The following is a 447044-nucleotide window of genomic DNA, read 5'->3' as shown; positions in this document are numbered from 1 at the left end:
GGGTCGCCGCCGGTCATGGTCATGTGGTGGATGCGCGCCAGCGGCTTGACGCCGAGTTGCTTCAGGCCCTTTTCGTTCACGACTATCACGCCGGAGGCGCCATCGCAGATCTGGCTGGCGCTGGCCGCGGAGAGCTTGCCGTTCTCGGCGATTAGCTTGACGCCCTTGATCCCGTCGAGCGTGACGTCGAAGCGGATGCCTTCGTCGATATGGTGGGTGTCCTTGCTGCCGTCGGCGCGGGTAATCTCGAGCGGCACGATCTCCTTCTTGAAGTGACCGGCCTGCGTCGCCGCGATCGCGCGCTGGTGGCTGTTGTAGGAGTACTCGTCGAGCTCGTCCTTCGAGAGGCCGTACTTCTCGGCCATCATCTCCGCGCCGGTGAACTGGCTGAACACGATGTTCGGATACTTCTTCTCGATGCCCGGGCTCTTGTAGTTGCCAAAACCGTTCTTGGCCGGAAGCTGCGAGGACAGGCCCATCGGAACCCGCGTCATCGATTCCACGCCGGCCGCGATCACGACGTCCATCGCACCCGACATCACGGCTTGCGCGGCGAAGTGCAGCGCCTGCTGCGAGGAGCCGCACTGGCGGTCGATCGAGGTGCCCGGCACGCTTTCAGGGAGCTTCGAAGCCATGACCGCGTTGCGCGCGACGTTGTTGGACTGCTCGCCGACCTGCATCACGCAGCCCATGATCACGTCCTCGACCAGGGCGGGATCGACCTTGGTGCGATCGACCAGTTCGTCCAGCACCTTGGCGGCGAGATCGGCCGGATGCCAGCCGGCGAGACGGCCCCCCTTGCGCCCGCCCGCGGTGCGCGCAGCGGCGACGATATAAGCCTCGGCCATGTCGGTCTCTCCCTGAATTTTTGACTGGGTTGATTGTCGGGGTCGGATTTAAGGGACGGGAGATCATTTAGTCAATCGATCAATTAACTCTTGTGATGAGGCGCTGCTTGGGCTTATCTGCGCCCCGCTTCAAGCGGCGAAAACAGGGATCTCCGTGGCTACCAGCGTACCGAACAGGCTCCCCGGCGGGAAAAATTCCACGGCAGAGAAATTGCTGGTGGCCGCGAGCGAGCTGATGATCGAACGCTCCTCGATCGAGATCTCGCTCTCCGATATCGCGCAGAAGTCCGGCGCCAACGCCGCGCTGGTCAAATATCACTTCGGCAACAAGGACGGCCTGCTGCTGGCGCTGCTCGCGCGCGACGCCGCAACCGAGATGTCCAATCTCGAATATCTGCTGGCGCAGCCGATCACGTCGACGGCGAAGCTGAAGCTGCATATCGCCGGCATCATCCGCGCCTATCACCGGTTCCCCTACATGAACCGGCTGATTCACTATCTGCTGCACGAGACCAGCGCAGGCTCCGCCGATGAGGTCTCGAAATTCTTCGTTGCGCCGCTGCTGGATTTCCACCGCCGCCTGCTCGCCGAAGGCGTCAGCCGCGGCGAATTCCGCCAGACCGATCCGGTGTTGTTCTACACCAGCCTGATCGGCGCCTGCGATCATTTGTTCTTCGGCCGGCATGCCATGTCCCGCGCGACCGGCGTCGGCCCGGTCACCGATGATGTCTGCCGGCAATACATCAAGCACATGGAAACGCTGATCTGCGGCGGCATCCTCACGCAAGCCGAGGAAGCTGCCGCGGCCGGATAGTCGACCGAACTCCCAAGTCCAGAGAAGAAACGCCCAAGGAAAGGTACAAGCGATGCAGTTGAAAGACGTAGCCGTTCTCATCACCGGCGGTGGCTCGGGCCTTGGTGCCGCGACCGCCCGCGCCATGGCTGCCAAGGGCGCCAAGATCGGCGTGATCGACCAGAGCAAGGAAAACGCCGAGAAGGTCGCTGCCGAAGTGAAGGGCGTCGCGCTGCATGCCGACGTCACCAGCGAGGAGCAGATCAAGGCCGCGATCGCCAAGGCGGAAGCTGCGCACGGCGTCGCCCGCGTGCTGATGAACTGCGCCGGTATCGGCGGTTCGCAGCGTATCGTCGGCCGCGACGGTGTCTACCCGCTGGAAAAGTTCGCGCGCATCATCAACGTCAATTTGATCGGCACCTTCAACTGCCTGCGTCTGTTCGCCGAACGTCTCGTCACCGCGGAGCCCATCGGCGAGGAGCGGGGCGTCATCATCAACACCGCCTCGGTGGCGGCTTACGAAGGCCAGATCGGCCAGATCGCCTATTCGGCCTCGAAGGGTGGCGTCGTCGGCCTGACCCTTCCGGCCGCGCGCGATCTCGCCAGCCAGAAGATCCGCGTCAACACCATCGCGCCCGGCCTGTTCTTCACGCCGCTGCTGATGGGCCTGAACGAAGAGGCGCGCAAGAGCCTCGGCGCCCAGGTGCCGCATCCGTCGCGTCTCGGCGATGCCAATGAATACGGCATGCTCGCCGTGCACATCGTCGAGAACCCGATGCTGAATGGCGAAACCATCCGTCTCGACGGCGCCATCCGCATGGCGCCGCGCTAGCGTACTTCTTCCTTCTCCCCTTGTGGGAGAAGGTGGCGCGCGTAGCGCGCCGGATGAGGGGTCTCTATCCGCGGAGACAGACCCCTCACCCAAGCGAATTCCTGGCTAGCGACGTATATGCCCTCTCCCACAAGGGGAGAGGGCTCAGCATTCGGCACCGCTAAGGCCGGTGAGCAGGAGCGCCCCATGTCCCAACCGCTGCTGATCGAGCACGATGACGGCGTCGACCGGGTGACGCTCAATCGTTCCGAACACCTCAACGCGCTCGATCCGGCGCTGATCGATGCGCTCAACTCCTATTTTCAGGGTCTGCAGCGCAACCGCGATACCCGCGTGGTCGTGTTGAAGGGCGCCGGCAAGAATTTCTGCGCAGGTCTCGATCTCAAGCACGCGATGGAGCGCCGGGCCGGACAGCAGGAGCCGCCCGGCGTTACGGAGTCGCTCGATTCGCAGCGGCGCATCGCCGACATCGTGATGCTGATGCGGCGCTGTCCGCAGCCGATCCTGGCCCTGGTGCAGGGCGCGGCGGCCGGCGGCGGCTTTGCGCTGGCTCTTGCGTCCGACATCCGCATCGCGACGAGATCGGCAAGGATGAACTGCGCCTTCATCAAGCTCGGGCTTGGCGGCTGCGACATCGGCACCAGCTATTTCCTGCCGCGCCTCGTCGGCGTGTCGGTCGCATCCGAGCTGATCCTCACGGGCCGATTCATCGGCGCGGAGCGAGCCCTCAGCGTCGGGCTCGTCTCCGAGGTCGTTGACGAGGACAAGCTCGACGACGCGGCCGAGCCTTACATCGAGGCGATGATCACGGCCTCGCCCGTGGGCCTGCGGCTCTCCAAGGAATGTCTCAATATGAGCGTCGACGCCGGATCGCTGGAAGCGGCGATCGCGATGGAGGATCGCAACCAGGTCCTGTGCAGCCGCTCGGAAGAGTTTTCGGAAGGCATCAGGGCCTTCCTCGAGAAGCGAAAGCCTGTCTATATCAAGCGCTGAACGACGAAGATCCGCAAAGGACAATAAATTCCGGGAGACGCAAAATGAGTGGAAGCGCGGCGGCGGTGATGACGAAGCCCGCCTTTCGCAAGGTCCAGTGGCTTGAGCGCGACATCGACGTGGAGCGCCGCGGCGACGGCATGGTGGTGCTGAAGTCGCGCATTCCGCTGCAGCCTTACGAGAAGCACATCCCGGCCTCGCTGGCGAAATGGGCGAAGGAAGCACCCGAGCGCACCTGGCTGGCGCAGCGCGGCGGGCCCAACCGCGAATGGCGCAAGGTGTCTTATGGCGAAGCCAAGCGCACCGTGGATGCGCTGACGCAAGGCTTGCTCAATCTCAAGCTCGACGGACGTCCGGTCACGATCCTCTCCGGCAATTCGATCGAGCACGCGCTGATGACCCAGGCCGCGATGCAAGCGCGCTCGCCCGCTGCGCCGGTTTCGCCGGCGTACTCGCTGATGAGCCACGATCACGTCAAGCTGAAATACCTCTTCGACCTGATCAAGCCGGCCGTCGTCATGGTACAGGACGGCCCGACATTCGAAAAAGCACTGAAGGCACTCGACCTCACCGGCGTCACCGTGGTTCACGTCGCGCGACCCTGCGACGGCATCGAGAGCGTCAGCTTTGACGAGCTCGCGGCAACGCCAGTGACGGCGGATGTCGAAGCGTCGATTGCAGAGATCACGCCCCAGACCGTCGGCAAGCTGCTGTTCACGTCGGGCTCGACCGGCATGCCCAAGGCCGTCATCAACACGCAGGAGATGATGTGCGCCAATGCGGCGATGATGATGCAGGTTCGTCCGCGCGATCCGAGCGGGCCGATCTCGACCATGCTGGACTGGATGCCCTGGAACCACACCATGGGCGGCAATGCGGCGTTTCACCCGATCCTGGTCGACGGCGGCACACTCTATATCGACGACGGCCGGCCGATGCCGGGCCAGTTCGACGAGACGCTGCGCAATTTGCGCGAGATCTCGCCGACCTATTACGCCAACGTGCCGGCCGGCTACGCCGCGCTGGCCGCCGCCATGGAGAAGGATGATACGCTCTGCCGCTCCTTCTTCAAGAATCTCTCGATCATGGCCTATGGCGGCGCGCGGCTGCCGGACGATCTCTATGATCGCATGCAGGCGCTTGCGGTGAAGACCACCGGCGAGCGCATCGTGTTCTACACCGGCTGGGGCTCGACCGAGACCGCGCCGACCTCGACCGGCACTTACTGGGACACCGAGCGCGTCGGCCTGATCGGCCTGCCGTTCCCCGGCGTCGAATTGAAGATGGTGCCGTGCGGCTCGAAATACGAATTGCGCCTGCGCGGCGTCAACGTCACGCCCGGCTATTTCGGCCAGTCGGATCTCACGAAGAAGATGTTCGACGAGGAAGGATTCTACTGCATCGGCGATGCCGGCATCTTCGTCGACGACACCGATCCGGTACAAGGCATCATCTTCGCCGGCCGGGTGGTGGAGGACTTCAAGCTCACCACCGGCACTTTCGTGCATGTCGGCTCGCTCCGCACCGACGCGATCGCCGCGGCGACCCCCGTGGTGCACGATGCGTTGGTCGCGGGGCAGGATCGCGCCTTCATCGGTTTGCTGGCCTGGCCCAATTTGCATGCCTGCCGCCAGCTCGTCGGCAATCCCGATCTCAGCTTTGCCGATGCCGTGAGGCATCCTGAGGTGATCGCCTGCTTCAGGCGCGGCCTGGAAGCTCACAACCGGGAATGCGAGGGCGCCAGCAGCCGCATGATTGCGCGCGCGATGCTGATGGTCGAGCCGCCCTCGATCGACGGCAACGAGCTCACCGACAAGGGCTACATCAACCAGCGCGCCGGGCTCGAGCGCCGCGCCGCGCTGGTGGAGCGGCTCTATGCCGATCGGCCGGATCAGGATGTGATCGTGCTGCGATGAATGAATACTCTCTCCAATCGTCGTTCCGGGGCGCGCGCAGCGCGAACCCGGAATCCATCGGGCCGCAAACGTGTGGCGAAATGGATTCCGGGCTCGCGACTTCGTCGCGCCCCGGAATGACAGCAAGAAAAAGGTAAGCCGCCAATGAACTTCGATTTCTCCGACGACCAGAAGCAGCTCCGCGACCAGGCGCGCAAGTTCCTCGCGGAAAAATGCCCGCCGAAGGCGGTGCGTGTCGTGCTCGACGGCAAGGCGCCTTACGACAAGGAGCTCTGGAAGGGCCTTGCCGAGATGGGCTTCCTCGGCGTCGCGATTCCCGAGGAGTTCGGCGGTGCGGGTGCTGGCCATCTCGAGCTCTGCGTGATCGCGGAGGAAATGGGCCGGGCCAACGCACCGGTGCCGTTCTCCTCGACCGTGTACCTCGCTGCCGAAGCGCTGCTGATCGCTGGCAGCGATGCGCAAAAGAAGAAATGGCTGCCGGCGATTGCTTCGGGGGAGGCGATCGGCACGCTCGCACTGTTCGAGGGCAAGGGCAATCCGTCGCCGAAGAACGTCAAGCTCACCGCAGCGAACGGCGTGCTCAATGGTGTCAAGAAGCCGGTTGCCGACGGGGCAATCGCCGATTTCGCGGTGGTTGCCGCGCGCACGGGATCGAGCGGGCGCGACAATGACATCTCGCTGTTCCTGGTCGAGTTGAAGGCCGGCGGCGTCGATGTGAAAAGCCTCACAAATCTCGATCCGACCCGCGGACAGGCCGAGATCACTTTCGGGGATTGCAAGGCGGAGCCGCTCGGCGCTGCGGGCGAAGGCTGGAGTATTCTCACCCAGGTGCTCGACCGTGCCGCGGTACTGTGCGCGTTCGAGCAGGTCGGCGGTGCCGACCGCGCGCTGGAGATGGGCCGCGACTACGCGCTCGACCGCATCGCCTTCGGCCGGCAGATCGGCTCCTTCCAGGCGGTCAAGCACATGCTCGCCGACATGTATGTCTCGGCGACGCTGGCACGCTCCAACAGCTATTACGGTGCCTGGGCGCTCTCGACCAATGCGGCCGAGTTGCCGGAAGCCGCGGCCGCCGCGCGCATCAGCGCGACTCAGGCGTTCCAGCACTGCGCCAAGAACAATATCCAGGTTCACGGCGGCATGGGTTTCACCTGGGAGTTCGACTGCCACATGTACTACCGCCGCGCCAACGCGATGGCGTTGAGCTTGGGCAGCATGTCCTATTGGGAAGACCAGTTGATTGAACGGATGAGGAAGAAGAACGCGGCCTGATGTTGTCGTCATTCCGGGGCGGCGCGATGGCGCCGAACCTGGAATCCGGAGATGAGTGAATAGCGTCGAGATTCCGGGTTCGCGCTGCGCGCGCCCCGGAATGACAGAGAGAAAAAGCCATGAACTTCGACGACACCCCGCAGGAAGCCGAGTTTCGCACCACCGCGCGCGCCTGGATCAACGCGAACGCGCCGAAGCAGTACGAGGAGGAGCTGCGCAAATCCTCGCTTGGCCGCACGCAGCTCAAGGACGCCAACATCCTCGAGGTCGCAAAGGCCTGGCAGAAGAAGAAAGCCGATGCCGGCTGGGCCTGCTTGCACTGGCCGAAGGAGTATGGCGGCCGCGGGGCGTCGCCGATCGAGCGCGTGATCTGGCAGCAGGAGGAGGGCCCGTTCGGCAAGCTCTCCCACATGTTCATCATCGGCCATGGCATGTGCGGGCCGACCATGATGGCCTTCGCGCGCGAGGAGCATAAGCGCAAATATCTGCCGCCGCTCGCGTCCGGAGAGAAGGTCTGGTGCCAGCTGTTCTCCGAGCCGGCCGGCGGCTCGGACGTCGCAGGGCTCCGCACGCGCGCTGAAAAGGATGGCGACGACTGGGTCGTCAACGGCCAGAAGATCTGGACGTCGGGCGCGCATTACTCCGACTACGGTATCCTTCTGACCCGCACCGATCCCACCGTGCCCAAGCACAAGGGGCTCACCATGTTCTTCCTGGACATGAAGAGCCCCGGCGTCGAGGTCAGGCCGATCAAGCAGGCCAGCGGCGCCTCCGATTTCAACGAGGTCTATTTCACCAATGTCCGCATTCCCGACCATCAGCGCCTCGGCGAGGTCGGCGACGGATGGAACGTTTCGCTGACCACGCTGATGAACGAGCGCATGTCGATCGGCGCGGGCGTGTCGACCGGCTTCCCCGAACTGTTCGAGTATTGCTCGAGCCTGATGCTCGACGATGGGCCTGCGATCGAGGACCGCGCGGTGCGCTCGAAGCTGGCGAACTGGGCGGTGAAGGCGAGCGGCCTGCGCTACACCAGCATGCGCGCCATCTCGGCGCTGTCCAAGGGCGAGCGGCCGGGGCCGGAAAATTCCATCGGCAAGCTGGTTGCGGGCTCGATGATCCAGGACGTCGCGACCTACGCGCTCGATCTGCAAGGCGCCGCTGGCGTCGTCAGCGGTGCCGAAGATGCCGAAGTCGCTGGCCGCTTCCAGGCCATGCTGCTGCGTGCGCCGGGCACCCGCGTCGAAGGCGGCACCGACGAGATCATGCGCAACATCATCGCCGAGCGGGTGCTGGGCCTGCCCGGCGACATCCGTGTCGACAAGGACGTGCCATTCAACAAGATCCCAACGAAGGGAAGAAATTAGCCGTCATTCCGGGGCGGCTCGAGGAGCCGAACCCGGAATCTCGAAGCGAATATGCAAGCTCTAGATTCCGGGTTCGCGCGTTGCGCGCCCCGGAATGACAAGAAAGGGAAGCGCCATGAATTTCGACGACACGCCACAGGAAGCCGCATTCCGCGAGACCGCGCGCAAATGGATCGAGGCCAATGCGCCGACGGAGCTGCATGCCGAGCTGTCAAAATCCTCGCTCGGCCGTATCCGGCTCGCTCACCACGACATCGTGGATGTCGGCAAGGCCTGGCAGAAGAAGAAGTTCGAGGGCAATTGGGCCTGTCTGCATTGGCCGAGGGACTATGGCGGCCGCGGTGCGACGCCAATCGAACGGGTGATCTGGCAGCAGGAGGAGGGCGTCTACGGCAAGCTGACGCAGCCGTTCCAGATCGGCGAAGGCATGTGCGGTCCGACCGTGATGGCTTTTGGCAGCGAAGACGCCAAGCGCCGCTATTTGCCCAAGCTCGCTTCGGGCGAGGAGATCTGGTGCCAGCTGTTCTCGGAGCCGTCCGCCGGCTCCGACGTCGCAGGCTTGCGGACCCGCGCCGAGAAGAAGGGCGATAGCTGGGTCGTCAACGGCCAGAAGATCTGGACCTCGGGCGCGCATTACTCCGATTACGGACTCCTGATCGCGCGCACCGATCCGAACGTGCCCAAGCACAAGGGCCTCACCATGTTCTTCCTGGACATGAAGAGCCCCGGCGTCGAGGTGCGGCCGATCAAACAGGCCAATGGCATGCAGGAGTTCAACGAAGTCTATTTCACCGACGTCGTGATCCCCGACAGCCAGCGGCTGGGGGCCGTCGGCGAGGGCTGGAGCGTATCGCTGACCACCCTGATGAACGAGCGCATGTCGATCGGCGCGCGGCTTGCGACCGGCGTGCCTGAGATGTTCGAGTTCTGCTCCAACCTGATGCTGGAGGACGGACTCGCCATCGACGATCCCGCCGTGCGCTCGAAGCTCGCGAGCTGGGCGGCGAAGTCGAACGGACTGAAATACACCAGCTACCGCACGATCTCGGCGCTGTCGAAGGGTGAGCGGCCGGGCCCGGAGAATTCGATCGGCAAGCTCGTGTCGGGCATGATGCTGCAGGACATCGCGACCTGCGCCATGGACCTCCAGGGCGCGGCCGGTGTTCTCACCGGCAACGACGAGGAGACGGTGCAGGGCCAGTTCCAGCAGATGCTGCTGTCCTCGCCCTCGATGCGCATCGCCGGCGGCACCGACGAGATCCTGCGCAACATCATCGCCGAGCGCGTGCTGGGGTTGCCCGGTGACATTCGCGTCGACAAGGACGTGCCGTATAACAAGATCCCGACCAAGGGGCGATAATCTCACGTCTCGCGGTATCTCGTAGGGTGGGCAAAGCGAAGCGTGCCCACCATATGCAGATGCTTCGGGGCAAGTCTGTCGGTGGGCACGACGCTTGCGCGTCTTTGCCCACCCTACGAGAAGAGCGCGAGCCAATTCATGGATGCAAAAGTGAGCCAGACCCAAGACCGCATCGGCGTGCTCGAAGAGCTCCTCAACGAGCGCTACTCCGTCCGCGCGTTTCTTCCCAAGGACGTCGATCGCGCGACCATCGAGCATGTGCTGACCACCGCGCAACGCACGGCGTCCTGGTGCAACAGCCAGCCCTGGCAGGTCATCATCGCCAGCGGCGAGGCCAAGGAGCGCTTTCGCAAGGCGATCTACGCGGAGGCCTCAAAGGGCCTTGGCGATGATTACGATTTCACGCCGCCGCGCGAATATGTCGGGGTCTATCTGGAGCGCCGCCGCGAAAGCGGCTTCCAGCTCTACAACACGCTCGGCATCGCCCGTGGCGACAAGATGGCCTATGCCAGGCAGGCGCTCGAGAACTACAACTTCTTCGGCGCGCCACATGTCGCGATCATTCACACCAACGAGCCGCTCGGCATCTACGGTGCGATCGATTGCGGCGCCTATGTCAGCAATTTCATGCTGGCCGCGCAGGCGCTCGGGCTCGGCACGATACCGCAGGCGGCGCTCGCACGGCATTCCGGGTTGATCCGCGGTCATTTCAATCTGCCCGACGACCGCCGCGTCGTCTGCGGCATCTCGTTCGGCTACGCCGACCATGCGCATAAGGTCAACAGCTACCGCACCTCGCGTGCGAGCGTGGCCGATACCGTGACCTTTGTTGACGAGTGATCGAGCGCCATGAACTCGACGCCACCCACATCGGACGCGCGCAAAGACGGCCGGTGGAAACGGCCGTCTTCGTCTCGTCCGAGTCCGATTGGCGTCGGCTATCAGCCGCCGCTGCCGCCGATCACGGCCCGCACCGTCTCGTCGGGCCCGAAATCCTCGGCGCCGTCGACATAGAGCAGCGCGGCGAGCTTCGAGCGGGCGCGGTTCACGCGGCTCTTGATCGTGCCGACCGCGCAGCCGCAGATCGAGGCCGCATCCTCATAGGAGAAGCCGGACGCACCGACCAGGATCAACGCTTCACGCTGATCCTGCGGAAGCTTGTCGAGCGCCGTGCGGAACTCCTCGAATTCGAGATGCGCGTTCTGCGAAGGCTGAGTCTTCAGCGTCTTGGCGTAGTTGCCCTCGGCATCCTCGACCTCGCGCCGCCGCTTGCGATAGTCGGAGCGGAACAGGTTGCGCAGAATCGTGAACAGCCAGGCCGGCAGGTTGGAGCCGGGCTGGAACGAGTCGATGTTGGCGAGCGCGCGCAGCAGCGTCTCCTGGACCAGGTCGTCGGCGCGGTCCGCATTGCCGCTGAGCGAGATGGCGAAGGCGCGCAGACTGGGCACGGCCGCCAGGATGTCGTTACGAAGGGAGTCCGTGAGAGGCATTAATCCCTCCCATTGTTGTTGTCGTTGGATCCGCCCTCATTTTCCACGTGGGGAGTCGCTCCCGGCGCATCAAGCTTCTTGATCAGTTCTGCGAACCGATCCGGAACCCCCTGTCGTACGACATCGTCGTACATTGCCCGCAATTGATGCCCGATCCGGGATTGAATCTCCGGAGTGAGCCCTCCCTTGCCGGGGGTCGCGCTTCTGCTGGCTTGAGACTTGAGATCTTTCATGGCCTGTTCCACGTTTCCCCGAGTTAAGTGACTGCAAATTCGAGAGGTTTTCTCAACCGGGAGCCGTTCCCTGGATAGGCACAATTCCAGGTCCGCGGAAAAGTTCCCAGCTCAGCGGAACTTTTCTTGAGCTGATGCGTAATCAGTCCAGCAGGGGAACCCGGGCCCCCCGCGTGTCTCCTGACCTCAAGGTTGGCCCGAAGACGAATGGAGTGGGGATGTCCCGTTCACAGCTTGTTGCTGAACACTTGCCGTTGTTGCGCCGGTACGCGCGCGCCCTGACCGGCAGCCAGGCCTCCGGTGACGCCTATGTCGCAGCCATGTTGGAAGCCATGCTGGGAGATCCGTCGGTGCTCGACGAGAGCCATGGGCCTCGGGCCGGCCTGTTTCGGCTGTTCACGCAGATCTGGAATTCGGTCTCGGTCAACGAGGATGCCGAGGTGACGACCCTGCCGATGCCGCCGGAGCGGCGGCTGTCGAACATCACGCCGCTGCCGCGACAGGCCTTCCTGCTGCTTTCGCTCGAGGGCTTCTCGGAAGAGGAAGTCGCCTTCGTTCTCGGCACCGACGTCGCGGAAACGCGACGTCTTGCAGACGCTGCCGGACGCGAGATGGCGGCCGAGATTGCGACCGACGTGCTGATCATCGAGGACGAGACCTTCATTGCCATGGACCTCGAGAGCCTGGTGAAGAATCTCGGCCACAACGTCGTCGGCGTCGCGCGCACCCATGCCGACGCGGTGGCGCTGGCCAAGAACAAGCGGCCCGGCCTGATCCTCGCCGACATTCAGCTCGCCGATGGCTCGTCCGGCCTGGACGCCGTCAACGAACTGCTCCGGACCTTCGAGGTGCCAGTGGTGTTCATCACCGCGTACCCTGAGCGCTTCCTCACCGGCGAGCGTCCCGAGCCGGCATTCCTGATCTCAAAGCCGTTCCAGCCGGCGATGGTATCGGCGGTGGCGAGCCAGGCGCTGTTCTTCCAGCGCAATTCGCGCAATCGCGCGCCGAAGGCGCCGGCGGCGTAATGACGCCCTGGTAGCCCGCCAATTGGCGAAGTGATCTGATCCGGCGCGCCGCAAGGCACGCCGGATTTTTCATGTCTGCTGCCCATGCTTGACGGCCGTCGAATTCACCGCCCATACCTCATGCAGCGGCTGCGCCTGCGGCCGCACCAATCGGAGATGTGCCATGGACCAGCAACTCCTCGATCGCCTCGCCATCCGCGACCTCGTCGAGAACTGGGCGGTGTGGCGCGACGCCGGGGACTGGGAGCGCTTTGCCACGGTCTGGCATGACGAGGGCTGGATGTCCGCCACCTGGTTTCAGGGGCCGGCGCGGGATTTCATGCGCGTCAGCCAGGAAGGGTTTGCCAGGGGTGTGCGCATCCTGCATTTCCTCGGCGGCACCAGCATCGATCTCGCCGGCAAGCGGGCCATCGCCCAGACCAAGATGACGATCTCGCAGCGCGCCCTGGTGCATGACGTGCTCTGCGACGTCGTCTGCACGGGGCGCTTCTACGATTTCCTGGAGAAGCGGCAGGGTAAATGGGGCATCGTCCGCCGCCAGCCGATCTACGAGAAGGACCGGATCGATCCGGTCGATCCCGCCGCGACGCTGCGCCTCGACCCGGAGGTGCTCGCCGCGCTGCCCGAAGGCTATCGCCACCTCGCCTACATGCAGGAGCTGATAGGCTACAAGGTCAAGCGCGACATGCCCGGCCTCACGGGCCCGGAAGTCGAGAAGCTCTATGGCGAAGGGCGGGAATGGCTCGCGGCGAAGGCGAAGTAGACGCCAGACAAAAGTAAGGCGCGACCGGCATCACCACAGTCGCGCCCTACGTCGCCGGCTTATGGGGCAGGGGGGAATAGCCGGCTGCTGAGACGACTCCCGACCGTCGGAGTCGTTCCACGGCTTGCGAAATATTTCGCCGACCTGCGGCATTTTTCGCACACGGTTAAGTGATCGTAATGGCCGAGAACCGCCGATCCTGTGGCGGCGTTGTTCCCGTGATCGCCATGGGGCGAGGGATCGACAGCCATGTCACAGATTCAAAAGGTATTTTTAGGCGCCATTGCGACCGTCGCGACGCTCGGTGCTGTGCAATTGGCCTCCGGCCATGACTTGGCTGGTCGCTGGCAGGCGGTCGCCGACACCTCCAGCCGCAGCGCGAACTTCGCCCCGAGCCACAACGTCAATCGCGCCGCAAAGGCGGACCGGATCGCTGTGACCAAGCCGGCGCCGGCTCCGACCCGGACGGTGTCGATGCGGCTGAACGACCTCGCCGATACGTCGGTGCTGCTGCGGGTCCCGGCGGTGATCGAGACCGGCAACGCCAAGCCGCCGGTGCTGCTCCAGAACCAGCAGAAGGTTCGCACCAGGCCGACGATCGCCTGTGAGCCGATGGTCAGCTCCCTGACGGAGGTCGCGAAGCTGCTCCAGCCCGGCCGTTGCGTGACCTGATCCGCGCCTCCCGTGACGGGAGCCTTCCGGGCGCATGCTTCACATCCTCTTGATCCGCCGTTGCCTCGCGCTATATCCGGGTTCCTCCCTTTGTTTTGACGGGTAAGCGCATGACGACGTCAGATACGGCTGTGCATACGCAGCCTTTCCAGGCCGAAGTTTCCGAACTGCTGCACCTGATGGTGCATTCCGTCTATTCGGAAACCGACATCTTCCTCCGCGAACTCATCTCCAATGCCTCCGATGCCTGCGACAAGCTGCGCTACGAGGCCATCGCAAGTCCCGCCCTGCTGGGCGAGGGCGACGCGCTCAAGATCCGCATCATCCCGAACAAGACGGCCAAGACGCTTACGATCGCCGACAACGGCATCGGCATGGAGCGGCAGGAGCTGATCGATCATCTCGGCACCATCGCCCGCTCCGGGACCAAGGCGTTCGTGTCCAAGCTGAAGGAGGCCAAGGACGGCCTCGGCCTGATCGGCCAGTTCGGCGTCGGCTTCTATTCCGCCTTCATGGTCGCCGAGAAGATCGTCGTGATCAGCCGCCGTGCCGGCGAGAGCGATGTCTGGACCTGGGCGTCCTCCGGCGGCTCCGGCTTCGAGATTGCCCGTGCCAGCGAGGAGGAAGCGGCGCGCGTGACGCGCGGCACCGAGATCGTCCTGCACCTGAAGGACGACGCCAAGAAATATTTCGAGACCTACGAGATCGAGCGCATCGTCACCGCCTATTCCGACAACATCCTGTTCCCCATCGAGCTCGTGCCCGAAGAGGGCGAGCCGCGCCAGATCAATTCGGCCAGCGCGCTGTGGCAGCGCGCGAAATCCGAGCTGACGGCAGACGACTACAAGAAGGCCTATCAGCAGATCGCCTCCGCCTTCGACGATCCCGCGATGACGCTGCACTACCGCGCCGAGGGCCGCTACTCCTACGCCGTGCTGCTGTTCGCGCCCTCGACCAAGCCGTTCGACCTGTTCGAGCCCAACCGCAAGGGGCGCGTGAAGCTCTATGTCCGGCGCGTCTTCATCACCGACGATGCCGATCTGTTGCCGGGCTATCTGCGCTTCATCCGCGGCGTCGTCGATAGCGAGGATCTCCCGCTCAACATTTCGCGCGAGATGCTTCAGAACAATCCGCAGCTCGCGCAGATCCGCAAGGCGGTAGCGACCCGGGTCGTATCCGAGCTCGAAAGCCTTGCCGACAAGGACCCGGAGAATTTTGCCAAGATCTGGGACGCCTTCGGCGCGGTGCTGAAGGAAGGCATCTACGAGGATTTCGAGCGGCGCGAAAAGCTGCTTTCGCTGTCGCGCTTCACCACCACGTCGGGCGAGAAGCGTTCGCTGAAGCAGGTTATCGCCGATTTCAAGCCGAACCAGACCGAGATCTATTATCTCGTCGGCGACAGCATCGAGCGGCTGAAATCCAACCCGCGGCTGGAAGCTGCGACCGCGCGCGGCATCGAGGTGCTGCTGCTGTCCGATCCGGTCGATGCCTTCTGGACCTCGATGCCGTCGGAGTTCGACGGCAAGCCGCTGAAGTCGCTGAGCCAGGGCGATCTCAATCTCGACCTGATTCCGCGCGTCGACGAGGCGGACGGGGCGAAGAAGGACGAGCCGGCCGCGGACGAAGCGGCCACCATCGCCGTGATCAAGGCCGCGCTCGGAGAGCGCGTCAGCGACGTCAAGGCCTCGACCCGGCTCACTAGCTCGGCCTCCTGCCTCGTCGCCGACAGCCAGGGGCCAAGCCGCGAACTGGAGCGCATCCTGTCGCAGCAAAACCGCGGCATGAAGACCAAGCCGATCCTCGAGATCAATTTGCGCCATCCGCTGGTCACCGCGGTCACCAAGGCGCAAGCCGGCTCGAAGGTCGTCGACGATCTCAGCCTGCTGCTGCTCGAACAGGCGCAGATCCTGGACGGCGAATTGCCGGAAGACCCGGCGGCGTTCGCGGCAAGGCTGAATCGGCTGGTGTTGCAGGGGCTCGGCGCCTAGCGCCGCAGCCCCACCCCTACTCACCTTGCCGTCATCCATCTGCAGGAACAGTCGCGTCCGTCGTGATGTTGTGCCATATGGAGCCGCCGGCCCCCGATCCGCCGGCGGCCACTGACTCGAGGATGTGTCCATGCGCTTGCCGATCTTGACCCTCACCGCGATTGCCACGCTGTTCGTCGCGGCAGATGCCAGCGCCCAGACCTATGATCCGCGCTATCCGGTGTGCATGCACGTCTATACGCCCGGCGGCTTCGGCGGTGGCGGCGGCGGAGACTATTTCGACTGCTCTTTCACCTCGCTCCCGCAGTGCCGCGCGACCGCGTCGGGCCGTTCGGCGAGCTGCGATCTCAACCCGTATTACGCCTTCGACGAACCCCCGCCGCCGCGCCGGCGCCACAAGAAACAGCATTAGCGGTCTGCGATGCGGTCTCCTCGGATATTCGCCTCGCGTGGTTGGCTCGGCCTGGCCATGGCCGCCGGTGTCTTGCTCGCCGCCGCGCCGTCGCATGGGCAAACCTTCGATCCCCGCTATCCCGTCTGCATGCACGTCTATTCCGGTGCGAATGGCGGTGGCGGGGACTGGTACGACTGCTCCTTCACCTCGCTGCCGCAGTGCCGCGCGACCGCCTCGGGACGCGCCGCGACCTGTGACCTCAATCCGTACTACCCGGTCAACGCGCCGCACCCGCGTCACAGGCGAAGCGGTCAGCACTGGGGATGGTAGAGCAAGGAATTTCCTGCTTGGCGAAGGCCGCCTAGCGCCTCCCACTACTCCTTTCTCACGCCCGATAGCTCGACCACTTTGCGCCAGGATCGGTTTCCGCCATCAGCATGCTACCGAACTCATGGGCATTGCTGTGCACTACGACCTGTGTCCCGATGTTGCTGCAGGCGCCCGGCTTGTTCTCGACCACGAAAGTCTGGCCGAGCCGGTCGGAGAGGCGCTGGCAGAGCAGCCGCGACAGCACGTCGGTGGCTCCGCCCGGCGTACAAGGCACCACCCATCTCGCCGCTATGCGGCGAGACAGCCTCGCCCACCAGGAGAGAGGGGAAGCTTCCCGCTCGGCTTCGCTACTTCGCTGTCGCAAGAATGGCACCGGGCTGCACGCCGATCCCGCCGGCCTGGTAAAGGATCGCTAGAGTTAATCGCGCACTAACGGAGTTTTACCTTGTCTCTTAACACCTGGGCAGTGCGCGCGGGCTAAGCTGCCGGACACAAGCAGACGGCCCGAAAGAGTGAACAATATGACCACCGGCGTCATCGAGCAGCCGAAAACCGTATACGCACCGTCGGCCTCGAAGATCTGGCTGAAGGCAATCGAACTCACTGCGCGGATCGAGGCATTGCCCGGGCGTCTGTTCGCGGACGTCATCGACGATTGGGCGCAACGCCAGCCCGGCCGCGTCGCGCTGGTCATAGCTGACACAAGTCTCGACTATCAAGGGCTGTCGAATCGCATCAATCGCTACGCGCGCTGGGCGCGCTCGGTCGGGCTAGCCAAGGGCGATACCGTGGCCCTCATCATGCCGAACGGTATCGACTATCTCGCGGCCTGGCTCGGCATCAGCCGCGTCGGAGGCGTGGTGGCGCTGCTCAATACAAAGCTGGTGGGACAGTCGCTTGCGCATTGCATCGACGTCGCAAGACCGGCGCACATTATCCTGGCGCACGAGCTGACGGAGATGCTGGAGGGCGCAACGCCGCATCTGAAGGCGCAGCCCAAGGTCTGGACCCACGGCGATGCCCGCAGCCAGCGCGCGATCGATGTCGCTCTCGCCGTCCTCGACGACGGCCCGCTCTCGTCGGACGAACATGGCGACGTCACGATCGATGACCGCGCGCTGCTGATCTACACCTCGGGCACCACGGGCCTGCCGAAAGCGGCCAGCATCAGCCACCGCCGTATCCTCAACTGGGGCTTCTGGTTCGCCGGCCTCACCGGCGCGACTCCGCAGGACCGGCTCTACGATTGTCTCCCGTTGTTCCACTCGGTCGGCGGCATCGTCGCGCCGTGCAGCATGCTGGCTGCCGGCGGTTCGGTCGCCATTGCGGAAAAATTCTCGGCTTCTCACTTCTGGTCCGACATCGTCCGGCATGACTGCACGATGTTTCAGTATATCGGCGAACTCTGCCGTTACCTGCTGAAGGCGGCGCCGTCGGAATACGAGACCCGGCACCGCCTGCGGCTCGTCTGCGGCAACGGCCTGCGCGGCGATGTCTGGGAAGATTTCCAGGCGCGCTTTTCCATTCCGAGCATCCTCGAATTCTACGCGGCGACGGAAGGCAATTTTTCGCTGTTCAATGTCGAGGGGCGACCGGGTGCGATCGGGCGCATTCCGCCGCTGCTCGCACATCGCTTTCCCGCCAGTCTCGTCAAGCTCGACCCCGGCAGCGGCGTGCCGCTGCGCAATGATGAGGGCTTTTGCATCGCCTGCGCCCGCGGCGAGGCCGGCGAAGCCATCGGCCGCATCGGCACCGCGGACGAGGGCGGCGGCCGCTTCGAAGGCTACACCGATGCGGGCGAGACCGAGAAGAAGATCCTGCGCGACGTCTTTGCCAGAGGCGATGCTTGGTTCCGCACCGGCGATCTGATGCGGATCGACGACAAGGGCTTTTTCCATTTCGTCGACCGCATCGGCGACACCTTCCGCTGGAAGGGCGAGAACGTCGCGACCTCGGAGGTGAACGACGCCGTGCGCGATTTCGCCGGCGTGGTTGACGCCACCACCTATGGCGTCGCCATCCCCGGCGCGGACGGCCGCGCCGGCATGAGCGCGATCGTCGTGAACGAGGGCTTTGACATCGCCGCGCTGCCTGCGCATCTCGCGCGGCGCCTGCCGGCTTACGCCCGGCCAGTCTTCGTCCGCATCTCGCGCGAGCTCGACGCGACCGAGACGTTCAAGCAGAAGAAGGGCGATCTCGCGCGCGAGGGATTTGATCCGGCTGCGATCTCCGATCCGTTGTTCATGCTCGACCCGAAATCCGGCGCCTATGTCGCGCTCGATTCCAGTACATTTGCCGGGATCGTAGACGGCACGATCCGGCTGTAACGGCAACAAAATCCGCCAGATGGGTCCAATTTTATCTGAATTGTCCAAGAGGCCATTTACCTCTGTCGGGTAAACAGAGGGTCATAGGGAGGCGGTCATCAAGAGCCGCCGCAACACGAATGACAACGAAAAGCGAGCCAGCCATGTCGGTAAGGTCAAAGGTCATTGAAGCGATCCAGCAGATCGCCAGAGAGCAGCACGTCACGCTTCCCGCACTCTCGGACGATCTGTCCCTGCACGAGACGGGCTTCGACTCGCTCGCCTTCGCCATTCTTGTGGCGCGCCTCGAGGACGAGACCGGCGTCGACCCATTCACCATTTCCGAGGACGCTGCGTTCCCCGCCACAGTAGGCGATTTCGTGCGGGCCTACGAAAATGTCCCCGCGTGAGATCTTTGCGCTTCGCGACCATCTCGGCGCGGAGCTGGAGGGCCGCACGATCTCCGATGCGCACGATGTCGTGTCGCTGACCGACATCCTGTCGCACACGGTTCTGGGCGGCCGCCTGCGTGAGCTGTCCGGCCGCGCGGTGCTGCTGAAACTGTCCGACCAGCTCCGGTCAGGCCTTGCCATGATCGAGCTCGACGGCATCGCCCGCCGCATGCTGCTGTGTCCGCCGGATCTCAACCCGGCGCATCTTGACTCCTTGATCGCTGATGCCGGCATCGATGCCGTCGTCACCGACGAGCCCGATCGCTGGGGCGGCACCGGCGTTTCGCTGGTCGTCACCGCGCATTTGCCGCTTCAAGCCACCGCGCCGGTCACGAGCGAGCGTGCGACCGAATGGTTGATGTTGACTTCGGGTACCTCGGGCGTGCCAAAGATCGCTGGCCATACGCTGGAGGCGTTGACCGGGGCGATCGTTGCCGAAGGTCCGACGCGCGGTCCGGCGCCGGTATGGGCGACGTTCTACGACATTCGCCGCTACGGCGGCCTGCAGATCTTCCTCCGCGCCATCCTGTCCGGCGGCTCGATGGTACTGTCCGATCCGCATGAAGCGCTCGGCGATCACATCGCGCGGTTGAATGCGCGCGGCGTCTCGCACATCTCGGGCACGCCGTCGCACTGGCGCAAGCTCCTGATGAGCGGCGCGGCCGCGCAGTTCGCCCCGGCTTACGTCCGTCTCTCCGGCGAGATCGCCGACCAGGCCGTGCTCGACGGCTTGAAGGCGGCGTTCCCCAATGCTTCCGTCGGTCACGCCTATGCCTCGACCGAGGCCGGCGTCGGCTTCGCCGTCAATGACGGGCTGGAAGGCTTTCCGGCCGATTATCTCGGCAACCGCAACGGCGTCGAGATGAAGGTCGTCGACGGCTCGCTGCGGATTCGCTCGGCACGCACGGCGCATGCCTATGTCGGCCGCAACGCGGCGACGCTCACCGATGCCGACGGCTTTGTCGACAGCGGCGACATCGTCGAGCTGCGTGGCGACCGTTATTATTTCGTCGGCCGTCGCGGCGGCATCATCAATATCGGCGGGCTGAAGGTCCACCCCGAGGAGATCGAGGCGGTGATCAATCGCCATCCCGACGTGCGGATGTCGCGCGCGAAATCGCGCCGCAGCCCGATCACCGGCGGCATCGTCGTCGCCGACGTGATCCTCGCCGACGGTACCGATGCGGCGCGCACGAAAGAGATTCGCGACCAGATCCTGGATCAGTGCCGCGCCCAGCTCGCCTCCCACAAGGTGCCGGCGGTGATCCGTTTCGTCGAGGCGCTCGACGTCACCCCGGCCGGCAAACTGGCGCGCACCGATGCATAACGTTCTCGTCACCGGCGGCAGCCGCGGTATAGGTCTTGCCATTGCAACGCGCCTCGTCGGAGGTGGCTTCAACGTGATCGCGGCGGCGCGACGCGGGAGCGACGAGCTCAAGGCGGCGATTGCCCAGTCCGAGGGGCGGCTGCATTTCCGCGCCTGCGATCTTGCGGTGATCGATGCGATCCCGGCCTTCGCAAAACTCGTTCGCGACGAGTTCGGCCCGATCTACGGCCTCGTCAACAATGCCGGCCTCGGCACCGAAGGCCTGCTCGCCACCATGCACAATTCCGAGATCGCGGCACTGGTGCAGCTCAACGTGCTGTCGCCGATCGTCCTCACCAAATATGTCGCGCGGCAGATGATGGCCGATGGCGCCGGCCGCATCATCAACATCTCCTCGATCATCGCGACAACCGGCTACAACGGCCTGTCCGTCTATGGCGCGACCAAGGCCGCCGCCACCGGGTTCACCCGCTCGCTCGCGCGCGAGGTCGGCAAGCTCGGCATCACCGTGAACGCGGTCGCACCGGGCTTCATCGACACCGAGCTCACGCACAACCTCTCGGACGAGGGCCGCAAGCGCATCGCCAGCCGCAGTGCGCTGCGTCGCCTGCCGGAGACGGACGACGTCGCGCGCATGGTGGAGTATCTGCTGGGGGAAGGGGGCCGCAATGTCACCGGGACGGTGTTCACTGTCGACGCGGGGAATACGGCATGAGCGGAACTCTAACGCCATAATTGCATTGATCCGGCACAATGACATTCAGCCGGATTTGGTCGTAAGATGCCTCGCAATCGGTTGGGTTACGTCAATCGATCTGCCCTAATCGACAGGGAGCAGTCCATGACGGCGTCAAACATGACCGCTTCAAACATGACCGCTTCAAATCAGGGCCGCACGGAGCAATCCCCTGCGAAGTCGGACGATGTCCACTGCCCGCCGATGACACATCAGAATTCCGGCAGTCACGGGCATGAAATGTACCCGCAGCAATTCGTCCGCCTGGTCGGCTGCCATGAGTCTCTCGATGCCTTGCGCAAGCGTCAGGATGAGAGGCTGCACTAAGCCGATCACGTCCGCTGCTTCGGCGAGTCCTTCGGCAGGTCAATTCGCTCGTGTGAGAATTCCGGCGGGCCTTCGGTGAGGCGGCGGATGCGCCGCTCGCGTTCGTCCTCCGGCAATGCGGGATCGAGCAGCGTCTCGATCTCGTGGACCGCGGTCTCTTCGATCCTGGTGGCGCCCGATTCGATCGGGTGCACCGGCGAGAGGACCGGAGGTGCGCTCTCCAGGCCCAGCTCGATCAGCTTGCAGATCGCATCCGAGCGGGTCAGCCGATGAGATTCAGCCCAGGCGTCGACGGCCGCCGTCAGTCTTTCGGGCATCTTCACCGCGCTGATCGGGGCGATGCCCGTGCGCCGCCTGACCGGAGAGGTGGAGTCGTTGTTGCCGAAGTCGGGCACCTCGATCATCCCATGCAACCCTTGGAGCTGACCGACGATAGCCGTTCTCCCCGGGCCGTCGTTTGATGCCGATCAATGACGCCGCCGCGGCATTGCAGCGGGGCCATATCTTGTTGTCCGGATCGGTTTCGGCCAATGATTGAATTTGGGGGCGCCGTTCAGCGAACCCGGATCGATCCTGCCACGTATTTGTTTCGCACTCCAACCATCCGGCATCCCCGATGACCTCAGGCGAATACTTCTATGGCGGCATTCCCGTCTTCCGAGGCTTCACCAGCGTGATGGACCCCGCGCTGTATTCGCCGCTGCCGGACGATTGGAGCATCGGAGTTGCCGACATCGTCGATTCGACCAAGGCGATCGCGGCGCAGCGCTACAAGGCGGTCAACATGGCCGGCGCCGCCGTGATCGCGGCGGTGACGAACGCGTTGGGAGGACGCGAATTCCCCTTCGTGTTCGGCGGCGACGGCGCCAGCTTCGCGGTCGCGCCCCACGATCTGGAACTGGCCCGCGAGGCGCTGGCTGCAACCGCGACCTGGGTGCGGGAGGATCTCGATCTGAGGATGCGCGTCGCGCTGGTGCCGGTCAGCGCCATCCGTGCACGGCGGCTTGACGTGCGCGTCGCCCGTTTCGGGCCGTCGCCAAACCTGTCCTACGCGATGTTCTCCGGCGGCGGGCTCGCCTGGGCCGATGCCGCGATGAAGCGTGGCGAATTTGCGGTCGCCGAGGCGCAAGCCGGCACGCAGCCCGATTTGTCCGGCCTGTCCTGCCGCTTCGAGGTGATGCCGGCCTCGCGCGGGCTGATCCTCTCCGTGTTGGTGATGCCGGCGCGCGACGCCGATCCGCGTGCCTTCCGCAAGGCGATCGAGGACGTCATTCACCTGGTCGAGCGCAGCCCGGATGGCGCCCGTCCGGTGCCGCCGCAGGGGCCGCCGCTGAAATGGCCGCCGCAGGGGGTGGATTACGAAGCCCGCACCCGGCGCGGAGGTCCCCTGCTCGTGCGCCGCGCGGGCGTGCTGGCCTACACGCTGTTCGCCTATCTGATCATGCGCTTTGATCTCAAGGTCGGCGGCTTCGTGCCGAACGTCTACAGGCGCCAGGTGGTCGAGAACTCCGATTTCAGGAAATATGACGACGGCCTGCGCATGGTCCTCGACTGCACGCCGGAGCTCGAGCGCGCCCTCAGCGATCGTCTCGCCACGGCTGCGCGCGCCGGCATCGTGCGTTACGGCCTCCACCGGCAGGACGCCGCCATGATGACCTGCTTCGCGCCCTCGGCGCTGCGCAGCGATCACGTCCACTTCATCGATGGGGCGCAGGGAGGGTATGCCTCGGCCGCGACGGCGCTGAAGGCGATGACGGCGGCTGCAGCCTAAAGCATGATCCGGAAAAGTGCGCAGCGGTTTTCCGAAAAGATCATGCTTAAACAACAACCCAAAGCGCGATGACGATTCATCCTGATCGCATCGCGCTTTAGCGCCCCGCGCGCGTCCAGGTCTCGCCGCCGCAGAGCGCGCCGACGCAGCCTTCGACCCGCAGCGAATCCGCTGATATCAAGCTGATGCTGCTGGCATAGGTGCTGCCGTCGTCGGCATTGTAGATCTGGCCCGACCATTTGCTCGGACCCTCGGGCTGCATGCCGCTGAACAATGGCAAGCCGATCATCGGGCGTCTGGCGAGCGCGGGATTGGGATTCTTGCTGTCGGTAGCGGGCTGGCCGGTCGAGGTGTCGTAGGGCTGGCGCAGCCAGACGATGTGGCCGCAGATGCCGCCGCCGCACTTGCTGATCTTGACGCGCGCATCACCCGCTTGCGTGAGCCATGTCCCGTCGGCGTTCTGCGCACGAGCGGCAGATGCTCCAAGCAGCGGCGCGAGGAGGACGACGAGAGCTGCGAATCTGGAAATCATGGAGGAGGGCCCCGAAAATGGAGCGCCTCCATAGCAGCCCGGCAGGATTGTGCAACGCGGGTTGGAATCACATTCCTGCGTTCATTTCGCGCTCACCTGCCTGCGATCATTTGCCCCAGCGCACGAAGGCGACCGAGGCCGCGGTCGACAAGCCGAATACCACCATGGCGCCGCCGACCAGCGCGAACAGGGTCCAGGCCGGAGCTTGCGCAGTCATGAGTCCGACGCCGCCGATCGCGACGATCAGGAGCCGCGCCGTGGAGGCGAGCACGGGCCCGCCGACACGCGCCGCGCCCTGTGACGAGAAATACAACGACACGCCCACGCCGAAGAACACGAACGCCGGACCTGCCCAGTGGAAATAGCTGTGCGCGGCGGCGGTGACGCCTGGATCCCGCGTGAAGAGCCCGACCCACAGCGACGGAGCGAGCGCGACGGCGAGGCCGATCAGGCCGACCGTGAGTCCGGAGGCCGCAGCCGCTGTCCAGGCCACACGCCGCGCGCGCTTCACATGTCCGGCGCCAATCGCCATGCCGACCATCGGCACCGAGGCGATGCCGAAGGCGAAGGTGATCGGGATCAGCAAGAATTCCAGCCGCGATCCGATGCCATAGCCTGCCAGCATCTCGGTGCCGAAGGTCGCGAGAATCTTTGTGAAGATCAGGATGGTGAGCACGGTCTGGAGCGGCGACAAACAGGCCACCGCGCCGACCTTGAGGATGTCCAGGAACATCGTGCGCTCGAAATAAAACGCGCGGAGATCGAGCGGCAGCCGGCTGCGCCCGGACAACAGATACCAGAGGAAGAAGATCGCCGCGCAGCTGAACGCGATCAACTGGCCGCTCGCGACACCCGGCATGCCGAATTGCGGCACGCCGAACAGCCCGAGCCCGAGCGTGCCGCCGAGCGCGATCTGGAGCACGCTCGCTCCGATCAGAATCATCGAAGGCAGGCGCATGTCGCCGGTGCCACGGATCACCGAGGCCAGCGTGTTGACGAGCCAGATCGCGACCGCGCCGGAGAACAGCACCTGCGAATAGCCGCTGGCTTCCTCGAGCACCTGCCCGCGCCCGCCGAGCAGCGCGAAGAAGGAGCGGCCGAAGACGAGCATCGTCACCGTGAAGAACAGCCCGCCGCCGAGGCCGATGATGGCGGCATGCAGCGCCAGCGTCGCGGCGCGGTCGCGATCCCCGGCGCCGAGCGCGCGGCTGATCGCGGAGGAGACACCGCCGCCCATCGCGCCTGCGCTCATCATCTGCGTCAGCATCACGAACGGAAACACCAGCGCGATCGCGGCGAGCGGAATGGTGCCGAGCCGGCCGATATAGGAGGTCTCGGCAATTGCAACCAGCGTGCTGCCGACCATCGCGATCATGTTGGGAATCGCGAGTTGTAGCAGCGTCGGCAGGATCGGCGCGGTCAGGAGGCTGGCGATGGGGGAGGCGACCGGCGCAACCGGCGGGACGGCGTCTGCAGGGGCGTCGATCGTCATGTTCACCGGGCGGAATATTAAATGATGACCGACATATTATAGAGCGTGCGGCAGCCGGCCAGCCCTCGCTCACGCAGGGCTCACCAGGGCAGGCCGCATAGGTCGATGGTGCCCAGCGTCGGGGCGCGGACGATGTTGAAGACGTATGGCGCCATGTGGGTGAAGCGGATCCGCCCCTCCGGCTGTTCGCAATAGACCTCGCCCTTGAAGGGCAGCCAGCTCCGGGTCTCGTAGAACGAGAAATTGTGCGGCTCGCAGAACAGCAGCGCGAAGCGAACGGCCTCGTTGGCGCGCATGGTGTGAACCGCCGCGTCGATCGCCACGGTCGCATAGCCGCGGCCGCGCCGGTCCTCACGGGTGCAGACCCCGCCGATGCCGCCGATATGGACCTTCTGCCCATTCCAAGTGACGGTGCGGAAGTAGATGCCGACATGGCAGACCAGGCCATCCTCGGGGGTCTCGATCAGGACGCGCAGATCCGCATTGGCCCATTTGACGTGAGCCCAGGGCTTGTCCGCGATCGTCTGTGGTCCCCAGACCGCCTGATGCAGCGGCTCCGCAATCGGCCACGAGGCGTCGCCGTTCAGAATGTCGATCTCAATGCTCATGGCTCTGTCTTTCGCAACCTCGGTGCGTGGGGCATTCGTTCTGCCATAAGCACCTCAAAGGCAATGATATTTTGCATCGAACCACCAAGACTGCGGAGATCTTCGCGTGCTGCGACGATTTTATGCAATCGTGCCAAGCGTCCTCGCCGCGCGTTTTCGAAATTCTGAGGTATTTAACGGCCGCGGAACCTTCTATAAGGGGTGACCGTTAGAACTCGTTCCCACCAGTTGCGGACAAGAACCCATGACCTTTACGCTGCCCCCACTCCCTTACGCCTATGACGCCCTCGGCCAGTATATGTCGAAGGAGACGCTGGAATATCATCACGACAAGCATCATCAGGCCTACGTCACCAACGGCAACAACGCGCTCAAGGGGACCGAATGGGAAGGCAAGTCCCTTGAAGAGATCGTCAAGGGCTCGTTCGGCAAGAACCCCGCGGTGTTCAACAATGCCGGCCAGCACTACAACCACATCCACTTCTGGAGCTGGATGAAGCCCAATGGCGGCGGCACCAAGCTGCCGGGCAAGCTCGAGAAGAAGATCAACGAGGACCTCGGCGGCTTCGAGAAGTTCAAGACCGACTTCCAGGCGGCCGGTGTCGGCCAGTTCGGCTCCGGCTGGTGCTGGCTCCAGGTCAAGAACGGCAAGCTCGAAATCTCCAAGACCCCGAACGGCGAGAATCCGTTGGTGCACGGCGCCACCCCGATCCTCGGCTGCGACGTCTGGGAGCACTCCTACTACATCGACTATCGCAACCGCCGCCCCGACTATCTCAAGGCGTTCGTCGAGAACCTCGTGAACTGGGAATACGTGGAGTCCCTGTTCGAGAAAGCCTGAGCCTGTCATTCCGGGACGCCCGCAGGGCGAACCCGGAATCCAGGAATTGTGGTGCGAGATCCCGGGTTCGGCTTCGCCGCCCCGAATGACAGACTACGAAAGGCGGTCGCATCTGCGGCCGCCTTTTTTGCTGTGCGGAATTGCCCTGCACGGGGCGCGTATCGGCCTGTGATCGTTCCGTTTGCAACGCCCGGCCGGCGCTCCTAATCAGAGCAGGCATCCCCTCGATCCGACCCGAGCCCGTTGTCAGAACCTTCCCCGAAAGACCCGGCGCCTGCCGAGGACGCAGACTCCGAGCCGCGGCCGGGGCGCGTGCGCAAGCCGATCGGCTGGTCGACCATCATCATCGCAGCCTTGGTGGCGGTGAGCGCGGCGCTGGTCTGGCGGCGTGACGGCGCCGACGGCGTCCTCGACATTCTCACCCACGATCTCTCGCTGTTCGGCGGCATCCTGCCGCGCGTGCTGGCTGGTTGCCTGCTCGGCGCCTTCATCTCCGAGATCCTGCCTCACGAGAAAGTCTCGCGCTCGCTGGGGCCGAAATCCGGCCTGATGGGTCTTCTGATCGGCACCGCCTTCGGCGCGATCCTGCCGGGCGGTCCCTTCACCGCCTATCCTGTGGCGAGCGCGCTGCTCGCGGTCGGCGCCGATTTCGGCGCCACCATCGCCATGGTCGTGAGCTGGACCCTGATCGGCTACGGCCGGGCGGTCGCCTGGGAGATCCCGATCATGGGCACCGATTTCACGCTGTGGCGGATCGTCATCTCGCTGCCGCTGCCGGTGCTGGCGGGTGCCCTCGGCCGCTTCGTCTATGTCAGGCTCTATCCGACGCCGCTCGCGAAGGACGACGAGAATTGAGCGCGGCGCTTCTGATCGACATCCTGTTGTGGGGCTCTGTGCTGGGCGTCGGCCTGATCGCGTTCCGCCGCGGCCCTCCCGTGTTCATGGCCTCGCTCCGCGAAGGCTCGATGGACTTCATCAACATCGTGCCGCGGATCGCACTGGGCGTGATCGGCTCCGGCTACATCGCCGCCATCATCCCGCAGGAGGTGATCACCGGCTGGCTCGGGCCGGACAGCGGCTGGCTCGGGGTCGCAACCGCCGTGGTCGCCGGCGCGGCCACGCCCGGCGGTCCCGTGATCGGCTTCTCCATCGGTACGGTGGCGCTGAAGTCCGGTGGCGGGGTACCCCAGGTGGTCGCCTATGTCGTCGCCTGGGCGCTGTTCGCCTTCCAGCGCGTGATCTTGTGGGAAATCCCGTTCATGCCGGCCCGTTTCGTCTGGTTCCGCTGCGCCGTATCCGTGCCATTCCCGTTCGTGGCCGCCGCGATCGCGATGGTGATCGGCAAGCCCTGAGCCGGGCGTGGACAGAGGTGATGTTATAATATAACGTTCTCGGCATGGTTCCCGCCGCATCCCGCGCCCAGCATCATGACCATGCCCACGGCCATTCCCATGGCCACGGGCATGCGCAGGGGCGCGACCACAGCCATGCCCATGTGCATGATGCGACGTCTCCGCATCCGGCCCAGGCGGCGCCCTGGTCGATCCTGCGCATGACCGTGGCAGGCCGCCTCGCGGCCGCGGCCGCCGTTTGTGCCGCGCTCTGGGGCATCGTTTTTCTGGCGATGAGGTGAGGATGGCGGCGCTGCATTTCCACAACGTCACGCTGGGCTATGACCGTCATCCGGCGGTGCACCATCTCAGCGGCGAGGTCGCCCCGGGTGCGCTTGTCGCGGTGATCGGCCCGAACGGCGCCGGCAAGTCGACCCTGCTGCGCGGCATCGTCGGCATCCTCAAACCGCTCGAGGGCAGCATCCATCTCGGCGGCCTCGATGCCCGCGACATCGCCTATCTGCCGCAGAGCGCGGAGATCGACCGCAGCTTCCCGATCTCGGTGTTCGACTTCGTCGGCACCGGGCTGTGGCGCGCGACCGGTCTGTTCGGTGGCATCGGCAAGGCTGCCCGCAAGAAGATCCTCGGTGCGATCGCGTCCGTCGGCCTCAATGGATTCGAGAACCGCCCGATCGGCACGCTCTCGGGCGGCCAGATGCAGCGCGTGCTGTTTGCGCGCGTGCTGCTCCAGAATGCGAGCCTGATCGTGCTCGACGAGCCCTTCAACGCCATCGACACCAAGACCACGGCCGATCTGCTCGCGCTGGTGAAACAATGGCACGGCGAAGGTCGCACCGTGCTTGCCGCGCTGCATGACATGGAGATGGTGCGCAACCATTTCAGCGACACGCTGGTGCTGGCGCGCGGCCCCGTGGCATGGGGCCCGACCGCGGAGGTGCTGACGCCGGAAAACCTGATCGTCGCGATGCGGATGTGCGAGGCCTTCGACGACAGCGCCGCGGCCTGCGCGGCCGATGATGTCAGCTCGCGGGCGGCGTGATATCCGATGATCCATGACGCGCTGATCGGTCCGTTCGCCGAATTCGAGTTCATGCGGCGGGCGCTCGCCGCCGTGATCGCGCTGGCGGTGGCGGGTGCGCCGATCGGCGTATTCCTGATGCTGCGGCGGATGAGCCTCGTCGGCGATGCCATGGCGCACGCGATCCTGCCCGGCGCGGCCGTCGGATTCCTGCTCTCGGGCCTTAGCCTGTTCGCGATGACGGCCGGCGGCCTGATCGCCGGCTTTGCAGTCGCGATCCTCGCCGGCGTGGTCGCCCGCTCGACCGGGCTGAAGGAGGACGCGTCGCTTGCGACCTTCTATCTGGCCTCGCTTGCGCTCGGCGTCACCATCGTCTCGATCAAGGGCACGAATATCGATCTGCTGCACGTGCTGTTCGGCAACATCCTCGCGATGGACGATCAGACGCTGCTGGTGGTCGCCTTCAACGCCACGGTGACTCTGCTGGTGCTCGCGATGATCTATCGCCCGCTGGTGATCGAGAGCGTCGATCCCTTGTTTTTGCGCACCGTGAGCCGCGCCGGCGGTCCCGCGCATCTCGCCTTCCTCGCGCTCGTCGTCATCAACCTCGTCAACGGCTTTCAGGCGCTCGGCACGCTGCTTGCGGTCGGACTCATGATCCTGCCCGCGGGCACTGCCCGGTTCTGGTCGCGCGACCTGACCACGATGATCTGCATCGCCGTCGTTGCCGCCGCGGTCTCGGGCTATGCGGGGCTGGTGCTGTCGTTCCAGACCCGTGTGCCGTCAGGCCCGGCCATCATCCTCGTGGCGACGATGCTCTACATCGTCTCCGTCCTGTTCGGCCGCGTCGGCGGCATCGTCCGGCAACTGTTTCCCGGCCGGCACCTGGAAGCATGACGATGCGGCTCATCCTGATTTGTGCATTGATGCTGATCGCCACGCCGCTTCATGCCGCGGAGCGGCTCAACGTCGTCGCGAGCTTCTCGATTCTCGGCGATTTCGTCCGCAACGTCGGTGGTGACCGCATCAATCTGACGACGCTGGTCGGCGCGGACGGCGACGTCCACGTCTACACGCCGGCCCCCGCCGACGCGAAGCGGGTCGCGGATGCAAGGCTCGTCATCGTCAATGGACTCGGCCTCGAGGGCTGGCTGCCGCGTCTCGTCCAATCCTCCGGCAGCAAGGCAACGGTCGTCGTCGCCAGCGCCGGAATCGTACCTCTGAAGCTTGGCTCAGCCGCGGATCCCCACGCCTGGCAGTCTGTCCCGAACGCCAGGATCTATGTGACCGATATCGCCAATGCGTTGGCCGCCGCCGTCCCGGGTGAGGCGGACTTCTTCCGCACCCAGGCCAGGGCCTATCTGGAAAAGCTCGAAACCCTGGACCGCGAGATCCGCGACGCCGTGGCGAAAATTCCGCCGGAGCGGCGCAAGGTGATCTCCACCCACGATGCCTTCGGCTATTTTTCCGCCGAGTACGGTATCCGGTTCATCGCCCCCCTGGGCGTCTCCACGGAAACCGAACCCAGCGCGCGCGACATTGCGGCCATCATCAGCCAGATCAAGGCCCAGAAGATCCCGGCCGTGTTCCTGGAAAATATCAGCGACGATCGCCTGATCCGCCGGATCGCGGCCGAGAGCGGCGCCAAGGTCGGCGGGACCCTGATTTCGGACAGTTTGACCGGCGAAAAGGGGTCTGCACCCACTTACATTGACATGGTCAGGCACAATATAAAGGCCCTGACCAGCGCGCTTGACCATTAGGCAGGGGCCACCCCGCCTCGCGTCGCGCGACAAGCCCGAAGTCCGGAGTTGTTATGTCTGAAGCGACCTCCCAAAAGATTCCCGTGACTGTCCTGACCGGCTATCTCGGAGCCGGCAAGACCACGCTCCTGAACCGCATCCTGTCAGAAAACCACGGCAAGAAGTACGCCGTCATCGTCAACGAATTCGGCGAGATCGGCATCGACAACGACCTCATCATCGGCGCCGATGAGGAAGTGTTCGAGATGAACAATGGCTGCATCTGCTGCACCGTGCGCGGCGACCTCGTCCGCATCATGGACGGACTGATGAAGCGCAAGGGCAAGTTCGACGCCATCATCGTCGAGACCACGGGTCTCGCCGATCCGGCGCCGGTCGCCCAGACATTCTTCGTCGACGAGGACGTGCAGAAGAACGCGCGGCTCGACGCGGTGGTCACGGTCGCCGACGCAAAGTGGCTGTCCGACCGTTTGAAGGATGCACCCGAGGCCAAGAACCAGATCGCCTTTGCCGACGTGATCGTCCTGAACAAGACCGACCTCGTCTCCAAGGGCGAGCTCGCCGAGGTCGAGGCTCGCATTCGCGGCATCAACCCCTATGCGAAACTTCACCGCACCGAGCGCTGCTCGGTCGCCCTGGCCGACGTGCTCGATCGCGGCGCGTTCGACCTCGACCGTATCCTCGACATCGAGCCGGACTTCCTGGAGGCCGACGATCACGATCACGATCACGACCATGATCATCACCATCACGGCCACGACCATCACCACCATGATCACGGCCACGGCCTGAAGCACTATCACGATGAGGAGATGCAGTCGCTCTCGCTCAAGACCGACAAGCCGCTCGATCCGAATGTGTTCATGCCCTGGCTCCAGAACCTGGTGCAGGTCGAGGGCGGCAAGATCCTGCGCTCCAAGGGCATCCTCGCCTTCCACGACGACGACGATCGCTATGTCTTCCAGGGCGTCCACATGATGCTGGAGGGCAACCACCAGCGGAAGTGGAAGGAGGGCGAGCCGCGCGAGAGCCGCCTCGTCTTCATCGGCCGCGAATTGCCGGAAGAGGCCATCCGCAAGGGTTTCGAGAGCTGCATCGTCTCGTGATGAAAGAGTTCACGCCGCCTCCCGATTCCGCCTCGATCGTCTCCGTCACCGACCGCGTCAAGCCGATCGCGCTCGGCATGGCCGTGACCTCGGTGCATTTCCTTGGTCCCCGCGCTGCTTTCGTCGGTGGCGAGGAAAACGTTGCGTTCGTCGATGGCAAAGGCGAGATCGCCACGGTTGCCGTGCACAGCGGCGGCATTCTCTCGACCGCTTCCGACGGCAAGCGCCTCGTGATGGGCGGCGACGACGGCAAGGTCGTCTCGCTCGATGCCAAGGGCGAGGTGACGCTGCTCGCCACCGACCCGAAGCGGCGCTGGATCGATGCGGTGGCGCTGCAGGCCGACGGTGCCTTCGCCTGGTCGGCCGGCAAGACGGCCACCGTCAAGAGCGGCAAGGCCGAGGAGAAGTCGCTCGAGGTGCCCTCGACCGTCGGCGGCCTTGCCTTCGCGCCGAAGGGCCTGCGGCTCGCGATCGCGCATTACAACGGCGTGACGCTGTGGTTTCCGAACATGGCGGGATCAGCCGAATTCCTGCCCTGGGCCGGTTCGCATCACGGCGTCAGCTTCAGCCCGGACAACAAATTCCTGGTCACCGCGATGCACGAGCCGGCGCTGCATGGCTGGCGGCTGGCCGACAACAGGCACATGCGCATGACCGGCTATCCCGGCCGGGTCCGCTCGATGTCCTGGAGCGCGGGCGGCAAGGGGCTCGCGACCTCGGGGGCCGACACCGTCATCGTATGGCCGTTCGGCAGCAAGGACGGCCCGATGGGCAAGGAGCCCGCAATGCTCGCCCCGCTGCAGGCGCGCGTGTCGGTCGTCGCCTGCCATCCGAAGAACGACATTCTCGCCGCCGGTTACAGCGACGGCACCGTGCTGATGGTGCGCCTGGAGGATGGCGCCGAGATCCTGGTCCGCCGCAACGGCACGCCCCCTGTCGCCGCGATCGGCTGGAATGCGAAGGGCACGCTGCTGGCTTTCGCCGATGAAAATGGGGACGGCGGCCTGCTGGAGCTTTAATCTGTCATCGTTCTGGCCGTATAGGGGGCCATGCGGTTTCTGACGACATTCCAGCTTGCCGACTTCGGCGACACGCTGATCAGCCTGACCACGGCCTTCGTGCTGGGAACGCTGATCGGCGCCGAGCGGCAGTACCGCCAGCGCACAGCGGGCTTGCGCACCAACGTGCTGGTCGCGGTCGGCGCGGCCGCCTTCGTCGATCTCGCCATGCAGCTGGACGGCGCCGATGGCGCGGTGCGGGTGATCGCCTATGTCGTCTCCGGCATCGGCTTCCTGGGCGCCGGCGTCATCATGAAGCAGGGCATGGACGTGCGGGGGCTCAACACCGCGGCGACACTATGGGCGTCGGCCGCAGTGGGCTCCTGCGCCGGTGCCGACATGATTGCGCAGGCGGCCGCGCTGACAGTCTTCGTCATCGCCGGCAACACCATGCTGCGCCCGCTCGTCAATGCCATCAATCGCATTCCCATGAACGAGAAGACCTCGGAGGCGACCTATTACTTCAAGCTTGCGGTTGCGGCAGACGCTCTTCCGGATATGCGCGACCGGCTCGTCGAGAAGCTTGAGGCCGCGAAATATTCGGTGGCCGATATCGACGTGGCCGAAATCGGCGAGGACGTTCTCGAGATCGCCGCACGGCTGGTTGCGACCGCGGTCGATCCGAACGAGCTGAACGCGGTGGCGACAGATCTCCAGCATTTGCCGGGCGTGCGCCACGCCACTTGGGAGGTCAGCACGACCGATTGAGCGCGGCGTTTTGGCGCGCAAGGGGCGGGTTCCCGCTTCTTCGGCCCTGGAACCGGCGGGCCTCGGTTTCGTTGATTCCGCGGACAAAGGCGGTGATCGATATGCCCGGCCAAGGTGAGAAGCGCAGACTGAAGCTCGATCTGACAATTGCCGGCGCGTTGTTCGCAGCAGGCGTCGTGGTGTCGGTGATGTCCCTCGCGCAAATCCGCGCCGAAAGCCGGATGGAGCTGGCCCAGGCGACGCCACCGCTCCAGGGCACTCCGTCCGACGATCAGAACAGGACGCCCGCGGAGTCCAAGCCCGGCGGTGACCGGCCGACCACGCCGGCCCCTGAGCCCGCGCGACCGGATTCCCAGACGCAGGGTGCTGCCACCAAGCCGGCCTTGCCGCCGGCGCCGGCCGAGAAGATCGCGCCGCCGATCAAGGAGAAGTAAGAAGAAGCTCGCAGTGCAGCGTCATGGCCGGGCTTGTCCCGGCCATCCACGTTCTTGGAGCCGCACGAAGTTGGTTCGTGGGTGCCCGGGACGAGCCTTGGCATGGCGGCTTGGTTGTCACCGCACCAGAACGTTCCGGAACTGCCAGGGATCGCTGGTGTCGATGTCTTCCGGAAACAGTCCCGGACGATCGGTCAGCGGCGTCCAGTCGGTGTAGAAGCCCTTCACGGGGCCGAGATAGGGCATCTGGATTTCGAGCAGGCGATCGAAATCCATCTCGTCGGCTTCGACGATGCCTGCTTTCGGGTTTTCCAGCGCCCACACCATGCCGCCGAGCACGGCGGAGGTCACTTGCAGGCCGGTGGCGTTCTGATAGGGCGCGAGCTTGCGGGTCTCTTCGATCGAGAGCTGCGAGCCGTACCAGTAGGCGTTCTTGTCATGGCCGAACAGCAGCACGCCGAGTTCGTCGATGCCATCGACGATCTCGTTCTCGTCGAGGATGTGGTGCTTTTCCTGCATCTTCCCGGCGCGGCCGAACATTTCATGCAGCGACAGCACGGCATCGTCAGCCGGGTGGTAGGCATAGTGGCAGGTCGGCCGATAGATCGCCGTGCCCGATGCGTCACGCACCGTGAAGTAATCGGCGATCGAGATCGACTCGTTGTGGGTGACGAGGAAGCCATATTGAGCGCCGCGGGTCGGGCACCAGGTGCGCACGCGCGTGTTGGCGCCGGGCTGCATCAGATAGATGGCGGCGCCGCAGCCGGCTTCGTGGGTCCGCGCGTTCTCGGGCATCCATTTTTCATGGGTGCCCCAGCCGAGTTCGGACGGCTGCACGCCTTCCGACAGGAAGCCTTCCACCGACCAGGTGTTGACGAAGACGTCAGGCTCCTTGGGCTTCTTGGATCGCTGGGTGTCGCGTTCGGCGATGTGGATGCCCTTGATGCCGGCCTGTCGCATCAGATCCGCCCACTCCGCCTTGGTCTTCGGCCTGGGAGCATTGAGCTTCAGATCAGCGGCGACATTGAGCAGCGCCTGCTTGACGAAGAAGGAGACCATGCCAGGGTTGGCGCCGCAGCAGGAGACGGCCGTCGTCGAGCCCGCCGGGCGCGCCTTCTTGGCGGCCAGGGTGGTTTCGCGCAGGGCGTAGTTGGAGCGCGCTTCTGTCCCCTTCGAAGGATCGAAATAGAAGCCGAGCCAGGGCTCGTTGACGGTGTCGATGTAGAGAGCGCCGAGCTCGTTGCAGAGCTCCATGATGTCGGTCGAGCCGGTATCGACCGACAGATTGACGCAAAAGCCCTGGCCGCCGCCCTCGGTGAGCAGCGGGGTCAGCACCTCGCGATAATTGTCCTTGGTCAGGCCCTTCTGGATGAACCTGACATTGTGCTTCTCGCAAAGCGCCTTGCGGCCCTCGTCCTTGGGATCGAGCACGGTGATGCGCGACTTGTCGTAGTCGAGATGCCGCTCGATCAACGGCAATGTGCCTTTGCCGATGGAGCCGAAGCCGACCATGACGATGGGACCGGTGATCTTCGCGTAGATCTGCGAGGCGGGGCTCATGGGATGGTTTCTCCGGAAAGTGCTGGCAGACAAAAGGGTGGGGTGGATCAGGCGCTGCGGCGCTTGTCAGATGTTGCGGCGCTTGGCGGTGACTTCGATCTCGACCTTCATCTCGGGCTTGGCGAGGGCGGTGACGACAAGCAACGTCGCAGCCGGCCTGATGTCGCCGAGAACCTTGCCGCAGACGGCGAAGTGGTCATCGATGTAGCTGGCGTCGGTGACGTAGTAGGTCGCACGAACGATATCGGCCATCTCGAATCCACCCTCCTTCAGGGCGGCTTCGATGGTCTTGAAGCAGTTGCGTGACTGGCTCGTGACATCGGCCGGCATCGTCATCGTCGTGTAGTCATAGCCGGTCGTTCCCGCGACGAAGGCAAAATCGCCGTCGATCACAGCGCGGCTGTAGCCGACGGTCTTCTCGAGGGGCGAGCCGGTGGAGATCAGGCGGCGGGACATGGTCATGGGCCTCGACGGACGGAGGGTGTTTCGCGGGGTTAAAGGGCGTTTCTCGCGCCTGCGCAACCCCAAAGGAAGCCGGCGCAGCCGCGTTTGGGCGCTGCCGTTCAGTACGGCGCGCTCTTCGCTATGAAGGCGATCTCTCAGGCCGCGTGCGCCTGGAGGGGGCGAACCGCCCTCCGTTTGGACAGGGCTGCGCCGGTCGAGACGATCATCCCTTCGGCGCCATCGAGCGCACCATCGGTGAATTCGACCGCCAGCAGGCGGTCGCGCTCGAACGGGCCGGGCAGCGAGAGCTCGCCGGTCTTCTCCGCCGAGAAGCCGAAGCGGGCGTAATAGGGCGCGTCGCCGAGCAGGATCACGGCGGCATGTCCGCGCGCCCGGGCGGCGGCCAGCGCTTGATGCATCAGCGCGGCGCCAATCCCGAGCTCGCGGCAGGCAGGGTCCACCGCCAGTGGTCCGAGGACCAGAGCGGGCCTGCCTCCGGCGCTGACGTGCCACAGCCGCACGGTTCCCACGAGCTTGCCCTCGCGCACGGCTGCCAGCGCGAGACCGGCGGCAGGTGCGCGCCCGTCGCGCAGGCGCTGGCAGGTGCGGCCGTGGCGGGTCTCGCCAAAGCAGGCATCGAGCAGCGCCTCACGCATCGCGACGTCGGCAGCACGCTCGTTGCGGATCGCGAACGGAGCGGCTTTCGAGGAGAGGGCGATCTGTGGCTTCCGAGGAGCAGTCATGGCGCGTCAGTCCCCGCTTGAATCCATGCGCCAGTGGCACGCGGACTCGAGCGTCGTCAGAATGGCAATGTCAGGAAGGGAGCCGGCGGACCGGCTCCCGGGTTCGTCAGGCCTCAAACAGGGAGGCGGATCAGATGTGGTACGTCTTCAGCGGCGGGATGCCGTTGAACGCCACCGACGAGTAGGTCGACGTATAGGCCCCGGTGCCTTCGATCAGCACCTTGTCGCCGATCTCGAGCGTGACGGGAAGCGGATATGGGTTCTTCTCGTACAGCACGTCGGCGCTGTCGCAGGTCGGACCTGCGAGCACGCACGGCGTCATGTCCGCGCCGTCGTGACGGGTGCGGATGGCGTAACGGATCGACTCGTCCATGGTCTCGGCGAGACCGCCGAACTTGCCGATGTCCAGGTAGACCCAGCGGACCTCGTCCTCGTCGCTCTTCTTCGAGATGAGCACGACCTCGGATTCGATGATGCCGGCGTTGCCCACCATGCCGCGGCCCGGCTCGATGATGGTTTCCGGGATCTGGTTGCCGAAGTGCTTGCGCAGCGCGCGGAAGATCGAGCGGCCGTAGGTCACGACCGGCGGCACGTCCTTCAGGTACCTGGTCGGAAAGCCGCCGCCCATGTTGACCATGGACAGGTTGATGCCACGCTCGGCGCAATCGCGGAACACCTGCGAGGCCATCGCCAGCGCACGGTCCCACGCCTTCACCTTACGCTGCTGCGAGCCGACATGGAACGAGATGCCGCACGGCTCCAGTCCCTGGCGCTTGGCGAGGTCGAGCACCTCGACCGCCATTTCCGGGTCGCAGCCGAACTTGCGCGACAGCGGCCATTCGGCGCCGGCACAGTCATAGAGGATGCGGCAGAACACCTTCGCGCCGGGGGCGGCGCGGGCGACCTTCTCGACCTCGGCGGCGCAGTCCACCGCGAACAGCCTGATGCCGAGCGCGAAGGCGCGCGCGATGTCGCGCTCCTTCTTGATCGTGTTGCCGAAGGAGATGCGTTCGGGCGTCGCACCAGCGGCCAGCGCCATCTCGATCTCGGCGACGGTCGCGGTGTCGAAGCAGGAGCCCATGGAGGCGAGCAGGGCCAGCACTTCCGGCGCCGGGTTCGCCTTGACGGCGTAGAACACGCGGCTGTCTGGCAGCGCCTTGGCGAAGCTCTGGTAGTTGTCGCGCACGACCTCGAGGTCGACGACGAGGCACGGCTCGGTGTCGAGGCCATCCTTGCGGCGATTGCGCAGGAATTCCTGGATACGTTCGGTCATGGCACTCTCCCAAACGGCCCAGCGACGGGCCCGTTCAAAACATGACGCCGGATAAGAGTGCTCTGGCCGGATCGCGCGATGGAGGCGCGACGAAGCCACAAGACTCAAACCAGACTGTGCTGCCGTGGATTGGTTGGGAGTGTTCCCGCCCGCACACCTGGCAATGAAGGACAAGCCTTTTCAGTAGCCCGCGCCGGCGTTGGACTGCCGGTAGAGACCAAAAAAGCCCGATCCGTCGTTGCTTTAAGTCGCGTCCCCCGTTGAGAGCGGGGTGCGCCGGTTCGCCTCCGGCTGCCAGTCACGGTTGCAAAGAGTAAAGTCACCTTCGACATGGCACCTCTTTGAGAGAGATGCTGGGCGCTCCGGGTTTGCTTCGTCGTCCGACCTTCGGTCTTCCGACTTCTGCACTTCCGAAGAGCCCCTCGGCTTCTTCACCCCTTGGCGGCTGTCCGGCCTCTTGTCCGGATACCTACCGACTGACACACGACCACAGGCACGTGCGAAATTGGGCAAATCCGCACATAAGCGTTTTGACTCTGCTTCGCAAGAATTTTTTTAGGCTGGCAACCGAATTGCCTAACATCTGCTTGCGCAGTGTTGCGCGAGCGACGCGGAAGATGAACGCGCGTTAAGCTTCTTCGTGCAGCGCGCGTATCTGTCGCGCGTGAGCGTCAGCCGCGCTTCGTGAACGGCTCGATGCGCTGCGCTCCGCGGATGAACGCGGTCATCACCAGCACGCCGAGTGCGAACAGCACGGCCTGGAGGATGTGGGCGCCCTGGTCGCCGAGCCCGAACAGGATCGCGAGCGCCCAGCCGCCGGCAAAGGCCGCGCCGAACACCTCGGCGCCGATCAGGATGGCGGCGCTGATGACGGTGATGACGCTCGGCCAGGCGATCTGACGGGAAGATGAGGAAGGCGCGTTCATGAGCTCAGGGTCCGTAGCTTCGAGGGGCGCAATCTCCCCGAAAAGGCGGCCGGGAGCAAGGGCAAATGGCCCAAAAAAGCCCCATCGCGTGCTATAGCTGGCCGCAACAATCGAGCCACGAATTCGGGACTTGTGATGTCAGAAACCCGCCAAACTACGGACGCCGAGACCAACCCGCTGCTGAAGGCCTGGCTGACGCCGTTTGCGACCCCGCCCTTCGACGAGATCGAGCCAGAGCACTTCCTGCCGGCGTTCGAGCAGGCCTTCGCCGACCACTCCGCCGAGATCGCGGCGATCATCAACGATCCGGCGGCGCCCGACTTCGCCAACACCATCACGGCGCTGGAGCGCTCGGGCAAGCTGCTGAGCAAGATTGCGGCGGTCTTCTACGACCTCGTCTCGGCGCATTCCAACCCGGCCATCCTGGAGATCGACAAGGAGATCTCCTTGCGGATGGCGCGGCACTGGAATCCGATCATGATGAACGCCGTGCTGTTCGGCCGCATCGCCCAGCTGCACGAGAACCGCGCCAATCTTGGGCTCACGCCCGAGCAGCTTCGCCTGCTGGAGCGCACCTACACCCGCTTCCACCGCTCCGGCGCCGGTCTCTCGGATGAGGCCAAGGCGCGGATGGCCGAGATCAACGAGAGGCTGGCCCAGCTCGGCACCGGCTTCAGCCACCATCTACTCGGGGACGAGCAGGAGTGGTTCATGGAGTTGGCGGAGGCCGACCGTCAGGGCCTGCCGGAGAGCTTTGTCGCCAGCGCCAAGGCTGCGGCAGAAGAGCGCGGCATGGAAGGCAAGGCCATCGTCACGCTGTCGCGTTCCTCGGTCGAGCAGTTCCTGAAGAGCTCGGCCCGGCGTGACCTGCGCGAGAAGGTCTACAAGGCCTTCATCGCGCGTGGCGACAACGGCAACGCCAACGACAACAACGCGACCATCGTCGAGATCCTGAAGCTGCGCGAGGAAAGCGCCAAGCTCCTGGGCTACCCGACCTACGCCGCCTACCGGCTCGAGGACTCCATGGCCAAGACGCCGGATGCGGTGCGGAGCCTGTTGGAGCGGGTCTGGAAGCCGGCGCGGGCACGCGCGCTCGCGGACCGCGACGAGATGCAGGCGCTGATCACGGAAGAGGGCGGCAATTTCAAGCTCGCGCCCTGGGACTGGCGCTTCTATGCCGAGAAGCTGCGCCTTCAGCGCGCCAATTTCGACGACGCCGCCATCAAGCCTTATCTTGCGCTCGACAACATGATCGCCGCTGCATTCGACTGCGCCACGCGCCTGTTCGGCATCACCTTCGAGGAGCGCAAGGACGTTCCGGTCTGGCACCCGGACGTCCGGGTCTGGGAGATGAAGGGGCCGGACGGCAAGCACAAGGCGCTGTTCTATGGCGACTACTTCGCCCGGCCCTCGAAGCGCTCCGGCGCCTGGATGACCTCGCTGCGCGACCAGCAGAAGCTCGACGGCGATGTCGCGCCGCTCGTCCTCAACATCTGCAATTTTGCCAAGGGAGCCGGCGGCGAGCCTTCGCTGCTGTCGCCCGACGACGCCCGCACCCTGTTCCACGAGTTCGGCCACGGCCTGCACGGCATGCTCTCCAACGTGACCTATCCCTCGCTGTCGGGCACCTCCGTGTTCACCGACTTCGTCGAGCTGCCCTCGCAGCTCTACGAGCACTGGCAGGAGCGGCCGGAGGTGCTGCAAAAGTTCGCCCGCCATTACCAGACCGGCGAGCCGCTGCCGGATGAGCTGCTGCAACGGTTCCTGGCCGCGCGAAAATTCAATCAGGGCTTTGCCACGGTCGAGTTCGTCTCCTCGGCGCTGATCGACCTCGAATTCCACACCCAGCCGGCCGCTGCCGCGCAGGATGTCCGCGCCTTCGAAAGACGCGAGCTGGAGAAGATCGGCATGCCCGAGGAGATCGCGCTGCGGCACCGGCCCACGCAGTTCGGCCACATCTTCACCGGCGATCATTATGCCGCGGGCTATTACAGCTACATGTGGTCGGAGGTGATGGACGCCGATGCTTTCGGCGCGTTCGAGGAGGCCGGGGACATCTTCGATCCCGCGGTCGCCAAACGTCTGCATGACGACATCTACTCGAGCGGCGGATCGGTCGATCCCGAAGCTGCCTACGAGGCCTTCCGCGGCCGCCCGCCCGAGCCCGACGCGCTGCTCCGCCGCCGCGGCCTGCTCGACGACGCAAAGGCGGCCTGATGGAGATGCGCACCCTGTTCGGATGGCTGCTCGCTGCCGGCCTGTCGCTCGTATCAGGTGCGGCGAGCGCGCATCCGCATGTCTGGATCACCGCGACCAGCGAGCTGCTCTATGCGGCGGACGGCAGCATCACCGGCGTGCGCCATGCCTGGACCTTCGACGATATGTTCTCGACCTATGCGGTGCAGGGGCTCGAAAGCAAGACCAAGGGCGTCTATACGCGCGAGGAGCTGACGCCGCTGGCGCAGACCAATGTCGAGTCACTTAAGGAATATGCCTACTTCACCTTTGCGCGAGCCGACGGCAAGAAGGAAAGATTCCAGGAGCCGGTCGACTACTTCCTCGATTACAAGGACACGGTGCTGACCCTGCACTTCACGCTGCCACTGAAGAATCCGGTCAAGCCGAAGCAACTGGTGCTCGAAGTGTTCGACCGTTCCTTCTTCATCGACTTCCAGATGGCCAAGGACAATCCGGTCAAGCTGGTCGGCGCGCCCGCGGGCTGCCAGATGAAGCTGGAGCGACCGAACGACGGCACCGCGAGCGCGCAGAAGCTCAACGAGCAGACCTTCCTGAACGGCGAGAACTCGAATTTCGGCATGATGTTCGCCAACAAGATCACGGTGGATTGCCCTTGAAGCCGCAACTCTCTCCGCTCGCGCGCGGGCTGCTCGCCTGCACCGCCGTCCTGCTGGTCGCGGCCGTGGCCGATGCCGCGCTCCACGATCTGCTCGCGCAAAATCCGTTCGGCGCGCCGCGCCAACAGCAGGCGGCCGGGCCTGAGTCCGGCGGCGTCATCGGCTGGCTACTGGCAAAACAGTCGGAATTCTATCGCCAGATGTCGGCGACCATCCGGGCCGCGAAGTCCGACGGCTCGGCGGTGTGGACGCTGCTGTTCATCTCGTTTGCCTATGGCATCTTTCACGCCGCCGGTCCCGGCCACGGCAAGGCGGTCATCGCCTCCTATCTGGTTGCCAACCGCGAGACCGCGCGCCGCGGCATTGCGCTGTCCTTCGCCTCTGCCCTGATGCAGTCGCTGGTGGCGATCCTCATCGTCGGCATTTCGGCCTGGATCCTGAATGCGACCGCAAAGACCATGTGCAAGGCGGAAGGGGTGATCGAGATCGCGAGCTACGCCCTGATCGCGCTGTTCGGCCTGCGCCTGGTCTGGGTCAAGGGCGGCACCTTCATCCGCGCGCTTCAGGCCGCCCAGCCGGTGCCGGCGATTGCGGGCGTGCCGCACCATCATGACCACGATCATCACCATCACCGTGATGCCCATGCTCATCATGACCACGATCACGGGCACGATCACCGCCGTGGCCACAGCCACGCTCACCATGACCACGGGCATGGTCACGTTCATGACGAGCATTGCGGCCACTCCCACGGCCCCACCCCCGGCGAGCTGGCCGGGCCCGGTGGCTGGCGGCGCGGGTTCGCTGCGATCCTGACCGTCGGCATCCGCCCGTGCTCGGGCGCGATCCTGGTCCTGGTGTTCGCACTGGCCCAGGGCCTGTTCTGGGCCGGCGTCGCCGCAACCTTCCTGATGGGTCTCGGCACCGCGATCACGGTCGCGGCCATCGCGATCGTCGCCGTCTCCGCCAAGGACATCGCCGCCCGCCTCAGCGCCGGGCGCGACGGCGGCGGTGCTCTCTTCATGCGCGGCATCGAATTCGGCGCCGCCGGGCTCGTGCTGCTGTTCGGCGTCGGCCTGCTGTTCGGCTACATCGCCGCCGAACGAACGACGTGTTTCTGAATTCTTCCTCTCTCCACAAGGGAGAAGGAAGAAGAGAAGCTCACACCGGCAGGAACCGTTTCAAGGCCGGCATGAAGAAGATCGCGAGATTGATCGCAAAGCCGATGCTCCAGAGAATCGAGCGCAGGGTCGGGCGGTTGCCGAGATAGGTCAGCACATAGGCGAGGCGCACGATCAGGAACAGCGCCGCGAGCTCGTCGATCAGGCGCTGCGGGGAGTCCCGGTATTCGGCAAGCAGCACCGCGAAGGCGAAGAACGGAAAGGTCTCGATGCCGTTCTGATGTGCACCGAGTGCGCGCTGCGAGAGGGCGTCCTCATAAAAGGCGGGATCGCGCGGCCGGGAATTGTCGAAGCGGCGAAACCTGATCCATTTGACCGAGGCGATCGTTGAGAGATAGAGCAGCAGCGCTCCGAATACGCACCATTCCGCGAGCGTCATCTTGTCTCCCCCCGCTTGGGTGCGACCCTAGCGAACCCCGGCTCATCTTGACAAGTTCGGACCAACGCGCGACCCACAGTGCCATGACCAGTGTCGTCCCCATCGAGACCACGAGACCGGCCACCCGATCAGCCTCGCCGCGCGTTGGCGTGCTCCTGGTCAATCTCGGAACGCCTGACACCGCCGATGCGCCGGGCGTACGGGTCTACCTCAGGGAGTTCCTCAGTGACGCCCGCGTCATCGAGGACCAGGGCCTGATCTGGAAGCTGGTGCTGAACGGGATCATCCTGCGCAGCCGTCCCCGCACCAAGGCGTTGGACTACCAGAAGATCTGGAACACCGAGCGGAACGAGTCGCCGCTGAAGACCATCACGCGCTCGCAAAGCGACAAGCTCGCAGCAGCCTTGTCGGACCGCGGCCACGTCGTTGTCGACTGGGCGATGCGCTACGGCAATCCCTCGATCAAATCGGGCATCGACGCGCTGATCGCGAAGGGGTGCGAGCGCATTCTCGCCGTGCCGCTCTATCCGCAATATTCCGCCTCGACCTCGGCGACCGTCTGCGACGAAGTGTTCCGCGTGCTGGCCCGCTTGCGTAACCAGCCGACGCTGCGGGTGACGCCGCCCTATTATCACGACGCTGCCTATATCGAGGCGCTCGCGACCTCGATCGAGGCGCATCTGGCGACGCTGTCCTTCAAGCCGGAGCTGATCGTGGCGTCCTTCCACGGCATGCCCAAATCCTATGTCGAGAAGGGCGATCCCTACCAGCAGCACTGCAATGCCACGACGCAGGCGCTGCGCCGCCGGCTCGGCATGGACGAGACAAAGCTGCTGCTGACCTTCCAGTCGCGCTTCGGCAATGACGAGTGGCTCCAGCCCTACACCGACAAGACCATGGAGCGGCTCGCCAAGGAAGGCGTGCGCCGCATCGCGGTGGTGACGCCGGGCTTTTCCGCCGACTGTCTGGAGACGCTGGAGGAGATCGCGCAGGAGAACGCCGAGATCTTCAAGCACAATGGCGGCGAGCAGTTTTCCGCGATCCCGTGTCTCAACGACAGCGAACCCGGCATGGACGTGATCCGAACCCTGGTGCTGCGCGAGCTTCAGGGCTGGATCTGATGGGCGCCCCATGAACCGCCGCGAGTGCCTGGCGCTTCTCGGGATGATCGTGGGGCTGCCGGCCCCGGTATTGGGGCAGCCGCCGCACGCGACCCGGCGGCTCGGCGTGCTCTCAGTCACGGCCGCCGATGACGCGATCGGGCAGGCCCGCAGCACGATCCTGGTCGAGGCGCTCGCCGGCCTTGGCTGGAAGGAGCGCGACAACCTCAAGATCGCCTGGCGCAGTGGCGGCGGCGACCGCGCCCGCATCGCGCAGCTTGCGGACGAGCTGATCGCGCTCAAGCCCGACGTCATGCTCGCGGTCGGCACGCCCTCGGTGGAGGAGCTGCGCCGGCGTACCACGACGATCCCGATCGTGTTCGCCGTCGTCACCGATCCCGTCAACCAGGGCTTTGTCGAAAACCTCGCGCATCCCGGCGGCAACATCACCGGCTTCACCGACTATGACGGTCCGCTCGCCGGCAAATGGCTGGAGATGCTGACCCAGGTCACGCCGCCCGTCCGCCGCGTGCTCGTAGTCTACAATCCCGCCACCGCGCCGTTCGCGCCCCTGATGCTGCGCACCATCGAGGATGCCGCACGGACGCTGCACGTGACGGTCGAGCCCGCGCCAGTCCATGACGCCGCCTCGATCGGGGCGCTGGCTTCGCGCAAAGACGGCGCCATCCTGGTCCTGCCGGACTTCTTCACCATGGCCAACCGCGCGCAACTGCTCTCGGCGATCGCACAGGCGCGCGTGCCCGCGGTATTCTGGAGCCGCACCTTCGTCGACGAGGGCGGGCTGATGTCCTACAGCACCGACAGCGCCGAGCAGCTCCGGCGCGCCGCGGACTACATCGACCGCATTCTGAAGGGCGCGCAGGCGGCCGATCTGCCGGTCCAGAACCCGACCAAGTTCGAGCTGACGATCAACCTGAAGACGGCCAAGTCACTCGACCTGGTGATTTCACCCTCGCTGCTGGCGATCGCCAACTCCGTGGTTGAATAACATCGCCGGAGCTACTCTCCGTCTGGAGAGGCCCGCAAGGGTCTGACATAATGACGGTGGGGAGTCTGTCGCCATTCGGTGGCTGCGACGGACGGCACAAGGCGGCGGGTTTCGGTCAATGCGAGGATGGGTCTTTGTCGCTATCGTGGCCTGCGCGCTCGCAGGCTGCAATACGACCGGTGATGTTGCGTCCACTATGTATCCGGACGCGGTACGGGCAGGCAGCGCCGTGAAGGGCGATGCGGCCATCCTACTGGTCGGAAACGGCGGCACCGAGACTATCAACTATCTTCAGTTCGTTCACAGCGGTTTTCCGGCGATCAATGCCCGTGGAATCAGCCTTGCCCCCGATGGATTTGCCGCCATTCCTGTCGCTGTCGGAACGACCGGGCTTGAGCTGCAGAACTACACGACGACGGGCCGCACGGGCACCTATCTTCCGAATGGCGTGTCGTCGGGATTCGTGCCGGTGCGTACGCCCAAGATCGATATCCTCTCGCCCGGGCTGTACTACGTGGCGACCGTCTTTCCGGGGCAGCCACGCAATTTCGAGACAAGGCCGACGGCCGTCCAGCTGGCGAAACTGCGAAAGGAGCGGCCCGAGCTCGTCGGGCTGAAGCCGGTCAATTTCGGCTGGTCCAACTAGATCAGCCTGTGGGTGGCCGCTGCCGTTTTTCAATGGCTGTGGTCCGGTCGGTTCAAATAAATGCACTCGCCGCTGTTCTTGCGGAACAGTCGCGGCAAACCGACGTGAGTTGCGACCGCTGAACCGGTAGGATCGTGATGCCGACCAATGACAGCGCCGGAAAGGGCTTTTTCCCGGCTTGGAGGAGATATGAGCGGTTTCGACATTTTCGCGATTGTTCTGGTGTTGCTCGTCATCGTCACGCTGGTGGCCGGCGTGAAGACGGTGCCGCAGGGCTATGACTGGACCATCGAGCGGTTCGGCAAATACACGCAGACGCTGAGCCCCGGCCTCAATCTGATCGTGCCCTATTTCGATCGCGTCGGGCGCAAGATCAACATGATGGAGCAGGTGATCGACATTCCAGAACAGGAGGTGATCACCAAGGACAACGCCACCGTGACGGTGGACGGCGTCGCCTTCTACCAGGTGTTCGATGCCGCAAAGGCGAGCTACGAGGTCGCCAATCTCAACCAGGGCATCACGGTCCTCACCATGACCAACATCCGGTCGGTGATGGGCTCGATGGATCTCGACCAGGTGCTGTCGCATCGCGACGAGATCAACGAGCGCCTGCTCCGCGTGGTCGATGCCGCGGTCTCGCCCTGGGGTCTCAAGGTCAACCGCATCGAGATCAAGGACATCGTGCCGCCGGCCGACCTCGTCGAGGCCATGGGCCGGCAGATGAAGGCCGAGCGCGTCAAGCGTGCCGACATTCTGGCGGCCGAAGGCCAACGCCAGTCGGAAATCCTGCGCGCCGAGGGCGCCAAGCAGGGCCAGATCCTCCAGGCGGAAGGCCGCAAGGAAGCGGCGTTCCGCGACGCCGAGGCACGCGAGCGTTCGGCGGAGGCCGAGGCGAAGGCCACTCAGATGGTGAGCGAAGCGATTTCCAAGGGCGACGTCGCCGCATTGAACTATTTCATCGCCGACAAGTATATCAAGGCGTTCGGGCAGCTGGCGGACTCGCCGAACCAGAAGGTCATCATGCTTCCGGTCGAAGCGATGAGCATGCTGGGCTCGCTCGCCGGCATCGGCGAGATCGCCAAGGCAACATTCGGCGAAGGCGCGGTGTCCGCGGCCGCCCGCCGCGGCGGCTCGGTGCCGACGACTGGCAGCACGCCGCCGGCGGTGCCGCCGCGGCAGGGATAGTGACAGCCGCATGGCCTTCCGATGAGGACATTCGCCAATTTAGAGGTCGTGTCATGACCGACATGTTCGTCTCGCTCGGAACCTGGAACTGGCTGATTCTCGGCTTTCTCCTGATGGCTCTGGAGGTGCTGGCGCCGGGCATCTTCCTGTTCTGGCTCGGGCTCGCCGCGCTGCTGGTCGGGCTGATCTCGTTCGCGGTCGTGGTGTCATGGCAGCTACAGCTCGTGATGTTCGCGGTCTTCGCCGCGGCCGCCGTACCGGTGTGGCGCCGCCTCGCCCGGCCCAAGCCGGACGCGAGCGCGAGCCCCTTCCTCAACAAGCGCAGCGAAGCTCTGCTCGGGCGCGAGTTCACGCTGGAGAAGCCGATCATCGACGGCAGCGGCACCATGCGTATCGGCGACACGGTGTGGCGCGTTGCCGGTCCGGATACGCCGGCCGGGACGCGGGTCAAGGTGGTGCAAGTTGACGGTGCGAACCTGACCGTCGCTGTCGCGTAGCTTCTTACCCTCCCCTGGAGGGCAGGGCCATCGCATGTGAGGTGTGAGTTGTGGGGCACCGACTGTTTCTACAGCGTCATGGCCGGGCTTGTCCCGGCCATCCACGCGTTTCCACGCAGCACAAGAACGTGGATGCCCGGGACAAGCCCGGGCATGACGACCTCTGCAAAATGTGCACATGCGATTCCCCTGCCCTCCAGGGGAGGGTAGGAAAAAGCTCTACTTCTTCCACCGCTCCGCAAACCTGTGCAGCGGCATGAACGTTTCGCACAAGTCCCGCCCCAGTGCCGTCAGCCCATAGCCTCCGCCGTCGCCCAGCTCCACGAAGCCCGCCTCGCGCAGTTCGGTCAGCCGCGCTTGCAGCACCGTCGGCGAGGCCTCGTCGCAGGCGCTGCGCAGCGCGCGCGAAGTGAGGGACTCTTCGCGCAACTCCCATAATATCCGCAAGGTCCAGCGCCGGCCGAGCAGGTCGAGCAACGCCATTATCGGCCGCCCGGTGCGCGAGCCGCGAACGCTGCGTGTCTTCGAGCCAGCCTGTTTCACCATCGTCGCCTCTTGCGTCATGCTACAAATAATGTAGCGTATTGCTACTATAAATGTAGCAAAGGAGCCGGCCCATGTCCGAAGCCGCACCGCGCATCGCCCCGCTCACGCCGCCTTATCCCCCGGAGATCCAGGCGCAGCTCGATCGCATCATGCGCGGCGCGCCGCCGCTGGTGCTGTTCCGGGTGATGGCGGGCCACAGCCGCGCCTGGGACAAGTTTCGCGCCGGCGGCCTGCTCGATCCCGGCCCGCTCTCCCTGCGCCAGCGCGAGATCGTCATCGACCGCACCTGCGCACTGAACAGATGCGAATACGAATGGGGCGTGCATGTCGCGATCTTTGCCGGCCGGCAAAGCTCACCGAGGAAGAAGTGCGTGCGACGGTGCAGGGCGACGCAGCATCAACATGCTGGTCACCGGGCGAGCAGGCGCTGATCGCAGCCGTCGACGCGCTGCATCACCGCGCGACGTTGAGCGACGAGGAATTCGTCGCACTCTCGGCGCATCACGACGAGGCACAGATCTTGGAGATCATGCTCCTGTGCGGCTTCTATCGCACCGTGTCGTATCTGGCGAACGGGCTGCGACTGCCCCTGGAGGAGAACGCGGCACGGTTTCCGGCGCCGCTCTAATCGCCGTCATTGCGAGCCACACTCTCGCTGTCATTCCGGGGCACGCGAAGCGTGAACCCGGAATCTCGAGATTCCGGGTTCGATGCTTTGCATCGCCCCGGAATGACTCCGTGGAGAGTGCGTGCCCTACGCCACCCCCGCGCGCAGCAGATCGTGCAGATGCACGATGCCGACCACCTTGCCCGCCTCCGTCACCAGCAGCGTCGTGATCTTGCGGGTGTTCAGCACCTCGATCATCTCGGTTGCGAGCATCGTGGGCGGCACCGACTTGGGCTGCTTCGTCATGATCTCATCGACCGACACGGTCAAAAGGTCGGGCCGCATGTGGCGGCGCAGATCGCCGTCGGTGATGATGCCGACGGCCTCGCCCGCAGCGTTGACGATGCAGACGCAGCCGAGCCCCTTGGCCGACATCTCGACCACGGCCTCCGACATCTTGGTGCCTTCAGGCTTGACCGGAATCTCCGCGCCGGTGCGCATGTAGTCGCGAACGAATTTCAGCATCGCGCCCAGCTTGCCGCCGGGGTGGAAATGCGCAAATTCCAGCGCGGTGAAGCCACGGCCTTCGAGCAGCGCGATCGCGATGGCGTCGCCAATCGCGGCCTGCATCAGGGTCGAGGTGGTCGGCGCCAGATTGTGCGGGCAGGCCTCGCGCGCCTTCGGCAGCTCGATGACGAGATCGGCGGCCTGGCCGAGCGAGGACGCGGCGTTCGACGTCACCGCGATCATGGGAATCGCAAAGCGCGCCGAATAGTTCACGAGGTTCTTCATCTCCGGCTGCTCGCCGGACCAGGACAGCGCCATGATGACGTCGTCGGTGGTGATCATGCCGAGGTCGCCATGGCCGGCTTCGGCGGCGTGCACGAAGAAGGCGGGCGTGCCGGTCGAGGCCAGCGTCGCCGCGATCTTGCGGCCCATATGTCCGGACTTGCCGAGCCCGGTGACGATGACGCGGCCCTTGGCGTTGCGGATCAGGTCGACGACTTTCGCGAAGGTCGCGCCCAGTGGGCCGCGCAGAGCTGCGGCGAGCGCGTTGATGCCGCCGCTCTCGGTCTCCAGCGTACGGAGCGCGGATTCGACGCTGTCGGGGATGGGGCCGGATGATGCGGTCATCAGCGGTTTCGAGCTCGGCATGGGCTGGTCCAGGGAGGAGGGGGCGTTCGCCCGTTGGCGCCTGCTTTAGCACGCCCCGACCAGCGAGGCGACGAGCGCCCCAACACCCTCAACCGGTCATTAACCATAATTGTTTTAACTCCATTAACGATGGTTCCTGCCAGCCGGTGGGGATGATCGTGAAAGTGTTTGATTTCGTTGGGGTTATTCCATCGTGGTGCCGTCTCCAGGCAATGGCCGGAGCAAACGCGCGCGTTTCCTGCGCGCGGCTTTGCCGTGCCTCGCGCTGACGGCCCTCGGAAGCGCCCCGGCGGCCGCCCAGAGCCTCACGCCCGACCTGTTCAATCCCAACCGCGGCGGTTTTGCCTCGCCCGACACGCTGCCGACGCGCCGCACCGCGGGCGTGCCGCAGGCGCCATCAGATTCATTGCCGGCGCTGCCCGATCCCAATGCCGATCCGCGCAAGGCCCGCGAGACGCCGGCGACCTCGCGCATCGGTCAGGTCCCGACCTACGGCCTGCCCGCCGCCACCGGCGCGAGCAGTTCCGGCTACGATTCGCTCAACCGCAAGCGGCAGCAGCCAAAGCTTTATCCCGGCCAGCCGAAGCCGAAGCGCGCGGCCGGTCCGGGCTCGAAGGCCCCGCCGACAACACCGGAGCGCACGCTCACTCCGCCGCGTATCGCGTCGCCGCCCTCCGAGACCGCGCACAAGGTCCCGGTGCCGCCGGCGATGGCGGGCAACGTGCCTGGCCAGCCGCTGCGCCGCCGCCTGAGGGCCGATGAGGATCCGTTCGGCGCCGTCGGCGATTATGCCGGCAGTTTTCTGATCAAGGGCGGGCTCGAGCTCTCCGCGGGCTATGACACCAATCCGACGCGCCTCAACAAGCCTGTCGGTTCGCCGGCCTATGTGATCGCGCCCGATCTGCTCGTGGTGTCCGATTGGGAGCGCCATGCGCTTGTCGCAGATCTGCGCGGATCGTTCTCGGGCTACACCAGCAACATGCCGGCGACGATCGACGGCCTCGCCTCGCCGTCGCCGGTCGAGGCCAACCGCCCCGATTTCACCGGCCATGTCGATGGCCGGCTCGACGTCACCCGCGATTTCAAGCTGACCTCGCAGCTGCGGCTGCGGCTCGCCACCGACAATCCCGGCAGCCCGAACGTGCAGGCCGGCCTGCAGAAATATCCGGTCTACGCCGCCTATGGCACTACGATCGGCTTCGACCAGACCTTCAATCGCTTCCAGGTCGCCGCCGGCGCCACCGTCGATCGCACGGCTTACACGGATTCGAAACTCACCGACGGCTCGGTCTTCCCCAACACCGACCGCGACTTCAACCAATACGGCGGCGTCGGTCGCTTCTCCTATGATCTCAAGCCGGGCCTGAAGCCCTTCGTCGAGATCGAGGGCGACACCCGCGTGCACGACCAGGCCGCCGACCGCAACGGCTACTTCCGCGACTCGAATGGCGGCTACGCCAAGGTCGGCTCCTCCTTCGAGTTCTCGCGCATCCTCACCGGCGAGATCTCGGTCGGCTATTCCGCGCGCAACTATACCGACCCGCGTCTCAGCCAGCTCGCCGGCTTCCTCACCACGGGCTCCCTGATCTGGAACGCCAGCGGCCTCACCACGGTGAAATTCTTCACCGACACGCAGATCAACGAGACCACGATCCCCGGCTCCTCCGGCGTCCTGGTGCGCACCTACGCCGCCGAAGTCGACCACGACTTCCGCCGCTGGCTCACGGCGGTCGGCAAGTTCACCTACGGCACCTACGACTACCAGGGCCAGAATCGCAACGACAAGACCTACTCGCTCGAAGGCAACCTGATCTACAAGCTCAACCGCAACATCTGGATCAAGGGCACGCTCCGCCACGACATCCTGGATTCGAATCAGGCCGGGTCGAGTTCGCAGGGAACGGTGATGCTGCTTGGGGTGAGGCTGCAGAATTGAGAGGCCATCATGGCTGCTCGAATTACCTTGGACATCAATTCGGCTGGCGAATTCGAGCTATGGCTCAATCCAGAAGGTCGAGACCTTCTCGTCAAGAAACTACTGGCTCTGAGCGAAACCAACGAGCATTTTTCACTTGATGCCAGGTGAAGTCCCGTCGGATGTCGAAGTTTCGACGCGACGCTATCGACCGAACGACAGGCTTCTTGAATACGGCAAGGTGTTGTTCCGGTTTGACGAGTGGGACGCGCAGCACTTCCGGCACGTCTTGGAGTGAAGCCTGCTCTCCAACCATTCACTCAGCTGTCATGCCCCGGCTTGACCGGGGCATCCAGTACGCCGAGGCCTATCGTTCAACTACAACCGCCTCTGGAATACTGGATCGCCCGGTCAAGCCGGGCGATGACACCTTTTGCTGATTTGGCGGCGGAGTAAAAAAATCAGCGCGGCAGATCCGTCTTCCCCATCAGGAACGTATCGATCGACCTTGCGCACAGCCGGCCCTCGCGGATCGCCCAGACGACCAGCGACTGGCCGCGGCGCATGTCGCCGGCGGTGAACACGTTCGGGCGCGAGGTCTGGTAGTCGAGCGTGTTGGCCTTGACGTTGCCGCGCGGGTCGAGGTCGACCGCGAGCAGCTTGAGCAGGCCCTCGTGCACGGGGTGGATGAAGCCCATCGCGAGCAGCACGAGGTCGGCGTCGAGCTCGAACTCGGTGCCGGCGATCGGCTTGAACTTGTCGTCGACGTGCACGCAGTGCAGCTTCTTGACCTTGCCGTTCTCGCCCGAGAACTTCTGCGTCAGCACGGCGAACTCGCGAACCGCGCCTTCGGCCTGGCTGGAGGACGTCCGCATCTTCAGCGGCCAGTTCGGCCAGGTCAGGCCCTTGTTCTCGCGCTCGGGCGGCGCGGGCATGATCTCGAGCTGGGTCACCGAGAGCGCGCCCTGGCGCAGCGAGGTGCCGATGCAGTCGGAGCCGGTGTCGCCGCCGCCGATGACGACGACATGCTTGCCGCCGGCCAAGATCTCCTGGACGCCGCCGAGCGGCTCCTCGGAGACGCGGCGATTCTGCTGCGGCAGGAAATCCATGGCGTAGTGGATGCCGGCGAGGTCGCGGCCGGGGATCGGCAGGTCGCGCGGAGCTTCGGCGCCGCCGGTCAGCGCCACCGCGTCGTACTCGTTGAGCATCTCGCGCGGATCGACATTGCCCTCGGCGCCGACATGGCTGTTGTAGTGGAAGGTGACGCCTTCGGCTTCCATCTGCGCCACACGGCGGTCGATGATGCTCTTTTCCATCTTGAAGTCGGGGATGCCGTAGCGCAGCAGGCCGCCGGCCTTGGCGTACTTCTCGTAGACATGGACGTCGTGCCCGGCGCGCGCCAGCTGCTGGGCGCAGGCCATGCCGGCCGGGCCCGAGCCGATCACCGCGACCTTCTTGCCGGTCTTCACGGCCGCCACTTCCGGCTTCAGCCAGCCATTGTCCCAGGCGCGGTCGACGATCGCGCATTCGATGGTCTTGATGGTGACGGGGTTGTCGTCGATGTTGAGCGTGCAGGACGCCTCGCACGGCGCCGGGCAGATGCGCCCCGTGAATTCCGGGAAATTGTTGGTCGAGTGCAGGTTGCGCGAGGCCTCTTCCCAATTGCCCTGATAAACGAGGTCGTTCCAGTCCGGGATCTGGTTGTTGACCGGGCAGCCGGGCGTGCCGGGCGCCACCGAGCCGGTGCCGTGGCAATAGGGGATGCCGCAGTTCATGCAGCGCGCGGCCTGGTCGCGCACTTCCTTCTCGGACAGCGGAACGACGAATTCCTTGTAATGCTTCACGCGCTCGGCGACCGGGGTGTACTTGCGGTCGTGCCGTTCGATTTCCAGAAAACCCGTGATCTTGCCCATTAAACCCGAAGTCCCTGCCGCTTAACTCGTTTGTTCTCTCACTCCTCATCCTGAGGAGCGGCGCTCTATCGCGCCGCGTCTCGAAGGATAGAGGCCCAGATGGTGACCTCATGGTTCGAGACGCGCTTCGCGCTCCTCGCCATGAGGGCTTGTTGCTACGCCCCGATCGCGATTTTCGGCTCGGCGTCCGCGTTGGCGGCCATCTCGCGCAGCGCGCGCCGGTACTCGACCGGCATCACCTTGCGGAATTTGGGCAGCCATTCCTTCCAGTTGGCAAGGATGTCGGCGGCGCGCTTGGAGCCGGTCGCCTTGGCATGGCGCGAGATCAGCACGTGCAGGCGCTCGACGTCGGAGGCGAGCAGGTTCCTGAACACGTCGACCCGGCCATGCGCCTCGAGGTCACCGGAGTGATGATAGGTACCGGCGTTGATCAGCTCTTCCGACAGCACCGGCTCGAGCTCGACCATCGACATGTTGCACAGCCGGTCGAAGTCGCCGCTCTCGTCCAGCACGTACGCAATGCCGCCGGACATGCCGGCCGCGAAGTTGCGCCCGGTCTTGCCCAGCACGACGACGATGCCGCCGGTCATGTATTCGCAGCAATGATCGCCCGCGCCTTCGACCACCGCCACGGCGCCGGAATTGCGCACGGCAAAACGTTCGCCGGCGATGCCGCGGAAGTAGCATTCGCCCTCGATCGCGCCGTACATCACGGTGTTGCCGACGATGATGCTCTCTTCCGGCACGATCGCGGAGTTCCTCGGCGGCTTGACGATGATCTTGCCGCCCGAAAGGCCCTTGCCGACATAGTCGTTGCCTTCACCCTCGAGCTCGAAGGTGACGCCGTGGGCGAGCCACGCGCCGAAGGCCTGTCCGGCGGTGCCCTTGAGGCTGACATGGATCGTGTCGTGCGGCAGGCCGGCATGGCCGTAGATCTTGGCCACCGCGCCCGACAGCATCGCGCCGGCGGAGCGGTTGGTGCTGTTGATCGCAGCCTCGATCTTCACCGGTGCGCCGCGGTCGAGCGCCGGCTGCGCCCGCTCGATCAGCGTGCGGTCGAGCACCGCCTCCAGATGATGGTTCTGGCGCTCGGAGTGATAGATCTTCTGGCCCTTCTCCTCCTTCTGCTTGACGAACAGCTTGGAGAAATCGAGGCCCTTGGCCTTCCAGTGCGCGACCAGCTTGGTCTGGTCGAGCAGCTGCACCTGGCCGACCATCTCGTTGAAGGTACGGAAGCCGAGGCTTGCCATGATCTCGCGGACTTCCTCGGCAACGAAGAAGAAGTAGTTGATCACGTGCTCGGGCTGGCCGGTGAAGCGCTTGCGCAGGACGGGGTCCTGCGTCGCGACGCCGACCGGGCAGGTGTTGAGATGGCACTTGCGCATCATGATGCAGCCGGCCGCGATCAAGGGCGCAGTGGCAAAGCCGAACTCGTCGGCACCCAAGAGCGCGCCGATCACGACGTCACGGCCGGTGCGGAAGCCACCGTCGACCTGGACCACGATGCGGCTGCGCAGCCGTTCGCGCACCAGCGTCTGATGGGTTTCGGCGAGGCCGATCTCCCACGGCGAGCCGGCATGCTTGATCGATGTCAGCGGCGAGGCGCCGGTGCCGCCCTCGAAGCCCGCGATGGTGACATGGTCGGCGCGCGCCTTGGCAACGCCCGCGGCCACCGTGCCGACGCCGATCTCGGAGACGAGCTTGACCGAGACGTCGCCCGTCGGGTTGACGTTCTTGAGGTCGTAGATCAGCTGCGCCAGGTCCTCGATCGAGTAGATGTCGTGGTGCGGCGGCGGCGAGATCAGGCCGACGCCGGGCGTCGAATGCCGGACCCTGGCGATGGTCGCGTCGACCTTGTGGCCGGGCAGCTGGCCGCCTTCGCCGGGCTTGGCGCCCTGCGCCATCTTGATCTGCATCATGTCGGAGTTGACGAGATACTCCGTGGTGACGCCGAAGCGGCCGGAGGCGACCTGCTTGATCGCCGAGCGCATGGAATCGCCGTTCGGCATCGGCTTGAAGCGGTCGGCTTCCTCGCCGCCTTCGCCGGTGTTCGACTTGCCGCCGATCCGGTTCATGGCGATCGCGAGCGTGGTGTGCGCCTCGCGCGAGATCGAGCCGAAGCTCATCGCGCCCGTGGCGAAGCGCCTGACGATCTCCTTGGCCGGCTCGACCTGGTCGAGCGGCACAGGCTTGCGCTTCTCTTCTTCCGCGTTCTTGATCCGGAACAGGCCGCGCAGCGTCAGCAGCCGCTCCGACTGCTCGTTGAGGATTTTCGCGAAGGCGCGATAGCGCTCCTGCGAATTGCCGCGCGCCGCGTGCTGGAGCAGCGACACCGATTCGGCGGTCCAGGCGTGGTCCTCGCCGCGGCTGCGATAGGCGTATTCGCCGCCGACATCGAGCGCGCTCTTGTAGACCAGCGCCTCGCCGAACGCGTCGGCATGGCGCCGCACGGCCTCTTCCGCGATTTCGGCCAGACCCACGCCCTCGACGCGGGTGTGCGTGCCGGCGAAGAACTTGCCGACGAAGTCGGCCTTGAGACCGACCGCGTCGAAGATCTGCGCCCCGCAATAGGACTGGTAGGTCGAGATGCCCATCTTGGACATCACCTTGAGCAGGCCCTTGCCGATCGACTTGATGTAGCGCTTGACGATCTCATAGTCGTCGAGCGAGCCGGGTAGGCGGTCCTTCATCGCGATGATGGTCTCGAACGCGAGATAGGGATTGATCGCTTCGGCGCCGTAGCCCGCGAGACAGGCGAAATGGTGCACTTCGCGCGGCTCGCCGGATTCGACGACGAGGCCGACCGAGGTGCGCAGGCCGGTGCGGATCAGGTGATGATGCACGGCGGCGCAGGCCAGCAGCGAGGGGATCGGCACGCGGTCGGTGCCGACCATTCGGTCGGACAGGATGATGATGTTGACGCCCTCGCGCACGGCGCTTTCCGCGCGCGCGCAGAGCTCGTCCAGCACCTGGTCCATGCCGGCCGCGCCGAGCCCGGCGTGGAAGGTGGTGTCCAGCGTGCGCGGCGACTTGAAATGCGACTCGGCCACTTCCGAGATCGAGCGGATCTTTTCCAGATCCGCATCGGTCAGGATCGGCTGGCGCACTTCGAGACGCTTGGTCGTGGCCATGCCCTGCAGGTCGAACAGGTTCGGCCGCGGCCCGATGATCGAGACGAGGCTCATCACCAGCTCCTCGCGGATCGGGTCGATCGGCGGGTTGGTGACCTGCGCGAAGTTCTGCTTGAAGTAGGTGAACAGCGGCTTGGCCTTGTCCGACAGCGCCGAGATCGGCGTGTCGTTGCCCATCGAGCCCGCCGCTTCCTCGCCGGTGGCGGCCATCGGCGTCATCAGGATGGTGATGTCTTCCTGGCTGTAGCCGAACGCCTGCTGGCGATCGAGCAGGGACAGGTTGGAGCGCACGCCGGTGGTCGCAACCTTCGGCAGCTCCTCCAGCACGATCTGGGTCCGCTCCAGCCACTCCTTGTAAGGATGGCTCCTGGCGAGCTGGGCCTTGATCTCGTCGTCCGGGATCAGGCGGCCCTGCTCGAGGTCGACCAGCAGCATCTTGCCGGGCTGCAGGCGCCACTTGGTGATGATCTGGTCCTCGGGGATCGTCAGCACGCCCATCTCGGACGCCATCACGATGCGGTCGTCCTTGGTGACGAGATAGCGCGCGGGCCTGAGGCCGTTGCGGTCGAGCGTGGCGCCGATCTGGCGGCCGTCGGTGAATGCGATCGCGGCGGGGCCGTCCCACGGCTCCATCAGCGCGGCATGATATTCGTAGAAGGCGCGGCGCTTCTCATCCATCAAGGGATTGCCGGCCCACGCCTCCGGAATCATCATCATCACTGCGTGCGGCAGCGAGTAGCCGCCCTGCACCAGGAATTCGAGCGCGTTGTCGAAGCAGGCGGTGTCGGACTGGCCCTCATAGGAGATCGGCCAGAGCCGGTTGATGTCCTTGCCGTACAGCTCGGAACTGACCGAGGCCTGCCGCGCGGCCATCCAGTTGACGTTGCCGCGCAGCGTGTTGATCTCGCCGTTATGCGCGATCATGCGGTAGGGATGCGCCAGTGACCAGGCCGGGAAGGTGTTGGTCGAGAAGCGCTGGTGAACGAGGGCGAGCGCGCTCTCGAAATCCTGCTCGTGCAGGTCGGGATAGTACTTGCCGAGCTGGTCGGCGAGGAACATGCCCTTGTAGATCACGGTGCGGCAGGACATCGAGCAGGGATAATAGCCCGCAAGGCCGCGGTCGCGGCGCTGGTAGATCGCCTGCGAGATCGACTTGCGCAGGATGTAGAGCCGGCGCTCGAACTCGTCCTCGGTCTTGGCGGTGCCGTTGCGGCCGATGAACACCTGCATGCAGGCGGGCTCGGTCGGCTTCACGGTGACGCCGAGCGAGGTATTGTCGGTCGGCACGTCGCGCCAGCCGAGCAGGGTCAGGCCCTCCTCCTTGATCTGGTCGGCGATGATGCTCTTGATGACGTTGCGCCAGGCGGTGTCGCGCGGCATGAACAGCGCGCCGATGGCGTACTCGCCGGGTCCCGGCAGCGCAAAGCCGAGCTCCTTGGCCTTGCGGCTGAAGAAGGCGTGCGGGATCTGCACCAGGATGCCGGCGCCGTCACCGGCGCGCGGGTCGGCACCGACGGCGCCGCGATGCTCGAGATTGCAGAGGATGCTCAGCGCGTCCGAGACGATCTCGTGCGACTTCTTGCCCTTGATGTTGGCGATGAAGCCGACACCGCAGGAATCCTTCTCCAAACTCGGATCGTAGAGGCCCTCGGCTTTGGGACGCGAATTGTGTTCCTGAATCGGATCGGTCGTTTTCGAGGCGACCGTCGCCGACAGCTCTTCTGCCACGATGTTTGCGCGCTCGAATTGCGACCCGTTCATTGCTCTGTCCTCTCCATGCGGCAAGCTGCCTCACCGCCAACTTCGGCGCACCTTGGGTGTCCCGCGGCACCCGCTCCTGGGCCACCGCTCGTCCGTTGCGAGCCGCATTTTCTTAAATTCAGGCCTAGGCGCTCTTCGTCCCCGAGAACGGCTTTGCCTGGTACCTTGCCGACGCTCGAGAGCACCGGTTTTCGCTGCAATCCCTGTGCCGGAACCGCACGCAAAATTGAGACAGTCTTCCTGTCCTAAACATCACCTTGCCAAATTTTTGTCTAGCACACAAGCGCGCGGAAGTCCCGATTCCCGATATGTCAATCAATCGCTTTCCAAAAGTTGCGCGGCCCCGGTTTTGAAGCAAACGCGCCCTGATCCGGCCCCGCGCGCGCCGGAATCCCCAATGAAGCTTCGGATCAACCCTTCGGAAGGCGCGCCACGCCGCGAGAAGCGAAAGAGGGCGGCCATCGGGGGGCCTGACAGGAGCGTCTCGACCATGAAGTTTTTCACAGGATGTGTGGCCGCCGCCGCGCTGGTGCTGGCCGCAAGCGCGGTCCATGCCCAGGTTCCCGCGAGCGGTATCGCGAGCGGGGCTGTGATCGCGGTGTCGGATTTCGACGGCCCCTATGCGCCGCCGGAGGTCGCGCCGCCCCCGCCGCGTTACGGCTACGGCTATGGCTACGAGGAGCATGGCCCGGCCCCGGCGCTTTTGCCGGCCACCGAGGTCTATGCGGTGCTGCGCGAAAACGGCTTCTCGCCGCTCGGCATCCCGCGCCTGCGCGGCAGCGTCTACACCATCGCGGTGATCGACCGCCGCGGCGACGATGGACGGCTCGTGATCGACGCCCGCGACGGCCGGATCATCCGCTTCATGCCCGCCGCTGACGCCTACGGCCTGGCGCCCGCCTATGGCGAACGCGCGGTCGCACCTTACGGGCCGCAAAGCGCGCTGCCGCCGCCGACCGCGATCCGCAGCGGCCCGCCGCGCCCGCCAGCACCGATCCCGCATGTGGCAAGCCGCGCCGTGCCACTGCCCAAGGCCGCCCCGCGGCGCGCCGAGACGCCGGTCACTGCCGCGAAGCCGGCCGAGCCGGTCGCGCAGCAGGCTCCGCAGGCGCAGCCCCCGCAGCAAGCCGCCGCCGTGCAGGCGAAGCCGGCAGAGGCCGCCCCGCAAGCTGCCGCGCCGACCGTGGGTCAAGCTAAGCCGGCCCCAACCATCCTGCCGACGCAGGACATGCCCGCCGCGCAGGGGCTGGATTAGGTCTGCAAGTTTGACGCGACAGTGCCCATCACACCCTCGCTGTCGTCCCCGCGAAGGCGGGGACCCATACCGCGTGATCTATCGGTGGGGATGGGGTGCGAGTACCGGAGTCCTAGTCATCGCCAAACCGCTCCCTGGGGTTATGGGTCCCCGCCTTCGCGGGGACGACATCGGGGAGAGAGTTGGCCAAAACGAAAGGCGCCTGAGACCTCAGGCGCCTTTTGCATTCACGCAATCACCTCAGCTTCGCGGATACCCCGCCGCGTCCAGGATCAGATTCGCGACCTCCTTCGGATGCGACACCAGCGAGAGGTGGCCGGCGTCGAGCTCGATCGTTGTGGCGTTCATGCGCTTGGCGAGGAAGCGCTCGAAATCGGGGTTGATGGTGTAGTCGTTCTTCGACACCGCGTACCAGCTCGGCTTGGAGTGCCACGCCGCTTCCGTGGTGCGGCCGGCGAAGATCGAGGCCGCCGTCGGCCATTGCACCGCATAAAGCTCCTTGGCCTGCTTCGGCTTCACGCCATTGGCGAAGTATTTCAGGAAGGCCTCTTCCGAGAGCTTGGTGTAGCCGTCGCGCTCGACGATGCCGGCGCGCGCGGGCCCGGTCGGAAACTGCTTCGACAGCGCCACGAAATCCTCGTTCGCATCGGGCGCGCGGGCGGCGACGAAGACGAGCCCGGTGACCTTCGGGTCGGTGCCGATCTGGCTGATCACAGTGCCGCCCCAGGAATGCGCGACCAGCACGGTCGGCCCGTCCTGCTCGGCCAGCGCACGCTTGGTCGCCTCGACGGAGTCCGCGAGCGACGACAGCGGATTCTGCACGGCGGTGACATGCAGGCCTGCAGCCTGGAGGATCGGGATCACCTCCGACCAGCTCGACCCGTCGGCCCAGGCGCCGTGCACCAGCACGACGTTCTTCGCCTTCACCGTCGCAGGTGTCTGCGCATGAGCAAGGCCGAGGGGAGCCGCCAGAAGGCTCGCGGCGACGAAAAGGCTGCGCCAGGGTGGCATGATCTTCTCCATCTTGTTTGGGTTCGATGCCCAAGGGACGGAGGGAGCGATGCCGGCGTTACTCGTCTTCACCGCTCTGTGATTCAATGCACGACGAAAAAGCGCCCCGGGGCACCGGGGCGCTTTCGCAACTTGGAAGTAGCTTGGTTCAGGCGGCTTGCGCGGCCGAGGTCTCGATCACCTGCGCCTTGGCGCCGGCGTTGATCGCGATCTGGCGCGGCTTCTTCGCCTCGGGAATCTCGCGTACGAGGTCGACGTGAAGCAGCCCGTTCTCGAGCGAAGCGTCCTTCACCTGCACGAAGTCGGCAAGCTGGAAGGCCCGCTCGAAGGCGCGCGCGGCGATGCCGCGGTAGAGCACTTCGGACTTCGAGTTCTCGTTGGCGACTTTCTCGCCCTTGATCGTCAGCGTGTTTTCCTTCGCGACGATGGAGAGCTCATCCTTGGAGAAGCCTGAGACCGCAACGGTGATGCGGTAGGCGTTCTCGCCGGTACGCTCGATGTTGTACGGGGGGTAACCGGGGCTGCCGTCCGAACCGGCCTGGTCGAGCAGGCTGAAGAGGCGGTCGAAGCCGACGGTGGAACGATAGAACGGGGTGAGATCGTAGGTACGCATGGTCAAGTCCTCCATTGAGCGACTGTTAGGCAACCCGCCCGCCATCGGGCCGGGCTTTCGTCTGTGTGCAGCCTGATGTTCCGGTTCCGAAACACTGGTAGCGGCCTGCACGAAAATGATATGGGTGGAACGAGACGGCGTTCAAGAGGGCGGCATTTGCGCCTTTTCGGCGCTTTAGCCCCCTGATTTGCAGTACTTCCCGCCTATGACGCTGGTCTCGATCCCGTCCAATCCCGTTCCCGAAAACGTCGTCAGCGGCACCATCAAGACCCCCGATGGCGCCGGGTTGCGCTTTGCGCGGTGGGCGCCGCCGGCGAACCGCAAGGGCACCGTCTGCGTCTTCACCGGGCGCAGCGAGCAGATCGAGAAATATTTCGAGACCGTGCGCGACCTGCGCGACCGCGGCTTTGCGGTAGCGATGATCGATTGGCGCGGGCAGGGCCATTCCTCGCGCCGCCTGCGCGATCCGCGCAAGGGCTATGTGCGCGACTTCTCCGATTTCGAGATCGACGTCGAGACCTTCGTGCAGCAGGTGGTGCTCCCGGATTGCCCGCCGCCCTTCTTCGCGCTCGCCCACTCCATGGGCGGCACGGTGATGCTGCGGCTGGCGCATGCCGGCAAGCGCTGGTTCGACCGCATGGTGCTGTCGGCCCCGATGATCGACCTGCCGGGACGTACCACCTCGTTCCCGGTGCGTGCGCTGCTCAAGACGATGCGCCTGCTCGGGCAGGGCGGCCGCTACGTTCCCGGCGGCAGCGACCGCCTCACCGGGCTCGATCCCTTCATCAACAATCCCCTGACCAGCGATCCCGTGCGCTATGCGCGCAATGCCGCGATCCTGGAGGAGGATCCGACGCTCGGACTGGCGTCACCGACGGTCGCCTGGGCCGATACCGCCTTCCGCGCGATGCACACCTTCAAGCGCGTGAACTACCCCTCCCAGATCCGCCAGCCGATCCTGATGCTGGCGGCCTCCAATGACACCGTGGTCTCGACTGCGGCGATCGAGGAGTTTGCCTATCACCTGCGCGCCGGCGCCCATCTCGTGATCGCCGGCTCCAAGCACGAGATCCTGCAGGAGCAGGACCGCTACCGCTCCCAGTTCTGGGCCGCCTTCGACGCCTTCGTCCCGGGCACGCCGCTGTTCAAGTGAGAGGGGCGGAACATCCGCAATCTCCGTCATGCCCGGGCTTGTCCCGGGCATCCACGTTCTTGGTGCGGGGGAAAAGTTCGTGGATGGCCGGGACAAGCCCGGCCATGACGACGAAGAACTCTGGTCGCGTTAAAGCGTCTTCAGATACTCGATCAAATCGTAGCGCTCGGCATCGTCCTTGAACATGCGGCCGATGACGCCCGGCCGCTTCGGCTCGCCCTCCTTGAGCTCGAAGGAATGGCCGAGCACGCTGTTGCCCTGGATCGGCTTGCCGTCAGATCCCGTCGCAGAGAACTCCGTCTCGCCCGTCTTGCAACGGTCGTTGGCGGTGACTGCGAAACCGACGGTGTCAGGATCATAGTCGCGGCGGCCCATGCAGAATTTTTGCGGGCGCTCGCCAGCCGGTTTCAGCAACCAGTACAGCGAAGGCACCGAACCGTTGTGCAGGTAAGGTGCCGTGGCCCAGATGCCGTTCAGGGGCCGCGCGCGATAGCGCGGATCAGGCGCCGGATTGAGACAGTTCTTGCGCGCGAGATTCCATATTTGCGCCTGTTCGGCCGCGGGGATTTTCTCATCGTCCATCCATTTGCGGGCGACGAGATCGACCACTGTCATGAGGCCGAGCGCATAGACCATCTCGTTGGGCGAAGTGCTCGCGGTCGGGACCTCGCATTGCCACCATTTCTGGAGGTCGGCCGTGTTGACCTTCAGGAAGCCGGGCACGTCGACGATCCTCTTGCTGAGAACAAGGGACTGCTCGGGATCCGTCTTGATTTCGTCGAGGGGAATCGTCACCGCGTTCAGCACCTTGCTGTCGCCGTTCGGCTCCCAATGCTTCGACGACCAGAAGGCCGGGGTGTCGATGGCCGGCAGGTGGCATCCGGAGCACATCTCGGTGTAGATGGCCCGGCCGCGCTCGATGCGATCGGGCTTCAGCTTCCATGCGTCGCCGAGGATCTGCGAGGGCCATTTCGGCGCGAGCAGGCCCCCGAACTTCGGACCGCTGGACGGATCGGCCGCCTTGAATGGATCGGGGCCTCTCAGCATGTCCTCGATCCAGCCGAGCGTCCTGATGTTCACCGAGGAGCGCCACAGCCTGTCTTCCGGGTAGGCGTCGGACAGGTTGAGCAACGCCGTCACGCCGAGGGCCTCGCCGGCGTTGCGGATCAGCGGCTGCTCGATCGAGGCGTCATACTGGGCGAACCTGAACCACGGCACGGTCCAGATCGCGGGGTAGCTGACCGGCGCGTCCTGGGCGTGCAGGTTCTTCTCGAATCCCTTGACGCCGCTCATCGCAAGGTCCTGCGAGAAGACCTGGTTGCCGATGCGGTTGAGGGCGTCGAGGCGGCCGAACCCTTCCTCCGTGTCCTGCTGCTGCTTGCCGTCCCAGGTCTTCTTGCCCTCGATCGTCTTCTCGTAATTCTTGGCCCAGTCGATCAGGAAGTTGCCGGTCGCGCCGAGCTTCTGCTTGAGCGCGGCGCGGTCCGCCTTGCTGGCCTCAGGGCCGAGCACGCGATCGGCAAAGCGCTGGAAGCGGAACGGGACGTACAGGGTGTAGGCGATCGACAGGCCGGTCGCGAGCTCGAGCTTCTTCAGGTCGGTCATCGCCGCGCCGCCGTCGAAGCGGACATCGACGCCCTGGTAGTGGATCTGGCCGGTATGACAGGCGGCGCAGGTCAGTCCGATCTTGTCCTCTTCGCGGCGGCCCGTCGCGGGGTCGAGGACACCGGTCATCCGCGCAAAGCCGACCGGCAGGCCGTCGACGTTCTCCGCCGGCGTCCATCTCGTCGACCAGTCCGACACCTGTGTCGTCTCGTAGACATTGGCGTAGCCAAAGCGGCGCAGCGTCGCCGTGTCGGCCTGGATCGTCTGCGGGCTCGGGATGAAGCCGAAGCGCTCGAGATAGGCGCTGTCCTTGATCATGCCGGGCTTAGAGAACAGATGAAGCTGCGGCTGCTCCAACGCCACGAACCACTCATAGGGCACCGGGAAGGTCGCGGTGCCCTGGCTGGCATGGTGAAACCAGTGGCGGTCCTTCAGCGACCAGTTTTGCTCGAGCCAGTAAGCCGCCTTGGTTTCGGGGACTGCTGGCAAGGGCGGCGGCAGCAGATTCACGAGCACGCCCTTCTGGGGCAGCACGGTGCGGACCTGATTGGGGAATTCGGCCACGGCCACCAGGGCGACGAGGCCAAGGCCGATGACGAACGCCGTTAGCGCGACCGCCCAGCGAAACCGGAGCTGGCAGGCCGACAACAGCGGCTGCGACAAAATCCGCTGGTTGATACGCTCGGGGAATTTGCGCTCCTCGAACAGCGTGCGCACCTCGGCCACGCTGAGATAACGCTCCTCGTCCTGCTTGCCCTTGCCCATGATCTTCAAGAGGATGGGCCATTCGAATTTCATCAGCAGCGGGTAGTACCAGCGCGCGGCGCTGCCGGCGCGCTCGAGGTTGTCGCGCATGAAGGTCTTGATTTCCGCGGCGTTCAGGCCGGGCTCGCCGCTGCCGGTGTTCGGGTCGGTGTAGGTCCGGCCGAAGCGCGCGAGCCGCGCGATCTCGTCCTCGTCGACCTTGCCGTCGACGCCGAGGATGCGCGAGCCGGCGCCGCGCTTGTCGAGCGGACCGCCGCGCAGCGCGTCGAGCCGCGCACCCGACCAGATGCTCTTCAGGATGTGACCGATACCGTTGGCGATGAGCGCAACGCCGCGGACCTGGATGCGGGCCGAGATCTTCTTCAGCCCCGTCTCACCGCTCGCATTCGCGATGGTCTGCGACAGCGTGTTGAGCGGGACGGTCCCGCCGTCGACGAAACCCTCACCGACAAGGCCGCGCAGGAACGGGCAGGGATTGTTCGGCGAGACCGGAATCGAGGGATCGAAGGGCGGCTTCGAAGCGGGGTGATGCATGGCCCAAATCCTGAAAGCGGCGAATCGTAGAAAGCAGGCGCGCTGTTAGAGCGCGGAAAGTCCTAACAAACCGACAGCACAATATACTACTTTGGCGTGTGAAGAAGTGTGGCGGATTTCACTGTCGTCGACAAGAGCAGGCGTGAGGTCGCCGACGGCCTACAATAGATCCGTGGTCCGCTGTTCACGACTCGGCGGCGCGTTTGACGTCGCTCTGCACCAGGGCCAGCTTGCCGAGCGGCACGCCGGCCTTCAGCAATCCCTCGCGATAATGGGCGATGTCCTCGGGTCGCTTCCAGTGGAAGTTGCGCAAGTGACGATCGACATTGAGGGTCGGGTAGTTGCCCATGAGCACGCCGGCGGCCTCGCTCGCCTCGTCGGTCCGGCCCAGTTGCGCCAGCGCCGCGGCGCGGATCGCCAGCGCCTGCATGTGGTTCGGATTGATGTAGAGCTGCTCGCGGGCCCAGGACAGGGTCGCGTCATATTGGCGCAACAGATAATGGCTGAACGCGTTCAGCGCGGCCCATTGGTAGCGTGGGTCGCTGTTGTCGCGTTGCGCGGCCATCGAGAACAGCTCGATCGCCTCGCGGTGCTCGCCGATCATGAAATGGCAGATGCCGAGCACGCCGCGCGCGCCATTGTCGTAGGGGTTGAGCGCGACCGCGCGCTTGGCGGCGTCCAGCGCCGCCTCGTGATGTCCCTCCATCGCATGGGCCCAGGACAGGATCGAGAACGCAAAGGATGAGCGCGGATCGAGCCGGACACTGGTTTCGGCGAGGTTCATCGCCTCGGCCCACATCTCGCGCGTGCCCTTGACCCAGCCGAACTGAATGCTCTGAATCTGGATCGTGGCCAGATAGGCATGTGCGATCGACAGTTTGGGATCGAGCCTGATGGCCTCGCGGAACAGGTCGACGGCGGCGGTCAGATCCTCCTTGGTCTGCCGGTAGTAGTGCGACAGCCCCTTGAGGAAGCGATCCCAGGCGCTCACGTCGGTCGAGAGCCGCGCCGGCGCCGAGGCCTCGGCACGGACGATCTCCGTCGCGATCGCAGCAGACAGGTTCGTCGTGATCTCGTCCTGCATCGCAAAGAGGTCGCCGATGTCGCGGTCGTAGCGGCCGGTCCAGAGCTGCTCGCCGGTCTCCGGCGCGATCAGCTCGGCGGTGACGCGGATCTTGGCGCCGGCGCGCCGCACCGAGCCCTGGATCAGATAGGTGGCGTCGATCTCGCGCGCGATCAGGCGGGTGCTCGTGTTCTTGCCCTTGAAGGCGAAGGTCGAGTTGCGGCTCAGCACCCGATAGAAGGATTGCAGCGACAGCGCATGGATCAAGTCCTCGGTGAGGCCGTCGGAGAAATACTCGTCCTGGGCGTCGCTGAGATTGGCGAAGGGCAGCACGCCGACGATCGCGGTGCGATATTGCTGCGACAGCGCCGAAGCCTCACGGAGCTCGGGGGCAAGCGCCGGCGCGCCGTCGGGCATCCAGGTCCAGACCCCGATCGCATCCTTGATGTTCTTGAAGCGATGATTGCCGGCATCGACCAGCGGCACCGAGAGATGCTTGCTCGCCTCCCGGTAGGCCTTGGCCGAGATCGCGAAGCCGCCGGGGCTCGCCACGGATTCCAGGCGGACGGCGATGTTGACGTCGTCGCCGAAGACCTCGTCCTCGTCGGCGATGACGTCGCCCATGTGGATGCCGATCCGGAACTGCATGGCGCGGTCGGTCGGCAGATGGCGGTTGCGCTCCGCCATCAGCGTCTGCATCGCGATCGCGGCCTCGGTGGCGCCGACGATCGAGGGGAACTCGAGCAGGAAGCCGTCGCCGGTGTTCTTCACGACGCGGCCGCCGTGATTGAGGATGATGGGATGGATCGCCGCGCGATGGGCCTTGAAGGCGGCATGGGTGCCGGCCTCGTCGCTGCCCATCATGCGCGAATAGCCGGCGACATCGGCGCAGACGATGGCGGCCAGACGTCTTTCCATATCCGCGAAGCTCCAAGGGAGAGGGGACCGGCCACGGCGTGGCAGTCGCCTCGAGTCCCGCATTTCGAGAACCCTCCCTTTATAAAGCAGATGAGGCCGAGCGGAAGCCTGATCCGCATTGCAAATTCGAGGTAAATCCTAAGCGATTCCGGCGGTGGACGGGGACGGGCGAACCACTAAGCGGAGCCAACACGCCCGGACGGGCGGCGGGGAACCTTGCATGCTGGGCATTCACGAGATCGGGCTTTTCATCCTGTCGGGCGTGCTGCTCAACATCACGCCGGGGCCGGATTCGGTCTATGTGATCGGCCGCAGCATGCAGATGGGGTGGCGGGGCGGCGCCGCGGCCGCCTTGGGCATCAGTTGCGGCTGCTTTGTCCATGTCGCGGGCGCGGCGATCGGGCTTTCCGCCCTGCTGATGGCCTCGTCGACCGCCTTCTCGATCCTGAAGCTGGTCGGTGCGGCTTACCTCGTCGTGACCGGGCTCCAGATGCTGTTGTCGCGCCCGGCGCTGGCGTCGGCGATCGACGAGCCGGTGCGGAGCTCATTGCGACGGGTCTTCCTTCAGGGCGTCTTCACCAACGCGCTCAATCCCAAGGTCGCGCTGTTCTTTCTGGCCTTCCTGCCGCAATTCGTCGCAGCCGACGCGCCGCACAAGCCGCTCGCCTTCCTGACGCTCGGCCTGATCTTCATCTCGACTGGGACGCTGTGGTGCCTGGTGCTGGCCGCGTTCGCGGCCAAGGCCGCGCACCGGTTGCGGCAGTCCGAGGGCGCCATCGCCTGGGTCAATCGCGCGCTTGGCGGCCTCTTCATCTATCTCGGCATCCGCGTCGCCATGCTGGAAACGCGTTAGCTCGTTCGGACGAATGACTGGAGCATGCGGAGGGTTTCGATGATTCGTGGAAGCTGTCTATGCGGCGCCGTGCGTTTCGAGATCAACGCGGTGCGTTCGCTGACGCATTGTCACTGCGCCAATTGCCGCAAGCTGACCGGTGCGGCATTCGCCACCTACGCCCATGTGGACGCGGACAAGTTTCGCTTTGTCGCGGGCGAGGACGAAGCGGTGCGTTACGAATCCGCGCCGGGGAGTTTCCGCTATCGCTGCAAGACTTGCGGCTGCCTCACGCCTGGCAAGGCGAGTTATCTCGAAACCGTCAGCATTCCCGCCGGCCTGCTCGATGACGACCCGCAGCTCAAGCCGCGCCTTCACGTGTTTACGTCGTCCCGCGCGCCGTGGTGGACGATTCAGGACGATTTGCCTCAGTACGAAAAATGGGTGCCCGGCTACGCACCCAGGTCGTAGCCTCAGGCCAGCTCCTTCACCAGCGCGCTGCCGGCGAGATAGAGGCCGAGCAGGATCATCGCGATCAGGAACCAGCGGCGAAACGCTTCGGCCGGCATCCGCGCGCGGACCGACTGGCCGATGAACATGCCGGCAAAGGCCATGGCGAGGCCCACGGCGCCGGGCACGACATTCGCGGGCGTCAACAATCCGACGGCGGTCAGGTTGAACGCGAGCGCCAGCGTCGCCGTCGTGAAGAACACGCCGAGCGCCTGCACCAGCTCGTCCTTTTCCATGCCGATTGCCTGCATGAACGGCATCGAGGGAATCACCTGCACGCCCGTCGAAGCCGAGATCACGCCGGTGACGACCCCGACCACGCCACCGACCCACTTCTCGTTCCGGCGTGAAACGTGGAACTGGATTTTGTTCAGGCCCGATCACGGCGTAGGTGACGAGGAGCACGCCGAGCACGATCGTGCCGTAGCGCGCATGCGGCCCGGTCAGCGCGCCTGCATTCAGCCAGCATCCGACCACGGTGCCGATCATCAGCGGCCACAGCCGCCTCAGGATGTCGCGCAGATAGGGGCCGACGAAGGTCTGCCAGATGTTGGTGATGATGGCGGGCACGATGACGATGGCGATGGCGCGGCTCGGGGCCATGCTCACCGCGAGCAGGCCCATGGACACCGTCGGCAAGCCGAGCCCGACCACACCCTTGACGAATCCGGCAAGCAGGAAGACGGCAGCGATCACGATGAGAAGCGGGTCGATCATGTCTGCACATTGACCGAAGCCGCCAGCCGGCACAATCTGTAGGTTACGGAGAGAGCCTTCGTCTGGGGCGAAGGCTGGGAGACACGGCATGCGCTTCGACCTCGTCGACCTCCAGCTCTTCATCGCAGTCGCCGACCAGCGCAGCATCACGGGCGGTGCCGAGCGCTCGCACCTGGCGCTGGCTTCCGCCAGCGCGCGCATCAAGGGGCTCGAGGATGCGCTCGGCGTCGCGCTGCTGAAGCGCGGACGCCGCGGCGTCGAGCTGACCGCGGCCGGCGAGAGCCTGCTCGATCATGCCAGGCTCGTCATCCACCAGATCGACGCCATGCGCGGCGATCTTGCCGGCTTTGCCAGCGGTTTGCGCGCCAGCGTGCACTTGCTCGCCAACACCTCGGGGCTCTCGGAGCATCTGCCCAAGGCGCTCGCCGGCTTCCTGCGCGCGCATCGCGACGTCGCCGTCGACATCGAGGAGCGCGAGAGCACCGACATCGCGGCGGCGATCACGACGGGCGCCGCCGATCTCGGTTTCGCCGCCGAGCACGCGCTGCCCGACCATATCGAGCGCTTCGTTTTCAGCGAGGACCGCCTGACGCTGGTGACCTCCCGCCGTGGCCCGTTCGCCGGCCGGCGCCAGATCGACTTCCAGGAGGCCGGGGCCTGCGACTTCGTCGGCCTGACCAGCGCCACCGCGCTGCAGGTGCACATCTCGAAGCACGCGGCGCGGCTCGGCCTGCGCCCGCATTTCCGCGCGCGCCTGCGCGATTTCGACGCGATCTGCCAGATGGTCGCCGCCGATGTCGGCGTTGCCCTGGTGCCGGAAGCCGCCGCGCGGCGCTGCGCCAGGACCATGCCGCTCGCCATGGTCCGCTTGCGCGATGCCTGGGCCAACCGGCGGCTCGTGATCTGCGCACGAAGCTTCAAGACGCTGCCGCGGCCGGCCAAGATGCTGGTGGAGCACTTGAGGGCGGAGGCGATGTAAGGGGCTTCCACGCAGCCGGTGCGCTCCCTCTCCCGCTTGATCTCCTTCGTCCAGGGAGTCGCCTGTGTGAGAGTTTATTGGTTCAAGAGCCTCAAGGCCTCGTCGTGAACCCGCGCGTCGCCGGCCGCGATGATGCGGCCGCCGCCCTGGGCCGGCTTGCCTTCCCAGGTGGTGACGACGCCGCCGGCGCCGGTCACGATCGGGATCAGCGCCGCGATGTCGTAGGGCTTCAGCTCGGTCTCGATCACGAGATCGACATGACCTGCGGCAAGCATGCAGTAGGAATAGCAGTCGCCGCCATAGCGCGACAGCCGCGCGCCCTGCTCGATGCGGCCGAAGATGGCGCGGTCGCTCTCGTTCATCAGCAGGGGACTGGTGGTGTAGGTCGTGGCTTCCGACAGCGAAGCGCAGCGGCGGACCTGGAGCCGGCGCTCGCCGGAGGGCCCCCTGTAGTTGGCCGAGCCGTTGTCGCCGGAGAAGCGCTCGCCGATGAAGGGCTGGTGCATCATGCCGTAGACCGGCGCGCCCTTGTGCAGCAGCGCGATCAGCGTGCCCCAGATCGGAAAGCCGCCGATGAAGGATTTGGTGCCGTCAATGGGGTCGAGCACCCAGACATACTCGGCATCGTCCTGCTCATTGCCGAATTCCTCGCCGACGATGCCGTGCTGAGGGAAGTTGGCCCTGATCAGCCGCCGCATCACCGCCTCCGCGGCGCGGTCGGCCTCCGTCACGGGGTCGAAATCCTTGGTCTTGCTCTTGTCGTCGATCGACAGGGAGGTGCGGAAGAACGGCAGGATGGTTTCGCCGGAGGCGGTGGCGAGCCGTCCGATGAAGGCGGAGAAGTCGATCACCGTCACGGGAATCCTCGAAGCGAAGGTTGGATGAAGCTGGCCTCCTGCCTAGCTCAATTCCTCCCCCGCGGGCAGCGCTGACTTGATTTGCTCCCTGGTATTTTGGATGCCGAGGCGCGCTGCCTCATCCCAGTCATCTGCTGGCCAAATATCGATCATTGAGTTGAAAACTTCGTTCCGAAGTTGCCTCGTTGGTATGCAAATGACTATCAACCCATTGAATTTCCTTATCAAAGAAACTGAATCTGGGTTTCTCTGGAAGCAACTGAGCCATGTGCGAATTGCATGGGAAATGGCTCAAAAGGCCTTGCACTTTGTGCGGCGCGGTCGCATATTGTTGCGGTGCGGTAGCGCTTGGCGTTACCGCTGCCCTCCTTGGGCGTTTCCTCCCTAGACTTGGGCCGCTTCTTCATCAGAAGCGGCCCTTTTTTCTTTGCGCCTCTTTTTTCTTTGCCCCTCTTTTTGTTTCGGGTGCGCAGCGAAGCGAAGACGCGTTCGCGCCAATCGCAGACAACATGATCGTACGAAGTAGAGCCGGCGCCTATTCCGCCGCGGCCTGGAACGGGCCGAGATCGGCGAACGGAATGGTGGTGGCCAGCACGTCGGCTAGAACGCCGAAGTCGGAGGCCACTTGCGCAAAGCGAGCGCTCCGCTCACGCCGCCGCTCGTCCATGTAGATCGCGCGGTTGAGCTCGAGCTGTACCGCATGCAGGCCGCTTGCGGGATTGCCGTAGTGCTCGGTGATGAAGCCGCCGGCATAGGGCTTGTTGCGGCCGATCGAATAGCCGAGGCCGGTCATGGTCTCCTCGACGCGATCTGAAAGCAGCGGCGTGCAGCTCGTGCCGTAGCGGTCGCCGATCACGACGTCGGGCCGGCGCGGCTCGTCCCTGCTGACACCGACCGAAGGCATCGAGTGGCAGTCGACCAGCACCACGGTGCCGAACATCTGATGCACCTTGTTGATCAGCCGGCGCAGCGCGCGATGGTAGGGCTTGTACAGCGTCTCGATCCGCCCGAGCGCATCGTCGACCAGGATGCGGTCGCGGTAGATCTCCTGGCCGTCGCCGACCACGCGCGGAATGGTGCCGAGGCCGCCGGCGACCCGCATCGAGCGGGTATTGGCAAAGCTCGGCAGCCGTCCGCTGAACATGCGGGGGTCGAGCTCATACGGCTCGCGATTGACGTCGACATAGGAGCGGGGAAAGTTGACCCGCACCGTCGGGAAGCCACGGTCGCTCAGATCGCCGATCAGTTCGTCCATGAACGAGTCTTCCGACCGCCGCAGCGTCGGCAGGTCGATCCGCGACGCCGCCAGGAATTCGTCCGGATAGGTCGAGCCCGAATGGGGCGAGTTGAAGATGACAGGCGCGCGCCATTCGGCGGGCTCGAAGATCTCGAAGGCTGGCGACATGTCGCCGTCAAACCGGGTCATCTTCTCAAGCTTCATCCCTTACTCAGGCTTCGCCCCCTTGGCGCCGCACGATCCGGAAAAGCTCCGGATCCAATGATTCGGCCGGTCGGACGGCTCTTATGTGTCGTCATTGTCCGGAATCGCAACCATTCTGCCAAGCGAAAAGATGTGATGGACGCTGGAACATGTCTTAACCGTGCGGGCATCGTGGTGGGGACCAGTCGATCCGGCTCGATTGATTCGGAGCCCGTTCCGGTTCACAAGGTGCCGGCAGCGCAGCCGGCCCAAGGTAAAGATTTTCACCCCAAATTTACCCTCTGTCGGGCTTAGTGACCTCTGCTGATATCCTCTGGGGATTCGACGTTTCCTGCCATGGCAAAAATCCTGCTCGCCGAAGACGACAACGACATGCGCCGTTTCCTGGTCAAGGCGCTGGAAAACGCCGGTTTCCAGGTCTCGTCCCATGACAACGGCATGGCCGCCTATCAGCGGCTGCGGGAAGAGCCGTTCGAGATGCTGCTGACTGACATCGTGATGCCGGAGATGGACGGCATCGAGCTCGCCCGCCGCGCCTCGGAACTCGATCCCGACATCAAGATCATGTTCATCACCGGCTTTGCCGCGGTCGCCCTGAACTCGGATTCGGACGCCCCCAAGAACGCCAAGGTGCTCTCCAAGCCCGTGCATCTGCGCGAATTGGTCAGCGAAGTGAACAAGATGCTGGCGGCCTAAATCGGCCCCCTTCCGTCCTTGCGCCGGGTCCCCTGAGCCGTTATAGGGACCCCACCGATGAAATGACCTCTAGGGCACGTAGCTCAGCGGGAGAGCACTACCTTGACATGGTAGGGGTCACAGGTTCGATCCCTGTCGTGCCCACCATCCTTCGCTCGCGATAGCGAGAGAAGGATGCCGCGCCGAAGCCCAAAGGGCGAAGGCGGGCGTGTCGCCGCGAGCTACGGCCGGGCGAGCCAATATCTGATCTTTCTATAGTCGGACCAAGCCATCCGGTCGGCGCAAAGCGCCGCCCGATGACAGCCCCCGCGCAATCCGGGGTGTATCCTCTCGGGCGCTGTTCCGGACTACGCTACGCGCCCGGTTGCAAGCGAGGCTCCTTCCCATGAGCATCTCCGTTATCGAACAGGCAAAAATCCAGGCGCAGGTGCTGGTGCCGCTGGTCAAGACGCTCCAGGCCGAACTCGGCGCGGCGCGCGCCAATGCGCTGGTGCGCAAGGCTCTCGGCGATCTCTATCGCGGCTTCGGAGAGGAGTTCTGGAAAGCCAGGAACCACGGCAAGAACGAAGCCGATCTCGGCAAGGCCGTCGCGACGGCCTTCAGGACCTACGCCCGCGACGATGCGCTCGCCTATGACGTCATCGAGCAGACGCATGACGCATTCGCATTCGACGTGAAGCGGTGCGCCTATGCCGAGTTTTACAAGGCGCTGGGTGAGCCGGAGCTCGGCTTCCTCCTGATCTGCACTGCGGACTTGGCGACAGCGGAAGGTTTTGGTCCCGACATCAAGCTCACGCGGACGCAGACGATCATGCAAGGCGCCTCTCATTGCGACTTTCGCTACAGGCGCGATGCGGGCGGATCACGATGAAGGGAATGCGAGCGATGCGGACGATCTGTCTTGCGATGGCGATGCTGGCGCTGATCGCGTCGCGCGCTGACGCCGCCGTCGACTGGCAAGCCGAGCTCCAGCGCTGCCGGAGCTTGCGCGAAAACGTGGCGCCGCTGCTTCAGGCCGGCGGGGGGATATCCGCCGTCGGCCGATCCAACAGGTCCGTCCGTCGCTGCATCTGGATCCAGCGGAAGGCGGTGCGGAAGAAAATTCCGGGCGCGGAAGCGTGGTAGCCTGACCGAGGTTATGGCCCCGGTGTGACGAAGGCCGAGATGATCATCGATCTCGTCCCCGACCTCGCAGCACGAAGGGCTGATGACAGGAGGCGGCCGGCGCGCCAACGCACGACCTACGCGCACTTGCGTCATGAGCTCGTGAAGGTGAAGCAGACGTCCGGCGGCTTCGCCCATTCCGACACGGCTGCGTCGCTGGGATCGAGCGTTGATCTTGATCAAGGTGATGGCGACGAAGCCAGGCAATCTCAACGAGAAGATGCAAAAGGGGGGATTGACAGTGCGTGCTTGTCTCTTTGCGTTGGCTCTCGTGATCGCTGTTCTGGGATCGTCCTCGGCCCACGCGGGTTGCTGGCCGAGCGAGAACTTTCCGCTCGTATGTTGGCTCGATACGAAGGGCGAGGGGTGTTCGGAGCACCACGCGCTCACCAGCGCCAAAGCAGTGATGTATCCGCATCCGAACCAATCCATCTATGAGTTCGAAACCACCCATTGGTGGACTGGGCCTCCCATAACGGCCTGCCCGCCGAGCAAGACGATCAAGTTTACCGGCGTTTGGGATCGCGAGACCGGCAAAGCGGAGGAAAAGGCGTCCACCGGCTGGTCGTCCTGGTCGCGCTACGTCTACTGCAGCAACAATCCATGGACCGGACAAGGTCCGCCAACGGTGCCGATCTGCTCGGGGCCGGCGAACGACCCAAATGTGGGGCAGCCGGTGACCTCGGCGATGCTTTCGCAGAGTCAGAGATTGAATCTGCTTCAGGTCCAGGAGCCGCTACACACGAGGTGCCTGCAGGTCGAACCCGACCCGATGGGTTCGGAATGGCTTACGGGAAACTCACTGGTCCGGGTCGTCGTTTCGCACCATGAATTCCAGAAGATCGAGTGGCACTATTTCTTCCAGGAGTTCTATTCGTTCGACGGCTGGAAGGAAGTCCCCGCGCCGAAGTCGAAGGTCCCCTTGATCTCGACGAAGAAATACACCGAGCGCCGCATCGCGACCACGACGGGACGGTTTTGGCTCAATAAACAGGGTCGTTGGAAGATCGTCGCGGTCCCGAAGCCGACCTCGTTCGCCGCCCAGCTCGTCGCAACGACGGTCACCAACGAATGCCCGGGCGCGCGATTCAATATCCAATGAAGGCAGATCGACGAAACGCTCCCTTCCGAAGGAGGTGTTATGATCGACAGCAATGACGAACACGCGAGGTAGCATCCGCCGATCAAGATCTATCCGACCAGATATTTCTTCACCGCCGCCTCGTCCCATTCGATGCCATTCCCCGGCTCCTCGCCCGGCAGCGCAAAGCCGTCGTTGATCTTCAGCCGCGTCGCCAGCACCGCGTCCGCCCAGTCGACATATTCCAGCCAATGCGCGGTCGGCGTCACGCACAGCAGATGCGCGCTGACTTCCGAGAACAGGTGCGTCGACATCTCGATGCCGGCGGCGTGCGCGAGCGCGGCGGCGCGGAGCCAGCCGGTCACGCCGCCGATGCGCTGGACGTCGGGCATCACGTAGTCGCAGGCTTCTGCCGAGAGCGCCGCCTGCATCGAGAAGGCGCTGTCAAAATTCTCGCCGATCTGGACCGGCGTATGCAGCGCATCGGCAATGCGGGCGCAGCCGGCATAATCGTCATGACGGATCGGCTCCTCGATCCAGCTCAGGCCCTCGTCGTCGAGCATCTCGCCGCGGCGGATCGCCTCGGTCACCGTCAGGGCCTGGTTGTAGTCGCACATCAGCGTGATCTCGTCGCCCACCGCCTCGCGCACCGCGCGGACGACGGCGAGGTCCTCCCGCGCATCGGGCCGGCCGACGCGGATTTTGGCGGCCTGAAATCCTTCAGCCAGCAGCTTGTGGGCTTCCTCGACCGCGGCGCCGGCCGGCATGATGCCGAGCCCCTTCGAATTGTAGGCCCTGACCGGTTTCGGCGCGCCGCCGAGCAGGCGGGCCAGCGGCAGGCCGCGTGTGCGGGCCAGCGCGTCCCAGGCCGCCATGTCGATACCGGATTGGGCCAGCCGTTGCAGACCGGCGAGGCCCAGAAGCGTGAAGCGCTGGGCCAGCTTGCGTTCGATCTCGAACGGCAGCAGCTCGTCCCCGGCGAGCAGGTCTGACATTTCCGTGACCATCGCCGTCAGCGGCTTCAAGGCCGAGGGCGTGATCGAGAACAGATAGGCGTGGCCCACCGCGCCCTGGTCAGTCTCGCAGTCGATCAGCACCAGCGGCGCCTTGGCGATTGCCCCGGTCGAGGTCTGGAGCGGCAGGTTCATCGGCACGATCACGGGGCGCGCGTGGAAGCGTTTGATGCGGATGGTCTCGGTCATGGGATCTCCCGGTGGAGCGGATGCAGACGCGGCCGATCTTAAACATCCGTGATGAAACGAAAAGGCGCTTGGCCCGACCACCATAAAATGGGGTTGCGCGGGCCCGCAATTGTTGGCTCTGTGCTGCCGCATTCCTTGCCGCAGATCCCCGACGGGTTTGCGACAAAATCGCACACAGCGGAGCCACAGAGTGAAACAAGAGATCGCCGAAGATCAGCGCAAGAGCGGCATTCTCACGGGCGCCGTGATCGCCTTCCTGCTGCTCGCCCTGCCGCTCGCGGTGTGGCTGGACCTGACCGAGCTGAGCAAGACGGCGCTGCGCCGGCAGGCCATCGATCTCAACTCGGTGATCACGAGCGTGCGCAGCTACTACGCGTCCAACGTGGTCGGGCGGGTGCTGGCCAATCCCAACGGCACGACCAGGGTGGTGCACAATTACGAATCCATCCCCGGCGCGATCCCGATTCCGGCAACGCTGTCGCTGGAGCTCGGGCGGGTGATCGGAGCGCAGCAGGAGAACATCACCTACCGCTTCGTCTCAGACTTCCCGTTCCAGAACCGTGCCCCGCACCAGCTCGACAAGTTCGAAAAGGACGCGCTCGATGCGCTGCGGAAGGACCCCGAGCAGAAGATCGTGGAGACCGAGACCTCGCTGTTCAACGACAAGGTCCGCCTGGTCGCACCCGTCACCATGGGGCCGGCCTGCGTGAGCTGCCACAACAGCCATCCCGAAAGCCCGAAGAAGGACTGGAAGGTGGGGGATGTCCGCGGCATCCAGGAGGTTATCATCGCCCAGCCGATCGCGGCCAACATCTTCTCGTTCAAGTTCCTCCTGGCCTATTTCGTGATCGCCGCCGGCAGCGGCCTGTCGTTCCTCTCGCTGCAGCGGCGCCAGGCGCGCCGCATCAAGGGCATGAACAAGGAGCTCGAATCCGCCAACGACTTCCTCGCCTCGCTCTCGATGAAGATCTCGCGCTACATCCCGCCCCAGGTCTACAAGAGCATCTTCTCCGGCCAGAAGGACGTCACCATTCACACCGAGCGCAAGAAGCTCACCATCTTCTTCTCCGACATCCAGAATTTCACAGCGACCGCCGAACGGCTGCAGCCGGAGCAACTGACGCAGCTCCTCAACGAATATTTCACGGAAATGTCGGCGATCGCCCACGAATATGGCGGCACCATCGACAAGTTCATCGGCGACGCCATGCTGATCTTCTTCGGCGACCCCGAGACCAGGGGCGACCGTGCCGATGCGCAGGCCTGCCTGCAAATGGCCTGGCGCATGCAGCAGCGCCTCGCCGAGCTCAACGCGAAATGGCGCGCCTCCGGCATCGAGCAGCCATTCCGCTCGCGCATGGGCATCAATTCCGGCTATTGCAACGTCGGCAATTTCGGCAGCGCCGACCGCATGGACTACACCATCATCGGTGCGGAGGCGAACCTTGCTGCGCGCCTGCAATCGATCGCCGAGCCCGGCGGCATCGTGCTGAGCTACGAGACCTTTGCACTCGTCAGCGATATCGTCCGCGCTCATGCGCTGCCGGCGATCACCATGAAGGGCATCAGCCGGGAGGTCATTCCCTATTCGGTGGACGCGCTGAGCGACGCGGCGGCGGAGAACAGCGGTATCATCACCGAGCGCGCCCCGGGCCTGGAGCTCTATCTCGACCCCGCCGTGGTGAAGTCAGGCGATGCCGCACGCGTGCGCTCGCTGCTGGAAAACGCGCTGGCCTCGCTGAAGCCGGCGTGAGGGCTGTCTCTCACCCTCCCCTGGAGGGGGAGGGTCGATCGCGCGCAGCGCGAGCGGGGTGGGGTGATCTCTCCACCCGGGCAGTGCTTCGTGCGGAGAGACCGTCACCCCACCCCGTCTCATGTCTCGCTTCGCTCAACATGAGCCGACCCTCCCCCTCCAGGGGAGGGTAAGAGTCCCAACTCTCACCGCGCCGCACCTTCCGTGAATGCCGTCTCGATCACCTCGCCGAACGGCTGCCAGGAACGGCCGTCGAACTGGACCAGCCGCATCTGCCTGATCGGCAGGTAGTTGCTGGGCGAAGTATTCATCCGGATGTTGGGCAGCGCAACGGAGGGGGGATAACCCCTGAGCGAAGCCGCCTGACGCATGATGTTCTCGCGCGAGACATCGTCGCCGCATTGCTTCAGCACCTGCGTCAGCGCCTCGGCCGCGGCGTAGCCATAGAGTGCGGCGCTGTTGTTGGTGCTTTCGACCTGATGGTATTTGTCCATGAAGGCGAACCAGTCCTTCATGGCGGGATCGTCCTTCCAGGCGGGATCGCTCGGATCCTTCAGGAAAGCCGCCGAGATCACGCCGGCGGAGTTCTCGAGGCCCGCGGGCGCCATCGCATTGGCGATCGAGGCGGAGGCATCGTTGACGATGAAGACCGGGTGCCAATTGAAAGACGCCGCCAGCTTGATCACCTTGGACGCCGTCGACGGCACGCCGAGAAAGACGAAGATGTCGGCGCCCGCGCGCTTGAGGATCGAGACGTGCCCGTCGAGATGCTCATCGGCAATGTCGAAGGCGATGTCGACGAGGACGTGACGGTTGAGATCGCCGAGGCCTTCCTGGATGCCCTTGTAGAGCATGCGCCCGAACTGGTCGTTCTGCCAGAGCACCACGATCTTCTTCCTGGGGTAGTAGGCCTGGATGTAGTTGGCGTAGATGCGCCCTTCGGACCTGAACGACGGCTGCCAACCCATGGTCCAGGGAAACGCCTTGGCCTGGCTCAGCTCTTCGTCGCCGGAGGCGACGAAGAGCTGCGGGATCTTCTTCTCGTTCAGGTACCAGCGCGTGGCGAGATTGCCGGGCGTGCCGAACGAGCCGAACATCAGGTGCACATCCTCGGTCTCGACCAGATTGCGCGTCAGCTCCAGCGCAGTTGCCGGATCGGAATTGTCGTCGCGCGTGATGAAGCGGATCCTGCGGCCGTTGATCCCGCCACGCGCGTTGATCATGTTGAAATAGGCGGCCTCCGCCTGGCCGATGGCACCGAACTCCGAGAGCGGTCCCGAATATGGCATGACATTGCCGATGCGGATTTCCTCGTTGCTTGCCGGTTGCTCGGCACGTTGCTGGGACATCGCGCCGAGCGAGGCGAAGGCGGCGATCAACACGAGCAGCAGTCCGCCGGTGACGCGCATGTTCGACACCTTGTCGTTGGCCCCACACCAAGGCCGCTCCGTCTAGGTCAAGCGTTTGTCAATCGTGTGGCTGGGTGGCGCGCTTCGACGCAGTGCAGCTCTTGGCGCGTAGGAAAGCGGCAGTCGTGCTGACGCGCCGACGAGCGAGAGAGCGCGCCGTGTGGCACCCCTCTCCCTAGCCCTCCCCCGCAAGGGGGGAGGGAACGCACTTTCCTTGTGGCGAATGGGCTCGATTCATCAAGCGTGCCGGTGATGAGCCCACAGCGCAGCCGCGTGCGCCGCTGCGCTCCCTCCCCCCTTGCGGGGGAGGGTGGGGGAGAGGGGTGGCCCAGCAAACGGTCGGAGTAATAAGCGCGCTGCCGCAACGCCGCTACGGCAGCCCGCGCGCCTCGAGCTGACGCACCAGCAGCAGTGTCGGCTCGGCGAGGCTCTCGCCGGAGCCGTCGAGGCCGAAGGCGCTCGCGATACCTTCGCGGCTCCGCAGCAGCGTGCTGCGCGGGCAGTGGCCCGCGCCGCAGAGCGTCTTCTTCAGCGTTTCGCCCTGCGCCACGAGGCCGGCGGAATCGTCCGCGGCCCAGGCCAGCACGATCGGCACATCGACATTGAGGATGCCGGGGAAGACCGATCGGTTGTCGTACTGGGTGGGGTCGGTGCCGAGATAGGCCTTCTCGCTGTCGCTCGCCTCCTTGCCGACGCGGTAGATCCCGGACACCAGCACGACGCCGGCGACGTCGGCGCCGTCGGTCTGCAGCTCGGGATGGGCCAGCAGGGTGGCGACATGGAAGGCGCCGGCGCCGTAGCCGACTGCGACGATCTCACGGGCATCGCCGTTGAACAGGTCGATATTGCCGTGGACCCAGGACAGCGCCGCCGCCACGTCGGACGCGCCGGCGGGCCAGGTCGCCGATGGCGCCAGGCGATAGTTGACGCGGACCCCGATCATCTCGTTGCGCGCGGCAAAGCACATGGCCTGGTCCTGGATCTGGCGCGACAGCTCCGGCGCCGCGCGGTCGCCGGTAAAGGTGTCGCCCGCCACGAACAGCAGCACAGGCCGCGGCGTATCCGCCTTGGTCGCGCTGGTCGCGACATCGAGCACATTGGCCTCGCTCTCGCCATAACGTAGACCGCGCGAGAAGGTGACCTGCTCGCACAGCCGGGCGGTGCCGCCGGCGGTGGTGTCGTTGTCGGTGAGGCCCGCCTGGACGAGCCCGGTGGGCGGCGACAGCCGCGCCGGGAAAGGTCCGCGTGCGGAGGCCGCGGTCATGGTCAAAAGCAGGAAAAATGCCAGGTAATTCTTCATGGTGATGCCGGCCTCGCGGACCGATATTGGCTTGCCGATTTGGCCTGTCTTTTCAATTCGCCTCATTAGTTGGCTGATGTTGAGGCGAATTCACGGCACCTTCGCTCGGCAGGCGGCCTGCGTGGAGCAGGCCTCAGTCTGGCAAGCAGCCGCGGATTGGACCGCAGGTTCGCGGGCCGCGCGACGATTGCGCGGCGCGGCCCACTTTATGTCGGTCCGTCAAGCCGTTGCCCGGCGCCACCCAGCCCCCGCGCCGGAAATGGTTTCCTACTGTGCATGGGGTTGTTTTCGCATTTTTTGTTGGGCCGGCCTGTCAGGTCCGCTTCATCGTCCGGAAGGTGATGGAGTAGCGGCGCGCCTCGACCGGCGGAATGCTGTGCTCCCATTGCGACCGCGCCTCGCCGTCCATCATGTAGAGCGAGCGCGGCGAGGCCTCGAGCGTGTGGCGTTCCCACTTGGCTCCGTTGCGGCGGCGGAAGCGGAATTTGCAGGGCGAGCCGAGCGACAGGCCCAGGATCTCCTTGAAGTGCGGCTTGTCGCGGTGCCAGCCGATGCCGACGCCGATCTCATATTCGGTGCATAGTACCTGCCGGACGCTGCCCTCCGGCAGCCGCGCCCATGCCTCGATCTGCCGCGCGATGGGCAGCAGCCAGTCCGGGATCGGCTCCGCCTCGGCCAGCCGCTGCAGCGAATAGTCGTAGCGATAGCCGAACGATGCCACGCGGCGGTTGCCTTCGAAGGCGCCGAACTGGAAGCGCTGCAGTGGCAATGCTGCGATGCGGCCAATCAAGTCCTGCTCAAGGGGAGCATCGATAAAATTGTCCGCATAGCGGAGCCCGGCGGGCCCGACCGGCGGTTCTGCGAACAAGCCAAGCTGCTGCGTCATGCCTCGCATTTCCGTGATGGAACCTAATGGCGGCTGATGCGACTTATCTATGACGCGGGAAGAAACGTGCGAGGCTGTCATGGCAGAGAAGCATACCGCCGATCCGATAGAGATCATGCGGGCGACCGGTCATCCTGAGCTTGAATATGCCGCGGGCTGGACCATCGCTGGTCTCGTCACCATCGGCACCATCGTCGCCGCCTGGGTGTTCGCGATCTAGGCCACAGGGAATTGGAGCTCGAAGGCGACGCCGTCGTCGGCCGGCTTGAGTCTGATCGAGCCGCCATGGCTTGCCATCACCGCACGCGCAATCGCCAGCCCCATACCAGTGCCGCCCTGGTCGCGGCGGGTGGTGAAGAAGGCGTCGAAAATCCTGTCGCGGTTGGGCGCCGAGATCAGCTCGCCGTCGTTGCTCACGGTCAGCCGTAGGGTCGTGCGCTCGTCGGCGGCCTCCAGCCTGATGGTCCTCGCCTTGTGCCGCACCGCGTTGTCGACGAGATGCGACAGCACGATCACCGCCTTCTCGCCGGACATGCCGATCGGCCGGTCGAGGCTGCCGCTGGCTTCGATGGAGCTTGCCGGAAACCTGTTTCGGAGGTCGGCGATCACGGGCGCGAGCTCCGTGCGCTCGTTCTGCGGCAGGCTTTCGGCGCGGGCGAGCTCGCGCAGCCGCTGCGCCATCGCCTCCAGCCGCTGGGTGTCGGACAGGATGTTGGCGATGAATGTCTTCTGCTCGGCCGGCGTCAGGCCCTCGGCCTTGCCTTGAAGTGAATCCTGCAACAGCTCGGCCGCGCCCTTGATCGAGGTCAGCGGCGATTTCAGCTCGTGGGTGAGGTGCGCCGAGAACGTCGCGATGTAGTCCGAACGCCGCGCCAGCTGCTCGGCCATGCCGAGGAAGCTGTGCGAGAGCTGGGCGAACTCCCGTGTGCCGTAGTGCCGGAGCGGCCGGAATGCCTCGCGGTCACCGCGGCCGATTCTGGCGGCGCGATCGATCAGCTCGCGCATCGGCAGCGTGATGGTGCGCGAAAACACGAGCCCGATCGCGATCGTGCCGAGGAGCACGGCCAGCCCCGCCAGCACGAACTTGGCCCGCTCCTGGTAGAGGTGGTCGAAGATGTTGCTCGGTGTCCGCGTGGCGTAGATCACCCCCGCGACGCGATTGTCGACGATGACCGGCATCGCCGAGAACACGTGCACGCCGAGGCCGCGGCTGAAGGAATAGATCGGCGGCGGCGGCTTGTCCGGCACGCGGTTGCGCAAGGTGGCGCGGTATTGCCCGTGCAGCGCGTCCGCGACCTCCTCGATGTGCGCAAGGGATTGCCCGACCTCCTGCCGGCCGGCGATCACCACGCCCCGCGGATCGAGGATGCGGAAGCCCGCCAGCGTCACCTTCTGGGTTTCGCGGATGATCGGCGTCAGTCTTGCGCCGATCTCGACATAGGCGGGCTGCGCCGGCCGGGGTGCAGCCTGGGCATCCGGCCGCCGCCGCAGCAGATCGTTTGCAGTGAGGTCGAGCCCAGGGCGGATCGGCGTGACCGGGTCGCCGGGATCGGGCAGCACGCCCGGCGGCACCTCGGCGCCGAGCGTCAGGCCGCCATCGAGCCTCGCCGTGACCTCCTGCGCATAGATCGTCGCCAGCACGCGGCTCTGCGCGATCAGCTCGGCCTGGGTCTGGCGGATGAGCTGGTTGTCGTAGAGACGGAAGAAGAAGAGGCCGACCAGCGGCAGGATGGCGACGGTGGCCAGCACCGTGAAGATGACGAGCCCAAGCGACGGCCGCCATTTGTCCGGCGCCGCGCTCATGCCTCTTTCTCGCAGCGCCCGAGCTTGAAGCCGACGCCGTGGATGGTCTCGATGACGTTGTCGCAGGCCAGCGCCGCGAGCTTGGCGCGAATGTTGCGGATGTGGCTGTCGATGGTGCGGTCGGAGACCTGGATGTTGAGCTGATAGGCGGCCCGCATCAGCTGCTCGCGGTTGAACACCGAGGTCGGCCGCGTCAGGAAGGCGCGCAAAATGCCGAACTCGATCGCGGTCAGCTTCAGCGGCGTCCCGGCGAAGGACGCGACGTGCTGTTCGGGATCGATCAGGAGGCCCCCTTGCGCCAGCGCGGTAGGAACGGCCTTGGCTTCGCCATTGCGCGGGCTGAGGCGGCGCAGGATGACGTTGACCCGCGCCACCAGCTCGCGCGGGCTGAACGGCTTGGTCACGTAGTCGTCGCCGCCGATCTCGAGGCCGAGGATGCGGTCGATCTCCTCGTCGCGCGCCGACAGGAACAGGATCGGCACGTCGGACGTCTTGCGGATCTCGCGGCAGACGTCGAGGCCGTCGAACTCGGGCATGCCGATGTCGAGCACGATCAGATCGGGCCTGTCGGCGGCAAAGCGGCTGAGCGCCTCCTTGCCGTCGCGGGCCTCGATCACGTCCATGCCGGCCTTCTTCAGGGCGACGCGGATGACCTCGCGGATGTGGCCCTCGTCGTCGACGATGAGAATGCGATGCGCCAATAAATTCTCCGCTGTCTCGTCACCCCGCCAACCGGCTGCCGGACCTGGCTTCCGTCTGGGCGTCCAGCCGGCGCTGGAGCCGCCAGCTTCGGAAGCCCCAACTCCGCCAGGCCAGGTCCTGGCGCTGCTGTTCTACAAGCCTGTCTCGCTGTGACACAAGGCAGCCCTCGCCGGCGCCGGGCCGCAGCGCGATCGCCCTGTCGATGGCGGGCAGCGCTTGCGGCCCGAGCGTCAGGAGATAGTTGATGTCGATCTGCACGCCTTTGCCCGATGCTTCCCGGCTGTGGGTGACATTGTAGTCGGCAATGAAGGCGTCGAAGTTCACGAGCGAGCAGCCGTACAGCACGATCGTCAACGCGATCAGGTTGGCGCCGATCAGCCATTGGTTGGACCGGTTGAGGGCGATGCGGGTCACGATCAGGACCAGTCCGAGCGCGACCAGCCCCATCCAGATGAAGGCCGCGACGCGCCAGTAAGTCAGCATGTAGATGTCGACGTAGAGATCGAGGCGGAGGATGGAGGAGGCGACCAGAAGCACGTTCTGCCCGATCCAGAGATAGACCAGTGGCCGGATCACCTTCGATTTCTCGGCCGGTCCGCCCGGTCGCATCGCGACGAGGACGAAGGCGGCGGCGAGCAGCGCGGTTGCGATCAGCGGGTAGGCGCCGCGATGGGCGTAGGACGCATAGGTCAGGTTCTCGGGCAGCGCCACGTGCCCCCAGAGATAGATGCCGTCGAGAATCGACTGTGCCGCGAACAGCAGATTGAACAGGATTAGCGAGCGCAGGATGGTGGAGGGGCCCAGAAATTCCGGCGACACGAAGGGCGGCAGCGGCGGCTCCGCGACGTCGGTTTCGGTGGCGGCGGCAACCTTCCTGCGCCGCCAGCGCACATGGATGAACGGCCAGACCAGCGCCAGCATCAAGGTCCAGAACAGGACGCGCCAGACGCTGACATATTCGAGGATGACTTTTGGATTGAGCAGCGACACCCATTGCTCGATCACCGGATTGGCGGCGGCGAACAGCGCCACGAACACGGTGCTCAGCACCACCGGCATCAGCCAGAGCGCGATGCCGCGGGTGAACGCCGACATGTTGAAGACCTGAAGCGCGTCGGGGAAGAATCTGAAGGGACCGAACAGGACAAGGTTTCGCAGCGCGCGGGCGCGGTCCGCGAGGCTGGTCGTCTCCGGATTGGTTGCGAGCAACAAGGCGATGGCCAGCGCTGCGACGAGGATCAGCAACGAAAGCGCGTTGAGCTCTTCTACGGCCGGCACGAGACCGAATGCAACGATCGCGCCGCCGGTCACTGCGCGGCGAAAGTCCAGCGCCGCACGGTTGGCAAGCAGCGAGGCGCAGGCAACCGCGACGGCCAAGATCACCAGCGACAGTCCGATCCGCCGGCCGTAGAGCAGGAAGTCGGCAAGTGCGGCGAGCAGCAGTGCCATTGCGAGCTTGGCCGACAGCGCCGAAGGCCTGATCGGTGGAATGTCCGTCGTCGACGTCGAAGCCAGGCTCGTCATGTCCAAAAGATTCTCCGTGATGGGTACATCACGAACTCTGAACGGTGCTTGTGCAGAAGCCGGGATCATCGTCAGCACGGTTTCAGGAGTCTTCTGCAGTTTTCGTGCAGACCCGAGTTTGTCTCTCGCGCAGCGTCAACCGCTTTGATAGGCGAAGCATTCGCTCCAATCGCGTGTACTGCATCATGCAATTCCTCAATCGCCTCTGCCTCGTCCTGCTCTGGCTGGCCGCGCCGCTCGCCGCATTCGCGGCAGCGAACAAGAATGCCCCCTATTTGCTCGTGCTACGCGGCGCCGGAAACATCGCGCTTGTCGTCGCAAGCACCCTGGTCGTCATCGTCCTGCTGCGTCGCGGGCATTGGCGCAGCATTGCGGGCATGCTCCTCGTCTTGCTCTGGTGCCTGCCGCCGGTTCTGATGTCGGCCGCGCATGTCAGGTTCGAGCTGCGCAAGCATGATGTCCTCGGCGCCGGCGCCGCTGAGGCTCGCCAGCTCGGACCACATTTCATGGTCGGATATTCGTCCTTTCCGGAGGTTGCGCGTCTCGCCGAGCAGGGACTGATCGGCGGCGTCTACGTCACCCGGCACAACATCCGGGGGCGGACGATCGAGGCGCTGCGGGCCGAGATCGCGGCGCTTCAGGACAAGAGGCGCGCCGCAGGCCTACCGCCGCTGGTCGTCGCGGCCGATCAGGAGGGCGGCATCGTCGGGCATCTCGCGCCGCCGCTGACCAAGGTGCCGGCGCTGGCGACGCTCACCGGGCTCGCGCCCGGCGACCAGCAGACCAGGGCCGAAGAGTTCGGCCGCATCCACGGCCGAGAGCTTGCAGATCTCGGCGTCAACCTCAATCTCGCGCCGGTGCTCGACCTGAAGCCGCCGGTTCGCCGCAATCGCCTCGATTTTCACACACTGATCGGCCAGCGCGCGATCGCGGCCGATCCCGCGGTCGTCAGCACGATCGCGAGCGCCTATGTCCGGGGGCTGGAAGAGTCGGGCGTCGGTGCCACGCTCAAACATTTCCCCGGCATCGGGCGCGTGCGCGATGACACGCATCATTTCAGCGCCAGTCTCGATACGCCGGTGAAGGAACTGGAGGCAACCGACTGGCTGCCGTTCCGCGAGGTGTTGTCGCACTCGCGGAGCGCCTTGATGGTCAGCCACGTCACGCTCACCGCCGTCGATCCCGACCGCGCCGCATCGCATTCGAAGCGTGTGGTCGAGGGAATCATTCGTGGGAAGTGGGGTTACCAGGGCGTGGTGATGACGGACGATCTCGTCATGGGCGCAATCTACCAGAACGACGTCTGCAAGGCCGTGGTCGAGGCGATCAACGCCGGCGTCGACATGCTGCTGGTTGCCTATGACGGCGCGCAATTCTATCGGGTTTTTTCCTGCGCCCTTGATGCATGGCGGCAGGGCAGGCTCGACGCGGCGATGCTGCGCGCGAGCGCGGCGCGGTTGGAGCAGCGCTTGCCGGCCGCGCAGGCCGGAGCGGTCTCACCCGATGGAAGCACGCTTGGGATAGTTATGCCTGCTGCCCCGCGCGCGATGGCGCGGGGCAGTTGAACTCGGGCGTCTGCGCGTTGCGTAGCGAGGTCTATTCGGCCTGCTCCAGCGCCGCGGGCATCTTCGCCACGGACATCAGCGACCGCGCCACCTGATTGAGCAGGAGATCGGCGTTCTCCTCTTCCGCGAGCGACTTCGAGAGCAGCGCGACGATGGCGCTGTGCCGGAGCTGCTGCGCAAGGTTGCGCGCGGTGGTGTAGCCGGACATCTCGTAGTGCTCGACGCGTTGAGCCGCGGAGATCAGCGCGAGGTCGGCCGCTGCGTCCTCCTTCTCTTCGCCTTCCTTCATGACTTCCTGGCCTTCCTCGATCAGGCCCATCATGCCCTTGCACGGCTTGGCGCGAGCGCTCTCGCCGAGCAGCTCGAAGCATTCGTTGATGCGCTCGACCTGGCTCTCGGTCTCCGCCAGATGCTGCTCGAACAGCTCCCGCAACTGATCGAACCGCGCGGCCTGCGCCATCTTGGGAAGCGCCTTGGTCAGCTGCTTCTCGGCATGGAGAATGTCGCGCAGCTCATGGAGCAGGAGCTCAGTCAGACCGGACTCATCCACGAGTGGCGAGCTCTCCGTGACGATCGATGGGGGTGCGCCGGGATCAGAAGACTGGAGCGCAGGCGATTCCGTGAACACCCAGTCTTCTCCCTCGTTCCAGGGACCACGGGTGTCGATTTCGCCGTGGTCGCCGCTGCCGGTGGAGTCATTGAAATACTGGTTCACGAGGCCCGGCGTCGGCGCGATCCGGCCGATGCTGAAGGCTGGTTTGGACAGGCTTTCGAGCGCTCTCGCGAACGCCTTCATATGCGTGATCTCGCGCGTCATCAGGAACTGCAGCGCGTCCTTGCTGCCGACATCGTCGCAGAAATTGATCAGTCGTTCGTAGACGATCTTTGCCCGTGCTTCGGCGGCGATGTTGCTGCGGAGATCGACGTCGAGTTCGCCGGTGATCTTGAGGTAGTCGGCAGTCCAGGGATTGCCTTGCGAATTGAACAGATTGACGCCGCCGCCGCCGGCAATCGCAATCAGCGGATCGGCTTCGGCCGCCTGGCGGTCGTTCTTCGAAGGCGCGAGGTGCATCCGGGCAAGGCAACCGACGACTTCGAGATGACTGAGCTCTTCGGTGCCGATGTCCATCAACAGGTCCTTGCGGTCGGGATCCTCGCAATTCAGCCCCTGGATCGAATATTGCATCGCGGCCGCAAGTTCGCCGTTGGCGCCGCCGAACTGCTCGAGGAGCATATTGCCGAAGCGCGGATCGGGTTCGTCGACGCGCACGGTGAACATCAGCTTCTTGACGTGGTGATACATGGGACGGCTCGCGCTATGAGGGAAACTACGGCGACAACGGGCCCTTGGAATGTTCGTTCCTAGTCATCTCAAAATTCGGATTTCGTTCCAGATTGGTCTGGCGGGGCGGCTTGAGCCCGTCCCGGCAATGGAGTAGCGACGGAGCAATGGGCCTCCGCCGCTTCCCCGCCGCTGTGGGCCACCTCGCATGCGGTCGATGGGGCCAGCCGTCTCATCACGCATTGTGCTTCGAACGCAGGTGCGATATGGCTCTCGCGCTTTCCTGAGGCGGAGACGAGCTTTGTCGAAACAATCCCTGCGCGAGGAGGCTGAACGCCTGATCCGCGAATCGATGGAAAAGAAGACCGTCGTCGTCAAGCAGGGCACGACCCGCATCGAGGCGGTCTGCGGCAAGTGCGGCGCGCCGAACCGGGTGCAGGCGGAGAAGGGTCAGACCCGCGTCAAGTTCGCCTGCAAGCAGTGTGGGCACAAGCAAGAGACGTTGTAGCCGGGCCCCCTGATTTCACCGTGCTGTCGCGCTCCGGCTCCTCGTCATGAGGAGCCGCGCTCTTCGCGCGGCGTTTCGAAGGATCGTGGGCCGAGCCCATGAGCGGGGCCTGCATGGTTCCGAGAAGCGTTTCCGCGCTCCTCGCCACAGTCACTGTCCTTCCACGAACTTCTTGAACGCATCGGCATAGTCCGGGTGCCAGCGCGACAATGGCGGGCGGTTCTCGACGATGTCGCCCATGGCCCAGAGCATGCGTTTCTCGTCGAGGGCCCGGGGCACGTCGTTGTCCGGGCAGAGGATGTAGAAATCGCCGGCTTCCAGCCGTGCCAGCAGGAAATCGACCGTCTCATCTGGTGTCCAGGCGCCGGCCGGCTTCTCGGTGCGTCCTTTTGCGGTCAGGCCGGTGAAGACGAAGCCCGGGATCAACAGATGTGCCGTGATGTGGCAGCCCTTCGTGTTGCGTAGCTCGTGTTGGAGCGCCTCGGTGAATGCCTTCACGCCGGCCTTCGAGACATTGTAGGCGGGGTCGCCCGGCGGCGTGGTGATGCCCTGCTTGGAACCGGTGTTGATGATGAGGCCCGGTTTGCCGCGCGCGATCATGCGGGGTGCGAAGATCCGCGAGCCGTTGATGATGCCCCACATGTTGACGCCGATGATGCGCTGCCAATTGTCGGGTTCGCCGAACAGCGTGCTGCCCGGCTGGATCCCGGCATTGTTCATGAGGATGTCGGTGCCGCCAAACCGCTCGCGCACCGCGCGTTCCAGTTCCGTCACGCTCTCGACCGTGCTGACATCGACGGCGGCGGTCATCACGTTTGCGGCAGCCGTGACGGATGACAGTTTTGTTGCAGTCTCCGCCAACCGTGCCTCGTCGACATCCGCGACACATACCTTCATCCCAGCGCGCGCGAAGGCGGTGACGGCGGCAAATCCGATGCCGGATGCGCCGCCCGTGATCACGGCGACATTGTCTTTGTCGATGGCGGGATGTGGCATGGATCGTCTCCGTGGAGGGCCTCGGTCGAGCTATAACATGGCGGCAGTCCGACCCTGCACAAGTCGGCATGGGAGGTCTTCGTTCGGCGCTGCCTTTACGCCCAACCGGCCCGGCTGTATCCTCGATCGAACGATCCCGCCCAGATCGAACCAATCAATCACCTGACAGGGAGTGCAGCCATGGCTGTGTCGCAGGCTATTCCGATCACGCGCCATCCGTTTGCAAATGGATCTTACAAGCAGATGCTGATCGACGGGAAGTGGGTCGATGCAGCCTCAGGCAAGCGCTTCGAGACCCACAATCCCGCCACAGGCGAGCTGCTCGCGACCGTCGCCGAAGGCGACAAGGAAGACATCGATCGTGCGGTTGCTGCCGCTCGCCGCGCCTTCGAAGGCCCCTGGAGCAAGGTCAAGCCGTTCGAGCGGCAGAACCTGCTCCTGAAGCTCGCCGACCTCGTCGAGAAGAATTTCGACGAATTGTCGCAGCTCGACACGCTCGACATGGGCGCGCCGCTCAGCCGCACCCGCGCCTACCGCCTGCGCGCCGTCGGCATGCTGCGCTATTACGCCGGCCAGACCACGGCGATCCACGGCGAGACCATCGAGAACTCGCTGCCCGGCGAGATCTTCTCCTACACGCTGAAGGAGCCGATCGGCGTCGTCGGCGCCATCATTCCCTGGAACGGGCCGCTGACCGCGACGATCTGGAAGATCGGTCCTGCGATCGCGACCGGCTGCACCGTGGTGCTCAAGCCCGCCGAGGAGGCGCCGCTGACCTCGCTGCGCATCGCCGAGCTGGCGATGGAAGCGGGCGTGCCTCCCGGGGTCATCAACGTCGTGCCCGGCTATGGCGAGACTGCGGGCGCCGCGCTCGCCTCGCATCATGACGTCGACAAGGTCGCCTTCACCGGCTCGCATGTCACGGGTCAGTCGATCATCCGTGCCTCCGCCGGCAACCTCAAGCGCGTCTCGCTCGAGCTCGGTGGCAAGTCTCCGGATATCGTGTTCGCGGATGCCGATCTCGACGCAGCCGTGCCGGGTGCGGCGATGGCGGTGTTCGCCAATTCGGGGCAGATCTGCAGCGCCGGTACGCGCCTCTTCGTCGAGCAGTCGATCTATGACGAATTCGTCGGCCGCGTCGCCGAGTTCGGCAAGAAGCTGCAGGTCGGCAACGGCCTCGATCCGAACGTGCAGATCGGACCGCTCGTCTCCGAGCAGCAGCTCGAGCGCGTCACCGGCTATCTCGACATCGGCCAGAAGGAGGGCGCAAAGGCGCTCGCCGGCGGCGGACGCGTCACCGAAGGCGCGCTGTCGAAGGGCTTCTTCGTCTCGCCGACGGTGTTCGCGGGCGTTGAGGACAATATGCGCATCGCGCAGGAGGAGATTTTTGGTCCCGTCATCTCCGCGATCGCGTTCAAGGACATGGACGAGCTGGTCAAGCGCGCCAACAACACCACGTTCGGCCTCGGCTCCGGCTTGTGGACGCGCGATGTCAGCAAGGCCCATGCAGTGGCGAAGCGCCTGCGCGCAGGCTCGGTGTGGGTCAACTGCTACCAGGCGATGGACCCGGCCGTGCCGTTTGGCGGCTATAAGATGAGCGGCTACGGCCGCGAGTCCGGCAAGCAGCATGTCGAGGAATATCTCAACGTGAAGGCCGTCTGGATCAAGACGGCGTAAGGCCTGTCCCTCGTCGCGTTCCGCGAGGGGGAATATCTGCTTCTTGTGGGGCGGCGACTTTTCCGGTGGCCGCCCCGCGCTATATGATCAGCACCCTTCCAAAGAAAATCGGGGCCAGCATGAAATTTCCGGCGTTGTTCAAACCGTTGCAGGTCGGTCCGTACAAGCTCGCGCATCGCGTCGCGATGGCGCCGCTCACGCGCATGCGGGCCGAGCGCGAGAATTTTGCGCCGCGGCCGCTCAATGCCGAATATTACGGTCAGCGTGCAACGCAAGGCGGCCTGATCGTTGCCGAAGCCTCGCCGGTGCTCTCGCACGGCCGCGGCAATCCGTCGACCCCCGGCATCTATTCGGAGGCGCAAGTCGCGGGCTGGCGCAAGGTGACGGATGCCGTGCACGCCAAGGGCGGCATCATCTTCCTCCAGCTCTGGCATGTCGGCCGCGTCTCGCACTCCTCCTTCCACGGCGGTGCGCTGCCGGTGTCGGCCTCTGCGATCCCGATCAAGGCGGAAGGCATGAAAGCGATGACCGCTGACGGCAAGATTGCGGACTATGAGACGCCGCGCGCGCTGGAGACCGAGGAGGTCAAGGACATCGTCGAGGCGTTCCGGCAGGGTGCGAAAAACGCGCTCGCCGCGGGCTTCGACGGCGTCGAGATCCACGGCGCCAACGGCTATCTGCTCGAGCAGTTCCTGCAGTCACGCAGCAACCAGCGCACCGATCAGTATGGCGGCTCGATCGAGAACCGCGCGCGCCTTCTGCTCGAAGTCACGCAGGCCGCGATCGACGTCTGGGGTGCGAACCGCGTCGCCGTCCGCTTGTCGCCGCACGGCATCGCCAATGATTCCGGCGAGCCCGATCCGATGCCGCTCTACACCCATGTCGTGAAGGCGCTCGACAAGCTTGGCCTGGCGTACCTGCATTTCATCGAACCGCGCTCCAGCGGCGCCGGCCGCGCCGACGTCCACTGGGACAACGTGCCCTCGGCAATGGTGCTGTTCCGCCCGCTCTATAGCGGCGTGCTGATGACCGCCGGCGGCTTTACCGGCGAGACCGCGAATGCGGCGATCGCCGACGGGCATGCGGATATCATCGCGTTTGGTCGCATCTTCATCTCCAATCCGGATCTTCCCCGCCGGCTTCAGCACGGCTATCCGATCACGCCGTACAATCGCGCGACGTTCTATAGTGGTGAGGAGAAGGGATATACGGACTATCCTGTCTATGACGAGCTGACGCCGGCCTGATCTGTCATTCCGAGGCGCGACGAAGTCGCGAACCCGGAATCCATCGGGCCGCATTACCTAGACGTGGGATGGATTCCGGGCTCGATGCTTCGCATCGCCCCGGAATGACGACGTTGATTTGTTGCGCGACCGCCACCACAACTTCCGTCATTGCGAGCGCAGCGAAGCAATCCAGTATCTCTCCGCTGAGGCACTCTGGATTGCTTCGCTGCGCTCGCAATGACGACGGAGAGAGCCCCCATGGCCAAAGCCGCAGTCGCCGCAGGGATAGCCACCGGCCAATGCCTCTGCGGCAAGATCGCCTTCGAGATCGACGTTCCCGCGCGCTGGGCCTGGCACGATCACTCGGCCGCCAGCCGGCGCGCCCACGGCGCGGCTTACGCCACCTATGTCGGAAGCTGGAAGAAGCGCTTTCGTGTCACATCCGGCAAGACTGCGCTCACGCGCTACGATGACAAGGCCACGAAGACCACGCGCAGCTTCTGCTCGCATTGCGGCACGCCGATCGCCTATGAGCGTCCGCGGGGTCCGCACATGGTCAACATCCCCCGCGCCCTTTTCACGGAGCGCACCGGCCGCCAGCCGCTCTATCACATCGCCATCGAGGAGCTGCAGGAATGGGCCTATACCGGTGAGCCGCTGGTGCCGCTGAAGGGTTTTCCGGGCGTGGTGTGGCAGCGCTCGAAAAAGAAGAAGCGCGCGGGCGGCGAGGATCCGTTCGAGCTCGGCCGGGAGGAGATGTAGCTCCGCTCTCGTGCCCCGGACGCAGTGCGGCGCGCAGTGCCGCACTGCTGAGCCGGGGCCCATGCAGCTGCGTACTCCGGACGAAACTGGGTCCCGGCTCTGCGCCGCAACGTTGCACGTTGCGTCGCGTCCGGGACACGAGAGCGTAGTTTGCCTCTCCCGCGCAACACAGCCATGACCGCGCTTCCTTGCGCACTTCCCAGGACTTCGGCCATCATGCCTTCAGTCCTTGCGGCAACGTCCGCTCCTGGAGGAAACATGAAGAACAAGATCACCGGCCGCTCCGCCTTTCTCGCGTTGCTCAAGGACGAGGGCATCACGCACCTGTTCGGCAATCCCGGCACCACCGAGTTGCCGATCATGCACGCGCTCAAGGATCATCCCGATCTCACCTATGTGATGGCGATGCAGGAGAGCCTGGTGGTCGCGATTGCCGATGGCTTTAGCCGCGCCTCGGGCAAGCTCGTCGCCTGCAACGTGCACGTTGCGCCTGGCCTCGGCAACGCCATGGGTTCGCTCTACAATGCCCAGTTCACGGGCACGCCGATGATTCTCACGGCCGGCCAGCAGGAGCAGGGCCATGGCCTGATGGAGCCGGTGCTCTACGGCCCGTTGGTGCGGATGGCCGAGCCGCTGGTGAAATGGGCGGTCGAGGTGACGCGACTGGAGGACCTGCCGCGCATCGTCCGCCGCGCCGCCAAGGTGGCGACCACGCCGCCGACCGGACCGGTGTTCATCTCGCTGCCCGGCGACATCCTGAATAGCGAGGCCGGCATCGAACTCGGCCGCTCCACCCGCATCGATGCCCGCACGAAACCGTCGGATGAGGCGCTCAGGGCCTTTGCGGCGCGGCTGCTGAAGGCGGAGCGTCCCGTGATCGTCACCATGGACGAGGTGGTCAAGAGCGACGCGCTGAAGGAAGCGGCGGAGCTCGCGGAGCTGCTGGGTGCGGCCGCCTACCAATCCTCCACGCCCTATGGCGCGCATTTCCTCTCCGAGAGCCCGAGTTTCGTCGGCACGCTCGCGCGCGTGCAGAAGGTCGCGCGCGATACGCTGGCGCCTTACGATCTCCTGGTCGCGCTCGGCGGCGATCCCCTGCGCATGTCGGTCTATAGCGAGGTCGATGCGTTGCCGGATGGCCTTGGCATCGTACAGGTCGGCCTCGCCGATTGGGAGATCGCGAAGAACTACGGCGCCGAGATCGCGCTGAAGGCGGATCTCAAGGAAACGCTGCGTGCTTTGATCCCTGTGCTGAAGGAGATGGGTGGCGAGGCATTGGCGCAACGCGCCAAGCGGCGCCTTGCCGAGCTCGCGCCGAAGAACTGGACCGCGCGCCGCGCCGAACTGGTCGAGCAAATCAGCAAGAGCGCTGGCCGCGCGCCGATCGATCCGGACTTCCTGGTGCTGCAAATGGTCGAGGCGATGCCGGAGAATGCCATCCTGGTCGATGAAGGTCTGACCTCAAGCCGCCAGATCGCGGCGCTGCGGCCGCACCGCGATCGCTATGGCTACCACGGCCTCGCCTCCGGTGGCATCGGCTGGGGCCTGCCGGCGTCGGTCGGCGCCAGCATCGCCAATCCCGATCGCCCCGTCGTGTGCTTCTCGGGCGACGGCAGCGCGATGTACTCGATCCAGTCGCTGTGGACAGCGGCGCACCACAAGCTGCCGCTCAACGTCGTCATCGCCAACAATGGCGGTTACCGCATCATCAAGCAGCGCCTGCTCGCCTTTCATGGCGACGACAACTACGTCGGCATGGATTTCGTCGATCCGCCCGTCGATTTCGCTGGCGTCGCCAAGGCACTGGGCTGCGAGGCGATCAAGGTCAGCGATGTCAGCGAGCTGAAGGCGACGCTGACGTCGGCGTTCGGCCGGCCAGGAACGAAGCTGATCGAGGTGATGGTGGACGGGAAGGTCTGAGGCGCGATCGAGTTTCCACACACTCGGTGTCATCGCCCGGCTTCGACCGGGCGATCCAGTATTCCAGAGGCGGCGGTGATCGAGTCGAGACGCTGCGGCGTACTGGATGCCCCGGTCAAGCCGGGGCATAACAGCGAGCGTGTGGCAGCTACCCCTTCTTCCCCACCCGATAACCCGCCGCCGGATGCGGCGCACCTAACCGCGCGCGGTCCTGGCCGAACAGCTTCTCCCGCAGTGTGCCCTTTGCATATTCGCTCTTGTACCGTCCGCGCCGGGTCAGCTCCGGCACCAGCATGTCGGCGATGTCCTCGAAATCGCCGGGCGAGATCGCAAACGCGACGTTGAGCCCGTCGACGTCGGTCGCTTCGAACCATTGCTCGATCTTGTCCGCGACCATCTCCGGCGTGCCGACCACGACCGGGCCGGCGCCGCCGATGCCGACATGCTCGATGACGTCGCGCACGGTCCAGACCCGGTCAGGATCGGCGCGGGTGACATTGTCCATGGCGCTGCGGCCGGCGTCGTTCTGGACGTGACGGACCTGCTGGTCGAGGTCGTAGCCGGAGAAATCGACACCGGTCCATCCCGACATCAGGGCGAGTGCGCCCTCGGGGCTGATATGGCGGCGATAGTCGGCGTACTTTTCTTTTGCCTCGGCTTCGGTCCGTCCGAGGATGATCGTCATCATCGAGAACATCAGGATTTCGGCCGGGTTGCGGCCGAGCGCGGCGGCCTCCTGCCGGATCGCGGAGACGCGCGGCGCGATCACCTTGGCCGACGGTCCCGACATGAACACGCATTCGGCATGCTTTGCCGCGAACTGCCGCCCGCGCGGCGAGGTGCCGGCCTGGTACAGCACCGGCGTTCGCTGCGGCGAGGGCTCGCTGAGATGAATGGTGTTGTTGATGCGGTAGTTCGCGCCTTCATGATTGACGCGATGAACCTTTGCGGGATCGGTGAAGATGCCGCGCTTGCGGTCTCGCAGCACGGCATCGTCCTCCCAGCTCCCTTCCCAGAGCTTGTAGACGACCTCCATATATTCGTCGGCGATGTCGTAGCGGTCGTCATGGCCGGTCTGCTTGTCCTTGCCGGCGCCGCGCGCGGCGCTGTCGAGATAGCCGGTGACGACGTTCCAGCCGATCCGCCCCTCGGTGAGATGATCGAGCGTCGACATCCGCCGTGCGAACGGGTAGGGCGGCTCGAAGGACAGATTGCTGGTGACGCCAAAACCGAGATTCTGGGTCACGGCTGCCATCGCCGACAGCAGCAGCAGCGGCTCGTTCGAAGGCGTCTGTGCCGCATTGCGCAAGGCTGCGTCAGGGCTGTTGCCATAGACGTCGTAGACCCCGAGCACGTCGGCCAGGAACAGCCCGTCGAAGCGGCCCCGTTCCAGGGTTCTGGCGAGGTCGATCCAATAGGGCAGGCGGTTATAGTCGGCGGTGCGGTCGCGCGGATGGGTCCACAGGCCCGGTGACTGGTGTGCGACGCAATTCATCGCAAAGGCGTTGAGCCTGATCTCTTTGGCCATGCTGGTCCCCTCGGCGCCCTGTACTGAGCGCTCTTCGAATGATAGATGTGCGCCCCAACTTGGCGAAGTTCTTGCATATGTCTGGGTATTGGCAAGGTCAAAATCAGCGGTGCCGCCGCGCCTGGCAAGCTAATCTCAAGCGATCAAGAACGAAATCCCAAGAGAACTACAAGAGAAACTCCAAGAAACTCTCCAAGCTCCCTGCCACTTTCGATGGCCTATGTAGCCCGCTACGTTCGCCCGCGTCGAAACCTTGAAAACGAAAGCAATGACCAGAGCCGACGCCATCGCCCGCGCCCGGGACGACTTCAAATCCGGCGCGTTCCTCGCTGAACTCGATCGCCGCGTCGCGTATCGGACCGAAAGCCAGAATCCGTCGCGCGGAGCCGAACTGCGCGCCTATCTGGAACAGGAGATGCAGCCGGCCTTCGCCGCGCTCGATTTTACCAGCCGCATCGTCGAATCCCCGAGCGGCAAGGCGCCCTTCCTGTTGGCCGAACATCACGAGAGCACGTCGGCGCCGACCGTGCTGATCTACGGCCATGGCGACGTCGTCGACGGCATGGAGGGCGAGTGGCGCGAGGGGCGCGATCCCTGGCGCACCGCGGTTGCGGGGACGCGCCTCTACGGCCGCGGCACCGCCGACAACAAGGGCCAGCACAGCATCAATATGGCGGCACTCCGCGCGGTGCGTGACGCTCGCGGTGGCAAACTCGGCTTCAACGCGAAGTTCATCGTCGAGATGGGCGAGGAGATCGGCTCGCCGGATCTCGGCAAGGTCTGCGATCTCAATCGCGACGCGCTCAAGGCCGACCTGTTCATGGCTTCCGACGGGCCGCGCCTGTCCGCCGACCGGCCGACGCTCTTTCTCGGCTGCCGCGGCGGCATCCGTATTCATCTCGACGTGAACTTGCGCGACGGCGGCCACCATTCCGGCAATTGGGGCGGCGTGCTCGCCAACCCCGCGACCATCCTGGTCAACGCGATCTCGACCTTGGTCGACGGCCACGGCCGTCTCCTGCTCGATGCCTTGAAGCCGCCGCGGCTTACCAACCAGATCCGCAGCTACCTCGCCGACGTGCAGGTGGTGCCGACCGCGGACGAGCCGGCGCTCGCGGAGAACTGGGGCGAGGAGGGGCTGTCGGCGGCCGAGCGGCTCTACGCCTGGAACACGCTCGAAGTGCTGGCGATGTCGTCGGGCAATATCGAGAAGCCGGCGAACGCCATTCCCGGTCACGCCAATGCCGTGCTGCAACTGCGTTTCGTGGTCGGGACGAAGGTCGAGGGCCTGATCGAGGCAATCCGCGCGCATCTCATTGCAAAGGGTTTTCCCATGGTCGAGGTGCGGGCGGCGCAGAGCTTTGCTGCATCGCGCACCGATTTCGACAGCCCCTGGATCAATTGGGCGGCGGATTCGGTCAGGGAGACCACGGGAAAGGCGCCGGCCGTGCTGCCGAATTTCGGCGGTTCGTTGCCGAACGACGTATTTTCCGAGATCCTGGGCCTGCCGACGATCTGGGTGCCGCACTCCTATCCCGGCTGCTCCCAGCATGCGCCCAATGAGCACATCCTGCTGCCCTTGACCGAAGAGGCCTTGACGGTGATGGCCGGGCTGTTCTGGGATCTCGGCGAATTGCCAAGACCACTGACAAGACCGCTAACAAGCCCGTTAACCTGAGGCATCGGTCCAGCCGAAAGTCACATTCTAATCCGGCCCGATTTGTGCTTGCATCCGGCCGCATCATCCTGAAAGGGGAAGAAGAAAGTGAAACATTTCCGTAGCATCGGGCTCGCGCTCGCCGCGACCTTCGTCGTCAGCCAGGCCGGGGCCCAGGAGCTGACCGGCACGCTGAAGAACATCAAGGACACCGGCGCGATCACGCTCGGCTTCCGCGACTCCTCGATTCCGTTCTCCTATCTCGACGACAACCAGAAGCCCGTCGGGTTCGCGATGGACATCTGCTACAAGATCGTCGACGCCGTGAAGAAGGAGCTCAAGCTCGACAAGCTCGAGGTCAAGCTCAACCCGGTGACCTCGGCGACGCGTATCCCGCTGATGGCCAACGGCACCATCGACCTCGAATGCGGCTCGACCACCAACAATGCCGAGCGCCAGAAGCAGGTCGCCTTCACCAACACCCATTACCTGACGGCCAGCCGCTATGTCTTCAAGAAGTCGAGCGGCCTGAAGTCGATCGACGACCTCAAGGGCAAGACCGTGGTCTCGACCGCCGGCACCACCAACATCAAGCAGCTCACCGAGGCCAACGTCGCGAAGAACCTCGGCGCCAACATCATCCCGGCCAAGGACCATGCCGAAGCCTTCCTGATGGTCGAGACCGACCGCGCGGTCGCCTTCGTCATGGACGACATCCTGCTCGCCAGCCTCGTCGCCGGCTCGAAGAACCCCGACGACTACGTCATCTCCAAGGATGCGTTCTCCAAGCCCGAGCCCTACGGCATCATGCTGCGCAAGGACGACCCCGCCTTCAAGAAGGCGGTCGATGCGGCAACGGCGGCGCTCTATACGTCCGGCGAAGCCCAGAAGATCTACGACAAGTGGTTCACCCAGAAGATCCCGCCGAAGGGCCTGAACCTCAACACGCCGATCTCGGCCGAGCTGAAGAACGAGTTCGCCAAGCCGACGGATTCGCCGAACCCGGACGACTACAAGTAAGATAAAACCTCGATCTTTCGATCGGGATCATGTCCGGCCACTCTTGACACCAGGGTGGCCGGACATTTGCATAGGCGCTCAGGACATCCATGACTGGCGCGTTCGCGCGGGGGACACGTGAACTACAACTGGAACTGGGGAATCTTTTTCCAGCCGAACCCGATGGGGACCGGCACTTATCTCGACATGCTGCTGTCGGGCCTGGTGCTGACCCTCAAGACCGCGGCGCTGGCCTGGGTGATCGCGCTGATCACCGGCTCGCTCGTCGGCGTGATGCGTACGCTGCCGTCGAAGGGGGCGAACTGGTTCGGCTTTGCCTATGTCGAATTCTTCCGCAACATGCCGCTGCTCGTGCAACTCTTCCTGTGGTACTTCGTGCTGCCGGAGCTGCTGCCAAAAGCTGCCGGCACCTGGCTGAAGCAGCTCCCGAACGCGCCGTTCTGGACGGCCGCGATCGGTATCGGCTTTTTCATGTCGGCCCGCGTCGCCGTGCAATTGCAGGCCGGCATCGGTTCGCTGCCGCGCGGGCAGAAGATGGCCGCAACCGCGCTGGGCCTGACCACGGTACAGGCCTATCGCTACGTGCTGCTGCCGATGGCCTTCCGCATCATCCTGCCGCCGCTGACCTCTGAATTCCTCAACACCATCAAGAACACGGCGGTCGCGATCACGATCGGCCTGCTCGAGCTGACCGGACAGGCGCGCTCGATGCAGGAATTCTCGTTCCAGGTGTTCGAGGCCTTCACCGCCGCGACCATCCTCTACCTCCTCGTCAACGCCGTCGTCGTGACCGGAATGCGCTTTCTCGAGCGCTGGGTCGCGATCCCCGGCTACATCACGGGGAAATAAGCGATGTTCGCCAATCTCGATTTCGACGTCATCCGCCGCGCGCTGCCCTATCTGTTCTTCGAGGGCATGACCTTCACGCTGACGCTGACGGGGCTCGCGGCCCTTGGCGGTCTCGTCTTCGGCACTGCACTCGCGCTGATGCGGCTCTCCGGCTTCAAGGTCCTCGGCCGCATCGCCGGAATTTATGTCGACTTCATGCGCTCGCTGCCGCTGGTGCTGGTCATCTTCTGGTTCTACTTCCTGGTGCCCTATATCGGGCAGTGGGTGACCGGCGCCTCGCGCCCGATCAGCGTCGGCGCCTTCGCCTCCTCGCTCATCACCTTCATCATGTTCGAGGCGGCGTACTTCTCCGAGATCATGCGCGCCGGCATCCAGTCGATCTCGCGCGGACAGCCGGCCGCGGCGAGCGCGCTGGGGCTGACCTACGCGCAGAGCATGCGTTACGTCGTGCTGCCGCAGGCCTTCCGCAACATGCTTCCGGTTCTGATCACGCAGACCATCGTGCTGTTCCAGGACACCTCGCTGGTCTACGTCCTGTCGATCACGGACTTCCTGGGAGCGGCCAGCAAGGTGGCGCAGCGCGACGGGCGCCTCGTCGAAATGTATCTGTTCGCAGCAGTCGTCTACTTCACCATCTCCTGTATCGCGTCCTATGGCGTCCGCCGCCTCCAGGCGCGCATCGCCATCATTCGCTAGAGCGTGTCGGTCATGATCGAAATCAGCCACGTCAACAAATGGTACAGCCCCAGCTTCCAGGTGCTGACCGACTGCACCACCAGCGTCACCAAGGGCGAGGTGGTCGTGGTCTGCGGCCCCTCCGGCTCGGGCAAGTCGACGCTGATCAAATGCGTCAATGCGCTGGAGCCGTTCCAGAGCGGGGACATCCTGGTCGACGGCATCAAGGTCAACGATCCTAAGACTAACCTCCCGAAGCTGCGTTCGCGGGTCGGCATGGTGTTCCAGCACTTCGAGCTGTTTCCTCACCTGAAGATCATCGACAATCTCTGCCTCGCGCAGGAGAAGGTGCTCGACCGGTCGCGCGACAAGGCGATGGCGAAAGGCATGCAGCTGCTGGAGCGCGTCGGCCTCAAGGAACAGGCGCAAAAGTATCCTGCGAACCTGTCCGGCGGCCAACAGCAGCGCGTTGCGATCGCCCGTGCGCTCGCCATGGATCCGATCGTCATGCTGTTCGATGAGCCGACTTCCGCGCTCGATCCGGAAATGGTCAGCGAGGTGCTCGACGTCATGGTGGATCTCGCTCATGAGGGCATGACCATGATGGTTGTCACCCATGAGATGGGTTTTGCCCGCAAGGTCGCCAACCGCGTCATCTTCATGGACCGCGGCGAGATCGTCGAGGACGCGGCGAAGGAGGACTTCTTCGGCAAGCCGCGCAGCGACCGCGCGCAGAAGTTCTTGTCGAAGATTCTCTCCCACTAACCGATCGTCATCCCGGGGCGCGCGTAGCGCGAGCCCGCGATCCATCAGGCGGCGTAACGCGGGACGAAATGGATTCCGGGCTCGTCGCTTCGCGCCGCCCCGGAATGACGAATAGAGGGGTGATCCGTCCCCCTAACTGGCGTATAAGCGCGCCAAATTCCCCATCTCGCCAGGAGACCTGCCTTGGACCCGATCGCCTATGTCAACGGCTCATTCGTCCCGCTTTCGGAGGCCAAGATCTCGGTGCTCGATCGCGGCTTCCTGTTCGCCGATGGCATTTATGAGGTCTCGGCTGTGCTGGATGGCAAGCTGGTTGACAATGCCTCGCATCTGGCCCGGCTGGAGCGTTCGGTCGGGGAGATCAAGCTGAAGCTGCCGGAGACGATCGAGCGCATCACCGCGCTCCAGAAGGAGCTGATCGCGCGCAACAAGCTCCAGAACGGTCTCGTCTATCTCCAGGTCACGCGCGGCGCCGACAAGGGGCGCGACTTCCCCTTCCCCAAGGAGGACGTCAAGTCGAGCCTGGTGATGTTCACGTCCGAGAAGGACATCATCAACGCAGCGGCGGCGAAAACCGGCATCAATGTCATCACGGTGCCCGACATCCGCTGGGAACGCCGCGACATCAAGAGCGTGGCGCTGCTGGCGCAGGTGCTGGCCAAGCAGGCCGCGGCCGAAGCCGGCGCGGGCGAGGCCTGGATGCTGCAAGATGGCTACGTCACCGAGGGCGGCTCGTCGTCGGCGTTCATCCTGACCAAGGACGACGTCATCGTCACGCGCAAGAATTCCAACGCGATCCTCCCCGGCTGCACCCGCAAGGCCGTGATCGCGCTTGCCGAGGAGCGCCAGCTCCGCGTTGAGGAACGGTCCTTCACGGTCGCCGAGGCGCTCGCTGCCAAGGAGGCGTTCATCACCAGCGCGTCCTCGTTCGTGCAGCCGGTGGTCGCCATCGACGGCAAGACCATCGGCGACGGCAAGCCCGGTCCGATCGCAACGCGCCTTCGCGAGATCTATGTGGAGTTCGCCAAGGCGACCGCGGTTTGAGGCACGCCCACCGCTGTCATCGCCCGGCTTGACCGGGCGATCCAGTACGCCGTGACGGCAGTGATAGGCCCGATGGGCCGCGGCGTACTGGATGCCCCGCCTTCGCGGGGCATGACAGTTGCGGATGCCTCACGCCACCGAAGCCTTCACCTTTACCGGATGCACCGCGCGGAACGCGATCGCGATCCTGTTCCAGGCATTGATGGCGCCGATCAGCATGGTCAGGTTCACCGTCTCCTCATCGGAGAACTGCGCGCGGACCTGTTCGTAGATGTCGTCCGGCGCATGCGTCTGCGAGATCAGCGTCACCGACTCGGTCCAGGCGAGCGCGGCGCGCTCGCGTTCGGTATAGAGCGGGGATTCGCGCCAGGCATTGAGGAGGTAGATGCGCTGCTCGGTCTCGCCGCGCTTGCGCGCGTCCTCGCTGTGCATGTTGATGCAGAAGGCGCAGCCATTGATCTGCGACGCCCGGATCTTGATCAGCTCGATCAGCGATTTCTCGATGCCGGTCGACTGGATCTGCTCCTCCAGCGCCATCAGCGCTTTCATCGTCTCGGGCGCGGCCTGGAAGTAGTTCATGCGAGGCTTCATGATCGTCTCCTTGCTTCTCGGGTTCAGGTCAGTGGGCGCCACCGGCCGAGGTCTGGCCGGGCTTCTTCAGGAAGAGGACGGCGAGCAGCGCCACGATCAGCGCCATGCCGAGCAGATAGAAGGTGTCGCTGAAGGCGAGGATATAGGCCTGCTTCTGCACGATGCGGCCGATCGCGACATAGGCGCGATGCGCGGCATCCGCTTGGTCGAGGACGCCGTGATTGACGAAATACTGGGTGAGTTGCTCCAGCCGCGTGCGCGTCGCCTGCTCGAATATCGAGACCGACTGCATCAGCACGTTGGAGTGATACTGCTCGCGCTTGGTCAGAACGGTCTGCAGGATCGCAATTCCGACCGCGCCGCCGAGGTTGCGCATCATGTTGAACAGGCCCGACGCCGAGCCTGCGTTCTCGGCTTCGATGCCGGCGGTTGCCACCGCCGACAGCGGCGCCATGACCAGTGCCTGCCCGATCGCGCGAACGACATTGGGCCACAGCAGCTGGTCGGCGGCGTAGTCGCTGGTCATGTAGATGTTCATGAAGTTGGACGCCGCAAACAGCACGAAGCCGATGCCGATGATGATCCGCGCGTCGAAGCGCTGCATCAGGCGCGGAACCAGCGGGATCAGCAGCAGCTGCGGCAGTCCGGTCCAGGCCAGCACCATGCCGATCTGCTCGGCATTGTAGCCCTGGATGCGTGACAGATACTGCGGCAGGATGAACACCGAGCCGTAGAGCGCGATGCCGAGCAGGAAGTTCGCGAGCATGCCGAAGCCGAAATTGCGGCGCATCAGCAGGCGCAGGTTCAAGAGCGGCTTCTTCACCGTGAGCTCGATGATCAGGAAGGCGGTCAGCGCCACTGCCGCGATCACCGACAGCTTGACGATGAAGGGTGAGCCGAACCAGTCGTCCTTGTTGCCCTCCTCGAGCACGGTCTGCAGCGCCGACAGGCCGATTGCCATGGTGATGATGCCGGCCCAGTCGCCCTCGCGCAGCAGCGAGAGTTTCATCGGCTTGGCCTCGAGCGCGTACCAGAGCATTCCGACCATGATCGCACCCGGCACGAGGTTGACGTAGAAGATGTACTGCCAGCCGAAATTCTCGGTGAGATAGCCGCCGATGGTCGGGCCGATCGCCGGTGCGAACGTCGCCGACAGCGCGAACAACGCGAGGCCCACCGGCTGCTTTCCGCGCGGCAGCAGGGTGATGATCAACGTGAAGGCCATCGGGATCAGCACGCCGCCGGTGAAGCCCTGGATGGCGCGCAGCACGATCATCTGCGACAGATCATGCGCCAGTGCGCAGGCTGCGGACAGGACCAGGAACAGGATCGCGTTGGTGAGCAGATAGATGCGGATCGAGAACACCTGCGCCAGCCAGCCGGACAGCGGGATCACCACGATCTCGGCGATCAGATAGGAGGTCGAGATCCAGCCGCCGTCGTCGATACCGGCGCCGATCGCGCCCTGGATGTCTGCGAGCGAGGCGTTGACGATCTGGATGTTCAGCACCGCCATGAAGGCGCCAAGCGTTGCGCCGATCACCGCGATCCAGGTTTTGGCCGATACCGACGGAGCGGCGGGTGCGGGAATGGCGGCGGCGGATGTGGCGTCGAGGGTGGGTTGAAGCGTGCTCATGGAAGCCTCGTCTCGGGTACGGAGGCAGGATGCGGATGATTTCGACAATCGACGACGTTCTGGAGCGATCTTCCGGCAGGGTTTGACAAACCTGCCGGCGCCGGGTCAGCCGCCGTTCGGCCGGAGCATGTTGTCGGCGAGACGCTTGGCCGTCTCGCGCTCGGCCAGCACGGTCGCCTTGGTGTCGATGGTCGGCACCGCGGACATGCCGGGGCGAAGCAGGCCGGTGAGGCTTTGGTCGTCGAGCACGATCTTCACCGGAACGCGCTGCACGATCTTGGTGAAGTTGCCCGTGGCGTTGTCGGGTGGCAGCAATGCGAATTCCAGCCCGCTTGCCGGCGACAGGCTGTCGACATGGCCGTGCAGGGGCCGATTGCGGAAACTGTCGACGTACAGCTCGACCGGCTGGCCAGGCCGCACATGTGTGAGCTGGGTCTCCTTGAAGTTGGCAACGACATAGACCGCATCGAGCGGCACCACAGCCATCAATTGCGTGCCGGCTTGCACGTATTGGCCGACGCGCAAGCTGCGGGCGCCGACCGTGCCATCCACCGGCGCGGTGATCTCGGTATAGGACAGGTTCAGCGTTGCCTGCTGCGCGACCGCACGGGCACGTTCGAGCTGGGCTGCGGCCTGGGCGCGCTGGCTGGTGAGCACGTCGATCTTGCGCTGCGCAGCCAGAAGGCCGTACTTCGCGTGCTGCAATTGCGCGCTGCTGGCGCGCAGCGCCGCGTCGGTCTGCTGCGCGCGCTGGATCGTGCCGGAGCCCGACTTCATGAGGTCGTCGTAGCGGGCGCGCTCCTCTTGCGCGAATTTCAGGTTGGCGTCCGCAGCAGCGACGTCAGCCGTGCTTTGCTCGATGATCGGCTGTTGCAGCTCGAGCTGGGCATCGATGTTGCGCACGGAGGCTTCGGCAGCCGCGACGTCGGCGCGGGCCTGATCGAGCGCTGCCCTGAAGTCGCGGTCGTCGATCTTGGCCAGCAGCTGGCCTGCCTTGACCGTCTCGTTGTCGCCGACCAGCACCTTGGCGATATAGCCGGACACTTTCGGCGCGACGATGGTGTAATCGGCCTTCACATAGGCGTCGTCTGTGGATTCGAGGTACCGGCCGGTCTTCAAATAGTCGTAGCCATAGTCGCCGGCCACCGCGATGCCGAGGATCAGCGCCAGGCCGATGGCCGCCCGATTGATTGTCCGTCGAGACAGCCGCGGGCCGATTTTTGCAGTTATTCCAGAGACATAAGAAGCGTTCGACATGACATCCTCGGAACTCCCCGGTCGCCCATTCGAAGGGCGCGCGCATTGACGAGGAGAAGATGCGTTGTCCCGGCCGTTGTGATAATCCCGGAACTATTTGAAGCATTATCCAGGAATCGCGGATAATCGGAGCTTTGGGCCATGGATCGCTTCACCAGCCTCACCGCCTTCGTCCACGTGGTCGAGAACGGTGGGTTTTCCGCCGCCGCGCGCCGCCTCAACATGTCGACGACCATGGTGAGCAACCACGTCCAGGCGCTGGAGGACCGGCTCGGCGTGCGGCTACTTAACCGCACCACGCGGAAGGTGAGCCTCACGGAAATCGGCAAGGCCTATTACGATCGCTCAACCCAGATTCTCGCAGATCTCGAACAGGCCGACGACATCGCGAGCGAATTGCAGTCGGTGCCCCGCGGCACGCTGCGCATTCACGTTGCCACGCACATGGTGCCGCTTGTCGCGCCGATCGTGGCGAAGCTGCTGTCGACCTATGCGGAGCTCAGGATCGATCTGCGCATGGGTGAGGCCGATGTCGATCTCATCGAGGAGGGCTACGACGTTGCCTTGCGCATGACGCCGCCGCCGGATTCGAGCCTGATCGTGCGGAGACTTGCCACCTGGCGTCACGTGCTGTGCTGCTCGCACGACTATCTCGAGAAGCACGGCCGGGTGCAGAAGCTCGACGAGCTCACCGGGCACAATTGCGGCCGGCACTTGAACTATCCGTTTGGCGACGAATGGCGCTTCCTTGACCGCAAAGGCACTCCGGCCTCCGTTCGCATCTCGGGCAGCTTCGTCACCAATAGCGGAGAAGCCCTGCGGAAGGTCGCACTGGAGGGCGCTGCTGTCTGCCTGATGGCGGGGTTTCTCATTCAGGACGATCTCGAGACCGGCCGCCTCGTGCGCCTCTTGCCGGAATATCGGACGGTCGAGCTGTCCATGAACGCGGTCTATCCGCATCGCCATCATCTGTCGGCGAAGGTCAGGACCTTCATCGACCTGCTCGCGCACCACAGCGCCGAGCAGCAGAAGCTGATCAACCCTTATTCATGAGCGACGCGGCGGCGGCAACCGGCCAAACACGCTGTCGAGTGCCATGCCGATCGCCAGCAGACGACGATCACTTCCCGCGGGGCCGTCGAGTTCAAGCCCGATCGGCAGTCCGCTGCTGGCGCCGAGTGCGTTTGGGATCTGGATGCCGGGAATGCCGGCATTGCTGCCAGGGTCGGTGTTCTGGATGAACAGCACGAAATTCTCCAGGCTGCTGGAGTCCGGGTTGGAGGGGATGGCGACGCGCGGCGTGGTCGGAAAGGCGATGGCGTCGAGCTTGTTTCCGGAGAACGTGTCGCCGTAGAGCGCCTGAAGCGCGGGCCGTGCGGTCTTGACCGCGGCGTCGTAGATCGGCTTGGCGTCGACAAGCGTGTCGCCGGGACCCGGCAGCTTGCGCGGGATCACGAGGCCCTCATAGGTACCCTTGACGTCGGCGCTGGAGACTTCCTGCGCCAGCGCCTCGACGCTGAGGCCGGTGCCGGTGTGTGCGAGATAGGCGACCAGATCGTCATAGGCCTCGTATAGTGCGACTGGAAAGCTGACTTGGCCATTGAGCTCCGCCAATTGGGGCATCTCGATCTCGACCACGACCACGCCCTGGGCTTTCATCTGCTCGACTGCCCCATGGAAGGCGACCTCGGTGTCGCCGTCGAGATTGGCCAGCATCGCCTTGGCAATGCCGATGCGGACCAGCTTGAGATCCGCAGGCAGGACCGGATCGCCACCCGCGATGACGCGGTCGAGCAGCGCGACATCGGCCATGGTTGCGGCCATGGGCCCCGCGGTGTCGCGGGTGTGCGAGATCGGCGCGATGCCCTCTTGCGGATAGCGCCCGACCGTTGGCCGCAGCGAGGCGCACCCGTTCAGGGCGGCCGGCACGCGCACCGATCCGCCGGTGTCGGTGCCGAGCCCGCCCGTGACGATCCGCGCGCCGATCGCGGCGCCCGTCCCGGACGAGGAGCCGCCGGCGATCCGCGCGCGGTCATAGGCATTGCGCACACCGAACTCGGCGCCGGTCTTGAACGCGGTGTTGTAGCCGGAGATGCCGAAGGCCAGTTCGTGCATGCTGGTCTTGCCGATGATGATCGCTCCCGCGGCGCGCAGCTTTGCCACAACGGGTGCATCGGCCCCTGGAATGTAATCCTTCAGCGCTGGGGTGCCGGCACTACAGGGCAGCCCGGCCACCTCGATATTGTCCTTGATCACGACGGGCACGCCGCCGAGCGGCTTGCTCCTGTCGCCCTTGGCGTCGAACGCCGCGGCGGCCTTCAAGGCACCGGCCTCGTCCAGCGTGACGAAGGCATTGAGGTCGGCGTTGGCTTTGGCGCGGGCAAGAGCTTCCCGGGTGAGCGCGGTACTCGTGACCTTCCCGGCGCTGAGGCCGTCCGCGGCCTCGGTCAGTGTCAGCTGGTCGAAATCCATGATGCGTCACCCGATCGCGGGAGCGCCATCAGGGCGTCCCTCCAGGTTCAGAGGCTGAAGCCTCGCCGGCGCCGCGTCAACCGGTGGCGCGCATCCTTGCCGGCGACGGCGTGGGGGGCTCGGCGAGCAGCCGCTCGATTTCGGACTTCACCTTCGCGATCGCGGCGTCCTTGACCGGCCCATAACCGCGGATTTCCATGGGGGCCCTTGCAATCGCGACGAGATCCGGAAGACGCGCCGTGTCGAGCCCGCCGAGCATCCGCTCGATCAGGCCTTGATACCAGGCGATCAGATCCCGCTCGGCTCGCCGTTCCGCGGTGTAGCCGAATGGATCGAACCGCGTCCCGCGCAGCCCCTTCAAGCGCGCGAGCACGGTCAGAGGCACCTGGATCCACTGACCGAAGGCGCGTTTACGCGGACGTCCACGTGCGTCGCGCCGCGACGGCAGGAACGGCGGGGCGAGGTGATACTGGATGCTGAAGCCGTCCTCGAATTCGCGCTTCAGCTCGTCGAGGAAGCCGCTCTGCATGTGCAGCCGCGCCACCTCGTACTCGTCCTTGTAGGCCATCAGCTTGAACAGGGTGCGCGCGACGGCCTCGGTCAGCGCTTCGCTTTTCAGGTCGGCTTCGGCGTTGCGGACTCTTGCGACGATCGCCCGGTATCGCGCCGCATAGGCCGCGTTCTGATAGGCCGTGAGGAAATCGGAGCGCCGCGCGATGAGCTGGTCGAGGGTCTCGGCCTTGGGCGCATCGTCAACGTTCGGCAGAAAATCCGGATCGGCCGCGGCGATCCGGCCCCAGGCAAGGGCCTGCTTGTTGCGTTCGATCGCGACGCCGTTGAGCTCGATCGCGCGCAATAGCGCTTGCAGCGAGACCGGCACCAGTCCGCGTTGCCAGGCATAGCCAAGCATGATGATGTTGGCATAGACGGCGTCGCCGAGCAGCCGTTCGGCCAGAGCATTGGCATTGATCGCGCCGAGATTGCTCTCGCCGATCACGCGGCCGATCGCGCGCAGGCGGGCGGGCGAGGCGAGATCGGCGTCGCGGAAGCGGACGACGTCGCCGGTCGGCATCTCCGCGGTGTTGAGCGCAGCTCGCGTGCCTTTCCGATAGGTTCCGGACGCCTTCGGCGAGGAGCTGACGACGAGATCGCAGCCGATCAGCGCGTCGGCCGCGCCCTGGTCGATGCGGACCTGATGCAACACGTCGGGGCTCGCGGCGAGGCGGATGTAGCTCAGCACGGGACCAAATTTCTGCGCAAAGCCGGTGAAGTCCAGGACCGAGACGCCGCGGCGTTCGAGGTGCGCGGCCATGCCGATCAACGCGCCGACCGTGATCACGCCGGTGCCGCCGACGCCGGTCACCAACAGATCGTAGGGTCGGTCGAGCGTTGCGGGCGTGGGCAGGGGTAGCGTGGCCGCGCGGCCGACCGCGTCGATCCGGCTCGCGCTTTTCCTCCGGCGCGTCGCGCCTTCGACGGTGACGAAACTCGGGCAGAAGCCGTTGAGGCAGGAAAAATCCTTGTTACAGGCCGACAGGTTGATCTGCCGCTTGCGGCCGAACGCCGTCTCCTTCGGCTCGATGCTGAGGCAGTTGGATTCGACCGAGCAGTCGCCGCAGCCTTCGCAGACGAGGTCGTTGATGTAGGCGAAGCGTTTGGGATCGGCCATCTGCCCGCGCTTGCGGCGGCGTCGCTTCTCGGTGGCGCAGGTCTGCTGATAGATCAGGACGGACACGCCGGAGACGTCGCGCAGCTCGCGCTGCACGGCGTCCATCTCCTCGCGGGGGTGGATGGTGACGCCGGACGGCAGGTCGGCCGGCGAGAACTGTGCGGGATCATCCGACACCAGTGCGATACGCGCCACGCCTTCGGCGCGGACGCTGTGGGCGATGGCATGGACGCTGACGGGGCCGTCGACCGGCTGGCCGCCGGTCATTGCGACGGCATCGTTGAACAGGATCTTGTAGGTGATGTTGGCCCTGGCTGCGATCGCCTGCCGGATCGCCATCGAGCCGGAGTGATAATAGGTGCCTTCACCGAGATTCTGGAACACGTGCTTGTTGCCGGTGAATCTTGACGATGCCGCCCAGTTCACGCCCTCGCCGCCCATCTGGATGAGCGAGGAGGTCTCGCGGTCCATCCAGCTCGCCATGAAATGGCAGCCGATGCCGGCGAGGGCCTTGGATCCCTCCGGCACTTTCGTCGACGTGTTGTGCGGACATCCCGAGCAGAAATAGGGCGTACGCGTCGCGCCGCTGACATTGATCGTGCGCGCGGCCTCGGGCATCAGGGCGGCCGCGCGCGGGGCGAGATTGAGACCCGGAAACATCGGATCGAGCCGGCGCGCGAGCACGTTCGCGAGCGCGCGGGGCGACAATTCGCCGATCCATGAGATTAGCCGTGCGCCGGTCTCGTCGTGCTTGCCGACCATCCGCTCGGGCTTGCTGCCGGGATAGTCGTAAAAATACTCCTTGAACTGGCTCTCGATGATGCCGCGCTTCTCCTCGACCACCAGGATCTCGCGCTTGCCCTTCACGAAGTCCATCGCATCATGCAGCGCCAGCGGCCAGACCATGCCGACCTTGTAGACGTCGATGCCGATGCTGCGGCAGGCCGCTTCATCGAGGCCCATCAGCCGCAGCGCCTCCATCAAATCGAGATGCGCCTTGCCCGTGGTGACAATGCCGTAGGTGGCGCCCGGAATATCGTAGATGTGGCGGTCGATCGGGTTGGCCTTGGCGAAGGCGTAGACCGCGTGCTTCTTCGCCTCCAGCCGTTCCTCGATCTGCGGGCCCGGCAGGTCGGGCCAACGATAGTGCAGGCCGCCGGGCGGCGGCGTGAAGTCGGGCGTGAGAAAGGCGCGCGGCGGGCGCAGGGCGACGGAGGCGCCTGATTCCACGATCTCCGAGATCGCCTTGAAGCCGACCCACATGCCGGAGAAACGGCTCAGCGCATAGCCATATTCGCCGAACGCCAGATATTCGCCGACGCTTGCCGGATGCAGCGTCGGCATGAACCAGCTCATGAACGCGACGTCGGACTGGTGCGGCATCGAAGAGGAGACGCAGCCATGGTCGTCGCCGGCGACGACCAGCACGCCGCCATGCGGCGAGGAGCCATAGGCGTTGCCATGCTTGAGCGCATCGCCCGATCGATCGACGCCAGGGCCCTTGCCGTACCAGAGCCCGAACACGCCATCGACTTCGCGGTCGGCTTGCGTTTCGACCTGCTGCGAGCCCAGCACCGCTGTCGCCGCGAGGTCTTCGTTGACGGCCGGAAGAAATTCGATGCGGTCCCGTTTGAGCCGTTCCTGGATGCGCCACAGTTCGAGGTCAACGCCGCCGAGCGGAGAGCCGCGATAGCCGGAGATGAAGCCGGCGGTATTGAGCCCGGCCGTACGGTCCCGGCGCGCCTGATCGAGTGCGATGCGGACGATGGCCTGCGTGCCCGTGAGGAAGACGCGGCCCTCCTGGCGCTCGTAGCGGTCGGAGAGCTCGTAAGTGTCGAGTGACGGAATGGCGTCCATGGCGGACCTCGCGCGGCATCCTGCCGGATGATGGAAGGTTATGCCTGGGCCGCTGGTAGATCTTACCTATTTATCCCGCACAGATCGATGATTCGGTAGAATTTTGCATCGGGCGCCGGAATTTGGTAAACATTGTCGCCTTGAGAGGCGCGCATGATCGAAGAGCAGGACACCCGGATTCTCGCCCATCTCCAGAGGGACGGCCGTGCCACCAACCAGCAGCTGGCCGATGAGGTCGGCATGTCCACCTCGGCCTGCTGGCGCCGGGTGCGGGCACTGGAGGACAGCGGCGTCATTCGCGGCTATGCGGCGCTGGTCGCGCGAGAGCAGGCGGGCTTTACAATGTCGGCCATCCTCCACGTCTCGCTGGAGCGGCACGACGCGAAGTTCGTCGACGAGTTCGTGGCCAGGGTCACGAAGCGCCGCGAGGTGCTGGAGTGCTTTGCGACCACGGGCGACGCCGACTATCATCTGCGCGTCGTCGTGCAGGACATGGCGGCTTACAACCGCTTCCTCGACGAGTTCATGTTCCGCATCCCCGGCATCCGCTACGTCCGCAGCAACGTTGTGCTGAAGGAGATCAAGACGAGCGTGGCGTTGCCGTTCTGACTTGCGGGAAGTGCCGCAGGCGAGGTCAGCCTACCGCTCTTCCCGCACAAACCTGTTCCGCAACGTCCCGACGCCCGTGATCTCGACCTCCACGACGTCGCCGTGCTTGATATCCGGCGAGGCGCCGTCGGTGCCCATCCAGATCACGTCGCCGGGCCACAGCGTGAAATACCTGGTCAGCTCGACCAGGAAGGGCACTACGCCGAAGATCATGTCGGCGGTCGCGAAGCGGTTGGTCTCCTTGCCGTTGACGCGGACGATCGTTTCCATCTTTTCGAGATCGGCCTCGGTCTCGATCCACGGCCCCATCGGCTTGAACGTGTCGGCGTTCTTGGAGCGCCACAGGCTGCGATCGGCCTTCTGCCAGCTGCGCTCGCTGACGTCGTTGCCGATGGTGTAGCCGAACACGCAATCCATCGCGTTCTGTTCGGTGAGATGCTTCACCCTCTTGCCGATGACGACGACGAGTTCGCCCTCATAATGGATCTTGTCCGTCGCGAAGGAGGGGATCACGACCTCCTCGTCATGCGCGATCAGCGCGTTCTGTGCGCGATAACCGATCTCGGGCCTGTCCGGGACGGCCGGCACCTCGCCGCGCTTGTCGGCGGCTTCCTTGAGGTGCTTCAGATAGTTCAAGCCGACGCAATAAAAGGTGCGCGGGATCAGCGGCAATTCGATCTTGACCTCGGACAACGGAAGCATCCGCGAGGTGCGCTGCCATCCGGCGAAGGGATCGCCATCGACCGCGATCACCCGGTCGCCTTCAACGATCCCCCAGGACGTCTTGCCCGAGGCGGTGAATTTCAGCCAGCGCATGTCATGTCCTCGTTATTCCGCAGCCTCGCGCGGCTGCACCTTCCAGGCGCCGGCGGCCGGCCGCTCGAGCCCGAGATTTTCCCGTAGCGTCCTGCCGCGATAGTCCTTCTGGAACAGGCCGCGACGCTGCAATTCTGGTACGATATGCTTGACGAAATCGGCGTAGGAGCCGGGCACGTAGGTTGCGGCGATGACGAAGCCATCGCAACCGCGCTCCACGAACATCTCCTCCAGCTTGTCCGCGATCTCCTTGGGACCGCCGACCATCGCGTCCTGCACTTGCCCGCGGCCGGAGAAGGTGACGAAGTCGCGCGCGCTCGGGTTGCTCTTGCCCGACGCCTTCAGTACGCCGTCGCGGATGCCCAGGATGCCCTGCATGCTCTTCAGTTCCTCCGTCGTCAGCGGCTCGTCGATATCCTTGGAGGCGAAATCGTAGTTGAGTGCTTCGGCGAGCAGCGACAGCGCGTCGATCTGGAGCGGCAGCTTGTCGATCAGCGCCATCTTGTCCTCGGCCTCAGCCTTGGTTGCGGCGCAGACCGGCGTGGTCAGATTGCACAGGAACATCTGGTCAGGGTCGCGGCCTGCCGTCGCCGCTTCGTTGCGCACGGCTGCATAGCTGTCCTTGGCGGCGGCGATATTGCGCGCGGCGGTGAAAATCACCTCGCCCCAGCGTCCTGCGAAGCGCTGGCCACGGCCCGAAGCGCCGGCCTGGATGATTACGGGATGGCCTTGTTGCGAACGTGGAACGGTGAACGGTCCGCGCGACCTGAAGGCCGGTCCCTTGTGGTCGAGCCGCTTCACCTTGGTCGGATCGGCGAAGCGACCGCTTTGCTTGTCCATGATCAGCGCGCCGTCCTCCCAGGTGTCCCAATGGCCGAGCACGACCTCCATGAACTCGTCGGCGCGGTCGTAGCGGGAATCATGCTCGGGGTGGAAGTCGCGCCCCATGTTGAGCGCCTCGCCGTCGTTGAGCGAGGTAACGACGTTCCAGCCGGCGCGCCCGCCGGACATCAAGTCGAGCGTTGCGAAGCGTCGCGCGACGTCGAAAGGCTCGTAGTAGGTGGTCGAGCAGGTCGCGCCAAGGCCGAGCTTCTCTGTGACCATGCCCATCGTGGTCAGCACGATCAGCGGATCCATCTTCACGCAGCGGATGCCGTATTCGACGGTGTGTGCGTGGTCGTTGCCGTAGCGGTCCGGCATCGCCAGGCGGTCGTCGAAGAAGGCCATGTGGAACTTGCCGGCTTCCAGTATCCTGGCGATCTCCTGATAATAGTCCGCCGACATCGAATCGTTGCGCGAGTCCGGATGCCGCCAGGAGCTCGGCAGGTTCGTGCAGTTCTGCGCCTGGAGGAAGCCAACCAATACCATCTGCCGATTCATGCTGCTGTTCTCCTGATGCCGTCAGGCCAGATCGAGCACGGTGTCGAGCCTGTACTCACGCGCCAAAGCGCGTAATTTTTCCCATGTGGCATCCTCGATCTCGATGCCGTCGCGCAGGCGCTGCTGCTCGCGCAAGCCCTCGATCTCACCGGGATAGTAGACACCCTTGCTGCCCTCGGATGCCGGCGTCGATTTGAGGTAATGCGCGAACTCGGCGACCTCGCGCTTGAATTCCTTCAGCGGCCGGAACGCGGCGACATTGAACACCGCCATGAAGCATCCGTCATTGTGTCGCCCCGTGGGCTCGACGCCGAAGCCGAGGCCGGTGAGCAGGCCGCACAACACCTCGACCATGGCAGCAAGGCCGCTACCCTTGTAGCCCTCGGTGCCGCCAAGCGGCAGCAGCGCGCCGCCCTTGCGGTATTGGGTCGGATCGGTGGTGTGCCGTCCCTCGGCATCGATGATCCACCCCGTCGGAATCTCCTCGCCACGGGCGACAGCAAGCTGGACCTTACCGGCCGCAACCGCCGAGGTCGCCATGTCCAGGTAGAACGGCGTATCGAGATCGGACGGCACCGCGATCGAGATGGGGTTGGTGCCGAGCCGCGCCTCCCTCCCCCCGAACGGGGCCACGTGCTTCGGCGAGCGGCCGGAGTCCGCCGTGGCGATCCCGATCATGCCTTCGCGCATCGCCATCAAGGGGTAGGCGGCGAGGCGCCCGACATGGCTCTGCCGGAACACGGTGCAGGCGGCGACGTTCGCGGTCTTCGCCTTCTCGATCGTCAGCGCCATCGCCTTGGCGTTGACGTGGAAACCAAAGCCCCAATGGCCATCGACCACGGTCGTGGTCGGGGATTCCTGGACGATGGTCCACTTGGCGCCGGGAACGATGTGACCGGCCTTGATGCGGTCGATATAGGTGGGAACAGCGATCACACCGTGGGAATCATGGCCGGCGAGATTGGCGTTGACGCAGCCGATAGCGACCGCATCGGCCTCTTCCTCGGATGCTCCGGCGGCGCGGAGCAGGGCGGCGCTGATGCGCGTGAGGCGATCGGCCCTGACGATCGGCATGGCGTTCCCTCGGCTTGGCGCCCGTAACAGGCTGCTCGTTGGGTGCCATCGTCTCAAAGCGCAGCAGCGATATCAATCTCCTGTAAACCAACACAGGGCTGCAAATTCGTAGAGAGAACGCGCCTTTGGTCGAAGATTCGTCCCGCGCGGTAGCGTTTCCGGCAGTTTTGCGTTGCTCGTTCGCTGCTCGTTCACTTTGATCGATGGTTTGCAGTGCGCAATAACGACCACTTAGGCGATCGCCGCTGATAACGTCACCGGGAGAAATAGGCAGAAATGCCCGGGAGCTGAGATCGTGCCGACGACACTCGCGCGCACCTTTGCGGCGTTGAGCGCCATCAATGAAGCGATCCTTTACGCGAGATCGCCGGACGAGCTGTACCAGAAGGTCTGCGACGCCGGATTTTCGAGCGGGGATTTTCTGGCCGTTGCCGTGTTCCTGGTGGAGCCGGACGGCCGGCGGCTGCGCTACGCGGCCGGCTGTGGCGATGACATTCCGCGGCTCCGCTCGATCGTGATCACGACGGAAGCCGGCACACCTGAAGGATCCGGCGTCGGCGGCGAGGCTTTTCGCGATCAGAAGCTGTGCATCAGCAACGACTATTTGAACGATCCGCGCTCGCTGGCGTGGCGCGAGGGCGCCGCCAAGGCTCACATCGGTGCGGCCGCGGCGATGCCGCTGCTCTGCGACGGCAAAAGCGTCGGCGTATTGTACGTGACGCGTAGCGAAGCCAATTCGCTGGACGAGCAGATGGTGTCGCTGTTCGAGCGCATGTCGGCGAACATATCCTACGCGCTGGACAATTTCGCGCGCGAGACCGCGCGGCAGGCAAGTGAACGGGCGACACGGCGGCTCAACCGAATGTTCGGTGCCATCAGCGCTACCAACGAAGCCATCCTGCGCGCCAAGACCGAGCAGGAGTTGTACCAGCTCGTGTGCGATGCATCGGTCCACAGCGGCAAGTCGCTCGCGACCTTCGTCCTGCTTCGCGAACCGGATTCGCACTGGATGATTCCGGTCGCGGCAACCGGACAGAACCTCGAACTGGTCACCCAGGCGCGCTATTCGGTCGATCCGGAGAACCCCTATGGCAAGGGCATTTCCGGCGAAGTGTTCCGGACGCAGAAGGCCATCGTCGAGGACGATCTCGCGAGCCGCACCAGGGGCTCGCCGTGGGAGCAGGCCAACGTCAACACCGGCGTTGCCGCCTGCGTCGTCGCGCCGCTGATCAGATACGGCGAGAGCGTCGGCGTGCTGCTGTTCTTCATCAGCCGCTCCTGGGCCAAGGACGAGGAAATCGTCGCGCTGCTGCTGCGCATGGCGGAGAACGTCTCGTTCGCAATCGAGAATTTCGGCCGCGAGGCCGAGAAAGCCAGAATCGCCGCGGAAGAAGAGTGCCTGGCGCGAATGTATGCGGCGCTCAGCGCCACCAACGAGGCGATCCTGCGTGCGCGGTCGCGGTCCGAGCTGTTCGACCTCGTCTGCGAGGCGACCGCGAAGGGAGCCAAGTTCACCTCGGCCACTATCGCGCTGGTCGATCGTCGGGCCGAGCTGCTGCGCGTCGTCGCCTGCTACGGACCGAATGCGGATCAGGTTCGCAACTTCACGTTCTCCACCTCCGACCGGGTGCCCGAGGGGCGCGGACTGACGGGCACGGCGTTCCGCACGTGCCAGCCCGCCGTCAGCAACGACGTGCTTGCCGATGATCGCATCGCGCCCTGGCAGGCCAGCGCCCGCCGCAACGGCATCGCATCCTCCGCGGCGTTGCCGCTGTTCAACGGCGACCGGGTGGAGGGCGTCTTTCTGCTCAACTCTCCGGAGCGTGGCACCTTCACGCCGGAGCTCGTCGAGTTGCTGCGCAAGCTTCAGGCCAATGTCGCCTTCGCTCTCGAAAGTTTCGACCGCGCCGACGAGAAGGCGCGAGCGGACAAGCAGCGCGATCGTCTGAGCGGCATGTTCGAGGCGCTGAGCGCAACGAACGAAGCCATCATGCGCGCCAAAACGCGCGAGGAGCTGTTCGAGGCGGCCTGCCAGGCGGCTGTGCTCGGCGATCTCTTTGCCTCGGCGACCATCGGCATCATCGATGAAGAGCGCGAGCTCGTTCAAGTCGTTGCGGTCAAGGGGCGCCTGAGGGAGCGCATGGCTGGACGTACCTGTAACATCTCCGCCGGCCATCCCGAGGGCCAGGGCATCATCGGCACCTCACTCCGAACCCGCCGGCCCAGTGTCATGAACGACTATCTGAACGAGCCGCGGTCGGCATACTGGCGCACAAAGGCCATCGAGGATGGAACACGGGCTGCGGCGAGCTTCCCGCTTCTGAGGGCGGGAGAGAAGCCGGTCGGCATTCTGCTCTTCCTCGCGCTGGAAGAGGATACGTTCACCCCCGATCTGGTCGAGCTGCTCGAGCGCCTGGCGGAGAACGTCTCCTTTGCACTCGACAATTTCGATCGCGCTGAGGAGAAGGTCCGCACCGAGGCGCAGAAGGAGCGTCTGACGCGCATGTTCGCGGCTCTGAGCGCGACCAACGAGGCGATCATGCGGGCAAAGTCGCGTGCCGAGCTGTTCGAGCTCGTATGCCTTGCGGCATCGAACGGTGCCAAGTTCACCTCGACCACGATTGCGCTGGCGAGGGCCGGCACGGACCAGCTCGAGATCGTAGCCGCCGCGGGCCCGTCCGCCGACACCACGCGCAACGTCCGTCTCTCCATCGATCCCGAGCGGCCCGAAGGGCGCGGCATGAGCGGCACGGCGTTCCGGACGCGGCAGCCCTGCATCAGCAACGACTACCTCAACGACGATCGTGTCCGTGTCTTCCACGCCATCGTGCGCGGGGACGGCGCGAAGTCGGGCGCCGCGTTTCCGCTCATCGCGCACGATCAGGCCGTCGGTGTCATGATCTACATGTCGACCGAGCCGGCCAGCTTCACGCCCGAATTCGTCGAGCTGTTGCAGCGCCTCGCCGACAACGTCTCCTTCGCAATGGAGAATTTCGATCGCGCCGACGAGAAGAAGCAGGCAGACGAGCGGATCGAGTATCTTGCCTCGCATGACAGCCTGACGGACCTGCCGAACCGCGAGACCTTCAACGAGCTGTTGCACGCGGCGATCGACACCGCGCAGCGTCGCGATCACCGCTTTGCAGTGCTGTTCATCGATCTCGACCGTTTCAAGGTCATCAACGATTCACTGGGTCACGAGGCCGGCGACCTGCTCCTGCTCGAAGTGGCGCACCGGTTGCGCGGCGCGCTGCGGGCCAGCGACGTGGTGGCGCGACTCGGCGGCGACGAGTTCGTGGTGATCCTTGACCAGTGCGGCGAGATTGACGACGTCCAGCGCATCGCGACCGGGCTGCTCGCGGCGCTCGCCGAGCCGATGGAGCTGGCGGGCCACGAGTGCCACACTACGGCCTCCATCGGCATCGCGATGTATCCGGCCAACGGTTCCGACGCGCAGACGCTGACCAAGAACGCCGACATGGCGATGTACCTCGCCAAGGAAGACGGCAAGAACGGTTATCGCTTCTTCTCCAACGAAGTGAAGACGCAGTCGATCGAGCGGCTGTCGCTCGAGAGCGCACTACGCCGCGCGCTGGAGCGCGAGCAGTTCTCGCTGAACTACCAGCCCAAGGTGGACATGGGGACCGGCCAGATTACGGGGGTCGAAGCGCTGCTGCGCTGGACGCATCCCGATCTCGGCAATGTCTCGCCGGCGCAATTCATTCCGCTTGCCGAGGAAACCGGGCTGATCGTGCCGATCGGCCGCTGGGTGCTGAATGAGGCCTGCGCGCAAGCCATGGCCTGGCAACGCCGCGGCCTGTTGCCGCTGTCGATGGCGGTCAACCTGTCGCCGCGCCAGTTTGTCGACGAGCATCTGTTGCAGGACGTCGACGAAGCGCTGGCCGCCAGCGGCATGTCGCCCGTGCTGCTCCAGTTGGAGGTCACCGAGAGCATGATGATGCGCAATGTCGGTCGTGCGCTCAAGGTCCTCGACTCCATCCAGAGCCGCGGCATCCGCCTCGCCATCGACGATTTCGGCACCGGCTATTCGTCGATGTCGCTGATGAAGCACTTTCCGATCGACACCATCAAGATCGACCGCTCCTTCGTGCGCGACCTGCCGCACGATTCGGAGGACCAGGCGATCGCACAGGCGATCATCAGCATGGGCAAGGCACTCGGCATGACCGTCGTCGCCGAAGGCGTCGAGAATGCCGAGCAGGAGGCGTTCCTGCGGACCCATGGCTGCGACGAGATGCAGGGCTTCCTCATCTCCAGGCCGCTGCCGGCGCGGCAGATCGCGGAGTTGCTGCGGCCGATGGTGCTGCCCGTCGCGCCGCCGCTCCAGCCGGAGCGGAATTCCGCCGCCGAGGAGGCCGCGGCGTTACGGTTGAAACGCGCTGTCGTCTGACGGTTGCGGGTGCAGCTCACGGGACTCCTCAGCCTCGCGTTCCGCCTTGCGCGGAAAATCGTCCGGCCATGGCAGCGAGGTCTGATCCTCGAACAGGGCGAGAAGCAGGCACGCCCCGTCGGCAAAGGTCGATCCGTCGCCGAGGCCGAGCGTGCACGACCACGCACTTGGCATCGGCTCGCGCGCGTCGCGCACCGCGATCGCGGGCCCCCACCACCAGGCGGGCGCCGGCGACCGTTCGTCCTCGGGCACGGCGAGCCAGCGGGCGAATTCGTTCACCACGCGCTCGAATTGCAGGCTTGCGGCCTGATGCATTCGCTCCGTGCTCCTTGTCGCGCCTGAAAGCAGGCCGATGCGCGCACGCGGTCGTGGTCTTGAAGCTTTGAAGAACGGCGCGTCGCGCTGCCACGTATGCCGCTCCATCGGCGGCCATACCACAAGTACCCGGAGGCCGGAAAAGCGGCCGGCGCGGGTTTTCCTAGTCTCTTCATTCCCTTTAGCGGCTTAAGGTACCCGCCGGCAAGCTGCAATACGGTCGCCTAGCGCGATCTGAACGGGTGCGCCTTCTGGTGCCAGGCCCAGGCCGTGCGGATGACCGTAGGCAGATCGGAGTGGGGGCGCGGCACGAAGTTCAGCACCTTTCTCGCGGCAGAAGGATCCGCGACCAGATAGGTGGGGTCGCCGGCGCGGCGCGGCTTGACGCTGTGCGGCACCTCGCGCCCGGCCTCCTGCCTGATCGCGTCGAGGATCTCGCGTACGGAGAAGCCGGAACCGGTGCCGAGATTGAAGCTGCCGCCGGCATGCCCTTGTTCCAGAAGCTTCAGTGCCGCGACATGCGCGGCCGCAAGGTCCGTGACGTGGATGTAGTCGCGAATGGCAGTGCCGTCGGGCGTGTCGTAGTCGTCGCCGAACACCGCGAAGTCGACATGGCCCTGCAGCGCCATCATCGCACGTGGAATGAGATGGGTTTCGTTGTCGCGCAGCTCGCCGATCCCGCCGGCCGGATCGGCGCCGCTGGCATTGAAATAGCGCAGGCAGAACGCACCGAAGCCATAGGCGGTGCGGTAGTCGGCGAGCATGCGCTCGATCATCAGCTTCGATGCGCCGTACGGATTGATCGGCGCGCAGGGGAAGTCTTCCGGCAGCGCCTTGGAATCGGCGTTGCCGTAGACGGCGCCGGTCGAGGAGAACACGATGCGATGGCAGCCCGCGTTGCGCATGGCCTGCAACAGCGACAACGTGCCCTGGACGTTGTTGATGTAGTATTTCTGCGGGTCGGTCATGGACTCCCCGACGAGACTCGCCGCCGCGAAGTGCATCACCGCCGTGACCTTGTGGTCGGCGAAGGCGCGCGCCAGCGCCGCGCCATCGAGCAGATCGCCCGTCACCAGTGGGCCGGAGACGAAGCTGCGATGACCTGTCGAGAGATTGTCATAAACGACGGGCTGATAGCCGGCGGCGGTCAATGCGCGGCACGCATGCGAGCCAATGTAGCCCGCACCCCCGGTGACGAGGACGGTCGGTTGGTCGGTCATGTCGTCTTCTGCTCTTCTTCTAGCGGACGGGGCGGTTGCGGCTGAACAGAAGATAGAGCGCGCGGGGGTTGGTGGTCAAATAGCGCCAGAGCAGACGGCGTGGCTCCAGCAAGGTGCGCCAGGCCCATTCGAGTCCGATCTTCTGCATCCATTGCGGCGCGCGGGAACGGCTGCCTGACAGGAAATTGAACAGTCCGCCGGACGTCTTGATGACGCCAACATTGGTGAGATGCGGCGTGAATTCTCTTACGAATGCCTGCTCGTTGGGCACGCCGAGGGCGACCCACAAATAGTCCGGTGCAAGGGCATTGATCTCCTCGACCTTGGCACGCAGCGCCTCGCCTCGCAGATAGCCGTGGCTGCGTCCGACGATTTTGAGCCTGGGATACATCTTCTGGACGTTGTCGACCGCGGCGGCGTTCTCGGCTTCGCTTGCGCCGAACATGTAGAACGTGCGGCCGACGGCCTCAGCCTTGCGCGCAACGATATGAAACAGGTCCGTGGTCGCAACGCGCTCCGGCAGCGGGAACCAGGATTGCAGCTTCGAGGCCGCGACCAGAGGCTGACCGTCGGCGTTGATCAGGTCGGCGGCGCGGAACAGCCGCTCGGTCTGCGGCTCGGTCGAGCAGCGGGCCAGCACCTCGCCATTCGCCGAGGTCAGGAACAGCGGACGGCCGATGCGACTGTCAGGATCGGTCGCCTCGATCATGAAATCGGCGGTGGCTTCCAGGTCGAGCGCGGCCATGCGAAGCCCGCCCACGGTGATTCTCGGCACCTCGGCAGTCGCTGCCCGTCCGTCGAGGTTGACACGGCGCTCAAGCATATTGTCTGCCTCGATGGCGCGTTTGGATTGCAGGGGTGAACTCGTCGAGCACGACGCCGACGAGCTTGCGCTCGGCGGGGCCGAGCGCGGCCAGGATCTCTTCCAGGCTGTCGTTGACGTCGAGGCTGGTCGGCAGCACGGCCACCAGCGAGTCGGTGTCGTCAAGCAGCTTGCGGCCGCCGGCCGAGAGCGGCATCGCCGGGCCGTCGAGGATCACGAGATCATAGCCGCCGGCGGAACGGGCCTGCGCAATCGCCTTGCGGATCGCGGCGGCAGCCTTGTCGGCATCGCCCTCCGCGGCGGGCAGCACCGAGATGCCGTTGACCGTCTTGATCTCGCGTGCGTCCTTGCTGCCGATCGAGAGCCATCCGAGCCTGCTCGGTTCGCTCTTGCTGGGACGGCTGACCTTGTTCGAGAGCGAGCGTGCCTGATGGTCGGCATCGATCATCAGCACGCGGGCGCCGTCGCGGGCGGCGGCCAGCGCGAAATTCAGCGTGGTCACGCTACGTCCGGTGGTCTCGCCGGCACCGACAAGCGCGATGACCGGCATCGCCTTGCCGCCGGCGCGCCGGACGACCGCCGCGCGCATGTCACGCCAGGCGTTGAGCAGTGTCGTCAGGGGAAAGCCGGGGCGGAGCGTTGGCCAACCCAGCCGCGTGAGGTCGACGCCGCCGCCCGTTGCGAGTATGGCGCCGAGCGTGTGGATGACGTCGGCTTCCTGGAAGCGTGCGATCAGCGGCTTCTCGATCACGGGCTTTTCGACCATCGAGGGCTGGAGCGGGGGCGCGACAAGTTCCGGCGGAATCTGTTCGACTTCCGGAACTCGCGAGGCCGGCTGAGGCGGCGAAGCCTCCGGCGGAGGCGCGCGCTGCGGAGCCCGCACTGCATCCGGCGCCGGCGCGCGCTGTGGACGGGCAGGCGCCGGCGCTGGTGCGATCGCGCCGGTGAATAGCAACTCGACCGCGACGAACCAGCTCGAGGCCGCGATCGCCCCGAAGATGAAGCCGATCATGGCGAACAAGCTCATCGCGGGCGGGAACGAGCGCCGCTGCGGCACCGTCGCCTCGCCGATGACGCGGGCCGCCGACGTGTTCAGGCTCTCCTGTTCCTCGGTCTCGCGGGAGCGCTTGAGAAAGGACTGATAGACGTCACGGCTGGCATCGGCTTCGCGCTCGAGCTCGCGCAGGCGCACGGCGGCCTGGCTGAGCTGGACACTCTGCCGCTTCTGGGCCTCCAGCGCCCGGTTGAGCGAGGCTTCGAAATCGCGGGCGCGCGTCAAATCGTTCTTGGCGGACTGGGCGAAGCGGTCGATCTCTTCGTTGATGGTACGCTTGAGGTCCTCGACCTGCTTCTCGGTCTGGCGCAGCGCCGGATGGCGCGGCCCGAGCTCGCCGGCCTGCTCCGCATACTTCTTGCGGGCATCGGCATATTGCGCGCGCAGATTCGCGATCGTCGGCGATTGCAGCGCCTCGGGGATCGCACCTGCATCCGTGGCCGCGCGCCGGCTCGCCTCGATCTGATCGAGCCGTGCCTGCGCATCCATCGTCGCCGCACGGGCCGCGGAAAGCCGCTGGTTGCTGGTGGAGAGTTGCTGGTCGCTGATCAGCGCATCCTGGGTGCCGACGAAATTGTTCTGGGCCTTGTAGGTGGCAAGCGCAGTCTCGGCGTTGCGCAGCCGCTCGCGCAGCTCCTTCAGGCGGCTGGAGAGATCGTTGGTGGCGCGCCGTGCCGCCGATGCCTGCGAGTTGCGGGATTCGGCGAGGTAGGCATTGGTCAGCGTGTTGGCCAGCATCGCCGCTTTCGCGGGATCCGTCGACCAGACCTCGATGTCGACGATGAAGCTCTTCTCGGTCTTTCGGACGGTGATGTGCTTGTTCAATGCGTCGAGCGCAGCAAGCTGCACTTCATTCTTCTCCGCGGCGGACGGCGCGCGGGGGTGCAGGCCGATCAGGCCGAGCAGCGACGACATCAGGCTCCTGCCGTCGCCGCCTCCGAATTCCGGATCCTTGTCGAGACCTGCCCGCTGGATCACCTGGAGCAGTACGCTGTTGGAGGTGATCAGGCGCGCCTGGCTCTCCACCACCATGGACATGCCGGAGATGTCCTGGGCGCGGGGCGTGAGTTCGCGATCGACGAGTTGGAGCTCGCGCGGGTCGACATAGAGCTGAGCTGTGGCGGTGTAGCGGGGCGTCACGCTCTTGCCGGCAACGACCGCGAGCGTCGCGCCGAGCAGGGCGGCCGCGGCGATCGCGACCTTTCGCCGCCAGAGCAAATTGACGAGCTCGAGCACGTTGAAGCCGGCCTGAGGCTTCCGTTGCGGGGCCGCCGGTCCGGTCCGATCGATCGGCTGGTTATAGTCAAGCATGATCCCCAGCTTTCATTCCAACTGCCGCGGGCTGAGGGGTTACTCTTCGCTTTACGCCACGCACCCGGCATATGGGTGCCCAATCAACGCAACAGGGAAAATTAACCATACTCGCTGAGGGACTATTCACGGAAATGGCAAACAAAGCGTTTAAGCGCATGCCACCCCTACGCGCGTCCTTGTGACGCTCGCGATACCGGGATCTTCCAGGGATTAACGATTCGTTACCGCGCGCAGCGTGGCCGCGAGCCGCCGCTCGTCCAGCGATGGGCCGGGCACGCGTCATGGCCGTCAGCGCTTCCGCAGGATGACATGATAGTCGCCGCGACGGACGTCGGTGCCGCGCGGCAGCACGGCGTTCAGCACCGCGGCGCCGGCGTCGACCAGGGCCGCGAACAACGGCTTGCGCCGGCGCATCTCGGGGTAGCGCGGGCTCTCCACCTCACGTCGATAGATCATCTCAAGGCCGTTGGCGGTCGCGAAAGCTTCGAGCCGGGGCAGTGTCACCAGCGGATGGAAGAACGTCGGGAACGGTGGCTCGCCGGGTAGGCCGGCATCCTTGATGCCGCGGATGTGCCGGTAGAACCAGACGTGAAACCAGTGCGGCGAATATTTGGTGACGACACCGGAGAGCGAGCGCGGATTGGGCGCGCCGATCAGGATCATCCCGCCGCGCTTGAGCGCGTCACGGAAATTCAGGAGCGCCGCGTCGACGTTCGGCAGATGCTCGATCACGTTGTAGCAGATCACGAGGTCGAAGGTCTCGCGCCCGAAGCGGTAGGTCTGGACGTCGCCGAGGATCGCCTCGTCGGCGTAGGTGTTGTTGCGGACCTGGTCCTCGTCGATGTCGACGACCGTGACCTTGCTGCGGCCCAGCAATTCCGGCGGCAGTACGCTGCACGAGCCGCCGCCGGCTTCATAGATGGCGAGCCGGTCTTGCGGCAGCTCGCGGCACAGCACGTCGTGGACGGCGAGCAGGCTGTCGCGGGCCTCGCCGGGTACTAGATCATGCAGCGCCTGGGTGGGTGGTAAGGCCCCGGAGACATTGATTGCCGTGGCTGTCGCGAAGTCGATGGTGGCTGGCTTGTTCATGATTTTCTGACCGCGCTTGTTCTATTCAAATTTACAGGAAAAGACTCGCTCGCCCGAAGAGCAAATCCGATGCCGCGCCGTCTCACCGATCGCAGTGCTTACGGTCGGGTTAATGCGTATAGGCGTTAACTACGGCATTGTTCATGCTGAGACGTTGTCGGCGCACTGGACCGCGAATTGCACTAACACGCGTGCGAGGTTTTGCGGCAGAAACACGCGAAGGCGGTTAAGTGCATGGTGTCGTGCCGGGATTGCTGGAAATCACCGGAATGGCGTGGCGGATGTGCCGCGCGCCGATCGTTCATTTTGGCACGCATCTGTCCCGCAGCGACGTGCCATCGCGGCACGAGGCCGATCCGCGCGATCGAAGCAGGGCTTTTTCAATACATCTCGGCCATCTAGAACGTCATGACATTGATCCCGACAGACCTGTCCGCCACGCGCATCTCGGACGTCGTGTGCGATCCCAACCGGGAGATCGTGGCGAGCTCCCGCGTCATCGATCTGTCGGTAGGCATTGTCGTCTGCATTCCCTGTTTCCGGCGCCCGCAGCATCTGCGGCTGACCCTGGACTCGCTGGCGAGCCAGCGTACACCCCGCTCCTTTGCCGTCGTCATGGTCGAGAACGACGCTGCGCGGCGCGAGAGCGCGCCGGTCGCCGCTGAGTATCTCGCCGATGGCCGGCTCCAGGGCGTCTGCCTCGTCGAGAAGCGGCAGGGGAACTGCCAGGCGATCAACGCCGCATTCGAGACGGCGCAGGGGCTGTTTCCCGCCGCGACCCGTTTCCTGATGATCGACGATGACGAGATCGCTTCACCCGACTGGCTCGAACTGATGGTCCGCACTGCGGAGGCGACCGGTGCCGACGTGGTCGGCGGGCCGGTGCTGCCGGTCTTCGACGACGACAGCAAGCCCTGGCTTTCGCGTCATCCCGCCTTCTGTCCCGCCTATGACTACAGCGGTGCAGTGCCGCTGATCTATGGGTGCGGCAATTGTCTGATCACGCGTGCCGCCTTCGAACGGTTCGATCGTCCCGCGTTCGACCTGCGCTTCAATTTTCTCGGCGGCGGCGATTGTGATTTCTTCGTGCGGTGCCGTGACGCCGGCATGCTGTTCCACTGGATGGCGGACGCCGTCATCACCGAGACCGTGCCGCACAACCGCACCAGCCTGGGCTGGATCGCAAAGCGCGGCCTGCGCATCGGTGCGATCAACTATCGTGTGCAGTACAAGGCCGCGCAGACCACGGCGGCGCGTGCGCGGGTGTTCGCGCAGATGCTTGGGCGGGTGCCGCTGTCGCTGGTCCGCGCCACAGCCTTGCTGAGGTCGTCGAAGGCAGTCGTCGCGATGCATCCCGTGATGGTTGCGCTTGGCGCCGCCCTGGCAGCCTTCGGGCTCGAGCCAAGGCCCTATGAGGCCTCGAAGATCGTGTCCTGATGGCGCGGCGGCGGACTAGATGCCGAAACGGGCGAGGGCGACCCTGATCGCGGCGCGTGGCAGCGATCTGAGCGACAGCCGGCCGATCATCGCGAGATAGGCGAAGGCTTCGCGATATCTGCCGAAGCGAACCGCTTGCATCGCCGAATAGGTGACGAGATGAATCTCGGCGGCCTGGCGCAATCCGCTCGCCGTGCCCTCGGGGAGTCTCGCCAGGATCAGCCCGTCATCGAAAACCCGCGCGACCGCAGGCAGGAAATCCTGCGGGGTTCGCACCGCCGCGTTCATCGTGTTTGACGTATGCAGGCGATAGTCGAGCAGAAGTTTCGGCGCGAATGCGAACTCGCCGATCGCTGCAAGGCGGCACCAGCAATGCCAGTCCTCGCAATATCTGAGCGAGACGTCGAAACCGCCGACGGCGCGAAAAGCGTCCGCACGTGTGAGCACGATGCCACCGTTGACGATGAAGTTCCCGGCCGTGAGCTTCGCCAGCACGTCGCCGGAGGGCTTGCGGCGTCCCTTCAACAGCTCGCGCCGGCCGATCTGCCGTCCTTCGCCATCGATCGTATTGTAGTCGCCGTAGACGAGAATCGCGCGCGGAGCATCGCGCGCCGCCGACAGCAGCGCCGCGACCGCACCGGGCCGCAAGCGGTCGTCGGCATCCAGGAAGAGAAGCCAATCGCCGCTCGCATGCCGGGCGCCGAGATTGCGTGCCGCCGACACGCCGGCAGCGTCGTTGTGCAACAGGCGCAGCCGCGGATCGCGCACGGCGCGGACGATTGCCGCGGTATCGTCGGTCGAGCCGTCGTCCACGACGATCACCTCGCCGACATCGCCTTGCCTCAGTGCGCTCGCGAGGGTTTCGCCGAGATAGGCCGCTGCGTTCTTGGCGGGAATGACGACGGACACCGCGACCGAATTCACCGGCAGCGGGCTGCGCAGGCCTGTCGGCACGCGCGGCGCAACCGGAAGTTCGAGAACGTCGTCGGCGGTGATCAAGCGGCGGCTCGTCTTTTAATGGACTGTTAACCAGGGCGCATCTGCCGCGCTTGCCAACGCCAGCATAGGCAACCTCGGCCGTTGCGGATGATATCCCCATTACGGTCGGAGCGTTGCCGCGAAGGTCTGCGCGGCGCCGGTTTCGTGTATTAGCGTTAAGCCGTTGCCATCGAGCCGGTACCAAATCTGGAAGAGTGCGGCCGCAGTTCGGCTGCACCCGTGTCCGCCATCGTCGCGATGCTGGTTGACGAATGGTTAACGGGGATGAGCTAGAACTTGGAGCTTCCCCGGCCCCACCACCTGCCCATGGATTGCAGCTTGGATCGCAGCGCCGCTGACATCGCCGACGTCGAGACCCGGTCGTTCGGCCACGTCCTGCGCGATGGGCTCGCGAGGCTGAATGCTGCGCACGCGGCGCGCTGCCTCGTCGCCGTCGCGGCGCTGCTACTGGTGCTGGTCACGCTCGATCCCTTCCCGGACCTGCGCAATCCCGACCTCGTCACCGTCGTCGGCGGACGCATGACACTGACTTACATCTCCTTCGGCCTCCTGGCCGCGGTCGCGGTTCTGCTCGCCGCCGCCACCGACGCTCCGTCGCTGAGGACCCTGGTGACGCCGTTGCACCTCTGCCTCGTCGGCTGGCTGCTGATCAACATCGCTTTCTCCGAGAACCGCGGCGTTTCGCTCCAGCGGTTCGTGCTCGCGGCCAGCGTGACGTCGCTCGCCGTCTTGCTGCCCTTGCTGCCGCCGACGCAGCGCAGCTTCAACCTTTGCCTGGGTATCGCCGCGCTCGTGCTGCTCGCGCTCTGCTATCTCGGCGTCTTCCTCGCTCCGCAATACTCGATCCACACGGCCCTCGACATCACCGAACCGCAACTTGCCGGCGACTGGCGCGGCAGCTTTGCCCACAAGAACATCGCTTCGCCCGTGATGACGATCCTGGTCTATGTCGGCATCTACCTGTCCGCCGTGGGCTCGTTCGTGATGGGGCCGGCGGTCGCAGCGCTGGCCGGCATCTTCCTGATCTTCACCGGCGGCAAGACGTCCTCGGTGCTGTGCCTTGCGATCTACGCTCTCGCCTCCCTGGTCTATGTCACGCCGGGCCTGTGGCTGAAGCGGATCATCTGCTTCGTGCCGCTGATCCTGATGAACCTGTTGACGGTCGGCAGCGTTCTCAGCCCGGCGCTCGGGGCGATGACGCGGCTGCTTCCGCTCGATCCCACCTTCACCGGGCGCTCCGCGATCTGGGAGTTCGCGCTCGCGGCCGTCGCGGAGAAGCCGATCATCGGCCACGGCTATGCGGCGTTCTGGGACGACGTGACGGCACGGCAGACCGCGCAAGGTGCCGAATGGGCAACCACTGCGGCGCACAGCCACAACAGCTATCTCGATCTCGCGGTCACAATCGGTCTGCCGGGCCTGCTGCTGGTCGTTCTCGTCTTTGTGCTCGCACCGCTCGGCAATTTCCAGGCGGCCCAGGTTCACAGCCGCAGCGGCGCACTGGCCAAGCTGTTCCTCACCGTGTGGTTGTTCGGCCTGTACTACGGGGCCACCGAGACCTTCCTGCTCGACCGGCAGAATCCGATCTGGTTCATGTTCGCGCTTGCCGTGGCCGGCCTGCACTTCCTGGCAAGGTTCCAATGCGTAGAGCAGATAGAACCGAAACGCTGACAGCTTGTCGCAGCCAAGCCGCCGGTGACACCGGCTTAACGATAAGCGGCGAGGTTGCTTGTGGTCTGCAGCAAAACATAATCTATCGGGAAACATTCAGTAGTCGTATGTCCAGCGGAATGACGTTTCTCAGCGTCGAGCAACTAGACGGCCAGGTGTCCAGCACGTCGGGAATCGCAATCGATTTCGCGCGCGACTGGCGGCACGTGGCCTCGCGCCTGAGCACCGGGCACCGCACCGCGTTCCAGCATGTCTACTGGCTCGACGCCTGGTACGAGGCGTTTCGCGACGTCTCCCCGCTGATCGCCGTGATCTTCGATGTCGCCACCGGCAAGGACATCGCGATCGTGCCGATGATCAGCCATATCAGGCGTGGCATCCGTATCGTCGAGTTCGCAGACCTCGGGGTCTCCGACAACAATGCGCCGATCCTGGCGCTCGATGCTGCGTTGGATGCAGAGGCGACGGATGCGATCAACGAGGCGCTGATCGACGCTTTGCGCGCGTTGCCCGACCGCTTCGATCTGCTCCGCCTGAGGAAGATGCCGGCGCAGGTCGGAGGCAAGCCCAATCCGCTAGTGTCGCTCGGGCGGATCGGATCCTCCTCGCTCAATGGCAATCTCGTGCTGATGGGCGATGACTATCGCGACTACCAGGCCGCGATCAAGCGCCTGCAGATGCCGCGCTGCTGGCGAGTCTTCAGCCGCCATGCCGGCGCGCGATTCGAGATCGCCGCGGATGTCGCGCGTGCGCATGAACTGCTGGACGTGATGGATGTGCAGCAGCAGGCGCGCATGCAAAAGCTCGGCTCGCCCTTCGTCCTCAACGACGAGACCCATGCGCGGTTCTATCGCGAGGTCGTTCGCCAGGGCGTCGCGGAAGGTTATGCCATTGTCTCGGCGCTTGTGTGCGACGAGGGCGTCGTCGCCACCGCGCTCGGCGTCAAGCATGGCGCGACCTATATCCTGCTGCGCATCAGTCATGCCAGCGATGCATGGTCGAGCTGTTCGCCGGGTCTGCTCGTCACCGAGCGCACCATGGCCGCGCTGCATGCGCAAGGCATCCGCCGTTTCGACCTCAGCATCGGCAACCAGGACTACAAGCGGCGCTTCGGCGCCGAAAAAGTGCTGCTGACCGATGTCAGCGTGGCGCTGTCCTGGCGCGGTTTGCCCTACGCGTGGCGCGACCACGCCGCGCAGGGCCTGCGCCGCTATCCGAGGCTCGCCGCCATCGCGGCGCGGGCGATGGGCAAGGGAATTCGATAAAGAGTGCTGCAGGGTGCAGCGTTCGCGTCGTTCGAACAGCCTTACGATCCTGCGCAACTGGCGCAGCGAAGCCGGCCGCGCGAGGCGCGGAACAGGCTGCGACAATACCAGCGACGCGCGAGTGCTTGTGCGGGCTTGCGGATCATCTGCGCGATCAACAAGAGTTCGAAGGCCATTCGTATCGTTCTTTGTGGAGTATTCCGGTCATAGATGGGGCGGCATCCTCGAATGAGAATGCCGCCCGAGTCGCATCAGCCATGCAGTCGGTCGTAAGCTGAACTGCGAGGCTCAGCCGTGCAGCTTCTTGGCGGTCTCCGCGATCTGGCGGCCCTGATAGCGTGCGCCGGCGAGCTCGTTGGCGCTGGGCTGACGGCTGCCATCGCCGCCCGTGATGGTGGTGGCGCCGTAGGGTGCCCCGCCCGTGACCTCGTCGAGCTTCATCTGGCCGGCGAAGCCGTAGTTCATGCCAACCACCACCATGCCGAAATGCAGCAGGTTGGTGATGATCGAGAACAACGTGGTCTCCTGGCCGCCGTGCTGGGTCGCGGTGGAGGTGAAGGCGCCGCCGACCTTGCCGTGCAGCGCGCCCTTGGCCCAGAGCCCGCCGGCCTGGTCGAGGAAGTTCGCCATCTGTGAGGCCATCCGGCCGAAGCGGGTGCCGGTGCCGACGATGATCGCGTCGTAGTTCGCGAGATCCTCGATTCTAGCGACCGGCGCGGCCTGGTCGAGCTTGTAGTGCGAGGCCTTCGCGACCTCGGCCGGCACCAGCTCCGGCACGCGCTTGATGTCGACGGTGGCGCCGGCTTCGCGCGCGCCTTCGGCGACGGCATTCGCCATGGCTTCGATATGGCCATAGGCGGAGTAATAGAGGACGAGAACTTTGGTCATGGTAGTCTCCGTTGGGTGGGGTTGACGGCTGGCTGTTGGGGACGTCATGCCCGGGCTCGTCCGGGCATCCACGTTCTTGTTCGACGCGGATCGGCGTGGATGGCCGGGACAAGCCCGGCCATGAGAGATGGTTACGCCGCGTCGACGAGCACGAGCTCGGAGTCTTCGAGCGCCGTGATCTTCAGCTTGGCCTCGTCGCGGATCGCGGCGCCGTCGCGGGCATTGACGCGGACGCCGTTCACCTCGACGGAACCCGCCGCGGGCACAAGGTAGAGGTGCCGCGACTGCTGTGGCTCGTACTCGGCGCTCTCGCCGGCCTTCAGCGTGGTGGCGAGCACCCGCGCATCGGCGCGGATCGGCAGTGCTTCCGCATCGTCCTCGAAGCCGCTCGCAATGGTGACGAGCTTGCCGGAGCGGTCCGCCTTCGGGAACGGTTTGGAGCCCCAGGTCGGCTGGCCGCCTCGCGTGGTCGGCTCGATCCAGATCTGGAAGATCCGCGTCCTGGTCGGCTCGAGATTGTATTCGGAGTGACGGATGCCGCTGCCGGCGCTCATCACCTGCACGTCGCCCGCCTCGGTCCGGCCCTCGTTGCCGAGGCTGTCCTGATGAGTGATTGCGCCCTCGCGCACATAGGTGATGATTTCCATGTTGGCGTGGGGGTGGGCGGGAAAGCCGGTGTTCGGTGCGATCTCGTCGTCATTCCACACCCGCAAGGCGCCATGGCCCATGTTGTTCGGGTCATAGTGGCTGGCGAAGGAGAAATGATGCTTGGCCTTGAGCCAGCCGTGATCGGCGCCGCCGAGCTTTGCGAAAGGTCTGAGTTCGATCATCTGTGCAATTCCCTGACGTGAATGGGCCGCGGTTCCGATCAGCGCCGAAACCCGCCATCGACATCGAGTCCTGAATTTCCGATGACCCTTGGATAAGCCCGTCTATGTGGTATAGAAATAGAAACTGTCGAAACTCATTGTTTCCCTTTCCGTCCTCGTGAGGCCGCTCGCATGGCAAAACTCCCCGATTTCGAAGCGCTCGCGATTTTCGCGAAAGTCGTGGAATTGCGGTCGTTTGCGGGGGCTGCGGGCGAGCTGGCGATGTCCAAGGCGACGGTTTCGAAGGCGGTGATCCGGCTGGAGGAGCGGCTCGGCGCGCGCCTGTTCAACCGCACCTCGCGCCGGCTCGCGCTGACCGATGCCGGGCACAAGCTCGCCGATCGCGCGACGCGGCTGCTGGCCGACGGCGAGGCGGCGGAGAATGAGGCGCTGGCGCAATCGGTGGCGCCGCGCGGGCTGGTGCGGCTCGCCGTCCCCATGACGTTCGGCATCAAGGCCGTGGCGCCGCTGCTGCCGGAGTTCTTCGAAGCCTATCCGGAAGTCTCGGTTGATCTGCATCTGAGCGATGCGACCGTCGATCTGATCGGCGAGGGTTTCGACATGGCGGTGCGGATCGCGCGGCTGCCGGACTCTTCGCTGATCGCGCGGCGGCTCTTCACCATGCCACGCTACACGGTCGCCGCGCCGTCGTATCTGAAGCGCCACGGCAGGCCGACGCATCCGATGCATCTCGCCCAGCACAAGTGCTTCAGCTACGCCTATCTCTCGACGCCGAACGTCTGGCACTACACCAATTCGGCCGGCGAGCAGGCCAGCGTGCGCCCGGGAGGCCAGCTTCGCGTCAACAACGGGGAAGCCGTGATGCCGGCACTGATCGCCGGCCTCGGCATCGCCGAGCTGCCTGAATTCATCGTCGGCGAAGCCATTTCCTCCGGCGAGGTCGAAGTCATCCTGAAGGACTGGACGCAGGCCGAAGGCGCCGTGCACCTGGTGACGCCGCCCGGCGGCCCGCGTCCCGCCCGGGTCGAGGCGCTCGGCGATTTCCTGGCGGCGGAGCTGCCCAGCATCTGTAAGCGGCGGACGCGCGGAAAGGCGAAGGCGTCGTAGAACGAGCACCTTCAACGACCTCGATTGCTTCGTCGTAAGTCGTAGGGTGGGCAAAGGCGCTCTTGCGCCGTGCCCACCATCTTCATCGAGAAGAATGCAAATGCCCCAATACCGTAGAGCAAGAGGCCGAACATTCTTCTTCACCGTTGTCCTTGCCGACCGTTCGAGCACGCTGCTTGTTGATCACGTTGATCGACTGAGACGCATCTACCGAACTGTTCAGCAACGTCGCCCGTTCGAGACTGTCGCGATCTGCCTTCTCCCTGACCACCTGCACGCGATCTGGACGCTGCCGGAGGATGACGCCGACTTTTCATCCAGGTGGAATCTGATCAAAGGTGGTTTTTCGCGCGGCCTGGAGGCTGGCGAGCGGTCGACAAGTAAACTGAGGAAGCGCGAGAAGGGTATTTGGCAGCGCCGCTACTGGGAGCACGCAATTCGCGACGATGCAGACCTGGAGCGCCATGTTGCCTATACTCACTTCAACCCCGTGAAGCATGGCCTCGTCACGCGTGTGCGCGATTGGTCCTTCAGCAGCTTCCATCGATATGTGGAGCAGGGCATTCTTCCCGCGGATTGGGGAGGGGATATGCAGGATATCGCGGGGCAGTTCGGAGAATGATGGTGGGCACGGCGCGCAAAGAGCGCGCCTTTGCCCACCCTACGAGATCCCGCTCGTCAATCCTCCTGAACAACTCTCGTCGGGTCGGCAAAGCGAAGCGTGCCCACCACCTGAACTACGATACCTCCACGCCGTCGATCGCGACGATGCGCAAGCTCGGCTTCAGCGTTTCTTCCAGCTGCGACTTCAATTCGTGAACGCGAGGGTCGTTCGAACGCTTCGCGCACACCGCATATTGATGGACGGATTGCGCCAGCGCGCGCCGCGCTTCCGGTGTTCGCGTCAGCTCGGGCTTTGAAAGCCGCAAGACGATCGCGGCGAGATTCACCAGCATCTCGTCCAACGCGAGGTCGATGGTTCCAACATTTCGCATCGCTCACTCCCTCGGGAGGGCAACAGCGGGTCCCCGGGAGGCGTTCCTGGCTCCCCCGAATATGGTTACCGTGTCGTAAACATCTCGCTTCTTGCCCATCGCCGCGCCAGGCTGGAGCGAAACGAATCTTCATGACTGGACGCAATATCAGGATGCGCAGTCCCTGGCTCAGTTCATCGCGGCCGGCAGCGCGCGTCTGATCGCGGCAGTTCAGAAGATCGGCAAGGTGGAGTAGTCCTAGAACCCGGTGCGCAGCACGCCGCGCACCGTGTGCCGGTCATATCCCGGCGCAAACGCGCCCTCGTAGGACGCCTTGAATGAGGTCGCAGTCGTGAGATCCCACCGGATCTCCGCGCCGGTGAGCGCGACCGTCCGCGCGCGTTCGACGCCGGTGATCGCGAAGGGAATGCCGGGGGCCCCCTCCAGGGCCGCCGTGGTGGACGCCGCGCTGCCGGTAAATTCGTGGCGGACGGCGAGGGTCGCGCCGAATTGTGCCGTCTGGCCGTTCGGCATCATCGCTTGGTGATGGGTGCGCAGGCCTGCTGTGCCATAGGCAACGTCGAAGCTGCCGGCCTGCACCAGCTGGTTTACGCCCGGTGCACCCGTTTCGGATAGACTGCCTTGCCGTGTCGAGTACCAGTCGGCCTTGGCGAACGGCTCCGCCGTGAATCCCCATCCGGTCGCAAAGGGGCGTGCGATGCCGAGCGAGGCGGCAAAGGTGTTCGCCCGCGAGGAGGCGGTCGCAGTTTCGCCGAGGAGCGCGATCGAGCGAGAGGATTCGAGCGCCGCGAAGGAATAGCTGATGGCGGATGCGAGATTGAAGCCGCCCCTCTCGCCGCGCGCGTAGAAGCCCACATGGCCGGCATTGGCGTCGATCCGGTCGGCACGGCCGGCCATCCGCAGCTGGCCGGTCGATGCGCCGACCGCAACGCCTGCCGTGAAGCCAGGCATGTGCCAGAGATCGGCGCCGAGCGCTGCGCCCGCAACGGTCGTGTTCGTGCCGAAGGCAATGCCGCTCGCCGCCACCTGGTCCCAATTGCCGTAGCCGCCGAACCAGATGCTCTGCGCCGGCCTGGTGCGCCGGCCAACGAGGGCCTTGCCGATCGGATCCGCCGGCTCCGGGGCGTAGGCGGTGGCCGACATGCGCAGGGTTTCGCCGCGCGACTGCGTGCCCGCATTCCACATGAAGGTCTGGAACATGTCGGCCTGATCGGCAACGAAACGGCGTCCATCGGAGTGAACTTGACCGGCAAGATCATCGAGGCCGACCCTGATGCCGGACGCATTGAGTGCGGCGAGCGTGTTGATCGCCGTGGTCAGCGTCCCCGATGCGCCGCCGAGCTGTGCCTGGTCCAACGCGCCGGCCACCGCGGCCTGGTTCGGCGACAGGCCCGACAGCGTGCCGAAGCCACCAATCTGCTGAAGGATGAAATAGACGCTGTTGACGTCGTAGCTGAGCTGGCCCGAAACCAGCGGGCTGCCCAAGGTCGTGAGGTTGGCGAAACTGCCGCTGACGCCGCCCGTCGCGGTCAGGATCGTATACTGGGTGTTGGCGATGAAGCCCGCGCCGAGCGGCACGATCTGCACCGTGCCGCCGTTGAGCGTCGCTGTCCCGGTCGCTGCGATCCTGTCGGACTGGCCGGCAGCATTGATCTCGACCTGGAAGGTCGAGCCGGGGTTGAAGGTGACGTTGCCATTGACGTTGAGCGTCCCGATCGAGTTGCCGGGGGCGACCATGCCGGCATTGTTGACGGCGATGCCGCCGACCGTGCCGGTGCCGCCTAGATAGCCGCCATTGATCGTGACGACCGAGGGCAATGTGCCGTTCACGATCAGGCCGCCCGCGTCCACCGTCGTTGCGCCGTTGAAGGCGGTGGTGCCGGTCAGCGTCCAGACGGAGTTGCCGTTCTTTTTCAGTTGCTCGAACTCGTCATATTGCAGGCCGGGGCCGAGATTGCCGAGGTCGAACGAGGCGCTGCCAACGCTGCCGAGGTTCAGCGTGTCGGTACCGCTCCCGCCGCGAACATTCCCGGTGATCGTCGCGCCCGGAGCGAGGCCGAGCAGATCATCGCCCCCATTCAGCTGGATCGCTCCGCTGCCGCCGCCCGAGATGGTGCCGGAGTTGAAGATGGTGTCGCTGCCGGAAGAGCCCTGGATGGCGATGAAGAAGCCGCCGGAGATCGTGCCGCCATTGATGAGTGTATTGCCGCCGGCGATGAATTGTACGCCGGTATGGTCGCCGCCGATCGATCCGCTGTCATAGACGAGGACGGCATTGCCGCTCGACGTCCCCATGATCCGGAGTCCCGTCGTGTTTCCTCCGGTGCCGACGGCCGTCCCGCGAATGTTGACGAGATTGTCGTTCGAATTGTCGATCACGATTGCTGCTTCGGCATTGCCCGTACCCTCCGCGATCCCACCGGCCGCGACCGTCACATTGTTGTGGATCGATCCGTTGGAGAGCAGAACCGCTCCGCTGTGGGTCGAGGCTGTCGCCTGATTATTGACGGTGATGCGCGAGCCGATGGTGCCGTCGAAAACGACCGCAGGTATGCCTGCGCCCGGCAGCAGCGACGTCGTCGTGCCGTCGCCGACGTTGACCGTGACGTTGCTGCTGCCAGTGGCGTTGATGTGATCGGTGTTGCCGACGCCGGTGCAGGTCGCCACGTCGCCCGAATTGAGCGCGCCGATCGTGCCGGTGCCGGCCACGGTGCAGGCGGCGAGAGCCTGACCGGGGATCACGACAAGAAGCGAGACCAGCGCCAGCGCGGTGGTGACGAGCAGCTTGTTGCGCAGGGCAGAGGCCCTTGTGGTGTTATGTGCGCAGGTCGGTATTGCAGTCGACATCGACGATTCCCTCATTCCAGCACAATTGCTAGCGGGGACGTCGTCGCGATTCTTGGCGCTATGCGAAATGCCTTATGGCGAAAGGCGCAAGACGCGGGTTTGCGCCACCCCTGTTGCGGCGATGCCACGGACTGTGCCGCCAGCGGGGCGGCGCGTCGCCACAGGAAGTGGACTAAAGCGCAAATTCAATTGGCCTGAGGCGCAACCTCACTTGAAGCGTGTTGCGCGCTGCAACAAAGGCGATATTGCTGGGTCCGGAATGAGCTCGGAGACGCGCTTTCATGGCGGCCGATGACCAATCGATCCATGGCGCGCCGCGCCTCGGCTATACCGGCGAACCGCGCGGGCCGGCCTATGAGGTGTGGCGGGAGGAGTTTTGCCGCCGCGTGATGGCAGCCGATCTTGCGCCCTTGTCCGACGGCTCGTTTCACTGCGACGTCAAAGCGTTGATGTTGCCGCTGGCAACGATATCCTTCTGCAACGGCACGCCGATCAGGTTTATGACGCTCGGCGCCAGCGACAATCTGGCGTTACTGATGGCGCCGGATTCGCGGTTGCAGGCTGTCATGGGCCGTCGTGCACTCGAGGTCGCGCCGCTGGGCATCAGTCTCATCGACGCCTCCATCAAGGGCGCATTCGTCGCGCAGCTCGAGAAAGGCAGCAACAAGGCCGCTTTATTCGACCGCAGGACGCTGCTGTCATATTGCCCCGATGCCGAAGACAGCGTTGCGCGGCCGCTCGATCATGACCCCGCGCTCACTGCGCTGCTGCATCGATATTACGACTTCGCGGTTCAGCACGCCCCGGGACTCGATGCGCTGGCGCAGCACGCCGTTTCACAACACCTGATGGATTTGATGGTGCTGGTGCTCGGCGGCCGGCGCGACGCCACCGAACAGGCAAAAGAGCGCGGCCTCGCCGCGGCTCGGCTGGAAGCCATCAAGGCCGATATTCTGGCACGGCTCGGCGACGGCGGGCTCACGCTCGCCGACCTCGCGCGGCGCCATCGCGCCAGCCCTCGCACCATTCAGTTGCTGTTCGAGCGCAGCGGCGTCACGTTCTCGGAGTTCGTGCTGGAGCAGCGGCTACTGCGGGCGGCACGGCTGCTGTGCGATCCGATTCACCGGGCGGGCAAGATCAGCGGCATCGCCCATCTCTCCGGCTTCAACGACGTCTCGTATTTTCACCGGACATTTCGGCGGCGTTTCGGCATGACGCCGATGGACGCGAAGGCGCGGCACGCGGAAACGGGCAACAAGCCGTAGTCGGAAGGACGTCTTCGGTCCGTCCGGGACTCGAGCGGTGGCGCGGGAGTCGCTGCCGCTGACAGCGCGTCTGATCGCGGCGGTGAAGAAGATCGGCAAGGTGGAATAGTTCCTGCAGTTCTTTCACATTTTTTTGTTGGTTCAGAACCGGCTCTCGCCTCATTGGTTGATGAGATTTGTCGGATTCGAGAAGGACCAGGACATGCGAGCAGAGCGGATTGCGCTGGGTGTGGCGCTTGCGGTTGGCGGCATCGTTGCGCAGGGCGCAGCATTCGCTGAGGAATACCGCGGCACGATGGAACAGCAGATGGCTTGTACGCCCGATGTATGGCGTCTGTGCAGCGACCAGATTCCCGATGTGAATCGCATCACGGCTTGTTTGCAGCAGAACACGCCGCAGCTCTCAAGCGGCTGCCGCGCGGTGTTCCAGTCCAACAACCAGATGCCGCAACAACAGGCGGTGCCGCGCAATCGCGCCGCTCCGCCTCCGCGTTACAACGCGGCGCCGCCGGCTCCACCCGCACAGCCGCAACCTTATGACGACGATGACTAGCCGCTCGAAAGCATGATCCGGAAAAGTGCGCGGCGGTTTTCCGAAAAGATCGCGCTCAAACAATAACCTAAAGCGCGATGACGATTCGTTCTCATCTCATCGCGCTTTAGGTCCGGTGCTCACAGACATCGACCCATTCGGCGGCGACCAGCTCGGCCAGCCGATCGGGCGTGATCCGCACCGCGCTGTGGGTCGAGCCCGCGGCCGGAACCACGACGTCGAACGCCTTCAGCGAGACGTCGCAGTAGATCGGCAGCGGCGATTTCAGACCGAACGGGCAGACGCCGCCAACCTCGTGTCCGGTGATGTCGGCGACTTCCTCCAGACCCAGCATCTTCGGCTTGCCGCCGAACTGCGCCTTCACCTTCTTGTTGTCCATGCGAGAGGTGCCGGCGGCGACGATCAGGATCACGCGCTCGCCGATTCGCAACGACAGCGTCTTGGCGATCCGTCCCGGCTCGACACCATAGGCTTCGGCCGCCAGCGCCACGGTCGCGGAGCTGATTGGGGATTCGATGACGGAGATGTCGGGGGCTTTCTCGGCGAAGAAGGCGCGAACGGATTCCAGGCTCATTCCGGGCAGCTCATTCCAATTTCACAGGCGGGCGGCGACCCCTAAGCGATTCTCGGCAGCTCGGAGAGCGCGTGAACGCGGTGGTCCGGCGCAAAGCCAAGCTCGTCCATCTGGGTGCGGATCGCCTTGAACATGGTGAGCGGTGCCACGAGTTCGTTCTCGACGCAAGCCAGCGCCATGGCTTCGGGCGTGACGCGTTCGATCCAGGCAACCTTCAATCCGAACGATTTCGCACCAGCCACGTCCCAGGGATTGGAGGAGACGAACAGAACCTCGTTCGGCGCGGTGCCGAGGACCTCGCCGATCAGCTCATAGGCCTGCGGGCTCGGCTTGAAGATCTTCTTCGCGTCGACGCTGATGGTGGCATCGAGCAGGTCATCGAGGCCCGAATTGCGCACGAGCGCATTCAGCATGTCCGGGCTGCCGTTGGAGAGGATGGCGAGCTTGCGCGGCTTCAGCGCCGTGAGCGCTGCCGTCGCGTCCGGATAGAGATCGAGCTGCAGATATTTCGCGATCACGCGCTCGAATGCGTCGTTCTCGTAAGCGAGCCCCAATATTCGCAGCGTATAGGCGAGGGAGTCGCGGGTGACCGTGGCAAAATCCTGGTAGCGCCGCATCAGCGAGCGCAGCCAGGTGTATTCGAGCTGCTTGATGCGCCAGACCTGCGTGATGATCTCGCCATAGCCCGGAAACGCATCCTCAGTGATCTCTGCGACCGACTGGATGTCGTAGAGCGTTCCGTAGGCGTCGAAGACGACGGCTTTCATGCTCAATTGGCCGTCCTCCGGGATCGTTGCGCGCGCAGGGGACTATACCCGGCGCCGCGATATCGATCCAAGATCCAGCCGATCAGTTTACCGTGCCTTGGTGTTCCATGTCGCCCGCTCGGCGAAGACCTGGCTGACCTCCGCCATATGCTCTGTGCCCCAGGAGCAAAGCGGCACCAGGGCCAGGGCCAGGCTGCGGCCCAGAGGCGTGAGGCTGTAGTCCACACGCGGCGGCACCTCCTTGTAGTCGGTCCGCTTGATCAGACCGTCGGCCTCCAGCTCCTTGAGCTGTTGGATCAGCACCTTGTCGCTGACGTCGCGCACGGCTCGCCGGAGCTCGCCGTAGCGGGTCGGGCCGTCCTGGGCGAGGAAGTACAGGATCAGCGGTTTCCATTTGCCCGAGATGACCCGCAAGGTCGCATCCAGGCCGCAAGTGAAGCCGGGCAGAGTTGGCGTGCAGCGCTGGACGTCGGCTTGAGCCTGCGCCGGTGGGGAGATGAGGTCTGAACGATCTCTCGACATTTTTTTTGGGCACTTACCAAAAGGTGCATACTTGTCGATAGGTGGGTACGCCGCCAGCTCAGTGCAACCTTAGTGAAGGAGCACATCATGAGCAGACTAGAAGGCAAGACGGCGGTGGTGACAGGCGGCGGAACCGGCATTGGGCTCGGGGCCGCCAAACGGTTCGTCGATGAGGGCGCGTTCGTCTACATCTTCGGGCGGCGGCAGGAGCCCCTCGACGCTGCCCTCGCGCAGCTGGGGTCCTCGGCGCGCGCCGTCAGGGGCTCGGTCACGGATCTGTCCGACCTCGACCGGCTATACGCGACAGTCAAAGCCGAACGCGGCGGACTCGACATCCTGTTCGCCAATGCCGGGACCGGACTGTTTGCGCCGCTCGGCGAGATCACGCCCGAGCACTACGATTACATCTTCGACGTCAATGTGAAGGGGCTGGTGTTCACCGTGCAGAAAGCCCTGCCACTGATGAGCAAGGGGGCATCGATCATCCTGACCGGTTCGAGCACGGGCGTGATGGGCACGCCGCAGTTCAGCATCTACAGCGCGACCAAGGCGGCGATCCGCAACCTTGCGCGCAGTTGGGCGCTCGACCTGCGCGGCACGGGCATCCGCGTCAATGTGCTGTCGCCGGGGCCGACCAAGACGGAGCTGGCGCTGGAGATCGTCGGCGAGCAAGCATTTGACGCGCTCGGCAGCTCGACCCCCATCGGGCGCGTAGGCGACCCAAGCGAGACCGGGGCCGTGGCCGCGTTCCTGGCGTCCGCGGACAGCAGCTTCATGACCGGCGGCGAGGTCTTCGTCGATGGAGGCCTCGCGCAGGTCTGAGGCCGCAGCCGTGAGGGCTTCGGTCCCCGGAATCGAAGCCCTCAATGCGCCGCGGCGATGATGACACCCCTGGAACGCAATGAAATTGGGTTCGGCCGGTCGTTCGGTCACCTCTCCCCAGTGGGGAGAGGTCGGATTGCGCAGCAATCCGGGTGAGGGGCCGTAGCGATCGGTGAGACCTGATCCCCTCACCTGCCGCTAGGCATCAAGTCAACCCAAACTCATGCCGCATTAGATCCCCAGCAGCTTGCGCGCGTTGGCCTTCAAGACCTTCGGCCGGATCTCGTCGCGGATGTCGATCTTGGCGAAGTCGGACAGCCAGCGGTCCGGTGTGATCACCGGCCAGTCCGAGCCGAACAGCATCTTGTCCTGCAGGATCGAGTTGATGTAGCGCACCAGGATCGGCGGGAAATATTTCGGCGACCAGCCGGAGAGGTCGATATAGACGTTCGGCTTGTGGGTCGCGACCGACAGCGCCTCCTCCTGCCAGGGGAAGGAGGGATGGGCGAGGATGATCTTGAGGTCGGGGAAATCGGCCGCGACGTCGTCCATGTACATCGGGTTGGAATATTTCAGCCGCATGCCCATGCCGCCGGGCATGCCCGAGCCGACGCCCGTCTGGCCGGTGTGAAACAGCGCGATCGCGCCGCCATTGTTGATCTCTTCATAGAGCGGATAGGCCATGCGGTCGTTGGCGTAGAAGCCCTGCATGGTCGGGTGGAATTTGAAGCCGCGCACGCCGTATTCCTCGATCAGCTTGCGCGCCTCGCGCGCGCCGAGCTTGCCCTTGTGCGGGTCGATCGAGGCAAAGGGGATGAGGACGTCGAGATGCTCGGAGGCAACCTCCAGCATCTCGTAATTGTTGTAGCGGCGGAAGCCGGTCTCGCGCTCGGCGTCGACAGGGAAGATCACCGCGGCGATGTTCTTGGAGCGGTAATAGGCCGCGGTCTCAGGCACGGTCGGTGGATGCTTGTTCGGCGACTTGAAATACTCGGCCATTTGCGCCTGGAAATCGTCATAGCCATCGTCGGGGTGGCAGCCGCAGGGCTCCTCGGCATGAGTGTGGATGTCGATGGCGACGACATCGTCGATAGCAGGCAGCTTCAGCTTCGGCATTGGTTTCCTCCCGACCGGTTGTCAAATTGATTATATGATATAACGAATTTGGCAAGGCATTGCGGCAGGTTATCGGCTTGGCAGATCGGGCCGATCCGGGCACTTCTACTGTGCATGGGGTTGTTTTCGCGAATTTGCTGACCCGGACCGGGGCGGTTAACATTGACATCACCGCCCGCCATGCCTTAAGAACCGCCCCGTCCCGGGCGGTCGGTCCGCGAGCGGGAAAAATCTCATTTTGCCACATTCGCGCGTGCCGAAACGGTAGTGCCGAACACGGCCTTTCGAACGTTCAGGATTCTGCCATGAAGGTCCGTAACTCGCTGAAATCGCTGCGCGGTCGCCATCGCGCCAACCGCCTGGTTCGCCGCAAGGGCCGGGTTTATGTGATCAACAAGGTGCAGCGCCGCTTCAAGGCGCGGCAGGGCTGATCTCGCCCGGCCGGACGCCTTCGCGCGCCCCGCAAGACCACGGCTCACACGAGTTTGACGCCGCCTTTGCTTTGCAAGGGCGGCTTTGCGCGTTTAGACTTTCATCATGGCAATCAGATTCCCCTTTGCGCGCACCATTGGTCTCGCCCTTGTGCTGGGAACCGCCGGGCTGGCTCCCGCCCTGGCGCAGCAGGTTGAGCCGCCCGGCAAGCAGAAGAAGCTGCCCGAAGCGCCGGCCAAGCTGCCCAAGGTCGATCGCAGCAAGAATCTCGATTTCCTGTTCGGCGCGCTGAAGGCCGCTCCCGATGAGGTCAGCGCCAAGCATGTCGAGGCGCGGATCTGGGCGATCTGGCTACAGACCCCGAGCGACACCGCGGCGCTTTTGATGTCACGCGCCAAGACCGCGGTCGATGCGAAGAAGATCGATGTCGCGATCAAGCTGCTGGATTCGGTCATCAAGCTCAGGCCCGATTACATCGAGGCCTGGAATCGGCGGGCGACGCTCTATTACATGCAGAACGACTATGGCCGCTCTCTCGCGGATATCCAGCAAGTGCTGGTCCGGGAGCCGCGCCATTTCGGCGCGCTCGCCGGCCTCGGCATGATCATGCAGGAGGTCGGCGACGAGAAGCGCGCGCTTGATGCCTATCGCAAGGCGCTCGCCGTCAATCCGCACCTCGAAAAGATCCCCGATCAGGTCAAGGCGCTGACCGAGAAGGTCGAGGGTCGCGACATCTAGTGGATAAGTTGATCATTTCCCGAGTGATCGGAGCCTGCGCCGATTAACCACATTCGCATGCGCCGCGTCGGGAGGACTATTGCCGGCGCCGCCGCAGGCCTACCTGCATGGCAGGAGCACAGCCATGAATCGTTTGGTAGTCGCAGCCATATTGCTGCTCGCGTCGGGGGCAGCGAGCTTCGCTGACGGATTGTTCTGGGTGGTCGGCAACCGCGCCACAGGAAAATGCAATATCGTGACCAGCAATCCCGTGATCATCGGCGATATCTGGTTCGGCGACGGTCCCTACAAATCCAGGGCCGATGCCAAGCTTGCCCGTTCGACGATCCGCGCCTGTCCCGCGGTCACGCCCGAGGAGGAGAAAGAGGAAGACGGGACGGACTAGCCTGCGCTCAATGCAGGACGCTGCTGCCGCGCTCGACGAGGCCGCGGTCGGCGGCTGCGGCGTAAGCCTTTGCAAGCTCGGTCTCGAGATGCTCGTTGATCAGGAGCAGAGCCCGCACGGCACCGCGCAAGTCACCATTGCAGCTCGCGACAATTTCGTCGATTGCAGTGTCGTTCGATCTGACGCTCATTGAAACTTCTCCGGTTCAAACCAGGATCCTGCCGGTCTTTCCCGCATCGCCCGAGGTTGCGAGGAGGATCGGCACCTGCCCGCGCCTAGATGGCGGAACCGACCATGGCGATTATATGGAAGCGGCGATGACGGTTGCATGAAGCTGGTCCGGGGCTTGTGCGCCCGTCAGAATGCTGTTGATTCCATTGCGTTTTTTCGTTCTGCAATTATGCACATATCCACAGCCCCGGGATTTTCAGTGGAAGCGCGGAAAGCCGGCGGCGAAACTGCCGTGCGATCAGAGCCGTAACTGCCCAGTGCCCAGGATCTTCTCCATGATCGTGATGTCAGTCGTGACGGCGCTGGTTCTGCTGGCGCTGGTCACACAGGCGGGAATCGTCGCCGTGCAACGCGCCTTTCCCCCTCAGGGCCGGATGGTCGAGGTCGACGGCGCGAGGCTTCACGTCGTCGATATCGGCCCACGCGATTCGGGTCTTCCGATCGTGATGCTGCACGGCGCGAGCTCCAATCTCGAAGCGATGCGGCGGCCGCTCGGCGACAACCTCGCCGGGGACCGTCGCGTGATTCTGATCGATCGACCCGGCCATGGCTGGAGCACGCGCGGGCGGCGGCAGGATTCGACGCCGCAAATCCAGGCGCGGATGATCGATGAGGCGCTTCATAAGCTCGGGATCGATCGCGCGGTCTTCGTGGTGCATTCCTGGAGCGGCGCCCTCGGCGCGCGGATCGCGCTCGATCATCCGCACCGCGTTGCCGGTCTCGTCATGCTCGCGCCCGTCACGCATCCCTGGCGCGGCGGTGTCGGCCGCTACAACGAGATCATCGCAACGCCCGTGATCGGTCCGCTGCTCGCCTACACGATCACGCTGCCGCTCGGCTACGTCCTCGCAGAATCCGGCGCGCGCAACGTCTTCCTGCCGCAAACCATGCCGGACGGCTTCGTCAAGGACTCCGCGACGCCGCTATTGCTGCGTCCACGCGAGTTCATCGCCAATGCCTATGATCTGGTGACGCTGAAAGAGTCGGTCGCCGCGCAAGTCGCGCGCTATGGCGAGATAAAGGCGCCGGTCACGATCGTCGCCGGTGAGCCCGACAAGACGGTGAAAACCAGCATCCACGCGCGCCCGTTCGCCGCCGCGGTGTCCAATGCGAAGCTGATCGTGCTGCCCGACCTCGGCCACATGGTGCAGAACGCCGTGCCGGATCTCGTGAAGGCGGAGATCGAGACGATGATCGGCAGGATCGTCCCGGCGCAGGCGGCCGCCGATTAAAGCGTTCTCGAGCGAAGTGGATACCAGTTCGCGTGAAGAAAACGCGTCAGCTCTAGCGGCCGCCTCTTGCGCGCCTACTGCTTGATCTTCCCGTCCTTGTCGTATTGGGCGAGGAAGGCCCAGAGATTGTTGATCTCGGTCTCGTTCTTGATGCCGGCGAACGCCATCTTGGTGCCGGGAATCTTGGCCTTGGGGTCCTTGATATATTCCTTGAACGTGGCCTCATCCCAGGTGATGCCGGAATTCTTGTTCGCGTCCGAATAATTGTAGTCCGGCGCGGTTCCCGACTTGCGGCCGTTGAGGCCGTTGAGCTCGGGGCCGACCTTGTTCTTGGCGCCTTCGCCGATCGCGTGGCAGGCCAGGCATTTGTTGAACGACGTCTTGCCGGCCGCGACATCCTGCGCCATCGCGGCGGGTGCGGTGGCAATCACGGTGAGGATCGTCAGTGCGCCAAAAGTCAGTTTTGTCATCGGGTGCTCTTCGTCTCTTCCCTGGTGGGTCTGGTCAGTCTCTTGCCTGATCGACAATCGCCGGCCCGCCGCTTTTGGCAGGCCTGCTCGGCTTGGACAAGCCATCAAACCATGACAGGTTTCACGATTTCCTACTTGTCCCAGAGCGAACTCGCGGAACATCGTCGATCCGACTTTCGGATGGCCTACCCAAACAGGCGCGGACGTGATTGATTTGCCGCGACAAATTTGATCGTGGGCTGTGAGCCGGAAGGATATGTCATGACCATCATGATGCCTGCGAGCGACCAGGCGGTGCTCGCGCGCCGCGCGGAGATCATTGCTGCGTTGCGCGCAATCGTCCCCGGTGAGGGCGTGATCGACAGCGCAGCCGAGATGCGGGCGTATGAATCCGACGGGCTGACCGCCTACCGGCAGCCGCCGATGGTCGTGGTGCTGCCCGATACGACCGAGCAGGTCTCGCTCGTCCTGAAATATTGTGCTGCACAAGGCATCAAGGTGGTGCCGCGCGGCTCCGGCACCTCGCTGTCCGGCGGCGCGCTGCCGCTCGAAGACGGCGTGCTGCTGGGGCTCGGCAAGTTCAAGCGCATTCGCGAGATCGATTTCGACAACCGCGTCGTCGTCACCGAGCCCGGCGTCACCAATCTTGCGATCAGCCAGGCGGTCGCGCATGCCGGCTTCTACTACGCGCCCGATCCGTCCTCGCAGATCGCCTGCTCGATCGGCGGCAATGTCGCCGAGAATTCCGGCGGCGTTCATTGCCTGAAATACGGCATGACCACCAACAACGTGCTCGGTTGCGAGATCGTGCTGATGAGCGGCGAGATCCTCCGCATCGGCGGCAAGTCGGCGGAGAACGCGGGCTACGATTTGATGGGCGTCATCACCGGATCGGAAGGCCTGCTCGGCGTCATCACCGAGATCACGGTGCGCATCCTGCAGAAGCCGGAGACGGCGCGCGCGCTGATGGTCGGCTTTGCAGAGGTCGAGGCGGCCGGCGAATGTGTGGCGCGCATCATCGGTGCCGGCATCATTCCGGGCGGCATGGAGATGATGGACAAGCCGGCGATCCACGCCGCCGAGGCCTTCGTCCATGCCGGCTATCCCCTCGACGTCGAGGCGCTTCTGATCATCGAGCTCGACGGTCCCAAGATCGAGGTCGACGAGCTGATCACGCGGGTCGAGACGATCGCCAATGCCTGCGGCTCGACCACGTGCCAGATCTCGACCTCGGAGGCCGAGCGCAACCTGTTCTGGGCCGGCCGCAAGGCCGCGTTTCCGGCGGTGGGCCGCATCTCGCCGGACTATCTCTGCATGGACGGCACGATCCCGCGCGGCGCGCTGCCGAAGGCGCTGGCGCGCATCCGCGAGCTCTCGGAAAAATACCAGCTCGGCTGCGCCAACGTGTTCCACGCCGGCGACGGCAATCTGCATCCGCTGATCCTCTACGATGCCAACAAGCCCGGCGAGATCGAGCGCGCCGAAGCCTTCGGCGCCGACATCCTGCGCGCCTGCGTCGAGTTCGGCGGCGTGCTCACCGGCGAGCACGGCGTCGGCATCGAGAAGCGCGATCTCATGCCCGAGATGTTTTCCGAGATCGACCTCAACCAGCAGCAGCGGCTGAAATGCGCCTTCGATGCGCAGGGCCTGCTCAATCCCGGAAAGGTGTTTCCGACCCTGCACCGCTGCGCCGAGCTCGGCCGCATGCATGTGCATGCCGGCAAGCTGGCGTTCCCGGATTTGCCGCGGTTCTAGAAGTGCGCTGTGAAACGTGAGGTCGGCGATCGTTTCCCCTCTCCCCCTGTGGCAGGGCAATCGCATAGGGCGTTCTTGAAAGACCTGAGCGCGCGCCTTGTCCTTCGAGACGACCGCTTCGCGGTCCCTCTCCATGAACCACCTCAGATGACGTCTGACAGGTCGTTCCATGCTGAGGGCCCACCAAGGGCGGGCGTCTCGAAGGATGGCCACAGGCGGAATCACTCGCATGTGCGATTGCGCGCTCACAGCAATCCGTATTGCGCCCGCTCCCGTCTCGCCAGGAGCGGCAGCGCCTGTCCCGCGATGTAGGTCTTGAAATGCGCGCTCTCCTGGTGCGCCTTGAACGCGGCTTCGTCGCGGAACAGCTCGTAGAAAAGGAACTGCGCCGGATTGTCCTTGGCTCGGCTGATCAGGAACAGCTTGACGCCTGGCTCGCCCTGCGCCTGCGGGAGGAAGCCGCGCAGGATCTCGGCGACCCGATCGGCCTCCTCGGCCTTGGCTTCCCATTGCGCCACGACGAGAAGTCCGCCGCCGACGGCCTGATGGACGGCGCGTTGGTTCATTGCCTGTTCGTTCATGATGGAGCTCCTTTGCGACGAGATATCTCCAATCGGTAGCAAAGCTCGGGGCGGCAATGGTTCGATGACGATCGTAATGCGGATGTCGCAGGGCGGCACTGCGCTTCGTCGCGCGTCGAATTGATTTCCTGCGCAAATTTCGCTACCGCCTTCCCGTGGATACGCTCAAGGTCAGAGACGCCAAAGACGTTGAACAGGTGGTGCGCGCGGCGATTGCCAATGAGCAGCCGCTCGAGATCATCGGTCATGGCAGCAAGCGCAGCATCGGCCACGCCATGGCCACCAACGCTGTCCTCGATCTCTCGGCGCTGAATGCCGTCACCTCCTACGAGCCGAACGAACTCATCATCACCCTCCAGGCCGGCGCGCCGGTGGGCGACGTGCTGTCCCTGATCGATGCCAAGAACCAGCAATTCGCCTTCGAGCCGATGGACACCGCGCCGCTGCTCGGCGCGCCCGCGTGCGGCACCATCGGCGGCATGATCGCGGCCGGGCTCGCCGGACCGCGGCGGATCAGGGCCGGCGGGGCGCGCGACCATCTCCTGGGGGCGCACGCCGTCTCGGGCTTCGGCGACAGCTTCAAGACCGGCGGCAGGGTGGTGAAGAACGTCACCGGCTACGACCTCTGCAAGCTGCTCGCGGGGTCCTGGGGCACGCTGTCGGTGATGACGGAGGTCACGCTCAAGGTGATGCCCAAGCCCGAGGCTGAGCGGACGCTGCTGCTGCTCGGGCTGGATGCCGCCGCCGCCAACAAGGCCATGACCGCGGCGCTCGGTTCGCCCTTCGACGTCTCCGGTGCCGCGCATCTGCCGAAATCGGAACTCCGGGCCAAGGTCGAGGGGCTTGGCGACATCGCGGGCCAGGGCGAGGCGCTGACCGTGCTGCGGCTCGAGGGCATCACCGCCTCCGCCGCCCACCGCGCGAACTCGCTGTGTGAATTGCTGGCGCCGTTCGGAACCGCGACGCTGGTCGAGGACGCGGCCTCCGCGGCGCTGTGGGCCGCGATCCGCGATGTGCTGCCGTTTGCGGCCAGCGGCGCGCTCGGCGCCTGGCCGGTGTGGCGGATCGTCTGTCCGCCGGCCTCGGGCGCGACACTCGGCACGCAATTGGCACGCGAGACGGGGGGCGATTTGATTTACGACTGGGGCGGCGGGCTGATCTGGGCGGCAGTGCCACCGAAGCCGGACGCGCATGCCCCGGCCGTGCGCGAGCGCACGAACGCGGTCGGTGGGCACGCCACGCTGATCCGGGCGGCCGAGGATGTCAGGCGCACGATCGACGTGTTCCAGCCGCAGGCGCCCGGGATCGCCGCCCTCAGCGAGCGGGTACGTGCCAGCTTCGATCCAAAGGCCATTCTCAACCGCGGACGTCTAAGCCGGGGCGCTGCGTCATGAAGACCGAATTCTCGCTCGCGCAACTCGCCGACCCCGACATCGCGGAAGCCGACAAGATCCTGCGTGCCTGCGTCCATTGCGGCTTCTGCACTGCAACCTGTCCGACCTATGTGCTGCTCGGCGACGAGCTCGATAGCCCGCGCGGCCGCATCTACCTGATCAAGGAGATGCTGGAGAAGGACCAGGCGCCGACGGCCGAGGTGGTCAAGCATATCGACCGCTGCCTGTCGTGCCTTGCCTGCATGACAACCTGCCCCTCGGGGGTGAACTACATGCACCTCGTCGACCAGGCCCGGGTCCGGATCGAGCAGCGTTATCAGCGGCCGCTGGCCGAGCGGCTGCTGCGCCATGTGCTGGCCTTCGTCCTGCCGGACCCGCAGCGCTTCCGCATCAGCATGTGGCTGGCGCGGCTGGTTCGTCCGCTCGGCGTCTTGCTGCCGACGCCCCGGCCTTCGGCGACGCCCGGATTGGTCCAGCGCATCAAGGCGATGCTGGCGCTGGCCCCGAACCAATTGCCGCCGGCCGGGCCTGCCGCGGGCAGCGTGTTCGCAGCGCTCGGCAGGAAGCGCGGACGTGTGGCGCTCCTCCAGGGCTGCGCCCAGCAGGTGCTGGCGCCGCGCATCAACCAGGCCGCCATCAGCCTCCTCACCCGCCACGGCATCGAGGTGGTCCTGGTCCGCGACGAGCAGTGCTGCGGTGCGCTGACCCATCACCTCGGCAACGACCAGGATGCGCTGGTGCGAGCTCGCGCCAACGTCGCGGCGTGGCGGAAGGAAGCGGCCGGCGAGGGGCTCGACGCCATCCTGGTGACGACCTCCGGCTGCGGCACGGTCATCAAGGACTATGGCTATCTCCTGCGCGAGGACTCCGCGTTCGCGGCCGATGCGGCGAAGGTGTCGGCGCTCGCCAAGGACATCACCGAATACGTCGCCGGCCTCGAACTCGCGACAACTGCGAGACAGGACGACATCGTCGTCGCCTATCACTCCGCGTGTTCGTTGCAGCACGGGCAGAAAATCACGGGCCTTCCGAAAGAATTGCTTTCCAAGAATGGATTCGTGGTGAAAGATGTGCCCGAGAGCCATTTGTGTTGCGGTTCGGCGGGGACCTACAACATTCTCCAGCCCGAGCTTGCGGGCCGGTTGCGCGATCGCAAGGTCGCCAACATCGCAAGCGTCAAGCCGGACATGATTGCCGCGGGCAATATCGGCTGCATGGTGCAGATTGCCAGTGGCACGTCAGTTCCGGTCGTACACACGATTGAGCTTCTCGATTGGGCTACGGGCGGGTCGCGGCCGACACCGAACGCACAAGTTTGAGCTTTCAAAGGCTCGGGCTTTCGTCCGGAGGTGACGGCAGAACGACGCCCGATCGACCATTGTTCGGCGGCAACAGGAGGACCACGATGGCGAAAGCGAAGAAGAAGAAAAGCAAGAAGGCCAAAAAAGCGAAGAAGGCCGTAGCAGCGAGGAAGACCGCAAGGAAGTCGGCCAAGAAGTCCGCAAAGAAGTCTGCCAAGAAGACTGCAAAGAAAGCTGCGAAGAAGTCTGCCAAGAAGGCAGCCCCGAAGAAAGCCGCCAGGAAGGCTGCGGCGAAGTCGGCCAAGAAGGCCGCACCCAAGAAGGCCGCGAAGAAAGCGGCACCGAAGAAGGCGAAGGCAGCTCCTGCTCCGAAGCCCTCGGCACCGGTGGAAGCTCCGGCTCCCGAGCCCGCCTCCGAGACAAGCTGGGCGATGCCTTCGTCTTCTGCGGAACCGGCGCCGGCAGAGGGCCAGGGGTAAGCCCGGCCGCTCGTTGCCTCTTGAAGCGATCTGCAATCACAGGAAGGCCGCGGCGCCGGGCGCTGCGGCCTTTTTGCATCGTCGCAAGCTGATTCAGGCTCAGCCGTTTGCCCCACCTGTCCGATTCGTGGCTTGGGTGTCACCCAGCCGAAGACCCCCGGACTTACACGGGGCTCCTGTGCACTTTGGAATATAAATAATGTGATCGGGAAGCCACACCGGCCAACAACCTTTTGTGAATTGGTCAAAACGCCTAAAAAGTCGGCAGATGCCCGCGCTTTTTGCTTCACGGTTCCTATCCGCCAATCCAGATTGTCGCAGTGATGTAATTTGCAATCAGGTCGAGCACCCCGGGGGGCTTCCGGGATACGACTGGGGTCTAAGAACTGGCGATGGGGATCGAAATGAAAAAAGTGGTTTTGTTGGCAACGGCGCTGGCAATGGTAACGGGCTCGGCTTTCGCGGCAGACTTGCGGGTGAAAGCGCTGAAGGCCCCGCCGCCGCCGGCCTTCGATCCCTGGGACATCGCCTTCGGCGGTGGGATCATGAGTGATTACATCTTCCGCGGTATCACCCAGTCGAACCACAAGCCGTCGGTCACGGCCTATTTCGAGCCGCGCTACAACGTCACCAAGGACCTCCAGCTCTACGTCGGTACGTCCGCCTCGAGCATCTCGTTCCCGAACCGCGCCGCGGCCGAAGTCGACATCTACGGCGGTATCCGCCCGACCTTCGGTGCGTTCGCCTTCGACATCGGCGTCTGGGGTTACCTGTATCCGGGTGGCAGCTGCTATTTCGGCGGCAACGGTGTCGACTTTGCCGGCAACTTCCAAGGCGACAATTGCGCCGAGAAAGCCCTGCTCAACACCAACGTGATCAAGAAGGACCTGAGCTTCTTCGAAGTCTACGGCAAGTTCACCTACACCGTGAACGAGAACTGGTCGTTCGGCATCAACGAATACTACACGCCGAGCTACCTGAACTCGGGCGCCTGGGGCAACTACACCTCGATCGTGGGCAAATATATCGCGCCCAGCACCGTGTTCGGCTCGAGCGGCGTCGGCATGTACGTGTCGGGTGAGTTCGGCCGTCAGTGGCTCGGCACCTCGGACAGCTTCTACGGCGTGGCGGCTTTCCCGAACGGCATCAAATATGCCGATTACAACACCTGGAATGTCGGCATCGGCTTCACCTACAAGGTGATGACGCTGGATCTGCGCTACTCCGACACGGACCTGTCGAAGGGCGACTGTAACGCCTTCACGAGCGATTTTTCGGCGCGCGGCAACATCAGCGCGTCCTCGGGCACCTTCGTTACCCCGATCAATCCGTCGGGCGTCGGCTCCAACTGGTGCGGCGCGGCCGGCATCGCAAAGCTGTCGTTCGACCTGACGGCGATGAGCAATCTGAAGTAAGTTTCTTTCCGAAACGACTTTAGCGAGGGCGGCGGGGCAACCTGCCGCCCTTTTGCTTTGGGTCTAATAGCACGCTGCTGGAGTTTGGCCGTGGCGTGTGCGGTGAGGGCCCGATGTTGCCACATCGTCATGGCCGGGCCTGACCAGCCCTGTCCCGGCCATCAACGTATCGCGTGCAGCTCCAGAAGGACGTGCATGCCCGGGCTTTCGCCTCGCCGAAGCGGCCTCGGCTGCGCAGGCGGGACAAGCCCGGGCATGACGAACGTGTGGGCGCGGCGGTTCAGCGCGCCGCGGTCGGCTCTGCCCGGGCGGGCTCGCCACCTCTGCCGACAACGTGGATCGCACCATCCTTGACCAATGCCACCTTACGCGTGTGGAAGGCGTCAAGCGTCGAGCGGTGGCCGATCGAGACGATGGTGGCGTGCGGCAGCTTCTCCGCCAGGAGCCGATAAAGCCGGGCCTCCGACGGCTCGTCCAGCGACGCCGTCGCCTCGTCCAGGAAGAGATAGTCCGGTACATGCAACAGCGCGCGCGCAAGCCCCAGGCGCTGCTGCTCGCCGAGCGACAGCATCCGGTTCCAGTGGCCGTCCTCCTCGAGCCGCTCGGCAAGGTCGGGCAGCCCGACGGCGATCAATGCGTCGCGGACTTGCGCGGCGTCGAACGCGCCGGGGGCTGCCGGGTAGACAACGGCATCGCGCAACATGCCGACCGGAAAATAGGGCCGCTGTGGCAGCATCATCAGCTTTGCCTTCTCGGGGATGACAACTGTGCCGGTACCGAACGGCCAAATGCCGGCGATGGCCCGGAACAGCGTGGACTTGCCGGAGCCCGAAGGTCCGGTCACCAACACGCGCTCCGACGTCTCGATGGTGAAGGCCTTGGCGGCAACCAGCGGTGTGCCGTTGGGCAGGTTCACGCAGAGCTGCTCGAGGTCGATATGGCGGCCGCCGCCGGCGACCTCCAGCGCGATGGCAGGCTCATGTGCCGGCAGGTTCGCGGCTGAATCGACGGACATCTCGAAGCCATCGAGGCGCGCAACGATCGAGCGCCACTCCGCCAGAGACCGGTAGGCCGTGACGAAGAACGACAGCGCGCCCTGTACGCTGGAGAAGGCGGACGCGGTCTGCATCATGTCGCCGAGCTGGATCTTCTTGGCGAAGAAGGCCGGCGCCACCAGCACGTAGGGAAAGATCACTGCGGCCTGCTGATAGCTGGCCGTGAACGCGGTGAGGCGTTTGGTCCGGCTCATGATGGCGTACCAGTTGGCGATTACGAAGCCGAAGCGATCGAGCAGGCGGGCCCGTTCGGCGCCTTCACCCCTAAGCAGCGCGATCTGCTCGGAATTTTCGCGGACGCGGACGAGGTTGAAGCGGAAGTCGGCCTCGTAGCGCTGCTGCTCGAAATTGAGGTTGACCAGCGGTGCGCCGATCCAGTGCGTCAGCGCGGTGCCGAAGATCGCGTAGATCAGCGCGCCCCAGCACAGATAGCCTGGGATCATGAGATCGGTGCCGAACAGGCGTAGCGGCGCGGCGTTGGAAAGGCCCCAAAGGATGATGACGAAAGAGAACAGCGTCACGATCGACGATAGCAGGCCGAGTCCGATGCTCAGGGTCTGCTCGACGAAATTCTTGACGTCCTCGGTGATGCGCTGGTCCGGGTTGTCGGCCGCGTCGCCCTTGAGCTGCATGCGGTAATGCGTGGCGTTCTGAAGCCATTCGCCGAGATAATGCCGAGTGAGCCATTGCCGCCAGCGAATCTGGAGCCACTGGTTCAGGTAAAGCTTGTAGACAGCCAGCGCGATATAGGTGGACGCGAGCGCGACGAAGATCCAGATCTCTCTGACGAAGGTGTCCCAGTCGCTGTTCTGGAGCGCGCTGTAGAACCGGTTCTGCCACTGGTTCACCAGCACGTCGATCGCGACCAGTGCCAGCTCCATAGCGACCACGGCGGCGAGCAGGCCGCGGCCGGCCCATTTGTCCTCGGATCGGAAATAAGGGACGGCGATTCGCCAGACGATCGCGAGCGTGGCGCTGATGTTCTTCACAGAGCAGGGTCTCCTCGGGAGATTTGCATAGCGGCCCAGAGCCAAAGACTTGAGGCAATGGCGGAAACGGGCGCGCTTAGACTAAAGTCTCAAGATCTGCAATTTGCGTTGGATTGTCGCAGCCCACAACCCTAGCATGGGGTTCGACGGCGCGGGGCGGGGTGATCTGGGATTTCGCGAGCTTGTGAGCGGACGGGAACCGCCCGCATTCGCGAGGAATTGCGTCCAGCTCGGGGGTATCACTTTCAGCGTCAAGCAGGACAGGCTCTCCACGCGGGCCGCCTGTCGCAACATGCGTGGGGAGAAAGTCCATGTGGAATCAGATCTATGATCCGCTCAACAGCCCGGTGCTGTCGACCATCGCGGCGGCGGTGCCCGTCGTCACGCTGCTGGTCCTCATCGCGAGCGGCCGCGTCCAGGCGCATATCGCGGCCGTCATCGCCGTGATCGTGACCAACCTGGTCACGATCTTCGTTTTCACCATGCCCGCGAACATGTCGATCCGCGCCTCGGCGCTGGGCATCGTCACCGGGTTCTTCCCCATCGGCTGGATCGTCCTCAACGTCATCTTCCTCTACCAGGTGACGGTGAGCACCGGGCGCTTCGAATTGCTCAAGCGCGCCATCGGCGGCGTCACCGAGGACCGGCGGCTGCAATTGCTGCTGATCGCGTTCTCGTTCGGTGCGTTCTTCGAGGGCGCCTCCGGCTTCGGCACGCCGGTCGCGATCACCGGCGCCGTGCTGATCGGGCTCGGCTTCTCGCCGCTCGCAGCCTCCGGCCTGTCGCTGATCGCCAATACCGCGCCGGTCGCCTATGGCGCGCTGGGCACGCCGATCCAGGGCCTCGCTTCGGTCACTGGCTTCGATCCCTACATCCTGGGCGCGATGGTCGGCCGGCAATTGCCGTTCTTCTCGCTGATCGTGCCGTTCTGGGTGGTGTGGGCGTTCGCCGGATGGAAAGGCATGAAGGACGTCTGGCCGGCGATCCTCGTCACCGGCATATCGTTTGCCGTCCCGCAATTCGTGATTTCGAACTACATCAATCCCTGGATCGTCGACATCGGCGCCTCGCTGATCTCGATGGGGGCGCTGATCCTGTTCCTGAAGGTGTGGCAACCGAAGCAGCTTTGGCTGTCGCCGGCGCTGCGGGGCCACGATGAATCGGCCTCGACCATGGCGGCGGCAAGGCCGCTCGACAAGACGCCGCTGACGCAGGCCGAGCTCTTCAATGCGCTTCTTCCCTGGATCATCGTCTGCATCGTGATGCTGATCTGGGGCAATGGCGCCTTCAAGGGCTGGGCGAACTCGATCTTCGTCTGGAACTATCCCGTGCCGGAGCTGCACCAGATGATCAACAAGATGCCGCCGGTCGCTCCAGGGCCGACGAAAGAGGCTGCGGTGTTCAGCTTCACATACCTGTCGTTCACCGGCACGGGCATGCTGCTTGCGGCGATCATCTCCGGCGTCCTGATGGGCGTCGCTCCCGGCCGGCTCGTGGCCGAGTATGGCCGCACCATACGTCTGTGCGCGATCTCGCTGATCACGATCTCGGCCATGCTCGCGATCGGCACCTTGACGCGTCTGTCCGGCGTCGACGCAACGCTGGGTCTCGCCTTTGCCGCGACCGGTGTGCTCTATCCCTTCTTCGGCACGCTGCTCGGCTGGCTCGGCGTGGCGCTGACGGGATCGGATACGTCGTCCAATATCCTGTTCGGCAACCTGCAGAAGATCACCTCCGAGCAACTCGGCCTGTCGCCGATCCTGATGGCTGCGGCGAACTCCTCCGGCGGCGTGATGGGCAAGATGATCGATGCCCAGTCGATCGTGGTCGCCTCCACCGCGACCAACTGGTACGGGCATGAGGGCACCATCCTGCGCTTCGTGTTCTGGCACTCGATCGTGCTGGCGTGCCTCGTCGGTGTGCTCGTGACGTTGCAGGCATATGTCTGGCCGTTCACGGCGATGGTCCTGAAATAGCCGCCTGCGCCTCGTTCGAGGCAAATCCCCGCGAGGTTCGCCCCCGCGGGGATTTTTTGCATCTGGGCGAACCTTCTCAATGGCATCGCCATCTTATAGAAGGTGCCGCAAATCAGGTCGGTCGAGAGGTCTCATGGTTTCGCTCATGCGATTGGTGTGTGCGGCAGTTGCAATGCTCGCGATGTCCACGCTCGCGCGTGCCGAGGACGGTTTCCCGTTCGGCACCGAGATGACGCTCGAAGCATTGCCGCAGCCCGGCTCGAAGCGGATTCCGAACATCGAGATCGGCGACCATGGCGAAGTCGTGCTGGAGCTCTGGTGCAAGGGCGGCAAGGGCCAGTTCTCGGTTGCCGGCAACACCGTGATCTTCGTTCCCGGCCAGATCCAGGACCGTTCCTGTCCGCCGGCGAAGGCGCAGGCCGACGACGAGCTCGTGGCCGCCCTCGGCAGCGTCGAAACCTGGAGACGCCAGGGCGATGTGCTGACGCTGATCGGCCCCAAGCCGCTGCGCTTTCGCGTCAACGGGAATTAGCTTCGCTCGTGTCCCGGACAAGGCGCGTCGCCTGAGCGATGCGACGCAGAGCCGGGACCCGGTTTTCTCTCCGCGATTCCGCTTGTGGCCTCTGGGCCCCGGCTCGCAGCGCTTCGCCATAGCGCGTCGAAGACGCGCGTCAACGCGCTTATGGCGTCCGGGGCACGAGAGCTCGACCTACTTCCACTCCGACTTGTCGGCGTCCCAGCGCTGGCCCTTCAGCTCCTTGGCAAGCGCCTCGATCGAGCCGTTGTCGTCAGGCAGATCGCCTTCTTCGTCCAGGCTCGCGTCGTCGGACAGATTGAGCTTGGCACCGCTGCTCTCGTCGGCGGTCGTGGTCGCGGGGCTGCCGATCCAGAGCATGAGCTTGTCGGTGGCGCCGGGCTTGTCCGGCGAGACGAGCCCTGCGACCTCGATCGTGTCGGTGAGATCGAGCGCCGGAAAATCCTGGTTCGGCCGCTTGAACACCAGCTTGAGCTTGCCGGTCGCGGGGTTGAAGTTCTGCGAGACCGGCTTTGCCGCGAGTGTCCTGCTCAGCACGCTCGCCACCGCGGTCGCGAGCTTGCCCTTGTTGATCTTGTCGCCCTCGCGCCAGTCCGCGGCGGGGAAGCGGATGGTGCGGTCCATCTCGGTCATGCCCGCGGTCCAGCCTGCGGCCGTGACGCCCGGCATCGCCTTGAATTTCGACAGCAGCGCGCCGGCGCGCTCGGGATCGACCGACATGTTGATGGTCTGCTCGCCTGCGCGCAGTGCGTCGCAGCCGACGGTGAGGCTGGCCAGCGTCACCTCGACTTCCTGGCCCTTCAAACCCTTCAGGAAGTCGGTCGCCGCGTCGAGCTTGACCTTGACTGCGATCGCTTCCGGCGAGACGTCGGTGAAATCCTTCGGCTGCGGCGTGATGCCGTCGTCGGAGGTCTGGTTGTCCAGAAATTCCCTTTCGCTGAGATCCGAATTGTCGGGCGAGGTGACCTCGGTCACCGCCTGGCCGATTGCGATCTGGCCGCGGAATTCGAACGTATCGCCGGACTGTTTGCGCGTCAGCTTGACGCTGACCGGCGACTTCTCACCCATGCTCTGCGTCGTTCCCGTCAGCGTCTGGCCGGCGACCTGGAGATTGACGACGAAGCGGTCCTTGCGGTCGGAATTCTTTGCGATCGGGTAACAGACGTCGAGCACCGCCGCGGTGACCGTCTTGCCCTGGCGCGTCTCCTTCAGGATCACGTCGGCATTGCCGTCCATCAGCCCGTCGATCGAGGTGAAATAGCGCGTCTCGATTCCGCCCGGCGCCGTCGCCTTCGGCGACAGCTTCATCTGGGCGGAGGCGAACTCGGGCGAGACGGCGAGCAGAGCCGCCAGAAGGGCAGTCGAACAAACCGGAAGCGCGCGCATCGACGAAGACCTCGAGCAATCAGAATCGGCGCCACCGTAGTGGCTTTTGGCTGCCGGTTGAATTGGAAAGCGGAGAGGCAGGGTCGGCAAAAAAGAAGGCCGCCCGGAGGCGGCCTTCGCAATACTGCAATGGAACGGAGCCTAGAAGCCGCCCATGCCGCCGCCAGCCGGCATGGCCGGCGCAGCTTCCTTCTTCGGCAGCTCGGCGACCATGGCTTCGGTGGTCACCAGCAGGCCGGCCACGGAGGAGGCGTCCTGGAGCGCGGTGCGCACCACCTTGGCGGGATCGATGATGCCCTTCTCGACCATGTCGACATAGTCCTCGTTCTGGGCGTCGAAGCCGAAGGTCTCGGACTTGTTCTCCAGGATCTTGCCGACGACGATCGAGCCTTCCACGCCCGCGTTCTCGGAGATCTGGCGGATCGGGGCTTCCAGTGCCTTCAGCACGATGTTGATGCCGGCCTGGACGTCGTCATTGGCGTTGGTGAGACGGCCCACCGCCTTCTTGGCGCGGAGCAGCGCGACGCCGCCGCCGGGGACGATGCCTTCCTGCACCGCAGCGCGGGTGGCATTGAGCGCATCCTCGACGCGGTCCTTCTTCTCCTTGACCTCGATCTCGGTGGCGCCGCCGACGCGGATCACCGCGACGCCGCCGGCGAGCTTGGCGAGGCGTTCCTGGAGCTTCTCACGGTCGTAGTCCGAGGTGGTCTCCTCGATCTGGGCCTTGATCTGGCCGACGCGCGCCTCGATGTCGGGCTTCTTGCCGGCGCCCTTGACGATCGTGGTGTTTTCCTTGTCGATCACCACCTTGCCCGCGCGTCCAAGCATCTTCACCGTGACGTTCTCGAGCTTGATGCCGAGTTCCTCGGAGATGAGCTGGCCGCCGGTGAGGATCGCGATGTCCTCCAGCATGGCCTTGCGGCGGTCACCGAAGCCCGGCGCCTTGACGGCCGCGACCTTGAGGCCGCCACGCAGGCGGTTGACGACCAGGGTGGCCAGCGCCTCGCCCTCGACGTCCTCGGCGATGATGACGAGCGGCTTGCCCGACTGCACCACGGCTTCCAGCACCGGCAGCATGGCCTGCAGGCCCGAGAGCTTCTTCTCGTGCAGGAGGATGTAGGCATCCTCGAGCTCGGCGGTCATCTTCTCGGCGTTGGTGACGAAGTAGGGGCTGAGATAGCCGCGGTCGAACTTCATGCCTTCGACGATGTCGACCTCGGTGTCGAGCGACTTGTTCTCCTCGACGGTGATGACGCCCTCGTTGCCGACCTTCTGCATCGCCTGGGCGATCATCTTGCCGATGGCGGCGTCACCGTTGGCCGAGATGGTGCCGACCTGGGCGACCTCGGAGGAGGCGGCGACCGGCTTGGCGCGCTTCTCGATGTCCTTGACCACGGCCGCGACCGCAGTGTCGATGCCGCGCTTGAGGTCCATCGGGTTCATGCCGGCGGCAACCGCCTTGGCGCCCTCGCGCACGATGGCCTGGGCCAGCACGGTCGCGGTGGTGGTGCCGTCGCCGGCGGTGTCGTTGGTCTTCGAGGCGACCTCGCGCAGCATCTGGGCGCCCATGTTCTCGAACTTGTCCTCGAGCTCGATCTCCTTGGCGACGGTGACGCCGTCCTTGGTGATGCGGGGCGCGCCGAACGACTTCTCGATGACGACGTTGCGGCCCTTCGGACCGAGCGTCACCTTGACGGCGTTGGCGAGAATGTCGACGCCGCGCAGCATGCGGTCGCGCGCGTCTCCGGAAAACTTGACGTCCTTGGCAGCCATGTCTGCAATCCCTCGTGTTTCGTGATGTGTCTTGGTTCGTGCTGTGCCGCGCTCTCTCCGTCTTACCGGGCTTGTCCGGCCTGCACGGCCGTGGCCGCTTCGGCGGGGCAAGCCCGGGCATGACGAGGGAGCATTCAGCGGCCGTTCAGGCAGATGGCCTTAGGCCAACACGCCCATGATGTCCGACTCCTTCATGATCAGGAGCTCTTCGTTGTCGATCTTGACCTCGGTGCCCGACCACTTGCCGAACAGCACGCGGTCGCCGACCTTGAGGTCGATCGGGATCAGCTTGCCGGTCTCATCGCGGCCGCCGGGCCCGACGGCGACGACCTCGCCCTGCGACGGCTTTTCCTTGGCGGTGTCGGGAATGATGATGCCGCCCTTGGTCTTTTCCTCGGCGTCGATACGTTTGACCACGACACGGTCATGCAGCGGACGAAATTTGGATTTAGCCATGACGTTTCCCTTTGGAGGCTCGCTTCGGAAGGAGTGGAAGTCGGTGGGGCGGCGCGTCCGTCCACCCTCTCCCCGAGGGATCGAACGGCGCGCTTAGCAATCGGGCTTTCCGAGTGCTAATAGTGCGCCCGGAAATATGGCTTGGCCGCGATCCTGTCAAGCAAAGGTGGTTAAGCGATTGTTGAGGCGGATATAGGATGGTGGCATTGGAAACTCGTTCGGGGTGTCGGCGTGCAGAAGGACGTCATTGCTCCGGCTGCGGTTTTGCGCTTGGCTGCGGGAGGGGTGCGGCCGTCGTCTTGTTCGGGGGAATGCCATGATCAGTTCAGCTCACGCGCGCACGGTTGCCAATCTGGCGGCAGCCTCTTGTCTGGCGCTGCTGCTGGGCGCCTGCGGCGGCGGCATGAGCCTGCCGCCCTTCTCGTCGTCCTCTCCGCCGCCTGAAGCCGAACCCGGCACAGCGCCGGAAATGCCCGCCACCATCCGCGCGGACGAGATCGTCGGCCGCTGGGGTCTCGCCTCGTTCCAGAACCCGGCCGACCGCGCCCGCACGGAGGCTGCCGCCCGGGCGCAGTGCAAGAACCCCTATGTGATCACCGCTGGCTCCTCCGGCGGCGTGATCATGCATCTGGCCGACCAGGCGACGCCGCAGGAACTGCGCCTGAAGGGCTCGCCGAGCGGCAAGAACTACATTGGACCGGCGGGGCCGACCCCTGGCGAGCAGGATCGCGAGATCATCTCCTTCGACGGCCGCGTCCTGATCACCCGCTTCATCGACAAGGACGCCGCCACCCGCTACGGCAACATGGTCTACGTCCGCTGCGCGCCGCGGGCGTAGTCTCTCTTCTGTCGTTCCGGGGCACGCGAAGCGTGAACTAACTATGGTGCGCATTTGCGCACCTGAGAACCTCGAGATTCCGGGTTCGGTCCTGCGGACCGCCCCGGAATGACGTCATAGGCCAAAACAAAAAAAACGCCGGCTTGCGCCGGCGTTTTGTTTTTCCGTATCCCGCGTCCGCTCAGTCGAACAGCGCGTCGATGTCGTCCTGCGAGGCATGGCCGACGTCGCCGGCGAGCTTCGGGCCGTTGAGGAGCTTCTCGTCGTCGCTGCGGTTGTCGACATGCGCGGGGACATGGGCCTTGATGGCGTCGACGCCGCCCCAGATGTCCATCATCGCATTGATGTGCTGCTCGATGAACTTCATCGTGGTCATGACCTTGCTGATGCGCTGGCCGGTCAGGTCCTGGAAGTTGCAGGCCTCGAAGATCGAGATGACGCGTTCCTGGATGTCGTCGGCTAGCCGCTTCTGCTGATCGGCCGAGTCCACCTTGGACATTGCGCTGGCGGCCTGGTCGATCGATTCAGCGGCTTCGAGGATCTGCTGGGTCGCCTGCTCGGTGCCGCCGACCACTGCGCCGAGTTCGCCATTGACCTTGGCCATTTCGCCGCCGTCGAAGCTCTTGCCGTGCAGCGTCGCGATCTCGCGCTTGGTGCGATCGATGGCATCGTGGATGAGGTCGAGCTCGACCTTCAGCTTCTCGCACTGCTCGATCTGTGCCCGATAGGTATCGAGCATGGTGCGCGCTTCGGCAAGCTCGTGGGCCGTCGAGGCGTCGATCGCCGCCATGGCTGCGCTGCCGGACAGTGGGGCGGCGCCCTTCGCCATCTGTGCGCGGATCGCGCGCAGCTCGGCCATGATCTCGCTATGCATCGGGGGGGCCTCTTCAACTACATCTGGAATGGGCATCTCGCCACCGACGATATCCTCGACACGAAAACGTTTGCGGTGAACAGCCATCAGGAAACTCCCCCCACCTCATTCACGCGTCTTTGTAGGCACAAGCGATTTAACACGAAGTTCACAGCGGGAACTGCCAGGCGGCCGCGGGCGACGCTGCGCGAAGAAGCGATTAACCATGGACGCGCGGCGTTCATGGAAAATAAACGCTGATCGCCAAATTGCGCCGCCACTCGCGACGTGGTGAATCCAAACGCCCGATGCGTTTACCAAACGAAACGGCTTTTGCTCTTTATTGACCACGTCGCGGGCGCCGATCAGCCAGGCAGCTTCCGCGACGCATGTGATCTAGACGAAACAGTACAGAGTACGTCGATGTTCAAGAAAATGTCTGTCGCGCTGCTCGGCAGCGCTTGCACCTTCATGGCCGGCACCAACGACGCCGGCGCCTTCGACAACAGCGTGCCGAACGATCCGCCCGCAGTGCTCTACGCGCCGCAGGTGCCGCCGGCGCCGGTGCGCGTCGCTTCCAATTCGAACATGGGTGGCGGCTTCATCGAGTTCCTGTTCGGCGACGGTCCCGGCCGCGGTCCGGCTTACGCGCCGCAGCAGCCGGTGTATCAGCAGCAGCCGGCCTACTACGATCAGCGCCGCCTGCCGCCGATGGGCGAGCCGCAGATGCAAGGCGCAGCTCTCCAGCAAGAAGCGGTCGACCCGCGGCAGCGTCCGTTCGATCCTAGATTCGAGAAACAACTCGTTGACTATAACGGCAACGAAAGTCCCGGCACGATCGTGGTCGATACGCCGAACAAGTTCCTCTATCTCGTCGAGGGCAACGGCAGGGCGATGCGCTACGGCATCGGCGTCGGCCGTCCCGGCTTCACCTGGTCCGGCGTGAAGTCGATCACCGCCAAGCGCGAATGGCCGGACTGGACGCCGCCGAAGGAAATGCTCGCGCGTCGTCCCGATCTGCCCCGGCACATGGAAGGCGGTCCGGAAAATCCTCTCGGCGCCCGCGCGATGTATCTCGGCTCGACGCTCTACCGCATTCACGGCTCCAACGAGCCCTGGACCATTGGCACCAACGTCTCCTCCGGTTGCATCCGTATGCGCAACGAGGACGTCATCGACCTCTACGGCCGCGTCAATGTCGGCACCAAGGTCGTGGTGATGTGATCGTCGCTACCCTTTCCCCTTGTTACGGGGAGAAGGAAGGGCCTCCGAGCAAGACACATCTCATGAAAACGGCCGCCTCATCGGCGGCCGTTCGCTTGCATGCCTTGTAGATCGGCGTCACGCGTAGTCGCTGCCGCCGTCGTCGTCGCCGCCGAAATCGCTGTCGTCGGCCATGTCCATGTTGTCGTCGCGATTGTCGTCGTAGTTCTGGTCGTTGTTGTCCCGATCGTTCGAGGCCTGGTCGGAGAAGCCCTGGCGGGAATCCCGGTTCGAGCCGATGTCGTTGACGCCGGCGTCGCGCGCGAGCGATCCGCCCGACTGGTCGCCGCCGCCCCAGGGGCTGCGGTCGCCCGCGGTATTGGTGTCGCCGAAGGCCTGCTGATGCGATCCACCCATCATGCCGCGGATGCTGGAGAGCAGCAGCGAGCCGCCGACGACGCCGGCCGCGGCCGCCGCCGCCGTGCCGAGGAACGAGCCGCCGCCACCGCCCACGGGCGGGGCACCATAACCTTGTCCCGGCCCTTGCACCGGTCCTTGGCCGTAAGCCTGTCCATAAGGCGGCTGGCCGTAGCCCGGCTGCGTCTGCTGCATCGCCTGGCCGGTGTTCCAGACCGGTCGCTGCTCACGCGGCGGCACGTTCGGAACCGAGCCGCGCGAGGGGCTCCCGCCGAACAGCGTGTCGCGCATGGTGTCGAGGAAGCCGCCGGACTGGGCGGGCTCGGGCGCTTGGCCGGCCTCCAGCTCCTGGATGCGGTTATGAGCGCGCTTCAGCGCTTCGTCCTGCAACAGCGTGGTCTGCACCAGCGCATAGACGGCGCCGGGCGCCTTGCGCAAACCGTCGGAGATCGCGGCGGTCGCATCGGGATCGCGCGGTGCATTTTCCAGCTTTGAAAGCCGGTCGAAAAGGTCGTCGACGAGCTGGCGTTCCTGCGGCGTCATGATCTGTCTCCTTCGCGCAAAATCAAGCGCGCAGGAGATGTAGGGTTCCATTGTGGCCCCAACAGTGCCGGCCGGATTAAATTTCCGTATGCGACAAGCTGCCTCCGGGCCCGCTTGCCGCCGGGTTCATCCCAGTGTCACGTTGCTGTCCGCCACCAGGCGCGCGAAGGCGTCGCTGGCGAGATAAGCGTGCTCGCGCTCGCGGACATCGGTCATCGGGTCGAGGCCGGCGAGGACGTCATCGACGAAGCCGGGATGGCACATCACGAGGCCGCCGTCGGGAAGGCCTTCCAGGAACTGCCGCATCAGCGCGCCGAAATCGGCCTCGCGCGTAAAATCATAGGCGCCGGCGAAGCCGGGGTTGAAGCTGAGGCCGGCGCTGCCGGCGCGGCGGCGGAATTGCGCGCTGAGACTGTCGAGCACCATGGCTTTTGGTGAGGCCAGCCGTTGCCTGAGCGGCAGATCGCGGCCGCCCTGGCGCACCCAGGCGCCTGGCGCAGTCTCGACGACCGCATCGACAAAGCCGTCGCGGACCTGCGGGTAGAGCTGCACATGCTGGTGGCCGTCGACGAAGTCGGGGGCGCGTCCGAACGCTTCCATGAAGGCTGCCAGCTGCGCCCTGACTTCGTTGCGGAAGAATTCCCGGTCGAGCCGCCGCAAAACGCCCGCGCGCAGCAGCTTCGGAAACGGCATGAACATGTCGCCGTCGAGCGGTCGGAAATGCATGGTGAGCGGCCGGAACGGCGCCGACAGCGTCACGTGCAATCCGATCGTGCAGCGCGAGTTCGTCTTTGCTGCGGACTGAAGCGCCTCGATCTCGCTGCGCGCGATCGCCGGACCCACCATCATCACCGAGGTGGCGTTGAGGCGGCCGCGTTCGATCAGGTCGCGAATGGCGCGGTTGACGGCCGGGCTGATGCCGTAATCGTCGGCGCAGACCCAGATTCGCCGCGGGCTCGCGGCCGCGCTCATTCGGCGGCCGTCCTGTTCGGGGCGTCGTCGGCCTTGCCGGCCTCGAAGTGCTTCTCGCTGTGCTCGGCGACGAAGTAGATCGGGCGCGCCTTCAGCTCGGAAAGAATCTTGCCGATATATTCGCCGACGATGCCGATCATGATGAGCTGCACGCCGCCGATCGTCATCAGGCCGATCACGAGCGAGGGATAGCCGGGCACCTGCTTGCCGGTCGTCAACACCTCCCAGAGGATCGACAGGCCGAACAGGAAGGCACCTCCGGCGAGGATGACGCCAAGCAGGCTGGCGAAGCGCAGCGGTGCCACCGAAAACGAGGTCAGGCCCTCGATCGAGAGGCCGAGCAGGCTTGCGGCGTTGAAGGTGGTGACGCCATGGACGCGCGCCGCAGGCTCGTAGTCGACGCGGATCTGGCGAAAGCCGATCCAGCTGGCGAGGCCCTTGAAGAAGCGGTTACGTTCCGGCAACTGCCTGAGTGCGACGACCGCGCGCGGCGAGAGCAGGCGGAAGTCGCCGGCGTCCTCGGGAATCTTCTGGCGTGCGCCCCAATTGATCAGCGCGTAGAAGCCGTGCACCGCGACCCGGCGCAAGAAGGGCTCGTTGTCGCGATGCGCCTTGGCGGTGTAGACGACGTCATAGCCGTCATCGATCCAGTGCCGCACCAGCTGTTCGATCAGCGCCGGCGGATGCTGGCCGTCCCCGTCCATGAACATGACGGCGCCAAGCCGGGCATGGTCGAGGCCCGCCATCAGCGCGGCCTCCTTGCCGAAATTGCGCGACAGCGACACGACCTGGACGTCGATCGCGTCGGCCGGCAGCGACCGCGCGATCGACAGCGTCGCATCCTTGCTGCCGTCGTCGACGTAGACGACCTCGCAAGTGAGCCGATAGCGCTGCCGCAGCGTCTTTGCGAGATCGCAGATGCGCTGATGCAGGGCAGCGAGCCCCGCCGCCTCGTTGTAGACGGGGACGACTATCGACAGCCCCTTCGCGGCGGCGCTCGCTGCGGTGGTCGTCATGCCGGAAACGTCAGAGCCCAGCGTCATCGATCAAGGTTCCAGAGGCGTTTGGATATTCTCAACAGCATATGGTAGCTGCCGCTTGCTGTCGCTATGCTGAACGAACCCGAGGCTCATTGCCCGAGGAACGCCTCGAGCCTGGCGAACAGCGGGTTCTCCCGATCGAACACGTAGTCCAGCGAGACAACCGAGACGGTCTCGGCGCCATGCTCGCGCAGGAAGCTCGCCAGCGCATAAAGCTGACCCGGCGGGCAGTGCAGCGTCAGCATGCCTGACGAAGTCGGACCGCCGAACGGCGCCTCGACTCCGTATCGGCTATGGGCCTCGCCGAGCAGGGCGGCGTCGCATTGCCGGAAGCGGGTGCGGACTTCGCGGTACTTGTTGGCCCGCGCCCGCGCTGCGATGTGATCGAGGATGACACGCGCCGTTTCTCGCGCCTGCGGCGACCAGTCGGCCCCTTTGGATGCCACCAGATTGGCCTGGCTGCGCAGGATTATACCGTCGTCGAGCACCCGCAAGCCGTTGGCGGCGAGCGTCGCGCCTGTGGTGGTGATGTCGACGATCAGCTCGGCGCTGCCGGCCGCCGGCGCGCCTTCGGTTGCGCCTGCGCTTTCGACGATGCGGTAATCGGTGATGCCGTGAGCCTGAAAGAAGCCGCGGGTGAGGTTGACGAACTTGGTCGCGACCCGCATCCGCATGTGATGCTGCTCGCGGAAGCCGGTGGTGACATCGTCGAGGTCTGCCATGGCGCGGACGTCGATCCAGGCCTGCGGCACTGCGACGACGACGTCGGCATAGCCGAAGCCCAGTCCTTCGATCAGCGACACGCGCTTGTCGGCATCGGCGATGGTCTCGCGCACCAGGTCCTCGCCGGTGACGCCGAGATGCGCAAAGCCGCGGGCGAGTTGCGAGGCGATCTCGCTCGCCGAGAGATAGGCGACCTCGACATTGTCGAGACCCGCGATCGTGCCGCGGTAGTCGCGGGCGCCGCCGGCCTTCGACAGCTTGAGCCCGGCGCGGGCGAAGAAGGCCTCGGTATTCTCCTGAAGGCGGCCCTTGGAGGGAACGGCCAGAACGAATGGCGCGCTCATGACTTAAGCTCCCACCTTGCGGCCGATCTTCGTCAGCGCATCCACCCAGACCGAGAAGCCGACCGCGGGGATCGGCGCGTTCGAGCCGAGCTGGGTCATCAGCCCGTCATAACGGCCGCCCGCGACCAGCGGCTCGGCGCCGTTGCCCCTGTGATGAAGCTCGAATTCGAAGCCGGTGTAATAGTCGAGGCCGCGCCCGAACGCCGTCGAGAAGCGGGTCTGCTTCACGTCGATGCCGCGCGCCGCCATGAAGCCGACGCGGCTCTCGAACTGATCGATCGCCGGGGCGAGATCGAGCTTCGCGTCGGTCGTGAGTGCGCGCAGCTCGGCGATGGCGTCGTCGGGATTGCCCGATATCGACAGGAAGCGCTTGAGCACGGCGATCGCCTCGCGCGGCAGCGCGCCGCCCTTCAGCGTCGATTGCTCGAGGAAGCGATCGGCGATCTCGGCCGTGGTGCGCCCGCCGACATTGGTGGTGCCGGCGATCGACATCAGGTCGGTCACGAAGGCGAGTGCCGCCTTGCGATCGGAGCCGGCGAGGGCGGCCAGCACGCCCTCATATTCGCTGCGCGTCGCGGTGCTGGCGGCTGCCAGTCGCTCCAGATCCTGCTCCAGGCTGATCTTGCGGTTGAAATCCTTGACCAGGCGGCGGCGCCAGACCGGATAGAGGTTGAGTGCGTCCAGCAGGGCATTGAACAGTGCGACATCGCCGGTGCGGATCTCGACATCGCGGACGCCGAAGGCGGCGGTCGCCTCCAGCGCCAGGGCCAACATCTCGGCATCGGCCGCGGCGCGGTCCTGGCGGCCGAACGATTCGATGCCGGCTTGCAGGAATTCGCTGGCCTGGCCGCTACGGTAGCGGAACACCGGCCCGAGATAGCTGAACCCGGCCGGCTGGCCGGCGCGGGTCGAGGCGAGATAGTCGCGCGCGACGGGAATCGTCAGGTCCGGGCGCAAGCAGAGCTCCTCGCCCGAGAGATCCGTGGTGAGGTACAGGCTCTTGCGGATGTCCTCGCCGGAGAGATCCAGGAACGGCTCGGCCGGTTGCAGGATAGCGGGCTCGGCCCTGACGTAACCGGCCTGCGCGAACGACAAGAGCAGCGTATCCGCCCAGGCGGCGGAGCCGGCAGCATTTGAGGTGGCAGTCGCGGTCATCTCAGGGTCCATCATCCCGGTGGAACCGGGCAGGGCAAGGAAGGAATGGGAGTTGGCGCAGCCCTTAGCACGGCCCGAAAGCGCTTTCGACCTCCAAAGGATCAATCGCTTAACGAGTTTGGAGCGACGCCGGCACCGTCGGCAGGGTGTAGAAAGTGGCATCGATCGGGTAATTTGATACCGAATTCCGATGGATCACGTTTCGTCGCGGGACGCGCCGGGCGAGGGGTTCGGCTTCATTCGGTTGGGCCGGGGGCTGGAGCTGGTTCCACGAATGATGCCTCGGTCACGGCAAAGGTCGACCCTGCCGTGGCAGCCCCCGCTGCTTCCGCGAGTTGTTCCGCCAGGTCGAGGACGCTTCCCCTTCTGCCGGGGTCCGCGAGGCGGAGAAACGCCTTGATGAGTCGCAGCGACTCGCATGATCGCGCCTCGGGCACGAGGTCGTCATTCATTGCCATGTCTTCCATCGCGATCGCCACCCCGGCGGCGCCGGCATCGTCGAACCTGTTGGATGCGCGCTCGCGCAATGAAGTCTTGGCGGCCAGGGGTCCGGCAGGCACGTCGAAGGTCTCGTCGACAACGATGCCCAGATGCAGCAGCAGGCCGGCGTCACAATGAGGAACTACGGACGGCTGGCAAGTCGTCGCATACTCATTTTGGGTATGGCCGATGATCCGTTCGCCGTAACCATCGTCTACAAGATGAATGTTGGTTTTCGATTCATGCGCAATGCTTCAGATATTATCCGGACGGTCTCGCGGCACACGCTAGCCTATATGCTGTTCTCGATGAGCGAGTTGTTCCGGCACTACGACGAATTCGATCCGCTGGACCTTCTGATCATTCATGCGGTCCTGAACGCCAATGTCATCCACGTGATGAACGATCCGGCGTTGGACGAGAAATTCTCCAGCATTCATGCCGTCGAGCCGGATGTGATCAAGCAGGGGGTCTCTCGTGCCGCACTCTCCCGCTTCCTCAGTCTGCCACTGGAGACGGTTCGCCGTCGCGTGACAGGACTGAAGAGGCGGAAGATTCTCGCCGAGACGAAGGCCGGACTCATCGTGACCGAGCAGAACGCATTCAGGTTTGGAAACAACCACGAACTGCAGAAGACGAACATGCTGTTGCTCGCGAAGCTGCTTCGCGATCTCAGGCGTGCCGGCATCAGCGGGCCGGATGATCTGCGCGCCTCCACGGGCGCGACGTCCGCAAAGAAGGCAAAGTAAGCAACACGATATGGATCAAGGCCATCTCGATACTGCGCGCGACGGAGCGCGAGAGCTGGCGACGGACCGCTTGATGTCCTTCCAGGAGCTCAAGCCATCGTCGGCCCTCGAGCTCAGGGCGTATGACATCGACCATTTCGGCGAGACCGAGAGATATGCCGGCGCATCCAGCATGCCGTTGTCCGTCGGGGCGACGGCGATCATGCGGGCTCGGCTCAGCCTGCCGACCCTGACCCTCTCTCTGGTGAAGACTTTCCCGCGGATCGTTCGCGGCTATCAATTGACGAATGCCGCCGCCGTCGTGGTGCCGATGGATCACGTGACCTCGGCCCGCATCAACGGGCAATCAATGGGCCGTTCCATCGTCGTTCTGACGGGCAGCTCCGATTGCCTGGTCTATGAGCCGGAGGGCCGGCTGATGGCCGTCGTGTATCTCAGTCCGCCGCAGCGCGAACCCTGGGCGCAACTGGGTGACGGCTATCGCCTGGTGAACCCGCCATCGGACGTTCTTGCCTCGCTGCGACGCCTGATCTCCGTCACGCTGGAAATCGCGGCACATGACCCGGACTTCCTGAACGAGCCAATGTCGCTGACCGCCGTCGAGCAGTCCCTGCTCGGCACGATGGACGCTGCGCTGCGCACCAGCGCGAGCGGCGGACCCGCGTCGTCCGCCACGGATGGCTATCGGCGGATCGTCGCGGACATGGAAAGACTGATCCGGCAAGATCTGACGGTCTGGCCCAAGACGCCCGAACTGGCGGCGCAGGTGGGCGTGTCCGTTCGGACTCTCCAGAGCGCGACACAGGCCATTTGCGGCATGAGCCCGCATCGCTATAGCCGGGTCCTGCGGCTCTGGTCGGTGCGCAAGCAGCTGCGCATCGGTCCCGGGCGGCGCAGTGTCAAGGCCTGCGCAATTGCGCACGGCTTCTGGCATCTGAGCGAGTTCGCGGCGAGTTACAGGGCGGCCTTCGGAGAGCTGCCGTCCGAGACCCTGCACCGCGCGATGCGGGAAGCGATCTAAAGCGCGATGCGATCAGGATGAATCGTCATCGCGCTTCCGGTTATCGTTTGAGCATGATCTTGTCGGAAAACCGCTGCGCACTTTTCCGGATCATGCTAGCCGCGTCCACCGCCCCAGTCGCCCAGCACAGCCTGCACCAGCGCCAGGGCCGCCACCGCGGCGGTGTCGGCCCGCATGATCCGGGGACCGAGGGCCAGCCGCAGGATCTTGGGCTGCCGCAGCAGCAGTGCCCGTTCCTCCTCGGCGAAGCCGCCTTCGGGGCCGATCAGCACGTCAATACCTCGGCCGGCCTCACGGGTGTTTTGCAGGCTCTGAACGGGGTCCTGGACCTCCGTCGCCTCATCGCAGAAGATCAGCAACCGGCCGGCGGCGCGCTGGCTCAAGAAGCGCTCCAGCGGCACCGGCTCGGCAACGGTGGCGATGCTGAGGATGCCGCATTGCTCGGCCGCCTCGACCACATTGGCGCGCATTCGTTCGGTATTGACCCGGGAGGCCTGGGTGAACCGTGTCAGGACCGGCTGCAGGGCGGCGGCGCCCATCTCGATCGCCTTCTGCACCATGTAATCCAGCCGGGCATGCTTGAGCGGGGCAAAGACGTAAGTGAGGTCGGGTAGCCGGTCCTGGGGCCGGGTCTGCTGAAGGATCACGAGGCCATCCGGCCGCTTGCGGCCTTCGATGGCCGCCTGCCACTCGCCGTCGCGGCCGTTGAAGGCCAGGACTTCGGCCCCGGCGGCAAGCCGCAGCACGTTGCCGAGGTAATTGCTCTGGTCGCGGTCGAGCGGCACCCTGGCGTCCTGGACGAGGGCGGCATCGACGAACAGGCGGGGAGCGCTAAAATCGTGGGAGGGCATCGTCAGAGGTCCAATTCGCCGCCGTTCTTAACCGAAACCAGTAGTTTTGGGGGTAAATATCGCCGAATTGGTGCGTCCCAGCGCCGCGCTCTTGCCCTATTCCACGGGTTGTTAAGGGCCGGCAGGAATCGTAGAAAAGCGAACACGCTGGTCGCGCTTCAATTGAGAAGACGCCGCCCCCGTAAGCTCCTGCCGGAGAGACTGCCTTCATGATCCGTCGTCTGATGGTTCCGATCACTGCCGCCATGGTCGCCATGGGTGCCGCGGGCGCCCATGCGCAAAGCGCCTTCCCGGCGCCGCTGCCCGGCCAGGCTGCTACCAGTTCCCCCTTTCCGCCCGTGAACGGCGCGGCGCCCGTCGCCTCCGTCGGCACGACGCCGCAATCGTCGTTTCCGGTGAACGGCGCCGCCCCGGTCGGCGGTGCCGGCGCCTTCAGCGCGGCTCCGCCGACGCAAGCCGGTCCCGGCGAGGACTGCATGAAGGCGTTCATGCCCCTGCGCGAAGAAGCCGAGAAGCGCGGCAAGCTGATCAAGGCGGCGAGCGACCGTCACGCGCCGCCGGACGAGGCCTGCAAGCTGATTCGCAATTTCAGCCAGTCTGAGACCAAGATGATCAAGTACATCGAGGCCCACGCCGCCAAATGCGGAATCCCGCCGCAGGTGGGCGCTCAGATGAAGGACGGTCACAAGAACACAGAGGCCATGGCGACGAAGGTCTGCAACGTCGCGCAGCAGATGCAGCAGCAACAGACGCGTCCGGCCGGCCCGTCGCTGAGCGAGGTGCTGGGGTCGGGTTCGGCGCCCGAGGCCAATGCCGGCAAGAAGGGCGGCAGCACCTTCGATACGCTCAACGGCAACGTCCTGACCCGATGAGCGAGACATCCGCCCGCGTTGCCGATTCCACCGGCAACTGGGTCGATACGCTCGCGCCGCATTGGGCGCGGCCTTACCTGCGCCTGTCCCGCTTCGACCGTCCGATCGGCTCCTGGCTTCTCCTGATGCCATGCTGGTGGTCGGCGGCGCTCGCCGCCGGCATGGCGCATGACGTCCGCGGCCTGCCGCTCACCATCGCGTTGTTCTTCATCGGCGCCTTCGTGATGCGCGGGGCGGGCTGCACGTGGAATGACATCACCGACCGCGATCTCGACGACAAGGTCGAGCGCACGCGTTCGCGGCCGTTGCCGTCGGGGCAGGTGACCACGAAACAGGCGCTGGCCTTCATGGTCGCACAGGCGCTGATCGGCCTGCTGGTGCTGCTGCAGTTCAACCGCTTCGCGATTGCGACCGGCATCGCCTCGCTTTTGATCGTCGCGATCTATCCCTTCATGAAGCGCATCACCTGGTGGCCGCAGATCGTGCTCGGGCTTGCCTTCTCATGGGGCGCCTTGATGGGATTTGCCGTCACGTTCGGACACATCGACGTCACCGCGCTCGTGCTCTATGCCGGCGCGATCTCCTGGGTGATCGGCTATGACACGATCTATGCGCATCAGGACGCCGAGGACGACGCGCTGATCGGCATCAAGTCGACCGCGCGCCTGTTCGGCGCGCACACGCACCAGGCGCTGATCCTGTTCTACGGGCTCGCGGTGATGTTGATCGGCATCGCGCTGGCGTCCGGCGATGTGCGCTGGCCGGCCTGGCTCGGGCTCGTGGCCTTCGCCGTGCATCTGGTGTGGCAGATCGTGCGCTTGAGGATTGACGATCCCGAGCTGTGCCTGCGCCTGTTCAAGTCGAACCGTGACGCGGGCTTGCTGCTGTTCGCGGGATTGCTGGCCGACGCGGTGATGCGGGCGGCGTAGCTCTCGTAGGTGGGCAAAGGCGCTCTTGCGCCGTGCCCACCATCTCTCAATGATTGATAAAAAAGGTGGGCACGCTTCGCTTTGCCCACCCTACGGCACCTGTGGTTGCCGCTTAATTCCTCGCGATAATCTCACGTTCGTCGTGATGAACGGGCAATTCCCGCGCCATGCCGGTGCGCCGGCGCATCAGGAATTTCGGGCGGCGCGCGCGGATCGCGTTGGCGCGGCGACGGCGCGGCGCGGGCTTGCGGGCGCCTTCGTCGAGCTGCGGTAGCGCGAAGAGCTCGCTCCAGACCGCCCAGGCTTGCGCTATCTCGTCGGCATCGGCGCCGACCAGCAGCGGAATGGACAGCGAGGGATCGCGATGCACGAGGACGAGCGTCTGCGCGTCGTCATTGCCGCGCAAAGCGACGCCGGTGAAGTCGGCAACGCGCACGTTGATCGCCATTTGCATGCCGCGGACGGCACGGCGCAGCACGACACGCTCGCGATGAAGCTCGATCTGCCTGACATGTCCGTCGGCGCGCGGGTCATGCGCATCGAAGCGGACCGGAAGGGAAAGGGGGTCGAGCCGCAAGGAGCGGCTCGACCCGGCGGGAGTGACCCCGCATGTTGCTGTTTGACGCCTCACGGCTTTAGTTCTCCCCGCCGGGATTATGTTCCCGGTCGATGCGAGGACCTTAGCGCGTGCCTTTCCGAAACCGCTTAAAAAGCCTGGTTAACCCACCGTCACCGCTGCTCATGATTGACAAGACCTTGGCGCGCATGATTGACGAGACGTTGCGCCGAAGTTGCGAATCTGAGCTTTTGGCGGGCTGAAAATGCTTGAAGTCCGCGCTATCAGGGCACATCTGTGGGTTCCGGTCCCGAACCCCGCCCCAACAGGATTTCGTTCGTGAACTCTGCACCAAGCTCGACGCTTTCGACCACATCCAATCGCGACCTGTTCGATCAGTCCGCGCTCTCCGATCTCGCGCAGCGGCTGGTCGAGGCGGCCAGGCGCGCCGGCGCGGATGCGGCCGATGCGGTCGCGGTGCGCGGCGTCTCGCAGGGCGTCGAGGTCCGCGACGGCCGTGTAGAGGAATCCGAGCGGTCCGAGGGCGACGATGTCGGCCTGCGCGTGCTGGTTGGCCAGCGCCAGGCGGTGGTCTCGACCAACGACGTCAGCGGCGATGCCGTGACCAAGCTCGCCGAGCGCGCGGTCGCGATGGCGCGCGTGGCGCCCGACGACAAATATGTCGGCCTCGCCGATCCCGCGCTGCTCGCGCGCGAATTCCCCGATCTCGACCTGCTCGATCCCAACTTGCCGGCGACCGCCGAGCTCGAGCGCCGCGCGCTCGCGGCCGAAGCTGCGGCGCTCGGCGTGAAGGGTGTGACCAAATCCGGCGGCGCCTCGGCTTCCGCCGGTATCGGCGGCATGGTGCTCGTCACCTCGACCGGCTTCCACGGCTCTTACCTCCGCTCCAGCCAGGGCATTTCCGCCACCGCCATATCAGGCGAAGGCACCAGCATGGAGCGCGATTACGACTTCACCTCGGCGCCGCACGGCGCCGATCTGTTGTCGCCGGAAGCCGTCGGCCGTTCCGCCGGCGAGCGCACCGTGGCGCGCTACAATCCGCGCAAGGTCGAGACCTGTAAGGTGCCGATCGTGTTCGATCCGCGCGTTGCCGGCTCCCTGGTCGGCCACCTCGTCGGCGCCATCAACGGCGCTTCGATCGCGCGCAAGACCAGCTTCTTGAAGGACAAGCTCGGCCAGCAGCTCTTCGCGAAGAACATCCGCATCATCGACGATCCGCTGCGCCGGCGCGGCCTGCGCTCGCAGACCTTCGACGCCGAAGGCGTCGCGGTGAAGAGGACCGCGCTGGTCGACGAAGGCGTGCTGACGACCTGGCTGCTCGACTGCGCGACCGCGCGCGAGCTCGGCCTCACCACGACCGGCCATGCCCATCGCGGCGTTTCCTCCTCTCCCTCGCCGGGGCCCTACAATCTGCATCTCGAGGCCGGCGCGCCGACGCCGGCCGAGTTGATCTCCGATATCAAGCAAGGGTTCTATGTCACCGATTTGATCGGCTCCGGCGTCAACGGCGTCACCGGCGATTACAGCCGCGGCGCCTCCGGTTTCTGGATCGAGAACGGCGAGATCACCTATCCCGTCAGCGAGGTGACGATCGCCGGCCATCTGTTCGAGATTTTCAAGTCGATGCAGCCCGCGAACAATCTCGAGTTCCGCTACGGCATCAATGCGCCGACGGTGCGCATCGAGGGTTTGACGCTTGGCGGACGCTGATCGAGCAGAGGCGAGTTGGCTCACCTCTCCCGTAGGGAGAGGTCGGATCGCATCGCAAGATGCGATCCGGGTGAGGGGTTACTCTCTCTCGTGGGACCTGCGCCCCCTCACCCGATTTGCTGCGCAAATCGACCTCTCCCCAATGGGGAGAGGTGGTCCTCGCATGCAGCTCGATTGACTCGGATGACTCCTGTTCTCGACAACACCATCCTGACCCGCGACGCGGCGCTGCTGAAGGACACGGTGCGGGAAGCGGGCGCACTCGCGCAGTCGATGTTTCGCACCGAGCTGAGGAAGTGGACCAAGGGCGCGTCCTCCCCGGTGTCGGAGGCCGACATCGCGGTCAACGATCTCCTCGAAGCGCGCTTGCGCGCGGCGACACCCGACTATGGCTGGCTTTCGGAGGAGAGCGCCGACGATGCGGCACGGCTGTCGCGGCGGCTGACATGGATCGTCGATCCCATCGACGGCACGCGCAATTATCTGGGCGGTCATGACGAATGGTGCGTCAGTGTGGCGCTGGTGGAAGACGCCTCGCCCGTACTTGCCGCGGTGTTTGCACCAGCGAGCGACGAGTTCTTCTTCGCGGTGCGCGGCCAGGGCACGACGCTCAACGACAAGCCGGTGCGGGCGACGTCCGGATCCGAGCTCGACTTCGCCCGCGTCGCCGGCCCGAAGCCGCTGGTCGAGCGCTTGAAGCCGTCACTCGGCGAAATCAAGCTGCATCGGCGAATCGGCTCGCTGGCGCTGCGGCTGTGCCGGGTCGCCCATGGCGCGCTGGATGCGGCTTTTGCGGGGGGCAACAGCCATGACTGGGACCTTGCGGCGGCCGATTTGATCGTGCAGGAAGCGGATGGTAGGATGAGCAACCTCTCCGGAGAACCCATCCTCTACAACCGCCGGGAAGTGGCGCACGGGGTGCTGGTGGCAGCGGGACGCGATCGTCATGCGGGCATTGTCGCGCATTTTCGCAACCGTCCCTTAGCCTGAAGCGCTTCGTCGTGCTTGTCGGACACTGCTTTGCCGGGCAGCCCGTTAGGAATAGAACTCATGCCAGATAGTGCCCCGCAACAACTGCTCCACCTCGTCATCGGCGGCGAACTCGTCGATCTCGAAGGCAACACCTTCAAGAATCTCGACGACGTCGAGATCGTCGGCCTCTATCCGAACTATGCGGCCGCCTATGCCGCTTGGCGCGCCAAGGCGCAGAGCACGGTCGACAACGCACAGATGCGCTATTTCATCGTCCATCTCCACCGGCTGCTCGACCCGAATCAAGAACCGGCACGTTGAAAAGACTGCTTCGCAATACGCTGCGAAGCAGCTGGCTTCAGCGTGCCGTCGGGGTCCTGGCGGCCGAATATCTGCGTCTGGTCTGGCGGACCAACAGGTTCACGTTCGATCCCCCGGACGTCTATGAACGCGTCGAGCCGCAGCTCCCTGCGATCTTCGCGTTCTGGCACGGCCAGCATTTCCTGACGCCCTTCATCAAGAATCAGGACAAGGCCTCCTATCGGGCCAAGGTCCTGATCTCCCGCCATCGCGACGGCGAGTTCAATGCGATCGCGGCCGAACGGCTCGGCATCGGCACCATCCGCGGCTCCGGCGACCATGGCGGGGCGTTCCATCGCAAGGGAGGTGTGGGCGCCTTCAAGGAAATGGTGCGGACGCTCCAGGCCGGTTGTAATGTCGCATTGACCGCCGATGTCCCCAAGCGCTCGCGCGTGGCGGGGCTCGGCATTATCATGCTGGCACGGGAATCGGGGCGGCCGATCATGCCTTTCGCGATGGCGACCAGCCGCTTCGTCCGGCTCGAGAACTGGGACCGCACCACCATCAATTTGCCGTTCGGGCGCGGCGCATTGGTCGGCATCAAGGAAATCCACGTTCCTCCGGATGCCGACGCCGCCATGATGGAAGCATTGCGGCAGGAGCTGGAAGACACGTTGAACGAAGCGACCCGCCGCGCCTACGCCCAACTCGGCCGTCCGGGACCGGAAGATGCCTAAGTCGCTGCCCATTGCGCTGCCGATCACGCTGCGGATGTATCGGCGCCTGGCCTCCGGCCTGGTGCCGCTTGCGCCTGCACTGATCAAGCGGCGGCTGAAGCAGGGCAAGGAGGATCCCGCGCGCGTCGGCGAGCGGCGGGGGCTGTCCCGGGACGTGCGACCGCATGGCCCGCTGGTCTGGATCCACGGCGCCAGCGTCGGCGAGGTGCTGGCCGCGGCGGCGCTGGTCGGGCGCCTGCGCGATCTCAATCTGCGCATCCTGCTCACCTCGGGCACCGTCACCTCGGCGGCGGTGGCGGCAAAGCGCTTTCCGCCTGACGTGATCCATCAATACGTACCGTACGACTCTCCGCGCTATGTCGCGCGCTTCCTCGATCACTGGAAGCCGTCGCTGGCGCTGTTCATCGAATCCGACCTGTGGCCGAACCTGATCCTCGCCGGGGCGGCGCGCCGGGTGCCGATGGTGCTGATCAACGGACGGATGTCGCCGCGCTCCTTCCCGCGCTGGCGGCGCATGCACGGCACCATCTCGGCGCTGCTGTCGCGGTTCGACATTTGTCTTGCGCAGTCGAAGACTGATGCCGAGCGCTTTTCCGCGCTCGGCGGCCGCGACGTCGTCACCACGGGCAATCTCAAGCTGGACGTGCCGGCGCCACCGGCCGATCCTGCGAAGCTCGAACGGCTGATGGCGATGACGCGCGGGCGTCCGATCATCGTCGCGGCCTCGACCCATCCGGGCGAGGACGAGATGCTGATCGCCGCGCATCGCAGCCTCGTTGGTTTCTTCCCGCAGCTTCTCACCGTGATCGTGCCGCGGCATCCGGATCGCGGCTCCGCGATCGCGGGCCTGGTCACGGCGTCCGGCCTGAAGCCGGCGCTGCGCTCGCGCGAGGAGCTGCCGACGGCCACGACCGACGTCTATGTTGCCGACACCATGGGCGAGCTCGGCCTGTTCTACCGTCTCTCGCCGATCGTGTTCATGGGCGGATCGCTGATCCACCATGGCGGCCAGAATCCGATCGAGGCGATCAAGCTCGGCGCGGCGATCGTCCACGGTCCGCACGTCTTCAACTTCGCCGACGTCTATGAAGCGCTCGACGGGAGCGGCGGGGCGCGCCAGGCCGATACGCAGGAGGCGTTGGTCAAGCAGCTCGGCCTGCTCCTGGCCGAACCGATGGTGCGCGACAAGATGCAACGCGCAGGTTCAGGCGTGGTCGAGCAGCTTGGCGGTGCGCTCGATCGCACCATGAGCGCGCTCGAGCCGTATCTGCTGCAGTTGCGGATCGAGATGGGGGCCGCCGATGCGTGAGCCGGCCTTCTGGTACCGGCCACATTCCCCGCTATCGCATGTCCTCTTTCCGCTGGGTGCGCTCTACGGCGCCGTCACCGCATGGCGCATGCAGCGCGACGGCGTGGACGCCGGCATTCCCGTGATCTGCGTCGGCAACTACCATGTCGGCGGCGCCGGCAAGACGCCGACCGTGCTGGCGCTGACGAAGCTGCTTCGCGAGCTCGGCGAGACGCCGGTCGTGCTCAGCCGCGGCTATGGCGGGCACCTGAAGGGTCCGGTGATGGTCGACGGCGCCCGTCATACCGCGGCCGACGTCGGCGACGAGCCCCTGATGATGGCGCGCGACGTCCCGGTCGCAGTCGCGCGCGACCGCCTCGACGGCGTCGCGCTGGCGAAATCGCAGGGCGCCACCGTGATCGTGATGGATGACGGTTTCCAGAACCCGCGCCTTCTGAAGGACGTGTCGCTGATCGTGATCGACAGCGAGCGCGGCCTCGGCAACGGCCAGGTGTTTCCCGCGGGCCCCCTGCGCGCGCCGTTGCAGGCGCAGCTCGCGCGCACCGACGCGCTGGTGCTGATCGGCGATGGCCGTGCCGCCAACGATGTCGCGGCCGAGCTTGCCAAGCGCGACAAGCCGGAGCTGCGGGCACGCCTGAAGCCGGTTGCGGCCTCGCTCGCGCAGCTGTCCGGAAAGCGGGTCTTCGCGTTCGCCGGCATCGGCGACCCCGAGCGCTTCTTTCGCACCCTGCACGCCAGCGGCATCGCGGTCGCGCGCACGCGCGCCTTCGCCGACCACCACTTGTTTTCGCAGGACGAGATCGCAGCGCTCGCAGCGGACGCGCGGCGCGAGCAGCTCACGCTGGTGACGACGGAGAAAGACCTTGCACGCCTGCGTGGCCGCGCGGACGTGCCCGAGGGCATCGTGCCATTCGCAGTTCAGCTCGAGTTCGACGAGCCGGCAAAGCTCCGGCAATTGATCAACGATCATCTCTACAGGGCGCGCGAGCGGCGGTTCAGCGCGCGTTGATCTCGTGCACTAGGCAAGCGTCTCTGCCATAGCTCATACAGCGACGTGTCGCGGGTGACGAATTCTCTTCCGCGCTCTTGGCAGTTGATGTAGCCTTTCATGAGAGCCGTCACCAGGACGTGCCGAACTCCCGGCAATCATAGACGGCGTTTATGCCCACGGCGGGCGCGATCTTATTATTTCAGATGCGACGGCCGCAACGACCAGTTCGGAGCGGCAGGGAAAGTCATTGCCAAAAGCAGAGGAGAACATGCCATGCATTTTTGCCTCACCGGCCAATACACACCACGCGCTCTCAACGCCATCCTGGAAAACCCGGCAACCAATCGCCAGGAGGCCGCCAGGAAGCTCATTGAAGCGGCCGGTGGAAAGCTGATTTCAATGTACAGCGTTGCGGCCGACGGCCCTGGCGTCCTGGTGATCTTCGATGTGCCTGATCCCAGTGCGGCTCCGGCGATTTCCGGCCTGACCGTCACGGCGGGCACCCTGCAGGACGTGAAACTGGTCAGGTTGTTCACGCAGGACGAGATCAAGCAGGTCCGTCAGAACGCGGCGAAGCTGCGTTCTTCGTATACCCCGCCTGGAAGCTGATATCCGGATCTGACGCGCAGCCGCCGCAGCCGAAACGACGCGGCGGCTGTGCTCATGTCGAAGCCAGAACCATGTCTGCAACGAGGGGCCTGCTCACCACGCCCCGACGGCCATCAATGCGACGATGGTCGCGCACGACATGCAGGCCACGATGACAGTGTAGCATTCGGGTGTATTCATTGCTGACTCCCAAACTATTCGCCAGTTGCCTGGTCACTGCCATACGGGAGAGATCGCCGGTCTTGCGGCAGCTTCAGTTCGGCATGCCCTGACCGGTCTTGCGGCGTGCGTCCGTTCGCTCATCGTCGTCCTGCTTCGCAGGATGATGATCGGCTTCGCGAGCTTCCGAGCGTTCAGCTGCGATCAGAAGCTGCTTGCGCATCTCGGCGAGACGGGCGCGGCAATATTCACGATAGAGCAGGTCTAGTATGGTGGGCATGATCACCCCCATCGTTTGACTTTCAATTTACAGAAATTCCACCGCGAATTTTCGAGATGATCATAGCCCGTCAGATGGCTCTTCGGTATGAGCCCGTTCACAGACTGTGCCAATTCCGAAGCTCGATGGCTGTTTGGTTTGATCTGATCGTCTGCGCGCAAAATGGAACAGGGCTGGTTACCTAACATGCACTTTAGCAGCGATCTGTTTGGCCAAGATTTCATCAAACAACTTTAGGGCGCCGAACGGCAACGAAGAATCCAACCACAGCGTGAAATGACTCGCCGCGGAGTGCACGCAACTGTTCGATGCAACTCGGAGCGGCACGGAGATCACGGCTGCGAGACCGCCAGATCAGGCACGCGAAACATCGTCGGGACGCGAAGCACTAATGCCTGTGCTTCGTCATAAGCTGCACCGGGCGCGTTGCTGCGTCTTCTCGGTCTTGCAGGTCATTCAGGCGGCATTCATCGCAAGACTTCTATCGGTTCGGACGATCGGGAGAATGCGATGAAATTGCCGTCCGCGACTGTCGCTGCCAGCCTTGTGTGTCTGATCATTGCGCCTGTGTTTGCTGCGCAAACGACGCCGTCCGCTGCTCCAGCAGCGACGGTGCCGGTTCCCGCAACCAAGCGGGTCACGTGTCTGGCTACGACGCAAAACCTGAAGGGGCAGGACAGGCGCGACCAGCTGCAGCTCTGCATGGCGCAGGCGCGGGTCGATTGTCTGAAGCAGGCGATCGATCAGAAAATCGTCGGAGAGGCCCGGAAGGATTTCGTCAAGACCTGCGCAGGCTCGTCGGATGGCACGGCGCAGCAATAGCCGCGCGCCGCGGGCCTCACGGCTGCGGCTTGAGCGCGCCGGGGAAATGCCGCTGCAGCACCGCGACGGGTGTGGCGTAGGCCTCCTGCAGATCCACGCTCCAGTACTTCAACTCGTCGAGCGGGATCCGCGTGTCGGTGATCGCGCAGCGCACGAAGGTCCCCGGCGAGATCACGCGGAAATCGCCGTCGAGATACTGCACCTGCGCTTCGCCATGGCCCGAGGGGCCGAACTTGTTCAGCACGGTCGAAAGTCTCCGTGGAAGGCCCCTCCCAGGAAAGACCCTGGAGGGCACGATGTGTTGGCTTGGATGTAGCATAGATAGGGTGGCTTGTCCGCCCGTCAAACCCACCGGTTTGTGATGTTTTACCGCTGTTTCTGCGTGATAAGGCTTCGGGCGAAGGATCGCTGGTTCCGGCATCTTCTCCGGCAGAGTCCGATGCGTCTTCGGCTGACCGCCCTGTTTCTGGCGCTACTGGTATCGACCGCGCATGCCGCACCGGCGCCGCAGGCGGTCGACATTCCGCTCGCGTCCGGGGTCCTCCATGCGCAGCTCTACAAGCCGGAGGGAGCAGGCCCGTTTCCGACCGTGATCGCGCTGCATGGCTGCGGCGGCCTCGGTGGCCATTCCGATCCCGTGTTGCCGCGCTATCGGGATTGGGCCGAGCGCCTGCTCAAGGCAGGCAATGCGGTGCTGTTGCCTGACAGCTACGGCTCGCGCGAACTCGGGCCGCAATGCCGCGTCAGGGAGATGCATCTCAAGGCGCGGCGCGAGCGCGTCGTCGATATCGCCGCCTCACGCGCCTGGCTGATGAAGCAGGCCTGGGTGGCGCACGACCGCGTCAGCCTGATCGGCTGGGCCAACGGTGCGAGCGCGCTGCTCTGGGCCGTGCGCCCGCAGAGCGCAGCGCGCGATCCCAGTCCGGATTTCCGCGCCGCGATCGCGTTCTATCCGGATTGCCGGATCTCGGCGGGTTTGGGCTGGAGCACGCGGGTACCGACGCTGGTGCTGATCGGCGCGGATGATGACGTATCGTCGCCACCGGCCTGCCGCCAGATGGTGGACGGCGCGCGCGGCCGCAGCGCGCTCGCCCGCATCGTAGTCTATCCCGGCGCCGATCACGATTTCGACCGCGCCAACATGCCGCTGCACGCAGCTGCCGGCAGCAGCGACGCCGGCGCGCCCGAGCGCGGCCATTTCGGCATGGACGCCGAGGCGCGTGCGGAATCGCAGAAGGACGTCGCGCGCTGGCTGGCGCGGTGAGCTGAAGCTCCAGTAGCCCGGATGAGCGAAGCGACATCCGGGAAAACTGTTCCCGCATATCGCTGCGCTCATGCGGGCTACGGGGCCCACCAAAGCGGGGCCGTCCGGGGAACAACGTCAGGCGGACAGCCCCGCATCGACCACCGCCCTGCACGGAGTATGGCCGACCGGGAATCTACGGATCGCGCATTGCCGCGGTTTCAGCACATGGCCGTGCCATCATTCGACCACGATGTCGATTAAACGCATCTCACATGCGCAACCGCATCACGCTCTTCGCCTCCGCCCTGATCGTCTTCACCGTCGCGATCTTCCTGTTCGAAGCCCGCGCCGGCGCGCCAATGCTGGCGCCGGAACATTGCGGCTTCTGGACCACGATCGACGCGGGACTGTCCTGCCGATAGGCGAGCTGCATCCACACACCCGCTGTCATCGCCCGGCTTGACCGGGCGATCCAGTACGCCGAGGCGGCTGTGATTTACCGAAGAGCCGCGGCGTACTGGATTCCCCGCTTTCGCGGGGAATGACAGCGAGGGTGGAGCACTCGCCGTCCTCCCGCCTCAGAACAAGCTGCCCTGATCCACCGGCTTGGCCAAGCGCTTCGGCGCCGGCTTTGCGTCCTGCGCGACCGGCTTCGGCTGTGACGGCGCGCGCTTTGCGGCGGGGGCCGCGCGATCCGCATCCGCCGTCGCGCCGACGCGGCCATCCGCGAATTCGATCTCGACGCGAGCGCCGGGACCGATCGCGTCCGCCGCATGCAGGGGGTGGCCGGCCTCATCGCGCACCAGCGCAAAGCCGCGCGCGAGCACGCTGCGGTAGGACAGCGCGGAAAGCAGCTTGCAGCTGTTCTCGACCCTTGTGTCGAGCCGGTGCAGCAGCGTCGCAAGCGCGCGCCCCGCGCGTTCGGCCAGACGATGGGTGCGCTCGCGCTGGCGGGCAATCGCGTTGCGCTGCGCCTGCGCATTCGAAAGCCTCGAGGCGCGCAGGCGCACTTCAAGTCCGGCGAAGCGGTCGCGCCGCTGCCGCAGCAGCGAGCGCGCGGAGAGGCCAAGCCGCTCGCCGCACACGGTGAGGCGATGATCGGCCTGCGAGATCTGGCCGTGCAGCACCCGCAGCGTCAGCTTCGAGCTGGCCGCGGTGAACCGGCGGAAATGCGCATGCGTGTTGGCCTTGAGGCAGCGGGGCAGGGCGCTACCTGCCGAATCCAGCCGCTGCCGCGGAATCGCCAGCAGATCGCCGGCCGCCGGCAGCGCGCGCGCGGCGGCGCGCAGCTCGCTGCGGCGGCTCTCCTGGGCACGCTGCCAATAGGCGCGGGTGCGGCGGCCGAGATCGGCGACCTCGACGAACAATTCGCTGCGCACCGGCACCGCCATCTCGGCCGCCGCCGTCGGCGTCGGCGCGCGCTTGTCGGCGACGAAATCAATCAGCGTGATGTCGGTCTCGTGCCCCACCGCGGAGATCAGCGGGATCATGCTCTCGCTTGCGGCACGCACGACGATCTCCTCGTTGAAGGACCAGAGATCCTCCAGCGAGCCGCCGCCGCGCGCGACGATTAGCACGTCAGGCCGCGGGATCTTGCCGCCTTCCGGCAGCGCGTTGAAGCCGCGGATCGCGGCTGCGACCTGCTCGGCCGAGCCGTCGCCCTGCACCTTGACCGGCCACACCAGCACGCGGCGGGGAAAGCGGTCCTCCAGCCGATGCAGGATGTCGCGGATCACCGCGCCGGTCGGCGAGGTCACGACGCCGATCACCTCCGGCAGCCAGGGCAGCAGCTGCTTGCGCGCCTCGTCGAACAGCCCTTCGGCGGCGAGCTTCTTCTTGCGCTCCTCCATCAACGCCATCAGCGCGCCGATGCCGGCCGGCTCCAGCGCCTCGATCACGATCTGATACTTGGATGAGCCCGGATAGGTCGTGAGCTTGCCGGTGGCGATGACCTCGAGCCCCTCCTGGGGCTTGAAGCGCATCCGCCCATGCACGCCCTTCCAGATCACCGCCTCGATCTTGGCGCTCTCGTCCTTGAGCGCGAAATAGCAATGGCCGGAGGAGTGGGCGCCGCGAAAGCCCGAGATCTCGCCGCGGACCCGGACATGGCCAAAGGCATCCTCCACCGTCCGCTTCAGGGACTGCGAGAGCTCGGAAACGGTGAATTCGGGGGCGTTGAGCAGTGGTTCCGCGGGCGGCATCGGCAAACGATTCGGCATGTTGGGGTCGAGCCCGACGTTAAGGATTTTCGCAAGCCAGCGCCAATCGATTCGGCGAGCCGTGGAACCGCTCGCGCGGAGGGCTGCTTGACTCGCGCTTGATTTCATATATGAAAGTTAAAAATCATATATGAATACAGAGAGGAAGCGGACCCGATGACCGTGGTCACCGACCCCAACGATCCCCGTCGGCGCATGTTTGCGCAGTACCGGCTCAAGCCGGATAGCGGGGTCAATCCGCCCTATTCACCGGCCTATCCCGTGGAGTGGGGCTGCACCTTGCGGACCGTCGAGATCATGACCCGTGTCGCGCCGGGCAAGGTCGCTTCCCTGCTGGCCGACACGCCGTTCGAAATCGCCAGCGATCGCGTCGCCTTCCGCTTCATGCGTTCGCCCGGCCACTCCCTGGCCGTGCACGCGGGCGAGATGTTCGATCTGATGATCTCTGTGCCTGTCCGGTACAAGGGGCTGTTCACCGAGACGCATATCTTCATGTATTGCAGCGATCCCATGGGGATCTGCGCCGGACGCGAGGTGTTCGGCTACACTAAGAAGGATGCCCATTACGCCTTCGACGAGCATCCGGACGGCTCGATCACCGGGTGGGTCCGGCGTCGCGGAATTCCGCTTGCCGATTTCGCCTTTACGCCGGATGCCTCCGCACCCGTCGTCCGCGTCGTCGATGGCGACGAACTGCCGGCCGGCGAAATCCATGTGCGTCGTTTGCCGCATCCTGAGCGCCTCGGCATCGCCTATGCGGACATCGCTTACCGCCGCACGCCGTTGAAATACTCCAAGCCGGTGCCGGGCCGTGCCGCGATGACGCTGCACGCCAGCGAGTACGATCCGATTGCCGAGCTCGAGCCGGAAATCCTCGGCGCGCATTTCATGGTGTCGGATGTCTATGGCGGCGGATTCGAGGTCGAGGACCGGCGGCTCATCGAGCGGCTCATTCCCTGACGACAAGATCAGCCTGCGCGCGATGTACGTGCGGGCGGCGAGTACCGGGAAGAAACACGCGCGAGGCAAAGGAGGGATTCGACATGGAAGGACGATTTCGGGTGAGCCGCCGCCGGCTGCTGGCCGGCGCCGGCGGATTGGCGCTGGGCATGACGGGGCTCGGTGCGCGGGCACAGGAGACAAAGCCGCTCCGCATCGGCGTGCTGACGGACATGTCCAGCCTCTATGCCGATGTCACCGGCCCGGGCTCGCTGCTGGCGGCAAAAATGGCGGTCGAGGATTTCCAGGCTTCGGCTCCCAGGATGACCCGGCCGATCGAGATCATCAGCGGCGACCACATGAACAAGGCCGATGTAGGCGCCAACATCGCGCGCGAATGGATCGATCGCCAGGGGGTCGATGTCATCGTCGACGCGCCGAATTCGGCCGTCGCCCTCGCGGTCCGCAACATCGTGCAGCAGAACAACAAGACGCTGCTGGTTTCCGGCGCCTCGTCGTCGGACCTGACCGGCAAGTCCTGCTCGCCCAATCTCGTGCACTGGACCTACGATACCTACGCGCTCTCGTCGGGTGTCGCGCGCGCCGTCGTCGAGAGCGGCGGCAAGAGCTGGTTCCTGCTCACTGCCGACTATGCCTTCGGCCATGCCATGGAAGGCGACATCAAGAACGTCGTGCAGAAGTCCGGCGGCAAGGTTCTCGGCGGTGTGCGCACGCCGATCAACACGCAGGACTTCTCTTCTTTCCTGTTGCAGGCCCAGTCGTCGAAGGCGGAGATCATCGCGCTGATCAATGCCGGCGGCGACACCATCAACTCCATCAAGCAGGCGGTCGAGTTCGGCATTCCGCAAGGTGGTCAGCGCGTGGTCGCGACGGTGCTGTATCTCAGCGACGTGCATTCGCTCGGCCTCAAGATCGCGCAGGGCCTGCAGTTCACCGAATCCTTCTACTGGGACCTGAATGACGACACGCGCGCCTGGACGAAGCGCTTCGCGCCGCGCAACAACGGCCGCTATCCGACCGCATTGCATGCGGGCGCCTATGCCACGACGCTGCATTACCTCAAGGCCGTCGATGCGCTCGGCGCCTCCAGCGACGGCAAGGCGGTCGTCGAACAGATGAAGAAGCTGCCGACCGATGATCCCCTGTTCGGCAAGGGCAGCGTGCGCGCCGACGGTCGCAAGCTGCACAACATGTATCTGTTCGAAGTGAAGACCCCCGGAGATTCCAAATATCCCTGGGACTATTACAAGCTGGTCAAGACCATTGCGCCGTCCGAGGCGTGGCGGCCTCTGGCGGATGGCGGCTGCGAGTTCCTGAAGTCGTGACCGAGAGTGACCGGCCGCCGGTCGCACTCGTCACCGGCGGCGGGGGCGATATCGGGCGCGCCATTGCGCTGAGACTGGCGCGGATGAGCGCTGCGGTCGCGATCGTCGATCGCGACGAAGCGGCTGCCAACGCCACTGCGCAACTGGTCGAGAAGGCCGGTGCGAGGGCACTCGCCATCCGCGCCGATGTCTCGAGCGCTCAGGATACGATCGCCTTCGTCGAGGCGGCCGAAACGCGCCTGGGGCCGATCGGCATCTTCGCCAACAATGCGGGCATCGAGGGCGTCGTCGCTCCTCTTCACGAATACCCCGACGAAACGTTCGATCAATTGCTGCAGGTGAACGTCAAGGGCGTGTTTCTCGGCCTCAAGCACGTTCTCGCAAGGATGATGCGGCGTGGGACCGGCGCAGTCATCAACACCGCATCGACCTCGGCGATCCGGGGGCGTGCAGGCCTCGCCGGCTATGTCGCCTCCAAGCACGCCGTGCTCGGGCTGACACGCACGGCGGCGCTCGATGTCGCCGGGACCAGGATCAGGGTCAACGCCGTTCTGCCCGGCCCGGTCGAGTCGCGCATGATCCGGGAACTGGAAGGCCAGGCGCGTGACAGCGCCATTGCGTTGCGCCGAAACGTTGCAACCGCGCATGGGCGGCCGCAGGATGTCGCGAACGTCGTTGCTTTTCTCGCCTCCGACGAGGCTGCGCACGTGAACGGTGCCGCCTGGGTCGTGGACGGCGGGATGACGCTGGCGTAAGGCGTGTACGCATCAAAGCATGTCCGCCTCCGGAGCAACGAAGCGGAAATCTCGTGATCGGCCAAGCATTACCGCTTGTGACCCAGGGCGGACCTGAGGGCGGACAGACGAGTTGTGCCCAGGAGGTGCACTGGCGTTCAAATGGAGCATGAGGAATGTTTGGTAAGTCTGGCGGCGTTTGGTTGAACGAGCCGAGAAAGTGGTCCGAAAAGGATAACTACCTCGGGCTGGAAACAGACCAGGCCACCGATTTCTGGCGGGAAACGCACTACGGCTTTGTCCGCGATAGCGGACACTTCCTCGCTTTTCAGGCGGGAGATGCGTTCACGGCCGAACTTCGCGTCCGAAGTAATTTCAAGGCGCTCTACGATCAAGCGGGCCTGATGGTGCGTATAGATGAACGGCGCTGGCTCAAGGCTGGCATAGAGTTTTCGGACGGGCGTGCCATGCTGTCCAGCGTGCTGACTGCGGGGCAATCGGACTGGGCAACAGCCCCCTATGAGCACGACCCTAGTGACTTTCGACTGCGCGTCACGATTGCGCATGGCGTCCTTCGTTTGCAGGCATCCAGCGATGGCAAGATATGGCCTCTGATGCGGCTTGCGCCATTCGCCCAGAACTCCTCCTATCTTGTTGGACCTATGGCCTGCACGCCGGAGCGGTCCGGACTGGAAGTCGCTTTTTCCGATTTCCGGCTGGGGCCGCCGCTCGGCAGGGAGCTTCATGATCTTGGGTGAGGAGCACCGGCCCGCGTCAACGCGTGCTTGGCGCATCGATGCCGGCCCCTGCTGTTCGGCTGGTAAGTGCCGTGGCTCGACCAAGCGCGTCAACGAATCGGGAACAATGTCCAGGTGATCTGATTGGAACGTTGATACGTCCAATCCGGGATCGACCAGGCGTCTTATCGGGAAGGAGCCACCAATGGATGACGAACGAAAATCATCGAAGGCGGGGGAACAGGCCGCCGAAGGCTTGCGTGAAGCAGCTTCCAGGGACGAAGCGAAAAACGAGAGCAAGATGGGGCACGATCTAGCCAAGGGGGCTGATCGCTTCGAAGAGCGCTCCAAAAGCTCCGATGGGAAAAGCGCAGAAGAGAAACAAAAAGGGTGAAAGCAGCAGACCCGGTTCTACGGGCTCGGTGCAACCTCTCCCGCTTGCGGGAGAGGTCGCGCAAGGCGCGGGTGAGGGCTTTCTCCTCTGGGGGAGTGTCCCATTGTGGAAATACCCTCTCCCCAACCCTCTCCCGCAAGCGGGCGAGGGAGCGCACTTACGTTGTAGCAATCAGACCTGATCTCATCACGCTTTAGGAAATGCCGCCGATCTTCTCGGAGACGATCCTGGCCGCGTTGCGCAGCTCGGCGGCGATGGTGCTCGCCTCCGTGGCGGGGATTTGATCCTGCCTCACCAGCGGGACGGTCATCGCGGCCACCGCGCGGCCGGAGGCTTCGATGATCGGGCAGCTATAGGCCAGGATGCGCGTATAGCCGTCGTCATTGGAGAAGTTTCCCCCCTCCGCCGAAATGCGGTCGAGCGCCGCCAGCGCCTTCTTCGCGCTGATCCGGTCGTTGGTCGCGATGACCTGCGCCAGCTCTTCGCGCCGGCCCTCGAGCTGGAAGGCCGCCAGCACCTTCGCCGATGCGTATTGCTGGGTGAGCGGAAACACCGCGCCGACCTTCACCGACCAGCCCATCAGCCATTCCGGCTCGATCCGGGCAATCACCATGAACTGCTCGCCGTGCAGCACCGTAAGGTGACAGGACAATTGCACGCGGGAGGCGAGCTGCTCCATGACGGGCAGCGCCGCCTTCAGCAGCCGCTCGGTCGGCGGGAATTGCGAGGCAATCCGGAACAGCTTCAGCGTCAATGTGTATTCGCCGGTTGCAGGGTCGCGTGCGACATACCCTCGGCGCTCCAGCGCCACCAGCATCCGGAAGATCTCGCTGACGGAGCGCCCGACGCGTTCGGCAAGTTGCTTCTGGCTCAGGCCGCGTGAGGCGCCTGCCAGCGCCTCCAGAAGGTCCAGCCCTTTTTCGAGGGCGGGCGCGCCCGGCTGCGGCTTCTCAGTCATCCCTAGGCCTTGTTGGATCAGCGCTTGCGAGCACACGGGGGAAAATGCAATTCCCGTGTAGCCGATTGCTCGCACGGCGAAAAGTCGATCGCCAGCAAGCGCCTGGCCGCGCTGAACGTCCTGCTGGCGCGGGAGCGAATTGGCGCCATGGGCGTTACGTCTTTTGAAGTTCTGGTAGCCTGACTAAAGGTTCTCTTTGGCCAGTGCATCCATCTCTTGAATTACTCCATGCTGCTCAAACTCGGCCGGGTAAACAAATTTGACGATATGCAGAGCTGTGAGACCAGCCTGCGCGGTACTTTTGAGCGCGTGCATCAGCACCCTTGAATCACTGCTTAGCGCCTCGACCGAGAAAAATTCCGCTTCAGTCCCACCCATGGTGATCGTACTCATGGTCGCATGCGGGTTTGGGTGGCCGCCGAAATCAATCGCGCGCTCGTAGTTCTCACTGAAGATCTCGGCCAGTAGAGCATCATGTCTCGTGATGGCTGCTCTAACCTCGCTGATCTTGAAAGCCGTCTTCTGGGCCTTCATACCGTCAGGCGTCATATTTCTTCCCATCCAGACCGACTCAAGCTCTGGCTTTTCGGAAATCGCCAGCGTGTAGCCGGCATACTCCAGGCAAGACCTTGTCATCTGAAAAGCCTCTGTTACCTGGCCAGACAGTGACATGCCAACAGCGGACTTGAAGGCGTGCTGAGACCTCAGGAAAAGCAGCGCACAGATGAACGACTTGGATTTGGAGAAGTGGGATGCCGGCGCGGTGAAGCACTTATTGATGCGGCGAAGGATCTGATACTCGGCCGGGAAGTTAGCCAGTATTTACGTTCGAGCGACTCTACTCAGCTCATTCTGCCCCAAAAAGATAAACGTCCCCCGCCGCATTCGCCTTTTCTTTCCAGAGGGCTCCATTGCGGTGAAGTCCGGCACTAAACGGCAGAGCACTATGCTGCTGCCTAAACGGGCGTATCCCAAATCTCCGACAAGTCCTTTTGGAGCCGCTCTGCCGGCTCTCTTCGTTTCAAAGCGTTGAGGTAGGCGCGGTTCATGAGCCGAGGTCCTTCGTCGTGATCCGTCGCGTGAAGCATGTGGTACATCACCCTGCCACCGACCTCGCGGTTGAAAATTTGCCACCCGTGGACGTGTTTGTAACCCAGCTCCGATTTCATCCGGTCACAGAACAGCTGCATACGCGCGTGGCCGGATATACCTTTCAGTTTTTGATAATCCGCGCCACCCCACCATCTCTCCAGGATCGACTTGTCCTTGATGCCGGATATCGCACGATCGAGCCATCCCGAGGCCAGAAAGTAAAAAAGTTCGATCTTGTAGTCCGACCGATGACGGGACAGAGTTACGAGCGTCTGCCACTCGCACTCGAACGTTCGCTGGTCGAGCAGGCAGAACGTTGCGGTCTTGTCCGCGATGCCGCTCGATGCGAGCAGTCCAGCAACGTTCCTGTTGAAGTCGCCGGGGACGATTTCGACGGTCCGCCCTTTGATCTTCGCCTGTGCGGTCTTCAGCGCTTCCAGTTGCGCTATGCCTTTCTTGTTGATCTCGCAAAGCCAGAAATTTCGTAAGAAGGCGGGCTTTGATTCGAGCACCAACTTGGCAGCCCAAGCGTCGACCTTGCCGTCGTACTGGGGTCCGGCGAAGCCGTCGATATAGGCGCCATGCTTTGTGACCATCACGAAGTAATAGAGATAACGCTCGATCAGCTTGGCTTTGTTTTCTGTCCAAATCGGCCGCTGCGCCGGCTTAAACAGCATCGGCTTGTCGGACGGCGGCGGCAGATCGGCAAAAAGGTTAAGTTGCCCCTTCATGCAACCAATGCTGGCGCATCAGCTGGCTTTTCTCAAGTCCGTTGGCGACAATCCACGGGGAATAGGGAATTCCCGGTACAACTGGCCGTCGAGCAACCCGCCACCCTTACCATTCGGGTCGGCTACAGCCACAGCCTTGGCGCTCATGCCCTGCTCAGATACCAGCGGATTATTCTTGACGGTACCCCATTGCTTGAAGAACGGCGCAACGCCAAGCTCCTCGCAATCCCTGACGATGTCGCGCATCCATGCTGCGTCCATCGGTCGGGCGCCGTGGCCACTCTCGCCGCCGGCGATCACCCAGTCCGGTTGGAGGTCCCGTGCCCGGTCGAGCCGAAGCGCGCCGATCGCTGGTTCGTAGGAAATGAACCTGACAACAGCCGGAACGCGGCTGAGTACCGGCCAGCGTTGATCAAAGCGGACTTGATCCTCGGCCGTTGAACCGAGCCAGACGTTCTGCATCCCGCCGTCAGGCCAAGCCTTCGGCAGCATCTTTGCTATGTTTTGGGGACGCTTGGTCAGCAACAGCCAGTCCAGCGCCGGAGTCGAAGCGATCAGATCGAACAGATCGGCACGCCATGTCGGATCGACCTGATTGTCGAAAACGTCGGCGAGCGACGCACAGAACACGCGCTGGCGACGGCTATGCTGGGCTTGGTACGAGGCGGCAGCAGCCTGCCACTTCAGCGGCGCACGCCAATAGGCCTCAGACGTGCGACGGCGGGGGTGCTTTCCCCATTTGACAAGCCCAGATCGCTTCGACCACGCCTCCGCGTAGCAATGGTCGCAGCCGGGACTCACGTTCGTACACCCAACCCACGGGTTGAACGTGTGATCCGTCCATTCGATCTTGGAATTCTGCGCCATCTCGGTTCCATTGAATCACAGAACTCTAACAATTCATGAAACGTCGGCAAAGGCGTGGCGGTCGCGGCACGGCCGCTGGCTTGATGTAGCCTGGCAATTTTGATGCCCATATCGAGACCCTGGTGTCTCGGTGGAGAAAGCGTTTGTGGGCAAGAAGCCGCAGACCACGGTCACCGCCACTGCCACCGGCCGCGGTGCGTTTGCACGGCGTGTGGCGACGCGGCAGGAGATCATCGCGGGGAAGCAAGTGTAGTCCTCTGTCATTCCGGGGCGCCCCTCGTGCGGCCCCCCGGGGTGGCTTTCGCACACCCGCCCCGTTTTCGCGCCCCGCTCAGGAGTACATAGCTGCCAACAGGGGACTCCGCACACCGAGCTAGGATTGTGTTGTCCGGTCGTGAACTGGACGGATTATCTCAATCTGCTCGTCCGTAATGGTATTGAAAGTCGAGGTTGTGACGGACGAGTTGGCCGTAGCCGCGGCGGCGGACACTGACATCTCCAGCGAGCTAAAAAAAGGATAGTTGATCGCGGGTCCAACGGCGAGCGCGGATGCGAGAGTGATGACGAAGACGGTTTTGGTGGTTTCGTTCATTTGAAGATTCCTATTATTGTTGAAGATAATAGTATTTATACGCGGCAATCGGCGCGAACCGCCCCGGAGCGATAATATTTTGCGCACTTGGTGCTCCGGCTTCTGGGTCAGCGCTACGTGTGCCCGGAATGCTGTGGGAACTGCAAGGCCATCCCTCTTGAGCCCCACCCCGATTCATGCGACCTCCGCCCCCAGCAAAACCCCTCATCCTGAGCCCTCGATGCACATTCTCCTGCTCGGTTCCGGCGGCCGTGAACATGCCCTGGCGTGGAAGATCGCAGCCTCTCCCCTGGTGACCAAATTCTGGTGCGCACCCGGCAATGCCGGCATCGCGAAGGAAGCGGAGTGCGTGGCGCTCGATGTCGCCGACCATGCCGCCGTGATTGACTTCTGCCGGCAGAACAAGGTCGAGCTCGTCGTGGTCGGGCCGGAGACGCCGCTGGCGGCCGGCATCGTCGACGATCTCACGGCTGCCGGCATCAAGGCGTTCGGCCCGAGCAAGGCGGCGGCCCAGCTCGAAAGCTCCAAGGGTTTCACCAAGGCGCTGTGCACCGAGTTCGGCATTCCGACCGGCGCCTATGAGCGATTCACCAACGCCGATGCCGCGCGCGCCTATGTGCAGAGCCAGGGCGCGCCGATCGTCGTGAAGGCCGACGGGCTCGCCGCCGGCAAGGGCGTCGTGGTCGCCAAGACCGTGCGCGAGGCCGAGGATGCCATCGCCATGATGTTCGAGGGCGCCTTCGGCGAGGCCGGCGCTGAAGTCGTGATCGAGGAGTTTCTGCCCGGCCGCGAGATCAGCTTCTTCGCGCTGTGCGACGGCGACACCGCGATTCCGCTGGCCTCCGCCCAGGACCACAAGCGCGTGTTCGATCATGATGTCGGCCCGAACACCGGCGGCATGGGCGCCTATTCGCCGACGCCGCTGGTCACGCCCGCGATCCATGACGCGATCATGGCGAAGATCATCCTGCCGACGGTATCAGGCATGAAGCAGCGCGGCACGCCGTTCCGCGGCGTGCTCTATGCCGGGATCATGCTGACGACGCAGGGGCCAAAACTGTTCGAGTTCAACGTCCGCTTCGGCGATCCCGAGTGCCAGGTGCTGATGCTGCGCATGATGAGCGACATCGTGCCGGCCTTCCTTGCGGCCTGCGATGGGCAGCTGAAGAATTTCGACCTGCGCTGGCATCCGGACTCCGCGCTCACCGTGGTGATGGCCGCGAAAGGCTATCCCGGCGACTACCAGAAGGGCACGCGCATCGAGGGGCTCGACGAAGCCGCCAAGGTCGAGACCGTCGAGATCTTCCACGCCGGCACGATCGCCAAGGACGGCGCGATCCTCGCCAATGGCGGCCGCGTGCTCAATGTCTGCGCGCTCGGCAAGACCGTGACCGAGGCGCAGAAGCGCGCTTATCAGGCCGTCGACCGGATCGACTGGCCCGAGGGCTTCTGCCGCCGCGACATCGGCTGGCAGGCGGTGGAAGCGGAGAAGGCCGGGAATTAGGAATTAGCAAGAGCTGCTCGTCATTCCGGACGGCGCGCAAAAACGCGCCGATCCGGAATCTCGAGGTTTTTGTGTCACCGCGCCGCCACATCGATATTCCAGAATGTGTAATCAGCTGTTGCGGTTAGCGACCCCGTCGATAATACCGCTACTGTGCATGGGGTTGTTTTCGACATTTTTGGTGTGTCGGGGCGGCTCCGGGACTGAGACCAGATAGGGATACAAAAGATGTCCGATCTCGCCGACCTCTATCCGGGCTTTGCCGCCGAATGGATCGACACCTCCTTCGGCCGCATCTTCGCCCGCGTCGGCGGCAAGGGCCCGCCGCTGCTGCTCCTGCACGGCTTCTCCGAGACGCATGTGATGTGGCACCAGGTGGCACCTGAGCTTGCCGAAGCCTTCACGCTGATCATCGCCGATCTGCCGGGCTACGGCTGGTCCGACATGCCCGAAAGCGATGCGCTGCACATGCCCTACAGCAAGCGCGCGATGGCGAAAGTCATGGTCGAGGCGATGGAGCGCCTCGGCCATGTGCATTTCGCGCTCGCCGGCCACGACCGCGGCGGTCGCGTCTCCTACCGCCTCGCGCTCGATCATCCCGGCCGGCTGTCGCGTCTCGCCGTGCTCGACATCCTGCCGACCTACAATTACTGGGAGCGGATCAACCGCGCCTATGCCCTGAAGATCTATCACTGGACCTTCCTGGCGCAGCCCTATCCGCTGCCGGAGACGCTGATCTCGAGCAATGGCGAGTTCTTCCTGCGCTTCAAGATGGCGAGCCAGACCAAGTCGAAGACGCTCGACGCCATCGACCCGCGCGCGCTCGAACACTACCTCGCCCCGTTCCGCGATCCCGCCCGCATCCACGCGATGTGCGAGGACTACCGCGCCGGCGCCTATTTCGACTACGACCTCGACAAGGCGGATTTCGAGGCCGGCAAGAAGATCACGATCCCGGTGCTGGCGCTGTGGGGCAATGCCGGCATCGCCCAGGCCGCCGCGACGCCGCTGGACACGTGGAAGCAATGGGCGACTAATCTGGAGGGCATGCCGGTCGATTCCGGGCACTTCCTGACCGAGGAGAATCCTGACGCGACCGCGAAGGCGCTGCGCGAGTTCTTCTCCGCGGATTAACGCCGCTCGCGAAAGAACTCCTTGAGCAGCCGCGCCGCCTCGCTCTCGCCGACGCCGGAGTACACGTCCGGTGCGTGGTGGCAGGTCGGCGAGGCAAAGAAGCGTACGCCGGATTCCACCGCGCCGCCCTTGGGATCGGCGGCGCCGTAATAGAGCCGCCTGATCCTTGCAAAGGAGATCGCGCCCGCACACATGGTGCAGGGCTCCAGCGTCACGTAGAGGTCGCAATCCACGAGGCGCTCGCTGCCGATCTTCGCGGCGGCCTCGCGCAGCGCGATGATCTCGGCATGGGCGGTCGGATCATGGTCGGTCAGCGTCCGGTTGGCGGCGGTGGCGATGACCTCGTAATTGCGGACCACGACGCATCCGATCGGAACTTCGCCCGATTTTCCGGCATTTTGGGCCGTCAGAAGCGCCAAATCCATGAAAGAAGGGGCTTTCATGCCTCGTATCATCGCCAGAAACCTGCTACTAGCTCCGCCTTCAGCAAGAGTGAATACCGGATTTGCCTGAGCATGCGGCTCGAAGCGAGCACGCACAATGCTTTCTGGCCACCCCCTAAGTGAGAATATTCATGCCTCGCGACAGCGACAAAGACAACGATTCCCGCGGCCGGCGAGGCCCGCCGAAGGGCCGGTCCGGCAAGCCGCGTGGTCCCGAGAAGAAGTTCGCCAAGCGCGGCCCTGAGGGCAGGGGCGACGCCCGCCCGCCCCGTGGCGACCGCGACAGCCGTCCGCCTCGTGCCGACCGCGGGGATCGTCCGTTCCGCCGCCGCGAGGAGGGCGATGCCCCGCGCCGCGATTTCAGCGACCGTCCGAAATTCAAGCGTGACGACCGTGGTGGTGAGGGGCGCGGCGAGCGCAGCTTCAAGACGCGCGGCGACCGTCCGTTCTCCGACCGCACCTCGCGCGATGGCGAGAAGCGGCCGTTCAAGCCGCGCGGTGATCGTCCGTCCTATGGCGGCGACCGCCCGCCGCCCAGCCGGAATCGCGACGACTCCCGTCCGGCCGGCCGGTTCGGCGACAAGAAGTTTGGCGACAAGCGGCCCTATACGCCGCGTGGCGACCGTCCGGACCGCAAGTTCGACGGCGAGCGGAAGTTCTCGCGGGGCGCGCCCGATCGCAGCGATCGTCCGCGTGATTTTGGCGACCGCCCGCGCGGTGGCGAGCGCAGCGAGTCCAAACCCTGGCAGAAGCGCGACGCAGCACCGCGCGGCGACCGGCCGCCGCGCAAGGACTTTAGCAAGGGCCCGCGCAAGGATTTTGGCGACCGTGACCGCAGCGGGGACAAGCCCTGGCAGAAGCGCGAAGGCGGCGAGGACCGTCCCAGGTTCTCGCGTTCGCGCGACGATCGTCCGTCGGGCGAACGTCCGTTCCGCGAGCGGCCCAAATTCGATCGCCCGCGCGATGATCGTCCGAAATTCGATCGGCCCCGTCGCGACGCCGATGGCGAGCGCGGCGGCGACCGTCCGAAATTCAACCGTCCTCGCGAGCGCTCGGAGGGCCGTTCCGACTGGCACGAGCATCCGCGCAACGAAGGCCGCTTTGGCGATCGTCCGCGCCGTGAGAACGAGGACGACGGCAGGATCTTCGAGAAGCGCCCGGCCTTCGGCGGCCGCGGCGCCTATCGCGAGCGGGATCGTGATTTCGATCGCCGGCCGCGACGGGAAGAAGAGCCGAAGCCGAAGAAGGCCGGCGAGCGCATCGCCAAGGTGCTGTCGCGTGCGGGCCTCGCCTCGCGCCGCGATGCCGAGGAGATGGTCACGCAGGGCCGCGTCACCGTCAACGGCCGCGTGATCAATTCGCCGGCGCTCGACGTCACCTCGAACGATGTCGTCACGGTCGACGGCAAGCCGTTGCCGGAGCGTGAGCGCACCCGGCTGTTCCTCTACCACAAGCCGCGCGGGCTGATGACGACGCATGACGACCCCGAGGGGCGTCCGACCGTGTTCGACAATCTGCCCGAAGGCCTGCCGCGCCTGATCAGTGTCGGCCGGCTCGACTTCAACACCGAGGGCCTGTTGCTGCTCACCAATGACGGCGGGCTGGCGCGCACGCTCGAGCTGCCCGACACCGGCTGGCTGCGCCGCTATCGCGTTCGCGCCCATGGCGACGTCACGCAGGCGCAGCTCGACGAGCTCAAGAACGGCATCGAGATCGAAGGCGTCAAGTACGGTCCGATCGAGGCGACGCTCGAGCGCGACCAGGGCGCCAATGTCTGGCTGGTGTTCGCGATCCGCGAGGGCAAGAACCGCGAGGTGCGCAATGTCTGCGCCCATCTCGGGCTCGAGGTGAACAGGCTGATCCGCGTCTCCTACGGCCCGTTCCAGCTCGGCGAGATCCCTGAAGGTCAAGTCGAGGAGGTCCGCTCGCGCGTGCTGCGCGAGCAGCTCGGCGACAAGGTGATCGAGAAATCGGGGGCGCAGTTCGACGTGCCGCAGAAATCGTCTGCGGCCGATGACGATGCGTCCCGCGAGAACAAGCCTGCCAGCAAGCGCGCCGTGATCAGCGACCGCAAGGGCCGCCGCGTGCTGGTGCAGCGCACCGGCAGCGAGGAGGCGCGCGAGCGCAACGAGATGGAGGCGGCCGGCCATGGCCCGCCACGCCGTCCCAAGCGCGGCTATCACGGCAAGCGCGACCTGACGCCGCGGGAGGACTGACTTGCGCGTCGTCGGCGGTCGTTTGAAGGGGCGAAATCTGGCCTCACCGTCCTCGCGCGACATACGCCCCACGGCGGATCGCCTGCGCGAGTCCGTGTTCAACATCCTCGTGCACGCCTATGGCGATCCGATCGAGGACGCGCGCGTGCTCGATCTCTTCGCCGGCACCGGGGCGCTCGGCATCGAGGCGGCCTCGCGCGGCGCCAAGTTCACGCTGTTCGTCGACAACGGTGCCGAGGCGCGTGCGCTGCTCCGTAATAATGTCGAGGCGCTCGGCCTCGGCGGCGTCACCAAGGTCTATCGCCGCGATGCCACCGATCTCGGCCCTGCGCATCCCGTCGAGCCATTCTCGCTGGTGTTCCTCGATCCGCCCTATGGCAAGGGATTTGCGGAGAAGGCGCTCGCGAGCCTGCGCGACGGCGGCTGGCTGACGCCGGGCGCGCTGCTGGTGGTGGAGGAGGCGAAGGCCGCGCAGTTCGTGACGCCGGAAGGATACGAGGAGCTGGAGCGGCGTGCGTATGACGATACGGAGTTTGTGTTCTTGAGGAAGCCGTAGAGATCGTAGGAGATTCTACCGCATCTGGGCTACCTCCGCCCGAACAGCTTCTCCACATCGGACAGCTTCAACTCGACATAAGTCGGCCGGCCGTGATTGCACTGGCCGGAGTTCGGCGTCTCCTCCATCTCGCGGAGCAGGGCGTTCATCTCCTCCGGCCGCAACCTTCGGCCGGCCCGCACCGAGCCGTGGCAGGCCATGGTGGCGGCGACGTGCATCAGACGGCGCTCCAACGGCAGCGCCTCGTCCCACTCGGCCATGTGTTCGGAGAGATCGCGCAAGAGGCCGCCGGCATTGGTCTTGCCGAGCAGCGACGGCGTCTCGCGCACCGCGACCGCGCCGGGGCCGAAGGATTCAATGGCGAGGCCGAACGAGGCGAGCTCGTCGCTGCGCTCGAGCAGGCGCTCGACGGTCGCCTCGTCCATCTCGACGATCTCGGGGATCAGGAGGATCTGCCGCTGCACGCCGTTGGCAGCCAGCGAGGCCTTCAGCCGCTCGTAGACGATGCGCTCATGCGCGGCATGCTGATCGACGATGATCAGGCCGTCGCGGGTCTGCGAGACGATGTAGGTCTCGTGGATCTGCGTGCGCGCTGCGCCCAGCGGGCGATCGACGAGGTCGCCGGTTGGCTGCGATTCGAACCGCACGTCCGCGCTGGGCGCGCCGACGTCGAAGGCGGCCTGCGCGCGCTCGGCGAAGGCGGGCGCCGCAGCGCCTTCGAAGGACGGCATCGGCGCGATCGGGACGGATGGTGAGGCGCGCCAGTCCCAGCTTGCCGGGCGGGGCGGCGCGAAGGCGGGCCGGAACGAGGCTAGTGCGCTCTCGCCGCTGTTTGCGGCCGTGCGCCGGCCCTCCCGCGCCAGCGCCTCCTTCAGCCCGTGCACGATCAGTGCGCGCACGAGGCCGGCGTTGCGGAAGCGCACCTCAGTCTTGGCCGGATGCACGTTGGCATCGACCTCGCGCGGATCGAGCGCGACGAACAGCGCCAGCACCGGATGGCGATCGCGCGGCAGATAGTCGGAATAGGCCCCGCGCACGGCGCCGAGAATGAGCTTGTCACGCACCGGGCGGCCATTGACGAAGAGATATTGCCCGAGCGCGTTGGCCTTGGTCAGCGCGGGCGCTGCGGCATAGCCGGCGACCACGACGCCCTCCCGCTCGGCATGAACCTCGATGGCGTGGCTGCGGAATTCGGCTCCCAGAATATCGCCGAGCCGCGTCAGCCGTCCGGCGGCGCCGGGCAGGGCGGCGGCCCAGGTCACCGGCGCGCGCTCCTCGCCCGCGAGGGTGAAGGCAATGTCCGGCCGCGCCATGGCGAGGCGCCGCACCACCTCGCGGATGGCCTCCGCCTCGGTGCGGTCGGTCTTCAAGAACTTCAGTCGCGCCGGCGTCGCATAGAAGAGGTCGCCAACCTCGACGCGGGTGCCGTGGGCCAGCGCCGCCGGCATGATCTCGGACTTCTCGCCGCCCTCGACCGTGAGAGCCCAGGCATGCGGTTCGCCGGCATGTCGCGTGGTGATGGACAGCCGCGCCACCGAACCGATCGAGGGCAGGGCCTCGCCGCGGAACCCGAGGGTGCGGATCTGGAGCAGGTCCTCGTCGTCGAGCTTGGAGGTGGCGTGGCGCTCGACCGCGAGCGAGAGGTCCTTTGCGGTCATGCCGCTGCCGTCGTCGGTAATGCCGATCCGCCGCCGCCCGCCGCCGTCGGTGAAGACGTCGATCCGGCTCGCGCCGGCATCAATGGCGTTCTCGACCAACTCCTTGACCACGCTCGCCGGACGTTCGACCACCTCGCCGGCGGCGATGCGGTTGACGACCTGTTCTGGCAATTGACGGACGGGCATGAATTCGATCGGGGCTCGGTCTTGGATTCGCTGAGAGTGCTATTCTATGCCGTGTTGCGTCAAAAGCATGTGTTGGGCAACAGTCGCGTGACGGTTGGGGAAGAAGGCCCCCTATCACATTGAAGACATTGGGCGTTCGGAACAATGCGCGGCGTCGATGCGCCGGCTTTCGGCCGTGGTTGTGATTGTGAGGCGCCGGGCAGCGGTGTAGCATCGTGAAAAAACGGCAACAGGACGGGAGGACGCCATGTGCCATCTCTTCGCGCATCAGCCCCAACGCGACTACGAATCCCAGACACGGTCTTTGCGGATCGGTGGGCACTGCACGTCGATCCGCCTGGAAATGGCGTTCTGGGACACGCTGGAGGAGATCGCGGCCAAGGAGAGCATGAGCCTCGGCAAGTTCCTGACCACGCTCTACAACGAGGTGCTCGACCATCATGGCGAGGTCAACAATTTCGCCTCGCTGCTGCGCTGCTCCTGTCTGATCTATCGATCTCGAAGTGTTGCGCCGGTCCGGGAGTTCAAGGCAATTGTTGCGCCCATTCTCGACGCGGCCGAATAGTCTCTACAGCGAGGGCCACACCCGCATTCTCGATGCCGCTCCGGCCGGGCGCGCAATCGCGCACCAGTCGGGGACGACACCTTAGCGTGTGAACACGCAATCTCTCCTCAATGCCGTCCTGGCAATGCCAGGTGAGATCAAATCTCCTTCTTTTGCATCGCACCGGCGATGTAGTCCGCCTGCCGGATCGCGAGCGCGACGATGGTCAGCGTCGGGTTGCAGGCCGCGCCGCTGGTGAACTGGCTGCCATCGGAGACGAACAGGTTCTTGATGTCGTGGCTCTGTCCGAACTTGTTGACGACGCCGTCCCGGGGCTTTTCGCTCATCCTGTTGGTGCCGAGATTGTGCGTGCTCGGATAGGGCGGCGTCGGATAGGTCACGGTAGCGCCGACAGCGTCGTAGACCGCGGCGCCCTGCTTGTAGGCATGCGCGCGCATCGCGACATCGTTGGGATGGTCGTCGAAATGCACGCTCGCGACCGGCTGACCGAACTTGTCCTTCACGACCGGATCGAGCGTGATGCGATTGGTCTCCTGCGGCATGTCCTCGCCGACCAGCCACATGCCGGCCATCCTGGGATAACCGTCGAGGGCAGACGTGAACGAGCGTCCCCAGGCGCCGGGGTTGAGGAACGCCGCCATGAACGGCAAGCCGATCGACAGCGTCTCCATCTCGTAGCCGCCGACGAAGCCGCGCTTGGGGTTGTTGGCGGCCTCGTCGCGGATGATGCCGGCCATGGTGGTGCCGCGATACATGTGCACCGACTTCTCGAACACCGCGTAGACGCTGCCGGTCATGTGACGCATGTAGTTGCGGCCGACCTGACCGCTGGAGTTGGCGAGGCCATCGGGGAACATGGGCGAGGCGCTGTTGAGCAGCAGCCGCGGGCTCTCGATGGAGTTGCCGGCCACCGCAACGATGCGTGCCTTCTGACGCTGCATCGCGCCTTGCTCGTCAGCGTAGACGACACCGGTGACCTTGCCGCTTGCGTCATGCTCGATCTTCACCACCATGCTGCCGGGGCGGACCTCGAGATTGCCGGTTGCCTCGCCCTTGGGGATCTCGGTGTAGAGCGTCGACCATTTGGCGCCGGATTTGCAGCCCTGGAAGCAGAACCCGATCTGCTGGCACGAGCCTCGTCCGTCGCGCGGCTGACTGTTGATCGCCATGTTGCCGGTGTGCACGGTCTTGTAGCCGAGCTTCCTGGCGCCGGCCTCCAGCACTTTGAAATTATTGTTGCCGGGAAGTCCGGGAATGCCGTTTGTCCGAGTCACGCCCATCTTGTTCTCGGCCTTGGCGTACCACGGCTCCATCTCGGCAAGCGTGACCGGCCAGTCCAGGAGGTTTGCGCCGGGAATGTTGCCGTAGGTGCTCTTCACCCTGAACTCGTGCTCGTCGAAGCGCAGCGAGGCGCCGGCCCAGTGCACGGTCGAGCCGCCGACCGCCTTGACGATCCAGGCGGGAAGACCGGAAAAATCCTTGGCGACGCGCCAGGTGCCCGACGTGGTGCGCGCATCGGTCCAGGCGAGCTGGGAGAAGCTCTCCCATTCGTCGTTGATGAAGTCGTGGTTCTCGATGCGGGGGCCTGCCTCGAGAATGACGACCTTAGCGCCTTTCTGCGCGAGTTCGTTGCCCAGCGTGCCGCCGCCGGCGCCGGAGCCGACGATCACCACAACGCCGGAGTCGTTCAGATCGAATTTTGCCATATGCGTTCTCCTGAACCGTTGGGTGACGATCTAAGCCTTCGGTAGCCAGTCGATGTCGGCAAAGCCGCGGTTGATGTAGCCGCCGAGCTCGGCGGAGGAGCCCTCATATCCGAACCGCGGCCACACCTCTTTCTGGTTGTAGAGCGAGACGACGAGATCGCCGCGCACCTTCTGGAAAAAGTCGCTTTGCTCGATCTCCTTCAGGAGCACCACGCGGTCGGCTTCCCAGGCCACTTCGACATAAGGCACCTTGTGGCGGTCGCGCGCGTTCTGATCGAGCCGCGCAATGCCGTCGCTGATCAGCGATTTGACGGCGGGATCCTTCGCCGCCTTGCCGTCCCAGGGCTTGACCGCGGTGATGTAATAGCTGTCGCCGAGCACGTCGTGCGGATAGATGTCACGCGCGACCTTCAGCAGCGTCTTCATCGTCGCGGGCGAGAGCGCGCTCGTCTCTTCGGCCCAGGCGTCATCGATGCTGACGCCGACGCTGGTCGCAACGGCCGCGACCGGCACGGCGGTCGCCGCGCCCTTGAGAAAGACGCGGCGGCTGTGCTTGCTTCGACGATCGATTTCTCTCATGGCATGTCCTCCGTGGATTTTTGATTTTGGTTTGGTCAGTTGAAACGGCCGCCCCGCTGGATCACCTCGATCTTGTAGCCATCGGGATCACTGACGAAGAAGAAGCGCGCCAATGTTCGGCCGTCGTGCTTGAAGTCGCGTAAGGGGCCCGGTGCGAGCTTTTCGCGTTCGAAGCGGGCATGCTCGGCATCGATGTCTTCAACCACCACGGCGAGATGGCCGTAGCCGTCGCCGAGTTGGTATGGCTCCTTGCGATCGAAATTCACCGTCAGCTCGACCTCGAAAGGCGAGGAGGGGTGACGCAGATAGATCAGGGCGAAATCCGCGAACTTCAAATGGTCGGTCACCTCCAGGCCGAAGGCACGCTTGTAGAAGTCGAGCGAGCGCGCCTCCTCCAGCACGCGGATCATGGAATGGACCGGCTTTGCCATTCAGTTCAGCTCCTTGAGGTAAGTGATGATGGCGGCGCGTGTCTCGGGCCTGGCCTGCCGATAGGCCATGATCACACCAGGGATGACGGCTTGCGGATTGGCCAGCCACGCGTCCAGCCGGGCCTCGTCCCAAGTGAAGTCAGCTTTGGCGAGACCGTCTGAATAATGAAAGCCTTCGACCTTGCCGGCAGCGCGGCCCACGATCCGGACCAGCGGCGGACCTTGTCGCATCGGATCCGACAGATTGGTGGTATGGCACACTGCGCATTGCTGCTTGAACAGCGTCGCGCCATCCGGCGGCTTTGCCGCCGGCAGCGGCATCTGCGCGTCGGCGCCTCGCGCCATCAGCACCATCGCGGTGCACAATCCCAGCACGATCGTGCGTATCGCCAAGAGCTCGCTCATCCACGTCAAATCCAGCGTGTGCAAACTCTAGTCGGCGTCAAAGACGTGGTGGTAGTAGCGGGCTGTTTCGCGGCAAGCGGAAACGTATGGGGCGCGTGATGTTCCGCGGCGCCTTATATGCGGAGCACAATTCCGCGAAACCGCCGTCAAATCCCTAAACGATCACCACACCATCCGGATTCCATGACGATCACGCCGCTCGAACTCTCAACGCGATGACATGGCCGGCGCAGATGAGCGGCGTGGGAGCCGCCGAGCCGTTCCTCGCGAAAGAATCCAGGAGAAATGGATGAAGTTGGCCAAGACCTCGATGATCGCATGCGCTCTATCGGCTCTCGTTGCTACGCCCGTGCTCGCGCAAGGCGCGCCGCCTGCCAAGACAGGCGGCAGCGTGCAGAGCAAACCGATGCAGGGCAGCACCATGGGCAGCGGCGACGAAGAAATGAGTCCGCAGGCGGGCGCGGCGGGTGAGAAGACCGGTATGAAGTCGACCAAAGGCAGCAGGGGCACGGTCGGTACCACCGGCAGCGCTGCACACAAGGGAACGGCCGACGATGCCGCGACGGGCGGCGCAGCCCCGTCCAAACGTTACTAAAGCATGATCCGGAAAAGTGCGCAGCGGTTTTCCGAAAAGATCATGCTTAAACAACAACCTAAAGCGCGATGACGATTCATCCTAATCGCATCGCGCTTTAGTCGCGCCGGGTGAATCGGCAAAGCTCCGGTCGCCTCGCGGCCGGAGCTCTTTGCCGCGCCAGTTAGTCGTCGAAGCTCCGGCCGCGTCCTGCCTTGACGTCACTGCGGCGCTTCTTGCCCTCGAGCCGGCGCTGCTTGGAGGCGAAGGTCGGCCGCGTCGCGCGCCGCGGCGTCGGCCTGATCATCGCCTCGCGCAGCATCTCCGTGAGACGGTCGATGGCATCCTGGCGGTTGCGCTCCTGGGTGCGGAAGCGCTGCGCCTGGATCACAATGACACCGTCCTTGGTCATGCGTTGGCCGGCAAGGCGCGCAAGCCGCAGGGCCGCGTCCTCCGGCAAGGTCAGCTTGCGCGTGTCGAAGCGCAGCTGTGCCGAGGTCGCGACCTTGTTGACGTTCTGCCCGCCCGGGCCGGAGGCGCGGACAAAGCCAATCTCGATGTCGTCCTCGTCGATGACGAGATTGCGGGATATCCGCAGCATGTAGGCACCACCCGTGATGTCTGGACATATCGCGGACATTCAGGTTCGGCAATGGTGCTCCTACAAACGCAAATGGCCGGGCAGGGCCCGGCCATTCAGGACGCGCAAGGAGAAGAGATCAGTTCGACTTCGGCGTCGCAGCCGCGGGTTGGGCCGCGGCCTGCGGGGCGCGGCCGACAATGACGGTCAGCAGCCCCTGGCCCCAGAGGCGCTTGGCGGCCGCCTTGGCGTCGTCCAGCGTCACGGCGTCGACGATGGCGTTGCGCTTCTCGATATAGTCGATCGGCAGCTTGTCCTGCTGATACTGCAGCAGCGCCTGTGCCAGCTTGGAAGAGGTGTCGAGCGCCAGCATCTGCGAGCCCTTGAGGTAGGACTTGGCCTCGTCGAGCTCCTTCTGCGTCGGGCCCTCCTCGGCCATGCGGCGCACCTCCTTCTCGATGGCGTCGATGGTGTCGCCGGCGCGGTCGGCGCGCGTGCCGGTGTTGCCGATGAAGATCGCCGAATGCTCCATCCAGAGCAGCGATTCGAACACCGAATAGGCCAGCCCGCGCTTCTCGCGGACCTCGCGATAGAGCCGGGAGGACAATCCGCCGCCGCCGAGGATGTGGTTGACGACATAGGCCGCCATGAAGTTCGGATCGCTGCGCTTCACCCCGGGGCCGCCGAAGGTGATCACGGTTTGCGGCACGTCGAGCGTCACGAAGGTGCGTTGCGGCGGCTTCGCAGCCTCGACGTCGGGAACCGGCGTCAGATTGGCCTTGGCAGGCAGGCTGCCGAATGTGTGGTCGAGCAGCTTGCCCAGGGTCGCCGGATCGACGTCGCCGACGACCGCGATCTTCAGCCCGTCCTTGGCGAGGACGCGGCCGACATAGTCCCTCATGTCGGCGACCGTGATGGTCGGCACGCTGTCGAGGTTGCCGTTGGTCTGCCGGCCGTAAGGATGCTCGCCGAAGGCGACTTCCAGGAACTTGCGGCTCGCCAGCGAGGTCGGGTTGGTGGTCTCGCGGCGCAGGCCCGAGATGACTTGCGAGCGGATGCGTTCGACGTCGGCGGTGTTGAAATGCGGCGAGGTCAGCGCGCCCCTGAGCAGGTCGAAGGCCTCGTCCTTGTTGTCGCGCAGCATGCGCAGGCTGCCGCGAAACGTATCGCGGGTGGCGTTGAAGGAGAGCTCGATGGCACGGCGGTCGAGCCGCTCATGGAACGTCTTGGAGTCGAGATCGCCGGAGCCTTCGTCGAGGAGATCGCCGACCAGATTGGCGACGCCCGGCTTGTCCTTTGGGTCCTGCGACGAGCCGCCGGCGAAGGAATATTCCATCGCGATCAGCGGCACGGTCGCGTCCTGCACGAACCAGGCTTCGATGCCGCCGGGCGAGATCAGGTGCTGGATTTTTGCAGCGGCATGTGACGGCGAGATTGCGGCGAGCGCGAACGTCGCGCCGGTGGCAAGGGAGAATGCAACGCGTCGAAAGAAGGGATAGGTCACGAACGCTTCTCCTCGCGCTTGGCGGCAGCGGTGTCCTTGATCAGATAGCCCGTCACCGAGCGCTTCTTCTCGAGCCATTTCTGCGCGACGGCGCGAACCTGCTCGGCGGTGACGGCGCGGATACGGTCGGGCCAGCTCCTGATGTCCTCGATCGACAGGCCCGTGGTCAGCGCGCCGCCGTACCAGCGCGCCAGCACCGCCTGGTTGTCCTGGGCATAGATCGCCTCGGCGATGAGCTGGGTCTTCACGCGTTCCAGATCCTCGGCGCGGATCGGGTTCTGTGCAACGCTGGCAATGACGCCGTCGACCGCCTGCTCCACTTCTGCGAAGCTGACGCCGGACCTCGGCGCGGCCGAGATCGCGAACTGGGTCGGGTCGAGCGAGATGCTCGAATAGCTGGCGTTGGCGGAAACCGCGAGCGGCTTGTCGACGACGAGCGCGCGGTAGAGATAGGAATTGCTGCCGCTGCCCATCAGCTGCGCCAGCACGTCGAGGGCCGCGCTCTCGCCGGCTGCCGCCGTGGTCGCGGAGGGCACCAGATAGTAGCGCCGCATGCTCGGCTGCTCGACGCGCGGGTCGGCCAGCGTGACCGTGCGCGGGGCGGCGGGCTCCGGCTCCTGCGGACGGACGCGGCGTGCCGGGATGGCGGGCTGCGCCGGGATGGAGCCGAAATTGCGTTCGACCAGCGGGCGGATTTCGGCGGCGTCGACGTCACCGGCGATCACCAGGATCGCGTTGTTCGGCGCATAGAAGCGGCGATAGAAGGCAAGCGCATCCTCGCGATCGAGCTTTTCGATCTCCTGATGCCAGCCGATCACCGGACGCCCGTAGGGATGGTTGAGATAGAGCGCGGCCATGATCTGCTCGTTCAGCCGCGCATCCGGATTGTTGGCGACGCGCATGTTGTACTCTTCGAGCACGACGTCGCGCTCGGGCAGCACGTTCTCGTCCTTGAGGACGAGGCCTGTCATGCGGTCGGCCTCGAACTCCATCATGGTCGGCAACTGCTCTTTCGGCACACGTTGGTAGTAATTGGTGTAGTCGACCGAGGTCGAGGCGTTCTCGTTGCCGCCGACGCGAAGCACGGTCTGGGAAAATTCTCCGGCCGGATGCTTCGAGGTGCCCTTGAACATCAGGTGTTCGAGGAAGTGCGCGAGCCCGGATTTGCCTGGCGTCTCGTCCGCCGAGCCGACCTTGTACCAGATCATCTCGGTGACGACGGGCGTGCGGTGATCGGGGATTACCACCACCTGCATGCCGTTGCTGAGCGTGAAGCTGGCTGGCGGAGCCGAAGTTACCGTGGTCTGGGCGAGGGACGTGCCGGCTGAGAGGACACTCGTCGAAAGCAGCGCGGCAAGGAGGCAGGCAGCCGATCGGTAAGAGGACATCATGATCCTTTTGAAAGGCCGAGCCCGGATGTCCGGCTCGGAGGCACGGCATGCTACACCGTGCGGCTGAGGCTTCGCGTCACGAAGCAGAGAACGCATCTCGTAGGCAAGTTACTGATAGGCAATTTACGGCTGCGCCGGGCGCGCAGGGAGGCGCCGGCGCCGGCCTCGCTTTTGTCAGGATGTCGCAGTGGACAGGAACGCTATTGTTCCTTCTCCTTGCCGGACATGATGTCGTAATACATCCGCCGTGACTTGTCCGGCCCGGCGCCATAGGCGTAGTTCGGCGACGGCGTCTGGTAGCCCGGCGGCGGCTCGACCAGCGACTGGCGCGGCGGCTCCGACGTGAACTCCTTGGACTCGGAGCTGTTGCCGCCCTTCATCATGTTCCACAGACCGCCGGTGAAACCGAGTTCGGCGGGGCTCAGCGAGGGGTTGCCGTTGGTGCCCGGCTGAATCGGATCGTTGCTGGTGCGAGGCGCTGCCGCGACCTGGCCGGCCTTCATCTCGGCAGGGGTCAGCGGCTGGGCCGCCTGCCAGCTTTCCTGCACCTTGTTGGCCTTCTTGCGCGCGGCGATGGCTTCCTTGCGGCGCTTTTCTTCGGGGTCCTTGGGCCAGTTCGGCGCGGCCTTGGCTTCGGTCGCAGGCGGCGGCAGATCGAGCTTGGGCGGCACGACCAGCGGCGAGCGCTCGCGGTATTCGATACCCTTCTTTTCCATGCTCTTGGCGCCGATGCCGGACATCAGATTGTCGATGAGCCTCTCTTCGAAGGTCATATCGTCTTCCTCGTCGTCGTCACCGGCGCGGGCCGCGCCGGTCGACATGATGAGACCGATGCCAAGTGCGACAGCGGACAATTTCAATGCCCGCCAGAGCCCCCACCGGGGGTCTCGCACCATCGAATCGCTGGTCATCGCGCTGCGCATTACTTTACCTGTTCCATATTGTGGCAGATCGCCGCGCGGACGCGGCTCTCATCCTCGCAAAGGCCGGGTTCCACCGCCGGGTCCGTATCGGCCGGGATCAGGGCGCTTTTGCGGCGGGTACCCCCAAGAAGGAATCATACAATAGCGCCGCCACCCCAGCAACGATGGCCACGTCCGCGAGGTTAAACACATACCAATTATAGGTTTTTCCGGCGATCTCGACGTGGAGCAGGGCGAAATCCACCACGGCGCCATAGGCCAGGCGGTCGATGCCGTTACCGATGGCGCCGCCGATGATCAGGCCAAGCGCGATCGTAGCCAGCACCGTGTGCGAGCGGGCCATCCAGATCGCCAGCGCCACCACCGCGATACCTTTGACGGCCATCAGCGCGAGCTGCGCTGCCTGGCTGTCGTTCTGGAGCCAGCCGAAGCTGATTCCGATGTTCCAGGCCAGCACCAGGTCGAGGAATGGCGTCACCCGAACCGCGCCGCGATGGGCGAGGTCGAACACGTTCAGGAGCCACAGCTTCGAGGCCTGGTCGGCCACGAGTGTGACCAGGGCTGAGAGGATGCCGGCGCGGAACGGGGTCATGGTCCGGGATCAGACGCTCACCCCCAGCGCCTTCCATTCGCGCAGCGCCTTCGCGTCGCGCGGGGTGACGTCGGGGTATTCAGGGTCTTCGCCGACCATCGGCGAAATCTTCCAGGAGCGGGCGCATTTGGTGCCGACCGCCTTCTCCACCACGACCGCAACGCCGGGCACGGCATCGAGACGGAACGCCGAGGCCGGCGCCTCGCCCTCCCGCACCTCGTAGTTCGAGGTGATGCAGATCTCGGCGAGATCGGTGTCGAACAGCGTCATCAGCATGTCGCGGTCGGCGACATAGATCACCGCGGCGAGGCTTCGAGCGAGGACCCGATGTTCTTGGCGGCGCGTTCGAGCTCGAGCGCCCCGGTGACGACGCGGCGAACGTTGCGGATCGTCTCCCATTTTGCGGCGAGCCTGTCGTCGCGCAGGTCTTCGAGATCGGTGGGGAACAGCGTCAGATGCACGGACGGCTCTGCGTCGGGCCGGTACATGCGCCAGCCTTCCTCCGCGGTGAAGCTGAGGATCGGCGCCAGCCATTTCAGGATCGAGGCGCACAACAGGTCGATGGTCGTCAGCGCCGCCTTGCGCGTCAGCGAAGAGGGCGGATCGCAATAGAGCGTGTCCTTGCGGATGTCGAAGTAGAACGCGGAGAGCTCGCTGTTCAGGAAGGCGGACAGGATCGCGACCACGCTCTTGTAGTCGAACTCCCGATAGGCCTTGCCGATCGCGGCGGCGCGCACCGCGAGCTCGTGCAGCATCAGGCGCTCCAGCTCGGGCATCTCGGCGGGCGCGACGGCGTCGGCCGGCGCTTGTAGTGATGCAGGGTGCCCAGCATCCAGCGCACGGTGTTGCGCAGCTTGCGATAGGTCTCGACGGTGTTCTTCAGGATCTCGGGGCCGATGCGCTGGTCGTCGGTGTAGTCGCTGGATGCGACCCAGAGCCTCAAGATGTCGGCGCCGGACTCCTTGATGACGGCCTGCGGCTCGATGGTGTTGCCGAGCGATTTCGACATCTTGCGGCCGTCCTCGGCCTGGGTGAAGCCGTGGGTCAGCACGATGTCGTAGGGCGCGCGTCCGCGCGTGCCGCAGCTTTCCAGCAGCGAGGAGTGGAACCAGCCGCGGTGCTGGTCCGAGCCTTCCAGATACATCACCGTGTCGGTGCCGCCGTCGACCTTGCGCTTGATGCCGGCGAGGCCCGGGAAATGCACGGGGTCTTCGAGCACGAAGGCGTGGGTCGAGCCGGAATCGAACCAGACGTCGAGGATGTCGTCGACCTTCTGCCAGTCTTCGTTCGCGCGGGTCCCGAGGAAGCGCTCGCGCGCTCCCTTCGCGTACCATGCGTCGGCGCCTTCTTTCTCGAACGCTTCACCGATGCGCGCATTGACGGCCTCGTCCTGGAGGATTTCGGCGGAGCCGTCGCCCTTCTCGCGCACGAACACGGCGATCGGCACGCCCCAGGCGCGCTGGCGCGAGATCACCCAGTCCGGCCGCGCCTCGATCATTCCGTTGATGCGGTTCTCGCCCGATGGCGGCACCCATTGTGTCACCGAGATCGCGTGCAGCGCGCGGGCGCGCAGCGTGTCGCCGCTCTTCGTCTTGCCGCCCATCGCGATGTCCGTAGCCCCGGCTTTGCCCGGGGCGTCCACAATCGGCTTGTCCATCGCGATGAACCATTGCGGCGTATTGCGGAAGATCACCGGCTTCTTGGATCGCCAGGAGTGCGGGTATTGATGTTTCAGCCGGCCGCGCGCGAGCAGCATGCCTCTGTCGACGAGCGCCTTGATCACGGCCTCGTTGGCATCGCCCTTCTCGCCCTTGTCGTTGATGACGCGCTTGCCGGCAAAACCCGGCGCATGATCGGTGTAGGCGCCGTTCTCGTCGACGGTGTAGGGGATCGCGGTGTTGATGCCGCGCGCATCGAGATCGCGCGCCTGCGCCGTCCAGACATCGAAGTCCTCGCGGCCATGGCCGGGCGCCGTGTGTACGAAGCCGGTGCCGGTGTCATCGGTGACATGGTCGCCGGGCAGCAGCGGCACGACGAAGTCATAGCCGCCGCCAAGGCCCTTCAGCGGATGAGCGCATTCGATCGCGTCCATGGTGTCGCCGGGGACCTCGCGGACCTTCTCAAAAGCCGTCACGCGCGCCTGCTTGAAGACTTCTTCCGCGAGCGCGTCGGCGAGGATCAGGAGATCGCCGGTCTTGGCCCAATTGTCGGCGGGCGCCTCCGTCACCTTGTAGAGGCCGTAGGCGATCTTCGGCGAGAACGAGATGGCGCGGTTGCCGGGCAGCGTCCATGGCGTGGTGGTCCAGATCACGATGCTTGCGGAGGCGAGCGCACCGTGCGCGGGCGAGGTCACCGGGAATTTCACCCACACCGTATCGGAGGTGTGGTCCTCGTACTCCACTTCGGCTTCGGCCAGCGCGGTCTTCTCGACCACGCTCCACATCACCGGCTTGGAGCCGCGATAGAGCGTGCCGTTGGCGGCGAACTTCATCAGCTCCCGTGCGATCTGGGCTTCGGCGGGATAGCTCATGGTGGCGTAGGGATGGTCCCAGTCGCCGATCACCCCCAGGCGCTTGAACTCCTCGCGCTGGACGCCGAGCCAGTGCGTGGCATAGGCGCGGCACTCTTTCCGGAAATCGATCATTGCAGCGCTGTCGCGGAAGTCGGGCTTCTGCTTGCCCTTCTTGCGGTAGTGCTCCTCCTCGACCTTCCACTCGATCGGCAGGCCGTGGCAGTCCCAGCCCGGCACGTAGTTGGAGTCGAAGCCGAGCATCTGCTGGCTCTTGGTGACGAGATCCTTCAGGATCTTGTTCAGCGCCGTGCCGATATGGATGTTGCCGTTGGCGTAGGGCGGGCCGTCATGCAGCACGAACTTGGCGCGGCCCTTCGCAGCTTGGCGCAGCTTTTCGTAGAGGCCGATCTCGTACCAGCGCTTGAGGATCTCCGGCTCGCGCTGCGGCAGGCCGGCACGCATCGGGAATTCGGTCTGCGGCAGGAATAGGGTTTTCGAATAGTCTTTGGCTTCAGACTTTTGGGACTTCTGCGGCTTTTCGGACATGAGGCTGACTGGCTCGGAAGGGCGCGGGAACGGATGGCGATGCGGAATCGCGGGAGTGAAACGACAAAATCCCGGTCTTGCGCCGAGCCAAAGGCTCAGGCGGAAGCCGGGCCGCTAATCCCTATGATGCGCCGCGCAAACATGGGCTCTCCATAGCAGGGGGCTAAGGGAAGCGCAAAGGTTCGGGTGGCCCGGTTTCGGGCTCAATCGATCACGCCCAGCCTCGGAAACGCGTCCGGGGCGCCGGCCAGGATGGCGCGGGCGCGGGCGGAATCGTCGTCCATCTGGCGGATCAGGGCCTCCAGGCTGTCGAATTTCAGCTCTTCGCGGATGAAGCCGATGAAGGCGCAGTCGAGCAGCTGCCCGTAGAGGTCGCCCTTGAAGTCGAACAGGAAGATCTCCAGGAGCGGGGCGCCATTGTCGAAGGTCGGACGGCGGCCGAAGCTGGCCACCCCGTCCAGACGTTCGGCACCGCGGCCGACCCGCACCGCGTAGATGCCGTGCTTGAGCCCGCAATTGGCGTCCAGGCGAATGTTGGCGGTGGGATAGCCGAGGTTGCGGCCGCGCTTTTCGCCATGGATGACCTCGCCCGTAATGAACCAGGGTGCGCCCAGCATGGTGGTCGCGTCGTCGAGCTGGCCCTCGGCGAGGGCGATCCGGATCGCGCTGGAGGAGACGGGCCGCTCGTCGATATCGACATGCGGTTGCACGTCGACCTCGATGCCGAGCCGCGGCGCCTCGTTGACGAGAAGGCCCGGCGAGCCGACCCGCCCCTTGCCGAAATGGAAGTCGTAACCGACCGCGATGCCGCTGACGCCGAGGCGCCCGATCAGGTCATGGTGAATGAAATCTTGCGCGCTGGTTCCGGCACGCGCCTTGTCGAAGGTCATGACCACGGCGCCGGCCAGCCCGGTGCCGGCCAACAGCCGCAGCTTGGCCCGCTCGTCCGTCAGGCGGAATTGCGGGGTGTTGGGGCTGAAAAACCGCCGCGGATGCGGCTCGAAGGTCAATGCCAGTGCAGGGCGGCCATGCGTTCGGCCCATCTCCAGCGCTGCCGCGATCACGGCGCGATGGCCAAGATGAACGCCGTCGAAATTGCCCATGGCGACCACGGCGCCCCTCGGAATCGCGGAATCCGGCGTTGTGTCGCGGATAACGGTAAAAGGCGGAGCCATCAGGGGAAATTCTCGAACCGGGCAGGACCGGCCCGGACCGTGGCGCGACCGGCCTGACGGAGTCAAGCGGGGGGAGCGCAGAGATTGAACACGATTTCAGTCCTTTGGCGATGCCCGCAATTAACGCGCTGTTTAACGCCTTGATGCTAGTCCTTGAGGCGTGGAACTGCCGGGCTCCGGCTTGGCAGGTCTGATCCTAATATTCCTGGGTTTGCGTTGGGGGAGTCGAGATGGCGGTTGATTTGTCGATGCCGGTTCTGGTGGTAGATGACTACAGCACCATGATCCGTATCATCCGGAATCTGCTGAAGCAGCTTGGCTTCGAGAACATCGATGATGCCAGCGACGGTTCGGCAGCGCTGAACAAGATGCGTGGCAAGAAGTACGGGCTCGTGATCTCCGACTGGAACATGGAGCCGATGACGGGTTACGACCTCCTGCGCGAAGTCCGCGCGGATCCGAACCTCGCCACCACGCCTTTCATCATGATCACGGCAGAATCCAAGACCGAGAACGTGATCGCGGCCAAGAAGGCCGGCGTGAACAACTACATCGTCAAGCCGTTCAATGCGGCGACGCTGAAGACCAAGATCGAGGCGGTCTTCCCGGACATGGCGAGCGCGTAAGCGCTTTGGTGTCCCGGACAAGGAGCGGCACGCCAGTGACGCGACGCTGAGCCGGGACCCAGTCTATCCACGATATCACTTGCGGCTTCTGGACCCCGGCTCTGCAGCGCTTCGCGCTGCGTCCGGGGCACAGCATTTTCTACCACTTCAATTCGCGCATCAGCGCCTTCGGCGGGTGGCCGAACAATTCCATGACCGACGTCGGGTCGAGCTGGTCAAGACCCTCGAACTCCTCGGCATGGATGCCGCGGGTCACGAACAGGCAGTCGATGCCGAATTCGCGCGCGCCGGTCAGGTCGGTGCGGACGGAATCCCCGATCGCCAGCACCTTCTTGCGGTCGATCTGGTTGCCCTGGCGTTCCCCGGCGAGTGCCATGGCGCGCTCGTAGATCGGCCGGTGCGGCTTGCCGTAGAAGATCACCTCGCCGCCGAGCTCGCGGTAGAGCTCCGCGATCGCGCCGGCGCAATAGATCAGCCGGTCGCCGCGTTCCACCACGATGTCGGGGTTGGCGCAGACCAGCGTCAGCTTGCGCTCGCGTGCCTTCAGCATCATGCCGCGATAGTCTTCCGCCGTCTCGGTCTCGTCGTCATAGAGGCCCGTGCAGACGATGTAGTCGGCTTCCTCCAGCGGCGCGGTCACCGCATCGAGGCCGCGGTAGATCGAGTTGTCGCGCTCGGGGCCGAGCCAGAACATCTTGCGGCCGGGATGCTCGGCGACATAGAGCCTTGTCAGGTCGCCTGAAGATACGATCGCGTCATAGGTCTCATCGGGGACACCGAGCTTGCGCAATTGCCGCTGCACGGAGTCGGCCGGGCGCGGCGCGTTGGTGATCAGGATCACCGTACCGCCGCGGCTGCGATAGGTGTGCAGCGCCTCGCAGGCTTCGGGGAAGGATTCCAGCCCGTTATGGACCACGCCCCAGATGTCGCTGAGCACGACGTCCACACCGCCCACGAGCTCGCGCAGGCCTTCGGCAAAATGCAGCGTGGTCATGATCTGCGCGGCCGATCAGATGCGGCGCGCGAGCGCCGCGTTGCCGGTGATGCGTTGTGGCGGAGGCGCAGAAGACGTCGCGCCTGAGCTGGGTGTGCCGGAGCCATGAGGTCCCTGAATGTCTTTCGTCTGGTTCGGCGGGGCCCCGGCGGTAGCAGATGCCCCCTCCGGCCGCAATGGCCGCGGCGGCGCGAACAGGAACCCCTGTCCGAAGCGCACATCGTAGTCGAGCAGGTCGACCACCGCGCGCTCGCCTTCGATCCGCTCGGCGATCAGGTCGATGCCGAAGCGGCCGAGCAGGTCGGAGAGATCGGAGGGGTGGATGTCCGAGGTCGAGGCCTGCCTGGGATCGAGCAGCAGCGTGGCCGGCACCTTGATGAAGCGTACCCCGCGATCGGCCAGTTCGCGCGGCTCGATGCGCAGATCCGTGACATGGTCGATCGAGAAACGGAAGCCGCGCTGGGCGAGCGCCGCGAGATTCTCGGTCTCGGCGGGGCCGAGATTGCGGAACGTCGACTGCTTGAACTCCAGCACCAGGGAGGGCGCCAGCGCCCGGTTGGCTTCGAGGAAGTCGAGGCATTGCGCGAAGGTGGTGGAATTGCCGAGCGTGGAGGCTGCGAGGTTGCAGAACACGCCGACGTCCTTGTTGCGCACCATCAGGCGCCGCAGCACCTGCACGCAGCGCAGCATCACCATGTTGTCGATGCGCCCGATCAGGCCGGAGGCTTCCGCGATGCTGATGAACTCCTCGGCGGTGATCAGCTGGTCACGCTCGTCGCGCAGGCGCGTCACCGCCTCGTAGAACCGCACCTTGCGCTGCGGCAGCGTCACCATCGGCTGCAGGAATATGTCGATGCGGTTCTCGTCGATTGCATTGCGCAGCGTCGCCAGCAACTGGGTCTGGCTGCGTCCGTTGCCGGTCTGAACCGGGGTGGCGGGCTGGGCCTGGACCGCCGGTGCCGGCCGGGGCGGCGCGGGCAGCGGGGGAGCGGCGACCGGCTTCTCCTCGAAGGGGGCAGCCAGATCGATCGGCGTCTCCGGCTCAGACCTCGTGACCGGGGCGGGAGCCGGCGCGTTGCCGGCCAGCAGATCCTCATGGGCCGACACGGTGGTGGCAAGCTGCCTGACCAATCCGCCGAGTTCGTTGATCTCGCCGATGACCGACTGGACGCGGTCGGAGTTGGCCGAATTGGACGAGGCGATGCGGCCCTCGATCGCGGCAAGCCGGCGCCCGAACTCGGCCACCTGGCGGGCGAGGTCGGCGGTGCCCCGCGAGAGGTCGGCGATCTGGCCGCCGACGTCGCTGCGGTCGCGCAGCCGCATCGACACCGCATTGTAGAGGATCAGGAACGTCAGCGCCGTCAGCGCGACGATGGCCGATTCCGTTCCGCTGATGCCGGCGACCGAATACAGCACGAGCCCGAGCGAGGCCGCGACCAGGACCATGCAGATGGCGATGAAGATCGTCGAAATGCGAATCATGCCGCGCGTTATGCCTCAAGAGCTGACTGCCTCACCGGGAAAACACGGGTCGCGCTCCAACCCGTCACGCCTCATGCTCCCCCAAGCAATGCGTGACCCTAGCATCATTGTTGATTCGAGGGGATAGCGACTGTCTTGCGGCCTATGTCAGGCCCGCCCGGCGAAAGCCTTCGAGGTAGCGGTCGCGGTCAGGGGCGAGCTTGATCGGCATGAACTCGGCGATCCAGGCGAGCGAGACGTTCGGCTGGGCGCGGCGGAGTTCCTTCAGGGCCGCATGGGCCATCTCCATCTGCCCGTCCATGCCGGCGGCCGCGGTCACCACCCGGTGTGCGCCGACGAAGTCGCTGCGCTGGCGCAAGGCCTCCTGCGCAAGCCGGATCGCCTCAGCATAGTCACCGCCAAGGAAGCGGGCATAGGCGGCGATGCCGAAATAGACCGGCGCATATGGGTCGCGCGGGCTGAGGCGGATCGCCCGGCGCGCGGCCTCTTCGGCATCCTGCCAGCGGCCACAATAGCTCAGCGCCAGCCCATGGTAGCCCTGGGCCAGCGCGAAGTTCGGATTGAGCCGTAACGCCGCCTCGAACTCGGCCAGCGAATGCTCGAACCGGCGTGCGAACAGATGCACATGGCCCAGTGCGTTGTGCGCCCAGGCGTCCTCGTCATCGGCGCGGATCGCCGCCCGCGCTGCGCGCTCGGCGAGGAATACCGCCGCGGCCATCTCCATCCAGCCCATATGCGCCGTGAACATATAGCTGGTGCCGAGCAGGCCGAGCGCCTTGCCGTAGTTTGGATCGAGCGAGATGGCCTTTTCGAGCAGCGCTTGTGCGACGACATGATCCTGCCGCGTCACCCGCCAGTAATGCGAGAGCGCGCGCATCACGAGGTCCCAGGCGTCCATGCTGTCGGGCGGCTTGCGTTCCGCGTGAAAACTCTCCGCGGCATAGAGCTGCGGCTCGATGGCGGCAACGATGCGTTCGGTGATCTCGTCCTGCACCGCGAAGACGTCGGCGAGTTCGCGATCATAGCGTTCGGCCCAGAGATGGCTGCCGCTGGCGACGTCGTTGAGCTGCGCGGTGATGCGGACGCGATCGCCGTCCTTGCGGACGCTGCCTTCAACGACATAGCGCACGCCGAGCTCTTCGGCGATCCGGCGGAGGTGAACTGCGCGACCCTTGTAGATGAAGGAGGAGTTGCGCGCGATGACGAAGAACCAGCGCAGCTTCGAAAGCGCGGTGATGATATCCTCGCTGATGCCGTCGGAGAAATAATCCTGCTCGGCCTCGCCGCTCATATTGGTGAAGGGCAGCACCGCGATCCCGGGACGGTCGGGAAGTGGCAGCCCTGTTGGAGCTGCCTCGGACGGCGGGCTCGCAGCAGCCGGTCTCGCGGCGGCGGAGAGTTCGGACACCTCGCCGATGAAGCGCACGCCCTTGCGCGCGACCGTGCGGATCAGCCGCTGCGCCTCGCCGGAATCGCCGACCGCACGGCGCGCCGCGTTGATCCGGCTGGTTAGCGTCGAGTCCGAAACAATGCGGCCGTTCCAGACCGCGTCGAGCAGGTTGTCCCGTGTCACCACGCGGTCGCGGTTGCGGACGAGGTGGGTCAGGAGATCAAACACCTGGGGTTCGAGCGCGACGAGCGTGTCCGCGTGCCGCAATTCGCGGCGCTCGGGATCGAGCAGGAAATCCTCAAACTGAAATGTCACGCGTTCTCCTCGGCTCCCGTCGGGAAATCAAGGCGTTCTCAGCGTAAAATAACGCCGCTCTCAAGGCCAGCGGGCCGCATGCGCCCTATCGTCCCGGCGTTTTCAACCGCAGGAGATTGCCCATGTCGACATCCGCAGCGCTGAAGCCAACCGTAGCCCAACCTGATCTTGCCGCCGTCAAGCAGCGCCAGCACGGCGCCTGGTCGTCGGGCGACTATGCCGTTGTCGGCACCACCTTGCAGATCGTCGGCGAACAGCTCTGTGAGGCAATCGACTTGCGCGCCGGCAGCAAGGTGCTCGACGTCGCCGCCGGCAACGGCAATGCGACGCTGGCCGCGGCGCGGCGCTGGTGTGACGTCACATCTACCGACTACGTGCCGGCATTGCTCAAGCGCGGGCGCGAGCGCGCGGCGGCCGAACACCTCATGGTCGAGTTCCGCGAGGCGGATGCCGAAGCGTTGCCGTTTGCCGATGCCAGCTACGACGTCGTGCTCTCGACCTTCGGCGTGATGTTCACGCCGGATCAGGACAAGGCCGCCTCCGAGCTCGCGCGGGTCTGCAGATCCGGCGGCAAAATCGGCCTCGCCAACTGGACGCCACAAGGTTTCATCGGCCAGCTGTTCAAGACGATCGGCAAGCATTTGCCGCCGCCGGCGGGGGTGAAGTCTCCGGCGCTGTGGGGCACGGCTGCGCGGCTGGACGAGATGTTCGGAAGCCAGGCTTCCGAGATTGTCGCCGAGCCACGCATGTTCGTGTTCCGCTATCGCTCGCCGGACCACTGGCTCGACATCTTCAAGACCTTCTACGGGCCTACGCTGAAGGCGTTTGCCGCGCTCGACGAGAACGGCCAGGCCGCGCTGAAGCGCGATCTGCTGGCGCTGCTCGGGGAGTTCAACCACGCCGACGACGGCACGATCGTGGTGCACAGCGAATATCTGGAAGCCGTGATCACCAAGCGCTGATAGTCCGAGATGCGGTCGGGCCGGCTCCGGCCTGACCGCCACCGGTCAAAATGGCGCGGTGGCGCCGACCGTGTCGGCCGAGACGGCTTCGCGGCTGCCGAGCGGTTTTGGTCGCCCGGTGGTCGTGTCGCGCAGCGTCTGCCGCTCGATCTCCGAATTCAGCTCGGCGCCGAACATGATGACGATCGCCGACATCCACATCCACATCATCAGGCCGATCGCAGCGCCCAGAGAGCCGTAGGTCGCGTTGTAATTGGCGAATTCCGAGAGGTACCAGGAGAGCAGGGCCGAACCGGCGATCCAGAGGATCGCGGCCGTCACGGCGCCGAGGCTCAGCCATTGCCAGCGCGGCGCGTCACGGCTGGGAGCGAAGCGGTAGAGGATGGCGAGTGCGACGAGCAGGATCAGGAACAGGAGCGGCCATCGTGCCAGCGCCACGACCAGCTTGCTTTCAGGCGCCATGCCGAGATGATTGAGCGCAAGCGGGAAGGCGACCACGGCCCCCACCATCAACAGCAGCGCCACGATGCCGCCGACGGTAAATGCCAGCGAGACCATGTTCAGCCGGATGAAGCTGCGCTTCTCGCGTTCCTCATAGGCGACGTTGAGGGCGTCGAGGATCGCCTTGACACCGGCATTGGCGCTCCAGATCGCAAGCAGCAGGCCGAACAGGAACGTGACACCCAGCGTGGTGTTGCCGTTCGACACCACGCGCGCGACCTGATCCTCGACGATCTGGTACGAGCCCTCGGGCAGCATGGTCGCAAGCGTGTGGAGGTTGGCGCTGATCGTCGCCGGATTGGCGAACAGGCCATAGGAGGAGACGAGCGCCGTGACGGCGGGGAAGATGGCGAGCAGCCCGAAGAAGACGACGCCGCCCGCCGTCGCGAGCAGGCGATCGTCGTCGATGCGCTGATAGGTCCGCCAGAAGATATCCTTCCAACCCGCCCAGGGGATCGTGAACGGGCTCTTCGCATGGCGGCCCCGGCCGGGCTGCGTCGCCGCACCGGCCGGGTGCGTTTCCGGTGAATTCGCTTCGCCTTTGCGGTGGTCTTGCGGGGGCCCCGACCGGATCAGGCCCGAGTCCTGAAAGTAGCGCTCCGCCGTCAGCACGAAGACGGCCGTCGCCGCCACCAGCAGCCAGGAATCGATCTGCTCGGAGCGACGCACCAGCATCACGCCTCGAGGCTTTGCCTGTGGCGCCGCCGGCGGACGGCCGTCAGCCCGACCAGGCCGACGGCTGCGAGCATCAGGCCAAGTTGCACGGGGCGGTTGGCGCGGACCGGCCAAGCCTTGCTGTCATAACCTTTGCTGCCATGACCGCGCTCACCCGGCGCTAGCGGCACGAGGGGAATCGTCGTTGCGACCTCCTTCACCGCCTGCTTGACCGTTCCACGTGGGATCCGCGGCGTCGCGATCGCGACGCGCAGACGGCTCGCAAGCGGCACGATCGGCTTGGCCTTGCGTTTCATCTGCGCCATTGCCACCCCGGCACAGACCGCAGCCAGCGCCAGCAGCAGGGCGCCGACGGCACCAAAACCCCAGAATTGGCCGTAACTGATCGCGATCCAGCGGTACAGGGCGATCAGTCCGACGAAAAAAGCTGCGACAACGAACAGGCCCGCGACCGCAAACAGTCCGCCGGCCACCGCGTAGGATGTCACCTTTCCGGTTGCGTGGCTGGTCTGGTCACGCAAATAGGATTGGGCGGCGCGTTTGACGTGATTGAGCTTGAGCGCCATGCCGGCGCGCAGCAGTTCGCCCGATGGCGCGAGCATGCGGACATCCTCCGAGATTGAGAAAATTCCTCGGGGGATGAACGTGGCGGTATTTGACTTGTTCCGACGGAGCGTGATCCGTCGTGCTGAATCAGCCGAGATCGGCGGCTGCGATCCAGAACACCTCGCCCTCGGAATCCTCGGTGTCCAGCCAGAGCAGCGGCAGCTCCGGAAAGGCTTCGTCGACCAGTTCGCGGCCGCGGCCGATCTCGCAGATCAACCCGCCATCCGGCGTCAGGTGATCGGGCGCATCGCGCAGGATGCGGCGCACCACGTCGAGACCATCGGCGCCGCCGTCGAAGGCGAGCTTCGGCTCGGCCCGGCACTCCGGCGGCAACGCCGCCATGCCTTCGGCATCGACGTAAGGCGGATTGGTGATGATCAGGTCGTATCTGTTGTCGCCGAGCGGGGCGAACAGGTCGCCGCGATAGAGGGTGATCCGGTCCTCGAGCCCGTATTCGCCGACATTGCGCGCGGCGACTTCAAGTGCCCCCTTGGAGATGTCGACGGCATCGACGGTGGCGTTCGGGAAATGATGCGCGGCGAGGATGGCGAGGCATCCCGATCCCGTGCAGAGGTCGAGCACGCGCGCGACCGCCGTGGGGTCGTCGATCAGCGAGCCGGCCTCGCCCTCGCTGCCGAAATGCGAATCCAGGAGCTCGCCGATGAAGGAGCGCGGAACGATGACCCGCTCGTCGACATAGAAGGGCAGGCCGCGCATATAGATCTTGTTGACGAGATAGGCGGCCGGTTTGCGTGTGGTGACGCGCTTGTGGATCAGGTCGAGCAGAATCTTGCTCTCGGCGGCCGTGACGCGGGCCTTGGCGAAGGCCTCGAACTGTTCGGGATTGAGATGCAGCGCCTCGCAGACCAGGAAGGCGGCTTCCGCGACTGGATCGGTGGTGCCATGGGCAAAAGCGAGCCTGGCTTCGACGAAGCGGCTCACCGCGTAGCGGACGAAGTCGAGCAGCGTGAGAAGCTCGCCGCGTCCGACTTTCGCAAGCCTCGGCGCGGCGCGGCCGCGCGGGGTTCTCTTGGAGGCTTTTGCCATCAGGATTTCGTCCAGCGCGCGGCCGCTTCGTCGTCGCGGGCGTGGGCCTCGACCCAGCCCGTGCCGGTGGCGCTCTCTTCCTTCTTCCAGAACGGCGCGCTGGTCTTGAGGTAGTCCATCAGGAACTCGGCCGCCTGGAACGCGGCCTGTCGGTGCTGCGAGGCGGTCAGCACCAGCACGATGTTCTGGCCGGGCATGAAGCGGCCGACGCGGTGGATCACCGTGACGCCGTTCAGCGGCCAGCGCGAGGTTGCCTCGTCGACATGGCGCCCGATCTCCTCTTCTGCCATGCCGGGATAATGTTCGAGCGCGAGCGCGGCGACTTTGGCGCTGTCCTCGTCGGCGCGGCAGATGCCGGAGAAGCTCACGACCGCGCCGATGTCAGTGCGGCTGTTCGTCAGGAGCGCGATCTCGCGCGCGATGTCGAAATCGTCTTCCTGGATGCGGATGGTGACGGGGCAGGTCATGAGCCTAGCCGCCGGTCATCGGCGGGAAGAACGCGATCTCGCGGGCGCCCGCGATCGCGGCGTCTGATTTGACGTGGGCGTGGTCGATCGCGGTGCGGATCACCTTTGGCTTCTCGAACGCATACGCATAAGCCTCGCCCTGGCCGGACAGCCAGGCGATCAGATCCTCGACGGTGCGCACGTTCGGGGGCGGCTCGATCGTCTCCTCGGCCTTGCCGACGCGCTCGCGCACCCAGGCGAAATACTTCACCTTCATCCCTCGTCCTCCTTGATGAGGTGATGGATGCCCGCACGGAAATAGTCGTAGCCGGTGTAGATGGTGAGGATCGCCGAGGCCCACAACAGCGCCAGCCCGATCATCGAGACGACGGGCAGCACCTCGTCGCCAGCCGGGCCGGCGAGCAGGAAGCCGATCGCAACCAGCTGGACCGTGGTCTTCCACTTCGCAAGCTTGGTCACGGGCACGCTGACGCGGAGCGCAGCGAGGTATTCGCGCAGGCCCGAGACCAGGATCTCGCGGCACAGGATCACGATGGCGGCCCACAGCGACCAGCCGTGGATGATGCCGTCGGCGGCGAGCATCAGCAGGCAGGAGGCGACCAGCAGCTTGTCGGCGATCGGATCGAGCATCCGGCCGAATGCCGATTGCTGATTCCAGATCCGCGCGTAATAGCCGTCGAGGTAGTCGGTGACCGCAGCCGCAATGAAGATGGCGACCGCGACCCAGCGCAGCCACAGCGGCTGATCCAGGATGGACTGCGCGTAAATGCATCCGACCACGACCGGAATCGCGGCGATCCGGCCATAGGTCAGGATGTTCGGGAGGGACATCGCGCGCCTGGTCGTCCCTCGTGTCGTGGCGATGTTCATCCGTCCTACCAATACCGCTCGGGCCTGAAGGTCAACCGTTCCGCTTCCCAGATGGGTGCGGGATACGACGACCATATGACCGCGGTCCCCCTTTAGTTCATCCCGGCTGGGGATGGAAATACTCGAAAATCCTGCGGGCGCTCTCGGCGCTCACCCCCGGAACCTTGCCGAGATCGGCGATCGAGGCCCGCTCGATCTCCTTCAGGGTCCCGAAATGATGCAGCAAGGCACGTTTGCGTGACGGGCCGATGCCCGGAATCTCCTGCAAGCCGGCCTCGCGGATGTCCTTCTTGCGCAGCTTGCGGTGCGAACCGATGACGAAGCGGTGGGCCTCGTCGCGCAGGCGCTGAATGAAATAGAGCACGGGATCGCGCGGCTCGAGCTTGATGGCCTCGCGTTCCGGCATGAACAGGGTCTCACGGCCGGCATCCCGGTCCGGTCCCTTGGCGACCGACATCAGCGACACCTCCGTCAGGCCGAGATTTGCAAAGATCTCGCGGACGGCGTTGAGCTGCCCGCGGCCGCCGTCGATGATCACGAGGTCGGGCCATTGCGGGAAGTCGTCGTCCTTCGCCTTGGCTGCACCCTCCTCGGGCGGATTGATCAGGCGCTTGAAGCGGCGCTCCAGCACTTCGCGCATCATGGCGTAATCGTCGCCGGGCGTCAGTCCTTCCGACTTGATGTTGAACTTGCGGTACTGATTCTTCACGAAGCCGTCGGGTCCCGCGACGATCATGGCACCGACCGCATTGGTGCCCTGGATGTGGCTGTTGTCGTAGACCTCGATGCGCTTGGGCGGGTGCGGCAGGTTCAACGTCGCGGCCATGGCGTCCAGCAGGCGGCCTTGCGTCGCGGTGTCCGCGAGCTTGCGGCCGAGCGCCTCGCGCGCATTGGTCAGCGCGTGGGTGACGAGCTCCTTCTTCTCGCCGCGCTTGGGCGCCGTGACCTCGACCTTGTGGCCGGCCTTGATCGACAGCGCATTGCCGAGCAGCTCGCTCTCCTCGATCTCGTGCGACAGCAGGATGTTCTTCGGGGGCGGCTTGTCGTCGTAGAACTGGGCGAGGAACGAGCCGAGCACTTCTTCCGGCGTAAAGGTCTTTTCCGCGCGTGGGAAATAGGCGCGGTTGCCCCAGTTCTGGCCGGTGCGGAAGAAGAACACCTCGACGCAGGAGAAGCCACCCTCCTGGTGGATGGCGAACACGTCGGCTTCTTCCACTGTGCGCGGATTGATGCCCTGCTGCGACTGGATCGCCGAGAGCGCAGCAAGGCGGTCGCGGTAGAGCGCGGCGCGCTCGAATTCGAGCTCGTTGGCCGCCTTCTCCATCTCCCCGGCAAGCTCCTGCTTCACCGCATGGCTCTTGCCGGAGAGGAAGTCGGTCGCCTCGCGCACGAGTGTCGTATAGCCGGGAAAATCGATCTCGCGGGTGCAGGGGCCGGCGCAGCGGCGGATCTGGTAGAGCAGGCAGGGCCGGCTGCGGCTCTCGAAGAAGGAATCGGTGCAGGACCGGATCAGGAATGCGCGCTGCAGCGCCGTGATGGTTCGGTTGACCGCGCCCGCGGAGGCGAACGGGCCGAAATAGCGCCCGGGCCGGGTCTGCGCGCCGCGATGTTTCAGGATCTGCGGCGCCCAATGGTCGCCGGTGATCAGGATATAGGGAAACGACTTGTCGTCGCGCAGCTGAACGTTGAAGCGCGGCCGCAGCTGCTTGATGAGGTTCGCCTCGAGCAGCAGCGCCTCGGTCTCGGTGTTGGTCGAGACGATCTCCACGGTGACGGTGGCGGCGATCATGCGCAGGATGCGGGCCGGCAGCGGCGCACTCTGGCGCGCATAGCTGGACAGGCGCTTTTTGACGTTCTTGGCCTTGCCGACGTAGAGCACGTCGGAATTCGCATTGAGCATGCGATAGACGCCGGGCGAGGTGGGGGCGAGCCGAACCGCGCGTTCGATCGCCTCGTGGCCGGTCGCGAGCGGGCCTTCGCCGACGGCACCACTCTCTTCCAGGATATCAGGCAGCCGCGCATCGTCCTCGTCGTCGCCGCTTGCGCTGGCGGGATCGAGGTCCGGCGGCGCCGTTTCCTGTTGGATCTCCTGGGGGCCATCCGGTGCCATGCCGCGCCGGGATTTGCGCGCGCGTGCGTCGTCCGGATTGTCGGTGGAATCGTGAACCATGGGACGAATTTAGGCGCTGGGGGTGTCGATTTGAAGTTCCGGCCCTGCCGCACGCACAGGTCCCGGTAACGCTTCCTTAAGTCTGTTAACAGCGCAGTAACCCGACTTAACAGCCCTTTAACTTAAAACTCTCGATAAATCCTACGCGAAAAGTTCTTGGTTCCGTAACCATGCGGCCGGGCCGGCGCGGCGGCGCAGGCATCGTGCAGGTTGCGACAGTTGCGTTGGAGTGAGTGATGAAGGGGCTCGTTGTGGGCGCGGCCGCGTTGGTTGCAGCCGGCTGGACGGCTTCGGCAGAGGCCGCCGATCTCAGTTATGGGCAACGTGCGCCCTACACCGTTAACCAGCCGCTCAATGCCTATAGCTGGGCGGGCCCCTATCTTGGCGGCAACATCGGTTATGAATGGGGCTCGGTCGACAACAACCCCTCGAAGCCGTCGGGCTTCGTCGGCGGCGTGCAAGCCGGCTACAATTTCCAGAACGGCCCGTGGGTGTTTGGTGTCGAGGGCGACATCCAGGCCGCCGGCGCCGACGACACCTTCGCGCCGTGGAAATTCTCCAATCCGTGGTTCGGCACCCTGCGCGGCCGCGCGGGATATGCGTTCAGCAACGTGCTCTTCTACGGCACCGCCGGCCTTGCGTTCGGCGAGCTGCGTGGGCAGACCTTCGGCTGGACGGAGTCGCACACCACCGCGGGCTGGACCATCGGTGCCGGCGCGGAAGTGGGCCTCGCGCCGAACTGGAGCGTCAAGCTCGAATATCTCTACATCGATCTGTCCACGAGTCAGTTCGCGATTACGGGCGTGTCAAACGGCTATAGCGCCAACGTTGTCCGCGCAGGCGTGAACTATCACTTCTGACGTCTCAAGAAGAAAATACCGGACCAGCCTCCCGGCCGCTCGCGGCCGGGATTTTTTTGCGCCAGGCTCCCTAGGCTAGGATCACCAGGTTGACCGCCTTCGGCCCTTTCCCCTTCTTGTCCGGTTCGACTTCGAAAGTGATACGCTGTCCTTCGGCAAGGTCCTTCAGTCCCGCCCGCTCCACAGCGGTGATGTGAACGAAGACATCGCGACCGCCGTCGTCAGGCTTGATGAAACCGTAGCCGCGCTCGCCGTTGAAGAACTTGACCGTTCCCGTCATGGCCATCGGGAAACTCCCCCTCATTGCTCCTCCGCCGCGACGCAGACTCACGTCACGACATGACCGGGCCTTACGGAGCCCGGGAGCTGGCCATCCTTGGACGGACCATCGGTCCGGCCGGATCTTTCTTAGGCCTTCACTCCGCCGCAACCATTCGCGGAAGCGGAACGTAAAGCCAGTCACGGAAACAGCATAATACGGTTCTTCGCAGATTGACTACCGTTCCTGCATATTTTTCCCAAGAATGCCGGAGTGTTACGGCTTGGCTTTAAGGCTTGGGCACCTCCAATCGGAATCTGGCAGCCCCGCCCTGGCCGAGCGGCATTTCCAGTTCGGGCAGGATGGTCTTGAGCTCGCCTTGCAGCGTGTAGGGCGGATTGACGATCAAAAGCCCGGTCGATGTGAGGGGCCCGCCATCGACTTGCGGCGCAGCGCTGAATTCGAGGCGCAGGCATTTTCCCGGCGGTTTTGCTGCGGATGCGAGCCGCGCCACGAGCTGCGCCAGCGTGTCGGTGGCACGCCGGCTCTTGGCGGGATACCAGATTACATAGATACCGGTTGGCCATTTCGCGAAAGCTGCCGAGAAGGCTTCGCCGAGCCGTTCGAACTCGTCCTTGGCCTCGAAGGGCGGGTCGATCAGCACGAGGCCGCGCCGCTCCTTCGGCGGCACGAAGGCCGGCAGTGCCACCCAGCCGTCGAGATCGACCACGCGGGCCTGTTCGTCGCGGCGCAGCACGTCGATCAGCGCTTTCCGCGCCTTCGGCTCGAGCTCGCAGGCGACGAGCCGGTCCTGCGGCCTGAGCAGGCCGCGTGCGATCAACGGCGAGCCCGGATAGGCCTTGAGCTCGCCCTTCGGATTGAAGGCGCGGACGATGTCGAGATAGGGCTTGGTCAGCGCCGCGGTCTCGTTCGACAGGCGCGCCTGCAGCAGCCGCGCAATGCCGGTCAGCCATTCGCCGCCCCGGCGCGCCTCGTCGCTGTCGAGATCGTAGAGGCCGGCGCCGGCATGGGTGTCGATGACGCGGAACGCCGCCGGCTTGTCCTGCAAATAAGTGAGGATGCGCGCCAGCACGATGTGCTTGATGACATCGGCGAAGCTGCCGGCGTGGAAGGCGTGGCGGTAATTCATGGCGGAGAGTTACGACATCGCGCGATGCTGCGCATCATAGTTCGCGCGGTGCGCGCCCCGAAACGACGATCGGAGCAGTCGGCCTCAACCGCCCCTGATCGGCGGCATCGTCACCTGGTCGCGGCGGCAGGCGCGGCGCTCGATCTCGTCGCAGGCGCGGAACTGCAGGTCCCTGCTGAGGCAGATGCGGACCTCGGACAGCCGTGTCCGGTTGCAGGTGACCGAGATGCTGGCATTGCTGAGGCCCGGATTGGCCTTGATGAAGGCCTCCTCGACCTCCGCCGGCGCTACGGTCTTGGCCTGCGACAGATCGAGATAGTCGGCCGGGATCTTGATCGCGGCGCGCGCTTTCCGGATCGTCTCGAAATAGCTGCGGCCCTCGAGCCCCGAGCAGGTGCCATGCTTGTCCCATTCGTTGAAGATCAGGCCCGGCGCCGGCATCAAATCGAGCATCGAGGACACGATGTTGCGGTTCAGCCGCGGCGCCGGCCGCTGGCAATATTCCGGGAAGCCATTCTCATATTGCGGCCACAGCCCATGCACGACGAAAGCGTAGGGCCGTCCGCCGCACTGGATCTGGGAACGGCCGCCACGCTCGGCCGCCTCTTCGCAGAACGAGGGCGACCATGACAGCGCGAGCACATAGAAGTCGAACTCGCCCGGCGCGTTCTGCCGCTTGTCCTGGGCTTTCGCGCCGCCGGCGAGCGTTGCCAGCCCGGCGGCGAGGGTCAGCGAGATCATCAAACGGGAGAACGAACGCAATCTGGGATGAAACATGGCAACGCCCCTCAACTAGACTGTGCACACAGCCTAGCAGTCGAATAGAACATTTCAAGAACAAAATTCGAAGCGGCTGTCGTCTGCCGGTTGGTCAGCCCGAATCAGGCGCTCTTCGGATCAGGGCTTGGCGGCGCGGCAAGCCGGATTGTAGGCCCAGTTGCGGTCGAGCCCGACCACGCACCATTCGACGCCATCGCCATAGCCGGCGAAACCAGCATCCTCGGCGATCGAGAAGTGCACTTTGCGCACCTTGCCGTCATTGAGCATGGCATCGCCAGTGCAATAGCGGCGGGGAATGTTGTCGGACTGCCAGGGCCTGAACGCGACCTCGTGAACGGCGGAGAAGCCGGTGATCTTCAACGAGGAATTCCAGAACGAGCTCTCTTTTTCCCAGAACTGGGTGGCGATCGTCGGCAGAGCCTTGTCGCAATCGACGACGGCGCCGTCGTAGCGCGGTCCGCTCAGCCAGAAATTCAGTTCAAGTGGATTGGCGGCCTTGGCCTCGCCGAGCGACAGCGCCCCGAACATGAGGCCGAGCAGGGCGGCAAAGCGAAGCGATTTCGGGGAGGGGGCGCGCATGGTCAATCCAGACAGCTTAGGTCTTGCGAAGCTCAGACGGTGCCGCGAAGGCCGGGGGAGGTCAAGTGCAGCGCGGCAACACTTGGCCAGGAGTTGACCAGGACGTCGCGGCTAACCGGGCTTCTGTTCTTTTCACTTCCATCCCGGCACCGTAGACTGGCGCCAGCCAACTGGAGTGACGGGAATGCGAATCATTGCGGCCGCTGGCCTTCTTGCCCTGGGTATGATGGCGAGCCAGTCGGCGCGCGCCGATATCGTGCCGCCGTTCAAGGGCAACGACACCGGCGGGATCATCGCCTATTCGATGGCGACCCGGGTCGACGCGCGTCAGGTCGCTGTCGATCACTGCGCACGCTACGGCAAGGTCGCCAAATTCCTGGCGGTGCAGGGCTATGACGGCGGTTACATCTCTTTCGCCTGCCGCTGGGTGCCCTATGGTGCCGCCGAGCAGCCGATCCGGACGCTTTACTGAGGCGCTGTCGAAGGTCCGCACTCTCTCAGCCGGGAGCCCTCCACATGAGGTGCAAACTCGCTTTGCTCGGCGCGGCCACTTGTCTCGTGTTGTCGGCAGGCACCGCGAGCGCCGACGATTTGCCGGTGCGCAAGGCTGGTCTTTGGGAAATGAAGCTGGTCACGACCGGCTCGCCGGTGCCCGAGATGACCATGCAGCACTGCACCGACGAGACCGTCGACAAGGAGATGAGCAACAACGTCTCCCCGATGGCCAAGCAGATCTGCGCCAAGCAGGAGATCAAGAAGACCGCGACCGGCTATGTCAGCGATTCCGAGTGCAACGTCGCCGGCGTCAGCACGACCTCGCATGCCGAAATCACCGGTGATTTCAACTCGGCCTACACGGTGAAGACCACTTCGCACGCAAAAGGCGGCGTTGCCGGTGCGGCGGGGCGCGATAGCACCACGACGCTGCAAGCCAAGTGGCTGGGAGCCTGCAAGCCGGATCAGAAGCCCGGTGACATCGTCATGCCCGGCGGCTTCAAGATGAACACGCGCGATATGGACAAGCTGAAGGCGCTGCTGCCGAAGTAGGATTTGCTCGCCGCGCAGGCGGTGCGGCTCCCTCGCCCGTTCTTGAGGCAGGAGCAACCTACACCGGAATCCGCACGCTCGCCCTTAGTCCCCCCATCGGGCTGTCGCCGAGCGTGATGTCGCCGCCATGCGAGCGGGCGATGTCGCGGGCGATGGCGAGGCCGAGGCCGGTGCCGCCTTCGTCCTGGTTGCGGGCGTTGTCCAGCCGCAGGAACGGCTTGAACACCTCTTCGCGCAAGTGAGCGGGAATGCCGGGGCCGTCGTCGTCGACCGTGATGGTCAAATAACGGTGATCGCGCTGGCCGGTGATCGCGATGTTCCTGCCGTAGCGCGCCGCGTTGGTGACGAGGTTGGCGAGGCAGCGCTTGAACGAGGCCGGCTTCACCGTCACCACGGGCAGGCCGTGGAACGCGACGGTCGCGATGTGGCCGTGGCGTTCGGCATCGCTCCGCAGCTCTTCGAGGGCCTGGGCCATGTCGGTCGGTTGCGACTGCTCGCCGGAATCGCCGCGGGCGAAGGCGAGGTAATCCTCCAGCATCATCGACATCTCGTCGACATCCTTGCGCATGCCCTCGAGCTCCGGACTGTCGCCGATCAGCGCCAGCTCGAGCTTGAAGCGGGTCAGGATGGTGCGCAGATCGTGGCTGACGCCGGCGAGCATCGCGGTACGCTGCTCCATCGTGCGCTCGATGCGCGACTTCATTTCGAGGAAGGCGACTGCCGCACGCCGCACCTCGCGCGCGCCCCTCGGGCGAAAGTTCGGCGCCTCGCGGCCCTTGCCGAAGCTCTCGGCGGCATCGGCAAGGCGCAGGATCGGCTTGATCTGGTTGCGCAGGAACAGCACCGCGACGATCAAGAGGATCGAGGACGTCCCGACCATCCAGAACAGGAAGATCTCCGAGTTCGAGGCATAGGCGGCGCTGCGCTGCGCGAACACGCGCATCACGGCGTCGTCGAGCTGGATGCGGATCTCGACGAGGTTGGAGCGGCCGACCGTGTCGATCCAGAACGAGCGCCCGATCTGGCGGCCGAGCTGCACCGACAGCGTCTGGTCGAGCAGCGAGAAGAACGGTTTTGGTCCCGGCGGCGGCATGTCGCCGGGGGGCAGGAAATCGACCACGAGGCCGAGTCGCTGCTGCGCGATGCGGCGGATCTGGTCACGGTCCTTGTCCTGCGGATAGCCCTTGTAGACATCGATCAGCGCAGCGATGTCCTGCACCACCGCAGCCGACAGACGGCGCGTCACCGTGTTCCAGTGCCGTTCCATGAACACGAAGGCGACGACCGATTGCAGCACCACCATCGGCACGATCATGATGAGAAGCGCGCGGGCGTAGAGGCCGGTCGGCATCCAGCCCTTGAACGCGTTGCCCATCCAGCCATTGACGGCGGAGACGCGGCCGGCGGCGCTTCGCAGCAGCGTCAGGCCGGTATCGATCGTGCTCATCGGTCGCGCTTCACTGCTCAGGTCTCAAGGCGAAGCCACCAGCCGATAGCCGATGCCGCGCACCGCCTGCAGAAACAGCGGATTGGCGGGGTCGGTCTCGATCTTGCGCCTGAGGCGGTTGATCTGCACGTCGACGGCGCGCTCGTTGACGCTGCCGTTGCCGGTCAGCGCACTGCGCGGCACGGTCTCTCCCGGTGTTTCCGAGAGAATCCGCAGCATCTCGCGCTCGCGGTCGGTGAGATGGATGACCTCCTCGCCCTGGCGCAATTCGCCGCGCTCGAGATGGTAGACGTAGGGACCGAAGGCAATTTTCTCCACGATCGCGACCTGTGGCGGCGGGGCGGCGCGCTTGAGGATGTTGTTGATGCGCAGCGCGAGCTCGCGCGGCTCGAATGGCTTTGCCACGTAATCGTCGGCGCCGATCTGCAAGCCCTCGATGCGCGCTTCCGCCTCGTGCCGCGCCGTCAGCATCACGATCGGCACCGAGGAGGAGGTCCGGATGAAGCGGGCGAGATCGAAGCCGGTCTCGCCCGGCATCATGACGTCGAGGATCAGGAGGTCGAAATGCAAGCCCAGCAGTTTCGAGCGTGCATCGCCGGCGCTCGCTGCGGTGGTGACGCGGTAGCCTTCACTGGCGAGAAAGCGCGAGAGCAGATCGCGGATGCGGCGGTCGTCGTCGACCAGCAGCAGATGCGGGGCGTCGTCGGCGGGTTGCACCGGCGGGCGGGCGAGCGTGGCAGCGAGCGACACGGTCACTCCTTTGTGTCGTGGTTGACGGAAGCGAAGATCGTCTCGAGCACCTTGTCCGGATCGTCTCGGTCGATCATCGCGCGCAGGAAGCGCTTCACGGTCTCGGCATCCTGCGGAGCCATCTCCGCGAGCGCCCTGTTGATCCGCGTGGTCTGCAGGCCGGCGAGCTTCTGCACCAGCGCCTCGCCCTTCGGCGTCGCGTAGAGCAGGCGCTGGCGGCGATCATTGTCGCCGGTCTTCTGCACGATGTAGCCCTCGTCCAGCAGCTGCTTGAGCACGCGGCCAAGCGACTGCTTGGTGATGCGCAGGACGTCGAGGAGATCGGCGACCTTGAGGCCGGGATAGCGGTAGACGAAATGCAGGACGCGGTGGTGGGCCCGGCCGAAGCCGAACGCCTCCAGCTCCTGGTCGGGATCGCCGACGAAGTCGCGGTAGGCGAAGAACAGCAGCTCGATGATATCCCAGCGCAAATTGCCTCCACCGTCTGCGGCCGGCCTGGGCTCGGCGGCGTCGTGAGGGGAAGTCACGAAATTTATGTCAGGCATATTGACGTATCTTGGGTTCAATGTTACAAAACGATCGACCCGCACGAAATTTTAGATCGCTTCGCGTCGGGTAGCATCGAAGCAAGGCGCCGGAGAGAGCCGGACAGGCGACGACGGCCGGATCAGATCTACCGTGCGATTGTCGAGCGGCATTTCGGCAAAACATACTGGACTTCCGCCTTCCGCAAAAGCATGTCCTCGCCGACATGCTGTCCACGGAAACCGGCCGTAAAAAGGCTGGCGGTGGTCCGGCAGAAACCAATCGAAGCCAGCCGGGCCCCGAAATCGGGCAGGCGGGCGCCAGAACAGCGCCGCCACCGGCAGCGGGAGGCAAGGACATGAGCATGAAATTCGACATCCAGCCCGCACCCAATCCAACCCCTGAGAAGGACCGCGTCGCCAAGCTGGTGGACCCCGGCTTCGGACGGGTCTTCACCGATCACATGGCGATCGTCCGCTACAGCCAGGCCAAGGGCGGCTGGTACGAGGCGCGGATCGAGGCGCGCGCCAACTTCCAGCTCGATCCGGCCGGCGCGGTCCTGCACTACGCGCCAGGAAATCTTCGAGGGGCTCAAGGCCTACAAGCGCGACGACGGCGGGGTGAACCTGTTCCGCCCCGACGCCAATGCGCGGCGCTTCAGGGACTCGGCCGACCGCATGGCAATGGCCCAGCTGCCGGAAGACGTCTTCATCGAGGCGGTCGATCAGGTCGTGCGCATCGACCGGGCCTGGATTCCGGGCGGCGAGGGCAGCCTTTACCTGCGCCCCTTCATGATCGCGAGCGAGAACTTCCTCGGCGTCAAGCCGTCGTCCGACTACATTTTTGCGGTGATCGCTTCGCCGGTCGGCTCCTACTTCAAGGGCGGGCCTGCGCCGGTCTCGATCTGGGTGTCCGAGAATTATACCCGCGCCGCGGTCGGCGGCACCGGCGCCGTCAAATGCGGCGGCAACTATGCCGCGAGCCTGCGCGCCCAGGCCGAAGCGATCCAGCACGGCTGCGATCAGGTCGTCTTCCTCGACTCGGTCGAGCGCCGCTACATCGAGGAGCTCGGCGGCATGAACGTGTTCTTCGTGTTCGACGACGGCTCGCTCTCGACGCCGCCGCTCGGCACCATTCTGCCCGGCATCACCCGCGACTCCATCATCACGCTCGCCCGCGATGCCGGCAAGACCGTGCGCGAGGAGCCGTACTCGCTCGACCAGTGGCGCAAGGATGCGGCCAGCGGCAGGCTGAAGGAAGCCTTCGCCTGCGGCACCGCCGCGGTGATCTCCCCGATCGGCAAGGTGCGCTCGGTGAGCGGCGACTTCGACATCTCGGGCGGCGCCGCCGGCCCGGTCGCCATGGGCCTGCGCAAGCAGCTCGTCGACATCCAGTACGGTCGCACCAACGATCCGCACAACTGGATCCGGAAGGTGTTTTGAGGTCTTCACCCTCCCCTGGAGGGGGAGGGTCGATCGCGCGAAGCGTGAGCGGGGTGGGGTGATTTCTCCACTTGGGCAGTGTTCGATGTGGAGAGACCGTCACCCCACCCCGTCTCTCATCTTCGCGCCCGCTCAGATGCGAGCCGACCCTCCCCCTCCAGGGGAGGGTAAGAAGCGCAACGTTTGTGGCTTATTGCGCACTGAACGCGCTGCTGCCGACATGCGACAAAGCCAGGACACAACAAGCATCCTGGACATTCCGATCATGGCAGCAAAACTCTCCCAGCCCATGAAATGGGTCGTTCTCGCCGCAATCACCGGCCTCTCCGTCTTCGGCATCCTGGCCATCGGCCCGACGCACGAGGTGGTCGCGCAAGACCGCTCGCCGATCGTCGACGTGCGCACCAGCGATCCCGAGATGAACGCGGCGATTGCGCGGGCCCGGGGCACGCTCCCGACCTTCTGGGCCTCCTACGAATCGGCGAAGCCGGCAGAGACCGGGCACGCCCTGAAGGTGCGCTTCTCGACCCGCAAGGGTGGCGAGCACATCTGGATTGGCGAGGTGAAAAAGCTGCCAAATGGCACCTATTCCGGCCTCTTCGGCAACGAGCCGCGCGACATGCCCGGCAAGCACGCCGGCGACAAGGTCTCGTTCAGCGACGCCGACATCTCGGACTGGATGTTCATGCGCAACGGCAAGATCGTCGGCGGCGAGACCATCAAGCCGACGCTGAAATCGCTGCCGAAGGCGGATGCCGACGCCCTCAGGGCCCGGATGGAGCAGCCGTAAAAGTTGGCCGTCATTCCGGGATGGTCCGAAGGACCAGACCTCAGGTGCGCAATTGCGCACCGGGGAATCTCGAGATTCCGGGTTCGATGCTTGCGCATCGCCCCGGAATGACGGCGTCCCCTAAGCACCGGTTGCCGCCCCGCGCCCCGGCTGGTAAACGCCGCGCATGGCCGAGAAACCCAAAAAACCCCAGAAACTGAAGGCGCGTCTGCCGCGCGGGCTCGAGGATCGCGATCCCTCAGCGATCCGGGCGACGCGCGAGATGGTCGAGAAGATCCGCGCCGTCTATGAGCTCTACGGTTTCGAGCCGGTGGAGACGCCGGCGATGGAATACACCGACGCGCTCGGCAAATTCCTGCCCGATCAGGATCGTCCGAACGAGGGCGTGTTCTCGTTCCAGGACGATGACGAGCAGTGGATCAGCCTGCGTTACGACCTGACCGCACCGCTGGCGCGCTACGTCGGCGAGCGCTACGGTACCGACGGTCTGGTCTTGCCGTACCGCAGCTACCGCGTCGGCTATGTCTTCCGCAACGAGAAGCCCGGCCCTGGCCGCTTCCGCCAGTTCATGCAGTTCGACGCCGACACGGTGGGCTCGGCGACGTCGGCGGCGGATGCCGAGATCTGCATGATGGCGGCCGACACGATGGAGGCGCTCGGCATTCAGCGCGGCCAGTACGTCGTGAAGGTCAACAACCGCAAAGTGCTCGACGGCGTTCTGGAAGCCATTGGGCTCGCCGGTGACGAGAACGCAGGCCGCAGGCTGACCGTGCTGCGCGCGATCGACAAGCTCGACAAGTTTTCCGCCGACGAAGTGCGCAAGCTGCTCGGTTCCGGACGATGGGACGGCGGTGAAGAAGGCAAGGGCGACTTCACCAAAGGCGCCAACCTGAGCGCGCCGGAAGCCGACGTCGTTCTCGCCATCACCAAGCCGCGCGACGATTGGAAGGAAGCCATCGCCGCGGCGGAAGCCTACCTCGCCAAGAGCGAAGTGGGGCAGGCCGGCGTGAGCGAGCTTGAAGAGATCGCCAAGCTGGTGACGGCGTCGGGTTATGGCGCGGATCGCATCAAGATCGATCCCTCCGTCGTGCGCGGCCTCGAATATTACACCGGCCCGGTTTACGAGGTCGAACTGCTGCTCGACACCACGGACGAGAAGGGCCGCCCGGTGCGGTTCGGCTCGGTTGGCGGCGGCGGGCGCTACGACGGCCTCGTCTCGCGCTTCCGCGGCGAGCCGGTGCCGGCGACCGGTTTCTCGATCGGCGTGTCGCGGCTCCAGGCCGCGCTGACGCTGCTCGGCAAGCTGGACACGCGGCCGGAATTCGGCCCCGTCGTCGTCACGGTGTTCGACCGCGACCGTGTCGCCGACTACCAGAAGATGGTGGCAAGCCTGCGCACTGCCGGCATCCGCGCCGAGCTCTATCTCGGCAATCCCAAGAACATGGGCAACCAGCTCAAATATGCCGACCGCCGCAACTCACCTTGCGTCATCATCCAGGGCTCGGATGAAAAGGCGCGCGGCGAGGTGCAGGTCAAGGACCTGATCGAAGGCGCGAAGGCAGCCGCCGCGATCGCCTCCAACCAGGAATGGCGCGAGACCCGGCCGGCGCAGTTCTCGTGCAGCGAAGCCGATCTGGTTTCAAAGGTGCGTGAGGTCCTCGCGCGCCATGACGTAAAGTGGGGATAGCCATTCCGGCAGGTCGTCATGCCCGGGCTTGTCCCGGGCATCCACGTCTTGTTTGATGGAAAAGAACGTGGATGGCCGGGACAAGCCCGGCCATGACGACAGCAGCGGAGCAGCAGGGAGAGAAAAATGCCTGAGATCACCATCAGCATGGCCGAAGGCCGCACCGACGAGCAGAAGGCCGGCATGATGCGCGACATCACGCAGGCGCTGGTGAAGAATCTCGGCGTCGATGCCGATGCCGTCGTCATCCAGATCAACGAAGCCCCGCTCCGCCACAAGATGAAGGGCGGCAAGACCTTCGTGGAACGCGCGGCGGCGGCGAAGAAGTGACGCGTTAGCGTCATTCCGGGGCGCGCGAAGCGCGAACCCGGAATCTCGTGCCGCAAACTTCTGGATTCCGGGTTCGGCGCTACGCGCCGCCCCGGAATGACGAGCAAGCACCATGGACGCACGCGATTTCATCAAGGCCGGCATGAGTGCCGAGCGAACGCTGGTGGTCCCGGCTGAGCGCACGGTCGGGCATTTCGTGCCCGGCATGCCGTTTGTCTATGCGACCCCGATGATGATCCTGGAGATGGAGATGACGGCGGGCGATGCGATCCGCGCTGCGCTTCAGCCGGGCTGGGTCACGGTCGGCACCGAGGTCGACATCCGCCATCTTGCCGCGGCGCTGGTCGGCGCGACGGTGCGGACCACGGCGAAGGTGTTTGCGGTCGAGCGCCGCGTCATCCGTTTCGAGGTCGAGGCCTTCGAGGGCACGCGCAAGCTCGGCGAGGGCCGCCATGCGCGCGGTCTCGTCAATGTCGAGATGTTCAACAAGCGGCTTGGGGCTGGCACGACGCCGTAGGTTCGGCAAAGGCGCGAAGCGCCGTGCCCATTTTCCTCCAACGCGATGAAGGTGGTTGGGCATGCTTCCGCCTTCGCTCTTCGAGCTACGGCGGACAGGTCGCTTTGCCCACTCTATGGCACCTGTTACTTCGCCAGCTCCTTCGATCGCCTCGTCGCCGCCGCGATCGCGCGGATCATGAGATCGCGCAGGCCGGGCTCGCCCATCAGCACGCCGAGGGCCGCGGCGGTGGTGCCGCCGGGCGAGGTGACGTTCTGGCGCAGCGTGGCCGAGGGAAGCTCCGACTGGTGCAGCAGCTCGCCGGAGCCGGCGACGGTCTCGCGGGCGAGCTTGGTCGCCAGCGCTTCGGGCAATCCTGCCTCGACGCCGGCGCGCGCGAGCTCCTCTGCGAGCAGGAACACATAGGCCGGCCCCGAGCCGGACACGGCGGTGACCGCGTCCATCAGGCCTTCGTCCTCGACCCATTCGACCGCGCCGGTGGCGCGCAGCAGCGCATCGGCCACGTCACGCTGGGCGGCGCTGACGTCCTGGGCTGCGACCGCGACGGTGATGCCGCGGCCGATCGCAGCCGGCGTGTTCGGCATCGCGCGCACCACGGCGCCGCCGCAGACTTCGGCAAGCGAGGCGATCGTGGTGCCCGCCATGATCGAGACCACCGAGGTCCTGTCCGAGACGAACGACTTCAGCTTGGCGCCGGCCTCGCGGAACATCTGCGGCTTCACCGCGACGACCAGCGTCTCGACGGGGCCGGCGGTCTTCACATCGGGATTGAGCATGACGCCCTTGGCGGCAAGCGCGGAGATCTCGGGCGCAATGTGCGGATCGATCACCGCGACGCGGCGTGGATCGAGCCCGCCCGCCAGCCATCCCGTCAGCATCGCGCCGCCCATCTTGCCGGCGCCGGCGAGGAGGATGGTGCCGGTGATGTCTTGAAGGGTGCTGTTCGCCATCGCTGCTGCCACAAATTCGCTGTCGTCCCTGGGAACGCAGGGACCCCGCGCGAGCGCTCGCGCTCGTCGCATACCACAGGCGGTTCTAGTGGATGGAGGGCAGAGCAACAAGCGTCGTGCCACAAGCGGCATCACGCGGTATGGGTCCCGGATCTGCGCTTCGCTTGTCCGGGACGACGGCGGGGAGGAACTGCAGCTCCCTCACATCTAGAGAGACCTTACGCCTCGCCCACCGTGTCGAACATCGCCGCGTCCATGGCTTGCGCCGTGGTCTTGCCCGCCCACACCACGAACTGGAACGCCGGGAAGTAACGTTCGCAGGCGTGGATGGCGCCGGCGAGCATGGTTTCGCACTGCGCGGTCGAGGCGATGAGGCCGCCCGGCAGCACCAGGGCCTGACGGTGCATAACCATGCCGGTGTTGGTCCACAGGTCGAAATGGCCGACCCACAGCTGCTCGTTCACCGCTGCGACGAGCCGCTGCACCTCGCTTCGCCGCGGCAAAGGAATCTTCATGTCGAAGGCGCAGGCCAGATGCAACGCCTCGATCTCGCCCATCCAGGTGAAGGAGAGCTGGTAGTCGGTCCATTGTCCCTTGGAGACAATCGTGAGTTCGTCTTCGCCGGAGCGTTCGAACGGCCAGTTGTTACTGGCAGCGATGTCCTCGACCACCGCGAGCGGATGGCTTCTGGAATCGATGGTGCCTTCGAGCAGGGACATGCCGTCTCGACCTCTTGCCTTCTTGTTGTCTTTGATACGCACGCGGTTGGGTCCGGCGCGCGCTCCCTAAACGTCGCTGCGGCGATCCATGGGGTCGCTCTCGCGAGCCCCTCGGATCAGCGCGGGCCTGTCGCGGATCAAGTGATGTGATTTGCGGAATCTGCGCAACGGGGTCGCGAGTCCGTCCACAAGCCAGGACTCGTTCGTCCACAGCTCATCTCCGCCACAATTATTAACGTTGGAGGTCCCAATTCCGGATCGAGCAGAACAAACCGGAATCAGATTCCCGAGGAGGGCCGCCAATCGCGAGTTCCGGCGAGCGCCGGCGCCAGGAGGACCTCAACCCCGGCATGGGACCATGCGCTTTGCCCATGCCGAACGCGCTTGCCGCGACTGCGCGAGGGCGGCATATTTCCGGTCAGGCCGTTCATCCCGGGCGGCCGATGTTCTCAGGGCGGGGTGAAAGTCCCCACCGGCGGTAAGGGCCGAAAGGCCTAAGCCCGCGAGCGCCTTCCGTGAGGGGTATCCCGAAGGGAAGGGTCAGCAGATTCGGTGCAACTCCGAAGCCGACGGTTAAAGTCCGGATGAAAGAGAACGGTCGGTGGCAGACGCATCGCAAGGTGCGGCTGTTTGTCGTTCCGTGTGCCCTGATTCTGGTCCTTAACTGAGGAAAGCCATGAATCAGATGCTGCAAGATCCCCAAAACGAAACGTCCCAGACGACCCAGCCGCCGGTTCCCGTGGACCCGCCGGCAATCGAGCATCCGCGCTTCGCCAAGCCGCAGCGGGTGGCCTTCGTGCAGGCCTGCTGGCACCGCGACGTCGTCGAGGAAGCCCGCATCGCCTTCATGAGGGAGGCGGAGGCGCGGCACCTCACCCATGTCGACGTGTTCGAGGTGCCGGGCTCGTTCGAGATCCCGCTGCACGCGCAAGTCCTCGCCAAGACGCGGCGCTACACCGCGATCGTCGCCGCCGGCCTCGTCGTCGACGGCGGAATCTACCGGCACGAGTTCGTCGCCGACACCGTGATCAAGGCGCTGATGGACGTGCAGCTCCGCACCGAGGTGCCGGTGTTCTCGGCCGTGTTGACGCCGCAGCAATTCCACGAGACCGAGGTGCACTACGACTTCTTCCGCAAGCATTTTGCGATCAAGGGCGTGGAGGTCGCGGCAGCCTGTGCGGAGACGTTGCACGGCCTGGAGCGTCTCCGCGGCCAGGTCGCGGCGGGAATCGTGGGGTAGGCGATGGTCATTCCGGGGCGCGCGAAGCGCGAGCCCGGAATCCATTTATCGACACTGATTGCTGCAACATGGATTCCGGGTTCGGCGCTTGTGCGCCAGCCCGGAATGACGGCGTCAGTCGAACAGGCTCGACACCGACTCTTCGGCGGCGGTGCGCGCGATCGCGTCCGAGATCAGGCTCGCGATCGGCAGCGTGCGGATGTTCGGCGCCTTGCTCACCGCCTCGGTCGGCAGGATCGAGTCGGTAATCACGAGCTCCTTCAGCCTGGAGTTCGTGATGCGGGCGGCCGCGCCGCCGGAGAGCACGCCGTGGGTGATGTAGGCGTAGACGTCCTTGGCGCCCTTGGCGATCAGCGCGTCGGCCGCGTTCACCAGCGTGCCGCCGGAGTCGACGATGTCGTCGACGAGGATACAAGTGTAGCCGGCGACGTCACCGATCACGTTCATGACCTCGGACTCGCCGGGTCGCTCGCGGCGCTTGTCGACGATGGCGAGCGGGGTGTTGATGCGTTTGGCGAGGCCGCGCGCGCGGGCCACGCCGCCGACGTCGGGCGAGATCACCATCACCTTGGAGAGGTCGAACTTCTCCTTGATGTCGCGCACCATCAGCGGCGCCGCGTAGAGATTGTCGGTCGGGATGTCGAAGAAGCCCTGGATCTGGCCGGCATGCAGGTCGAGCGTCATGACACGGTCGACACCGGCCTGGGTGATCAGGTTGGCGACGAGCTTGGCCGAGATCGGCGTGCGCGAGCCCGACTTGCGGTCCTGCCTGGCGTAGCCGAAATAGGGCAGCACCGCGGTGATGCGGCGCGCCGAGGAGCGGCGCAGCGCGTCGGTGATGATCAGGAGCTCCATGAGATGGTCGTTTGCCGGGAACGAGGTCGACTGGATGATGAAGGCATCCGAGCCGCGGACGTTCTCCTGGATCTCGACGAAGATCTCCATGTCGGCGAAGCGCCGCACCACCGCCTTGGTCAGCGGCAGGTGGAGGCCCTGCGCGATGGCCTGCGCGAGAGCCGGATTGGAGTTGCCGGCGACGAGCTTGATGGAGCCGTTCTTGCCCGACATGGACGCTTCCTCCCGCGCTTTGCTGGATACGACGTTCAACATCAGAAAATACCCACTGGAAGCACGGTTACGACGGGCGAGGAAATATCAGGCCGGAGGCTGCAATGGCAACCCGGGATGCTACGTTTTCCCTTTGAAAATCCAGAGTCGGGTCAACGGCTTGGCCGCAACTCGAGGCCGTGGTTTAGCAGGGGTTATCGCTCGGCATAGCCGAGCGCCGAGGCCGGCATGTCCGACAGCGGAGCGTCCTTGATGACGCTCGCCACCGCCGGTCCGCGCAGCGCCGGAGCCGCGCCCGGTGCATCCGGCGTTCCGTTGATCATGTTGGAAAGTCCGCTGAATCCGGCCTGGGCGATCTTCCGCAATACGAGATCGTCGGCAGCCGCCCACGCGTCGCGGCCGCCCTTGGCCGAGGTCGGTTCCTCGCCGGAGAGGCGCAGCGCCCGCTGCTGGTTGGCGTCGTAGACGTCCCAGACCCAGGCGATCACGGTCTTGCCGCGCACCACCTGGGCGGAGAGGTAGCTGCGCACGCGGTAGGCGGCCGTGCCCTCGCGGGAGACCACGGACAGGCTGCGCAGCTTGGATTCGCTGTCGAGCACCCCGACCATGCGGTCGAACACCTGCGGCGGTGGTCCGTCGATGGATTCGAACGCCACCGTGGCGCCGCTGCCACCGCTCGGCGCCATCGCATAGGAATTGCTCGGCGCGTTGCCGCCGGCACAGCCGCCAAGCGCAGTCGCAGCCGCCAGCAGCACGACCGCCAGCACGCGCGAACCCGCGCGGCGCAAATTGGATGACGCTTCCCTCATTGGAGGGCAGCGATATCGTTAAAATCGATTAACGTCTAGGGCGGCGGCGCCACAAGCTGCCGTGTTACGTCCCAGGTATCGCCCCGGAATGACACGGGGTTGCCGTTGTGTTCGCGCGTCCAGCGTGCAGCCTTCAAAGCGATGGTCGGGAAAACGGTGCGTGTCCCGGACGCGCTGCGGCGCGCAGTGCCGCTGCGCTGAGCCGGGACCCAGATTGCCGCGGAGATCGAGATCGCAGAGACATGGGCCCCGGCTCAGCGGCGCATCACTTGCGTGCTGCGCCGCGTCCGGGGCACGAGATCTCACCCTTCCAGCGCGATCGCGTGAACGTGCCGGCCGTAGTCCGGCTCCTTGCGATGCACCGAGCGGCGATAGCTGAAGAAACGTTCGTCGGCATAGGTGTCGAGGCCGAGATCGTCGATCATCAGGATGCCCGCCATGTCCAGTCGCTTGCGGATGAAACCGGCGAGATCGAACATCGCGTGGCCCTCGCGCACCGACGGGATGAAGAACACGGCGTTCTCGGCGTCAGCCTCGATGAAACGCGTCACGAACTCGTTGCCGACCTCATAGCTCTCCTGCCGGATCAGGGGGCCGATCGCGGCGATGATGCCGCCGCGCGTTGCGCCGAGCTTCTCCATTGCCGAGATCGTCGCTTCCAGCACGCCGGTGAGTGCACCCTTCCAGCCGGCATGTGCGCCGCCGATCACGCGCGCGTTGGGATCGACGAACAGCACCGGCCCGCAATCGGCAGTGGAGACGCCGAGCGCGATGCCTGGCGTCTTGGTCACCAGCGCGTCGCCCTTGGGCCGCGGCCCGTTCGGCCACGGCGCATCAGCCACGAGCACGTCGGGCGAATGAACCTGGTGCAGGCTGAGGAAGCGCTCGGGCGCGACGCCGACATGCTCGGCCATGCGGCGGCGGTTCTCGGCGACGAGGGTCTGATCGTCATGAGAGCCGAGCCCGCCGTTCAGGGCGGAATAGATGCCGCCGGAGACGCCGCCTTCGCGGGTGAAGAAGGCATGGCGCAGGCCGGGCACGGCGGACAGCAGCGACGAAGCAACCGTCATGAGGTCTCTCCAGCCTGTTCGAGATCGCTGAGGCCGGCAAGGCCCGTCAGCCGCGGCTCGGAGATGCCGAGCACCTTGAACATCGATCCCATGCCGCCGCGCCCGGTATCGGTCAGGCGCTTGAGCGCGACCGAAATGTCGGTGGCGACTTCGGGTGTCGCCTTCTGCATCAAGGCTGCGGCGCGGGTGTCGATGCCGATACGCTTGAGGAAGTCGCCTTGCGTCACCGGGCCGTGCACGCGGGCGCCGACATCCTCGGCCGCGCGCGCCAGCGCCTGGAAGTCGACATGGGCGGTGACGTCGGCCTGGCCCGGCGCTTTCAAGGGATCGGCGAAGGTGTGGCGCGCGATGGCCTGGAAGGTGTCGCCGGCATCGCTGCGCAGATGGCCGTAGTCGATGATGAGCGCCGCGCCGTCCTGGTCGCGCACGCGCGTGGCGAGCTTCATGATCTCGCCGTCGGGCCGCCACTCGAAGACCGCCCCGAAGGGCGCCGCGCGCACCAGAGGCGGCAGCAGCACCTCGAAGCGCGGTGTCGGCTCCGGCGCCGCGCCGAACTGAAGCTTGCCGTTGGGGTCGATCTCGATCACACGCTCGTGCCAGCCGTTCTCGAGCCTGACCATCTGGTGGATCGGCAGCACGTCGAAATATTCGTTGGCGAGGATGATGCTGGGGCCTTCCGGTACGTCGTCGATGCTGTCGTGCCAGGCGATGTTGCGCACGTTCGCCAGCATCGCACTCTGCCGTTCGCGCAGGACGGGATTGACCTCGACCAGGTGGATGTTGAGCGCCTGGTAGAGCGGCGGCAGCACGCGCAATGCGCGCAGCGCATCCGCCATCATGGTGCCGCGGCCGGGACCGAGCTCGATCAGTCGCAAGAATTGCGGCGAGCCCATCTGCTTCCAGACCGAGGCGGTCCACAGTCCCAGGAGCTCGCCGAACATCTGGCTGACCTCGGGGGCGGTGGTGAAGTCGCCCTCGCGCCCGAGCGGATCGCGCGAGACGTAATAGCCGTAGCGCGGATGCATCAGGCACAATTCCATGTACCGCCAGACCGGCATCGGGCCTGCGGATTTGATCAGCGCCTTGATCTCGTTGAGGAGCGGCGAGTCGGTCACGGCTGTCTTCTCGAAATGAACTAACGAATGGCCTGGAGGGGCTTCGGCGCCCCCCGCCTGACAGCCCATACAATAAGTATCGCGCCGACGATAAGCATCGGGATCGACAACAGCATGCCCATGGTTAACCCGCCCCAGAGGAAACCGAGCTGCGCGTCCGGCTCGCGGAAATGCTCGCCGGCGATGCGGGTCAGGCCGTAGATCAGGATGAAGGCGCCGAGGATCATGCCGGGGCGCTTCAGCGCGCCGAAGCGGATCATGATCGCGAGCACCGTGAACAGCAGGATGCCCTCCATGCCCGCTTCGTAAAGCTGGCTCGGATGGCGCGGCAGCTGCGTCGGATCGTTGGGGAAGACCATCGCCCAGGGCAGGCTCGGGTCCGCGGCGCGGCCCCACAATTCGCCGTTGATGAAATTGGCGATGCGGCCGAGCAGCAGACCGACCGGGGCGACGGCGGTGGTGATGTCGCCGAGCGACAGGATCGGGATGCCGTTGCGATAGGCGAACCACATCACCGCCACGACGCAGCCGAGGAAGCCGCCATGGAACGACATGCCGCCCTCCCACAATTTGAAGATCGCGGCGGGATGATCGATGAAGAAGGGAAGGTTGTAGAACAGCACGTAGCCGGTGCGGCCGCCGAGGATGATGCCGAGCGTGACCCACAGGATGAAGTCGTCGATCTGCACCAGCGAGATCGGCGCCGGCCCGCCCCACAGGCGCTGGTTCTTCAGGAGCGAGCGCGCATAGAGCCAGCCGAACACGATGCCGCAGATATAGGCCAGCGCATACCATCGGATCGCGAATGGACCGATCTCGATCGCGATCGGCTTGAAGGCGGGAAAGTCGATCAGCAGAAAGGGCATCGCGCCTTCTATGTCTGGACGAGATTGCGGCGGCGGAGCACCAGCAGCGGACGCCGCGTGATTCTTCTTATGCAGGCACGTTGAATACGATTGCAAGGAAACCGGTTCATGACAAGGATACCGGCGATCGGCCCTTGAACCGTTCGATGCGGATTGCCATTGTCTTTTCGAGAGTTCGCGCAAAGTTTATCGGAGGCCGAAATGACCCAGACCAGCAACCGGTTGTTCGACGAGATCGGCCGCCTGATGAACGACGCCGCCGGTGCCGCCCAGGGCGTCAAGCGCGAGTTCGACACCGTGATGCGCACCCAGGCGGAAAAATTCCTGCGCGACATGGACCTCGTCAAGCGCGAGGAGTTCGAGGCGGTCAAGGACATGGCGCGCCTCGCGCGCGAGGAGAACGAGGCGCTGAAGGCCCGCATCGCGGCGCTGGAGACCAAGCTCGGCGGGTAAGTTTCCTCGGCGTCATTCCGGGGCGATGCGGCAGCATCGAACCCGGAATCTCGAGATCCCGGGTTCGGTCGCTGGTGTGGCCGTCCCGGAATGACGGCAAATCCGGTGCCTTCCGCCAGCCCATTCTCCTTGTCATTTCCGCGTCTTCCGGGTAAAAGCCCGCCACGTTCGCGGCCCCCGCACCCCTGGAGGCTTGCTGCGGATGATGCCATGGGCCGCGCTGCGGCCCATTAACTTTTGCAAAAACAAGGACTTAACGACATGGCGACGACCGTCAAGGAATTGAAGGCGACCGCACGTCCGAAGAGCGGCAAGGGGGCCGCCCGGGCTGAGCGTCGCGCCGGCAGAGTGCCCGGAGTGATCTACGGCAACAACCAGCCCCCGCTGACGATCTCGATCGAAGATCGTGAACTGCGCCAGCGCATCCTCGCCGGCCGGTTCCTGACCACGCTGGTCGACATCGACCTCGAGGGCAAGAAGCACCGCGTCATTCCGCGCGACTACCACCTCGATCCGGTCAAGGATTTCCCGATCCATGTCGACTTCATGCGGCTCGGCGAAGGCGCCACCATCCGCATCAGCGTTCCCTTGCATGTGGTGAAGGCGGAAGGCTCGCCGGGCGTGAAGCGCGGCGGCACCGTCAACATCGTCGCCCATGCGATCGAGCTCGAATGCGGCGTCGAGAGCATTCCGCAGTACATCGAGGCCGATGTCGGCTCGCTCGAAATCGGTCACTCGCTGCATCTGTCGGACGTCAAGCTGCCGGCCGGCGTGAAGGCGCTGACCCGCGAGGACGCGACCCTCGTCACCATCGTGCCGCCGTCCGGCTACGCCGAAGAGCAGAAGGCCGCGGCCGCGGCGGCTGCCGGTGGCGCGGCTCCGGGCGCTGCGGCGGCTCCGGCGGCGGGTGCGGCTGCTCCGGCTGCTGCTGCTCCGGCGGCGGCTGCCAAGGCTCCCGCCGGCGGCGACAAGAAGAAGTAATCTCTCAAGGCTGGCGCGCGGTCCTTGATCGCGCGCCGAGCGAGGGGCGCGCCGCGTCATGCGACTCTTTGTTGGGCTCGGCAATCCCGGCGCGAAATACGCACGTAACCGGCACAATATCGGCTTCATGGCCGTCGACGAGATCGCGCGGCGTCATGGTTTCGCACCATGGCGCCGCCGCTTTCAGGGCGAGACCTCGGAAGGCACGCTCGGGTCCGAGCGCGTGATCCTGCTCAAGCCCACGACCTACATGAACGAGTCCGGCCGCAGCGTTCAGGAAGCGGCAGCCTTCTTCAAGATCGCCGAGGGCGACGTCACCGTGTTCCATGACGAGCTCGAGCTGCCGCCGGGCAAGGTGCGGGTGAAGATCGGCGGCGGCATCGCCGGCCACAACGGCCTGCGCTCGATCTCGGCGCATATCGGCAACGACTACCGCCGGGTGCGGCTCGGCATCGGTCATCCCGGCGTCAAGGAACTGGTGCACGGCCACGTGCTGTCGGACTTCGCCAAGGCCGACAACGAATGGGTGGCGACGCTCTGCGACGCTGTTGCCGAGCACGCCGCGCTGCTTGCCAAGGGCACGGACGCGACCTTCGCCAACAGGGTGCATCTCGCCATGCAGGCAAAGGGATTTTTGACCAAGGACGACAACGGCAAGGAATAGGGTCGCCGTTTTCGCCGTCATGCCCGGACTTGTTTCGGGCATCCACGTTCTTCGTTCCGCGCGTTAAGGCGTGGATGGCCGGGACGAGCCCGGCCATGACGAATACGGATAGAGGATACCATGGGATTCAAATGCGGGATCGTCGGATTGCCCAATGTCGGCAAGTCGACCTTGTTCAATGCGCTGACCGAGACGGCCGCGGCGCAGGCTGCGAACTATCCGTTCTGCACCATCGAGCCGAATGTCGGCGAGGTCGCCGTGCCCGATCCGCGGCTGGAGAAGCTCGCCGTCATCGCCAAGTCCGGCCAGATCATTCCGACGCGGCTGACCTTCGTCGACATCGCGGGCCTCGTGCGCGGCGCCTCCAAGGGCGAGGGCCTCGGCAACCAGTTCCTCGCCAATATCCGCGAGGTCGACGCCATCGCGCATGTGGTGCGCTGCTTTGAAGACTCCGACATCACCCATGTCGAGGGCAAGATCGCCCCGCTCGCCGACATCGAGACCATCGAGACCGAGCTGATGCTCGCCGATCTCGACAGCCTCGAGAAGCGCGTCGACAATCTCACCAAGAAAGCCAAGGGCAACGACAAGGACGCCAAGGAGCAACTCGACCTCGTCAACCGCACCCTGGTGCTGCTGCGCGAAGGCAAGCCCGCGCGCCTCGTCGAGCGCAAGCCCGAGGAGGAGCGCACCTTCTCCATGCTCGGCCTGCTGTCGTCCAAGCCCGTGCTCTACGTCTGCAACGTCGAGGAAGGCTCGGCCGCGACGGGCAACGCCTTCTCCAAGGCGGTCGAGGAGCAGGCGGCGAAGGAAGGCGCGGTTGCCGTCGTCATCTCGGCGAAAATCGAATCCGAGATCGCCACCATTTCCCGCGAGGAGCGTGCGGACTTCCTGGAGACGCTGGGGCTTGAGGAAGCCGGCCTCGATCGCCTGATCCGCGCCGGCTACCGGCTTCTCGACCTCATCACCTACTTCACCGTGGGCCCGAAGGAAGCGCGCGCCTGGACCATCCATCGCGGCACCAAGGCGCCGGCCGCGGCCGGCGTGATCCACACCGATTTCGAGAAAGGTTTCATCCGCGCGGAGACCATCGCGTATGAGGACTACGTCGCGTTCGGCGGCGAAGCCGGCGCGCGCGATGCCGGCAAGCTCCGCCTCGAAGGCAAGGAATACGTCGTCGCCGACGGCGACGTGATGCATTTCAGGTTCAATACGTAAGAGGTCGACTGCGTGCCCCGGACGCAGCGCAGCGCTTCTTCAGCGGTGCGCCGCAGAGCCGGGGCCCAGAAGCTTCGATTGTGGGTGCATGGGTCCCGGCTCTGCGTCGCGTCATTTCATGCCGCGCCGCGTCCGGGACACGAGAAGCCTCACCGCATCCCGCCGCCCTGGTCGCGGATCGCGCCGAGATGCTCATTGATGCGGAAGACGATCAGGATCAGCTCCGCGACGATGCGCGAGAACACGATGCCGACCACGACGCTGGCGATCGAGGACAGCAGCACCAGGAAGCCGCCGAACGGGCTGATCGCCATCGCAGCCAGGCCAGAGAAGATGCCGGAGAGGCCGAACAGGCAGATCAGCGCGATCACCAGCCAGTAGAAGGTCTTGATGATCGTCGGCGTGATGAAGCGGTCCCATTGAAACAGGTCGCTGAATGAAAACATCGCTCTCCCCAGGGGCAGATCAGGCCTCGGCCGTCGGTAGATCCGACTCAGGACCAACGCCGACACCCCATATGTAGCACGAGCCATGCGGGCCGGCGGGTTGAGATTGCCGCAAAGTGCGGCCACAATCTGTCATTTCCGCCAACCAATCCCAAGATGACCCTGACCTTTGAAGATTTCCCGCCCGGCCGGTTCGGAACGTTCGGCCCGCGCCATGTCACCCGCGACGAGATATTGGCCTTTGCCGCCGAGTTCGATCCGCAGCCGATGCACCTCGACGAGGAGGCGGCGGCGAAAAGCATGCTGCGCGGCCTGTCCGGCTCGGGCTGGCACCTGTGCTCGCTGATGATGCGGATGATGGCCGACGGCTTCATCACCCGCGCCGCATCGCTCGGCTCGCCCGGCGTGGATGAGGTGCGCTGGCTGTCGCCACTTCGACCCGGCGACGATCTCATGCTCGACGTCGACGTCGTGGAGGCGCGCACCTCGAAGAGCCGACCGGAGCTCGGTATCGTCAAGTTCAAATGCATCGTGCGCAACGCGGCAGGGCAGGCCCTCGCCGAGATGACCTCGCCGATCCTGATCAGGCGGCGCGAGGGAGCGGTCTGATGCGGTTCTTCGAAGACATCGCGATCGGACAGCGCCGCGAGATCGGTAGCTATACGTTCACGGCCGAGGCCATCAAGACTTTCGCCGCAAAGTTCGATCCGCAGCGTTTTCACCTCGACGAGGAGGAAGGCAAGAACTCGCTGTTTGGCGGGCTCGCCGCCTCCGGCTGGCATGTCGGCTCCGCCTGCATGAGCCTGCTTGTCGCCGACGGCCAGCGTCTGGCACGGGAAGCCGCTTCGCGCGGCGAGGAGGTCGCGGTGTGGGGCCCGTCGCCGGGCTTTCGCGACCTGCGCTGGATCAGGCCCGTGCTCGCGGGCGACACCGTTGCTTTCGTCAACGTCGTCGTCGACAAGCGCACCTCCGCCTCGCGCCCCGGCTGGGGCATTCTGACGGCCCGGACCACCGGCACCAGCCAGCGCGGCGAGGAAGTCTATTCCATCACCGCCAGCGCGTTCGTGCCGACGCGTGCGAACAGCGCTTAGACTCGTTCCAGAATGAACGTGCAAATGAGTGCGCGAGTGTTGCCCCCGCGCTATGGACGCGATTCCGGGTGGCTGCCATAAGCCTGCGCAACATGGTTACCGCGAGCAGTTTGGCGGGAACCAGTAAGTTGCTAACTAATTATGAACCTGTCGCTGTCTATTTGAAGCGAATTGCAGAGGACAGGGGACGAGGACCATGGCAGACCGCGGCGCACTCAAATTCGTTGGATTCATCTTCGCGACCGCGACGCTCGCCGTGATGCTGGTCGCCGGCATGGTGGTGAAGGGCTATGCCGATGGCGGCTACACCCTTGACGCCTCGACCGTGGAGGCCGCCCGATAAGGGGTCGTTGATTTCTGAAGCATGATTGGGAAAAGCGCGCAGCGGTTTCAGGAACGATCTGCTTAAACGACAATCTGGACCGCGACGACGCTTCATCCGAATCGCATCGCGCTTTAAGGGGGCCGGCGTCCGGCCCTCTGTCAGCGACTGTAGACGAACGCCAGCACCGCGATCGCAACCGCCAGCAATCCGACAAAGCGCAGCATGATGATGCCGAGCTGATTCGGCGCGGGCCGCAGCGATATAGGGTCCGTGTTGTCGGGCCGAATGCTTTCCATGACATGTCCCCAAGGCTCGGCCAAAACGGCCACGAGCGCTTGGCGTTTGTCGCCGGAGAGGGGTGGAGGGTTCAAAGGTGGGGCTGTGTCGGGCCGCGTGACCGCGTGTTCACTGCCGCGCTGCCGTCCTTCGCAGCAACACCCTCCACTGTCATGCCCCGGCTTGACCGGGGCATCCAGTACGCCGCGGCCTCTCGGCTCTTGCCTCACCGTCCCGGAGTACTGGATCGCCCGATCAAGTCGGGCGAGGACACCTTCGTTGGGGAGATCGCACCCCCTGAATCAAACCGCCGCGCTCCCTTCCGGGAACGCGGCGGGCAATGATGCGTCGGTCGAGCGATCAGCTGTTGCGCAGGCCGTCGGCGGCGCGCTTCCACTGCGCGACGTTGTCGGCGATCATGCGGGTCGACTTCATTGCGGCCTGGCTGAGCTGGGCGTAGCCGGAGATCTCGCGCTGGACGCGCTGGCCTTCGGCGTGGAGCAGGTCGCGCAGGCTCTCGAGCTCGGAGATCAAGTTCTCGATCTCGGCGAGCGACGTGCCGGCGACGCGCTGGATCAGCGAGTTGACGTTGTTGACGGTGGCTTCCGCGCTCGGGTCGAGCGGCGGCGCGTCCGTGGTGGTCGCGGCCGGGCGGCGCAGATAGGCGATGTCGTTGCGGACGAAATCGCGGATGCCGGCTTCGACCTCGGTCACGGCGGCGAGGTTGGTGTCGACCGTCTCGGTCTCGGTGGCTTCGATCTTTTCGGGACGGGTGGCGTTCATCGTTGTTCCCCTGTTCGCGTTGAGCGCAGCGCGAGTGTCCCCCGCACGACGACGTCTGTGAGGCTCCCCCATCTGTGCGTCCGAATTTGGCCGCAAATGGGCCGAGATGCGGCAAGGCCGGACGATTCAGGGGTTTTGCCGTGGCGCATGGTTAGGAGAGTATGAACGCTGTCGCGGTGATGGCCCTCTCCCCGCAGGCGGCAGGGAATCGCATTTGAATTTTGCAGAGGTCGTCATGCCCGGGCTTGTCCCGGGCATCCACGTTCTTTGTGCTGCGTGGAACGGCGTGGATGGCCGGGACAAGCCCGGCCATGACGCCGTGGACACAGTCGGTGCCCATAGCCACGTCTAATGTGCGATAGCCCTGCCGCACGTGGGGAGAGGCGAAGGGCTCACCAGCTCTTCTTGAACCCTGCCGTCAGGCTCTTGTTGATCGTGCCTTGCGCGGTCTCGCCGACCGAGCCGGAGACGGTGACGTTGTCGAACAGCTTCTGCTCGGCCCCGAATTTGCGCAGCCATTTGTCGTCGGTGGTCGACAGCGTCTGGCCGGCGGTGATGCTGGTGCCGGTGTCGGTGAGGGTGACCTTGGCGGTCTGGTCGGTCTCGTAATTGCGCGTGACATGTCCGCCGATGCCGGGGACTGCGGTGGTGCCCTGCTGGTTGACGCTGTAGCCGTTCTGCAGCGTCAGCGAGGTGTCGCCCGACAGCGGCACCGACTTGGTCAGCGATGCCCCGATCTTGCTGTGCTCGGCGCCGGGATCGACCCGGGCTTCCACGGCGGTCTTGTCCCAGAGCGAGCCCGCGCCCGGCGCGGTCGCCGCAGCCCAGGCGCTGCCGGAGGATTGCGGCAGGCTGCCGCCATTGGTGGCCTTCTGCGCCAGCAGTTCGGACATCGTCCGCGGCTCGCTCGTCACCGTCATGTCGGCGCCGATCCGCGTATCCCAGAACGAGGACACGGACTGCTTCACGGTCACTGCCGAGGAGCCGTTTGCGTTGGGGTTCGAGGACCAGTCCAGGCCGTCCCTGGCTGCGGCCTGGGCGCGCTTCTTGGCGGCCATGGGGTCGATACCGGTCCCGGCATCGACCGCGAGCTGGCTCCAGTCGAGCTTGTCGACGTCGATGCCCTTGAGCACGTCCGGGTCGTTGACGTCGGGGGTCTCGGCGGCCTCGGTCTCGGCCTCCTCGTCGGGCACGGCTGCGACCGGCGGAATGATCTGCGCCGAGACCGTCAGCACCGAGCCCAGAACGAATGCGGCCGCCAGCACCGGCAGCCTGGTCCAGCCAAACCCTGTCGAGAATTCCATCGTCCTGCCCGCGAACCCCAGCGCATGCCTCCCGATGATATACATCGGCGTTCAGCCATGCGCCATTCCGCTCACAGGATGCTGATCCATCGTTGCGGAATTGTGGCGGTTCTCCAAGGGGACGCGAACCAACGGGCCGCGCGAACCGCGCGCGCCCGACGACGAGCTCTTGATGCGACGGCATCCGGCGGGGCTGGAGGCCAGGACGTCGCGGTAGCCTTGTCATCGGTCCCGACAAGCGGGGCCCGTTGGCGTCCCCCTCAGCCGACGCTGGTCATCTTCGGCAGATGAATGGCGCGGCCGAGTGCCTGCTCGACCAGATCGAAGGTGTCGATCAGCACGCGCATGCTGACGAGCTTGCCCGCCCTGAACTGGGCGAACTGCGCCACGCGCAAGCTGATCGGCTTGTTGGAATCCAGTGCGGTCAGTGAATAGCGCAGCATCGAGGCGGCGGAATCGACGCCGAGCATGATGCTCTCGCGGTCGAAGCGGCGAACGTGGAAATTGTCGGCGAACTGGCGGATGACGTCGAGCACGGCCTCCTTGCCCTGGCGCGCGCCGAGGAACGGAAACATGTCGATCGGGCCGTAGAGCGCCCATTCGACGTCCTCGTCGATAAGCGTCTCGATGTCCTCGAAATGCCGGTCGTTGATCGCGCGGTGCAACGCGCGCGAGAAACGCCAGAGACTGTGCTCTGTCATTTTGGGCAGTCCTGAAGCTGGCTTGCGAAAGAAACGGAAAACAACCCCACGCACAGTTCGGTGCCGGGGTTCAACTCGTTTGTATACGAATAAAATAAGCGGTTTCGGCCAAAACGCAATTCACATTTTTGCAATGCACCATTGAACGGATTTTGTGAGATTTACAACAGAACCCCGTAATCTTCCGGGTCCGTACGCGAGCCGACGCGGGTTCCAGGCGAGGGGAGAAGCATCAATCCCCCCGCGCCCCCGTGATCAGCGGCCCGATCTCCCGCTCCAGCACCTGCTGCACCAGGTCGTAGGAATCGATGATCTCGCGGATCTCCGCCACCAGCCCGCCGCGGAAGGTGTAGAACACCGCCATGTCGAACTGCACGATGCGGTCGTTGCTGCGCTTCCTGAAATAGGTGTGCATGTAGGTCGCGACCGCCTCGCCTTCGGCGAGGATGTGCGGCGCCTTGTAGCGGATTTCCGAATAGCGCGACCAGACCGTCTGCCAGAGCTCGCGCAGCTCTTGCTTGCCGTGGCGCGGCACCATGTGCGGCAGCACGTCGGTCGGCGCGTGGGTGAGGAAGTCGACGTCGTCGGTGCAGCAGGACAGCGCCGTCTCGATATCCCCGCGCGCGAAGGCGTCGAGCAGATGCAGCACGCGTTGGCGATTCAGCTTCTCGACCGTCATCCCGCCCGTCCTCGTTTGGCCCCGTGCCGTCGCGCAACGCCAACGCGCGTCTCGCGCCCCGGCAATCCGCAAAGTCACGGGGATGTTGCAGACGATATGACGCGCGAGCGCCATGCCTGGTTCATGGCGTGCAATTGCGGGTTGAATTGCGGTATGCAGGAATTCCCGCCCGTCCGGTTGCGTGGCGCGCATGGCGCAATGCGCAACGTCACGGCGGCGCAGGCGCATGGAACCGCGACGTGGAGTATCGATCCACGAAATCGCTCGGCAGAGCCAGATCAACGGGCAGGGAAGCTCTAACTCCCTGTCATTCCGGGGCGCGCGAAGCAGCGGGCCCGGAATCCATAGCCACCACTCGCACGGTTGCGCCTACCTCTTCTTCCACCCGCCCCGTCGCCCCGGCATCCCGCCCGTCGACTTCGGCGCCGGCCCGAACTCCGGACCGGACTGCCTCGAGTCCGTCGGCTGGATGATGCGGCTGGTGCTGCCGAACGGCTTTGACGGGAGCGCGCGACCCTCGCGGTAGGGCAGGGATTCCGGGCCGTGCATCTCGTCGAGATGCGGCTTGTGCACTTTCGAGCCGCTGCCGCCGCCGCTGGCTTTCAGCGCGGAGCTTACGGTCTTCTTTTTCATCGCGCTGACCGGCAAATTCGCGGCGTCGCCGTACTTCTTCGCTCCCGCATAGGCGCCGGCCTTGCCCTGCACGGTGCGCTGCTTGGCGGTGGGGTCGTCGACCACGGCGAGCTCGGTCGCGCGCAGGCGCTTGACTTCGTCGCGCAGGCGGGCGGCTTCCTCGAAGTTCAGGTCGGCCGCGGCCTCGCGCATGCGGGTTTCGAGATCGGCGAGCACGGCCTCGAAATTGTGGCCGATCGAGATGACGTCGTCGGTCATGTCGTGGCCGCCGACCTCGACCAGCACGTGGTCGCGCTCGTAGACCGAGTTGAGGATGTCGCCGATCTGCTTCTTCACGCTCTCCGGCGTGATGCCGTTGGCGGTGTTGTACTCGACCTGCTTCTCGCGGCGGCGGTTGGTCTCGGCGATGGCGCGCTCCATCGAGCCGGTCATCTGGTCGGCATAGAGGATCACCTTGCCGTCGACGTTGCGCGCGGCGCGGCCGATGGTCTGAATCAAGGACGTTTCACTGCGCAAAAAACCTTCCTTGTCGGCGTCGAGGATCGCGACCAGGGCACATTCGGGAATGTCGAGGCCTTCGCGCAGCAGGTTGATGCCGACCAGCGCGTCGAACGCGCCGAGGCGCAGGTCGCGGATGATCTCGATGCGCTCGATGGTGTCGATGTCCGAGTGCATGTAGCGGACGCGGATGCCCTGCTCATGCAGGTATTCGGTGAGGTCCTCCGCCATGCGCTTGGTGAGCACCGTGATCAGCGAACGATAGCCGGCCTGCGCGGTGGCGCGCACCTCGCCGACGAGATCGTCGACCTGGGTACGGGCCGGGCGGATGTCGACGGGCGGATCGATCAGCCCGGTGGGGCGAATGACCTGCTCGACGAAGACGCCGCCGCTCTCATTCAGCTCCCAGCTGCCGGGCGTGGCGGAGACGGCGACGGTCTGCGGCCGCATCATGTCCCACTCCTCGAAGCGCAAGGGGCGGTTGTCCATGCAGGAGGGCAGGCGGAAGCCGTATTCCGCCAGCGTCGCCTTGCGGCGGAAGTCGCCGCGGAACATGGCGCCGATCTGCGGGATGGTGACGTGGCTCTCGTCGGCGAAGATCAGCGCGTTGTCGGGGACGTATTCGAACAGCGTCGGCGGCGGCTCGCCGGGACGGCGTCCCGTGAGGTAGCGCGAATAGTTCTCGATGCCGGCGCAGCTTCCCGTGGCCTCCATCATCTCGAGGTCGAAGGTGGTGCGCTGCTCCAGCCGCTGCGCCTCGAGCAGGCGCCCCTGGTCGTGCAGCTGGTCGAGCCGCTGCTTCAGCTCCGACTTGATCGACTTGATCGCCTGCACCAGCGTCGGGCGCGGCGTCACATAGTGCGAATTGGCGTACATCTTGATGAATTCGAGCTCGTCCTGCTTGTGGCCGGTGAGCGGGTCGAACTCCTCGATGGTCTCGATGGTGTCGCCGAACAGGTTCACGCGCCAGGCGCGGTCTTCATAGTGCGCCGGGAAGATGTCGATGACGTCGCCGCGGACACGGAAGGTGCCGCGGGTGAAATCGGCCTGGGTTCGCTTGTACTGGAGCGCGACGAGGTCGGCGATCAGCTGGCGCTGGTCGATGCGCTCGCCCTTCTTCAGCGCGAACGTCATCGCGGTGTAGGTCTCGACCGAACCGATACCGTAGATGCAGGACACCGACGCCACGATGATGACGTCGTCGCGTTCGAGCAGCGCGCGCGTCGCCGAGTGGCGCATGCGGTCGATCTGCTCGTTGATGGAGGAGTCCTTCTCGATATAGGTGTCGGTGCGCGGAACGTAGGCTTCCGGCTGGTAATAGTCGTAGTACGAGACGAAGTACTCGACCGCGTTGTCCGGGAAAAAGTTCTTGAACTCGCCGTAGAGCTGGGCGGCGAGCGTCTTGTTCGGCGCGAGGATCAGGGCCGGGCGCTGCGTCGCCTCGATCACCTTGGCCATGGTGTAGGTCTTGCCCGAGCCGGTGACGCCGAGCAGCACCTGGCTGCGGTCGTTGCGATTGATGCCCTCGACCAGCTCGGCGATCGCGGTCGGCTGGTCGCCCTTGGGCTCGTAGGACGACTTGATCTCGAAGCGCACGCCGCCTTCGGACTTCTCCGGGCGCGGCGGTCGGTGCGGCGTCCACACCTTCATGGAGCCGTCGCCCTTGCGGAACTCCGGCCGGCCCTCGCGGATCAACGACTCCAGCGCATCCGCTGTGGCCTTGACGCCGAGCGCCTCCATCTTGCTGCGCGGCGGGCGGGCCAGCGCTTCAGCATCGTCCTCCTCGGTGGGAAGGCCGAGCTGCCGGGCCAGTTCCGGATCGAGCGTCGGGATCGTGGCAGCCGTGCCGTAATTGGCCTGCGGCGCCTCGTCCAATCCTGCAAGCTCACTGGACTCACGGGCGCCCGGCGGCTGCGGATTGGGCCGCAGCGGCATCGGCCGCGCGGCATCCTGCGGGAACTCCTTCGGCGTCGAAGCGCGCGCGCGATGCGCGGCGGCCTCGCCCCCGGCGCGGCGGTCGCGCGAATTGTCCGGCGGCGGCTGCAGCCCGGTGCCCGACCCCAGGCCCGCATCGCCGCGATTGATCGCGGGATTGAGCAGCTCGGCCAGCGCCGGCCCGATCGGCTGCACGTCGGGGCGGTGAGCCTTCGAGTTCGGAGCCTTGGTCTTGGGGGATTTGCCGGACTTTTTGGAGGATGCAGGTTTCTTCGCCATCAGCCGAATATGGGACGAGTCCGCCCCGCAATAAAGGGCGAATGGCCGCCTCCATGCAGGCTGCTGACAGCAGGTTGGCAGCAGGCCGGGACCTTCAGGCCGCCGGCAGCGGCCCGCCGTCGTCTTCGGCCGGGACATGCGGTTCGAGGATGTCGAGATGGATGCCGCCGCAATCGCTGCAGCGCATGGTCCAGTACTCGCATCCGGCGCGGCCGGCGATCACGCGGAGCACCGCGAGATCGCCGTCGCATTCCGGGCAGTTGGACAGCACCGCGCGGGTGTAGATCCGCGGCCGCGCTGCGTCGGTTTCGATGATGGACATGACCGGTGTTCCCCCCTGCGCGCTTTTTCTCTGGTCCGCCCGCGGACCCGCTGGGCTATTCGTCGTCGCCTTCGGCCCGCCGGCGGAAGCGATCGATGTGGTGCTTGGCATCGGCGATCGCCGCATCGGGATCGGGCCAGGCGAAGCCGACTTCCATGGCAGGAAACAGCACGCCGTCGATGGCTACCGGGCTGAAATCGGCCCGGCGGATCCGCGCGTGCCACAGCCCCTTGCCAGCTTCGAAGGATTCGATGTCAAAGCCGTCGTAAAGGGTCGTCATGAGTGTAGGTCCCACTTTTTTTCGGAGGGTCAGGGGACCACGATTGCGGGTTTCAGAATGTGAAGCGGTTCACAAGCCACGCGGTTTTTTTGCTCAAGCTTGTCGAAAAGACTTCAGTTCCGCGCGCCGGCGCGGCCGATCCGGCGGGGGCGGGCGGCGGGTTCCGAGGCCGCGCGCATGATCCAGCGGCGGAAGGCGGCAAAGTCGCGCTGCTCGGTTTGAAAGCTGCGATAGAGCAGGTACCAGCGCATTCCCTTGGGCACCGAGAGGTCGAATGGCGCCACCAGCCGGCCGGCGGCGAGATCGTCGTCGATATAGGGGCGGATGCCCATGGCGATGCCGAGCCCGTCGGCAGCGGCCTGCAGTGCCTGGCCGTAGAACTGGAACTCGGGCCCACGCGCGTTGATCCGCGCGACGCCCGCGGCCTTCAGCCAGATCGGCCAGTCCTCGGCGGAGTGCGCGACGCGGATCAGGCTCGGTCCCTTCAGGTCGGCCGGGCGCTTCAGCCCACCCGCGAGGCGTGGCACGCAGACCGGCGTAAGGTCGCCGGCAAACAGCGGCTCGGCGACGAGGCCGGGCCAGTCGCCGGTGCCGAGCTTGATGCCGCAGCTCCAGTCCTCGCCGAACGGCACCGACGCGCCGCCGGTGGTGAAGCGCACCTCGATGTCGGGCTCCTCGCTGCGAAACTCCGACAGGCGCGGGATCAGCCAGCGCATCGCAAAGGTGTGGCCGACGCCGATGGTGAGCACGCGCACGCTCGAGGGCGCCGTCACCTGCGCGGTGAGGCTCGCCAGCGCATCGAAGATCGGGGTCAGCCCGCTCTGATAGGCGCGGCCGGCCTGCGTCAGCACCAGGCGGTTGGCCTTGCGCTCGAACAACGCGACGCCGAGCCGTTCTTCGAGCAGATGCACCATGCGGCTGACGGCGGCCGCCGACACGCTCAGCTCCAGCCCGGCCGCAGCAAAGCTGCCGGTCCGCGCCGCCGCCTCGAACGCCTTGATGCCGTTGAGAAACAGCAACCGCCGCAAATTGACCGACCCTCAGGAAAGCTGATGCCAGGCCAAGATAACTCAGTTTGCGGAGAAGGGGCAAGCGAGGCACGTTCACCTTAGCAGCCTGCGTCCCTGACCCGAGAACTTGGAGATCCTGCGCGTGACGCCCCTCATGATCGCGGCCCTCGGATTGCTGATGGTCGGCACCGCGTTCCTGTCGGGGCTGTTCGGCATGGCGGGCGGGCTGATCCTGATCGGCGTGCTCCTGGCCCTGATGCCGTTGCCGACCGCGATGGTGCTGCATGCGATCACGCAGATGGCCTCGAACGGCTGGCGCGCTTTCCTGTGGCGGGCGCATATCCGCTGGCGACCGGTCGCGAATTATCTGGTCGGCTGCGCGGTCGCGCTCGCGGCCTGGTCGCTCACCCGCTACGTGCCGGACAAGCCGGTCGCGCTGCTGATGCTGGGTGTCACGCCGTTCATGGCGCGGCTCTTGCCGGCGAACATCAAGCCCGATCCCGACCGTCTCTGGCAGGGCACGGTCTATGGCACGATCTGCATGGGCCTGATGCTGATGACCGGCGTCTCCGGCCCGCTGCTCGACACCTTCTTCCTCGGCGGCAATTTCGGCCGGCGCGAGAAGGTCGCCACCAAGGCGATGTGCCAGCTCGTCAGCCATTTCACCAAGCTCCTCTATTTCGGCGGCATCATCGACCAGGCCGCGAGCCTCGATCCCGTGCTCGCCGGCGTCGCGATTGCAGCCTCGATGCTCGGCACCACGCTGGCGCGGCGCATCCTCGAAGCCATGACCGACCAGCAATTCCTGGCATGGTCGAACAAGCTGATCACCACCATTGCCTGCTACTACATCGCCTATGGCGGCTGGCTCCTGGTTCGTACCCCGGTGCTGGCCGCTTTCGACAAGGGAGGTTTGCAATGAGCTGCAACGCCGATCCGCTGGTGCTGGACTTCGTCGAATGGGTCGCGCGCGAGCCGCGCGCCTATGCCGAGGTGATCGCGACCTGGAAAACCTCGTGCCCGCGCCTCACCATCTGGGAAGACGCCGCGGATCGCGGCTACGTCGCCCGCGAGACGATAGCCGGCGTGGGGCTGGTCATCGCGGTGACGGAGGACGGCGAGAGATTGCTGCGCACGAACGGGCGGTGATCTCTCCACATCGTCATTGCGAGCGCCAGCGAAGCAATCCAGAATGCGTCCGCGGCGGCAGTCTGGATGCTTCGTCGCAAGGGCTCCTCGCAATGACGGAGCAAGAGGAGGCTGCCAGCCCATGTCACTCAAACTCTACGAACTCGTTGGCACCGACGCCTCTCGTCCCTTCAGCCCGTATTGCTGGCGCACGCGGATGGCGCTGGCGCACAAGGGGCTGTCGGCGGAGTCACTGCCCTGGCGCTTCACCGAGAAGAGTGCGATCGCGCCGCACGGCTCGGAGAAGGTGCCGGTGCTGTTGCACGACGACAAGCCCGTGGTCGATTCCTGGACCATCGCGAATTATCTGGAAGACAATTTTCCGGATCGTCCGTCGTTGTTCGGCGGCGAGGGCGGCCGCGCCATGGCGCGCATGATCAATGCCTTCGGCGACATCGCCATCGTCGGCGGTATCTTTCCGCTGATCGTCGCCGATATCCCGAACAACCTTGCCGAGGTCGACGCCGCCTATTTCCGCAAGTCGCGTGAGGCGCGCTTCGGCGGCAAGAGCCTGGAAGAGGTGATGGCGAGCCGCGACACCGGTGTCGTCGCGTTCCGCAAGTCGCTGGAGGTGATGCGGCAGGCCTTGAAGAAACAGCCCTATCTCGGCGGCACCGCTCCGAACTACGCCGACTATATCGTGTTCGGCGGTTTTCAATGGGCGCGCGTGGTGAGCCCGTTCAAGCTGCTGGAGGCGGACGATCCGGTCTATGCTTGGCGCGAAAGACTGCTCGACGCGTTCGATGGAATGGCGCGGACATCGCCGGGCTTTGCGGTGTAGGGCACACTCTTTCCACTGTCGTCCCCGCGCACGCGGGGACCCATACCGCGTGATCTATCGGTTGCCGATGGTCGCCAAACTTCTTCCTGGGGTTATGGGTCCCCGCGTGCGCGGGGACGACACTGGCGTGTGTCGCGCGCTCTCGCATCTAACGAGCAGCGCTCGCCGCCGCCGCCTTGCGCAAACACTCCCGGCACAGACAATCCTCGCCCGCAAGCGGCATCGGCAGTTTTGCCGTCTCCTCCGCGCACCAGCACGTGCCCGAGAGGTCGCAGCCGAACTCGGTGCCGCAGCGGGAGCAGGCGAGGCGGCGTGGTTCCTGCAACGCGGATTCTTTCGGATTTGTCATGATCTACGCCGAAGCTTCGCCGACATTTTCATGTCGGGTTCATCTGTCGCTGCGGTATATTACGCGCCGCGCACGCATCAGGAAAGCGGCTTCAACGCGCCAAGGACAGACCGATGGCCCGCGATACGCAAGCTGCCCTCGTCGCGCTCAACCGCTTTGGCTTCGGCGCCCGCGGCGGCGCGTCGGGCGATCTCATCAACGCAAGCTCCGACCCGCGCGGCTTCGTGAAGGCCGAGCTTGCGCGTCCCAACGGCGTGCTGCTGGAAGCGCCGGGACTGCAATCGACGCCGCAACTCGGGCAGGCCGTCTTTGCCTATCAGGACCAGGTCAAGCAGGCGCGCGAGGCGGCGAAGGCCGCCGCGCCCGCTGAGACGCCGCCGGCCGCGCCGACCGAACGGAACGCCGGGCTCCGCCGCAATCCCTCGCTGAATGCGGCGGCGACGGAGATCGCAGGCCGGATGGCGGAGGCGAAGCCGGCGGACAATGCGGCAAAGCCGGCGTCGCAGCCGCTCAACGTGATCCAGAAGACGTTTCGCGCCGAGGCGCTGGCGCGGTTGCAGCGCGCGACGCTGGCCGAGTGCGGCTTCACCGAGCGCCTCGTCGCGTTCTGGTCCAACCATTTCTGCATCTCCGCCAGCAAGGGCGAGCTGGCGCGGATCTGGGCCGGTGCGTTCGAGCGCGAGGCGATCAGGCCGCACGTGCTCGGGCGCTTCGCCGACATGCTGAGGGCGGTCGAGCAGCATCCCGCGATGCTGTTCTTTCTCGACAACCAGCAATCGCTCGGACCGGATTCGCGCGCCGGGCAGAATCGCAAGCGCGGGCTGAACGAAAATCTAGCGCGCGAGATCATGGAGCTGCATACGCTCGGCGTCGGCGGCGGCTACACGCAAGGCGACGTCACCTCGCTCGCGCGCATCATCACCGGCTGGACCTTTGCCGGCCGGCAGGGGCAGCTAGGGTCCCCCGGCTCCTTCGTCTTCAACGTCAATGCGCATCAGCCCGGGCCGCAAGTCCTGCTCGGCAAGAGTTACGAAGCCACCGGGCTCGCACAGGGCGAAGCCGCGCTCGTCGACCTCGCGCGGCATCCGTCGACCGCGAATTTCATCGCCACCAAATTCGTTCGTCACTTCGTCGCAGATGATCCGCCGCTGGCGCTGGTTGCGCGCCTGCGTGACGTCTTCGTCAAGACCGACGGCGATCTCGAGGCGCTTGCCGTGGCGCTGGTCGATTCCGATGAAGCGTGGAAGGCGCCGCCGACCAAGATGCGCTCGCCTTACGATTTCCTGGTCGCGAGCGGCCGGCTGCTCGCGCAGGTGCCGGAGGACCCTGGCCGCTATCTCAACGGCCTCAACCTGCTCGGTCAGCCGCTATGGTCGCCGCCCGGCCCCAACGGCTTTCCCGACACCAATGCCGCCTGGGCCGCGCCTGAAGGCATCAAGCTCAGGCTGGACATCGCGGCGCAAATCGGCGCGCGGCTCGGCAACAACGTCGATCCGCTCGACCTCCTGGGGTTCGCAGCCGCCGATGCAGCCTCGACCGAGACGCGGCGGACGATCGAGCGTGCGGAGTCGCGACAGCAGGCGCTGGCGCTGCTGTTGATGTCGCCGGAAATGCAGAGGAGATGAAGATGATCGACTGCGTCGAGAACCGGCTCCTCACCTCGCGCCGCGGCCTGCTGCTCGGCGGCGCCTCCTTTGCAGCCTGGGCTTACCTGCCGAAATTCGCCCGCGCCGCCGATGGGCGCGATCCGCGATTGATCGTGGTGATCCTGCGCGGCGCGCTCGACGGTCTCTCGACCGTCGGGCCGATCGGCGACCCTGACTATGCCGGCCTGCACGGCTCGATCACGCTCACCGCCGATGGTGCCCATCCTGCGATCATGCTCGATTCCTTCTTCGCGCTGCATCCGGCGATGCCGGAATTTGCGCGCATGTATCGCGACAGGCATGCTGCGGTGATCCACGCGGTGGCGACGCCCTACCGCGACCGCTCGCATTTCGACGGCCAGGACGTGCTCGAAAGCGGCTATGCCGGCCCGGGCCGCGTGCAGTCCGGCTGGCTCAACCGCGCGCTGGAAGCGCTGCCGCGCGGCGAGCGCGTGTCGAGCGGTCTCGCCGTCGGGCCGACCACGCCGCTGGTGCTGCGTGGCAACGCGCCCACCGTCGGCTGGGCGCCGGTGGCGCTGCCGCAGGCGGATGACGACACCGCGATGCGCCTCATGGAGCTCTACCGTCACCGCGATCCCGCACTGGCCTCGGCGTTGTCGCAAGGCCTCCAACTCGACAAGGTCGCAGCTGGCGCAGATATGAAGGCGAAGGGCGGCAACGCCGTCGCGCAGATGCGGCAGGTCGCGCGCGGCGCGGCGAAGCTGATGGCGGCCGATGACGGCCCGCGCATCGCCGCGCTCGCCTTCGACGGCTGGGACACGCATGCCAATGAAGGCGGCCCTGTGGGGCGTCTCGCCTTCCTGCTCGGCGGCCTCGACGGCGCGCTCGCCGAGTTCGAAAGCGGCCTGGGGGATCGCTGGCGCGAGACCGTCGTCGTCGTCGCCACCGAGTTCGGCCGCACCGCGCGCATCAACGGCACCGACGGCACCGATCACGGCACGGGAACGATTGCGCTGCTCGCCGGCGGCGCGGTGAAAGGCGGCCGCGTCATCGCGGACTGGCCTGGCCTCAAGCTCGCCAACCTGTATGAGGGCCGCGACCTCAAGCCGACGACGGACCTGCGTTCCGTGATCAAGGGCGTGCTGCAGGACCGGTTCGGCCTGTCCGATCGCGTGCTGGCGGAGACGGTGTTTCCGGACAGCGCGGGAGCAAGGCCGATGAAGGGGCTGGTTGTCTAAGTCGTCATTCCGGGGCGCGCGTCAGCGCGAACCCGGAATCCATTCCTCACCGCGTTCTGCCGCAAAATGGATTCCGGGCCCGCGCCTTGCGGCGCGTCCCGGATGACGACATGATGATCCGAGCATCAGGAGAGACCATCCATGTACATCGCCATGAACCGCTTCCGCGTCGCCAAGGGCTCCGAGGCTGCTTTCGAGCAGGTCTGGCTTTCGCGCGACACCCATCTCGACAAGGTGCCGGGCTTCGTCGAATTCCATCTGCTGAGGGGCCCCGAGCTCGAGGACCACACGCTCTACGCCTCCCACACCGTGTGGGCGAACCACGCCGCGTTCGAGGCCTGGACCAAGTCGGAGGCGTTTCGCGCGGCACATCACAAGGCGGGAGACAACAAGCCGCTTTATCTCGGCCATCCCCAGTTCGAGGGCTTCGAGGTGGTGCAGACGGTCGGGCGCGGCGCGAAGTAGCGGGCCGCAGCGCTCAGCCCAGAGTGATCTTGTCGATCTCCACCATCTCATCCACGGTGAGTTTCCAGGCGATCGCCGTCACGTTCTCCTCGATCTGCTCGACGCGCGTGGCGCCTGCGATCACGCTCGACACCTGCGGGCGCGCGGCGAGCCAGGAGAAGGCGAGTTCCAGCATCGAACGGCCGTGCGCCTTGGCGAAGGCCTGGAGCTTCTCGACCATGTCCTCGTTGCGCGGCGTGACGTAACGGTCGCGCAGCGCCGGCGCCTTGGCAAAGCGCGTGTCGGCGGGCGCCGCCGTGCCGCGCTGGTACTTGCCCGTCAGCAGGCCGCTCGCGAGCGGGAAGAACGGCAGCAGGCCGAGCCTGTACTCTTGCGCAGCCGGCAGCAGGTCCTTCTCGATGTCGCGAACCAGCAATGAGTATTCGTCCTGGCAGGAGACGAAGCGGCTGACATTCATCGCGCGTGCGGTGAACTCGGCTTCCGCGATCCGCCAGGCCGGGAAGTTGGAGTTGCCGATGTAGCGCACCTTGCCTTGCCGGATGAGATCGTCGAGCGCACGCAACGTCTCCTCCATCGGCGTCAGCGGATCGTAATCGTGCTGCTGGTAGAGGTCGATGTAGTCGGTCTTGAGCCGCCTCAGGCTCGCCTCGACCGCATCCATGATGTAGCGGCGCGAGGCGCCCTGCCTGGTGCCGTCGGTCGCCATCGGCTTGGCATATTTGGTGGCGAGCACGATGTCCTTGCGGCGATCGCCGAGCACGGTGCCGAGCACCGTCTCCGAGCCGCCCATCCCGGCATAGATGTCGGCGGTGTCGAACAGCGTGACGCCGAGATCGAGCGCGCGATGGATCACCTTGCGCGAGGTCTCCAGATCCGTGCGCTGGCCGAAATTGTTGCAGCCGAGGCCGACCGCAGACACGCGAAGGCCGGAGGCGCCGAGATTGCGAATTTCCATGGGAGATCCTGTCAGATGAGCAGCGGCGCATTGTGACCACCGTGCGCCGCATCAGCAAGCTGATGCCTGCGCTGCTGCCATGCAGACGATCCCGGACAAAAAAATGCGGCCCCTGTCAGACGCGGCGACTGACGGGGACCGCTTTGGGGCGCTTGATCGGTGACGGGGGGCCTGACCAGACGCAGCCGCAGCCTAGTCTCGCTGTGTTACGCGCGGGTGACAGGCGGAGTTATCCACAGGGATCAAGGGCGCAGGACTCAGAAGATCTTGCGATAGACGATGAAGCCGGACCGCTCCGCGACCTTGTCGTACAGGCGCTGCGCCGTGAGATTGGTCTCGTGCGTCTGCCAGTAGACGCGCGGCGATCCCCCGAGCTTTGCCCGCTCATAGACGCCATGGATCAGCGCCGAGGCGACGCCCTTGCCGCGCGCGGATTCGAGCGTGAACAGATCCTGCAAATAGCAGGACGGCTCGATCGCGGTGGTGCTGCGATGAAACAGATAATGCGTCAGCCCGAGCAGGCGTCCGTCGTCCTCGGCGACCAGCGCGTGCATCGGCTCATAAGCATCGAAGAAGCGCTGCCACGTCATCTTCGTAATTTCGGGCGCCAGGGCGGTCGGGCCCGAGCGGCCGTAGAAGGCATTGTAGCCGTCCCACAGCGGCAGCCATTGATCGTAGTCCTGCCTCGTGACGGCGCGAATGGTGAGCGACATGTGAAATTCCCGCGATCGATGAAGCGTCCTTCATACGTGATGGTCGCACTGCCGATCAATCGCGCCGTTGCATTACTCCGCGACGCGCAGGTAGCGGGTCAGCTTGCGGTTTGCGGGGTCGCGCAGCGAGCGGTAGTAGTCGGCGCGTGATGGCTCGTCGGTGTGGCGCACGAGGTCGGTCACCGGGGTGTAGCTCAGCATGCGTCCACCGTCGGGCAGCGCGGTGCAGACGAAGCGCAGCACCTCGCCGCTGCGCAATTTGATGTTGATCGGCGTGGCATCGCCGACCCGCACCATCTCCATGCGTCGCGCGATGAAGGTGCCGAGCTCGTCCTCCGGCAGCTCGAACGCGCCGGTGTCGCGGCCGTGATACATCAGCGCGATGAAGGGCGGCTTGCTTTCGGCGATCTGGTCGGGCACTGCAAAATAATCGCGGAACGCGCGGTTGATGAATTCGGCCCGGGTCTCGGCATCGAGCAGCACGATGCCGATATCGACCTGGTCGAGCGCGGCCGACAGCCGCGCGGCCGTGGCATGGCTCCGGCGCTCGGCCGCGACCGTGCCGAGCAGCCGCTCGCGCATCAGGCCGGTGATGCCGGCGGTGCCGACGGCCGTGACGGTCAGGAGACCGAGCCGGACCAGATCGGCGGCGCCATAGCCGGAAACGCCGTGGCGGTTGAGGAAGAACAGCGCCGCGCCGATCACTGCGACAACGGCGGTCGTCATGGCGGAGGCGAGACCCGCGAGCGCGCCGGCGAGAGCCACGATGCAGACCAACAGCGGCGCGGGCGAGGGGGTAGGGAAAAGGCGATCGAGCAGCATTGCCAGCAGCAGGGCCGCTGCCGTCAGCGCCGGACCGGAGATCGCGCGCCATCCGAACCGCATGGACCAGTCTCGCTCCTCACGAACGAGGTCAGGCCGCAACACTGACTGATTGTTGCGCGACAGCGATGCGGTTTCGCGCGGCGTGCTTAAGGCGCGCCTGCGTGCAAGCCTAAAGCTTTCGGATGATTTTAGACCATGTGCGCGTGCTTGACGCGCTGTTGCAGTGCGGGCGCATTCAGCGTCGACGTCCCCACGCCCTTGCGCGTGCCGACGATGATCAGCAGCGACGCCGCGACCAGGATGGCCGCGGTCAGGGTGATTGCAACGACTAGCACAGGTGATTTCATCGACGTCCTGTCGCGATGCCGGTCGGCGCGGGCCGCACGGCGCCCTGAAGGCAGGTCCAGGATGAAACGGGAATCAGACCGGCAGGCCCATCGCCATGGTCGCCTTGGTCGACAGCACCGTCAGGGTGACGATCAGGCACAGCGAGAGCGCGGCGACGGCGAGCGAGGCCGCGACCGCATGGGTGAGCCGGGAAGACGCGACGGTAGCGGATGGGCTCTGAAAGCCTGCCGTGCCGGACGCCCGCATCATGGTCTAAATCCTTCAACACGCGAGCGAATCACCCGCGACTTTCCGGAATTTCCCAGTTTCAACCGGCAATATTGCGGCGGCTATCGCGCCAAAAATGGCTAGATTGCGGCAAAGTGGCCGTTGTGCCCGCTATTCCGCCCGAGCGCGGCGCGCCGTCAGGCGCCCGCCGCGATGCTGGCGGGGTCGTCGATGTCGGCCGGGCGCCAGTCCATGGTCACGAAGCCGGGCGCGGCTTCGACGCGCTCGAGCCAGTCCCGGATCGCCGGGAAGGTGGAAAGATCGAAGTCGCAGCGGTCGGCGAGGTGGGTGTAGCCGTACAGCGCGATGTCGGCGACGGTGAGCTGGCGCGCGGCGAAATAGGCGTTGGTCTTGAGATGGTTCTCCATCACCTGGAGCGCGCCATAGCCGCGCTCCATCCAGTCCTCCAGCGAATGGGTCTGGAGATCGCGGCCGCCCTTGACCAGCGACAGCCAGAAATAGGCGGCGCCGATGTTCGGCTCGAGCGCGTGCTGCTCGAAGAACATCCATTGCAGCGCCTCGGCGCGGTCGATGCGGTTTTCCGGCGCGAGCGGCGTGCCGACGGCGACGTACCAGAGGATGGCATTGGACTCGGCGAGATAGCGGCCCTCGCCGACTTCGAGCAGCGGCACCTGTCCCGACGGGTTCTTGCTCAGAAAGTCCGGCGTGCGGCTCTCGCCGCGCAGGATGTCCACCTCCACCGCTTCGTAAGGCAGGTTGAGCAGCGCCAGCGCAAGGCGGACCTTGTAGCTGTTGCCCGAGCGTTGCATCGAATAGAGCTTGTACATTCTGCAGTTCGAATCCGAGGACGTGAAGACGCGGCAATCGTTGCTCCCGCGAGGCGGCTAAACAATGATGCCGATGCGAATCCGCCGCAAGAGCCGGCCGATAGAAAAACTCGAAAACCCTGCCGCACTGCAATGCTGCGGAAGATCATTTCCGCGCGACGATGCACTTCAGTTCACACTTGCGTCAACGCGCGGGACGTATTTCCGCGCATCGTCGCGAGACGTTCGGCGATTTCGTTAAGCACTGAAGATTCCACACCGTCATGGCCGGGCTTCGTCCCGGCCATCCACGTCTTGCCACGCGGTGCGAAGGACGTGAATGCCGGGACCTCGCTAAGCCAAGCTTTGCCGAGGCTGCTCAGTGTCCGGGGCTGCTCAGGGTTGAGCCGGCGAAGCGTCAGAAGACCGCAAGCCGGGCATGACGACCTCCTGGCGAGCACCCAAATTGCTCCGAGGACAAGCCTTGCCGGTTATGAGCGGTTTCGGCGGCAAAGTTGCGGAATATTGCGGTGAATCATGCCCTCGAACCCGCGTGAATCCGCAAACTTTTCCGAGATCGGGCCGAAGTTTTCTTGCGGCGCAGCGGCACACGTTTTAGGGTGGCCCATTCCCACAATCAGGGTCGTGAGGCGAAAGGCTTCACGACGCTCGCCAGGAGATGATGATGTCCTTCCTTGCCGCTGCGCTCGACCGTGTGAAGCCGTCCGCGACCATCGCGGTCACGGATAAAGCACGCGCGCTGAAAGCGGCTGGCCGCAACGTCATCGGCCTGGGCGCCGGCGAGCCCGACTTCGACACGCCCGCCAACATCAAGCTGGCGGCGATCCACGCCATCGAGGCCGGCAAGACCAAGTACACCGCGGTCGACGGCATCCCCGAGCTGAAGGAAGCCATCATCGCCAAGTTTCAGCGCGAGAACGGCGTCGCCTACAAGCCGAACCAGATCATCGTCGGCACCGGCGGCAAGCAGGTGCTCTACAACGCGCTGATGGCGACCATCAATCCGGGCGACGAGGTGATCATTCCCGCGCCCTATTGGGTCAGCTATCCCGAGATGGTCGCGCTCGCCGGCGGCGAGCCGGTGCCGGTGGTATGCACCGCCGCGACCGGCTTCAAGCTCCAGGCAGACGCGCTCGAGCGTGCGATCACGCCGAAGACCAAATGGGTCATCCTGTGCTCGCCGTCGAACCCGACGGGAGCTGCCTACACGCGTTCGGAACTGAAAGCGCTCACCGACGTGCTGGTGAAGCATCCCCATGTCTGGGTGATGACCGACGACATGTACGAGCATCTCGTCTACGACGACTTCCAGTTCACCACCGTCGCGCAGGTCGAGCCTGGTCTCTACGACCGCACGCTCACCGTGAACGGCGTCTCCAAGGCCTATTGCATGACCGGCTGGCGTATCGGCTATGCCGGCGGTCCGGCGCATCTCATCAAGGCGATGGCGACGATCCAGTCGCAATCGACCTCGAACCCGTGCTCGATCGCGCAGTGGGCCTCGGTCGAGGCGCTGAACGGTCCTCAGGAGTTCATTCCTGCCAACAACAAGGTCTTCAAGGAGCGCCGTGACCTCGTCGTCTCCATGCTCAACCAGGCGAGCGGCATCGAGTGCCCACGGCCCGAAGGCGCGTTCTACGTCTATCCGTCCTGCGCCGGCACCATCGGCAAGAAAGCGCCGTCGGGCAATGTGATCTCCAACGACGAGCAGTTCGTCACAGAGCTCCTGGAGACCGAAGGCGTCGCCGTGGTGCAGGGTTCGGCCTTCGGCCTGGGACCTGCGTTCCGCATCTCCTACGCGACCAAGACCTCGGATCTCGAAGACGCCTGCAAGCGCATCCAGCGCTTCTGCGGGAATCTACGCTGAGACTCTGCCGCGACGAGACATCGAAAAGGCCCGCCTCTGGCGGGCCTTTTTAGTTGTTTGCACGCTTATCCTCGTGCGCGATCTGGCACCACCACGGCTGTTGTGGCATAGACCATCACGCAACACGGGTGGGGCGCTCTCTCTGCTCGCATCACATCATCGCCGGAGACATTTCATGCGCCGTTCATTCCTCCTCGCAGGGCTCACCGCCGCCAGCCTCCTTGCCTCCGTAGCGAACGGTGGCGCGCAGCAGCGGATGGCGCGGGTCGGCGTGCTCGAGTGCCGCGGCGGCGCCAGTGTCGGCTTCATCGTGGGATCGGTGACCCATCTCGGCTGTGTGCTGCGCGCCGACGGCTTGCCCGACGACCGCTACGTCGCGACCATCCGCAAGGTCGGCCTCGACATCGGCATCACCCAGGAGACGGCCCTGGCCTGGGGCGTGTTCGCACCGGTCGACCGGCTCGGCCCCGGCGACCTCTCCGGCAACTACGCGGGCGCGCAGGGCAGCGCCTCGGTCGGTGTCGGACTTGGCGGCAACGTGCTGGTCGGCGGCTCCAACAACTCGATCGCGCTCCAGCCGCTCAGCGTGCAGGGCCAGGTCGGCCTCAACATCGCCGCCGGCCTAGAAAGCCTGGAACTGCGTCCGGGGCGTTAGTTCGCGGGCCACTTGTCTCGATAGACCTCTAGCCGAGTAGCGTGTTTCAGTCTTTCCTGAAGGTCGTGAGCATCGATGTCTGGAAACAGAGCGCGAAATCTCTCGTCGGTTAGCATCGAAAGCAGCATCCTAATGTAAGCCGGTTCGCTCGGATGGTAGGGATCGGCAAATTCATCCGGTTGGCCACCAAAACTCTCCAGTTCGCTGAAATCAAAATAGAGCACGCCCTGCTTTCGGATCCATTCCTGCGTTTCCGCCGATCGGAACTGTTTCCACGCCCCGTAATGCGATGATCGCTCTATGGTGTCGCGCACCTTGGGGATGTACGGCATGGTCACCCCTACCAGCGCGATGCCTTTCTGCCTTGCCAACTCGGTGAAGCGTTCGAAGTCCCGGAGAATAGAACTGTCGAGATGCTGGGCGGGAACGAGAGGCCATTGCTTTCCTGCCTCGATTGCAGAAACGCTGGCCGTTCCGTCATCCAACGCGCGAGATCCGTAATTGTAGGATCCGTCAAGGCGAAATCCAGAGCCCGTCTGTATCGCCGATAGACCCAATGCGGGGGTGCCATTGTGAGAGGGCCAGGGAAAACGGCGGGTGCGTACCAGCTCGTCGAATACGCCGTGGATAATGCGGATCTGTTCAGGTGTCGCCCAGCCGCCTATCTCGCCGCGGGATTGAGGTATGTAGGTTGTTTCGAATGCGGGAACGAAAGGGAAATAGTCGATCGAGAAAATGATAATGCGAGGGCTGAAGTCACCGAATTCCTCGAGCATGCGAGCGAAGTCACGGACCACAAAAGCCGCGTTTGCAGCATTGTAAAACGGTGTAGGATGGAACATAGCGCTGCGCCACTGATTTGCGCGTGAGGACCCCATCGCCACCGCCTCCGGTTTCCTCTGGAGAACCGCATCGACCTTCAATCGGTATGAATGATCCGAAAGCTTCGGGAGAAATATAAAGGGCATTCCGCTGCTTTGCAGCCATGCGACAGTGCTGACTGGCAGCAGTTCGCCGCACACAAAAGGGATTCCTAGTCCGGGAACTACGATTGCGGCTAACGGCAACAGGAACATGACCAGCCGCAAGACGAAGCGCTTGGGCGAGTTAGCTCCAGTGAGGGCACTAAAATTTGAAATAGATGAACTGCTGGACATTCGAAGACGCCTGTAGAACGTGCTCGATCGTTGCGGCGACGATGCACACAACGCCGGCGTAATAGCCTGACCAGCGGAGCCAAACGGGGAAGCGCTTGGCATCCTTGGCCCATGTGACCAGGAGGTCGTATGCGACCACTGTCGCGATGACGATCAGGGGCTTCGTCAGCGCGACCGTTCGGACGCCCTCAGCCCCGGTGACGAGCGCCTTGTAGATCCAAAGCGCTTCCCTCAGGCCGCTGGCGCGAAACAGGATGAACGTCAGGGTGACGATCAGGAAGGTCGTCGTGGCACGCAGCACCAGCAACACCGGTAGTGGAACGCGGGATCGCCAGAATCGATCGCGCCGGGCAAAGGTGAGCGTCGAAAAGGCGACGAGGACACCGTGGATCAAGCCGAAAACGGCGAAGTTGAATCCGGCGCCGTGCCAGATGCCGACCAACACGAACGTAAAGACCAGTGCGCCAGCAAGACCATACTTCCCCCAACGCCTCGCCTGGAACTGCAATGGCATGAAAACATAGTCGCGAAACCAGGAGGACAGGCTGATGTGCCAGCGCCGCCAGTAGTCGGGCAGATTCTGGCTAAGCCAGGGTTGCATGAAATTGATCGTGAGTTCGATACCCAGCAGGCGGGCACTTCCGATCGCGATCAATGAGTAGCCGGCGAAATCTGCGTAGACCTGAAATGAAAAATAGATGGTGGCGAGCGCCAGGTCGACGGCCCCGTGATTGCGGGGCGCCGAATAGACGGCGTCAACATAAGGTGCCAGCGTATCGGCGACGACGATCTTGAGGAACAGGCCGGTGAGGATGGCGCGCAGGCCGGTAACCGCGCGTTCGTAGTTGAACACGCCGAGATTTCCGAGTTGCGGCAGCAAATGCCGGGCGCGCTCGATCGGACCGGCAGTCAAATGCGGGAAGAAAAACATCACTGCGCCGAATCGGATTGCGTTCCTTTCGGCCGGCTGGCTTCCGACAAAAACGTCAATGACGTATCCGGCTGCGAGAAACGAATAGAACGAGATGCCGATCGGCAGGATGACGTTGGCCATCGTCGACCATCGGACCGCCAGATCGCCGTCGGGTGGCAGCAGATGATAGGCGGTTGCTGCGTACTTGAAGAACAGCAGCGGCAGGAGGGTCGCCGTCAGGAGCGCCGCAAACAGCATACCCCGCGCCCGGCCCTCGGGCACGCGAGACAGGACGAGTCCGGAGAAATAGGCCAGCGTGGCGACTGCGACCAGCACGTACCACGTGCCAGGATTGAGGCTGACATAGAAGAGCAGGCTGATGAAGGCCGTCGCGAGCAGGCGTGGCGCGCCCTGCGGAATGGCGTGCACGATCAGCGTCACAATTCCAAGAACCAGCAGGTAACGCAGATCGCTGAACGCCATTGGCTACGCCGGGAGCTTCCCGCGCAAGCAGTCCATCATCTCACCGACGTTCTGGAAGCCCATCACCTCGCGGGTGCTGAACTTCACCTTGAAGGTTTCCTCGAGCGTCATGATCAGGGTGATGTGATTCAGCGAATCCCAACCGACGACGTCCTTTGCCTGCATCTCCCGATAGATGTTCAAGCCCGGATTGTCGAACACCTCGCGAAAGACGTTCTGTACGCGTGTTTCAAAATCGCTCATTATGATTGTGGCTCTGGTTCGTGAATGATGATCGGGATGGACTGGAGCTGGTATTGGGCGAGATCCAGCGAATAGAGGCGCGTTGTCCCTTCTTCGCCGGCCGCAGCGAAACCTTGCTGCGGATAGAGATTTTCGACGATGCCGTTCTTCGTGGTCGGGCTGTAGCGCCCGACCAGCCTGCGGCAGCCCAGCTCCCGGGCCTTTTCGGCCATAAGCTGAACCGTCAGGTCCTCGACGCGGCGTCCAAGCACGCGGCAACTCATGATCCACGTGTCGACCACGGCATCGGTGCCCGACTTCCTCAAGATCACCGTCGCGATGATGCCGTTGTCGCCGAGCCGGTCGGCCAGGCGGATGCAGAAAGCCGCGACGTCTCGATCAGCGGCAAGCTGGCGCAGATCGGCCTCGCTGTGCCGGATCGTCGTGAGGTTGAATTGGTTGCTCCGCTGGACAAGCTGAAGGACACGGGGCAGCGCGTAGCTGTCGAACGGCAGGACATGCGCCTCCATCCCGAGTTCGGCGATGAAGTCGTCGAGCCCGTGGAACTTCTCTTTGAGCGACTGACGCTGGTCGTCCGCTTGATAATAGGCGAGCCGGGCCAGATCTTCGGCCGTTGCCGACCGGCCTTCGAACAAATTCCAGCGGGCCAGGTCGCTGACAAAGTCGGCGGGATCGGTCGACAGCTCCGGCACCTGCATCGCAGGAAAGGCCGTTCGGATGAGAGATCGCTCGAAAGCGGTGTCGTCGAGGAAGACGAAGCTGTCCAGACCAAGGTTCAACTTTTCCCGGATCGCGAGAATATTGCTGGCCTTGTCGCCGAAATTGGCGACGACGGTCGCGAAATCATCCCAACGCAAGATCATGTCTGGATGATTTTTCAGGACGTCCGTTACGTTCGCCTGGTCGTTCTTGCTGCAGACCGCCAGCAGGACGCCGCGAGACTTCAGTTCGAGCAGAGCGATCTGGAAGCGCTGGAAAGCAAGCCCCAGTTCAGTCTGCCCAACCTCGATCCGATCCGCGCCGTCCTCAGCCAGAATGCCTCCCCACATCGTATTGTCGAGATCGACGATCACGCATTTGATGCCAGCGCCGCGCTCCACCAGTATGGTATCGCTGACGTTCTTAACCAGTGAAGGAATGAAGGACGGGGACAATGCCTGCTTCGCCTGGCACCAGAGCCGCTCGTCGAGCCAATGGCGCTTGCCGTGGTAGCTGGCCTGAAACTCGGTGTCGACGATCTTCACTCCATGCTCGGAAGCGGCGTCGAGAAGGCTTTGGTTGATCCGGGCTACGGTCGACGTCAAAGTCTCGCGCTCACTCGCAGTGCGGTTGCCGAACGGACGATTGAGCGGAACCACGAAATTGTGCTGAACCAGGATGGCGTTACTGCGCGACCTTATCTGCCTCCACAGCTCGACGATCTCGCTGCTGACATTATCCGCGAAGGCGGCCTTGCCGGCACTTCGCGCAAAGCGGTGGTAGAGTGCCTGCGTTGCCGTGAACAGGATGACCACTTCCGGCTCGAAGCGATAGAGTTCGCTCGCCGGGTTGAGTATCTCCTGGCGTATCGTATCGAACTCGGCCTCGTAGATCTCCGGCCACCAACCCCTCAATTTCAAGGTGGCGGCGAGTGCCTGTCCGTAATGTTGGGTGGCCGCATCTCCGAGGAGCGCAATCCGCAAGCTCGGCTGCCGGTCCTTTCGTTCGACGCGCCGGCCAAGCGAAATCAACCGATGGAACGGCAAGTCAGCCAGTTCCCAGGCTTGCGGCAAGTTGAGCGAGTCCATTTCGTCAGGTTCCAGTGAGAGCGTGACTGTCAGTGGGGAGCTGCGACCAGTCTTTTCATTTGCAGCGGCTCTGAGTCCAAGATGCGATGCCAGGTCTTGCCCGACGCCAGAACGGTCCCGTTCTCGTCGGTGATCGCAATGTCCAAGACAATCGTCGCCACGGCCTCGCTGATCTGCCTGACCGTCGCAGCGACCGTAACCTCACAGGGCGCGTAGCATGGCTTGCGAAAGGCCATATCAGCCCGTTCGAGGATCGACCAAGCTCCCGGGAACTCCGTTCCGACCAGGCGCGACACCAGGGCCATAAGATAGGCGCCGTGCACGACCACGCCATCGAAGCCCGCGGCCTTAGCGAATTCCGCATCAACGTGCAGAGGAGCACGGTCGCCCGACAACTCGATATATCGTGCCAAGTCTACCAGAGTAATCGGAATCGCCAGGCGATGCGTCTGGCCAATGTGAAATGCCGTCAACATTCGCGGCCGGTCCAGTTGTGTGGCGATGAAGCGATGGAATGTAACTCGGTATTTCCAGATTGTTGCCGGGTGTTGCCAGGTTATTGCCATGAAGTTGGTATGGCAGTCAAAGCCCAACTAAACGTTGGTAAAGTCCTGACGAGCTAAGACGGCCAGATACAACCCGGTGGCAGGCAGCGGGCGTGTGGCCGATTACCGAAGTTCCTGCTCAACTTGTACGCGACGGGATTCTGGTGATACTTTGCGATCCACAGGACAACCGAGGCCAATTTGTTGAATAATCTGCAAAAATGGACTGCCATCTGCGACAAAATGCGGGAGGATTACCCGGTTCTCGCGACACCCTTTCTTACCGCGGAAAAAAGGTTCGGGCCGCGTTGGGTCGACGAAGCCGTGCCGGCCATTGAGGGGATGTATGGTGAAATCGGTACCCCCTTATCGGATCGGCTGATGGACGCTCTGGGTTGCTACGCGGAGTTTGCAAATGATTCCATGCGCCACCAGGTCATGTTCGAACGAAGCGGAAAATATCGCGCTTCCAACTATGAAGAGGTGCGTGCAGCGCTCTATGACAATGCCGACCACATGACTCGAAACTATCTGCCGGGTCTGTGGTTCTCGCACTACGTCTGGCCTCAACATTACTTCACGCTGATTGGATTCACGACTTGCGTTTTGCCGCGGATCGAGGATGCCGGGGTGTTCTTCGAAGTCGGCGTCGGCTGCGGCATGTATTCCAAGATCACCTTGGACAACAAGCCGAACATGCGGGGTATTGGCTTCGACATCAGCCAGCATTCGCTTGACTACACCGGTCAGGTAATGAAATCGTTCGGCTACGGACCTCGATACAAGCTGGAAAATCGCGACATCCGCCACGGCTATGACGTCAAGGCGGATTTCCTGATTTGCCAAGAAGTCCTTGAGCACCTGGAAAATCCCCACGAGTTCTGCCGCTGGCTATTCGACATGATCCGTCCGGGCGGCCAGGCTTTCATCACTGCGGCGCTCAATGCCGGCCATTCCGACCACATCTTCCTCATTCGTCACCCGGTCGAGGTCGAGAAGATGCTTGCCGACGCGGGTTTCCACATCGCACGCATCCAGGAAGAAAGCGCTCCGGGTTTCAAGCCGCGCAATCTGACGCCCAGTCTGGCTGGTTTCCTCTGTGCAAAGCCGCTTTGAGAATGGCCAATCTTGCGATCATCACGGGCACGGGCAGGGGACTCGGAAAGGCCCTCAAGCAGGAATTCGAGCGAATCGGGTGGCTGGTGGCGGAATTGAATCGGCCCGCGTTCGATCTCTCCGCGATGGACGTCGAAAAGTTGGATATCACGTTCAGGTCGTTGCGTTCGGAAAATCCAGATCGTGCGGTGTTCGTCAACAACGCAGCGACGCAGGCGATAGCTGCGGCGGCATCGTTTGACGCGACCGAGATTTCGCTCGAGATCACCGTCAATGTGACTTCGCCAATCATCGCAATCACGACATTCCTGCGCAATTTCCCGAATGGCGAGATCGCTAATGTGACATCTGGAGCGGCGACCAAGCCGATACCGCATTGGTCCCTCTATTGCGCGGCGAAGGCCGCGCTCGAAGGCTATGTCCGTGCGGTGGAGACGGAAGGGCGGCGGGTGTTCAATCTCAATCCGGGTGTTATCGACACGGACATGCAAGCCAATATCCGCGGTGCCGAATTTCCCGGCGTGCAGGACTTCATCGCCTTAAAGAAGGAGGGGAGGTTGCGATCGTCGGAGGCTGTCGCGAGAAATCTGGTCTGGATGATTGACCGGGCCGAATGAGGCGGCTGACGCGCCGGCTTAAAGGAACCAGGGCTGCATCAGCTCGCTTTCGATGCCGACTAACGGGGCGCTGTCCTTGTCGATCGCGATGAGGGAGATGAATCAGGCCTGACGACGCACCGCAGCGACGTTTGATGCTTGCCAAATCTCGGGGACGGGCAGAGCATTGGCGTTTGCCGACCCAATCACGGGCCGAGCTCCACACCAAGGAGGCGGCGAATGGGACAAGACGTCAGAAGTCCCCGAGGTCCACGGTGCATCGCGCTGGTGGGCCCTTTCCAAAGCGGTAAAACCACACTTCTCGAAGCAATCCTGGCGCGAACGGGTGCAATCCCGCGCGCCGGCAGCGTCGATGCCGGAACTTCCGTCGGCGACGCCACGCCGGAGGCCCGTCATCACAAGATGACCGTCGGTCTGACTGCCGCGACCACGAGCTTCATGGGCGACAGCTACACCTTTCTCGATTGTCCCGGTTCCGTCGAGTTTGCCCACGACATGCGCGCCGCGCTTCCCGCGGTCGACGCCGCCATCGTGGTCTGTGAGGCCGACGAGAAGAAGCTGCCGCAGCTTCAGATCATCCTGCGCGAGCTGGAGGAGCTGAAGGTCCCGCGTTTCCTGTTCCTGAACAAGATCGACCGCGCCAGCCAGCGCATCCGCGAGACGCTCGCAATGCTGCAGCCCGCCTCGCGCGTGCCGCTGGTGCTGCGCCAGATCCCGATCTGGAAGGACGAGTTGATCGAGGGCTTCGTCGATCTCGCGCTGGAACGCGCCTTCATCTATCGCGAGCACAAGGCCTCCGAGGTGATCGCGCTCGAAGGCGGCGATCTCGATCGCGAGAAGGAAGCCCGCTTCTCGATGCTGGAGAAGCTCGCCGATCACGACGACGCGCTGATGGAGCAACTGCTCGAGGACATCCAGCCGCCGCGCGATGCCGTGTTCGACGATCTCGCCCGCGAACTGCGCGAAGGGGTGATCTGCCCGGTGCTGCTGGGTTCGGCTGCGCGCGAGAACGGCGTGCTGCGCCTGATGAAGGCGCTGCGCCACGAGGCGCCCGGCATCGCGGAGACGGCGAAACGTCTCGGCGTTCCCGAGACCAGGGACGCGCTCGGCTACGTCTTCAAGACACTGCATTCGCAGCATGGCGGAAAGCTGTCGCTGACGCGACTGCTTGCCGGCCATCTCGACGACGGAGCGACGCTGCAATCCGCCTCCGGGGGCTTGGGGCGCATCTCCGGCATCCTCGCCGTCAACGGCGCCTACGACACCAAGCGTGCCTCGGCCGAAGCCGGCGACACGGTGGCGCTCGCCAAGCTCGATGCGATCAGGACTGGCGACACGGTGTCGAACGGCAAGACGCCGCCCGCGGCCTTGATCACGATCGAGCCGACGCCGCCGGTGCTCGCGATCTCGATCGCGGCCGTCGATCGCAAGGACGACGTCAAGCTCGGCCAGTCGATGGCGCGGCTGCATGAGGAGGATCCGTCACTCGTCGTCGTGCAGAACGCCAAGACCCATGACACCGTGCTGTGGGGGCAGGGCGAGATGCACCTGCGCGTGGCCGGCGAGCGGCTGCGCGATCGCTTCGGCGTCAAGGTCACCTCGCATCCGCCCGGGATCGGCTACCAGGAAACCATCCGCAAGCCGATCACCCAGCGCGGGCGGCACAAGAAGCAGTCAGGCGGCCACGGTCAGTTCGGCGACGTCGTGCTCGACATCAGGCCGCTGCCGCGCGGCGACGGCTTCAGGTTCGGCGAGAAGGTCGTGGGCGGCGCGGTGCCGCGCAACTACATCCCGGCGGTGGAGGAAGGCGTCGTCGACGGATTGGCGCGCGGCCCGCTCGGCTTCCCCGTCACCGACGTGGAGGTGACACTGACCGACGGCTCCTATCATAGCGTCGACTCGTCCGATCTCGCCTTCCGTACGGCCGCGCGGGTCGGGTTGAACGAAGGCCTGCCGCAATGCCAGCCGGTCTTGCTGGAGCCGATCCACATGGTCGAGATCGTCTGCCCGACCGACGCCACTGCCAAGATCAACGCGATCCTGTCGGCGCGGCGCGGCCAGATTCTCGGCTTCGACACCCGCGAGGGCTGGAGCGGCTGGGACTGCGTCCGCGCCATGATGCCCGAAGCCGAAATCGGGGAACTGATCGTCGAGCTGCGCTCGGCCACAGCCGGCGCCGGCAGCTTCACCCGCCAGTTCGACCACATGGCCGAGGTCACCGGCCGCGCCGCCGACCAGATCATCGCCGCGCATCAGCACGCGGCGTGATTTGGAAGGGAGGCACCCCTCTCTCTCACCCTCTCCCGCCCTGGTTGTTCAGACCGGGGAGAGGGTGGAAAGGCTGTATCCAGGAGGGTGGCGTTCCATCCGGCCCAACCGCCTCCTTTCGTCATTGCTGCGAGCGAAGCAACCCGGACTGTCTCAGACGAGCCGGCCTCGATTGCTTTGTCGCAAGAGCTCCTCGCGATGGCGGCGCAGACAGCCTTGCATTTGAGCAATAATGATGTATTATACATCATTGTATATGTTCTAAGCATCATATATAAGCTCTGATATGTGAGGCCAAGGTGATCACGTCATTCCAGATGCGGGCAGCCCGCGCGCTGCTCGGCATTGACCAGAAAACCTTGGCCGAGCTCGCCGGCGTTTCGCTGCCGACCATCCAGCGGATGGAGGCCAGCACCGCGCAATGTTCGTGGCGTGGTCGAAACCCTGATCAAGGTGGTCGAGGCGTTCGACCGGGCCGGCGTCGAGCTGATCGGCGAGCAGGCCCGCAGCGACGGCGGCGGGCGTGGCGTTCGCCTGAAGGGGCCGGGGCAGCCGCGCCGCGTCGGAGCATGATCGCGCGTTGATCGTGCCCGGGATTAGGATGGGCTAGCGCATCGTCGCACCTCGGGAGCGAGGGTGCGCACGATGCTTTGGAGCATTGTGGGCATGAGCATCACGAGCGATCAAGCAAGCCGGCTGCACCAGCTGCGTCAGCCGACCTTCGCCGAACTGTATTTGCCAAAACTCGTCACCGTCTGGCGCGAAGGCTACGGCCTCGCGGATTTCCGTGCCGACGTCTTCGCCGGCCTGACGGTTGCGATCGTCGCGCTGCCGCTGTCGATGGCGATCGCGATCGCCTCGGGTGTGACGCCGGACCGCGGTCTCTATACCGCCGTCGTCGGCGGCTTCATCGCCTCCCTGCTCGGCGGCAGCCGGTTCCAGATCGGCGGACCGGCCGGCGCGTTCATCGTTTTGGTCGCAGCGACCGCGGAGCGTCAGGGCGTCGATGGCGTCATCCTCGCCACCATGATGGCGGGCCTGTTCTTGATCGCCGCAGGGCTGTTGCGGGTCGGCACCTATATCAAGTTCATTCCCTATCCGGTGACGGTCGGCTTCACCGCCGGCATTGCCGTGATCATCTTCGCCAGCCAGCTCCGCGATCTCTCAGGCATCACGCTCGCAGGAAAAGAGCCCAGCGAGTTCGTGCCGAAGCTCATGGCGCTCGCCGGCGGCCTCAACACCATCAATCCGTCCGCCGTCGCTGTCGCCATCGTCAGCATCGCCATCATCGCCGGCTTGCGCCGCTGGCGGCCGTCCTGGCCCGGCATTCTGATCGCGGTCGTGTTTGCGGCGGTTGCTGCTGCGGTTCTGTCGCTCCCGGTCGAGACCATCGGCTCGCGCTTCGGCGGTATTCCGCGCGAATTGCCCTCGCCCGCGCTGCCGGCGTTCTCGCTGGAGAAGGCAAGAGCGGTGCTGCCGGATGCGATCGCCTTCGCGCTGCTGGCCGCCATCGAATCACTGCTGTCGGCGGTGGTCGCCGACGGCATGACCGGCCGCCGTCATCGCTCCAATTGCGAGCTGGTGGCGCAGGGAGCGGCCAATGTCGGCTCGGCGCTGTTCGGCGGCATCTGCGTCACCGGCCTGATCGCGCGCACCGCCACCAACATCCGCGCCGGCGCGCGCGGACCGCTGGCGGGGATGCTGCATTCGGTGTTCCTGCTGCTGTTCATGCTGATCGCGGCGCCGCTGGCGAGCTACATTCCGCTGGCCGCGCTCGCCTCCGTGCTGGTCGTGGTGGCCTGGACCATGGCGGAGAAGCACGAATTCGCCACGCTCCTGCGTTCGTCATGGGGCGATGCCGTCGTGCTGCTCGCGACCTTCCTGCTCACGGTCTTCCGCGATCTCACCGAGGGCATCCTGGTCGGCTTCGCGCTCGGCGCGGTGCTGTTCATCCATCGCATGGCGGAGATGACCGGCATCGAGGAACGCACGCCGCTGGTGGCGGCCGATCGCCCCGACGACGGCAATGGCGATCGCGTTCCTTACGATTCCGCCCTTGCGGTCGACCGCGACGTGCTGGTCTACCGCATCAGCGGTGCGTTCTTCTTCGGCGCGGCCTCGGCGATCGGCGGCGTGCTCGACGGCATCGCCGACAGGCGCAAGGCCTTCGTGGTCGATTTCGCCGCGGTGCCGTTCCTGGATTCGACCGCGGCCAACGTGCTCGGCCGCGTCGCCGCCAAGGCGCACCGCCAGGGCATCAAACTGTTCATCACGGGGGCCTCGCCCACGGTCCGCCGCGCGCTGCTCACCCATGGCGTGACGCCGCCGCGCGCGCGCTATCGCACGAGCCTCGAGCGCGCCATCGCCGACATCAAGGGCCGGGCCGCCGACGAGGCTGCTGCGAGCTGACGGCGCTGTTATCCCGCCGGCCGATCTGACCGACCCTGCCGCGGCCTCGCGGGCCGGCGTCTTGACAGGGCCTGCGGGACGCGAAATGGATCGCCTCCCACACTTCCCGAGGGACGGATGACCCTGACCAAGGCTCCCGCAGCCTGTCTGATCGGATGGCCGGCCGCGCATTCGCGCTCGCCGCTGATCCACCACTACTGGCTGCGCACGCTCGGCATTGAAGGCGGCTACGTCATCGAGGCGGTGCCGCCCGAGAATCTGCGCGATTTCGTGCTGCGGCTGTCGCTCCGCGGCTTCGTCGGGGCCAACGTCACTATCCCGCACAAGGAAAGCGTGCTGGCGCTGTCGACGCCTGACGCCCGCGCAACGGCGGTGGGCGCTGCGAACACGCTGTGGTTTGCCGACGGCGAGCTGCGTTCGACCAACACCGATGTCGAAGGTTTCATCAACAATCTCGACGCCAGCGCGCCCGGCTGGGGCGCGGCCGAGGAGGCGCTGGTGCTGGGCGCCGGAGGCTCCGCGCGTGCGGTCGTGTTCGGCCTGCTGGAACGCGGCATCAAATGCGTGCATGTCGCCAATCGCACCGTCGCGCGGGCCGAGACGCTGGCAAGGCAGTTCGGGCCGAACGTGCGTCCGCTGCCGTGGGATGCGATCAACGACGTGCTGCCGCGCGTAAAACTTCTCGTGAACACGACCTCGCTCGGCATGCATGGCCAGCCTTCGCTCGATGTTGATGTCGCGCGCCTGCCGCAAACGGCCGTCGTTGCCGACATCGTCTATGTTCCTCTGGTGACGCCGCTGCTGGCCGCAGCAACGGCGCGCGGCCTGAAGACCGCCGACGGGCTCGGCATGCTGCTGCATCAGGCGGTGCGCGGCTTCGAGCTGTGGTTCGGCCGCCGGCCCGAGGTCACGGCCGAGCTGCGCGCATTGGTCGAGGCCGATCTCACAAAGACTTGAGAGAATAGCGCGCGGTCTTCCGGAGTTCTCTATCCCGTGGGGGCAATCGGAGACCGTCATGTCTGTTCAACGTGCAACTTTCACACGTCCGCTGATCGCCGTCGCGATGGTGGCCGTCTCAACTTACTGCGCCTTTGCCCAGAGGGCGCCGGTGCCGACGCGCGTGCGCGGCACGATCGAGAGCGTCAATGGCGACACCATGCAGGTCAAGTCGCGCAGCGGTGAGGACGTCAAGCTTCATATCGCCTCCGACGTGAACGTGTCGGGGATCACCAGGATTTCACTCGCCGACATCAAGCCGGGTTCGTTCATCGGTGCGACCACCGTGCCGGGACCGGACGGCAGCCAGAACGCGGTCGAGGTTCACGTGTTCCCGGAGAGCATGCGCGGCACCGGCGAGGGCTCCCGGCCCTGGGACCTCAAGCCGAACTCCAGCATGACCAATGCGACGGTGGCCGAAAGCGTCGTCGGCAATGACGGTCACACGCTGCTGGTCAAGTACAAGGACGGCGAGAAGAAGGTGTTCGTCGCCGACAACACGCCGGTGGTGACCTTCGTGCCGAGCGACAAATCCGAGTTGAAGCCGGGTGCGAAGGTCATCGCCTTCATGAAGCAATTGCCCGACGGCTCGTTCGAGACCAATCGCGTCAGCGTCGGCCGCGACGGCCTGGCGCCGCCGATGTGACACGAAGTGTCGTTCCGGGGCGCGCAGGGCGCGAACTATGGTGCGCACTCGCGCACCTGAGAATGTCGAGGTTCCGGGTCTGGTCCTTCGGACCATCCCGGAACGGCGAGTGTTAGACTGCGATGATATGATCGTCGATCTCGTCGATCCGGTTGACGCCGCACAGGCCCATGGTCGTGAGCAGCTCCTTCTGGATGATGTCGATCGCCTTGGCGACGCCAGCCTGGCCGCCGGCACCCAGGCCATAGGCATAGGCGCGGCCGATCATGCAGGATTTTGCGCCGAGCGCGAGCGCGCGCATCACGTCCTGGCCGGAGCGGATGCCGCCGTCGAACATGATCTCCATCTTGTCACCGACTGTGTCGACGATTTCGGGCAGGACCTCGATCGAGGACGGTGCACCGTCGAGCTGACGGCCGCCATGGTTGGAGACCACGATCGCCTGCGCGCCGGTTTTTGCGGCGAGCTCGGCGTCCTCGACGTCGAGAATGCCCTTCAGGACCAGCTTGCCCGGCCAGATCGAGCGGATCCAGTCGATGTCGTTCCAGTTCAGCGAGGTGTCGAACTGCGAGTTGATCCAGGTCGACAGCGAGGTGATGTCGTCACTGACCTTCAGATGCCCCGCGAGATTGCCGAAGGTGCGGCGCTTGCCCTGGAGCACGCCCGACACCCAGGCCGGCTTGGTGGCGAAATCGATCAGCTTCGACAGCGACCATTCCGGCGGCACCGTCATGCCGTTCTTGATGTCCTGGTGGCGCTGTCCGATCACTTGGAGATCGACGGTCAGCACCAGCGCCGAGCATTTCGCCGCGATCGCGCGCTCGATCAGCGCCTTGATGAAGCCGCGGTCCTTCATCACGTAGAGCTGGAACCAGAACGGCTTCTCGACATTGGCGGCGATGTCCTCGATCGAGCAGATCGACATCGTGGACTGCGTGAACGGGATGCCGGCGGCCTGCGCGGCGCGGCAGGCGTGGATCTCGCCATCGCCGTGCTGCATGCCGAGCAGGCCGACGGGCGCGAGCATCAGCGGCATGGTCGAGGGTTCGCCCAAAATCGTGGTCGAGGTGTCGCGCTTGGAGACGTCGACCAGGATGCGCTGGCGGAATTTGATCGCCTGCATGTCCTCGCGGTTGGCGCGCAGCGTTTCCTCCGCATAGGACCCGCGGTCGCAATAATCGAAGAACGCCTTCGGCACGCGGCGCTGATGCAGCGCGCGAAGATCGTCGATACAGGTGATGTGCTTCATGTCTTTTCCCCGGCCCGTCTTACTTGGAAGTCTTGCATCGGAAGATTTCGGGGTCATCTAGCATGGTTGGATGCATAGCCAAATCGTTTGCAGAACGTTTTGCAGGAGGGCGCGATGACGAGGCCGCACGCTGGACCTTCGCCGGAAGAGATCAAGGAGAAGCGCGATCTCGAGGAGGCGCTGGAAGAGGGGTTGGAAGAGACCTTTCCGGGCTCCGATCCCGTCAATGTCACCCAGCCGGCGCCGAGCCGCGAGGACGGCCATGTGAAGCGCACCCGGTAGGGGCGGGTTCCGTCTCGGCGGCGTGTTCCGGTCGGAAATATAGTGTTAACAAGATCTTACTGAGCCGGTGCCCGCTCGGTTCCGTAATGATTCATCATATTTTTTGAAGCCAAGTTAGCCACGATAGCATTATAAGATCCCAGCAAATCAGGGATGCGGGGCCCTTTCGGGCACCCCGTGGTTCTAGAGGGGATCCCCTGGTTGTTGCCTTTGGGGGACGATATGAGCCGCAAATATTTCGGGACGGACGGGATTCGGGGCCGCGCCAACGGACTGATCACGCCGGAGCTCGCGCTCAAGGTCGGCCAGGCCGCAGGCCTTGCGTTTCAGCGCGGTGACCACCGCCACAGGGTCGTGATCGGCAAGGACACCCGTCTGTCCGGCTACATGATCGAATACGCGATGGTTGCAGGCTTCACCTCGGTGGGCATGGACGTGCTGCTGGTCGGCCCGATGCCGACGCCGGCGGTCGCGATGCTGACCAAGTCGATGCGCGCCGATCTCGGCGTGATGATCTCGGCCTCGCACAATCTGTTCGAGGACAACGGCATCAAGCTGTTCGGCCCGCAGGGCTTCAAGCTTTCCGACGACGTCGAGAAGCAGATCGAGCAGCTGCTCGACGAATCTCTCGACAGGAGGCTGGCACAAAGTGCGAGCCTGGGCCGCGCCCGCCGTATCGACGGCGTGCACGACCGCTACATCGAATTCGCCAAGCGCACGCTGCCGCGCGACCTGTCGCTCGATGGCCTGCGCGTCGTGATCGATTGCGCCAACGGTGCCGCCTACAAGGTGGTGCCGGAAGCGCTGTGGGAGCTGGGCGCCGACGTGGTGGCGATCGGCGTCGAGCCCGACGGCTTCAACATCAACAAGGAATGCGGCTCGACCTCGCCCGAAGCGCTGTCGAAGAAAGTGCGCGAGATGCGCGCCGATATCGGCATCGCGCTGGACGGCGACGCCGATCGCGTCATCCTGGTCGACGAGCGCGGCCACATCGTCGACGGCGACCAGCTGCTCGCGGTGATCGCGCAGAGCTGGAAAGAGGACGGACGCCTGTCGCGCCCGGGCATCGTCGCCACCGTGATGTCCAATCTCGGCCTGGAGCGCTTCCTGAAAGGGCAGGGGCTCGATCTCGTGCGTACGCCGGTCGGCGATCGCTACGTGCTCGAGCAGATGCTGAACGGCGGCTACAATCTCGGCGGCGAGCAATCCGGTCACATCATCCTCTCCGACTACGCCACCACCGGCGACGGTTTCGTGGCTGCCTTGCAGGTGCTGGCCGTGGTGCAGAAGCTGCGCCGGCCGGTCTCGGAAGTCTGCCACCGATTCGACCCGCTGCCGCAGATCCTCAAGAACGTCCGTCACAAGGGCGGCAAGCCGCTCGACGATTCCGACGTCAAATCGGCGATCTCCGACGGCGAGATGCGCCTCAACGGCCACGGCCGTCTGCTGATCCGTTCTTCCGGCACCGAGCCCGTGATCCGCGTCATGGGCGAGGGCGAGGACCGCATCCTGGTCGAGGACGTCGTCGACACCATCGTCCTGGCGCTCGGCCAGGCCGCGGCGTGATGTTTTTCTTACCCTCCCCTGGAGGGGGAGGGTCGATCGCGCGAAGCGCGAGCGGGGTGGGGTGATCTCTCCACTCGGGCACTGTGGGATGCGGAGAGACCGTCACCCCACCCCGTCTCATGTCTCGCTTCGCTCAACATGAGCCGACCCTCCCCCTCCAGGGGAGGGTAAGCGACGAGAACACCCACGCATCCCAGCCATCGACGATTGACGGTGGTTCGACCGCCGCTTGCATCGTAACTAGCCGATGCGGCGGTTCGCCGCGCCCGCCGGGACCGCTCCATTGAACAAGCCTGTCGTCGTCTCCGAGGAAACGCTGACCGAGCCCGTCGTCGTCAGCGACGTGTCGCCCGCCGCCGCCAGAGCGGCAGGGCCGGCTTACATCGTGCTCGCCGGCATCAGCTTCTCGCACTTCCTCAACGACACCATGCAGTCGTTGATCGCCTCGGTCTATCCGATCCTGAAGGACACCTACGCGCTCGACTTCGCGCAGATCGGCATGATCACCCTGGCCTTTCAATTCACGGCCTCGCTGCTCCAGCCGGTGGTCGGGCACTACACCGACAAGAAGGCACAGCCCTATTCGCTGGCGATCGGCATGGCCTCGACCTTCTTCGGCCTGCTGCTGCTCAGCGCCGCGCATCAATATCTCGTCATCCTCGTCGCTGCGGCGCTGGTCGGCCTCGGCTCGGCGGTGTTTCACCCCGAGTCGGCGCGCATCGCGCGACTCGCGTCCGGCGGCCGCTACGGTTTCGCGCAGTCGGTGTTCCAACTCGGCGGCAGTTTCGGCACCTCGATGGGGCCGGTGCTCGCCGCGCTGATCGTGGTGCCGTTCGGTCAGGGCAGCATCGCCTGGTTCTCCTCGATCGCGTTCCTCGCGATCCTCGTCCTCTGGCGCATCGGCCGCTGGTATGCGCCGCAGATCAAGGCGAAGAAGACGGCCACGGTTCAGGCCCATTCCGACGCGCCGAGCTCGCGCCGCGTCGCAGTGGCGCTGGCCGTGCTCGTCGCGCTGTTGTTCTCGAAACAGCTCTACGTCTCGAGCCTGTCGAGCTACTACATCTTCTACCTGATCGATCGTTTCGGCGTGTCGACGCAGGCAGCCCAGATCTATCTCTTCCTCTTCCTCGCCGCGAACGCCGTGGGTGCGTTTGTCGGCGGTCCGTTAGGGGATCGCTTCGGCCGCAAGATCGTGATCTGGATCTCGATCCTGGGCGCGCTGCCGTTCACGCTGGCGCTGCCCTATGCCGGGCTCGTTGCCAGCGCCGTGCTCAGCGTCGTCATCGGCCTGATCATCTCCTCGACGACCTCGTCGATCATCGTGTTCGCGCAGGAGCTGGTGCCGCACCGTTTCGGCATGATCTCCGGCGTGTTCTTCGGCGTCGCGTTCGGGATCGGCGGTCTCGGGGCCGCCGTGCTGGGCAAGCTCGCCGACCACACCTCGATCGAGTTCGTCTACCAGGTCTGCGCCTATCTGCCGGCGATCGGGCTGCTCGCGGTGTTCCTGCCCAAGCTGCCGCGGCACGCCCGTTAACGCATTCTCACTCGCTGCATTGCAGCTTCATACATCGTTAGGAAATGCGGCGCGCCCCGCGCTGCATTTCTGCAACGCTGCCGCCGCATCGGCGTGTGCGGTGAGAAAAAATCAACCTTAAAAATTAGGGTTAAGTGGCGCTTAAACATTTGCTGCCATCGTCCGGGTCGTGAGTTTCCAGAACGTGGGGCGCCCGTCTTTGCCTCACCGGCCAAAAGGACGAAGCAATGCGTAGCGTTAAGTCTCTGCTTGCCGCAAGTGCGGCAACCCTGATCTCGTCGATGGCGTTCGCCGCCGATATGCCGATCGCCGCGCCCCCTCCCATGTACGCGCCGCCGGCCCCGCCCGCCGACTTCGGCGGCTGGTATCTGCGTGGCGACATCGGCATGACCAACCAGCGCGCCAAGAGCATCGACGCCGCCTTGCCGGCTGGGTATCAGAAGACGACGGAGGGGTTCGGCTTCGACTCGTCGCCGCTGTTCGGTCTCGGCGTCGGCTATCGCTTCAACAACTGGTTTCGTGCGGACGTGATCGGCCAGTACCGGGGCAAGGCCACTCTGCATGGTGCTGATAACGTCATCGGGCCAGGCTTCGTCGGCTCCAACAACTACAGCGGCAGCAAGTCCGAGTGGGTCGTCATGGCCAACGCCTACGTCGACCTCGGCACCTGGTGGTGCATCACGCCGTTCATTGGCGCCGGTGTTGGCGGCGCCTACAACAAGATTAGCGGCTTCCGCGACGACGGCGTTTCGTACAGCCCGGGGCTCAATAACAGCGTCGCTTACTTCGCCGATAGCGGCAAGTGGAACTTCGCCTGGGCCGCTCACGCCGGTCTCGCCTACAAGGTCAACCCCGGCTTCACGGTCGAACTGGCCTACAGCTACATGAACCTCGGCGACGCCGCGCCCGGCAACTACCGCCTGTTCGACAACAGTGCCTCCGGCCCGACCTCGATCAAGATCAAGGACATCACCTCGCACGACATCAAGCTCGGCGTGCGCTGGGATCTCAACAGCCCGCCGGCCTATATGCCGCCGCCGCTCGTCACCAAGGGCTGATCGTCAGCCTCATCGCTTAACGTCTCTTAACGGCGCGGGATCATCCCGCGCCGTTTTGCTTTGCGTATTTCTCACGGCTCGCACTGACGAAATTGCCTACCGCAACCATTGGTTAAGGTTAACGAGCCATGATCACGGGCGAAAGTTCGAGTCGATGGAGCGTTGCGATGCGTGGGCTTTTGTTGGGGGCGGCGATGTTGGGGACGGTGTCTGCCGCGCACGCGGCCGACATGCCGGATCTGCCCGTCCTGCGCGGCGGCTTCACCGACGGCCTGTCGAAGACGACCCGCAACTGGGATGGCGCCTATATCGGCGGCAACGCCGGCTACACGACCGACGCGACCGATTTCAGCCAGAGCGTGGTCGGCCTGACCAACTACATCTTCCGCGACAGCGTCCTGCAGCAACCGACCGCGAACTGGTCGCTCCTGAACAAAGCCAACACGCAAGGCGTCAATTTCGGCGGCTTCATCGGCCGCAACTGGCAATGGTACGATGCCATTCTCGGTCTTGAAGGCACCTACAGCTACTTCGACAATCTCTACACGCAGACCAGCGGCTACAACTCGCTCGTTATCACCAACCCGCCCGGGGATAACCCGCCCGAGGGCACGACCAACAATTACAACGTGACCTTGACCGGCACCGCGGCGGCGAAGGTCAAGGACATGATTTCGCTCCGTGGCCGCGTAGGCTGGGATGGCGGCGATTTCATGCCGTATGCCTTCTTCGGCGCCGCGGTTGGCCGAATGGACGTCTCCCGCACGGTGACGAGCGACGTGACGCTCACGCAGGTCGTATCGACAACGGTCGGCGGCGTTACGACGACCACGAGCAATACGTATGCTGTTCCGGCGCAGTCGCAGACTCAGAGCCAGCACAGGACCAACACTTTCGCTGTCGGTTGGACCGCGGGCCTCGGGCTCGAATATTGCATTTGGGACGGGTTGTTCGCGCGCGTGGAATACGAGTATGTGAGATTCTCGCCCGTCATGAACACGCAGGTCACGCTGAACAACGCGCGCGTCGGGCTCGGCTACAAGTTCTGAGCTGTCCGCCTCCTGTTGACAGATTCCCTCTGTCCTGATGCTCTGTCGCCCGAAGACGGGGCGGCAGCGATGAAGATCTACGGCGACGGCAATTCCGGAAACTGTCTGAAGGTGAAGTGGGTCTGCGACAAGCTCGCAGTGCCCTACCAGTGGATCGAGATCGACACGCGCAAGGGCGAGACGCGTACGCCGCAATTCCTCAGGATGAACGGCGCCGGCCAGGTGCCGACCGTTGAATTCGACGACGGCCGCACGCTCGCACAGTCCAACGCCATCATCCGCTATCTCGCCCGCGACAGTACGCTCATTCCGCGCGACGCCTTTACGGCGGCCAAGATGGACGAATGGCTGTTCTGGGAGCAGTACAGCCACGAGCCCTATATCGCGGTATGCCGCTTCCTCCTCGTCTACTTGGGCAAGGACGCATCCGAGCTCGATCCCGGGAAGGTCAAGCGCGGCTATGCGGCGCTCGACCGCATGGAGCAGCATCTCTCCGGCAGCCGCTTCTTCGCCGGCGATGAGGTTTCGCTCGCCGACGTGTCGCTGCTCGCCTATACGCGTGTCGCGCATGAAGGTGGTTTCGATCTCGGTCGCCATGCGTCCGTCCGTCGCTGGATCGGCGAAGTCGAAGCGTTTCTCGGCCTTGCGCCAGCGCGCTGAGTCCGGAGTTGTCTGACATGAATGCTGAAGCCGTTTCCATCCGTCCCGCGCGCCGCGAGGACGTCGCTGCGATCGTGGCGATGCTCGCCGACGATCATCTCGGCCGCGCGCGGGAGCGCGTGGAGGATCCTTTGCCCGCCTCCTATTACGACGCATTCGCGCGGGTCGAGCGCGATCCGAATCTCACGCTCGTCGTTGCCGAGAGCGCGGGCAGGGTGGTCGGCTGCCTGCAACTCGCGATCCTGCCGGGCCTGAGTTCCCAAGGCGGCGTGCGCGGCCTGCTCGAGGACGTCCGCGTTGCTTCCGATTGTCGCAGCCGCGGCATCGGCGAGCAATTGGTGCAATGGGCGGTCGCGGAAGCGAAGGCGCGCAACTGCAATCTCGTCGAACTGCTGACGCATCAGACGCGCGTCGACGCGCAGCGCTTCTACAAGCGCCTCGGATTTGCCGCGAGCCATGTGGGCATGACTGTCCGCTTTTGAGGTAGCGGAAGCGGAGCGAAGTGGATACCGGTTCGCATAAAGAGAATGCGTCAATACAAGAAGCCAGAGTCCCGGTGCGATTGTATCGGAATGGGGCTCTGGCCGCGAGCCTTGCACGATCAGCAAATTCGGATCGCGCATTCGTTCATCTTAATGGGCGGTAAACTACCCGTCCGTCGTTCACGTTGAATCGGGAACGAACGGTGCTACGGCAGCTTCTGGCACCGAGCTCGGTCGGTTCGGGGATTTCGATGACAAGCTATTCAATGATCAAGGTCGGCAACGACTACGTTGTGCAGGCCCATGACAAGTGCATTTTGAAGGTCGGCAGCCGCCGCAGGGCCGCGCAATTGATCAGCGATGCCACGGACTTGCTGAATGCGCTCGCCGTCGTCCAATCCCCGGAGATCGCACCCGAGGCGCCATCACTCGCACGTGAGGCCCCGGAACTTCCTTGACTGGTCTTCCCGATTCCCGTATCAGCCGCGGCGGGACACCTCCCCCCAACGGGAGGCTTACTATCTGGAAGGGTAGATCATGACTGTAGCGAAGCCCGCTTCGCGGCCGACCGTGCCGCATTTCTCCTCCGGTCCCTGCGCCAAGCGCCCCGGCTGGAACGCCCAAAATCTCAAGGACGCAGCGCTCGGCCGTTCGCATCGCGCGAAGATCGGCAAGGCCAAGCTCAAGCTCGCCATCGACCTGACGCGCGAGGTGCTCGAGGTCCCCGCCGATTACCGCATCGGCATCGTGCCGGCCTCCGATACCGGCGCGGTCGAGATGGCGCTGTGGTCATTGCTCGGTGCGCGCCCCGTCACCACGCTCGCCTGGGAGTCCTTCGGCGAGGGCTGGGTCAGCGACATCGTCAAGGAATTGAAGCTCAAGGACGTCACCAAGCTGAACGCGGCTTACGGTGAGATTCCCGATCTGTCGAAGGTCGATCCCAAGAGCGACGTCGTCTTCACCTGGAACGGCACCACCTCGGGCGTGCGCGTGCCGAACGCCGACTGGATCAGCGCGACCCGCGAAGGCCTGACCATTTGCGACGCGACGTCCGCCGCATTCGCGCAAGCTCTTGATTGGCCGAAGCTCGACGTCGTCACCTTCTCCTGGCAGAAGGCGCTCGGTGGCGAGGCCGCGCATGGCATGTTGATCCTGTCGCCCCGCGCGGTGGAGCGGCTCGAGACCTACAAGCCGGCCTGGCCGCTGCCGAAGATCTTCCGCATGACCAAGGGCGGCAAGATCAACGAAGGCATCTTCGTCGGCGAGACCATCAACACGCCGTCGATGCTCTGCGTCGAGGATTATCTCGACGCGCTGAACTGGGCCAAGTCGATCGGCGGCCTCAAGGCGCTGATCGCGCGTGCGGACGCCAACACCAAGGTGCTCGCCGACTGGAAGGCGAAGACACCCTGGATCGACTTCCTCGCCAGGGATGCTTCGATCCGCTCCAACACCTCGGTGTGCCTCAAGTTCACTGATCCCGCGATCACTTCGCTTTCGGCGGACGCGCAGGCCGACTTCTGCAAGAAGCTGGTCGCGCTGGTCGAGAAGGAAGGCGCCGGCTTCGACTTCGCCTATTACCGCGATGCGCCGGCCGGCCTGCGCATCTGGTGCGGCGCCACCGTCGAGGCCAGGGACGTCGAGCTGCTGACGCAGTGGATCGACTGGGCCTTCGCCGAGACCAAGGCCGCTCTGCCCAAGGCAGCGTGAGTTTTCTTCGCCTCTCCCCGTTCTGACGGGGAGAGGCCGGGTCGCGCAGCGATCCGGGTGAGGGGCTCTCTCCACGAGCACTTCGCCTGTGGCTGCTCCTCATCCCAACCCTCTCCCCGTAAGGACGGGGAGAGGGAGAGCAAAAAGCTTCCGGTCACTCACGCATTTCCGGCCCTCGGGCCGATCCTCCCTCAGGGACGGTGAAGGACACATCCCCATGACCAAACCCAAAGTTCTCATTTCCGACGCGCTCTCGCCCGCCGCCGTGCAAATCTTCAAGGATCGCGGCGTCGAGGTCGACTTCCAGCCCAACCTCGGCAAGGACAAGGACAAGCTCGCCGAGATCATCGGCAATTACGACGGCCTTGCGATCCGCTCGGCGACCAAGGCAACCGCCAAGATCCTCGAGAAGGCGGCGAAGCTGAAGGTGATCGGCCGCGCCGGCATCGGCGTCGACAATGTCGAGATTCCCGCCGCCACGGCCAAGGGCATCATCGTGATGAACACGCCGTTCGGCAATTCGATCACGACCGCCGAGCACGCCATCACGCTGATGCTGGCGCTGGCCCGCGAGATCCCGCAGGCGGACGCCTCGACCCAGGCCGGCAAGTGGGAGAAGAATCGCTTCATGGGCGTCGAGATCACCGGCAAGGTGCTCGGTGTCGTCGGCTGCGGCAATATCGGCTCGATCGTCGCCGACCGCGCGCTCGGCCTGCGCATGAAGGTGATCGCGTTCGACCCGTTCCTGTCGCCGGAGCGCGCCAAGGACGTCGGCGTCGAGAAGGTCGAGCTCGACGATCTCCTGAAGCGCTCGGATTTCATCACGCTGCACACCCCGCTCACCGACAAGACCAGGAACATCATCGACGCGGCTGCGATCGCCAGGATGAAGAAGGGCGTGCGCCTGATCAACTGTGCCCGCGGCGGCCTTGTCGACGAGCAGGCGGTGGTCGATGCGCTCAACTCCAAGCAGATCGCGGGCGCCGCCTTCGACGTGTTCGTCGAGGAGCCCGCGACCAAGAACGTGCTGTTCGGCCATCCCAACGTGATCTGCACGCCGCATCTCGGCGCATCCACCACCGAAGCCCAGGAGAACGTCGCGCTCCAGGTCGCCGAGCAGATGTCGGATTACCTGCTCACCGGCGCGATCTCGAACGCCGTCAACTTCCCCTCGATCACGGCCGAGGAAGCGCCGAAGCTGAAGCCGTTCATCGCGCTTGCCGAGAAGCTCGGCTCCTTCGCCGGCCAGCTCACCGAGACCGGCATCCTCAAGGTCGAGATCACCTATGAGGGCCACGTCGCCGAGATGAAGATCAAGGCGATCACCTCCGCCGTGCTGTCCGGCCTGCTGCGCCCGATGCTGGGCGAGATCAACGTGGTGTCCGCGCCCGTCATCGCCAAGGAGCGCGGCATGGTGGTGGACGAGATCGTGCGCGCCGCCCAGAGCGACTATGAGAGCCTGATCACCGTCACCGTCACCACCGAGCGGCAGGAGCGGTCGGTCTCGGGCACCGTCTATGCCGACGGCAAGCCGCGCCTCGTCGACATCAAGGGCATCCGGGTCGACGCCGAGTTCGGCAAGTCGATGATCTACGTCACCAACGAGGACAAGCCGGGCTTCATCGGCAAGTTCGCGAGCCTTCTGGGTGATGCCAAGATCAACATCGCCACCTTCCATCTCGGCCGCGTCGCACCCGGCAGCGATGCCATTGCGCTGGTCGAGGTCGACGGCGCGGTGCCGGCCGACCTGCTCGCCAAGGTGCAGGCCCTGCCGCAGGTCAAGCAGGCCAAGGCGCTGACGTTCTGATCGGCTCCCACCTTCGTCATGGCCGGGCTTGACCCGGCCATCCACGTCTTGCCACTGGCACGAAGAACGTGGATGCCCGGGACAAGGCCCGGGCACGACGCGTGGATAGCACCCCACGGAATGACGGTCATCATATATTCCGACATGCGGAACAACGCCGCCCTCCCGCGAGGGCGGCGTTTTGTCGATGCTGCGCCCCGTTTTATTTTCCCCGCGGCCGTCAAACTTTGTGTACCAATGGCGCCAGGACGCTCCGTACCAATCGTTCGAAAGGGAGAAAACAATGCGTGAAGCCGTCATCGTTTCCTATGCGCGCACGGGCCTGGCAAAATCCGGCCGCGGCGGGTTCAACATCACGCCGCCGATGTCGCTCGCGGCCCACGCCATCCAGCACGCGGTCGACCGCGCCGGCGTCGAGAAGGACTATGTCGAGGACTGCTATCTCGGCAATTGCGCCCATGGCGCGCCGAACATCGGCCGCCAGGCCGCGCTGCTCGCCGGCCTGCCGAAGACCACCGCCGGCGTCTCGGTGAACCGCTTCTGCTCCTCCGGGCTTCAGACCATCGCGATGGCCGCCAACTCGATCCGCTCGGACGGCGCCGACTGCATCGTCGCCGGCGGCGTCGAGAGCATCTCGATCCCCGGCGGCGCCACGCCGAAGGAATCGATCGATCCAGAGCTGCTCAAGGTCGCCCCCGACATCTTCATGGCCATGATCGACACCGCCGACATCGTCGCCGAGCGCTACAAGCTCAGCCGCGAATATCAGGACGAGTTCTCGCTGGAATCGCAGCGCCGCATGGCTTCGGCGCAGCAGGCGGGCAAGTACAAGGACGAGATCGTCCCGATGAAGACGAGGATGAAGGTCGTCGACAAGCAGACCAAGGCGGAGAGCATCGTCGACTACGTCGTCGATCGCGACGAGTGCAACCGGCCGGAGACCACGCTGGAAGGTCTCGCCAAGCTCGAGCCGGTGAAGGGGCCCGGCAAGTTCGTCACCGCCGGCAATGCCAGCCAGCTCTCGGATGGCGCCGCCGCCGTGGTGCTGATGGAAGCCAAGGACGCGGAGAAGCGCGGCCTGAAGCCGCTCGGCCGCTTCGTCGCCTGGGCGACCGCCGGCTGCGAGCCCGACGAGATGGGCATCGGTCCGGTGTTCGCGATTCCGAAGCTGCTCAAGCGCACCGGCCTCAAGATCGACGACATCGATCTGTGGGAGCTCAACGAGGCCTTCGCGAGCCAGTGCCTGTACTGCCGCGACAAGCTCGGCATCGATCCCGCCAAGTACAACGTCAACGGCGGCTCGATCGCGATCGGCCATCCCTTCGGCATGACCGGCGCCCGTCTCACCGGCCACCTCTTGCAGGAAGGCGCCCGCCGCAAGGCCAAGTGGGGCGTGGTGACGATGTGCATCGGCGGCGGCCAGGGCGGCGCCGGCCTGTTCGAGATCTACAGCTGATCCAGGCGACAGGAATGCGAAAGGGCACGGCGCAAGCCGTGCCCTTTTCGTCATCCGGCGTCAGGCGGAGACGCGACGCTTGGGCGCTGAACGCGCCACCGGACCCAAGCAGCGCGCCACCGTCTCGAACAGCCAGGCGACACCGGCATCCGCCATCGCGGCTGGTGAGGCGACGACACGCACCGGGTCGGGCGTCCACGGAAACGGAACGGGACGCATCACCAGGTCGAAACGCGCGGCATGGCGTTCGACCAGATGGCGCGGCAAGGTCGCGATGAAATCGCTCTCGGCGAGCTGCGCCAGCGCCAACATGAAGTTCGGCACGGTCAGCGCCACGCGCCGGGAATGGCCGCGTTCGGCAAGCCTGACGTCGACGATCCCGAGCGCATCACCGGTCGCCGAGACCAGCATGTGCCGTGCTGCCAGATAGGTCGCGAGCGTGACCTTGCGGGCCATCGTGTGGCCCTTGCGCATGGCGACGACGAAGTCCTCCTCGAACAGCAGCCGTTCTGCGTAATGTGACGGCAACGGGCCGACCGGCAGCACGGCGAGGTCGAGCCGGTGTGAATCAAGCTCGGAGAGCGTGTCCTGCCAGACCTGGCTCGACGACTTGCCATGACGTTGCGGCATCAGCTGCAGCAGCCGGATGTCGATCCCCGGGCCCTCCCGGGCCAGGGTCTCGAGGAGAGACGCGAGAAACACCGCGGCCAACGCATCCGGTGCGCCGATCGTGAACGATCGCCTCGCCGTTCGCGCGTCAAAGGGCTCGGCGGCCGACACGATCGCATCGAGGCGCGCCAGGAGTTCGGCGACGGGACCTGCAAGCGCGAGCGCACGCTCCGTCGGCTTCACGCCGCTCGGCGTCTTCAGAAACAACGGATCGTGGAAGATGCGCCGCAGCCGGGCCAATCCGTGGCTCACCGCCGAGGGCGTGAGCTTGAGCTTGTCCGCTGCGCGCGAGACCTGGCGCTCCTCCAGCACGGTGCTGAACACGACGAGGAGGCTGACGTCGATCCGGGCAAGCTGAGCAGGATTCATCATGATCCTGAGATCTTATCACTGGATTCATGACGCTCAAAGCGGCATCCAGGGTCTCGTACAGCCACGTCGGACCCTCAACACCGGAGCCCTCGAATGAAGAACGATCAAGCCTCTCGCGCGCCCGCGCCCGCGGCGGTGTCCAGGCGTCACACGCTCGCAGGGATGGCGTGCATGCCGCTCGTCGTCGCCGAGGCGGCCACAGCCGACGACGTGATCGCGAAACTGATCGACCATACCCAGCAGGCGAACGCGGCGCTGATGCGCGGCGACGTCGGGGCCTACCGGCAGATGATCTCCATCACCGACGACTTCGTGCTGATGTCTCCCTTCGGCGGGGTCCCGTCAAAGGCCGCGGAGTACACGCCCGAAAGGTGGGAGCGGATGGGCCGGTTCTTCAGGAACGGGACGCACAGGCAGGAGGTCGTCCAGACCTATGGCTCGCAGGACATGGTCGTCCTGGCGCTGATCGAGCGGGACAGCGTCGAGGTCGGAGGGCTGCCCGCGCAGGAATGGGCTCTGCGCGTGACGCTCGTCTACCGGCGCGTGGGCACCGAGTGGCACCTGGCGCATCGCCACGCCGACCCGCTGGCCAACGGCATCAGCCTGCAGCAGGCGGCGGCGCTTGGGCGCGGTCTTCCCGCAAGCCAGTGAGCGCCTCAGGCCTTCGCCAGCGCCGGCGCGAACACCACCTCGATCAGCGTGCCGTGGCCCGCGCTCTTGATGTTGAAGCGGGCGCGGTTGGCTTCGACCAGCGCCTTGGTCAGCGACAGGCTCAGCGCCGAGCTGTCCGCGGCATCGCCGGGCGGCGGGGTGCGGAACGGCTCCATCGCGGCGGCGACCTCGCGCTCGGTGAGGCCGTGGCCGGTGTCGCGGATGCGCAAGGCAATCTCGCCGCGGTCGGTCAGCGCGGTCGAGACGATGACCTGGCCGCCGGCGCTGGCGAGCCGGATTGAGTTCGAGATCAGGTTCATGGTGATCTGCCGCATCGCGCGCGCATCCACGTTGACCTGCGGCAGCGCATGGGCGAGCGAGGTGCGGATGATGATGCGCTCGCGGTTGGCCTGCGGCTGCATCACCGCGACGCAGGCTTCGACGAGGTCGTTGAGGTTGAGGTTGTCGAAGGTGAGGTCGAGCTTGCCGGTCTCGATCCGCGACAGCTCCAGCAGGTCGTCGATGATGGCGATGACGCGCTCGCCGGAGGCGCGGATGTCCTTCATGTATTCGCCATAGCGTTCGTTGCCGAGCGCGCCGAAGCGTTCGGAGATCATCACCTCGGCAAAGCCGATGATGGCGTTGAGCGGCGTGCGGATCTCGTGGCTGATCCGCGCCAGCATGTCGGCCTTGGCATTGGCCGCGCCGTCGACGAGGCGGCGGGCCTGCGTCAATTCGCTCTCGCCCTTCTTGCTCTGCGAGAGGTCGCGGAACACGGCGAAGAAGTTCGGGCCGTCGGGCCGGGTGCGGCCCATGATCATCGCGAGCGGAATGACGCCGCCCTTCTTCTCGCGTCCCAGCACCTCGCGGCCGTGGTCGAGCAGGCTGGCAATGTCCTGGCTCTTCAGGCTTTCGAGATAATCGGCGACGATCTGCTGGCTCTCGGGCGCGAACAGCGTCGAGAGGTTCTGCTCAAGCAGCGCTTCGCCGTCATAACCGAACAGCGCCTCGGCGCTGCGGTTGCAGGCGTGGATGTTGCCTTCGGCATCGAACATGACGATGCCCTCGGCCGTGGTGTCGAGGATGGCGGCGAGATCCTCGGCCTCGGCTTCGCCCGCCGCGGATTCGGGTTCGTAGGAGTAGGACGCTGAGACGACGGACTCGGTGACGACGGATTCGGCAATCACGGTGTCTGCGATGACAGGCGCCGCGGCGACGGGTGTCGCCTGCGGCAGTGCGCAGATCAGCGCGTGCGCGCTCTCGCCGTCCCAGTCGATCGTGTGCAGATGCGCTTCGGTCGTCGCAAGCGGCGCTTCGCCGTTCGCGACCGTCGCGCTGATCGTGACGGGCGTGCCGCCTTGCGAGGTGCTGCTCGCTGACGACACGCCCGGCTCGACATAGAGCGCATCGAGCCCGCCGGCATTCTCCAGCGCGCCGAGGCTGGCATAGCCCATACGCGCGAGGAAGGCGGGATTGGCGTAGAGCAGGCGGTCGAGCCGGTAGATCAGGATTCCCGTCGGCAACAGATCGAGCAGCGTGCGGTCGCGCGCGCTGGCGCCGCGCGCCGGGGCCGCGGGCTCGCTCAGCCATTCGGCCGCGGTGTGCGGCACCTCGGGCTCCGGCGCCGATGGCTCGGCTGCGGTCTCCGCCGCCGGCTCGGCCGCATCGGCCGCGATGGTCTCGCGATCGCGTTCGAGCCGTTCGGACAATTGCCGCGCGAGCTCGTTGAACGCGCTGTTCTCGACCGGCGTCAGCGTCGGCGGTCGCGTGTCGCCGGACGGTCGGAACGGCACGACATTGGGAGGCGTTTCCACGGGCGTTTCCAGATCGGTTGGGTGTGAATTCGCGTCGGCTGTGGACTCTGGCAGTTCAGGCTCGGGTGCGGGCGGCTCGATCGGCGGCGGCGCTGCAGTTGCTTCTGGCTCTGCTTGGGGCTCAACTTCGGGCTCGGCCTTCGGCTCCGCATCGGGCCCGGCGTCGTCAGCGGCGAGGTCCTGCTGCGCCGGCGGCGCGACGAGCAGCTCGAAGCGGCGCAGCGCCTCGAGCCGGTTGAGGCCGTCGAGATCGCGGCAGACGCCAAATCCCCTGAAGCCCGCGAAATTGCGCTCGCGGTCGTAGACCGGCAGGCCCGCGAGCTCGACCGGGAGACGCTCGTCGCCGTCGGCCGGCCAGTTCACCGTGATGCCGGCCCAGGTGTCGTGGCTCGCAAGCGCCTGCGCTACGCGCCCGTCCGGGTCGAGCGAGAATGTTTCGGCGATCTCGCGCCAGGGGCGGCCGAAGCCGGCGGCCGTGTGCGCGCCGATCAATCGGATGAATTCATCGGAGAGAAGCACAAAGCGGCCCTCTGCATCCATCTGCCAGAGGAAGCGCAGCGGATGCTGATGCGGTGCGGGCGGCTCCTGCTGGCCCGAGGACTCTTGGCCCGACGGCGGCTCGACCATGCCGTGAGTGATCGGCACAACCTGCGGCGACACAATGGCCTCTGCCGGGTTTTCAACCGGAGTTTCGGGCGCGGCGTCGGCCGCCGCGGGGGCGATCGGCTCTTCAATGGTCTGGACCGGTGCGACGTCCGGTATCGCCTCGCAGGCGGGCTGCTCGGGCGTGTGCGCGATCGTCTCGGCTGGCGCAGCTGTTTCGACCGGATCGGTGAGGGCGTCGAACAGCGCGAATGCGGACGGCGCCGCGTTCGGCAGCGCGGGCTGCGCGTCCTCCCGCCCCGCGGCCGGAGGCTCGACGGGGGTAGCCTCGGGCGCGGGCCGGGCCGGCTGGCCCCGTGCGATATCGGGCGCCACCTCGGACGCGGCATCGCGCGCCGCCGCTGTCTGGGCGGCAGGCTCGATCAGCGCGACCAGGCCGACATCGGCCCCCGCGCCGACCCTTTGCAGCACCATCTGGCCGATGCCGATCGGCGTCGCGGCGCGGCCGGTCGCCAGCGCATCGCTGCGTGCCCGGTCGAGGCCGGCCTCAAAGAGATCGCGGAAGCCGAGCAGGGAGCGGGCGGCCTCGCTGGCGCCGACGAACAGTCCGTCCGGCGCGAACGCGGCCATCGGCACGCTGGCGCCCGCGACCAGGCGATGCAGCCGCTCGACCAGCGGCATCGGGCGCGAGGTGGGATCCATGGCGGTGACGAGCACGGCATGGCCGCCATCGGCAAAGTCGAGCCGCGCGCAGGCGCAGGTCATCAGCGTGCCGAGCCGGGCACCGAAGCCGCGCAGCCGTTCGAGCCGCACGGTGCCGTTCGCCGGCAGCTGGCCCGCGAGCCGCGCCACCTGGCGGCGATGGCGATCCGCCGGGCCGAACACCTTGTCCGCGAGGCCAGCGCTGTTCGCCGCGCCGAACAGGTTTGCGCCGACCGGATTGGCCCACAGCACGCGCGAGCCGTCGACCGACCACAGCCAGGTGGCCAGCGGCGAGGTCGCATGCACGGCCAGCCGCGGATCGCCCACACCTCGCAACTGGAAATCCGAACGCGTCATAAGGCCGGCTGTAGCTCGCGCATCAGGTGGCGGCTGCCGGAATGGCAGCCTTAAGAAAGAGTTATCGCCCGAGAGGCGCGGGCAGGTCCACGGCCCCGGCCCTGAAAGGGCACCTCTAAGCCGCGATAACCTTAATGGTGCCAACCCCGCAAGCGCAGCGATGCTGCATCCAAGGGATTCGCGGGTGAGGCGGTCATAGCCCGTGCCGCACAAGAGGTGCCCATCCTCCCCTGGAGGGGGAGGATCGGTTCGGACGCAGCGAAGCGGAATGCGAACCGAGGTGGGGTAACAGGCTCTCCACCTAGGCAGTGCCCGAGTGGAGAGATCACCCCACCCCGCTCGCGCTGCGCGCGATCGACCCTCCCCCTCCAGGGGAGGGTAAGAAAGCCGCTCGTCATCGCGCGCTCTCCGCACCCCATTACCTCAACCTCCGGTTCCCCCGTACCGGAACCTCACCCTCCCCGAGATTAAATTTCGCAGCGCACCCTCATGGCGCGTTGCGATGCACAATGTTGACATGATAGGCACATATAGTGCTGGGCGCTGGGCGAGCCATCTCATTCGTTTCGCGTTTCCAGTCTTCGTACCCGCTGAATGCGAGGGCCCGCGATCGGGGCCGGCGGGCGCGCCAGAAGGCTCACTCGATTTTTTCATTAGCGTGAGGGACAACCATGACAGGTGCGACTGATCCGTTTTCTGCCTCGATCATCCCGTTCGAGGTTCCCGAGCAGATGCGTGCGTTCGCCGAAAAAGGCGTGTCGCAGGCCCGCGAAAACTACGCCAAGTTCAAGGACGCCGCCGAGACCCACAACGGCACCGTCGAGGCCGTCTTCACCTGCGCCAGCAAGGGCGCGAGCGAGTACACCGCCAAGCTGGTCGAGTTCATGAAGGCCAACACCAGCGCCCAGCTGGACTTCGCCCAGCAGCTGTTCGGCCTGAAGTCGCCGGCCGAAGCCCTGGAGCTCTGGACCGGCCACACCCGCAAGCAGTTCGAGACCTTGCAGTCGCAGGCCAAGGAGCTGGTCGAGCTCAGCCAGCGCGTCGCCGCCGAGACCGCCGAGCCGATCAAGGCCAGCGCCTCGAAGTACATGCCGCCCGCCGCCTGAGCGGTGAGGCCGGTTTGGTCGGTATGATCCGGAAAAGTGTGTAGCGGTTTTCCGATCAGATCATGCCAAACAATAGAAACCCGGGCCGAAAGGCCCGGGTTTTTCTTCGCCTCTCCCGCTTGCGCATATGGGAATCCAGGAAGGTCGTCATGCCCGGGCCTGTCCCGGGCATCCACGTTCTTGGTGCCGCGGGCAAAGGCGTGGTTGGCCGGGACAAGCCCGGCCATGACGATGTGGAAGCTAAGCGCCCGAACCGCCAGCGTCATATGCGATGACCCCTGCCCGCAAGCGGAAGAAGGGAGCGCAACACCTTTTTGGTCGCCATCAAGCCCGATTTCATCGCGCGGAGGGTGATTTCCGCTGGTTATTCGTCCGTTTGCGGCCTTGCCAAAAACGCCCGTTGCACCTAGTTTCCGCCCCGTCCAGCCCCCTCGGCATCGGCCCTTATCCAAGGGCGCCCCAAGGCGCGGCTCGCCAGGATGCAGTTGTAGCTCAGTTGGTTAGAGCGCCTGTCTGTGGAACAGGAGGTCGGTGGTTCGAGCCCACCCAACTGTACCAATGGTTCAACAGATCAGCCTAACCTCGGTGACAGACGTGGGTCTGTCTGGGCGCGGCTGCTCCGCATTTCCCGCCAGCTTTAGGTCGCGCAGCACACGTCACGGCTCAAGTGAAGGGGGCTGCGGCGTCTGGCCAGAAATTTACACTGTACCCCTTGGGACAATTCGATGCTCTGGTTTGTAGGTTCGCTCTCTTGGCTTCATCCCAAGAACCTCAACCTTGCCCTGCTTCCGCAAGTCGTTGATCCATGCGTTAAGGTCGCTCTTCCGCGTGAGCGGCGTCTCCATGATCGGCCCGACTATGTCTCCGAACAATCGGCCCTCGGCGTGAGAACGAAGCAGTTCAAGAAACTTGGCGTGCGCCTGCTCAAGCTGCATCTTGCGTTCATCTTCATAGGAAGCGACCGCGCCGTCTGAGATTGCTGACCCGAATAATCCGGGCTGGCCGGTACGCAATACTGCGGCTTGATACTTCACGTCGATGCGAAGGCTCTCTTGCACATCGATCGCCTTCTGCTCGATCGCGCGAAACTCTTCAATTCCCTTGCGATGGCGTGTGGCATAGATCAGGTAAAAATAAGTTCGGTCGGACTTTGGTTTTAGAATACGCGTTGAAGTGACGTGAGCGTAGCCGCCCGCCTTCTTGAGACGCTCAGTGTAGACTTTGATGGCGGCGGCTTCACGTGTCATACCCGTCTCATGCAAAATCTTCCAATCATCGAACCAGGCTGCGCCAAAGAGATCATCAAATTGTTGAGCGATGTTCGGCCTGGGATCGTCGATGAATCGGTTGATGTGGTCCGACATGAAATTGATAAGCACTTCCCCCCCTCAGTTTAAGCAGCGGCGTAATCTTCTGAAGCGGATATGCGGCTTGATCAATCGTGGAGCGGTTCTTGGTGCTGGTCGTAAATAGACGATCACACCGGCCGCGACGAGCGGCAGGCCAAGCAGCTTTGCGAGCCCGAAAGCCGCCGTAGTGCAGCGCCAGCAGCTTGCGCCGACTTCACTCGAAAACTGCGCTTGTTGCTCCATTCAAACGTGAGGATCCTTCAACCCAATCTCATCGTGCGCAGGAGGTCATGGCCTTGATCTGCGCAGTGTCCGCAAACTCGATCAGCTCAGCGATTTTGCCGTCCTGAAATCTGAACAGGTCCAGGATCTCGGTGCTGGAAGCCTGCCCGGTTGGACGGTATCGAACGACAACTCGGGAATGGACGGCGACCCGGTCCCCGTCAACCAGCTCAGCCAGGATTTCGCGGCCTTCGAAGCCGAAGGCCTCAATCAATTTACCGAAGGCACCACGCAGGGTGGGGTGCCCCTGCATGCTTCCTGTCAGTTCGAGCGCGCTTTTGTCGCCCATCAAGGTGAACAGACCCTGCGGATGAAAAGCTGTCACCAGGCCCTCAGTGTTACCGCCGTCGCGCGCGGCGTAGGCGCTCCTGACCACTGCGAGCATCTCTTCGCGTTGTCCCATGTTAACCTCCCTGAAGACGTATCAGGACAGACTAGCGACCTTTGCGTGTAAACGCAAAATCATCGGGACCGTGGTGCAAGTGCTCAGCGCGCCACCACCCACACCACCACCACCACCACCGGCAACGTCACCGCCGCCAGCAGCGTCCCCAGCGCCACCGCGCCCGACACCGGGCTCACCAGCCGCTGACTGCACCGCGAAGATGTACGCGTTCGCGCCGGTCGCATCGCCGCGAACAGCACGACGACGGCTAACGGCGGCAGGTCGAGCAGTCGTGCGAGCACGAACGCGGCCGCCGGCATCGCCAGCAGCTTGAGCGCGCACATCACCGGGATGCTGAGCTTCTCGCCCTTGACCTCGAAGCGGAACAGGTTGATGCCGAGCGCGATGGGCCCCGCCGCCGATCCCGCTACGCCAAGGATGCGATGGGTGTACCGAGACTGCCGAGATGAGGGGTCGCGCATCAGGTAAGGCAGTCGATCTTACTTTTTGGATCGCGTCTTCAGAATTCTACAGCGAAGGCAATGATGAGTGTAAAGTGTCTCACAGCAGCCGGCTTGCTGTCATCTTAAGATCGTTCTGCACTTCCATGTTCTTGCGCGGCCCGTCCGTACAAGGTGTCGCTCTCTTGACAACGAGGAGCATGAAGATGAAGACGTTCCTTGCAACGAAATCTCCATTCTTGATCATCGCCGCTCTCGCAGTTTGCGTCGGCACCGCGCGTGCCGATGTCATCATGGATTGGAACGCGAAAGCAGATGCGATTGCCGCTGAAAAGAAGGTTTTCCCTGCGCCTCAGGCCCGGACGATGTCGATGCTTCACGTTGCCATGTTCGAGGCCGTCAACGCGATCGAAAGGCGGTACGCTCCATACAAGCTGGATCTCGTAGCAGACCGCTCAACGTCCAAGGAAGCCGCAGCGTCGGCTGCGGCTTACAACATTCTTCTGACGATCTACCCGGACCAAAAATCAGCCCTTGATGCGGCGTTGCTTGCATCGCTTTCCGGCATCCCGGATACGGACGGAAAGGCGAATGGAATCGAGCTTGGAAACATTGCCGCTTCCGGCGTGATAGCGTTGCGCAGGGATGACGGCAGTGACGCTCAGGAGATTTATCGCCCCTATACAGCCCCGGGTGTCTATGTGCCGACCGTGGTGCCGGCTGCCTCGACGTCTGGAGCAACTTCCCCTTGGGTCATCACGTCGGGCTCACAATTCCGTCCAGTGCCACCACCGGCGCTCGATTCCGAGACCTGGACCAGAGACGTCAACGAAATTCGGGAGCTCGGTGCTCGCAACAGCACCACCCGAACACCAGAGCAGACGGCGATCGGACGCTTCTGGTTCCTGGTCGGGCCTCCCAGTTTCAATCCAATCATCCGGCAAGTCGCATCGGCCAAGCACATGGACGTCGTCGATTGCGCTCGTCTGTTCGCCCTCGCCGAGATCGCTGCGAACGACGCCATCGTTGCCGTCTTTGATGCGAAGTATCATTACAATTTCTGGCGGCCAATGACGGCCATTCGCAACGCGGACATCACGCACAACCCGATGACGCCACGCGAAGCGTCCTGGTTGCCGCTGGGTGAAACGCCAATGCATCCCGAATACCCCTGCGCCCACTGCATCGTATCAGCTGCGGTTTCCACGGTTCTCCGGTCCATCGCCGGCGACGAAATGGAGTTGTCGATGACCAGCCCCACTGCGTCAGGTGTGACTCGCAAATGGGCCAAGCTCCAGGATTATAGCGATGAGGTCGCAAATGCGCGCATCTATGCCGGTTTCCATTACCGTTTCTCGACCGAGGTCGGAAAGGACATGGGCAGGAAGATCGGTGATTTGACTGTCAGGACCCAGCTTCGCGGGCTGGAAGCGCGAGTTGATCCGAAGCAGTAAGTGTGTCTCGCATCCAGGCAGAGCAAGTAGACGTCTGAACAGGGCGGGCAGGGCCGCCAGTGCTCTGCCTGCTTTTCATTGCGGCTTGTTGCCCGCTCCGAAGCAGATATCTTGCATTTGTGAGGGCGCCTATCTCACCCCCGCCACCATCAACACCACCACCGGCAGCGTGATCGCCGCCAGCAGCGTTCCCAGCGCCACCGCGCCCGAGACCGGGTTCACCAGCCGCTGATACTGCACGGCAAAGATGTACGCGTTTGCGCCGGTCGGCATCGCCGCGAACAGCACGATGACGCCGGCGGCGATCGGCGGCAGGTCGAGCAGTCTCGCCAGCACAAACGCCGCTACCGGCATCACCGCCAGCTTCAGCGCGCACATCACCGGGATGCTCAGCTTCTCGCCCTTCACCGCGAAGCGGGGCGGGTTGATGCCAAGCGATCAGTGCGGCTCGAAGCGGGGCCTATCCGCAACGTTGCTCAAAGCCAGCTTTGTCCGCCGCCACCGTAGCTCCTCCGTTCGCAATGCGCTATCGGTAGCGAGCTAATGACGTTTGATGGACAAGCAAGCAGGCGGAAAAGATCGTGAGTTTTTTCGAGCGTCTCAAGACAGCCGCGTCCACTGAGTGGCGGGCCTATACGGAGCATCCCTTCACGAACGGATTGGCGGACGGCTCGCTCCCCGAAGCGGCGTTTCGTCACTACCTCGTTCAGGACTACCTGTTCCTCATCGAGTTTGCTCGCGCGTACGCGCTCGCGGTCTACAAGTCCCCCAGCCTTGCCGACATGCGTGAAGCCACGGCAGGCCTTTCGGCCATCCTTGATGTCGAGATGAACCTGCATGTGAAGCTCTGTGCCGAATGGGGCCTGTCCCCGAGCGACCTCGAACAAGCCCCTCCGGCGGCCGAGATGCTGGCCTATACGCGCTACGTGTTAGATTCGGGAATGCGCGGCGATCTGCTGGCGCTCAAGGTCGCGCTTGCGCCTTGCGTGATCGGGTACGCGGAGATCGCAACGCGGCTCGCTTCGCGCCCCGATGCTGACGCCGCGAGGAACGCCTATCGCGTCTGGATCGCCGAGTACGCCGGCGTGGCGTACCAGGAGGTCGCTGCCAAGGCTCTAGCGCATATGGAGCAGCTCGCCGATCTCTACGCCACGCCGGCCCGCGAGGCCGAGCTGATTGCGATCTTCAAGGAAGCCACCCGCCTCGAGGCAGACTTCTGGGAGATGGCCTGGCGCGCAGGCCAAGGTGTCGCATAGGGGTGTCGGCAATCGTCAGGCGCCCCTACTTCCGCCCGCCACCATCAACACCACCACCGCAATAAGTCTCCATGCGCTCTCCTGAACGCTGATATCCAAGCCGCACGAGCGAATTGTGGGCCTGCGTTCGGCTGGACAAATTCGCCATTTGGAGTAGCCTTTTCAGACACAGCAACATGTTAGCGGAGGTTCTCCGTGGAACATCGCGGCGTAAGCTTCTCAATCGTTGAAATGAGCTACCCGGCTGGTTGGAAGTGGACTGTCGGAAAGGGCCGAACAGTGTCGGTCGGTGTCTGTGCGACGAGGCTTGACGCGATCCGCCAGGCCCAGACCTTCATCGACGCGATCATGGACTGGGCTGCCTAGGCTGAGTCAAAATGCTCGCCTTCGATTGGTCCGGTGGGCCATCGCGAGCCTACCTCACCACCCCCACCACCACCGGCAGCTTCGCAGCCGCCGCCAGCAGCGTCCGCAGCGCCACCACGCCCGACACCGGGTTCACCAGCCGTTGATACTGGACCGCGAAGATGTAGGCGTTCGCGTCGGTCGGCATCGCCGCGAACAGCACGATGACGCCGGCGGCAGACCGAGCAGCTTTGCCAGCACGAACGCCGCCGCCGGCATCATGCCGGCCGCGATCAGCGCGACCACCGGCGCGACGATCAGCGATATGGCCATGCGCAGCTACGAGCCCAGTTCGATGATCCTGCGCGCCATCCGCACATTGGCATAGTCGATCATCTTGCCGTCGAGCGTGACCGCGCCCTGTCCCTGCGCCTCAGCCGTCTCCATCGCTTCGACCACCCGCCGCGCCTGGGCCAGCTCTTCGGCCGACGGCGTGAACGCGCGCAGCGTCGGGTCGATCTGGTCGGGGTGGATCACCTGCTTGCCGTCAAAGCCCATCGCGGCGGCCTTTTGCGCGCTGGCCTCAGTCAGCCTGGCATCGCGGAAGGCGCCGCAGGGGCCGTCGATGGCGCGCAGGCCGAAGGCACGCGCGGCGACCAGCAGACGCATCATGGGATAGGCGAACAGGTCGAGCGGCGCGGAGGCGTAGCCGCCTCGCGCCGAGCCGACGTGGCGGTAGCCGTCCGGCGAGATTCCGATGTCGGAGGTGCGGGCGCCGAGCGAGGCGGCGAAGTCGCCGACGCCGAGATGCAGCGCGGCCACGCTTTTGTGGCACGCGGCTAGCGTGTCGACATTGACGAGGCCCAGTGCCGTCTCGATCAGCAGTTCGAGCGCGACTGGCGCGGCGCGATCCGGCGCGGCGGTGCGAAGCTGATCGGCGATGGCGGCGATGTCGCCGGCGCGCTCCGCCTTCGGCACGATCACCGCATCCAGCCGCGGCAGCGCCGCCAGCGTGCGGATCTCCTGCGCGACGAAGGGGCTGTCGACGGCATTGAGCCTGACCGTAACGCGCTTGCTGCCCCAGTCGAGCGAGGACAGCGCGCGGACGGCTTCCTCCAGCGCAGCACCCTTCTCGGAGGGCGGCACCGCGTCCTCGAGATCCATGAACACCGCGTCCGCCCTTGAAGCCGCTGCCTTGGCGACGAGACGGGCGCGATGCGCGGGAACAGCCAGATAGGCCCGGCTCGGTCGCAGCGAGGCCATCGTCACGTCTCCCTGCCGAGGCCGAGTTCACTGAGGATGGACTCGTTGTGCTCGCCGACATCGGGCACCGGATCCATCCGCGGCTTCACGCCGGGAATGGTGAGCGCCGGCAGGAAGCTCATCACCGGCCCGCTGGGCGAGCCGACCGTCTGCACCCGCGAGCGCGCGTGAAGCTGCTCGTGCTTCAGGAAGGCCTCGACCGAGTTCAGATGCGCATTGGCGATCGCGGCTTCGTCCAGCAACCGCAGCACCTCCTCGCTCGTCATGGATGCAAAGCGCTGCTCGATATGCGCTTGCAGATCGTCGCGGTTCTGCATGCGCAGCGGATTGGTGCGGAAGCTCGGATGGTCGGCGAAGCCGGCGTCGCCCAGTACGATGCGGCACAGCGAGCGCCATTCCCGGTCGTTCTGGATGCCGAAGAAGATGGTGTTGCCGTCGCCGACGCGAAACGGTCCGTAAGGCGCGATCGTCGCGTGCTTCGCGCCGGTGCGCGGCAGCGGCCGGCCCGTGCTCTCGGTGTAGAACGCGGGATAGCTCATCCAGTCCGTGATGGAATCGAACAGCGAGGCCTGGAAGGCCGTGCCCTTGCCGGTCCGCTCGCGGGCGTACAGCGCCATCAGCACGCCGTTGAGGATGTACATGCCGGTGGCGATGTCGACCACGGAAAGCCCGACCTTGGCGGGCTCCGCCTCGGTGCCGTTGATGGCGAGCACGCCGGCCTCGCACTGCACCAGGAGATCATAGGCCTTCTTGTTGCTGTAGGGTCCGCCGCTGCCATAGCCCGAGACGTCGCAGGCGATGAGGCGCGGAAATTTTCGCACGAGCGATGCGGCGTCCAGACCGAGCCGCTCCGCCGCGCCGGGCGCGAGATTCTGGATGAACACATCGGCCCGCGGCAGCAGGGCTTCGAGCACCTTGCGGCCTTCGGGGCTCTTGATGTCGATCGCGAGGCTTTCCTTCGAACGATTGGTCCAGACGAACTGGCTCGACATGCCGTTCATCACATGATCGTAGTCCCGGCAGAAATCGCCGCTTCCGGGCCGCTCGATCTTGATGACCCGCGCGCCCCAATCCGCCAGGTGCCGGCTGGCCAGCGGCGCCGCGATCGCCTGCTCGAGCGAGACAACCGTAACCCCCGAGAGCGGAAGTTCCGCCTCATTCCCCTCCATGCGATCGCCTCCACTTCCCACGCTTTTGATCAGCGCAGGAGACAGGCCACCCCACGCGCATCTTTTTGATGATGCCATCATGCCCCTGTTTTGCCCGACAAGTCAAACTCGACTTCGTTAAATCCTAAGAATGGAAATGCTGAGGGATTGCCGTCACTTGGCTACTGTGCATGGGGTTGTTTTCTCAAGTTTTGTGTTGTGAGGGGGGCCGAACTCGGGTGAGTGTGAGCTGCGGTCTCTATCAGCGAGCAGCTGTCGTCCCCCGCCTTGCGCGCAAGTGCGCACTGGGGCGGGGGATCCAGTACGCCGCGGCTTATCGAGGAACTTCAGGCGTCTCTGGAATACTGGGTCGCCCGGTCGAGCCCCGCGCCGCCAACGTTTCGCCTCAGTCGGCGCCCTGTTGCCGAGACCGCACACGTCGCGCCTTTCGCATCTGCCCTCGTTGCCAACGCACCGCCGTTCACCCACTATTCCCAAGGACTCATCACGTGGGGAAATCGATGTCGGCATTTCGCTTGAAGAAGTCACTGGCCGCCGCAACCCTCGGGCTTGCCCTCGCCGTTCTGGCCCTGCCGCGCGCCGGCTTCGCCTACACCCAGGAGGAGCAGCAGGCCTGCTCGCCGGATGCGATGCGGCTGTGCAGCGAGTTCGTTCCGAACGTCGATGCCATCACCGCCTGCATGATCAAGAAGAAGGCGCAGCTCTCGCCGCAATGCCGGGTGTTCTTCCGCCCCGAGCCGGGCGAGGTCCGCGCCGGCAAGCCGACCAACATCGCGCCCAAGGCTGCGAAGACCACAAAGCCGGCGCCGAAGGTGGCCAGAAGGAAATCCAGCGAAGGCTGAGCGCGGACGCCGGCTTCGCGACAGCCACTGGACTCCTTTTGTTCACGCGACGCCGCGCAAGGCTTGCGGCCATGACAGCCGCGGGCGACGGAAAAGAGTCGCCTGCAGGTTTGCGCGGCAAGGTTGCGTTGTCCCGCTTGTTGCTCAAATAACGCACAAAAGCCCGGGCGAGCGGTGTTTCGCTTGGGTCTGGGTCTCTTTCCCGCGGAGCAGTGTGACTCAAAAGCCAACACGCCTTGTTATTTCGTGGCTGTAACGCAACCCCTGATAAATTTTTCTTTCCCGAATCAGCGCGCTGATTCATTTTCGCGGCCTGGGGTCAATCTGGAGGCCGAAGGTATGAACGTTATTGTTTTTGCATCGCGTAAGGGCGGCTCGGGCAAGAGTACCCTGGCTGCACATCTCGCCGCGCAGATCAAGGCGAGCAAGCAGGTCATGCTCGTGGATGCCGATCCGCAGGGCTCGCTCACGCTGTGGCACAAGCTGCGTGGCACCAACGAGCCGCCGATCAAGGCTGCCGTGAACTCCGTCAGCGGCATCGTCTCCGCTGCCAAACGCGACGGCTATGAATGGGTGTTGATCGACACGCCGCCGAACCTGTCGGCCGTCGTCGACGACGCGATCCGCAACGCGACGATGGTGATCATTCCGGCGCGTCCCGGCGTGTTCGACGTCAACGCGGTGCAGGAAACCATCCAGATGTGCCGCGCCGCGCGCAAGCCCTACGCGGTCGTGCTCAACGGTGCGCCGGCGCGCCGCGACGATGCCGAAAGCCCGATCGTCACCATCGCCCGCGAAGCGCTGGCCAAATTCCGTGCTCCGGTGTGGGGCGGCCAGATCACCAATCGTTCGGACCTGCTGATGGCGCTGAGCCACGGCGAAGGTGCGCGCGAGTATCAGGCCGAGAGTCGTGCGGCCCAGGAGATTGCACGGCTGTGGGCGGCGATCGAGCGTTCGGTCAAGGCTATTCGCGGCACGGCGTCGGCTTCCGGCGCAATGCACAAGCAGGCGGCTTAATTTTCATTGTTCATTCCCCGGACGAAGAACGCGCGGACAAGCCGCGCGTTTTGCGTTTCTGCACCGGTGAAGATGAGTTACGCCACCATCAGCATGTAGAACACGATGACCGGCGACAGGGTGAGGATCACCGACCAGATGCCGGCGGCCCAGAGAATGTCCTCGGTGGTAAAGCCCTGCTGTCTGGCGTCGTAATGCGACGCCATTTCATTCTGACTATTCACAAACGCCTCCGCGATTTCTTCGCTTATGGGCGTCAGTGTTAGCGGGGATGTTTTAAGATCCGGATCGCAGCTGCCCCGGCATTTTGAACACAGGTGCTACCGCGGGTTAACCATCCCGCGCGCGCGTCCGTCAGCCGACCAGCCAGAGGCGAAACAGCAGCACCGGCATCAGGCCGAGCATCACCGCCCAGAAACCCGAACGACGACACCACCAGAATTCCCTGCACGAGATCGGCGGGCGCGAATTGCCGCGCGGCCGTCGGGCGGATGCGATGTCCCATGGTCATTCCCCCTCTGTAGGTCCCGGAGGATAGGCGCGATTGCGTAAACGAGCCGTGGATGTGCCATGCGGCGGGAGCGAAGGCGATTGAGGAGCGGTTAACCACGGGGCGGTGCTCTTACCCTCCCCTGGAGGGGGAGGGTCGGCAGGCGATCGAGCGAAGCGAGATGGCGTGACGGGGTGGGGTGATCTCTCCACTCGGGCACTGTTCGTCACGGAGAGACCGTCACCCCACCCCGCTCCAGGGGAGGGAAACAGAAGCCCTACGCCGCGACTTTCGTCCGTCGTTCGATCTCGCGATCGATCGCCGCTGCGAGCTCGCTGCTCACTTCAACCATCGGCAGGCGCACTTCGGGACTGTCGATGAGGCCGCTGCGCCACAGCCAGTACTTCGCCGGCGCGGGGCTCGGCTCGGCGAACAGCAGCCGCGTCAGCTCGGCGACCTCGTTCCAGCGCGCCAGCGCAGCATCATGATTGCCGCGCTTCAGCTCGGCATGCACGGCTGCGAACGTTGCGGTCTCGACATGGGCCGACAGCACGATGCCGCCATCGGCGCCGTCGCTGAGCGCCTCGAAATAGTTGGCATCCTCGCCGGTGAGCACGCGAAAGGCCTTCGGACGGTCGCGCAGCAGCGCGATCGACTGCTCGCGGCTCGCGCCGCAATCCTTCAGGCCGACGATGTTCCTGTGCTCGGCGAGCCGCAGCAGCGTCTGGTTGGTGATGTTGACGGAGGTGCGATAGGGGATGTTGTAGAGCGCGAGCGGCCATGCCGCGTGGTCGGCGAGCGCCTCGAAATGCGCCAGCAAGCCGCGCTGCGACGGCCGCACATAATAGGGGCTGGCGATCAGGTAACCGTCGATCGGCCAGTCCGCGGTCTCGTCGAGGCGCTCCTTCAGCCGCGAGGTGTCCGCGCCCGAGAGTCCGAGGCAGATCGGCACGATGCGGCCGCTGGCTGCCATCTCGTCGCGCACCACGGCGACGAGACGTTCGAGCTCGGCCTCGCGCAGCGTCATGCCTTCACCGGAGGTCGCCCCCAGGATGAAGCCGTCGATGGCTTCCGCGCCGTAGTGCCGCGTCAGCCGCCGCAGCGATCTCTCGTCGAGCGCGCCGCCGTGAAACGGCGTCACCAGCGGCAGCCACAGCCCGCGCAAGTGATCTTCAAGTCCGGTCATGTTCCATCTCCTTCCAGGGAAAAAGCCTGAGACGGAGGGCACATGAAAAAACCCCGTCCAGGCGGCGGGGTTTTCGGGATTTGCAGCGATGACGAAGTCAGCCTAGTGCGCGCAAAGATCCGAGGTCCCCGACTGGGGGCCTTTTTTCGAATTGGCTGCGCACGACTTCGTGATCATCTACAAATGATGCGGGGTGTGCCTGGAACTGTCAATACACGCGGAGGGTGAAAGCTCATGCGGGCGAAAAAAAGCCGGACCCGAAGGCCCGGCTTAGGTATTGGCCACGTGAGGCCGACACAATCACCTTCCAAGAGGGATTACTGAACTCCCGCGCCACTGGAGGAGGGGGACAAATGCGCAACGCGAAGGCTCAGCGTACAAACATTATGGGCTCGCCCAGTGTCATGCAGCAACAGCCGAGGCCGCATGTCAGTCATGCGGAAATCAGGACGGCCAGCGCTGCGCCTTGCTCACCACGAAGTCGCGGAACACCTGCACGCGCGCGACCGTCTTCAACTCCTCGGGATAGACGAAGTAGGTGTCGAGCTGGATCGAATCCGACTCGCCGAACAGCTGCACGAGTTTGTTCTGTTCCTCGACGAGATAGTCCGGCAGCGCGGCGATGCCGAGGCCCTGCTGACAGGCGCGCACGAGTCCGAGGATGTTGTTGACCTTGAAATAGGCTTCGCGCGGGCCCGAGCCGTTGCGTCCGGCTTCGATTAGCCAATTGCGGTTCTGAAGATGCGGCGCGAAGCTGCCGTCGCTGAGCGTGATGATGCGATGGGAGTCGAGCTCCTCCAGCGTGCGCGGCGTGCCGAAGCGCTTGATGTATTCCGGCGAGCAATAGGCGTGGAAGCCCATCGCGAACAGCTTGCGCTGGATCAGGTCCGGCTGCGTCGGCTTGCGGGTGCGGATCGCGACGTCGGCCTCGCGCATCGACAGATCGAGCTCCTCGTCGGTGACGATCAGCGAGATGCGGATCTCCGGATAGAGCGCGGTGAACTCGCCGAGCCGCGGGATCAGCCAGTTGATGCCGACGCCGGGCGTGGTCGTGATCTTGAGATCGCCGCTCGGCCGCTCGCGGCTGTCCGTCAGCTTGGCGCGCGCCGCCTGCAGCTGCATGAACACGTCATGCGCGGTGCGGAAGAGCAGGTCGCCCTGCTCGGTGAGGATCAGGCCGCGGGCGTGGCGGTGGAACAGCGAGACCGAGAGCTCCTGCTCCAGCGCCGAGACCTGGCGCGACACCGCCGATTGCGACAGGCCGAGCTGCTCGCCCGCATGCGTGAAGCTGCCCGCTTCCGCCGCCGCGTGAAACACCTTCAGCTTGTCCCAATCCATATCCGTAAATCCGTCGCGTGTTCGAGGCATGATGTTATTCCGCTGCCGCGCGCTCGCTGGCGCGAAGGGCCAAGAAACGTTCGGCTTCGAGTGCGGCCATGCAGCCGAGGCCTGCGGCCGTCACGGCCTGGCGATAGGTCTCGTCGGCGACGTCGCCGGCGGCGAACAGGCCGGGCACCGAGGTGGCGGTCGAGTTCGGGGCGACCTCGACATAGCCCGACGGTTTCAGCTTGACCTGATCCTTGACGAGCTCCGTCGCCGGCGCGTGGCCGATGGCGATGAAGACGCCGTCCGCCTTCACGTCCGTGAGCGCGCCGGTCTTGACGTTCTTGAGCCGGACATGGGTGACCTTGTTCGGGTTCTCGGTGCCGCAGATCTCGTCGACGGCCGAGTCCCAGATCACCCTGATCTTCGGGTGGTTGAACAGGCGTTCCTGCAGGATGCGCTCGGCGCGGAAGTGATCGCGACGATGCACGATGGTGACCTGCGAGGCATGATTGGTGAGGTACAGGGCTTCCTCGACCGCGGTGTTGCCGCCGCCGACCACGATCACGTCCTTGCCCCGGTAGAAGAAGCCGTCGCAGGTGGCGCAGGCCGATACGCCGCCGCCCTGGAACTTCGCTTCGGACGGCAGCCCGAGCCAGCGCGCTTGCGCGCCTGTGGCGAGGATCACGGTGTCGGCGAGATAGACGTCGCCGCTGTCGCAGGTGAGGCGGAACGGCCGCTGCGTCGTCTCAAGCCTGGTGACCAGGTCGGTGACGATCCTGGTGCCGACATGGACCGCCTGCTTCTCCATCTGCTCCATCAGCCAGGGGCCCTGGATCACGTCGGCGAAGCCCGGATAATTCTCGACGTCGGTGGTGATGGTGAGCTGCCCGCCGGGCTGGATGCCCTGGATCAGGATCGGCTCGAGCATCGCCCGCGCGGCATAGATCGCCGCCGTGTAGCCAGCAGGGCCGGAGCCGATAATGACGACCTTTGCATGAACAGGAGCGGACATTTCGATGGACGCCTTTCACGGGGGATTTGCAGCGCGGGCGCGGAAGGTGCCGGGAGGCCTCGCGGAGGCGCTGAAATATCAGAGCTAATCTAAGCCTTCTGGTGAGCTATGCAAGAATTGCATTCCCTCTCGGCGGATTTTTCCAACAGGGAACAAAAGTCGATTGCGTTGCACGCGCAATAAAATTGCGCTGCCTGTGCCGACTGGGCTATGAGGATTTCGACAAACCATCCAATACCGCTGCAAAGGGCAGGAGTTCCAATCACGTGTCGCGGAACCTAGACGAGATCGACCTGAAGATTCTCACCGAGATTCAGGCCGACGGTCGAATCACGAATGTCGAGCTGGCCAAGCGCGTCGGCATCTCGCCGCCCCCCTGCCTGCGCCGTGTCCGGGCGCTGGAGGAGGAGGGCTACATCCACGGCTATCGGGGCCTGCTCGACGCCCGCAAACTCGGCTTCGACGTCACCGTGTTCGCGGCCGTGCACCTGTCCAGCCAGGCCGAGGCGGATTTGCGCGCATTCGAGGATTTCGTCCGCGCCGAGCCCCTGGTGCGGGAATGCTGGATGCTGTCGGGCGAGGTCGATTTCATCCTCAAATGCGTCGCGCCCGATATGGCGACTTTCCAGGATTTCGTCACGCACCTGACTGCCGCGCCACATGTCCGCAACGTGCGGACCTCGCTGGTGCTGCACAATTCGAAATACGAGGCGGCCGTGCCGCTGGATGTGAAGGGAAGAAGGTAGGGCCCCGATCTCGTGCCCCGGACGCAGCGCAGCGCTCCTTCAGCGATGCGCTGCAGAGCTGGGGCCCATCTTACCGCGTGTACCCGTGCTGCCTTCTGGGGCCGGCTCTGCGCCGCAACGCCAAGGGCGCTGGAGCGCGTCGGGGACACGAGAGATGCTGCCGCTCCACATTCCGTCTTAACGAGCAACACGCAGATACGAAAAAGGCCGCGCGGGGCGCGGCCTTTTCGAAACATCGTCGCACGCAGGCGGCAAATCCTTACCGCCACTCCACCTTGGTGATCTCATAGGCCTTGGCGCCGCCGGGCGTGTTGACCTCGACCGAGGCGCCTTTCTTCTTGCCGATCAGCGCGCGCGCGAGCGGCGAGGTGATGGAGATGCGGCCCTTCTTGGCGTCGGCCTCGACCTCGCCGACGATCTGCCACACCGTCTTCTTCTCGGTGTCCTCGTCGACCAGCGTCACAGTGGCGCCGAACTTGATGGTGTCGCCGGAGAGCTTGGAAATGTCGATGATGTCGGCGCGCGCGAGCTTGTCCTCGAGCTCGGCGATGCGGCCTTCATTGTGGGACTGCTCTTCCTTCGCGGCATGATATTCCGCGTTTTCCGACAGGTCTCCGTGCGAGCGCGCCTCCGCGATATGCTCGATGATCCGCGGACGATCCACGGACTGGCGCTGCTTCAATTCTTCCCCGAGCGCGACAAAGCCGGCCTGGGTCATCGGAACCTTTTCCATCGTCTCTCTCGTCCTTCGATCGTGCGCCCCAAACGCGGATGGGCGCCGCAACCTTGATTCGTCAGTGTTTCCGGAGCCCAACGCAGGGACTGCCGGACGTTGACAGATATGGGCTTTTAGCGCCGGAACAGAACCACCACCTGGCCGGACAGTTCCTCCGGCCATTGTGGCTTCATCGCCAATCACTTAGCAGCGGCTTCGCCGGAGCTAGCGATCAGGTTTCCGAAAAGTAGCTCTGCAGGGTACGAACCTCAAGGTCCCCGCCCAAATAGGCGCGGATGCCCTGCGCGGCCGCCACGGCCCCGGAAAGAGTGGTGTAATACGGCACTTTATGCAAGAGGGCCGCGCGCCGCAGCGAACGGCTGTCGGCCAGCGCCTGCGGGCCTTCGGTGGTGTTGAAGACGAGCTGGACGTCCCCGTTGGTGATGGCGTCGACGATGTGCGGCCGCCCCTCCAGCACCTTGTTCACCTTTTCGGTCGGGATGCCCTGGTCGGTCAGGAAGCGCTGGGTGCCCGAGGTCGCCAGCACCTTGAAGCCGAGCGAGTGCAATTCGCGAACGGCCTCGGCGATGCGCGTCTTGTCGCTTTCGCGCACCGAGACGAACACCGTGCCCTTGCGCGGCACCCGCGTGCCGCCGCCGAGCTGGCTCTTGGCGAAGGCCACCGCAAACGAACGGTCGATGCCCATGACCTCGCCGGTCGAGCGCATCTCGGGGCCGAGCACCGTGTCGACGCCGGGGAAACGCGCGAACGGGAAGACCGATTCCTTGACGCCGACGTGCTTGAGCCTGGCCTTCTTCAGCCTGAAATCGGCGAGCTTCTCGCCCGCCATGATGCGCGCGGCGATCTTGGCGACCGGCGTGCCGACCACCTTGGCGACGAACGGCACCGTGCGTGAAGCGCGCGGATTGACCTCGAGCACGTAGATCTCGCCGTCCTTGATGGCATATTGGACGTTCATCAGGCCGATGACGTCGAGGCCGAGCGCGAGCTCGCGGGTCTGGCGCTCCAGCTCCTCGATCATCTTCGCATCGAGCGAGTGCGGCGGCAGCGAGCAGGCGCTGTCGCCGGAATGGATGCCGGCTTCCTCGATGTGCTCCATGATGCCGACGATGAAAGTGTCCTTGCCGTCGCAGAGGCAATCGACGTCGATCTCGGTCGCGTCCGACAGATAGCGATCGAACAGCAGCGGGTTCTTGCCGAGCACGGTGTTGATCTGCCCGGTCTTGTCGTTCGGATAGCGCGCCTTGACGTCGGCCGGCACCAGCTCCGGCAGCGTGCCGAGCAGATAGTCGTTGAGCTGGTTCTCCTCGCGGATGATCTGCATGGCGCGGCCGCCGAGCACGTAGGACGGGCGGACCACCAGCGGCAGGCCGAGGTCGGCGGAGACGAGCCTCGCCTGCTCGACCGAATAGGCGATGCCATTCTTCGGCTGCTTGAGACGAAGCTTGTCGAGCACGCGCTTGAAGCGGTCGCGGTCCTCCGCAAGGTCGATGGCGTCCGGCGAGGTGCCGAGGATCGGCACTTCGGCGGCCTCCAGCGCGCGCGCCAGCTTCAGCGGCGTCTGGCCGCCGAACTGCACGATCACGCCGTGCAGCGTGCCCTTGCTGCGCTCCTTCGCGATGATCTCCAGCACGTCCTCGGCGGTGAGCGGCTCGAAATAGAGCCGGTCGGCGGTGTCGTAATCGGTCGACACCGTCTCCGGGTTGCAGTTGACCATGATGGATTCGTAGCCGGCGTCATGCAGCGCGAAGCAGGCGTGACAGCAGCAATAGTCGAACTCGATGCCTTGGCCGATGCGGTTGGGGCCGCCGCCGAGAATGATGACCTTCTTCTTGTCGGACGGCGCGCTCTCGTCCGCCGGCGCGCCCGCAAACGGCGCCTCATAGGTCGAATACATGTAGGCGGTGGGGGAGGCGAATTCGGCCGCGCAGGTGTCGATGCGCTTGTAGACGGGGCGAACGCCGAGCGCGTGCCGCTTTGCCGTCACCTCCGCTTCCGTCGTCTCTGCGAGCACGGCGAGGCGTGCATCGGAGAAGCCCATGGCCTTGAGCGTGCGCATGCCGAAAGCGTTGCCCGGCAGGCCGTTCTTGCGGACCCTCTCCTCCATGTCGACGATGCCGCGCATCTCGCCGAGGAACCACGGATCGATCTTGCAGGACTTGAAGACGTCCTCGTTCGACCAGCCGAGCCGCATGGCCTGGGCGACCTGGAGCAGCCGGTTCGGCGTCGGCGTGCCGAGCGCGGCGCGGATCGCGTTCTTGTCGTCGTCGCGGCCGAGGCCCTCGATCTCGATCTCGTCGAGGCCGGTCAACCCGGTCTCGAGCCCGCGCAGCGCCTTTTGCAGGCTTTCCTGGAAGGTGCGCCCGATCGCCATGACTTCGCCGACCGACTTCATCGACGTGGTCAGCGTGGTCGAGGCGCCCGGGAATTTCTCGAAGGCGAAGCGCGGCACCTTGGTGACGACGTAGTCGATGGTCGGCTCGAACGAGGCGGGCGTGGCGCCGCCGGTGATGTCGTTGGCGATCTCGTCCAGGGTGTAGCCGACGGCGAGCTTGGCCGCGACCTTGGCGATCGGAAAACCGGTGGCCTTCGAGGCCAGCGCTGAGGAGCGCGACACGCGCGGATTCATCTCGATGACGACCATGCGACCGTCTTCGGGATTGACGCCGAACTGCACGTTGGAGCCGCCGGTCTCGACGCCGATCTCGCGCAGCACCGCCAGCGAGGCGTCGCGCATGATCTGGTATTCCTTGTCGGTCAGCGTCAGCGCCGGCGCCACCGTGATGGAATCGCCGGTGTGCACGCCCATCGGATCGAGGTTCTCGATCGAGCAGACGATGATGCAATTGTCGTTCTTGTCGCGCACCACCTCCATCTCGTACTCTTTCCAGCCGAGCACGGATTCTTCGATCAGCACTTCGTTGGTGGGAGACGCATCGAGGCCGCGTTCGATGATGTCGAGGAACTCTTCCTTGTTGTAGGCGATGCCGCCACCGGTGCCGCCCATGGTGAAGGAGGGGCGGATGATCGCGGGCAGGCCGATCTCGGACAGCGCCATCATCGCCTGTCCGAGCGCATATTCCTGATAACGCTTGCGCCGGTCGCCTTCGCCGAGAGTCCATTGCCGGTCGAGCTCTTCGAGCGCCGCGCCCGACAGCTTCTCGCGTTCGGCGTGGTATTTGTCGCGGAACGACTTCTTCAGCTCGGACGCGTTGGCGAGCCGCGACTTCGGCGTCTGCAGCCCGATCTTCTCCATGGCATTGCGGAACAGCTGGCGGTCTTCGGCCTTGTCGATCGCGTCGGCGGTGGCGCCGATCATCTCGACGTCGAACTTCTCCAGTGTGCCCTGGCGGCGCAGCGACAGCGCGCAGTTCAGCGCGGTCTGTCCGCCCATGGTCGGCAGCAGCGCGAAGCCGCCGGGAATGACGTGACGTTCCTTCTCGATGATCTTGGCGACGATCTCGGGCGTGATCGGCTCGATATAGGTCGCATCGGCCAATTCCGGATCGGTCATGATGGTGGCCGGGTTGGAATTGACGAGGACGATGCGATAGCCCTCTTCCTTCAGCGTCTTCACCGCCTGGGTGCCCGAATAGTCGAACTCGCAGGCCTGGCCGATCACGATGGGACCGGCGCCGATGATCAGGATGGTGGTGATGTCTGTACGTTTGGGCATCAACTCTCGCCGAAGTGGAATTTTGGCACAAAAAAAGGGCGCGCTGCTGCGCGTCCCTTTGGCCGAGAGCGCGGTGGTCTCCCTCGCGCGCGGGTGGGTCTTAGACCAGTTTTAGAGGCGGCGAAACCCCGAAAAATGCCCATCAACCGGCAATTTTGACGGGTTTGGGCCGGGCTTGCCAGCCACGGGCGAGGTGCACCAGGAGCGAGGCCGCAACGCTCGTTCCGCCGATCCAGCCGAGGTCGGTCGATGAGAGGGTCGCCAGCACCGCGCCGCCCAGTGCTCCGCCGATGGCGAAGCCGAGATACATCGACGAGGCGTTGAGCGAGAGCGCAATCATCGAAGCCTGCGGCTCGATCCGGATGATGCTCGCGAGCTGGGCCGGATAGAACGCCCATCCCGAGAGGCCCCAGAGGAAGATCGCGCCCAGCACCGCGTAATGCGCCTGTCCCGGCATCAGCTTCAGGATCAGCGAATGCAGGATCAGGGCACCCGCCATGCCGGCGAGCCCGAGGCCTGCGGTGGCGAGCGTGCCGAGCCGGTCGGCCAGGACGCCGCCAAGCATGTTCCCGATCGCCGCCGCGCTGCCGAACACCAGCAGAGCGAGGCTGACCTGCGAGGCATCGAAACCGAGCCCGCGCAGCGGGACCGCGAAATAGGTGAAGACAGTGAAGCCGCCCAGCGCCCACAACATGGTGATCAGGAGCGCGACCAGAACGTGGCTGTGGCGCGCCACCGCCAGCCGTTCGCTGAGCGAGGCCGTATTGCGGGGCAAGCCCTTGGGCAGGCCGAGCAGCAGGCCGGCGAGCGCGACCGCGCCGATCAGGGCGACCATGGCAAAGGTCGCGCGCCACCCGAGCAGGCTGCCGACGAGATTGCCGAGGGGAACGCCGATCACGGTCGCGACCGTCATCCCCGAGGTGACCAGCGCCACCGCGCGGCCGCGGCGCTCGGGCGCGGCGACCGCCACGGACACGGCCATTGCCGTCGGCATGCAAAGCCCCGAGCCCAATGCCATCAGCATCCGCGAGGCCAGCAGCAGGACGTAGTTGGATGCGACCATCGCCGCGAGGTTGCCGGCGATGAACGTCGCCAGCGCCAGGGCCAGCACGGTGCGGCGGTCGATGTTGTTCAGCGCCACCGCGAGGATCGGCGAGCCCACGGCATAGGTGAGGGCGTAGGCGGTGACCAATTGGCCCGCGGCCGAGACCGAAATCGAAAGGTCGGTGGCGATTGCCGGCAAAAGTCCTGCAATGACAAAGCCTTCAGTGCCGATCGCAAAGGCTGCGAGGGCCAGCCAGAACACGCTCATTGGGAAAGTCTCATGTTCAACGTTTATTGAACTATTCGACGTCGTGGTCCAGGAGTCAATTGGTTCAAGAACTATTGAACATAACGGCCGCTTCGCTATGATCGGGACATGAGCCGTACACCTCTTCATCCGACCCGGGAGCAGATCGAGCTGCCGATGGTGCTGGATTGCCTGAGCGATCCGATCCGGCTCGCCATCGTTTACCAGCTCGCCGAGCAAGAACGTGTCAGCAGCGAGCTCTGTTGTGGCGATTTCAGCGGGCTGGGTGGCAAGTCCAACCTCGCCTATCACTTCGCCAAGCTGCGCGAATGCGGGCTGATGCAGACGCGCCTGGCCGGAACCAACCGGTTCATGCGCCTGCGCCGCGAGGATCTGGACGCGCGTTTCCCCGGCCTGCTTGACGCCGTGATCAGCTCCGCAGCCAGGGATGCGGACCGGCTTCAGCTGTTGTCTGGGTGTAACGTGGTAAAGGTGGATTGAGGCTGAGCGGATTGCCGACACAGGCCCGGCTTCGCCCCTTCGGGCTTCGCCGCGGCAGCCTTCGCTACGAGAGGGCTTGCCGAGCCGAAGCTGCGTCAGCAGCGAAGGCTGGAGACCCGGCCTGGATTTGAACCAGGATGAAGAGCGATGCACCGCCCCCGCGTAGACACTTCCGCCACCGGGCCATCCGGATTATTCCCGATCGGCATGCGACAAGCTACCACGGCTGGTTTTTATGCTTAACGGACCAGAGGCGGCCGCGCGATGAAGGTCATGCGCCAGCGATTGTGGCCGATATTGCTGCGGGCGCGCTGGACCGCGAATCCGGCCGCCTTCAGCCTGGCGGTGATCTCGTTCTCGCTGTAGCGCTGGAGCCCGATGCGCGAGCGCAGCTGGCGATAATCCGACAGCGCGGTGCTGATCAGCCCGATCAGCGCGTCTTTCAGGAAGCCATGGCGCAGGGCGAAGCCGAGCAGCGCCATCACGTCCCTGACCATGCCGACATTGGGCTGGAGAATGTCGCCGAGCACCAGCTTGCCGGAGGGCTTCAGGATACGGCGGATGTTGAGGAGGGCGACATCGAGCTCCTCCGGCGTCATGTATTGCGCGACCGAGTTCATCACGACGAGGTCGATCGACTGGTCCTGCATCTTGCGGATATCGTCGAGCGAGCGGACGCGGATCTTGGTGTTCGGGGCAAACCGCGCGATCAGCCGCCCACGCACACCCGGCGCGGGCTCGGCCAGGATCAGCTTGCCGCAGGCGGCCGCGACCTCGCTCGCCGACAGTGCTTCCCCACAGGCATAGTCCAGCACCGTCGCATCGGGCGAGGGGATGTAGCCGATGATATCCCGCGCAATGATCTGGAAATGCAGGTCGCGATGCAGCTTGCTGACATAGATCGTATGCGTCGAGTCGTAATAATCGATCCAATCGTCCATGCTATTCGAAGATCCCGGCCAAGCGGTTCCGATGGAGGAACCGGCGCTGCCCGCCTTGCGTTAGGGGTGCGACGGCGCGCCGTCAATGTCCGCGTCCTAACAGGAAGGTCTCCCGTGAGCAAAACCAGCAAGGTCTCGCCCGATCTCGATACCCCTACTGATCTGTCGTCCGATGGGGTCAAGAAGGTCTCGGAGGCGCTCAACGTGCTTCTGGCCGACGCGTTCGCGCTTTACCTCAAAACCAAGAATTTCCACTGGCACATCAGCGGCCGGCATTTCCGCGACTACCATCTGCTGCTCGACGAGCAGTCCGACCAGATCTTCGCCACCACCGACCAGCTCGCCGAGCGCGTCCGCAAGATCGGCGGTACCACGCTGAAGTCGATCGGCCAGGTCGCAAAGCTCCAGACCATCAAGGACAACAACGAGGACTACGTCCCGCCGCGCGAGATGCTGCGCGAGCTGATGCAGGACAACAAGCACGTCGCCGCCGCGATGCGCAAGGCGCATGAGGTCTGCGACGAGGCCGGTGACGTCGCCAGCGCCAGCATCCTCGAAAACTTCATCGACGAGACCGAGCGCCGCACCTGGTTCCTGTTCGAGGCGACCCGGCAGGAAGGTACCAACGAGGCGTAGCAGGGATGTGTCGGGCGGGTTAGCCGACGGCGTAACCCACCACGTCTGTCTGGGCGGAATGGAAGAGGTGGATTACGCTTTCCACCTTACGGCACCGCGCCCGCAGCTACCGCCACAGCCGCATCAGCGCCCCGTCCTTGCCCGTCACGGGATCGGCGGGCGGCAGTGCCACGTTTGGAATCGTCTTCAGCGCCCTGGCGTGGTTCTCGGGCGTCGCCCGCGTGATCTCCATCTTCGATCCCGGCGGGTAAGCGCCGATCACGCAGAAATCATCGCTCGCCTTGATGCACTGATGCCCGGTGCCGGCCGGCAGGATCGCGACGTCGCCGGCCTTGATCTGAAGCTCCTGGCCATGATCGCCGCCGAAACGGACGCTTGCACTGCCACGCGCGACGCCGAGCACTTCGTGCACCGTCGCGTGATAATGCAGATAGTCGTAGACGCCGTTCCGCCACGTCCCGCCCCAGCCATTGCGCTCGAACAGGTCTTCGATGGTCTCTTCCGGATGCTTCGGATCAAGCTTCACCGCGCCCTGGTAGACGAGGAACGGAAGGATGTTGTTCGGCACGAGGCCATCGTCTTCGAAAACGATGGCGAGCGGCTCGGCATTGTCGCGGACGACGGACATGGAGACTCCCACTGGCAACGGGCTGGAATCAAGAGGGCGCAAGCCCTCTTGTTCCTCGCGACACTCCGGCTTGACCGAGATCAAGGCGCTGGCGGCCATTGGCGGGCACGCAGATCAAAGCGAAGGAGAGGGAACGCCATGTACGCATCCGACGTTGCGCAGCGTCATTTCTCGGCGGCCGTCGACGAGGCGGAGACAGCCGGCCTCGGGCACGAAGCGGTCTGCCGGGCATTGCTCAATTTGGTGATTTCGAAATATCTGGAGACGAGGTCGGTCGCCGACATCCAGGCGGAGCTGCGCTTCATCGCCGAGAACTGCGATCCCGACACGGACTTCATGTTCATGCGTCCGTGACGGAGCCGGGCCTCGGCGGACTGATCCGCCGGGCGGTCTTGTCGCCTTACGCGCTCTTTCTCTGCCGCATCAGGTCGGCAAAGCGCTTGAACAGATAGTGCGAGTCGCGCGGGCCCGGTGAGGCCTCGGGATGGTACTGCACCGAGAACACCGGCTTGCCATCGAGCTGGATGCCGCAGTTGGACCCATCAAACAAGGAAATGTGGGTCTGCGTCGCGCCCTTCGGCAGCGTCGTCTCGTCGACGGCAAAACCGTGATTCATCGAGGTGATCTCGACCTTGCCGGTGGTCTCGTCCTTGACGGGATGATTGGCGCCATGATGGCCCTGGTGCATCTTCTTCGTCTTGGCGCCGACGGCGAGGCCCAGCATCTGGTGGCCGAGGCAGATGCCGAAGGTCGGCGTGCCCGACTTGATCACGTCCTGGATCACGGGCACGGCATACTTCCCGGTCGCGGCCGGATCGCCCGGACCATTGGACAGGAACACGCCGTCCGGCTTCATCGCCAGAATGTCCTCGGCGGAGGTCGTTGCCGGCACCACCGTCACCTTGCAGCCGACCCCGGCGAGCAGGCGCAAGATGTTGCGCTTGATGCCGTAGTCGATCGCGACGACGTTGAATTCCGGCTTCTCCTGGCGGCCGAAGCCTTTGTCCCACAGCCACGGCGTCTCGTCCCAGGTGAAGCGCTGGCCGGAGGTGACCAGCGGCACGAGGTCCATGCCCTCGAGGCCCGGCCATTCGCGCGCTTCTTCCTTCAGGCCGTGCAGGTCGAACTCACCGGTCCTGGAATGCGCGATCACGGCGTTGGGCATGCCCTTGGAGCGGATCAACGCGGTCAGCGCGCGGGTGTCGATGCCGGAGAGACCGATGATGCCGCGCGCCTTCAGCCAGCCGTCGAGATGCTTGGTGGCGCGGTAGTTCGAGGGATCGGTGATCGCGGTGCGCAGGATCACGCCGCGCGCGCCCGGCGTCGCCGCCATGTTCACCGTCTCGATGTCGTCCTCGTTGGTGCCGACATTGCCGATATGCGGGAAGGTGAAGGTGATGAGCTGTCCGGCATAGGAAGGATCGGTGAGGATCTCTTCATAGCCGGTCATCGCGGTGTTGAAGCAGACTTCACCGACGGCGTGGCCTTCGGCGCCGAGACCGAAGCCCTCGAGCACCGTGCCGTCGGCAAGCACGAGGAGCGCGGTCGGTTTATGGTCCGGCCAGGCGGTATCGTTGTCATGTTGTGTCATGAGCCCGCTTCATAGTCCCCGCAGGCGCCGCCGTCAAAGCGGAGAACCGCCGATTCACATGCGTTTTTGCATATTTGACAGCCTGTCTCGGGCACTTAAGCTCGGCGGCACAATTTCCGGCAATTTCCTGGGCTTGCGAGGCAATAATGGACCAGACCCACCCCGATTCTGCTGGTTCCGGGGCTGGCCTCCTCGGCCCGGATCTACGCCCCGGTGATCCCGCCACTATGGCGGTTTGGCCCCGTGATGATTGCCAACCACATCCGCGACGACAGCATCGCGGCGATCGCCCGCCGCATCCTCGCCGAGGCACCGCCGCGCTTCGCCCTCGCCGGCCATTCCATGGGCGGCTACATCGCCTTCGAGATCATGCGCCAGGCGGGCGAGCGCGTGACCAGGCTCGCGCTGATCAACACGCAGGCGCGGCCCGACACGCCGGAGGCAACCACGCGCCGGCACGCCCAGATGGAGCGCGCCAGGCGCGGCGAGCTCCGCACCGTCCGCCAGGAGAGTTTTCCGGAGCTCGTGCATCCGTCGCGGCGCGATGATGCCGATATTCTCGCGCTCGTGCATGCGCAGGACGAGGACGTCGGCGTCGAAGGCTATCTGCGGCAGCAGACCGCGATCATCGCACGGGTGGATTCGCGCCCGACGCTTTCAGCCATCAAGTGTCCGACTCTGGTGCTGACGGGTGATACCGACAATACCATCCCGAATTCGCTCTCCAAGGAGATGGCCGAGGGCATCGCCGGCGCCAGGCTCGTGATCCTCGATCGCTGCGGGCACCTGCCGCAAGCCGAACAGCCGGAAGCGACAGTGCGGGCGCTCGCCGAATGGCTCGGAACCGAGGTTGTCTGAAGGCCACGAACGGCCTAGATCAGGCGTCGGATATTCGAAGGGATCACGATCATGCTGCGCGACGACATCAACAATGCGGTCAAGGAGGCCATGAAGGCCAAGGACGAGCGCAAGCTGTCCACGCTACGCATGGTCAACTCGACCATCAAGAATGCCGACATCGATGCCCGCGGCAGCGGCAACCCGCCGTTGTCGGACGCCGACATTCTCGCCGTGCTGCAGAAGATGATCAAGCAGCGCCACGAGGCGGTCGAGCTCTACGACAAGGGCGGCCGCGCCGAGCTTGCCGCGCAGGAGCGCGAGGAGATCGCGGTGATCTCGGCCTACCTGCCGAAGCAGATGTCGGAGGATGACGTGAAGAAGGCGATCGCGGACGCGATCGCCGAGACCGGCGCCGCCGGCATGAAGGACATGGGCAAGGTGATCGCCGCGCTGCGCGCGAAGTACGCGGGACAGATGGATTTCGGCAAGGCCAGCGGCTTGGTGAAGGCGGCGCTGTCGGGCTAAGTCGTCATTCCGGGGCACGCGTAGCGTGAACCCGGAATCCATCGCGCTGCTGAGTCCGTTGCTTAATGGATTCCGGGCTCGCGCTACGGCGCCCCGGAATGACAAGAAGAACAAGGGAGGCAACCGATGACCGCCATCAAACCGTTCCGCATCGCCATCAGCGACGACACCCTTATCGATCTCAAGTCACGCCTCGCTCGCACGCGCTGGCCGGATGCCGAGCTCGTCGACGACTGGAGCCAGGGCGCGCCGCTGCGATGGATCCAGGAGATCTGCACCTACTGGGCCAACGATTACGACTGGCGCGCCCGCGAGGCAAAACTTAATCGCTTCGAGCAGTTCACCACCGAGATCGACGGGCTCGACATCCATTTCATCCATGTGCGCTCGAAGGAGCCTTCCGCTCTGCCGCTGATCATCACCCATGGCTGGCCGGGCTCGATCGTCGAGTTCCAGAAGGTGATCGCGCCGCTCACCGATCCCGTCGCGCATGGCGGCAATCCTGCCGATGCCTTCCACGTGATCTGTCCCTCGCTGCCGGGCTTCGGGTTCTCGGCCAAGCCGAAGACCACCGGCTGGGGCGTCGACCGCATCGCCGCGGCCTGGGCGAAGCTGATGGACCGGCTCGGCTATGCGCGTTACGGCGCGCAAGGCGGCGACTGGGGTTCGGCGGTGACGACCTCGCTCGGCGCACAGGATGCCGAGCATTGCGCCGGCATCCACATCACGCTCGCCTTCAATGCGGCGCCCAAGGTCGAGGGCGAGCCGACGGCGGAGGAGAAGCGCGCTCTCGCGCGGCCTCAAGCACTATGTCGATCTCGATTCCGGCTACTCCAAGCAGCAGTCGACGCGCCCGCAGACGCTCGGCTATGGCCTCGCGGATTCACCGAGCGGGCAGGCGGCCTGGATCCTGGAAAAATTCTGGGCCTGGACCGACTGCAACGGGCATCCTGAGAACATTTTCAGCAAGGACGAGCTGCTCGACAACGTCATGCTCTATTGGGTAACGGAGACGGCGACCTCCTCGGCGCGGCTCTATTGGGAGAGTTTTGGCCATCGCCGCACCAAGCCCGTAGTGAAGGTGCCGACGGGAGTCGCGGTGTTTCCCAAGGAGATCATCACGCCGGTGCGGCGCTGGATGGAGCCGAACTTCCCGGACATCACCCACTGGAGCGAGATGGAGAAGGGCGGTCATTTCGCCGCCTTCGAGCAGCCGGAGCTGTTTGTGCGCGATGTCAGGAAGTTCTTCGCGACGGTGCGATAGCTCTCTCGCTGTCATTCCGGGGCGACGCGCCAGCGTCGAGCCCGGAATCCATCAGGCGGCGTTTCCTGTGGCCCGATGGATTCCGGGCCGCCCTGCAGGCGCCCTGGAATGACGTCGCGGGGCTTGTCCCGTGCGTTCGCGGCCCTAGACTGACGAGAACAACAAGATACCGGGAAACGATTCAAGCCCATGCTCACCGAAGCAAAGACCTATGACGAGCTCTATCGCAATTTTCGCTGGGACATCCCCGCGCGCTTCAACATTGCGGAAGCGTGCTGCGATCGCCATGCCGACGGCACGGGGCGGCTTGCGCTGATCTATGTCGACGAGAGCGGCGCCACCAGCCGCACCTCCTTCGACGAGATCGCCGAGATGTCGCGCCGCTTCGCCAATGTGCTGAAGGCGGACGGGCTTTCCCGTGGCGACCGCGTCGCGGTGTTTCTGTCGCAGTCCCGGGAATTGCCGATCGCGCATATGGCGGCGTTCCGCTCCGGCATGATCTCGATCCCGTTGTTTGCGCTGTTCGGAGAGGACGCGCTGGAATTCCGCCTGTCGAATTCGGAGGCGAAAGCCATCGTCACCGACGAGGGGGGCTGGGAGAAGCTCGCAAAAATTCGCGATCGTCTGCCCGACCTGAAGACGATCTATGTGGTCGGCGGGCGCGCGCCGGCGGGGACGACGTCGTTCTGGGATGCGGTCAAGGCCGCATCGGCCGACTTCGCGCGGATCGACACCTCGTGCGATGATCCCGCGCTGATCATCTACACCTCGGGCACGACGGGCAATCCGAAGGGGGCGCTGCATGCGCACCGCGTCGTGCTTGGCCATCTGCCGAACGTGGAGATGTGTCACAACTTCCTGCCGCGCCCGGGCGATCTCATGTGGACGCCGGCGGACTGGGCCTGGATCGGCGGGCTCATCAACGGCCTGTTCGCGTTCTGGTATCACGGCATTCCCCTCGTCGGTCACCGCGCACGCAAATTCGAGCCGCAGGCGGCGATGCAGATGATGGCCGATCTTTCCGTGCGCAACGTCTTCCTGCCGCCGACCGCGCTGAAGCTGATGCGGCAGGCCGGCGTGAAGCACTCCGGCGTCAAGCTGCGCAGCATCTTTACGGGGGGCGAGTCGCTGGGCGGCGAATTGCTCGGCTGGGTGCGCGAGACGTTCGGCATCGACGCGCATGAAGTGTTCGGCCAGACCGAGTGCAATCTCGTGATCGGCAGCAACTCGAACCTGTTTCCGATCCGCCCCGGTTCGATGGGCAAGGCGACGCCCGGCTTCGATGTCCGCATCGTCAACGACAAGGGCGTGGAGCAGCCGCGCGGTCAGCGTGGCATCATCGGCGTGCGCCAGCCGTGTCCCGTCACCATGCTCGAATATTGGCGCAATCCGGAGGCGACGGCGAAGAAACATGCCGGCGAGTTCCTGCTGACTGGCGATCTCGGCGTGCAGGACGAGGACGGCTATTTCTGGTACGTCAGCCGTGAGGACGACGTGATAACCACTGCCGGCTATCGCGTCGGCCCGTCCGAGATCGAGCACACGCTGATGAAGCATCCGTCGGTGGCGATGGCAGCCGTCGTCGGCATCCCCGATCCGATCCGCACCGAATCGATCAAGGCCTGGATCGTGCTGCGGCCCGGCTTTGCCGGCAGCGATGCGCTCGCGCGCGAGATCCAGGAGTTCGTCAAGGTGCAGCTCGCAGCCCACGAATATCCGCGCTTCGTCGAGTTTGCTGAGACGCTGCCGATGACGGCGACGGGCAAGGTGCTGCGGCGCGAGCTGCGGGCGAGAGGCTAGCTTCCTGCCATGGCAAAGGCGCCTCAAGCCGCGGGACTCCACCGCGCTTCACTCGGCAAGCTGCACGAGCTCGATGCGGCGCTCGAGCTCATGTATTACGGCTGGCGCGGGATGACGCTGGAGGCCGACGCATATCTTGCGAAGCAGGGCCTGTCGCGTCCGCACCATCGTATCCTCTACGTGGTGGCGCGCCGGCCCGACATCGCGATCGGCGCGCTGATCGAGATCCTCGGCATTTCCAAGCAAGCCCTCAACCGGCCGCTCAATCTGCTGGTGGAGCGCAAGCTCGTGACATCGAAGCGTTCGCCCGAGCAGCACCGCTCGAAATTGCTGCGCCTGACGGAAGCGGGGCGGCGCATCGAGCAGCGGGCCTCCGACCACGAGCGCAAGGTGCTGCGCGAGGCGTTCGATCGCGTGGGGGCGTCGGGTGCGGCCGGCTGGATGGGCGTGATGGAGGCGATCGCCGACAACAACTGACGGAATTCTCAAGTCAATATGGTTGACATGAAGCGCGGGCTTTGCCACCTTCCCTGCCGGGGAGGATCCGTGTCATGAGCGGACAGGCAATGAGCCGCGCGACTGCCGAAGGCTTTGTCGCGGCATGGTGCGCGAATTGGTGCAGGGTCGACATCGACGCGGTCGTCGCGCATTTCGCCGACGATGCGCGGATGCGCAGCCCTCTCGCTCTCACACTGACGGGTTCTCCTGTCGTCACCGGCGCCGAGAACATCCGTGCCTACTGGCGGAAGGCCTATGGCCATGTCGAGCGCGCCGACCTGAAGATCCTGAGCTGGAGCTGGGACGAGGCGATCGCGCGCCTCACGGTGTGGTGGCAGCTGGGCGACACGCGCGCCAGCGAATTCATGGATTTCGACGATGCCGGCCGCGTCGTACGCAGCGAAGCCTTCTATGGAAAATGACGATGCACGTTTCTGATTTCGTTCTGCTTCTCAACACGCTCTGGTTCGTCGGCGCTTTCATCCAGTTCAGCATCGCGCAAGCGAACACGTTGAAGATCCTGCTGCCGCGGGAAGAGCGCAGCAATCCGATCGCGCCGACCCTGGCGGCCAGCGTGGCGTTCCTGGGCGGGATGAATCTGCCGATCGGGCTGCTGTCGCTCTATCTTCTGGCCGCCCGTCCGTCCTTCTTCCAGCCGAGCGAAGCGCAGCTCGCGCTGTTCCTGTTCTTCGCCGCCTGCCATTTCAGCCAGTTCGCCTATAACGTTCCGGTGCTGATGCGCGGCGGCCGCGTCGGGGTGGCCTACTGGCCCGTGTTGAAGGGCCCGATGCTCCGGATCTTCGTCATCGACGCGGTCCTGTTCGCGGCCAATCTCGGCGTGGCGCTCCAGCTCGCGATCGGCTCCTGATCTACCGCGACGGCTCCGAGAGGGCGGCCCGCAGCATCGCAGCAAGATCCTTGCGCCGGAACGGCTTGGTCAGAATGCGGGCGTCGCCGATCTGGTCGGGCGTCCTGACGGGACTCTGGCTGTAGCCGGAGGTGAAGAGAACCTTGAGACCAGGCCGCAGGCCGGTTGCCTGCCTCGCCAGCTCCGGTCCGAACACGCCGCCGGGCATCACGACATCAGTGAATAGCAACTGGATGTCTCCGGGCTGGCGCAGCACATCCAGCGCCGCCGGCCCGTTCGATGTCGCGATGACGCGATAGCCGAGCGTCTTCAGCTCGTTCTCGACATAGGCTCGCACCATGTCGTCGTCCTCAACGACGAGAATCGTCTCGTAGCCGTCGGGTGCGATGACCTGCTCTGCCGGCAGCGGTTCCTCATTCGGCGGCGTCGCGAGGCGGGGAAAGAACAGCCTGACGACGCTGCCTTGACCCGGTTCGGATTGCATTTGCACAAGTCCGCCGGATTGTCGCACAAACCCGTAGACCATGCTGAGGCCGAGACCGGTCCCCTTGCCGACCTCCTTGGTGGTGAAGAACGGTTCGAACGCGCGCCCCAACACCTCGCGGCTCATGCCGGTCCCCGTATCCTTCACGGCCAGCATGACGTAGTCGCCCGGCCGCGGCTCGCCGTTGACGTCGAGGTCGGATTCACCGAGCGAGATGTTTCGCACCTCGACCATCAGCTTGCCGCCGTCGGGCATCGCATCGCGCGCGTTGAGCACGAGGTTGAGCACGGCCGTGGCCAATTGGCTGGGATCGACGCTGGCGAGCCATAGATCCGGCGCGAGCGTGAAGCTGCAGTCGATGTGCTCGCCCAGGGTCCGCCGCAGAAGCTGTTTCATGCCGGTCACCTGCTCCGCGATGTCGATCTCTCGCGGTCGCAGCGGCTGCTTGCGTGCGAAGGCGAGCAGGCTCCGCGTCAGGTCGGAACCGCGCTCGGCGGCGGTCGCAATGTCGTCAGCGATCCGCTGCAATTCCTTGTTGCCCGCGAGCCTGTGGGCGAGGTGCTCCGAGTTGCCGAGAATGACGGTCAGGAGATTGTTGAAATCGTGCGCCACGCCGCCGGTGAGCTGGCCCATGGCTTCCATCTTCTGGGATTGGCTGAGCTTGTGGCTGAGATCCGCGATGGCGGCGCGCTGCTGCTCGAGCGATTCGGCCGTGCTGTTGAGCAGGCTCATCAATCCGCCGAGTTCGCCGCCCGGGTGGGGCTCCGGAATGCGCGCGCTGAGATCGCCACGCCCGAGACTCTTGGCCATGGCGGCGAGCCGTCCGACCTGGCGCCCGACGCTTACGGTCGCAAGGATCCAGACACCGGCGAGCAACAGAAGCGAAGCCACCGCAAGGATTGCCATGTCCTCCAACAGCCGGCGATTGGCCGCCGCCACCAGTCCGTCCTTGGATCGTCCGACCAGGATGGTGAGGCCGGCCCTGCGGATCGAAGGTGAGCGGGCAACGGCCCAGATCTGTGTGCGGCCCTCGCGGTCGCTCACCTCGCGAAACGGCTCGCGATCGGGCGCTGCCGCAAAGCGGAACAGGTCGGAACCAGCAATGGATCCACCGACGGGCTCGCTCCAGCCGCCGCCCTTGGGGGCGACCAGCACCGTACCCTTGGCGTCGATCAGCAGGATGTCCTTCTCGGCGAGCAGCCGCTTGTCGTGAAATTCCGCGAACTTGTTGAGGTTGAAGGACGCGAGCAGCACGAATTTCAGCGCACCCGCCTCCGATCGCACGGGATAGGCGATCTGCAGCACCGATAGTCCGGTGAGCCGGCCGAACACCGGCTCCACTGCGACGACGCCATGAAGACCCTTCACCTGCTTGAAATAGCCGCGGTCGTTCAGGTCGAGCGCGCGGTTGGTCCGCAGCGAGTCGCAGAACAGACGGCCGTCGGGATCGATGGTCAGGATGCCCGTGAACTGCGGATATTCTTCGCGGACATCAGACAGAAATGCCGAGCACGCCGCCTTGTCGCGCGTGTCGAGATCGCGGGCACGGGCGAGCCCATAATGAAGCTGGGCGGTGCCCTTGATCTTCTCGTCCAAATCGCCCGCGATGTCGTCGGCGGATGCGACCAGATTGGCCAGCGCCGCGTCGATCTCACTGGCCCGGTTCTGCACAAAACGGAGCCCGACCAGGATCGCCGGCACGAGCATGGCCGCGATGACGAGGATCAGTAACCGGGTACGCAGGCTCATCGGTGGGCGATTGGCTCTCAGGCGAGGGGGCTCGGAGGTACAATTTGAGGCACGATCATCTGCCCCGTCCATGGTCATCGGCGCGAATATCGCACCAAAGGCTAAAGATTTCGCAGCGATCATTGTCGCGTCGCCGCTCTCTTCGCGCCGGCCGGCATCAAGTTGCGCCTCCGCGCGGCGGCGCTAATATCGCCGCAAGCGCGCAACGAATAATCGCGCCGGTTTGCGGAGGAAGCTGATGTCCATCTCGGGCAAGGTCGATCCGGTGGTGCGTCCCGTGGCGGCGACCGACATCGCCGAGGCGCTGGTCGAAGGCCTGCGCGACTTCCAGGCGCTGCCTCTTTACGGTCTCTGCTTCGGCGCGCTCTACGCCGCCGGCGGCATCGCCATCGTGCTCTGCCTCACCGCCTTCGGCATGGTCTATCTGGTCTATCCCCTTGCCGCGGGTTTTGCGCTGATCGGGCCGTTCGTGGCGATCGGCCTCTACGAAATCAGCCGCCGCCGCGAGCGCGGCGAGCCGGTCTCGTTCGGTGCGATCTGGTCGGCGATCCGTTCGCGCAGCGAGATCGGCTGGATGGCCTTCGTGACGCTGTTCGTGTTCGTGGTCTGGATGTACCAGGTGCGGCTCCTGATCGCGCTGCTGCTCGGCCTCAATGCCTCGTTCTCGAGCTTGCAGGAATTCATGACGGTGGTGCTGACGACCAACGAGGGCCTGCTGTTCCTTGGCATCGGCAACGCGGTCGGTGCCGTGCTGTCGTTGATCCTGTTCTCGCTGACCGTGGTGTCGTTCCCGCTGCTGCTCGATCGCGACGTTGATTTCGTCACGGCCATGGTGACGAGCGTACGTGCCGTCGTCGCGAGCCCGCTGCCGATGATCTCGTGGGCCGCGGTGATCGTGATGCTGCTGATCGTCTCGGCGCTGCCCTACTTTCTCGGGCTGATCGTGACGCTGCCGGTGCTTGGGCATGCGACCTGGCATCTCTACCGGCGGCTGGTGGCGCCGGTCGCCTGAGAGGGAGCCGGTCGCACCGGTCAGGCGCTCACCCGCGTGCGGGCGAGAAATCGATAGCTAATTGCCGTAAATGCGCGCACGGTGCGGCAACGTTCGAAAGGCCTGTCGCTTCCGCGTACACGTAGCTCCTCGACTGTGCGCGGGCGACCTGAGATGGCTCATTCCCCGCGCCGGCTGAGCGAGCACATCGCGACGCCATAGGGGCGGTCGTTTTGTGCATGGCCCGTTTCGGCGGGTGAACGGGCGCCAGCTGCATTGCCTGAAACGTCACCGCGGTTCGATTTGAGGTCGAACGCCAACCGAAAGCACCAGATGCAAGTTCTCTCTCCACGGCAGGTCAAGACAGAAGAAGCGCTCCGGCTCGGCGTTGAGTCGGGTTGGTACGCGATCAAGGTCAGCGGGACCTTTGTCTCGGGCCCGCACGATTCGGAAGCGGATTGCCGTCGCAAGATCGACGAGATCCACCCGCCGCTGAACAAGAAGCGATGAGGAGGCGGGGTCCGGCCGCTACGGTACCTTGATCCCCATCGCCTTCAATGCTTCCAGCATCTTTACTGGCGGCGACATCTTGATCTGCGGCGCCTTGCCCGTCTCCAGCAGGCTCTTCAGCCCCGACAGGATCGCGGGCCAACCGGTGCGGCCGCCTGAGAGGATGTCTTCGCTGAGTTGACGATCATGACGCTGGCTCAGGGTGAGGCGGACGGCCTCGCCGGCGGGCTCGATCTCGTAGGTGACGAGCGTGGTGCCGAGTTTCTCGACGAGGTCGGGCCAGTTGACGTTCCAGGTCACCGTCAGCTTCTTGGGCGGATCGTATTCGAATACTTTGCCCGAGATGTGCTCCGATCCGTCCGGCGCGCGCACGATGAACGTGCCGCCGAGCCTGGGCTCCATCTCCACCGCGAACCCGGAAAAGTACTCCCGGCTGAACTCGGCCGACGTCAGGGCCTGCCACACCTGCTCCGGCGTGGAGGCGATGTAGATTGTGTAGACTGTGAGCGGCTTGAACTGGTCGAGATCCATCGCGCATCAAATCCTTTGTTGAGCAGGCCTATTCCTCGCGCTTCTCCAACTGACGCTTCAATTCGCCGAGTGCAGCGAGCTTGCCGCGTTCGAATTTCTTGATCCAGCGTTCGCCGATCTGATGGATGGGCACGGGGTTGAGGTAGTGCAGCTTCTCGCGGCCATGTCTGATGGTCGTGACCAGATTGGCCTTCTCCAGAATGACAAGGTGCTTGGCAACGGCCTGACGCGTCATCGCGAGGCCCTCGCAGAGTTCGTTCAGTGTCTGGCCGTTCCTGGCGTGAAGCCTGTCCAGCAGCGACCGTCGCGACCCATCGGCGAGCGCTCTGAAGACTTCATCCATGGCTGCGCAAGATAGGCAACTGAATGGTTGCATGTCAAGATGCCGTTCTTGGCGCGCCTGATCGGCTGCGAGCGGGGTGAGGAACGAGCCAGCTTCCGTTCCCGCCTCCGCCATGCATTAATGCGCACAAACCGCAGCGAGTCCTTCCCATGATGTCCATGCAAGCCTATCTCGCCTTCGTCGCCGCCTGTATTGCGCTGGCGCTGCTGCCGGGGCCGATCGTCACCCTCGTCATCGCCAACGGGCTGCGCCACGGCACGCGCGCGGCGCTCACCAACGTCGCCGGCGCGCAAGCGGGCCTTGCCATCGTGATCGGCATCGTCGCGGTCGGCCTGACCTCGCTGATGGCAACCATGGGCTATTGGTTCGACTGGGTGCGCTTTGCCGGCGCCGCCTATCTGATCTGGCTCGGTATCAGGCTGATCTGGGCGCCGGTCGAGGGCGTCGATCTCGAGGCGCCGCCACCGCCGCCGCGCGGCGGCTTCTTCCTGCAGGGATTCCTGGTGCTGCTGTCGAACCCCAAGGTGCTGGTGTTCTTCGGCGCCTTCATTCCGCAGTTCATGGACATGAACCAGCCGCACTTTCCGCAAGTCGCGCTGCTGGGCGCCACCTTCATGGTGACGGCGGTAATGACCGATGCGCTCTATGCCATCGCCGCCGGCCGCGCCCGAAAATTCTTCTCGGCGCGCCGCACGCGGATGATGTCGCGCATCTCCGGCGGCTTCATGATCGGCGGCGGCATCTGGCTGGCGCTGACACGGGCGAAGTGAGCATCACGCCAATCCGTCCTTCCGCAGCGTTGCTGCGATCTCGCGCAGGATCCGCGCGAGCCGCTCGGCCCATTGCTGCTGGCCGGTCTCGTCGGTGATCAGGTCCTGGCGGATTTCGAGGCCGGTGTTGATCAGCCCGCGCGCCTCGCCGTGGACGGGGATGGTGTAGTCGGTCAGGTCGCTCACCGCATAAGGCTGGTTGTCGCCGACGACGAGGCCGCTCTCGCCCCGCAGGTGCTGCAGCATCAGCCGCGGCAGCACGGTGTCGCGGTGATAGAGCGTGCCGATGTGCCAGGGCCGCGGATCGCCGTGATAGACGGGCGTGAAGCTGTGCAACGCCACCAGCACCGTCGGCTTGCCCGCCCGCCCGCGCGCATCGATCGCCGCGCCGATCCGGCCGTGATAGGGATCGAAGATCTCGCGCCGGCGCATCTCCTTGGCCGCGGCCGATAGATCTTCATTGCCGGGGATCGCGGTCGCCTCGGAGGTCACAGGGATCGAGCTCGCGGCGTCCGGCGGGCGATTGCAGTCGATAACGAGGCGCGAATAGCGCTGCGCGATCAGATGCGCATCCAGCATGCGCGCGAGCCGCTCGGCGACACCGGCGATGCCGACGTCCCAGGCGATGTGCCTGACAAGCTCGCTATCCGCGAGGCCGAGATCGCCGAGCGCGCGCGGCAGCACCCGTCCGTAATGATCCGCGGTGAGCAGGAAGGGCGATGCGCCAGCCGCATTCACCTCATGCACGGGCGGAATGTCGCCCTCGCCGAGCAGTTGGTCGGTCGCCTCGGCTATGTCCAAAGCCATCCTGATTTGCCTATGGAAGAACAACGTGTGTAAACGGATTAACGGTATCGCGCCGTCCTCGCAACGTTGGAACACGATGGGCTCCGATCGTCTCTTCGTCTACGGCACCCTGATGCGCGGCTTCGACCATCCGATGGCGCGGTTGCTCGCGGGCCATGCGGATTTTCTGGGTGAGGTGACCTGCCGCGGCCGGCTCGTTCTGGTGAAGCACTATCCGGGATTGCTGCTCTCCGACGCGCCGACCGACCTCGTTCACGGCGAGCTCTTCCGCCTGCGCGTGCCCGACGAGCTCCTGCGCGAGCTCGACATGTACGAGGCCTGCGGCGAGGGGTTTCCAGAGCCGACCGAATATTTGCGCCAGTTGGTCGATGTGACGCGCGCCGACGGCGCCACCGAGAAGGCCTGGACCTACGTCTACAACTGGTCCGTCACCGGTCTGCCGCGCATCGAATCCGGGCGCTTCCTCGAGCACTAGGCCGACAGCACTTCCTTCACCATGCGCACGTCGACCTCGCGCTCGACATAGGTCCACTCCTCGGTCTGCCTGAGCATTGCCACCAGCTCCTCGAACAGTGCGGCGTGCGCGGGAGCGAATTCGAACCAGGTCAGAAAGTCGAAGGGGCCGCCGAGGTCGCGGCAGTGATAGAGCTGGCGCGCAATCGCAGGCAGGAAGCGCAGGCTGCTGGCGATGTGATGCGACTTGTCCTCGAAGATCCTGCGGCGCTCTTCCTGGGTCAGCTCCCACCAGGCCTGCGACTTGCGGATCGGGATCAGCGCGGCGCTCGTTGCCTCTAACCGGCCGAGACCGGCCTGCACGGCCACGAGTTGCTGCTTCTCGGGGCGCTCCGTGTAGCGCAAGCTGCTCTCAACACCCACCAGCCGCCACGCATTGCGCGAGGGCACCAGCGGCAACGAGACGGCATCGCTGTCGGTGACCGACAGCGCCGGCACGAAGGGCAGGGGCTCGCCCGTCACGGGCGAAATCGAGGTCACACGCCAGCCCCCGCTCTGGCCGCCTCGAAAGGTCCTGAACATGGGGGTATGGAAGCGTGGAACCGGGCGCGGTTCAAGAGTTCTTGTCATTCCGGGTGACGGAGCGTGCCCGAATGACGGACCAAGGGCCCCTGTGCATAGGTCGAATAACCCGGATAAGCCGGACAAACCTGACTTTCGAGCAGGCCGTACCTATATCCCTGATCCTTCGCCCGACTCACCCGGTTTCGCGCTACACACAGCCCATGCGCTTCACGCCCCAGTTCCTGGACGAGCTTCGTGCCCGGCTTTCGGTCTCCGAAGTCGTGGGCAAGCGCGTCAAGTTGAAGAAGGCGGGGCGGGAGTGGAAGGGGCTGTCGCCGTTCCAGCAGGAGAAGACGCCGTCCTTCTACGTCAACGACCAGAAGGGTTTTTACCACGACTTCTCCTCCGGCAAGCACGGCGACATCATCACCTTCGTGATGGAGACCGACGGTCTGCCGTTCGCCGAGGCCGTCGAGCGGCTCGCCAACATGGCGGGCCTGCCGCTGCCGGCGGTGACTCCTGATGCGGCGCGGCACGAGCAGCGGCGCAAGTCGCTGCATGACGTCATGGATCTCGCGGCAAAATTCTTCGCGGAGACGCTGGCCTCGCGTCTCGGCGCCAAGGCGCGCGGCTACCTTGCCGACCGCGCCATCTCGCCGGCGACGCAATTGCAGTTCCGCCTCGGCTACGCCCCGCCCGACCGCTTCGCGCTGAAAGAGCATCTCGGCAAGCTCGGCGTCTCCGTCGACGACATGGTCGAGACCGGCCTGTTGATCGGCGGTGACGACATCCCCGTGCCGTACGACCGCTTCCGCGATCGCGTGATGTTTCCGATCACGGATCTGCGCGGCCGCGTCATCGCCTTCGGCGGACGCGCGCTGGAGAAGGACGTTCCGGCAAAATACCTGAACTCGCCGGAGACGCCGCTCTTCCACAAGGGCGACAATCTCTACAATCACCAGACCGCGCGCAAAGCCACGCATGACGGCAGCGCTCTGATCGTGGTCGAAGGCTATGTCGACGTCATCGCCATGGTCACCGCGGGCTTTGCGGGTAGCGTGGCGCCGCTCGGCACCGCGCTCACCGAAAGCCAGCTCGCGCTGCTCTGGAAGATGGCGGACGAGCCGATCCTCTGCTTCGACGGCGACCGCGCCGGACAGAAGGCGGCCTACCGTGCCGCCGATCTCGCGCTGCCGTTCCTCAGCCCCGGCAAGAGCCTTCGCTTTGCGCTGCTGCCTGAGGGGCAGGACCCCGACGATCTCGTGCGCTCCGGCGGGCGCGGCGCGATCGAGGAGGTGATCGGGGCGGCGCGGCCGCTTGCCGACATGATCTGGTCGCGCGAGCTCGAAGGCGGCAATTTCGCCACGCCCGAACGTCGTGCCGCGCTGGAAGCGCGCATCAAGGAGCTCACGAACGGCATCCGTGACGAGGTGGTGCGGCGCTATTATCGCGACGAGTTCGTCGAGCGGCTGCAGCGCACCTTCGCGCCCGAAGGTGGGCGCGGCTTTGGCGGCCGGGGCAATTTCCGCTCCGGCGGCGGCCGGCCGTTCCAGCCGCGGGCAGGGGGAAGTGCGAATCGATTCGGCGGCCAGGGGTTTGGCGGCCAGGGATTTGGCGGCGGCCGCCGCGGCGTCCCCGGCCCGACCCCGATCCCGTCCGGCCCCTACCAGGCGGCGAGCCCCCAGCTGGCGGCAAGCCCGATCATGAAGGGCCAGCGCAGCGCCATGTCCCGCCGGGAAGCCCTCATCCTGCAATGCCTGATCAACCACCCCTGGCTGCTGCATGAGCACCTCGAGGAGGTCGCCGCCCTGGAACTCGCCCATCCCGAGGCCCACAAGCTCCGGGCCGGCATCATCGCCGCCTTCGCCAACGACCACCACCACTTGCCGGAGCCCGGCGAGCTGGCCGAAAAGATGCGTAGCGATCTCGAACGGGGTGGATTTTCCCAAGCTCTTCAAAGGGTTGAGAATGGTATCACGACCCAGGCGGTGTGGGGGGCCCGCGAAGGCGCGGCGCGGGATGACGTTCTTGCGACCTGGCACCAACTCGTTGTCTTGCATCGGCAATGGCATTCACTACTTAGGGAGCTGAAGGACGCCGAGCTGGCCTTGGGGGAGGATCCCAGCGAGGCCAATTTGGCATGGCTGCTTGACGTCAAGGCTCGGATGGCCGAGGTCGACGGCACCGAGGCCCTGATCGAGGGTTTTGGCGAATTGTCGGGCCGGCTTCAGAAGAGCGTGTGATGAAAGAATCATGCGGACGGACGGGGCCGGAACCGCTAAAAGACTCGCCAAATCCAAGGTTTGGCGGCAGAAACAGGGTTAATCGAGGCTTAACGGTCTTGTAGCACTTTGGCCCAGAGGCGGCCGCAGGCAGAACAGACGCGTCAGGAATGAATCCGCGCAATCGCTGTTGGCACTACACCTGCATCCGCCGCGACAAAGAGGCTGACGAAGCGTTAGGCAATTCCGGCGAGAGAAAGTTGGGGGTGGCGAGAGGTTTGTGCGCCGCCCTTTCCGTGTCGAGAGCTGCCGAAGCGAGAGCGTCGAGCAACAGGTTCAAGTGAATTCAGGCAGGCGCGGCGGGCGTCTCGCATGAAGCGCGTTTAGGAGCAATGGATGGCCACCAAGGCAAAGACGCTGCAGGCGAAGGACAAGGAAAAGGACGACAAGGCAGCGGACGCGCCGGAGAAGGACTCCCAGGACGCGCCCTCGCCCTTGCTCGACCTGTCCGACGCCGCCGTGAAGAAGATGATCAAGCAGGCCAAGAAGCGCGGCTTCGTGACCTTCGATCAGCTCAACGAAGTCTTGCCGTCCGACCAGACCTCGCCCGAACAGATCGAGGACATCATGTCGATGCTCTCGGACATGGGCATCAACGTCACCGAAGCCGACGACACCGAAGGCGAGGAGGAGAAGGACGAGGCCGACGACGAGACCGATAACGAGCTCGTCGAGGTCACCCAGAAGGCCGTCACCGAGGTCAAGAAGAGCGAGCCGGGCGAGCGCACCGACGATCCCGTGCGCATGTATCTGCGCGAGATGGGCACGGTCGAGCTGCTCTCCCGCGAAGGCGAAATCGCGATCGCCAAGCGCATCGAGGCCGGCCGCGAGGCGATGATCGCAGGGCTGTGCGAAAGCCCGCTGACCTTCCAGGCCATCATCATCTGGCGCGACGAGCTCAACGAAGGCAAGATCTTCCTTCGCGACATCATCGATCTCGAAGCGACCTATGCCGGCCCGGACGCCAAGGGCGGCATGAACACCGCGATGATCGCTGGCCCCAGCGGCGAGGGCGGTGAAGCTTCGGCCGAGGGCGGCGAGGCCGCCGCCGTCTCCACCGCTGCGCCCGCGCATGTGGCGCCGCCTGCGGCGCCGCCGGCGCCGACCCCGTTCCGTGCCGCGCCTGCCGCCGCTGGCGCCGAGGCCGGCGAGGAGAAGGATCCGGGCGAGGCCGCCGCCGAAGCCGACATGGACGACGACGAGTTCGAGAACCAGATGTCGCTCGCGGCGATCGAGGCCGAGCTCAAGCCGAAGGTGGTCGAGATCTTCGACAAGATCGCCGACAGCTACAAGAAGCTGCGCAAGCTTCAGGAGCAGGACATCCAGAACCAGCTCCAGAACGAGTCGCTCTCGCCGCACCAGGAGCGCAAGTACAAGAAGCTGAAGGACGAGATCATCGTCGAGGTGAAGTCGCTGCGCCTCAACCAGGCGCGTATCGACAGCCTCGTCGAGCAGCTCTACGACATCAACAAGCGCCTCGTCTCGCATGAGGGCCGTCTGATGCGCCTTGCCGACAGCCACGGCGTCGCGCGCGAGGACTTTTTGCGCAACTACACCGGATCGGAGCTCGATCCGCGCTGGCTCAACCGCGTCTCGAAACTTTCCGCAAAAGGCTGGAAGAATTTCGTCCATCACGAGAAGGACCGCATCAAGGACCTTCGCCACGAGGTGCATCAGCTCGCCGCGCTCACCGGCCTCGAGATCGTCGAGTTCCGCAAGATCGTGCACTCCGTGCAGAAGGGCGAGCGCGAGGCCCGTCAGGCCAAGAAGGAGATGGTGGAAGCCAACCTCCGTCTCGTGATCTCGATCGCCAAGAAGTACACCAATCGCGGCCTGCAGTTCCTCGACCTGATCCAGGAAGGCAACATCGGCCTGATGAAGGCGGTCGACAAGTTCGAGTACCGCCGCGGCTACAAGTTCTCCACCTACGCCACGTGGTGGATCCGGCAGGCGATCACCCGCAGCATCGCCGACCAGGCCCGTACCATCCGCATCCCGGTGCACATGATCGAGACGATCAACAAGATCGTGCGCACGTCCCGCCAGATGCTCAACGAGATCGGCCGCGAGCCGACGCCAGAAGAGCTCGCCGAAAAGCTCGGCATGCCCCTGGAGAAGGTCCGCAAGGTCCTCAAGATCGCCAAGGAGCCGCTGTCGCTGGAGACGCCCGTCGGTGACGAGGAGGATTCACATCTCGGCGATTTCATCGAGGACAAGAACGCGATCCTGCCGATCGACGCCGCGATCCAGTCCAACCTGCGCGAAACCACGACGCGCGTGCTGGCGTCCCTGACGCCGCGCGAAGAACGCGTCCTGCGCATGCGCTTCGGCATCGGCATGAACACCGACCACACGCTGGAAGAAGTCGGCCAGCAGTTCAGCGTGACGCGCGAACGCATCCGCCAGATCGAAGCGAAGGCGCTGCGCAAGCTGAAGCATCCGTCGCGGTCGCGGAAGCTGCGGTCGTTCCTGGACAACTAATTCGGATCGCCTGGGCTCGATCCGGGCATCCATCCAAACGAAAACGGCGGGCCGAAAGCCCGCCGTTTTTGTTTGTGCTGGAGTTTCGAGTATCACGCGTCCACCGAGCTATTTCTTCTTCGCCCCGACCCGCTCGAGCCGTTTGATCTCCAGCGGCGGGCGGCCGCTCTTCTCGGCGATCTCGCGGTCCTGCTCCATGATGAAGCCGCGGGCGGGTTCGTCGCCGTCGAGGCCGCCGAGGAGTTCGGCGGGCACGCGGCGATTGGAGCGTTGGGAATCGTCTTCATAGACGACGTTGAAGAAGGCGAATTCGCCTTTGGGATTGGTTCCGGGTTTCTTGGCCATGGCGGCTTTTCGTCGATAGCCGCGCCGCAGTCAAATGACTTTGGCGGTGATCGACCACCGCCGTGACCGAACGCGGCAGGCTTGACGCGGCTGTGAAGGTACTTGATGCGGGGAGGAGCCAGAGATCCGCTGCGACCCTTCGAGGAGACTTTCGCCTCCAATAAACGGCGGGCCCGAAGCCCGCCGTTTATCTTGGTCTTCACCGTCGCCCGGGGCTGGCAGGGCGACAACTTAAAATAGAAGACTATAGAAGGCGCGCTGCGATGGCAAGGCAAATCGTGGTGGTGTCGATGTCGCAGCGAGCGCATCAGATATGCGTTTGTTCCGATGTGCGACGTGGCCATACATCGAGACAGTGCTTCGGACTGCCAAATCACTTTGTTCATCTCGCTTGCTCTTGCGACGCTGCGAGAGCGACGCGCTCGGTAGGAAAGTGCGTTTGCCTGCACGTATTCCCGTCTGCGTGCTCTGTGATCGCAAAAGCAAAGCCGGTGCCATCCTTCCCAGCGCGTATCTCAATGCGTGTGTGTGCGCTGCGTCAACACCTGCACGGCGAGCCGCGACCCGTGCCCGCCGCTCTTGTCGGCGTCCTCCTTGCGCCCCTGCGCCATGATCGCGCTGCCCATCGCGGCCGATCCGAAGGTGATGAGGAAGGAGGCGAGCAGCAGGAGAAGCGCCACGCCGGGCGCGCGGTCGGCGAAGATCAGCTCGCGCAGATGTCCGGGATTGAGCCAGAGCAGGCCGCCGACCAGCAGCGCGGCGGCGCAGGCGCCGATCGCGAGGTTGATGGCGAGCAGGCGGAACAGCGGAATGCGGAGGAGGGCGGGGATCGGCATAGCTGATGGCCTCGTGCGGGCTCAACGCATCGACTGACTGCGCGGCGCAAGTAGAGATATCATAATGCCAACTCTCTCATCCGTCATTCCAGGGCGCGCGAAACGCGAGCTATGGTGCGCAATTGCGCACCTGAGAATCCATTCATCGACCGTCTCTGCCGCCCGATAGATTCTGGGTTCGCGCTACGCGCGCCCCGGAATGACCAAAGGAGGGTGTGGCGCGACCACTCATCTCGTACAGCTGCGTCTCGACCTTTGGAACTCGATCGTTCGGAAACCCGCCGCCGTCCGTCTCATGCCGCCGGCGCGACCCGGTTGCCCGCCTCGCTTGCCTGCGCCGCCTGTTGGCGCTCCATCATGGTCTGCCACAGCGTTGCGATGCTCGCCTGCGTCTGCGGCGCGATCAGGCAGTGCCCCTCATTGTCGAAGCCGCAGAACCGCACCGTCGGGTCCTTCTTCACCTCGGTCAGCGCATGGTTGATCATCTCGAGGCATGTCATCACCTGGCCGACGTCCTGCAGGCGCGTGTGATGCAGGATGTCCATCAGGCGGAACGTCATCACCGCGGGGCGGCCGAAGCTGATGCCGGGGCGGCCGAGTTCGAACAGCACGTTCACCGCAGGAAGTGCGCCGCGGATGTGCTCGAGCACGCCGGCCATCTCTTCCACGCTGCAGGCGACGAGATGGGCCGCCTGTGGTGGCGGCGCGGCCTCCGGTGTCCGTGGCGCAAGCCCGAGTGTGGCGATCACCTCCTGCTCGATCCATTGCCGCACCGGAGCGGGGGCATTGCGGATCTGCTCAGCGGTCAAGGTGATTCCGGTCATGTGCGGTTCTCCTGTTTGCCTCAATCTAGAAAGCACGGCGTGAGATGGATTGATGCGGATCAAGCCTGCCGCTTTGACCCTCGCTGCGTTCCCGGGCATGATCGCGAGCTGCTTCGCGCAAGGAATTTGGGGAACTGCCGCACATGCTGAGACCGCTTCTCGCCGCCGCCTTCGTCGTTTGTCTGGCCGGCGGGTCGGCGCAGGCCGCCCGCTGCGGCGGCGATTTCGACAGTTTTGTCGCCAGCATGGCGCAGGAAGCGCAGGCCGCCGGCGTCTCGGCGGGCGTGACCAATGCGGCGCTCGGCGGCGTGACCCAGGACGCTGCTGTGCTCGCCTTCGACCGGCGCCAGCGCTACACCTTTAAGAAGAGCTTCGAGCAGTACGTCTCGACCCGTGTCGGTCCCGGCCGCATCAATGGCGGCCGCGCGATGCTCCAGCGTCACGCCGCGCTGCTCTCCCGCATCGAGCAGCAGTTCGGCGTGCCCCGCTATATCTTGGTCGCGATCTGGGGGCTGGAGAGCGATTTCGGCAAGGGCGACACCGGCAAGCTGCCGGTGATCCGCACGCTGGCGACGCTCGCGCATGATTGCCGCCGCACCGACCTGTTCCAGGGCGAGCTGCTCGCTGCGCTCAAGATCGTGCAGCGCGGCGACCTGCCGCTGCGCGACCTCATCGGCGCCTATGCCGGCGAGATCGGCCAGACCCAGTTCCTGCCGTCGTCCTACATCAAGTACGGCGTCGATTTCGACGGCGACGGCCATGTCGATCTCCGCCACAGCGTCCCCGACGTGCTCGCCTCGACCGCGAACCTATTGCACACCAGCGGCTTCAAGATGGGCCAGCCTTATGATGAAGGCACGCCGAATTTCGAGGCGATGAGGGAGTGGAACAGGGCGGTGGTCTATCGCAAGACGATCGGGTATTTCGCGGATCGGCTGGCGGGGCAGTGAGGGGCCACATATACGGTGTCATCGCCCGGCTTGACCGGGCGATCCAGTACTCCGAGGCGGTTGTGGTTCAATCGATAAGACTCGGCGTACCCCGCTTTCGCAGGGAATGACAGTGGAGTGTGAGGCGACGCCGTCCCGTGCCCAACTCACGTCCCCTTCGCCATCTTCTCCAGTCGCCGCTGCAGCGGCGCCCAGTACGTTCCCGGTCGGAAGCGCTGCAACAGGTCCATGAAGCGGGCGTCGTTGCCGATCAGGATGCGCGGCTCGTTGTTCTCGATGCCTCTGATGATGCGCAGCGCGGCGTCCTTCGGCGTGGTCTTCGCTGCGTTCTCGAACCGCTCGATCGATTGCGCGCGGCGGGCATTGTCGGTGACGCCGACCCCGGTGCGCGCGTTGCGCGCGATCGCGGTGGCGACGCCGCCTGGATGGACGAGCGACAGCTTCACCTGGCTTCCCGCCACCGCCAGCTCGTGCCGCACGCTCTCAGAGAAGCCGCGCACCGCGAACTTCGCCGCCGCATAGGCCGATTGCCCCGGCGGCGCGATGATGCCGAAGATCGAGGAGAGGTTGACGAGGTGCGCCTCTGGCCTCGTCTTCAGATGCGGCAGGAAGGCGCGCGTGCCGTGCACCACGCCCCAGAAATTGATGTCGAACAACCAGTCCATCTGCGCCTGGTCGATCTCCTCGAACGAGCCCATGAGCGCCACGCCGGCATTGTTGACGACGATGCCGAGGGCGGGATGCGCGGTGGTCGCTTCGCTTGCGAACTGCGCGATGTCGGCGGGCTCGCCGACGTCGACGCGATGTACGCTGACCTTGCGCGTTGTTCCGATCTCCGCCGCGAGCGCCTTCAATGCGGCCTCGTCGCGATCGGCCAGCGCGAGATCGCAGCCGCGCTGCGCCAGCTCGATGGCCAGCGCCCTGCCGATGCCGCTCGCCGCTCCCGTGATGGCGGCCGCGCCCCGAATCGTCGTCATGAATTCCCCCGTCAAGTCCCCCGATCGTGGAACTATGAGTTACTTTTTTTTGAAATGAAACCGAACCGTTGCCGGCCTCGGTTTTTAACATGCGTTGTGGAGGCATGCATTGGGAGCCGCCGATGGGACAAGCAAAGCCGTTTCGCGCGACCGCGCTGATCGTTGAAGACGACGTCATGCAGCGGGAGATGCTCTGCGTTCTCCTGGAAGAGAGCGGCTACCAGGTCATCCAGTGCGAAAGCGCGGAGGCCGCCGAGCGCGTCCTCGACAAGAGCGCCGGCGCGCTCTGTCTGATGCTGACCGACGTCCAGCTTGCCGGCCGCATGAACGGCGTCGAGCTCGCGCACGTCGCCAAGCACCGCAATCCGAACCTCGACGTCGTCGTCACCTCCGGCCGCCCCTTGAAGCAGCCCTTGCCCGATGGCGCCAAGTTCTGGGCCAAACCCTGGGCGCCGCTCGACGTGCTGCGCGAGGCGGAGATCGCTCAGCTGTCCTGACGGCTGCCCCCGCGGGCGCGCTTTCTCACCGCGAGCCGCGGTGATAAGGTCCGCCCATGACCTTGTCCTTCCTGCTCACCTCGCTCATCGTCGTCGCATCGCCAGGCACCGGCGTGCTCTACACGCTCGCCTCGGCGCTGACTCGTGGCTCGCGGGCCAGCATGGCGGCCGCCTTCGGCTGCACGCTCGGCATCGTGCCGCATATGGTGGCGGCGATGCTCGGCCTTGCCGCCGTGCTCCACACCAGCGCGCTCGCCTTCGCCGTGCTGAAATGGTGCGGCGTCGCCTATCTGCTCTACATGTCCTGGCAGGCGCTGCGCGAGACGGGGACGCTCGCGGTCGATGGCGAGATCAAGGAGCGGTCGAGCGGCCGCGTCATCGTCACCGGCTTCCTGATCAACATCCTCAATCCGAAACTGTCGATCTTCTTCCTCGCCTTCCTGCCGCAGTTCATCGCGGCGGACGAGGCCCATGTGCTGGCGCGCATGCTGGAATTGAGCGGCGCCTTCATGGCGATGACGTTCGCGGTGTTCGTCCTCTATGGCCTCTGCGCCGCCTCGGTGCGCGAGCGCGTCATCTCCCGCCCCCGCGTCATGGCCTGGCTGCGGCGGAGCTTCGCCGCAGGATTTGCCGCGCTCGGCGCCAAGCTCGCGTTTTCGGAGCGGTAGGTTCTTCGTCACGTCTCGAAAGGTCGTCATGCCCGGGCTTGTCCAGGGCAACGCGCCTCGAACACTCACCCAATAAAAAAGCGGGCCTGTTGCCCGCCACCTTCAAATCCGCCCGATCCTACCCGACGCCCGGGCGGAGCGAGACTCCACCCGGGCAAAGAAACAGAAGCCTCGTTACTTCTTCTTCGCCTTCTTGGCCTTTTTCGCCTTCTTCTTCGCCGCCTTCTTCGCTTTCTTAGCCATAGTATCCTCTCAAGGGTTAATGGTGGAACGCGACACGAGGGATGCTCGGCGGAGGGCCAGCCTCGCAACATCCTCGATGACAAACTCAGCAGATTCGGAGCCGGCTGCCCCGCTCTGTCATATCTCCGTCATTGCGTTATCCACAGCTCAGATGCATCTTCGGGTGAGTTTTGGCCGCGAATCCGCCTCGCCGCGCTCCCGCGGCGCGGCCCGCTCCTCCGCAGCAAGGTTTGATTAACGATGCCGCAATCCGTTCGCGGATTCATCAATCCAAAACCAATGCCCGACTTTGCGCGATTGCGGTGAGACTCCATTAAGCGCGCCGCGCACATGATCGCCCGCAAGAACACGGGGGCGGGTATGTACGGGCAGTTGCCAAACGAAGAGGGCGGGACCATGCGCGTCCCGCAGTCGCCATGCTGAGCGTGCCGACACTCTGGACCGTCATCGTCATCAACTTCCTGGCGCTGGGCCTGGTCTGGGCCTATGTGGCGCGCGCCTATCCCAAATTCGAGGCGGCGCGGTACTGGACGGCGGCGGCGGTGCTGGCTGCAGCGGGCGCGGCGATATCGATGCTGCGTGACGTGATGGATCCGCGCTTTCCGCTGATCGGCGGCGGCGGCCTGATGATCTTCTCCTCCTGGCTCGCCTGCATGGGGGTGATCAGGTTCTATCACCGGCCGGTGTCCTGGCCGGCGGCGATCGCCCATTCGCTGCTCTGCAGCGCCGGCCTCGCCTTCTTCCTGGTCGTCGCCGACGACATGCCGATGCGGGTCGTGATCTACTCGCTGGCGCAATCGACGCCGATCCTGCTGACGCTGCCGCTGCTGCTAGGCGAGCAGAACGGGCGGGAAAATCCCGGCGCTCGCCTCGCTGCGATCGTGGGATTTCTGCTCCTGTCCATCCACGTCGTCCGCTCCGGCGCGGCGCTGCTCGGCTACGGGGGCGCCATCACCGCGATCAACTTCAACGGCTTGCAGGCCGTGATGATCCTGCTCCTGGTGTTCCTGGCCATGGGTTGGAATTTCGCCTGTCTGCTGATGGCGATCGAGCGGCTGCGCAACGAGGTTGCCGACCTCGCGCTGCTCGACGATCTCACCGGCGTCGCCAACCGGCGGCATCTGCTGCAGCGCCTGACCGAGGAATGCGCCCGCTCGGAGCGCAGCGGCGCGCCGTTCTCGCTGCTGCTGATCGATCTCGACGGGTTCAAGACCATCAACGACACCCATGGCCATGCCGCCGGCGATGCCTGCCTGAAGCACTTCACCCTGATGGCGCAGACGCGCCTCCGGCCCGGCGACATGCTCGCCCGCACCGGCGGCGACGAGTTCTGCATCGTGCTGCCGTCCTCGTCCCTGCGCGAGGCTGCCGCGATCGCCCGCCGCGTGATCGAGGTCTGCCGTCAGGATGCCGCCAGCTGCACCGGCAGCGACATTCCGATCGCGATCTCGATCGGGGTCGCGCAGTGGGACCGCGACATCGGGGAATTCCCGGATCGCCTGATGGCCAATGCCGACCATGCCCTCTATGCCGCCAAGAAGAACGGCAAGAACGATTTCGCGATCCATGATCCTGCCCCGCCGCTTTCGCCGGAGTTGGTCGCGGCGTTGAGGAAATTCGCGTAAAGCCTGGCAAAGCGCGACGCGATCAGGATGTCGTTTGTGCATGATCTTTCCGGAAAACCGCTGCACACTTTTCCGGATCGTGCTGTAGGCTTGGGCCGCATTGGACCATGATGATGTTTCGCCGGCCCGCGGCGGTTTTGGCCGCTCTCCTTCTGATCGCCCCCGCCGCCGCCACCGACGCCGAACTCGCAAAGCTCGCGCGCGCCTCCGGCACGCCCGACATTCCCGGCTTGAAGATCGTCTGGCTGGCGCCATGGGGTGAGGTCCGCAACGCAAGACCCTGGCGCAACATCATCGTGCACCAGACCGAGGGACCTGCGGGCTCGGCGCGCGGCGGCGCGCAAGCGCAGGCGAAGAATCCGACGCGGCGCGGCGTCACGGTCTGGGTCGAGACCGACGGCACGGTCTATTGGGCGGTCGCCGAGAACCTGGTGCCGACCCACGGCGACGGTGCCAACCGCAACGACAACAAGTACATCGACAACAGCTCGACCTACCGCCAGGTGGTGCGCGACAACTCGATCGGCGTCGAGTTCGCCGGCAATTATCCCGACGTGACGGCGGGCCCGACCGAAGCCCAGGTCGCGGCCTGGAAGATCCTCGTCAAGGTGCTGCGCACGCGCTACGATATCCCGCTCGATCGCGTCTACGCGCACAACTGGATCGACTACAAGGACGCGCGCTATTGCGAAGGCTGCGGGCTCGCGACGATGGCAAGGGAATGGGGGGAGTGAGACGGCGTCATTCCGGGCTCGCGCCAAAAGGTGCGCCTCGGAATGACGGGAGCAGCTGTACCGCCCGGGTCAAGCCGGGGCATGACGCTGAAGGCTCATCGCTCGAGCAGGTCTCATGCATGCAACAAAAAAAGCCGGCGTTGCCGCCGGCTTTTCGTCTCTTTCGATCCGCCAATCTCTCTCCGCGGCGAAAGCCCGCTTAATGCGCGGCTTCCAGTGCGGCCTGTTCCTGCCTTGCGATCGTGCCCTTGACCGCGGACTGCACCTTCTCGAAGGCGCGGACCTCGATCTGGCGGACGCGCTCGCGCGACACGCCGAACTCGGCAGCAAGGTCTTCCAGCGTCATCGGCTCATCGGCGAGGCGGCGCGCCTCGAAGATGCGACGTTCGCGCGGGTTGAGCACGCCCATCGCGCCGTTCAGCGCGTCACGGCGGTGATCATACTCCTCGTGCTCCGCCATCAGGGCTTCCTGGTTGGGCGTGTTGTCGACCAGCCAGTCCTGCCATTCGCCGGCTTCGCCGTCGTCGCGGATCGGAGCGTTGAGCGACGCGTCGCCACCGAGGCGGCGGTTCATGTCGATCACGTCCTGATCGGTGACGCCGAGGCGCTTGGCAATCATCTTCACCTGGTCGGGGCGGAGATCGCCTTCGTCCAGCGCGTTGATCTTGCTCTTCGCCTTGCGCAGGTTGAAGAACAGCTTCTTCTGGTTCGCGGTGGTGCCCATCTTAACGAGCGACCAGGAACGCAGAATGTACTCTTGAATCGACGCCTTGATCCACCACATGGCGTAGGTGGCGAGACGGAACCCCTTCTCGGGTTCGAAACGCTTCACCGCCTGCATCAGGCCGACATTGCCTTCCGAGACGACCTCGGAGATCGGCAGGCCGTAGCCGCGATAGCCCATGGCGATCTTGGCCACGAGGCGGAGGTGGCTGGTGACGAGTTGGTGCGCCGCGTCGCGATCGTCATGCTCGCGCCAACGCTTGGCGAGCATGTATTCCTGCTGGGGCTCCAGCATCGGAAATTTGCGGATCTCGGCGAGGTAGCGAGAAAGGCCGGATTCTCCATTGAGGACCGGCAAAGCAGCGGTACGGGCCATAGTGCGCCCTCCAAAAAGGTTCAGGCCCCCGATAGCGGCGGGCCAGGCAGACGACCGCTGTGTTAAAGCCGACCGTAGCTGCGATGTTCCGCGTTGGTCATTTCAACGCAGGCGCAATATACCTCATCGGGGGTCGAAAAGGGAAGGATTGCTGACGTCACGTCCCCGTGTGGCAGCTATAACTTTTTGTAATGTAAAGGCTTTCTGAAGCGGCCTGCGTCATAGCGCCGCTTTGAGGGCGCGTTCGAGGAGAAGCAAATCCTCCGGCAGAGCCGCCTCCCAGTGCAGTAATTCTCCTGTTCTCGGGTGCTGCAATACCAGCAGGTAAGCATGTAAGGCCTGCCGCCCCAGCGCCGCCAAAGCGGCCTGCGCCTCAGGGCCGAGCTGGTTGGCCTTGGTCTTGAAATGCGGGCCATAGACGGCATCGCCCATCAGGGGGTGGCCGATATGGGCGAGGTGGACGCGGATCTGATGGGTGCGGCCGGTCTCGAGCTCGCAGGCGAGCAGCGCGGCGACCGGCTTGCCGTCGCGACCGGCAAAGCTCTCCAGGATCTCCCAATGCGTCACCGCCTCGCGGCCGCCCTGGCGCACCGCCATCTTCTCGCGTGCATGCGGGTGGCGATCGATCGGCGCGTCCACCGTGCCGCGATGCCGGTTCGGCACCCCCCAGGCGAAGGCCATGTAGCCGCGCCGCATCTCGCCGGTGCGGCCGTGGTCGGCGAATTGAGCCGATAGCGAGGCATGTGCGAGGTCGTTCTTGGCGACCACCATCAGCCCCGTCGTGTCCTTGTCGAGCCGGTGCACGATGCCGGGCCGGCGCACCCCGCCGATGCCCGACAGCGAGGCGCCGCAATGGGCGATCAGCGCGTTGACCAGGGTGCCGGTCTCGTGCCCGGCCGCGGGGTGCACCACCAGCCCCTTCGGCTTGTTGATGACGATGATGTCGTCGTCCTCGAACACGATATCGAGGGCGATCTCCTCCCCTTTGGGCTCGGCGGGCGCCGCCTCCGGCACGTCGATTATGATCGTATCGCCGGGATTGACGTGATAAGCGGGGTCGCGGACCGCGGAGGCCTTCAGGTGCACTGCGCCCGCCAGGATCAGGGCCTTCAGCCTCGATCGCGACAGCTCCGGCCGGCGCGCCGCCAGCACGCGGTCGAGCCGGGTCGAGCCCTCGTCGCCGGCGACCACGACCTCCAACCTTTGCGCAGACCCAGAGCTTTCCATGACGACGTCTGATACCGCTGTTCCCGAACCGACCCCCGAGCAGGCCGCGCTGTTCGCGCGGGTGCGGCGGATGATGCTGATCGCGGGGTTGACCACGGCGCTGGCGATCTGCGCCGTGCTGATCGCGGTGGGCTACCGCCTTTTCAAGTCGGAGGGAAGGGCGCCCGAACCGGTGGGCGACGTCACCGCCACCCTGCCGAAGGGCGCCAGGATCGTCGCGACCGGCGTCGCCGGGGACCGGCTCGTGGTCACGCTGGACGTCGGCGGCATCACCGAGATCCGCACCTTCGACGTCCACACCCTGAAGCCGGCCGGAAAGCTGAAATTTGCCAACGAGCCGTAAAAGGCCGGTCGGGGTCCTTGCAGCGGACAAATTTCGAGGTTATTGGCTAGCCCTCACGCTCCCTTCGTCTAGCGGTTAGGACGCGGCCCTCTCAAGGCTGAAACAGGGGTTCGATTCCCCTAGGGAGCGCCAGCGATTTCAGTAACTTAGCTGGCCTCGTCTTCTCTCTTTCCATCGCCGACCAAGTTAGAGCCGGGTATCGCCGCTTGGTGTCGGCCCGTCAAATCCGTCGCGGAAACGGGGGGAGGTAGTATCTGAAGGGATCATTCTGACCTCCTTCGCCCTTCCGGATGATCTTCCCTTCTTTGACTAACCGGCGGCACGTCGAGTTGACGCGCTGTTGGTAAGCGTTGCTCCGACCGAAGATCAGCGCAGCCAAGTCGTCTTCCGTGTGGCCGCCTTTGCGCCGCACCTCGTTTAGGATGTCGTCTGCTACGGTCATCGGAGGCGGTCCTCACACTCAACGCTTCTTCGCGTTACGTCGCCGCGTTCGCCAAGCCTTCAAGGCAGCTTCGCGACGCTTCCGGGTCACGGCGGCCTTCGCGCCAGCTGCTCGTCTTTTGCGGGTTTGCGCCGCTTTCTTGCCTGCGGTCCGCCTCTTACGCGTCTGCGCAGCCTTCTTGCCCGCGCTGATTTTAGCTTGCTTCGCCATGATGCTCCCCCTTGAGGTCAAACCCGCTCGTCATGAGCTTTGTGGAGGGAGCTTGCTGAGCACGCCGGAAAACATTTGCGCCGCCGTAGGTCGAGGCTTCTTGCTCTCAGCCTCTCGTTCCTTGAATTCATTGTAGCGGTCCGTGAGATCGTAGACGTACTCAGTAATCGCGTAGACGAAAGCTCTTAGGTCCTCCACATCTTGCCTGGACACATTGATGTCCTCGGGGTGGGCGGCAAGGTTTCGCATAGCTTGAAGGCTCATGCTCCAATCGTAGAGCCGTTCGTCGATGAACTTACGGTCTCGAAGCTCTCGAATGCCACGCCCGAGCATGACGCGCCTTGGTGGTTTGACCTCAGCAGGACTAGCTTCTTCTCTTTTTTGCGCGGTTTCTCTGGTCTCATCCTTGAGCAAATCACGACAAAGGGCTTCCAACGCGCGGCCGAGCATTACACAAGCGGCAATATTGGCTCCTGCCTGGAAGGATTTGTCAGCTTCACCGAGCGACTGGTTCAGGGCTCTCGGTATGCGACCGCTTGTGAACCTCCTTGGCGGATCGGGATAGACTCGCACGACGTCAGAGAACACGACGTGTTCGCCATCTTCTTCATCACTCCTAAAACCGATCTCGTCCGCCCGCCCGACGACAGCCGTAGTGCAGCTGGGGCATCTACCAAGCACCACCTTGCTTTCCATCCCAAAATCGTTGTCGCAGTATCTGACGAAGCCGTGCTGTTCTGCGGCCACCTTTGCTTTACAACGCGGGCAGTCGATGATGAACGTTGCCATTACCTGACCTCGTTTTTGGGGGCGACCATCAGATCCAACAATGTGAGCTCCCGCGCAGTTGCAAGCTCTGGGGTCTTCGTAGCAGGAGGACGTTTGCGAGCCGGGCGTTGCGGCTTTGCCCTCCGCTCGATTTTTAGCTTCTTCGGATCGTCCGTGGATACCTTGCGCAGCTTAGCCTTCTCGTGCCAACTCAACGGAATATGCCAAAACGCTGGAGCCTTGCCGCGCTTGATCCGGGAGGCGATGGCAGGCCAATGATGAATGAGGAGCGAGCACTTTCGAAAGAAGTCCCACTGACTCCACTTGCCGTCGAAAAAGAATACGAGCATTCCAGCCTGAATTAGCGCCAGCCTTTCATGCGGTACATATCTCATCTCGGTATCGCCTGAGATGATCACCTTTCCGCCTGCCACGGCGAATCGTTTAATCCATGGCGCGTCGTTCTTTCTTACATAATCTCCATCGCTTGGCTTGGGCGTGTACTCCGTCGCGCTTGTTATCTCGAAGGAGCCGACCTTCTTTCTCAATTGCCGCTCATTGGCGAACGTCTGGAAGACTTTCACCATCGCAATCGGAACGTTCTCGTCAAAGGCTATCTTCAAGCGGCCTTTCGCAATTCTTGCTCAAATTTAACAGCTTCACGTACCTGTCGCTCGGGCACTTCAAATATATCGGCGACGAAGGCCGCGCTGCCTTCGACTTTGACCGATTGCGCCAATGTTGACGTTGGAATGCGGCTTGCTCGCAACACCGGACGGCCAAATGAAAAATGCGGATGTACAATAACGTTGGGTGCAATCCGCGGTCGCGGCCGCCACCAGATGGCGTCCCCTTGCGGGTCGTACGTAACGTCATCCTTCAACGACTTCATAACGACGGCTAACATCTCGAAATTCTTGGTGCGAAGGTCGTAGATGCTTACGCCGTTTCGCTGCGCAATCTCGGCAACGATCTTCTTGCCGTCAGTCTTGAATATTGTGTGCGTTGCGAAGGGGTGAGGGTGCTCTAGCGTCTCCTTCACCTCGTCCATGATCTTTCGTATCTCGCGAAGGCCAACGCCCGCGCTGGCAAAGGTTGCGACGAAGCGCAACTCCATAAGGTTGGTGAAGCTAACAGCCACTTTGCCGCCAACGCGGCCAAGCTGGTTGTCAATTACAGCCACCTGTTTGCCGGTATGCCCTTCGACCCAGACGCGGACCACGTCCTGCGGCGCCTGTACAAGCTCGGCGACCTCCGGAATCGTGTAGATTCCGCTCTCCAAAAGGTCTGGCTCGGACGTTCTCTTCATGAGGTTTGATGCCTACCCGGCCCGCGTGTAAGGATTTATGCACTAAATCCAGCCTTGTTGGCAATTCAGTATTATGACTAAGCAGTCGGCCCGCATAGCGCGATGTATCGCGCTCGTGCCTCGCTATCACATTGCTCCGCAAAGCTTCCCGGGTCACAGTCCGTCCTAGCTTCCATTACGGTGACAGTGCATTCAATTCCGTCGTTCGCTACTCGATATCGGCGAACCCATGCAGCCAGCTCTTTATGGAAATGGCAATTAAGTGCACTGTCACCGCAAGCGATTGTTCCGCCCCTTGGGTGAGCCTTTGGCATTGGCGATCAATATCCGGGCCGATAACGATTCAGCAGGCGAGATCGAGCGGCTGTGGGATCAGGTTGCCGCGTTCGAGGTCGAGCCCTCGATGCGCGCCCTAAGGTATCGGCCGCATTTAACATTTGCCATCTACGACTCGCCTCGGGCTGACGAGAAGGCTGCGTGGGACGTGATGCAGGCAGCCATTGCCGGCGAGACGCAACTGCGGATCGCGTTCAAACGAATTTGCTGGTTCGAAGGCTCTCCGCTCGTCCTCTGGGCCGAGCCGGAGGTCGACGAAACCCTGGTTCGCATCCACGGCGCCATCAGCGCGGCAATCGATCCAGCACATTGTCGTCCTCATTACCGGCCTGGCGCCTGGACGCCCCATTGCACGCTCGGCACTGCCGTTGCCGATCAACGGCGCGATGATGCGATGGCCTTTGCGCGGGCCTTTGATCGCAGCATTGAAGTGCTGTTCGACGTGGCGGACTGCGTCGTCTTTCCACCCGTGCGGATCATCGCCGAGCAAAGATTGCCGTCGTAATTGACCTCGCTTGGGCGTCATCGATTGCAAGGCATGAATCTCATGCGGCACGGCCGCTCTCTCACGCCGTCGTGCCGTCGATCGAGCGGCGGATCACGCGCTGCACTTCCGCATTCGACAGGAACAGGTCGTGGTTGATGATGCCCCAGCCTTCCTGCGAGGCATCGACCACGCGCACACCGAGCCGCGCGATGGCGGCCTTTTCGGCCGCGCCGACCCTCGTCATTCCGCCTGCGATCTGTCCGGACAGCGCCAGTGCGCGATCGTTCGTCGCGGCAATCACGGTGATCTTGCCGGCCAGCGGGCCGATGCGCTGGACCGCCGACGAGAACACGTCCATGTCGATGTCGGGCGCGGCAAACACCACCGCGCCGATCTTGCTCGTGACCGTATCGCCGTATCGCCCATAGAGCTGACGCAGGCTTTCGAGCGTCAGCATGGTTCCCATGCTGTGCGCAACGATGTGCACGCGGCCGCCGCCTGGGGCCGACACGAGCGCCGAGAGCACGCGTTCGAAATCGTCGCGGGACCACATCGCGCTGTCGCGGTCATAGGCATAGTCGAACAACCCTGCCCTGGAGGGCCAGGAAAACGCCATGGTCCGGCCGCGGAACTTGATCCCATCGGAGAGATGGGCGGCATCCAGCACCGCGGTCTCGAATGTCTGCTTGAAGCCGTGCACATAGATCAGCACGTCTCCTCCGCCGGCCTGCGCGGCGAGATCGCCGGCGTCGGCCGACACCGGTTCGATCCGATCAAGACGCCAATCCCCGAGTCCGACGGAGGCGAGAGAAAGACGGCTCTCGTCCGGGGCGACCAGCCTGGCCCGCGCGACCGTCATGCTCGTCGCGCGCTCCGGCCCGAACCACGGTTTCGTACGACCGCCATTCACGGGCTTGCGCGTGGTGGCGACAAGCAGCGTGGGATCGGCGGAGAGGGACGACGCGTCAAAGCGTGCGCCGGTCGCGCCCAGGCCGGCGCATCCACCGAGCGCAAGGGCACTCCCGGCCGACACCAGTCCGCCGAGGAGGGCGCGGCGTGAAACAGGATGACGGGAGTCGCGTTGCAGAAGACGTCGGACGATCACACGGAACCTTTGGGAACTTTGCCCACCGTAAGCCGCCCCGCCCAACTCCCTGAATGACAATGCGGGCGAGAAGACGGCGGAGCCGCTAGCGGTGGGACGCATTCGTCACGGCGTCCGTGGCCGCTAGAGCGGGACCTCCGAACGGTGTGGCGAATTCCGGAGCCGAACGCAGCACACCGGACGAGCGGGCACGGAGCGAGGATCGATTGTCGGGCAAACCAGCCGGAACCGCTGTCAATCCCTCATCACGAAAATATTCCACTTTACCGAAATTCGGATTTGTCGTATGTGTCGGCCATCCCGGTCCACGAAAGGGGCGGTCGTACGTCGTCACGAACGCGGGCCGGGTTGCGGTGGACGCGGGCGGCGTCAAAGGCGGTTTGTTGCGTGCAGGGCGGGATGAACCTCGTGAGCATGGCGCGGACCGCGAAGACGGACGGCGCCCATGTCCGGCGGAGCCTCTCGGCGAAGCCGGATGGCCTGCGTACGGCGAAACCGTGTGGTCCTGGCCGTCGTTGCTACGGTCAAGCCCTGGCGAAGGCGTCACGCGCGTCAACCGGCGCGGTGCCGTGAATTTCGTCGAGGCGAGGGAGGCCAGAAGGAACTCGGCTCCCGGGAGAGCACGGCATAGGCCGTCAAACCATCGCGCAGGGAAGGCCTGGTTTCGGCTGCCCTGTGTTTCCCCTGTGCGTTGCGCGTGCATTCGTTCAGCATGGGGGTCTTATGGGTGCCGGCCGGCGCCCGGTCTTCCCTGCGCCCTTTCTTTCCGCGAGGGTGAGGCGAACCGCATGACTCGGGCAGATCACGCCGCGAGGATGCGAACGCATGTCGATCTGACAGCGATGGATTTCGCCACGCACCATTTCAACTCACAGACGCTTCGAGCGCGTCGCGCGATGGGGCCAACGGCAGCCAGTCCGGGATCCGGCGCTTGGCGAGCCAGTATGGCCGCCACAGCGACACCCAGCTTTCGCGGTCGAGCGGTGTCGCTCCCCACTCGCGTTGTCCCATGTCGATCTCCGGAAGGGCATGCATGTGCAGCCATTGACGCGCCGCCCACCACTGCTCGCGCGAGACATCGCCGTTGCCGGCTGCCTTGAGCTCGACGATGTTCGGCAGCGGATCGCGATAGCGACGAGCGATTCGCAGCGTTGCGACCCGTTCGCCATCCTTTCGCATGCTCCAGATTCGAGAACGGTTGTGTACGAGGTTCGGGCCATAGGAGTTGAGGCAATTTCTCATCGCTTTCGCCTCTTCAGCGATGGCAGCCATGGAATCCAGCGGCACGAATTCGTAGCCCGCGACATGGCCGGCTCGCAGCCACATGTCGGCGATCGGCAGACGGCCGAGGTTCACATGCAAGGTCGCGATTGTCCGCCAATCGTGCGCGGCCGAACGGGCGGCATCGATCCGCATGTCCGGGCTCCACGGTCTTTCGATCAACCGATGTCCGGACGTCGCGGGTTCGCTGGAAAACCACACCCAAAGACAGAGGTGCCGCAATCGCGCAGGATTCACCCGCCGCGGCGCGCGAACATACTCGCGCGCGATCCACGCGGCCATCGGCTCGTGCGCGAGCTCGGCGGCCTCGGACACGAGCTGAAGCCATGTCGGTGCCATTTTCGGAGAGCGCGGAAGGTGGTTGGCGATCTGCCGGCGAAACAGCTCACCGTCAGGCAAGCGCGGGATCGGACGCACGAATGCCTCGGGCGGCAGCTTGCGCAGCCACAGGGGCAGATCGGCGAACACCGCGACCTGCGCGAGGGCGACGCCATCGATCACGCCCGCGATCGCGCGTGCGGGATCGAGCCGTGCTCGCGGAACGGCGAGCGCGAACAGCAACGCAGGAAAGCTCGCGGCAAGGTCAGCCAGGCGCGGGTGCCGCACGGCCAGCGCGCGCACCGCGACCTGGACGCGCGAATGATAGCGCCGAAGCCGCCGTTCGAGCAGCTCGGAACGCCCGGCCACCTGGTAGGGGGCCGGCAGGACATTGATCGTCATGACACAGGTTCACAATCGCGCGCCAACAGGCCGCGTTGATTCGATCTGATATGAGGTCTTGTGATCTCATCCGGGAATCGATCCCGGACGGACGCGCTAAATATCGCGCGGCGAACCCGGGAAGCGTGCAGTCGTAGACATGATCGCCTCCAGAAAATGAATTTATCCGCATCCCATAGCTCGGCATCGCCCGGCATGCAACCCGAGACTGCATCGAGCCGCGCGATCCGGCATTGCCGCGCAGCCAACACGCATGCAGCATCGGCATCCGCGGCGGTGGTCGTTCCCGCAAAAATCTGCATCATGCGCGTCGGGACGGTGCGCGACGCGGCCGCTCTCGTCCTCCGAAGCTGCCGGGCCTTCGGGGGCTCTGGCTTTCAACTTCTTGGAGTTTTGACATGAGTGGCTTGGTGATCTCTGGTGGCCGGGTGGTGGATCCCGCGAGCGGGATGGATGCCATCGGGGATGTGGCGGTGGTGGACGGCAGGATCGCCGCCGTCGGCACGGGCCTCGGCGGCGCCGAGCGGGTGATCGACGCGACCGGGCTCGTGGTGGCGCCCGGCTTCATCGACCTGCATGCCCACGGCCAATCGATCCCGGCCGACCGCATGCAGGCGTTCGACGGCGTGACGACGACGCTCGATCTCGAGGCCGGCGTGCTGCCGGTCGGGTCGTGGTACGAGCGCCAGGCGCGGAAAGGCCGCGTGCTGAACTACGGCGCCGCCACCAATTGGGCCTTTGCCCGCATCGGCGCGATGACAGGCTCCAATGCGGAGAGTTCGCTGGAGGCATTCGGCAACGCCATGCGCGACCGGCGCTGGATCGACAACGTCGCGACCGATGCGGAGGTCGCCGGTGTTCTCGAGCGCCTCGCCCGCGGCCTCGACGAAGGCGGCATCGGTATCGGTATCCTGAACGCCTACGCGCCGGGCGCCGGCGTGCAGGAATTGACCGCGGTGTGCCAGTTGGCTGCCGCCAAGGACGTACCGACCTTCACCCACGTCGCCTTCATGTCGCGCATCGACCCCGAGAGCGCGGCGGAAGCCTATATCCGCCTGATCGGCTATGCCGGCGCCACCGGCGCACACATGCACATCTGCCATTTCAACTCGTCGAGCAAGACCGACGTCGAGCGTTGCCGCGTGCTGATCGAGAAGGCGCAGGCGCAGGGTCTGCCGATCACGGTCGAGGCCTATCCTTACGGCACCGGCTCGACCGTGCTGGCCGCCGCCTTTTTCAGCGATCCCGAGTTCGTAGAGCGCAACGGCACCGGCTACGATTCCGTGCAGCGCGTCACCGATGGCTATCGCTTCCACGATCGCGAGGAATTGCTCAAGGCGCAGGCCGAGGAGCCGTCGTCGCTGGTGCTCTGGCACATCCTCGACACCGAGAACAATGCGCATCATCGCGACCTGCTTGACATGTCGGTACTGTATCCCGGCGGCGCCATCGCCTCCGATGCGATGCCGTGGACGCTGTCCGACGGCAGCGCCTATACCGGCGATGCCTGGCCGCTGCCGGATGATGCCACCTCGCATCCGCGCTCGGCCGGCTGCTTCACGAAATTCATCCGCGAATGGGTGCGCGAGCGCAAGACCGTGTCGCTGCTGGAAGGCGTGCGCAAATGCGCGCTTATCCCGGCGGAGATCTTGTCGCAGAGCACGCCCGCGATGCGCGCCAAGGGCCGGCTCGCGAAGGACGCGGATGCCGACATCGTCGTGTTCGATTACGAGAAGCTCTCGGACCGTGCGACCTTCACCGCGATGAACCGACCGTCGGAAGGCGTGCGGCATCTCGTGGTCAGCGGCCAGCCGCTGATCTCCGACGGCGTGCTGGATGTGGCGGCACGGCCCGGTAAGCCGGTGCGCCGCCCCGTCGTGGAGGGCTGACCCATGCCGGTCCCCATTCTCCTGGTGACGGGTTTTTTGGGGGCCGGCAAGACCACGGTCGTCAACCATCTGCTGGCGCATGCGGAGGGGCGGCGGATCGCCGCCGTGGTCAACGATTTCGGCGCGATCAACATCGATGCGGAGCTGATCGCGGGCGCCAGCGACGGCGTGGTCAGCCTTGCCAATGGCTGCATCTGCTGCTCGCTCGAGGGTGATCTGTTGCGCACGCTCTCGACGCTGCTGCGGCGTGATCCCAAGCCTGAGTATATCGTCATCGAGACCAGCGGCGTCGCCGATCCCGCCGACATCGTCCGCAATCTGATGGACCCGGTGATCCTGCGCGAGGCGCGGCTGGAGACGGTGCTCTGCGTGATGGACGCGACGGCACCGCCCGCGGCCCTCGACGACGCGCTCCAGCGTTCGCAATTGCGGGTCGCCGATATCGTGGCGCTCAGCAAGCTGGATCTGGCCGACGCAGACGCGGGAGCGCGCATGCGCGCGGCCATCCGCGCGCTGCGTATTCCCGCCGTCGTGGTCGATGCGCAGCATGGCGAGATTCCTGCCGCGCTGCTGTTTCCCGCGGACGTCGATCGCCCGCCCGTGCCGCGCGAAGTGGGCCCGCGGCGACCGGCAGAGGAGCGCTTCGAGACGCTGAGCTGGACCTCCGACAAGCCGGTTTCGCTGCCCCGCTTGCAGCAGGCCATCAACCGACTGGCGCCGAAGCTGGCGCGCGCCAAGGGACTGTTCGAGAGCATCGAGCAGCCCGGACGCCCGATGGTGTTTCAGTTCGCCGGCGGTCGCGCCACGCTCGCACCGGGCGATGCGCCTGCAGCGGGCGCGGCACGGACGCGGATCGTCTTCATCGCCGAGCTTGGGGTGCTCTCGAAGAAGGAGCTCGACGGCATCATGGAGGCGTGCGTTGCGGGCAACTAGCGCGATCCGCCGCTATCGTGCGGCGCCATCCAGAACGACGATCCCAGCGGTGGTTGCGCTGGGATCGTCTGGAGGTTTCATGGAGGGCATCGAGCACTGCGCCTCCATGGCGACATGCTAGCGCAAGGCCGCTCCAGATGCGACTGGAACCCGTCAAAGCGTCAACAGAACGCCAGCGCGTTGACTGCCCGCGTGGTCGCAATCTCGTTCTCATTGCCGACGAATTGGCAGACGGCGGATTCGAGCTCGCCCGGCTGCTTGCGGCGCGCTGCCGCCAGCAGCCGCATCAACTCGGTTTCGTCCTTCGACAGGCGCCGGCAGGACGGCGGCATGAAGCACAGCTCGCACGGCCGGCCGCTGCGCAGGATTCTGACGAGTGCGGCAGCCCGTGCGACCAGCAGCGGGCTGTCGGCAACGCCGGGTGCCTCGTCCGCGAAGCGATAGGCCGCTTCCCAGCAATCGGAAGCGCCGGTGGCGTAGGCCGCTCCGATGAACCGGCACAGCGACAGCGCGATGCGGCAGAAGTCATCGTAGCCTTCGACGCCTCGTGGCGCCGCAAACGCAGCCTTGAGCGGACAGAGCTGGCCGGCGTCCGGGACTGCAACGGAATCGCATGCATCCTGCATCATGAATGTTCCCGTTCAGTGCAGCGTGGGGCTTCCGACCAGCCAGCTCTTCATCGCCATCATCCGATCTTGGTCGAAAGACCGCACCTGCCGGTCGGGCAGGATGAGACCGGCTATGCGGAAGATCGTTGCAAGCCCCTGGACCGGCGCAAGCGCCCAGTCGGCGCCGACGGGCGGCAGCCAGCACTCGCACTGCTCGCGGGCGACCTCGATCCGTTCCTGCTGCGCAGCGGCGATGGCACGCAGAAGTCCGTGCTCGCTGTCCGACATGCGTGGACAAGTCGGGCAATGCACTTCGATGGCCGTATGGGCCGTGCAGGCGAAGATCTCGATGATGGACTCCAGCGAGGGCACGGCGTCGCCCACGCGGAAATGGTCGTATACCTCCTTGATGTCGGCCGCGGTCGGAACGGCGCCTCCGCGGCGTGCCTTCGCCCTGAAGCCCCAGATGAAGAGTCGCTCCGCTGCGCTCAGCGCAGGAAGGTCGAGGGGTCTGGTATGTGTCGATTGATGCATTGAGCCTCTGGCCTTTGGCTGCGCGCGCGGCAGAGCTGGCGCGGATGATCTGCGCCGATCGTTCCGCCAGCGACCCTTCCAAGTCAACGTTCGGAGTGGCGATGTCGAGGTGTTCTAGATTGGAAGGGTTCGTATCTCGGAAGTAGCCTGCAGGCAGATCTCCTGCGGAATTGCGGGGCAAAACATCTGCGGCGTCACCGACGCGACCGCGGAGACCGGCATGGCCACCGGCCTCGTGCCGCAGTCGAGCGGCCTAGCGCGCGACTTTGCGAAAATGCGCCGCGATGTCGGCGCGTGTTGCGACCCAGACCCGACCCTCCAGCCGCGCCAGCTCGGCCAGAATGGTCTTCACGGCGCGGAAGCGCGCCGGGCGGCCGCAAATGCGCAGATGAAATCCGACCGACAGCATCGCGGAGCGGCCGCGCTCTGCCTCCTCGACCAGCGTGGTGAGTGCGGCGCTGACATAGTTTGAAAAATCCTCCGGCTGCACAAAGCCATTCGGGTGGAAGAACTTCATGTCGTTGGTGTCGAAGCCATAGGGCAGAACCAGCATCGCTCCCTGTGGCGACAGGCTCCAATAGGGCAAATCGTCGTCGAGCGCGTTGGAATCGTAGGCGAAGTCGAGCCCGATCAGGATATCGCGCGTCCATGCGCTCTGACTGCCGCGCGACATGAAGCCGACCGGTGTGAGACCGGTCGCGCGGGCGATGACGTCGCGCGCCTTCTCAATGTCACGACGTTCCGTCTCGGCATGCCCATAGAGCGCGTGCGGCAGCCAGCGCCAGCCATGCACCGCCGGCTCGTGCCCGGCCTCGACCACGGCGCGGGCAAGGTCCGGTACGCGCTCGACGGCGCGGCCGCACATCATGAAGGTGGAACGGATCTTGGCCTCAGTGAAGGCGTCGAGGAATCGCCACAGGCCGGCGCGCATGCCATAGTCGAACACCTGTTCCTGCACGAGATCGCGCACGCCCGGCGGCGATGTCGAGGCGACCTCGCCGTAGTGCTCCGTCTCCGCATCGCCTTGCTCGATCGCGAGCTCGGCGCCTTCCTCGAAATTCACCACCAGCGAGACCGCGACGCGGGCGCCGTTCGGCCAGACGATATCGGGACGGGCCCGGCCATATCCGCGAAGATCGCGTTCGATCGGCATGATCAGCGGCTCCCGATCTGGCGGCTGACGCCTCCGAAGATCTCGGCGCAGACGAGGCCGGCCAGGGTCAGCAGCACGATCACGCCGGAGACGGCGGCGACGCGCACGTCGAGGCTGCCTTCGAGGATCGCCCAGAGCTTGATCGGCAGGACCTCGGTCCGTGCATCGGCGAGGAACAGCGACACCGGAACATTGTCGAAGGAGGTGAGGAACGCGACGAAGCAGCTCGCGACGATGCCGCGGCGGATCAGCGGCAGCGTGACGCGCCGGAAGGTGTACCAGCGGCTGGCACCCAGGCTGAGCGAGCAGGTGATCAGCACCGGATTGAGCTGCTGCACCGAGGCGCCGACCATCCGGATGACGAAGGGCACGCAGATGATGGTGTGGCCGAGCACCAGCGTCGCCGCCGACAGGCGGATGCCGAGCAGGTTGAAGACCAGCAGCAGCGACAGGCCGAAGGCCATCGCCGGCAGCACCATCGGCGACATGAACAGGGCGTCAAGGACGCGCGCGATCTTCAACCGGCTCCGTGCCAGTCCGAGTGCCGCCGCGCCGCCCAGCACTGCGGAAAGGACTGTCGCCGCCGCTGCGACCTTGAGACTCGTTAACGCGGGCTCGACGATTTCCTGCGATTGCAGCAGCTCGACATACCAGCGCAGTGACCAGCTCGGCGGCGGGAATTTCAGCGTGACGCCACCGGTGAAGGAAATGATCAGCACGACAAGCGTCGGTGCCAGCAGCAGCAGCAACCCGAAGCCGGTGATGGCGCCAATGATGCCGGAGTAGACGCGATCAATGAGGCTACGCTGCATCGACGCCTCGCACGTAGCGGCGCGACAGCGCGCCGATGGCAAAGACGATGCCGGTCACGGCCAGCGTGAAAATCAGCGACAGTGCCGCCGAGAACGGCCAGTCCTGCACGCCGACCGCCTGTTGGTAAATATAGGATGGCATCAGGATAATGCGCCCGCCGCCGACCAGCGTCTGGGTGATGAAGGCGGTCGCAGCGGCAGCGAAGACGAGCAGCCAGCCGGCGATGGCGCCCGGCAGCGTCAGCGGCAGGATGATGGTGATGAAGACGCGGGCGCGGCTTGCGCCCAACCCTTCCGCCGCGCGCGTGAGATTGCCGTCGAGCCGCAGCAGGCTGTTGATGACGGGCAGCGCCATCAGGGGAAGCTGGATCTGGGTCAGCGCCAGAACCATGCCCTCCCAAGTGTAAAGCAAGCGAGCCGGGGCCTGCCACAGCCCGAGCGACAGCATCGCCGTGTTGATGATGCCGTCGCGGCCGAGGAGAACGATCCAGGCGAAGGTGCGCACCACCGTGCTGGTCAGGAGCGGCAGCATGATCAGGAACGTGATCAAGGTACGCATGAGCTGGCCGCTCGCGGCGTAAACGAGTGCGAGCGGGTAGGCGAGGATCAGCGTCGCCAGTGCGACCTCCGCCCCCAGCCAAAGCGTGTCCGTCAGCACCTTGATGCTGAACGGGTCCGAGAAGAAGCGCAGATACTGCGCCAGCGACAGCTCTGCGAATTGTGGCGTACGGAACAGGCTGATCGCGACAAGCGCGATCAGTGGCAGCACGAAGGCGGCCAGGAACAACGCCGCCAGTGGGATCACCGGCAGCATTTGTCGTGATGCAGTCGTGCTTGCCGGCGTCATTTAGATCTTCACTTCCTTGCTGAAGCGGGTGATCCATTCGCCGCGCAGCGGCTGGAACTTGGTCCAGTCGAGCAGCACATTGCTGGCAATGAGATCGTCGAGGCTCTTGGCGACCGTGAGATTGGCGCCGGTCAGCGCCACCTTGCCGTTGGTCGGCATCATCATCCAGGGCGCCGCCTCGAGGCCTTTCTGCGTTTCGACCGACATGACCGTGTCGAGATAGTCCAGCACCGCCTTCGGATCCTGGTTGTTCTTGACGATCTGGGCGCTGGTGCGGATCACGACCGCGCCGGATTTCGGCTTGGCGAAGGCGATGTCGACGCCCTTGGCGGCGAGCAGTGCCACGTTGTTCCAGAAATTGAAGGCGATATCGATCTCGCCCTGCTGGAACAGCGCAGCCAGCGCGCCGGGCGACGCCGCGATCGCACCGACGTTGGGCAGCAGCTTCTTCATGGCCTCGAAGGCCGGCTCGATATTGGTCTCGGAGCCGCCGTTCAGCTTCGCGATCTCGACCATGAAGGCGGTGCCGAGGCTCGAGCCGAGCCCGGTGATGCCGACGCGGCCCTTGTATTCCGGTCTCCAGAGATCCTCCCACGAGGTCGGCGGCGTCGTGATCTTCTTCGGATTGTAGGCGATGCCGATCAATTGCGCGGTGATGACAGGGGCGTAGCCGTCGGGATGGCGGAATACGCTGGGGATGTCGGCATATGACTTCGACTGCTCGACCGGAAATTTCTCCAGCACGCCGCTCGCGATCGCCGGGATCAGCGGTCCCTCGTCGAACAGCACGACGTCGAAGGGGGGCGTGTTGCGCGATGCCTGGATCTTGCCGATCTGGTCGACGCCGAGCAGGGGCGTAAAGGTCACACCGCCGTCGCTGGACTTCTTGAAGGCCGGCCCGACCACCGAGCGGAAGGCTTCGTCGAAACTGCCGGGATAGGTCGTTGCCACGATCGAGGGGGCCGCGCGTGATGATGTCGGCCATCCGAGACTGGCTGCCGCCAGCGCGGCCGAGCCTGTGGTGAGCAGCGATCTCCGGGATAGGCTCATGTCAAACACTCCTTTGCTGATGCTTGGAAACGTCGTCGACCGGCGTGCTGAAGATGCTGACGCGCGAGACATCGGAGATCGCGAGCCAGGCTGTCTCCCCGGCCTGCGCTTTTGCGAGGCCGGCGGCTCGGGCCTGGCTGACCTTCACGGCTTCGCCGCTCGCCGTGACGCCCTCGGTGACGCTGACGGCGCCGAGCGGCACGGTGGCGCGGATCGTGACGGGGATGGCGCCGGGCCGTTCGGCGCCGAACGTGATGTTTTCGGGCCGGACCGAGATCGTCACCGGCGTGCCGCGCCGGCGCTGAGCCGAATGGCCGAGATCGATCTCGGGCCCGGCGTCCAGCTGCACGCGATCGGCGTCGGTGACGGTGCCGCGCAGGAGATTGGTGTGGCCGATGAAGCTCGAGATGAACAGGCTCGCCGGGCGGTCGTAGAGCGCGTCCGGGCTGTCGATCTGCTCGATGCGTCCCTTGTTCAGCACGACGATGCGGTCGGCCATCGACAGCGCCTCCTCCTGGTCGTGCGTGACGATGATGGAGGTGACGCCAAAGGTCTTCAGCAGGCTCTTGATCTCGATCTGCATGTCGAGGCGCAGATTCTTGTCGAGCGCCGAGAACGGTTCGTCGAGCAGGACGAGGCCCGGATCGATCGCAAGCGCCCGCGCCAGCGCGACGCGCTGCTGCTGTCCGCCGGAGAGCTCTCCGGGCAGCCTTCGCGCGAACGACGCCATCTGGGCGAGGCCGAGCATCTGCTCGACCTTCGCCGCGACCACGTCCTTTGCCGTCTTGCGCGCCCGCAGGCCATAGGCGACGTTTTCGAACACAGTCAGATGCGGAAACAGCGCATAGTTCTGAAACACCATGCCGATGCGGCGGCGATTGGCCGGAATATGCTCGACCCGCGCGCCGTCGAAGCGCACCTCGCCCCGAGACGGACGCAGGAAGCCCGCGATGATCTGGAGCATCGTGGTCTTGCCGCAGCCGGACGGACCGAGGAGGGCGATCAACTCACCGGCCGCAACGGTGAGATCGATCTCGTCCAGCGCAACGGTCGCGCCGAAGGCGTGGCCGATGCCTTTCAGATCCAGCGAGAGTCCGCGTACATCGCTCAACGCCAGCTCCATCCTTCGCGTTGTCCTGCGCGAGGGGGTTAGCAATCGCCGTGCCAGCGCGGCTCGTCCGCTAAAGTCCTGTGATCATTGCGACAATTTTTAGGCGCCAAATATTGGCGCCAATATTGTGACTATATTGTAAACAGTCGAGCGGCCAGTTTGTATAAAAAATGGGCTCCGGCAGCATTCCAGAATCCTGTAGAAGCAACGCATGAAGCGAACCCGTCCCCTCAAGCGCAAGCCGAAGCGCTCCGAGCCGAAACATAGGGAGCCGGAGGCCGTCGATCCGCGCAGCATCGACGACGATCCGGTGGTCCAGGGCATCCTGACCGCGATCAGCCAGAAGCGGCTCAAGCCGGGTGCCAAGCTCGGCGAGGACAAGCTCGCCGCGGCCTTCGGTACCACGCGGATTCACATCCGCCAGGCGTTGTCCCATCTCGCCTCGCGCAAGGTGGTGATGCAGATCCCCAACCGCGGCGCCTTCGTGTACCGGCCGAGCTGGGAGGAGGCGCAGGACATCTTTGCCGCGCGCCGGATCATCGAGACCGCAGCTGTGAGCGCCGCGGTCGACCGGCTGGACAAAGCCGGCAAGGCCGAGCTGAAGGCGCATATGGAGCGCGAGGCGCGTCACGATCGCAATGACCGCTGGGCCTCGCTGTCGCTGACGGCCGAGTTCCACATCCTGGTCGCCAAGCTCGCCGGCAACCGCGTGTTGCTGGAAATGTCGCGCGAGCTGATGCTGCGAACGTCGCTGGCGATTGCGACCTTCGAGCAGGCGGGAGAGCCGGATTGCTCGCCCGACGCCCATCCCGACATCGGCGCGTTGATCCTCGCCCGCGACAAGGCCGGCGCGGTCCATGCCATGCGTCATCACATCGAGGAGATGGAGCAGCGGATCCGGCCGAAGGAAGGCGAGGATGAGGTCGACGAGCTCACCGCGATCTTCCAGGAGATCGGCGCACGGGCGCGGGCGGGCGGCTAGCATGGCCGGCCGCCGTATCCTCCTGATTAATCCGAACAGCCTCGAGGCGACCACCGCGATGATGGTGGCGATTGCCAAGTCTGCAGCCGCGGATGGCTTCGACATTGCCGGTGCCACGGCAACGCGTGCGCCCACGATGATCGTCTCGGCGGATGCGTTGGAAGCAGCAGCGCCGGAGGTCGAGGAGATCGCGCGTGCCCGCAGCGGCGAGTGCGACGGCATCATCGTCGCGGCATTCGGCGATCCCGGTCTCGCCGGGATCAAGGTGGCGACGAAATTGCCCGCCGTCGGCATCGGCGAGTCCTCGATGCTGGAAGCCGCGGAGAACGGCCGACGCTTCGGCGTGGCGACCACGACGCCGCTGCTGAAAGCGAAGATCGATGCACTGCCGGACGCGCTGGGATTGCGATCGCACTACACCGGCACACGCTTCACCGAAGGCGATCCGCACGAGTTGATGCGTGATCCATCGCTGTTGCGCACTGCGCTTGCCGGCGCGGTCGAGGCTTGCATTGCGCAGGACGGTGCGGAGGCGGTGATCATCGGCGGCGGTCCGCTGGGTGAAGCAGCAGGCGCGCTTCAGCCGATCTTCACCGTGCCCGTCATTGCGCCGATCCCGTCAGCCGTGCGGCGGATCATTCGCCTCGTCGGGGCGTAACGTCTGGTTTTTCCGCGCCGCGGCATCGGCCGTGCTGCGGAAAACTGTTTTCCTTGACATGAACTCTGCCGTGCTCGACGTGTAACGCGGTCGCGTGACGGCACGTTGCGTCTCTCGCGATAAGAAAAAGCAGCACGGGAAAGACGCCATGAGTGCAGGCCTCAACGAAAAAGACTACCTCGTTGCCTTGCGCGGGTTGTGGGATAAGGCTTGGCCGAAGGGCATGCCGCGCTCGCCGAACTATCTGCACGGCGAAGTTCCCCTGACGGAATATCTGCGCGCCTGGGCGAAGCGGAGTCCGGAGCGTCCAGCAGTGATCTTCTACGGTCACGTCACCACCTACGCGGAGCTCGACCGGCAGAGCGACCGCTTCGCGGCGTTGTTGCAGGCCAAAGGCGTGCGCAAGGGCGACCGAGTCGCCGTCTTCCTGCCGAACTGCCCGCAGTTCCACATCGTGTTTTTCGGTATCCTGAAGCTCGGCGCGATCCACGTTCCCGTCAGCCCGCTCTCGCGCGCGTTCGAGCTGTCCTACGAGCTGAACGATACCCAGGCCGAGGTGATCGTCGCGCTGGACCAGCTCATGCCGGTCGTCGAGCAGGTCAGGGGCGAGGTGCGGCTGCGCGAGATCATCGTCACCAGCTTTGCCGATGTCGTGCCGCCAACGCCGGCATTTCCGGCGCCGGACTCGATCCGGACGCCGCGCGTCGCGATCCCAGGCGCGACCGATCTGTTGCCGGCGCTCGCTGCGATGCCGACACCTGTGCCGCTGCCGCCGCCTGGGCTCGATGATGTCGCAGCGCTCAACTACACGGGCGGCACGACCGGCATGCCCAAGGGCTGCGTCCACACCCATCGCGACATGGTCTACACGGCCGCCGCCAATTACGGCATCTCGGTCCTGTCGGACGAGAGCAGCGTGTTCCTGTCGTTCTTTCCGGAATTCTGGATCGCGGGCGAGAATTTCGGGCTGATCTTCCCGCTGTTCTCCGGCGCGACGCTGGTCCTGCTCGCACGCTGGGATGCCGTGGGCGCGATAGCCGCGATCGACAAATACAAGGTCACGATCATCGCGATGCCGGTCGACGGCGCGGTCGAGCTGATGGACCATCCGCGCTGGAGCGAGTTCGACCTGTCGTCCTTGAAGCAGGTGCGGGTGGTCTCCTTCGTCAAGAAGCTCAACGCCGACTATCGCAAGCGCTGGAAGGATCTGACCGGCACGATCCTGATGGAGGCGGCCTGGGGCATGACGGAAACCCACACCTCCAACACCTTCACGGCCGGCTTCCAGGACGACGATTTCGACCTCAACAACCAACCGATCTTCGTCGGGCTGCCGGTCCCCGGTGCCGAGTTCAAGATCACCGATTTCGAGACCGGCGCGCTGCAGCCCCTTGGTGCAGAAGGCGAGATCCGCGTACGCACGCCGTCGCTGCTCAAGAGCTACTGGAACAAGCCGGAGGCGACCGCGGAGTCTCTGATCGATGGCTGGTTGCGCACCGGCGACATCGGCACCATCGATAAGGATGGTTTCCTGCACTTCCTCGGCCGCCGCAAGGAAATGCTGAAGGTCAAGGGCATGAGCGTGTTTCCGCCGGAGATCGAGGCACTGCTCGGGCAGCATCCGAAGGTGCTGGGCTCGGGCGTGGTCGGCCGTGACGATCCCGACAAGGGGCAGGTGCCGGTTGCCTTTGTCCAGCTCAAGCCGGACGCGGTCGGCACCGTCTCTGCGGAAGACCTGCGCAGCTGGTGCGCCGAGCGCATGGCCGTCTACAAGGTCCCGGAGATCCGCATCATCGAAGCCCTGCCGCTGACGGCCACGGGCAAAGTGAAGAAGCAGGACCTCAATCCAAGCCTGCCTGCTGCTGTCTGAGTGAGAGAGATCATGTCGTTCAAGAAGCTCCTGATTGCCAATCGCGGCGAGATCGCCATTCGCATCGCGCGCGCGGCAGCCGATGCCGGCATCGCGACGGTCGCGATCCATCCTGCGGACGATGCGCTGTCGCTGCATGTGCGTGTGGCGGACGAGGCGGTCGAAATTCCCGGCCGCGGCGCGCGGGCCTATCTGGACGTCGACGCCGTGGTGAAGGCGGCCAAAGCAATGGGCTGTGATGCCGTACATCCCGGCTATGGCTTTCTCAGCGAGAACGCGGCCTTCGCAAAGGCCTGCTCTGACGCAGGGATCACGTTCGTCGGGCCCAAGGCGACAGCGCTCGAACTGTTCGGCGACAAGGTCGCGGCGCGGCAACTGGCGAAGCGCTGCGGCGTGCCGATCATCGCCGGCACCAACGGGCCGTCGAGTCTCGAGGAGATCACGGCCTTTTTCGCATCGCTCGGCAGCAACGCGGCGATCGTGATCAAGGCGATGGCCGGCGGCGGCGGTCGCGGCATGCGCGTGGTGGAGAGCGCGCCCGATCTCGCGGAAGCCTATGCGCGCTGCCAGTCCGAGGCCAGGGCGGCGTTCGGCTTCGACGGCGTCTATGCCGAGCGGTTGATCCGGCAGGCGCGCCACATCGAGGTGCAGATCATCGGCGACCGCCATGGCGCTATTTCCCATCTCTGGGAGCGCGAATGCACCATCCAGCGCCGTCACCAGAAGCTGATCGAGGTGGCGCCGAGCCCCTCGCTGAGCGACGCCTTGCGCGGCCGCATCATCGAGGCGGCGAAGCAGCTTGCTGCGGCGGCATCTTACGACAATCTCGGTACCTTCGAGTTCCTGGTCGACGGCACGGCCGAGGACAGCTTTGCCTTCATCGAGGCCAACCCGCGGCTCCAGGTCGAGCACACCGTGACCGAAGAGGTGCTCGGGCTCGACCTCGTCCGCGCCCAGCTCGCGGTGGCTGCAGGCAGCACGCTGGCCGCGCTCGGCCTTGCGCAGGGATCGATCCCGAGGCCGCGCGGCTATGCCATGCAGCTTCGGGTCAACATGGAAACGTTGGACGAGACGGGGGCGACCCATCCGACCGGCGGCGTGCTTGCCGTGTTCGAGCCGCCGTCGGGCCCGGGAGTCCGCGTCGATAGTTTTGGCTATGCCGGCTACAAGACCAGCGCGGCCTTCGATTCGCTGCTGGCCAAGGTCATCGTGCATACGCCGGGCGAGGCTTGGCATGATGTGGTTGCGAAAGCCTCGCGGGCCCTGCGCGAATTCCGGATCGACGGCGTCGTCACCAACATCGCTTTCCTCCAGGCGGTGCTCGCGCATCCCGATTTCAGGATCAACCGCATCGCGACCGATTTCATCGATCGCAATATCGGCAAGCTCGTCGGCGCGGCCGAGGGCGCGGCAAAGCCGCTCTATTTCGCGGCGACCGAGCGAAGCGGCGTTCACGGCGCGGAGTCGCACGTCGCGCAAGCCGTGCCTGAAGGTGCAGTGATGGTGGCAGCGCCCCTGCAAGGAACCATCGTCACCATCCAGGTGAAGGAAGGCGAGATCGTGCGCCCCGGCCAGCAGCTCGCCGTGATCGAGTCCATGAAGATGGAGCATCTCGTCATGGCCGAGCAGGGCGGCCGGGTCATGAAGCTCCTTGCCGGCGACGGGGTCACGCTGATGCATGGCGAGCCGATCCTGTATCTCGAACCGCTTGATGTTGCGGCTGATAGCACCGCGGCGGAAGCCGACATCGATCTAGACCACATCCGCCCCGATCTCGCAGAGCTGATCGCGCGCCAGGCCAATACGCTCGACGAGAACCGACCGGCCTCCGTCGAGCGCCGCCGCAACACCAATCAGCGCACCGTGCGCGAGAACGTTGCCCAGCTCGTCGACGAAGGCTCGTTCATGGAGTACGGCAGCCTTGCGATCGCGGCACAGCGCCGCCGGCGCAAGCTCGACGATCTCATCAAGAACACGCCGGCCGACGGCCTCGTCATGGGCGTCGCCACCGTGAATGCCGAGAAGTTCGGCCCCGAGGGCGGGCGTTGCATCGTCGTGGCGTATGATTACACCGTGCTCGCGGGCACGCAGGGCCACATGAACCACAAGAAGATCGACCGCATGCTGACGCTTGCGGAAGACTGGCGCGTGCCGCTGGTGTTCTATGCCGAAGGCGGCGGCGGCCGGCCGGGCGATACCGACCGGCTCGGCATGACCGGGCTCGACGGTCCGTCCTTCGTGCAGTTCGCGAGGCTCTCCGGCCTCGTGCCGGTGGTTGGCGTGGTCTCCGGCTATTGCTTCGCCGGCAATGCCGCGATGCTCGGCTGCTGCGACGTCATCATCGCCACCAAGAACGCCTCGATCGGCATGGGTGGTCCGGCAATGATCGAGGGTGGCGGGCTCGGCGTCTATCACCCGGCCGAGGTCGGCCCGGTCTCGTTCCAGTCGCCGAACGGCGTTATCGACATCCTGGTCGAAGACGAGGAGGAAGCGACGTCCGTCGCGCAGAAATACCTGTCCTATTTCCAGGGGGCGGTTACGAATTGGGAGGCCGCCGACCAGCGCCTGCTCCGCCGCGCGATCCCTGAGAACCGGCTGCGCGTCTACGACATCCGCAGCGTGATCGACCTCGTCGCGGACAAAGACAGCGTGCTGGAGCTGCGCCGCGACTACGGCGTCGGCATGATCACGGCGCTGATCCGCATCGAGGGCAAGCCGTTCGGCCTGATCGCCAACAATCCGCGCCATCTCGGCGGCGCGATCGATGCCGATGCCGGCGACAAGGCCGCGCGTTTCCTCCAGCTCTGCGACGCCTTCGATCTGCCGATCGTCTCGCTTTGCGACACGCCCGGCTTCATGGTCGGCCCGGAGGCCGAGAAGACCGCGATCGTGCGCCACGTCTCGCGCATGTTCGTCACAGGCGCGAGCCTCACCGTCCCGCTGTTCGGCATCGTGCTGCGCAAGGGCTACGGTCTCGGGGCGCAGTCCATGATCGGTGGCGGCTTCCACGCCTCGTTCTTCACCGCGGCCTGGCCGACCGGCGAGTTCGGCGGCATGGGGCTCGAGGGCTATGTCCGCCTCGGCTTCCGCAAGGAGATGGAGGCGATCGCCGATCCCGGGGAGCGCGAGACCTACTACCGCAACAAGGTCGCCGAGCTCTACGCCAACGGCAAGGCGGTCTCGATCGCCTCCGTGTTCGAGATCGACAACGTCATCGACCCCGCCGAGACCCGGCGCTGGATCATGGCGGGCCTGCGCTCGGTGCCGAAGCCCGAGCCGAGGACGGCGAAGAAGCGGCCGTGCATCGACACGTGGTGAGGGCGGTGCAGCAAATCGGCTCTGTCTGAGCATCCAGGCATTCTGCTTCGACACCGTCATGCCCGGGCTTGTCCCGGGCATCCACGTTCTTTCGCAGTCGCGGCAATACGTGGATGGCCGGAACGAGCCCGGCCATGACGACACGGAGATAGCTCGCCATGCCTCCGTTCCCGGTTCCCGATTGACATCCCCGCCCGTGGTGCCAGACTTTGCACAATAATACAGGGTGGAGACGTCCGCGATGGCCAGCCTTTCGGCCTCGAACCATGTCGCCCGTGTCTTGTCCGTCGCCAATCACGTGGCCGACGTCGATGCCTCGTCGCGGATCGCCAGTTCCTGGCGGCGCTGCCTGGTCAGTCACAAGCTCGATCCGGCCCGCCAGGGGCCGCCGCAGACGCTGACCGAAGCCGAGATCCGGCACGCCGCCGAGCCGATGGAGCAGACGATCAGGCTCGCAATGCCCGAGCTCGACGATCTCGCCCGTGTGCTGCGCGACGCCGGTTACTGCGTCAATCTCGCGGATGCGAACGCGACCATGCTGTTCAGCCGCCTGCCGGGCGAAGCCGATGCAAAGATGTTTCTGGACTGGAAGATCTACACCGGCTCGAACTTCGCCGAGACCTTCGAGGGCACCAATGGGCTGGGGACCGCGCTCGCGGAGGAGAAGCCGATCCTGGTGCATCGCGACGAGCATTTTCGCGCGCAGTGGCACATGTTCTCCTGTGCCGTGGCCCCGCTGTTCGACCAGGCCGGACGTCTCGCAGGTGCGGTGAACATCACCTCCTGCCGGGAGGATCTCGAACGTACCGCGCACCAGCTTGCGCTGGCTGTGACCATGGAGGCGACGCGGCGGATGGAGGGCGCGATCTTCCGTGGCCATTTCCACAACGCCTGGATCGCCACCGTGCCCGGCGACGGCGGCAGCGGCCTCATCGCCTATGACGACGACCGTCGCATCATCGGCGCCTGCCGTTCCGCGCGTCTATTGCTGGGCCTAACCGACGGCATGATCGCCTCCGGCATTGATCTGTCGCGCTACATCGAGTTCGACCATCGGGCCGAAGGTGGCGCGGAGGATGTCGTCCGGCTGCGCCGTGCCGACGGCAGCGCCCTGGGCCAGGGCCATGTCGCGCCGCCGCTGCGCGGGAGGGCGCGTCCGCTCGCGCCGCGCCGCGATGCGCCAGTCGATCGCTTCGACGCGCTGCACCGGCTCGCCGGCCGCGATCCCGGCCTGATCAAAAGCGTGAACCGGCTCAGGCGCATCGGGGATCACAACCTGCCGGTGCTGCTGCATGGCGAGACCGGCGTCGGCAAGGACGTGTTCGCGCGCGCCATTCACGCCGCCAGCAACCGGGCGCGTCACAACTATGTCGCGCTGAATTGCGCGGCGATGCCGGAGAGTCTGATCGACGCCGAACTGTTCGGCTATGAGGCCGGCGCCTTCACCGGCGCCCGGCGCGATGGTTCGAAGGGCCTGATCGTGCAGGCCGATCGCGGCACGCTGTTCCTCGACGAGATCGGCGACATGCCGATCGGCTTGCAGACGCGCCTGTTGCGCGTTCTGGAAAACCGCGAAGTTTGGCCGCTGGGCGCGCTCAAGCCTGTCGCCGTCGACATCCGCCTGATCAGCGCCACACATCGCGACCTCGGCCGCATGGCGGAGCAGGGCGCGTTCCGCGCCGATCTCTACTTCCGCCTGCGCGGCATCGAGGTGCGGCTGCCGGCGCTGCGCGAGCGCGCCGACAGGGACGATGTCATTCGCCAGATCGCGCGTGAGGAAGCGCCGAATTGTCGCCTGTCGGACGAGGCCTGGTCGCAGCTCGCGGCCTATCCGTTCCCCGGCAACATGCGCCAGCTCCGCCACGTGCTGCGGCTCGCCGGCTGCACCGCGGAAGACGGTGTCATCACGGATGCCGATCTCGATCTGCCGCCGTTCGGCGGACGGGCGGCGGAGCCCGATCTCGCGGCCGCCGAACGCGCCACGATCGCCGAAGCCCTGCGCAAGCACGGCGGCCGCGTGACGGAGGCGGCGCGTGCGCTGAAGCTCAGCCGCGCCACGCTGTATCGCAAGATCAAGCAGTTGAAGATCGCGACGGCGCAGTAGGTCGCTATCAGTTCGCGAAGGGGCGTCTTTCTTCCCCTCTCCCCTTGTGGGAGAGGGTGGCTCGACGCGCAGCGGTGAGACGGGTGAGGGGTCTCTCTCCGCGAGTCCAATTCTCGTTTCAATACGCGGAGAGATACCCCTCATCCGGCGCTTCGCGCCACCTTCTCCCCACAAGGGGAGAAGGGAAGAGGGCCGCCACTACGAGAAATCCGTCCAGCTCAGATGCCGCGCGTCGAGGTCGCCGATCGTCACGCCCTCGCGCATCTCCCGCGGCGTATGGAAGTTGCTGCGCAAGTACACGAGCGGCGTCGCCATGGCCGAATGCGAGACGTCACGCACCTCGCCCACGAAGATCGAATGCGTCCTGGTCTCGAATTCCTGCGCCAGAACGCAATCGAACGCGGCGACTGCATCGGTCAGTACCGGCGCGCCGGTCTCCCCGCGCGTCCACTGGCCAAAGGCGAAACGATCGTCGCCATTGACGCCCTTCTGGCCGCTGAAGGTCAGCGCCAGCACCGCGTGATCCTCGTGCAGGAAGTTGATCGCAAAGGCGCCTTCCTCGCGGATGCGTGCATGGGCGCTGGCGTTGCGATTGACGCAGACGATCAGCGAGGGCGGGTTATCCGACAGTGAGCAGGCCGAGGTTACCGTCAATCCCGTGCGCTTGCCGTGCTCGGCGCCCACGGTGACGAGCGCCACGGCGCCGGCGCATTGGCGCATCGCCTGCTTGAAATCCTTTGCGTCCACGCTCACGCCGAGATCTCCGAAATGAATGCGGGTGCGCCACGATCGCGCCGCACCCGCTGTCGGTCAAGCCGCCTTCTTCGCGGAGCCGAGATGCTTCAGGCGCGGCATCACCTCGTTCTTGAGCAGCGAGAGCGAGTGGTGCCAGGCTTCCGGCTTGTGCTTGTAGTCGAAGCCGAACACGCAGAGCACGCCGAAGCCGCCGACCTCGTCGTAGATCTTCTCGATCTTCTCGGCGACCGTCGCCGGCGAGCCGACGATCCAGTTCCGCTTGGCGCAATATTCGACGGTGACGTCGCTGTCGGGCACGTCGGGCGCGTGCTTCAGATAGTCCTTGAAGCCGAAATGGCCGAGCAGCGGCAGGAAGTACTCACCCATCATCCGGCCCATCATGTCGCCGGTCGAGAGCTTCCAGGCCTCCTCGTCGGTGTCGGCAACGAACACCTCGCGCACCAGCCGCCAGTCCTGCCGGTTCGGCTTGCGCCCGGTCTTGGCGGCCCCGATCTCGACCGAGTCCCAGTGGCTGCCAACATAGGCCGGGTTGAGGTTGAGGCTCATCGGGATGAAGCCGCGCTCGCCTGCAAGCTTCAGCGTGTCCGAGTTCTTCGACAGGCCGGCGACGCCGATCGGCGGATGCGGCGCCTGCAGCGGCTTGATGTGCGGCTTGAGGAAGTCGAACATCGTGTCCGGCTTGGAGACCGTCCAGAACTTGCCTTTGTAGGTCCAGGGCGCGGGATCGCTCCACATCTTCAGGATGATCTCCAGCGCCTCGCGGGTCATGTCGCGGTTCTGCCCGCTCATGCCGTCGACGTTGAACATCGCCCAGTCGCTCGGCAGGCCGGATGCGGCGACGCCGAAATTGAGCCGGCCCTCGGAGAGATGGTCGAGCATGGCGACGCGGTTGGCGAGCTCGGCCGGGTGGTGATAGGGCAGCAGGAAGCCGCCCGGTCCGATGCGAAGCTTCTTGGTCTGCATCAGCGCCTGCGCGATCAGCAGGTCCGGCGTGGGATTGGGTTCCCAGGGCGCGGTGTGATGCTCGCCGATCCAGGCTTCCTGATAGCCGAGCTCGTCGAGCCAGCGCAGGACCTGCAGATCCCAATCGTGTCCTTCCTTCAACCCGCACTCCGGCGGATGCGAAGGCATCGTGAAATAGCCGATCTCCATGGGTTTCCTCTTCTGATGTTGACGCGTCTTCTCGCGCGTTGACGGCGTTGAACGACCAAGCTTCAGCAAGCGGTGTGCCAGCATGGCGGAGCCGCAAATTGAAGAGAAAGCGCTGGTTTGCCCGCGCAATAGCCGGTATCTCGACGGGAGCCTGCAAGACATCGTCTCATTTGTCGCGAGACGGCGTCTCAGCCGTGAGACGAGGACGAGACCTGACATGACCGAACCCGCTTATGTCGCGGTGGACTGGGGCACCAGCAGCTTCCGGCTCTGGCTGATCGATGGCGCCGGCCAGGTGCTGGCCGAGCGCCGCAGCGGCGAGGGCATGCTGGCCGCGGCGAAGGCCGGCTTCCCGGCGGTGCTGCGATCGCATCTTGCGGCGGTCGAAGCGCCGGATCATCTGCCGGTGCTCGTTTGCGGCATGGCCGGTGCCCGCACCGGCTGGGTCGAGGCCGGCTATGTCGACACGCCGGCGCCGCTCTCTGCCGTTCTGAAGCAGGCCGTGCGTGTGCCGGGCGAGGCGCGCGATATCCGGATCCTGCCGGGCATCGCGCAGCGCGACGCCAAGGCGCCAGATGTCATGCGCGGCGAGGAGACGCAACTGCTCGGCGCCCTCGGCCTCGATACCGCGGGCGAGGCGCTGGTCTGCATGCCCGGCACGCATTCGAAATGGGTTCGCGTGAAGGACGGCACGGTCGCGCATTTCTCCACCTTCATGACCGGCGAGCTGTTCAGTGCTGTCTCGCGCGAGACGATCCTGTCGCTCGCGGTCGCCGGCGCAGACGATGCCGAGGATGTCGCGAGCTTCAAGGCGGCAGTGAACGCCGCGTACGAGGCGCCGGCTTTCGCGGCCAATCTCCTGTTCGGCGCGCGGTCGCGACAGCTTCTGTTCGGCGGCACGCCGGCCGCCGCGCGCGAGACGCTTTCGGGCACGTTGATCGGTGTCGAGCTGGCGGCAGGGCTCTCCGGCACCGTGCCGCAGGCGGGTGTCATGCTGATTGCCTCGGGACGGCTCGCGGTGTTGTACCGGCTGGCTTTCGAGGCGTTATCGATGACCGCAAGGCCGGTCGATGCGGATGAAGCCGTTCGCCGCGGTTTGTCGATGGCGGCTGCCGCGATCTGGACGAAGCAGAAGGATTCTTGAGATGAGCGTTCCTTTTCCGCCGATGAAGCGGCTGCTGGTCGCGATCTTGCGCGGCGTCAAGCCCGAGGAGACCGAGGCCATTGTCGGCGTGCTGATCGAAGCCGGCATGACCGCGATCGAGATTCCCCTGAACTCGCCCGATCCGTTCCGCTCCATCGCGATGGCGGTGAAGCAGGCGCCATCAGGCGTGTTGATCGGCGCCGGCACGGTGCTGACCACGGCGGATGTCGATCGTCTCAACGACGTCGGCGGCAAGCTCATGGTCTCGCCCAATGTCGACACCGAGGTGCTCGCGCGCGCGCATCAGCATGGCATGGTGACGATGCCCGGCGTGTTCTCGCCGACCGAGGCGCTGCTCGCCGCGCGCTCGGGCGCGTCGAGCCTGAAGTTCTTTCCGGCGAGCGTGCTCGGCGCCTCCGGCATCGCCGCGATCAGAGCCGTGCTGCCATCAGGCGGTGATGATCGCGGCCGTCGGCGGCGTCTCCGACCAGAACTTTGCGGAGTACATCAAGGGCGGCGCGACGGCGTTCGGCCTCGGCTCCAGCCTCTACAAGCCCGGCATGACGGCGGCGGATGTCGCAGCTCGCGCGAAGGTCACAGTCGCGGCCTACGATCGGGCAATTGCGAAAAATTGAGCCGGAACAGACAAGCCATGATCGTGTCATAGCTTATTGTCCCTCGCGGTGTCGCAACCGATGTTTGCGCATCGTAGACATGCGACTGGCTGAAGCAGGAGACCGACAATGGCGATCAACAACGTAGCCGATCTTTTCGTGGCAACGCTCGAACAGGCAGGCGTCAAGCGCATCTACGGCATCGTCGGCGACAGTCTGAATGCGCTGACCGAAGCGCTGCGCCGTCGCGGCACCATCGAGTGGATCCACGTCCGGCACGAGGAGGTTGCAGCGTTTGCAGCGGCCGGCGAAGCGGAGATGACCGGGAGCCTCGCAGTCTGCGCCGGTTCCTGCGGCCCGGGCAATCTGCATCTGATCAACGGGCTGTTCGATGCTCACCGCAGCCGCGTTCCGGTGCTGGCGATTGCGGCGCAGATCCCCACCGCCGAGATCGGCGGCGGCTATTTCCAGGAGACCCATCCGCAGAATCTGTTCCGCGAATGCAGTCATTATTGCGAGCTGGTCTCGGATTCGAGCCAGCTTCCCTACGTGCTCGAGAATGCAATTCGCGCCGCCGTCGGCCTGCGCGGCGTTGCCGTCGTTGCCATGCCCGGCGACGTCGCCTTCCGCAGTCCCCCGAAGCGTGAGCTGTCGACGGCGCGCGGCCTTGCCTTGTCGGCGCCAAAGGTCGTGCCGGAGGCCGATGAGCTGAAGGCGCTGGCGGACCTCCTCAACGCCGCCGAGCGCATCACCCTGTTCTGCGGCCGAGGCTGCGCCGGCGCGCATGCGCCGCTGATGCAACTGGCGGAAGCTCTGAAGAGCCCGATCGTGCATGCGCTCGGCGGCAAGGAGCATGTCGAGTACGACAACCCTTACGACGTCGGCATGACCGGATTCATCGGCTTCTCTTCGGGCTATGCCGCCATGCACGCCTGCGACGCGCTGGTGATGCTCGGCACCGATTTTCCCTACAAGCAGTTCTTCCCGACCAACTGCCAGATCGCGCAGATCGACATCCGCCCGGAAAATCTCGGCCGGCGTTGCAAGATCGATCTCGGCCTCGTCGGCGACGTCAAGCTCACCATCGAGGCGCTGCTGCCGCTGCTCGAGACCAAGACGCAGCGCAAGCATCTCGACGATGCTGTCGCGCACTACAAGAAGGCTCGCGAAGGGCTCGATTCGCTCGCCAGGGGCACGCCGGGAACCAAGCCGATCCATCCGCAATATCTCGCCAAGGTCATCAGCGACCATGCGTCCGAGGATGCCGTGTTCACCGCCGACGTCGGCACGCCGACCGTGTGGGCCGCGCGCTATCTCGATATGAATGGCCGCCGCCGGCTGATCGGCTCTTTCGTGCACGGATCGATGGCCAACGCGATGCCGCAGGCGATCGGCGCGCAGGCCGCGCAGCCCGGCCGCCAGGTCATCTCGCTCTCCGGCGACGGCGGCTTCACCATGCTGATGGGCGATCTGATCACGCTGACGCAGATGAAGCTGCCGGTGAAAGTCGTCGTCTTCAACAACGGCGTGCTGGGCTTCGTCGCGCTGGAGATGAAGGCGGCGGGGTTCGTCGACACCGGTGTCGATCTGGAGAACCCCGACTTCGCCGCGATGGCGCGCGCGATGGGTATCTTCGCGAAACGCGTCGAGGATCCCGGCGAGCTCCCCGGCGCGATGAAGGAGATGCTGGCGCACAATGGGCCGGCGTTGCTCGACGTCGTGACCGCCAAGCAGGAGCTGTCGATGCCGCCGACCATCACGGCCGAGCAGGTCAAGGGTTTCAGCCTCTGGGTCCTGCGCGCGGTGATGAACGGCCGCGGCGACGAGGTGCTGGACCTTGCGAAGACGAACCTGCTGCCGCGCTAAAGCGTGACGAGATGAGGCTTGATCGTTGCAACGACGCAGGTGCGCTCCTCTCCCGCCTGCGGGAGAGGGTCGGGGAGAGGGTCTTTCTGCAATGGGACAATCCCCAAGAGGAGAAAGCCCTCACCCGGCGCTTCGCGCCGACCTCTCCCGCAAGCGGGAGAGGTGAAGGAGCCGCGGCAATCGATTCAACCTTGAGCCATTCGCGCTAGCCCCGCTTCACCGATGGCACGGGCATCTGCTCATGGCGGCGCTGGAAGCGCTGCCAGTGCAGTGCGATGCCGACCAGCAGCGCCGGCACAAAGCCGAGCGCGATCAGGAAATGCGGCAGCGCCTTCGCTGAGACGAAAGCAATCGCAATATCCGAGATCAGCCACAGCGCTGCGAACATGACCGCAAAGTCCGTGCGCGGGCAGCGCAGGTAGTAGAACACGGCGGTGATGATGATGGCGGGACCGATGGCGACCGCGATCATGACGGCCGTCAACTCCTTCGGCGTCACCGCGTCGAGCACCATCGATGCCAGCAGCCAGAGCGCGGCGAACATGGCGACGATGTCGAGCGGATGCCGCAATCAAATACCTCTCGCGGAGACGCGCTATCGTTGGGGCCGGAACTTCGGCCGTCAAGTCAAAATGCGCTTATTCCTCATCACTTCCCGGCGTCGGGCGCAGCATGAAGTGACCGAAGGCGGTGGCGATCGGCTTGGTCGCATCGTCCTGCCAGGCCCGCGCCTCGAAGGCAACGATGCGCCGGCCCTGCTTCACGATCGAGACGTCGGCAAACGTGTCGAGGGCACGGCCGGAGCGCAGATAGTTGACGGTGAGGCCGATCGGCTTGGGCGGCGCGGCAGCGCCGAGCTCGCGCGCCACGCCGACGATCGCTGTGGTTTCCAGGAAGGCACCGGTCATGCCGCCATGGATCGCGGGCAGGATCGGATTGCCGATGATCTTCGGCGAGAACGGCATCGTCAGCGTGCCGTCGTCGTTGACGCGAATGCCGAGGCAGCGCGCGAACGGGCTATTCGCGAACGGACTGTTTGGATCCTCCGGCGCCTCCAGCGTCGGAATGCTGCGCGAATCCATCCTGCGGTCCGCGAGCATGTTGGTGCGGTTGGCGCCGATCATGAAGCAGGCCGTCGCGGTCGCGACCGGATCGTCCTCCGACTCCTGATAGGCGGTGGAGCGCACGAAGGCGATCGAGCGTGTGGTGCGGTAGCAGACCGAATGCGCCTTGATGTCGAGGCCCGGCGTCGCCGGCTTCTGGTAGTCGATGCGCAAGTCCAGGGTTGCGATCGCGCGCGTGCCGTCAAGCGCGAGTTGCACGGCCATGCCGCAGCTCTCGTCCAGCATCGCCGTGACGACGCCGCCGTGCAGCACGCCGGTCTCGGTGTCGCCGACGAAGACGGGCCGGTATGGCAGGCTGGACCAGGCTTCGGCGGGCGCAAAACGGTCGAGCTGGAGCCCGCTGATGTGGCCGTAATCGGAGCGGCGGCCCTTGATGGCTTCAGCGAGTTCCTCGAACGGGAGCGTGACAGGGAGAGTGGACATGACGCTGTTCTAGACCAGTGCCCGCCGCCGCGCAAAACCCCGATTGTGCCTTGCTCGGGACCCCTGCCGGGGGGCGGTTTGGCCTCGACAGGGCGGGCCAAAGCAACGATGGTGGGCGCTTCGTTCGTCCAATGCCCGCAAGGAGCGCCCATGACCGACCCCGAGACACCCGGCACCAATCAGGGGCCCGTCACGATTTCCACCTCGAGCTCGGAGCGGGCGCCGATCATCTATTTCGACGGTGCATCCTGCTTCGGTCACCACAACGGCGCGATCCAGATCGAGCTCGCCGCAAACCTCCTGATGCCGGTCGGCGCCGCCGTCAGGGTCGACGTTGTCCAGACCGCGCATTTGCGTTGCAGCGTGGCCGCGGCGCTGGCATTGCGCGAAGCGCTCGACAAGGCGCTCGCGATGTACCAGCAGGGCCAGCAGCAGCCGCGCCCGGAGGAAATTCCGACCGTAAAGAACTGAGGCAGGAGCGCGATCGCATGTTGCTGCGATCGCAGCCCGTCAGCTCACATGCTCCTTCGGCTTCTTGCCGCCGTTCCACTTGCCGTCGAGCGCGCGCTCGATCTGGGCGGCGAGTTGCAGCAGCAGGCCGTCATTTGCCTGCTTGGCGATGGCCTGGATGCCGAGCGGCAGGCCGTGATCCTGGGTTGCCATCGGCATCGATATCGCCGGCATGCCGCAGAGATTGGCGAGCGGCGTGAAGGCGAAGTTGCGCCAGAGATTGCCGAACCAGTCGAGCACGTCGGGATTATCGGAGATGGTGAGGTATTCCCTGGTGCCGACCTTCGGCGTCGGCAGCGCCGTGATCGGCGTCAGGATCACGTCCCACTGCTCGAAGAAGGCGCCGAAGCCGCGCGAGGTCGTGTTGAACACGCCCTGCATCTTCGCCCGCTCGGCGAAGCTCGTGTGCCGGCCGGCTTCCCAGATGCGGATGTTCATGGGTTCGATCAGATCTTCCGGCGGTTTTTCCAGCCCGCGCGCAGCGAGCATATTGGAGATCACCACCGCGAAATTCGAGATGTAGCAGGTGGTCTGCGCCGCGAACGCGGCACGGAAATCGACCTCGGGCAGCGCGTGGTCGACGTGATGGCCGAGGCCTTCGAGGAAGCGGCCGGCCTTCTCCAACTCGGCGGCGATCTCAGGCGTGGCGGTATAGTCGCCCCATGTGTGCGACACCGCGATGCGAAGCTTTGACGGGTCGCGCTTGATCATCTCGCAATAGGGCTGCGCCGTGGTCCAGAACGGCATGAATTCGCCAGGTGCCGGTCCGCGGGCATGGTCGACGAAGGCGGCGGTGTCGCGCACCGAGCGCGACTGGCAGCCCTGGATCGAGACGAGGCCGGTGAGGTCAGACATGTGCGGGGCGAGCGAGAACACGCCGCGCGAGACCTTCAGCCCGATATTGCCATTGACGCCGGCGGGAATGCGAATCGAGCCGCCACCGTCGGTCGCATGCGCGATCGGCACCACGCCCGCGGCGACCATCGCGGCGCTGCCTGCGGACGAGCCGCAGGTGGTGTAGTCGGTATTCCAGGGATTGCGCGTGACGTAGACGGCGGGATTGTCGGCGGAACTGCACACGCCGAATTCCGGCGTCGTGGTGCGTCCGATCAGGTTCAGCCCGGCCTGGCGGAATTTTCCGGTCAGGAACGTGTCCGCGCCGGCGCGATTGCCGCGCATCAGCAGCGAGCCCATCTCCTGGAGCCGTCCCTTCATGGTCGGCCCGAGGTCCTTCATCAGGAAAGGCAGGCCGGCGAACGGGCCGGCGAGATTGGCGCCATCCTTGGCGGGGTCGGCGATCACGTCCTCGAACAGCTCGACCACGCCCGACAGTGCCGGATTGACCTTGGCAACGCCGGCCGCGGCCTGCCGCGCCAATTCCTTCGCCGTCAGCTCGCCCTTGCGGACGCGCCCTGCCAGCGCGACTCCGTCGTGCTGCGCCCATTCATTCCAGCTCATCGGCAAAGTCATGACGTCAAAATCCTCTTGGATAGCGGCTATCTTCCTTTCGCAAGGAACGGTCCGAATCAAGCGAGCCGGCGCGAGGGGCAGGGTTGCGTGGGGCGGACAGGTCGCAAGCCCCGGAAGATGCCGCGTCGTATCAATCCGACAGTCGCGCAATCGCTGCAACCGGCCCGCCGCCCGGGGGACCCTGGTGCTCGGCGCCGCCGGACACGTAGACCGCCCCGGTGCCGGCAAGGCTAGCGATCAGGCCGCCGACCGCTGCGCGGGCGTGGCGTGTCGAGCTGATGTCGGTGTCTTCCAGCATGGTGTGGCGAAAGCCGCGCACGCTGCCATCAGGCGAGGCCTCCGCCTTGGCGAAGATGTTGACGAGCTCGCGGCCCTTCGTTGCCTGCGGCGCGATGCGGAGTCCGACGCTTTGCAGCGCCGCGGTCACCGCGACGGCGTCGATGGCGTCGCTCATCACGGCATGACCGATCTCGAATTCGCTTGCCGATGCCACCGAGTTGCCGAGCACGATGACGACGTTGTGCATCAGCTCGATGCCTGATGAGGTGGAGGCAACGGACGAGAACAGATCGTAGCGCCGCAGCACGTCCTCATCGCGGAGATCGGCTGCAATCTCGCCGAGCGCGACGGCGACGCCGAGCGCGGAGGCGCCGCGGGAATAGGCCGTCGAGGCGTAGGCGCTGGTCGTCGCTGTCTTGCAGCCCCGCGCCGCTGCCGCCTCGACGCGATCGCTGGTAAGCAGCGGGCACTTGATCTGCACGAAATGGATGTCGGCGGGATCGCTGATGCCGGCATCCGCCATGGCGGCCTTCACGGCGGTCGCCGTCTCCGTGATCTGCGCGGAGCGGCCGAGCTCCTCAGGCAGGAAATCCCGTGTCTGCGCCAAGCCGATGCTCAGCCGCTTGCCGGAGAGGCCTACCGGAGGGGCGTCGACGGTTCGGCGTGTGAACACCGTGATGTGCGGGCTGAGCACGCCCTCGGTGCCGCCGGACATCACGAAGGCGATGCGCTGCTCGACCTCGTGCGGCGGCAGGTCGAGGTGTGGCGCCAGCGCCGCGCACAGCGCGCTGACGGCGTATTCCCGCGTGAAATCGTTGACGCCGCCATTGCCCTCGGTCTTGCCGAGGATCGCCAGGATCTCGCGCGGGTCGATCGCGCCCGAACCGATCATGGCCATGAGACCGGAGACATCGCCGGGGCCCGTGGTGGCGACCTTGAAGACGCCGACCGATGTTGTACGCATGACTGTCCTTGTGTGGAGTTCGGGGGTCCGGCGGAGCAAACAGCCGCTGAACGGCGGCTCCTGTCAAGCAGGATGACGGATCGGCTATCCGGGTCTGCCGCGACGCAGGAGAGAAGCCGCGCGCCCCCACGAATGTGGCGAGATCGCATCGATCCGGCAAAAAATCCTCTGTCGACGGTTGCGCACCCCACCTTGATGAATCAACCTCGGTTGGTCCATAAGCGGCGTCCCGCGGCCGGTGCTTTTCGCCCTGCGTCGCGTGCTTTGATAGAGGGAATCTCGCGTGGCAAATATCAACCACAAAATTGCGCAGGAGCTTGGGGTTCGCGCCGAGCAGGTCGAGGCGGCGGTGACGCTGCTCGACGGCGGCGCCACGGTTCCCTTCATCGCCCGCTACCGCAAGGAAGCGACCGGTGCGCTCGACGACGCGCAATTGCGCACCCTGGAGGAGCGCCTGGTTTACTTGCGCGAGCTCGAAGACCGCCGCAAGGCCATTCTCGAATCGGTCCGCGAGCAGGGCAAGCTCGATGCAGCCCTCGAAGCCACGATCATGGCCGCCGACAGCAAGGCACGCCTCGAAGACATTTATCTCCCTTTCAAGCCGAAGCGCCGCACCAAGGCGGAAGTTGCCAAGGAAGCGGGCCTCGAGCCGCTTGCCAATCAGTTGCTGGCGGAGCCCGGCAACGATCCGAAGGTCGTGGCAGAAAGCTTCGTCAACGCGGAGAAGGGCGTTGCGGATGCCGCCGCCGCGCTCGACGGCGCCCGCGCCATCCTGGTCGAGCGCTTCGACGAGGACGCCGACCTGATCGGCGCATTGCGCGAGGAGATGTGGACCAACGCGCGCATGGCCTCCAAGGTGCGCGACGGCAAGAAGACCGAGGGCGAGAAGTTCGCCGACTATTTCGATTTCTCCGAGCCGCTGACCAAGCTGCCATCGCACCGCATTCTCGCGATGTTCCGTGGCGAGAAGGAAGAGATCCTCGATCTGCAGATCCTGGCCGAGGCGGAGGCGCCGCCGCCGGGCGTGCCGAGCGCCTATGAACTGAAGATCATGAAGCGGTTCGGCATCGCCGACCTCAAGCGACCCGGCGACCGCTGGCTGATCGACACCGTGCGCTGGGCCTGGCGCACCAAGATCCAGGTGCATCTCAACATCGACCTGCGCATGCGGCTGTGGAATTCGGCCGAGACCGAGGCCGTGCGCGTGTTCGCCTCGAACTTGCGCGACCTCCTGCTGGCCGCCCCAGCAGGCACCCGCGTCACCATGGGGCTCGATCCCGGCTACCGCACCGGCGTCAAGGTCGCGGTCGTCGACGCGACCGGCAAGGTGGTCGACACCACCGCGATCTATCCGCACGAGCCGCAGCGGCAGTGGAACGAGTCGCTGGCGACCCTCGGCAGGCTCGCGCTGAAGCATCGTGTCGAGCTGATCGCGATCGGCAACGGCACTGCCTCGCGCGAGACCGACAAGCTCGCCGCGGACCTCGTCAAGGGCCTGCCCGAATTGAAGATGACCAAGATCGTCGTGTCGGAAGCCGGCGCGTCGGTCTATTCGGCCTCGGCTTTCGCCTCGGAGGAATTGCCCGGCCTGGACGTCATCCTGCGCGGCGCCGTCTCGATCGCGCGGCGGCTCCAGGACCCGCTGGCCGAACTCGTCAAGATCGAGCCCAAGGCGATTGGCGTCGGCCAGTATCAGCACGACCTCGGCCAGGCCAAGCTCGCAAAATCGCTCGATGCGGTGGTCGAAGATTGCGTGAACGCTGTCGGCGTCGACGTCAACACCGCCTCCGCGCCGCTGCTTGCGCGCGTGTCCGGCGTCGGCGCAGGCCTTGCGCAGAGCATCGTGGCGCACCGCGACGCCAACGGCCCGTTCAAGTCCCGCAAGGCGCTGAAGGACGTGCCGCGGCTCGGGCCCAAGGCGTTCGAGCAGTGCGCGGGCTTCTTGCGCATCCTCGGCGGCGAGGACCCGCTCGACGCCTCCGGCGTGCATCCGGAAGCCTATCCGGTGGTGCGCCGGATTCTCGCGGCGACCAAGAGCGACATCAAGGCGCTGATCGGCAGCAGCGAGATCGTGCGGACCCTCAAGCCGAAGGATTTCGTCGACGAGACCTTCGGCCTGCCCACCGTCACCGACATCCTGCGCGAGCTGGAAAAGCCGGGCCGCGACCCGCGCCCCGCGTTCAAGGCCGCGGTGTTCAAGGAGGGCGTCGAGGAGATCAAGGACCTCAAGAAGGGCATGATCCTCGAGGGCACCGTCACCAACGTCGCCGCCTTCGGCGCCTTCGTCGACATCGGGGTGCACCAGGACGGTCTCGTGCACATCTCGGCGATGTCCAAGACCTATATCAAGGATCCGCGCGAGGTGGTGAAGCCGGGCGATATCGTCAAGGTGAAGGTGCTGGACTTCGAGGTCGCCCGCAAGCGCATCTCGCTGACGCTGCGCCTCGACGACGAGGTCGGCGCCAAGAAGGACGCTCCCGGCATGCAGCGCGACAACAGCTCGCGCAATCCCGCCCGCATGACCTCGTCGGCTCCGCGCAAGCAGGAGTCTTCGGGCGGCGGTGCGCTTGCGGAGGCACTGCGACGTGCGGCCGAGAAGAGTGGCGGCAAGCGGGTGTGACTCTCAACCTCTCCCCGCTCCTGGCGGGAAGAGGTCGGAATTCGCGCAGCGCTAATTCCGGGTGAGGGGCAAGTCTCCGCGCGTCGAGCTGCTCGACGTATGAAGTGGCCCCATCCACGTCATCATTGCGAACGCAGCGAAGCAATCCAGAGTCTTTCCGCGGAGGGATTCTGGATTGCTTCGCTGCGTTCGCAATGACGGGGAGAGAGCGCGATCTCCCTAACACCCGCGTCAGAATCTGGCGCATTTGTAAGTTGAAGGCGACAGCCCGTTCGCCTCATCTGATCGTCCTCGTGCGGCGCGCTGACCGCCGCACTGCAAGGAGGATGTTTCGATGAACGGCAGGCTTCTCAAAGGCCTCACCGCGGCGGCGGTCGCCGCGATGATGGCGCTCACTTCACCGGTGCTCGCTCGTGGCGGCGGTGGGGGCCATGGCGGCTTCGGCGGCGGTGGCCATTTCGGTGGCGGCGGCCATTTCGGTGGTGGCATGCACGCCGGCGGCTTCGGCGGCATGCGGGCCGGCGGCATTGGCAGCGCACGTTTCGCTCATTTCGGCGGGCCTGCCTTCGGCGGCGCGCGTTTCGCGCATGCGGCGATCGGGCCGCGCTTCGCCGGCGCAGGCTGGCACGGCCGCCACGGCTTCCATCGCCACCATTTCCGTCGTTTCGCCGTCTTCGGCGCGCCCTATTTCTACGGCGGCTACAATGACGGCTGCTGGAGCAGGAGCTGGACGCCCTATGGGTGGCAATGGGTCAATGTGTGCGGAGACTACTGGTAGTCGCATCGCCGTACCGCACCATTGTCGCGATCGCCACCGGGCGGTTCCGCTCAGCCCCGGAACGGGATAGTCTGGTGGCGATCGTCACGCGGAGCTTGTCATGAGCGGAGGTCACCGTCGCATCCTGGTCGTCGAGGACGATCCGGAAACCGCAGGCCAGCTCGTCGAGGAGCTGACCGTCTCGGGCTACGACGTCGACCTCGCAGCCAATGGCCGCGAAGCCCTGAGCCACGGCGCCGCGCGTGACTATGCCGTGATCACCATCGACCGCATGCTGCCCGATATCGACGGCATCAGCGTGATGCGCCAGTTGCGCGACGACGGCATCGTCGCGCCCTTCCTGATCATCTCCGCGCTCGGCGAAGTCGACGACCGCGTGCGCGGCCTGCGCGCCGGCGGCGACGATTATCTCGTCAAGCCGTTCTCCTTCACCGAATTGCTGGCGCGGCTCGAAGCACTCGGCCGCCGCAGCGAGACCATCGCCAAGGAGACGCTTCTGCGCGTCGGCGATCTCGCGATCGACCTGATCGCTCGGGCTGCCTCCCGCCGCGGCCGCAAGATTCCGCTGCTGCCGCGCGAATTCCAGCTGCTCGAATATCTCGTCCGCAACGAGGGCCGCGTCGTATCTCGCGCGATGCTGCTTCAGCACGTCTGGGACCTGCATTTCGATCCGTCGACCAATATCATCGACGTCTATGTGGGGCGCGTTCGTCGCAAGGTCGACGATGCCCAGGCCTATCCGCTGATCCATACCATCCGCGGCATCGGATATTGCCTCCGTGCTCCTGGCTAAGACCCTTCGCTCCTCGACCTTTCGCCTCGCGCTGATCGCGATCGCGGCGTTCGGGTTGATCGTCGCGGCGATCATGGCCTATGTCTATTTCGGCACGCTCGCTTACGTGGAGCGCCGGCTCGGCACGGTCGTCGATCATGACGGCTTCACCGGCATGATCGAGCTCGCGATGGTCGCGGTCGCCATGCTGCTGCTCGTGCTCGCCGGGCTCGCGGCCGTGCTGGTGACGCGGCGCACGGTCGGACGGATCGAACAGATCAACGCCACCAGCCGCGCCATCATGCTCTCCGGCCTCGACCAGCGTATCCCCTTGCGCGGCAGCAACGACGAGTGGGACCGCGTCGCCGAAAACCTCAACCAGATGCTCGACCGCATCGAGACACTGATGGGCGAGGTGAAGCAGGTCAGCGACAACGTCGCGCACGATCTGCGGACGCCGCTGACGCGCATGCGCGGCCGGCTGGAAAAGGCCTATCACGCCCCGCGCAACAGCGAGACCGACGCCGCGCTGATCGGGGACACCATCGCCGATCTCGATGCCGTGCTCGGCATGTTCACTTCCATCACCCGGATCTCCGAGATCGAGACCCGCGCCCGCACCGGCGCCTTCCGCGCCCTTGATCTCGCCGAGATCGCCGGCGAGGTCGTCGAGCTCTACGATGCCGCCGCCGAGCAGGTTACTACAAAGCTCACCCTTGCCGGAGAACGCGACGTGGCGATCACGGGCGACCGCGACCTGCTGTTCGACGCCATTGCCAATCTCGTCGATAACGCGATCAAGCACGGCTGCAAGGGCGGGCAGGTGACCGTGACCTGCCGCAGAGCCGATGGCGCTGCGGTGATCACGATTGCCGACGACGGTCCGGGCATTCCCGCCGGGCAGCGCGATCACGTCTTCAAGCGCTTCTACCGGCTCGAACGGAGCCGCTACACGCCGGGCAATGGCCTCGGCCTCAGCCTCGTCGCCGCGGTCGCGCACCTTCATGGCGCCGAGATCGCGCTGCATGACAATGCGCCGGGCCTCACGGTCAAGCTCAGCTTCCCGGCGGCGTCAGCGCCGTGAGGCTGGGCGGCGTCAAAGCTCGATCACGCCGCGACGCGCGGCGTGCGCGACTGCATCGGTGCGGCCGGTCGCGTCCAGCTTGTCCAGCAACGAGCCGACATGGAATTTCACGGTGTGCACGGAGATGCCGAGCTGACGCGCGATCATCTTGTTCGAGGCACCTTCCGCCATCAGCGCCAGCACGTCGAGCTCGCGCTGCGTCAGCGCGATGTCTTCGGGTATGATGCGCGGATCGCGCGCGACGATCGTCGCGGCGGCCTGCTCGCCGGGCGCGGCGAGACGAAGCCCGGGGATATTGCCGAGCAGCGCCGTCAGGCGATCGGCGAGGGCGGGGTCGTCGATCTCCAGCGCGAGCACGATCTCGGCCGTCTTGTCTTCGCTCACGCCTCCGGCCTCTCGGCGACCGTGACCCTGAAGCTGGCCGGCTCGCCGCCGCGGCGCACCGCGACGTCGACCACCGCGCCGACGCTCGAAGGTCCGAGCGTTTGCGCCAGCGCCCGCACGCCGGACAGCTTCTGGCCGTTGACTGCCACAATCACGTCGCCCTGACGGATGCCGGCCGCGGCCGAGGGGCCGGCCTTGTCGACATTCATCACCATGGCGCCGATGCCGTCGTCGAGCCGTACCGGCTGGAGCCCGAGGCCGAGATATCCCCGCGCGATGCGACCGCGCGCCTCCAAATGCGCCGCGACGCGCTCGATCGTCGCCGTCGGGATCACCAGGACGCGCCGCGGTCCGAGCACGGCCATGCCGAAGGCCTCGCCCGATGCATCGAGCGCGAGACCGCCCTGCTGGCTGCCGCGCAGGCGGACGTCGAGCTCGATCCGGGCATCGATGTCGCCGCCGCGTAAGGAGCGCCAGCTCTTGCCGGATGCCGACACCATCCCGAGCGCGGCGCTCGGCGTCTCGCGATTGGTGGCGACCACCACCGACAAGGCGCCGAGCGGCGGGACTGTCGCGGCGAGCTTGACCGGCGCGACGGCGGCATCGACGCGCAGCAGTGCGATGTCAGTCGTATGGTCGCGGCCGGCGATCGTGGCGGCCGCGGTGCTTCCGTCGGCAAGGCCGATCTCGACCGCGCCCTCGTCCGCCAGCGCCTCGTCGGCAGTGACGATCAGGCCGGGTTTCCAGGCGAAGCCGGTGGCGCGGGAGCGGTGCGAACGCACGGAGACGACGGACGGCGCCGTGCGCGTCACCACGTCCGCAAGCGCGAACGACAGGGAGGACAGGGGAGTAGGGGCGGTCATGGCAAGCTCCTGTAAGCTGCCCTCAATCTGGGATATCGCAGGCGCGTGCGAAACTGGCCGGGTGGCCAGGACTTCCCTCCGCGCGGCCGACGAACATGTGATTGGGACCCGCTCACGGGAACGTGTAGCAATCGGCCGACATGCGCCGCATGGCCTCAACCATTTTGAACGGGCCCTGACCGATGACCATCGATCTCACCCGCCGCACTCTGCTGCAACTCGCCGGCGCAACCTCGCTCGCGATGGCGGCTGCAGCCGCGGCGCGTGCCGAGGGCGTTCCTCAAGGCGGCGGGCCGACCTTTGCCAGCCGCACGCCGATGCGGGTCGGGATGGTGACGCTGCGGGTGAAGAATCTCGACAAGGTTGCGGACTACTACCGCGACGTGATCGGGCTTGCCGTGATGGAGCGTTCGGCGACCGCCGCGAAGCTCGGCACGGCCGGCATGGCGCTGCTGGTGCTGGAGGCCCGTCCCGATGCGGGAATCGAGCCGCGCAATGCCGCCGGCCTCTACCACACCGCCTTCCTGATGCCGACGCGAAAAGACCTCGCGCGCTGGCTGGTGCATGCCGCCTCGCACCGCGTGCCGCTGTCGGGTTTTGCGGATCACCTCGTCAGCGAGTCCGTCTATCTCGACGACCCCGAGGGCAACGGCATCGAGGTCTATGCCGACCGCGATCCCTCGCAATGGCAATGGAGCGAGGGCAGCGTCAAGATGGCGACCGACGAGCTCAACATCCCCGACCTGCTGTCGCTGACCAATACACGCGTCGCCGACTATGCCAAGGCGCCGGACGGCTTGCGCGTCGGCCACATGCATCTGCGCGTCGGCGATCTCGCGCAGGCCGAGAGCTTCTATCACGGCACGATCGGGCTTGATCCGACGCGCAAGCGCAGCGGCGCCGCGTTCCTGTCATCGGGCCGTTATCACCATCATCTCGGCCTGAACGTCTGGCAGAGCCAGGGCGCCGACCAGCGCGATGATGCCACCACGGGCCTTGCATGGTTCTCGCTGGTGACGGCGAAGCAGGACATTCTCTCCGCGCAGGAGGAACGCCTGCGCAAGGGCGGTGCGCAGCTCACCACGCTTGCGAATGGTGTGGAGGCGATCGATCCATGGGGCACGCGGGTGCGGCTGCTCAAGGCGTGATCGAAGGCGGCAGCTTCAGCCTGCTGCGCGTTCGAGGCGGATGTCCTCATCCGCCCATGCGCAGCGGCTGCCTCCGGCACGTTTCGCTGCGTAGAGGGCGCGGTCGACCTGCTCGAGAAGCTGCGCCGTCGCACCGGCGGTTGCGGCGCCAGCGCTGACGAGAATTCCTGCGCTCGCGCCGATGCGGACCGGAATGTCGGTCAGCAGGAACGGGATCGAAAGATCGAGAATGGCCCGGCGCGCCAGGGCGAGTGCTTCCTCGCGGCCGTCCTCGCCTGCGGCAACCGGCTTGAGCATCATGAACTCGTCGCCGCCGAAGCGCGCGGCAAGTCCGGTCCCGCCGATGCAGAACGACAGCCGCTCCGCCACTTGGCGCAACAGATCGTCGCCGACGTGATGGCCGTGGCGGTCGTTGACCGGCTTGAAGCCGTCGAGGTCGATGGCGATGATGGCGAAGTTTCCGCGCGTCTCCGCCAGCGCCTGGAAGAACGCGGCGCGATTCGGCAATCCCGTCAGGAAATCGTGGGTCGCCTGGCGCGCCAGCCGGTGCTTTGCTTCGAGCCGCTCGACGAAGGCGGCGCTGAGATGCTTGGACGCCTCGCGCAATGTGAGCCAGAAGAACACCAGCATGACCGCGCCGAGCTTGTAGGCGAGCTCGGGGCGGAGCAGGCCGGCCAGGATGGTCGGCATCAACAGCACCGCGGCGGTGGTCAGGATGATCCAGGGTCGGATCGCCGCGCGCGAGACCATGCCGACGCAGAAGGACATCGAAAGCCCGAATGCGATCCAGGCGCCGGGTCCGTCGTCGAGCTGGAGCGCGCGATAAGACAACATGCCCAGCGCAAGACCGAAGGTGGACGCGCCGGCGCCGTAGAGCCCTTCCCAGCGGATCACGTCGGCATCGGAGAATTGCGCAGCGCGCGACTTGTAGCGGAACAGGGAAGCGATGCGGGCTGCGGCCGTGATGAAGATGAAGACCGAGATCACGGCATAGCCGGTATCGCCGCTCATGAGCGTCAGCGCGGCCGCGCCCGTCACCGACGTGACGCCAATGGCGGACACCTGCGGAAGCGACGTGTACAGGAGATCCACGAGCTCGCGCCGGATGCGCGGATCGGGATGCAGGAATCTGGACAACATTGTCAGAGTCATGGCCGGCACCATCTCTGCTTGTTCCTAATAAGGGGTAGGGAAGGGACACGAGACGATCGTTGCTGCGCAACGTCCTTAAAAAGTCGTCAATGCACAGGCTTGCTGGCGATTTTGCCCCGTGTTAGCAGCGATTGAGGGGCGCCATGGCGGCCTGATGTCCCGAATGCACCTTACATGTCCGAATTCCACGGTGTCTTTCCCTATCTCGTCTCGCCCATCGATGCCGACGGCACGGTGCGGACCAACGTGCTCGCAAAGCTCTGCGACGACCTGATCGGCGCCGGTGTGCACGGCCTGACGCCGCTGGGCTCGACCGGCGAATTCGCCTATCTCAACGCCGAGCAACGCACGGCGATCGTGCAGACCACGATCGAAGCCGCGCAGGGCCGCGTGCCGGTCATCGCAGGCGTTGCGTCCACCTCGACGGCGGATGCGGTGGCGCAGGCGAAAGCCTACCAGAGGCTCGGCGCCGACGGCATCCTGGCGATCCTGGAAGCCTATTTCCCACTGGCCGATGCCGGGGTCGAATCCTACTTCCGCGCCATCGCCGATGCCGTGGACATCCCCGTCGTCATCTACACCAATCCGCAATTTCAGCGTTCCGATCTCACCCTCGACGTCATTGCGCGCCTCGCCGAACATCCGCGCATCGGCTACATCAAGGATGCCTCGACCAACTCCGGCCGGCTGCTCTCGATCATGAACCGCTGCGGCGATGCCTTGCGGGTCTTCTCCGCCTCGGCCCATATCCCCGCCGCAGTGATGCTGATCGGCGGCCGCGGCTGGATGGCGGGCCCGGCCTGCATCATCCCGCGCCAGAGCGTCGCGCTGTACGACCTCTGCGCGGCCGGCCGCTGGGACGAGGCCATGGCGCTGCAGCGCCGGCTGTGGCGCATCAACGAAGCCTTCGCCCGCTTCAACCTCGCCGCTTGCATCAAGGCGGGGCTTTCGATCCAGGGCTACGACGTCGGCGATCCCGTCCCGCCGCAGGTGCCGCTCACGGCCGAGGCAAGGAAGGTCGTGGAAATGGCGCTGCGCGAGCTGACCTAGCTGTTTACTACGCGGCAATATGCCCCGGCACCCGTGCATGAGCCAGAAAAGCCCTTACCTGCCCAACCGGGAAACTTCCGTTCGTTTGCGACGTTGCAGCGTAAGCCGGATCTGTCACCCCATGCATATGCATCCCAAGGCCGCATTCAGCACTGGAGACGGTGGTCACCGATGAATCGTCGCTACGCGATTGCCGCGGCAGCCTTCGCCGCCCTGCTGCTTGCCGTCACTGCCGCGAAGATCCTGCATGTCCCTGTCCCATGGGCGGCGCCCTCCGCACGCGCGGTCGAGCAGCGCGGTCCGCTGTCCGATGGCGAAAAGGCGACCATCGAAATCTTCGAGCGCGTGTCTCCTTCGGTCGTCCAGGTGGCGGTGAAATCCGCGGCCAATCCTCTCATGGGTGAGGAAGGCCAGGGCGGCTCTTCCGGCACGGGATTCGTGTGGGATCGCGACGGGCATCTCGTGACGAACAATCACGTCGTCGCCAGTGGCGGCGAGATCGCCGTGCGCTTTGCCTCGGGAGAGGTGGCCCAGGTCGACCTCGTCGGCACGGCTCCCAATTACGATCTTGCGGTGCTGCGGATCCGCAGCGTGCGCGAGCTTCCGCCGCCGGTGGCTCTCGGCAGTTCGAGCGACCTGAAGGTCGGGCAATCCGCCTTCGCGATCGGCAATCCGTTCGGACTGGACCAATCGATGACGAGCGGCATCATCAGCGCGCTCAAGCGCAGGCTTCCGACCCATGGCGGCCGGGAGATTGCCAACGTCATTCAGACGGATGCCGCGATCAACCCGGGCAATTCGGGCGGACCGTTGCTGGACTCCGCCGGCCGGCTGATCGGCGTTACGACGGCGATCATATCGCCGTCCGGTTCGAACGCCGGCATCGGCTTCGCGGTCCCGGTCGACGTCGTGAACCGGATTGTGCCCGAGCTCATTCGCAACGGGCGCGTGCCGACACCCGGCATCGGCATCGTAGCCGCCGGCGAGGATGTTTCGACCCGGCTTGGCGTCGAAGGGGTGATCGTGGTGCGGACGGCCCCCGGTAGTCCTGCCGAGCGGGCGGGGATTCGCGGTGTCAACCTTTCGACTGGAGCGGTTGGAGACATCATCACCGCTGTCGAAGGCAAGCCGGTGCGGCGCCTTTCCGACCTGACCGATGCGCTGGAGCAGGCCGGCGCCGGGAAGACCGTTCGCCTCACGGTCAAGCGGGGCTCGGGCACCCGTGACGTGAATGTGGGCATCATCGACATCGAGCGTTCCTAACCCGCGATTTGCCCGGCTAAAAGCGGCGCGGCACGCATTGCAGATGTGCCGCGGCTCGGTTGTCTGGCCCGCAAAATCGGTTAAAACCGCCGCGGTCGTTTTCCGGATATCGAGGACATAATGAACATTCTTCCCGGCAATTTGCGTTTCGGAGCGGGCCAGCCCGTCAAGCGTTTGGAAGACCAGAGGCTGCTCACCGGGAAGGGGCAGTTCATCGACGACAAGCCGGCGGACGACGCGCTGTGGTTGCACGTGCTGCGCTCGCCGCACGCCCACGCGAAGATCGTCTCGATCGACACCAGCGCCGCGGCCGGAATGCCCGGCGTCACCGCAATCTACACCGGCGCCGACCTCGTCAAGGACGACATCGGCAGCATCCCGACGCTCAACATCTTCAAGCGCCCCGACGGCAAGCCGATGACCGTGCCGCCGCGCCGGCTGCTGGCCCACGAGATCGTGCGCTATGCTGGCGAGGCCGTGGCGGCAGTGGTGGCTTCATCGCGCGTGGAGGCGCAGAGCGCCGCCGAAGCGATCGTCGTCGAGTACGACGTTCAGCCCGCGGTGGTCGATCCCGTCGAGGCCGTGAAGCCCGGCGCGCCCGTGGTGTGGCCGGAGGCGCCCGACAACATCGTCGGTGCCATGAGCTACGGCGATGCGGCCAAGGTGGACGAGGCCTTCGCCAAGGCCGCGCATACCGTCGAGCTCGATCTCGTCAGCCAACGCCTCGTGCCTTCCGCGATGGAGCCGCGTTCGACTATTGCCGAGATCGACAAGAAGTCCGGCCGTCTCCTGCTGCATGTGCAGTCGCAGACCCCGGCCTCGACCCGCGACGTGCTGGCGGAAGCCGTGCTGAAACGTCCGAAGGACAGTGTGCGCGTGCTGGTCGGCGACATCGGCGGCGGTTTTGGCCAGAAGACCAACCTCTATCCGGAGGACGGCATCGTCGCCTATGCCGCGACCAAGCTGAACAGGAAGATCCGCTGGCGCGGCGACCGCACCGACGAGTTCGTCGGCGGCACCCACGGCCGCGATCTCACCTCGACGGCGGCTTTCGCGCTGGACGAGAAGGGCAAGGTGCTGGCCTATCGCGTCAAGTCGATCGGCTGCACCGGCGCCTATTCCTCGGGTGCGGCGAACATCATCCCGCTGGTGCTCGGGCCCTTCGTGCAGACCGGCGTCTACGATCTGCCGCTGGTGCATTTCGAGGTGAAGTCGGTGATGACGCACACCGCCCCGGTGGGCGCCTATCGTGGCGCGGGCCGTCCCGAGGCTGTCTTCATCGTCGAGCGTCTGTTCGACGCGGCTGCGCGAAAGATCGGCATGGATCCGCGCGCGATCCGCAAGGCCAATTACATCAAGCCGGCGCAGCTGCCCTATACCAACGCGGCGGGCCAGGTCTACGACTCCGGCGCCTTCGCGCACATGCTCGATCGGGCCGTGAAGCTCGCCGACTGGGACGGCTTTGCCGCGCGCAAGAAGGCGGCGAAGAAGAAGGGCCTGCTCTACGGCCGCGGACTCACCTCTTACATCGAGTGGACCGGCGGTCGCGCGCACACCGAGAAGGTCAGCCTGCACGCGACCTCGCAAGGGCGCGTCGTGCTGCATTCCGGCACCATGGCGATGGGGCAGGGGCTGCAGACCACCTACACGCAGATGATCTCCGACACGCTCGGCATTCCCATGGACAAGATCGACGTGGTCCAGGGCGACACCGATCTCGCCATGGGCTTTGGCAGCGTCGGCTCGCGTTCGCTGTTCGTCGGCGGCACAGCGGTCGCGGTCTCCTCCAATGATCTGATCCAGAAGGCGCGCGAGAAGGCGGCCAACGTGCTGGAGACCTCGGTCGAGGACATCGAGTACCAGGGCGGCATGCTCACCGTGGTCGGCACCGACCGTCGCATCAGCCTGTTCGATCTCGCCGAGAAGGAGAGCGGCGCCAAGCTCAGCGTCGATTCCGAAGGTGAGGTCGACGGTCCGAGCTGGCCCAACGGCACGCATATCTGCGAGGTCGAGATCGACCCCGAGACCGGCGTGTCCAGGGTGGTGCGCTACACCACGGTCGACGATGTCGGCGTCGCCGTGAACCCGATGCTGGTCACCGGCCAAATCCATGGCGGCGTGGCGCAGGGCATCGGCCAGGCGCTGTACGAAGGCGTCTCCTACGATGCCGACGGCCAGCTCCTCACCGCGAGCTACCAGGACTACTGCATCCCGCGCGCCGACGACGTTCCGCCGATCGAGGTGACGCTGGACGGCTCCGCGCCCTGCCGCACCAACCCGCTCGGCGCCAAGGGCTGTGGCGAATCCGGCGCCATCGGCGGCCCGCCCTGCGTCACCAACGGCGTGATGGACGCGCTCGCCGAGCTCGGCATTACCCAGCTCAATACGCCGCTGACGCCCCAGAAAATATGGCAGGCGATCCGGGACGCGAAGGCGGCGGGTTAACTCTCCTCGTCGTTCCAATCTCCGCTGTCGTCCCGGATCTGCGCTCCGCTTCGCTGCGCTTGTCCGGGACGACGGCGGAGGGTGGAGCGCCAGCCCAGCTAGATCCCCAGCATCATCTTCGCGATGATGTCGCGCTGGATCTCTGACGTGCCGCCGAAGATCGTGTAGGCGCGGCCGTTGAGATATTCCGGGATCACCGTCAGCATCTCCTCGGGAGTCGCCGGCTCGTGGTTGAGCTTGTAGAGCGGGCGCATCGGCTCGACGGCGAGGGCGTCGTGGCCGATCACGTCGGCGCCCAGCCGCGTCACGGCTTGGCGGATCTCGCTATTGCGCAGCTTCAGGATCGACGACACCGCGCCGGGATTTTGCCCGGTTTGCAATGCCGAGAGCACGCGCAGCTCGGTCATCTCCAGCGCGTCGATGTCGACCTCGACCTCGGAGATGCGCGTCGCGATATCGGGGCTGTCGATCGCGCGGCCCGTGAGATCCGACTCGGCAAGATCCGCGATCGCCTTCAACCCTTCGCGCAGCTTGGCCGAGGCAATGCCAGAGCCGCGCTCGAATTCGAGCAGATACTTGCCGTAGGTCCAGCCCTTGCCTTCCTCGCCGACGCGGTTGGCGACCGGCACGCGCACGTCGTCGAAGAACACCTGGTTGACCTCGTGGTCGCCGCCGATGGTGAGGATCGGGCGCGTGGTGATGCCCGGCGTCTTCATGTCGATCAGGATGAAGCTGATGCCGTCCTGCTGCCGCGGGCCGTCGCTGGTGCGCACCAGCGCGAACATGCGGTTGGCGTGGTGGGCATGCGTGGTCCAGATCTTGGTGCCGTTGATGATGTAGTCGTCGCCGTCGCGCACCGCGCGGGTCTTCAGCGAGGAGAGATCGGAGCCCGAGCCCGGCTCGGAATAGCCCTGGCACCAATAGTCCTCGCCGGAGAGAATGCGCGGCAGGTAGAAGTTCTTCTGCTCCGGTGAGCCGAAGCCGATGATGACGGGACCGACCATCTTCACGCCCATCACGTTGACATTGGGCACGCCGGCGCGCGCGCATTCGGTCTCGAAAATCCAGCGCTGTGCCGGCGTCCAGTCCGGCCCGCCATGTTCGACCGGCCAGCCAGGCGCGCCCCAGCCCTGGCGGTGCAACGCGCGCTGCCAGGCGATGCCGATGTCGGGGTCCGAGAACACCGACGGCGTCAGCGCGGTCGCGCGCTTCATCTCCTCGGTGAGGTTCTTCGCAATGAAGCCGCGCACCTCGTCCTGGAAGGCACGCTCCTCGGCATTGAACGAGAGGTCCATGATGCGCTCCTTGTGTCAGGCCGAGACGGCCCTGCGGCTCAGCTGGGCGTGGCGGCCATAATGATGCGCGCTGCCGCCGAACAGGGTGTCGAAGGCGACGAGCCGCTTGAAATAGGCGCCGACCTCGAGCTCCTCGGTGACGCCCATGCCGCCATGGAGCTGAATCGACTGCTCGCCGACGAAGCGCGCGCATCTGCCGATTTTCGCTTTTGCGCCCGACGCCGCCCGGGCACGCTCGATCGGCGCAGCATCCACCTTCAACGCGGCCCGCAGCGCCATCGAGCGGGCCTCGTCGACCTGCATCGCCATGTCGGCGAGGCGGTGGCGGATCACCTGGTTGGCGGAGAGCGGCCGGCCGAATTGCTTTCGGATCTTGGTGTATTCCAGCGTCGTGTCCAGCAGCGTCTGCATGATGCCGACGGCTTCCGCACCCAGTGCCGCCATGGCGCGGTCGACGGCCCATTCGATCGCCGGCAGAGCATCGCTGCCGTCACCGAGCAGCACGTCTTCCGGCAGATGCACGTCGAACAGCTCGATGTTGCAGGCACGTCCGCCGCCAAGACGCGGATAATCGCTGATGACGAGGCCCGGCGTCGTCGCCTGCACGAGGAACAGGCCGATCCGCCCCGACGGCCCCCGATGGTCGTGGATATGCGCGGAGACGATGATCTGGTCGGCGGCGTGTCCGTCGAGCACGGCGACCTTGCTGCCGGCGAGGCGCCAGCCTTGCGCCGTCTTGTTGGCGCTGGTCGTGACCTTGGCGAGATCGAACCGGGCCGCGCGCTCGGAATGCGCAAAGGCAAGCTTCAGTGATCCATCTGCCACCTTGGGCAGGCTCGCCTGCTTCTGCTCCGTGGTGCCGCATCTGGCGATCAGCGCGGCGCCTAGCACCGCGGTTGCGACATAGGGCTCCGATACCAGCCCGCGGCCGAAGGCCTCCATCAAGATGCCGATCTCGACCGCGCCGCCGCCGAGCCCGCCGAACTCTTCGGGAAGCGGCAACGCCAGCCAGCCGAGCTCGGCGAATTGTTTCCACACCAAAGGGCTGAAGCCGAGCGGGTCGTTCGCCATCTTGCGGCGGTGATCGGCATTGTAGCTCTCCGCCACGAAGCGGTCTGCGCTTTCGCGCAGCAGCTTTTGCTCGTCACTGAGGTTGAGGTCCATCGTATTTACTCCGCGGCCGCCGGCGGCTTGCGCACGGAGGGATGCAATCCGGAGGGATCGACGATCATGCCGAACTCCTGGAGATTATGGGCGTGGCAGAGCTGGTGCAGTGCAAAAGCCTGGTCGATCGCTGCGGGCTGGCCCATCACGTCGACCGAACGATTCACCGCTTCCTTGGTCAGCTTCAGCGCGAAGGACGGTTTTGCCGCGATCCGGCGCGCCAGTTCGAGCACGCGCGAAGACAATTCCGCGCGCGGCACGACCTGGTTGACCATGCCGAGCTGGTGCGCCTCCTGCGCGCTCCAGCTGTCGGCCGTGAACAGGAATTCCTTGGCCTTGCGCGGGCCGAGTTCCCAGGGGTGCACGAACCATTCGACGCCGCAGACGCCCATGGTGACGACGGGGTCGCAGAACTGCGCATCGTCGCTGGCGACGATGAGGTCGCAGGCCCAGGCCAGCATCAGCCCGCCGGCGATGCACCTGCCATGTACCTCGGCAATGGTCGGCTTGGCGAGGTTGCGCCAGCGCCGCGTGATCTGGAGATATATTTCCTGCTCGCGGGCGAAGCGGCCATGGGCGCCGGCTTCGGCGAAACCGCCCCAATGTCCGATCGGCGGAAAATCGACGCCTGCGGCATTCTTGCCGCCCGCGCGCAGGTCATGGCCGGACGAGAAGTGCGGCCCATTGCCGGCGAGGATGATCACCTTGACCGCATCGTCCTGCACCGCCGCGTCGAAAGCGGCATTGAGGTCGTAGGTCATTTGCAGGTTCTGCGCATTGCGCGCCTCGGGCCGGTTCATTACGACCCGGATGATCGCCGGATCCGGCCTCTCCACGAGGATGGTCTCGAACGAGGACATGGCGTCTCCTCCGGCGTTTCCGCTTTTGTTTTGCCGGAGTTGACTATGTCGGCCTGCGATAGGCAAGAGGCTTGCGTCAGCCGGCTGCTTTTCGAGCGCTCTGGCGTCTCGCGTGCTCGATCTGGTAGTTTGCGTCAGATTCCACCGGGAGAAATTTGATGCGCAAGATCCTGACCGTGCTGGCGGCGCTGGCCTCGCTGAGCCTGACCAATTGCGGCTACAACGCGATCCAGAGTGAGGACGAGCAGATCAAGGCTGCCTGGTCCGAGGTCGTGAACCAGTATCAGCGCCGCGCCGATCTCGTGCCCAACCTCGTCAACTCGGTGAAGGGTTTTGCCCAGCAGGAAAAGGACGTGCTGCTCGGCGTCACCAACGCCCGGGCCAAGGTCGGCAGCATCCAGGCGACGCCCGAGGTGCTGAACGATCCCGCCGCGTTCCAGAAGTTCCAGGCGGCCCAGGGCGAACTCTCCAGCGCGCTGTCGCGGCTGCTGGTCGTCACCGAGAACTATCCGCAACTGAAGTCCGACGCGCTGTTCAAGGATCTGATGTCGCAGTTGGAGGGCACCGAGAACCGGATCACGGTGGCGCGCAACCGCTACATCAAGTCGGTGCAGGAGTATAACGTCACCATCCGCTCATTCCCGAGCAACCTCACCGCGATGGCGTTCGGCTACAAGGAGAAGCCGAACTTCTCGGTCGAGAACGAGAAGGCGATCTCGACCGCGCCGAAGGTGGACTTCAACCCGGCCCCGGCGCCATCGAAGTAAGCGCGCGCCGTTTTTCGAATGCGACAAGCCTCAATCACCGCCGTCATTCCCCGCGCAGGCGGGGAATCCAGTACGCCGCGGCTTCACGGTTCAAGCAGGGCGACCTCTGGAATACTGGATCGCCCGCCTTCGCGGGCGATGACACCGAGTGTGTGGCGGGCGTATTCAGTGGTGGCCTCATGCGTCCTCGCTATCGCGATCTTCCTTGCCTTCGCGCTCCCCACCCACGCCGACGTCGCCGTCCCCCAGCTCACCGGCCGCGTCGTCGATCAGACCGGCACGCTCTCCAGCGCCGACATCGCCGCGCTGTCGCAGAAGCTGCTTGACTTCGAGAACCGCAAGGGCAGTCAGATCGCGGTCCTGATCGTGCCGACCACGCAGCCGGAGACGATCGAGCAATTCTCGATCCGGGTCGCGGAGGCCTGGAAGATCGGCCGCAAGAAGGTCGACGACGGTGCAATCCTCGTCGTGGCCAAGAACGACCGGCATTTGCGCATCGAGGTCGGCTATGGCCTCGAAGGTGCGCTGACCGACGTCACGTCAAGGCGCATCATCGACGAGGATATCACCCCCAAGTTCAGGAGCGGCGACTTCGCCGCGGGCATCGGCGCAGGCGTCGACCGCATGATGCGAGTGATCGATGGCGAGCCGCTGCCGTCACCGTCGCGCAGCGCAAACTTCGCCCACAATCTGGACGACCTTATGCCGGTGTTTGCCGTGGCGCTGTTTGCCTCGATAGGCGTCGGCGGGTTCTTCCGCGCGATCCTGGGACGGCTGCTCGGATCCTTGGTGACCGGGGGCATCATCGCGGCGGTGACCTGGCTCATCCTCGGCTCCGCCGCGATCGCCGCGGCCGTCGGCGTGCTCGGCTTCATCATCGGGTTCATTGCCGATCTGTTTTCAGCAATGGGGCCGGGCACGGGCCGCTCGCGCGGCAGCTCGTGGTCGAGCGGCTCTTCGGGCGGATGGAGCAGCGGATCGTCGAGTAGCGGCGGCTTCAGCGGCGGCGGGGGCAGTTTCGGCGGCGGCGGCGCCTCGGGGAACTGGTAGCGATCATGAGCATCAAGCGCATTGCCAGGCATCTCGTGCAGCATCATTGGCGGGCGAAGCAGATTTTCCCGCAAGCCGTGCTCGACCGCATCGAGCAGGCGATCAAGCGCGGCGAGGCGACCCATTCCGGTCAGGTCCGCTTCGTCGTCGAAGGCGCGCTTGACGGCGCGCCGCTGTTCCGCAACCAGCCGGCGCGCGAGCGCGCACTCGACGAGTTCTCGCTCTTGCGCATCTGGGACACCGCGCACAACAACGGCGTCCTGATCTATCTGCTGCTCGCCGACCGCGACGTCGAGATCGTCGCCGATCGCGGCATCGATTCGAAGGTTGGCGCAGAGGGGTGGGAGACGATCTGCCGCGCGATGGAGTCCGAGTTCAGGTCGGGCCGGTTCGAGCGCGGCGTGATCGGCGGCATCGAGGCGGTGTCGCGCGAACTGGCGCGGCATTTCCCGCCGCAGGGCCCGCCATCGAACGAGCTGCCGGATGCGCCGGTGGTGATGTGACGGACTGTGATGTGGCACTGCAGGTGGCGGCCCCTCCGTCGTAGTGACGACGTGGAGGCAGCGGGCATTCGCTCCATCACAATTACCCTGAGGCTCAAGCGGGACGAGGCTCGAAGGGCGACGGCCGGGCGTTGCGCCGCCGTTCATCTTCCTCCGGTTACAAATTGTTTCACACCCGCCACGCCGGTTCCATTTTCCCGGCCCAATTCGGCCCCGGATCAATTCCTAAAGTTTCGGTAAGCGGGTCCGAAGGTAAGGATTTCGCAAGCAATGAAAGTTACCAAAAGGTCAATCCAGACTGGAGTATTTGAGCCGTGAGCGAATCAATGCCCGACCAGGCTGCCCAGGATTCCGGTGCTGTTGACGCAGCGCCGCAGACCGTCGAGGCTGCCGCCGGTATCGACGCCCCCTCGATCGCCCCCGACCACGAGGCGCCGCCCAAGCCGGATCCGGTCAAGGCGGATGCTCCCAAAGTCGAGCCGCCGCGGATCGACGTGCCGAAACTCGAAGCGAAAGCCGAACCCGAGCCAAAGCCGGGCAAGCTGATCGTCATGGCGCCCTCGGACCGGTCCTGGGACCGCGAGGACTTCGCCCCCCATGTGAAGGCGGACGAGCCGCGCGAGACCGGCGGCAAGCGCCGCTTGTCCGCGATGGCCGCGGTGGTGGCGATCGCCGCCTGCGTCGGCGCGATCAGCGGGGCGCTTGCGACCGCCGGCATGATGCGTTTCGCCGCCCCGGCCCAGGCGCCGGTGCAGGTCGCCGACACCAGCGCGCTGGATGCTTCGGTCGCCCGGATCGATGCCGACCTTGTCGCGCTGAAGGCCAATGTCGAGCAGAGCTCGAAAACCGGCGTCAGCCAGTTCAACCGGACCAACGACCGCCTCGACAAGCTCGAGAAGGCGCAGGCCGAGCCGTTGGCGAAGATCGCAAAACTGTCCGAGACCGTCGACAAGCTCCGCGCCACGCCGCCCGCAGCTTCCGCGCAGGCTGCAGCAGCTCCCGCCAGGGAGACCACCGGCTCGATCGCGCCGACCCAGGTTGCGACCGCCGCAGCGGCACCGGCGCCTGCCGCGCCCAAGACCGAGGTCGGACGTCTGCCGACGATCGAAGGCTGGAGGCTGCGCAATGCCGGCAATGGCGGTGCGCTGATCGAGGGCCGCGACGGGCTCTACGAGGTCTACCCCGGCGATCCCATCCCCGGCGTCGGCCGCGTCGATGCGATCCGCCGTCAGGACGGCCGCTGGGTGGTCGTCACCAGCAGGGGCCTGATCGTGTCGCGCTGAGCGTTCGATATCGACTTTCGAAAAGGCGCTTCACTACCATGTGAGGCGCCTTTTTACTTGAATAGGCGTCCCTGCGCGGTGTTACCTGAGGCATGAGCCGCGTGTTGCGAATTCTCATTGCTGCCGCCGTATTGCTAGGCGGCGTCGTTTCGCTATTCGCAGCGGAGGATACTGCGCTGACGCGCGGTACGGTGATCACCGATCCCGATCTCCTGCGCAAGCTCGACCAGAACAATACGCTGACGATCTCGCGTCTGCTCTCGCCGGAGCGGAACGTGGACGTCCCGCTCACGACCGACCTGATGTTCGCGTCGCTGCCGCAGCTGAAAGAGATTCCGCCGGCGATCGATGCTGAATTCGATCGCTACATCGCGCGGTACATGGCGACATATCCAACCGAGACCATCGGCGTCGGCGAGGGCTTCGACGTGCAATTGTTCGATCGGGCCAATCTGAAGTCCCGCGACACGCGGTTCGTGCTGGCCGGGATCGTCAACCGCATGGACCGCGCCTATGTGTCGGAGGAGTCCTGCGGCGAGATCCGGCTGGTCTACCGTCTCGCGCGTTTCGACAGCAGGCCGGATGGCGGCAAGACCGCAACGCGCCTGCCGATGACGCTCAACCTCGTGATGAAGGCGCGCGACGCGCGCCAGACGGATGGAAACGGCAGGCCGATCACCTGCGCCGAGGTCGCGCGGCGCTGGCTGGACAATGGCGACTGGCAAGGGCTGATCGGCAGTCGCTTCTCGCCTGACGACGCCATGCTCGACCGGATCGAGACCAACATCCAGGTCTCGGTCGCGCCGAAATCGGCGCTGCACGATTTCCGCTCCGACTATCTGCTCAAGGTGTTCAAGTACGACGCCGCCACGAAGACGTTCGAGGAATCGACGCTGGAGAACCAGATCGACCGCGACAGGATTCTCGTTGACGATGCGCTCCGGCGCGACTTCAAGGCCTGGCTGCTCGCGCCTGATCATTTGCGCGAGTTCGATCGCGGCACCGTGCTGATCCCGGAGAAATTCCTGGCCAGGGCCGCGGTGGTGCCGACCCCCGCCGGCCTCGATGCCTCGGCGCTGCAGCCCGAGTTCGGCATGATGCAAGGAGAGGGTAGCGGCGATCCAGTCATCACCGATGGCGACGTGGTCAGCGCGTTGAAGCAGGCGGCGGCACGCGGCATCGACATGCAGAACGTCCGCTCGGTCGCGGGTTTCCAGCGCCGTCTCAACGACGTCACCTGCGCCGGCTGCCACCAGACCCGCGGCATCGGCGGCTTTCATTTCCCTGGCGTCGATTGGCTCGCGGACAACCCGTTCAATTCCGCCATCGTGCCGGCCTCGCCGCATTTTTTCGGCGACCAGCTCCGCCGCCGCGACATTCTGACCGCGTTCGCCGCCGGCAAGCGGCCTGATTTCTCACGCGGATTTGCCAGCCGGCCGCAGACCCGCGGAGGTAAGGAACTCGCCGGCACCGAATATCAGGACGGCTGGGGCGCGCATTGTTCCCTGCAAGATGAGGGATCGGGAACGCCGGACAAGAGTTTTCCGTCATGGAGCTGTGCTAACGGTCTCACCTGTCAGGCTGCCGCGGCCTCGCGCCGCATCGGCATGTGCTTCATCAAGACGCGTTAAACCAACAAGCGATTTGGATGATTCATGACGAATACCAGCGAGGCGAACAAGGAGCGCAATCGCGAGATCGCGCGCAATGAGGAAGCCAAGCAGGTCACCGGCAGCGTCCGCGTCAGCACCTGGGCGGTCGCGGCGGCCGTCATCATCGGCGGGATTCTGTTCACGCTCGGCTGGCTGTCGCTGCGGTAACTTCCGCTTTCTTTCGTCATGCCCGGGCTTGTCCCGGGCATCCACGTTCTCGTATCCACGCTCAAGATCGTGGATGGGCCGGGACAAGCCCGGCCATGACGGCGCTGAGGCTTTGGCGCTAGCGCTCTCACTTCGCGTAGTTCGTCATCCGCTTGCCCGGCAGCAGCTCATAGGCCGGCTTCCAGCCGGGCAGCGCGGCCATGCGGCCGAGCCAGGCGTGGATGGCGGGATGGCTCGCCGCGAAATCGAAGCCGTGCTCATCGCTCGGATAGTGCAGATAGGCCATCATCGAGATGTCGGCGACCGTCGGCTTCGCCCCGATCGCGAAGTCATTGTGCTGGAGGTGTCCATCGAGGATGCCGAGGAAATCCTCGAGCCGCCGGCGGAAATGCTTCAGCACCTGCGGATCGTTTTTCTCGGTGAAGGCGCGCATGAAGCGATAGGTCGCCATGTAGCCGGTGAGCTTGTGGTTGTCCCAGAACAGCCAGCGCAAGAGCTCGAACTCTTCGTCGGCGCTCTCGGCGCCGAAGCGGCCATACCGCTCCGCAAGCTGCAGCAGGAGTGGCGCCGTCTGCGTCATCTTCACGCCGTCGATCTCGAGCACGGGAATCTCGCCCATTTCGTTCACGGCTTTGCGCCACTCCGCCGTGCGTGTGATGCCGCCGGCAAAATCGGTCCAGACCGGTTCGAACCGCTCGCCGCACATCGTCAGCATCAGCGCGAGCTTGTAGCTGTTGCCTGACTCGGGGAAATAGTGGAGGCGGTAGCTGGGCATTGAACGCTCCTTGCCTTCGGGGGCCTGGACAATCATATTACATATGATCCGTACAACAGAACATTTGTTCTGTCGCGGGTCAAGAGCTGGATGCTGGGCCGGATGAGCAGGGATTCAAAAACAGAGTCGGGCGAGCGCGAGCGGCCCCTGATGCAGGCAACGCTGCGCATCATCGGGCGACATGGACTTGACGGCGTGACCCACCGGGCGGTCGCGGCCGAGGCCAGGGTTTCGCTCGGTGCGGTCACGCATCATTTCGGAACCCGTGATGCGCTGGTTGAGGCGGCCCTGCAGTTCGCTCTGGCGCGCGAAGTCGGCAGGCTGCGTGCGTTGGCTCTCAGCCTTCAGGACAAGGCGTTCGAGGTGGAGGCCTGGATCGACGCGCTGGTCGATTTCTACGTCCGCGAGCTCAGCACAGAAGCCGAGACGCATATCGCCTGCTATGAGGCCTTCCTGGCCGCCGCGAGGCAAGAGCACTATCGGCCCGTGGTCGCCGAGTGGTTTGACACGTGGCGGCAGAGTGCGGAGCTTGCGCTGAAAGCTGCGAAGTCACGAAACCCACGCCGCCACGCCGAGTTGTTCGTCTCGGCGCTGATTGGCTTGCTCTTTCGCCAACTCGCCACGCCCCGAGCCGGCTTCCGCCGTGAGGCGAAGGCGGAGCTGTTGGAGCTGGTGAGCGGCTTGATCGCGCGGAAGTAACGCCGGCGCGCCGGCCTATCCCACCGCCCCGTTCGACCGCAGCTGCTTGATCGCCGCCTCGTCGTATCCCGCGCCACGTAAAATTTCGTCACTGTGCTCGCCGACGGCGGGCGGCTTGCGCGGCTGCACCTTCTTCGCGCCGTCGATCCAGATCGGACTGTTGATCGTGAGCATGGTGTCGTTCTCGAACGGTACCAGCACTTCGTTCTCGAGCATCTGCTTGTCGTTCGGGATGTCATCCAGAATGGCAACGACGCCGAACACGAGGCCGTTGCCGTCGAGGATCTCCCGCCATTCGGCGAGATTCCTGGTCGCGAAAGTGTCGTCCAGAATCTTGATCAGTTCGACCGAGCGGGCGTGACGGTCGGCCTTGGTGGCGAAGCGGGGATCATTGATCAAGTCCTCGCGTCCGAGGCAGCGGGCCAGCGTCGGAAACTGCTTCTCCTCGTTGAGCAGCGACAGGATCAGCCAGCGGCCGTCCTTGCACTGATAATGGTTGGCGACCGCGTTCAGCGCGCGCTCGCGCGGTCGTCGCTCGCCGAACTTGGACCCGCAGAGCTTTGCCTGTGCCAGCACGCTCGCCGCCCACACGCCGTTCGCCATCAAATTGGAGGCGACGTGCGAGCCCTTGCCGGTCTTCTCGCGCTGATAGAGTGCAGTGACGATGGCGCCGTAGAACGCCATGGCGCAGGGATGGTCGCCCATGCCGGCGACCGAGCGGGCCGGCGTGGTGTCGGTGTCGGCGCGGACGAGGTCCATCAGACCGGAGCGGGCCCAATAGGCGTTGCTGTCGAAACCGGGCTTGTTGGCTTCCTCACCCTTCTCACCATAGCCGGTGAAGGAGGCATAGATCAGCCGGTCGTTGAGATGGGCGAGATGGTCGTAGGTGATGCCGAGCTTGGCGCGCACCGGCGGCGGCATGTTGGTGATGAAGACGTCGGCCTCCGCCACCAGCTTGTACAGCACCGCCTGCGCCTCCGACTTGGAGAGGTCGAGCGCGATGCTCTTCTTGTTGCGGGCCTCCAGCAGCCAGGCGAAATTGTGCTCGCCGGTCGGATAGCCCGGCAGGTTCGGCAGATTGCGGTAGGGGTCCCCAGTGCCGGGCGGCTCGATCTTGATGACGTCGGCGCCGAAATCCGACAGCACGGTCGCGGCCGCGGGCGCTGCAATGAAGCTGGCGCAGTCCAGAACCTTCAGTCCCGCAAAAATGCCCTTGTCCATCGCGGCGTTGCTCCCTCGCTCTTGTCGTTTCCCGCGCGCTGGAATTGGCGCGGGCGCATCATCGAGCATTAGACCGATGTTTCGGCTGGATGCAACGGCGCCGGATGCAGAGCCTCACTCCTCCCCAGCAAGCAGAGCAGCATTGCCGCCGGCTGCTGCGGTGTTGATGGTCACCGTCTGCTCGGTGGCGAAGCGCGGCAGATAGTGCGGGCCGCCGGCCTTGGGACCGGTTCCGGACAGGCCGTTGCCGCCGAAGGGCTGCACGCCGACCACGGCGCCGATCATGTTGCGGTTGACGTAGATGTTGCCGACCTGGGCGCGATCGATGATCGCCTCGATCGTGTCGTCGATGCGGGAATGGACGCCGAGGGTGAGCCCGTAGCCGGTGCGCTCGATCGCCTGCAGGACGCGTTCGAGGTTCTCGGCGCGATAGCGTACGACATGGAGGACCGGGCCAAACACCTCCTCGGTGAGCTGACCGGGCTCCCTGAGCTCGAAGATGTGCGGCGCGACGAAGCAGCCGTCCGGCGCGTGGCCTGCAAAGTGCAGCCGCGCCTCGTGCTTCATCCGCGCGATGTGCGCGTCGAGGCGCTGCTTGGCCTCCTCGTCGATCACCGGCCCGACATGGGTTGCGACGTCTGAGGGATCGCCGATCTTCAACTCGTGCGCGGCGCCGGCGATCATCTCGATCATGCGGTCGGCGACGTCCTCCTGCACGAACAGCAGCCGTAGCGCCGAGCAGCGTTGGCCGGCTGAACGGAAGGCCGAGGTCACGACGTCGTCGGCGACCTGCTCGGGCAGCGCGGTGGCATCCGCGATCATCGCGTTGATGCCGCCGGTCTCCGCGATCAGCGGCACGATCGGCCCGTCCTTGGCGGCGAGAGTCCGGTTGATGCTGCGGGCCACCTCGGTCGACCCGGTGAAGACGACACCCGCGATATCCGCATGCGCGGTCAGCACGGACCCGATGCGGCCATCGCCGGTGACGAGGTGCAGCGCGCTCTTGGGGATGCCTGCCTCGTGCAGCAGGGCCAGGGCCTCGCGCGCGATGCGCGGCGTCTGCTCGGCGGGCTTCGCGACAACGCTGTTGCCCGCCATCAGCGCTGCCGTGACCTGTCCCAGGAAGATCGCCAGCGGAAAATTCCAGGGCGAGATCGCGACGAACACGCCGCGGCCGCGCATGGCGAGCGCATTGCTCTCGCCGGTCGGGCCCGGCATGGCAGCCTCGACCCCGAACAGCTTGCGGCCCTGTGCGGCATAGTAGCGGCAGAAGTCGGCGGCCTCGCGCAGCTCCGACAGCGCGTCGTCGAGCGTCTTGCCGCCCTCGGCTTGCAGCAGCGCGATGAAGTGGGCGCCGCGGCTCTCCAGCAGATGCGCGGCCTGCTCCAACGCCGCCGCGCGCGCACCTGCCGGTGTTCGGCTCCAGGCGGCAAAGCCGGCGCGTGCCGCGGCGACCGCCGCATTGCCCTGATCCGGCGAGGCATCGGCGATCGGCTCGAGGCGGGCCGTCTCGGCCTTGACGTCGGTCAGCAACCGGTCGAGCGCGGCACGTTCGCCGAATTCGATGCCGCGCGAATTGCGCCGTTCCGGCGCGAAGAGATCGCAGGGCAACGGGATTTTTGGATGGGCCGCCGCCTGCGGCCGGACGATGGCATCTGCCGGACGCTGCAACAGCGCCGACACCGGCACGCGATAGTCGGCGGCCTGCGCCACGAAGGACGAGTTCGCGCCGTTCTCCAGGAGCCGCCGTACGAGATAGGCGAGCAAATCACGATGGCTGCCGACCGGCGCGTAGGTGCGGTAGGCGATGTCCGGGTGATCTCTTGCCAGCTGCTCGTACAGCGCTTCGCCCATGCCATGCAGGCGCTGGAATTCGAAGCCGCCGCTATCAGCGGCAAGCTCGAGCACGGTCGCGACCGTCAGCGCGTTGTGGGTGGCGAATTGCGGGAAGATGCGGGGCCGCAAGGCCAGCAGCTTCGTCGCGCAGGCGACGTAGTTCAGATCCGTCATCGCCTTGCGCGTGAACACGGGATAGCCGCCGAGCCCGCGCTCCTGCGCGCGCTTGATCTCCGTGTCCCAATAGGCCCCCTTGACCAGCCGCACCATCAGCTTGCGATCATGTGCGCGGGCAAGAGCATCGACATAATCGATCACCGCGCCGGCGCGCTTCTGATAGGCCTGGATCGCCAGGCCAAATCCGTCCCAACCGGCAAGCGAGGCATCGGCCAACGTGGCCGCGATCACGTCGAGCGACAGCTCCAGACGGTCGGCCTCTTCGGCATCGACGGTGAAGTTGAGGTCATGGGCCTTGGCGCGCTGTGCTAGGTCCAGCAGCAGCGGCACCAGTTCGGCCATCACGCGGCCGCGGCTGATCGCCTCGAAGCGCGGATGCAGCGCCGAGAGCTTGACGGAGATGCCGGGCCGGTCGGGCAGGGGATGGTTGCCTGCCGCCTTGCCGATCGTTTCAATGGCGCTGGCATAGGCGTCGAAGTAGCGCTTCGCATCCGCCGCGGTGCGCGCGCCTTCGCCGAGCATGTCGAAGGAATAACGCGTCTTCTGGCCGGAGCGCGGCCGGCCCCGCTCCAGCGCCTGCTCGATGGTCTCGCCCAGCACGAAATGATTGCCCATCAGCCGCATCGCCTGGCGCGTCGCGGTACGCACGGCCGGTGCGCCGAGCCGCTTCACGAGCCGGCCGATGGTGCCGTCGGGCGTCTCGCCGGGCTGGATCACGCGCGCCGAGAGGCCGAGCGCCCAGGCCGAGGCGTTGACCAGGAACGCGGTGGACTTCGTCTCGTGGTGGATGAAGTCGCCTTCGCCGAGCTTGTCCTCGATGAACTGGTCGGCGGTGCGCGCGTCCGGCACGCGCAGCAGCGCCTCGGCCAGCACCATCAGCGCGAGCCCCTCTTTGGTCGAGAGCGCGAACTCCCGCAGCATGTCCTCGACCCCGCCGAGCCGGTCGTCACGCTTGCGGATCGCCTCGATCAGCCGCGTCGCGGTGCGGTCGATCCGCGCGTCCTGCGGCGGGGACAGCTGCGACGCCGGCAAGAGGCGCGCGGCGATCTCGGTGTCGTCGGGTGCGTAAGGAGCGGAGAAGGGAGGCGGGGTGTTCGGCATGGCGTGTCCTGTGGCTGATTTACAGGATAAGGCCCACGTTACCGTAGTTCGATAGACAAATTAGTCGAAGTGCCTTAGAAAATGAAGATCATCATCGCTTTTGATAGATATAATATGGAACTTGATCGAATCGACCGCAGAATCCTCTCGATCTTGCAGGAGGATGGGCGCATCGCCAATGTCGAGCTCGCCGAGCGTATCGGGCTGTCGCCGACGTCGATCGGCGAACGGCTGAAGCGCTTGCAGCGCGAGGGCTTTGTCGAAGGCTATGGCGCGCGGCTCAACCCGCACCGGCTCGGTCTTGGCCTGTTGGTGTTCGTCGAGGTGCTGCTCGACAAGACCACGCCCGACAATTTCGAGCGCTTTGCGCGCGCGGTGAAGCTCGCGCCCGAGGTGCTGGAGTGTCACATGGTTGCCGGCGGCTTCGACTATCTTGTGAAGGCGCGGCTTGCGGACATGGCCGCCTATCGACGCTTTCTCGGCGAGACTCTGCTGTCGATGCCGGGCGTGCGCGAGACGCGAACCTATGCGGTGATGGAGGAGATCAAGCGCGACGCACCGTTGCCGGTAGGCTGACGACATGCCGTCGCGATTGTCATTGCTGTGGCGTGGACAAGCGGTCTTCCAAGGAAAAATAACCATCCCCGTGCAATCGCAACGCCTGTCGTCGACTGCACTGGCCGTCTTCTAAATTTTCTTGGCCCGGCTCCCGGATTGGTCCCAGGAGGCAGCAATAGCTGGCGGGCTTATACTTTGAGGTTTTCTGCGGAGGTCTTGCCCCGGTTTGCGATCTCTTCGTATTCCACCGTCTGTCCCTCGTTGAGGGTGGACAGACCGGCTTTCTGCACTGCCGAGATATGCACGAACACATCCTTGCCCCCCGACGCAGGCTGGATAAATCCATAACCCTTCGTCGGGTTGAACCACTTGACCGTACCTTTAGCCATCACGACTTCTCCGCGGGTCTTCCTCCGAGATCGCGAACCGCCAGTCCCCGCCAACCGGCCGGTTCGGTCCTATAGGATACGCGGAATGTGGCAGGCTTGGTAGCTCAAACCACATCGGCATTTCGCTGAATTGCGCTCAACTTCGCGGCGTTTTTGCCGGTTTTGCCCGTTTCGCGGTCAAATGTCCGTACGCGTTTCCTCATCCGTCAATACGTCGCAGCCAGATAGTCGACGATCTTGCCGACATCGGCATCGTCAATCGGCGCGCCATAGACCTTGATCATCTTGGTCACCTCGGCCTGCCAGAAGCCCTTCTTGTCCTTCATCGGCGGCTGCGTGGCGATGTAGTCGGACGAGTGGCAGGCGCTGCAATTGCCCTGCACGACCTCGAGATTGAGACCGGGCTTGAAGGCGGCGACCTCGTCGGGAGTCTTGTAATTGACCGGCGCGGCAAGGGCCGAACCTATCATGGCGGCGAGGGCGAGCGTGACGGCGGGGAGAACGGTGCGCTGCATGATCATTCTCCTTCAGGCGACCGTCACGCGGACGATTTCGACGACGTTGCGCAGATAACCCGCCGGGTTCCAGCGCGGCGTGTCCGGCTGCGTCTCGCCGCCATTGCCGGTGGCGCGCACCTTGAGCTCATGGTTGCCGGCGGCGAGCTTCACCGCCAGCTTCCATTCGCGGAAGGCGTATTTGCCAAGGTTCTTGCCGAGCTTTGCGGTGGTCCAGGTCTTGCCGCCGTCGGTGGAGACCTGGACTTCCTTGATGCCTTTGCCGCCGTCGAAGGCGATGCCGCGCAGGGTCACAGCTCCCGCCTTCAGCTTGGCGCCATCGGGGACGCTGGTGATGAAGGAGCGGATGGTGAAGCGGTTGATCGGGATGGTCGCCTTCGGCGCGGTGCCCGGCTCGACCGCGTTGTTGGGCGTATCGGGAATGCGATAGGCCGACTTCATCCAGAAGCCGTCATAGATGTTGTCGATGACGGTGATCTCGTTGAGGTGCTTGACCCAGTAGGTGCCGAAATAGCCGGGCACGATCAGGCGCAGCGGGAAGCCGTTGAGGAACGGCAGGTCCTCGCCGTTCATGCCATAGGCCAGCATCACCTCGCCGTCGGTGGCGTGATCGAGATCGAGCGCCTTGACGAAATCGGGCGTCTTGTCGCTGACCGGTCCGTCCATGCCGCCAAACGTCACCTGCTTGGCGCCACTCTGGACGCCGGCCATCTCCAGCACGGCCTTCAGCGGCACGCCGCGCCAGCGCGCACAGCCCATCGCACCGTTGGCGAGCTGGCCGCCGGCGACGCGCGGCTCGAAGAAACCGCGGCTGTTGCCGGAGCACTGGTTGACGGCGACGATCTCCGTCGCCTTCATCTTCCTGATGTCCTTCAGCGACAATTTCAGCGGCTTGTCGACCTTGCCCTTGACCTCGAGCGTGAACTTGTCGGGGTCGAGATTGTAAGGCAGGTCGGAGAGGTGATAGCGCACGAAGAACGCGTTATTGGGCGTGATCGGGCCGTCGTTGAACACGGCAAACGGCGTCTCGAGCTGCGGCGGCCGGCTGGTCAGGCCGATCATCGGCCGCTTCTGCGGATATTTCACCAGCGGTCGTTCGCCATTGGCGAAGGGCAGGGTGACGGTGTCGAGCGCCGGCGCCTTGGTGGAGTTCAGTGTAGCCGCGACGGCGGCAAGGCCCGCTCCTTTGAGCAGGTCGCGTCGGTCGAACATTCTGGTCTCCTCCCGGAGCTTTTCGTTGGATCGCGGTCATCACCGCGATCCTGCGTTCATCTGTCGCAACGATTTGGATGATGTCAATTGGTGCTTTCGCAGCAAGCCCATGCCGCCGTGTTGCAGCAGGCCGGTGTTACGTCCGTGGTGAAATTGAGCCGGGCTGTAACCGCAGTCTCGGTGCACCTCTCCCGCTTGCGGGAGAGGTCGCGCCGAAGGCGCGGGTGAGGGCTTTCTCCTCCAGGGGATTGTCCCGTTGTGGAGATACCCTCTCCCCAACCCTCTCCCGCGAGCGGGAGAGCACTGCCGCCGTGGCTGCCTTACGCCGCGACGCGCTCGGTTCGATCCACCAGCGCCGCCAGCTCCCGCGCATCTGCAATCACCCGCACCGCCATCGGCTCGTCGCGGCCGCGTATTGCGGCCTCCTGCTGCGGCAGGGCGTCGTCGGCGAGGTCCGCGGTGCGGAGGATTTCCTCCGAGACGATCGCTTCGCAGGCCAGGGTCTTGGTCATGTCCTGCAGGCGGGCGGCGACGTTGACGGCATCGCCCAGCGCCGTGAAGACGATGTGGTCGCGATAGCCGATGTCGCCAATGATGACCTCGCCGCCGTGGATGCCGATGCCGAAGCGGATCGGCTGGCGAAGATCGTGGCTCAGGAGCTCGTTGAGCTCGTCGATATGCGTGGCGATTCCGGCGGCGGCCTTCAGCGCCTGCCGGCACGCGGTTCGCGGCTCGGCCGACAGCCCGAACAGCGCCAGCATGCCGTCGCCGACGAACTGGTTCGGCAGGCCGCCATTCTCGATGACGGCCTGCGAGACCGCACCGAGGAAGCGGTTGACGATGAAGACCGTGTCGAACGGCAGTCGCTTCTCGGCAAGCTGCGTCGAGCCGCGCATGTCCACGAACAGGCTGACGAGATAGCGCTCCTGGCCGATGCTGGCGGGCGTCGAAGTCTGCGTACTCGCGGAGAGTGTGTGCGGTGTGAAGAGCTGGAAGAAGGAGAGGTCGGCGGTCGGCCGCAGCTGGCAGGCGAGCCTGATCGATGGATCGGAGGTGCCGACGCGGGTGAGCACGAAGGCCTCGCGCTGCGACGGCTCGGGCAGGGCGCCATGGTCGCCGATGATGCGGATGCGGCAGGTCGAGCAGCGAGCGCGGCCGCCGCAGACGCTGGCATGCGGCACGTTGTGGCGCAGGCTCGCTTCCAGCACGGAGAGGCCTTTTGGCACGCGCACCGTCTTGCCGTTTCCGTAGGACAGCGCGATCATGCCGCCGCGCCGCTCGCGCAAGGCCCGCGCGCCGCGCGCCACCAGCGCCAAGGCGAGCAATCCGAAATAGCCGATGGTGAGGCCGCCCGCGATGCGGTCGAGCGTATTGCCTTCAGCGACCGTGCCGACCTGACGGCGGGTGAGGTTCTGGGTACGCCATTCTCCATCTTCGCTCTCGACGGCGACGCTGCGGCCGCCCTGATAGATGCCGAGCAGCGACAGCGTCGGGATAAGCACGGCGGCCGCGAGCAGATAGGGCGCCGCGCGCGTGAAGAACGGCTTCAGGCGAAGCCAGAAGAAAATGCCGATGCAGCCGTGCACCCATGCAATGAGGAGCAGGATCGTCATCTGCCAAAGCCGGCCCGGCGCTGCGACGAAGAACAGATAGAGCTCCTGCGGATAGAGCTTCTGATGATCGTACAGCGTGTAGCCGAGCCGCACCCCGACCACGTGCCCCATGACCAGAGCGGGGATGCTCAGGCCCAGCACCAGCTGGAGCGGCTCGATCGTCCGCCAGCGGAACTGCCGGCGCTGATACAGGGCGTAGATGCCGAGGCCCATATGGGTGAGTGCAGCCGTGTAGAACACGATCGCGACGGGGAGGAACTGCCAGAACAGGGTATGATAGTAGACCCCGACCTCCATGGCATCCACCGAGATGTTGCCGAGCGCATGGTTGAGGAAATGGCTGACCACATAGGCGAACAGGATGACGCCGCAGATGAGCCGCAGCTGCCGGACGCCGGTAGCGCGGACGAGTTCGGGCATGTGTACGGGAGCGGTGGCCATGATTCGCTTGTATCAGTTCACCAAGGAGAACAGCCAGCGTAGCGTTTAATTCCTGATGTGGACAGGCTGCGGGATCACTTGCGCGGCAAGGAGCCACACACACCGCCCTCGCCCCGGACAAGCGCGCCCTTAGGCGCGCGCCGATCCGGGATCCACAACGAAAGGATCGGATTGGGCGCGAGCCGGTAACCACGGGTTTCCGCCAAACACTTCCCTGGGGCCATGGTCTTGGATCGGCGCTCGCTTGTCCGGGACGACAGTGAGAATGGGGCCCCCCGCATTGACACCCCCTCTCAGGTTGGCGAAAAGCGCGGCCGTGACGACAGCCCCTGACATCTCCGTGCCCCTCCGCGGCGCCGCGCGCCGGCCGCTCGTGATGGCCGCAGCGATCATCGCCGCGATGACCGTGCTGCGCATCGTCTACGCCTCCGCCATCGAGCTGCGCACGGACGAAGCCTATTACTGGACCTGGTCGAAGGAAACGGCGCTCAGCTTTCTCGATCATCCCCCCGGCATCGCCTGGATGATCCGCCTCAGTACCGCGATCCTCGGCGACACCGCGCTCGGCGTCCGCTTCGGCGGCATCGTCGCAATGCTGGTGACACAGCTGCTGCTCGCCGACATCGTCCGCCGCCTCACCCATGATGCGCGCGCGATCATGTTCGCGGTGCTGATGCCGGAGGCCGCGCTCTATTACGGCCTGCTGATGGCCAAGGTCGCGCCCGATGTCGCGATGATCCCGTTTGCGGTCGCGATGATGTGGTCGCTGGTGCGGCTCGCACAGGGCGGCGACGGCCGCTGGTGGCTCGCGGCGGGCCTGTTCGCAGGCCTGTCGATGCTGTCGAAGTTCACCGCGATCATGTTCGCGCCGGCGGTTGCCGCCTTTCTGCTGGTACCGGACTGGCGCTGGCGCTGGCTGCGGAGCCCTTACCCTTACCTCGCCGTGCTGGTTGCGATCGCCGCGTTCTCGCCGGTGCTGATCTGGAATGCGCAGCACGACTGGGCCTCGTTCCGTTTCCAGGGCGTGCGCGCCACCGCCAATTACGGCATCTCGCTGCGGACGATCGGCGATTACATCGGCCTGCAATTCGGCCTGGTCGGCTTCGTCATGCTGCCGGTGGTCCTGACGGGCCTGGTGCTGACGGCGTGGCGCGGCTATCGCACGCGCGAGCCGGTCGCGATCCTGCTGTCGACCGCCGTGCTGGTGCCGTTTCTATATTTCCTTGCGAAGTCGATGACGCTCCGGGTCGGCGATACATGGCCGATGTTCATGTGGCCGGTCGGCTTCGCGGCCACCGCGGTGAACCTCGCAACGATGACGAAAGAGGGATGGTCGGCCCGAATGCTCAAATCGCCACTGTTCTGGGCCAGGACCGCAATCGTCTCGGGCATCGCCTTCGTCGTCATCGTGTTTCTCTATTACGTCGCCGCGCCCTGGAATTTCCTCGGCAAGAGCGATCCGATCGGCGCCGAGGCCGGCTACGAGCAGGTCGCCGCGCGCGCGCAGGCTGCGCTCGACGAGACCGGCGCGACCTGGATCGCGACAACGGACTACCGCACCTACGCCATGATGCGCTGGCTGTTCAAGGGCCGCGTGCCCGTGATCGAGATCAACGAGCGCGGCCGCTTCCAGGATTTTCGCGACCCCGGCATGGACAAGATCAGGGGACAGGCCGGCGTCTATGTCGGGCGCGCGCCGGACGATCGTTCGTCGCTGTGGCAGAACATCCCGGCCAAGCGCGAGCAGCTCGGCGAAGTCGAACGCCGCTGGCGCGGCCTCGTGATGGACACCTATGTGCTTGAAAAGCTCACCGGCTGGACCCCGGAGCTTTCACCGCCGAAGGACTCGCCGCTGTTCCAGTGGAAGGTGCTGGCGGGAGAATTCGAAAAGCGGGAGCGCGCCTAGCCGCCTTCTCTCACCCTCCCCTGGAGGGGGAGGGTCGATCGCGCGAAGCGCGAGCGGGGTGGGGTGATCTCTCCGCTCGGGCACTGTTCGAGGCGGAGAGACTGTCACCCCACCCCGTCTCATATTTCGCTGCGCTCAATATGAGCCGACCCTCCCTCTCCAGGGGAGGGTAAGCAAGAGCCGCTACTCCTCCCCATCCTTCTTCCGCAGCAGATCCGTCGCGAGATCCGACAGTTTCGGCGGCGGCAGTGCCGCGAACGGCAGCGGCCTCGTGACGTCGATGGCGGCAAGGCCCAATCGGGCGGTCAGCAATCCATTGAGCACGCCCTCGCCCAATCGCTGCGATAGCTTCGCCGCGATGCCATGGCCGAGCATCTGCTGCACTAGGCTGTCGCTCGCGGCCATGCCGCCGGTGATGGCGAGATGAGCGATGACGTGGCGGAGCAGGCGGATCATGCCGAGCGCGCCAGGGCGGCCGCCATAGAGATAGGCAAGCTGGCGGATCAGGCGCAGTGCGGCGACGAACACGAACAGCACGTCGATCGCCGCGCGGGGCGAGACCGCTGTGACGATCGAGACTTTTTGCGCGGCTGACGACACCAGCCGCCGCGCTTCCGTATCCAGCGGGGACATCAGTTCGCGCTCGGCGAGCCGGATCATGTCGGCGCCGTCGATGATCTCGCCGGCATGGCTCTCCAGCGTGGCGCGGGCTCGCGCGAGCTGCGGGTTCTGGTGCGCGATCTTCAGCAGGTCCTGTACGATGACGCGGCTCTCGGCGCGATCGTCACTGGCGAGCACGTCGGCGGCGCGTTGATGCAGCTTCTCGATTGTTGCGAGGCGCGCCAGTCCAAACGCCTCGCGTCCGATCACGACGGCAAGCGCCAGCGCCGTGACGAGCGCGAAGGCAAGCCCGACGAAGCCGAGGCTCTCGCTGCGCGCGAACAAATCCTCGATCAAATGGACGACGCCGAGCCCGACCCCGAGCAGCGTCAACCCGGCGAGCCCGGACCAGAACAGCGCGCCCCAGGGAAAGCGGCGCCGCGCGGGAAGTGTGGCCTGAATCGGCACCGGCAGCGTCGATGGATCGCTCTCCGGTGTGATCTGAATGGTGCCGCGACCGAGCCGTCCCGTCTCGTCGGCCTCGGTGACGACGACGCCGGGATCGTCGAGCCGGAACGTCGCCGGCCGCCGCTGCTGGGATCGCTCGGTCATGACAGCTTGTCTCCGATCAGGAACTGCAGGGCACGGTCGAGGCGGATGTGTGGCAGTGCCGGCTCGCCGTTGCCCTCGCGTTCGAGCTTGGGCGGGCGGAAGCGCAGGAAGCGGAAGTCGCTTGTCTCGGCCGCCTCCGTCGAGAGCCCGCGGAATGCATCCGTGTCGTTGAACAGCGGCTCGGGATCGACGGGCAGATCCCCCGGAAAGGTCGCGACTTCCGTGTTGCCGTCGAAGAACTCGCCGCCGGCGCTTTCGCCCGCGGCCGGAGTTCCCAGGATCGACGGCAATTTGTCGCGGCCACGGGACACCTGCGCCTCGCGCGTGGCGCGGACGGCGGCGAGTGCAACGACGTCGATCGCCGCACCGGTATTTTCCGCGCGCGCGACGGCGCCCGCAACGGCGCGGCGCAGCACGGCCTCGAGCCGGTCGTGGCTGGAATGATGCAGATGGTCCGCCTTGGTCGCAGCAAACAGGATGCGGTCGATGCGCGGCCGAAACAGGCTGGAGAGCAAGGTGCTGCGGCCGATGTTGAAGCAGCCGAGAATGCCGGCAAGCGCGGCTTCGAGATCGTGCAGCGCCTCGGGCCCGGAGTTGAATGCGGCGAGCGCGTCCGCCAGCACGATCTGGCGATCGAGCCGCGCAAAATGATCGTGGAAGAACGGCCGCACCACGACGTCCTTGTAGGCCTCGAAGCGGCGCACCATCATCGCCCAGAGCGAGCCGTCGGGCGCCTGTCCGCCAGCGGGCAGATCGAGCGGCGCAAAGGTCAGCGCGGGGGAGCCTGCGAGATTGCCGGGCATCAGGAAGCGGCCTGGCGGCAACAGGCTCATCGCGAAGCGCTCCTCGCGGCACGCGTGCAGATAATCGGTGAAGAGCTTTGCGGCCGTCAGCGTCGCCTGCTCGTCCTCGCGCGCTTCGGGCTTGAGCGTTGCGAGATGCGCGTGCCAGTCCGCCGCGAGATGTGCCCGCGGTGCCTCGCGCGACAGCGCCAGGCTTTCCGCCGACCATTGCTCATAGCTTTTCTGGAGCAGCGGCAGATCGAGCAGCCATTCGCCGGGATAGTCGACGATGTCGAGCGTCAAATTGCGGTCCGCACCGTTCGGGCGCTGGTACTCGATCACGAGCCTGAGCTCGCTGATATCGACCGTCGAGTTCGGCCAGCGCCGTTCCTCGATCAGCGCGCGCAGGTGGTTCTCATAGGCAAAGCGCGGCACGGCGTCGTCCGGCTGTGGCGCCAGATGCGCCCGCGCGATCCGGCCGGAGGCATAGGCTTCGAACACCGGAAACCGGCCGCCGCGCGTGAGCCCGTGGATCAGGGCGGTGATGAATACGGTCTTACCTGCCCGTGACAGCCCGGTGACGCCGAGCCGCACCGTGGGGTTGAAGAAGTGCTCGCCATAGTCGATCAGCGCCCTTGCCGACAGCCGCGCCTCTTCGACCATATCCTGGAAACTGAATGCCATATGAACGTTAGAGGATCCGGGGCGGGAGGAATGTGCGGCCGTTCACAAAAGTGGCAATTGCGTGAGGAAAATCAAGCTCCATACTTCCACCGCCTTTGTCGGCCAGTCAGCCGTTTGAACGACGCGCCGATCCCGAAACACCCATGCAAGAGGACGATTGCCTCACGTTAGCGGATTGCCCATGACCGTCTTCCAATTGAAAGAGTTCGCATCCAGCTCCGTACACGCCGCAGCCGACATGGTCGGCTGGCATTACGACCGCGCCGAGCTGATCGCCGATGGTGTCATCCACGCGATCGGCGTCTTCGCCGGTATCGTTGCCGTGACCGTGCTGGTGGTGCTGACGGCGATCTATGCCGATGCGACCGACATCGTCGGCGTCTCGATCTACGTCGCCGGCCTGCTCTCGATGCTGGTGCTGTCGGCGACCTATAATCTCTGGCCGGTCTCGCCGGCCAAATGGCTGCTGCGCCGGTTCGACCATTCCGCGATCTATCTGCTGATCGCCGCGACCTACACGCCGTTCATCCTGGAGGTGAAGGACAGCGTGTTCGCGCTGGTGCTGCTCGCCGGGGTCTGGTGCGTGGCGATATCAGGCATCGTGTTGAAGCTTCTCTATCCCGGCCGGTTCGACCGCGTCTCGGTCGGCATCTATCTCGCGATGGGCTGGAGCGGCATGATGCTCTACGACGCCGTTGTCAGGGCGTTGCCCGCGCTGGTGCTGGGCTTCATCGTTGCGGGCGGCCTGCTCTACAGCTTCGGCGTGATCTTCCACGCCTGGCGGCGTCTGCGATTCCAGAATGCGATCTGGCACGGCTTTGTCTTGGCCGGCGCGGCATGCCATTATACCGCGGTGCTCGACCTCGTGTTGAGCTGAGCAAGCTTTCCGCGAAGCGGTATAAGAGACGCGGTTCAAGGCAAGAGGAGACGTCGCATGCAGGTGACCGGCAAGGTCGTGGTCGTCACGGGCGGCGCAAACGGCATCGGCAAGGCGCTGTGCGAAGCCTTTCACAATGCGGGTGCAGCCAAGGTCGTGGTCGCGGACATGGACGCCGCCAATGCGAGGGCGGTCGCGGCCATGGTTGATGGCGCCGCCTTCAAATGCGACGTTGCTCAGGAAAAGGACATCGCTCACGTCATCGAGGAGACCGAACGTCAGTTCGGGCCGATCGACCTGTTCTGCTCCAATGCCGGCATCGGCGGCGGTTTCGATCCGATGTCGGAAAATGCCGGCGGCGCCTCGGATGAACCCTGGCAGCGCAGCTGGGCGATCCACGTCATGGCCCATGTCTACGCGGCGCGGCATCTCGTCCCGCGCATGAGGGCGCGCGGCGGCGGCTATTTTCTCAACACCATCTCGGCCGCGGGTCTGCTGTCGCAAGTAGGCAGCCCCGCTTATTCGACGACCAAGCACGCTGCGGTCGGCTTTGCCGAAAATCTCGCGATCTCGCACAAGGCCCACAACATCAAGGTCTCGATCCTCTGCCCCCAGGGCGTCGACACCAACATGCTGCGCTCGATTCCCAAGGGTCCGCAGTCCGGCGACGGCGACCTGACGCCGGAGCAAGTCGCGAAAGACGTGCTCGCCGGCCTCGAGCAGGAGACGTTCCTGATCCTGCCGCACCCCCAGGTGCTCGGCTACATGCGCAAGAAGACCGAGAACTACGACCGCTGGATCGGCGGCATGGCCAAGATCCAGGCGAAGATGCGGGAAGAGTTCGGGAGGTAAGATCTCGTAGCCCGGATGAGCGAAGCGACATCCGGGGCCTTCTTTGTTGAGGATCCCGGATATCGCTGCGCTCATCCGGGCTACGCAATCGCGCCAAACACTCGCCGTCGTCCCTGCGCAGGCAGAGACGATACCTATGATTGGGTAGCCGCCTCCTCCTCCACCCGGCTCTGCCGCAGTGCCCGCGCATAGAGCATCATGCCCTCGCGCACGATGCGCTGTTCGGCCGGCGTCAACGCCGCCAGCGCACCACGCACCTGCTGCCGCCCGAACGCATGCAGCGCTTCCAGCGTGCGGCGGCCCTTCGCCGTCAGCGACAAGAGCTTGCTGCGCGCATCAAGCTCGTCAGGCGTCTCCCTGAGCTCGCCGCAGTCGATCAGCTTGCGCACCATGCGGCTGACGCTCGATTTCTCCAGACGCAGGAAATCACCGAGTTCGCCTGACGTCATCGGGCCGCGGATGCCGATCTCCAGAATGGTGTGGACCGCCGAGGGCGGATAGTCCGATGCCGCCACCGTCGCGTCCATGAAGCCGAGCTCGCGCACCATCAGGCGCGAAGCGGCGCGGATGTCGTCGATCAGCAAAAGCTCGGCCATCTTGACTCCGGCATATAGTTGTATCATACAACTATATGGGCGCAACGCCGCGCGCAAGCGTTTTGGAGTGGACGATGAGCGGAACTTTGCCAACCGGGATGCGGATGAGGGGCAAGATCTGCCTCGTCACGGGCGGCGGCAGCGGCATCGGCCGCGCCACGGCGCTGAGGATGGCGGCCGAGGGAGCCCAAGCGATTTTCGTCGCCGGCCGGCGCGAAGCCGAGATCGACGCCGCCGCCTCAGCGTGCCGCGAGCTCGGTGCGGAGGCCGTCCCCGTCAAGACCGATATCACGAAGGAGGACGACGTCGCGCGGCTGGTGCGCGCGGCGGTCGAGCGCTGCGGCCGGCTCGACGTTGCCTTCAACAATGCCGGATTCCAGGAGCGCCGCGCGCCGCTGGAGGAGCAGGGCACCGAGACCTACGACAGCGTGTTCGACACCAACGTCCGCGCGCTGTTTCTCTGCCTGCGCCACCAACTGCCGGCGATGCTCGCGCAAGGCCGCGGCAGCATCGTCGTCAACGCCTCCGTCAGCGGCGTGCGCAATCCCAATCCCGGCTTCTCGCTCTACTCGGCCTCGAAAGCCGCCGCGATCTCGCTGACGCGCTCGGCGGCGATGGAGAACGCTCCGCGCGGCATCCGCATCAACGCCATCGCCCCCGGCCGCGTCGTCACGGACATGATGCTGCGTGCCGGCGTCGGCGACGTCGCTACCGTCAGCGCCGGCCTGCCGCTGCGGCGGATGGGAAGCCCGGAGGAGGTGGCGGAAGCCGTGGTGTGGCTGTCGTCCGACGCGTCATCCTATATCGTCGGGCACGTGCTGGCGGCGGACGGCGGATTTTTGGCGTCGTAGCTTCGTAGCCCGGATGAGCGCAGCGATATCCGGGTGAGGTTCGCGATTGCGATTCCCGGATGTCGCTGCGCTCATCCGGGCTACGGCAGCGTCAGTGCTTCTGCCCGTACAACACCGGCACCGCCGAATCCACGATGACCTCGACTAGGCTCGTGCCTGCATAGGCCATGCCGCGCTTCAGCGCTTCGCCCAGCTCCGCCGCCTTGCTCACCCGCACCGCATGGCAGCCCATGCCTTCGGCAAGTTGCACGAAATCGATTCCCGGCAGCTCCAGCCCGGGCACGTTGCGCACCTGCATCACCTGGCTGAACGAGCGCATCGCGCCGTAGCCGGAATTGTTGATGACGACGACGGTGAGCGGCAGTTTTCGCTGTGCGGCGGTCCACAGCGCCTGGATCGAATACATCGCCGAGCCGTCGCCGATCAGGCAGACGGTGCGGCTGTTCGGCTTGCCGAGCGCCATGCCGACGGCGGCGGGCAGGGAGTAGCCGAGACCGCCGCTCGACATCGTGTAGAAACTGTCCTGGCCGCGCATCGGCATGAACCTCTGCATCGCCGGCCGGTGCGAGGGCACTTCCTCGACGAGTGACGTCCCGTCCGGCATCGCTTGCGACAGCGAGTGCAGCAGGAATTCAACCGGCAGAGGATCGGCGGCTTGCGGGGCCGGCGGCAGCGTGCGGCCCTTCGGCGCCGCGCGCTTGCTCTCCGGCAGCAACTCGAGCAGCATGGTCAGCGCCGGCTTCATCGTCGCGATGATGCTGGTGCCGACCGGTGTCACGGCGGCGGCATCCGGATCATCGGTGATCTGAAAGATCGTCGTCCCGCCATCGAAGATCGCGGCATGGCCCTCGACATGGAACGTGAACACCGGCGCGCCGATCACGACGACGACATCGTGCTCGCGCAGCGCGTCGGACAATTGCGCGGGTGAAGCGTGCAGGAATCCCGCAAATTGCGGATGCCGCTCGGGGAACGAGCATCGTGCCGAGAACGGGCTGACCCAGACGCTGGCCTTGGCCTTCTCGGCCACGCGCACCATCAGATCGACCGCGGCGGCGCGATCGACGCCGGGACCGACGACGAGGGCAGGGTGCTTTGCGGAACCGAGCGCGGCGACCAGCGCCTTCATCGCGTCAAGCTCGGGCCCGATCTCGCGGCTGACCTTGCGTGCCTCCACGGGAGCAGCCGCATGCGCCCAGTCGTCGATCGGGATCGACACGAAGGTCGGCCCGCATGGCGGCTGCATCGCCGTGTAATAGGCCCGCGCGATCGCGGCCGGCACGTCCTCGGGCCGCGCCGGCTCGACGCTGTATTTGACGTAAGGCCGCGGGAATTCCGACGCGCGCTCGGCATAGAGGAACGCCTGCAGCGGCAGGATCGAGCGCGCCTGCTGGCCCGCAGTGATCACGAGCGGCGTCTGGTTGCGATGCGCGGTGTAGATATTGCCGAGCGCATTGCCGACGCCTGCCGCCGAATGCAGATTGACGAAGCCGGCATTGCGCGTCGCCTGTGCAAAGCCGTCGGCCATGCCGACGGCGGAGGCCTCCTGCAGCGCCAGCACGTAGTCGATGTCGTCGGGCCAGTCGCTCAGGAACGGCAGCTCGGTCGAGCCGGGATTGCCGAACACCTTGTTGATGCCAAAGGCCCGCAGCAGGTCGAGCGTTGCCTGCTTCACGGTGACGGACTTGCTGCCGGTCTTGCCGTTCTTGGACATGGTTTCCGTCCCCTTCTTAGTTCCTTATCCTGAGGAGCGCGTCTTCGCGCGTCTCGAAGGATGAAGGCCCGGCTGGTGGCCTCGCCCTTCGAGACGCGCGCGAAGGGGCGCGCTCCTCAGGGTGAGGGTCGAACTTCCCACATCGCCGCGGCACTCGCAATGCGAGGAGACAGCGTCACCACACCGCCGTGCCCTTCATCGTCGGCTGTCCCTCCGCGTTCGCGGTCCACAGCTCCATGCCATCAGCGGTCTCGTTGGCGTTGATGGAGAACTCCGTGCCCTCGAACAGCGGCTGCAGGCCGCGATAGGTGAACTTCTTCGGCGCCTTGCCGTCGCGAAGCTTGGCGGCCATCTCGATGATAAGCGCTGCCTGCAGTGGTCCGTGGAAGATCAGGCCCGGATAACCCTCGACCTTGGTGACGTAGTCGCGGTCGTAATGGATGCGGTGGCCGTTGAAAGTCAGCGCGGAGTAGCGGAACAGGAGCACGGGATCCGACAGATGGGTCTCGCGGTGCTGCGCCTTCGGCGGCGGAGGCGGGGCCTTGCCGCCAGCGGGCGCGCTGCTCGTCATCTCGCGATAGACGATGTCCTGCCGCTCGCGGATGGCTGTGCCGCGCGGCGAGGAAATGCTGTGCTCGACCGAGACGAAGCACAGCGTGCCGGTCGAGCCCGATTTCACCTGCACGTCGGCAATGCGCGAGGTTCGCGTCGATGCGTCGCCGACGCGAAGCGGCTGCAGGAATTCGATCTCGCCGCCGGCCCACATCCGGCGCGGCAGCGGCACCGGCGGCAGGAAGCCGCCGCGGGTCGGGTGACCGTCAGGCCCTAACATCGACATCGGAAACACCGGCTGCGCCAGGCACCAATGCACCGTGAACGGCGCGGCTTCACCTGTCTTGGGCTCGCCGACCTCCTGGAACAGCGTCGCGCGCAAACCCATGACGAGGTGCGCAGTGACGGTATCGGTGGCCTCCTGGCTGCGGCCGATCCATTGCCGCAAATGATCGATGTCGAGCTTTTCGGTCATGACGCCTCGCTCTGTCACTGCCTGGACTTTGGATTTTCGCCGATCGCGGGCACGGCGCCATAGCTCCGCGTCTCGCCGACGATGATCGGCGCCGGCGCGGGATAGCTGACGCGGCCGTTCGGCGTGTCGACCTCGATCCGGCGCAGATGCGGATGGTGGGAGAGGTCGGCCATGGTGTTGACCTCGGCAAAGGCAATGTCGGCATCCGACAGCCGCTTCAGCAGCTCGTCGCGCGTCATCCTGCCGAAGGCGTCAGCCACCGTCTTGTCGGTGAAGTCGCGGTTGCGCACGCGCTCGACCATGTTGGCGACGCGCGGATCGGCGGGCAGGTCCGGCTGGTCCAGCACCTTCGCACACAGCGTCTTCCATTCGCGCTCGCTCTGGATCGAGATCAGGATGTCCTTGCCGTCCTGCGAGGTGAACACTCCGTAAGGAGCGATCGAGGGATGGCGCAGACCCATGCGCTTGGGCGGGTTGCCGGCTTCGGAGTTGAGCAGCGGCACGGTGCACCAGTCCGCCATCACGTCGAACATGGAGATGCGGATGTCGGCGCCCTTGCCGGTGCGCCCGCGCGCGATCAGCGCTTCCAGGATCGCCGCATGGGCGGTGGCGCCGGTCGCCACATCCACGATCGACATGCCGACGCGCGAAGCGCCGTCGGGATTGCCGGTGATCGAGGCAAGTCCGCTCTCGGCCTGGATCAGCAGGTCATAGGCCTTGCGGTGCGCATAGGGGCCTTCGTCGCCATAGCCGGTGATGGTGCACGAGATCAGCTTCGGATAGTCCTTCAACAGCCGCTCGCGCGAAAAGCCGAGCTTGTCCATCGAGCCCGGCTTGAGGTTCTGGATCAGCACGTCGGCGCTGGCGATCAGCTCCTCCAGCTCGGCGCGGCCTTCCTTGGTCGTGAGATCAACCACCGCGGATTGCTTGCCGCGATTGAGCCAGACGAAATAGCTGCTCTGGCCCTTGGCCGCCGCGTCATAGCCCCGTGCGAAATCGCCCTCGGGCCGCTCGATCTTGATCACTTCGGCGCCGGCATCGGCCAGGCGTGAGGAGCAGAACGGCGCCGCGACCGCCTGCTCGACCGCAATCACCCTGATCCCGTCAAGTGCTCCCATGCTGGCCGCCTCAGTACGAGCGGGGCATGCCGAGCACATGCTCGGCGACGAAGGACAGCACGAGGTTGGTCGAGATCGGTGCCACCTGATAGAGCCGCGTCTCGCGGAACTTGCGCTCGACGTCGTATTCCTCGGCGAAGCCGAAGCCGCCATGGGTCTGGATGCAGGCATTGGCCGCTTCCCAGGATGCATCCGCCGCCAGCATCTTGGCCATGTTGGCCTCGGCGCCGCAGTCGAGGCCGGCCTCGTATTTGCGCGTCGCTTCCTTCACCATCAGCTCGGCCGCCCGCATCGAGGCGTAGGCCTTGGCGATCGGGAACTGGATGCCCTGGTTCTGGCCGATCGGCCGGCCGAAAACGCTGCGCTCCTTGGCGTAGTTGGTGGCCTTGGCGATGAACCATTTGGCGTCGCCGACGCATTCGGCCGCGATCAGGATGCGCTCGGCATTCATGCCGGAGAGGATGTAGCGGAAGCCCTTGCCTTCCTCGCCGATCAGGTTCTCCGCCGGCACCTTCATGTCGGTGAAGAACACTTCCGTGGTGGCGTGGTTCATCATGGTGCGGATCGGGCGGATCTCGAGGCCGTTGTTCTTGGCCTCGCGCATGTCGACGATGAACACCGACAGGCCGTCCGTGCGCTTCTTGACCTGATCCTTCGGCGTGGTGCGTGCCAGCAGGATCATCAGATCGGAATGCTCGGCGCGGCTGGTCCAGATCTTCTGGCCGTTGACGATGTAGCTGTCGTTGCCGTCCTTGCGCGCGAAGGTCTTCAGCGAGGAGGTGTCGGTGCCGCTGGTCGGCTCGGTCACGCCGAAGGCTTGCAGGCGCAGTTCGCCGCTCGCGATCTTCGGCAGGTACTTCGCCTTCTGCTCGGCATTGCCGTGCCGCAGCACCGTGCCCATCGTGTACATCTGGGCGTGGCAGCCGCCGCCGTTGCAGCCCGCGCGCTGGATCTCTTCGAGGATCGCGGCAGCCGCAGAAAGCTTCAGGCCCGCGCCGCCATATTCCTCGGGGATCAGCACCGAGAGATAGCCGGCCTCGGTCAGCGCATCGACGAACGCCTTGGGATAGGCCATCTCGCGATCGAGCTTGCGCCAGTATTCGCCGGGAAACTGCGCGCACAGCTTGGCGACGGCCTCGCGAATGTCGGCGTGATCTTCGATGTGGTGTTCTTGACTCATGGCGTTTCCTGTTCGTAGCGGCAGTTAAGATAACGCCGGCCAATCCCCTGGCGTTGTGAAAACAACGCCAGCCCCCTATGCTCATTTGCTATAGCGTATGGAGTAGCCTTCCAGGATTGGCAAGCATGGATTTCCGGCAGCTCAGGACCTTCAGTTGCGTGGCGGAGCTCGGCAGCCTCTCCAAGGCTTCCGACACGCTGCGCGTGGCGCAGCCGGCGCTCAGCCGGCAGATCAAGCTCCTGGAACACGAGCTGCGCACCGATCTGTTCACCCGCAACGGCCGCGGCATGGTGCTGACCGAGGCCGGCCGGCTTCTGCTCGCGCGCACCTCCGGCATCGTGCGGCAGATCGACCAGATCCGCGACGACATCCAGTCGGCCAAGGGGCCGCCCTCGGGCCAGGTCGTGCTCGGCCTGGTTCCGACCGTGAGCTGCGTGCTGTCGGCGCGCTTTGCGCGGCGCTGCGTCGAAAAATTCCCCGGCATCTCGCTGCGCATCGTCGAGAGCTACAGCGGCCATCTCGTCGAATGGCTGCATCGCGGCGAGATGGATCTCGCCATCCTCTACGGCCGCTCGGCCGATCTGCATCTCAATGTCCAGAGTCTGGGACGCGACAACATCGTTGCGGTCGGCCCGCGCGGCTGCGGGCTGGCGCGCAAGAAGAGCATCGACATCGGTTGGCTGCTGCGCCAACGCCTGGTGCTGCCCAGTCATTCCCACGGTCTCCGTGCGCTGATCGAGCACGCGGCGGCCCAGCGCAAGATCAAGCTCAACGTCCAGCTCGAGGCGGATTCGTTCCGCGTGCTGACCAGCCTGGTCGAGGAAGGCCTCGGCTTCGCGCTGCTGCCGCCTTCGTCGGTCCACGGCGAGGTCGCGGACGGGCGGCTCGAAACCGCGCCCGTATCCAAGCCGATGACGCGCGAGCTCATCTTTGCCTCTCCGATCGATCGCCCGGCCTCGACGGCCTCGCTCGCCATCACCGCCCTCCTGCGCGAGGAAGTCGCCGCCTGCCGCAAGGAAGGCGTGTGGGACATCAAATTGAGTTAGATGCGCTCGTGTCGTAGAACAGTCAGGCGCCGTCTTGCCTTCGCATCTGGCGCGACCTGTCATGCCGGAATTTTATAGCCGGGGAGGTGTGATAGCGGAGCGTTAGGGGCGGTGTGCTCCCAGCCCCACCCTCGGTGTCATTGCCCGCGAAGGCGGGCAATCCAGTATTCCAGAGGCCGCACGGCTAGAGCCGAGAAGCCGCGGCGTACTGGATGCCCCGCCTTCGCGGGGCATGACAGCGGAGTTTGGAGAGGCGCTTTGGCTCAAGGCACTCCACCTACCCCGGAATCCGCACCGGCAGGGACTCATACCCCTTGATGAAGCTGGAATAGATCCGCTTCGGCTCGCCGACCACCTCGATGCGGTCGAACCGCTTCAGCATCTCTTCCCAGACGATCCGCAGTTGCAGCTCGGCGAGCCGCATGCCGACGCAGCGGTGGATGCCGAAGCCGAAGGACAGGTGGGTGCGCGGGCGCGGGCGGTCGATGATGAACTCGTTCGGCTTCTCGAACATCTCGTCGTCGCGGTTGCCGGAGACGTACCACATCACGACGCGGTCGCCCTTCCTGATGTGCTTGCCGCCGATTTCGGTGTCCTGCAATGCAGTGCGCCGCATATGTGCCAGCGGCGTCTGCCAGCGGATCACCTCCGGCACCATGGAATCGATCAGCGCCGGATTGGCGCGGAGCTTGTCGTACTGCTCCGGGTTCTCGTTCAGTGCCAGCACCGAGCCGGTCATGGTGTTGCGCGTGGTGTCGTTGCCGCCGACGATGAGCAGGATGATGTTGCCCATGAGGTTGTCGGGGTCCATGTGGCGCGTGGCCTCGTTGTGCGCCATCAGCGACAGCAGGTCGTTGCGCGGCGCGGAGTTGACGCGTTCGTTCCACAGCTTCGACATGTAGGCGTAGCATTCGTCCATCTCGCGGCGGCGCTCCTCTGCCGATGCGACGATGCCGCTCTTGGGCAGCGCGGTCGAGACGTCGGACCAGCGCGTCAGCTTGCGCCGCTCTTCCCACGGGAAGTCGAACAGCGTCGCCAGCATCTGCGTCGTCAACTCGATCGAGACGCGCTCGACGAAGTTGAAGGTCTCGTTGCGCGGAAGATTGTCCAGCACGGTCTGCGAGCGCTGGCGGATCAATCTCGCCAGCTCGTCCAGATGCTGAGGGGTGAACATCGGCGACACAGTCTTGCGCTGCGCCGAATGCCGGGGCTGGTCCATCGCGATGAAGCTTGGATAGTCGTAGCCTTCCGGCACGTCTCGGATCGAGATGCCGCCGAGCTTCGAATCCGAAGAGAAGATGCCGTGATTGGTGTCGACATGCATGATGTCGTTGTACTTCACCACCGACCAGTAGGGCTCGATCGGCGCGTTGGTGCAGTAGTGTACCGGCTCTTCCTTGCGCAGCCGCTCGAACCACGGCCACAGCGTGTCGTCCTGGAACAGCCTGGGCGCGCCGGGGTGGAATTGCGAAAGCGGCGTCGCATAGGCCTCCTCGCGCGCCCTGCGCATGCGTTCGATTTTGTCGGACTTGACCGGGGTCTGGATGTTCATCGTAGCGTGCTCCAGTGCTTCTGCTTAACCTCTCCCGCTTGCGGGAGAGGTCGGCGCGTAGCGCCGGGAGAGGGTTTTCTCCTCTTGGGGATTATCCCGTAGTGGAGATACCCTCTCCCCAACCCTCTCCCGCAAGCGGGAGAGGGGGCGCACCTTCCTTGTAGGCGACGTCGAACCCATCTTACTGCGAATTTACGCTGCAATCTTCACCGGCAACGTCTCGAGACCCTTGACGAAGCTCGAATAGACCCGCCTGGGCTCGCCGACCACGTCAATATGGTCGAAACGCCTGAGAATTTCTTCCCAAATAATCTTGAGCTGGAGTTCGGCAAGCCGCAAGCCCACGCAGCGGTGGATGCCGAAGCCGAAGGAAAGATGCGTGCGCGGGCGGGCGCGGTCGATGATGAAATCATAGGGCTTTTCGATCACCTCCTCGTCGCGGTTGCCCGAGACGTACCACATCACGACCTTGTCACCCTTCCTGATCTGCTTGCCGCGGAATTCGAAGTCGGAGAGCGCCGTGCGCCGCATATGCGCGAGCGGCGTCTGCCAGCGGATCACCTCGGGCACGAAGCTGTCGAGCAGATCAGGGTTTTCGCGCAGCTTGCGGTACTGCTCCGGGTGCTGGCTCAGCGCATAGATCGAGCCCGACATGGTGTTGCGGGTGGTGTCGTTGCCGCCGACGATCAAAAGGATGAGATTGCCGAGGAAGTTCCTGGCGTCCATGTCGCGCGTGGCGGCACTATGCGCCATCATCGACAACAGGTCGCTCTTCGGCGGCTGTTCGATGCGCTCCTTCCAGAGGCGGGAGAAATAGGCCGCGCATTCCGTCAGCTCGGCCATCCGTTCGTCCTCGGTGGCGACGAGGCCGTCGGGGCCGGGAATGGTGGTGGCGATGTCCGACCAACGCGTCAGCTTGCGGCGGTCCTCCCAGGGGAAGTCGAACAGCACCGCCAGCATCTGCGTCGTCAGCTCGATCGAGACGCGGTCGACCCAGTCGAACACCTCGCCGCGGGGCAGGTTGTCCAGGCACTCGGCCGAGCGCTCGCGGATGTTGATCGCGAGATTGTCGAGGTGCGTCGGCGTGAACATCGGGGCCACGGTCTTGCGCTGGGCCGCATGGCGCGGCGGGTCCATCGAGATGAAGCTCTCGCGGCGCAAATCCGGATCGATGTCGCGGATGGTGATGCCGCCGAGCGCTGAGGCGGAGGAGAACACCGCATGGTTGGTCTCGATCTCCATGATGTCGTTGTAGCGCGTCACCGACCAATACGGCCCGAACATCGAGTCCTTGCAGTAATGCACGGGATCTTCCCGGCGCAGCCGGTCGAAATAGGGCCAGAACGTATCCGTCCTGAACAGTTCAGGATCGCCCGGATCGAACTGCTCGAGCGGCAGTGACGTGGCGCGCGCGCGAAGTGCGTCGAGCTTGGTCGCGCTCTCGATCATCCCGTGCATGACCGTTCTCCCTGACTGAACCGCGCGTTCTCGTTGAATTCTGCGCTGCGGTATTTGATTTGCAATTACAGCCGGTTGTCTGCGTCGGGGCAAGGGAGAGTTTTGCCACATCCAACCTTCACGAGAGCGTCGGACGGCCGTCACGTCGCCACGCGAACGTGACCTCCCGCACGCCGCGCGGTGGAGAATCTTGCAAGAAGCCTATGGGAATCGAGGTAAATCGAACCCGCCCAGCTTGGGGATCGACTAACCTCTGATCTATAGTTGACCGCAACAGATCCGCACCCCGAGGTTGCCGACGTGAACGATATGCAATGGAGCCCCATTGGCTCCGAACCCTTGCCGCCGCCGCTGCCGCCCACGCGGGTCGATTTCTCCGGCAACCGCTCCGAGTTCCGCAGAATGGTCACCAGGGGTGCCATGCTGGAGCTCGTCACCTTCGGTTTCTACCGGTTCTGGCTGGTCACCGACATTCGCCGCCATCTGTGGGCCAACACTGCGATCGACGGCGATGCAGCCGAATATACCGGGCGGGCCAAGGAGCTTCTGATCGGCTTCCTGGTCGCGCTCGCGATCCTGGTGCCAATCTACCTCGCGTATTTTCTGATCGGTATCGAGTTCGAGCGCTGGCAGGGCTTCGCCTCTTTGCCGCTGTTCATCGGCTTCTACGCTTTCGGCCAGTTCGCGATCTTTCGCGCGCGGCGCTACCGCCTGACGCGCACGGTCTGGCGCGGCGTGCGGTTCTGGATGGACGGCTCGGGCTGGGCTTATTCGCTCCGCGCCATGCTGTGGGGCTTGCTCGTGTTCCTGACGCTCGGCCTGGCGTTGCCGTGGCGCGCAGCTGCGCTCGAGCGCTACAAGATGCAGCACACCCATTATGGCGAACTCTCCGGCGACTTCGAAGGCGACGGCTGGACCTTCTTCAAGCGCGGCTGGTGGCTGTGGCTGCTCAGCCCGGTCGCGCTCGTGA

The 447044-nt window shown here is 65.0% G+C and carries 426 protein-coding genes, 3 tRNA genes, 8 pseudogenes and 1 riboswitch (2 of these 438 cut by a window edge); of the genes and pseudogenes, 225 read left to right on the top strand and 212 right to left on the bottom strand.

Going from position 1 to position 447044, the window contains the following annotated elements; genetic code table 11:
• A protein-coding gene (locus ABIA42_RS28400; protein WP_370118922.1) for an acetyl-CoA C-acetyltransferase crosses the window boundary here: on the bottom strand, positions 1–848 show its 5' portion. It extends 325 nt beyond the left edge of the window; the window shows 848 of its 1173 coding nt (coding positions 1–848); it begins with the start codon at positions 846–848; its stop codon lies off the left edge, out of view.
• A gap of 154 nt (positions 849–1002) precedes the next feature.
• On the opposite strand from ABIA42_RS28400, the gene ABIA42_RS28395 reads away from it, so the two are divergent.
• The 8 genes from ABIA42_RS28395 (at position 1003) to ABIA42_RS28360 (ending at position 10221) form a co-directional block, all read left to right on the top strand.
• A complete protein-coding gene (locus ABIA42_RS28395) occupies positions 1003–1662 on the top strand; it encodes a TetR family transcriptional regulator (RefSeq protein WP_197488706.1) in 660 nt (219 codons plus the stop codon).
• Positions 1663–1714: 52 nt separating this feature from the next.
• Entirely contained in the window at positions 1715–2473 is a 759-nt protein-coding gene (locus ABIA42_RS28390; protein WP_024337318.1) for an SDR family NAD(P)-dependent oxidoreductase, read from the top strand.
• A gap of 186 nt (positions 2474–2659) precedes the next feature.
• The gene (locus ABIA42_RS28385; RefSeq protein ID WP_370118925.1) at positions 2660–3466 is read left to right on the top strand and encodes an enoyl-CoA hydratase/isomerase family protein; all 807 of its coding nucleotides are present in this window, start codon (positions 2660–2662) and stop codon (positions 3464–3466) included.
• Between the two features lie 44 nt (positions 3467–3510).
• Entirely contained in the window at positions 3511–5382 is a 1872-nt protein-coding gene (locus tag ABIA42_RS28380; protein ID WP_370118928.1) for an AMP-binding protein, read from the top strand.
• A 144-nt stretch (positions 5383–5526) separates the two neighbouring features.
• On the top strand, positions 5527–6654 hold the full coding sequence (locus tag ABIA42_RS28375) for an acyl-CoA dehydrogenase family protein (RefSeq protein WP_370118931.1): 1128 nt from the start codon (positions 5527–5529) through the stop codon (positions 6652–6654).
• 119 nt (positions 6655–6773) lie between these two features.
• Positions 6774–8021 carry an acyl-CoA dehydrogenase gene (locus ABIA42_RS28370; protein ID WP_370118934.1) on the top strand — a complete coding sequence of 416 codons (1248 nt, stop codon included), beginning with the start codon at positions 6774–6776 and terminating at the stop codon, positions 8019–8021.
• Between the two features lie 115 nt (positions 8022–8136).
• Positions 8137–9381 (top strand): acyl-CoA dehydrogenase, encoded by a 1245-nt coding sequence (locus ABIA42_RS28365; protein WP_370118937.1) that lies wholly within the window; start codon positions 8137–8139, stop codon positions 9379–9381.
• Between the two features lie 138 nt (positions 9382–9519).
• Positions 9520–10221 (top strand): nitroreductase, encoded by a 702-nt coding sequence (locus ABIA42_RS28360; RefSeq protein WP_370118940.1) that lies wholly within the window; start codon positions 9520–9522, stop codon positions 10219–10221.
• 101 nt (positions 10222–10322) lie between these two features.
• Here the strand turns inward: ABIA42_RS28360 and ABIA42_RS28355 are convergent, their stop codons facing one another.
• Entirely contained in the window at positions 10323–10871 is a 549-nt protein-coding gene (locus ABIA42_RS28355) for a sigma-70 family RNA polymerase sigma factor (protein ID WP_018316216.1), read from the bottom strand.
• Positions 10871–11104, bottom strand: a complete 234-nt coding sequence (locus ABIA42_RS28350; RefSeq protein ID WP_271531640.1) for a NepR family anti-sigma factor — start codon at positions 11102–11104, stop codon at positions 10871–10873. Before ABIA42_RS28350 ends, ABIA42_RS28355 begins: the two co-directional genes overlap by 1 nt.
• A gap of 218 nt (positions 11105–11322) precedes the next feature.
• On the opposite strand from ABIA42_RS28350, the gene ABIA42_RS28345 reads away from it, so the two are divergent.
• From ABIA42_RS28345 to ABIA42_RS28320, 6 genes are all read left to right on the top strand, one after another.
• On the top strand, positions 11323–12129 hold the full coding sequence (locus ABIA42_RS28345) for a response regulator (protein ID WP_028179299.1): 807 nt from the start codon (positions 11323–11325) through the stop codon (positions 12127–12129).
• Between the two features lie 163 nt (positions 12130–12292).
• Entirely contained in the window at positions 12293–12892 is a 600-nt protein-coding gene (locus ABIA42_RS28340; protein WP_370118944.1) for a nuclear transport factor 2 family protein, read from the top strand.
• Positions 12893–13141: 249 nt separating this feature from the next.
• Complete coding sequence (locus ABIA42_RS28335) at positions 13142–13564, top strand: hypothetical protein (protein WP_271531674.1); 423 nt, start codon at positions 13142–13144, stop codon at positions 13562–13564.
• A gap of 110 nt (positions 13565–13674) precedes the next feature.
• The gene (htpG, locus tag ABIA42_RS28330; RefSeq protein ID WP_370118947.1) at positions 13675–15552 is read left to right on the top strand and encodes a molecular chaperone HtpG; all 1878 of its coding nucleotides are present in this window, start codon (positions 13675–13677) and stop codon (positions 15550–15552) included.
• Between the two features lie 130 nt (positions 15553–15682).
• Complete coding sequence (locus ABIA42_RS28325; RefSeq protein ID WP_370118950.1) at positions 15683–15964, top strand: DUF3551 domain-containing protein; 282 nt, start codon at positions 15683–15685, stop codon at positions 15962–15964.
• A gap of 57 nt (positions 15965–16021) precedes the next feature.
• A complete protein-coding gene (locus ABIA42_RS28320) occupies positions 16022–16276 on the top strand; it encodes a DUF3551 domain-containing protein (RefSeq protein WP_370123877.1) in 255 nt (84 codons plus the stop codon).
• Positions 16277–16331: 55 nt separating this feature from the next.
• Here ABIA42_RS28320 and ABIA42_RS28315 read toward each other — a convergent pair whose 3' ends face one another.
• A complete protein-coding gene (locus tag ABIA42_RS28315) occupies positions 16332–16550 on the bottom strand; it encodes a tripartite tricarboxylate transporter substrate-binding protein (RefSeq protein WP_370118953.1) in 219 nt (72 codons plus the stop codon).
• 238 nt (positions 16551–16788) lie between these two features.
• Between ABIA42_RS28315 and ABIA42_RS28310 the strand changes: the two genes are divergently transcribed.
• From ABIA42_RS28310 to ABIA42_RS28290, 5 genes are all read left to right on the top strand, one after another.
• On the top strand, positions 16789–18603 hold the full coding sequence (locus tag ABIA42_RS28310) for a long-chain-acyl-CoA synthetase (protein ID WP_035671688.1): 1815 nt from the start codon (positions 16789–16791) through the stop codon (positions 18601–18603).
• Between the two features lie 143 nt (positions 18604–18746).
• Complete coding sequence (locus ABIA42_RS28305) at positions 18747–18992, top strand: acyl carrier protein (RefSeq protein WP_008135396.1); 246 nt, start codon at positions 18747–18749, stop codon at positions 18990–18992.
• Complete coding sequence (locus ABIA42_RS28300; protein WP_370118956.1) at positions 18979–20361, top strand: class I adenylate-forming enzyme family protein; 1383 nt, start codon at positions 18979–18981, stop codon at positions 20359–20361. Before ABIA42_RS28305 ends, ABIA42_RS28300 begins: the two co-directional genes overlap by 14 nt.
• Positions 20354–21076 (top strand): SDR family NAD(P)-dependent oxidoreductase, encoded by a 723-nt coding sequence (locus tag ABIA42_RS28295; protein WP_271531685.1) that lies wholly within the window; start codon positions 20354–20356, stop codon positions 21074–21076. Before ABIA42_RS28300 ends, ABIA42_RS28295 begins: the two co-directional genes overlap by 8 nt.
• Positions 21077–21217: 141 nt before the next feature.
• Positions 21218–21424, top strand: coding sequence for a hypothetical protein (locus tag ABIA42_RS28290; protein ID WP_271532261.1), 207 nt, complete (start codon positions 21218–21220; stop codon positions 21422–21424).
• 5 nt (positions 21425–21429) lie between these two features.
• Here ABIA42_RS28290 and ABIA42_RS28285 read toward each other — a convergent pair whose 3' ends face one another.
• A complete protein-coding gene (locus tag ABIA42_RS28285; protein WP_370118959.1) occupies positions 21430–21828 on the bottom strand; it encodes a hypothetical protein in 399 nt (132 codons plus the stop codon).
• A gap of 212 nt (positions 21829–22040) precedes the next feature.
• Here ABIA42_RS28285 and ABIA42_RS28280 point away from each other — a divergent pair, with 212 nt between their 5' ends.
• Complete coding sequence (locus ABIA42_RS28280; RefSeq protein ID WP_370118962.1) at positions 22041–23195, top strand: DUF3095 domain-containing protein; 1155 nt, start codon at positions 22041–22043, stop codon at positions 23193–23195.
• Positions 23196–23292: 97 nt separating this feature from the next.
• Here the strand turns inward: ABIA42_RS28280 and ABIA42_RS28275 are convergent, their stop codons facing one another.
• From ABIA42_RS28275 to ABIA42_RS28265, 3 genes are all read right to left on the bottom strand, one after another.
• Positions 23293–23727, bottom strand: coding sequence for a DUF2147 domain-containing protein (locus ABIA42_RS28275; protein ID WP_271531690.1), 435 nt, complete (start codon positions 23725–23727; stop codon positions 23293–23295).
• 106 nt (positions 23728–23833) lie between these two features.
• Positions 23834–25219, bottom strand: a complete 1386-nt coding sequence (locus tag ABIA42_RS28270; RefSeq protein WP_370118965.1) for an MATE family efflux transporter — start codon at positions 25217–25219, stop codon at positions 23834–23836.
• An 80-nt stretch (positions 25220–25299) separates the two neighbouring features.
• Positions 25300–25827, bottom strand: coding sequence for a GNAT family N-acetyltransferase (locus ABIA42_RS28265; protein WP_028179179.1), 528 nt, complete (start codon positions 25825–25827; stop codon positions 25300–25302).
• 244 nt (positions 25828–26071) lie between these two features.
• Between ABIA42_RS28265 and ABIA42_RS28260 the strand changes: the two genes are divergently transcribed.
• The 11 genes from ABIA42_RS28260 (at position 26072) to ABIA42_RS28210 (ending at position 34107) form a co-directional block, all read left to right on the top strand.
• Positions 26072–26668 carry a superoxide dismutase gene (locus ABIA42_RS28260; RefSeq protein WP_027573470.1) on the top strand — a complete coding sequence of 199 codons (597 nt, stop codon included), beginning with the start codon at positions 26072–26074 and terminating at the stop codon, positions 26666–26668.
• 243 nt (positions 26669–26911) lie between these two features.
• Entirely contained in the window at positions 26912–27523 is a 612-nt protein-coding gene (locus ABIA42_RS28255; protein WP_370118968.1) for a permease, read from the top strand.
• Positions 27520–28020: a hypothetical protein gene (locus ABIA42_RS28250; protein ID WP_035671694.1), complete on the top strand. Its 501-nt coding sequence runs from the start codon at positions 27520–27522 to the stop codon at positions 28018–28020. Before ABIA42_RS28255 ends, ABIA42_RS28250 begins: the two co-directional genes overlap by 4 nt.
• 44 nt (positions 28021–28064) lie before the next feature.
• Positions 28065–28301: a hypothetical protein gene (locus ABIA42_RS28245; RefSeq protein WP_370118971.1), complete on the top strand. Its 237-nt coding sequence runs from the start codon at positions 28065–28067 to the stop codon at positions 28299–28301.
• A 2-nt stretch (positions 28302–28303) separates the two neighbouring features.
• Entirely contained in the window at positions 28304–29059 is a 756-nt protein-coding gene (locus ABIA42_RS28240) for a metal ABC transporter ATP-binding protein (protein WP_370118974.1), read from the top strand.
• Between the two features lie 6 nt (positions 29060–29065).
• Positions 29066–29935, top strand: a complete 870-nt coding sequence (locus ABIA42_RS28235; protein WP_370118977.1) for a metal ABC transporter permease — start codon at positions 29066–29068, stop codon at positions 29933–29935.
• A gap of 2 nt (positions 29936–29937) precedes the next feature.
• The gene (locus ABIA42_RS28230) at positions 29938–30801 is read left to right on the top strand and encodes a metal ABC transporter substrate-binding protein (protein WP_370118980.1); all 864 of its coding nucleotides are present in this window, start codon (positions 29938–29940) and stop codon (positions 30799–30801) included.
• Positions 30802–30854: 53 nt separating this feature from the next.
• Positions 30855–31907 carry a GTP-binding protein gene (locus tag ABIA42_RS28225; RefSeq protein WP_370118983.1) on the top strand — a complete coding sequence of 351 codons (1053 nt, stop codon included), beginning with the start codon at positions 30855–30857 and terminating at the stop codon, positions 31905–31907.
• Positions 31907–32926 carry a WD40 repeat domain-containing protein gene (locus ABIA42_RS28220; protein ID WP_370118986.1) on the top strand — a complete coding sequence of 340 codons (1020 nt, stop codon included), beginning with the start codon at positions 31907–31909 and terminating at the stop codon, positions 32924–32926. The genes ABIA42_RS28225 and ABIA42_RS28220 overlap by 1 nt, the downstream gene beginning before the upstream one ends.
• A gap of 30 nt (positions 32927–32956) precedes the next feature.
• The gene (locus ABIA42_RS28215) at positions 32957–33673 is read left to right on the top strand and encodes an MgtC/SapB family protein (protein ID WP_028179187.1); all 717 of its coding nucleotides are present in this window, start codon (positions 32957–32959) and stop codon (positions 33671–33673) included.
• A gap of 101 nt (positions 33674–33774) precedes the next feature.
• On the top strand, positions 33775–34107 hold the full coding sequence (locus tag ABIA42_RS28210) for a hypothetical protein (protein WP_370118990.1): 333 nt from the start codon (positions 33775–33777) through the stop codon (positions 34105–34107).
• A 117-nt stretch (positions 34108–34224) separates the two neighbouring features.
• On the opposite strand, the gene ABIA42_RS28205 is transcribed toward ABIA42_RS28210, so the two are convergent.
• The 5 genes from ABIA42_RS28205 to ABIA42_RS28185 all read right to left on the bottom strand — a co-directional run bounded on the left by ABIA42_RS28205 (position 34225) and on the right by ABIA42_RS28185 (position 39053).
• Positions 34225–35667 carry a homospermidine synthase gene (locus ABIA42_RS28205; protein WP_370118993.1) on the bottom strand — a complete coding sequence of 481 codons (1443 nt, stop codon included), beginning with the start codon at positions 35665–35667 and terminating at the stop codon, positions 34225–34227.
• Between the two features lie 66 nt (positions 35668–35733).
• Positions 35734–36123, bottom strand: coding sequence for a RidA family protein (locus ABIA42_RS28200; RefSeq protein WP_370123880.1), 390 nt, complete (start codon positions 36121–36123; stop codon positions 35734–35736).
• A 143-nt stretch (positions 36124–36266) separates the two neighbouring features.
• The gene (locus tag ABIA42_RS28195; RefSeq protein WP_370118996.1) at positions 36267–36854 is read right to left on the bottom strand and encodes a GNAT family N-acetyltransferase; all 588 of its coding nucleotides are present in this window, start codon (positions 36852–36854) and stop codon (positions 36267–36269) included.
• A 130-nt stretch (positions 36855–36984) separates the two neighbouring features.
• On the bottom strand, positions 36985–38127 hold the full coding sequence (locus ABIA42_RS28190) for a type III PLP-dependent enzyme (protein ID WP_319339270.1): 1143 nt from the start codon (positions 38125–38127) through the stop codon (positions 36985–36987).
• A gap of 671 nt (positions 38128–38798) precedes the next feature.
• Positions 38799–39053 carry a hypothetical protein gene (locus ABIA42_RS28185; protein ID WP_271531721.1) on the bottom strand — a complete coding sequence of 85 codons (255 nt, stop codon included), beginning with the start codon at positions 39051–39053 and terminating at the stop codon, positions 38799–38801.
• Between the two features lie 135 nt (positions 39054–39188).
• Here ABIA42_RS28185 and ABIA42_RS28180 point away from each other — a divergent pair, with 135 nt between their 5' ends.
• From ABIA42_RS28180 to ABIA42_RS28170, 3 genes are read left to right on the top strand one after another with little or no spacing between them, the layout of a single operon-like run.
• Positions 39189–41270 carry a M3 family metallopeptidase gene (locus ABIA42_RS28180; protein ID WP_271531723.1) on the top strand — a complete coding sequence of 694 codons (2082 nt, stop codon included), beginning with the start codon at positions 39189–39191 and terminating at the stop codon, positions 41268–41270.
• Positions 41270–41908 carry a DUF1007 family protein gene (locus tag ABIA42_RS28175; RefSeq protein WP_271531726.1) on the top strand — a complete coding sequence of 213 codons (639 nt, stop codon included), beginning with the start codon at positions 41270–41272 and terminating at the stop codon, positions 41906–41908. Before ABIA42_RS28180 ends, ABIA42_RS28175 begins: the two co-directional genes overlap by 1 nt.
• Positions 41905–43029, top strand: a complete 1125-nt coding sequence (locus ABIA42_RS28170; RefSeq protein WP_271531728.1) for a nickel/cobalt transporter — start codon at positions 41905–41907, stop codon at positions 43027–43029. The genes ABIA42_RS28175 and ABIA42_RS28170 overlap by 4 nt, the downstream gene beginning before the upstream one ends.
• 40 nt (positions 43030–43069) lie before the next feature.
• On the opposite strand, the gene ABIA42_RS28165 is transcribed toward ABIA42_RS28170, so the two are convergent.
• Entirely contained in the window at positions 43070–43468 is a 399-nt protein-coding gene (locus tag ABIA42_RS28165) for an MAPEG family protein (protein WP_271531730.1), read from the bottom strand.
• Positions 43469–43551: 83 nt separating this feature from the next.
• Between ABIA42_RS28165 and hemH the strand changes: the two genes are divergently transcribed.
• The 5 genes from hemH (at position 43552) to ABIA42_RS28140 (ending at position 47908) form a co-directional block, all read left to right on the top strand.
• Positions 43552–44589, top strand: a complete 1038-nt coding sequence (gene hemH, locus ABIA42_RS28160) for a ferrochelatase (RefSeq protein WP_370119003.1) — start codon at positions 43552–43554, stop codon at positions 44587–44589.
• Positions 44590–44599: 10 nt separating this feature from the next.
• A complete protein-coding gene (locus tag ABIA42_RS28155) occupies positions 44600–45577 on the top strand; it encodes an ABC transporter substrate-binding protein (RefSeq protein ID WP_271531735.1) in 978 nt (325 codons plus the stop codon).
• Between the two features lie 196 nt (positions 45578–45773).
• A complete protein-coding gene (locus ABIA42_RS28150) occupies positions 45774–46223 on the top strand; it encodes a hypothetical protein (RefSeq protein WP_370157178.1) in 450 nt (149 codons plus the stop codon).
• A 189-nt stretch (positions 46224–46412) separates the two neighbouring features.
• Positions 46413–47411, top strand: coding sequence for an SPFH domain-containing protein (locus tag ABIA42_RS28145; protein WP_370119010.1), 999 nt, complete (start codon positions 46413–46415; stop codon positions 47409–47411).
• A gap of 53 nt (positions 47412–47464) precedes the next feature.
• On the top strand, positions 47465–47908 hold the full coding sequence (locus ABIA42_RS28140) for an NfeD family protein (RefSeq protein WP_271531741.1): 444 nt from the start codon (positions 47465–47467) through the stop codon (positions 47906–47908).
• 219 nt (positions 47909–48127) lie between these two features.
• On the opposite strand, the gene ABIA42_RS28135 is transcribed toward ABIA42_RS28140, so the two are convergent.
• Positions 48128–48454 carry a helix-turn-helix domain-containing protein gene (locus ABIA42_RS28135; RefSeq protein ID WP_271531743.1) on the bottom strand — a complete coding sequence of 109 codons (327 nt, stop codon included), beginning with the start codon at positions 48452–48454 and terminating at the stop codon, positions 48128–48130.
• A gap of 71 nt (positions 48455–48525) precedes the next feature.
• Here ABIA42_RS28135 and ABIA42_RS28130 point away from each other — a divergent pair.
• Positions 48526–49082 (top strand): annotated as a pseudogene (locus ABIA42_RS28130) (carboxymuconolactone decarboxylase family protein).
• A gap of 126 nt (positions 49083–49208) precedes the next feature.
• Here the strand turns inward: ABIA42_RS28130 and ABIA42_RS28125 are convergent.
• The gene (locus tag ABIA42_RS28125) at positions 49209–50216 is read right to left on the bottom strand and encodes an SIS domain-containing protein (protein ID WP_271531747.1); all 1008 of its coding nucleotides are present in this window, start codon (positions 50214–50216) and stop codon (positions 49209–49211) included.
• Between the two features lie 193 nt (positions 50217–50409).
• Here ABIA42_RS28125 and ABIA42_RS28120 point away from each other — a divergent pair, with 193 nt between their 5' ends.
• Positions 50410–52152 (top strand): outer membrane beta-barrel protein, encoded by a 1743-nt coding sequence (locus tag ABIA42_RS28120; RefSeq protein WP_370119014.1) that lies wholly within the window; start codon positions 50410–50412, stop codon positions 52150–52152.
• Positions 52153–52161: 9 nt separating this feature from the next.
• Positions 52162–52302 (top strand): hypothetical protein, encoded by a 141-nt coding sequence (locus ABIA42_RS28115; protein WP_370119017.1) that lies wholly within the window; start codon positions 52162–52164, stop codon positions 52300–52302.
• Between the two features lie 290 nt (positions 52303–52592).
• On the opposite strand, the gene ABIA42_RS28110 is transcribed toward ABIA42_RS28115, so the two are convergent.
• Positions 52593–54044: a glutamate synthase subunit beta gene (locus tag ABIA42_RS28110; protein ID WP_370119020.1), complete on the bottom strand. Its 1452-nt coding sequence runs from the start codon at positions 54042–54044 to the stop codon at positions 52593–52595.
• A gap of 155 nt (positions 54045–54199) precedes the next feature.
• A complete protein-coding gene (gene gltB / locus ABIA42_RS28105; RefSeq protein ID WP_370157177.1) occupies positions 54200–58936 on the bottom strand; it encodes a glutamate synthase large subunit in 4737 nt (1578 codons plus the stop codon).
• Between the two features lie 490 nt (positions 58937–59426).
• Between gltB and ABIA42_RS28100 the strand changes: the two genes are divergently transcribed.
• Entirely contained in the window at positions 59427–60191 is a 765-nt protein-coding gene (locus tag ABIA42_RS28100; RefSeq protein WP_370119026.1) for a hypothetical protein, read from the top strand.
• Positions 60192–60431: 240 nt separating this feature from the next.
• Here the strand turns inward: ABIA42_RS28100 and ABIA42_RS28095 are convergent, their stop codons facing one another.
• Together ABIA42_RS28095 and ABIA42_RS28090 are read right to left on the bottom strand one after the other, a co-directional pair.
• Positions 60432–61202 carry an alpha/beta fold hydrolase gene (locus ABIA42_RS28095; RefSeq protein WP_370119028.1) on the bottom strand — a complete coding sequence of 257 codons (771 nt, stop codon included), beginning with the start codon at positions 61200–61202 and terminating at the stop codon, positions 60432–60434.
• A gap of 148 nt (positions 61203–61350) precedes the next feature.
• Positions 61351–61815 carry an Hsp20 family protein gene (locus ABIA42_RS28090; RefSeq protein ID WP_370119031.1) on the bottom strand — a complete coding sequence of 155 codons (465 nt, stop codon included), beginning with the start codon at positions 61813–61815 and terminating at the stop codon, positions 61351–61353.
• Positions 61816–62020: 205 nt separating this feature from the next.
• Between ABIA42_RS28090 and ABIA42_RS28085 the strand changes: the two genes are divergently transcribed.
• Complete coding sequence (locus ABIA42_RS28085) at positions 62021–62968, top strand: alpha/beta fold hydrolase (RefSeq protein WP_370119033.1); 948 nt, start codon at positions 62021–62023, stop codon at positions 62966–62968.
• A 129-nt stretch (positions 62969–63097) separates the two neighbouring features.
• On the opposite strand, the gene ABIA42_RS28080 is transcribed toward ABIA42_RS28085, so the two are convergent.
• On the bottom strand, positions 63098–65872 hold the full coding sequence (locus ABIA42_RS28080) for a di-heme-cytochrome C peroxidase (RefSeq protein ID WP_370119036.1): 2775 nt from the start codon (positions 65870–65872) through the stop codon (positions 63098–63100).
• 184 nt (positions 65873–66056) lie between these two features.
• A complete protein-coding gene (locus ABIA42_RS28075; protein ID WP_370119039.1) occupies positions 66057–67853 on the bottom strand; it encodes an adenylate/guanylate cyclase domain-containing protein in 1797 nt (598 codons plus the stop codon).
• A 220-nt stretch (positions 67854–68073) separates the two neighbouring features.
• On the opposite strand from ABIA42_RS28075, the gene ABIA42_RS28070 reads away from it, so the two are divergent.
• Both ABIA42_RS28070 and ABIA42_RS28065 read left to right on the top strand, forming a co-directional pair.
• Positions 68074–68706: a LysE family translocator gene (locus tag ABIA42_RS28070; protein ID WP_271531768.1), complete on the top strand. Its 633-nt coding sequence runs from the start codon at positions 68074–68076 to the stop codon at positions 68704–68706.
• Between the two features lie 69 nt (positions 68707–68775).
• A complete protein-coding gene (locus tag ABIA42_RS28065) occupies positions 68776–69156 on the top strand; it encodes a GFA family protein (RefSeq protein ID WP_370119042.1) in 381 nt (126 codons plus the stop codon).
• 2 nt (positions 69157–69158) lie between these two features.
• On the opposite strand, the pseudogene ABIA42_RS28060 reads toward ABIA42_RS28065, so the two are convergent.
• Positions 69159–69912, bottom strand: a pseudogene (locus tag ABIA42_RS28060) (sulfite exporter TauE/SafE family protein).
• An 88-nt stretch (positions 69913–70000) separates the two neighbouring features.
• On the opposite strand from ABIA42_RS28060, the gene ABIA42_RS28055 reads away from it, so the two are divergent.
• Positions 70001–70891, top strand: a complete 891-nt coding sequence (locus ABIA42_RS28055) for a LysR substrate-binding domain-containing protein (RefSeq protein WP_370119048.1) — start codon at positions 70001–70003, stop codon at positions 70889–70891.
• Positions 70892–70965: 74 nt separating this feature from the next.
• Here ABIA42_RS28055 and hisN read toward each other — a convergent pair whose 3' ends face one another.
• Both hisN and ABIA42_RS28045 read right to left on the bottom strand, forming a co-directional pair.
• On the bottom strand, positions 70966–71748 hold the full coding sequence (hisN, locus tag ABIA42_RS28050) for a histidinol-phosphatase (protein WP_271531775.1): 783 nt from the start codon (positions 71746–71748) through the stop codon (positions 70966–70968).
• Positions 71749–72283: 535 nt separating this feature from the next.
• On the bottom strand, positions 72284–73174 hold the full coding sequence (locus tag ABIA42_RS28045) for an N-formylglutamate amidohydrolase (RefSeq protein WP_271532267.1): 891 nt from the start codon (positions 73172–73174) through the stop codon (positions 72284–72286).
• A gap of 351 nt (positions 73175–73525) precedes the next feature.
• Here ABIA42_RS28045 and cpdR point away from each other — a divergent pair, with 351 nt between their 5' ends.
• The 5 genes from cpdR to ABIA42_RS28020 all read left to right on the top strand — a co-directional run bounded on the left by cpdR (position 73526) and on the right by ABIA42_RS28020 (position 76151).
• The gene (gene cpdR / locus ABIA42_RS28040) at positions 73526–73885 is read left to right on the top strand and encodes a cell cycle two-component system response regulator CpdR (RefSeq protein ID WP_028179810.1); all 360 of its coding nucleotides are present in this window, start codon (positions 73526–73528) and stop codon (positions 73883–73885) included.
• A 72-nt stretch (positions 73886–73957) separates the two neighbouring features.
• Positions 73958–74032: transfer RNA gene (locus ABIA42_RS28035), tRNA-Val, on the top strand.
• Between the two features lie 238 nt (positions 74033–74270).
• Positions 74271–74756: an L-2-amino-thiazoline-4-carboxylic acid hydrolase gene (locus tag ABIA42_RS28030; RefSeq protein ID WP_370119052.1), complete on the top strand. Its 486-nt coding sequence runs from the start codon at positions 74271–74273 to the stop codon at positions 74754–74756.
• Positions 74757–74770: 14 nt separating this feature from the next.
• Positions 74771–75010 (top strand): hypothetical protein, encoded by a 240-nt coding sequence (locus ABIA42_RS28025; RefSeq protein WP_271531780.1) that lies wholly within the window; start codon positions 74771–74773, stop codon positions 75008–75010.
• A 208-nt stretch (positions 75011–75218) separates the two neighbouring features.
• Positions 75219–76151, top strand: coding sequence for a hypothetical protein (locus ABIA42_RS28020; protein WP_370119057.1), 933 nt, complete (start codon positions 75219–75221; stop codon positions 76149–76151).
• Positions 76152–76240: 89 nt separating this feature from the next.
• Here the strand turns inward: ABIA42_RS28020 and ABIA42_RS28015 are convergent, their stop codons facing one another.
• A complete protein-coding gene (locus tag ABIA42_RS28015; protein WP_370119060.1) occupies positions 76241–77332 on the bottom strand; it encodes an enolase C-terminal domain-like protein in 1092 nt (363 codons plus the stop codon).
• 190 nt (positions 77333–77522) lie between these two features.
• Between ABIA42_RS28015 and ABIA42_RS28010 the strand changes: the two genes are divergently transcribed.
• Positions 77523–79085 (top strand): adenylate/guanylate cyclase domain-containing protein, encoded by a 1563-nt coding sequence (locus ABIA42_RS28010; RefSeq protein WP_271531786.1) that lies wholly within the window; start codon positions 77523–77525, stop codon positions 79083–79085.
• Positions 79086–79270: 185 nt separating this feature from the next.
• Here ABIA42_RS28010 and ABIA42_RS28005 read toward each other — a convergent pair whose 3' ends face one another.
• From ABIA42_RS28005 to ABIA42_RS27995, 3 genes are all read right to left on the bottom strand, one after another.
• Entirely contained in the window at positions 79271–80494 is a 1224-nt protein-coding gene (locus ABIA42_RS28005) for an ABC transporter substrate-binding protein (protein ID WP_370119063.1), read from the bottom strand.
• A gap of 370 nt (positions 80495–80864) precedes the next feature.
• A complete protein-coding gene (locus ABIA42_RS28000) occupies positions 80865–81794 on the bottom strand; it encodes an alpha/beta hydrolase (RefSeq protein WP_271531790.1) in 930 nt (309 codons plus the stop codon).
• A gap of 313 nt (positions 81795–82107) precedes the next feature.
• A complete protein-coding gene (locus ABIA42_RS27995) occupies positions 82108–82689 on the bottom strand; it encodes an alpha-ketoglutarate-dependent dioxygenase AlkB (RefSeq protein WP_370119066.1) in 582 nt (193 codons plus the stop codon).
• Between the two features lie 70 nt (positions 82690–82759).
• Here ABIA42_RS27995 and ABIA42_RS27990 point away from each other — a divergent pair, with 70 nt between their 5' ends.
• Positions 82760–82900 carry a hypothetical protein gene (locus tag ABIA42_RS27990; RefSeq protein WP_162832037.1) on the top strand — a complete coding sequence of 47 codons (141 nt, stop codon included), beginning with the start codon at positions 82760–82762 and terminating at the stop codon, positions 82898–82900.
• Here the strand turns inward: ABIA42_RS27990 and ABIA42_RS27985 are convergent.
• Genes ABIA42_RS27985 through ABIA42_RS27975 form a run of 3 tightly spaced genes read right to left on the bottom strand, consistent with a single transcriptional unit; the run spans position 82897 to position 86709 of the window.
• Positions 82897–84483 (bottom strand): ATP-binding protein, encoded by a 1587-nt coding sequence (locus ABIA42_RS27985; protein WP_370119069.1) that lies wholly within the window; start codon positions 84481–84483, stop codon positions 82897–82899. The two genes, ABIA42_RS27990 and ABIA42_RS27985, sit on opposite strands and share 4 nt — an antisense overlap.
• A complete protein-coding gene (locus ABIA42_RS27980; protein ID WP_271531797.1) occupies positions 84480–85184 on the bottom strand; it encodes a response regulator in 705 nt (234 codons plus the stop codon). The genes ABIA42_RS27985 and ABIA42_RS27980 overlap by 4 nt, the downstream gene beginning before the upstream one ends.
• Positions 85185–85203: 19 nt before the next feature.
• Positions 85204–86709 carry a DUF4153 domain-containing protein gene (locus ABIA42_RS27975; RefSeq protein ID WP_370119073.1) on the bottom strand — a complete coding sequence of 502 codons (1506 nt, stop codon included), beginning with the start codon at positions 86707–86709 and terminating at the stop codon, positions 85204–85206.
• Positions 86710–86894: 185 nt separating this feature from the next.
• On the opposite strand from ABIA42_RS27975, the gene ABIA42_RS27970 reads away from it, so the two are divergent.
• Positions 86895–88274, top strand: coding sequence for a glycoside hydrolase family 3 N-terminal domain-containing protein (locus ABIA42_RS27970; RefSeq protein ID WP_370119076.1), 1380 nt, complete (start codon positions 86895–86897; stop codon positions 88272–88274).
• Between the two features lie 31 nt (positions 88275–88305).
• Here the strand turns inward: ABIA42_RS27970 and ABIA42_RS27965 are convergent, their stop codons facing one another.
• Complete coding sequence (locus ABIA42_RS27965) at positions 88306–89577, bottom strand: DUF892 family protein (protein ID WP_370119079.1); 1272 nt, start codon at positions 89575–89577, stop codon at positions 88306–88308.
• 280 nt (positions 89578–89857) lie between these two features.
• Here ABIA42_RS27965 and ABIA42_RS27960 point away from each other — a divergent pair, with 280 nt between their 5' ends.
• Positions 89858–90064, top strand: a complete 207-nt coding sequence (locus ABIA42_RS27960) for a hypothetical protein (RefSeq protein WP_124163105.1) — start codon at positions 89858–89860, stop codon at positions 90062–90064.
• A 150-nt stretch (positions 90065–90214) separates the two neighbouring features.
• On the opposite strand, the gene ABIA42_RS27955 is transcribed toward ABIA42_RS27960, so the two are convergent.
• Positions 90215–91060 (bottom strand): SDR family NAD(P)-dependent oxidoreductase, encoded by an 846-nt coding sequence (locus ABIA42_RS27955; protein ID WP_370119082.1) that lies wholly within the window; start codon positions 91058–91060, stop codon positions 90215–90217.
• A 180-nt stretch (positions 91061–91240) separates the two neighbouring features.
• Here ABIA42_RS27955 and ABIA42_RS27950 point away from each other — a divergent pair, with 180 nt between their 5' ends.
• From ABIA42_RS27950 to ABIA42_RS27935, 4 genes are all read left to right on the top strand, one after another.
• Positions 91241–92737 (top strand): aldehyde dehydrogenase family protein, encoded by a 1497-nt coding sequence (locus ABIA42_RS27950; protein ID WP_271531808.1) that lies wholly within the window; start codon positions 91241–91243, stop codon positions 92735–92737.
• A gap of 119 nt (positions 92738–92856) precedes the next feature.
• Positions 92857–93984 carry an alkene reductase gene (locus tag ABIA42_RS27945; RefSeq protein WP_370119085.1) on the top strand — a complete coding sequence of 376 codons (1128 nt, stop codon included), beginning with the start codon at positions 92857–92859 and terminating at the stop codon, positions 93982–93984.
• A gap of 240 nt (positions 93985–94224) precedes the next feature.
• A complete protein-coding gene (locus ABIA42_RS27940) occupies positions 94225–94728 on the top strand; it encodes a GFA family protein (protein WP_370119088.1) in 504 nt (167 codons plus the stop codon).
• A 258-nt stretch (positions 94729–94986) separates the two neighbouring features.
• Positions 94987–96648: a thiamine pyrophosphate-binding protein gene (locus tag ABIA42_RS27935; RefSeq protein WP_370119091.1), complete on the top strand. Its 1662-nt coding sequence runs from the start codon at positions 94987–94989 to the stop codon at positions 96646–96648.
• A gap of 148 nt (positions 96649–96796) precedes the next feature.
• Here ABIA42_RS27935 and ABIA42_RS27930 read toward each other — a convergent pair whose 3' ends face one another.
• On the bottom strand, positions 96797–98176 hold the full coding sequence (locus ABIA42_RS27930) for an LLM class flavin-dependent oxidoreductase (protein WP_370119094.1): 1380 nt from the start codon (positions 98174–98176) through the stop codon (positions 96797–96799).
• A gap of 268 nt (positions 98177–98444) precedes the next feature.
• Between ABIA42_RS27930 and ABIA42_RS27925 the strand changes: the two genes are divergently transcribed.
• From ABIA42_RS27925 to ABIA42_RS27900, 6 genes are all read left to right on the top strand, one after another.
• Entirely contained in the window at positions 98445–99854 is a 1410-nt protein-coding gene (locus tag ABIA42_RS27925; RefSeq protein ID WP_370119097.1) for a M20 family metallopeptidase, read from the top strand.
• Positions 99855–99941: 87 nt separating this feature from the next.
• The gene (locus ABIA42_RS27920) at positions 99942–100853 is read left to right on the top strand and encodes an amino acid ABC transporter substrate-binding protein (RefSeq protein ID WP_028180570.1); all 912 of its coding nucleotides are present in this window, start codon (positions 99942–99944) and stop codon (positions 100851–100853) included.
• A 117-nt stretch (positions 100854–100970) separates the two neighbouring features.
• Complete coding sequence (locus ABIA42_RS27915) at positions 100971–101702, top strand: amino acid ABC transporter permease (protein ID WP_271531820.1); 732 nt, start codon at positions 100971–100973, stop codon at positions 101700–101702.
• 3 nt (positions 101703–101705) lie between these two features.
• Positions 101706–102398 (top strand): amino acid ABC transporter permease, encoded by a 693-nt coding sequence (locus tag ABIA42_RS27910; RefSeq protein ID WP_271531822.1) that lies wholly within the window; start codon positions 101706–101708, stop codon positions 102396–102398.
• Between the two features lie 12 nt (positions 102399–102410).
• The gene (locus ABIA42_RS27905) at positions 102411–103142 is read left to right on the top strand and encodes an amino acid ABC transporter ATP-binding protein (protein WP_271531824.1); all 732 of its coding nucleotides are present in this window, start codon (positions 102411–102413) and stop codon (positions 103140–103142) included.
• A 183-nt stretch (positions 103143–103325) separates the two neighbouring features.
• Complete coding sequence (locus tag ABIA42_RS27900) at positions 103326–104186, top strand: D-amino-acid transaminase (RefSeq protein ID WP_028180574.1); 861 nt, start codon at positions 103326–103328, stop codon at positions 104184–104186.
• 129 nt (positions 104187–104315) lie between these two features.
• Here ABIA42_RS27900 and ABIA42_RS27895 read toward each other — a convergent pair whose 3' ends face one another.
• The 3 genes from ABIA42_RS27895 to ABIA42_RS27885 all read right to left on the bottom strand — a co-directional run bounded on the left by ABIA42_RS27895 (position 104316) and on the right by ABIA42_RS27885 (position 107670).
• Positions 104316–104777 carry a carboxymuconolactone decarboxylase family protein gene (locus tag ABIA42_RS27895; RefSeq protein ID WP_271531828.1) on the bottom strand — a complete coding sequence of 154 codons (462 nt, stop codon included), beginning with the start codon at positions 104775–104777 and terminating at the stop codon, positions 104316–104318.
• A 28-nt stretch (positions 104778–104805) separates the two neighbouring features.
• Positions 104806–106413, bottom strand: coding sequence for an MDR family MFS transporter (locus tag ABIA42_RS27890; protein ID WP_370119103.1), 1608 nt, complete (start codon positions 106411–106413; stop codon positions 104806–104808).
• A gap of 105 nt (positions 106414–106518) precedes the next feature.
• Entirely contained in the window at positions 106519–107670 is a 1152-nt protein-coding gene (locus ABIA42_RS27885) for an HlyD family secretion protein (RefSeq protein ID WP_370119106.1), read from the bottom strand.
• Positions 107671–107811: 141 nt separating this feature from the next.
• Here ABIA42_RS27885 and ABIA42_RS27880 point away from each other — a divergent pair, with 141 nt between their 5' ends.
• Positions 107812–108723 (top strand): LysR family transcriptional regulator, encoded by a 912-nt coding sequence (locus ABIA42_RS27880; RefSeq protein WP_271531834.1) that lies wholly within the window; start codon positions 107812–107814, stop codon positions 108721–108723.
• On the opposite strand, the gene iaaH is transcribed toward ABIA42_RS27880, so the two are convergent.
• On the bottom strand, positions 108718–110142 hold the full coding sequence (gene iaaH, locus ABIA42_RS27875) for an indoleacetamide hydrolase (protein WP_370119109.1): 1425 nt from the start codon (positions 110140–110142) through the stop codon (positions 108718–108720). The two genes, ABIA42_RS27880 and iaaH, sit on opposite strands and share 6 nt — an antisense overlap.
• A gap of 76 nt (positions 110143–110218) precedes the next feature.
• A complete protein-coding gene (locus tag ABIA42_RS27870; RefSeq protein ID WP_370119111.1) occupies positions 110219–113668 on the bottom strand; it encodes an indolepyruvate ferredoxin oxidoreductase family protein in 3450 nt (1149 codons plus the stop codon).
• A gap of 153 nt (positions 113669–113821) precedes the next feature.
• Here ABIA42_RS27870 and ABIA42_RS27865 point away from each other — a divergent pair, with 153 nt between their 5' ends.
• Positions 113822–114277 carry an Lrp/AsnC family transcriptional regulator gene (locus tag ABIA42_RS27865; RefSeq protein ID WP_271531840.1) on the top strand — a complete coding sequence of 152 codons (456 nt, stop codon included), beginning with the start codon at positions 113822–113824 and terminating at the stop codon, positions 114275–114277.
• 30 nt (positions 114278–114307) lie between these two features.
• On the opposite strand, the gene ABIA42_RS27860 is transcribed toward ABIA42_RS27865, so the two are convergent.
• From ABIA42_RS27860 to ABIA42_RS27850, 3 genes are read right to left on the bottom strand one after another with little or no spacing between them, the layout of a single operon-like run.
• On the bottom strand, positions 114308–115093 hold the full coding sequence (locus ABIA42_RS27860) for a fumarylacetoacetate hydrolase family protein (RefSeq protein WP_370119114.1): 786 nt from the start codon (positions 115091–115093) through the stop codon (positions 114308–114310).
• A 12-nt stretch (positions 115094–115105) separates the two neighbouring features.
• The gene (locus ABIA42_RS27855) at positions 115106–116473 is read right to left on the bottom strand and encodes an LLM class flavin-dependent oxidoreductase (RefSeq protein ID WP_370119116.1); all 1368 of its coding nucleotides are present in this window, start codon (positions 116471–116473) and stop codon (positions 115106–115108) included.
• Positions 116474–116494: 21 nt separating this feature from the next.
• The gene (locus tag ABIA42_RS27850; RefSeq protein ID WP_370119119.1) at positions 116495–117547 is read right to left on the bottom strand and encodes an Ldh family oxidoreductase; all 1053 of its coding nucleotides are present in this window, start codon (positions 117545–117547) and stop codon (positions 116495–116497) included.
• 295 nt (positions 117548–117842) lie between these two features.
• On the opposite strand from ABIA42_RS27850, the gene ABIA42_RS27845 reads away from it, so the two are divergent.
• Positions 117843–121958 carry a GAF domain-containing protein gene (locus tag ABIA42_RS27845; RefSeq protein WP_370119122.1) on the top strand — a complete coding sequence of 1372 codons (4116 nt, stop codon included), beginning with the start codon at positions 117843–117845 and terminating at the stop codon, positions 121956–121958.
• Here ABIA42_RS27845 and ABIA42_RS27840 read toward each other — a convergent pair.
• The 5 genes from ABIA42_RS27840 to ABIA42_RS27820 all read right to left on the bottom strand — a co-directional run bounded on the left by ABIA42_RS27840 (position 121932) and on the right by ABIA42_RS27820 (position 127773).
• Entirely contained in the window at positions 121932–122273 is a 342-nt protein-coding gene (locus ABIA42_RS27840; protein WP_370119123.1) for a hypothetical protein, read from the bottom strand. The genes ABIA42_RS27845 and ABIA42_RS27840 overlap by 27 nt on opposite strands.
• A gap of 224 nt (positions 122274–122497) precedes the next feature.
• Positions 122498–123493, bottom strand: coding sequence for a UDP-glucose 4-epimerase GalE (galE, locus tag ABIA42_RS27835; RefSeq protein ID WP_370157175.1), 996 nt, complete (start codon positions 123491–123493; stop codon positions 122498–122500).
• 19 nt (positions 123494–123512) lie between these two features.
• A complete protein-coding gene (locus ABIA42_RS27830; RefSeq protein ID WP_370119126.1) occupies positions 123513–124316 on the bottom strand; it encodes a WecB/TagA/CpsF family glycosyltransferase in 804 nt (267 codons plus the stop codon).
• Positions 124309–126681, bottom strand: a complete 2373-nt coding sequence (locus tag ABIA42_RS27825; protein ID WP_370143677.1) for a Wzz/FepE/Etk N-terminal domain-containing protein — start codon at positions 126679–126681, stop codon at positions 124309–124311. Before ABIA42_RS27825 ends, ABIA42_RS27830 begins: the two co-directional genes overlap by 8 nt.
• 291 nt (positions 126682–126972) lie before the next feature.
• Positions 126973–127773 (bottom strand): methyltransferase, encoded by an 801-nt coding sequence (locus ABIA42_RS27820; protein ID WP_271531857.1) that lies wholly within the window; start codon positions 127771–127773, stop codon positions 126973–126975.
• A gap of 408 nt (positions 127774–128181) precedes the next feature.
• On the opposite strand from ABIA42_RS27820, the gene ABIA42_RS27815 reads away from it, so the two are divergent.
• Positions 128182–129210, top strand: a complete 1029-nt coding sequence (locus ABIA42_RS27815) for a glycosyltransferase family 2 protein (protein WP_271531859.1) — start codon at positions 128182–128184, stop codon at positions 129208–129210.
• Between the two features lie 15 nt (positions 129211–129225).
• Here ABIA42_RS27815 and ABIA42_RS27810 read toward each other — a convergent pair whose 3' ends face one another.
• Positions 129226–130209, bottom strand: a complete 984-nt coding sequence (locus tag ABIA42_RS27810) for a glycosyltransferase (RefSeq protein ID WP_370119130.1) — start codon at positions 130207–130209, stop codon at positions 129226–129228.
• Between the two features lie 318 nt (positions 130210–130527).
• Here ABIA42_RS27810 and ABIA42_RS27805 point away from each other — a divergent pair, with 318 nt between their 5' ends.
• Both ABIA42_RS27805 and ABIA42_RS27800 read left to right on the top strand, forming a co-directional pair.
• Entirely contained in the window at positions 130528–131880 is a 1353-nt protein-coding gene (locus tag ABIA42_RS27805; RefSeq protein ID WP_370119133.1) for an O-antigen ligase family protein, read from the top strand.
• 119 nt (positions 131881–131999) lie between these two features.
• Complete coding sequence (locus ABIA42_RS27800; protein WP_370119136.1) at positions 132000–133145, top strand: GNAT family N-acetyltransferase; 1146 nt, start codon at positions 132000–132002, stop codon at positions 133143–133145.
• Between the two features lie 288 nt (positions 133146–133433).
• On the opposite strand, the gene wrbA is transcribed toward ABIA42_RS27800, so the two are convergent.
• A complete protein-coding gene (wrbA, locus tag ABIA42_RS27795; RefSeq protein ID WP_271531869.1) occupies positions 133434–134033 on the bottom strand; it encodes an NAD(P)H:quinone oxidoreductase in 600 nt (199 codons plus the stop codon).
• Positions 134034–134164: 131 nt separating this feature from the next.
• The gene (locus ABIA42_RS27790; protein ID WP_370119139.1) at positions 134165–134863 is read right to left on the bottom strand and encodes a pirin family protein; all 699 of its coding nucleotides are present in this window, start codon (positions 134861–134863) and stop codon (positions 134165–134167) included.
• A gap of 171 nt (positions 134864–135034) precedes the next feature.
• Between ABIA42_RS27790 and ABIA42_RS27785 the strand changes: the two genes are divergently transcribed.
• Complete coding sequence (locus tag ABIA42_RS27785) at positions 135035–135970, top strand: LysR family transcriptional regulator (protein ID WP_370119142.1); 936 nt, start codon at positions 135035–135037, stop codon at positions 135968–135970.
• A gap of 100 nt (positions 135971–136070) precedes the next feature.
• Complete coding sequence (locus ABIA42_RS27780) at positions 136071–136592, top strand: transposase (protein ID WP_370119145.1); 522 nt, start codon at positions 136071–136073, stop codon at positions 136590–136592.
• 115 nt (positions 136593–136707) lie between these two features.
• Here the strand turns inward: ABIA42_RS27780 and ABIA42_RS27775 are convergent, their stop codons facing one another.
• Positions 136708–136965, bottom strand: coding sequence for a hypothetical protein (locus ABIA42_RS27775; protein ID WP_028180458.1), 258 nt, complete (start codon positions 136963–136965; stop codon positions 136708–136710).
• Positions 136966–137056: 91 nt separating this feature from the next.
• Here ABIA42_RS27775 and ABIA42_RS27770 point away from each other — a divergent pair, with 91 nt between their 5' ends.
• Complete coding sequence (locus tag ABIA42_RS27770) at positions 137057–137200, top strand: hypothetical protein (protein ID WP_370124101.1); 144 nt, start codon at positions 137057–137059, stop codon at positions 137198–137200.
• Positions 137201–137202: 2 nt separating this feature from the next.
• Here the strand turns inward: ABIA42_RS27770 and ABIA42_RS27765 are convergent, their stop codons facing one another.
• Entirely contained in the window at positions 137203–139812 is a 2610-nt protein-coding gene (locus ABIA42_RS27765; RefSeq protein ID WP_370119147.1) for an autotransporter domain-containing protein, read from the bottom strand.
• Positions 139813–140093: 281 nt separating this feature from the next.
• On the opposite strand from ABIA42_RS27765, the gene ABIA42_RS27760 reads away from it, so the two are divergent.
• Both ABIA42_RS27760 and ABIA42_RS27755 read left to right on the top strand, forming a co-directional pair.
• Complete coding sequence (locus ABIA42_RS27760; protein WP_370119150.1) at positions 140094–141077, top strand: AraC family transcriptional regulator; 984 nt, start codon at positions 140094–140096, stop codon at positions 141075–141077.
• 202 nt (positions 141078–141279) lie between these two features.
• Positions 141280–141630 (top strand): hypothetical protein, encoded by a 351-nt coding sequence (locus tag ABIA42_RS27755; RefSeq protein ID WP_370123884.1) that lies wholly within the window; start codon positions 141280–141282, stop codon positions 141628–141630.
• Positions 141631–141736: 106 nt separating this feature from the next.
• Here the strand turns inward: ABIA42_RS27755 and ABIA42_RS27750 are convergent, their stop codons facing one another.
• The 3 genes from ABIA42_RS27750 to ABIA42_RS27740 all read right to left on the bottom strand — a co-directional run bounded on the left by ABIA42_RS27750 (position 141737) and on the right by ABIA42_RS27740 (position 143418).
• Complete coding sequence (locus ABIA42_RS27750; RefSeq protein WP_271531879.1) at positions 141737–142204, bottom strand: YbaK/EbsC family protein; 468 nt, start codon at positions 142202–142204, stop codon at positions 141737–141739.
• 41 nt (positions 142205–142245) lie between these two features.
• Positions 142246–142977, bottom strand: coding sequence for a haloacid dehalogenase type II (locus ABIA42_RS27745; RefSeq protein WP_370119153.1), 732 nt, complete (start codon positions 142975–142977; stop codon positions 142246–142248).
• 81 nt (positions 142978–143058) lie between these two features.
• Entirely contained in the window at positions 143059–143418 is a 360-nt protein-coding gene (locus ABIA42_RS27740) for a winged helix-turn-helix transcriptional regulator (RefSeq protein WP_370123887.1), read from the bottom strand.
• A 162-nt stretch (positions 143419–143580) separates the two neighbouring features.
• Between ABIA42_RS27740 and ABIA42_RS27735 the strand changes: the two genes are divergently transcribed.
• Positions 143581–144315, top strand: a complete 735-nt coding sequence (locus ABIA42_RS27735; protein WP_370123890.1) for an SDR family NAD(P)-dependent oxidoreductase — start codon at positions 143581–143583, stop codon at positions 144313–144315.
• Positions 144316–144546: 231 nt separating this feature from the next.
• Here ABIA42_RS27735 and ABIA42_RS27730 read toward each other — a convergent pair whose 3' ends face one another.
• On the bottom strand, positions 144547–145431 hold the full coding sequence (locus tag ABIA42_RS27730) for an amidohydrolase family protein (RefSeq protein WP_370119156.1): 885 nt from the start codon (positions 145429–145431) through the stop codon (positions 144547–144549).
• A 305-nt stretch (positions 145432–145736) separates the two neighbouring features.
• On the opposite strand from ABIA42_RS27730, the gene ykgO reads away from it, so the two are divergent.
• The 3 genes from ykgO (at position 145737) to ABIA42_RS27715 (ending at position 146986) form a co-directional block, all read left to right on the top strand.
• Positions 145737–145862, top strand: a complete 126-nt coding sequence (gene ykgO / locus ABIA42_RS27725) for a type B 50S ribosomal protein L36 (protein WP_006611362.1) — start codon at positions 145737–145739, stop codon at positions 145860–145862.
• Positions 145863–145968: 106 nt separating this feature from the next.
• Positions 145969–146601 (top strand): tetratricopeptide repeat protein, encoded by a 633-nt coding sequence (locus ABIA42_RS27720; protein ID WP_271531883.1) that lies wholly within the window; start codon positions 145969–145971, stop codon positions 146599–146601.
• 124 nt (positions 146602–146725) lie between these two features.
• On the top strand, positions 146726–146986 hold the full coding sequence (locus tag ABIA42_RS27715; RefSeq protein WP_271531885.1) for a hypothetical protein: 261 nt from the start codon (positions 146726–146728) through the stop codon (positions 146984–146986).
• A 7-nt stretch (positions 146987–146993) separates the two neighbouring features.
• On the opposite strand, the gene ABIA42_RS27710 is transcribed toward ABIA42_RS27715, so the two are convergent.
• Positions 146994–147176, bottom strand: a complete 183-nt coding sequence (locus ABIA42_RS27710) for a hypothetical protein (RefSeq protein WP_271531887.1) — start codon at positions 147174–147176, stop codon at positions 146994–146996.
• A gap of 316 nt (positions 147177–147492) precedes the next feature.
• Here ABIA42_RS27710 and ABIA42_RS27705 point away from each other — a divergent pair, with 316 nt between their 5' ends.
• Complete coding sequence (locus tag ABIA42_RS27705) at positions 147493–148449, top strand: alpha/beta fold hydrolase (RefSeq protein ID WP_370119161.1); 957 nt, start codon at positions 147493–147495, stop codon at positions 148447–148449.
• 74 nt (positions 148450–148523) lie between these two features.
• On the opposite strand, the gene cycA is transcribed toward ABIA42_RS27705, so the two are convergent.
• A complete protein-coding gene (gene cycA, locus ABIA42_RS27700; protein WP_028182288.1) occupies positions 148524–148919 on the bottom strand; it encodes a cytochrome c-550 CycA in 396 nt (131 codons plus the stop codon).
• Between the two features lie 261 nt (positions 148920–149180).
• Here cycA and ABIA42_RS27695 point away from each other — a divergent pair, with 261 nt between their 5' ends.
• Positions 149181–150674 (top strand): FAD-linked oxidase C-terminal domain-containing protein, encoded by a 1494-nt coding sequence (locus ABIA42_RS27695; RefSeq protein WP_271531893.1) that lies wholly within the window; start codon positions 149181–149183, stop codon positions 150672–150674.
• A gap of 245 nt (positions 150675–150919) precedes the next feature.
• Here the strand turns inward: ABIA42_RS27695 and ABIA42_RS27690 are convergent, their stop codons facing one another.
• Positions 150920–151255 (bottom strand): putative quinol monooxygenase, encoded by a 336-nt coding sequence (locus ABIA42_RS27690; RefSeq protein WP_028181866.1) that lies wholly within the window; start codon positions 151253–151255, stop codon positions 150920–150922.
• Positions 151256–151410: 155 nt separating this feature from the next.
• Here ABIA42_RS27690 and ABIA42_RS27685 point away from each other — a divergent pair, with 155 nt between their 5' ends.
• The 4 genes from ABIA42_RS27685 to ABIA42_RS27670 all read left to right on the top strand — a co-directional run bounded on the left by ABIA42_RS27685 (position 151411) and on the right by ABIA42_RS27670 (position 155844).
• The gene (locus ABIA42_RS27685) at positions 151411–152649 is read left to right on the top strand and encodes an FAD-binding protein (protein ID WP_271531895.1); all 1239 of its coding nucleotides are present in this window, start codon (positions 151411–151413) and stop codon (positions 152647–152649) included.
• Positions 152646–153968 carry a glycolate oxidase subunit GlcF gene (gene glcF / locus ABIA42_RS27680; protein WP_370119166.1) on the top strand — a complete coding sequence of 441 codons (1323 nt, stop codon included), beginning with the start codon at positions 152646–152648 and terminating at the stop codon, positions 153966–153968. Before ABIA42_RS27685 ends, glcF begins: the two co-directional genes overlap by 4 nt.
• Positions 153969–154054: 86 nt before the next feature.
• Positions 154055–154429, top strand: a complete 375-nt coding sequence (locus ABIA42_RS27675) for a histone (RefSeq protein WP_271531899.1) — start codon at positions 154055–154057, stop codon at positions 154427–154429.
• 404 nt (positions 154430–154833) lie between these two features.
• Positions 154834–155844, top strand: a complete 1011-nt coding sequence (locus ABIA42_RS27670) for a TorF family putative porin (protein WP_271531900.1) — start codon at positions 154834–154836, stop codon at positions 155842–155844.
• 280 nt (positions 155845–156124) lie between these two features.
• Here the strand turns inward: ABIA42_RS27670 and ABIA42_RS27665 are convergent, their stop codons facing one another.
• A complete protein-coding gene (locus ABIA42_RS27665; protein ID WP_271531902.1) occupies positions 156125–157888 on the bottom strand; it encodes an ABC transporter ATP-binding protein/permease in 1764 nt (587 codons plus the stop codon).
• Between the two features lie 311 nt (positions 157889–158199).
• Between ABIA42_RS27665 and ABIA42_RS27660 the strand changes: the two genes are divergently transcribed.
• On the top strand, positions 158200–159864 hold the full coding sequence (locus ABIA42_RS27660) for an L-lactate permease (protein WP_370119170.1): 1665 nt from the start codon (positions 158200–158202) through the stop codon (positions 159862–159864).
• Between the two features lie 133 nt (positions 159865–159997).
• Positions 159998–160396: an META domain-containing protein gene (locus tag ABIA42_RS27655; RefSeq protein ID WP_370119173.1), complete on the top strand. Its 399-nt coding sequence runs from the start codon at positions 159998–160000 to the stop codon at positions 160394–160396.
• A gap of 177 nt (positions 160397–160573) precedes the next feature.
• Here ABIA42_RS27655 and ABIA42_RS27650 read toward each other — a convergent pair whose 3' ends face one another.
• From ABIA42_RS27650 to groES, 3 genes are all read right to left on the bottom strand, one after another.
• Positions 160574–161785, bottom strand: a complete 1212-nt coding sequence (locus ABIA42_RS27650; RefSeq protein WP_370119176.1) for a hypothetical protein — start codon at positions 161783–161785, stop codon at positions 160574–160576.
• 141 nt (positions 161786–161926) lie between these two features.
• A complete protein-coding gene (groL, locus tag ABIA42_RS27645) occupies positions 161927–163558 on the bottom strand; it encodes a chaperonin GroEL (RefSeq protein WP_370119178.1) in 1632 nt (543 codons plus the stop codon).
• A gap of 159 nt (positions 163559–163717) precedes the next feature.
• Positions 163718–164014 (bottom strand): co-chaperone GroES, encoded by a 297-nt coding sequence (groES, locus tag ABIA42_RS27640; RefSeq protein ID WP_025033779.1) that lies wholly within the window; start codon positions 164012–164014, stop codon positions 163718–163720.
• 316 nt (positions 164015–164330) lie between these two features.
• Between groES and ABIA42_RS27635 the strand changes: the two genes are divergently transcribed.
• On the top strand, positions 164331–164852 hold the full coding sequence (locus ABIA42_RS27635; RefSeq protein ID WP_028179558.1) for a hypothetical protein: 522 nt from the start codon (positions 164331–164333) through the stop codon (positions 164850–164852).
• A 181-nt stretch (positions 164853–165033) separates the two neighbouring features.
• On the opposite strand, the gene ABIA42_RS27630 is transcribed toward ABIA42_RS27635, so the two are convergent.
• Positions 165034–165813 carry a protein phosphatase CheZ gene (locus tag ABIA42_RS27630; protein WP_271531914.1) on the bottom strand — a complete coding sequence of 260 codons (780 nt, stop codon included), beginning with the start codon at positions 165811–165813 and terminating at the stop codon, positions 165034–165036.
• A gap of 315 nt (positions 165814–166128) precedes the next feature.
• Here ABIA42_RS27630 and ABIA42_RS27625 point away from each other — a divergent pair, with 315 nt between their 5' ends.
• Positions 166129–166929 (top strand): L,D-transpeptidase, encoded by an 801-nt coding sequence (locus ABIA42_RS27625; protein WP_271531916.1) that lies wholly within the window; start codon positions 166129–166131, stop codon positions 166927–166929.
• A gap of 117 nt (positions 166930–167046) precedes the next feature.
• Here ABIA42_RS27625 and ABIA42_RS27620 read toward each other — a convergent pair whose 3' ends face one another.
• The 6 genes from ABIA42_RS27620 to ABIA42_RS27595 form a co-directional block, all read right to left on the bottom strand.
• Positions 167047–167868: a DUF2076 domain-containing protein gene (locus ABIA42_RS27620; protein ID WP_370119182.1), complete on the bottom strand. Its 822-nt coding sequence runs from the start codon at positions 167866–167868 to the stop codon at positions 167047–167049.
• A gap of 126 nt (positions 167869–167994) precedes the next feature.
• A complete protein-coding gene (locus ABIA42_RS27615; RefSeq protein WP_370119184.1) occupies positions 167995–168840 on the bottom strand; it encodes a ChbG/HpnK family deacetylase in 846 nt (281 codons plus the stop codon).
• A complete protein-coding gene (locus ABIA42_RS27610) occupies positions 168837–169883 on the bottom strand; it encodes a glycosyltransferase family 2 protein (protein ID WP_370119186.1) in 1047 nt (348 codons plus the stop codon). The genes ABIA42_RS27615 and ABIA42_RS27610 overlap by 4 nt, the downstream gene beginning before the upstream one ends.
• Before the next feature lie 86 nt (positions 169884–169969).
• Positions 169970–170947, bottom strand: coding sequence for an ATP phosphoribosyltransferase (gene hisG / locus ABIA42_RS27605; protein WP_370119188.1), 978 nt, complete (start codon positions 170945–170947; stop codon positions 169970–169972).
• A gap of 3 nt (positions 170948–170950) precedes the next feature.
• On the bottom strand, positions 170951–172102 hold the full coding sequence (locus ABIA42_RS27600; RefSeq protein WP_370119191.1) for an ATP phosphoribosyltransferase regulatory subunit: 1152 nt from the start codon (positions 172100–172102) through the stop codon (positions 170951–170953).
• 236 nt (positions 172103–172338) lie between these two features.
• Positions 172339–172662, bottom strand: a complete 324-nt coding sequence (locus ABIA42_RS27595; RefSeq protein ID WP_370119193.1) for a hypothetical protein — start codon at positions 172660–172662, stop codon at positions 172339–172341.
• Positions 172663–172692: 30 nt separating this feature from the next.
• On the opposite strand from ABIA42_RS27595, the gene ABIA42_RS27590 reads away from it, so the two are divergent.
• Both ABIA42_RS27590 and ABIA42_RS27585 read left to right on the top strand, forming a co-directional pair.
• On the top strand, positions 172693–173331 hold the full coding sequence (locus ABIA42_RS27590; protein WP_370119196.1) for a hypothetical protein: 639 nt from the start codon (positions 172693–172695) through the stop codon (positions 173329–173331).
• 172 nt (positions 173332–173503) lie between these two features.
• Positions 173504–174352, top strand: a complete 849-nt coding sequence (locus ABIA42_RS27585) for a helix-turn-helix domain-containing protein (protein ID WP_271531930.1) — start codon at positions 173504–173506, stop codon at positions 174350–174352.
• A gap of 95 nt (positions 174353–174447) precedes the next feature.
• Here ABIA42_RS27585 and ABIA42_RS27580 read toward each other — a convergent pair whose 3' ends face one another.
• Positions 174448–175203, bottom strand: a complete 756-nt coding sequence (locus tag ABIA42_RS27580) for a 16S rRNA (uracil(1498)-N(3))-methyltransferase (RefSeq protein WP_370119199.1) — start codon at positions 175201–175203, stop codon at positions 174448–174450.
• A gap of 209 nt (positions 175204–175412) precedes the next feature.
• Here ABIA42_RS27580 and ABIA42_RS27575 point away from each other — a divergent pair, with 209 nt between their 5' ends.
• Together ABIA42_RS27575 and ubiA are read left to right on the top strand one after the other, a co-directional pair.
• Positions 175413–176075, top strand: a complete 663-nt coding sequence (locus ABIA42_RS27575) for a hypothetical protein (protein WP_370119202.1) — start codon at positions 175413–175415, stop codon at positions 176073–176075.
• The gene (ubiA, locus tag ABIA42_RS27570) at positions 176072–177004 is read left to right on the top strand and encodes a 4-hydroxybenzoate octaprenyltransferase (RefSeq protein WP_271531935.1); all 933 of its coding nucleotides are present in this window, start codon (positions 176072–176074) and stop codon (positions 177002–177004) included. Before ABIA42_RS27575 ends, ubiA begins: the two co-directional genes overlap by 4 nt.
• 112 nt (positions 177005–177116) lie before the next feature.
• On the opposite strand, the gene ABIA42_RS27565 is transcribed toward ubiA, so the two are convergent.
• The gene (locus ABIA42_RS27565; RefSeq protein ID WP_370119205.1) at positions 177117–177635 is read right to left on the bottom strand and encodes a DUF6101 family protein; all 519 of its coding nucleotides are present in this window, start codon (positions 177633–177635) and stop codon (positions 177117–177119) included.
• 264 nt (positions 177636–177899) lie between these two features.
• Between ABIA42_RS27565 and ABIA42_RS27560 the strand changes: the two genes are divergently transcribed.
• The 7 genes from ABIA42_RS27560 to ABIA42_RS27530 all read left to right on the top strand — a co-directional run bounded on the left by ABIA42_RS27560 (position 177900) and on the right by ABIA42_RS27530 (position 184209).
• Positions 177900–179291 carry a TldD/PmbA family protein gene (locus tag ABIA42_RS27560; RefSeq protein WP_370119208.1) on the top strand — a complete coding sequence of 464 codons (1392 nt, stop codon included), beginning with the start codon at positions 177900–177902 and terminating at the stop codon, positions 179289–179291.
• Between the two features lie 183 nt (positions 179292–179474).
• On the top strand, positions 179475–180281 hold the full coding sequence (locus ABIA42_RS27555) for a 3'(2'),5'-bisphosphate nucleotidase CysQ (protein WP_271531940.1): 807 nt from the start codon (positions 179475–179477) through the stop codon (positions 180279–180281).
• A gap of 60 nt (positions 180282–180341) precedes the next feature.
• Positions 180342–180584: a DUF4170 domain-containing protein gene (locus ABIA42_RS27550; RefSeq protein ID WP_271531942.1), complete on the top strand. Its 243-nt coding sequence runs from the start codon at positions 180342–180344 to the stop codon at positions 180582–180584.
• On the top strand, positions 180581–181300 hold the full coding sequence (locus ABIA42_RS27545; protein WP_271531944.1) for a lysophospholipid acyltransferase family protein: 720 nt from the start codon (positions 180581–180583) through the stop codon (positions 181298–181300). The genes ABIA42_RS27550 and ABIA42_RS27545 overlap by 4 nt, the downstream gene beginning before the upstream one ends.
• Complete coding sequence (locus tag ABIA42_RS27540) at positions 181293–182609, top strand: 3-deoxy-D-manno-octulosonic acid transferase (protein WP_370119212.1); 1317 nt, start codon at positions 181293–181295, stop codon at positions 182607–182609. Before ABIA42_RS27545 ends, ABIA42_RS27540 begins: the two co-directional genes overlap by 8 nt.
• The gene (gene lpxK, locus ABIA42_RS27535) at positions 182602–183618 is read left to right on the top strand and encodes a tetraacyldisaccharide 4'-kinase (protein WP_370119215.1); all 1017 of its coding nucleotides are present in this window, start codon (positions 182602–182604) and stop codon (positions 183616–183618) included. The genes ABIA42_RS27540 and lpxK overlap by 8 nt, the downstream gene beginning before the upstream one ends.
• A gap of 255 nt (positions 183619–183873) precedes the next feature.
• Positions 183874–184209, top strand: coding sequence for a GYD domain-containing protein (locus ABIA42_RS27530; RefSeq protein WP_028181254.1), 336 nt, complete (start codon positions 183874–183876; stop codon positions 184207–184209).
• A gap of 253 nt (positions 184210–184462) precedes the next feature.
• Here ABIA42_RS27530 and ABIA42_RS27525 read toward each other — a convergent pair whose 3' ends face one another.
• Positions 184463–184648, bottom strand: coding sequence for a hypothetical protein (locus ABIA42_RS27525; protein ID WP_271531950.1), 186 nt, complete (start codon positions 184646–184648; stop codon positions 184463–184465).
• Between the two features lie 426 nt (positions 184649–185074).
• On the opposite strand from ABIA42_RS27525, the gene ABIA42_RS27520 reads away from it, so the two are divergent.
• Complete coding sequence (locus ABIA42_RS27520) at positions 185075–185470, top strand: hypothetical protein (RefSeq protein WP_370157173.1); 396 nt, start codon at positions 185075–185077, stop codon at positions 185468–185470.
• 16 nt (positions 185471–185486) lie between these two features.
• Here ABIA42_RS27520 and ABIA42_RS27515 read toward each other — a convergent pair whose 3' ends face one another.
• Complete coding sequence (locus ABIA42_RS27515; RefSeq protein WP_028181257.1) at positions 185487–185714, bottom strand: DUF2093 domain-containing protein; 228 nt, start codon at positions 185712–185714, stop codon at positions 185487–185489.
• A gap of 195 nt (positions 185715–185909) precedes the next feature.
• On the opposite strand from ABIA42_RS27515, the gene ABIA42_RS27510 reads away from it, so the two are divergent.
• Both ABIA42_RS27510 and ABIA42_RS27505 read left to right on the top strand, forming a co-directional pair.
• Positions 185910–186734: a dienelactone hydrolase family protein gene (locus ABIA42_RS27510; RefSeq protein WP_370119222.1), complete on the top strand. Its 825-nt coding sequence runs from the start codon at positions 185910–185912 to the stop codon at positions 186732–186734.
• A 254-nt stretch (positions 186735–186988) separates the two neighbouring features.
• Positions 186989–187138: a hypothetical protein gene (locus ABIA42_RS27505; RefSeq protein WP_370119225.1), complete on the top strand. Its 150-nt coding sequence runs from the start codon at positions 186989–186991 to the stop codon at positions 187136–187138.
• 156 nt (positions 187139–187294) lie between these two features.
• Here ABIA42_RS27505 and xseA read toward each other — a convergent pair whose 3' ends face one another.
• Positions 187295–188917, bottom strand: coding sequence for an exodeoxyribonuclease VII large subunit (gene xseA, locus ABIA42_RS27500; RefSeq protein ID WP_370123893.1), 1623 nt, complete (start codon positions 188915–188917; stop codon positions 187295–187297).
• Positions 188918–189091: 174 nt separating this feature from the next.
• Here xseA and ABIA42_RS27495 point away from each other — a divergent pair, with 174 nt between their 5' ends.
• The 5 genes from ABIA42_RS27495 to ABIA42_RS27475 all read left to right on the top strand — a co-directional run bounded on the left by ABIA42_RS27495 (position 189092) and on the right by ABIA42_RS27475 (position 193085).
• A complete protein-coding gene (locus ABIA42_RS27495; protein WP_370119227.1) occupies positions 189092–189895 on the top strand; it encodes an acetoacetate decarboxylase family protein in 804 nt (267 codons plus the stop codon).
• Between the two features lie 149 nt (positions 189896–190044).
• On the top strand, positions 190045–191220 hold the full coding sequence (locus ABIA42_RS27490; RefSeq protein ID WP_370123896.1) for an ABC transporter substrate-binding protein: 1176 nt from the start codon (positions 190045–190047) through the stop codon (positions 191218–191220).
• Positions 191217–191975, top strand: a complete 759-nt coding sequence (locus tag ABIA42_RS27485) for an SDR family NAD(P)-dependent oxidoreductase (protein ID WP_370119229.1) — start codon at positions 191217–191219, stop codon at positions 191973–191975. The genes ABIA42_RS27490 and ABIA42_RS27485 overlap by 4 nt, the downstream gene beginning before the upstream one ends.
• Positions 191976–192130: 155 nt before the next feature.
• Entirely contained in the window at positions 192131–192712 is a 582-nt protein-coding gene (locus ABIA42_RS27480; RefSeq protein WP_370143675.1) for a DUF1349 domain-containing protein, read from the top strand.
• 184 nt (positions 192713–192896) lie between these two features.
• Positions 192897–193085 carry a hypothetical protein gene (locus ABIA42_RS27475; RefSeq protein ID WP_370119234.1) on the top strand — a complete coding sequence of 63 codons (189 nt, stop codon included), beginning with the start codon at positions 192897–192899 and terminating at the stop codon, positions 193083–193085.
• A gap of 193 nt (positions 193086–193278) precedes the next feature.
• Here the strand turns inward: ABIA42_RS27475 and ABIA42_RS27470 are convergent, their stop codons facing one another.
• The 4 genes from ABIA42_RS27470 to ABIA42_RS27455 form a co-directional block, all read right to left on the bottom strand.
• On the bottom strand, positions 193279–194043 hold the full coding sequence (locus ABIA42_RS27470) for an IclR family transcriptional regulator (RefSeq protein WP_370119237.1): 765 nt from the start codon (positions 194041–194043) through the stop codon (positions 193279–193281).
• A gap of 183 nt (positions 194044–194226) precedes the next feature.
• A complete protein-coding gene (locus ABIA42_RS27465) occupies positions 194227–194715 on the bottom strand; it encodes a hypothetical protein (protein ID WP_370119240.1) in 489 nt (162 codons plus the stop codon).
• 284 nt (positions 194716–194999) lie between these two features.
• A complete protein-coding gene (tcmP, locus tag ABIA42_RS27460) occupies positions 195000–195866 on the bottom strand; it encodes a three-Cys-motif partner protein TcmP (protein ID WP_370119243.1) in 867 nt (288 codons plus the stop codon).
• Positions 195867–195884: 18 nt separating this feature from the next.
• Positions 195885–196733, bottom strand: coding sequence for a DUF5131 family protein (locus tag ABIA42_RS27455; protein ID WP_370119246.1), 849 nt, complete (start codon positions 196731–196733; stop codon positions 195885–195887).
• A gap of 92 nt (positions 196734–196825) precedes the next feature.
• Between ABIA42_RS27455 and ABIA42_RS27450 the strand changes: the two are divergent.
• Positions 196826–196986 (top strand): annotated as a pseudogene (locus ABIA42_RS27450) (transcriptional regulator); the annotation flags it as partial.
• Between the two features lie 120 nt (positions 196987–197106).
• On the opposite strand, the gene ABIA42_RS27445 reads toward ABIA42_RS27450, so the two are convergent.
• The gene (locus ABIA42_RS27445; protein WP_370119249.1) at positions 197107–197325 is read right to left on the bottom strand and encodes a hypothetical protein; all 219 of its coding nucleotides are present in this window, start codon (positions 197323–197325) and stop codon (positions 197107–197109) included.
• A gap of 220 nt (positions 197326–197545) precedes the next feature.
• On the opposite strand from ABIA42_RS27445, the gene purD reads away from it, so the two are divergent.
• Together purD and ABIA42_RS27435 are read left to right on the top strand one after the other, a co-directional pair.
• Positions 197546–198829 carry a phosphoribosylamine--glycine ligase gene (gene purD / locus ABIA42_RS27440; RefSeq protein WP_370119252.1) on the top strand — a complete coding sequence of 428 codons (1284 nt, stop codon included), beginning with the start codon at positions 197546–197548 and terminating at the stop codon, positions 198827–198829.
• Between the two features lie 228 nt (positions 198830–199057).
• On the top strand, positions 199058–199963 hold the full coding sequence (locus tag ABIA42_RS27435; protein ID WP_370119255.1) for an alpha/beta fold hydrolase: 906 nt from the start codon (positions 199058–199060) through the stop codon (positions 199961–199963).
• Here the strand turns inward: ABIA42_RS27435 and tadA are convergent.
• Entirely contained in the window at positions 199960–200418 is a 459-nt protein-coding gene (gene tadA, locus ABIA42_RS27430; RefSeq protein ID WP_370119258.1) for a tRNA adenosine(34) deaminase TadA, read from the bottom strand. The two genes, ABIA42_RS27435 and tadA, sit on opposite strands and share 4 nt — an antisense overlap.
• A gap of 119 nt (positions 200419–200537) precedes the next feature.
• Here tadA and ABIA42_RS27425 point away from each other — a divergent pair, with 119 nt between their 5' ends.
• Both ABIA42_RS27425 and rsmD read left to right on the top strand, forming a co-directional pair.
• Positions 200538–202622: a pseudouridine synthase gene (locus ABIA42_RS27425; RefSeq protein ID WP_370119260.1), complete on the top strand. Its 2085-nt coding sequence runs from the start codon at positions 200538–200540 to the stop codon at positions 202620–202622.
• 1 nt (position 202623) lies between these two features.
• Complete coding sequence (gene rsmD / locus ABIA42_RS27420; RefSeq protein WP_319338906.1) at positions 202624–203178, top strand: 16S rRNA (guanine(966)-N(2))-methyltransferase RsmD; 555 nt, start codon at positions 202624–202626, stop codon at positions 203176–203178.
• 29 nt (positions 203179–203207) lie between these two features.
• Here rsmD and mutL read toward each other — a convergent pair whose 3' ends face one another.
• Positions 203208–205022, bottom strand: coding sequence for a DNA mismatch repair endonuclease MutL (mutL, locus tag ABIA42_RS27415; protein ID WP_370119263.1), 1815 nt, complete (start codon positions 205020–205022; stop codon positions 203208–203210).
• A 247-nt stretch (positions 205023–205269) separates the two neighbouring features.
• On the opposite strand from mutL, the gene ABIA42_RS27410 reads away from it, so the two are divergent.
• Positions 205270–205587: a ribbon-helix-helix domain-containing protein gene (locus ABIA42_RS27410; RefSeq protein WP_194391492.1), complete on the top strand. Its 318-nt coding sequence runs from the start codon at positions 205270–205272 to the stop codon at positions 205585–205587.
• Between the two features lie 137 nt (positions 205588–205724).
• Here ABIA42_RS27410 and ABIA42_RS27405 read toward each other — a convergent pair whose 3' ends face one another.
• From ABIA42_RS27405 to ABIA42_RS27390, 4 genes are read right to left on the bottom strand one after another with little or no spacing between them, the layout of a single operon-like run.
• Positions 205725–207293 carry a GMC family oxidoreductase gene (locus ABIA42_RS27405; protein ID WP_370119267.1) on the bottom strand — a complete coding sequence of 523 codons (1569 nt, stop codon included), beginning with the start codon at positions 207291–207293 and terminating at the stop codon, positions 205725–205727.
• A 30-nt stretch (positions 207294–207323) separates the two neighbouring features.
• Positions 207324–207872 (bottom strand): gluconate 2-dehydrogenase subunit 3 family protein, encoded by a 549-nt coding sequence (locus ABIA42_RS27400; RefSeq protein WP_239621136.1) that lies wholly within the window; start codon positions 207870–207872, stop codon positions 207324–207326.
• Positions 207873–207907: 35 nt separating this feature from the next.
• The gene (locus ABIA42_RS27395; protein WP_061877409.1) at positions 207908–208303 is read right to left on the bottom strand and encodes a VOC family protein; all 396 of its coding nucleotides are present in this window, start codon (positions 208301–208303) and stop codon (positions 207908–207910) included.
• On the bottom strand, positions 208304–208690 hold the full coding sequence (locus ABIA42_RS27390; protein ID WP_194394053.1) for a cytochrome c family protein: 387 nt from the start codon (positions 208688–208690) through the stop codon (positions 208304–208306).
• Between the two features lie 307 nt (positions 208691–208997).
• Between ABIA42_RS27390 and ABIA42_RS27385 the strand changes: the two genes are divergently transcribed.
• Positions 208998–209303, top strand: a complete 306-nt coding sequence (locus ABIA42_RS27385) for a hypothetical protein (protein ID WP_271531983.1) — start codon at positions 208998–209000, stop codon at positions 209301–209303.
• A gap of 163 nt (positions 209304–209466) precedes the next feature.
• Here ABIA42_RS27385 and arfB read toward each other — a convergent pair whose 3' ends face one another.
• The 7 genes and pseudogenes from arfB to ABIA42_RS27350 form a co-directional block, all read right to left on the bottom strand.
• Positions 209467–209883, bottom strand: coding sequence for an alternative ribosome rescue aminoacyl-tRNA hydrolase ArfB (gene arfB, locus ABIA42_RS27380; protein ID WP_028176613.1), 417 nt, complete (start codon positions 209881–209883; stop codon positions 209467–209469).
• A 118-nt stretch (positions 209884–210001) separates the two neighbouring features.
• Positions 210002–211366 (bottom strand): pitrilysin family protein, encoded by a 1365-nt coding sequence (locus ABIA42_RS27375; RefSeq protein WP_271531987.1) that lies wholly within the window; start codon positions 211364–211366, stop codon positions 210002–210004.
• A complete protein-coding gene (locus ABIA42_RS27370; protein ID WP_370119273.1) occupies positions 211363–212757 on the bottom strand; it encodes a M16 family metallopeptidase in 1395 nt (464 codons plus the stop codon). The genes ABIA42_RS27375 and ABIA42_RS27370 overlap by 4 nt, the downstream gene beginning before the upstream one ends.
• A gap of 200 nt (positions 212758–212957) precedes the next feature.
• The gene (locus tag ABIA42_RS27365; RefSeq protein WP_370119276.1) at positions 212958–213680 is read right to left on the bottom strand and encodes a hypothetical protein; all 723 of its coding nucleotides are present in this window, start codon (positions 213678–213680) and stop codon (positions 212958–212960) included.
• Between the two features lie 97 nt (positions 213681–213777).
• Positions 213778–214272: a signal peptidase II gene (lspA, locus tag ABIA42_RS27360; protein ID WP_370119278.1), complete on the bottom strand. Its 495-nt coding sequence runs from the start codon at positions 214270–214272 to the stop codon at positions 213778–213780.
• A gap of 9 nt (positions 214273–214281) precedes the next feature.
• Positions 214282–217330: pseudogene (ileS, locus tag ABIA42_RS27355) on the bottom strand (isoleucine--tRNA ligase).
• 203 nt (positions 217331–217533) lie between these two features.
• Positions 217534–218505, bottom strand: a complete 972-nt coding sequence (locus ABIA42_RS27350) for a bifunctional riboflavin kinase/FAD synthetase (protein WP_370143673.1) — start codon at positions 218503–218505, stop codon at positions 217534–217536.
• Between the two features lie 230 nt (positions 218506–218735).
• Between ABIA42_RS27350 and ABIA42_RS27345 the strand changes: the two genes are divergently transcribed.
• Positions 218736–219131, top strand: coding sequence for a response regulator (locus ABIA42_RS27345; RefSeq protein ID WP_008567674.1), 396 nt, complete (start codon positions 218736–218738; stop codon positions 219129–219131).
• Between the two features lie 139 nt (positions 219132–219270).
• On the opposite strand, the gene ABIA42_RS27340 is transcribed toward ABIA42_RS27345, so the two are convergent.
• The 3 genes from ABIA42_RS27340 to ABIA42_RS27330 all read right to left on the bottom strand — a co-directional run bounded on the left by ABIA42_RS27340 (position 219271) and on the right by ABIA42_RS27330 (position 223312).
• Positions 219271–220125, bottom strand: a complete 855-nt coding sequence (locus tag ABIA42_RS27340) for a TIGR01459 family HAD-type hydrolase (protein ID WP_271531996.1) — start codon at positions 220123–220125, stop codon at positions 219271–219273.
• 15 nt (positions 220126–220140) lie between these two features.
• Entirely contained in the window at positions 220141–221607 is a 1467-nt protein-coding gene (locus ABIA42_RS27335; RefSeq protein ID WP_370119283.1) for an EAL domain-containing protein, read from the bottom strand.
• A gap of 142 nt (positions 221608–221749) precedes the next feature.
• Complete coding sequence (locus tag ABIA42_RS27330) at positions 221750–223312, bottom strand: winged helix-turn-helix domain-containing tetratricopeptide repeat protein (protein WP_370119286.1); 1563 nt, start codon at positions 223310–223312, stop codon at positions 221750–221752.
• Between the two features lie 122 nt (positions 223313–223434).
• Between ABIA42_RS27330 and ABIA42_RS27325 the strand changes: the two genes are divergently transcribed.
• Positions 223435–224274 carry a class I SAM-dependent methyltransferase gene (locus ABIA42_RS27325; RefSeq protein WP_271532001.1) on the top strand — a complete coding sequence of 280 codons (840 nt, stop codon included), beginning with the start codon at positions 223435–223437 and terminating at the stop codon, positions 224272–224274.
• A gap of 45 nt (positions 224275–224319) precedes the next feature.
• Here the strand turns inward: ABIA42_RS27325 and ABIA42_RS27320 are convergent, their stop codons facing one another.
• The 7 genes from ABIA42_RS27320 to uvrC form a co-directional block, all read right to left on the bottom strand.
• On the bottom strand, positions 224320–225450 hold the full coding sequence (locus ABIA42_RS27320; protein ID WP_370119289.1) for a YihY/virulence factor BrkB family protein: 1131 nt from the start codon (positions 225448–225450) through the stop codon (positions 224320–224322).
• A complete protein-coding gene (locus ABIA42_RS27315; RefSeq protein WP_271532004.1) occupies positions 225450–226052 on the bottom strand; it encodes a phage holin family protein in 603 nt (200 codons plus the stop codon). The genes ABIA42_RS27320 and ABIA42_RS27315 overlap by 1 nt, the downstream gene beginning before the upstream one ends.
• 91 nt (positions 226053–226143) lie before the next feature.
• On the bottom strand, positions 226144–227103 hold the full coding sequence (gene prmB, locus ABIA42_RS27310; protein ID WP_271532006.1) for a 50S ribosomal protein L3 N(5)-glutamine methyltransferase: 960 nt from the start codon (positions 227101–227103) through the stop codon (positions 226144–226146).
• The gene (locus ABIA42_RS27305) at positions 227103–227570 is read right to left on the bottom strand and encodes a molybdenum cofactor biosynthesis protein MoaE (protein ID WP_271532008.1); all 468 of its coding nucleotides are present in this window, start codon (positions 227568–227570) and stop codon (positions 227103–227105) included. The genes prmB and ABIA42_RS27305 overlap by 1 nt, the downstream gene beginning before the upstream one ends.
• A gap of 4 nt (positions 227571–227574) precedes the next feature.
• Positions 227575–227826, bottom strand: a complete 252-nt coding sequence (gene moaD / locus ABIA42_RS27300) for a molybdopterin converting factor subunit 1 (RefSeq protein ID WP_194391510.1) — start codon at positions 227824–227826, stop codon at positions 227575–227577.
• Positions 227823–228440 carry a CDP-diacylglycerol--glycerol-3-phosphate 3-phosphatidyltransferase gene (gene pgsA / locus ABIA42_RS27295; RefSeq protein WP_271532012.1) on the bottom strand — a complete coding sequence of 206 codons (618 nt, stop codon included), beginning with the start codon at positions 228438–228440 and terminating at the stop codon, positions 227823–227825. The genes moaD and pgsA overlap by 4 nt, the downstream gene beginning before the upstream one ends.
• A 97-nt stretch (positions 228441–228537) precedes the next feature.
• Entirely contained in the window at positions 228538–230610 is a 2073-nt protein-coding gene (uvrC, locus tag ABIA42_RS27290; RefSeq protein WP_370119295.1) for an excinuclease ABC subunit UvrC, read from the bottom strand.
• A 236-nt stretch (positions 230611–230846) separates the two neighbouring features.
• Between uvrC and ABIA42_RS27285 the strand changes: the two genes are divergently transcribed.
• Positions 230847–231470, top strand: coding sequence for an outer membrane protein (locus ABIA42_RS27285; protein ID WP_028176630.1), 624 nt, complete (start codon positions 230847–230849; stop codon positions 231468–231470).
• A gap of 70 nt (positions 231471–231540) precedes the next feature.
• Here ABIA42_RS27285 and ABIA42_RS27280 read toward each other — a convergent pair whose 3' ends face one another.
• From ABIA42_RS27280 to ABIA42_RS27265, 4 genes are all read right to left on the bottom strand, one after another.
• The gene (locus tag ABIA42_RS27280) at positions 231541–231756 is read right to left on the bottom strand and encodes a cold-shock protein (protein ID WP_028176631.1); all 216 of its coding nucleotides are present in this window, start codon (positions 231754–231756) and stop codon (positions 231541–231543) included.
• A 262-nt stretch (positions 231757–232018) separates the two neighbouring features.
• The gene (locus ABIA42_RS27275) at positions 232019–232879 is read right to left on the bottom strand and encodes a 23S rRNA (adenine(2030)-N(6))-methyltransferase RlmJ (RefSeq protein WP_370119299.1); all 861 of its coding nucleotides are present in this window, start codon (positions 232877–232879) and stop codon (positions 232019–232021) included.
• Positions 232880–232963: 84 nt separating this feature from the next.
• A complete protein-coding gene (locus tag ABIA42_RS27270) occupies positions 232964–233656 on the bottom strand; it encodes a ribonuclease T (protein WP_370143672.1) in 693 nt (230 codons plus the stop codon).
• A gap of 120 nt (positions 233657–233776) precedes the next feature.
• Positions 233777–234238 (bottom strand): hypothetical protein, encoded by a 462-nt coding sequence (locus ABIA42_RS27265; RefSeq protein ID WP_370119302.1) that lies wholly within the window; start codon positions 234236–234238, stop codon positions 233777–233779.
• A gap of 184 nt (positions 234239–234422) precedes the next feature.
• Between ABIA42_RS27265 and ABIA42_RS27260 the strand changes: the two genes are divergently transcribed.
• Both ABIA42_RS27260 and ABIA42_RS27255 read left to right on the top strand, forming a co-directional pair.
• Positions 234423–234710: a hypothetical protein gene (locus tag ABIA42_RS27260; protein WP_028176635.1), complete on the top strand. Its 288-nt coding sequence runs from the start codon at positions 234423–234425 to the stop codon at positions 234708–234710.
• Positions 234711–234754: 44 nt separating this feature from the next.
• Entirely contained in the window at positions 234755–235285 is a 531-nt protein-coding gene (locus ABIA42_RS27255) for a DUF3617 domain-containing protein (protein ID WP_370119304.1), read from the top strand.
• Between the two features lie 58 nt (positions 235286–235343).
• Here the strand turns inward: ABIA42_RS27255 and ABIA42_RS27250 are convergent, their stop codons facing one another.
• The 3 genes from ABIA42_RS27250 to ABIA42_RS27240 are packed head-to-tail and all read right to left on the bottom strand — an operon-like array spanning position 235344 to position 238027.
• A complete protein-coding gene (locus ABIA42_RS27250) occupies positions 235344–236732 on the bottom strand; it encodes an ATP-binding protein (RefSeq protein ID WP_370119307.1) in 1389 nt (462 codons plus the stop codon).
• Between the two features lie 24 nt (positions 236733–236756).
• A complete protein-coding gene (locus ABIA42_RS27245; RefSeq protein WP_271532029.1) occupies positions 236757–237488 on the bottom strand; it encodes a response regulator in 732 nt (243 codons plus the stop codon).
• A complete protein-coding gene (locus tag ABIA42_RS27240) occupies positions 237485–238027 on the bottom strand; it encodes a MarR family winged helix-turn-helix transcriptional regulator (RefSeq protein ID WP_370119310.1) in 543 nt (180 codons plus the stop codon). The genes ABIA42_RS27245 and ABIA42_RS27240 overlap by 4 nt, the downstream gene beginning before the upstream one ends.
• Positions 238028–238365: 338 nt before the next feature.
• On the opposite strand from ABIA42_RS27240, the pseudogene ABIA42_RS27235 reads away from it, so the two are divergent.
• The 5 genes and pseudogenes from ABIA42_RS27235 (at position 238366) to ABIA42_RS27215 (ending at position 242773) form a co-directional block, all read left to right on the top strand.
• Positions 238366–239449: pseudogene (locus ABIA42_RS27235) on the top strand (branched-chain amino acid aminotransferase).
• A gap of 265 nt (positions 239450–239714) precedes the next feature.
• A complete protein-coding gene (locus ABIA42_RS27230) occupies positions 239715–240239 on the top strand; it encodes a YegJ family protein (protein WP_271532035.1) in 525 nt (174 codons plus the stop codon).
• A 166-nt stretch (positions 240240–240405) separates the two neighbouring features.
• Positions 240406–241926: a histidine--tRNA ligase gene (gene hisS / locus ABIA42_RS27225; RefSeq protein WP_370119316.1), complete on the top strand. Its 1521-nt coding sequence runs from the start codon at positions 240406–240408 to the stop codon at positions 241924–241926.
• Positions 241927–242052: 126 nt separating this feature from the next.
• Entirely contained in the window at positions 242053–242256 is a 204-nt protein-coding gene (locus ABIA42_RS27220) for a tautomerase family protein (protein WP_025033847.1), read from the top strand.
• Between the two features lie 112 nt (positions 242257–242368).
• The gene (locus tag ABIA42_RS27215; protein ID WP_271532039.1) at positions 242369–242773 is read left to right on the top strand and encodes a thioesterase family protein; all 405 of its coding nucleotides are present in this window, start codon (positions 242369–242371) and stop codon (positions 242771–242773) included.
• A 125-nt stretch (positions 242774–242898) separates the two neighbouring features.
• Here ABIA42_RS27215 and proC read toward each other — a convergent pair whose 3' ends face one another.
• Positions 242899–243723: a pyrroline-5-carboxylate reductase gene (proC, locus tag ABIA42_RS27210; protein ID WP_370119319.1), complete on the bottom strand. Its 825-nt coding sequence runs from the start codon at positions 243721–243723 to the stop codon at positions 242899–242901.
• A 218-nt stretch (positions 243724–243941) separates the two neighbouring features.
• On the bottom strand, positions 243942–244442 hold the full coding sequence (locus tag ABIA42_RS27205; protein WP_370119322.1) for a YbjN domain-containing protein: 501 nt from the start codon (positions 244440–244442) through the stop codon (positions 243942–243944).
• Positions 244443–244883: 441 nt separating this feature from the next.
• Positions 244884–245042, top strand: a riboswitch (FMN riboswitch).
• 76 nt (positions 245043–245118) lie between these two features.
• Here ABIA42_RS27205 and ABIA42_RS27200 point away from each other — a divergent pair.
• On the top strand, positions 245119–245682 hold the full coding sequence (locus tag ABIA42_RS27200; RefSeq protein ID WP_028176646.1) for a 6,7-dimethyl-8-ribityllumazine synthase: 564 nt from the start codon (positions 245119–245121) through the stop codon (positions 245680–245682).
• Between the two features lie 114 nt (positions 245683–245796).
• Here the strand turns inward: ABIA42_RS27200 and ABIA42_RS27195 are convergent, their stop codons facing one another.
• The 5 genes from ABIA42_RS27195 to lgt all read right to left on the bottom strand — a co-directional run bounded on the left by ABIA42_RS27195 (position 245797) and on the right by lgt (position 250610).
• Complete coding sequence (locus ABIA42_RS27195) at positions 245797–246750, bottom strand: ribose-phosphate pyrophosphokinase (protein ID WP_271532045.1); 954 nt, start codon at positions 246748–246750, stop codon at positions 245797–245799.
• A 194-nt stretch (positions 246751–246944) separates the two neighbouring features.
• Positions 246945–247559, bottom strand: a complete 615-nt coding sequence (locus ABIA42_RS27190) for a hypothetical protein (protein WP_370119325.1) — start codon at positions 247557–247559, stop codon at positions 246945–246947.
• Between the two features lie 302 nt (positions 247560–247861).
• A complete protein-coding gene (gene pgeF / locus ABIA42_RS27185) occupies positions 247862–248629 on the bottom strand; it encodes a peptidoglycan editing factor PgeF (protein WP_370119328.1) in 768 nt (255 codons plus the stop codon).
• Positions 248626–249744 (bottom strand): class I SAM-dependent methyltransferase, encoded by a 1119-nt coding sequence (locus ABIA42_RS27180; protein ID WP_370119331.1) that lies wholly within the window; start codon positions 249742–249744, stop codon positions 248626–248628. Before ABIA42_RS27180 ends, pgeF begins: the two co-directional genes overlap by 4 nt.
• 20 nt (positions 249745–249764) lie before the next feature.
• Positions 249765–250610 (bottom strand): prolipoprotein diacylglyceryl transferase, encoded by an 846-nt coding sequence (gene lgt / locus ABIA42_RS27175; RefSeq protein ID WP_370119334.1) that lies wholly within the window; start codon positions 250608–250610, stop codon positions 249765–249767.
• Positions 250611–250811: 201 nt separating this feature from the next.
• Here lgt and ABIA42_RS27170 point away from each other — a divergent pair, with 201 nt between their 5' ends.
• The 4 genes from ABIA42_RS27170 to ychF all read left to right on the top strand — a co-directional run bounded on the left by ABIA42_RS27170 (position 250812) and on the right by ychF (position 253926).
• Entirely contained in the window at positions 250812–251063 is a 252-nt protein-coding gene (locus tag ABIA42_RS27170; RefSeq protein ID WP_271532054.1) for an accessory factor UbiK family protein, read from the top strand.
• A 261-nt stretch (positions 251064–251324) separates the two neighbouring features.
• Entirely contained in the window at positions 251325–252044 is a 720-nt protein-coding gene (locus ABIA42_RS27165) for a 50S ribosomal protein L25/general stress protein Ctc (protein WP_194391532.1), read from the top strand.
• A gap of 58 nt (positions 252045–252102) precedes the next feature.
• On the top strand, positions 252103–252708 hold the full coding sequence (gene pth / locus ABIA42_RS27160) for an aminoacyl-tRNA hydrolase (protein WP_271532057.1): 606 nt from the start codon (positions 252103–252105) through the stop codon (positions 252706–252708).
• Positions 252709–252828: 120 nt separating this feature from the next.
• The gene (gene ychF, locus ABIA42_RS27155) at positions 252829–253926 is read left to right on the top strand and encodes a redox-regulated ATPase YchF (protein ID WP_271532059.1); all 1098 of its coding nucleotides are present in this window, start codon (positions 252829–252831) and stop codon (positions 253924–253926) included.
• 149 nt (positions 253927–254075) lie between these two features.
• Here ychF and ABIA42_RS27150 read toward each other — a convergent pair whose 3' ends face one another.
• Complete coding sequence (locus ABIA42_RS27150; protein WP_018648333.1) at positions 254076–254372, bottom strand: DUF4282 domain-containing protein; 297 nt, start codon at positions 254370–254372, stop codon at positions 254076–254078.
• 156 nt (positions 254373–254528) lie between these two features.
• Here ABIA42_RS27150 and ABIA42_RS27145 point away from each other — a divergent pair, with 156 nt between their 5' ends.
• The 3 genes from ABIA42_RS27145 to ABIA42_RS27135 all read left to right on the top strand — a co-directional run bounded on the left by ABIA42_RS27145 (position 254529) and on the right by ABIA42_RS27135 (position 255806).
• On the top strand, positions 254529–254981 hold the full coding sequence (locus ABIA42_RS27145) for a MaoC family dehydratase (RefSeq protein ID WP_271532061.1): 453 nt from the start codon (positions 254529–254531) through the stop codon (positions 254979–254981).
• Positions 254981–255463 carry a MaoC family dehydratase gene (locus ABIA42_RS27140; RefSeq protein ID WP_370119341.1) on the top strand — a complete coding sequence of 161 codons (483 nt, stop codon included), beginning with the start codon at positions 254981–254983 and terminating at the stop codon, positions 255461–255463. Before ABIA42_RS27145 ends, ABIA42_RS27140 begins: the two co-directional genes overlap by 1 nt.
• Positions 255464–255659: 196 nt before the next feature.
• Complete coding sequence (locus ABIA42_RS27135) at positions 255660–255806, top strand: hypothetical protein (protein WP_194391538.1); 147 nt, start codon at positions 255660–255662, stop codon at positions 255804–255806.
• Between the two features lie 140 nt (positions 255807–255946).
• Here the strand turns inward: ABIA42_RS27135 and ABIA42_RS27130 are convergent, their stop codons facing one another.
• The 9 genes from ABIA42_RS27130 to ABIA42_RS27090 form a co-directional block, all read right to left on the bottom strand.
• Positions 255947–256084 carry a hypothetical protein gene (locus ABIA42_RS27130; RefSeq protein WP_271532065.1) on the bottom strand — a complete coding sequence of 46 codons (138 nt, stop codon included), beginning with the start codon at positions 256082–256084 and terminating at the stop codon, positions 255947–255949.
• A 340-nt stretch (positions 256085–256424) separates the two neighbouring features.
• On the bottom strand, positions 256425–256847 hold the full coding sequence (locus ABIA42_RS27125) for a hypothetical protein (protein WP_028176660.1): 423 nt from the start codon (positions 256845–256847) through the stop codon (positions 256425–256427).
• 392 nt (positions 256848–257239) lie between these two features.
• Positions 257240–258151 carry a hypothetical protein gene (locus tag ABIA42_RS27120; protein WP_370119346.1) on the bottom strand — a complete coding sequence of 304 codons (912 nt, stop codon included), beginning with the start codon at positions 258149–258151 and terminating at the stop codon, positions 257240–257242.
• A 260-nt stretch (positions 258152–258411) separates the two neighbouring features.
• Positions 258412–258852: a nuclear transport factor 2 family protein gene (locus ABIA42_RS27115; RefSeq protein ID WP_370119349.1), complete on the bottom strand. Its 441-nt coding sequence runs from the start codon at positions 258850–258852 to the stop codon at positions 258412–258414.
• Between the two features lie 232 nt (positions 258853–259084).
• Positions 259085–259531 carry a nuclear transport factor 2 family protein gene (locus tag ABIA42_RS27110; protein ID WP_271532071.1) on the bottom strand — a complete coding sequence of 149 codons (447 nt, stop codon included), beginning with the start codon at positions 259529–259531 and terminating at the stop codon, positions 259085–259087.
• Between the two features lie 369 nt (positions 259532–259900).
• Complete coding sequence (gene uvrB, locus ABIA42_RS27105) at positions 259901–262876, bottom strand: excinuclease ABC subunit UvrB (protein ID WP_370119352.1); 2976 nt, start codon at positions 262874–262876, stop codon at positions 259901–259903.
• 94 nt (positions 262877–262970) lie between these two features.
• Positions 262971–263198, bottom strand: a complete 228-nt coding sequence (locus ABIA42_RS27100) for a hypothetical protein (protein WP_028176665.1) — start codon at positions 263196–263198, stop codon at positions 262971–262973.
• 55 nt (positions 263199–263253) lie between these two features.
• Positions 263254–263478, bottom strand: a complete 225-nt coding sequence (locus ABIA42_RS27095; protein ID WP_028176666.1) for a hypothetical protein — start codon at positions 263476–263478, stop codon at positions 263254–263256.
• A 113-nt stretch (positions 263479–263591) separates the two neighbouring features.
• On the bottom strand, positions 263592–264506 hold the full coding sequence (locus ABIA42_RS27090; protein WP_271532075.1) for a LysR substrate-binding domain-containing protein: 915 nt from the start codon (positions 264504–264506) through the stop codon (positions 263592–263594).
• Positions 264507–264630: 124 nt separating this feature from the next.
• Between ABIA42_RS27090 and ABIA42_RS27085 the strand changes: the two genes are divergently transcribed.
• The 3 genes from ABIA42_RS27085 (at position 264631) to ABIA42_RS27075 (ending at position 266457) form a co-directional block, all read left to right on the top strand.
• Entirely contained in the window at positions 264631–265410 is a 780-nt protein-coding gene (locus ABIA42_RS27085; RefSeq protein ID WP_370119357.1) for a TSUP family transporter, read from the top strand.
• A complete protein-coding gene (locus ABIA42_RS27080; protein WP_239621247.1) occupies positions 265407–265637 on the top strand; it encodes a hypothetical protein in 231 nt (76 codons plus the stop codon). The genes ABIA42_RS27085 and ABIA42_RS27080 overlap by 4 nt, the downstream gene beginning before the upstream one ends.
• Positions 265638–265758: 121 nt before the next feature.
• A complete protein-coding gene (locus ABIA42_RS27075; RefSeq protein ID WP_370119361.1) occupies positions 265759–266457 on the top strand; it encodes a glutathione S-transferase family protein in 699 nt (232 codons plus the stop codon).
• A gap of 148 nt (positions 266458–266605) precedes the next feature.
• On the opposite strand, the gene ABIA42_RS27070 is transcribed toward ABIA42_RS27075, so the two are convergent.
• Complete coding sequence (locus tag ABIA42_RS27070; RefSeq protein ID WP_370119364.1) at positions 266606–266806, bottom strand: cysteine-rich CWC family protein; 201 nt, start codon at positions 266804–266806, stop codon at positions 266606–266608.
• A 113-nt stretch (positions 266807–266919) separates the two neighbouring features.
• Here ABIA42_RS27070 and ABIA42_RS27065 point away from each other — a divergent pair, with 113 nt between their 5' ends.
• The 3 genes from ABIA42_RS27065 (at position 266920) to ABIA42_RS27055 (ending at position 270116) form a co-directional block, all read left to right on the top strand.
• A complete protein-coding gene (locus tag ABIA42_RS27065) occupies positions 266920–268431 on the top strand; it encodes a DUF1800 domain-containing protein (protein ID WP_370119367.1) in 1512 nt (503 codons plus the stop codon).
• 2 nt (positions 268432–268433) lie between these two features.
• On the top strand, positions 268434–269651 hold the full coding sequence (locus ABIA42_RS27060) for a DUF1501 domain-containing protein (RefSeq protein ID WP_370119370.1): 1218 nt from the start codon (positions 268434–268436) through the stop codon (positions 269649–269651).
• 141 nt (positions 269652–269792) lie between these two features.
• Complete coding sequence (locus ABIA42_RS27055; RefSeq protein WP_024340421.1) at positions 269793–270116, top strand: antibiotic biosynthesis monooxygenase; 324 nt, start codon at positions 269793–269795, stop codon at positions 270114–270116.
• A gap of 13 nt (positions 270117–270129) precedes the next feature.
• On the opposite strand, the gene ABIA42_RS27050 is transcribed toward ABIA42_RS27055, so the two are convergent.
• The 6 genes from ABIA42_RS27050 to ABIA42_RS27025 form a co-directional block, all read right to left on the bottom strand.
• Positions 270130–271071, bottom strand: coding sequence for an aldo/keto reductase (locus ABIA42_RS27050; protein WP_370119373.1), 942 nt, complete (start codon positions 271069–271071; stop codon positions 270130–270132).
• Between the two features lie 257 nt (positions 271072–271328).
• On the bottom strand, positions 271329–271784 hold the full coding sequence (locus tag ABIA42_RS27045) for an N-acetyltransferase family protein (RefSeq protein ID WP_370119376.1): 456 nt from the start codon (positions 271782–271784) through the stop codon (positions 271329–271331).
• Between the two features lie 72 nt (positions 271785–271856).
• Entirely contained in the window at positions 271857–272669 is an 813-nt protein-coding gene (locus ABIA42_RS27040) for a PAS-domain containing protein (RefSeq protein WP_370119379.1), read from the bottom strand.
• A gap of 128 nt (positions 272670–272797) precedes the next feature.
• Positions 272798–272956: a hypothetical protein gene (locus tag ABIA42_RS27035; protein ID WP_370119382.1), complete on the bottom strand. Its 159-nt coding sequence runs from the start codon at positions 272954–272956 to the stop codon at positions 272798–272800.
• 73 nt (positions 272957–273029) lie between these two features.
• The gene (locus tag ABIA42_RS27030) at positions 273030–273206 is read right to left on the bottom strand and encodes a hypothetical protein (protein WP_162832045.1); all 177 of its coding nucleotides are present in this window, start codon (positions 273204–273206) and stop codon (positions 273030–273032) included.
• A gap of 155 nt (positions 273207–273361) precedes the next feature.
• On the bottom strand, positions 273362–274012 hold the full coding sequence (locus ABIA42_RS27025) for a glutathione S-transferase family protein (protein ID WP_194391563.1): 651 nt from the start codon (positions 274010–274012) through the stop codon (positions 273362–273364).
• Between the two features lie 664 nt (positions 274013–274676).
• Between ABIA42_RS27025 and ABIA42_RS27020 the strand changes: the two genes are divergently transcribed.
• Both ABIA42_RS27020 and ABIA42_RS27015 read left to right on the top strand, forming a co-directional pair.
• On the top strand, positions 274677–275879 hold the full coding sequence (locus ABIA42_RS27020; RefSeq protein WP_370119385.1) for a pyridoxal phosphate-dependent aminotransferase: 1203 nt from the start codon (positions 274677–274679) through the stop codon (positions 275877–275879).
• Between the two features lie 175 nt (positions 275880–276054).
• A complete protein-coding gene (locus tag ABIA42_RS27015) occupies positions 276055–276534 on the top strand; it encodes a DUF992 domain-containing protein (protein ID WP_370119388.1) in 480 nt (159 codons plus the stop codon).
• Here the strand turns inward: ABIA42_RS27015 and ABIA42_RS27010 are convergent.
• The 5 genes from ABIA42_RS27010 to ABIA42_RS26990 are packed head-to-tail and all read right to left on the bottom strand — an operon-like array spanning position 276531 to position 281710.
• Positions 276531–277691 carry a hypothetical protein gene (locus ABIA42_RS27010; RefSeq protein WP_370143671.1) on the bottom strand — a complete coding sequence of 387 codons (1161 nt, stop codon included), beginning with the start codon at positions 277689–277691 and terminating at the stop codon, positions 276531–276533. The genes ABIA42_RS27015 and ABIA42_RS27010 overlap by 4 nt on opposite strands.
• Positions 277660–279087: an MBOAT family protein gene (locus ABIA42_RS27005; protein WP_370119402.1), complete on the bottom strand. Its 1428-nt coding sequence runs from the start codon at positions 279085–279087 to the stop codon at positions 277660–277662. The genes ABIA42_RS27010 and ABIA42_RS27005 overlap by 32 nt, the downstream gene beginning before the upstream one ends.
• A 3-nt stretch (positions 279088–279090) precedes the next feature.
• Positions 279091–279330, bottom strand: coding sequence for an acyl carrier protein (locus ABIA42_RS27000; protein WP_370119404.1), 240 nt, complete (start codon positions 279328–279330; stop codon positions 279091–279093).
• On the bottom strand, positions 279330–281117 hold the full coding sequence (locus ABIA42_RS26995) for an HAD-IIIC family phosphatase (RefSeq protein WP_370143670.1): 1788 nt from the start codon (positions 281115–281117) through the stop codon (positions 279330–279332). The genes ABIA42_RS27000 and ABIA42_RS26995 overlap by 1 nt, the downstream gene beginning before the upstream one ends.
• A 29-nt stretch (positions 281118–281146) precedes the next feature.
• Positions 281147–281710 carry a MaoC/PaaZ C-terminal domain-containing protein gene (locus tag ABIA42_RS26990; protein WP_370119410.1) on the bottom strand — a complete coding sequence of 188 codons (564 nt, stop codon included), beginning with the start codon at positions 281708–281710 and terminating at the stop codon, positions 281147–281149.
• Positions 281711–281863: 153 nt separating this feature from the next.
• On the opposite strand from ABIA42_RS26990, the gene ABIA42_RS26985 reads away from it, so the two are divergent.
• The 7 genes and pseudogenes from ABIA42_RS26985 (at position 281864) to ABIA42_RS26955 (ending at position 289714) form a co-directional block, all read left to right on the top strand.
• Positions 281864–282778 carry a methyltransferase gene (locus ABIA42_RS26985; RefSeq protein WP_370119413.1) on the top strand — a complete coding sequence of 305 codons (915 nt, stop codon included), beginning with the start codon at positions 281864–281866 and terminating at the stop codon, positions 282776–282778.
• A 2-nt stretch (positions 282779–282780) separates the two neighbouring features.
• Positions 282781–283395: an SDR family NAD(P)-dependent oxidoreductase gene (locus ABIA42_RS26980; protein ID WP_370119416.1), complete on the top strand. Its 615-nt coding sequence runs from the start codon at positions 282781–282783 to the stop codon at positions 283393–283395.
• Between the two features lie 219 nt (positions 283396–283614).
• Positions 283615–285663 (top strand): elongation factor G, encoded by a 2049-nt coding sequence (locus ABIA42_RS26975; RefSeq protein ID WP_370119419.1) that lies wholly within the window; start codon positions 283615–283617, stop codon positions 285661–285663.
• A 299-nt stretch (positions 285664–285962) separates the two neighbouring features.
• Positions 285963–286236, top strand: a pseudogene (locus ABIA42_RS26970) (helix-turn-helix domain-containing protein).
• Positions 286237–286329: 93 nt separating this feature from the next.
• A complete protein-coding gene (locus tag ABIA42_RS26965; protein ID WP_271532100.1) occupies positions 286330–288072 on the top strand; it encodes a SulP family inorganic anion transporter in 1743 nt (580 codons plus the stop codon).
• Between the two features lie 117 nt (positions 288073–288189).
• The gene (locus ABIA42_RS26960; RefSeq protein WP_271532102.1) at positions 288190–289029 is read left to right on the top strand and encodes a shikimate dehydrogenase; all 840 of its coding nucleotides are present in this window, start codon (positions 288190–288192) and stop codon (positions 289027–289029) included.
• A 58-nt stretch (positions 289030–289087) separates the two neighbouring features.
• Entirely contained in the window at positions 289088–289714 is a 627-nt protein-coding gene (locus ABIA42_RS26955; RefSeq protein WP_165935879.1) for a hypothetical protein, read from the top strand.
• Between the two features lie 112 nt (positions 289715–289826).
• On the opposite strand, the gene ABIA42_RS26950 is transcribed toward ABIA42_RS26955, so the two are convergent.
• Entirely contained in the window at positions 289827–290963 is a 1137-nt protein-coding gene (locus ABIA42_RS26950) for an alpha-hydroxy acid oxidase (protein WP_271532105.1), read from the bottom strand.
• Between the two features lie 114 nt (positions 290964–291077).
• Here ABIA42_RS26950 and ABIA42_RS26945 point away from each other — a divergent pair, with 114 nt between their 5' ends.
• From ABIA42_RS26945 to ABIA42_RS26895, 11 genes are all read left to right on the top strand, one after another.
• Positions 291078–291245 carry a hypothetical protein gene (locus tag ABIA42_RS26945; protein WP_162832046.1) on the top strand — a complete coding sequence of 56 codons (168 nt, stop codon included), beginning with the start codon at positions 291078–291080 and terminating at the stop codon, positions 291243–291245.
• A 222-nt stretch (positions 291246–291467) separates the two neighbouring features.
• Complete coding sequence (glmM, locus tag ABIA42_RS26940; RefSeq protein WP_028180072.1) at positions 291468–292811, top strand: phosphoglucosamine mutase; 1344 nt, start codon at positions 291468–291470, stop codon at positions 292809–292811.
• A gap of 283 nt (positions 292812–293094) precedes the next feature.
• Positions 293095–294345 (top strand): MFS transporter, encoded by a 1251-nt coding sequence (locus tag ABIA42_RS26935; RefSeq protein WP_370119428.1) that lies wholly within the window; start codon positions 293095–293097, stop codon positions 294343–294345.
• A gap of 227 nt (positions 294346–294572) precedes the next feature.
• The gene (locus tag ABIA42_RS26930) at positions 294573–295403 is read left to right on the top strand and encodes an outer membrane protein (protein WP_271532109.1); all 831 of its coding nucleotides are present in this window, start codon (positions 294573–294575) and stop codon (positions 295401–295403) included.
• Positions 295404–295570: 167 nt separating this feature from the next.
• Positions 295571–296452: an outer membrane protein gene (locus ABIA42_RS26925; protein ID WP_370119432.1), complete on the top strand. Its 882-nt coding sequence runs from the start codon at positions 295571–295573 to the stop codon at positions 296450–296452.
• A 69-nt stretch (positions 296453–296521) separates the two neighbouring features.
• Entirely contained in the window at positions 296522–297112 is a 591-nt protein-coding gene (locus ABIA42_RS26920) for a glutathione S-transferase family protein (RefSeq protein WP_370119434.1), read from the top strand.
• A 17-nt stretch (positions 297113–297129) separates the two neighbouring features.
• A complete protein-coding gene (locus ABIA42_RS26915; protein ID WP_131869240.1) occupies positions 297130–297594 on the top strand; it encodes a GNAT family N-acetyltransferase in 465 nt (154 codons plus the stop codon).
• A gap of 266 nt (positions 297595–297860) precedes the next feature.
• Positions 297861–298052 (top strand): hypothetical protein, encoded by a 192-nt coding sequence (locus tag ABIA42_RS26910; protein ID WP_239621322.1) that lies wholly within the window; start codon positions 297861–297863, stop codon positions 298050–298052.
• 79 nt (positions 298053–298131) lie between these two features.
• The gene (locus ABIA42_RS26905; RefSeq protein WP_370119439.1) at positions 298132–299304 is read left to right on the top strand and encodes a phosphoserine transaminase; all 1173 of its coding nucleotides are present in this window, start codon (positions 298132–298134) and stop codon (positions 299302–299304) included.
• A gap of 217 nt (positions 299305–299521) precedes the next feature.
• Complete coding sequence (gene serA, locus ABIA42_RS26900) at positions 299522–301111, top strand: phosphoglycerate dehydrogenase (RefSeq protein ID WP_370119442.1); 1590 nt, start codon at positions 299522–299524, stop codon at positions 301109–301111.
• Positions 301112–301394: 283 nt separating this feature from the next.
• Positions 301395–302567, top strand: coding sequence for an acetyl-CoA C-acyltransferase (locus ABIA42_RS26895; protein WP_271532121.1), 1173 nt, complete (start codon positions 301395–301397; stop codon positions 302565–302567).
• A 60-nt stretch (positions 302568–302627) separates the two neighbouring features.
• Here the strand turns inward: ABIA42_RS26895 and ABIA42_RS26890 are convergent, their stop codons facing one another.
• Positions 302628–303608: a LysR family transcriptional regulator gene (locus ABIA42_RS26890; protein ID WP_370119447.1), complete on the bottom strand. Its 981-nt coding sequence runs from the start codon at positions 303606–303608 to the stop codon at positions 302628–302630.
• Positions 303609–303779: 171 nt separating this feature from the next.
• Between ABIA42_RS26890 and ABIA42_RS26885 the strand changes: the two genes are divergently transcribed.
• On the top strand, positions 303780–304259 hold the full coding sequence (locus ABIA42_RS26885) for a nuclear transport factor 2 family protein (RefSeq protein ID WP_035672127.1): 480 nt from the start codon (positions 303780–303782) through the stop codon (positions 304257–304259).
• A 5-nt stretch (positions 304260–304264) separates the two neighbouring features.
• On the opposite strand, the gene ABIA42_RS26880 is transcribed toward ABIA42_RS26885, so the two are convergent.
• On the bottom strand, positions 304265–307735 hold the full coding sequence (locus tag ABIA42_RS26880) for a PAS domain S-box protein (protein ID WP_370119450.1): 3471 nt from the start codon (positions 307733–307735) through the stop codon (positions 304265–304267).
• 671 nt (positions 307736–308406) lie between these two features.
• Here ABIA42_RS26880 and ABIA42_RS26875 point away from each other — a divergent pair.
• Together ABIA42_RS26875 and ABIA42_RS26870 are read left to right on the top strand one after the other, a co-directional pair.
• The gene (locus ABIA42_RS26875) at positions 308407–308841 is read left to right on the top strand and encodes a phasin (RefSeq protein ID WP_370119452.1); all 435 of its coding nucleotides are present in this window, start codon (positions 308407–308409) and stop codon (positions 308839–308841) included.
• A gap of 481 nt (positions 308842–309322) precedes the next feature.
• Positions 309323–309399 (top strand) — tRNA-His (locus ABIA42_RS26870).
• A 140-nt stretch (positions 309400–309539) separates the two neighbouring features.
• On the opposite strand, the gene tcmP (ABIA42_RS26865) is transcribed toward ABIA42_RS26870, so the two are convergent.
• The 3 genes from tcmP (ABIA42_RS26865) to ABIA42_RS26855 all read right to left on the bottom strand — a co-directional run bounded on the left by tcmP (ABIA42_RS26865) (position 309540) and on the right by ABIA42_RS26855 (position 311339).
• Positions 309540–310220, bottom strand: coding sequence for a three-Cys-motif partner protein TcmP (gene tcmP, locus ABIA42_RS26865; RefSeq protein WP_370143668.1), 681 nt, complete (start codon positions 310218–310220; stop codon positions 309540–309542).
• Between the two features lie 241 nt (positions 310221–310461).
• The gene (locus tag ABIA42_RS26860; protein ID WP_370119458.1) at positions 310462–310875 is read right to left on the bottom strand and encodes a nuclear transport factor 2 family protein; all 414 of its coding nucleotides are present in this window, start codon (positions 310873–310875) and stop codon (positions 310462–310464) included.
• Between the two features lie 83 nt (positions 310876–310958).
• Entirely contained in the window at positions 310959–311339 is a 381-nt protein-coding gene (locus ABIA42_RS26855; protein ID WP_370119460.1) for a hypothetical protein, read from the bottom strand.
• Positions 311340–311524: 185 nt separating this feature from the next.
• Here ABIA42_RS26855 and ABIA42_RS26850 point away from each other — a divergent pair, with 185 nt between their 5' ends.
• A complete protein-coding gene (locus ABIA42_RS26850; protein ID WP_370119463.1) occupies positions 311525–312772 on the top strand; it encodes a vanadium-dependent haloperoxidase in 1248 nt (415 codons plus the stop codon).
• Between the two features lie 129 nt (positions 312773–312901).
• Here the strand turns inward: ABIA42_RS26850 and ABIA42_RS26845 are convergent, their stop codons facing one another.
• Positions 312902–313180 carry an AEC family transporter gene (locus ABIA42_RS26845; protein ID WP_271532139.1) on the bottom strand — a complete coding sequence of 93 codons (279 nt, stop codon included), beginning with the start codon at positions 313178–313180 and terminating at the stop codon, positions 312902–312904.
• 173 nt (positions 313181–313353) lie between these two features.
• Between ABIA42_RS26845 and tenA the strand changes: the two genes are divergently transcribed.
• Complete coding sequence (gene tenA / locus ABIA42_RS26840) at positions 313354–314028, top strand: thiaminase II (protein ID WP_271532141.1); 675 nt, start codon at positions 313354–313356, stop codon at positions 314026–314028.
• A 415-nt stretch (positions 314029–314443) separates the two neighbouring features.
• Here the strand turns inward: tenA and ABIA42_RS26835 are convergent, their stop codons facing one another.
• From ABIA42_RS26835 to ABIA42_RS26825, 3 genes are all read right to left on the bottom strand, one after another.
• A complete protein-coding gene (locus tag ABIA42_RS26835) occupies positions 314444–314596 on the bottom strand; it encodes a hypothetical protein (RefSeq protein ID WP_370119467.1) in 153 nt (50 codons plus the stop codon).
• 116 nt (positions 314597–314712) lie between these two features.
• A complete protein-coding gene (locus ABIA42_RS26830) occupies positions 314713–315636 on the bottom strand; it encodes a CoA ester lyase (RefSeq protein WP_370119470.1) in 924 nt (307 codons plus the stop codon).
• A gap of 2 nt (positions 315637–315638) precedes the next feature.
• A complete protein-coding gene (locus ABIA42_RS26825; protein ID WP_370119473.1) occupies positions 315639–316805 on the bottom strand; it encodes a CaiB/BaiF CoA transferase family protein in 1167 nt (388 codons plus the stop codon).
• Between the two features lie 500 nt (positions 316806–317305).
• On the opposite strand from ABIA42_RS26825, the gene ABIA42_RS26820 reads away from it, so the two are divergent.
• Together ABIA42_RS26820 and ABIA42_RS26815 are read left to right on the top strand one after the other, a co-directional pair.
• Complete coding sequence (locus tag ABIA42_RS26820) at positions 317306–317647, top strand: hypothetical protein (RefSeq protein ID WP_370119476.1); 342 nt, start codon at positions 317306–317308, stop codon at positions 317645–317647.
• A 339-nt stretch (positions 317648–317986) separates the two neighbouring features.
• Complete coding sequence (locus tag ABIA42_RS26815; RefSeq protein WP_100233799.1) at positions 317987–318664, top strand: ParA family protein; 678 nt, start codon at positions 317987–317989, stop codon at positions 318662–318664.
• Between the two features lie 77 nt (positions 318665–318741).
• On the opposite strand, the gene ABIA42_RS26810 is transcribed toward ABIA42_RS26815, so the two are convergent.
• The 5 genes from ABIA42_RS26810 to trxB all read right to left on the bottom strand — a co-directional run bounded on the left by ABIA42_RS26810 (position 318742) and on the right by trxB (position 322678).
• Positions 318742–318888: a hypothetical protein gene (locus ABIA42_RS26810; RefSeq protein ID WP_370119479.1), complete on the bottom strand. Its 147-nt coding sequence runs from the start codon at positions 318886–318888 to the stop codon at positions 318742–318744.
• A gap of 38 nt (positions 318889–318926) precedes the next feature.
• A complete protein-coding gene (locus tag ABIA42_RS26805) occupies positions 318927–319169 on the bottom strand; it encodes a hypothetical protein (RefSeq protein WP_370157172.1) in 243 nt (80 codons plus the stop codon).
• Positions 319170–319431: 262 nt separating this feature from the next.
• On the bottom strand, positions 319432–320340 hold the full coding sequence (locus ABIA42_RS26800) for a 4-hydroxy-tetrahydrodipicolinate synthase (protein WP_370119482.1): 909 nt from the start codon (positions 320338–320340) through the stop codon (positions 319432–319434).
• A gap of 444 nt (positions 320341–320784) precedes the next feature.
• Complete coding sequence (locus ABIA42_RS26795) at positions 320785–321708, bottom strand: LysR family transcriptional regulator (protein ID WP_028178742.1); 924 nt, start codon at positions 321706–321708, stop codon at positions 320785–320787.
• Between the two features lie 4 nt (positions 321709–321712).
• Entirely contained in the window at positions 321713–322678 is a 966-nt protein-coding gene (trxB, locus tag ABIA42_RS26790) for a thioredoxin-disulfide reductase (protein ID WP_370119486.1), read from the bottom strand.
• A gap of 266 nt (positions 322679–322944) precedes the next feature.
• On the opposite strand from trxB, the gene ABIA42_RS26785 reads away from it, so the two are divergent.
• Positions 322945–323424 (top strand): Lrp/AsnC family transcriptional regulator, encoded by a 480-nt coding sequence (locus ABIA42_RS26785; RefSeq protein ID WP_028178740.1) that lies wholly within the window; start codon positions 322945–322947, stop codon positions 323422–323424.
• Positions 323425–323683: 259 nt separating this feature from the next.
• On the opposite strand, the gene greA is transcribed toward ABIA42_RS26785, so the two are convergent.
• The 3 genes from greA to ABIA42_RS26770 all read right to left on the bottom strand — a co-directional run bounded on the left by greA (position 323684) and on the right by ABIA42_RS26770 (position 329148).
• Positions 323684–324157 carry a transcription elongation factor GreA gene (greA, locus tag ABIA42_RS26780; protein ID WP_027563740.1) on the bottom strand — a complete coding sequence of 158 codons (474 nt, stop codon included), beginning with the start codon at positions 324155–324157 and terminating at the stop codon, positions 323684–323686.
• A 214-nt stretch (positions 324158–324371) separates the two neighbouring features.
• Complete coding sequence (gene carB / locus ABIA42_RS26775) at positions 324372–327836, bottom strand: carbamoyl-phosphate synthase large subunit (protein WP_370119491.1); 3465 nt, start codon at positions 327834–327836, stop codon at positions 324372–324374.
• A gap of 142 nt (positions 327837–327978) precedes the next feature.
• A complete protein-coding gene (locus tag ABIA42_RS26770; protein ID WP_370119494.1) occupies positions 327979–329148 on the bottom strand; it encodes an MFS transporter in 1170 nt (389 codons plus the stop codon).
• 108 nt (positions 329149–329256) lie between these two features.
• On the opposite strand from ABIA42_RS26770, the gene ABIA42_RS26765 reads away from it, so the two are divergent.
• Positions 329257–329628 carry a helix-turn-helix transcriptional regulator gene (locus ABIA42_RS26765; protein WP_271532164.1) on the top strand — a complete coding sequence of 124 codons (372 nt, stop codon included), beginning with the start codon at positions 329257–329259 and terminating at the stop codon, positions 329626–329628.
• Between the two features lie 239 nt (positions 329629–329867).
• On the opposite strand, the gene ABIA42_RS26760 is transcribed toward ABIA42_RS26765, so the two are convergent.
• Positions 329868–330569, bottom strand: a complete 702-nt coding sequence (locus ABIA42_RS26760; protein WP_271532166.1) for a class I SAM-dependent methyltransferase — start codon at positions 330567–330569, stop codon at positions 329868–329870.
• Positions 330570–330683: 114 nt separating this feature from the next.
• Here ABIA42_RS26760 and ABIA42_RS26755 point away from each other — a divergent pair, with 114 nt between their 5' ends.
• The gene (locus ABIA42_RS26755) at positions 330684–331205 is read left to right on the top strand and encodes a Dps family protein (protein ID WP_271532168.1); all 522 of its coding nucleotides are present in this window, start codon (positions 330684–330686) and stop codon (positions 331203–331205) included.
• 106 nt (positions 331206–331311) lie between these two features.
• Here ABIA42_RS26755 and ABIA42_RS26750 read toward each other — a convergent pair whose 3' ends face one another.
• Entirely contained in the window at positions 331312–331833 is a 522-nt protein-coding gene (locus ABIA42_RS26750; protein WP_370119498.1) for a hypothetical protein, read from the bottom strand.
• A 138-nt stretch (positions 331834–331971) separates the two neighbouring features.
• On the opposite strand from ABIA42_RS26750, the gene ABIA42_RS26745 reads away from it, so the two are divergent.
• Positions 331972–332187 carry a hypothetical protein gene (locus ABIA42_RS26745; protein ID WP_024340377.1) on the top strand — a complete coding sequence of 72 codons (216 nt, stop codon included), beginning with the start codon at positions 331972–331974 and terminating at the stop codon, positions 332185–332187.
• A gap of 46 nt (positions 332188–332233) precedes the next feature.
• Here ABIA42_RS26745 and carA read toward each other — a convergent pair whose 3' ends face one another.
• Positions 332234–333424: a glutamine-hydrolyzing carbamoyl-phosphate synthase small subunit gene (gene carA / locus ABIA42_RS26740; RefSeq protein WP_370119500.1), complete on the bottom strand. Its 1191-nt coding sequence runs from the start codon at positions 333422–333424 to the stop codon at positions 332234–332236.
• A 165-nt stretch (positions 333425–333589) separates the two neighbouring features.
• Here carA and ABIA42_RS26735 point away from each other — a divergent pair, with 165 nt between their 5' ends.
• The 7 genes and pseudogenes from ABIA42_RS26735 (at position 333590) to ABIA42_RS26705 (ending at position 339219) form a co-directional block, all read left to right on the top strand.
• Complete coding sequence (locus ABIA42_RS26735; protein WP_370157199.1) at positions 333590–334282, top strand: alpha/beta fold hydrolase; 693 nt, start codon at positions 333590–333592, stop codon at positions 334280–334282.
• A 51-nt stretch (positions 334283–334333) separates the two neighbouring features.
• A complete protein-coding gene (locus tag ABIA42_RS26730; RefSeq protein ID WP_370119505.1) occupies positions 334334–334789 on the top strand; it encodes a GatB/YqeY domain-containing protein in 456 nt (151 codons plus the stop codon).
• Positions 334790–334915: 126 nt separating this feature from the next.
• Positions 334916–336053 (top strand): annotated as a pseudogene (locus tag ABIA42_RS26725) (epoxide hydrolase family protein).
• A 189-nt stretch (positions 336054–336242) separates the two neighbouring features.
• On the top strand, positions 336243–337853 hold the full coding sequence (locus tag ABIA42_RS26720) for an AMP-binding protein (protein ID WP_370119511.1): 1611 nt from the start codon (positions 336243–336245) through the stop codon (positions 337851–337853).
• Between the two features lie 9 nt (positions 337854–337862).
• On the top strand, positions 337863–338330 hold the full coding sequence (locus ABIA42_RS26715) for a MarR family winged helix-turn-helix transcriptional regulator (RefSeq protein WP_370119514.1): 468 nt from the start codon (positions 337863–337865) through the stop codon (positions 338328–338330).
• A gap of 74 nt (positions 338331–338404) precedes the next feature.
• Positions 338405–338773 (top strand): nuclear transport factor 2 family protein, encoded by a 369-nt coding sequence (locus tag ABIA42_RS26710; RefSeq protein WP_370119516.1) that lies wholly within the window; start codon positions 338405–338407, stop codon positions 338771–338773.
• 2 nt (positions 338774–338775) lie between these two features.
• Positions 338776–339219: a hypothetical protein gene (locus ABIA42_RS26705; protein WP_028178727.1), complete on the top strand. Its 444-nt coding sequence runs from the start codon at positions 338776–338778 to the stop codon at positions 339217–339219.
• Between the two features lies 1 nt (position 339220).
• Here ABIA42_RS26705 and ABIA42_RS26700 read toward each other — a convergent pair whose 3' ends face one another.
• A complete protein-coding gene (locus tag ABIA42_RS26700; RefSeq protein WP_370119519.1) occupies positions 339221–341452 on the bottom strand; it encodes an ATP-binding protein in 2232 nt (743 codons plus the stop codon).
• Positions 341453–341690: 238 nt separating this feature from the next.
• On the opposite strand from ABIA42_RS26700, the gene ABIA42_RS26695 reads away from it, so the two are divergent.
• Positions 341691–342464 (top strand): DUF2189 domain-containing protein, encoded by a 774-nt coding sequence (locus tag ABIA42_RS26695; protein WP_271532189.1) that lies wholly within the window; start codon positions 341691–341693, stop codon positions 342462–342464.
• 507 nt (positions 342465–342971) lie between these two features.
• Here the strand turns inward: ABIA42_RS26695 and ABIA42_RS26690 are convergent.
• Together ABIA42_RS26690 and ABIA42_RS26685 are read right to left on the bottom strand one after the other, a co-directional pair.
• Positions 342972–343484: an SRPBCC family protein gene (locus ABIA42_RS26690; protein ID WP_370119522.1), complete on the bottom strand. Its 513-nt coding sequence runs from the start codon at positions 343482–343484 to the stop codon at positions 342972–342974.
• Between the two features lie 28 nt (positions 343485–343512).
• A complete protein-coding gene (locus ABIA42_RS26685; protein WP_370123901.1) occupies positions 343513–343827 on the bottom strand; it encodes an ArsR/SmtB family transcription factor in 315 nt (104 codons plus the stop codon).
• Positions 343828–343976: 149 nt separating this feature from the next.
• On the opposite strand from ABIA42_RS26685, the gene ABIA42_RS26680 reads away from it, so the two are divergent.
• Positions 343977–344597 carry a LysE family translocator gene (locus ABIA42_RS26680; protein ID WP_199751509.1) on the top strand — a complete coding sequence of 207 codons (621 nt, stop codon included), beginning with the start codon at positions 343977–343979 and terminating at the stop codon, positions 344595–344597.
• A gap of 3 nt (positions 344598–344600) precedes the next feature.
• Here the strand turns inward: ABIA42_RS26680 and ABIA42_RS26675 are convergent, their stop codons facing one another.
• Positions 344601–345404 carry an N-formylglutamate amidohydrolase gene (locus ABIA42_RS26675; RefSeq protein ID WP_370119525.1) on the bottom strand — a complete coding sequence of 268 codons (804 nt, stop codon included), beginning with the start codon at positions 345402–345404 and terminating at the stop codon, positions 344601–344603.
• Positions 345405–345480: 76 nt separating this feature from the next.
• Here ABIA42_RS26675 and ABIA42_RS26670 point away from each other — a divergent pair, with 76 nt between their 5' ends.
• Positions 345481–345879 (top strand): gamma-glutamylcyclotransferase, encoded by a 399-nt coding sequence (locus ABIA42_RS26670; RefSeq protein ID WP_271532290.1) that lies wholly within the window; start codon positions 345481–345483, stop codon positions 345877–345879.
• Here ABIA42_RS26670 and ABIA42_RS26665 read toward each other — a convergent pair.
• On the bottom strand, positions 345876–346439 hold the full coding sequence (locus tag ABIA42_RS26665; protein WP_271532197.1) for a chlorite dismutase family protein: 564 nt from the start codon (positions 346437–346439) through the stop codon (positions 345876–345878). The genes ABIA42_RS26670 and ABIA42_RS26665 overlap by 4 nt on opposite strands.
• A gap of 203 nt (positions 346440–346642) precedes the next feature.
• Here ABIA42_RS26665 and dnaG point away from each other — a divergent pair, with 203 nt between their 5' ends.
• Both dnaG and rpoD read left to right on the top strand, forming a co-directional pair.
• Positions 346643–348664 carry a DNA primase gene (gene dnaG / locus ABIA42_RS26660; RefSeq protein ID WP_370119528.1) on the top strand — a complete coding sequence of 674 codons (2022 nt, stop codon included), beginning with the start codon at positions 346643–346645 and terminating at the stop codon, positions 348662–348664.
• Between the two features lie 375 nt (positions 348665–349039).
• Positions 349040–351184 carry an RNA polymerase sigma factor RpoD gene (gene rpoD / locus ABIA42_RS26655; protein WP_370119531.1) on the top strand — a complete coding sequence of 715 codons (2145 nt, stop codon included), beginning with the start codon at positions 349040–349042 and terminating at the stop codon, positions 351182–351184.
• Positions 351185–351292: 108 nt separating this feature from the next.
• Here the strand turns inward: rpoD and ABIA42_RS26650 are convergent, their stop codons facing one another.
• The 3 genes from ABIA42_RS26650 to ABIA42_RS26640 form a co-directional block, all read right to left on the bottom strand.
• Positions 351293–351529, bottom strand: a complete 237-nt coding sequence (locus ABIA42_RS26650) for a hypothetical protein (protein ID WP_271532201.1) — start codon at positions 351527–351529, stop codon at positions 351293–351295.
• Between the two features lie 515 nt (positions 351530–352044).
• Positions 352045–352365, bottom strand: coding sequence for a hypothetical protein (locus ABIA42_RS26645; RefSeq protein WP_271532203.1), 321 nt, complete (start codon positions 352363–352365; stop codon positions 352045–352047).
• A gap of 293 nt (positions 352366–352658) precedes the next feature.
• Positions 352659–353189: a hypothetical protein gene (locus ABIA42_RS26640; RefSeq protein ID WP_370119534.1), complete on the bottom strand. Its 531-nt coding sequence runs from the start codon at positions 353187–353189 to the stop codon at positions 352659–352661.
• A gap of 143 nt (positions 353190–353332) precedes the next feature.
• Between ABIA42_RS26640 and ABIA42_RS26635 the strand changes: the two genes are divergently transcribed.
• Positions 353333–354139, top strand: a complete 807-nt coding sequence (locus ABIA42_RS26635; RefSeq protein WP_271532207.1) for a lytic transglycosylase domain-containing protein — start codon at positions 353333–353335, stop codon at positions 354137–354139.
• Between the two features lie 146 nt (positions 354140–354285).
• Here ABIA42_RS26635 and ABIA42_RS26630 read toward each other — a convergent pair whose 3' ends face one another.
• A complete protein-coding gene (locus ABIA42_RS26630; RefSeq protein WP_370119537.1) occupies positions 354286–355116 on the bottom strand; it encodes an SDR family NAD(P)-dependent oxidoreductase in 831 nt (276 codons plus the stop codon).
• 122 nt (positions 355117–355238) lie between these two features.
• Between ABIA42_RS26630 and ABIA42_RS26625 the strand changes: the two genes are divergently transcribed.
• The 4 genes from ABIA42_RS26625 (at position 355239) to ABIA42_RS26610 (ending at position 358883) form a co-directional block, all read left to right on the top strand.
• On the top strand, positions 355239–355613 hold the full coding sequence (locus ABIA42_RS26625; RefSeq protein WP_271532211.1) for a response regulator: 375 nt from the start codon (positions 355239–355241) through the stop codon (positions 355611–355613).
• A gap of 56 nt (positions 355614–355669) precedes the next feature.
• On the top strand, positions 355670–356281 hold the full coding sequence (locus ABIA42_RS26620) for a LysE family translocator (RefSeq protein WP_028178482.1): 612 nt from the start codon (positions 355670–355672) through the stop codon (positions 356279–356281).
• A gap of 659 nt (positions 356282–356940) precedes the next feature.
• A complete protein-coding gene (locus tag ABIA42_RS26615) occupies positions 356941–358149 on the top strand; it encodes a GGDEF domain-containing protein (RefSeq protein WP_370119541.1) in 1209 nt (402 codons plus the stop codon).
• 107 nt (positions 358150–358256) lie between these two features.
• Positions 358257–358883 carry an N-acetylmuramoyl-L-alanine amidase gene (locus ABIA42_RS26610; protein WP_370119544.1) on the top strand — a complete coding sequence of 209 codons (627 nt, stop codon included), beginning with the start codon at positions 358257–358259 and terminating at the stop codon, positions 358881–358883.
• A gap of 199 nt (positions 358884–359082) precedes the next feature.
• Here ABIA42_RS26610 and rpoH read toward each other — a convergent pair whose 3' ends face one another.
• Both rpoH and ABIA42_RS26600 read right to left on the bottom strand, forming a co-directional pair.
• Complete coding sequence (rpoH, locus tag ABIA42_RS26605) at positions 359083–359982, bottom strand: RNA polymerase sigma factor RpoH (protein WP_028178479.1); 900 nt, start codon at positions 359980–359982, stop codon at positions 359083–359085.
• 219 nt (positions 359983–360201) lie between these two features.
• Entirely contained in the window at positions 360202–361209 is a 1008-nt protein-coding gene (locus ABIA42_RS26600; protein ID WP_370119547.1) for an RluA family pseudouridine synthase, read from the bottom strand.
• On the opposite strand from ABIA42_RS26600, the gene ABIA42_RS26595 reads away from it, so the two are divergent.
• On the top strand, positions 361208–361552 hold the full coding sequence (locus ABIA42_RS26595) for a hypothetical protein (RefSeq protein WP_370119550.1): 345 nt from the start codon (positions 361208–361210) through the stop codon (positions 361550–361552). The genes ABIA42_RS26600 and ABIA42_RS26595 overlap by 2 nt on opposite strands.
• Positions 361553–361609: 57 nt before the next feature.
• Positions 361610–361684 (top strand) — tRNA-Glu (locus ABIA42_RS26590).
• A 550-nt stretch (positions 361685–362234) separates the two neighbouring features.
• Here ABIA42_RS26590 and ABIA42_RS26585 read toward each other — a convergent pair.
• From ABIA42_RS26585 to ABIA42_RS26575, 3 genes are read right to left on the bottom strand one after another with little or no spacing between them, the layout of a single operon-like run.
• Positions 362235–362993: a DUF4145 domain-containing protein gene (locus ABIA42_RS26585; protein WP_370119553.1), complete on the bottom strand. Its 759-nt coding sequence runs from the start codon at positions 362991–362993 to the stop codon at positions 362235–362237.
• Complete coding sequence (locus ABIA42_RS26580) at positions 362993–363595, bottom strand: hypothetical protein (RefSeq protein ID WP_370119555.1); 603 nt, start codon at positions 363593–363595, stop codon at positions 362993–362995. The genes ABIA42_RS26585 and ABIA42_RS26580 overlap by 1 nt, the downstream gene beginning before the upstream one ends.
• On the bottom strand, positions 363592–364281 hold the full coding sequence (locus ABIA42_RS26575; protein WP_370119558.1) for a hypothetical protein: 690 nt from the start codon (positions 364279–364281) through the stop codon (positions 363592–363594). Before ABIA42_RS26575 ends, ABIA42_RS26580 begins: the two co-directional genes overlap by 4 nt.
• A gap of 313 nt (positions 364282–364594) precedes the next feature.
• Here ABIA42_RS26575 and ABIA42_RS26570 point away from each other — a divergent pair, with 313 nt between their 5' ends.
• Positions 364595–365122 carry a 2'-5' RNA ligase family protein gene (locus ABIA42_RS26570; protein WP_370119561.1) on the top strand — a complete coding sequence of 176 codons (528 nt, stop codon included), beginning with the start codon at positions 364595–364597 and terminating at the stop codon, positions 365120–365122.
• A gap of 61 nt (positions 365123–365183) precedes the next feature.
• On the opposite strand, the gene ABIA42_RS26565 is transcribed toward ABIA42_RS26570, so the two are convergent.
• The gene (locus ABIA42_RS26565) at positions 365184–366209 is read right to left on the bottom strand and encodes an alpha/beta hydrolase (protein ID WP_370119564.1); all 1026 of its coding nucleotides are present in this window, start codon (positions 366207–366209) and stop codon (positions 365184–365186) included.
• Positions 366210–367073: 864 nt separating this feature from the next.
• Positions 367074–368210: a hypothetical protein gene (locus ABIA42_RS26560; protein ID WP_370157171.1), complete on the bottom strand. Its 1137-nt coding sequence runs from the start codon at positions 368208–368210 to the stop codon at positions 367074–367076.
• 398 nt (positions 368211–368608) lie between these two features.
• Here ABIA42_RS26560 and ABIA42_RS26555 point away from each other — a divergent pair, with 398 nt between their 5' ends.
• Both ABIA42_RS26555 and ABIA42_RS26550 read left to right on the top strand, forming a co-directional pair.
• Positions 368609–370099, top strand: coding sequence for an amidohydrolase family protein (locus tag ABIA42_RS26555; RefSeq protein WP_370119570.1), 1491 nt, complete (start codon positions 368609–368611; stop codon positions 370097–370099).
• Positions 370100–370102: 3 nt separating this feature from the next.
• Complete coding sequence (locus ABIA42_RS26550; protein ID WP_370119573.1) at positions 370103–371032, top strand: GTP-binding protein; 930 nt, start codon at positions 370103–370105, stop codon at positions 371030–371032.
• 161 nt (positions 371033–371193) lie between these two features.
• Here ABIA42_RS26550 and ABIA42_RS26545 read toward each other — a convergent pair whose 3' ends face one another.
• From ABIA42_RS26545 to ABIA42_RS26515, 7 genes are all read right to left on the bottom strand, one after another.
• Positions 371194–371661: a hypothetical protein gene (locus ABIA42_RS26545; RefSeq protein WP_370119576.1), complete on the bottom strand. Its 468-nt coding sequence runs from the start codon at positions 371659–371661 to the stop codon at positions 371194–371196.
• A gap of 12 nt (positions 371662–371673) precedes the next feature.
• Positions 371674–372174 carry a hypothetical protein gene (locus ABIA42_RS26540; RefSeq protein ID WP_370119579.1) on the bottom strand — a complete coding sequence of 167 codons (501 nt, stop codon included), beginning with the start codon at positions 372172–372174 and terminating at the stop codon, positions 371674–371676.
• Between the two features lie 253 nt (positions 372175–372427).
• Positions 372428–373327, bottom strand: a complete 900-nt coding sequence (locus ABIA42_RS26535) for a polysaccharide deacetylase family protein (protein ID WP_271527768.1) — start codon at positions 373325–373327, stop codon at positions 372428–372430.
• 2 nt (positions 373328–373329) lie between these two features.
• The gene (locus ABIA42_RS26530; protein WP_271527767.1) at positions 373330–374139 is read right to left on the bottom strand and encodes an ABC transporter permease; all 810 of its coding nucleotides are present in this window, start codon (positions 374137–374139) and stop codon (positions 373330–373332) included.
• On the bottom strand, positions 374129–374986 hold the full coding sequence (locus ABIA42_RS26525; protein WP_370119584.1) for an ABC transporter permease: 858 nt from the start codon (positions 374984–374986) through the stop codon (positions 374129–374131). Before ABIA42_RS26525 ends, ABIA42_RS26530 begins: the two co-directional genes overlap by 11 nt.
• A complete protein-coding gene (locus ABIA42_RS26520) occupies positions 374987–376036 on the bottom strand; it encodes an ABC transporter substrate-binding protein (protein WP_370119587.1) in 1050 nt (349 codons plus the stop codon). It abuts the gene before it with no gap.
• A 1-nt stretch (position 376037) separates the two neighbouring features.
• A complete protein-coding gene (locus ABIA42_RS26515) occupies positions 376038–377159 on the bottom strand; it encodes an ABC transporter ATP-binding protein (protein ID WP_370119590.1) in 1122 nt (373 codons plus the stop codon).
• Between the two features lie 199 nt (positions 377160–377358).
• Between ABIA42_RS26515 and ABIA42_RS26510 the strand changes: the two genes are divergently transcribed.
• The 5 genes from ABIA42_RS26510 to ABIA42_RS26490 all read left to right on the top strand — a co-directional run bounded on the left by ABIA42_RS26510 (position 377359) and on the right by ABIA42_RS26490 (position 386079).
• On the top strand, positions 377359–378129 hold the full coding sequence (locus tag ABIA42_RS26510) for a GntR family transcriptional regulator (RefSeq protein ID WP_370119593.1): 771 nt from the start codon (positions 377359–377361) through the stop codon (positions 378127–378129).
• Between the two features lies 1 nt (position 378130).
• A complete protein-coding gene (locus ABIA42_RS26505; protein ID WP_271527763.1) occupies positions 378131–378787 on the top strand; it encodes an aspartate/glutamate racemase family protein in 657 nt (218 codons plus the stop codon).
• Positions 378788–378935: 148 nt separating this feature from the next.
• Positions 378936–380657 carry an AMP-binding protein gene (locus ABIA42_RS26500; protein ID WP_370119596.1) on the top strand — a complete coding sequence of 574 codons (1722 nt, stop codon included), beginning with the start codon at positions 378936–378938 and terminating at the stop codon, positions 380655–380657.
• Between the two features lie 12 nt (positions 380658–380669).
• Positions 380670–383975, top strand: a complete 3306-nt coding sequence (locus tag ABIA42_RS26495; RefSeq protein ID WP_370119599.1) for a carboxyl transferase domain-containing protein — start codon at positions 380670–380672, stop codon at positions 383973–383975.
• A gap of 241 nt (positions 383976–384216) precedes the next feature.
• Entirely contained in the window at positions 384217–386079 is a 1863-nt protein-coding gene (locus ABIA42_RS26490; protein ID WP_271527760.1) for a sigma-54-dependent Fis family transcriptional regulator, read from the top strand.
• 198 nt (positions 386080–386277) lie between these two features.
• On the opposite strand, the gene ABIA42_RS26485 is transcribed toward ABIA42_RS26490, so the two are convergent.
• Both ABIA42_RS26485 and ABIA42_RS26480 read right to left on the bottom strand, forming a co-directional pair.
• Entirely contained in the window at positions 386278–386832 is a 555-nt protein-coding gene (locus ABIA42_RS26485) for a flavin reductase family protein (RefSeq protein ID WP_271527759.1), read from the bottom strand.
• Between the two features lie 57 nt (positions 386833–386889).
• Positions 386890–387987 (bottom strand): LLM class flavin-dependent oxidoreductase, encoded by a 1098-nt coding sequence (locus ABIA42_RS26480; protein ID WP_271527758.1) that lies wholly within the window; start codon positions 387985–387987, stop codon positions 386890–386892.
• A gap of 217 nt (positions 387988–388204) precedes the next feature.
• Between ABIA42_RS26480 and ABIA42_RS26475 the strand changes: the two genes are divergently transcribed.
• From ABIA42_RS26475 to poxB, 3 genes and pseudogenes are all read left to right on the top strand, one after another.
• Positions 388205–389131, top strand: coding sequence for a 2-dehydro-3-deoxygalactonokinase (locus ABIA42_RS26475; protein WP_370119604.1), 927 nt, complete (start codon positions 388205–388207; stop codon positions 389129–389131).
• A 1-nt stretch (position 389132) separates the two neighbouring features.
• A pseudogene (locus tag ABIA42_RS26470) lies at positions 389133–389766 on the top strand (2-dehydro-3-deoxy-6-phosphogalactonate aldolase).
• Positions 389767–389874: 108 nt separating this feature from the next.
• Complete coding sequence (poxB, locus tag ABIA42_RS26465; RefSeq protein WP_370119610.1) at positions 389875–391611, top strand: ubiquinone-dependent pyruvate dehydrogenase; 1737 nt, start codon at positions 389875–389877, stop codon at positions 391609–391611.
• Between the two features lie 205 nt (positions 391612–391816).
• On the opposite strand, the gene ABIA42_RS26460 is transcribed toward poxB, so the two are convergent.
• Together ABIA42_RS26460 and ABIA42_RS26455 are read right to left on the bottom strand one after the other, a co-directional pair.
• Entirely contained in the window at positions 391817–392182 is a 366-nt protein-coding gene (locus tag ABIA42_RS26460) for a hypothetical protein (RefSeq protein WP_370119613.1), read from the bottom strand.
• Positions 392183–392249: 67 nt separating this feature from the next.
• Positions 392250–393158 (bottom strand): PaaI family thioesterase, encoded by a 909-nt coding sequence (locus tag ABIA42_RS26455; RefSeq protein ID WP_370119615.1) that lies wholly within the window; start codon positions 393156–393158, stop codon positions 392250–392252.
• Between the two features lie 150 nt (positions 393159–393308).
• Here ABIA42_RS26455 and ABIA42_RS26450 point away from each other — a divergent pair, with 150 nt between their 5' ends.
• Complete coding sequence (locus ABIA42_RS26450; RefSeq protein ID WP_028179329.1) at positions 393309–393629, top strand: hypothetical protein; 321 nt, start codon at positions 393309–393311, stop codon at positions 393627–393629.
• A 39-nt stretch (positions 393630–393668) separates the two neighbouring features.
• On the opposite strand, the gene ABIA42_RS26445 is transcribed toward ABIA42_RS26450, so the two are convergent.
• Positions 393669–395138 carry an amidase gene (locus ABIA42_RS26445; protein WP_370119618.1) on the bottom strand — a complete coding sequence of 490 codons (1470 nt, stop codon included), beginning with the start codon at positions 395136–395138 and terminating at the stop codon, positions 393669–393671.
• Between the two features lie 130 nt (positions 395139–395268).
• Positions 395269–396381, bottom strand: a complete 1113-nt coding sequence (locus ABIA42_RS26440; protein WP_370119620.1) for a ring-opening amidohydrolase — start codon at positions 396379–396381, stop codon at positions 395269–395271.
• A gap of 283 nt (positions 396382–396664) precedes the next feature.
• On the opposite strand from ABIA42_RS26440, the gene ABIA42_RS26435 reads away from it, so the two are divergent.
• From ABIA42_RS26435 to ABIA42_RS26420, 4 genes are all read left to right on the top strand, one after another.
• The gene (locus ABIA42_RS26435; RefSeq protein WP_370119623.1) at positions 396665–399001 is read left to right on the top strand and encodes a Tex family protein; all 2337 of its coding nucleotides are present in this window, start codon (positions 396665–396667) and stop codon (positions 398999–399001) included.
• Positions 399002–399335: 334 nt separating this feature from the next.
• Positions 399336–399779 carry a hypothetical protein gene (locus tag ABIA42_RS26430; RefSeq protein WP_370119625.1) on the top strand — a complete coding sequence of 148 codons (444 nt, stop codon included), beginning with the start codon at positions 399336–399338 and terminating at the stop codon, positions 399777–399779.
• Positions 399780–399879: 100 nt separating this feature from the next.
• Entirely contained in the window at positions 399880–400572 is a 693-nt protein-coding gene (locus ABIA42_RS26425; RefSeq protein ID WP_370119628.1) for a response regulator transcription factor, read from the top strand.
• Positions 400559–401635 carry a HAMP domain-containing sensor histidine kinase gene (locus tag ABIA42_RS26420; protein ID WP_271527747.1) on the top strand — a complete coding sequence of 359 codons (1077 nt, stop codon included), beginning with the start codon at positions 400559–400561 and terminating at the stop codon, positions 401633–401635. Before ABIA42_RS26425 ends, ABIA42_RS26420 begins: the two co-directional genes overlap by 14 nt.
• A gap of 12 nt (positions 401636–401647) precedes the next feature.
• On the opposite strand, the gene ABIA42_RS26415 is transcribed toward ABIA42_RS26420, so the two are convergent.
• Complete coding sequence (locus tag ABIA42_RS26415; RefSeq protein ID WP_370119631.1) at positions 401648–402019, bottom strand: response regulator transcription factor; 372 nt, start codon at positions 402017–402019, stop codon at positions 401648–401650.
• Positions 402016–402882: a S1C family serine protease gene (locus ABIA42_RS26410; RefSeq protein WP_370119634.1), complete on the bottom strand. Its 867-nt coding sequence runs from the start codon at positions 402880–402882 to the stop codon at positions 402016–402018. The genes ABIA42_RS26415 and ABIA42_RS26410 overlap by 4 nt, the downstream gene beginning before the upstream one ends.
• Positions 402883–403064: 182 nt before the next feature.
• Between ABIA42_RS26410 and ABIA42_RS26405 the strand changes: the two genes are divergently transcribed.
• Complete coding sequence (locus ABIA42_RS26405; RefSeq protein WP_370119637.1) at positions 403065–404030, top strand: VOC family protein; 966 nt, start codon at positions 403065–403067, stop codon at positions 404028–404030.
• A gap of 15 nt (positions 404031–404045) precedes the next feature.
• Here the strand turns inward: ABIA42_RS26405 and ABIA42_RS26400 are convergent, their stop codons facing one another.
• Positions 404046–405182, bottom strand: coding sequence for a diguanylate cyclase domain-containing protein (locus tag ABIA42_RS26400; RefSeq protein ID WP_370119640.1), 1137 nt, complete (start codon positions 405180–405182; stop codon positions 404046–404048).
• A 174-nt stretch (positions 405183–405356) separates the two neighbouring features.
• Between ABIA42_RS26400 and ABIA42_RS26395 the strand changes: the two genes are divergently transcribed.
• From ABIA42_RS26395 to ABIA42_RS26385, 3 genes are all read left to right on the top strand, one after another.
• Entirely contained in the window at positions 405357–406232 is an 876-nt protein-coding gene (locus ABIA42_RS26395) for a dihydrodipicolinate synthase family protein (RefSeq protein ID WP_370119643.1), read from the top strand.
• A gap of 171 nt (positions 406233–406403) precedes the next feature.
• Positions 406404–407495: a S1C family serine protease gene (locus ABIA42_RS26390; RefSeq protein WP_370119646.1), complete on the top strand. Its 1092-nt coding sequence runs from the start codon at positions 406404–406406 to the stop codon at positions 407493–407495.
• A gap of 120 nt (positions 407496–407615) precedes the next feature.
• The gene (locus tag ABIA42_RS26385) at positions 407616–409940 is read left to right on the top strand and encodes a xanthine dehydrogenase family protein molybdopterin-binding subunit (RefSeq protein WP_370119649.1); all 2325 of its coding nucleotides are present in this window, start codon (positions 407616–407618) and stop codon (positions 409938–409940) included.
• A gap of 98 nt (positions 409941–410038) precedes the next feature.
• Here ABIA42_RS26385 and ABIA42_RS26380 read toward each other — a convergent pair whose 3' ends face one another.
• The 3 genes from ABIA42_RS26380 to ABIA42_RS26370 are packed head-to-tail and all read right to left on the bottom strand — an operon-like array spanning position 410039 to position 413259.
• Positions 410039–411235, bottom strand: coding sequence for an acyl-CoA dehydrogenase family protein (locus ABIA42_RS26380; RefSeq protein ID WP_370119652.1), 1197 nt, complete (start codon positions 411233–411235; stop codon positions 410039–410041).
• A gap of 15 nt (positions 411236–411250) precedes the next feature.
• The gene (locus tag ABIA42_RS26375) at positions 411251–412399 is read right to left on the bottom strand and encodes an acyl-CoA dehydrogenase family protein (protein WP_370119655.1); all 1149 of its coding nucleotides are present in this window, start codon (positions 412397–412399) and stop codon (positions 411251–411253) included.
• A 5-nt stretch (positions 412400–412404) separates the two neighbouring features.
• Positions 412405–413259, bottom strand: coding sequence for an enoyl-CoA hydratase (locus tag ABIA42_RS26370; RefSeq protein ID WP_370119657.1), 855 nt, complete (start codon positions 413257–413259; stop codon positions 412405–412407).
• A 158-nt stretch (positions 413260–413417) separates the two neighbouring features.
• Between ABIA42_RS26370 and ABIA42_RS26365 the strand changes: the two genes are divergently transcribed.
• The 6 genes from ABIA42_RS26365 to ABIA42_RS26340 all read left to right on the top strand — a co-directional run bounded on the left by ABIA42_RS26365 (position 413418) and on the right by ABIA42_RS26340 (position 418682).
• Positions 413418–414026: a LemA family protein gene (locus tag ABIA42_RS26365; RefSeq protein ID WP_370119660.1), complete on the top strand. Its 609-nt coding sequence runs from the start codon at positions 413418–413420 to the stop codon at positions 414024–414026.
• Between the two features lie 138 nt (positions 414027–414164).
• Positions 414165–415076, top strand: coding sequence for a YgcG family protein (locus ABIA42_RS26360; RefSeq protein ID WP_370119663.1), 912 nt, complete (start codon positions 414165–414167; stop codon positions 415074–415076).
• Between the two features lie 5 nt (positions 415077–415081).
• Positions 415082–415579, top strand: coding sequence for a TPM domain-containing protein (locus tag ABIA42_RS26355; RefSeq protein ID WP_370119666.1), 498 nt, complete (start codon positions 415082–415084; stop codon positions 415577–415579).
• A 326-nt stretch (positions 415580–415905) separates the two neighbouring features.
• Positions 415906–416862 carry a hypothetical protein gene (locus ABIA42_RS26350; RefSeq protein ID WP_271527785.1) on the top strand — a complete coding sequence of 319 codons (957 nt, stop codon included), beginning with the start codon at positions 415906–415908 and terminating at the stop codon, positions 416860–416862.
• Between the two features lie 92 nt (positions 416863–416954).
• Positions 416955–418493, top strand: a complete 1539-nt coding sequence (locus ABIA42_RS26345; RefSeq protein ID WP_370119669.1) for a hypothetical protein — start codon at positions 416955–416957, stop codon at positions 418491–418493.
• Between the two features lie 24 nt (positions 418494–418517).
• Positions 418518–418682 carry a hypothetical protein gene (locus ABIA42_RS26340; protein ID WP_271527734.1) on the top strand — a complete coding sequence of 55 codons (165 nt, stop codon included), beginning with the start codon at positions 418518–418520 and terminating at the stop codon, positions 418680–418682.
• A gap of 127 nt (positions 418683–418809) precedes the next feature.
• On the opposite strand, the gene ABIA42_RS26335 is transcribed toward ABIA42_RS26340, so the two are convergent.
• Positions 418810–419457 carry a glutathione S-transferase family protein gene (locus tag ABIA42_RS26335; RefSeq protein ID WP_271527733.1) on the bottom strand — a complete coding sequence of 216 codons (648 nt, stop codon included), beginning with the start codon at positions 419455–419457 and terminating at the stop codon, positions 418810–418812.
• Between the two features lie 90 nt (positions 419458–419547).
• On the opposite strand from ABIA42_RS26335, the gene ABIA42_RS26330 reads away from it, so the two are divergent.
• On the top strand, positions 419548–420156 hold the full coding sequence (locus ABIA42_RS26330) for a TetR/AcrR family transcriptional regulator (protein ID WP_370119674.1): 609 nt from the start codon (positions 419548–419550) through the stop codon (positions 420154–420156).
• A 15-nt stretch (positions 420157–420171) separates the two neighbouring features.
• On the opposite strand, the gene ABIA42_RS26325 is transcribed toward ABIA42_RS26330, so the two are convergent.
• Positions 420172–421377 (bottom strand): CaiB/BaiF CoA transferase family protein, encoded by a 1206-nt coding sequence (locus tag ABIA42_RS26325; protein WP_370119677.1) that lies wholly within the window; start codon positions 421375–421377, stop codon positions 420172–420174.
• Between the two features lie 114 nt (positions 421378–421491).
• Positions 421492–424491: a bifunctional proline dehydrogenase/L-glutamate gamma-semialdehyde dehydrogenase PutA gene (gene putA, locus ABIA42_RS26320; protein WP_370119680.1), complete on the bottom strand. Its 3000-nt coding sequence runs from the start codon at positions 424489–424491 to the stop codon at positions 421492–421494.
• A gap of 114 nt (positions 424492–424605) precedes the next feature.
• Between putA and ABIA42_RS26315 the strand changes: the two genes are divergently transcribed.
• The gene (locus tag ABIA42_RS26315; RefSeq protein ID WP_028182007.1) at positions 424606–425067 is read left to right on the top strand and encodes an Lrp/AsnC ligand binding domain-containing protein; all 462 of its coding nucleotides are present in this window, start codon (positions 424606–424608) and stop codon (positions 425065–425067) included.
• A gap of 170 nt (positions 425068–425237) precedes the next feature.
• Here the strand turns inward: ABIA42_RS26315 and ABIA42_RS26310 are convergent, their stop codons facing one another.
• The 4 genes from ABIA42_RS26310 to ABIA42_RS26295 form a co-directional block, all read right to left on the bottom strand.
• The gene (locus ABIA42_RS26310) at positions 425238–425438 is read right to left on the bottom strand and encodes a cold-shock protein (RefSeq protein ID WP_008563500.1); all 201 of its coding nucleotides are present in this window, start codon (positions 425436–425438) and stop codon (positions 425238–425240) included.
• 206 nt (positions 425439–425644) lie between these two features.
• Positions 425645–425953, bottom strand: a complete 309-nt coding sequence (locus ABIA42_RS26305; protein WP_370119683.1) for a cytochrome c — start codon at positions 425951–425953, stop codon at positions 425645–425647.
• Between the two features lie 12 nt (positions 425954–425965).
• Entirely contained in the window at positions 425966–427165 is a 1200-nt protein-coding gene (locus ABIA42_RS26300) for a molybdopterin-dependent oxidoreductase (RefSeq protein ID WP_370119686.1), read from the bottom strand.
• A 320-nt stretch (positions 427166–427485) separates the two neighbouring features.
• Positions 427486–429219, bottom strand: a complete 1734-nt coding sequence (locus ABIA42_RS26295) for an adenylate/guanylate cyclase domain-containing protein (protein ID WP_370119688.1) — start codon at positions 429217–429219, stop codon at positions 427486–427488.
• Positions 429220–429595: 376 nt separating this feature from the next.
• Here ABIA42_RS26295 and ABIA42_RS26290 point away from each other — a divergent pair, with 376 nt between their 5' ends.
• Positions 429596–431125 carry a glycosyltransferase family 39 protein gene (locus ABIA42_RS26290; protein ID WP_370123906.1) on the top strand — a complete coding sequence of 510 codons (1530 nt, stop codon included), beginning with the start codon at positions 429596–429598 and terminating at the stop codon, positions 431123–431125.
• Positions 431126–431308: 183 nt separating this feature from the next.
• Here the strand turns inward: ABIA42_RS26290 and ABIA42_RS26285 are convergent, their stop codons facing one another.
• Positions 431309–432337: a YcjF family protein gene (locus tag ABIA42_RS26285; protein ID WP_370119691.1), complete on the bottom strand. Its 1029-nt coding sequence runs from the start codon at positions 432335–432337 to the stop codon at positions 431309–431311.
• Positions 432334–433803, bottom strand: coding sequence for a YcjX family protein (locus ABIA42_RS26280; RefSeq protein ID WP_370119694.1), 1470 nt, complete (start codon positions 433801–433803; stop codon positions 432334–432336). Before ABIA42_RS26280 ends, ABIA42_RS26285 begins: the two co-directional genes overlap by 4 nt.
• A 181-nt stretch (positions 433804–433984) precedes the next feature.
• Here ABIA42_RS26280 and ABIA42_RS26275 point away from each other — a divergent pair, with 181 nt between their 5' ends.
• Complete coding sequence (locus ABIA42_RS26275) at positions 433985–434680, top strand: hemolysin III family protein (RefSeq protein WP_370119697.1); 696 nt, start codon at positions 433985–433987, stop codon at positions 434678–434680.
• A gap of 57 nt (positions 434681–434737) precedes the next feature.
• Entirely contained in the window at positions 434738–435532 is a 795-nt protein-coding gene (locus ABIA42_RS26270; RefSeq protein WP_271527723.1) for an SDR family oxidoreductase, read from the top strand.
• A gap of 134 nt (positions 435533–435666) precedes the next feature.
• Here the strand turns inward: ABIA42_RS26270 and ABIA42_RS26265 are convergent, their stop codons facing one another.
• Complete coding sequence (locus ABIA42_RS26265) at positions 435667–436128, bottom strand: MarR family winged helix-turn-helix transcriptional regulator (RefSeq protein ID WP_370119700.1); 462 nt, start codon at positions 436126–436128, stop codon at positions 435667–435669.
• A gap of 74 nt (positions 436129–436202) precedes the next feature.
• Here ABIA42_RS26265 and ABIA42_RS26260 point away from each other — a divergent pair, with 74 nt between their 5' ends.
• Positions 436203–436979: an SDR family NAD(P)-dependent oxidoreductase gene (locus ABIA42_RS26260; RefSeq protein ID WP_370119703.1), complete on the top strand. Its 777-nt coding sequence runs from the start codon at positions 436203–436205 to the stop codon at positions 436977–436979.
• Between the two features lie 91 nt (positions 436980–437070).
• On the opposite strand, the gene mdlC is transcribed toward ABIA42_RS26260, so the two are convergent.
• The 4 genes from mdlC to ABIA42_RS26240 all read right to left on the bottom strand — a co-directional run bounded on the left by mdlC (position 437071) and on the right by ABIA42_RS26240 (position 442018).
• Entirely contained in the window at positions 437071–438693 is a 1623-nt protein-coding gene (gene mdlC, locus ABIA42_RS26255; RefSeq protein WP_271527720.1) for a benzoylformate decarboxylase, read from the bottom strand.
• A 175-nt stretch (positions 438694–438868) separates the two neighbouring features.
• Positions 438869–439720 (bottom strand): MaoC family dehydratase N-terminal domain-containing protein, encoded by an 852-nt coding sequence (locus ABIA42_RS26250; RefSeq protein ID WP_370119707.1) that lies wholly within the window; start codon positions 439718–439720, stop codon positions 438869–438871.
• A 14-nt stretch (positions 439721–439734) separates the two neighbouring features.
• On the bottom strand, positions 439735–440838 hold the full coding sequence (locus ABIA42_RS26245; RefSeq protein WP_370119710.1) for a CaiB/BaiF CoA transferase family protein: 1104 nt from the start codon (positions 440836–440838) through the stop codon (positions 439735–439737).
• A 10-nt stretch (positions 440839–440848) separates the two neighbouring features.
• Positions 440849–442018 (bottom strand): acyl-CoA dehydrogenase family protein, encoded by a 1170-nt coding sequence (locus ABIA42_RS26240; protein ID WP_370119713.1) that lies wholly within the window; start codon positions 442016–442018, stop codon positions 440849–440851.
• 125 nt (positions 442019–442143) lie between these two features.
• Between ABIA42_RS26240 and ABIA42_RS26235 the strand changes: the two genes are divergently transcribed.
• A complete protein-coding gene (locus ABIA42_RS26235) occupies positions 442144–443064 on the top strand; it encodes a LysR substrate-binding domain-containing protein (RefSeq protein ID WP_271527715.1) in 921 nt (306 codons plus the stop codon).
• Between the two features lie 277 nt (positions 443065–443341).
• On the opposite strand, the gene ABIA42_RS26230 is transcribed toward ABIA42_RS26235, so the two are convergent.
• Together ABIA42_RS26230 and ABIA42_RS26225 are read right to left on the bottom strand one after the other, a co-directional pair.
• A complete protein-coding gene (locus tag ABIA42_RS26230; RefSeq protein WP_370119716.1) occupies positions 443342–444616 on the bottom strand; it encodes a cytochrome P450 in 1275 nt (424 codons plus the stop codon).
• 192 nt (positions 444617–444808) lie between these two features.
• Positions 444809–446074 carry a cytochrome P450 gene (locus ABIA42_RS26225; RefSeq protein ID WP_370119719.1) on the bottom strand — a complete coding sequence of 422 codons (1266 nt, stop codon included), beginning with the start codon at positions 446072–446074 and terminating at the stop codon, positions 444809–444811.
• Positions 446075–446383: 309 nt separating this feature from the next.
• On the opposite strand from ABIA42_RS26225, the gene ABIA42_RS26220 reads away from it, so the two are divergent.
• Positions 446384–447044, top strand: the 5' portion of a protein-coding gene (locus ABIA42_RS26220) for a YjgN family protein (RefSeq protein ID WP_370123909.1). Its footprint extends 485 nt past the window's final position; only the first 661 of its 1146 coding nucleotides appear in the window; it begins with the start codon at positions 446384–446386; its stop codon lies beyond the right edge, outside the window.

The organism is Bradyrhizobium sp. USDA 327, from assembly GCF_041262065.1.
Taxonomy (GTDB): domain Bacteria; phylum Pseudomonadota; class Alphaproteobacteria; order Rhizobiales; family Xanthobacteraceae; genus Bradyrhizobium; species Bradyrhizobium liaoningense.
This window is presented reverse-complemented; position numbering and strand designations above follow the sequence as displayed.

What these genes read in the sequence shown, in the direction of transcription:
- ABIA42_RS28390 (WP_024337318.1), top strand. Translation starts at nt 1,715, where the DNA reads ATGCAGTTGAAAGACGTAGCCGTTCTCATCACCGGCGGTGGCTCGGGC.
- ABIA42_RS28385 (WP_370118925.1), top strand. Translation starts at nt 2,660, where the DNA reads ATGTCCCAACCGCTGCTGATCGAGCACGATGACGGCGTCGACCGGGTG.
- ABIA42_RS28380 (WP_370118928.1), top strand. Translation starts at nt 3,511, where the DNA reads ATGAGTGGAAGCGCGGCGGCGGTGATGACGAAGCCCGCCTTTCGCAAG.
- ABIA42_RS28375 (WP_370118931.1), top strand. Translation starts at nt 5,527, where the DNA reads ATGAACTTCGATTTCTCCGACGACCAGAAGCAGCTCCGCGACCAGGCG.
- ABIA42_RS28370 (WP_370118934.1), top strand. Translation starts at nt 6,774, where the DNA reads ATGAACTTCGACGACACCCCGCAGGAAGCCGAGTTTCGCACCACCGCG.
- ABIA42_RS28365 (WP_370118937.1), top strand. Translation starts at nt 8,137, where the DNA reads ATGAATTTCGACGACACGCCACAGGAAGCCGCATTCCGCGAGACCGCG.
- ABIA42_RS28360 (WP_370118940.1), top strand. Translation starts at nt 9,520, where the DNA reads ATGGATGCAAAAGTGAGCCAGACCCAAGACCGCATCGGCGTGCTCGAA.
- ABIA42_RS28355 (WP_018316216.1), bottom strand. Translation starts at nt 10,871, where the DNA reads ATGCCTCTCACGGACTCCCTTCGTAACGACATCCTGGCGGCCGTGCCC.
- ABIA42_RS28350 (WP_271531640.1), bottom strand. Translation starts at nt 11,104, where the DNA reads ATGAAAGATCTCAAGTCTCAAGCCAGCAGAAGCGCGACCCCCGGCAAG.
- ABIA42_RS28345 (WP_028179299.1), top strand. Translation starts at nt 11,323, where the DNA reads ATGTCCCGTTCACAGCTTGTTGCTGAACACTTGCCGTTGTTGCGCCGG.
- ABIA42_RS28340 (WP_370118944.1), top strand. Translation starts at nt 12,293, where the DNA reads ATGGACCAGCAACTCCTCGATCGCCTCGCCATCCGCGACCTCGTCGAG.
- ABIA42_RS28335 (WP_271531674.1), top strand. Translation starts at nt 13,142, where the DNA reads ATGTCACAGATTCAAAAGGTATTTTTAGGCGCCATTGCGACCGTCGCG.
- htpG (WP_370118947.1), top strand. Translation starts at nt 13,675, where the DNA reads ATGACGACGTCAGATACGGCTGTGCATACGCAGCCTTTCCAGGCCGAA.
- ABIA42_RS28325 (WP_370118950.1), top strand. Translation starts at nt 15,683, where the DNA reads ATGCGCTTGCCGATCTTGACCCTCACCGCGATTGCCACGCTGTTCGTC.
- ABIA42_RS28320 (WP_370123877.1), top strand. Translation starts at nt 16,022, where the DNA reads ATGGCCGCCGGTGTCTTGCTCGCCGCCGCGCCGTCGCATGGGCAAACC.
- ABIA42_RS28305 (WP_008135396.1), top strand. Translation starts at nt 18,747, where the DNA reads ATGTCGGTAAGGTCAAAGGTCATTGAAGCGATCCAGCAGATCGCCAGA.
- ABIA42_RS28300 (WP_370118956.1), top strand. Translation starts at nt 18,979, where the DNA reads ATGTCCCCGCGTGAGATCTTTGCGCTTCGCGACCATCTCGGCGCGGAG.
- ABIA42_RS28295 (WP_271531685.1), top strand. Translation starts at nt 20,354, where the DNA reads ATGCATAACGTTCTCGTCACCGGCGGCAGCCGCGGTATAGGTCTTGCC.
- ABIA42_RS28290 (WP_271532261.1), top strand. Translation starts at nt 21,218, where the DNA reads ATGACCGCTTCAAACATGACCGCTTCAAATCAGGGCCGCACGGAGCAA.
- ABIA42_RS28285 (WP_370118959.1), bottom strand. Translation starts at nt 21,828, where the DNA reads ATGATCGAGGTGCCCGACTTCGGCAACAACGACTCCACCTCTCCGGTC.
- ABIA42_RS28280 (WP_370118962.1), top strand. Translation starts at nt 22,041, where the DNA reads ATGACCTCAGGCGAATACTTCTATGGCGGCATTCCCGTCTTCCGAGGC.
- ABIA42_RS28275 (WP_271531690.1), bottom strand. Translation starts at nt 23,727, where the DNA reads ATGATTTCCAGATTCGCAGCTCTCGTCGTCCTCCTCGCGCCGCTGCTT.
- ABIA42_RS28270 (WP_370118965.1), bottom strand. Translation starts at nt 25,219, where the DNA reads ATGACGATCGACGCCCCTGCAGACGCCGTCCCGCCGGTTGCGCCGGTC.
- ABIA42_RS28265 (WP_028179179.1), bottom strand. Translation starts at nt 25,827, where the DNA reads ATGAGCATTGAGATCGACATTCTGAACGGCGACGCCTCGTGGCCGATT.
- ABIA42_RS28260 (WP_027573470.1), top strand. Translation starts at nt 26,072, where the DNA reads ATGACCTTTACGCTGCCCCCACTCCCTTACGCCTATGACGCCCTCGGC.
- ABIA42_RS28245 (WP_370118971.1), top strand. Translation starts at nt 28,065, where the DNA reads ATGGTTCCCGCCGCATCCCGCGCCCAGCATCATGACCATGCCCACGGC.
- ABIA42_RS28240 (WP_370118974.1), top strand. Translation starts at nt 28,304, where the DNA reads ATGGCGGCGCTGCATTTCCACAACGTCACGCTGGGCTATGACCGTCAT.
- ABIA42_RS28235 (WP_370118977.1), top strand. Translation starts at nt 29,066, where the DNA reads ATGATCCATGACGCGCTGATCGGTCCGTTCGCCGAATTCGAGTTCATG.
- ABIA42_RS28230 (WP_370118980.1), top strand. Translation starts at nt 29,938, where the DNA reads ATGCGGCTCATCCTGATTTGTGCATTGATGCTGATCGCCACGCCGCTT.
- ABIA42_RS28225 (WP_370118983.1), top strand. Translation starts at nt 30,855, where the DNA reads ATGTCTGAAGCGACCTCCCAAAAGATTCCCGTGACTGTCCTGACCGGC.
- ABIA42_RS28220 (WP_370118986.1), top strand. Translation starts at nt 31,907, where the DNA reads ATGAAAGAGTTCACGCCGCCTCCCGATTCCGCCTCGATCGTCTCCGTC.
- ABIA42_RS28215 (WP_028179187.1), top strand. Translation starts at nt 32,957, where the DNA reads ATGCGGTTTCTGACGACATTCCAGCTTGCCGACTTCGGCGACACGCTG.
- ABIA42_RS28210 (WP_370118990.1), top strand. Translation starts at nt 33,775, where the DNA reads ATGCCCGGCCAAGGTGAGAAGCGCAGACTGAAGCTCGATCTGACAATT.
- ABIA42_RS28205 (WP_370118993.1), bottom strand. Translation starts at nt 35,667, where the DNA reads ATGAGCCCCGCCTCGCAGATCTACGCGAAGATCACCGGTCCCATCGTC.
- ABIA42_RS28200 (WP_370123880.1), bottom strand. Translation starts at nt 36,123, where the DNA reads ATGTCCCGCCGCCTGATCTCCACCGGCTCGCCCCTCGAGAAGACCGTC.
- ABIA42_RS28195 (WP_370118996.1), bottom strand. Translation starts at nt 36,854, where the DNA reads ATGACTGCTCCTCGGAAGCCACAGATCGCCCTCTCCTCGAAAGCCGCT.
- ABIA42_RS28190 (WP_319339270.1), bottom strand. Translation starts at nt 38,127, where the DNA reads ATGACCGAACGTATCCAGGAATTCCTGCGCAATCGCCGCAAGGATGGC.
- ABIA42_RS28185 (WP_271531721.1), bottom strand. Translation starts at nt 39,053, where the DNA reads ATGAACGCGCCTTCCTCATCTTCCCGTCAGATCGCCTGGCCGAGCGTC.
- ABIA42_RS28180 (WP_271531723.1), top strand. Translation starts at nt 39,189, where the DNA reads ATGTCAGAAACCCGCCAAACTACGGACGCCGAGACCAACCCGCTGCTG.
- ABIA42_RS28175 (WP_271531726.1), top strand. Translation starts at nt 41,270, where the DNA reads ATGGAGATGCGCACCCTGTTCGGATGGCTGCTCGCTGCCGGCCTGTCG.
- ABIA42_RS28165 (WP_271531730.1), bottom strand. Translation starts at nt 43,468, where the DNA reads ATGACGCTCGCGGAATGGTGCGTATTCGGAGCGCTGCTGCTCTATCTC.
- hemH (WP_370119003.1), top strand. Translation starts at nt 43,552, where the DNA reads ATGACCAGTGTCGTCCCCATCGAGACCACGAGACCGGCCACCCGATCA.
- ABIA42_RS28155 (WP_271531735.1), top strand. Translation starts at nt 44,600, where the DNA reads ATGAACCGCCGCGAGTGCCTGGCGCTTCTCGGGATGATCGTGGGGCTG.
- ABIA42_RS28150 (WP_370157178.1), top strand. Translation starts at nt 45,774, where the DNA reads ATGTATCCGGACGCGGTACGGGCAGGCAGCGCCGTGAAGGGCGATGCG.
- ABIA42_RS28145 (WP_370119010.1), top strand. Translation starts at nt 46,413, where the DNA reads ATGAGCGGTTTCGACATTTTCGCGATTGTTCTGGTGTTGCTCGTCATC.
- ABIA42_RS28140 (WP_271531741.1), top strand. Translation starts at nt 47,465, where the DNA reads ATGACCGACATGTTCGTCTCGCTCGGAACCTGGAACTGGCTGATTCTC.
- ABIA42_RS28135 (WP_271531743.1), bottom strand. Translation starts at nt 48,454, where the DNA reads ATGGTGAAACAGGCTGGCTCGAAGACACGCAGCGTTCGCGGCTCGCGC.
- ABIA42_RS28125 (WP_271531747.1), bottom strand. Translation starts at nt 50,216, where the DNA reads ATGCCGAGCTCGAAACCGCTGATGACCGCATCATCCGGCCCCATCCCC.
- ABIA42_RS28115 (WP_370119017.1), top strand. Translation starts at nt 52,162, where the DNA reads ATGGCTGCTCGAATTACCTTGGACATCAATTCGGCTGGCGAATTCGAG.
- ABIA42_RS28110 (WP_370119020.1), bottom strand. Translation starts at nt 54,044, where the DNA reads ATGGGCAAGATCACGGGTTTTCTGGAAATCGAACGGCACGACCGCAAG.
- gltB (WP_370157177.1), bottom strand. Translation starts at nt 58,936, where the DNA reads ATGAACGGGTCGCAATTCGAGCGCGCAAACATCGTGGCAGAAGAGCTG.
- ABIA42_RS28100 (WP_370119026.1), top strand. Translation starts at nt 59,427, where the DNA reads ATGAAGTTTTTCACAGGATGTGTGGCCGCCGCCGCGCTGGTGCTGGCC.
- ABIA42_RS28095 (WP_370119028.1), bottom strand. Translation starts at nt 61,202, where the DNA reads ATGCCACCCTGGCGCAGCCTTTTCGTCGCCGCGAGCCTTCTGGCGGCT.
- ABIA42_RS28090 (WP_370119031.1), bottom strand. Translation starts at nt 61,815, where the DNA reads ATGCGTACCTACGATCTCACCCCGTTCTATCGTTCCACCGTCGGCTTC.
- ABIA42_RS28085 (WP_370119033.1), top strand. Translation starts at nt 62,021, where the DNA reads ATGACGCTGGTCTCGATCCCGTCCAATCCCGTTCCCGAAAACGTCGTC.
- ABIA42_RS28080 (WP_370119036.1), bottom strand. Translation starts at nt 65,872, where the DNA reads ATGCATCACCCCGCTTCGAAGCCGCCCTTCGATCCCTCGATTCCGGTC.
- ABIA42_RS28075 (WP_370119039.1), bottom strand. Translation starts at nt 67,853, where the DNA reads ATGGAAAGACGTCTGGCCGCCATCGTCTGCGCCGATGTCGCCGGCTAT.
- ABIA42_RS28070 (WP_271531768.1), top strand. Translation starts at nt 68,074, where the DNA reads ATGCTGGGCATTCACGAGATCGGGCTTTTCATCCTGTCGGGCGTGCTG.
- ABIA42_RS28055 (WP_370119048.1), top strand. Translation starts at nt 70,001, where the DNA reads ATGCGCTTCGACCTCGTCGACCTCCAGCTCTTCATCGCAGTCGCCGAC.
- ABIA42_RS28045 (WP_271532267.1), bottom strand. Translation starts at nt 73,174, where the DNA reads ATGACCCGGTTTGACGGCGACATGTCGCCAGCCTTCGAGATCTTCGAG.
- cpdR (WP_028179810.1), top strand. Translation starts at nt 73,526, where the DNA reads ATGGCAAAAATCCTGCTCGCCGAAGACGACAACGACATGCGCCGTTTC.
- ABIA42_RS28030 (WP_370119052.1), top strand. Translation starts at nt 74,271, where the DNA reads ATGAGCATCTCCGTTATCGAACAGGCAAAAATCCAGGCGCAGGTGCTG.
- ABIA42_RS28025 (WP_271531780.1), top strand. Translation starts at nt 74,771, where the DNA reads ATGCGGACGATCTGTCTTGCGATGGCGATGCTGGCGCTGATCGCGTCG.
- ABIA42_RS28015 (WP_370119060.1), bottom strand. Translation starts at nt 77,332, where the DNA reads ATGACCGAGACCATCCGCATCAAACGCTTCCACGCGCGCCCCGTGATC.
- ABIA42_RS28005 (WP_370119063.1), bottom strand. Translation starts at nt 80,494, where the DNA reads ATGCGCGTCACCGGCGGACTGCTGCTCGTGTTGATCGCCGCCTTCGCC.
- ABIA42_RS28000 (WP_271531790.1), bottom strand. Translation starts at nt 81,794, where the DNA reads ATGAAGAATTACCTGGCATTTTTCCTGCTTTTGACCATGACCGCGGCC.
- ABIA42_RS27995 (WP_370119066.1), bottom strand. Translation starts at nt 82,689, where the DNA reads ATGCGAGGCATGACGCAGCAGCTTGGCTTGTTCGCAGAACCGCCGGTC.
- ABIA42_RS27990 (WP_162832037.1), top strand. Translation starts at nt 82,760, where the DNA reads ATGGCAGAGAAGCATACCGCCGATCCGATAGAGATCATGCGGGCGACC.
- ABIA42_RS27985 (WP_370119069.1), bottom strand. Translation starts at nt 84,483, where the DNA reads ATGAGCGCGGCGCCGGACAAATGGCGGCCGTCGCTTGGGCTCGTCATC.
- ABIA42_RS27975 (WP_370119073.1), bottom strand. Translation starts at nt 86,709, where the DNA reads ATGACGAGCCTGGCTTCGACGTCGACGACGGACATTCCACCGATCAGG.
- ABIA42_RS27970 (WP_370119076.1), top strand. Translation starts at nt 86,895, where the DNA reads ATGCAATTCCTCAATCGCCTCTGCCTCGTCCTGCTCTGGCTGGCCGCG.
- ABIA42_RS27965 (WP_370119079.1), bottom strand. Translation starts at nt 89,577, where the DNA reads ATGTATCACCACGTCAAGAAGCTGATGTTCACCGTGCGCGTCGACGAA.
- ABIA42_RS27955 (WP_370119082.1), bottom strand. Translation starts at nt 91,060, where the DNA reads ATGCCACATCCCGCCATCGACAAAGACAATGTCGCCGTGATCACGGGC.
- ABIA42_RS27950 (WP_271531808.1), top strand. Translation starts at nt 91,241, where the DNA reads ATGGCTGTGTCGCAGGCTATTCCGATCACGCGCCATCCGTTTGCAAAT.
- ABIA42_RS27945 (WP_370119085.1), top strand. Translation starts at nt 92,857, where the DNA reads ATGAAATTTCCGGCGTTGTTCAAACCGTTGCAGGTCGGTCCGTACAAG.
- ABIA42_RS27940 (WP_370119088.1), top strand. Translation starts at nt 94,225, where the DNA reads ATGGCCAAAGCCGCAGTCGCCGCAGGGATAGCCACCGGCCAATGCCTC.
- ABIA42_RS27935 (WP_370119091.1), top strand. Translation starts at nt 94,987, where the DNA reads ATGAAGAACAAGATCACCGGCCGCTCCGCCTTTCTCGCGTTGCTCAAG.
- ABIA42_RS27930 (WP_370119094.1), bottom strand. Translation starts at nt 98,176, where the DNA reads ATGGCCAAAGAGATCAGGCTCAACGCCTTTGCGATGAATTGCGTCGCA.
- ABIA42_RS27925 (WP_370119097.1), top strand. Translation starts at nt 98,445, where the DNA reads ATGACCAGAGCCGACGCCATCGCCCGCGCCCGGGACGACTTCAAATCC.
- ABIA42_RS27910 (WP_271531822.1), top strand. Translation starts at nt 101,706, where the DNA reads ATGTTCGCCAATCTCGATTTCGACGTCATCCGCCGCGCGCTGCCCTAT.
- ABIA42_RS27905 (WP_271531824.1), top strand. Translation starts at nt 102,411, where the DNA reads ATGATCGAAATCAGCCACGTCAACAAATGGTACAGCCCCAGCTTCCAG.
- ABIA42_RS27895 (WP_271531828.1), bottom strand. Translation starts at nt 104,777, where the DNA reads ATGAAGCCTCGCATGAACTACTTCCAGGCCGCGCCCGAGACGATGAAA.
- ABIA42_RS27890 (WP_370119103.1), bottom strand. Translation starts at nt 106,413, where the DNA reads ATGAGCACGCTTCAACCCACCCTCGACGCCACATCCGCCGCCGCCATT.
- ABIA42_RS27885 (WP_370119106.1), bottom strand. Translation starts at nt 107,670, where the DNA reads ATGTCGAACGCTTCTTATGTCTCTGGAATAACTGCAAAAATCGGCCCG.
- ABIA42_RS27880 (WP_271531834.1), top strand. Translation starts at nt 107,812, where the DNA reads ATGGATCGCTTCACCAGCCTCACCGCCTTCGTCCACGTGGTCGAGAAC.
- iaaH (WP_370119109.1), bottom strand. Translation starts at nt 110,142, where the DNA reads ATGGATTTCGACCAGCTGACACTGACCGAGGCCGCGGACGGCCTCAGC.
- ABIA42_RS27870 (WP_370119111.1), bottom strand. Translation starts at nt 113,668, where the DNA reads ATGGACGCCATTCCGTCACTCGACACTTACGAGCTCTCCGACCGCTAC.
- ABIA42_RS27865 (WP_271531840.1), top strand. Translation starts at nt 113,822, where the DNA reads ATGATCGAAGAGCAGGACACCCGGATTCTCGCCCATCTCCAGAGGGAC.
- ABIA42_RS27860 (WP_370119114.1), bottom strand. Translation starts at nt 115,093, where the DNA reads ATGCGCTGGCTGAAATTCACCGCCTCGGGCAAGACGTCCTGGGGGATC.
- ABIA42_RS27855 (WP_370119116.1), bottom strand. Translation starts at nt 116,473, where the DNA reads ATGAATCGGCAGATGGTATTGGTTGGCTTCCTCCAGGCGCAGAACTGC.
- ABIA42_RS27850 (WP_370119119.1), bottom strand. Translation starts at nt 117,547, where the DNA reads ATGCCGATCGTCAGGGCCGATCGCCTCACGCGCATCAGCGCCGCCCTG.
- ABIA42_RS27840 (WP_370119123.1), bottom strand. Translation starts at nt 122,273, where the DNA reads ATGCATCAGGCCGCAAGCCTGCAATTCGAGCGCGTGGTGAACGAATTC.
- galE (WP_370157175.1), bottom strand. Translation starts at nt 123,493, where the DNA reads ATGACCGACCAACCGACCGTCCTCGTCACCGGGGGTGCGGGCTACATT.
- ABIA42_RS27830 (WP_370119126.1), bottom strand. Translation starts at nt 124,316, where the DNA reads ATGCTTGAGCGCCGTGTCAACCTCGACGGACGGGCAGCGACTGCCGAG.
- ABIA42_RS27825 (WP_370143677.1), bottom strand. Translation starts at nt 126,681, where the DNA reads ATGCTTGACTATAACCAGCCGATCGATCGGACCGGACCGGCGGCCCCG.
- ABIA42_RS27820 (WP_271531857.1), bottom strand. Translation starts at nt 127,773, where the DNA reads ATGAACAAGCCAGCCACCATCGACTTCGCGACAGCCACGGCAATCAAT.
- ABIA42_RS27815 (WP_271531859.1), top strand. Translation starts at nt 128,182, where the DNA reads ATGACATTGATCCCGACAGACCTGTCCGCCACGCGCATCTCGGACGTC.
- ABIA42_RS27800 (WP_370119136.1), top strand. Translation starts at nt 132,000, where the DNA reads ATGACGTTTCTCAGCGTCGAGCAACTAGACGGCCAGGTGTCCAGCACG.
- wrbA (WP_271531869.1), bottom strand. Translation starts at nt 134,033, where the DNA reads ATGACCAAAGTTCTCGTCCTCTATTACTCCGCCTATGGCCATATCGAA.
- ABIA42_RS27790 (WP_370119139.1), bottom strand. Translation starts at nt 134,863, where the DNA reads ATGATCGAACTCAGACCTTTCGCAAAGCTCGGCGGCGCCGATCACGGC.
- ABIA42_RS27785 (WP_370119142.1), top strand. Translation starts at nt 135,035, where the DNA reads ATGGCAAAACTCCCCGATTTCGAAGCGCTCGCGATTTTCGCGAAAGTC.
- ABIA42_RS27780 (WP_370119145.1), top strand. Translation starts at nt 136,071, where the DNA reads ATGCCCCAATACCGTAGAGCAAGAGGCCGAACATTCTTCTTCACCGTT.
- ABIA42_RS27775 (WP_028180458.1), bottom strand. Translation starts at nt 136,965, where the DNA reads ATGCGAAATGTTGGAACCATCGACCTCGCGTTGGACGAGATGCTGGTG.
- ABIA42_RS27765 (WP_370119147.1), bottom strand. Translation starts at nt 139,812, where the DNA reads ATGTCGACTGCAATACCGACCTGCGCACATAACACCACAAGGGCCTCT.
- ABIA42_RS27760 (WP_370119150.1), top strand. Translation starts at nt 140,094, where the DNA reads ATGGCGGCCGATGACCAATCGATCCATGGCGCGCCGCGCCTCGGCTAT.
- ABIA42_RS27755 (WP_370123884.1), top strand. Translation starts at nt 141,280, where the DNA reads ATGCGAGCAGAGCGGATTGCGCTGGGTGTGGCGCTTGCGGTTGGCGGC.
- ABIA42_RS27750 (WP_271531879.1), bottom strand. Translation starts at nt 142,204, where the DNA reads ATGAGCCTGGAATCCGTTCGCGCCTTCTTCGCCGAGAAAGCCCCCGAC.
- ABIA42_RS27735 (WP_370123890.1), top strand. Translation starts at nt 143,581, where the DNA reads ATGAGCAGACTAGAAGGCAAGACGGCGGTGGTGACAGGCGGCGGAACC.
- ABIA42_RS27730 (WP_370119156.1), bottom strand. Translation starts at nt 145,431, where the DNA reads ATGCCGAAGCTGAAGCTGCCTGCTATCGACGATGTCGTCGCCATCGAC.
- ykgO (WP_006611362.1), top strand. Translation starts at nt 145,737, where the DNA reads ATGAAGGTCCGTAACTCGCTGAAATCGCTGCGCGGTCGCCATCGCGCC.
- ABIA42_RS27720 (WP_271531883.1), top strand. Translation starts at nt 145,969, where the DNA reads ATGGCAATCAGATTCCCCTTTGCGCGCACCATTGGTCTCGCCCTTGTG.
- ABIA42_RS27715 (WP_271531885.1), top strand. Translation starts at nt 146,726, where the DNA reads ATGAATCGTTTGGTAGTCGCAGCCATATTGCTGCTCGCGTCGGGGGCA.
- ABIA42_RS27710 (WP_271531887.1), bottom strand. Translation starts at nt 147,176, where the DNA reads ATGAGCGTCAGATCGAACGACACTGCAATCGACGAAATTGTCGCGAGC.
- ABIA42_RS27705 (WP_370119161.1), top strand. Translation starts at nt 147,493, where the DNA reads ATGATCGTGATGTCAGTCGTGACGGCGCTGGTTCTGCTGGCGCTGGTC.
- cycA (WP_028182288.1), bottom strand. Translation starts at nt 148,919, where the DNA reads ATGACAAAACTGACTTTTGGCGCACTGACGATCCTCACCGTGATTGCC.
- ABIA42_RS27695 (WP_271531893.1), top strand. Translation starts at nt 149,181, where the DNA reads ATGACCATCATGATGCCTGCGAGCGACCAGGCGGTGCTCGCGCGCCGC.
- ABIA42_RS27690 (WP_028181866.1), bottom strand. Translation starts at nt 151,255, where the DNA reads ATGAACGAACAGGCAATGAACCAACGCGCCGTCCATCAGGCCGTCGGC.
- glcF (WP_370119166.1), top strand. Translation starts at nt 152,646, where the DNA reads ATGAAGACCGAATTCTCGCTCGCGCAACTCGCCGACCCCGACATCGCG.
- ABIA42_RS27675 (WP_271531899.1), top strand. Translation starts at nt 154,055, where the DNA reads ATGGCGAAAGCGAAGAAGAAGAAAAGCAAGAAGGCCAAAAAAGCGAAG.
- ABIA42_RS27670 (WP_271531900.1), top strand. Translation starts at nt 154,834, where the DNA reads ATGAAAAAAGTGGTTTTGTTGGCAACGGCGCTGGCAATGGTAACGGGC.
- ABIA42_RS27660 (WP_370119170.1), top strand. Translation starts at nt 158,200, where the DNA reads ATGTGGAATCAGATCTATGATCCGCTCAACAGCCCGGTGCTGTCGACC.
- ABIA42_RS27655 (WP_370119173.1), top strand. Translation starts at nt 159,998, where the DNA reads ATGGTTTCGCTCATGCGATTGGTGTGTGCGGCAGTTGCAATGCTCGCG.
- ABIA42_RS27650 (WP_370119176.1), bottom strand. Translation starts at nt 161,785, where the DNA reads ATGCGCGCGCTTCCGGTTTGTTCGACTGCCCTTCTGGCGGCTCTGCTC.
- groL (WP_370119178.1), bottom strand. Translation starts at nt 163,558, where the DNA reads ATGGCTGCCAAGGACGTCAAGTTTTCCGGAGACGCGCGCGACCGCATG.
- groES (WP_025033779.1), bottom strand. Translation starts at nt 164,014, where the DNA reads ATGGCTAAATCCAAATTTCGTCCGCTGCATGACCGTGTCGTGGTCAAA.
- ABIA42_RS27635 (WP_028179558.1), top strand. Translation starts at nt 164,331, where the DNA reads ATGATCAGTTCAGCTCACGCGCGCACGGTTGCCAATCTGGCGGCAGCC.
- ABIA42_RS27630 (WP_271531914.1), bottom strand. Translation starts at nt 165,813, where the DNA reads ATGGCTGTTCACCGCAAACGTTTTCGTGTCGAGGATATCGTCGGTGGC.
- ABIA42_RS27625 (WP_271531916.1), top strand. Translation starts at nt 166,129, where the DNA reads ATGTTCAAGAAAATGTCTGTCGCGCTGCTCGGCAGCGCTTGCACCTTC.
- ABIA42_RS27620 (WP_370119182.1), bottom strand. Translation starts at nt 167,868, where the DNA reads ATGACGCCGCAGGAACGCCAGCTCGTCGACGACCTTTTCGACCGGCTT.
- ABIA42_RS27615 (WP_370119184.1), bottom strand. Translation starts at nt 168,840, where the DNA reads ATGAGCGCGGCCGCGAGCCCGCGGCGAATCTGGGTCTGCGCCGACGAT.
- ABIA42_RS27610 (WP_370119186.1), bottom strand. Translation starts at nt 169,883, where the DNA reads ATGACGCTGGGCTCTGACGTTTCCGGCATGACGACCACCGCAGCGAGC.
- hisG (WP_370119188.1), bottom strand. Translation starts at nt 170,947, where the DNA reads ATGAGCGCGCCATTCGTTCTGGCCGTTCCCTCCAAGGGCCGCCTTCAG.
- ABIA42_RS27600 (WP_370119191.1), bottom strand. Translation starts at nt 172,102, where the DNA reads ATGACCGCGACTGCCACCTCAAATGCTGCCGGCTCCGCCGCCTGGGCG.
- ABIA42_RS27590 (WP_370119196.1), top strand. Translation starts at nt 172,693, where the DNA reads ATGCAGCAGCAGGCCGGCGTCACAATGAGGAACTACGGACGGCTGGCA.
- ABIA42_RS27585 (WP_271531930.1), top strand. Translation starts at nt 173,504, where the DNA reads ATGCCGTTGTCCGTCGGGGCGACGGCGATCATGCGGGCTCGGCTCAGC.
- ABIA42_RS27580 (WP_370119199.1), bottom strand. Translation starts at nt 175,203, where the DNA reads ATGCCCTCCCACGATTTTAGCGCTCCCCGCCTGTTCGTCGATGCCGCC.
- ABIA42_RS27575 (WP_370119202.1), top strand. Translation starts at nt 175,413, where the DNA reads ATGATCCGTCGTCTGATGGTTCCGATCACTGCCGCCATGGTCGCCATG.
- ubiA (WP_271531935.1), top strand. Translation starts at nt 176,072, where the DNA reads ATGAGCGAGACATCCGCCCGCGTTGCCGATTCCACCGGCAACTGGGTC.
- ABIA42_RS27555 (WP_271531940.1), top strand. Translation starts at nt 179,475, where the DNA reads ATGACTCCTGTTCTCGACAACACCATCCTGACCCGCGACGCGGCGCTG.
- ABIA42_RS27550 (WP_271531942.1), top strand. Translation starts at nt 180,342, where the DNA reads ATGCCAGATAGTGCCCCGCAACAACTGCTCCACCTCGTCATCGGCGGC.
- ABIA42_RS27540 (WP_370119212.1), top strand. Translation starts at nt 181,293, where the DNA reads ATGCCTAAGTCGCTGCCCATTGCGCTGCCGATCACGCTGCGGATGTAT.
- lpxK (WP_370119215.1), top strand. Translation starts at nt 182,602, where the DNA reads ATGCGTGAGCCGGCCTTCTGGTACCGGCCACATTCCCCGCTATCGCAT.
- ABIA42_RS27530 (WP_028181254.1), top strand. Translation starts at nt 183,874, where the DNA reads ATGCATTTTTGCCTCACCGGCCAATACACACCACGCGCTCTCAACGCC.
- ABIA42_RS27525 (WP_271531950.1), bottom strand. Translation starts at nt 184,648, where the DNA reads ATGCCCACCATACTAGACCTGCTCTATCGTGAATATTGCCGCGCCCGT.
- ABIA42_RS27510 (WP_370119222.1), top strand. Translation starts at nt 185,910, where the DNA reads ATGCGTCTTCGGCTGACCGCCCTGTTTCTGGCGCTACTGGTATCGACC.
- ABIA42_RS27505 (WP_370119225.1), top strand. Translation starts at nt 186,989, where the DNA reads ATGCGCAACCGCATCACGCTCTTCGCCTCCGCCCTGATCGTCTTCACC.
- xseA (WP_370123893.1), bottom strand. Translation starts at nt 188,917, where the DNA reads ATGCCGCCCGCGGAACCACTGCTCAACGCCCCCGAATTCACCGTTTCC.
- ABIA42_RS27495 (WP_370119227.1), top strand. Translation starts at nt 189,092, where the DNA reads ATGACCGTGGTCACCGACCCCAACGATCCCCGTCGGCGCATGTTTGCG.
- ABIA42_RS27490 (WP_370123896.1), top strand. Translation starts at nt 190,045, where the DNA reads ATGACGGGGCTCGGTGCGCGGGCACAGGAGACAAAGCCGCTCCGCATC.
- ABIA42_RS27480 (WP_370143675.1), top strand. Translation starts at nt 192,131, where the DNA reads ATGTTTGGTAAGTCTGGCGGCGTTTGGTTGAACGAGCCGAGAAAGTGG.
- ABIA42_RS27475 (WP_370119234.1), top strand. Translation starts at nt 192,897, where the DNA reads ATGGATGACGAACGAAAATCATCGAAGGCGGGGGAACAGGCCGCCGAA.
- ABIA42_RS27470 (WP_370119237.1), bottom strand. Translation starts at nt 194,043, where the DNA reads ATGACTGAGAAGCCGCAGCCGGGCGCGCCCGCCCTCGAAAAAGGGCTG.
- ABIA42_RS27465 (WP_370119240.1), bottom strand. Translation starts at nt 194,715, where the DNA reads ATGTCACTGTCTGGCCAGGTAACAGAGGCTTTTCAGATGACAAGGTCT.
- tcmP (WP_370119243.1), bottom strand. Translation starts at nt 195,866, where the DNA reads ATGAAGGGGCAACTTAACCTTTTTGCCGATCTGCCGCCGCCGTCCGAC.
- ABIA42_RS27455 (WP_370119246.1), bottom strand. Translation starts at nt 196,733, where the DNA reads ATGGCGCAGAATTCCAAGATCGAATGGACGGATCACACGTTCAACCCG.
- ABIA42_RS27445 (WP_370119249.1), bottom strand. Translation starts at nt 197,325, where the DNA reads ATGAACGAAACCACCAAAACCGTCTTCGTCATCACTCTCGCATCCGCG.
- purD (WP_370119252.1), top strand. Translation starts at nt 197,546, where the DNA reads ATGCACATTCTCCTGCTCGGTTCCGGCGGCCGTGAACATGCCCTGGCG.
- ABIA42_RS27435 (WP_370119255.1), top strand. Translation starts at nt 199,058, where the DNA reads ATGTCCGATCTCGCCGACCTCTATCCGGGCTTTGCCGCCGAATGGATC.
- tadA (WP_370119258.1), bottom strand. Translation starts at nt 200,418, where the DNA reads ATGATACGAGGCATGAAAGCCCCTTCTTTCATGGATTTGGCGCTTCTG.
- ABIA42_RS27425 (WP_370119260.1), top strand. Translation starts at nt 200,538, where the DNA reads ATGCCTCGCGACAGCGACAAAGACAACGATTCCCGCGGCCGGCGAGGC.
- mutL (WP_370119263.1), bottom strand. Translation starts at nt 205,022, where the DNA reads ATGCCCGTCCGTCAATTGCCAGAACAGGTCGTCAACCGCATCGCCGCC.
- ABIA42_RS27410 (WP_194391492.1), top strand. Translation starts at nt 205,270, where the DNA reads ATGTGCCATCTCTTCGCGCATCAGCCCCAACGCGACTACGAATCCCAG.
- ABIA42_RS27405 (WP_370119267.1), bottom strand. Translation starts at nt 207,293, where the DNA reads ATGGCAAAATTCGATCTGAACGACTCCGGCGTTGTGGTGATCGTCGGC.
- ABIA42_RS27400 (WP_239621136.1), bottom strand. Translation starts at nt 207,872, where the DNA reads ATGAGAGAAATCGATCGTCGAAGCAAGCACAGCCGCCGCGTCTTTCTC.
- ABIA42_RS27395 (WP_061877409.1), bottom strand. Translation starts at nt 208,303, where the DNA reads ATGGCAAAGCCGGTCCATTCCATGATCCGCGTGCTGGAGGAGGCGCGC.
- ABIA42_RS27385 (WP_271531983.1), top strand. Translation starts at nt 208,998, where the DNA reads ATGAAGTTGGCCAAGACCTCGATGATCGCATGCGCTCTATCGGCTCTC.
- arfB (WP_028176613.1), bottom strand. Translation starts at nt 209,883, where the DNA reads ATGCTGCGGATATCCCGCAATCTCGTCATCGACGAGGACGACATCGAG.
- ABIA42_RS27370 (WP_370119273.1), bottom strand. Translation starts at nt 212,757, where the DNA reads ATGATGTCCTCTTACCGATCGGCTGCCTGCCTCCTTGCCGCGCTGCTT.
- ABIA42_RS27365 (WP_370119276.1), bottom strand. Translation starts at nt 213,680, where the DNA reads ATGCGCAGCGCGATGACCAGCGATTCGATGGTGCGAGACCCCCGGTGG.
- lspA (WP_370119278.1), bottom strand. Translation starts at nt 214,272, where the DNA reads ATGACCCCGTTCCGCGCCGGCATCCTCTCAGCCCTGGTCACACTCGTG.
- ABIA42_RS27350 (WP_370143673.1), bottom strand. Translation starts at nt 218,505, where the DNA reads ATGGCTCCGCCTTTTACCGTTATCCGCGACACAACGCCGGATTCCGCG.
- ABIA42_RS27345 (WP_008567674.1), top strand. Translation starts at nt 218,736, where the DNA reads ATGGCGGTTGATTTGTCGATGCCGGTTCTGGTGGTAGATGACTACAGC.
- ABIA42_RS27340 (WP_271531996.1), bottom strand. Translation starts at nt 220,125, where the DNA reads ATGACCACGCTGCATTTTGCCGAAGGCCTGCGCGAGCTCGTGGGCGGT.
- ABIA42_RS27335 (WP_370119283.1), bottom strand. Translation starts at nt 221,607, where the DNA reads ATGATTCGCATTTCGACGATCTTCATCGCCATCTGCATGGTCCTGGTC.
- ABIA42_RS27325 (WP_271532001.1), top strand. Translation starts at nt 223,435, where the DNA reads ATGTCGACATCCGCAGCGCTGAAGCCAACCGTAGCCCAACCTGATCTT.
- ABIA42_RS27320 (WP_370119289.1), bottom strand. Translation starts at nt 225,450, where the DNA reads ATGCTGGTGCGTCGCTCCGAGCAGATCGATTCCTGGCTGCTGGTGGCG.
- ABIA42_RS27315 (WP_271532004.1), bottom strand. Translation starts at nt 226,052, where the DNA reads ATGCTCGCGCCATCGGGCGAACTGCTGCGCGCCGGCATGGCGCTCAAG.
- prmB (WP_271532006.1), bottom strand. Translation starts at nt 227,103, where the DNA reads ATGGCAAAAGCCTCCAAGAGAACCCCGCGCGGCCGCGCCGCGCCGAGG.
- ABIA42_RS27305 (WP_271532008.1), bottom strand. Translation starts at nt 227,570, where the DNA reads ATGACCTGCCCCGTCACCATCCGCATCCAGGAAGACGATTTCGACATC.
- moaD (WP_194391510.1), bottom strand. Translation starts at nt 227,826, where the DNA reads ATGAAGGTGAAGTATTTCGCCTGGGTGCGCGAGCGCGTCGGCAAGGCC.
- pgsA (WP_271532012.1), bottom strand. Translation starts at nt 228,440, where the DNA reads ATGAACATCGCCACGACACGAGGGACGACCAGGCGCGCGATGTCCCTC.
- uvrC (WP_370119295.1), bottom strand. Translation starts at nt 230,610, where the DNA reads ATGGTTCACGATTCCACCGACAATCCGGACGACGCACGCGCGCGCAAA.
- ABIA42_RS27285 (WP_028176630.1), top strand. Translation starts at nt 230,847, where the DNA reads ATGAAGGGGCTCGTTGTGGGCGCGGCCGCGTTGGTTGCAGCCGGCTGG.
- ABIA42_RS27280 (WP_028176631.1), bottom strand. Translation starts at nt 231,756, where the DNA reads ATGGCCATGACGGGAACGGTCAAGTTCTTCAACGGCGAGCGCGGCTAC.
- ABIA42_RS27275 (WP_370119299.1), bottom strand. Translation starts at nt 232,879, where the DNA reads ATGAATTACCGCCACGCCTTCCACGCCGGCAGCTTCGCCGATGTCATC.
- ABIA42_RS27270 (WP_370143672.1), bottom strand. Translation starts at nt 233,656, where the DNA reads ATGTTTCATCCCAGATTGCGTTCGTTCTCCCGTTTGATGATCTCGCTG.
- ABIA42_RS27265 (WP_370119302.1), bottom strand. Translation starts at nt 234,238, where the DNA reads ATGCGCGCCCCCTCCCCGAAATCGCTTCGCTTTGCCGCCCTGCTCGGC.
- ABIA42_RS27260 (WP_028176635.1), top strand. Translation starts at nt 234,423, where the DNA reads ATGCGAATCATTGCGGCCGCTGGCCTTCTTGCCCTGGGTATGATGGCG.
- ABIA42_RS27255 (WP_370119304.1), top strand. Translation starts at nt 234,755, where the DNA reads ATGAGGTGCAAACTCGCTTTGCTCGGCGCGGCCACTTGTCTCGTGTTG.
- ABIA42_RS27250 (WP_370119307.1), bottom strand. Translation starts at nt 236,732, where the DNA reads ATGAGCACGATCGATACCGGCCTGACGCTGCTGCGAAGCGCCGCCGGC.
- ABIA42_RS27240 (WP_370119310.1), bottom strand. Translation starts at nt 238,027, where the DNA reads ATGCCTGACATAAATTTCGTGACTTCCCCTCACGACGCCGCCGAGCCC.
- ABIA42_RS27230 (WP_271532035.1), top strand. Translation starts at nt 239,715, where the DNA reads ATGGCAGCAAAACTCTCCCAGCCCATGAAATGGGTCGTTCTCGCCGCA.
- hisS (WP_370119316.1), top strand. Translation starts at nt 240,406, where the DNA reads ATGGCCGAGAAACCCAAAAAACCCCAGAAACTGAAGGCGCGTCTGCCG.
- ABIA42_RS27220 (WP_025033847.1), top strand. Translation starts at nt 242,053, where the DNA reads ATGCCTGAGATCACCATCAGCATGGCCGAAGGCCGCACCGACGAGCAG.
- ABIA42_RS27215 (WP_271532039.1), top strand. Translation starts at nt 242,369, where the DNA reads ATGGACGCACGCGATTTCATCAAGGCCGGCATGAGTGCCGAGCGAACG.
- proC (WP_370119319.1), bottom strand. Translation starts at nt 243,723, where the DNA reads ATGGCGAACAGCACCCTTCAAGACATCACCGGCACCATCCTCCTCGCC.
- ABIA42_RS27205 (WP_370119322.1), bottom strand. Translation starts at nt 244,442, where the DNA reads ATGTCCCTGCTCGAAGGCACCATCGATTCCAGAAGCCATCCGCTCGCG.
- ABIA42_RS27200 (WP_028176646.1), top strand. Translation starts at nt 245,119, where the DNA reads ATGAATCAGATGCTGCAAGATCCCCAAAACGAAACGTCCCAGACGACC.
- ABIA42_RS27195 (WP_271532045.1), bottom strand. Translation starts at nt 246,750, where the DNA reads ATGTCGGGCAAGAACGGCTCCATCAAGCTCGTCGCCGGCAACTCCAAT.
- ABIA42_RS27190 (WP_370119325.1), bottom strand. Translation starts at nt 247,559, where the DNA reads ATGAGGGAAGCGTCATCCAATTTGCGCCGCGCGGGTTCGCGCGTGCTG.
- pgeF (WP_370119328.1), bottom strand. Translation starts at nt 248,629, where the DNA reads ATGACGGTTGCTTCGTCGCTGCTGTCCGCCGTGCCCGGCCTGCGCCAT.
- lgt (WP_370119334.1), bottom strand. Translation starts at nt 250,610, where the DNA reads ATGCCCTTTCTGCTGATCGACTTTCCCGCCTTCAAGCCGATCGCGATC.
- ABIA42_RS27170 (WP_271532054.1), top strand. Translation starts at nt 250,812, where the DNA reads ATGACCCAGACCAGCAACCGGTTGTTCGACGAGATCGGCCGCCTGATG.
- ABIA42_RS27165 (WP_194391532.1), top strand. Translation starts at nt 251,325, where the DNA reads ATGGCGACGACCGTCAAGGAATTGAAGGCGACCGCACGTCCGAAGAGC.
- pth (WP_271532057.1), top strand. Translation starts at nt 252,103, where the DNA reads ATGCGACTCTTTGTTGGGCTCGGCAATCCCGGCGCGAAATACGCACGT.
- ychF (WP_271532059.1), top strand. Translation starts at nt 252,829, where the DNA reads ATGGGATTCAAATGCGGGATCGTCGGATTGCCCAATGTCGGCAAGTCG.
- ABIA42_RS27150 (WP_018648333.1), bottom strand. Translation starts at nt 254,372, where the DNA reads ATGTTTTCATTCAGCGACCTGTTTCAATGGGACCGCTTCATCACGCCG.
- ABIA42_RS27145 (WP_271532061.1), top strand. Translation starts at nt 254,529, where the DNA reads ATGACCCTGACCTTTGAAGATTTCCCGCCCGGCCGGTTCGGAACGTTC.
- ABIA42_RS27140 (WP_370119341.1), top strand. Translation starts at nt 254,981, where the DNA reads ATGCGGTTCTTCGAAGACATCGCGATCGGACAGCGCCGCGAGATCGGT.
- ABIA42_RS27135 (WP_194391538.1), top strand. Translation starts at nt 255,660, where the DNA reads ATGGCAGACCGCGGCGCACTCAAATTCGTTGGATTCATCTTCGCGACC.
- ABIA42_RS27130 (WP_271532065.1), bottom strand. Translation starts at nt 256,084, where the DNA reads ATGGAAAGCATTCGGCCCGACAACACGGACCCTATATCGCTGCGGCCC.
- ABIA42_RS27125 (WP_028176660.1), bottom strand. Translation starts at nt 256,847, where the DNA reads ATGAACGCCACCCGTCCCGAAAAGATCGAAGCCACCGAGACCGAGACG.
- ABIA42_RS27120 (WP_370119346.1), bottom strand. Translation starts at nt 258,151, where the DNA reads ATGGAATTCTCGACAGGGTTTGGCTGGACCAGGCTGCCGGTGCTGGCG.
- ABIA42_RS27115 (WP_370119349.1), bottom strand. Translation starts at nt 258,852, where the DNA reads ATGACAGAGCACAGTCTCTGGCGTTTCTCGCGCGCGTTGCACCGCGCG.
- ABIA42_RS27110 (WP_271532071.1), bottom strand. Translation starts at nt 259,531, where the DNA reads ATGACGGTCGAGAAGCTGAATCGCCAACGCGTGCTGCATCTGCTCGAC.
- uvrB (WP_370119352.1), bottom strand. Translation starts at nt 262,876, where the DNA reads ATGGCGAAGAAACCTGCATCCTCCAAAAAGTCCGGCAAATCCCCCAAG.
- ABIA42_RS27100 (WP_028176665.1), bottom strand. Translation starts at nt 263,198, where the DNA reads ATGTCCATCATCGAAACCGACGCAGCGCGGCCGCGGATCTACACCCGC.
- ABIA42_RS27095 (WP_028176666.1), bottom strand. Translation starts at nt 263,478, where the DNA reads ATGACGACCCTTTACGACGGCTTTGACATCGAATCCTTCGAAGCTGGC.
- ABIA42_RS27080 (WP_239621247.1), top strand. Translation starts at nt 265,407, where the DNA reads ATGAGCTGCAACGCCGATCCGCTGGTGCTGGACTTCGTCGAATGGGTC.
- ABIA42_RS27075 (WP_370119361.1), top strand. Translation starts at nt 265,759, where the DNA reads ATGTCACTCAAACTCTACGAACTCGTTGGCACCGACGCCTCTCGTCCC.
- ABIA42_RS27070 (WP_370119364.1), bottom strand. Translation starts at nt 266,806, where the DNA reads ATGACAAATCCGAAAGAATCCGCGTTGCAGGAACCACGCCGCCTCGCC.
- ABIA42_RS27065 (WP_370119367.1), top strand. Translation starts at nt 266,920, where the DNA reads ATGGCCCGCGATACGCAAGCTGCCCTCGTCGCGCTCAACCGCTTTGGC.
- ABIA42_RS27060 (WP_370119370.1), top strand. Translation starts at nt 268,434, where the DNA reads ATGATCGACTGCGTCGAGAACCGGCTCCTCACCTCGCGCCGCGGCCTG.
- ABIA42_RS27055 (WP_024340421.1), top strand. Translation starts at nt 269,793, where the DNA reads ATGTACATCGCCATGAACCGCTTCCGCGTCGCCAAGGGCTCCGAGGCT.
- ABIA42_RS27050 (WP_370119373.1), bottom strand. Translation starts at nt 271,071, where the DNA reads ATGGAAATTCGCAATCTCGGCGCCTCCGGCCTTCGCGTGTCTGCGGTC.
- ABIA42_RS27045 (WP_370119376.1), bottom strand. Translation starts at nt 271,784, where the DNA reads ATGTCGCTCACCATTCGCGCCGTCACGAGGCAGGACTACGATCAATGG.
- ABIA42_RS27040 (WP_370119379.1), bottom strand. Translation starts at nt 272,669, where the DNA reads ATGCGGTTCGGATGGCGCGCGATCTCCGGTCCGGCGCTGACGGCAGCG.
- ABIA42_RS27035 (WP_370119382.1), bottom strand. Translation starts at nt 272,956, where the DNA reads ATGAAATCACCTGTGCTAGTCGTTGCAATCACCCTGACCGCGGCCATC.
- ABIA42_RS27030 (WP_162832045.1), bottom strand. Translation starts at nt 273,206, where the DNA reads ATGATGCGGGCGTCCGGCACGGCAGGCTTTCAGAGCCCATCCGCTACC.
- ABIA42_RS27025 (WP_194391563.1), bottom strand. Translation starts at nt 274,012, where the DNA reads ATGTACAAGCTCTATTCGATGCAACGCTCGGGCAACAGCTACAAGGTC.
- ABIA42_RS27020 (WP_370119385.1), top strand. Translation starts at nt 274,677, where the DNA reads ATGTCCTTCCTTGCCGCTGCGCTCGACCGTGTGAAGCCGTCCGCGACC.
- ABIA42_RS27015 (WP_370119388.1), top strand. Translation starts at nt 276,055, where the DNA reads ATGCGCCGTTCATTCCTCCTCGCAGGGCTCACCGCCGCCAGCCTCCTT.
- ABIA42_RS27010 (WP_370143671.1), bottom strand. Translation starts at nt 277,691, where the DNA reads ATGTCCAGCAGTTCATCTATTTCAAATTTTAGTGCCCTCACTGGAGCT.
- ABIA42_RS27005 (WP_370119402.1), bottom strand. Translation starts at nt 279,087, where the DNA reads ATGGCGTTCAGCGATCTGCGTTACCTGCTGGTTCTTGGAATTGTGACG.
- ABIA42_RS27000 (WP_370119404.1), bottom strand. Translation starts at nt 279,330, where the DNA reads ATGAGCGATTTTGAAACACGCGTACAGAACGTCTTTCGCGAGGTGTTC.
- ABIA42_RS26995 (WP_370143670.1), bottom strand. Translation starts at nt 281,117, where the DNA reads ATGGACTCGCTCAACTTGCCGCAAGCCTGGGAACTGGCTGACTTGCCG.
- ABIA42_RS26980 (WP_370119416.1), top strand. Translation starts at nt 282,781, where the DNA reads ATGGCCAATCTTGCGATCATCACGGGCACGGGCAGGGGACTCGGAAAG.
- ABIA42_RS26975 (WP_370119419.1), top strand. Translation starts at nt 283,615, where the DNA reads ATGGGACAAGACGTCAGAAGTCCCCGAGGTCCACGGTGCATCGCGCTG.
- ABIA42_RS26965 (WP_271532100.1), top strand. Translation starts at nt 286,330, where the DNA reads ATGAGCATCACGAGCGATCAAGCAAGCCGGCTGCACCAGCTGCGTCAG.
- ABIA42_RS26960 (WP_271532102.1), top strand. Translation starts at nt 288,190, where the DNA reads ATGACCCTGACCAAGGCTCCCGCAGCCTGTCTGATCGGATGGCCGGCC.
- ABIA42_RS26955 (WP_165935879.1), top strand. Translation starts at nt 289,088, where the DNA reads ATGTCTGTTCAACGTGCAACTTTCACACGTCCGCTGATCGCCGTCGCG.
- ABIA42_RS26950 (WP_271532105.1), bottom strand. Translation starts at nt 290,963, where the DNA reads ATGAAGCACATCACCTGTATCGACGATCTTCGCGCGCTGCATCAGCGC.
- ABIA42_RS26945 (WP_162832046.1), top strand. Translation starts at nt 291,078, where the DNA reads ATGACGAGGCCGCACGCTGGACCTTCGCCGGAAGAGATCAAGGAGAAG.
- glmM (WP_028180072.1), top strand. Translation starts at nt 291,468, where the DNA reads ATGAGCCGCAAATATTTCGGGACGGACGGGATTCGGGGCCGCGCCAAC.
- ABIA42_RS26930 (WP_271532109.1), top strand. Translation starts at nt 294,573, where the DNA reads ATGCGTAGCGTTAAGTCTCTGCTTGCCGCAAGTGCGGCAACCCTGATC.
- ABIA42_RS26925 (WP_370119432.1), top strand. Translation starts at nt 295,571, where the DNA reads ATGCGTGGGCTTTTGTTGGGGGCGGCGATGTTGGGGACGGTGTCTGCC.
- ABIA42_RS26920 (WP_370119434.1), top strand. Translation starts at nt 296,522, where the DNA reads ATGAAGATCTACGGCGACGGCAATTCCGGAAACTGTCTGAAGGTGAAG.
- ABIA42_RS26915 (WP_131869240.1), top strand. Translation starts at nt 297,130, where the DNA reads ATGAATGCTGAAGCCGTTTCCATCCGTCCCGCGCGCCGCGAGGACGTC.
- ABIA42_RS26910 (WP_239621322.1), top strand. Translation starts at nt 297,861, where the DNA reads ATGATCAAGGTCGGCAACGACTACGTTGTGCAGGCCCATGACAAGTGC.
- ABIA42_RS26905 (WP_370119439.1), top strand. Translation starts at nt 298,132, where the DNA reads ATGACTGTAGCGAAGCCCGCTTCGCGGCCGACCGTGCCGCATTTCTCC.
- serA (WP_370119442.1), top strand. Translation starts at nt 299,522, where the DNA reads ATGACCAAACCCAAAGTTCTCATTTCCGACGCGCTCTCGCCCGCCGCC.
- ABIA42_RS26895 (WP_271532121.1), top strand. Translation starts at nt 301,395, where the DNA reads ATGCGTGAAGCCGTCATCGTTTCCTATGCGCGCACGGGCCTGGCAAAA.
- ABIA42_RS26890 (WP_370119447.1), bottom strand. Translation starts at nt 303,608, where the DNA reads ATGATGAATCCTGCTCAGCTTGCCCGGATCGACGTCAGCCTCCTCGTC.
- ABIA42_RS26885 (WP_035672127.1), top strand. Translation starts at nt 303,780, where the DNA reads ATGCCGCTCGTCGTCGCCGAGGCGGCCACAGCCGACGACGTGATCGCG.
- ABIA42_RS26880 (WP_370119450.1), bottom strand. Translation starts at nt 307,735, where the DNA reads ATGACGCGTTCGGATTTCCAGTTGCGAGGTGTGGGCGATCCGCGGCTG.
- ABIA42_RS26875 (WP_370119452.1), top strand. Translation starts at nt 308,407, where the DNA reads ATGACAGGTGCGACTGATCCGTTTTCTGCCTCGATCATCCCGTTCGAG.
- ABIA42_RS26860 (WP_370119458.1), bottom strand. Translation starts at nt 310,875, where the DNA reads ATGGGACAACGCGAAGAGATGCTCGCAGTGGTCAGGAGCGCCTACGCC.
- ABIA42_RS26855 (WP_370119460.1), bottom strand. Translation starts at nt 311,339, where the DNA reads ATGCGCGACCCCTCATCTCGGCAGTCTCGGTACACCCATCGCATCCTT.
- ABIA42_RS26850 (WP_370119463.1), top strand. Translation starts at nt 311,525, where the DNA reads ATGAAGACGTTCCTTGCAACGAAATCTCCATTCTTGATCATCGCCGCT.
- ABIA42_RS26830 (WP_370119470.1), bottom strand. Translation starts at nt 315,636, where the DNA reads ATGGCCTCGCTGCGACCGAGCCGGGCCTATCTGGCTGTTCCCGCGCAT.
- ABIA42_RS26825 (WP_370119473.1), bottom strand. Translation starts at nt 316,805, where the DNA reads ATGGAGGGGAATGAGGCGGAACTTCCGCTCTCGGGGGTTACGGTTGTC.
- ABIA42_RS26820 (WP_370119476.1), top strand. Translation starts at nt 317,306, where the DNA reads ATGTCGGCATTTCGCTTGAAGAAGTCACTGGCCGCCGCAACCCTCGGG.
- ABIA42_RS26815 (WP_100233799.1), top strand. Translation starts at nt 317,987, where the DNA reads ATGAACGTTATTGTTTTTGCATCGCGTAAGGGCGGCTCGGGCAAGAGT.
- ABIA42_RS26805 (WP_370157172.1), bottom strand. Translation starts at nt 319,169, where the DNA reads ATGGGACATCGCATCCGCCCGACGGCCGCGCGGCAATTCGCGCCCGCC.
- ABIA42_RS26800 (WP_370119482.1), bottom strand. Translation starts at nt 320,340, where the DNA reads ATGACCGGACTTGAAGATCACTTGCGCGGGCTGTGGCTGCCGCTGGTG.
- ABIA42_RS26795 (WP_028178742.1), bottom strand. Translation starts at nt 321,708, where the DNA reads ATGCCTCGAACACGCGACGGATTTACGGATATGGATTGGGACAAGCTG.
- trxB (WP_370119486.1), bottom strand. Translation starts at nt 322,678, where the DNA reads ATGTCCGCTCCTGTTCATGCAAAGGTCGTCATTATCGGCTCCGGCCCT.
- greA (WP_027563740.1), bottom strand. Translation starts at nt 324,157, where the DNA reads ATGGAAAAGGTTCCGATGACCCAGGCCGGCTTTGTCGCGCTCGGGGAA.
- carB (WP_370119491.1), bottom strand. Translation starts at nt 327,836, where the DNA reads ATGCCCAAACGTACAGACATCACCACCATCCTGATCATCGGCGCCGGT.
- ABIA42_RS26770 (WP_370119494.1), bottom strand. Translation starts at nt 329,148, where the DNA reads ATGAGCGTGTTCTGGCTGGCCCTCGCAGCCTTTGCGATCGGCACTGAA.
- ABIA42_RS26765 (WP_271532164.1), top strand. Translation starts at nt 329,257, where the DNA reads ATGAGCCGTACACCTCTTCATCCGACCCGGGAGCAGATCGAGCTGCCG.
- ABIA42_RS26760 (WP_271532166.1), bottom strand. Translation starts at nt 330,569, where the DNA reads ATGGACGATTGGATCGATTATTACGACTCGACGCATACGATCTATGTC.
- ABIA42_RS26750 (WP_370119498.1), bottom strand. Translation starts at nt 331,833, where the DNA reads ATGTCCGTCGTCCGCGACAATGCCGAGCCGCTCGCCATCGTTTTCGAA.
- ABIA42_RS26745 (WP_024340377.1), top strand. Translation starts at nt 331,972, where the DNA reads ATGTACGCATCCGACGTTGCGCAGCGTCATTTCTCGGCGGCCGTCGAC.
- carA (WP_370119500.1), bottom strand. Translation starts at nt 333,424, where the DNA reads ATGACACAACATGACAACGATACCGCCTGGCCGGACCATAAACCGACC.
- ABIA42_RS26730 (WP_370119505.1), top strand. Translation starts at nt 334,334, where the DNA reads ATGCTGCGCGACGACATCAACAATGCGGTCAAGGAGGCCATGAAGGCC.
- ABIA42_RS26720 (WP_370119511.1), top strand. Translation starts at nt 336,243, where the DNA reads ATGCTCACCGAAGCAAAGACCTATGACGAGCTCTATCGCAATTTTCGC.
- ABIA42_RS26715 (WP_370119514.1), top strand. Translation starts at nt 337,863, where the DNA reads ATGGCAAAGGCGCCTCAAGCCGCGGGACTCCACCGCGCTTCACTCGGC.
- ABIA42_RS26710 (WP_370119516.1), top strand. Translation starts at nt 338,405, where the DNA reads ATGAGCGGACAGGCAATGAGCCGCGCGACTGCCGAAGGCTTTGTCGCG.
- ABIA42_RS26705 (WP_028178727.1), top strand. Translation starts at nt 338,776, where the DNA reads ATGCACGTTTCTGATTTCGTTCTGCTTCTCAACACGCTCTGGTTCGTC.
- ABIA42_RS26700 (WP_370119519.1), bottom strand. Translation starts at nt 341,452, where the DNA reads ATGAGCCTGCGTACCCGGTTACTGATCCTCGTCATCGCGGCCATGCTC.
- ABIA42_RS26695 (WP_271532189.1), top strand. Translation starts at nt 341,691, where the DNA reads ATGTCCATCTCGGGCAAGGTCGATCCGGTGGTGCGTCCCGTGGCGGCG.
- ABIA42_RS26690 (WP_370119522.1), bottom strand. Translation starts at nt 343,484, where the DNA reads ATGGATCTCGACCAGTTCAAGCCGCTCACAGTCTACACAATCTACATC.
- ABIA42_RS26685 (WP_370123901.1), bottom strand. Translation starts at nt 343,827, where the DNA reads ATGGATGAAGTCTTCAGAGCGCTCGCCGATGGGTCGCGACGGTCGCTG.
- ABIA42_RS26680 (WP_199751509.1), top strand. Translation starts at nt 343,977, where the DNA reads ATGATGTCCATGCAAGCCTATCTCGCCTTCGTCGCCGCCTGTATTGCG.
- ABIA42_RS26675 (WP_370119525.1), bottom strand. Translation starts at nt 345,404, where the DNA reads ATGGCTTTGGACATAGCCGAGGCGACCGACCAACTGCTCGGCGAGGGC.
- ABIA42_RS26670 (WP_271532290.1), top strand. Translation starts at nt 345,481, where the DNA reads ATGGGCTCCGATCGTCTCTTCGTCTACGGCACCCTGATGCGCGGCTTC.
- ABIA42_RS26665 (WP_271532197.1), bottom strand. Translation starts at nt 346,439, where the DNA reads ATGTTCAGGACCTTTCGAGGCGGCCAGAGCGGGGGCTGGCGTGTGACC.
- dnaG (WP_370119528.1), top strand. Translation starts at nt 346,643, where the DNA reads ATGCGCTTCACGCCCCAGTTCCTGGACGAGCTTCGTGCCCGGCTTTCG.
- rpoD (WP_370119531.1), top strand. Translation starts at nt 349,040, where the DNA reads ATGGCCACCAAGGCAAAGACGCTGCAGGCGAAGGACAAGGAAAAGGAC.
- ABIA42_RS26650 (WP_271532201.1), bottom strand. Translation starts at nt 351,529, where the DNA reads ATGGCCAAGAAACCCGGAACCAATCCCAAAGGCGAATTCGCCTTCTTC.
- ABIA42_RS26645 (WP_271532203.1), bottom strand. Translation starts at nt 352,365, where the DNA reads ATGCCGATCCCCGCCCTCCTCCGCATTCCGCTGTTCCGCCTGCTCGCC.
- ABIA42_RS26640 (WP_370119534.1), bottom strand. Translation starts at nt 353,189, where the DNA reads ATGACCGGAATCACCTTGACCGCTGAGCAGATCCGCAATGCCCCCGCT.
- ABIA42_RS26635 (WP_271532207.1), top strand. Translation starts at nt 353,333, where the DNA reads ATGCTGAGACCGCTTCTCGCCGCCGCCTTCGTCGTTTGTCTGGCCGGC.
- ABIA42_RS26630 (WP_370119537.1), bottom strand. Translation starts at nt 355,116, where the DNA reads ATGACGACGATTCGGGGCGCGGCCGCCATCACGGGAGCGGCGAGCGGC.
- ABIA42_RS26625 (WP_271532211.1), top strand. Translation starts at nt 355,239, where the DNA reads ATGGGACAAGCAAAGCCGTTTCGCGCGACCGCGCTGATCGTTGAAGAC.
- ABIA42_RS26620 (WP_028178482.1), top strand. Translation starts at nt 355,670, where the DNA reads ATGACCTTGTCCTTCCTGCTCACCTCGCTCATCGTCGTCGCATCGCCA.
- ABIA42_RS26615 (WP_370119541.1), top strand. Translation starts at nt 356,941, where the DNA reads ATGCTGAGCGTGCCGACACTCTGGACCGTCATCGTCATCAACTTCCTG.
- ABIA42_RS26610 (WP_370119544.1), top strand. Translation starts at nt 358,257, where the DNA reads ATGATGATGTTTCGCCGGCCCGCGGCGGTTTTGGCCGCTCTCCTTCTG.
- rpoH (WP_028178479.1), bottom strand. Translation starts at nt 359,982, where the DNA reads ATGGCCCGTACCGCTGCTTTGCCGGTCCTCAATGGAGAATCCGGCCTT.
- ABIA42_RS26595 (WP_370119550.1), top strand. Translation starts at nt 361,208, where the DNA reads ATGACGACGTCTGATACCGCTGTTCCCGAACCGACCCCCGAGCAGGCC.
- ABIA42_RS26600 (WP_370119547.1), bottom strand. Translation starts at nt 361,209, where the DNA reads ATGGAAAGCTCTGGGTCTGCGCAAAGGTTGGAGGTCGTGGTCGCCGGC.
- ABIA42_RS26585 (WP_370119553.1), bottom strand. Translation starts at nt 362,993, where the DNA reads ATGGCAACGTTCATCATCGACTGCCCGCGTTGTAAAGCAAAGGTGGCC.
- ABIA42_RS26575 (WP_370119558.1), bottom strand. Translation starts at nt 364,281, where the DNA reads ATGAAGAGAACGTCCGAGCCAGACCTTTTGGAGAGCGGAATCTACACG.
- ABIA42_RS26560 (WP_370157171.1), bottom strand. Translation starts at nt 368,210, where the DNA reads ATGACGATCAATGTCCTGCCGGCCCCCTACCAGGTGGCCGGGCGTTCC.
- ABIA42_RS26555 (WP_370119570.1), top strand. Translation starts at nt 368,609, where the DNA reads ATGAGTGGCTTGGTGATCTCTGGTGGCCGGGTGGTGGATCCCGCGAGC.
- ABIA42_RS26550 (WP_370119573.1), top strand. Translation starts at nt 370,103, where the DNA reads ATGCCGGTCCCCATTCTCCTGGTGACGGGTTTTTTGGGGGCCGGCAAG.
- ABIA42_RS26545 (WP_370119576.1), bottom strand. Translation starts at nt 371,661, where the DNA reads ATGATGCAGGATGCATGCGATTCCGTTGCAGTCCCGGACGCCGGCCAG.
- ABIA42_RS26540 (WP_370119579.1), bottom strand. Translation starts at nt 372,174, where the DNA reads ATGCATCAATCGACACATACCAGACCCCTCGACCTTCCTGCGCTGAGC.
- ABIA42_RS26535 (WP_271527768.1), bottom strand. Translation starts at nt 373,327, where the DNA reads ATGCCGATCGAACGCGATCTTCGCGGATATGGCCGGGCCCGTCCCGAT.
- ABIA42_RS26530 (WP_271527767.1), bottom strand. Translation starts at nt 374,139, where the DNA reads ATGCAGCGTAGCCTCATTGATCGCGTCTACTCCGGCATCATTGGCGCC.
- ABIA42_RS26525 (WP_370119584.1), bottom strand. Translation starts at nt 374,986, where the DNA reads ATGACGCCGGCAAGCACGACTGCATCACGACAAATGCTGCCGGTGATC.
- ABIA42_RS26520 (WP_370119587.1), bottom strand. Translation starts at nt 376,036, where the DNA reads ATGAGCCTATCCCGGAGATCGCTGCTCACCACAGGCTCGGCCGCGCTG.
- ABIA42_RS26515 (WP_370119590.1), bottom strand. Translation starts at nt 377,159, where the DNA reads ATGGAGCTGGCGTTGAGCGATGTACGCGGACTCTCGCTGGATCTGAAA.
- ABIA42_RS26510 (WP_370119593.1), top strand. Translation starts at nt 377,359, where the DNA reads ATGAAGCGAACCCGTCCCCTCAAGCGCAAGCCGAAGCGCTCCGAGCCG.
- ABIA42_RS26505 (WP_271527763.1), top strand. Translation starts at nt 378,131, where the DNA reads ATGGCCGGCCGCCGTATCCTCCTGATTAATCCGAACAGCCTCGAGGCG.
- ABIA42_RS26500 (WP_370119596.1), top strand. Translation starts at nt 378,936, where the DNA reads ATGAGTGCAGGCCTCAACGAAAAAGACTACCTCGTTGCCTTGCGCGGG.
- ABIA42_RS26495 (WP_370119599.1), top strand. Translation starts at nt 380,670, where the DNA reads ATGTCGTTCAAGAAGCTCCTGATTGCCAATCGCGGCGAGATCGCCATT.
- ABIA42_RS26490 (WP_271527760.1), top strand. Translation starts at nt 384,217, where the DNA reads ATGGCCAGCCTTTCGGCCTCGAACCATGTCGCCCGTGTCTTGTCCGTC.
- ABIA42_RS26480 (WP_271527758.1), bottom strand. Translation starts at nt 387,987, where the DNA reads ATGGAGATCGGCTATTTCACGATGCCTTCGCATCCGCCGGAGTGCGGG.
- ABIA42_RS26475 (WP_370119604.1), top strand. Translation starts at nt 388,205, where the DNA reads ATGACCGAACCCGCTTATGTCGCGGTGGACTGGGGCACCAGCAGCTTC.
- poxB (WP_370119610.1), top strand. Translation starts at nt 389,875, where the DNA reads ATGGCGATCAACAACGTAGCCGATCTTTTCGTGGCAACGCTCGAACAG.
- ABIA42_RS26455 (WP_370119615.1), bottom strand. Translation starts at nt 393,158, where the DNA reads ATGTCCACTCTCCCTGTCACGCTCCCGTTCGAGGAACTCGCTGAAGCC.
- ABIA42_RS26450 (WP_028179329.1), top strand. Translation starts at nt 393,309, where the DNA reads ATGACCGACCCCGAGACACCCGGCACCAATCAGGGGCCCGTCACGATT.
- ABIA42_RS26445 (WP_370119618.1), bottom strand. Translation starts at nt 395,138, where the DNA reads ATGACTTTGCCGATGAGCTGGAATGAATGGGCGCAGCACGACGGAGTC.
- ABIA42_RS26440 (WP_370119620.1), bottom strand. Translation starts at nt 396,381, where the DNA reads ATGCGTACAACATCGGTCGGCGTCTTCAAGGTCGCCACCACGGGCCCC.
- ABIA42_RS26430 (WP_370119625.1), top strand. Translation starts at nt 399,336, where the DNA reads ATGAACGGCAGGCTTCTCAAAGGCCTCACCGCGGCGGCGGTCGCCGCG.
- ABIA42_RS26425 (WP_370119628.1), top strand. Translation starts at nt 399,880, where the DNA reads ATGAGCGGAGGTCACCGTCGCATCCTGGTCGTCGAGGACGATCCGGAA.
- ABIA42_RS26410 (WP_370119634.1), bottom strand. Translation starts at nt 402,882, where the DNA reads ATGACCGCCCCTACTCCCCTGTCCTCCCTGTCGTTCGCGCTTGCGGAC.
- ABIA42_RS26405 (WP_370119637.1), top strand. Translation starts at nt 403,065, where the DNA reads ATGACCATCGATCTCACCCGCCGCACTCTGCTGCAACTCGCCGGCGCA.
- ABIA42_RS26400 (WP_370119640.1), bottom strand. Translation starts at nt 405,182, where the DNA reads ATGACTCTGACAATGTTGTCCAGATTCCTGCATCCCGATCCGCGCATC.
- ABIA42_RS26395 (WP_370119643.1), top strand. Translation starts at nt 405,357, where the DNA reads ATGTCCGAATTCCACGGTGTCTTTCCCTATCTCGTCTCGCCCATCGAT.
- ABIA42_RS26390 (WP_370119646.1), top strand. Translation starts at nt 406,404, where the DNA reads ATGAATCGTCGCTACGCGATTGCCGCGGCAGCCTTCGCCGCCCTGCTG.
- ABIA42_RS26385 (WP_370119649.1), top strand. Translation starts at nt 407,616, where the DNA reads ATGAACATTCTTCCCGGCAATTTGCGTTTCGGAGCGGGCCAGCCCGTC.
- ABIA42_RS26380 (WP_370119652.1), bottom strand. Translation starts at nt 411,235, where the DNA reads ATGGACCTCTCGTTCAATGCCGAGGAGCGTGCCTTCCAGGACGAGGTG.
- ABIA42_RS26375 (WP_370119655.1), bottom strand. Translation starts at nt 412,399, where the DNA reads ATGGACCTCAACCTCAGTGACGAGCAAAAGCTGCTGCGCGAAAGCGCA.
- ABIA42_RS26370 (WP_370119657.1), bottom strand. Translation starts at nt 413,259, where the DNA reads ATGTCCTCGTTCGAGACCATCCTCGTGGAGAGGCCGGATCCGGCGATC.
- ABIA42_RS26365 (WP_370119660.1), top strand. Translation starts at nt 413,418, where the DNA reads ATGCGCAAGATCCTGACCGTGCTGGCGGCGCTGGCCTCGCTGAGCCTG.
- ABIA42_RS26360 (WP_370119663.1), top strand. Translation starts at nt 414,165, where the DNA reads ATGACACCGAGTGTGTGGCGGGCGTATTCAGTGGTGGCCTCATGCGTC.
- ABIA42_RS26355 (WP_370119666.1), top strand. Translation starts at nt 415,082, where the DNA reads ATGAGCATCAAGCGCATTGCCAGGCATCTCGTGCAGCATCATTGGCGG.
- ABIA42_RS26350 (WP_271527785.1), top strand. Translation starts at nt 415,906, where the DNA reads ATGCCCGACCAGGCTGCCCAGGATTCCGGTGCTGTTGACGCAGCGCCG.
- ABIA42_RS26345 (WP_370119669.1), top strand. Translation starts at nt 416,955, where the DNA reads ATGAGCCGCGTGTTGCGAATTCTCATTGCTGCCGCCGTATTGCTAGGC.
- ABIA42_RS26340 (WP_271527734.1), top strand. Translation starts at nt 418,518, where the DNA reads ATGACGAATACCAGCGAGGCGAACAAGGAGCGCAATCGCGAGATCGCG.
- ABIA42_RS26335 (WP_271527733.1), bottom strand. Translation starts at nt 419,457, where the DNA reads ATGCCCAGCTACCGCCTCCACTATTTCCCCGAGTCAGGCAACAGCTAC.
- ABIA42_RS26330 (WP_370119674.1), top strand. Translation starts at nt 419,548, where the DNA reads ATGCTGGGCCGGATGAGCAGGGATTCAAAAACAGAGTCGGGCGAGCGC.
- ABIA42_RS26325 (WP_370119677.1), bottom strand. Translation starts at nt 421,377, where the DNA reads ATGGACAAGGGCATTTTTGCGGGACTGAAGGTTCTGGACTGCGCCAGC.
- putA (WP_370119680.1), bottom strand. Translation starts at nt 424,491, where the DNA reads ATGCCGAACACCCCGCCTCCCTTCTCCGCTCCTTACGCACCCGACGAC.
- ABIA42_RS26315 (WP_028182007.1), top strand. Translation starts at nt 424,606, where the DNA reads ATGGAACTTGATCGAATCGACCGCAGAATCCTCTCGATCTTGCAGGAG.
- ABIA42_RS26310 (WP_008563500.1), bottom strand. Translation starts at nt 425,438, where the DNA reads ATGGCTAAAGGTACGGTCAAGTGGTTCAACCCGACGAAGGGTTATGGA.
- ABIA42_RS26305 (WP_370119683.1), bottom strand. Translation starts at nt 425,953, where the DNA reads ATGCAGCGCACCGTTCTCCCCGCCGTCACGCTCGCCCTCGCCGCCATG.
- ABIA42_RS26300 (WP_370119686.1), bottom strand. Translation starts at nt 427,165, where the DNA reads ATGTTCGACCGACGCGACCTGCTCAAAGGAGCGGGCCTTGCCGCCGTC.
- ABIA42_RS26295 (WP_370119688.1), bottom strand. Translation starts at nt 429,219, where the DNA reads ATGGCCACCGCTCCCGTACACATGCCCGAACTCGTCCGCGCTACCGGC.
- ABIA42_RS26290 (WP_370123906.1), top strand. Translation starts at nt 429,596, where the DNA reads ATGGCCGCAGCGATCATCGCCGCGATGACCGTGCTGCGCATCGTCTAC.
- ABIA42_RS26285 (WP_370119691.1), bottom strand. Translation starts at nt 432,337, where the DNA reads ATGACCGAGCGATCCCAGCAGCGGCGGCCGGCGACGTTCCGGCTCGAC.
- ABIA42_RS26280 (WP_370119694.1), bottom strand. Translation starts at nt 433,803, where the DNA reads ATGGCATTCAGTTTCCAGGATATGGTCGAAGAGGCGCGGCTGTCGGCA.
- ABIA42_RS26275 (WP_370119697.1), top strand. Translation starts at nt 433,985, where the DNA reads ATGACCGTCTTCCAATTGAAAGAGTTCGCATCCAGCTCCGTACACGCC.
- ABIA42_RS26270 (WP_271527723.1), top strand. Translation starts at nt 434,738, where the DNA reads ATGCAGGTGACCGGCAAGGTCGTGGTCGTCACGGGCGGCGCAAACGGC.
- ABIA42_RS26265 (WP_370119700.1), bottom strand. Translation starts at nt 436,128, where the DNA reads ATGGCCGAGCTTTTGCTGATCGACGACATCCGCGCCGCTTCGCGCCTG.
- ABIA42_RS26260 (WP_370119703.1), top strand. Translation starts at nt 436,203, where the DNA reads ATGAGCGGAACTTTGCCAACCGGGATGCGGATGAGGGGCAAGATCTGC.
- mdlC (WP_271527720.1), bottom strand. Translation starts at nt 438,693, where the DNA reads ATGTCCAAGAACGGCAAGACCGGCAGCAAGTCCGTCACCGTGAAGCAG.
- ABIA42_RS26250 (WP_370119707.1), bottom strand. Translation starts at nt 439,720, where the DNA reads ATGACCGAAAAGCTCGACATCGATCATTTGCGGCAATGGATCGGCCGC.
- ABIA42_RS26245 (WP_370119710.1), bottom strand. Translation starts at nt 440,838, where the DNA reads ATGGGAGCACTTGACGGGATCAGGGTGATTGCGGTCGAGCAGGCGGTC.
- ABIA42_RS26240 (WP_370119713.1), bottom strand. Translation starts at nt 442,018, where the DNA reads ATGAGTCAAGAACACCACATCGAAGATCACGCCGACATTCGCGAGGCC.
- ABIA42_RS26235 (WP_271527715.1), top strand. Translation starts at nt 442,144, where the DNA reads ATGGATTTCCGGCAGCTCAGGACCTTCAGTTGCGTGGCGGAGCTCGGC.
- ABIA42_RS26230 (WP_370119716.1), bottom strand. Translation starts at nt 444,616, where the DNA reads ATGAACATCCAGACCCCGGTCAAGTCCGACAAAATCGAACGCATGCGC.
- ABIA42_RS26225 (WP_370119719.1), bottom strand. Translation starts at nt 446,074, where the DNA reads ATGCACGGGATGATCGAGAGCGCGACCAAGCTCGACGCACTTCGCGCG.